The organism is Paenibacillus sp. D2_2 (assembly GCF_031199965.1).
Classification (GTDB): domain Bacteria; phylum Bacillota; class Bacilli; order Paenibacillales; family Paenibacillaceae; genus Fontibacillus.
Genome location: NZ_CP133605.1, coordinates 1423874 through 1885246 on the forward strand (window position 1 = coordinate 1423874; position 461373 = coordinate 1885246).

At 45.9% G+C, this 461373-nt stretch carries 382 protein-coding genes, 5 tRNA genes, 1 other RNA gene, 74 pseudogenes and 2 other annotated features (2 of these 464 only partly in view); of the genes and pseudogenes, 355 read left to right on the top strand and 107 right to left on the bottom strand.

Translation table 11 applies throughout. The annotated features are described in order from the left end of the window. The 8 genes and pseudogenes from uxaC to RE628_RS07110 form a co-directional block, all read right to left on the bottom strand. Positions 1–465, bottom strand: a pseudogene (gene uxaC / locus RE628_RS07075) (glucuronate isomerase); it reaches 922 nt to the left of the window's first position. Between the two features lie 34 nt (positions 466–499). Then, the gene (locus tag RE628_RS07080; protein ID WP_309158104.1) at positions 500–1987 is read right to left on the bottom strand and encodes a UxaA family hydrolase; all 1488 of its coding nucleotides are present in this window, start codon (positions 1985–1987) and stop codon (positions 500–502) included. A gap of 1 nt (position 1988) precedes the next feature. Then, complete coding sequence (locus RE628_RS07085) at positions 1989–3404, bottom strand: tagaturonate reductase (protein ID WP_309158105.1); 1416 nt, start codon at positions 3402–3404, stop codon at positions 1989–1991. A gap of 288 nt (positions 3405–3692) precedes the next feature. Beyond that, positions 3693–4712: a LacI family DNA-binding transcriptional regulator gene (locus RE628_RS07090; protein WP_309158106.1), complete on the bottom strand. Its 1020-nt coding sequence runs from the start codon at positions 4710–4712 to the stop codon at positions 3693–3695. A gap of 165 nt (positions 4713–4877) precedes the next feature. Further along, the gene (locus tag RE628_RS07095; RefSeq protein ID WP_309158107.1) at positions 4878–5222 is read right to left on the bottom strand and encodes a hypothetical protein; all 345 of its coding nucleotides are present in this window, start codon (positions 5220–5222) and stop codon (positions 4878–4880) included. Continuing rightward, the gene (locus RE628_RS07100) at positions 5219–5398 is read right to left on the bottom strand and encodes a hypothetical protein (protein ID WP_309158108.1); all 180 of its coding nucleotides are present in this window, start codon (positions 5396–5398) and stop codon (positions 5219–5221) included. The genes RE628_RS07095 and RE628_RS07100 overlap by 4 nt, the downstream gene beginning before the upstream one ends. A gap of 165 nt (positions 5399–5563) precedes the next feature. Next, a complete protein-coding gene (locus tag RE628_RS07105) occupies positions 5564–5824 on the bottom strand; it encodes an ImmA/IrrE family metallo-endopeptidase (protein WP_309158109.1) in 261 nt (86 codons plus the stop codon). Positions 5825–5950: 126 nt separating this feature from the next. Continuing rightward, entirely contained in the window at positions 5951–6322 is a 372-nt protein-coding gene (locus RE628_RS07110; RefSeq protein ID WP_309158110.1) for a helix-turn-helix domain-containing protein, read from the bottom strand. A gap of 298 nt (positions 6323–6620) precedes the next feature. On the opposite strand from RE628_RS07110, the gene RE628_RS07115 reads away from it, so the two are divergent. The 4 genes from RE628_RS07115 to RE628_RS07130 all read left to right on the top strand — a co-directional run bounded on the left by RE628_RS07115 (position 6621) and on the right by RE628_RS07130 (position 9251). Next, positions 6621–7124: an ArpU family phage packaging/lysis transcriptional regulator gene (locus RE628_RS07115; protein WP_309158111.1), complete on the top strand. Its 504-nt coding sequence runs from the start codon at positions 6621–6623 to the stop codon at positions 7122–7124. Between the two features lie 419 nt (positions 7125–7543). Then, entirely contained in the window at positions 7544–7969 is a 426-nt protein-coding gene (locus tag RE628_RS07120) for a DUF4127 family protein (protein ID WP_309158112.1), read from the top strand. Beyond that, complete coding sequence (locus tag RE628_RS07125; RefSeq protein ID WP_375143050.1) at positions 7945–8691, top strand: DUF4127 family protein; 747 nt, start codon at positions 7945–7947, stop codon at positions 8689–8691. Before RE628_RS07120 ends, RE628_RS07125 begins: the two co-directional genes overlap by 25 nt. Positions 8692–8702: 11 nt before the next feature. Beyond that, complete coding sequence (locus RE628_RS07130) at positions 8703–9251, top strand: DUF4127 family protein (RefSeq protein WP_309158116.1); 549 nt, start codon at positions 8703–8705, stop codon at positions 9249–9251. Between the two features lie 116 nt (positions 9252–9367). Here the strand turns inward: RE628_RS07130 and RE628_RS07135 are convergent, their stop codons facing one another. The 3 genes from RE628_RS07135 to RE628_RS07145 form a co-directional block, all read right to left on the bottom strand. Next, positions 9368–10180 (bottom strand): copper amine oxidase N-terminal domain-containing protein, encoded by an 813-nt coding sequence (locus tag RE628_RS07135; protein ID WP_309158118.1) that lies wholly within the window; start codon positions 10178–10180, stop codon positions 9368–9370. Positions 10181–10310: 130 nt separating this feature from the next. Continuing rightward, on the bottom strand, positions 10311–10799 hold the full coding sequence (locus tag RE628_RS07140; RefSeq protein ID WP_309158120.1) for a hypothetical protein: 489 nt from the start codon (positions 10797–10799) through the stop codon (positions 10311–10313). Then, positions 10780–11010, bottom strand: coding sequence for a hypothetical protein (locus tag RE628_RS07145; RefSeq protein ID WP_309158122.1), 231 nt, complete (start codon positions 11008–11010; stop codon positions 10780–10782). Before RE628_RS07145 ends, RE628_RS07140 begins: the two co-directional genes overlap by 20 nt. 392 nt (positions 11011–11402) lie before the next feature. On the opposite strand from RE628_RS07145, the gene RE628_RS07150 reads away from it, so the two are divergent. The 15 genes and pseudogenes from RE628_RS07150 (at position 11403) to RE628_RS07220 (ending at position 23397) form a co-directional block, all read left to right on the top strand. Continuing rightward, entirely contained in the window at positions 11403–11576 is a 174-nt protein-coding gene (locus tag RE628_RS07150; RefSeq protein WP_309158124.1) for a hemolysin XhlA family protein, read from the top strand. 34 nt (positions 11577–11610) lie between these two features. After that, a pseudogene (locus tag RE628_RS07155) lies at positions 11611–12518 on the top strand (glycoside hydrolase family 25 protein). Between the two features lies 1 nt (position 12519). Then, positions 12520–12741, top strand: coding sequence for a phage holin (locus RE628_RS07160; protein WP_309158126.1), 222 nt, complete (start codon positions 12520–12522; stop codon positions 12739–12741). Positions 12742–12991: 250 nt separating this feature from the next. After that, positions 12992–13075: a putative holin-like toxin gene (locus tag RE628_RS07165; RefSeq protein ID WP_220687457.1), complete on the top strand. Its 84-nt coding sequence runs from the start codon at positions 12992–12994 to the stop codon at positions 13073–13075. A gap of 366 nt (positions 13076–13441) precedes the next feature. After that, positions 13442–14631: pseudogene (locus RE628_RS07170) on the top strand (amidohydrolase/deacetylase family metallohydrolase). Further along, positions 14597–15698 (top strand): annotated as a pseudogene (locus tag RE628_RS07175) (DgaE family pyridoxal phosphate-dependent ammonia lyase). Before RE628_RS07170 ends, RE628_RS07175 begins: the two co-directional pseudogenes overlap by 35 nt. A 1-nt stretch (position 15699) precedes the next feature. After that, on the top strand, positions 15700–16455 hold the full coding sequence (locus RE628_RS07180; protein WP_309158128.1) for a 2-dehydro-3-deoxy-phosphogluconate aldolase: 756 nt from the start codon (positions 15700–15702) through the stop codon (positions 16453–16455). Then, entirely contained in the window at positions 16448–17464 is a 1017-nt protein-coding gene (locus RE628_RS07185) for a sugar kinase (protein WP_309158129.1), read from the top strand. The genes RE628_RS07180 and RE628_RS07185 overlap by 8 nt, the downstream gene beginning before the upstream one ends. Positions 17465–17475: 11 nt before the next feature. After that, positions 17476–18188 (top strand): annotated as a pseudogene (locus RE628_RS07190) (GntR family transcriptional regulator). 315 nt (positions 18189–18503) lie between these two features. After that, positions 18504–19145: a hypothetical protein gene (locus RE628_RS07195; protein WP_309158131.1), complete on the top strand. Its 642-nt coding sequence runs from the start codon at positions 18504–18506 to the stop codon at positions 19143–19145. A 324-nt stretch (positions 19146–19469) separates the two neighbouring features. Continuing rightward, a complete protein-coding gene (locus tag RE628_RS07200; RefSeq protein ID WP_309158133.1) occupies positions 19470–19916 on the top strand; it encodes a hypothetical protein in 447 nt (148 codons plus the stop codon). A 1-nt stretch (position 19917) separates the two neighbouring features. After that, positions 19918–20145, top strand: a complete 228-nt coding sequence (locus tag RE628_RS07205; RefSeq protein WP_309158134.1) for a helix-turn-helix transcriptional regulator — start codon at positions 19918–19920, stop codon at positions 20143–20145. Between the two features lie 5 nt (positions 20146–20150). Beyond that, positions 20151–20849, top strand: coding sequence for a DUF4386 domain-containing protein (locus RE628_RS07210; protein WP_375143051.1), 699 nt, complete (start codon positions 20151–20153; stop codon positions 20847–20849). Between the two features lie 33 nt (positions 20850–20882). Beyond that, positions 20883–21799: pseudogene (locus RE628_RS07215) on the top strand (NAD(P)-dependent alcohol dehydrogenase). A gap of 341 nt (positions 21800–22140) precedes the next feature. Next, positions 22141–23397: an acyltransferase family protein gene (locus RE628_RS07220; protein WP_309158136.1), complete on the top strand. Its 1257-nt coding sequence runs from the start codon at positions 22141–22143 to the stop codon at positions 23395–23397. Between the two features lie 155 nt (positions 23398–23552). Here the strand turns inward: RE628_RS07220 and RE628_RS07225 are convergent, their stop codons facing one another. From RE628_RS07225 to RE628_RS07240, 4 genes are all read right to left on the bottom strand, one after another. After that, entirely contained in the window at positions 23553–23771 is a 219-nt protein-coding gene (locus RE628_RS07225; RefSeq protein ID WP_309159398.1) for a helix-turn-helix domain-containing protein, read from the bottom strand. Continuing rightward, entirely contained in the window at positions 23723–24004 is a 282-nt protein-coding gene (locus tag RE628_RS07230) for a helix-turn-helix transcriptional regulator (protein ID WP_309158137.1), read from the bottom strand. Before RE628_RS07230 ends, RE628_RS07225 begins: the two co-directional genes overlap by 49 nt. Positions 24005–24060: 56 nt before the next feature. Beyond that, entirely contained in the window at positions 24061–24402 is a 342-nt protein-coding gene (locus tag RE628_RS07235) for an AraC family ligand binding domain-containing protein (protein ID WP_309158138.1), read from the bottom strand. A 114-nt stretch (positions 24403–24516) separates the two neighbouring features. Further along, entirely contained in the window at positions 24517–25299 is a 783-nt protein-coding gene (locus tag RE628_RS07240) for a VanW family protein (protein WP_309158139.1), read from the bottom strand. A 282-nt stretch (positions 25300–25581) separates the two neighbouring features. Between RE628_RS07240 and RE628_RS07245 the strand changes: the two genes are divergently transcribed. From RE628_RS07245 to RE628_RS07270, 6 genes are all read left to right on the top strand, one after another. Then, positions 25582–27372: an L-fucose isomerase gene (locus tag RE628_RS07245; RefSeq protein WP_309158140.1), complete on the top strand. Its 1791-nt coding sequence runs from the start codon at positions 25582–25584 to the stop codon at positions 27370–27372. Positions 27373–27427: 55 nt separating this feature from the next. After that, positions 27428–28087 (top strand): class II aldolase/adducin family protein, encoded by a 660-nt coding sequence (locus RE628_RS07250; RefSeq protein WP_309158141.1) that lies wholly within the window; start codon positions 27428–27430, stop codon positions 28085–28087. A gap of 17 nt (positions 28088–28104) precedes the next feature. Next, positions 28105–29610 (top strand): rhamnulokinase, encoded by a 1506-nt coding sequence (locus tag RE628_RS07255; protein ID WP_309158143.1) that lies wholly within the window; start codon positions 28105–28107, stop codon positions 29608–29610. After that, positions 29604–30038 (top strand): L-fucose mutarotase, encoded by a 435-nt coding sequence (fucU, locus tag RE628_RS07260; RefSeq protein WP_309158144.1) that lies wholly within the window; start codon positions 29604–29606, stop codon positions 30036–30038. Before RE628_RS07255 ends, fucU begins: the two co-directional genes overlap by 7 nt. A 56-nt stretch (positions 30039–30094) precedes the next feature. Then, positions 30095–30832, top strand: a complete 738-nt coding sequence (locus RE628_RS07265) for an SDR family NAD(P)-dependent oxidoreductase (protein ID WP_309158145.1) — start codon at positions 30095–30097, stop codon at positions 30830–30832. 272 nt (positions 30833–31104) lie between these two features. Continuing rightward, positions 31105–32082 carry an aldo/keto reductase gene (locus tag RE628_RS07270; RefSeq protein WP_309158146.1) on the top strand — a complete coding sequence of 326 codons (978 nt, stop codon included), beginning with the start codon at positions 31105–31107 and terminating at the stop codon, positions 32080–32082. A gap of 150 nt (positions 32083–32232) precedes the next feature. Here the strand turns inward: RE628_RS07270 and RE628_RS29515 are convergent, their stop codons facing one another. The 8 genes from RE628_RS29515 to RE628_RS07300 all read right to left on the bottom strand — a co-directional run bounded on the left by RE628_RS29515 (position 32233) and on the right by RE628_RS07300 (position 37928). Then, positions 32233–32823 carry an IS3 family transposase gene (locus RE628_RS29515; RefSeq protein WP_375143052.1) on the bottom strand — a complete coding sequence of 197 codons (591 nt, stop codon included), beginning with the start codon at positions 32821–32823 and terminating at the stop codon, positions 32233–32235. Then, complete coding sequence (locus tag RE628_RS29520) at positions 32820–33068, bottom strand: hypothetical protein (RefSeq protein WP_375143053.1); 249 nt, start codon at positions 33066–33068, stop codon at positions 32820–32822. The genes RE628_RS29515 and RE628_RS29520 overlap by 4 nt, the downstream gene beginning before the upstream one ends. 4 nt (positions 33069–33072) lie before the next feature. Then, complete coding sequence (locus tag RE628_RS29525; protein WP_375142944.1) at positions 33073–33408, bottom strand: transposase; 336 nt, start codon at positions 33406–33408, stop codon at positions 33073–33075. 279 nt (positions 33409–33687) lie between these two features. Beyond that, positions 33688–34455, bottom strand: a complete 768-nt coding sequence (locus RE628_RS07280; RefSeq protein WP_309159399.1) for a substrate-binding domain-containing protein — start codon at positions 34453–34455, stop codon at positions 33688–33690. Next, entirely contained in the window at positions 34407–34685 is a 279-nt protein-coding gene (locus tag RE628_RS07285) for a LacI family DNA-binding transcriptional regulator (RefSeq protein WP_309158147.1), read from the bottom strand. The genes RE628_RS07280 and RE628_RS07285 overlap by 49 nt, the downstream gene beginning before the upstream one ends. A gap of 39 nt (positions 34686–34724) precedes the next feature. Beyond that, positions 34725–36116, bottom strand: coding sequence for an ABC transporter substrate-binding protein (locus tag RE628_RS07290; protein ID WP_309158148.1), 1392 nt, complete (start codon positions 36114–36116; stop codon positions 34725–34727). A 73-nt stretch (positions 36117–36189) separates the two neighbouring features. Beyond that, complete coding sequence (locus tag RE628_RS07295) at positions 36190–37074, bottom strand: carbohydrate ABC transporter permease (RefSeq protein WP_309158149.1); 885 nt, start codon at positions 37072–37074, stop codon at positions 36190–36192. Then, positions 37071–37928: a carbohydrate ABC transporter permease gene (locus RE628_RS07300; protein WP_375143098.1), complete on the bottom strand. Its 858-nt coding sequence runs from the start codon at positions 37926–37928 to the stop codon at positions 37071–37073. Before RE628_RS07300 ends, RE628_RS07295 begins: the two co-directional genes overlap by 4 nt. A gap of 391 nt (positions 37929–38319) precedes the next feature. Here RE628_RS07300 and RE628_RS07305 point away from each other — a divergent pair. Both RE628_RS07305 and RE628_RS07310 read left to right on the top strand, forming a co-directional pair. After that, a pseudogene (locus RE628_RS07305) lies at positions 38320–39617 on the top strand (GntP family permease). Between the two features lie 204 nt (positions 39618–39821). Then, positions 39822–40963, top strand: a pseudogene (locus RE628_RS07310) (glycerate kinase). Between the two features lie 120 nt (positions 40964–41083). On the opposite strand, the gene RE628_RS07315 reads toward RE628_RS07310, so the two are convergent. Then, positions 41084–42112 carry a CdaR family transcriptional regulator gene (locus RE628_RS07315; RefSeq protein WP_309158151.1) on the bottom strand — a complete coding sequence of 343 codons (1029 nt, stop codon included), beginning with the start codon at positions 42110–42112 and terminating at the stop codon, positions 41084–41086. Between the two features lie 490 nt (positions 42113–42602). Between RE628_RS07315 and RE628_RS07320 the strand changes: the two genes are divergently transcribed. From RE628_RS07320 to RE628_RS07375, 12 genes and pseudogenes are all read left to right on the top strand, one after another. Beyond that, positions 42603–43274, top strand: a complete 672-nt coding sequence (locus tag RE628_RS07320) for a response regulator transcription factor (protein WP_309158152.1) — start codon at positions 42603–42605, stop codon at positions 43272–43274. 5 nt (positions 43275–43279) lie between these two features. Beyond that, positions 43280–44725 (top strand): sensor histidine kinase, encoded by a 1446-nt coding sequence (locus RE628_RS07325; protein ID WP_309158154.1) that lies wholly within the window; start codon positions 43280–43282, stop codon positions 44723–44725. Between the two features lie 32 nt (positions 44726–44757). Next, positions 44758–45546: a DUF3919 family protein gene (locus tag RE628_RS07330; RefSeq protein WP_309158155.1), complete on the top strand. Its 789-nt coding sequence runs from the start codon at positions 44758–44760 to the stop codon at positions 45544–45546. Positions 45547–45568: 22 nt separating this feature from the next. After that, positions 45569–46003, top strand: coding sequence for a type 2 periplasmic-binding domain-containing protein (locus RE628_RS07335; protein ID WP_309158156.1), 435 nt, complete (start codon positions 45569–45571; stop codon positions 46001–46003). Further along, complete coding sequence (locus RE628_RS07340; RefSeq protein WP_309159400.1) at positions 45999–46607, top strand: extracellular solute-binding protein; 609 nt, start codon at positions 45999–46001, stop codon at positions 46605–46607. The genes RE628_RS07335 and RE628_RS07340 overlap by 5 nt, the downstream gene beginning before the upstream one ends. A gap of 276 nt (positions 46608–46883) precedes the next feature. Continuing rightward, entirely contained in the window at positions 46884–48542 is a 1659-nt protein-coding gene (locus tag RE628_RS07345) for an ABC transporter permease (protein WP_309158157.1), read from the top strand. 50 nt (positions 48543–48592) lie between these two features. Next, entirely contained in the window at positions 48593–49675 is a 1083-nt protein-coding gene (locus tag RE628_RS07350) for an ABC transporter ATP-binding protein (protein WP_309158159.1), read from the top strand. A 244-nt stretch (positions 49676–49919) separates the two neighbouring features. Continuing rightward, positions 49920–50090, top strand: coding sequence for a hypothetical protein (locus RE628_RS07355; RefSeq protein WP_309158161.1), 171 nt, complete (start codon positions 49920–49922; stop codon positions 50088–50090). Positions 50091–50100: 10 nt separating this feature from the next. After that, positions 50101–50775: an ABC transporter substrate-binding protein gene (locus tag RE628_RS07360; RefSeq protein ID WP_309158162.1), complete on the top strand. Its 675-nt coding sequence runs from the start codon at positions 50101–50103 to the stop codon at positions 50773–50775. A 20-nt stretch (positions 50776–50795) separates the two neighbouring features. Beyond that, positions 50796–50930: a hypothetical protein gene (locus RE628_RS07365; RefSeq protein ID WP_309158163.1), complete on the top strand. Its 135-nt coding sequence runs from the start codon at positions 50796–50798 to the stop codon at positions 50928–50930. A 143-nt stretch (positions 50931–51073) separates the two neighbouring features. Continuing rightward, entirely contained in the window at positions 51074–52633 is a 1560-nt protein-coding gene (locus RE628_RS07370) for a response regulator transcription factor (protein WP_309158164.1), read from the top strand. A 221-nt stretch (positions 52634–52854) separates the two neighbouring features. After that, positions 52855–55715, top strand: a pseudogene (locus RE628_RS07375) (glycoside hydrolase family 3 C-terminal domain-containing protein). Positions 55716–55966: 251 nt separating this feature from the next. On the opposite strand, the gene RE628_RS07380 reads toward RE628_RS07375, so the two are convergent. Next, the gene (locus tag RE628_RS07380; protein WP_309158165.1) at positions 55967–56869 is read right to left on the bottom strand and encodes an AraC family transcriptional regulator; all 903 of its coding nucleotides are present in this window, start codon (positions 56867–56869) and stop codon (positions 55967–55969) included. A gap of 136 nt (positions 56870–57005) precedes the next feature. On the opposite strand from RE628_RS07380, the gene yicI reads away from it, so the two are divergent. The 8 genes and pseudogenes from yicI to RE628_RS07420 all read left to right on the top strand — a co-directional run bounded on the left by yicI (position 57006) and on the right by RE628_RS07420 (position 67984). Further along, positions 57006–59324: an alpha-xylosidase gene (gene yicI / locus RE628_RS07385; protein WP_309158166.1), complete on the top strand. Its 2319-nt coding sequence runs from the start codon at positions 57006–57008 to the stop codon at positions 59322–59324. A gap of 219 nt (positions 59325–59543) precedes the next feature. Next, entirely contained in the window at positions 59544–61328 is a 1785-nt protein-coding gene (locus RE628_RS07390; protein ID WP_309158167.1) for a sensor histidine kinase, read from the top strand. 158 nt (positions 61329–61486) lie between these two features. Further along, the gene (locus RE628_RS07395; RefSeq protein WP_309158168.1) at positions 61487–62227 is read left to right on the top strand and encodes an ABC transporter permease; all 741 of its coding nucleotides are present in this window, start codon (positions 61487–61489) and stop codon (positions 62225–62227) included. Positions 62228–62229: 2 nt separating this feature from the next. Then, complete coding sequence (locus RE628_RS07400; protein WP_309158169.1) at positions 62230–62424, top strand: hypothetical protein; 195 nt, start codon at positions 62230–62232, stop codon at positions 62422–62424. 50 nt (positions 62425–62474) lie between these two features. Continuing rightward, positions 62475–63377, top strand: a complete 903-nt coding sequence (locus tag RE628_RS07405) for a carbohydrate ABC transporter permease (protein WP_309158170.1) — start codon at positions 62475–62477, stop codon at positions 63375–63377. 173 nt (positions 63378–63550) lie between these two features. Then, positions 63551–65303: pseudogene (locus tag RE628_RS07410) on the top strand (ABC transporter substrate-binding protein). 288 nt (positions 65304–65591) lie between these two features. After that, complete coding sequence (locus RE628_RS07415; RefSeq protein ID WP_309158171.1) at positions 65592–65735, top strand: glycoside hydrolase N-terminal domain-containing protein; 144 nt, start codon at positions 65592–65594, stop codon at positions 65733–65735. Further along, complete coding sequence (locus RE628_RS07420; protein WP_309158172.1) at positions 65732–67984, top strand: glycoside hydrolase family 95 protein; 2253 nt, start codon at positions 65732–65734, stop codon at positions 67982–67984. The genes RE628_RS07415 and RE628_RS07420 overlap by 4 nt, the downstream gene beginning before the upstream one ends. Before the next feature lie 298 nt (positions 67985–68282). On the opposite strand, the gene RE628_RS07425 is transcribed toward RE628_RS07420, so the two are convergent. Next, positions 68283–69137, bottom strand: a complete 855-nt coding sequence (locus RE628_RS07425; RefSeq protein WP_309158173.1) for an AraC family transcriptional regulator — start codon at positions 69135–69137, stop codon at positions 68283–68285. A gap of 379 nt (positions 69138–69516) precedes the next feature. Between RE628_RS07425 and RE628_RS07430 the strand changes: the two genes are divergently transcribed. From RE628_RS07430 to RE628_RS07440, 3 genes are all read left to right on the top strand, one after another. Next, positions 69517–71544 (top strand): beta-galactosidase, encoded by a 2028-nt coding sequence (locus tag RE628_RS07430; protein ID WP_309158174.1) that lies wholly within the window; start codon positions 69517–69519, stop codon positions 71542–71544. Between the two features lie 134 nt (positions 71545–71678). Beyond that, the gene (locus tag RE628_RS07435; RefSeq protein ID WP_309158175.1) at positions 71679–72080 is read left to right on the top strand and encodes a phosphotransferase family protein; all 402 of its coding nucleotides are present in this window, start codon (positions 71679–71681) and stop codon (positions 72078–72080) included. Between the two features lie 105 nt (positions 72081–72185). Beyond that, entirely contained in the window at positions 72186–72644 is a 459-nt protein-coding gene (locus RE628_RS07440; RefSeq protein ID WP_309158176.1) for a phosphotransferase family protein, read from the top strand. Between the two features lie 122 nt (positions 72645–72766). Here the strand turns inward: RE628_RS07440 and RE628_RS07445 are convergent, their stop codons facing one another. Next, positions 72767–75013, bottom strand: coding sequence for a M13-type metalloendopeptidase (locus RE628_RS07445; protein ID WP_309158177.1), 2247 nt, complete (start codon positions 75011–75013; stop codon positions 72767–72769). 571 nt (positions 75014–75584) lie between these two features. Between RE628_RS07445 and RE628_RS07450 the strand changes: the two genes are divergently transcribed. The 22 genes and pseudogenes from RE628_RS07450 (at position 75585) to RE628_RS07560 (ending at position 95984) form a co-directional block, all read left to right on the top strand. Then, on the top strand, positions 75585–77870 hold the full coding sequence (locus RE628_RS07450) for a deaminase domain-containing protein (protein WP_309158178.1): 2286 nt from the start codon (positions 75585–75587) through the stop codon (positions 77868–77870). Positions 77871–77885: 15 nt separating this feature from the next. Further along, positions 77886–78236: an Imm3 family immunity protein gene (locus RE628_RS07455; protein WP_309158179.1), complete on the top strand. Its 351-nt coding sequence runs from the start codon at positions 77886–77888 to the stop codon at positions 78234–78236. 370 nt (positions 78237–78606) lie between these two features. Beyond that, positions 78607–79002, top strand: coding sequence for a hypothetical protein (locus RE628_RS07460; protein WP_309158180.1), 396 nt, complete (start codon positions 78607–78609; stop codon positions 79000–79002). A gap of 140 nt (positions 79003–79142) precedes the next feature. Then, positions 79143–79265: a hypothetical protein gene (locus tag RE628_RS07465; protein ID WP_309158181.1), complete on the top strand. Its 123-nt coding sequence runs from the start codon at positions 79143–79145 to the stop codon at positions 79263–79265. A 223-nt stretch (positions 79266–79488) separates the two neighbouring features. Continuing rightward, the gene (locus RE628_RS07470) at positions 79489–80928 is read left to right on the top strand and encodes a hypothetical protein (RefSeq protein WP_309158182.1); all 1440 of its coding nucleotides are present in this window, start codon (positions 79489–79491) and stop codon (positions 80926–80928) included. Then, the gene (locus tag RE628_RS07475) at positions 80895–84146 is read left to right on the top strand and encodes an S-layer homology domain-containing protein (RefSeq protein WP_309158183.1); all 3252 of its coding nucleotides are present in this window, start codon (positions 80895–80897) and stop codon (positions 84144–84146) included. Before RE628_RS07470 ends, RE628_RS07475 begins: the two co-directional genes overlap by 34 nt. Before the next feature lie 73 nt (positions 84147–84219). Continuing rightward, positions 84220–85428 (top strand): alpha amylase family protein, encoded by a 1209-nt coding sequence (locus tag RE628_RS07480; RefSeq protein WP_309158184.1) that lies wholly within the window; start codon positions 84220–84222, stop codon positions 85426–85428. A gap of 243 nt (positions 85429–85671) precedes the next feature. Further along, entirely contained in the window at positions 85672–85818 is a 147-nt protein-coding gene (locus RE628_RS07485; RefSeq protein ID WP_309158186.1) for a hypothetical protein, read from the top strand. Further along, positions 85805–85966, top strand: coding sequence for a hypothetical protein (locus RE628_RS07490; RefSeq protein ID WP_309158188.1), 162 nt, complete (start codon positions 85805–85807; stop codon positions 85964–85966). The genes RE628_RS07485 and RE628_RS07490 overlap by 14 nt, the downstream gene beginning before the upstream one ends. After that, positions 85948–86516: pseudogene (locus RE628_RS07495) on the top strand (hypothetical protein). The gene RE628_RS07490 and the pseudogene RE628_RS07495 overlap by 19 nt, the downstream one beginning before the upstream one ends. A 98-nt stretch (positions 86517–86614) precedes the next feature. Then, positions 86615–87804: pseudogene (locus RE628_RS07500) on the top strand (DUF4317 domain-containing protein). A gap of 19 nt (positions 87805–87823) precedes the next feature. After that, positions 87824–87955 (top strand): hypothetical protein, encoded by a 132-nt coding sequence (locus RE628_RS07505; RefSeq protein WP_309158190.1) that lies wholly within the window; start codon positions 87824–87826, stop codon positions 87953–87955. Between the two features lie 88 nt (positions 87956–88043). Beyond that, the gene (locus tag RE628_RS07510) at positions 88044–88292 is read left to right on the top strand and encodes a hypothetical protein (RefSeq protein WP_309158191.1); all 249 of its coding nucleotides are present in this window, start codon (positions 88044–88046) and stop codon (positions 88290–88292) included. A gap of 217 nt (positions 88293–88509) precedes the next feature. After that, on the top strand, positions 88510–89466 hold the full coding sequence (locus RE628_RS07515) for a Toprim sub domain-containing protein (protein ID WP_309158193.1): 957 nt from the start codon (positions 88510–88512) through the stop codon (positions 89464–89466). Then, the gene (locus RE628_RS07520) at positions 89439–89825 is read left to right on the top strand and encodes a hypothetical protein (RefSeq protein ID WP_309158195.1); all 387 of its coding nucleotides are present in this window, start codon (positions 89439–89441) and stop codon (positions 89823–89825) included. Before RE628_RS07515 ends, RE628_RS07520 begins: the two co-directional genes overlap by 28 nt. After that, a pseudogene (locus tag RE628_RS07530) lies at positions 89810–91268 on the top strand (hypothetical protein). Before RE628_RS07520 ends, RE628_RS07530 begins: the two are co-directional and overlap by 16 nt. Positions 91269–91364: 96 nt before the next feature. Beyond that, the gene (locus RE628_RS07540; protein WP_309158199.1) at positions 91365–92009 is read left to right on the top strand and encodes a hypothetical protein; all 645 of its coding nucleotides are present in this window, start codon (positions 91365–91367) and stop codon (positions 92007–92009) included. After that, on the top strand, positions 92006–92788 hold the full coding sequence (locus tag RE628_RS07545; RefSeq protein WP_309158200.1) for an ATP-binding protein: 783 nt from the start codon (positions 92006–92008) through the stop codon (positions 92786–92788). The genes RE628_RS07540 and RE628_RS07545 overlap by 4 nt, the downstream gene beginning before the upstream one ends. 8 nt (positions 92789–92796) lie before the next feature. Beyond that, the gene (locus RE628_RS07550; RefSeq protein ID WP_309158201.1) at positions 92797–93018 is read left to right on the top strand and encodes a hypothetical protein; all 222 of its coding nucleotides are present in this window, start codon (positions 92797–92799) and stop codon (positions 93016–93018) included. Between the two features lie 38 nt (positions 93019–93056). After that, complete coding sequence (locus RE628_RS07555; RefSeq protein ID WP_309158202.1) at positions 93057–95225, top strand: coiled-coil domain-containing protein; 2169 nt, start codon at positions 93057–93059, stop codon at positions 95223–95225. A 100-nt stretch (positions 95226–95325) separates the two neighbouring features. Then, the gene (locus tag RE628_RS29530; RefSeq protein WP_375143099.1) at positions 95326–95409 is read left to right on the top strand and encodes a hypothetical protein; all 84 of its coding nucleotides are present in this window, start codon (positions 95326–95328) and stop codon (positions 95407–95409) included. 329 nt (positions 95410–95738) lie between these two features. Then, positions 95739–95984 (top strand): VOC family protein, encoded by a 246-nt coding sequence (locus RE628_RS07560; RefSeq protein WP_309158203.1) that lies wholly within the window; start codon positions 95739–95741, stop codon positions 95982–95984. Positions 95985–96016: 32 nt separating this feature from the next. Here the strand turns inward: RE628_RS07560 and RE628_RS07565 are convergent, their stop codons facing one another. Then, positions 96017–96883 carry a lipoate--protein ligase family protein gene (locus tag RE628_RS07565; RefSeq protein ID WP_309158204.1) on the bottom strand — a complete coding sequence of 289 codons (867 nt, stop codon included), beginning with the start codon at positions 96881–96883 and terminating at the stop codon, positions 96017–96019. Positions 96884–97095: 212 nt separating this feature from the next. Here RE628_RS07565 and RE628_RS07570 point away from each other — a divergent pair, with 212 nt between their 5' ends. The 10 genes and pseudogenes from RE628_RS07570 (at position 97096) to RE628_RS07610 (ending at position 102942) form a co-directional block, all read left to right on the top strand. Further along, the gene (locus tag RE628_RS07570) at positions 97096–97719 is read left to right on the top strand and encodes a class I SAM-dependent methyltransferase (RefSeq protein WP_309158205.1); all 624 of its coding nucleotides are present in this window, start codon (positions 97096–97098) and stop codon (positions 97717–97719) included. A gap of 36 nt (positions 97720–97755) precedes the next feature. Continuing rightward, positions 97756–98084: pseudogene (locus RE628_RS07575) on the top strand (nucleoside triphosphate pyrophosphohydrolase). A gap of 13 nt (positions 98085–98097) precedes the next feature. Then, positions 98098–98658: a guanylate kinase gene (locus RE628_RS07580; RefSeq protein WP_309158206.1), complete on the top strand. Its 561-nt coding sequence runs from the start codon at positions 98098–98100 to the stop codon at positions 98656–98658. Continuing rightward, the gene (gene dgt / locus RE628_RS07585) at positions 98645–99667 is read left to right on the top strand and encodes a dGTP triphosphohydrolase (RefSeq protein WP_309158207.1); all 1023 of its coding nucleotides are present in this window, start codon (positions 98645–98647) and stop codon (positions 99665–99667) included. Before RE628_RS07580 ends, dgt begins: the two co-directional genes overlap by 14 nt. A 2-nt stretch (positions 99668–99669) precedes the next feature. Further along, a pseudogene (locus RE628_RS29535) lies at positions 99670–99828 on the top strand (hypothetical protein); the annotation flags it as partial. 267 nt (positions 99829–100095) lie between these two features. Continuing rightward, positions 100096–100794, top strand: a complete 699-nt coding sequence (locus RE628_RS07590) for a hypothetical protein (RefSeq protein ID WP_309158208.1) — start codon at positions 100096–100098, stop codon at positions 100792–100794. Then, positions 100791–101171, top strand: a complete 381-nt coding sequence (locus RE628_RS07595) for a hypothetical protein (RefSeq protein WP_309158209.1) — start codon at positions 100791–100793, stop codon at positions 101169–101171. Before RE628_RS07590 ends, RE628_RS07595 begins: the two co-directional genes overlap by 4 nt. 88 nt (positions 101172–101259) lie before the next feature. Continuing rightward, positions 101260–101781, top strand: coding sequence for a hypothetical protein (locus RE628_RS07600; protein WP_309158210.1), 522 nt, complete (start codon positions 101260–101262; stop codon positions 101779–101781). 215 nt (positions 101782–101996) lie between these two features. Beyond that, positions 101997–102197: an HTH domain-containing protein gene (locus tag RE628_RS07605; RefSeq protein WP_309158211.1), complete on the top strand. Its 201-nt coding sequence runs from the start codon at positions 101997–101999 to the stop codon at positions 102195–102197. Between the two features lie 19 nt (positions 102198–102216). Then, positions 102217–102942: a helix-turn-helix transcriptional regulator gene (locus RE628_RS07610; RefSeq protein WP_309158212.1), complete on the top strand. Its 726-nt coding sequence runs from the start codon at positions 102217–102219 to the stop codon at positions 102940–102942. 23 nt (positions 102943–102965) lie between these two features. On the opposite strand, the gene RE628_RS07615 is transcribed toward RE628_RS07610, so the two are convergent. Further along, positions 102966–103613, bottom strand: coding sequence for a 3'-5' exonuclease (locus RE628_RS07615; protein ID WP_309158213.1), 648 nt, complete (start codon positions 103611–103613; stop codon positions 102966–102968). Positions 103614–103791: 178 nt separating this feature from the next. Here RE628_RS07615 and RE628_RS07620 point away from each other — a divergent pair, with 178 nt between their 5' ends. From RE628_RS07620 to RE628_RS07635, 4 genes and pseudogenes are all read left to right on the top strand, one after another. Next, positions 103792–106689 carry a PD-(D/E)XK nuclease family protein gene (locus tag RE628_RS07620; RefSeq protein ID WP_309158214.1) on the top strand — a complete coding sequence of 966 codons (2898 nt, stop codon included), beginning with the start codon at positions 103792–103794 and terminating at the stop codon, positions 106687–106689. Then, a complete protein-coding gene (locus RE628_RS07625) occupies positions 106682–109978 on the top strand; it encodes a UvrD-helicase domain-containing protein (RefSeq protein ID WP_309158215.1) in 3297 nt (1098 codons plus the stop codon). Before RE628_RS07620 ends, RE628_RS07625 begins: the two co-directional genes overlap by 8 nt. Positions 109979–110069: 91 nt before the next feature. After that, the gene (locus tag RE628_RS07630; protein ID WP_309158216.1) at positions 110070–112028 is read left to right on the top strand and encodes a DUF8426 domain-containing protein; all 1959 of its coding nucleotides are present in this window, start codon (positions 110070–110072) and stop codon (positions 112026–112028) included. A 104-nt stretch (positions 112029–112132) separates the two neighbouring features. Continuing rightward, positions 112133–113274 (top strand): annotated as a pseudogene (locus tag RE628_RS07635) (McrC family protein). A 303-nt stretch (positions 113275–113577) separates the two neighbouring features. On the opposite strand, the gene RE628_RS07640 reads toward RE628_RS07635, so the two are convergent. Continuing rightward, on the bottom strand, positions 113578–113805 hold the full coding sequence (locus tag RE628_RS07640; RefSeq protein ID WP_309158217.1) for a hypothetical protein: 228 nt from the start codon (positions 113803–113805) through the stop codon (positions 113578–113580). Between the two features lie 849 nt (positions 113806–114654). Between RE628_RS07640 and RE628_RS07645 the strand changes: the two genes are divergently transcribed. The 8 genes from RE628_RS07645 (at position 114655) to RE628_RS07680 (ending at position 120948) form a co-directional block, all read left to right on the top strand. Continuing rightward, the gene (locus RE628_RS07645) at positions 114655–115713 is read left to right on the top strand and encodes a DNA adenine methylase (RefSeq protein WP_309158218.1); all 1059 of its coding nucleotides are present in this window, start codon (positions 114655–114657) and stop codon (positions 115711–115713) included. Beyond that, a complete protein-coding gene (locus tag RE628_RS07650) occupies positions 115710–115859 on the top strand; it encodes a hypothetical protein (RefSeq protein ID WP_309158219.1) in 150 nt (49 codons plus the stop codon). The genes RE628_RS07645 and RE628_RS07650 overlap by 4 nt, the downstream gene beginning before the upstream one ends. Positions 115860–115969: 110 nt before the next feature. Further along, on the top strand, positions 115970–116197 hold the full coding sequence (locus tag RE628_RS07655) for a hypothetical protein (protein ID WP_309158220.1): 228 nt from the start codon (positions 115970–115972) through the stop codon (positions 116195–116197). A 68-nt stretch (positions 116198–116265) separates the two neighbouring features. After that, complete coding sequence (locus RE628_RS07660) at positions 116266–117057, top strand: DNA methyltransferase family protein (protein ID WP_309158221.1); 792 nt, start codon at positions 116266–116268, stop codon at positions 117055–117057. Then, complete coding sequence (locus RE628_RS07665) at positions 117003–118490, top strand: hypothetical protein (protein ID WP_309158222.1); 1488 nt, start codon at positions 117003–117005, stop codon at positions 118488–118490. The genes RE628_RS07660 and RE628_RS07665 overlap by 55 nt, the downstream gene beginning before the upstream one ends. Then, positions 118480–119619 carry an AAA family ATPase gene (locus tag RE628_RS07670; RefSeq protein ID WP_309158223.1) on the top strand — a complete coding sequence of 380 codons (1140 nt, stop codon included), beginning with the start codon at positions 118480–118482 and terminating at the stop codon, positions 119617–119619. The genes RE628_RS07665 and RE628_RS07670 overlap by 11 nt, the downstream gene beginning before the upstream one ends. Positions 119620–119629: 10 nt before the next feature. Then, complete coding sequence (locus tag RE628_RS07675; RefSeq protein ID WP_309158224.1) at positions 119630–120010, top strand: hypothetical protein; 381 nt, start codon at positions 119630–119632, stop codon at positions 120008–120010. A gap of 11 nt (positions 120011–120021) precedes the next feature. Beyond that, a complete protein-coding gene (locus tag RE628_RS07680; protein WP_309158225.1) occupies positions 120022–120948 on the top strand; it encodes a 5-methylcytosine restriction system specificity protein McrC in 927 nt (308 codons plus the stop codon). Between the two features lie 369 nt (positions 120949–121317). Here the strand turns inward: RE628_RS07680 and RE628_RS29540 are convergent, their stop codons facing one another. Next, positions 121318–121404 (bottom strand): hypothetical protein, encoded by an 87-nt coding sequence (locus RE628_RS29540; protein WP_375143100.1) that lies wholly within the window; start codon positions 121402–121404, stop codon positions 121318–121320. 269 nt (positions 121405–121673) lie between these two features. Here RE628_RS29540 and RE628_RS07685 point away from each other — a divergent pair, with 269 nt between their 5' ends. From RE628_RS07685 to RE628_RS07760, 16 genes and pseudogenes are all read left to right on the top strand, one after another. Next, entirely contained in the window at positions 121674–122738 is a 1065-nt protein-coding gene (locus tag RE628_RS07685; RefSeq protein WP_309158226.1) for a BglG family transcription antiterminator, read from the top strand. Positions 122739–122761: 23 nt separating this feature from the next. Then, complete coding sequence (locus RE628_RS07690; protein WP_309158227.1) at positions 122762–123022, top strand: PRD domain-containing protein; 261 nt, start codon at positions 122762–122764, stop codon at positions 123020–123022. Further along, complete coding sequence (locus RE628_RS07695; protein WP_309158228.1) at positions 123004–123831, top strand: PTS sugar transporter subunit IIA; 828 nt, start codon at positions 123004–123006, stop codon at positions 123829–123831. Before RE628_RS07690 ends, RE628_RS07695 begins: the two co-directional genes overlap by 19 nt. A 114-nt stretch (positions 123832–123945) precedes the next feature. Next, positions 123946–124616: pseudogene (locus tag RE628_RS07700) on the top strand (SIS domain-containing protein). Between the two features lie 67 nt (positions 124617–124683). Continuing rightward, positions 124684–124953 carry a PTS sugar transporter subunit IIB gene (locus tag RE628_RS07705; RefSeq protein WP_309158229.1) on the top strand — a complete coding sequence of 90 codons (270 nt, stop codon included), beginning with the start codon at positions 124684–124686 and terminating at the stop codon, positions 124951–124953. A 24-nt stretch (positions 124954–124977) separates the two neighbouring features. Continuing rightward, positions 124978–126345: a PTS ascorbate transporter subunit IIC gene (locus RE628_RS07710; protein ID WP_309158230.1), complete on the top strand. Its 1368-nt coding sequence runs from the start codon at positions 124978–124980 to the stop codon at positions 126343–126345. 37 nt (positions 126346–126382) lie between these two features. Continuing rightward, entirely contained in the window at positions 126383–126649 is a 267-nt protein-coding gene (locus tag RE628_RS07715) for an HPr family phosphocarrier protein (protein WP_309158231.1), read from the top strand. Between the two features lie 103 nt (positions 126650–126752). After that, positions 126753–128363, top strand: a complete 1611-nt coding sequence (gene ptsP, locus RE628_RS07720; protein ID WP_309158232.1) for a phosphoenolpyruvate--protein phosphotransferase — start codon at positions 126753–126755, stop codon at positions 128361–128363. 161 nt (positions 128364–128524) lie between these two features. Continuing rightward, positions 128525–128850: pseudogene (locus RE628_RS07725) on the top strand (thioredoxin family protein). Between the two features lie 314 nt (positions 128851–129164). Further along, positions 129165–130877: a DUF262 domain-containing protein gene (locus tag RE628_RS07730; protein ID WP_309158233.1), complete on the top strand. Its 1713-nt coding sequence runs from the start codon at positions 129165–129167 to the stop codon at positions 130875–130877. A 220-nt stretch (positions 130878–131097) separates the two neighbouring features. Next, positions 131098–131609, top strand: a pseudogene (gene pnuC / locus RE628_RS07735) (nicotinamide riboside transporter PnuC). Further along, positions 131606–132616 (top strand): AAA family ATPase, encoded by a 1011-nt coding sequence (locus RE628_RS07740; RefSeq protein ID WP_309158234.1) that lies wholly within the window; start codon positions 131606–131608, stop codon positions 132614–132616. The pseudogene pnuC and the gene RE628_RS07740 overlap by 4 nt, the downstream one beginning before the upstream one ends. A gap of 290 nt (positions 132617–132906) precedes the next feature. Further along, the gene (locus RE628_RS07745) at positions 132907–135015 is read left to right on the top strand and encodes an AAA family ATPase (RefSeq protein ID WP_309158235.1); all 2109 of its coding nucleotides are present in this window, start codon (positions 132907–132909) and stop codon (positions 135013–135015) included. A 145-nt stretch (positions 135016–135160) separates the two neighbouring features. Next, positions 135161–135442, top strand: a complete 282-nt coding sequence (locus RE628_RS07750; protein WP_309158236.1) for a hypothetical protein — start codon at positions 135161–135163, stop codon at positions 135440–135442. Positions 135443–135751: 309 nt separating this feature from the next. Then, the gene (locus RE628_RS07755; RefSeq protein WP_309158237.1) at positions 135752–135877 is read left to right on the top strand and encodes a hypothetical protein; all 126 of its coding nucleotides are present in this window, start codon (positions 135752–135754) and stop codon (positions 135875–135877) included. A gap of 63 nt (positions 135878–135940) precedes the next feature. Further along, positions 135941–136144: a hypothetical protein gene (locus tag RE628_RS07760; RefSeq protein ID WP_309158238.1), complete on the top strand. Its 204-nt coding sequence runs from the start codon at positions 135941–135943 to the stop codon at positions 136142–136144. Between the two features lie 70 nt (positions 136145–136214). On the opposite strand, the gene RE628_RS07765 is transcribed toward RE628_RS07760, so the two are convergent. Beyond that, positions 136215–136688 carry an SRPBCC family protein gene (locus tag RE628_RS07765; protein WP_309158239.1) on the bottom strand — a complete coding sequence of 158 codons (474 nt, stop codon included), beginning with the start codon at positions 136686–136688 and terminating at the stop codon, positions 136215–136217. Positions 136689–136799: 111 nt separating this feature from the next. On the opposite strand from RE628_RS07765, the gene RE628_RS07770 reads away from it, so the two are divergent. From RE628_RS07770 to RE628_RS07780, 3 genes are all read left to right on the top strand, one after another. Further along, a complete protein-coding gene (locus RE628_RS07770; RefSeq protein ID WP_309158240.1) occupies positions 136800–137213 on the top strand; it encodes a winged helix-turn-helix transcriptional regulator in 414 nt (137 codons plus the stop codon). 301 nt (positions 137214–137514) lie between these two features. After that, positions 137515–138366 (top strand): MBL fold metallo-hydrolase, encoded by an 852-nt coding sequence (locus RE628_RS07775; protein WP_309158241.1) that lies wholly within the window; start codon positions 137515–137517, stop codon positions 138364–138366. A gap of 74 nt (positions 138367–138440) precedes the next feature. Beyond that, positions 138441–138569, top strand: coding sequence for a YjcZ family sporulation protein (locus tag RE628_RS07780; protein WP_309158242.1), 129 nt, complete (start codon positions 138441–138443; stop codon positions 138567–138569). 76 nt (positions 138570–138645) lie between these two features. Here RE628_RS07780 and RE628_RS07785 read toward each other — a convergent pair. The 3 genes and pseudogenes from RE628_RS07785 to RE628_RS07795 form a co-directional block, all read right to left on the bottom strand. Continuing rightward, a pseudogene (locus RE628_RS07785) lies at positions 138646–139875 on the bottom strand (chromate transporter). 116 nt (positions 139876–139991) lie between these two features. Continuing rightward, entirely contained in the window at positions 139992–140615 is a 624-nt protein-coding gene (gene yqeK / locus RE628_RS07790) for a bis(5'-nucleosyl)-tetraphosphatase (symmetrical) YqeK (RefSeq protein WP_309158243.1), read from the bottom strand. 144 nt (positions 140616–140759) lie between these two features. Then, positions 140760–141831, bottom strand: a pseudogene (locus tag RE628_RS07795) (M42 family metallopeptidase). A gap of 946 nt (positions 141832–142777) precedes the next feature. On the opposite strand from RE628_RS07795, the pseudogene spoVAC reads away from it, so the two are divergent. The 17 genes and pseudogenes from spoVAC to RE628_RS07880 form a co-directional block, all read left to right on the top strand. Beyond that, positions 142778–143268 (top strand): annotated as a pseudogene (gene spoVAC, locus RE628_RS07800) (stage V sporulation protein AC); the annotation flags it as partial. Between the two features lie 9 nt (positions 143269–143277). Beyond that, positions 143278–144298 (top strand): annotated as a pseudogene (gene spoVAD, locus RE628_RS07805) (stage V sporulation protein AD). Continuing rightward, a pseudogene (gene spoVAE, locus RE628_RS07810) lies at positions 144295–144644 on the top strand (stage V sporulation protein AE). The pseudogenes spoVAD and spoVAE overlap by 4 nt, the downstream one beginning before the upstream one ends. A 151-nt stretch (positions 144645–144795) precedes the next feature. Beyond that, positions 144796–145752: an AAA family ATPase gene (locus tag RE628_RS07815; RefSeq protein ID WP_309158244.1), complete on the top strand. Its 957-nt coding sequence runs from the start codon at positions 144796–144798 to the stop codon at positions 145750–145752. Positions 145753–145754: 2 nt separating this feature from the next. Next, positions 145755–147005: a DUF58 domain-containing protein gene (locus tag RE628_RS07820; protein WP_309158245.1), complete on the top strand. Its 1251-nt coding sequence runs from the start codon at positions 145755–145757 to the stop codon at positions 147003–147005. 2 nt (positions 147006–147007) lie between these two features. Beyond that, complete coding sequence (locus tag RE628_RS07825) at positions 147008–147526, top strand: hypothetical protein (protein ID WP_309158246.1); 519 nt, start codon at positions 147008–147010, stop codon at positions 147524–147526. Positions 147527–147676: 150 nt separating this feature from the next. Next, positions 147677–148339, top strand: a complete 663-nt coding sequence (locus RE628_RS07830; protein WP_309158247.1) for a hypothetical protein — start codon at positions 147677–147679, stop codon at positions 148337–148339. Positions 148340–148380: 41 nt separating this feature from the next. Then, entirely contained in the window at positions 148381–149235 is an 855-nt protein-coding gene (locus RE628_RS07835; protein WP_309158248.1) for a DUF4129 domain-containing transglutaminase family protein, read from the top strand. A 128-nt stretch (positions 149236–149363) separates the two neighbouring features. Next, complete coding sequence (locus RE628_RS07840) at positions 149364–149891, top strand: YqeG family HAD IIIA-type phosphatase (protein ID WP_309158249.1); 528 nt, start codon at positions 149364–149366, stop codon at positions 149889–149891. Beyond that, complete coding sequence (gene yqeH, locus RE628_RS07845) at positions 149888–151015, top strand: ribosome biogenesis GTPase YqeH (protein ID WP_309158250.1); 1128 nt, start codon at positions 149888–149890, stop codon at positions 151013–151015. Before RE628_RS07840 ends, yqeH begins: the two co-directional genes overlap by 4 nt. Positions 151016–151251: 236 nt before the next feature. Next, a pseudogene (aroE, locus tag RE628_RS07850) lies at positions 151252–152117 on the top strand (shikimate dehydrogenase). Between the two features lie 43 nt (positions 152118–152160). Beyond that, positions 152161–152451, top strand: coding sequence for a ribosome assembly RNA-binding protein YhbY (yhbY, locus tag RE628_RS07855; RefSeq protein WP_309158251.1), 291 nt, complete (start codon positions 152161–152163; stop codon positions 152449–152451). Positions 152452–152471: 20 nt separating this feature from the next. Then, positions 152472–153067 (top strand): annotated as a pseudogene (locus RE628_RS07860) (nicotinate-nucleotide adenylyltransferase). Further along, positions 153048–153629: a bis(5'-nucleosyl)-tetraphosphatase (symmetrical) YqeK gene (gene yqeK, locus RE628_RS07865; RefSeq protein ID WP_309158252.1), complete on the top strand. Its 582-nt coding sequence runs from the start codon at positions 153048–153050 to the stop codon at positions 153627–153629. The pseudogene RE628_RS07860 and the gene yqeK (RE628_RS07865) overlap by 20 nt, the downstream one beginning before the upstream one ends. A 35-nt stretch (positions 153630–153664) precedes the next feature. After that, positions 153665–154011: pseudogene (gene rsfS, locus RE628_RS07870) on the top strand (ribosome silencing factor). Beyond that, positions 154008–154910 carry a CvfB family protein gene (locus tag RE628_RS07875; RefSeq protein WP_309158253.1) on the top strand — a complete coding sequence of 301 codons (903 nt, stop codon included), beginning with the start codon at positions 154008–154010 and terminating at the stop codon, positions 154908–154910. Before rsfS ends, RE628_RS07875 begins: the two are co-directional and overlap by 4 nt. A gap of 70 nt (positions 154911–154980) precedes the next feature. Then, positions 154981–155753: pseudogene (locus tag RE628_RS07880) on the top strand (methyltransferase domain-containing protein). 83 nt (positions 155754–155836) lie between these two features. Here RE628_RS07880 and RE628_RS07885 read toward each other — a convergent pair. Further along, entirely contained in the window at positions 155837–158632 is a 2796-nt protein-coding gene (locus RE628_RS07885; RefSeq protein WP_309158254.1) for a glycoside hydrolase family 3 protein, read from the bottom strand. Between the two features lie 258 nt (positions 158633–158890). Between RE628_RS07885 and RE628_RS07890 the strand changes: the two are divergent. The 4 genes and pseudogenes from RE628_RS07890 to RE628_RS07905 all read left to right on the top strand — a co-directional run bounded on the left by RE628_RS07890 (position 158891) and on the right by RE628_RS07905 (position 163708). Beyond that, a pseudogene (locus RE628_RS07890) lies at positions 158891–159495 on the top strand (DUF2239 family protein). Positions 159496–159510: 15 nt separating this feature from the next. Continuing rightward, the gene (locus tag RE628_RS07895) at positions 159511–160401 is read left to right on the top strand and encodes an alpha/beta fold hydrolase (RefSeq protein ID WP_309158255.1); all 891 of its coding nucleotides are present in this window, start codon (positions 159511–159513) and stop codon (positions 160399–160401) included. Between the two features lie 334 nt (positions 160402–160735). After that, entirely contained in the window at positions 160736–162334 is a 1599-nt protein-coding gene (locus RE628_RS07900; protein WP_309158256.1) for a ribonuclease J, read from the top strand. A gap of 411 nt (positions 162335–162745) precedes the next feature. Next, on the top strand, positions 162746–163708 hold the full coding sequence (locus tag RE628_RS07905; protein WP_309158257.1) for a sugar kinase: 963 nt from the start codon (positions 162746–162748) through the stop codon (positions 163706–163708). Between the two features lie 333 nt (positions 163709–164041). On the opposite strand, the gene RE628_RS07910 is transcribed toward RE628_RS07905, so the two are convergent. From RE628_RS07910 to RE628_RS07940, 7 genes and pseudogenes are all read right to left on the bottom strand, one after another. After that, positions 164042–165763, bottom strand: coding sequence for an adenine deaminase C-terminal domain-containing protein (locus RE628_RS07910; RefSeq protein ID WP_309158258.1), 1722 nt, complete (start codon positions 165761–165763; stop codon positions 164042–164044). A 16-nt stretch (positions 165764–165779) separates the two neighbouring features. Further along, positions 165780–166834, bottom strand: a pseudogene (locus RE628_RS07915) (ABC transporter ATP-binding protein). A gap of 16 nt (positions 166835–166850) precedes the next feature. Next, entirely contained in the window at positions 166851–167639 is a 789-nt protein-coding gene (locus RE628_RS07920; protein WP_309158259.1) for an ABC transporter permease, read from the bottom strand. A 4-nt stretch (positions 167640–167643) separates the two neighbouring features. Then, positions 167644–168465, bottom strand: a complete 822-nt coding sequence (locus RE628_RS07925; protein WP_309158260.1) for an ABC transporter permease — start codon at positions 168463–168465, stop codon at positions 167644–167646. A 49-nt stretch (positions 168466–168514) separates the two neighbouring features. Further along, complete coding sequence (locus tag RE628_RS07930) at positions 168515–169453, bottom strand: nucleoside hydrolase (RefSeq protein WP_309158261.1); 939 nt, start codon at positions 169451–169453, stop codon at positions 168515–168517. Positions 169454–169591: 138 nt separating this feature from the next. Next, positions 169592–170668, bottom strand: a complete 1077-nt coding sequence (locus RE628_RS07935; RefSeq protein WP_309158262.1) for an ABC transporter substrate-binding protein — start codon at positions 170666–170668, stop codon at positions 169592–169594. A gap of 190 nt (positions 170669–170858) precedes the next feature. Next, positions 170859–171209, bottom strand: coding sequence for a DUF2294 domain-containing protein (locus RE628_RS07940; RefSeq protein ID WP_309158263.1), 351 nt, complete (start codon positions 171207–171209; stop codon positions 170859–170861). A gap of 299 nt (positions 171210–171508) precedes the next feature. Between RE628_RS07940 and RE628_RS07945 the strand changes: the two genes are divergently transcribed. The 14 genes from RE628_RS07945 (at position 171509) to RE628_RS08005 (ending at position 186634) form a co-directional block, all read left to right on the top strand. Further along, entirely contained in the window at positions 171509–172441 is a 933-nt protein-coding gene (locus RE628_RS07945) for an ABC transporter permease (RefSeq protein WP_309158264.1), read from the top strand. A gap of 11 nt (positions 172442–172452) precedes the next feature. Further along, entirely contained in the window at positions 172453–173361 is a 909-nt protein-coding gene (locus tag RE628_RS07950; protein ID WP_309158265.1) for a carbohydrate ABC transporter permease, read from the top strand. A 136-nt stretch (positions 173362–173497) separates the two neighbouring features. Next, positions 173498–174385, top strand: a complete 888-nt coding sequence (locus tag RE628_RS07955) for an extracellular solute-binding protein (protein ID WP_309158266.1) — start codon at positions 173498–173500, stop codon at positions 174383–174385. Beyond that, positions 174367–175137, top strand: coding sequence for a type 2 periplasmic-binding domain-containing protein (locus RE628_RS07960; protein ID WP_309158267.1), 771 nt, complete (start codon positions 174367–174369; stop codon positions 175135–175137). Before RE628_RS07955 ends, RE628_RS07960 begins: the two co-directional genes overlap by 19 nt. A gap of 102 nt (positions 175138–175239) precedes the next feature. Continuing rightward, complete coding sequence (locus tag RE628_RS07965) at positions 175240–177480, top strand: helix-turn-helix transcriptional regulator (protein WP_309158268.1); 2241 nt, start codon at positions 175240–175242, stop codon at positions 177478–177480. A gap of 151 nt (positions 177481–177631) precedes the next feature. After that, positions 177632–178417: an NUDIX hydrolase gene (locus tag RE628_RS07970; protein ID WP_309158269.1), complete on the top strand. Its 786-nt coding sequence runs from the start codon at positions 177632–177634 to the stop codon at positions 178415–178417. A gap of 19 nt (positions 178418–178436) precedes the next feature. Then, entirely contained in the window at positions 178437–178997 is a 561-nt protein-coding gene (locus RE628_RS07975) for a cysteine hydrolase family protein (protein ID WP_309158270.1), read from the top strand. A gap of 15 nt (positions 178998–179012) precedes the next feature. After that, complete coding sequence (locus RE628_RS07980; protein ID WP_309158271.1) at positions 179013–180506, top strand: nicotinate phosphoribosyltransferase; 1494 nt, start codon at positions 179013–179015, stop codon at positions 180504–180506. Between the two features lie 69 nt (positions 180507–180575). Further along, the gene (gene nadD / locus RE628_RS07985) at positions 180576–181190 is read left to right on the top strand and encodes a nicotinate-nucleotide adenylyltransferase (RefSeq protein ID WP_309158272.1); all 615 of its coding nucleotides are present in this window, start codon (positions 180576–180578) and stop codon (positions 181188–181190) included. An 83-nt stretch (positions 181191–181273) separates the two neighbouring features. Next, positions 181274–182092 (top strand): NAD(+) synthase, encoded by an 819-nt coding sequence (gene nadE / locus RE628_RS07990; RefSeq protein WP_309158273.1) that lies wholly within the window; start codon positions 181274–181276, stop codon positions 182090–182092. A 391-nt stretch (positions 182093–182483) separates the two neighbouring features. Continuing rightward, on the top strand, positions 182484–185033 hold the full coding sequence (locus RE628_RS07995) for a glycosyl hydrolase family 18 protein (protein WP_375143054.1): 2550 nt from the start codon (positions 182484–182486) through the stop codon (positions 185031–185033). Further along, entirely contained in the window at positions 185009–185323 is a 315-nt protein-coding gene (locus RE628_RS29545) for a hypothetical protein (RefSeq protein WP_375143055.1), read from the top strand. The genes RE628_RS07995 and RE628_RS29545 overlap by 25 nt, the downstream gene beginning before the upstream one ends. Then, a complete protein-coding gene (locus RE628_RS29550) occupies positions 185299–185664 on the top strand; it encodes a carbohydrate-binding protein (RefSeq protein ID WP_375143056.1) in 366 nt (121 codons plus the stop codon). The genes RE628_RS29545 and RE628_RS29550 overlap by 25 nt, the downstream gene beginning before the upstream one ends. Positions 185665–185812: 148 nt before the next feature. Then, positions 185813–186634 (top strand): alpha/beta hydrolase, encoded by an 822-nt coding sequence (locus RE628_RS08005; protein ID WP_309158274.1) that lies wholly within the window; start codon positions 185813–185815, stop codon positions 186632–186634. Between the two features lie 62 nt (positions 186635–186696). On the opposite strand, the gene kduD is transcribed toward RE628_RS08005, so the two are convergent. From kduD to kduI, 3 genes are read right to left on the bottom strand one after another with little or no spacing between them, the layout of a single operon-like run. Beyond that, entirely contained in the window at positions 186697–187449 is a 753-nt protein-coding gene (gene kduD, locus RE628_RS08010; RefSeq protein ID WP_309158275.1) for a 2-dehydro-3-deoxy-D-gluconate 5-dehydrogenase KduD, read from the bottom strand. Positions 187450–187465: 16 nt separating this feature from the next. Further along, positions 187466–188248 carry a DeoR/GlpR family DNA-binding transcription regulator gene (locus tag RE628_RS08015; RefSeq protein WP_309158276.1) on the bottom strand — a complete coding sequence of 261 codons (783 nt, stop codon included), beginning with the start codon at positions 188246–188248 and terminating at the stop codon, positions 187466–187468. A 34-nt stretch (positions 188249–188282) separates the two neighbouring features. Continuing rightward, the gene (kduI, locus tag RE628_RS08020) at positions 188283–189116 is read right to left on the bottom strand and encodes a 5-dehydro-4-deoxy-D-glucuronate isomerase (RefSeq protein ID WP_309158277.1); all 834 of its coding nucleotides are present in this window, start codon (positions 189114–189116) and stop codon (positions 188283–188285) included. A gap of 245 nt (positions 189117–189361) precedes the next feature. On the opposite strand from kduI, the gene RE628_RS08025 reads away from it, so the two are divergent. Together RE628_RS08025 and RE628_RS08030 are read left to right on the top strand one after the other, a co-directional pair. Beyond that, positions 189362–190858 (top strand): alpha-N-arabinofuranosidase, encoded by a 1497-nt coding sequence (locus RE628_RS08025; protein ID WP_309158278.1) that lies wholly within the window; start codon positions 189362–189364, stop codon positions 190856–190858. 15 nt (positions 190859–190873) lie between these two features. Beyond that, positions 190874–191137 carry a DUF6171 family protein gene (locus RE628_RS08030; protein ID WP_309158279.1) on the top strand — a complete coding sequence of 88 codons (264 nt, stop codon included), beginning with the start codon at positions 190874–190876 and terminating at the stop codon, positions 191135–191137. A 56-nt stretch (positions 191138–191193) separates the two neighbouring features. On the opposite strand, the gene RE628_RS08035 is transcribed toward RE628_RS08030, so the two are convergent. Beyond that, on the bottom strand, positions 191194–192096 hold the full coding sequence (locus RE628_RS08035) for an ArsR/SmtB family transcription factor (protein ID WP_309158280.1): 903 nt from the start codon (positions 192094–192096) through the stop codon (positions 191194–191196). A 336-nt stretch (positions 192097–192432) separates the two neighbouring features. On the opposite strand from RE628_RS08035, the gene RE628_RS08040 reads away from it, so the two are divergent. Next, a complete protein-coding gene (locus RE628_RS08040; protein WP_309158281.1) occupies positions 192433–193098 on the top strand; it encodes a bifunctional 2-keto-4-hydroxyglutarate aldolase/2-keto-3-deoxy-6-phosphogluconate aldolase in 666 nt (221 codons plus the stop codon). Positions 193099–193199: 101 nt separating this feature from the next. Here RE628_RS08040 and RE628_RS08045 read toward each other — a convergent pair whose 3' ends face one another. The 3 genes from RE628_RS08045 to RE628_RS08055 all read right to left on the bottom strand — a co-directional run bounded on the left by RE628_RS08045 (position 193200) and on the right by RE628_RS08055 (position 196279). Next, entirely contained in the window at positions 193200–194297 is a 1098-nt protein-coding gene (locus tag RE628_RS08045) for a Gfo/Idh/MocA family protein (protein ID WP_309158282.1), read from the bottom strand. 15 nt (positions 194298–194312) lie between these two features. Continuing rightward, on the bottom strand, positions 194313–195050 hold the full coding sequence (locus RE628_RS08050; RefSeq protein WP_309158283.1) for a ThuA domain-containing protein: 738 nt from the start codon (positions 195048–195050) through the stop codon (positions 194313–194315). A gap of 62 nt (positions 195051–195112) precedes the next feature. Beyond that, positions 195113–196279, bottom strand: a complete 1167-nt coding sequence (locus RE628_RS08055; RefSeq protein ID WP_309158284.1) for a Gfo/Idh/MocA family protein — start codon at positions 196277–196279, stop codon at positions 195113–195115. Between the two features lie 242 nt (positions 196280–196521). Between RE628_RS08055 and RE628_RS08060 the strand changes: the two are divergent. Further along, positions 196522–197662, top strand: a pseudogene (locus RE628_RS08060) (amidohydrolase). A 361-nt stretch (positions 197663–198023) separates the two neighbouring features. Here the strand turns inward: RE628_RS08060 and RE628_RS08065 are convergent. Further along, complete coding sequence (locus tag RE628_RS08065; protein ID WP_309158285.1) at positions 198024–198851, bottom strand: helix-turn-helix domain-containing protein; 828 nt, start codon at positions 198849–198851, stop codon at positions 198024–198026. 208 nt (positions 198852–199059) lie between these two features. On the opposite strand from RE628_RS08065, the gene RE628_RS08070 reads away from it, so the two are divergent. Together RE628_RS08070 and RE628_RS08075 are read left to right on the top strand one after the other, a co-directional pair. Next, positions 199060–199314: a hypothetical protein gene (locus RE628_RS08070; RefSeq protein WP_309158286.1), complete on the top strand. Its 255-nt coding sequence runs from the start codon at positions 199060–199062 to the stop codon at positions 199312–199314. Continuing rightward, positions 199315–200988, top strand: coding sequence for a hypothetical protein (locus RE628_RS08075; protein WP_309158287.1), 1674 nt, complete (start codon positions 199315–199317; stop codon positions 200986–200988). A 68-nt stretch (positions 200989–201056) separates the two neighbouring features. Here the strand turns inward: RE628_RS08075 and RE628_RS08080 are convergent. Continuing rightward, positions 201057–202213: pseudogene (locus RE628_RS08080) on the bottom strand (MFS transporter). Between the two features lie 263 nt (positions 202214–202476). Between RE628_RS08080 and RE628_RS08085 the strand changes: the two are divergent. Next, positions 202477–203061 carry a TetR/AcrR family transcriptional regulator gene (locus RE628_RS08085; protein WP_309158288.1) on the top strand — a complete coding sequence of 195 codons (585 nt, stop codon included), beginning with the start codon at positions 202477–202479 and terminating at the stop codon, positions 203059–203061. A gap of 239 nt (positions 203062–203300) precedes the next feature. On the opposite strand, the gene RE628_RS08090 is transcribed toward RE628_RS08085, so the two are convergent. After that, complete coding sequence (locus RE628_RS08090) at positions 203301–204263, bottom strand: transcriptional regulator (RefSeq protein WP_309158289.1); 963 nt, start codon at positions 204261–204263, stop codon at positions 203301–203303. A 709-nt stretch (positions 204264–204972) separates the two neighbouring features. Continuing rightward, positions 204973–205239 (top strand) — a binding site (T-box leader). A gap of 70 nt (positions 205240–205309) precedes the next feature. On the opposite strand from RE628_RS08090, the pseudogene leuS reads away from it, so the two are divergent. After that, a pseudogene (gene leuS, locus RE628_RS08095) lies at positions 205310–207747 on the top strand (leucine--tRNA ligase). 286 nt (positions 207748–208033) lie between these two features. Here the strand turns inward: leuS and comER are convergent. After that, positions 208034–208869: pseudogene (comER, locus tag RE628_RS08100) on the bottom strand (late competence protein ComER). A 113-nt stretch (positions 208870–208982) separates the two neighbouring features. Between comER and RE628_RS08105 the strand changes: the two are divergent. From RE628_RS08105 to holA, 7 genes and pseudogenes are all read left to right on the top strand, one after another. Further along, positions 208983–209555, top strand: coding sequence for a ComEA family DNA-binding protein (locus RE628_RS08105; RefSeq protein WP_309158290.1), 573 nt, complete (start codon positions 208983–208985; stop codon positions 209553–209555). Between the two features lie 14 nt (positions 209556–209569). Continuing rightward, complete coding sequence (locus RE628_RS08110; protein ID WP_309159402.1) at positions 209570–210088, top strand: deoxycytidylate deaminase; 519 nt, start codon at positions 209570–209572, stop codon at positions 210086–210088. 243 nt (positions 210089–210331) lie between these two features. Beyond that, positions 210332–211723: pseudogene (locus tag RE628_RS08115) on the top strand (ComEC/Rec2 family competence protein); the annotation flags it as partial. A 335-nt stretch (positions 211724–212058) separates the two neighbouring features. Continuing rightward, the gene (locus RE628_RS08120; protein WP_309158291.1) at positions 212059–212865 is read left to right on the top strand and encodes a ComEC/Rec2 family competence protein; all 807 of its coding nucleotides are present in this window, start codon (positions 212059–212061) and stop codon (positions 212863–212865) included. 269 nt (positions 212866–213134) lie between these two features. Beyond that, the gene (locus RE628_RS08125) at positions 213135–213683 is read left to right on the top strand and encodes an RNA polymerase sigma factor (protein ID WP_309158292.1); all 549 of its coding nucleotides are present in this window, start codon (positions 213135–213137) and stop codon (positions 213681–213683) included. After that, positions 213680–214930 (top strand): anti-sigma factor, encoded by a 1251-nt coding sequence (locus tag RE628_RS08130; RefSeq protein ID WP_309158293.1) that lies wholly within the window; start codon positions 213680–213682, stop codon positions 214928–214930. The genes RE628_RS08125 and RE628_RS08130 overlap by 4 nt, the downstream gene beginning before the upstream one ends. A gap of 365 nt (positions 214931–215295) precedes the next feature. Then, positions 215296–216315 carry a DNA polymerase III subunit delta gene (gene holA, locus RE628_RS08135; protein ID WP_309159403.1) on the top strand — a complete coding sequence of 340 codons (1020 nt, stop codon included), beginning with the start codon at positions 215296–215298 and terminating at the stop codon, positions 216313–216315. A gap of 103 nt (positions 216316–216418) precedes the next feature. Here the strand turns inward: holA and rpsT are convergent, their stop codons facing one another. Next, complete coding sequence (gene rpsT, locus RE628_RS08140) at positions 216419–216691, bottom strand: 30S ribosomal protein S20 (protein ID WP_309158294.1); 273 nt, start codon at positions 216689–216691, stop codon at positions 216419–216421. Positions 216692–216894: 203 nt separating this feature from the next. On the opposite strand from rpsT, the gene gpr reads away from it, so the two are divergent. From gpr to RE628_RS08175, 7 genes are all read left to right on the top strand, one after another. Continuing rightward, positions 216895–217911: a GPR endopeptidase gene (gene gpr, locus RE628_RS08145; RefSeq protein ID WP_309158295.1), complete on the top strand. Its 1017-nt coding sequence runs from the start codon at positions 216895–216897 to the stop codon at positions 217909–217911. Positions 217912–218161: 250 nt separating this feature from the next. Then, positions 218162–218767: a hypothetical protein gene (locus RE628_RS08150; protein WP_309158296.1), complete on the top strand. Its 606-nt coding sequence runs from the start codon at positions 218162–218164 to the stop codon at positions 218765–218767. Beyond that, positions 218767–219300, top strand: coding sequence for a stage II sporulation protein P (spoIIP, locus tag RE628_RS08155; protein ID WP_309159404.1), 534 nt, complete (start codon positions 218767–218769; stop codon positions 219298–219300). The genes RE628_RS08150 and spoIIP overlap by 1 nt, the downstream gene beginning before the upstream one ends. Then, positions 219216–219485, top strand: a complete 270-nt coding sequence (locus tag RE628_RS08160) for a stage II sporulation protein P (RefSeq protein ID WP_309158297.1) — start codon at positions 219216–219218, stop codon at positions 219483–219485. Before spoIIP ends, RE628_RS08160 begins: the two co-directional genes overlap by 85 nt. A 70-nt stretch (positions 219486–219555) precedes the next feature. After that, positions 219556–220059 (top strand): hypothetical protein, encoded by a 504-nt coding sequence (locus RE628_RS08165; protein WP_309158298.1) that lies wholly within the window; start codon positions 219556–219558, stop codon positions 220057–220059. Positions 220060–220143: 84 nt separating this feature from the next. Next, a complete protein-coding gene (locus RE628_RS08170; protein WP_309158299.1) occupies positions 220144–220470 on the top strand; it encodes a LacI family DNA-binding transcriptional regulator in 327 nt (108 codons plus the stop codon). Beyond that, positions 220410–221204, top strand: a complete 795-nt coding sequence (locus RE628_RS08175) for a substrate-binding domain-containing protein (RefSeq protein ID WP_309158300.1) — start codon at positions 220410–220412, stop codon at positions 221202–221204. Before RE628_RS08170 ends, RE628_RS08175 begins: the two co-directional genes overlap by 61 nt. Here RE628_RS08175 and RE628_RS08180 read toward each other — a convergent pair. Further along, positions 221201–222400, bottom strand: a complete 1200-nt coding sequence (locus RE628_RS08180) for an MFS transporter (protein ID WP_309158301.1) — start codon at positions 222398–222400, stop codon at positions 221201–221203. The two genes, RE628_RS08175 and RE628_RS08180, sit on opposite strands and share 4 nt — an antisense overlap. Positions 222401–222611: 211 nt before the next feature. On the opposite strand from RE628_RS08180, the gene RE628_RS08185 reads away from it, so the two are divergent. Further along, positions 222612–223346: an acyl-[acyl-carrier-protein] thioesterase gene (locus RE628_RS08185; protein WP_309158302.1), complete on the top strand. Its 735-nt coding sequence runs from the start codon at positions 222612–222614 to the stop codon at positions 223344–223346. Between the two features lie 72 nt (positions 223347–223418). On the opposite strand, the pseudogene RE628_RS08190 reads toward RE628_RS08185, so the two are convergent. Next, positions 223419–224602: pseudogene (locus tag RE628_RS08190) on the bottom strand (glycosidase). Positions 224603–224658: 56 nt separating this feature from the next. Beyond that, positions 224659–225882 carry an AGE family epimerase/isomerase gene (locus RE628_RS08195; RefSeq protein WP_309158303.1) on the bottom strand — a complete coding sequence of 408 codons (1224 nt, stop codon included), beginning with the start codon at positions 225880–225882 and terminating at the stop codon, positions 224659–224661. A 429-nt stretch (positions 225883–226311) separates the two neighbouring features. Here RE628_RS08195 and RE628_RS08200 point away from each other — a divergent pair, with 429 nt between their 5' ends. Next, entirely contained in the window at positions 226312–226452 is a 141-nt protein-coding gene (locus RE628_RS08200; protein ID WP_309153938.1) for a hypothetical protein, read from the top strand. A 186-nt stretch (positions 226453–226638) separates the two neighbouring features. On the opposite strand, the gene RE628_RS08205 is transcribed toward RE628_RS08200, so the two are convergent. Further along, entirely contained in the window at positions 226639–227763 is a 1125-nt protein-coding gene (locus tag RE628_RS08205) for an IS110 family RNA-guided transposase (RefSeq protein WP_309153937.1), read from the bottom strand. A 342-nt stretch (positions 227764–228105) separates the two neighbouring features. On the opposite strand from RE628_RS08205, the gene lepA reads away from it, so the two are divergent. The 7 genes from lepA (at position 228106) to dnaJ (ending at position 237008) form a co-directional block, all read left to right on the top strand. Next, positions 228106–229923: a translation elongation factor 4 gene (lepA, locus tag RE628_RS08210; protein WP_309158304.1), complete on the top strand. Its 1818-nt coding sequence runs from the start codon at positions 228106–228108 to the stop codon at positions 229921–229923. Positions 229924–230189: 266 nt separating this feature from the next. Continuing rightward, positions 230190–231398: a radical SAM family heme chaperone HemW gene (gene hemW, locus RE628_RS08215; RefSeq protein ID WP_309159405.1), complete on the top strand. Its 1209-nt coding sequence runs from the start codon at positions 230190–230192 to the stop codon at positions 231396–231398. A 186-nt stretch (positions 231399–231584) separates the two neighbouring features. After that, positions 231585–232052 carry an N-acetyltransferase gene (locus RE628_RS08220; RefSeq protein WP_309158305.1) on the top strand — a complete coding sequence of 156 codons (468 nt, stop codon included), beginning with the start codon at positions 231585–231587 and terminating at the stop codon, positions 232050–232052. Between the two features lie 105 nt (positions 232053–232157). Then, on the top strand, positions 232158–233195 hold the full coding sequence (gene hrcA, locus RE628_RS08225) for a heat-inducible transcriptional repressor HrcA (RefSeq protein ID WP_309158306.1): 1038 nt from the start codon (positions 232158–232160) through the stop codon (positions 233193–233195). A 34-nt stretch (positions 233196–233229) separates the two neighbouring features. Further along, complete coding sequence (gene grpE, locus RE628_RS08230; protein WP_375143057.1) at positions 233230–233829, top strand: nucleotide exchange factor GrpE; 600 nt, start codon at positions 233230–233232, stop codon at positions 233827–233829. 63 nt (positions 233830–233892) lie between these two features. After that, on the top strand, positions 233893–235728 hold the full coding sequence (gene dnaK, locus RE628_RS08235; RefSeq protein ID WP_309158307.1) for a molecular chaperone DnaK: 1836 nt from the start codon (positions 233893–233895) through the stop codon (positions 235726–235728). A 161-nt stretch (positions 235729–235889) separates the two neighbouring features. Continuing rightward, positions 235890–237008: a molecular chaperone DnaJ gene (gene dnaJ / locus RE628_RS08240; RefSeq protein WP_309158308.1), complete on the top strand. Its 1119-nt coding sequence runs from the start codon at positions 235890–235892 to the stop codon at positions 237006–237008. Positions 237009–237132: 124 nt separating this feature from the next. Here the strand turns inward: dnaJ and RE628_RS08245 are convergent. Then, positions 237133–237425: pseudogene (locus RE628_RS08245) on the bottom strand (YxcD family protein). Between the two features lie 4 nt (positions 237426–237429). Next, a complete protein-coding gene (locus RE628_RS08250; RefSeq protein WP_309158309.1) occupies positions 237430–237885 on the bottom strand; it encodes a hypothetical protein in 456 nt (151 codons plus the stop codon). A 199-nt stretch (positions 237886–238084) separates the two neighbouring features. Here RE628_RS08250 and RE628_RS08255 point away from each other — a divergent pair. The 7 genes and pseudogenes from RE628_RS08255 (at position 238085) to RE628_RS08285 (ending at position 243578) form a co-directional block, all read left to right on the top strand. Beyond that, positions 238085–238448, top strand: a pseudogene (locus RE628_RS08255) (hypothetical protein). Positions 238449–238517: 69 nt separating this feature from the next. Further along, entirely contained in the window at positions 238518–238706 is a 189-nt protein-coding gene (locus RE628_RS08260) for a YfhD family protein (protein WP_309158310.1), read from the top strand. A gap of 101 nt (positions 238707–238807) precedes the next feature. Then, the gene (gene prmA / locus RE628_RS08265; RefSeq protein WP_309158311.1) at positions 238808–239776 is read left to right on the top strand and encodes a 50S ribosomal protein L11 methyltransferase; all 969 of its coding nucleotides are present in this window, start codon (positions 238808–238810) and stop codon (positions 239774–239776) included. A gap of 4 nt (positions 239777–239780) precedes the next feature. Continuing rightward, positions 239781–240473 carry a site-2 protease family protein gene (locus RE628_RS08270; RefSeq protein WP_309158312.1) on the top strand — a complete coding sequence of 231 codons (693 nt, stop codon included), beginning with the start codon at positions 239781–239783 and terminating at the stop codon, positions 240471–240473. A 412-nt stretch (positions 240474–240885) separates the two neighbouring features. After that, positions 240886–241650 carry a 16S rRNA (uracil(1498)-N(3))-methyltransferase gene (locus RE628_RS08275; protein WP_309158313.1) on the top strand — a complete coding sequence of 255 codons (765 nt, stop codon included), beginning with the start codon at positions 240886–240888 and terminating at the stop codon, positions 241648–241650. Between the two features lie 2 nt (positions 241651–241652). Then, positions 241653–242993 (top strand): tRNA (N(6)-L-threonylcarbamoyladenosine(37)-C(2))-methylthiotransferase MtaB, encoded by a 1341-nt coding sequence (gene mtaB / locus RE628_RS08280; protein WP_309158314.1) that lies wholly within the window; start codon positions 241653–241655, stop codon positions 242991–242993. 150 nt (positions 242994–243143) lie between these two features. After that, complete coding sequence (locus RE628_RS08285; protein ID WP_309158315.1) at positions 243144–243578, top strand: NUDIX hydrolase; 435 nt, start codon at positions 243144–243146, stop codon at positions 243576–243578. Between the two features lie 15 nt (positions 243579–243593). Here RE628_RS08285 and RE628_RS08290 read toward each other — a convergent pair whose 3' ends face one another. Next, entirely contained in the window at positions 243594–244574 is a 981-nt protein-coding gene (locus RE628_RS08290) for a Na/Pi cotransporter family protein (RefSeq protein ID WP_309158316.1), read from the bottom strand. 138 nt (positions 244575–244712) lie between these two features. Here RE628_RS08290 and RE628_RS08295 point away from each other — a divergent pair. The 14 genes and pseudogenes from RE628_RS08295 (at position 244713) to RE628_RS08360 (ending at position 258691) form a co-directional block, all read left to right on the top strand. Next, positions 244713–246082, top strand: a pseudogene (locus tag RE628_RS08295) (class I SAM-dependent rRNA methyltransferase). Between the two features lie 148 nt (positions 246083–246230). Then, positions 246231–246575 (top strand): YojF family protein, encoded by a 345-nt coding sequence (locus RE628_RS08300; protein WP_309158317.1) that lies wholly within the window; start codon positions 246231–246233, stop codon positions 246573–246575. Positions 246576–246674: 99 nt separating this feature from the next. Then, positions 246675–247330 (top strand): annotated as a pseudogene (gene bshB2 / locus RE628_RS08305) (bacillithiol biosynthesis deacetylase BshB2). Positions 247331–247499: 169 nt separating this feature from the next. Beyond that, positions 247500–248258: a YveK family protein gene (locus tag RE628_RS08310; RefSeq protein WP_309158318.1), complete on the top strand. Its 759-nt coding sequence runs from the start codon at positions 247500–247502 to the stop codon at positions 248256–248258. Then, complete coding sequence (locus RE628_RS08315) at positions 248206–248913, top strand: CpsD/CapB family tyrosine-protein kinase (protein WP_309158319.1); 708 nt, start codon at positions 248206–248208, stop codon at positions 248911–248913. Before RE628_RS08310 ends, RE628_RS08315 begins: the two co-directional genes overlap by 53 nt. A 5-nt stretch (positions 248914–248918) precedes the next feature. Continuing rightward, complete coding sequence (locus tag RE628_RS08320) at positions 248919–250160, top strand: oligosaccharide flippase family protein (RefSeq protein ID WP_309158320.1); 1242 nt, start codon at positions 248919–248921, stop codon at positions 250158–250160. A 295-nt stretch (positions 250161–250455) separates the two neighbouring features. Then, positions 250456–251043, top strand: a complete 588-nt coding sequence (locus RE628_RS08325) for a hypothetical protein (protein WP_309158321.1) — start codon at positions 250456–250458, stop codon at positions 251041–251043. Continuing rightward, positions 251010–251624: an O-antigen ligase family protein gene (locus tag RE628_RS08330; protein WP_309158322.1), complete on the top strand. Its 615-nt coding sequence runs from the start codon at positions 251010–251012 to the stop codon at positions 251622–251624. Before RE628_RS08325 ends, RE628_RS08330 begins: the two co-directional genes overlap by 34 nt. 73 nt (positions 251625–251697) lie before the next feature. Next, positions 251698–252912 carry a glycosyltransferase family 4 protein gene (locus RE628_RS08335; protein WP_309159407.1) on the top strand — a complete coding sequence of 405 codons (1215 nt, stop codon included), beginning with the start codon at positions 251698–251700 and terminating at the stop codon, positions 252910–252912. 331 nt (positions 252913–253243) lie between these two features. Then, a pseudogene (locus RE628_RS08340) lies at positions 253244–254880 on the top strand (polysaccharide biosynthesis protein). Between the two features lie 21 nt (positions 254881–254901). After that, a complete protein-coding gene (locus RE628_RS08345; RefSeq protein ID WP_309158323.1) occupies positions 254902–255528 on the top strand; it encodes a sugar transferase in 627 nt (208 codons plus the stop codon). After that, positions 255525–256292 (top strand): GNAT family N-acetyltransferase, encoded by a 768-nt coding sequence (locus RE628_RS08350; protein WP_309158324.1) that lies wholly within the window; start codon positions 255525–255527, stop codon positions 256290–256292. The genes RE628_RS08345 and RE628_RS08350 overlap by 4 nt, the downstream gene beginning before the upstream one ends. A gap of 57 nt (positions 256293–256349) precedes the next feature. Further along, positions 256350–257438: a GNAT family N-acetyltransferase gene (locus RE628_RS08355; protein ID WP_309158325.1), complete on the top strand. Its 1089-nt coding sequence runs from the start codon at positions 256350–256352 to the stop codon at positions 257436–257438. A gap of 72 nt (positions 257439–257510) precedes the next feature. Then, positions 257511–258691: pseudogene (locus RE628_RS08360) on the top strand (DegT/DnrJ/EryC1/StrS family aminotransferase). Positions 258692–258730: 39 nt separating this feature from the next. Here RE628_RS08360 and RE628_RS08365 read toward each other — a convergent pair. Further along, positions 258731–260374 (bottom strand): glycosyl hydrolase family 28-related protein, encoded by a 1644-nt coding sequence (locus tag RE628_RS08365; protein ID WP_309158326.1) that lies wholly within the window; start codon positions 260372–260374, stop codon positions 258731–258733. Between the two features lie 141 nt (positions 260375–260515). Here RE628_RS08365 and RE628_RS08370 point away from each other — a divergent pair, with 141 nt between their 5' ends. Both RE628_RS08370 and RE628_RS08375 read left to right on the top strand, forming a co-directional pair. Further along, on the top strand, positions 260516–260977 hold the full coding sequence (locus tag RE628_RS08370) for an acyltransferase family protein (RefSeq protein ID WP_309158327.1): 462 nt from the start codon (positions 260516–260518) through the stop codon (positions 260975–260977). Continuing rightward, entirely contained in the window at positions 260905–261615 is a 711-nt protein-coding gene (locus RE628_RS08375) for an acyltransferase family protein (protein WP_309159408.1), read from the top strand. Before RE628_RS08370 ends, RE628_RS08375 begins: the two co-directional genes overlap by 73 nt. Positions 261616–261717: 102 nt before the next feature. Here RE628_RS08375 and RE628_RS08380 read toward each other — a convergent pair whose 3' ends face one another. After that, the gene (locus RE628_RS08380) at positions 261718–262746 is read right to left on the bottom strand and encodes a LacI family DNA-binding transcriptional regulator (RefSeq protein ID WP_375143058.1); all 1029 of its coding nucleotides are present in this window, start codon (positions 262744–262746) and stop codon (positions 261718–261720) included. A gap of 248 nt (positions 262747–262994) precedes the next feature. Between RE628_RS08380 and RE628_RS08385 the strand changes: the two are divergent. The 35 genes and pseudogenes from RE628_RS08385 (at position 262995) to rnpB (ending at position 303680) form a co-directional block, all read left to right on the top strand. After that, positions 262995–264042 (top strand): annotated as a pseudogene (locus RE628_RS08385) (2,3-butanediol dehydrogenase). A 392-nt stretch (positions 264043–264434) separates the two neighbouring features. After that, a pseudogene (addB, locus tag RE628_RS29555) lies at positions 264435–267962 on the top strand (helicase-exonuclease AddAB subunit AddB). After that, complete coding sequence (locus RE628_RS08410; protein WP_309158333.1) at positions 267959–269452, top strand: UvrD-helicase domain-containing protein; 1494 nt, start codon at positions 267959–267961, stop codon at positions 269450–269452. The pseudogene addB and the gene RE628_RS08410 overlap by 4 nt, the downstream one beginning before the upstream one ends. Beyond that, positions 269434–271701: a 3'-5' exonuclease gene (locus RE628_RS08415; protein ID WP_309158334.1), complete on the top strand. Its 2268-nt coding sequence runs from the start codon at positions 269434–269436 to the stop codon at positions 271699–271701. Before RE628_RS08410 ends, RE628_RS08415 begins: the two co-directional genes overlap by 19 nt. 38 nt (positions 271702–271739) lie before the next feature. After that, a complete protein-coding gene (locus RE628_RS08420; protein WP_309158335.1) occupies positions 271740–272021 on the top strand; it encodes a PD-(D/E)XK nuclease family protein in 282 nt (93 codons plus the stop codon). 230 nt (positions 272022–272251) lie between these two features. Beyond that, positions 272252–273435 (top strand): annotated as a pseudogene (locus tag RE628_RS08425) (exonuclease SbcCD subunit D). After that, positions 273432–276908, top strand: a complete 3477-nt coding sequence (locus RE628_RS08430) for an AAA family ATPase (protein WP_309158336.1) — start codon at positions 273432–273434, stop codon at positions 276906–276908. The pseudogene RE628_RS08425 and the gene RE628_RS08430 overlap by 4 nt, the downstream one beginning before the upstream one ends. A 56-nt stretch (positions 276909–276964) precedes the next feature. Continuing rightward, on the top strand, positions 276965–277609 hold the full coding sequence (locus RE628_RS08435; RefSeq protein ID WP_309158337.1) for a response regulator: 645 nt from the start codon (positions 276965–276967) through the stop codon (positions 277607–277609). A 4-nt stretch (positions 277610–277613) separates the two neighbouring features. Beyond that, positions 277614–278180, top strand: a complete 567-nt coding sequence (locus RE628_RS08440; protein ID WP_309158338.1) for a hypothetical protein — start codon at positions 277614–277616, stop codon at positions 278178–278180. A gap of 8 nt (positions 278181–278188) precedes the next feature. After that, entirely contained in the window at positions 278189–278725 is a 537-nt protein-coding gene (locus RE628_RS08445) for a sensor histidine kinase (protein WP_309158339.1), read from the top strand. A 557-nt stretch (positions 278726–279282) separates the two neighbouring features. After that, positions 279283–280217: pseudogene (locus tag RE628_RS08450) on the top strand (ABC transporter ATP-binding protein). A 43-nt stretch (positions 280218–280260) separates the two neighbouring features. Beyond that, positions 280261–281394, top strand: a complete 1134-nt coding sequence (locus RE628_RS08455) for an ABC transporter permease (protein ID WP_309158340.1) — start codon at positions 280261–280263, stop codon at positions 281392–281394. A 1-nt stretch (position 281395) separates the two neighbouring features. Next, positions 281396–282376 (top strand): ABC transporter permease, encoded by a 981-nt coding sequence (locus tag RE628_RS08460; protein ID WP_309158341.1) that lies wholly within the window; start codon positions 281396–281398, stop codon positions 282374–282376. A gap of 437 nt (positions 282377–282813) precedes the next feature. Then, complete coding sequence (locus RE628_RS08465) at positions 282814–283179, top strand: histidine triad nucleotide-binding protein (RefSeq protein ID WP_309158342.1); 366 nt, start codon at positions 282814–282816, stop codon at positions 283177–283179. Positions 283180–283400: 221 nt separating this feature from the next. Further along, positions 283401–283574 carry a 30S ribosomal protein S21 gene (rpsU, locus tag RE628_RS08470; RefSeq protein WP_005547957.1) on the top strand — a complete coding sequence of 58 codons (174 nt, stop codon included), beginning with the start codon at positions 283401–283403 and terminating at the stop codon, positions 283572–283574. A gap of 15 nt (positions 283575–283589) precedes the next feature. Continuing rightward, entirely contained in the window at positions 283590–284033 is a 444-nt protein-coding gene (locus tag RE628_RS08475) for a GatB/YqeY domain-containing protein (RefSeq protein WP_309158343.1), read from the top strand. Positions 284034–284143: 110 nt separating this feature from the next. After that, the gene (gene yqfC / locus RE628_RS08480) at positions 284144–284431 is read left to right on the top strand and encodes a sporulation protein YqfC (RefSeq protein WP_309158344.1); all 288 of its coding nucleotides are present in this window, start codon (positions 284144–284146) and stop codon (positions 284429–284431) included. Positions 284432–284434: 3 nt separating this feature from the next. After that, positions 284435–285603: pseudogene (gene yqfD, locus RE628_RS08485) on the top strand (sporulation protein YqfD). A 19-nt stretch (positions 285604–285622) separates the two neighbouring features. Next, a pseudogene (locus tag RE628_RS08490) lies at positions 285623–286593 on the top strand (PhoH family protein). Between the two features lie 18 nt (positions 286594–286611). Continuing rightward, a complete protein-coding gene (ybeY, locus tag RE628_RS08495) occupies positions 286612–289383 on the top strand; it encodes an rRNA maturation RNase YbeY (protein WP_375143059.1) in 2772 nt (923 codons plus the stop codon). Next, positions 289383–289757, top strand: a complete 375-nt coding sequence (locus tag RE628_RS08505) for a diacylglycerol kinase family protein (protein WP_309158345.1) — start codon at positions 289383–289385, stop codon at positions 289755–289757. The genes ybeY and RE628_RS08505 overlap by 1 nt, the downstream gene beginning before the upstream one ends. 161 nt (positions 289758–289918) lie before the next feature. Further along, a complete protein-coding gene (gene era, locus RE628_RS08510) occupies positions 289919–290827 on the top strand; it encodes a GTPase Era (protein ID WP_309158346.1) in 909 nt (302 codons plus the stop codon). 574 nt (positions 290828–291401) lie between these two features. Beyond that, positions 291402–291725 (top strand): transposase, encoded by a 324-nt coding sequence (locus RE628_RS08515; RefSeq protein WP_309157525.1) that lies wholly within the window; start codon positions 291402–291404, stop codon positions 291723–291725. Continuing rightward, positions 291716–292426: a DDE-type integrase/transposase/recombinase gene (locus tag RE628_RS08520; RefSeq protein WP_309158347.1), complete on the top strand. Its 711-nt coding sequence runs from the start codon at positions 291716–291718 to the stop codon at positions 292424–292426. Before RE628_RS08515 ends, RE628_RS08520 begins: the two co-directional genes overlap by 10 nt. A gap of 10 nt (positions 292427–292436) precedes the next feature. Continuing rightward, a complete protein-coding gene (locus tag RE628_RS29560; protein WP_375143101.1) occupies positions 292437–292643 on the top strand; it encodes an integrase core domain-containing protein in 207 nt (68 codons plus the stop codon). 320 nt (positions 292644–292963) lie between these two features. Further along, positions 292964–293110, top strand: a complete 147-nt coding sequence (locus RE628_RS08525) for a YqzL family protein (protein ID WP_309158348.1) — start codon at positions 292964–292966, stop codon at positions 293108–293110. Positions 293111–293148: 38 nt separating this feature from the next. Next, a pseudogene (recO, locus tag RE628_RS08530) lies at positions 293149–293897 on the top strand (DNA repair protein RecO). A 646-nt stretch (positions 293898–294543) separates the two neighbouring features. Then, the gene (gene glyQ, locus RE628_RS08535; protein WP_309158349.1) at positions 294544–295431 is read left to right on the top strand and encodes a glycine--tRNA ligase subunit alpha; all 888 of its coding nucleotides are present in this window, start codon (positions 294544–294546) and stop codon (positions 295429–295431) included. Next, positions 295424–297502 (top strand): glycine--tRNA ligase subunit beta, encoded by a 2079-nt coding sequence (gene glyS, locus RE628_RS08540; RefSeq protein WP_309158350.1) that lies wholly within the window; start codon positions 295424–295426, stop codon positions 297500–297502. The genes glyQ and glyS overlap by 8 nt, the downstream gene beginning before the upstream one ends. A 22-nt stretch (positions 297503–297524) precedes the next feature. Then, positions 297525–297975 (top strand): annotated as a pseudogene (locus RE628_RS08545) (DUF188 domain-containing protein). Positions 297976–298105: 130 nt separating this feature from the next. Further along, positions 298106–299924, top strand: a pseudogene (gene dnaG, locus RE628_RS08550) (DNA primase). A 44-nt stretch (positions 299925–299968) separates the two neighbouring features. Beyond that, positions 299969–301105 carry an RNA polymerase sigma factor RpoD gene (gene rpoD / locus RE628_RS08555; protein ID WP_309158351.1) on the top strand — a complete coding sequence of 379 codons (1137 nt, stop codon included), beginning with the start codon at positions 299969–299971 and terminating at the stop codon, positions 301103–301105. Positions 301106–301339: 234 nt separating this feature from the next. Continuing rightward, complete coding sequence (locus tag RE628_RS08560; protein WP_309158352.1) at positions 301340–302098, top strand: tRNA (adenine(22)-N(1))-methyltransferase; 759 nt, start codon at positions 301340–301342, stop codon at positions 302096–302098. Next, the gene (locus RE628_RS08565) at positions 302074–303189 is read left to right on the top strand and encodes a Nif3-like dinuclear metal center hexameric protein (protein ID WP_309158353.1); all 1116 of its coding nucleotides are present in this window, start codon (positions 302074–302076) and stop codon (positions 303187–303189) included. Before RE628_RS08560 ends, RE628_RS08565 begins: the two co-directional genes overlap by 25 nt. Before the next feature lie 87 nt (positions 303190–303276). Further along, positions 303277–303680: RNase P RNA component class A (rnpB, locus tag RE628_RS08570), an RNA gene on the top strand. A 115-nt stretch (positions 303681–303795) separates the two neighbouring features. On the opposite strand, the pseudogene RE628_RS08580 reads toward rnpB, so the two are convergent. Further along, a pseudogene (locus tag RE628_RS08580) lies at positions 303796–305663 on the bottom strand (S8 family peptidase). Positions 305664–305925: 262 nt separating this feature from the next. Here RE628_RS08580 and RE628_RS08585 point away from each other — a divergent pair. From RE628_RS08585 to thiI, 5 genes and pseudogenes are all read left to right on the top strand, one after another. After that, positions 305926–306117: a DUF1540 domain-containing protein gene (locus tag RE628_RS08585; RefSeq protein ID WP_309158355.1), complete on the top strand. Its 192-nt coding sequence runs from the start codon at positions 305926–305928 to the stop codon at positions 306115–306117. Between the two features lie 35 nt (positions 306118–306152). Next, positions 306153–306602, top strand: coding sequence for a hypothetical protein (locus tag RE628_RS08590; RefSeq protein WP_309158356.1), 450 nt, complete (start codon positions 306153–306155; stop codon positions 306600–306602). A gap of 170 nt (positions 306603–306772) precedes the next feature. After that, the gene (locus tag RE628_RS08595; protein WP_309158357.1) at positions 306773–307525 is read left to right on the top strand and encodes a lytic transglycosylase domain-containing protein; all 753 of its coding nucleotides are present in this window, start codon (positions 306773–306775) and stop codon (positions 307523–307525) included. 184 nt (positions 307526–307709) lie between these two features. Then, positions 307710–308857, top strand: a pseudogene (locus RE628_RS08600) (cysteine desulfurase family protein). Then, entirely contained in the window at positions 308857–310098 is a 1242-nt protein-coding gene (thiI, locus tag RE628_RS08605; protein ID WP_309158358.1) for a tRNA uracil 4-sulfurtransferase ThiI, read from the top strand. Before RE628_RS08600 ends, thiI begins: the two are co-directional and overlap by 1 nt. A 118-nt stretch (positions 310099–310216) precedes the next feature. On the opposite strand, the gene RE628_RS08610 is transcribed toward thiI, so the two are convergent. Next, entirely contained in the window at positions 310217–310915 is a 699-nt protein-coding gene (locus tag RE628_RS08610) for a TerC family protein (protein ID WP_309158359.1), read from the bottom strand. A gap of 128 nt (positions 310916–311043) precedes the next feature. Between RE628_RS08610 and RE628_RS08615 the strand changes: the two genes are divergently transcribed. The 7 genes from RE628_RS08615 to RE628_RS08645 all read left to right on the top strand — a co-directional run bounded on the left by RE628_RS08615 (position 311044) and on the right by RE628_RS08645 (position 316492). Next, positions 311044–311703: a TerC family protein gene (locus RE628_RS08615; protein WP_309158360.1), complete on the top strand. Its 660-nt coding sequence runs from the start codon at positions 311044–311046 to the stop codon at positions 311701–311703. A gap of 176 nt (positions 311704–311879) precedes the next feature. Beyond that, the gene (locus tag RE628_RS08620; RefSeq protein WP_309158361.1) at positions 311880–312374 is read left to right on the top strand and encodes a hypothetical protein; all 495 of its coding nucleotides are present in this window, start codon (positions 311880–311882) and stop codon (positions 312372–312374) included. 205 nt (positions 312375–312579) lie between these two features. Beyond that, on the top strand, positions 312580–314421 hold the full coding sequence (typA, locus tag RE628_RS08625; protein ID WP_309158362.1) for a translational GTPase TypA: 1842 nt from the start codon (positions 312580–312582) through the stop codon (positions 314419–314421). A 44-nt stretch (positions 314422–314465) separates the two neighbouring features. Then, on the top strand, positions 314466–314774 hold the full coding sequence (locus tag RE628_RS08630; protein WP_309158363.1) for a YlaH-like family protein: 309 nt from the start codon (positions 314466–314468) through the stop codon (positions 314772–314774). Between the two features lie 98 nt (positions 314775–314872). Continuing rightward, the gene (locus RE628_RS08635) at positions 314873–315946 is read left to right on the top strand and encodes an LCP family protein (RefSeq protein WP_309158364.1); all 1074 of its coding nucleotides are present in this window, start codon (positions 314873–314875) and stop codon (positions 315944–315946) included. Between the two features lie 94 nt (positions 315947–316040). Then, on the top strand, positions 316041–316175 hold the full coding sequence (locus RE628_RS08640; RefSeq protein ID WP_309158365.1) for a PNPOx family protein: 135 nt from the start codon (positions 316041–316043) through the stop codon (positions 316173–316175). Beyond that, positions 316163–316492 carry a PNPOx family protein gene (locus tag RE628_RS08645; RefSeq protein ID WP_309158366.1) on the top strand — a complete coding sequence of 110 codons (330 nt, stop codon included), beginning with the start codon at positions 316163–316165 and terminating at the stop codon, positions 316490–316492. The genes RE628_RS08640 and RE628_RS08645 overlap by 13 nt, the downstream gene beginning before the upstream one ends. Before the next feature lie 40 nt (positions 316493–316532). On the opposite strand, the gene RE628_RS08650 is transcribed toward RE628_RS08645, so the two are convergent. Next, entirely contained in the window at positions 316533–317201 is a 669-nt protein-coding gene (locus RE628_RS08650; RefSeq protein WP_309158367.1) for a YhcN/YlaJ family sporulation lipoprotein, read from the bottom strand. 372 nt (positions 317202–317573) lie between these two features. On the opposite strand from RE628_RS08650, the gene RE628_RS08655 reads away from it, so the two are divergent. Both RE628_RS08655 and RE628_RS08660 read left to right on the top strand, forming a co-directional pair. Continuing rightward, a complete protein-coding gene (locus RE628_RS08655) occupies positions 317574–318905 on the top strand; it encodes a PhoH family protein (RefSeq protein ID WP_309158368.1) in 1332 nt (443 codons plus the stop codon). A 315-nt stretch (positions 318906–319220) separates the two neighbouring features. Further along, positions 319221–320486 (top strand): extracellular solute-binding protein, encoded by a 1266-nt coding sequence (locus tag RE628_RS08660; protein ID WP_309158369.1) that lies wholly within the window; start codon positions 319221–319223, stop codon positions 320484–320486. 8 nt (positions 320487–320494) lie between these two features. On the opposite strand, the gene RE628_RS08665 is transcribed toward RE628_RS08660, so the two are convergent. The 3 genes from RE628_RS08665 to RE628_RS08675 form a co-directional block, all read right to left on the bottom strand. Next, positions 320495–320764 carry a hypothetical protein gene (locus RE628_RS08665; protein WP_309158370.1) on the bottom strand — a complete coding sequence of 90 codons (270 nt, stop codon included), beginning with the start codon at positions 320762–320764 and terminating at the stop codon, positions 320495–320497. 2 nt (positions 320765–320766) lie between these two features. Then, the gene (locus RE628_RS08670; protein WP_309158371.1) at positions 320767–321603 is read right to left on the bottom strand and encodes a hypothetical protein; all 837 of its coding nucleotides are present in this window, start codon (positions 321601–321603) and stop codon (positions 320767–320769) included. A 192-nt stretch (positions 321604–321795) separates the two neighbouring features. Beyond that, positions 321796–322032: a DUF2626 family protein gene (locus RE628_RS08675; RefSeq protein WP_309158372.1), complete on the bottom strand. Its 237-nt coding sequence runs from the start codon at positions 322030–322032 to the stop codon at positions 321796–321798. Between the two features lie 343 nt (positions 322033–322375). Here RE628_RS08675 and RE628_RS08680 point away from each other — a divergent pair, with 343 nt between their 5' ends. The 40 genes and pseudogenes from RE628_RS08680 to RE628_RS08875 all read left to right on the top strand — a co-directional run bounded on the left by RE628_RS08680 (position 322376) and on the right by RE628_RS08875 (position 366561). Further along, positions 322376–323032, top strand: coding sequence for an RsfA family transcriptional regulator (locus RE628_RS08680; protein WP_309158373.1), 657 nt, complete (start codon positions 322376–322378; stop codon positions 323030–323032). A 134-nt stretch (positions 323033–323166) separates the two neighbouring features. Continuing rightward, entirely contained in the window at positions 323167–324162 is a 996-nt protein-coding gene (locus RE628_RS08685; protein WP_309158374.1) for a ketopantoate reductase family protein, read from the top strand. Positions 324163–324218: 56 nt separating this feature from the next. Then, entirely contained in the window at positions 324219–324602 is a 384-nt protein-coding gene (locus tag RE628_RS08690) for a DUF3397 domain-containing protein (RefSeq protein ID WP_309158375.1), read from the top strand. Positions 324603–324839: 237 nt separating this feature from the next. Then, positions 324840–326537, top strand: coding sequence for a peptide ABC transporter substrate-binding protein (locus tag RE628_RS08695; RefSeq protein ID WP_309158376.1), 1698 nt, complete (start codon positions 324840–324842; stop codon positions 326535–326537). A 230-nt stretch (positions 326538–326767) separates the two neighbouring features. Then, the gene (locus tag RE628_RS08700; RefSeq protein ID WP_309158377.1) at positions 326768–327700 is read left to right on the top strand and encodes an ABC transporter permease; all 933 of its coding nucleotides are present in this window, start codon (positions 326768–326770) and stop codon (positions 327698–327700) included. A 30-nt stretch (positions 327701–327730) separates the two neighbouring features. Then, positions 327731–328656 (top strand): annotated as a pseudogene (locus RE628_RS08705) (ABC transporter permease). Between the two features lie 11 nt (positions 328657–328667). Beyond that, entirely contained in the window at positions 328668–329666 is a 999-nt protein-coding gene (locus RE628_RS08710) for an ABC transporter ATP-binding protein (protein WP_309159411.1), read from the top strand. Further along, a complete protein-coding gene (locus RE628_RS08715; protein WP_309158378.1) occupies positions 329659–330606 on the top strand; it encodes an ABC transporter ATP-binding protein in 948 nt (315 codons plus the stop codon). The genes RE628_RS08710 and RE628_RS08715 overlap by 8 nt, the downstream gene beginning before the upstream one ends. Positions 330607–330758: 152 nt before the next feature. Further along, the gene (bshC, locus tag RE628_RS08720) at positions 330759–332396 is read left to right on the top strand and encodes a bacillithiol biosynthesis cysteine-adding enzyme BshC (RefSeq protein WP_309158379.1); all 1638 of its coding nucleotides are present in this window, start codon (positions 330759–330761) and stop codon (positions 332394–332396) included. Positions 332397–332451: 55 nt separating this feature from the next. After that, positions 332452–333720, top strand: a complete 1269-nt coding sequence (locus tag RE628_RS08725; RefSeq protein WP_309158380.1) for an adenosylhomocysteinase — start codon at positions 332452–332454, stop codon at positions 333718–333720. Between the two features lie 450 nt (positions 333721–334170). Then, positions 334171–334608: a division/cell wall cluster transcriptional repressor MraZ gene (mraZ, locus tag RE628_RS08730; RefSeq protein ID WP_309158381.1), complete on the top strand. Its 438-nt coding sequence runs from the start codon at positions 334171–334173 to the stop codon at positions 334606–334608. 254 nt (positions 334609–334862) lie between these two features. Continuing rightward, the gene (gene rsmH, locus RE628_RS08735; RefSeq protein WP_309158382.1) at positions 334863–335846 is read left to right on the top strand and encodes a 16S rRNA (cytosine(1402)-N(4))-methyltransferase RsmH; all 984 of its coding nucleotides are present in this window, start codon (positions 334863–334865) and stop codon (positions 335844–335846) included. Position 335847: 1 nt separating this feature from the next. After that, on the top strand, positions 335848–336222 hold the full coding sequence (locus RE628_RS08740; protein WP_309158383.1) for a hypothetical protein: 375 nt from the start codon (positions 335848–335850) through the stop codon (positions 336220–336222). A 134-nt stretch (positions 336223–336356) separates the two neighbouring features. Continuing rightward, the gene (locus RE628_RS08745; protein ID WP_309159412.1) at positions 336357–338510 is read left to right on the top strand and encodes a penicillin-binding transpeptidase domain-containing protein; all 2154 of its coding nucleotides are present in this window, start codon (positions 336357–336359) and stop codon (positions 338508–338510) included. Positions 338511–338590: 80 nt separating this feature from the next. After that, a pseudogene (locus tag RE628_RS08750) lies at positions 338591–340536 on the top strand (stage V sporulation protein D). 143 nt (positions 340537–340679) lie between these two features. Next, a pseudogene (locus RE628_RS08755) lies at positions 340680–342169 on the top strand (UDP-N-acetylmuramoyl-L-alanyl-D-glutamate--2,6-diaminopimelate ligase). After that, positions 342166–343564 (top strand): annotated as a pseudogene (gene murF / locus RE628_RS08760) (UDP-N-acetylmuramoyl-tripeptide--D-alanyl-D-alanine ligase). The pseudogenes RE628_RS08755 and murF overlap by 4 nt, the downstream one beginning before the upstream one ends. Before the next feature lie 24 nt (positions 343565–343588). Then, a complete protein-coding gene (gene mraY, locus RE628_RS08765) occupies positions 343589–344554 on the top strand; it encodes a phospho-N-acetylmuramoyl-pentapeptide-transferase (protein ID WP_309158384.1) in 966 nt (321 codons plus the stop codon). Between the two features lie 2 nt (positions 344555–344556). Further along, positions 344557–345982 (top strand): annotated as a pseudogene (murD, locus tag RE628_RS08770) (UDP-N-acetylmuramoyl-L-alanine--D-glutamate ligase). 47 nt (positions 345983–346029) lie between these two features. Further along, complete coding sequence (gene spoVE, locus RE628_RS08775) at positions 346030–347127, top strand: stage V sporulation protein E (RefSeq protein WP_309158385.1); 1098 nt, start codon at positions 346030–346032, stop codon at positions 347125–347127. A 4-nt stretch (positions 347128–347131) separates the two neighbouring features. Further along, positions 347132–348244 carry an undecaprenyldiphospho-muramoylpentapeptide beta-N-acetylglucosaminyltransferase gene (gene murG / locus RE628_RS08780; RefSeq protein ID WP_309158386.1) on the top strand — a complete coding sequence of 371 codons (1113 nt, stop codon included), beginning with the start codon at positions 347132–347134 and terminating at the stop codon, positions 348242–348244. A gap of 370 nt (positions 348245–348614) precedes the next feature. After that, positions 348615–349520 carry a UDP-N-acetylmuramate dehydrogenase gene (gene murB / locus RE628_RS08785; protein WP_309159413.1) on the top strand — a complete coding sequence of 302 codons (906 nt, stop codon included), beginning with the start codon at positions 348615–348617 and terminating at the stop codon, positions 349518–349520. A 16-nt stretch (positions 349521–349536) separates the two neighbouring features. After that, positions 349537–350815: pseudogene (gene murA / locus RE628_RS08790) on the top strand (UDP-N-acetylglucosamine 1-carboxyvinyltransferase). Positions 350816–350949: 134 nt separating this feature from the next. Next, positions 350950–351267: a cell division protein FtsQ/DivIB gene (locus RE628_RS08795; protein ID WP_309158387.1), complete on the top strand. Its 318-nt coding sequence runs from the start codon at positions 350950–350952 to the stop codon at positions 351265–351267. Between the two features lie 38 nt (positions 351268–351305). Continuing rightward, positions 351306–351716: a cell division protein FtsQ/DivIB gene (locus tag RE628_RS08800; protein WP_309158388.1), complete on the top strand. Its 411-nt coding sequence runs from the start codon at positions 351306–351308 to the stop codon at positions 351714–351716. Between the two features lie 261 nt (positions 351717–351977). Then, positions 351978–353228, top strand: a complete 1251-nt coding sequence (ftsA, locus tag RE628_RS08805) for a cell division protein FtsA (RefSeq protein ID WP_309158389.1) — start codon at positions 351978–351980, stop codon at positions 353226–353228. Between the two features lie 57 nt (positions 353229–353285). Then, complete coding sequence (gene ftsZ / locus RE628_RS08810; RefSeq protein ID WP_309158390.1) at positions 353286–354398, top strand: cell division protein FtsZ; 1113 nt, start codon at positions 353286–353288, stop codon at positions 354396–354398. Between the two features lie 751 nt (positions 354399–355149). After that, positions 355150–355536: a sigma-E processing peptidase SpoIIGA gene (locus tag RE628_RS08815; RefSeq protein WP_309158391.1), complete on the top strand. Its 387-nt coding sequence runs from the start codon at positions 355150–355152 to the stop codon at positions 355534–355536. Between the two features lie 73 nt (positions 355537–355609). Next, positions 355610–355999: pseudogene (locus tag RE628_RS08820) on the top strand (sigma-E processing peptidase SpoIIGA); the annotation flags it as partial. Positions 356000–356179: 180 nt separating this feature from the next. After that, entirely contained in the window at positions 356180–356902 is a 723-nt protein-coding gene (gene sigE / locus RE628_RS08825; protein ID WP_068782039.1) for an RNA polymerase sporulation sigma factor SigE, read from the top strand. A gap of 106 nt (positions 356903–357008) precedes the next feature. Next, positions 357009–357790: pseudogene (sigG, locus tag RE628_RS08830) on the top strand (RNA polymerase sporulation sigma factor SigG). A 141-nt stretch (positions 357791–357931) separates the two neighbouring features. Beyond that, positions 357932–358267, top strand: coding sequence for a YlmC/YmxH family sporulation protein (locus tag RE628_RS08835; protein ID WP_309158392.1), 336 nt, complete (start codon positions 357932–357934; stop codon positions 358265–358267). 104 nt (positions 358268–358371) lie between these two features. Then, entirely contained in the window at positions 358372–359223 is an 852-nt protein-coding gene (pgeF, locus tag RE628_RS08840; RefSeq protein WP_309159414.1) for a peptidoglycan editing factor PgeF, read from the top strand. 7 nt (positions 359224–359230) lie between these two features. Beyond that, positions 359231–359923: a YggS family pyridoxal phosphate-dependent enzyme gene (locus RE628_RS08845; protein ID WP_309158393.1), complete on the top strand. Its 693-nt coding sequence runs from the start codon at positions 359231–359233 to the stop codon at positions 359921–359923. Further along, positions 359923–360375, top strand: a complete 453-nt coding sequence (locus tag RE628_RS08850) for a cell division protein SepF (RefSeq protein WP_309158394.1) — start codon at positions 359923–359925, stop codon at positions 360373–360375. The genes RE628_RS08845 and RE628_RS08850 overlap by 1 nt, the downstream gene beginning before the upstream one ends. A 64-nt stretch (positions 360376–360439) precedes the next feature. After that, positions 360440–360660, top strand: a pseudogene (locus RE628_RS08855) (YggT family protein). Between the two features lie 9 nt (positions 360661–360669). Beyond that, positions 360670–361452 (top strand): YlmH family RNA-binding protein, encoded by a 783-nt coding sequence (locus RE628_RS08860; RefSeq protein WP_309158395.1) that lies wholly within the window; start codon positions 360670–360672, stop codon positions 361450–361452. A gap of 144 nt (positions 361453–361596) precedes the next feature. Then, positions 361597–362115, top strand: coding sequence for a DivIVA domain-containing protein (locus RE628_RS08865; protein WP_309158396.1), 519 nt, complete (start codon positions 361597–361599; stop codon positions 362113–362115). Between the two features lie 287 nt (positions 362116–362402). Next, positions 362403–362689, top strand: a binding site (T-box leader). 50 nt (positions 362690–362739) lie between these two features. Then, positions 362740–365832, top strand: coding sequence for an isoleucine--tRNA ligase (ileS, locus tag RE628_RS08870; protein ID WP_309158397.1), 3093 nt, complete (start codon positions 362740–362742; stop codon positions 365830–365832). 420 nt (positions 365833–366252) lie between these two features. Then, entirely contained in the window at positions 366253–366561 is a 309-nt protein-coding gene (locus tag RE628_RS08875) for a DUF5665 domain-containing protein (protein WP_309159415.1), read from the top strand. Here the strand turns inward: RE628_RS08875 and RE628_RS08880 are convergent. After that, complete coding sequence (locus RE628_RS08880; protein WP_309158398.1) at positions 366548–367279, bottom strand: TraR/DksA C4-type zinc finger protein; 732 nt, start codon at positions 367277–367279, stop codon at positions 366548–366550. The two genes, RE628_RS08875 and RE628_RS08880, sit on opposite strands and share 14 nt — an antisense overlap. Before the next feature lie 203 nt (positions 367280–367482). On the opposite strand from RE628_RS08880, the gene lspA reads away from it, so the two are divergent. The 3 genes from lspA (at position 367483) to RE628_RS08895 (ending at position 370442) form a co-directional block, all read left to right on the top strand. Next, complete coding sequence (gene lspA, locus RE628_RS08885) at positions 367483–367980, top strand: signal peptidase II (protein WP_309158399.1); 498 nt, start codon at positions 367483–367485, stop codon at positions 367978–367980. A gap of 17 nt (positions 367981–367997) precedes the next feature. Further along, positions 367998–368918 (top strand): RluA family pseudouridine synthase, encoded by a 921-nt coding sequence (locus RE628_RS08890; RefSeq protein WP_375143102.1) that lies wholly within the window; start codon positions 367998–368000, stop codon positions 368916–368918. Positions 368919–369188: 270 nt separating this feature from the next. Then, on the top strand, positions 369189–370442 hold the full coding sequence (locus tag RE628_RS08895) for an LL-diaminopimelate aminotransferase (RefSeq protein WP_309158401.1): 1254 nt from the start codon (positions 369189–369191) through the stop codon (positions 370440–370442). A gap of 73 nt (positions 370443–370515) precedes the next feature. Here RE628_RS08895 and RE628_RS08900 read toward each other — a convergent pair whose 3' ends face one another. Both RE628_RS08900 and RE628_RS08905 read right to left on the bottom strand, forming a co-directional pair. Next, complete coding sequence (locus RE628_RS08900; RefSeq protein ID WP_309158402.1) at positions 370516–371682, bottom strand: YhgE/Pip domain-containing protein; 1167 nt, start codon at positions 371680–371682, stop codon at positions 370516–370518. A gap of 19 nt (positions 371683–371701) precedes the next feature. Next, positions 371702–372304 carry a TetR/AcrR family transcriptional regulator gene (locus RE628_RS08905; RefSeq protein WP_309158403.1) on the bottom strand — a complete coding sequence of 201 codons (603 nt, stop codon included), beginning with the start codon at positions 372302–372304 and terminating at the stop codon, positions 371702–371704. A 536-nt stretch (positions 372305–372840) separates the two neighbouring features. Here RE628_RS08905 and pyrR point away from each other — a divergent pair. From pyrR to RE628_RS08945, 8 genes and pseudogenes are all read left to right on the top strand, one after another. Then, positions 372841–373386: a bifunctional pyr operon transcriptional regulator/uracil phosphoribosyltransferase PyrR gene (gene pyrR / locus RE628_RS08910; RefSeq protein ID WP_309158404.1), complete on the top strand. Its 546-nt coding sequence runs from the start codon at positions 372841–372843 to the stop codon at positions 373384–373386. Between the two features lies 1 nt (position 373387). Then, positions 373388–374300 (top strand): annotated as a pseudogene (locus tag RE628_RS08915) (aspartate carbamoyltransferase catalytic subunit). An 84-nt stretch (positions 374301–374384) separates the two neighbouring features. After that, positions 374385–375677: a dihydroorotase gene (locus RE628_RS08920; protein ID WP_309158405.1), complete on the top strand. Its 1293-nt coding sequence runs from the start codon at positions 374385–374387 to the stop codon at positions 375675–375677. Positions 375678–375739: 62 nt separating this feature from the next. Next, a pseudogene (gene carA / locus RE628_RS08925) lies at positions 375740–376872 on the top strand (glutamine-hydrolyzing carbamoyl-phosphate synthase small subunit). A gap of 5 nt (positions 376873–376877) precedes the next feature. Next, positions 376878–380089: pseudogene (gene carB, locus RE628_RS08930) on the top strand (carbamoyl-phosphate synthase large subunit). Between the two features lie 88 nt (positions 380090–380177). Further along, a complete protein-coding gene (pyrF, locus tag RE628_RS08935) occupies positions 380178–380915 on the top strand; it encodes an orotidine-5'-phosphate decarboxylase (protein WP_309158406.1) in 738 nt (245 codons plus the stop codon). After that, the gene (gene pyrE / locus RE628_RS08940) at positions 380909–381565 is read left to right on the top strand and encodes an orotate phosphoribosyltransferase (protein ID WP_309158407.1); all 657 of its coding nucleotides are present in this window, start codon (positions 380909–380911) and stop codon (positions 381563–381565) included. Before pyrF ends, pyrE begins: the two co-directional genes overlap by 7 nt. 142 nt (positions 381566–381707) lie before the next feature. Next, entirely contained in the window at positions 381708–382253 is a 546-nt protein-coding gene (locus tag RE628_RS08945; RefSeq protein ID WP_309158408.1) for a hypothetical protein, read from the top strand. Between the two features lie 93 nt (positions 382254–382346). Here RE628_RS08945 and RE628_RS29565 read toward each other — a convergent pair whose 3' ends face one another. Both RE628_RS29565 and RE628_RS08950 read right to left on the bottom strand, forming a co-directional pair. Beyond that, positions 382347–382910 carry a glycosyl hydrolase family 18 protein gene (locus RE628_RS29565; RefSeq protein WP_375143103.1) on the bottom strand — a complete coding sequence of 188 codons (564 nt, stop codon included), beginning with the start codon at positions 382908–382910 and terminating at the stop codon, positions 382347–382349. Further along, positions 382796–383932 carry an S-layer homology domain-containing protein gene (locus tag RE628_RS08950; RefSeq protein ID WP_375143060.1) on the bottom strand — a complete coding sequence of 379 codons (1137 nt, stop codon included), beginning with the start codon at positions 383930–383932 and terminating at the stop codon, positions 382796–382798. The genes RE628_RS29565 and RE628_RS08950 overlap by 115 nt, the downstream gene beginning before the upstream one ends. 273 nt (positions 383933–384205) lie before the next feature. On the opposite strand from RE628_RS08950, the gene RE628_RS08955 reads away from it, so the two are divergent. From RE628_RS08955 to RE628_RS09000, 10 genes are all read left to right on the top strand, one after another. Beyond that, positions 384206–385120 carry an ABC transporter ATP-binding protein gene (locus RE628_RS08955; RefSeq protein WP_309158409.1) on the top strand — a complete coding sequence of 305 codons (915 nt, stop codon included), beginning with the start codon at positions 384206–384208 and terminating at the stop codon, positions 385118–385120. Next, complete coding sequence (locus RE628_RS08960) at positions 385083–386186, top strand: permuted SH3 domain-containing protein (RefSeq protein ID WP_309158410.1); 1104 nt, start codon at positions 385083–385085, stop codon at positions 386184–386186. Before RE628_RS08955 ends, RE628_RS08960 begins: the two co-directional genes overlap by 38 nt. Next, complete coding sequence (locus RE628_RS08965) at positions 386186–389104, top strand: ABC transporter permease (protein ID WP_309158411.1); 2919 nt, start codon at positions 386186–386188, stop codon at positions 389102–389104. Before RE628_RS08960 ends, RE628_RS08965 begins: the two co-directional genes overlap by 1 nt. Before the next feature lie 10 nt (positions 389105–389114). Beyond that, the gene (locus tag RE628_RS08970) at positions 389115–390011 is read left to right on the top strand and encodes an ABC transporter ATP-binding protein (protein WP_309159416.1); all 897 of its coding nucleotides are present in this window, start codon (positions 389115–389117) and stop codon (positions 390009–390011) included. Beyond that, a complete protein-coding gene (locus RE628_RS08975; protein ID WP_309158412.1) occupies positions 390008–390220 on the top strand; it encodes a hypothetical protein in 213 nt (70 codons plus the stop codon). The genes RE628_RS08970 and RE628_RS08975 overlap by 4 nt, the downstream gene beginning before the upstream one ends. Beyond that, positions 390217–391524 (top strand): ABC transporter substrate-binding protein, encoded by a 1308-nt coding sequence (locus tag RE628_RS08980; RefSeq protein ID WP_309158413.1) that lies wholly within the window; start codon positions 390217–390219, stop codon positions 391522–391524. The genes RE628_RS08975 and RE628_RS08980 overlap by 4 nt, the downstream gene beginning before the upstream one ends. A 160-nt stretch (positions 391525–391684) precedes the next feature. Continuing rightward, positions 391685–391852 carry a hypothetical protein gene (locus tag RE628_RS08985; RefSeq protein WP_309159614.1) on the top strand — a complete coding sequence of 56 codons (168 nt, stop codon included), beginning with the start codon at positions 391685–391687 and terminating at the stop codon, positions 391850–391852. An 82-nt stretch (positions 391853–391934) separates the two neighbouring features. Continuing rightward, positions 391935–392007 (top strand) — tRNA-Met (locus RE628_RS08990). A gap of 25 nt (positions 392008–392032) precedes the next feature. Further along, positions 392033–392106 (top strand) — tRNA-Ile (locus RE628_RS08995). 177 nt (positions 392107–392283) lie between these two features. Next, positions 392284–392382 carry a YjcZ family sporulation protein gene (locus RE628_RS09000; RefSeq protein WP_309158414.1) on the top strand — a complete coding sequence of 33 codons (99 nt, stop codon included), beginning with the start codon at positions 392284–392286 and terminating at the stop codon, positions 392380–392382. A gap of 242 nt (positions 392383–392624) precedes the next feature. On the opposite strand, the gene RE628_RS09005 is transcribed toward RE628_RS09000, so the two are convergent. Further along, entirely contained in the window at positions 392625–392843 is a 219-nt protein-coding gene (locus tag RE628_RS09005; RefSeq protein WP_309158415.1) for a hypothetical protein, read from the bottom strand. A 129-nt stretch (positions 392844–392972) separates the two neighbouring features. Here RE628_RS09005 and RE628_RS09010 point away from each other — a divergent pair, with 129 nt between their 5' ends. Further along, complete coding sequence (locus RE628_RS09010) at positions 392973–393437, top strand: ASCH domain-containing protein (RefSeq protein WP_309158416.1); 465 nt, start codon at positions 392973–392975, stop codon at positions 393435–393437. A gap of 40 nt (positions 393438–393477) precedes the next feature. Here the strand turns inward: RE628_RS09010 and RE628_RS09015 are convergent, their stop codons facing one another. Further along, complete coding sequence (locus RE628_RS09015) at positions 393478–393630, bottom strand: hypothetical protein (protein WP_309158417.1); 153 nt, start codon at positions 393628–393630, stop codon at positions 393478–393480. 198 nt (positions 393631–393828) lie between these two features. On the opposite strand from RE628_RS09015, the gene RE628_RS09020 reads away from it, so the two are divergent. The 8 genes and pseudogenes from RE628_RS09020 (at position 393829) to RE628_RS09055 (ending at position 399004) form a co-directional block, all read left to right on the top strand. Continuing rightward, positions 393829–393913, top strand: a tRNA-Leu gene (locus RE628_RS09020). Between the two features lie 164 nt (positions 393914–394077). Next, a tRNA-Lys gene (locus RE628_RS09025) sits at positions 394078–394150 on the top strand. Between the two features lie 174 nt (positions 394151–394324). Then, a pseudogene (locus tag RE628_RS09030) lies at positions 394325–394998 on the top strand (uracil-DNA glycosylase). Between the two features lie 148 nt (positions 394999–395146). After that, complete coding sequence (locus RE628_RS09035) at positions 395147–395671, top strand: Ig-like domain-containing protein (protein ID WP_309158418.1); 525 nt, start codon at positions 395147–395149, stop codon at positions 395669–395671. Then, positions 395662–397362, top strand: coding sequence for an Ig-like domain-containing protein (locus RE628_RS09040; protein WP_309158419.1), 1701 nt, complete (start codon positions 395662–395664; stop codon positions 397360–397362). The genes RE628_RS09035 and RE628_RS09040 overlap by 10 nt, the downstream gene beginning before the upstream one ends. 267 nt (positions 397363–397629) lie before the next feature. Then, positions 397630–398442 carry a ComEC/Rec2 family competence protein gene (locus RE628_RS09045; protein WP_309158420.1) on the top strand — a complete coding sequence of 271 codons (813 nt, stop codon included), beginning with the start codon at positions 397630–397632 and terminating at the stop codon, positions 398440–398442. After that, positions 398423–398662, top strand: coding sequence for a DUF3006 domain-containing protein (locus tag RE628_RS09050; RefSeq protein WP_309158421.1), 240 nt, complete (start codon positions 398423–398425; stop codon positions 398660–398662). The genes RE628_RS09045 and RE628_RS09050 overlap by 20 nt, the downstream gene beginning before the upstream one ends. Before the next feature lie 27 nt (positions 398663–398689). Further along, entirely contained in the window at positions 398690–399004 is a 315-nt protein-coding gene (locus tag RE628_RS09055; RefSeq protein WP_309158422.1) for a DinB family protein, read from the top strand. 112 nt (positions 399005–399116) lie between these two features. Here RE628_RS09055 and manA read toward each other — a convergent pair whose 3' ends face one another. From manA to RE628_RS29575, 3 genes are read right to left on the bottom strand one after another with little or no spacing between them, the layout of a single operon-like run. After that, the gene (gene manA / locus RE628_RS09060) at positions 399117–400061 is read right to left on the bottom strand and encodes a mannose-6-phosphate isomerase, class I (RefSeq protein ID WP_309158423.1); all 945 of its coding nucleotides are present in this window, start codon (positions 400059–400061) and stop codon (positions 399117–399119) included. Between the two features lie 56 nt (positions 400062–400117). Beyond that, the gene (locus RE628_RS29570; RefSeq protein ID WP_375143061.1) at positions 400118–400774 is read right to left on the bottom strand and encodes an ROK family protein; all 657 of its coding nucleotides are present in this window, start codon (positions 400772–400774) and stop codon (positions 400118–400120) included. A 35-nt stretch (positions 400775–400809) separates the two neighbouring features. Next, positions 400810–401034: an ROK family protein gene (locus tag RE628_RS29575; RefSeq protein WP_375143062.1), complete on the bottom strand. Its 225-nt coding sequence runs from the start codon at positions 401032–401034 to the stop codon at positions 400810–400812. A 108-nt stretch (positions 401035–401142) separates the two neighbouring features. Here RE628_RS29575 and RE628_RS09070 point away from each other — a divergent pair, with 108 nt between their 5' ends. Further along, on the top strand, positions 401143–402105 hold the full coding sequence (locus tag RE628_RS09070) for a LacI family DNA-binding transcriptional regulator (RefSeq protein ID WP_309158424.1): 963 nt from the start codon (positions 401143–401145) through the stop codon (positions 402103–402105). A gap of 135 nt (positions 402106–402240) precedes the next feature. Here the strand turns inward: RE628_RS09070 and RE628_RS09075 are convergent, their stop codons facing one another. Both RE628_RS09075 and RE628_RS09080 read right to left on the bottom strand, forming a co-directional pair. Then, the gene (locus tag RE628_RS09075; protein ID WP_309158425.1) at positions 402241–403731 is read right to left on the bottom strand and encodes a peptide MFS transporter; all 1491 of its coding nucleotides are present in this window, start codon (positions 403729–403731) and stop codon (positions 402241–402243) included. Between the two features lie 259 nt (positions 403732–403990). After that, positions 403991–404608, bottom strand: coding sequence for a superoxide dismutase (locus RE628_RS09080; protein ID WP_309158426.1), 618 nt, complete (start codon positions 404606–404608; stop codon positions 403991–403993). A gap of 237 nt (positions 404609–404845) precedes the next feature. On the opposite strand from RE628_RS09080, the gene RE628_RS09085 reads away from it, so the two are divergent. Next, positions 404846–405094 carry a YuzB family protein gene (locus tag RE628_RS09085; protein ID WP_309159417.1) on the top strand — a complete coding sequence of 83 codons (249 nt, stop codon included), beginning with the start codon at positions 404846–404848 and terminating at the stop codon, positions 405092–405094. Between the two features lie 93 nt (positions 405095–405187). Here the strand turns inward: RE628_RS09085 and RE628_RS09090 are convergent, their stop codons facing one another. Next, complete coding sequence (locus RE628_RS09090) at positions 405188–405820, bottom strand: helix-turn-helix transcriptional regulator (protein ID WP_309158427.1); 633 nt, start codon at positions 405818–405820, stop codon at positions 405188–405190. A 33-nt stretch (positions 405821–405853) separates the two neighbouring features. Then, positions 405854–406741, bottom strand: a complete 888-nt coding sequence (locus RE628_RS09095) for an oxygen-dependent tRNA uridine(34) hydroxylase TrhO (RefSeq protein WP_309158428.1) — start codon at positions 406739–406741, stop codon at positions 405854–405856. A 134-nt stretch (positions 406742–406875) separates the two neighbouring features. Between RE628_RS09095 and RE628_RS09100 the strand changes: the two genes are divergently transcribed. Next, positions 406876–407577 (top strand): PIG-L deacetylase family protein, encoded by a 702-nt coding sequence (locus tag RE628_RS09100; protein WP_309158429.1) that lies wholly within the window; start codon positions 406876–406878, stop codon positions 407575–407577. A 70-nt stretch (positions 407578–407647) separates the two neighbouring features. Here the strand turns inward: RE628_RS09100 and RE628_RS09105 are convergent, their stop codons facing one another. Beyond that, positions 407648–408190: a DoxX family protein gene (locus tag RE628_RS09105; RefSeq protein ID WP_309158430.1), complete on the bottom strand. Its 543-nt coding sequence runs from the start codon at positions 408188–408190 to the stop codon at positions 407648–407650. A 211-nt stretch (positions 408191–408401) separates the two neighbouring features. Then, entirely contained in the window at positions 408402–409160 is a 759-nt protein-coding gene (locus tag RE628_RS09110; RefSeq protein ID WP_309158431.1) for a polysaccharide deacetylase family protein, read from the bottom strand. Positions 409161–409332: 172 nt separating this feature from the next. Between RE628_RS09110 and RE628_RS09115 the strand changes: the two genes are divergently transcribed. Further along, the gene (locus RE628_RS09115; RefSeq protein ID WP_309158432.1) at positions 409333–409917 is read left to right on the top strand and encodes a cysteine hydrolase family protein; all 585 of its coding nucleotides are present in this window, start codon (positions 409333–409335) and stop codon (positions 409915–409917) included. A 132-nt stretch (positions 409918–410049) separates the two neighbouring features. On the opposite strand, the gene RE628_RS09120 is transcribed toward RE628_RS09115, so the two are convergent. The 6 genes from RE628_RS09120 to RE628_RS09145 form a co-directional block, all read right to left on the bottom strand. Beyond that, entirely contained in the window at positions 410050–410514 is a 465-nt protein-coding gene (locus RE628_RS09120; RefSeq protein ID WP_309159418.1) for a DNA-3-methyladenine glycosylase family protein, read from the bottom strand. Next, entirely contained in the window at positions 410468–410722 is a 255-nt protein-coding gene (locus RE628_RS09125) for a DNA glycosylase family protein (RefSeq protein WP_309158433.1), read from the bottom strand. Before RE628_RS09125 ends, RE628_RS09120 begins: the two co-directional genes overlap by 47 nt. A 36-nt stretch (positions 410723–410758) precedes the next feature. After that, entirely contained in the window at positions 410759–411037 is a 279-nt protein-coding gene (locus RE628_RS09130; protein WP_309159419.1) for an ABC transporter C-terminal domain-containing protein, read from the bottom strand. Next, positions 410920–411882: an ATP-binding cassette domain-containing protein gene (locus RE628_RS09135; protein ID WP_309158434.1), complete on the bottom strand. Its 963-nt coding sequence runs from the start codon at positions 411880–411882 to the stop codon at positions 410920–410922. The genes RE628_RS09130 and RE628_RS09135 overlap by 118 nt, the downstream gene beginning before the upstream one ends. After that, positions 411804–412733 carry an ABC-F family ATP-binding cassette domain-containing protein gene (locus RE628_RS09140; RefSeq protein WP_309158435.1) on the bottom strand — a complete coding sequence of 310 codons (930 nt, stop codon included), beginning with the start codon at positions 412731–412733 and terminating at the stop codon, positions 411804–411806. Before RE628_RS09140 ends, RE628_RS09135 begins: the two co-directional genes overlap by 79 nt. Before the next feature lie 124 nt (positions 412734–412857). Then, positions 412858–413007: an RAxF-45 family protein gene (locus RE628_RS09145; protein ID WP_309158436.1), complete on the bottom strand. Its 150-nt coding sequence runs from the start codon at positions 413005–413007 to the stop codon at positions 412858–412860. 205 nt (positions 413008–413212) lie between these two features. On the opposite strand from RE628_RS09145, the pseudogene RE628_RS09150 reads away from it, so the two are divergent. From RE628_RS09150 to RE628_RS09160, 3 genes and pseudogenes are all read left to right on the top strand, one after another. Continuing rightward, positions 413213–413424, top strand: a pseudogene (locus RE628_RS09150) (DDE transposase); the annotation flags it as partial. Positions 413425–414951: 1527 nt separating this feature from the next. Continuing rightward, positions 414952–415589: pseudogene (locus RE628_RS09155) on the top strand (transposase); the annotation flags it as partial. A 1090-nt stretch (positions 415590–416679) separates the two neighbouring features. Further along, on the top strand, positions 416680–421962 hold the full coding sequence (locus tag RE628_RS09160; protein ID WP_309158437.1) for an endo-beta-N-acetylglucosaminidase: 5283 nt from the start codon (positions 416680–416682) through the stop codon (positions 421960–421962). Positions 421963–422930: 968 nt separating this feature from the next. Here RE628_RS09160 and RE628_RS09165 read toward each other — a convergent pair. Next, positions 422931–423167, bottom strand: coding sequence for a hypothetical protein (locus RE628_RS09165; RefSeq protein WP_309158438.1), 237 nt, complete (start codon positions 423165–423167; stop codon positions 422931–422933). 360 nt (positions 423168–423527) lie between these two features. After that, positions 423528–423600, bottom strand: a tRNA-Val gene (locus RE628_RS09170). A 162-nt stretch (positions 423601–423762) separates the two neighbouring features. Between RE628_RS09170 and RE628_RS09175 the strand changes: the two genes are divergently transcribed. Together RE628_RS09175 and RE628_RS09180 are read left to right on the top strand one after the other, a co-directional pair. Next, on the top strand, positions 423763–424131 hold the full coding sequence (locus RE628_RS09175) for a hypothetical protein (protein WP_309158439.1): 369 nt from the start codon (positions 423763–423765) through the stop codon (positions 424129–424131). Between the two features lie 154 nt (positions 424132–424285). Then, positions 424286–424507, top strand: coding sequence for a hypothetical protein (locus RE628_RS09180; RefSeq protein WP_309158440.1), 222 nt, complete (start codon positions 424286–424288; stop codon positions 424505–424507). A 9-nt stretch (positions 424508–424516) separates the two neighbouring features. Here RE628_RS09180 and RE628_RS09185 read toward each other — a convergent pair whose 3' ends face one another. Then, positions 424517–424666, bottom strand: coding sequence for a hypothetical protein (locus RE628_RS09185; RefSeq protein WP_309158441.1), 150 nt, complete (start codon positions 424664–424666; stop codon positions 424517–424519). Positions 424667–424928: 262 nt separating this feature from the next. On the opposite strand from RE628_RS09185, the gene RE628_RS09190 reads away from it, so the two are divergent. Continuing rightward, positions 424929–425378, top strand: coding sequence for a GNAT family N-acetyltransferase (locus tag RE628_RS09190; RefSeq protein WP_309158442.1), 450 nt, complete (start codon positions 424929–424931; stop codon positions 425376–425378). Positions 425379–425472: 94 nt separating this feature from the next. Continuing rightward, entirely contained in the window at positions 425473–425712 is a 240-nt protein-coding gene (locus RE628_RS09195; RefSeq protein ID WP_309158443.1) for a DUF3892 domain-containing protein, read from the top strand. A 60-nt stretch (positions 425713–425772) separates the two neighbouring features. Here the strand turns inward: RE628_RS09195 and RE628_RS09200 are convergent, their stop codons facing one another. Next, the gene (locus tag RE628_RS09200; RefSeq protein WP_309158444.1) at positions 425773–426507 is read right to left on the bottom strand and encodes an MBL fold metallo-hydrolase; all 735 of its coding nucleotides are present in this window, start codon (positions 426505–426507) and stop codon (positions 425773–425775) included. Between the two features lie 171 nt (positions 426508–426678). Between RE628_RS09200 and RE628_RS09205 the strand changes: the two genes are divergently transcribed. Together RE628_RS09205 and RE628_RS09210 are read left to right on the top strand one after the other, a co-directional pair. Continuing rightward, a complete protein-coding gene (locus RE628_RS09205; protein ID WP_309158445.1) occupies positions 426679–427242 on the top strand; it encodes a stalk domain-containing protein in 564 nt (187 codons plus the stop codon). 90 nt (positions 427243–427332) lie between these two features. After that, positions 427333–427650: a DUF1292 domain-containing protein gene (locus RE628_RS09210; protein WP_309158446.1), complete on the top strand. Its 318-nt coding sequence runs from the start codon at positions 427333–427335 to the stop codon at positions 427648–427650. Between the two features lie 207 nt (positions 427651–427857). Here RE628_RS09210 and RE628_RS09215 read toward each other — a convergent pair. After that, positions 427858–429332 (bottom strand): annotated as a pseudogene (locus RE628_RS09215) (aminotransferase class I/II-fold pyridoxal phosphate-dependent enzyme). A 187-nt stretch (positions 429333–429519) separates the two neighbouring features. On the opposite strand from RE628_RS09215, the gene RE628_RS09220 reads away from it, so the two are divergent. Next, complete coding sequence (locus RE628_RS09220) at positions 429520–430770, top strand: MFS transporter (protein ID WP_309158447.1); 1251 nt, start codon at positions 429520–429522, stop codon at positions 430768–430770. 142 nt (positions 430771–430912) lie between these two features. Here RE628_RS09220 and RE628_RS09225 read toward each other — a convergent pair whose 3' ends face one another. Next, positions 430913–431539, bottom strand: a complete 627-nt coding sequence (locus RE628_RS09225; protein WP_309158448.1) for a YktB family protein — start codon at positions 431537–431539, stop codon at positions 430913–430915. 311 nt (positions 431540–431850) lie between these two features. On the opposite strand from RE628_RS09225, the gene RE628_RS09230 reads away from it, so the two are divergent. From RE628_RS09230 to ptsP (RE628_RS09255), 6 genes and pseudogenes are all read left to right on the top strand, one after another. Next, a complete protein-coding gene (locus RE628_RS09230) occupies positions 431851–432447 on the top strand; it encodes a YkzI domain-containing protein (RefSeq protein ID WP_309158449.1) in 597 nt (198 codons plus the stop codon). A gap of 180 nt (positions 432448–432627) precedes the next feature. Beyond that, positions 432628–434037: an NADP-dependent phosphogluconate dehydrogenase gene (gndA, locus tag RE628_RS09235; RefSeq protein ID WP_309158450.1), complete on the top strand. Its 1410-nt coding sequence runs from the start codon at positions 432628–432630 to the stop codon at positions 434035–434037. 274 nt (positions 434038–434311) lie between these two features. Beyond that, positions 434312–434827 carry a shikimate kinase gene (locus RE628_RS09240; protein ID WP_309159420.1) on the top strand — a complete coding sequence of 172 codons (516 nt, stop codon included), beginning with the start codon at positions 434312–434314 and terminating at the stop codon, positions 434825–434827. Between the two features lie 29 nt (positions 434828–434856). Next, a complete protein-coding gene (aroA, locus tag RE628_RS09245; RefSeq protein WP_309158451.1) occupies positions 434857–436155 on the top strand; it encodes a 3-phosphoshikimate 1-carboxyvinyltransferase in 1299 nt (432 codons plus the stop codon). Positions 436156–436386: 231 nt separating this feature from the next. Further along, the gene (locus RE628_RS09250; protein ID WP_309158452.1) at positions 436387–436815 is read left to right on the top strand and encodes a CoA-binding protein; all 429 of its coding nucleotides are present in this window, start codon (positions 436387–436389) and stop codon (positions 436813–436815) included. 463 nt (positions 436816–437278) lie between these two features. Continuing rightward, positions 437279–439007, top strand: a pseudogene (gene ptsP, locus RE628_RS09255) (phosphoenolpyruvate--protein phosphotransferase). 155 nt (positions 439008–439162) lie between these two features. Here the strand turns inward: ptsP (RE628_RS09255) and RE628_RS09260 are convergent. After that, on the bottom strand, positions 439163–439285 hold the full coding sequence (locus tag RE628_RS09260) for a type 1 glutamine amidotransferase family protein (protein WP_375143063.1): 123 nt from the start codon (positions 439283–439285) through the stop codon (positions 439163–439165). A gap of 163 nt (positions 439286–439448) precedes the next feature. Here RE628_RS09260 and RE628_RS09265 point away from each other — a divergent pair, with 163 nt between their 5' ends. The 4 genes from RE628_RS09265 (at position 439449) to RE628_RS09280 (ending at position 442270) form a co-directional block, all read left to right on the top strand. Further along, a complete protein-coding gene (locus RE628_RS09265) occupies positions 439449–439775 on the top strand; it encodes a hypothetical protein (RefSeq protein WP_309158453.1) in 327 nt (108 codons plus the stop codon). Between the two features lie 177 nt (positions 439776–439952). Then, positions 439953–440294, top strand: a complete 342-nt coding sequence (ytxJ, locus tag RE628_RS09270) for a bacillithiol system redox-active protein YtxJ (protein WP_309158454.1) — start codon at positions 439953–439955, stop codon at positions 440292–440294. Between the two features lie 112 nt (positions 440295–440406). After that, positions 440407–441411: a catabolite control protein A gene (ccpA, locus tag RE628_RS09275; protein WP_068781962.1), complete on the top strand. Its 1005-nt coding sequence runs from the start codon at positions 440407–440409 to the stop codon at positions 441409–441411. A 157-nt stretch (positions 441412–441568) separates the two neighbouring features. Then, positions 441569–442270: a 5'-methylthioadenosine/adenosylhomocysteine nucleosidase gene (locus RE628_RS09280; RefSeq protein WP_309158455.1), complete on the top strand. Its 702-nt coding sequence runs from the start codon at positions 441569–441571 to the stop codon at positions 442268–442270. 2 nt (positions 442271–442272) lie between these two features. Here the strand turns inward: RE628_RS09280 and RE628_RS09285 are convergent. Beyond that, positions 442273–443458: pseudogene (locus RE628_RS09285) on the bottom strand (acetoin utilization protein AcuC). 263 nt (positions 443459–443721) lie between these two features. Continuing rightward, positions 443722–444353 (bottom strand): annotated as a pseudogene (locus RE628_RS09290) (GNAT family N-acetyltransferase). 305 nt (positions 444354–444658) lie between these two features. Between RE628_RS09290 and acsA the strand changes: the two are divergent. Continuing rightward, positions 444659–446383, top strand: coding sequence for an acetate--CoA ligase (gene acsA / locus RE628_RS09295; protein WP_309158456.1), 1725 nt, complete (start codon positions 444659–444661; stop codon positions 446381–446383). A 93-nt stretch (positions 446384–446476) separates the two neighbouring features. On the opposite strand, the pseudogene RE628_RS29580 reads toward acsA, so the two are convergent. Together RE628_RS29580 and rpsD are read right to left on the bottom strand one after the other, a co-directional pair. Beyond that, a pseudogene (locus RE628_RS29580) lies at positions 446477–449595 on the bottom strand (transglycosylase domain-containing protein). A 487-nt stretch (positions 449596–450082) separates the two neighbouring features. Next, positions 450083–450682 carry a 30S ribosomal protein S4 gene (gene rpsD, locus RE628_RS09310; RefSeq protein ID WP_309158459.1) on the bottom strand — a complete coding sequence of 200 codons (600 nt, stop codon included), beginning with the start codon at positions 450680–450682 and terminating at the stop codon, positions 450083–450085. Between the two features lie 493 nt (positions 450683–451175). Between rpsD and RE628_RS09315 the strand changes: the two genes are divergently transcribed. From RE628_RS09315 to RE628_RS09345, 7 genes are all read left to right on the top strand, one after another. After that, a complete protein-coding gene (locus RE628_RS09315) occupies positions 451176–452009 on the top strand; it encodes a hypothetical protein (protein WP_309158460.1) in 834 nt (277 codons plus the stop codon). Further along, positions 451990–452193, top strand: a complete 204-nt coding sequence (locus RE628_RS09320; RefSeq protein ID WP_309158461.1) for a hypothetical protein — start codon at positions 451990–451992, stop codon at positions 452191–452193. The genes RE628_RS09315 and RE628_RS09320 overlap by 20 nt, the downstream gene beginning before the upstream one ends. Continuing rightward, entirely contained in the window at positions 452190–453164 is a 975-nt protein-coding gene (locus RE628_RS09325; RefSeq protein ID WP_309158462.1) for a GGDEF domain-containing protein, read from the top strand. The genes RE628_RS09320 and RE628_RS09325 overlap by 4 nt, the downstream gene beginning before the upstream one ends. A gap of 135 nt (positions 453165–453299) precedes the next feature. Continuing rightward, positions 453300–454136, top strand: coding sequence for a hypothetical protein (locus RE628_RS09330; RefSeq protein WP_309158463.1), 837 nt, complete (start codon positions 453300–453302; stop codon positions 454134–454136). Positions 454137–454352: 216 nt separating this feature from the next. After that, complete coding sequence (locus RE628_RS09335) at positions 454353–455468, top strand: aminopeptidase (protein ID WP_309158464.1); 1116 nt, start codon at positions 454353–454355, stop codon at positions 455466–455468. Positions 455469–455549: 81 nt separating this feature from the next. Then, entirely contained in the window at positions 455550–455798 is a 249-nt protein-coding gene (locus RE628_RS09340; RefSeq protein ID WP_309158465.1) for an HPr family phosphocarrier protein, read from the top strand. A 179-nt stretch (positions 455799–455977) separates the two neighbouring features. Next, positions 455978–456268: an Fpa/YlaN family protein gene (locus tag RE628_RS09345; RefSeq protein ID WP_309158466.1), complete on the top strand. Its 291-nt coding sequence runs from the start codon at positions 455978–455980 to the stop codon at positions 456266–456268. 94 nt (positions 456269–456362) lie between these two features. Here the strand turns inward: RE628_RS09345 and cax are convergent. Further along, positions 456363–457441: pseudogene (cax, locus tag RE628_RS09350) on the bottom strand (calcium/proton exchanger). A gap of 168 nt (positions 457442–457609) precedes the next feature. Between cax and RE628_RS09355 the strand changes: the two are divergent. Next, positions 457610–457972, top strand: coding sequence for an Asp23/Gls24 family envelope stress response protein (locus RE628_RS09355; protein ID WP_309158467.1), 363 nt, complete (start codon positions 457610–457612; stop codon positions 457970–457972). 148 nt (positions 457973–458120) lie between these two features. On the opposite strand, the gene ftsW is transcribed toward RE628_RS09355, so the two are convergent. Then, positions 458121–459371, bottom strand: coding sequence for a putative lipid II flippase FtsW (gene ftsW, locus RE628_RS09360; protein WP_309158468.1), 1251 nt, complete (start codon positions 459369–459371; stop codon positions 458121–458123). Between the two features lie 10 nt (positions 459372–459381). Further along, positions 459382–459723 (bottom strand): YugN family protein, encoded by a 342-nt coding sequence (locus RE628_RS09365; protein ID WP_126997432.1) that lies wholly within the window; start codon positions 459721–459723, stop codon positions 459382–459384. Between the two features lie 250 nt (positions 459724–459973). Here RE628_RS09365 and RE628_RS09370 point away from each other — a divergent pair, with 250 nt between their 5' ends. Continuing rightward, on the top strand, positions 459974–461104 hold the full coding sequence (locus RE628_RS09370) for an amidohydrolase (RefSeq protein ID WP_309159421.1): 1131 nt from the start codon (positions 459974–459976) through the stop codon (positions 461102–461104). Positions 461105–461143: 39 nt separating this feature from the next. On the opposite strand, the gene RE628_RS09375 is transcribed toward RE628_RS09370, so the two are convergent. Continuing rightward, positions 461144–461373: the end of a lysoplasmalogenase gene (locus tag RE628_RS09375; RefSeq protein ID WP_309158469.1), read on the bottom strand. Its footprint extends 421 nt past the window's final position; 230 of the gene's 651 nt are visible here — the last part of the coding sequence; the start codon falls outside the window, past its right edge — the gene reads right to left on this strand; its stop codon occupies positions 461144–461146.

The window sequence follows — 461373 nt, forward strand, 5'->3', positions numbered from 1 at the left end:
GTCGGTTGTACCTATGATTTTAACATTGGTATTCTTGATGATATTTCGGCGTTTAAATGGCTCTGTTGCCAACTTACGGTTCACTTCTTCCCAAATACGCGGTGCAGATTCCTCATTCAGGAGCTCGTCAATGCCGAAGAAGCGACGAAGCTCAAGGTGCGTCCAGCTGTACAACGGATTGCCAATCGTCTTCGGTAGCGTTCTGGACCAAGCCAGGAACTTGTCATAATCGGAAGCATTACCTGTAATATGAGATTCAGGTACTCCGTTAGCGCGCATTAATCTCCATTTATAGTGATCTCCAGATAACCAGGCTTCAGTCAGATTCACAAATGGCTTGTTCTCGTAAATTTCCTGCGGATCGAGATGGCAATGATAATCGATAATCGGCATTTTGCTGGCATGATTATGAAACAATGTCTTGGCCATAGGGGTGGTTAACATAAAATCGTCATTTAAGAACATAATGCTGGCTCCTTTAAATTAAGATAAGTTCGGTTTACAAAGTTACACCCGTTTTGAATATAGCCAGTTCTCGCACATCATTTTGTTCATTGCGCGTTTTTTGGCCGCTGGCTACGGCAATAATATATTGAATGAAGTCTTCAAGCACGTCTTCCATTGGTGTCTCCAACAGCGGACCGGCATTGAAATCCATCCAATGGCCCTTTTTTGCGTACAGTTCATTATTCGTTGCGATCTTTACAGTTGGCACGAAGCTACCGAACGGTGTGCCGCGTCCAGTCGTGAACAACACGAGTTGGCAATCTGCAGCAGCGAGGGCAGAGGAAGCGACAAGATCATTGCCAGGCGCTTGCAGCAAGCTTAGCCCCTTCTTACGAAGCTTCTCTCCATATTGCAGCACGTCGACCACTGGGGAGGTTCCGGCTTTTTGCGTGCAACCTAATGATTTATCTTCCAGTGTACTGATGCCTCCGGCCTTATTCCCTGGTGATGGATTCTCATATACCGGCTCACCGTAAGAGAGAAAATATTGCTTGAAATTATTGATGAGCGAGACAATCTGTTCGAATACCTCGCGGTTCTCTGCACGCGCCATTAACATCTTCTCAGCTCCGAACATTTCGGGTACCTCGGTCAGCACCGAAGTCCCACCTTGAGAGATCAGGAAGTCGGAGAAGGCGCCGAGCAGAGGATTTGCAGTAATACCTGAGAATCCATCTGATCCGCCACATTTGAGGCCAACATTCAGCTCGCTCATCGGAACAGGCTGGCGGTGATCATCCATGGCTGCTTCGTATATTTCTTCAAGCAGGGTGAGCCCTGCGGCAACTTCATCGCCAACCTCCTGGGCGACCAGGAATTTGACCCGTTCTTCATCATAGTCGCCTAAGAGACTACGGAATTCAGAGACGATATTATTCTCGCAGCCGAGGCCGAAGACGAGTACGCCGCCTGCATTTGGATGATTAACGGCATCCATCAGGATCCTGCGCGTCATGCGGTGATCATCTCCTAGTTGCGAGCAGCCGTAAGGATGCTTGAGAATCGTAATGTTGTCGAAGCTACCTAAGTCCGGATGAAGCTGCTTGAATTCGCTCAGCAATTGCTCGGCAATGCCATTAACACAGCCGACGGTTGGTACAATGTAGAGATCGTTGCGAATGCCGACCTTGCCGTTATTGCGGACATAACCATCGAAGGTCATGTTACGCTTTGGATAGGTAACCGGGTGAAGATCGGGTTGATATTCATATTCCTCTTCGCCAGAGAGGCCGGTTTTAAGGTTATGGGTATGCACCCAATCACCAGTAGATATTGCCTCATTAGCCTGGCCAATAGGGTAGCCGTATTTGGTGATCGTATCGCCTTGTTTGAAATTGATAAGCGCCATTTTATGTCCTTGCGGGATAACTTGCTGCACCTTGAATATCTGTCCCTCAAGATTTAATTCCTCTCCAGCTTGAATCGGTTGCAGAACTACGGCGACTGTATCACGCGGATTCATCTTCATGAGTCGCAGCACATTACTTCACCCCTATCCTATGTTCAAGGACTGCACGGCTTCCCGCCACTTCGAGCTGACATAAGTTTGCTTCGAGGCTCTCCTTAAGCCCTGGAAGCTGCGTCAGATCCTCGCCCCATAATTTGCTATTACTCAGAATAGTCGGAACCAAGGTGTCTCGATTACTCCATGCTTCATCAAAAATAGCTAACACCTCGGGGCTGTCCTGACGTTGCAGGCGATCCCCGCGATAACATAGCAATAACGCTGCGAAGGAGAGAGTTATAAGTTCTGGTAGTTGTCCCTTTTCCCGTAGGTAACGCTGTATTACCGGTAGCAGACGGGTCTTGAACTTAGAAATGCTATTCAGGAAAATAGATGTTAATTCATGATGGATGGACGGATTTCTGAATCTCTCCTGCACGGCGGTGGCATAAGAATGCAGTTCTTCGCTGGGAAGGTCGAGCATCGGGATCAGTTCGTTCTCAATTAATAAATTCATGAATCTGGAGAAGCTCGGATCGTTCATGACAGCTTCAACCGTCTCAAGTCCCGCTAGTAAACCAAGCGGAACCATAGCCGTATGAGGGCCATTTAATAGGCGAACCTTGCGTTCACGGTACGGCGTCATGTCTTTGGTTACGACGACATTGAGCCCGGCTTTGGCAAGTGGGAGCTTCTCCTTGAGCCATTCAGGGCCTTCGATGACCCAGAACATGAACGGTTCAGACATAACCATGAATTTATCCTCATAGCCAAGTTCTTGTTCAAGCTCGGCAGCCTTGTCGTGTGGGTAGCCGGATACGATCCGGTCTACCAAGCTGCAGCAGAAGGTGTTATCCTCATCCAGCCAATTCATGAACGCATCTCCGAGGTTCCATTCCTGGGCGTAACGGCATACGATCTCTTTCAATATCTCGCCATTACGGTCGACTAACTCGCAAGGGATAATGGTGAAGCCTTTCTTGCCAAGTTCAAAGCGTCTATATAGAAGAGCGGTCAGCTTGCCTGGAAAACTCTTCTGCGGACTATCAAGACAGTCATTTGGATCGTAGGCGATCCCAGCTTCCGTCGTATTGGAACTGATGAACTCGAGCTCATCATCTTCAGCTAATTTAAGAAAAGTCTCATATTCTCTATAAGGATTGATCAGTCGACTGACACTTGTGATGATCTCCCGATCGTTTACCGTTTGCTGCTGACTGATTCCATTTAAGAGTACCGTATAGAGGTAATCCTGCTGATCCAATCTCAAGCCTATGCCTGGGTTACGCGGTTGAATCAGTACGGCGCTGCCATTAAATAGCCCTTGCTTATTCATCTGCTGCAATTGCCAGTCGACAAACGCTCGCATGAAGTTCCCTTCACCAAACTGAATCATCCGCTCCGGATAGGAGGGGAGATCCGGGAAATTTGCTCTTGTCAGTGTTTTTACCATCAGACTTCAATCTCCTTTTACTTACAAATGCACACGTTAACAATTGGTGTTGTAAAAAAAGAAATTAAGTATGGATCAGTACTTTAGACGAATTGAAATATATGAAACTCATTAACAAGAAATTTAGAGAGAAGATTGTCACGGAAAAATCCCCCATATATTTGATTGTTCACGTGTTCATTTTATGTTTACTTCGTACTTAAGTCAATATTTATAAATTTAGATAGAGCAAGCACCTTGCTTTGGAAAAAAGCCTGCGATGAACGGAGTTGGCTGTCATCTCAGGCTTTACGAATACGATTTATTTTCACCTATGCTAGTGACTGTATGACGGATGATCAATCGGGTCTTGACGAATAATTGTTCAATCGCCGTATTATCAGGATCATTCATCAGTTCGATCAATTTCAGTGTTCCCAGCCTGCTTATATCGGCGATAGGTCTATGAATGGTTGTAAGGGCGGGATTGGTGTATTGGGCAAAGACGATATCATCAAAACCAATTAATGATATTTGATCTGGAATTGACACCCCTCTGGCATAGCAGGCATTCATTGCGCCGATTGCCATATTATCGTTGGAGCAGAGCACCATGGACGGCGGTTTAGGTAAAGATAACAGTACGTTCATCGCACTGAATCCGCTCTCCACCGTATAGTCACCTGATGCGAAATATTCGGGTCTAACAGGAATTTGCTTTGCCAGCATGCTCTCGATAAAGCCTTGCTTACGCTCGGACGCTGATTTGAAATCAGGTCTACCCTCAATCATGGCCAGCCTGCGATGACCTTGGGAAATCGCATATTCGATCGCTTCCTTGACGCCTGTACGGTCACCCGCGATTACATTCATAATGCTTGTATCTTCCAGTTGGCGATTGAGCACGACTAGAGGGATATTGGCCTTTTTGACATGATAAATAAAGGCATTGTCTGCATCGCTCTGGCTGATGACGAGAATACCGTCGAAGCGCTGGCGGGAGATACTGTCAAGGTGCTGGATGCTGTCAATGCCACTAACCGTCAGGTTATAGTTCTCATCAAGCACATGTTTGATGCCCTTGATCACGTCAACGAGGAAGCTCTCCGATGTACCTTGATCGATCGAGGAGAAGAACAGGCCGATGGTATAGGATTTTCTCGTAACCAGGCTCTTGGCGCTGAAGTTCGGTACATAGTTTAGTTCCGCAGCGATTTTTTCAATTTTGTCCCGAGTTTCCTTCTTAATCAGCGGATTACCGTTGAGAGCCCTAGATACGGTCGTATGGGAGACGCCGGCGACTCTAGCAATATCTTTAATCGTGATCATGTATACCTCTTAATTTTTATTAATGTGTGTTCAAAAAGTACGGTTTTCAGCATCGAAGCGTATTCTTCCGATGTGCGTTTTATCAAAACGCCTCAGTTGGATGAAGCTAGGGTTACCTTTAATAGATGATAACGTGTTCATTTTATGTCTAAGAGGGAGTGCAAGTCAATTAGATAAATTGACTTGCTCCCAGCGGTATCCTAGCACTTCTTCAACATCGGCAATCTGCAAGATGAAGAGAGCGATGTCAGCTTCGGGATGGCGTGCGGATATCTGGGAAAGTCGTATGCCGATTTTCTCCGGGTCTTTACGATTGACAATAAGATCTTCAAGCAGGACGGAGACTCCGGTTAGGTCACCGAACTGCTCAGCCTCGAATGGTTCAAATGGGCCGGATAAGGGCAAGTAGAGCACCTCACTCCAATCCAATTCGCCCGACTCGGGCTGAACAATGAGCTGAAGCGGGTGTATTCCTTCCGATATGAAGTCACAATATACAGCTAACCTCATAGCTCGGCTCCTCCTTTGCCTTCAGTCATCTGTCGCTCCAATTGGTTCAGAATTCGCATCGTCTCGGGAGACCAAGAATCGGCTAGCTGCTGCTTCCGGTCCGCTTCGCGGGCCGCGGCGATCAATGTTCCCTGGAGTACTCTGCGCTGGACTTGATCGAGTCTTCGTTCCGCCAATTCCAAAGTGACGTGGAAATGCTCCGCGATGAACGGAATCGCATCGTAATGTTGGTCGGGATATTTAATCTGTCCAGCATGTAGAACGGCATCGCAGCATAAAGGACGAACTGTTCGGCTTCTGTCTCCTGTGCATTCTTGAAGAGCAGTGGCATTCGACGCTGATCACCTGGCATGTCGCAGCACATGGCAAAGCTCATGGAAGAAGACCAACCTAGCGCTCAGTTCCTGCGTCTGTTTATTAATAAAAATAACTTTATCCTCATTATCAGAGAAGGATGGGCAAGCCTCATAGATCAGCTCAACGCCGAAGGCTTCAGCAATATGATCGATGTCGAGCTGGTCAGGAAGCATAATTCCGTGACTCATATATTCTGTACTGATCCATTGCTCCAAAGGAGTTTCCTGGTAATAGGAGAATAACATAAATCCACCTCAAATAAGAATGTATGTTCGCTATGTGTTGGAAAATAATGGCCCTTTGGTAAGGGCCCGTTTAAAATCAACTTGATATTAAATAGATTCGTCGTCATAGATGCTGAATCCTCTATTTTATGGATTGTTTTTATCTGTTTTTTCGCTGTCCTTATGAAGCAATTTCTTCTTCTGCTCACGATAGGCCTTTAGCGCGGCCTCCATCATGGCAATTTCGTCAGCGGTATAGGCTTCAGGCCCACCGTAAAAAGACAAGTTCGTCACCGCTTCCTTCATAGGAGACGGGTCCTGGGTTCTTCCTAGCAAATAATCCCCACTTGTGTCGAGCGCATCGACGATTCGACGCAGCGATTCTGGATCGGGCTTGCGATCATTCGTCTCATAACGCGACAATTGGACGATCGTGAGCTCCGCTTTGGTGGCTAAATCTTTCTGCGTAAATTGCTTCAATTCTCTAAGGTACTTGATACGATCACCAAGGGTTTGCATAATAATTCCTCTTTCATCGTTTGGATTATTATATCATATAGTTACCATATTGGTAAGATGATTTATATATTTATTTATGAATTACATAGATTGACATTACCGTAACGGTAACATATAATGCAATTAAGGTTACCGAATTGGTAAGAAACTCGGTGAAAAGGAGGGGAAACGACAAAAACGGATCGTATAATCCAGAAGAATTGTAAGGTTCATATACTTATAAGTTACCAAAATGGCATTAATAATTCAATTATCTTATGATCATATATTTTATTGGTGAATTTGGGGAGGGATTGTTATGGCAAGACGCAACACTAACATTTATTTGACCGTATTTGAGAATCTGCCGATCAATCAGACTGCAACAAGAGTGGCTGTGGAACAGCGCCTTGAAGAGATCCGTCATTACCGGAAAATTGGTTTTATCCGTCGCGAGGCTGGAATTACGGCCAGTTATCAGCCAAGATATCACGGTAATACGAATCTTGTCAGCAAACCGTCCGAACATCTGGCTATATCGAATGTGGATCGCGAGGCGGAATTAATCCGCAAATCAGAATTGTTGGACAAGGCGATGTGCTGTCTATCTGCGGTACAGCGCGAGGTTATTGAACGAAGCTATCTAAGCAGGGAGGAAGAGTACGATTTTATCAGCTGCGGTGAGATGGGCATCAGTGATAGAACCTATCGGCGAATCAAGGCTAGTGCGCTTCGCATCCTAGCGGTCGCTATGAAGTTGGAAGTATTTGAGGATGAGGAGCCTGGGAGAGTAAGGGAATATGCGAAATGCAGTAATACTTAGTATTTGGTATCAGTCGGCAGATTGCCGCTTTTCTTTTTAGAGGTAGTTCAAAAAGTTCGATTTTGATCACGAAGTAACACAGAGAGCTTATTCGACATCAAATCTTGAATTCAGCCGGGCCTTCCGGTGTTCACGTACCAACTACGTACGCTCCGCTCCTCAGGCCCTAGCTTTATCCAACCTTCTCGGTGCTGAAAATCGACCTTTTTGAACTCGCACTTAAATAACCGAACATATGTCCGTATTGTGTCCTGTGGATGTCCCACTACTTTCTTTTTGCCGTGTTAAATTTGTATTGTGGCAATGAGGCGAGAAGGACAAGAAGCCTTGTATCGTCGAAGAAACCGGAAAAGTCGCTGAACTTAATTTCAGCGGCTTTTCTTATTTATGCCACAAAAATTTATTAGAGGTGATTATTTATGAAAAAAGTATTGTACGTACCGCTCGATGATCGTCCCGTAAACCTGGATGATGTGATTACGTTAGGACGCTCCGCCGGATTGCAGCTGATTACGCCTGACCCTATGGACATTCGGAACCGTATCGATGCTGAGGCAGAAGCTTTGGGAGATCAGTTGATACGAACCTGCTCGCCAACGTTTGGCAATACAGCGAACATTCGTCAATTCATTATTGACCATGCGGCTAAAGTTGATGGCTTCATTATTTCGATTGATATGCTCGCTTACGGCGGGCTGATCGGCGCCAGACGACTCCGGGAGAACGGGGCGGAGTTTATCCGAACTATGATTCCGCCACAGCCCATTTGCTCGATGTTATCTGTCAGATTAAAAAGCGTTATCCCCATAAACCGGTCTATGTGCTGGATACGATTATGCGGCTAGCGACAACGTCCTTTACAGAAGGGCTTACCTACGATGCCTACGTAGAATCTCGTAATTTCATGGGCCAGCCTCGCCAAGCCTATACGGCTTTCAGCGATATTCTGAACGGATACAACACTTCTGATACGGATACTCAATACGGCGACACCACGGAGTTTAATAAAGAGCAGTATTATAACGCCCGTCAGCATAAGTTCAAGACGAACTATTATGTGCTGGACCAATTGGCTCGCCGTGGTTATATCGATTTTCTAGCGGTTGGAGTTGATGATGCGAAGACGGAAGGTGTGCAGATCAACGAGATCCGCTTTGTGGAGAACTTTATTAACCGTTCGCTTGGAGGTCGTGGTGGACAAAATCCGAACCTGGCGATTATTTTACCCGATGCCGACGGTCTTGGACACTCTTTAGTAGCACGTATGGCTAATCATTTAAATAGAGGGAAAAAAGGTAGAACAAAATTTGCGCTTCAATATTATGGGCCGCACGGTTCCACGATTATTAACCCGTATGAATATATGAGCGTACATGATAATATTCTTCGTCATATCGATATTGTCGGAGGGCAATTTGTCACCAACTCGCCGGATATCGAGATTATCGCCATTACGGACGTCACCCAGGTATCTAGTGCTATGGCGGGGATTGAGGCTAATGGTGCGGGTAACCGGGCAACCGTAGTAATTGATTTTGTCGCTCAGGGGCAGCCAATGCCGCAGTAACAGATGCATTATTGGGAAGCCAATATACCGGACGGCTGCTTGGCTACAGCGCATGGAATACAGCCGGTAATAAAATCGGACTCTCCTTAGGGATGAGTCAGGCTCGCTACAGCTTCCTGGTCTCGGAGAAGAAGGGGCCAGTGCTCGAAGCAGCTGTCAATGCGCACGGATCTTTGCTGTTCAAACGCTTCCTGAAGGACTACTACTACAAAGCAGTGGCCATTGGTGAAATCCGGACCTACTCAAGAAGCCATGGTAAGTATAGCAATTTTCCGCAAACGATGGCGGATCAGAATATGCTTGTCTTCAACCCGCCGGAAGATTATGAATATATGCTTACTTTGCTGCGGGATCGAATGCAAACTCTAGTAACGACCTTGGGAGATAAGCCGGCCTTCCTGATCGGCAACTCCGATAGTGCGCGTAATGTGAAACAAATCTGCGGATCTTCCTGGAGGCTTACAGGTTACAGTAGTGTTATTTTACCTTATGAAAATCCTGATTTCCTATGGGGCCGTGCCTTTGAGATTACGCTGGCTCCTGAAGTCAAGTTGAAGTAACCCGCCTTATTCCCTACTCTTTCTTTAGTTAGACAAGGTAATAGAAGACTTCAAGCAAAAGGACCTCATCAACCGCGATATGCGGAGGTGAGGTCCTTATTTAAATTAGGTGGTCACTATGCCCCTGTAATAGGAATTTCGTTCTTCTTGAAACTGATACTATCCACTTTCCAGATCCCTTCGCTATAGACGAATTGAGCTTGCCTGGTCATCGTAACCAAATTCCCAGATTCATTCTGTCCAAGATCAATAGACTGTGAGAACCTCCCCGTCGTAGCGCTTGTATAATAAGCCGGGGATGTAAGATCTTTAAATACGTATTTACTGTTAAGCCCCTTGTCCTGAATAATCGAATTAATGAACCGATCCGTGAAGTACGGTGCGAAGTAAGAACGAACCTGTTCGATAGCAGATATATCGTTCGCTTTGTTTAACATGTCGGATAATTGACGTAAACGATCCATGGTAACTTTCTGTCCGGCAGAGGGTTGTCCGGGATTCATATTCACTACGATTTGCAGATCATTCAATGTAATTGTAGCTTGTCTGACTCTTTGATCCCACGTCACGTCCGCACCTAATGTCTGACTTACAAAACGGAGGGGAACATAGGTAGTTCCTCCATTTATGATCTGTGCAGGAACGTCTAAAGTAACCTCGGATTGATTGACTTGAACCTTCTTCGAGCCCAGAACTAGCTGTATGGTATTGTCGTCTTTGACAATAGTAATAAGCTGACTACGCTTATCCCATTCAACTTGAGCACCTAAATGCTGAGATACATCCCGAAGAGGAATAAGTACACGATTGTTCTGCAGTTTCCCATTATCCAGTTCCACAGCGGCAGGACTCGCAAAGCTGGAGGTGGATAATATAGGAATAGCCAGCATGGCAGAGGCCAGTAAGGATAACGTCAATTTTTTAAACATGCGAACCTCCGTATCTCTAATAATGATATAAGCGTTAATATATTAAACGTAAAATAGATAGAAATAGTTGCAAAAAATTTGGGTTTAACAGGAAAATAGGGTGTTGGTCCTAGGACTAAAAAACGTGATCTCAAAGAGACCACGTAGCGTAACCAAGGACATCCATATTTTTTGTGTAAGAAAGCAGCTTGATTTTTATTTTAACGGGTAAATCTTCTTGAGGAAATGACATTCCCTCATAATATTCGTTAGTGTTTCTTATTGGAGAGTTTTGATAAATTTTATCCGGGTTTACAAAGTCTAGATAGTATATTCTTCCGCTCTGAAATTCAATTTGCGATTCTATATAAATGCCATCAGTGCTATTAGCTAATGATTCAACTTGATAGTCTATTCCATAATATACATAATTCTTAAAATCGGGTTTACTAAACAGCCCATTCACAGTCAGCTTAATATTACCAAATTCAACAGGATCACCTAATTTCAATTCTTCCTTATACACAATTGGTTCTGGGGATTTTGAGGGCTGTTCTGGAGGAGGGGGGACCTGTGTATTAGGATTAGTGATCAGTATCTCATCCTTTTTCTTATCATAACTAACGTCCAACCCTAACACTCTTCCAATCTCCCCAACCTGGCAGATAGTTTAGATTATTGTAATTAATCGGTTGAGCATTAAGATTAACTTTTTCACCATTGACGAGTACGCTAACCGTGGTATTAAGCTTGGCTGTTATGGATTTTACGGTTTGGGCAAGGGCAGGACTTGCAACGGAAATGGTTAATCCTAGAGCGAGGCCTGTAATTAAGCACCCTATTTTTTTCAATACATCCCCTTCTTTCTTTAGAGAGTGTCTATTTATATTACTATCAATTATAAGGATAGATTGAAATATTTACCATGCAATAAAAATACGAACATACGTCCGCTCATTGTCCTCCGGATGTCCGTCCATTTCCCTTTAGGCGTGTTAAATTTGTATTGTGAGAATCAGGCGAACGGGCCAGTGAGGCCCTCCATCGCCGGATAGAACAGGAAAGTCGCTGAAATTGATTCAGCGGCTTTTCTTTTGGGAGGGTAGCCAATGCCAACGTGCAACAACAACAAGAATCCGCCTGCAGCGCCAGTTACTGAAATCGAGTGGAAGCAGCCCGAGCTGTGTATCAGCTGTATATGGGGGCGGCTCGAAGGTACGAAACAATTTTGTAGCCTGCCACGGTGTGTGGTGGAGGCTCGGCGCGGTCGGCTCACCATCGGTTGGACAAGATTGAAGATGCTCAGAAGTGGCTCTGGCGCACCATTGCGGCGTCGATCATTACGATTGTCGTCGGGGCTATTTTAACGGTAATTAAATTACAAGGTGGGGCGTGCGTACAAGCCGACTGTCTGTAATCTAGCATATTTTACAGTAAAGGAAGTGATGGTTATGCAGACAAGGAAATCAGGCAATGCCCAAGGGATTGACGTTTCCCATTGGCAGGGCAAGATCGATTGGGCGAAGGTAGCAGCTAACGGGATTTCATTCGCTTTTATCAAAGCCACTCAGAACGGCGTAGATGAGAGGTTTATTGAAAATGCCCGGGCGCAAAGGCGGCGGGGTTGATGATCGGCGCCTATCATTATTTGGATAATTCCGTGATGACCGAAGCGGCGGCGAAATCGGCAGCGCAAGTATTCTACAATGCGATCCAGTCAGCGGGAGTAAAATTCGATCTTCCTCCTGTACTAGATTACGAATCGAAATCAGGTAGTTTAAGTGCGGCGGGAGTTACTGCGGTTGCAAAGGCTTTTCTAAATGAAATCGGGCAATTAACCGGTGCTACACCAATGCTCTATACCTATCCAGCGTTCATTGGCAACTTCAGTGGATTGAGCCAATATCCGCTCTGGATTGCAAGGTATAGTACTCAGACACCTGTTGACGCATCCGGTTGGACTCGCTGGACGTTCTGGCAATATAGCGACGGGCAAAGCGGAGGCACACTGCCTAATGGTTCGAGAATCGTCGGCGGGATTAATGGATCGGTGGATCTGAATGAATTCGACGGTACCGAGGTTGAGCTGAGAAATAAATATGGACCTAAGAAGGAGGAGCCAAAAGTGAGTGAGCGCGATGTGAATCAAGTCAGCGATTGGGCTGCAAAAGACTGGGCGGAGGCCAAGGCGAATGGTTACTTCGATGGGACAAGACCAGGGGCGACGATAACGAGAGAAGAGACAGCGATCGTGATTAATCGATTAAGATCGAACTTCCTCAAGCTGATCTCAGGTAACATAGCTAGAATTAGTGATCTGGAAGAAAGACTGAAACGGATTGAGCAAGGGGGTCAATGATATGAATAAGAAAAGATGGCGAAACTATGCGTTATGGGTTAGTATCGTATCTCAAGTCCTGCTCCTCGTTCAACTTCTCGGACATTTGACAGGACTGTTCGACTTAACCGATGTGTTGAAGCAGGATATTTTGGCTATTACGGATGTAATCCTAGGTCTACTTGCTACGCTAGGCATTATTTCTAACCCGACCAAGCCCAATAGCGGCGGATACAATCTATAATCCCTCTATTAGTTCTATAACAATCTGAGAGGACTGAAATAATTGAATACACGATTAAGAAATCGCCCGTTCGGTCTAGTGATCGGAGGGGCGTTTTTTTTGTTGCTTGTGAGTTATGAATAAGCTTCCGAAATTCTATATTTGTATTCAATATTTTGTCTTTATTGGATTCTATTATGATATAATTTTGAGAGTACAATATACGGCTATAAGGGTGGTCGGCTAATCTCCCGGAAGGGAGGTGATGCCCATGGAAGTCAAGGATGCACTTTCCTTAATGTTCATGTTCGGTATGTTCATTTTGGCGCTTCTTACTTACATGAAAAAGAAATAGACCGCCCTCGCCAAGGAAACGGTCTATCTCGACCTCAACTTTAGCGGCCGACTGCTCTTTATGCAGTTATTGTACGTGGAGTCGTGTTCGCGCACGGCTCCTTACTATTTTACCTTAGTATAGCTCATTTCATAACATATTTATAGAGGTTGTTCAGAAAGTCCGCTTTTGATTAACCGCCCTTTTTGAATACGCACTTATAGAGGGATGTTACTTTAAAAAGTTTCTTCTTAAACATTATAACGTTATATTTACTAATCACAAATTCCGTGCTATCGTAAACATTATAATGTTACGTTGAAGATTTAAAAAGGCTACTTTTAGTGGACTTTTTGAACTACCTTATATCGAAATGTGGTGAGAGGGATGGATGATAGATTTATTCTCCACAACGTGAAGCGCGTGGATGGAGAGGAAATCGACATCATTATTGAGGAAGGCAGGATTGTTGGGATCACTCCGGTCGGTCAGGGTATCTCCGCACAGAGTCAACCGGATAGCGGCTCTACCGCTTACGATAGACTGGAAACTCCCAGTCTGAGTCAATCCGTAGACGGAACTACCGTATGCGACGGGCAGGGGACTATGTCTCCAGCGGTTGGATTGACATGCATGTGCATGCTTTTCCGGAATTCGATCCTTACGGCGACGTAATCGATGAAATTGGCGTGAGGCAGGGTGTAACGACGATTGTCGATGCTGGAAGCTGCGGAGCAGACAGAATCAAAGACTTGGTCGAGAGCAGTCAGGAAGCGATGACTAACTTGTTCGCATTTCTGAACATTTCACGAATCGGCCTAAAAAGAATCGACGAGCTCTCCAATCTCGAATGGATTGACCGCGGCAAGGTACTGGCTTCAGTTGATACGTTCAGTGATGTAATTGTCGGCCTTAAGGCGCGGATTAGCAGCAGTGTGGTCGGTGAGAACGGGATTAAGCCGCTGCAGAAGGCTCGGAGTCTATCTAGTGAGACAGAGTTGCCGTTAATGGTACATATCGGCTCGGCCCCTCCAGACATTACGGAGGTAATTCCGTTGTTAGAGCGAAAAGATATTATTACGCACTATTTAAATGGTAAGAAGAACAATCTGTTTGATGAGCATGGTCAGCCTCTTAAGGTACTGCAGGATGCGATAGCCCGGGGCGTGCATCTGGATGTGGGTCATGGGACGGCGAGCTTCTCGTTCAAGGTTGCTGAAGCGGCCAAACAATATGGCATCACGCCAAATACGATCAGCACAGACATTTATCGTGGTAACCGGTTGAACGGTCCGGTGTACAGCATGGCCAATGTGCTGTCTAAATTCCTGCTGCTCGGCTATCCACTAGAACAAATCATCGCAGCGGTTACGACGAATGCTGCCGAATGGCTGGGCCGTCCGGATCTTGGACGTATCCACATAGGAGATGCAGCTAACTTAACTCTATTTAGTCTTGATCAGGAATCCGCAATACTGACCGATTCGGAAGGTGAGCAACGGACGACGAATCAGCTCATAAAAGCCAAAGGAGTGTATACGAATGGGACATTCATTAAATGCGAAGTACGGGCTTAAGCGCGTCATCAATGCTAGCGGCCGCATGAGTATTCTTGGCGTATCTGCGCCGAGCGATACTGTAATGGAGGCGATGAGGCAGGGCGGGCAGAGCTATGTGGAAATCGCCGACCTAGTGAACAAAGCAGGCGACCGCATCGCTGGGATTCTGGGCTCAGAAGCGGCGGTTGTCGTAAATTCAGCTTCCAGCGGCATCGCTCTCTCCGTTGCCGGATCGTCACGAGGGGGAACGCCGCCAGAGCGAGCGACTCCATCAAGACCCGATCTTCCAGAATGAGATCATTATTCTCAAAGGCCATAATGTACAGTACGGTGCTCCGGTAGAGACGATGGTCTATCTGGGCGGAGGCAAGCTGGTTGAGGTCGGTTATGCCAATGAAGGCCGAGCCGAGCATATTGAGGACGCCATCTCCGAGAAGACAGCAGCTATTTTATATGTAAAATCACACCACGCTGTTCAGAAGAACATGATCTCAGTGGAAGAGGCGTGGGTGGTGGCCCAGCGCAACGGAGTTCCGCTTATTGTTGATGCGGCTGCTGAAGAGGATTTGCAGAAATACGTGAAATGCTCTGATCTGGCCATTTACAGTGGATCCAAAGCGATCGAAGGCCCGACCTCAGGCATCGTTGCCGGTAGACGTACTTATATCGAATGGGTAAAGGTGCAATTGTCTGGGATTGGTCGCAGCATGAAGGTCGGGAAGGAGACGTCCTTTGGTTTACTGCAGGCGCTCGATGAATATATGGTGAAGGAAGATCGCAGTGAGCAGGAAAAAGAAACCTTGCAAGCTCTAATGCCACTTAACGAACTGGCCGGAGTAAAGGTATCGATTGTACAGGATGAGGCAGGACGGGCTATTTTCCGGGCAAGGGTTCAGATAGATTCGCAGCAAGCTGGCGTAACAGCCAAGGACGTAGTAACAGGTTTACAAAATGGAAACATTGCAGTATATACGCGGGATTACGGGGTAAGGCAAGGTTATTTTGATATCGATCCGCGCCCGTTGTTAGGGGACGACATCCACGTTATTGAATCTAGAATCCGTGAATTAGCAGGAGGTAAATAAGATGGCTCTAATTGATAAGCGTTTCTATAGAGGGCGTGTGGCCCTGAACGTGTTGGCGAAGGATATTGCGAATGCGAAGGAAATTTTCGAAGCTGCGGAAGGCTATGTGCTGGTCGGCGTTCTCTCCAAGAACTATTCTTCCGTAGAAGACGCCGTTCAGGCGATGACACAATACGGTAGCGAGATTGAGGAAGCCGTGTCGATCGGTCTGGGAGCCGGGGATAACCGTCAGGCTGCTGTTGTGGCGAAAATAGCGAAGCAATACCCGGGTAGCCACATCAATCAAGTGTTCCCGGCTGTAGGAGCTACGCGCGCGAACCTTGGCGATAAGGACAGCTGGATTAACAGTCTTGTCTCACCTTGTGGACGCCCAGGCTTCGTCAATATTTCTACAGGCCCAATTAGTGCGGCCGGAGACGATCAGGCGATTGTACCTGTCAAATCTGCGATTGCTCTTGTTAAGGACATGGGCGGTAATGCGTTGAAATACTTCCCGATGCAGGGCCTGAGCCGTGAGGATGAATATCGCGCAATCGCGGAAGCTTGTGCCAAAGAGGGTTTCGCACTGGAGCCGACGGGCGGGATTGATATGGATAATTTTGAAGCGATTCTGTCGATTGCGCTGGAAGCTGGAGTCAAGCAGGTCATTCCGCATGTATACTCTTCAATTATCGATAAAGAGACTGGCAACACCAATATTGAGCAAGTTCGCGAGCTGACCGCAATTATGAAGAGGCTGGCGGATCAATATGCCTAAGCGGATCGCAGCTTTTGGCGAAGTGATGATGCGGCTGCAGGTGCCAGGTTATGATCTGCTGTCACAGGGAAATACGCTCAAGTATTCTTTTTCCGGGACGGGAGTCAATGTGGTATCAGCGCTGGCCCGTTACGGGCATCAGGGGAACCTGATTACAAGATTGCCAGAGAACGCACTTGGAGATGCCGCCGAGGCCTATTTGCGCAAGCTGTGGATTGATACTTCCTTAGTTCAACGTTATGGAAAATACATGGGCCTGTACTTCCTCGAAAATGGATTCGGCGCAAGGTCAAGCAGGGTGACTTATACGAATCGGTTGGAGAGCAGCTTCAATACAGCTCCGGCGGATGCCTATGATTATGAGGTGATCGCTTCGGAGATCGATGCGCTGCATTTTTGCGGAATTGCATTGGCAATGAATGATGGTGTACGGCAGCATATGAAGGCTCTGGCTAAGGCTGTTAAGCAGCGCGGTGGGACCGTGATTTTTGATTGCAACTACAGGCCATCGTTGTGGGGAGAAGACGGCTATGCCAAAGCCAAGCCACATTATGAAAATATGCTCGAGCTGTCGGACATCGTGATGATGAATGAGCAGGATGCGCTGTATACACTGGGTATGAGCACGACCAAGGAGCGGCGTGAAGACCAGCTAGAGGAGCTGCTGCCGCAGGTAGCGGAGCAATATAAGATTTCCGTAATCGCCGGGACTCATCGATCCATTCATAGCAGTAATGAGCATTCTTTGCGCGGATTTCTTTTGCGCGGTGGATGCTTTGCTTATTCGGATATGCTGACCTTTTCCGTATATGATAGAATAGGGGCTGGAGATGCCTATGCCAGCGGAATTATCCATGGCGAGTTGGAGGGCTTCGCGGCGGAGAAGACGGTAAGTTTTTCCGCAGCCGCTGCCATGCTGGCTCATACGGTATCCGGGGATACGCCGATGGCTTCCGAGCCGGAGGTGCTTCGGGCGATGACGGCATCTGCAGGTGACGTAGAAAGGTAGTTGAACGACAAGTGAGCTTGTCCCGTAAAGATAAACCACTCTATTTACAAATTAAAAATATAATCAAGGAACGGATTCTGCACGGTGTGTATCCTTTGGGGAGAATATCCCTTCTGAGCCGCAGTTGGAGCAGGAGTTTGCCGTCAGCAAAATTACGGTTCGAAATGCCATCCAGGAGCTGGCCCAGGAGGGCTATGTCGAGAAGGGCAGCGGGCGGGGAACGAAGGTAATCCGTAATTCGAATGCGTCCAAGCTATCTAAGTGGAAGCATTTTACGGAGATTCTGGTGGAGCAGGGGCATCGGATCGAGAAAAAATGGCTACGTTCTGAGATCGTCCAAAATGCTACGGATAGTGAGTCCTTTCGCCTATTCGGAGAGCAGTGTCTATGCTTGGAGCGGATCTATTATCTGGACGGCAGCCCTTATATCCACTATACGCATTACTTGACTTTGGAGGCGGGGCCAATCAGTCTGGAGGATCTCAACGCTCAGTCTTTATATGAACTTTTGGAGGAACGGGAGCTGTCTTTAGACAAGCTTCACGATGAGTTCGGAGTTGCAATGCCGCCGGAGCCGGTGCTGCGTGCCTTGCAGCTAACGGCTGGGATACCCGCCTTGAAGCGGTTGCGCTACTCGTGCGATATGTCAAGGAGAATCGTCGAATATAGCGTTGGGTACTACAATACAGCGCTGCAGAATTATGTAGTGAATTATGAAATGTAACTATGTTGCACGAAAATAGCGAGTTAACAGGTTTTTTATTATACAGTATCAGATATGCTGTGACACAATTAACAGCCCCTCAGAACGATGATAAGTTCTAAGGGGCTGTTATCTTTCATCCATTAATCTAACGGGCAGATTAGTTTAAGATTACTTATTGAATTTTTATTGTAGAGTAGAGAGGGATTTACGTGCAGTTGATGGAATAATACCATTATGCTTCGGAAAGGAGGATTTAATATGTACTTTCACTGTTATAGAAAGCCGATAAGAATCCGCCAACTTCCTCAAAATTAAAATTTGAGGAGGGTAAATATGAAAGTTAATAATAATTATTTGAAAGAACAATTAAAGCATGTTTATTGGTTAAATGGTGGTTGTTGCGCAGGCAAGACCACAATGACGCGAAAATTTATTGAGGAGTTAGGATTTCAAACGCTTGAGGATAATGTCTTAAAATATAGACCATTCACTAGTCCTGCTGAATACCCTGCCCTTCAATATCCTCATCCTGATCTGGACTGGGATAAATGGTTTAATAAACCCAATGATGAACATGGTGAATGGCTTTTTCAAATTGTCAAAGAAATGATGGAGTTTTTTGTTATTGATTTGTTGAGATTGCCTACTGATAAACCCATTATAATAGATCTAGGAATAATGCCTGAACGGATACTACCCTTTATCCCTAAAGAAAGAATGATATGTCTCTATACGACTGATGAAGAAATAGAAAGACTATATTTTTTTAGGGAAGACCATAAGATGATTTTGGATGTTATTAATCTTACAGCTGATCCAGCGGCCACAATCAAGAACGGTAACAAAAACATGAAAAAGTTTTCTCATGACATTAGAGATGCATGTGTTAAAAATGGTATCAAAACCATTGAAAGAACACCTAGTTTGAGTGTTGAAGAGCAATTTAGATTAGTTCGTGAACATTTTGGATTGTGATATAGAAAAATTCATAGGTTGATAGATTTTAGAGAAAGGGCCATCCGTTAAGGATGGCCTTAAGGCCGACATGGCCAGAAAAGGAATTGAATTGAACGTGAGCCCTTACGAGGAACCTCGGATCGACGTCCCTATATTCAATATTGACACCGAGTACGCGGAGAATCGTACCACAATTAACGTCAAGCTTTGTTATCGCCATAGCCGGATCACGACCTATTTAGGTGGTGATTCGGCTTTTTTTGTATAACAAAGTTCACTTTATGTAAAGTTCATCATACATTATGTTAAGCAGGTTTGACTTTGATGAAGGTGGTGTCGTATATGACCTATCAAGAAAAGAAGAGCATCGTATCGCTAATCAGCACCATACTCATTTTTATAGTGTACTGCCTGTACAAGTATCCAGAGTATCCCAAAGAAGTTCTGGATTCAAAAGTAACCTTTCATTACTGGGGCTCCTTCGTTCTTGTATTGACCTTGGTTTCCATCGCAGCACATATCGTGATTAGTATTATTTTTAACATCGCCTTCCGAATGACGACGGGTGAAAAGGAACCTTCATTCGCGGATGAACTGGATAAGCGCATCGACTTGTTGGCCTTTCGAAATTCATTTGCTGTGTTTATCATTGGTTTCCTTCTGGCTATGGGTTCTTTGGTTATAGACCAGCCCTTGAAGGTGATGTTCATCGTCCTAATCGTCTCTGGATTTCTTTCAGACGTAATCGGCTCAATATCGAGACTATATCACTACAGGAGAGGAGTCTAAGATGGGTAAAGTTCTTGTTGGCAATCACATCAGAAAATTACGATTTAATCATAATGAAATGACCCAGCAGCAGCTGGCCGACAAGGTGGGTGTAACCAGACAAACGATCGTAGCTCTTGAAAAAGGAAACTACTCCCCGTCATTGGAGTTGGCATTTCGTATTGCTCACGCCTTTAATTTGTCGTTGGAAGAGGTATTCTTTTACGGAGAAAACTCAGAGGAGAGATGAGGAAATTGGATTTTTCAACGAAGACAGCATCAAGAATCACAGGTGTTCTCTTTATTATAGCTGCCATTACAGCCATATTAGGTGCTCTATTTTATAAACCGATTCTGAACGACTCAGATTATCTGGTTCAAGGTTCAGCACATGCTAATCAGGTTGTCCTGGGAGCGCTTATGGAGTTAATTCTTGTCGTTTCAGCGGTCGGTACTGCAACCGTGATGTTCCCATTCTTGAAAAAATATAATAGAACGATTGCCCTTTGGCATGTTTGCTTCCGGTTTATGGAGGCGGTTGTTATTACGGTTGGGGTTATCAGCGTATTGTCTCTGCTAACCTTAAGCCAGGACTATATAGCTTCGGGAACTCCGGACCTTGCTTCTTATCAAGTGTCGGGTACTTTGCTAAAAGCAGTGCATGACTGGACGTTTTTGCTTGGACCTAATTTCTTTCTAGGCATTAATACGATGATGTATAGCTATATTTTTTATAAGTCCAAACTTGTACCTAAGTTCATCCCCATATTGGGTTTGACAGGGTCATTATTGATCCTTCTTGCTGCCTTATTGGAAATGTTTGGGGTTATCGATCAAGTCTCTACATGGGGAGCGATCTTGGCGCTTCCGATATTCGCCAATGAAATGACTCTTGCGGTGTGGCTCATCTCGAAAGGGTTTAATGGATCGGCAGTTCATTCAAGCAAACATTAGATTGGAAAATAGTACAATCAAGGAGGAGCAAGGATGAGAGCGGTTGTGTATGACAAATACGGATCGCCCGATGTTCTTCATCTGAAGGAGCTAGAGAAACCCACACCTAAGGATAATGAAATACTGGTCAGAATATATGCGACAACGGTAACAGCGGGGGACTGGCGCATGCGAAAGGCCGACCCATTCCTCGCAAGACTGTACAATGGTCTATTAAGGCCCAAAAAGGTAACGATATTGGGGTTTGAGTTAGCTGGGGAAGTTGAATCTGTAGGCAAAGATGTAACACGATTTAAAATCGGTGATCAAGTATTTGCGTCTTGTGGTTTTGGCTTCGGCGCATATGCCGAGTACAAATGCTTGCCTGAAGATGGATTGGTGGCCATCAAACCGGTGAAAGTGAGCTATGAGGAGGCTGCCGCTGTTCCCATTGGGGAATAACCGCGTTGAACTTTCTTAGGGAGGGGAATATCGCGAGCGGAATGAAGGTTCTTATTTATGGAGCCTCTGGGAGTGTTGGTACTTTTGCGGTGCAGCTTGCCAAATATTACGGGGCAGATGTAACAGGAGTATGCAGTACCACCAATCTTGAGATGGTAAGATCTATAGGAGCTGATCGAGTCATAGATTATACGAAACAGGATTTCATGGCGCTTGGAGAAAGCTATGATTTAATCTTTGATGCCGTCGGGAAACCGATATCGAAAATCAAAAAATCGATATTCCAAAAAGCACTGCGTACGAACGGAAAATATGTGAGTGTGCATATGACACAAAAGCCTCGCACCCAAGACCTCATCTTCCTCCAAGAGCTACTCGGGGCTGGTAAAATTAAACCAGTCATCGATAGACGCTATTCGTTGGAACAAATTCCCGATGCCCATCGTTATGTAGAACAAAAACATAAGAAGGGGAATGTCGTCGTAACTGTGAGAGAAACTTGCCTTTAGTGAGTAACAGGAATAAGGATAAGATAGACAACGCGATTATCGGCGTTTTATATTAGCGGTTTTATCCACACCGACTCTCAAGATGCCCAGCATCTTGGCGAATTTCGGATCGTGGTATTTTTTTTGCTGAATAAACAAATCGTTGGAGGATTTTCCCATAGTTTATTGAAAGATAGGAGTACCTGAAATCGATGTACGGCGCCATTGGGAATGGGAGTAATGGGCAACCGGATGCGGTGTTCTAGGGTAAGATTATCCTGTTCAGCTCGACGGCCATTTCGTTGTTTACGCGGGCAATCATCCGTTCGGGAAGTCTATTCGGAAAAGAGGAAATTGAGCTGATGTCAAAGATTCGGTTAGGCAGTACCCAATTAACAGGAGCGAATGGCATTCGTGCGATCGCTTGCCTGTCCGTCATCCTACATCATTTGTCACAACGTCTAGCGATGCCCGCACAAAAGCATTGGCTTCAAGAAGTGCAGTCGGTTTTTCTGCTTGGGAACAGCGGGGTCAGCTTGTTTTTCGTGTTAAGCGGATTTTTGTTGTCGTTCCCTTTTTGGAGCGCTTATTTGGAAAATGAGGCGTATCCGAGTATCCGAACGTATGCAGTGCGTCGCGCTGCAAGAATTATGCCCGGCTTCTATGTTTCGTTCTTGGTTTGTCTGTTGCTTGTATGGAGGCTGGACATTCATACCGAGTTTTTGTGGCGGCGAATCATAACGGGTTTCACGTTTACGTCTGGCTTCCACTATACAACGTTTTTTCCGTCCGACTTGAATGGGCCATTCTGGTCGATCAGCTTCGAGGTGTTTTGCTACATGCTTATGCCTTTATTTATGGCTTTATTGTTTATGCTCAGCAAGCGGCGTTCGTTCGGAAAGGCGATTTTGTTCTGGGTCGTCGCATTTGGATTGGTGCTTGTCGCCAACTCGCTCATACATCGGTGGTTTACGCCAAGCGAAGATGGCCGAGGTTGGGAATTTGGTCAGCTCGGCGGTGCAAAATACTGGATGCCGAATTACAATCCAATCGGATTCTTCGGCCACTTCACCATCGGCATCCTGGCGGCGGGCGTAACAACCGCGATCATGCAGCGCGGCACCGCAATCGAGCGGTTTCGAAAACTTGGGCTGTTCGACGTAGTCGGGGGAGTCGCTTTGGTGCTTGCCGGCTTGCTGATCTGGCGCATGCGCCATCTAGGCGAATTTGACTTCAGCTTCCAGCACCAGCCGTACTACTTCCCGGCTTATGCCACTTTGTTCGGAGTCGTGCTGTTGTCGGCACCGTTCAGCCTGATGTTAGGGCGGTTGCTTGAAAACCGCTTTTTTCGATTTACCGCGAAAATTTCGTTCGGCTTGTATATTTGGCACTATCTGTTCATAACCTTAATCGAAATGTACGGCATAAAGGATTATCACTATTTCGGGATCGTGGACGTGTGGCGATGGTTAGGCATCAGTGTATCCGTCGTTGCAATCTCGTATGCGGTGGCGACGATCTCTTATTATGTCATAGAGCAGCCGTTCATCAATTGGTCGAAGGGTAAACCGTTCTTTCGGCGCAAGCGGACGGATACACACTCGGGTAAAGCCGCATAAGTTATGGTGGCGGAGGGGAATCGTTGGTCAACTAGCTCGGTCGCCTAGCTCTAACAGAAATAGAGGCCTTTATTCATAGGAATAAAGGCCTTTTGAAATTCTAACGGAAATGAGTGCCTCTACCGAGTCATAATGATCTGATTTCTCTAGTTTCCTTAGCGTTCCCGCTTCCCATCCCGAAATGCCGATGGTGTCTGGCCGGTGACCTTCTTGAATAGCATGGAGAAATACTTGTCGTTACTATAGCCGACACGGGCGGCGATTTCGTGAACCGGAATGTCGCTGTCCGCCAGCAGTCGCTTAGCTCCCTCAATTCTCCGATTAATCAGGTAATTAACGGGAGAGTCGCCAAGATCTTTTTGAAACGGTGGGATAGGTAGTGCTGGCTAACATAGAGCGTGTCGGCGATATCCTTGAGCGTGATGCTCTGAGTGTAGTTCTTATCGATAAATTCCTTCGTCCGCAGGGATATTTCGTTCTTGCCCTTTAGCTCCTGGAACTGATGCTTCACATCAACAATGCGATAAATAAGTGTAATCAGCGACATTAACAGGTTATTACTGAGCGTCTCATAGCCCAGAACCTGGGAGTCACATTCCTGCAGCATCTCGGACAGATAGCTCTCTACCCGATAAGCGTACTTCTCGCAAGAAATGACTGGGTCTACATATGGGGGAGCAGCATTCCGTAAGGGACACCCTCAATATGTAGATTATCTACGCCGCAATAGAATACCTTGAAAGGCACCTCGCTCGAAGAACGCTCCTCATGGGGAACTCCGGGGTTATAGATGGCTACATCCCCTTGCTGCAGAGTGTAGTTTTTTCCACCGATCGAGAACTCTCCGGTCCCTTCCACAATGTAGATGATCTCGCAAAAATCATGAATCTGCGGTGGCGCGTAGAAGAAGCTCTCATCCTCAACCTTGCCGGCGAAGAGTAGCTCTGGGACTCTTTTGAAGCGGAAGGTATCGCTTTTTTGATGGGTGATTTCGATTTTAGGCACAACGGTTCCCTCCCGATAACAATCTAACTTCATTATGCCATAACCTTGGGCCATCTGAAAAAGGGTTAATTTACTCTGACTGGATCATTTAAGAGAACAGATTCCCACCAAATGCTAAGCATTCTCCTGCTTCAAAAAAGGCGGATACATCATCAATGCATGATTTTCTGTCACATATTGATCGTCTACCAGCTCGCCCTCCACATTGCTCACCCGCCTGAAAATAAGATTATGTCTGACATACCCGCCCCATGATTGCTGTGTCATGCTATGTTCTTTTTCATAGATCTCGTATCTGAGTTTGCTTGCCGAGGTAGTATTCCAGCTTCCGACCAGATGGTCGTTGGTCAGATAGACATACAGCTGATAAGGCTGATCTGTCGGGTTGTAAATTTGCAAGTCAAGGTAGTTGTAAGCGCAGGTAGCTCCGCTGCCAAAAGGCTGATTTCGATTCGAATCAGGGAATACGTCGTAACTATGGCGGTGTCTCTCCGTAACTTCCAAGGGAGTATGCAGCGTAATCCAGTAGATCAAGTTGGATAGCTGACATAGTCCACCACCGACGCCCGCCCGGAAGCTACCGTAGAATAGGACCATTCCCTCAACATACCCCTTTCTGCGCGAAGGACGGCCGATTAATTTCCAATAAGAGAATGTCTCGCCAGGCTGGATTACAATACCGTTTACTCTTTGTAAGGCCAGCTTCAGGTTTATGATTTTATTCGTCTGCATCCACATGTCAACGTTTTTAAGTTGCCGGATTAGCGGCGTCTGATGCCTGATAATCTCCGCGGGGAGTAAGGAGGGGCTTGTCTTTGCGGCATATTTGGTTCGACCTAAATACCATTTCAAGTATCTTCTCCAGCGAAAATAAAAAGCACCCAAGATTAAGCGCATTTTTGATCTGGGAATCGGCTTCTTCAATGTATGCCCCTAAAATGAATTTTAATGATGTAACCATCTTATTAAAGAAGCTAAGTACTGAGAACGCCTGAGGTGACTAGTTTCGTTGTTTGTTTATTCAAAACACCTTCCTATAATTGGTATTATACATTAGCTTCCCTCCCCCAGGTACACTATATTGACCACCCCCTCCAGTTAAAAGACAGCATAGTGGGTTATCGCCCTTTCAGCCTCCAACTAGAATGAAGACATAACAAAGCTAGAGGAGGATGTTTCATGACTGCAAGCGATTACAGATGGAAAGACGGTTTTCCGAAGATTGGGATTCGTCCAACGATAGATGGTAGAAGAAGAGGGGTTCGGGAATCTCTCGAAGATCAAACGATGAATCTGGCGAAGGCGGTCGCTAAGCTGTTAACGTCAGAGCTTAGATACCCGAATGGCGATCCGGTAGAGTGTGTGATTGCGGATACCTGTATTGGTGGTGTGGCCGAAGCGGCTGCGGCAGCAAAGAAATTCAAGCAATCTGAGGTTGGCCTGACAATCACAGTAACGCCTTGTTGGTGTTATGGTACGGAGACGATGGACACGGACGCGAGCACGCCAAAGGCGATCTGGGGCTTTAATGGAACCGGACGTCCAGGCGCAGTGTATTTGGCAGCTGTGTTGTCTGCACATGCGCAAAAAGGAATTCCGGCGTTTGGTATTTACGGCGAAGATGTGCAGGACGAGGGCGATGACAAGATTCCTGGCGACGTGCAGGAGAAGCTGCTCCGTTTTGCCCGCAGCGGCCTCGCTGTAGCGTTGATGCGCGATAAAGCATATTTGTCGATGGGCTCTGTATCGATGGGGATCGCCGGTTCGATCGTGAATGATAGCTTCTTCCAAGAGTATCTTGGTATGCGTAACGAATATATCGATATGAGTGAATTTACGAGAAGGATCGATGAGGAAATCTATGATCCTGAGGAATATAAAATGGCGCTGGCTTGGGTGAAGGAGAACTGTGCAGAGGGTCCTGACAATAACCCAGAGCATTTGCAAACCTCCCGCGAGCGCAAGGATCAGGAATGGGAGACTGTTGTGAAAATGACGCTGATCGCCCGCGACCTGATGATCGGCAATCCGCGTCTGGCTGAGCTTGGCTTCGGTGAGGAAGCGAACGGCCACCATGCGATTGCTTCTGGTTTCCAAGGCCAACGGCAATGGACGGACCATTTCCCGAACGGCGACTTCATGGAGACGATGCTGAACTCTTCTTTTGACTGGAACGGGTTGAGAGCGCCATTTACCGTTGCTACAGAAAATGACAGTTTGAACGGAGTCGGCATGCTGTTTGGCAACCTGCTTACGAATACTGCGCAAATCTTTGCCGACGTTAGAACGTACTGGAGTCCAGCTTCTGTAGAGCGTGTTGCTGGTTACAAGCTGGAAGGCCGTGCTGCAGATGGTATCCTTCATCTGATCAATTCGGGTTCTGCGGCTTTGGATGGTACAGGTGAGCAGCAGATTGACGGCAAACCAGCGATGAAGCCGTTCTGGGAGATTACCGATAAAGAGGTTCAATCGACTTTAGAAGCTACACAGTGGCGCCCAGCTTCGGTAGAGTATTTCCGCGGCGGCGGATTCTCGACGGACTATCTGACTCGTGGTGAAATGCCAATGACGATGACTCGTCTGAATCTTGTGAAGGGTCTTGGCCCGGTATTGCAAATCGCCGAAGGCTATTCGGTTGATTTGCCACAGGACGTGCATGATACGCTCGATAAGCGTACTGATCCGACCTGGCCGACTACTTGGTTTGCGCCGAACTTAACAGGAAGTGGTGCTTTCACTAGCGTCTATGATGTTATGGACAATTGGGGAGCGAACCATGGCGTGATTAGCTATGGGCATATCGGTGCGGATCTCATCACACTCGCCTCCATGCTTCGGATTCCAGTTAGCATGCACAATGTACCGAAAGAGAAATTATTCCGTCCGCGGGCCTGGGGCCTGTTTGGTACGGAGCAAAGCGAAAGCGCGGATTTCCGGGCTTGCGAGAACTTTGGACCGTTGTATAAATAACTCGAAACACAGCGTGGATTATGGCTTTATACCTATGAGAGGGGAAATAACTACGATGCAAAACATAGATATCCGTAACGAATTGTGCAAATACGCACAAAAAATAGTTGCCCAGGGCCTTGTTGTAGGCCCTGGCGGTAACATCAGTGCCCGCGCCGGAGACAAAATGTACTTGTCGCCAAGCGGCTTCGCTCTGGAAGAGATCAAGGCTGAAGAGTGGGTCGAAGTCGATATTCCGAGTGGAGAAATAACCGACAGCGGCTATCGTCCATCCTCCGAGGTACTGATGCATCTATATGGCTATCGCAGCAATCCGGACATTTCAGCGATGGTGCATACGCACCCGTCGCATTGCATTGCGTTTACGTTAATCGCGGAGGAACTGCCGATCATGTTCCCGGATCAAGCGGCTCTGGTCGGACGTACCGCCTTTATTCCTTATGTGATTCCGACAACCGATCTGCTTGCTGATGCAGTGGCCGCTAAGGTGAACGAGGCTAGCTCGATTTTATTGGGCAACCATGGTCTGGTGACTACAGGCAGAAATCTACGCGAAGCTTTCTACCGTACGCAGGTCGTTGAGGAAAGCGCCAAAATCTATTTGGCCGCGAAGGCAGCCGGAACGCCGTCCGTGCTTACGGATGAAGAAGTGGATGCCATTGCTGCGCTTGAAAGTGAAGACTACCGGATTCAATTACTGCAGAAAATGAAATAAACAAGGCGGTGCCACGAATGACTCATACACCAACAGTTCTGGCGTTTGATCTGGGCGCCGGCAGCGGGAGAGCTCTTATTGGAGAAATGATGGAAGCTGCGCCGGGCGGCTCCAAGCGATTGCAGATAACTGAGATTCACCGATTCTCCAATACGCCCGTCCGCATCGGCGAGCATCTGCATTGGAACACGCTCGGATTGCTTCACGAGATCAAGACGGGCATCAGCAAAGCGTTCCAGCTCGGCTATAAGCCGGAGAGCTGTGCGATCGACACCTGGGGCGTAGATTTCGGCCTGCTTGATGCTAATGGAGAACTACTCGGCATTCCGTATCATTATCGTGATCATCAGACCGAGGGATTGGTCGAGGAGTTGTCTGCGAAGCTGGGTGCGGAGCGGTTGTTCGCTGAGAGCGGCCTGCAATTCATGCCTTTTAATACACTGTATCAGCTCTATGCGATGAAGAAAGCCAACTCTCCGAAGCTGGATGTGGCTGAGACGCTACTACTGACACCTGATCTGCTGAACTATTTTCTAACGGGGCGTAAAGCATGTGAATTTACGATGGCGACGACGACTCAGCTCTACGATCCGGCGAATCGAGCTTGGAATAAGCAACTGATGAGTGAGCTGGGACTATCCGATTTCCTGTTCTTGGAGCCAGTGCAGCCGGGAACGGAAATCGGTCAGCTAACAGAGGAGATCTGTGCAGAGCTGGGCGTACCACGGCTCAAGGTGATTGCTGCTGTATCGCATGATACGGAATCAGCAGCCGCTGCCGTGCCTGCGTCTTCGCAGAGCTTTGCCTATCTCGTCAGCGGGACATGGTCCTTGCTTGGAACGCAAATGCAAGAACCGCTCCTGCATCCTGATGTATTGAAGTTGGAATTTTCCAACGAAGGGGGAGCAGGTGGAACGTACCATTTGCTGAAAAATATTATGGGCCTATGGATTCTGCAGGAGTGCAAACGGATCTGGGAACAACGGGGCGAGTCGCTCACTTTTTCGCAACTTGTTGCCCTGGCTGAGATAGCGGAACCGTTCCGCAGTTTGATTGATCCTGATGATCTGCGATTTATGAATCCGGATTCTATGCCGGAGGAAATAGCTGACTTTTGTCGCGAGAGCGGGCAGCCTGAGCCGCGGACGATTGGCGAGACGGTGCGCTGTACTCTGGAGAGTCTGGCGCTCAAGTATCGTATGGTGCTGGAGCAGGCCGAGAAGCTGACCGAGGCGAAGTTTGATGGGTTGCATATGGTCGGCGGTGGTATTCAGAATGAATTGCTGTGCCGCTTCACGGCGGGAGCAATTGGACGTCCAGTCTGGACCTGCCCGGTTGAAGCTAGCGCAATCGGCAATATGCTTGTACAACTGCAGACCGGAGGCTATCTAACCGATATGCAGGAGGGCGTAGAACTGGTGAAGGCTTCTTTTCCAATAAGCACGTATGAATCTGAACAGCAGACCGAATGGGAAAATGCATATGCACGGTATCAGCAGCTGATGGAGGTAAAGCCATGTTAAAAGGAATTTCCAGCTTAATTTCGCCTGATCTGATTAAAATATTGATGGAAATGGGCCACTCCGATGAGATCGTATTCGCTGATGCGAACTTCCCGGCGGCGAGTCATGCCCAGCGGCTCGTTCGCTGCGACGGGCACAGCATACCGGAGTTGTTAGAGGCGATCCTGCCGCTTTTTCCGCTGGATATCTATGTGGATCATCCTGCAGCCCTTATGGCTGTAACTCCTGGAGATCCGGTAGAGACTCCAGTTTGGGATCGCTACAAGAGTATCGTTGCGAAGCATGATGCGAGACCGGAAACTTTTGAAGAGATAGAGAGATTTGCGTTTTATGAGCGTGCCAAACGGGCTTATGCGGTCGTATCGACTGGAGAACTAGCGCTTTATGCCAATATTATTCTTAAAAAGGGCATAGTGTCCGAGCCGTGATAACCCTATAATGGAAGGAGAACCAACAATCTTCTTTCCAAAGGAGCTTCTATCTCATGATGTTTACCGCTTTGGTGACAGGTGCCGATCGTGGCGTTGGGTTTGAAATGGTCCGTGGATTGCTGCACGAAGGATATCGTGTGATTGCTGGCAGATATAACAAGCAGGAGAAGTCGCTTTCCGAGCTGGGTACAGCTTACGGGGAGCGGCTTATTCTCGTTGATCTGGATGTAGGCAGCGACGAGAGCGTGAAGGCAGCGGTACGGACCGTAAAGGAGCAAGGCTGTGAGACGGTGGATCTGCTGATCAACAACGCGGCGATTCTCGGCGATATTCAGTCTGGTGTAGGCGATGAGCTCGATTTTGCGGACATGCTTCAGGTGTACAATGTCAATGCACTCGGGGCGCAACGAATGACGAATGCGCTGCATGAGATGATTGTGAACAGCGTACATAAGCTGATCGTTAATATCTCCTCTGAGGCGGGAAGCATCGAACAGTGCAGCCGGGACCGCTGGTTTGCCTATGGCATGTCAAAAGCAGCTCAGAATATGCAGTCCAAGCAAGTGTTCAACAGTATGAAATCGGATGGTGTACGCATGCTGGTTGTGCATCCTGGGTGGGTGCAGACCTATATGCGCGGAGCACTTGATGCAGAAGCAGCTTTGACGCCGGCTGAGTCGGCTAACGGAATTCTGAGGCTGATCCGCGAGCGGTTCACTGACCCAACAGTTGTAGTGGCCGAGCAGAGGCTGGACTTTGTCGATGTAGATGGGAATAGTTGGCCATGGTAGAGAATAGTGATGGTGAGTAGTAGAGGAAATTCAAAAAGCCCGCTTTTGATCACGAAGTAACACTGAGAGCTTATTCGACATCGAATCTTGAATTCAGCCGGGCCTTCCGGTGCTCACGTACCAACTACGTACGTTCCGCTCCTCAGTCCCTAGCTTTATCCAACCTTCTCGGTGCTGAAAACCGTACTTTTTGAATACGCACTAGAAGGTAGTAAATAGGGTGCCACTGTGTCAGGTCAGAGTTTACTATTTTGATAAGGAGATGTGTTTATATGAAATATACTGCTCTAGGACGCTCAGGATTGAAGGTAAGTAGATTGTGCCTAGGTACGATGAATTTCGGAGTATCGACAGATGAGAAAGAATCATTTCACATTATGGATGCAGCTCTAGATGCTGGCATTAATTTTTTTGATACCGCTAACATTTATGGTTGGGGCGAGAATGCTGGACGGACCGAAGAGATTATTGGAAAATGGTTCGCACAGGGCGGAAACCGCCGCGAGAAGGTCGTACTGGCGACAAAAGTGTATGGGAGTATGAGCGATCCGCTTGATGGCCCAAATGGAGAAGTTGGTTTGTCCGCCTACAAAATCCGCCGTCATCTGGAAGGCTCGCTACGCCGTTTGCAGACAGATCATATCGAGCTTTATCAAATGCATCACGTGGACCGTAACGTATCATGGGATGAGCTGTGGGAAGCGTTCCATATCCATCAGATGCAGGGCAAGATTGGCTATGTCGGCTCAAGTAACTTTGCTGGACGTGACTTAGTCAAAGCTCAATATGAAGCGAAAAATCACCATATGCTCGGTTTAGTATCAGAGCAGCATAAATATAATTTACTCTGCCGCTTGCCGGAGCTTGAGGTGCTTCCAGCAGCTGAAGAGCTTGGCATCGGCGTTGTTGCCTGGAGCCCGTTAGAGGGCGGACTGCTTGGCGGGAATGCCTCGAAGAAGGTTCCTGGTTCAAGAACGGAGAAAAACTCGCGTTACGAGCAACATGAGGAGCAGCTCGACGAGTTCGCGGCGTTATGCCGAGAGCTTGGAGAGAGCGAAGCCAATGTTGCATTGGCTTGGACGCTGGCCCATCCAGCTATGACAGCTCCGATTATCGGTCCGCGGACGCTGGAACAACTGGAAGGAGCGCTCCGCGTATGTGACATCGAACTTGATGAAGCTGTGCTGAAGCGTCTCGATGAGATCTTCCCGGGCCCTGGCGGCTCCGCGCCGCAGGCTTATGCTTGGTAAGGTAAATACGAGATTAAAAGTACCGTTCGCCCAGCCGACTGCAAACAGAAAAAACTGCAAATCTGCAGTTTTTCTAGTCCGATGAGGTGTTATATGACGAAAAACCTGCATTTTTGGTCATACCCCTGTCAAGTAGACATATAAAAAAAGCTAAGCTGCTAGCGCGCACCGGTACTCAATCGGTGCGCGTTGTTTCAATTTGGCTTGAAAACGGTGATAGTTGTAGAAATAAATATAATCTTCTACTGCTTGCTGAATTTCTGCTCCTGATCTACACTGTTTAATATACAGCTTCTCTGTTTTGAGATGCGAAAAGAAGGATTCGATGCATGCGTTATCCAGGCAGGTTGCTTTGCGAGAGTGGCTGCCTTTAACGCCGAGTGCTTCTAATTGCGTGTTGTATGCCTGAGACGTGTATTGGAAGCCCTGATCCGAATGGAGCACGGCTTCCGAAACGTCTCTTTTCTTTGCCCATTCTTTTACTGTATCTAGTACGAGTTCAACATCGTTACGTTCTGACAAATTCCAGGCGACAATCTCGTTGTTAAATAAATCTTGGATGACGGATAAATAATAAAATTTCTTTCCGTCGGAAATATAGGTAATGTCAGTGACCATTTTTTGCTGCGGTGCTGTAGCATGGAATTGGCGCTTTAAGCGATTGGGATAGACAACAGAAGGCGTATAATTGGACTGTTTTCGCTTTCTCCGTATCACCGATTGGATCGATAATTCACTCATGATCCTCGATACTTTTTATGATTCACCTTGTAACCGGCTTCCCATAAGGCGGTCATCATGCGCGGGTAGCCAAACTCTGGGTGTGCAAAATGGATAGCCATCATATGTTCTTTAATTCCATGATCCTTGTCTCGCCTTGCCTCACGCTCAGGGTTTGTGGCTCGCCATTTGTAATAACTGGCTCTTGGTATTCCTGCAATGGTTAGCAAACGTGTAATGCCGTGAGAGCCGCGTAGTTCTTCCACTATTTTATAGTTCTCTTGCTGGCTGGGGCTTCTCCTTTACTAGATTTGGATACCGCTTTTTTAAATAATCTACCTGTGCTTTCAGGTAATCTCGCTCTTCTTCGACACTTCCAAACGACGTACGTGGACGTCCCTTCAGTGGATTTACTTCACCTTTACTCTTACCAAGTGACTCACCGTTTTTCCACTTCTTCACCCAAACCTTTAGCTGCGAACAATTACGAATTCCCTCTCGTTCGGCCACTACCTTGTAACTTGCAGAGCCTTTCAAATAAGCTTGGACTGCCTTTAATTTGAATTCTTCAGTATATGTGTTGAATGTTTGTCCCTTTCTAGCCATAAAATATCCCCTCCAAGTGTCACTCCAACCTCCATCTTAACATGGAGGTTTTTTTGAGTGTCTACTTGAAGGGGATAATACCATTTTGCAGGTTTTCTTTTTTTGTGACCGACGATATAGGGGAGCGGAGTGCCATATGGCTGCTCGGAGGAACTAGTCTTGTCGTCTACTCTCCAACCTATTCTAACCTCTAACTACTTTCGCCTAAACCCCGTCCAACTTCTGAGAGCGCGTTTACTCGGGCCCCTAATTACCCTAACTAACCCTCGGTTCAAACGTCTAGCTCCCACCTACGGCGACGGTCGATTCCCGGACGATCAGCTCGGGGTCGATGTGCATGCCGGCGGCGCGCTTCATTTTGGCGGAAATGCGGCCCAGCAGCATGTCGGCGGCGGCCCGAGCGATCCGGTCTGCCGGCTGGCGGACGGTCGTGAGATGCGGGCGTAGCTTGGAGGCGATATAATGATCGTCATATCCGACGATCGAGACTCGCCCGGGAACAGAAACGCCGCTCTCCTGCAAGGCGTTGATCGCACCGAGAGCGATATGATCGTCACCAGCGAAGATCGCGGAGGGCAGCTTGTTTTCCACGAGCCAGCGCTTGCATGTTTCGTACCCAGAGGCGATCTCGAATTCTCCGTGCACAATTTCAAATGGGGTAAGCCCGTTATCTTGAAGTGCCCGGAGAAATCCGCTGCGCCGCTCTCGTGTGCTACGGAACATTTCCTGTCCGCAAATATGGGCAATCGAAGTATGTCCAAGCTCCAGCAAGTGGGTCGTTGCTGCGTAACCTCCCTTATAATTGTCGATCGTCACCGAGTATGCGTCGTTCTCCGGTTGCTGGTTATCGATCAACACGTAAGGGATGCCACGGCGCTTCAATTCCAGGATATACTTGCTCTCTTCCATCGGAGAGAGGAGAATCAGGCCGTCGACCCGATCCTCCTGGAACAGATAATGGCTCTCGTCCGACTCCATGCCAGTTGATACAGAGACGGCTAGGAAATACCCCTGCAGGGCCAGAATTTCATTAAGTTCCTTGACGATGGCGTCAAAAAAGAATCTTGAAGCGTCGTAACGATTAAGCCGATGATTCCCGTCTTTCCCCGGGCCAGACTGCGCGCTGCCGCACTAGGCTGATAATCGAGATCTTTGATCGCTTCCAGTACTTTTTGGCGATTTTTCTCCCGTACAGTTTCCGCTCCGTTTAATACACGCGATACAGTTACAACGGACAGACCGGATTTTTTGGCAACATCAAAAATGCTTACCTTCATCTGATATTCTCCTAATGTGTGTTATTCCATCAACTTTACTTATCTCTTAATAATTTCAGTCACTTTCTTCTGAATCACCGGCATAACCTCTTCTACGGTCTTATGTCCGGTCTCAATTGGCTGCATCTCGTTGATGAACATATCATTGATTTGTGAGTAGTTCGTAATCAGGTGGTTGAAAGATTCAAAGCCGTATTTCACAGCTCCCTCGTACACATTTTTAATATCCTGCGGATCGATTCCATCAAAATGCTTATAATAGGCCTCAGCAGCTTTTGTGTTCACTGGCGGATTGCCTCCGCTCAGGTCGATCGATTTCTCTTGAATGTCCTCGCGGATCAGATATTTGATCCATTCGAACGCTTCCTTTGGATGCTTGGAATCCTTCAAAATGAACAGTGGATCGACGTATAAGGTACTGCGGACCTTATCATTTCCACCCCAAGGTACTGCAGCTACACCAATATTGAATGGAAAATCATTCGCTCCGGCCAAGTTCCATGAACCGCCAACAGACATGCCGATTTTTCCGGCAACGAACGGATCTCCGTTCTGTCCGGCTACACTTTTGCTCCATTCTGAAGTTGGGGACACTTTGTCCTTGAAGATCAGATCGAACAATTTGTTATAGGCCGCCATTACTTTTGGCGTGTCAAAATAAGTTTCCGAAGGTACTCCACCATTTGTCCACGTATCTGCAGAATAAGGATCGGCCCCGAAATAGAGCGGGCGATTATCGCGTTCGGACCAGAAGAAGTCCAGCCCATACTGTGTCTTAGCAATATCATCGGAGATGACCGTCATCGGCCGTGCATAATCGACCATTTTATCGAAGGTCCAGTCCTTGTCCTCATAATCACTGGTAGGATAAGGCAGCTTGGCCGCGTCAAACATGTCCTTATTATATAGTAAGAGCGTAACATACATGTTCAACGGAATGCCGTATACATGATCATTGATCGTATAAATATTCATTAAATTATCAGGAATATTGTTTGCCTCGGCGCTAAACCCGTCTTCCTTGATCAGGTCCGTCAAATCGAGCAGCATCCCTTTATTATAATACTCCGCGAATCCGCCATATCCGTAGTGGCTTGTCACATCCGGAGATTTACCTGCGGCAATCAGCGTTTGTAGCTTGCTGTCGAACTGCTCATAGGGTGCTTTATCTACTTTTACTTTGATGTTCGGATGCTCTTTCTCAAAGTCAGGCACCAATTTCTCAACGAAGGTGCGGTCCTCCGAATCGATGGTGTAGTATGTGATCGTTACTTGCTGATCCTTGCTTCCGCCTGATTTAGTTGAATCACTGTCTTTGCCTGGGGCAACGTCAGCAGCAGATTTGCCGCCAGTGCAACCTGACAAAGCCGTAATGGTCACCAATATCAGGGTTAATAAGAAAATAGAACTAAGTCGCAGCTTATTCATCATTATAAACGAACCCTCCAATTAACGTAATATAAGTACCTTCCTTAAATAAGCAGACAAGCACGTGTGCTTGGCATTATTTAATGCCTGTAAGCACGATTCCCTCAACAAATTGCTTCTGGGCGACAGCGAACAGGGTGACGATCGGGACCATCGCTAGCACGGAAGCGACCATGAGCAAATGCCACGGTGGGATGCGGAATCTGGAAGAAGTCAAGGAAGCCATACCTACCGGCAATGTGAAGTGTTCCGTAGAACTGAGGTACAGCACCGGTGCCAGAAGATCATTCCAACTGTAGATGAAGGCGAAGATCGCCACGGTGGCGAGGGCAGGGCCAGACAACGGCAGGGCGATTTTGTACCACATTCGCAGCTCCCCACAGCCATCAATCCTCCCAGCGTCGAACAATTCCTCAGGCAGGGTCGAGAAGAATTGCCGCAGCAAAAAGATGTTATAGGCCGATCCGAAGAATGCTGGAACAATTAACGGTAGAAAAGTGTCGATCCAGTTCAGTTTGGAGAAGAAAATAAATTGTGGAATCATAATCGCCGGATATGGCAGCATCATCGTTGCTAACAGTAGCATGAACCATAGTTGATTCCCTTTACCCTTATAACGGGAGAACCCGTACGCGGCCAGAGCGGAGGAGATTAACGTTCCGATTACAGTGACGATACCAATAATTAGACTGTTCTTATACAATGTTCCGAATTGCAGTGTGTCGAAGATTTCGCTGTAATTGCTCCATTGCCAGCTCTCCGGCAGAAAGGTCGGAGGAAATTTGAGCATTTCCCGCTTCGATTTCAGCGAAGTGGAGACCATAAAGAACAAAGGAAGCAGCATGATAAAGGTTGTAATGATCAGAGCGATGAAACTAACGATTTGCGTTAGACTTGTTTTGCGTTTGGAGCCTGAGTTTGAAAATACAAGGCGGCGTTTGGGTATCGGTGCGGTGTTCATTTGCGACCTCCTCCCTCATAGTGAACGTAGCGATCGGATGCTTTCATGATGAGTGCGGTACAGATCATAACGACGATTAGAAGTACCCAGGCCAGAGCCGAGGAGTAGCCAGCGCGATATTCTTTGAAAGCGCTTGTATATAAGTTGTAGACATAGAACCAGGTAGAATAATTGGGCCCACCTTGCGTCATAACATAAGCTTGGGTAAATACTTGGAAGGAGTCAATGATACTCATGATGAGTTGAAAGAGCAGTACAGGTGAGAGCATAGGAAGTGTAACATGGAGGAAGGTTTTGAAACGGCCGGCTCCGTCAAGTTTTGCCGCTTCGATCAGACTGGCAGGAACACCTTGCAATCCGGCGAGGAACAGTATCATTCCAGTACCCGCGGTCCATAAAGTCATAATAATCAAAGCGTACAGCGCAGTATCAGGGTTCATTAGCCAGGCAGGTCCATGGATTCCGAACCAGGAGAGTATGTAGTTGAATAATCCGATCTGCGGGTTGAAGATCCAATACCATAGCAGCGACATCGCTACCCCAGAGACCATACTCGGAAAATACATAGCGGTTCGGAAAAAGCCACGGAAGGGAATCGCTTGATTCAGCAGCAGGGCAAATCCGAGCGCCAACAGTAATTGTACAGGCACGCCTATAAAGGTATATTTCAGCGTGACGACGACAGATTTCCAGAACAACTCGTTGTGGAACATCTCGGTGTAGTTAGCTAGGCCAATAAATTGGGGTGGATGGATGATGTCGTAATCTGTGAAGCTGTAATAAAGCGATGCCAAAATAGGATACAACGCAAATACTAAGAAGCCGATTAACCAGGGAGAGATAAAAAGATACATATAGAAGGTTTGTCGCCGGCTTTCTTTAAAGGTCACAGCAGCACCAGCCTTTCTTTTGTTTAAAGTATAAGCGCTTTAACTTTTGGTTAGAACAATATTGAAATAGTGCAGATATTTCGAGCTAGTTCTACAAATCAAAGTTAAAGCGCTATAACTTTACTGCTTTTTGATAACATCATCATAGTGGATTGATCCAGAATTGGCAATAGTAATGTGATAAGTGATTACATCAAAATTCCACCTTATTATTTGAGAACATAGATTGTAGATTTCATTGTTCATTTGCACAATGAATTTCGTCTTTTAATCAATATTAATTTAGCGAATTAAGACCTATAATGAAAGCGTATCCAAAAAAGAGATAGAAAATACAACTTAGGAGGAACAGCAGATGGACGGATTTACGATCAGTTGGATTGGAGCGCTGGTAGGCCTTGCAATTGCAATCATATTGATCTTGAGAAAGCTTAATCCTGTATACGCTTTATTTCTAGGGGCGATCGTTGGGGCTTTGATCGGCGGGGCCAATTTAGAGCAGACGATAAGCGTACTAGTTAGCGGAACACAGAGCGTTATGGGGACTGTCCTACGTGTATTGGCAGCAGGTGTACTTGCCGGCGTCATGATGGAATCCGGGGCGGCAGAGACAATCGCTCAGGCGATTGTAAAGAAATTTGGCGGGGGAAAGGCAATTCTGGCGCTTGCTCTTGCTACCATGATTATTACAGCTGTCGGCGTATTTATTCCAGTTGCGGTATTGATCGTGGCACCTATCGCACTATCTGTCGGCAATAAGATGGGTATCTCTAAGATAGCTCTTTTACTCGCTCTTTCTGGCGGTGGTAAAGCGGGTAACATCATTTCTCCGAACCCCAATACGATTGCGGCTGCTCGCGGCTTTGGATTAGACTTAAGTGATGTCATGATCGCGGGCTTTGTTCCAGCACTTTTTGGACTTGCTGTAACCGTTGTCATTGCTTCGCTCTTGAAGCGCAAAGGTGTCATGGTCAGCGATGAAGAGGCTGTGCAGGATACAGAGGTTGATACATCGAAGTATCCTCCATTAAAGAAAGCTATTGTAGCGCCGCTCGTTGCTGTAATACTGTTGATGATTAACCCGATCGGTTCAATCGCTGGGATTGATGCACTGGCTAACTTCAAGATTGACGCCATGTATATTCTTCCGATCGCTGGGGTCATCGGTATGCTGGCGATGGGACAAGGCAAACATATTTTGAAATATACGGCATCAGGGCTGAATAAGATGACAGCGACGGTATTGATTTTGATCGGTGCTGGCGGTATCGCTGGACTCATCTCTGCTTCTGACTTGTCTTCACAGGTTGTATCATTGATTCAGGCTTCTGGTATCTCGGCACATTCCTTGCTCCAATCTCTGGTATTCTGATGGCCGCAGCAACGGCTTCGACTTCCACTGGGGTTATCCTTGCTACCGGTTCATTCGGACAAGCGATTTTGGATATGGGCACTGCGCCGATGGCTGCAGCTGTTATGGTGCATACCGGGGCAACCGTGATCGATTCCTTGCCGCAAGGTAACTACTTCCATGTTACTGCAGGCAGTATGAATATGAGCATTAAGCAACGGATGGGATTGATCCCTTATGAAGCTATCGTCGGCGGTACGATGACGATTGTAGCTACATTGATGTATGGATTCTTGCTTTAAATAGGAGTTCAAAAGTCTGGTTTTCAGCACCGAGAAGGTTGGATGAAGCTAGGGACTGAGGAGCGGAGCGTACGTTTTGGGTACGTGAGCACCGGAAGGCCCGGCTGAATTCAAGATTCGATGCCGAACTGCTTCTTGCTTCTCTTCGTGATCAAAAGCAGACTTTTTGAACAACTTCTAAAAATGCTGGATGGGGTGGGAGAAATGGAGAAAACATTTGTATTGGCGCCGGATTCATTTAAAGAGAGCATGACGGCCAAAGAAGTGTGTATCGCGATGGAGAGAGGGCTGCGGAAGGTATATCCTCAGGCGAACTATATTCATGTTCCAATGGCCGATGGCGGTGAAGGAACGGTTCAGTCGTTAGTTGATGCCAGCGGTGGACAACTATATGAGAAGGAAGTTACCCGTCCGCTGGGTCAGCCGGTGAAGGCTCAATTCGGGATACTTGGTGATGGAGTAACCGCAGCTATTGAAATGGCATCGGCTAGCGGTATCCATCTAGTAACCAAAGAGACCAAAAATCCTCTAATTACAACGACTTATGGGACGGGGGAGCTTATCGCGGAATGTCTTGATCGCGGGGTTGAGCGGATCATTATCGGGATCGGTGGGAGCGCCACCAATGACGGTGGCGCAGGGATGGCCGAAGCGCTCGGGCGAAATTCCTTGATTCGGAGGGGAACCGTATTCCGCGCGGCGGCGGGGGTCTGGACAAGCTGGCCACGATCGACGTATCCGAGCTGGATCCTCGCCTGCAGGAAGTAAGCTTAATTGTGGCCAGCGACGTCACAAATCCACTATGCGGCGAGCATGGTGCATCTCGGGTGTTCGGCCCGCAGAAGGGAGCTACGCCGGAAATGGTGCTGCAGCTTGACAATAACCTTGCTCATTATGCCGAGGTGATTAAGCAGCAGCTTGGTAAGGACGTACGTGATTATCCCGGCGCAGGTGCAGCGGGAGGGCTTGGAGCGGGCCTGCTCACCTTCACCCGTGCTACGATGCGTAAAGGTATTGAAATCGTGATTGAGCATACCGATTTGAAGAAGAAGCTGGCTGAGGCGGACTATGTATTTACCGGCGAAGGCGGCATCGACTTCCAGACGAAGTTCGGCAAGACGCCTTACGGTGTAGCTCAGGCAACCAAAGAGCTTGGTAAGAAAGTCATTGCTGTGGCCGGATATATCGGCGAAGGTATCGATACCCTCTACGATGAAGGGATCGATGCGGTATTCGGCATCGTACCAGGTGCTGCGAATTTGGATAAGGTGCTAGCGGAAGGTGCGCAGAATGTGGAGCGGACCTGTGAGAATATCGGCAGATTGATTGCATTAAGCTTAAAATAACTCAATAACGCAATTACGTAACAAAATAAGAACCTTCATTTCCGCAAGGATTGGACTTGAAGGTTCTTTTGCATTCTGATGAAGGCATGTGCATTGTGTTGGACATTATTCAGTCATACTTTAATTGTACAAGGCAAGTAGGCTTTGGGTTAATTCGAACAGCTCGAGTATATTTCTTGGATCTTTCCCTGTAATAGCCTTGATTCGCTTGAGCCGGTATTGCAACGTGTTTCGGTGAATGTTCAGTTGCTCGGCAGTGCCCGAGATGCTTCCATCCTGGTTGATAAAGGCGCGCAGCGTCTCCAACAGGTCGACTGTATCTTCGAGCTTGCTAACGATATTCCCATTTTCATGTAGGTATGCATTACTTAGCTTGACGAGGAATTTTACTTCTTCGTAATGAACGACTTGCTTTGGGAGGTCAAGTGCTTGTCTTACATTCATCGCGCTCTTCGCCTGGGTGCAGCTAGTGGCAATACTCGCTTCATGATCGCCAACGGCAACCAGAATATTCGGCTGCCCGGCAAGTATCCGCTCAATGAAGCTGTCCACAGAGTTTTTGTCTTGAATCAGCAGTAGCCGGGTACTTTTATCGATCATAAAAGAGGGGATGAGTAGCAGTAATTTAGAGTATTCTTCGGTTAGTATACAATTTTTGACGAGTACTGCTGTCGTTTTCAGCAGGAGGTCGATCTTGTATTGCGCGGCTTCCTTTTGCAGCCTCTGAGAATAAGCCCCGGCATGGCTTAGCAGACTTTCCAAGAAAACCTTTTTACGGTTAGCCTCATCCTCCAGGCTCTTCAGGGCGATTCCTTGTTCGATGAGAAGGGAGACTGTCGTCTTCACGATCCGGCAGAAAGGGCTGACTTCCTCGGGATTACCACTGATTCCGATCACGCCAACGCGTTTATGATTGATGACGATCGGCTCGTTGGTTCCCTGTTTTTCATAGTGTCCGTCCTTCCAGATTTTCACCATTTTCCCGCTCGTTAACGCCTGAACCGCACCTTGGTGAACGGAACCGACCCTTGACGGATTTCCGCTTCCGATAATGATCCCTTCATGGTTCATAATATTGATATTGTATGGGATGTCCTTCATCATTTTATCGACAATTTCCTGAGCTTGCTCTCTAGAAAGCTGGAACATTACGAGCTCCTCCTCTATGATGTAAATTGATCAAAGTGAAATGTGAATATTAGGAATATACATTGTGCAATTGAACGAACTATTTTGGTCAAATCATAGCATAACTTGCTTACGATGGTCATGCTTATATTTCACAAGTATTAGGTGAAGCTGAAATAATTAAACGGCTTTGGTTTGTTAAACTAAGATATTTGACAATTTATGGATACTAATGTACTGAAGGTAAATATCCGTTATGATAAAGGTAGAAGAAACTAAAGTTAATATGTTATTAAATTAGGGTGTAGAGAGGTCATCGAATGAGAAGTCGGGGCTAACGGAACTGTATGCTCTTATTGGCATGGAAAAAAAGTGTTTTATGTTCTAACGGAACTGAAAGCGCTTAATTAGGTCCTACATTTCTGTTAGAGCTTGGGGGTTCGTGAGGGTGGATCGCCTAACCTGCAGTAGAACCAGAACCACAAATAGAGATAAAAAATGGGGGATACAGATGAACATCTTAATTATCGAGGATGATCCTAGTATTCAGATGCTGTTGAAATTGAGTCTGAAGGTTGAAGGGTTTCATCCTGTTGTTGCTGGCACGGTCGCGGCTGGTTTGAAGGAGCTTGAGGCCGGGGATACAGATTTGATCCTGCTTGATCTGATGCTGCCGGATTGCTCCGGCTTTGAATTGCTTCAGGTACTGCAGCAGAAATATAAGACAGTACCCGTAATCGTGCTTACCGCCAAGAATGAAATGAATGACAAAATACTTGGCTTCCAGCTCGGAGCGGATGATTATTTGACGAAGCCCTTTGAGACCCGGGAACTCATTGAACGAATCAAGGCTGTTATACGGCGAACCCGGAAAGCGGTTACAACCTCTTCTGAGGTGATTCAGATCGGGATCATAGAGATCGATAAGGATGAGCGTTCCTGTACAATAGCTGGACAACCACTCAAGATGACCTGCAAGGAGTTCGATTTCCTGTGGCTGCTGTGTAGCAATCCCAAGAAAGTGTTCACTCGCGAGGAATTGCTGGACCAGGTCTGGGGCTACGAGTATTACGGCCATACACGCTCCGTTGATATGATGGTAAAGCGGCTGCGTGAGAAGCTTAAGCCTCATGAGAACCTGGTAGCCACCGTGCATGGGACAGGCTATAAACTGGAGGTATAGCGGATATGGGGCTGCGCAATAAAATGTTCATTCAGCATGCAGTTACGATCGTTATGTTGCTTACAGCGATGTACTTCACCGTTACTTATACACTTAACAAGAGCATGATAGAGAGCGATACCCAGACATTAAGCCAATATTCCGCACTGCACCGGATCGAAGCACTGAAAATTGTGAATGACCAGAAGATCGATATCGAGCAGTTGTTCTCGGGCAAGTACGCTCCCTTCATCGCTTCTCACCTCGGGTCCAGCATTAACTTTCAAGTGCAGTTGTTCGCGCCCGATGAGACGATTGTAGGTAGCAGCAGCGACAAGGAGAATTTGCTGAAGCGGGACGATATCAAGTCCGCGCTATCAGGCGATACGGCAACGGTTATTGCCGAGGGAGAGGGGACGAGATATTTAATCTATTCCGTTCCCTTCTGGTATGAGGGGAGGATCGTAGGCGGATTCCGTTATCTGCTGGATCTTCATGAGAATATAGAGACGATGAATCAGATGCGTAACTGGTTTATCGGGGCAGCGCTGGGCTGTCTTGCGCTCTCACTTCTGGCAAGCTATTCTTTTTCCTCATTTCTGATGAGGCCTCTGCATGCGCTGCAGCAAGCACTCAAATTGGTATCTGCTCGCGATTTCAGCCGTAAGATCGTGGTGAACACCCACGATGAGGTTGGCGAATTGGCGCGAGATTTCAACCATATGTCGGATGCACTGCGGCATCATATCGATATGCTCCACTATGAACAGGGTAAGCAGAAAGCTTTTTACGATAACATTACCCATGAACTAAAGACACCTCTCACCTCCATTATCGGCTTCTCGGATCTGATGGCCAGGATAGACCGGATGGAGGATATTCAAGATTGTAATTTCTATATCCGCAAGGAGAGCACACGCTTATTGAACATGGTCGAGGATCTGCTGCAGACCTCGCTAAAAGGGGAAGAAGCTTGGCATATTGCGCTGGAGCAGGCTGAACTAGGCAATATTATTACGGATACCCTACGTGTTCTTCAGCCGACGCTTCAGAAATCGAATATACTCACCTCGGTGAAAGTCCTACCCTGCACGGTCTATCTCGATCCTAAGCGTACGCAGCAGGTGCTGTTCAACGTGATCGATAACGCCATTAAGCATAGCGACTGCACGTTGCTTCATATCGAGCTTCTTCATGATGAGTGCTCAGGTATCGTCAGGATTGTGGATAATGGCAAAGGCATATCCGAGCAGGAGAAAGAGATGCTGTTCCTGCCGGCGGAAGAGAAGCAAGGGCGCGTGATCTCTGAGAATTCTCATGGCCTTGGACTGCCGATCTGCAAGCAGTTCATGGAGCTTCAGGACGGGAGCATCTCTATGATTAGTGAAGAAGGGCAAGGAACGGAGGTCAGACTTCAATTTTCGATCCACCCACCAAATGTAAGCGCTGTTACAAAACTGATACAAATCTAAAATTCTTTTGATATAAGTGGAGGGTAAAGTTAATGGCAGAGGACAAGAAAGGGCTTTCATGGTTTCGCCTCATCCTGCTTCAGGTCATTATCGGATGCTTGCTCATTGGTATCTGTGCCTATTCCTTCCGGATTCCCGTCGACGTTGTACAAATCGTGCCGCCTCAGCAAGATCAGCTTGAACGTATATCCGGCGTACCGATGCGTGTTGATATTACCTATCCGGGCCTTGGCACAGTTTCTATTGAAGATCCGAAGGAATTACTGAAATTGAAATCCTCATTCTCCGGGCTTCTGTCGGCTGGTAAGCAGCAGGCACAAAAACAGACACCTAGACTGCTGCTTACAGGAAGAATGACATATCTGGATCAGGAGGATGTTCCATTTCAGGTGGAGACGGGCGCGTTCCAATTTGGTAACGAGCTGGTCAACTCGCTGGATGTAAGCGCGGGTATTCGCAAGCTACAGAGCACGCTAATCGATAAGATCCTGACCGCCGCGATGATTGGTTCTGCGGTAGAGAACGGGAAGAACGATGTGTTCACGCTTGATGTGGGCAAGCTTACGATTCTCTCACAAGATGAGAGGAAGGAGCTTGCTGAACAGATTACTGCGTCCACGCGCATTATCGATTTCAGTCATTTTACAGATCTGCAGCAACCGCCGGATGCGCATTTTGTAATCCAGCTTAGCGGCGGCGAGCAGACGAAGAAGCACTGGATTCATCTGGATCGATATAACAACGCTTACATCGTCGTATACGACCTGTTGGATGAGACGAATCAAAGAGCCTATTTCAAGTTAAACGATACCTCATATTGAACATGAAGGGTGGTTTACCGAAATGGCGAGAAATAAAAAAAATAGCGGCTCGGTCATTATTCTATCGGTCATTGTTATCGTATTAGTAGCGGGGTTCTTTATGTACAAATCCGGAGTGTTCGGCGGGAAAGAAAAACAGAAAATTACCGTCTATTCCATCTTCCAGGAGGAAGAAGCACGTAAAATTCTAGACAAATTTAAAGCGGAGACCGGAATTGATTATGATATTCTGCGTCTGCCTAGTGGTGAGGCTGTATCGCGGATCCAGAATGAAATGTCGAATCCGCAAGCCGACTTCCTGATGGGCGGCCCGGCCGATTCCCACCAGGTATTGAAGGAAGCTGGCTCGTTGGAAGCCTATGCATCACCGAATGCGTCCGATATTGCTGACAATATGAAAGATAAGGACGGCTACTGGACACGGTTTCTACCTGAACCCTGTAGCTATCGGAATTAACGAGAATCGCTGGAAAGAGAAATTTGGCGATGCTCCATATCCTCAATCATTCAAAGAACTGACAGATCCTAAATTCAAAGGCGAAATTGGCATGTCCGACCCGGCAACCTCGGGTACTGCATATACAGCTGTAGCTTCCCTTGCCCAAGTATGGGGCGATGATGAAATGCTGAATTATATGAAGGAGCTCCTGCCTAATTTGAAAGAAAGACCAAAGTCCGGTATTGAGCCGATCCAAAAAGCAGCCAAAGGCGAATACACCATCGGGATTACGTTCCTTGGCGACCAATTGAAAATTAAATATCAAGGTAATCCGATTACGAGTATTGTGCCTGAAGCTGCTGGTTATGAAGTAGGCGCGCTGTCGATCGTGAAGAATGGTCCGAATACGGAAGCAGCGAAGAAATTGATGGATTACATGCTTACGAATGAACCAGGAGAAATTTATACACAATCCGCCTATGCGGTGTCTGTTAAGGCTTCCGTGCCGATTCCAGAAGGCGGTATCGATATCAAATCGACGAATTATAACAGCTCCTATGATCTTCTGAAGGCTGCTGAGCAGCGCAAGGAATTACAGAGCGCGTTGAAAGATTTGAAATAAGAGAGCCACTTAGCATAGAAGGGGCGCCGGACCTTCGAAGTAACTGATGAGTTCGTGCCCCTAATAGAGGTAATTCAAAAAGTCCGCTTTTGATCACGAAGTAACACTGAAAGCTTATTCGACATCGAATCTTGAATTCAGCCGGGCCTTCCGGTGCTCACGTACAAACTACGTACGCTCCGCTCCTCAGGCCTAGCTTCATCCAACCTTCTCGGTGCTGAAAACCGACCTTTTTGAACACGCCTAATAGACAGTAGAAAGGTGGGAGTCGCCCCTATGATGAAAGAAAAAAAAGGCATTGGGGAGTCGATCAAAAGGCTCTTCAAGGATCCTTCATCGCTCGTGCTCGTCCTGACCAGCTTTATTTTCCTTGGACTGTTTGTCATTTACCCGTTAATTGTCGTCGTCTTCTCATCCGGATTCGACAGCTGGGGGACATTCTTTAGCAAGCCACGTTATTCCAAGGCATTAATGAATACGATTGTCAGTTCATCGCTTTCAGCGATTACAGCAACGACTGTTGGTTTTATATATGCCTATGCTATTAATTACAGCAACATTAAGGGGAAGAAGTTCTTCCGCTTCATCGCGTTCATTCCGTTACTAGCTCCTTCGGTCATGAGCGGTCTGGCATTCCTGCTTCTATTTGGCCGCGGCGGCATGATCTCGCAATGGCTGTATAGCAACTTTAATTTCGAACTCGATTTGTACGGATTACCGGGATTATGGATCGTTCAGACGATATCCTATTTTCCACTGGCCTATATGACCATAACCGGCGTACTTCGTGCCATCTCACCAAATCTGGAGATTGCAGCGCAAAATCTCGGAGCACGAGGTTTCAAATTGTTCCGCACGATTACGTTTAAGCTTGCACTTCCAGGTGTAATTAACGCCTTCCTGCTTGTAGCAATTAACTGTTTCGCCGATTTCGGAAATCCGAAGCTGATTGGCGGTAACTATTCACTGCTCGCTGTTGAAATTTACGGTGAGATCATTAATAATGAGCCAGGATTGGCTTCTGTAATGGGGATTATCCTTGTTATTCCTGCACTGCTCGTATTCTGGTTGCAGAACAAGGTGCTGTCAAAAGGCTCCTACCAAACGGTTTCGGGTAAACCAGTATCTGGTCTGAAACGGATCACTACATCCAAAAAAACAGATGCAATGCTCTTTACTTTTAACAGTTTAATTTCGTTGTTCATTATCATGATGTTCGGTATTACGATTCTGTTTGCCTTTACGAAGAACTTTGGCCGTGATAACGCGTTTACATTGGATCATATCAGAAAAGTAGTATTCAGTTCATCAAGTCCAGCAGTTATGAACAGTTTAGTATTGTCGCTGGTTAGTGCTGTGCTGGCGGTTGCGTTTGCTCTTGTTCTAGCTTATATCATTGTTCGCAAGCCTTTTCCGGGTAAAAAATTACTTGATTTCAGCGCGGTTCTACCAATCGCTCTTCCGGGAACCTTTGTCGGACTTGCCTTGATTGTTACTTTTAGCAAAGGGCCGATCATCTTGCAAGGTTCTGCGGTGCTAATTGTTATCGCAATGCTATTGAAACAGATGCCTGTCGGGTATCGCGGGTTAACCGCCGCTTTCAAGCAAGTGGATAAATCGATCGAGGAAGCTGCTACCAACCTTGGTGCGAACAGCCGTAAGACGTTGACAACAGTCGTATTCCCAATGCTGCAAAAGACCGTCGTAGCCAATTTTGTCTATGCGTTTATGAAAAATATGAATACGTTAAGTACGATTATCTTCTTAATCACCCCTAAATGGGTTGTTGCTGCGGTATCGATCTTCAACTATGCCGAGACGGGAACCTATTATTGGGCGGCTGCCGTAGCAGTCGGACTGATGGGCGCGACGCTGGGCACGCTTGGAATTATCAAGTTGATCTTCCGGTCGAAAGTAAAAATATTTGATTTCTAGAGGTTTGAACATCGTTAGAAGAAGAGGTAGTTAAATAGAAGGGAGTGGGCATGATGGAATCCAATATCCTGCTAGATTTAAAAAACGTAAATAAGGTGTTCGGCAATAACCATGTCCTGAAAGATATAAACCTACAAATAGAACGGGGCAAGTTCATTACCTTCCTCGGTCCGAGTGGTTGCGGTAAGACAACATTACTTCGGTCCATCGCAGGCTTCTACACCGTTGATAAGGGCGAGGTCTGGATTGACGACAAACTAGTCAACGACCTGCCTCCATATAAACGGGGCACCCCGATGGTATTCCAGGAATATGCACTATTTCCTCATATGACAGTTTTTGATAATATCGCTTATGGGCTTGATATTCAGAAGAGACCTGAAGGGGAAGTTCAGCAACGGGTCGAGGGGGCTATGGCCCAGGTCAAATTAACCGGACTTGAAGAGCGGTATCCGCATGAAATGTCAGGTGGTCAGCAGCAGCGCGTTGCAATGGCCCGCGCTTTGGTGATGAACTCACCGATTATCCTGCTGGATGAACCGCTCAGTAACCTTGATGCTAAATTGCGTGAAGAGGTACGTGTTGAGCTGAGGACCCTTCAACAGGAGTTGGGACTAACCGTTATATATGTAACGCATGATCAGCTTGAAGCGTTGTCGATGTCCGACTATATCGTGGTATTTAACAAAGGCGCTATTGATCAGTACGGTACGCCGCATGAAATTTATTATGAGCCTCGTACTCAATACGTAGCTGACTTTATCGGTACAACAAACTTCATTGATGCGGTTGTTGAGAAAAGCGAGGGAGAAATGGTCACGGTTCGATATGGCCAGGCTGGAGATACTGTAACTGTAACCAGCAAAGAAAGACTTATCGTCGGCGAGACAGTTCACTTGTGCGTTCGGCCGGAGTCCTTACGTATTAAACAGCCAGAAGCCGGTGAATTCAAAATGACGGGAATTATCAAATCATCGATGTTCCTTGGTGAGAAGGAACGATATTTCTTAGTCGATGAAGTCGGCAGTGAGTGGATCGTTGATGCCTATGACATTGGAAAGACACACTTTGAAGGTGTCGTCCAAATGAGTGCGGCTGCTGATAAAATTCATATTATTAAAAAGAGTAATTGATACAGAGGGGAATAATCCAGAAAAAGGAAGACAATTGTTTTCCTTTTTTTGGCGTTCATTAAAGTGTGTGTTCAAAAAGGCCAGTTTTCAGCACCGAGAAGGTTGGATGAAGCAAGGGACTGCGGAGCGTAGCGTACGTAGTGGGTACGTGAGCACCGGAAGGCCCGGCTGAATTCAAGATTCGATGCCGAATAAGCTGTTCAAAAGGTCAGACTTTCGGGCTTGTCTAACGGGGGGATTTCATTTGAAGAAGAAAGGCGTTATTTTTGGACTGCTTGTCGTTGCCGTAATTGTTGCAACGTTGGTTTATCCCGGACAGAAAAACAATCAGCCGCTTAAAGTATATGTTATTTTTCAGGAGGATGAGTCGCGTATTCTGCTAGAGAAGTTCAAAAAGAGACGGCATATCTTATGAGGTCATTCGGATGTCTGGCGGCGAGGCGAGCTACCATCTGTTATCGATGAATAAGACGGGTATTGATGTCGTCCTGGGCGGCCCGGCGGATTTGCATGAGCAATTGAAGAACGGCGGCAAGCTGATTCGTTATTCACCACGCTCTAGCGATCTGATCCCCGATAAGTATAAGGACAGGCAGGGCTATTGGACGGGCATGTATATGGGGCCACTGGCGATTGGAGTCAATGAGCAGGTATGGAAACAGGATCCTCAGCTGGCTGACTTGCCGTTACCGGAGCGCTATGAGGACCTGCTACGTCCCGAACTGAAGGGCAAAATCGAGATTCCTGACCCGGAGACGTCTGGAACAGGGTATACACTGCTTGCTTCGCTGGCCCAAGAGCGTGGTGAGGATCAGGCAACCGCTCTGGTACATGCGCTGAAACAGCAATGTGCATCGACCACTTTCTCAGGAATCAGCTCGGCACAGCGGCTGGCTCAAGGTGAGGTCGCTGCCGTCGTGAGCTTTATGGGCGATCAGCTACGATTTAGGAATTCAGGCTATGCCATTCAGTCTGTGGTTCCTCCTCAAGCCGGCTGGGAGATCGGAGCTGTGTCGATCCTTAAGGGGGAGATAATAAAGCAGCGGCAAAGAAGCTTGCAGATTTCGTCCTGTCACGTAGCGCGCAGACGGATTATATGAATTCGGCCTTTTCCTTTCCCGTGCTTCCCAATATTCAGGTTCACCCCTTGTTAACTACCGTCAATCTGGATCATCTCTTGCCAACGTACCGATTCGATACGGCTGCGGAGCATCGTGAGCAATTGCTTGCTAAGTGGCGGGAAGGGGATAGTTAAAGCTCGTAGAGTTTGGTCGGTAAAGATCAAAATAGTGCAACAAGTAGGCATAATTATGCAGGAGTAGCTCGTGTATAAAGTAATATAATCAAAGATGTAAACGCTTTTATACTGGATATCATATTCCGGTAGGGGGTTGTGGGATGTATAAGGTGCTGATTGTCGATGATGAGCCGAAGCAAAGAGAAGGGCTCAGGATGTTTATTGACTGGGAGCTCTACGGATTCTCCGTAGCTGATACGGCATCCAATGGAGAAGAAGCGCTGGAGAAGTATCGGATTCATTCGCCTGAACTGGTGATCGCGGACATCCGCATGCCAGGAATGGACGGTTTGCAATTGATCCAAAGGCTGCGTGAGGAAGATCCGCAGCTACATATTTTGATCTTGAGCGGTTATGCAGATTTTGAGTATGCCAAGATAGCGATTGCGAACCGAACAGACGGATACTTGCTCAAGCCAGTTGATGAGGACGAGCTAATTCAATATTTGCATAGCATCAAGAAGGTCATGGATGAGGCGAAGAAGGCATCGCTATGGCAGGATGTCTCAAAGGAGTGGACACGTGAAGCGTTCATTCAATCCATCTTGTCCGGAGCGATGGATCATGATGAATTTACGCTTCACGAGCAGGCAGATCGACTCGAGCTACTCTGGAAAAAGTATCAAGTCTTGCTCGTCGTCTCTGCGCAGAATGAGAAGAATGACAAAAATGAGCTTATTGTGCTGCGTCGGAAGCTGAATACCCGCTTTGAAGAGTGCGGCCGCGGCTATGTATTTAGCCATCATGGTTATGTTGGCGTATTGTTAAAGGAACCACTACTTGAAGTGGAATATGATGATGTGTATCAAGAGCTGCAGGGGAGTGGCGGAGCGGAGATCACAATCGTATTAGGAGATCGGGTTCAGGAACTAAGTGATATTCCCCATTCTTATACTTCTGCGCTTGAATTGATCAAGCTGCAATTTTTCTTCGATCGAGGCAGACTGTTGTCAGGAGAGCTGTTAAGCAAGATTCGGAGTCATGCGGCTGTGGCTGAATTAGGGGTTCAAGAGAAGAGCAGCGATAGTGTAGAAGAGCACCTATATTATGCCATGGAATCCGGGAATCTTGATGCTGTCAAGCAATGGATAGTCGAGTTTGGACATACGCTGATAAGACTGCGCTTAAACGAAGCAGAGATCAAGCAGAGATTTGTTGAGCTACTGACCTTGATATATGGAAGGGAATTGAAGCAGAGACCTGAGCTGCAGAACCAGTGCAAGGGATACTGCGATCAAGTCGCAGATATCTATCGTGTTCGTACAATTGGGGAAATGTTCAAACATGCCGAATCATTGCTGCAATCGATAGCCCCATCATCGGGTGAGGATACCGGTAAGCATCGCGAGGTCAGAATCATGCTTGATCTTATTCACCGCAATTTCCGCGACAATTTGAAACTGGAGACTTTATCAGGAGTTTTCAATTATAATAGTGCGTATTTGGGGAAATTGTTCAAGAATGAGACAGGCGAGTATTTCAATACTTATCTGGATAAAGTGAGAATTGAGAATGCTAAGGGTTATTTGGAGGATGGCCTGAAGGTTTATCAGGTGGCCGAGAAGGTAGGGTATACGAATGTCGACTATTTTCACGCCAAATTTCGAAAATATGTAGGCACATCCCCATCTGCTTACCGCAAGAAGGTAGGTAATGAATGATCCGTAATTATATAGGAGCTCGGTAGTCCGATAAGGGGTACTGTGCTCTTTTTTAGTGTGGGTCAGACTTGGGCAAGTTAAATTTCTATATGAAAATGCATCTAATTATCTGTGTATGAACCAGAATGGATGCAAGTTATGATAGACCTCAGTGAGGTATAATCCCCACTATTCTTAAAAACGCTTTCATTACTAATCTGTAGAGACGAGGTTGGAATCCTATGAATACGGAAGAATGTTATCCTTTTCAGAATCCTGATTTGCCGCTGGAAGAGCGCGTGAATGATTTAATATCGAGATTTACTTTAGAAGAGAAGGTTCAATTGATGTGCCAATACCAAGCGGAGATTCCGCATCTTGGCGTGCATAAATACAAACATGGTACGGAAGGAGCACATGGTGTTGCCTGGCTAGGCGAAGCGACGGTATTTCCGCAAAATATCGGCCTAGCCTGTACCTGGGATGCGGATTTGATGAACAAGATCGGTAGTGTAGTTGGCGACGAAGCTCGCGTTTACTATCAGCGCGATCCGGCGATAAATGGGTTGACGATATGGGCGCCCACTGTCGATATGGAACGTGATCCTCGTTGGGGGCGTAATGAGGAAGCCTATGGGGAGGATCCTCACTTGACCGGTGTTCTATCTACAGGGCTTGTGAAGGGTATGCAGGGAGATCATCCATTCTATTATAAGACGGTAGCAACGCTAAAGCACTTCTACGGCAACAATAACGAAGTGGATCGGGGCAGTGCTTCTGTGAGCATCGACCCACGAAATAAAAGAGAATATTATTTGAAGGCATTTGAGATGCCATTCCGAGAAGGCAAGGCAGGTTCGATGATGACCGCCTATAACGGAATTAATGGAAGGCCGTGCAATTTCAATAATGAAGTGAATGAGATCGTGAAGGGCGAATGGGGAATGAATGGCTTCGTCGTAGGCGATGCGGGGGATGTACTCGGCACGGTAATGGATCACCATTATGTGGATTCTTACGCCGAAGCGGTAGCCGGTTCGGTGATGGCTGGCATAGACAGTATGACGGATGAGCAGGATATTTCTTTTCAGGCGCTGCATGATGCTCTGGACCAGGGCTTGCTCACTGAAAAGGATCTTGATCGTGCGCTTCGTAACACATTCCGTGTCCGCGTCCGTCTAGGTGAATTCGATCCGGCTGAACGAAATCCGTACAGTCATGTACCGGAATCGAAGCTTTGCGCTCCTGAGCATTCGGCCTTGTCGTTAAGAGCGGCTCGGGAGTCAATCGTCTTATTGAAAAATGATGGCTTGCTTCCATTGAAGCCTGATATGGATTCCGTTGCGGTGATCGGCCCGTTGGCGGATGAGGCATTTACGGATTGGTACAGCGGAACTCCGAAGTACCGGGTGACTCCGCTGCAAGGAATCGAGGAAAAAATGACGGGCCGTTCCGTCCGGTTCCATAACGGGTTTGACCGCGTACGGATCCGCTCAGCTGTAACAGGCAAGTATGTTGTCCTATCCAAGGTGGATGACAACAGGCTGGAGGCTACCTGTACAGATGCAGAGCAGGCCGAAGTGTTCGAACGCAATGACTGGGGCTGGGGCAATGTAACGTTAAGAGCACAGAGCTGCGGTAAGTATGTTACGGAGACAGATACAGGTCTGGCTGCGTTTGCCGACGAAGCTAAGGGCTGGTTCGTGAAGGAGGCCTTCGATTTCGAACCAACTGCGGGCGGTGGCTTACTGATGAAATCATGGGAAGGCAAGCCGATTGTTCAGGATGAGCATGGCTATCTGGTCGTGGGTGATGTCGGAACAGGCGCGACAGCGGCAGGAACTATCGTAGTAGGTTCGACCTCAGCAAGCGCGGATGAATTTATTGTGGAAGTTTTATCCGATGGCATCCAGGAAGCGGTAAATGCCGCCAGTCAAGCGGATACGGCGATTGTTGTCGTCGGCAATAGTCCGTTTATCAACGGTAAGGAGACGATCGATCGCCCGGATATTGTATTACCTCCGGCACAGCAGGCATTGATTCGGCCGTTCATGCCGCAAATCCTAACATCGTCGTCGTTATTGTGGGCAGTTACCCGTTCGCCGTGAATTGGGAGAAGGAACACGTCCCTGCGATGCTCTTCACTTCTCATGCTGGACAGGAATTAGGACATGCGGTTGCAGATGTTTTGTACGGAAATTATAATCCGGCGGGACGACTTAATACGACCTGGTATAAATCAGTATCCCAGCTGCCAGAGCTGATGGATTATGACATCATCAAGGGAAGACGGACCTATCAATATTTTGATGGAGAGGTATTGTATCCATTTGGACATGGGCTGAGCTACACCCAATTTGCTTATGATGATCTCTCGCTGAGCAACTCGACAGTCGATGCGGACGGTTCCGTTACGGTATCCGTAAAGGTGAGCAACATTGGAAAAATGGGTGGAGATGAAGTGGTACAGCTCTATGTTAGAGCGAATTCTTCACGCGTAGTTCGTCCACTCAAGACGTTGAAAGGATTTCAGCGAATTCATCTTGAAGCGGGAGTGTCACAGATCGTCAGCTTTGAATTGAAGGCATCGGAGCTTGCTATTTGGGATGTCACCCGTGAACGTTATTGCGTAGAGAGCGGTGAGTATACGATCTGGGTAGGTCCATCTTCGGAAATTGTAAAGCTGTCTACGGTGCTTAAGGTTGAAGGTGAGATTGTTCCGCCTCGTTCGCTTCACGAATTGGTTAAGGCAGTGAATTACGATGATTACAGCGGCGTTTACATCGATGAGTGCCGTGAAGGCGGAGAGAGCATTGCACTTCGCCAAGAAGAGGGCTGGATTGCTTTTCATGACGTAGATTTGGGAGAAGATAACTCACTGCTAGAAGCTAGAGTCTCCGGAAATATCAAGGGTGGAGAGATTATTGTGACTTTGGATCGTCCTGACGGCCCAGCAGTAAGTAGCTGCAAAGTTCTCGCTACAGGCGGACACCAGGCTTGGACGACAGTAAGGGTTCCACTAGAACAATGCACTGGTAGGCACGATGTGTATCTAACGCTGAAGGGCGAAGTACAGGTAAGCCGCTTCCGGATAGTTAACTAGGAAAAGAGCTGGAATAGGCAAGAGGGTTCAATATTCTAAAGACGAAACCGTACAGAATATTGAACCGTGGTGAAATGTGGAGAAGCTGAGAGCTTTCTGAAAGAAAGCTGCTTCGGAAGCATATGCTGCGTTCGCCTTTGTGAGCGGATTTCTACCTTATTTGATTTTATTAAATCAAAGAAATCCGCGAACAACAGCGATCGGAAGAACATTTCACCCGGCTGCCTTGAACTATCATTAGTTAAGCGAGATCATCCCTCCATCGACTCCTGCAGCTTCTTACGAAATTCCGAAGGCGAGCAGTTCATCGACTTTCGGAAGACACGGATGAAATAACTGATATTATCATAGCCAACTTCGAGTGCAATATCGGATATTTTCCGATCCATTTGCCTGAGTAATTCGACGGCCTGGCGAATCCGGTAGGAATTAATATAATCCATCGGAGTTTGCCGGGTCATAGATTTGAAGAAACGGCAAAATTGTCCCTCGCTCATCGGGATCAACGCCGCTAATTCAGATAGCCGGATCGGACGTTCGTAATTGTGCTGGATGTATTGGATGACCGTCTTCAATCGCTCAATTTTCGAAGATTCGCTGCGATTGCTAGTTGTCCGATTGCATGCTCGATCCTGGCTTAACAATTCAGACAGCATTAGATAGAGATGCCCTTTGACAGCTCCTTCATAACCGGGCAGCCGGTCCTGGCAGCTGTTCTTAATAGCCGTAATATGACTCAGTAGCTTAAGCTCGTAGTCTTCCTGCTGTTTGATCAGCCTTGGCAGCGTTGCTCTTCTTTCCTGCAGAGGGATGATCAGATTTTCCTGGACTGCATCATAATTAGCACTGGCAAGCAGGTTCGTATTAAATACAAAGGAGAAGAAGCTACAGCCTTCGTCGCCATATGCGTGCGCGGCATGGATATCGCCGCCGTCGATATAGACGGCTTCCCCTGCCTCGACCAGAAAATAATCGGTATCGACCTGGAACAGGGTACTACCTTGTGCGCAATAGAAAATTTCAGCTTCATCATGCCAATGGCAGTCTATAACATGCTCGCCAGGCCCGTAACTATACCAGTAAGTGCCAAAGGGGATGAGCTCACTGCCATGCATTTTGATTTCTTTAAGGGAACGGCGCAGAGCTTGGTCCATACTTCACTCACCTCGTCAATATAGTGTTATATTATCGCCGAATTATGTTAGTTTCTTTCCTGTTATATCAGTATAATGCAAGTATAGTTATATTTGAAGTATCAAACTATGCTAAATACGAAAGGCGGTTTAAATTATGAAATTTACAGACGGTAACTGGCTAACTCGTGAAGGATATTCCCTTGATACAGCAGTACAAGCTCATGATTTCATGATTAAAGATAATACATTGACAGCATATGCCTCGACAACACCGATTCGGGGTAGAGGCGATATGATTAATACTACATTGCTGACAGTACATTTTCATTCCCCGCAACCGGGAGTGATTGGCGTTAAGCTGGTACATTTTGCCGGAACCGTGGATCATGGGCCAAATTTTGAACTGACCAAGAGTGGAGATCATGCCATCATTACGGAGACGGATGAATATGCCGAATTAAAGAGCGGGAACCTGAGCGTTCGGATTTCTAAAGGGGGAGCGTGGTCTGTTGATTTTTACCGTGGATCGAAGCGGGTTACGGGCAGCAACTTCAAGTCAATGGCTCATGTTACGGAAACTGGCGGACAGTCTTACATGCGCGATGAGCTTGATTTGTCGGTAGGCGAATTGGTCTACGGTCTTGGTGAACGCTTTACGGCTTTCGTGAAGAACGGGCAGATCGTGGACATTTGGAACAAAGACGGAGGCACAAGCTCGGAGCAGGCTTATAAGAACATTCCTTTCTATGTTACAAATAAGGGCTATGGCGTGTTTGTAAATGATCCAGGTGCCGTATCGTTTGAAGTAGCCTCGGAAAAAGTGAAAAAAGTGCAATTCAGCGTTCCTGGCCAATCGATCGAATATTTCGTCATCGATGGACCGGACCCTAAAGGCGTACTGAGCAAATATACAGATTTGACTGGCAAACCAGCACTTCCGCCAGCATGGACATTTGGGCTCTGGCTCACGACTTCTTTTACGACAAATTATGATGAAGCGACCGTAAATTCCTTTGTGGACGGAATGGCGGAAAGAGACTTGCCTCTGCATGTATTTCATTTTGACTGCTTCTGGATGCGCGGCTTCCACTGGACTGATTTCAAATGGGATGAAGAGGTATTCCCAGATCCGGAAGGTATGCTGAAGCGCCTTAAAGAGAAGGGCCTCAAAATTTGCGTGTGGATCAACTCTTATATCGCTCAACGTTCTCGTTTGTTCGAGGAGGGCAAGGAACGCGGTTATCTGGTTAAGAAAGCCAACGGCGATGTATGGCAATGGAATTTATGGCAGCCGGGAATGGCCTTGGTAGATTTTACGAACCCGGATGCTTGTGAATGGTATAAAGGGTATCTGCGTGAATTGATCGACATGGGTGTGGACAGCTTCAAGACTGATTTTGGTGAGCGGATTCCGACAGATGTCGTCTACTTTGATGGATCTGATCCGGTCAAAATGCATAACTACTACACTTATCTATACAACAAAGTTGTATTTGAGGTATTGGAGGAGAAGCTTGGTAAGAACGAGGCGGCTCTCTTCGCACGCTCGGCAACAGCTGGCGGACAGAAGTTCCCGGTTCACTGGGGTGGCGACTGTTATGCCGATTATGAGTCGATGGCTGAAAGCCTTCGCGGCGGTTTGTCCCTAGGCTTATCCGGTTTCGGCTTCTGGAGCCATGACATCGGCGGGTTCGAGAACACAGCTCCAGTACATGTATTTAAGCGTTGGCTTGCGTTCGGTCTTCTGTCCAGTCACAGTCGTCTGCACGGTAGCAGTTCTTACCGCGTGCCTTGGGCATACGATGAGGAAGCGGTCAATGTAACTAGACATTTCACGAAATTGAAATGCCGCTTGATGCCGTATCTGTTCGATACTGCCGTTCAAGCTACTGAACAAGGTATTCCATCGATGCGTGCCATGCTTCTGGAATTCCCGAATGATCCGGCCAGCGAAACATTGGACCGTCAGTATATGCTGGGTGATTCTCTGCTAGTCGCTCCTGTATTCAACGAAGAAGGCGAAGCGTCTTACTACTTGCCACAAGGTAAATGGACTCATTTCCTGAGTGGTGAAACCGTAGAGGGCGGCAAGTGGCGCAAGGAAACTTACGATTTCTTCAGTCTACCGTTGTTCGTTCGCCCGAATTCGATCCTGCCAACAGGTGCTAATGATGTTCGTCCGGATTATGACTTCGCAGATGGAGTAGAGCTCGGAATTTACCAGCTTGAGGATCAAATGTCCGTATCACGAACCGTACGGGGCATAGAAGGCACAACCGAACTGACAGTGACTGCTATCCGCCAAGGTAATGTGGTAACACTACGTGCTGAAGGAGTTGGCAAAGGCTTCAAGGTGTCCTTGCACGGAATGGGTGAAGTTAAGGAAGTTCAGGGCGGACAATGGAATGGGCAAGGTGTCATTGAGGTTCCTGCTTATTCCGAGAAAACCGAAGTATCTATTCTATTAAAATAATGAAATAGTTGCAGAAATGCACCTATTTAACAGACATACTATTGAACTTAGAAGATAGCTGCGTTTACGCAGCTATCTTTCTAATTTCAGCTTCGAAATGAAGGAATTCCTACTCAATAAGTGTATAAAAACAGTAATATATCATTTTGAGTTCATAGGGGCTACACTTAGTTGTATATAAGCACTTATTTATGAATTCGGCTTTTTGGAGGCGATCATTTGTTAAACAAAGCAGTTCGTATGACCAACAATTTAAAGCTGAAGCACAAGCTGATCATCTCATATATAGTCGTTGTTATGATTCCCGTGTTGCTGGTGGGCGGTGGGATGGTTGCTTATTTTAGGGCCCAGGCGATGGAACGAGCGATCTCCCAGACGACCAACAATGTCCAGAAGATCAAGACTCAGCTTAGCAATATCATGCGCATGCCTAATGATGTATCGAATACACTGCTTATGGACAAAGCGCTGGAGAAGGTCGCCTCCACGCATTACCCAAGCGTGCTGGAATTGACGAAGTCTTACCTCTCTTTTGACAGCTTCCATCGCTATATTAATATGTATCGTGAGATCGCTGAGATTCGCATCTATTACAACAACCCTACTTTAATCAACAATCTAGAGATCGTTCCCGTCGATGCACAGATTGAATCCTCTTATTGGTACAAGGAGGCGATGGAGAGCAGGAGAGCGATTTGGCAGTATATTAACGATGATGAGGAGTTTCCGATACGTAAGCTTAGCCTGGTACGGCAGGTGAACTTTCCTGAGACGCATACAAGTGGAGTACTGGTTGTCGCGTTGGATCAAGAGGAATTGAATAGGATGCTGCGTCAGGAGCCGTTCGAGACACTTATCGCCGATGAGCGAGGATATATTGTTGCCGCTAAAAACCCAGCTCTGGTAGGCTCGACCCTGAATGATCTGGATTATGGGGTGAATCTGAATGAACAGGGTAAGGGTGCCCATAAGCTCGACATTCATGGCGAGTCCTCATATATGATCGTGGATCAGCTTATGCCTGAAGCGGGTACGAGCATACTTAAAATTGTCTCGATCTTCGATACAGCATCGATTATGGAGGATGCCAACAAAGTCAGCTTCTTCGGCCTGCTGATCATTATTCTCGTTCTTATTATCGCCTTATTCTTTGTCTATATCGTATCCTTCTGGACGACGAATCGACTGCTGCAGCTTAGTCGTCAGTTCAATCGCGTTGCCTTAGGCAATATGAGTACTATGTCTAGAATCGACGGAAATGATGAAATCGGCCAATTGTCCCGTCAATTCAACTATATGGTAGACAGTATCAAACAGTTGATGGCGCAAATTGTAGAGAAGACCGAGCAGAACAATGCACTGGAGATTGCGCAGAGAGAGATCAAGCTGAAGATGATGGCCAGCCAGATTAATCCGCATTTTCTGTTCAATGCACTTGAATCGATCCGCATGAACGCCCATATGAAAGGGGACAAAGAAATCGCCAATGTTGTTCGCTTGTTAGGGAAGCTAATGCGTAAAAATATGGAGGTCGGCCGAGAAAAGACACAACTCAAGGAAGAGATCGAAATGGTCCGCTCTTATTTGGAAATACAAAAGTTCAGATATGAGGATCGATTGAACTTTGAATTGAACGTAGAGCCACTGGTTGAGAGTGTATTGATTCCTCCGCTGGTCATTCAACCACTTGTGGAGAACGCCGTGGTCCATGGAGTGGAGGGGAAAATTGAAGGAGTTAATGTGAAGCTGTCCGTTGAAATCATCGGGACCGAGCTTCAGGTTACCGTTCAGGATGATGGAGTAGGGATGACCGAAGAACGGTTGGCGGAAGTAATTCAAGCGACCGTAAACTCCGAGGAGCCTGCGCGGCAAAGGATCGGTTTAAGGAACGTGCACCAACGGCTCGTCTTGTCGTACGGTGAGGAGCATGGCCTCATTATTTCCAGCACATATGAAGAAGGGACAAAGATTACTTTTACGGTGCCACTTATAGAGGTTGTTTAAAAAGACTGACTATTTAAACACGAGCTTATGAGCAAGAAAATATGAGATTTTAATGTGAATGTCTAATTGTTATATGGTTTTCTCTAAAATCTATCGGGTATTCCCTTCTCTCGCAGTATATTAACATAAGGATATACAGAGGAGGGGGGGATGGATAGATGGAAACGCTATCAGAGAGAGTGGATACTGTAAATGCAAGCGTATCCCCTAAGCCGCCAAAGAAGCGGATGAAAGGTGTATGGCAAAGTGTACTGCAACAGAAATATTTATACTTGATGTCAATGCCATTTATAATCTGGGTATTTGTATTTAGCTACTTGCCTGTTTGGGGATGGACGATGGCCTTTCAGAACTATAAGCCTTCGAAGTCCTTTACGGAGCAAAAGTGGGTGGGCTTCAAAAATTTCGTCGATCTGTTCCATGACGAGAGGTTCTATCTTGTATTAAGGAATACGCTCGCAATGAGTCTTATGGGCTTGGTAGCCGGGTTTATTATTCCGATTACATTTGCGGTTTTGCTTAATGAACTGAAAGGAAAATATTTCAAAAGAACGGTACAGACCGTGTCTTATCTGCCTCACTTCGTATCCTGGGTCGTTGTGGCCGGGATTATTACGAAAATGTTGTCGATGGACGGAGCTATTAATGAGCTGTTAGTGCATCTTCATATCATAGACGCTCCTATTCAATTTATGGCACAAGGTAAATACTTTTGGAGTATTGTAACCGCTTCCGATGTGTGGAAGGAAACGGGCTGGAACGCGATTATTTACTTAGCAGCCATCACGGGGATCGATAGAGAGCTGTATGAGGCTGCTCGTGTGGATGGCGCAGGCCGGTTATACAGATCTGGAACATTACACTTCCGGGAATCCGTACAACAATTTCTGTGCTGCTGATCATGTCGATCGGCCATCTGATCGGTATCGGATTCGAGAAGCAGTTCCAGCTAAGTAACTCATTGCTAACTGATTATTCTGAAGTGCTTGATTTATATGCTTTGAAATATGGTATTCAAATTCAGCCGGTTCTCCTACGGTACAGCAATCAGTATGTTTACTTCGGTTGTGAGTATCATTCTATTGCTCACAGCTAACGGAATCATGAAGAAAACTACGAAAGAAAGCATCATGTAGGGGGAGCAAAATGGCTGCGACGAAATCATTTAATTCAACGAAAACAGATAAAATATTCAATGTCGTAAATGTGTTTATTTTAATCGTCATATTGGTTATTACGTTATATCCTTTCTTGAACGTGCTCGCGATATCATTAAATAATTCAACAGACACAGTTCGCGGTGGAATCTACTTGTGGCCACGAGAGTTCACGTTAGAGAATTATAAGACGATATTCAGTTACTCCAGTCTAAAACAGGGCTTCCTGATTACGATTCTTAGAACTTTATCCGGTACGCTGCTTGGTTTGGTCAGCGCTTCGATGTTGGCTTATACGCTAAGCAGACCTGATTTCAAGGCAAGAAGATTCGTCTCTGTATTCCTGGCATTGACGATGTATTTCTCCGGCGGCATGGTTCCAACGTATATGCTGATGCGTCACCTACATCTGATCGGAACTTTCTGGATTTATATTTTGCCAGGGATCGTTAGCGCATTTAACGTATTCATTATCCGTTCCTTTATAGATGGATTGCCGTATGCATTGCAAGAGTCCGCGAAGTTAGATGGTGCCAATGACTTTAAGATCTATTACAAAGTCATACTTCCGTTATGTAAGCCGGTACTCGCGACCATTTCACTATTCCTAGCCGTAGGTCAATGGAACTCATGGTTTGATACTTATCTGTACAACGGGAACAAGCCACAATTAACGACATTGCAATATGAATTGATGAAGATTTTGCAGAGTACTAACCAAGGGGCAAACATGGTTAATGCGAATGATCTCGCTAACCAGATGGCCCAGGTTTCGCCGGAGTCTATCAAGATGGCGATCACAATCGTAGTTACTGTTCCAATTCTGGTCGTATATCCGTTCCTGCAGCGTTATTTTGTGGATGGGATGACGCTCGGCGCTGTAAAGGCCTAAAAGAGGTAGTTTAAACATGCATTTATTAGCCCCTCTCCTGCTTGATGTAAGCGGTAGGGGAGGATGCTAAAACTTTAGTTATGATAGAAAATTTTAACTTATATGGGTGGTATTTTCAGGTCTAACCTGTTATACAATATAGCTTTTAATTTTTAATGAGGGGGAAAGCAGATATGAGATGGAAAAGTCCTAAAATGTTCGCAGCACTTCTGTTAGCGACTACGGTACTCGTTAGCGGATGCGGCAACTCCGGAAACAATGATAAAACGGCTAGCAATGCAGGAAACAGCGGCAGCAACAACTCGGGAACCAATGTGTCACAAAATGCTGATGAAAATGTAATGGATACAAGCCCGATTACATTCACTTTCTTCGGTGCCGATTCCAGCCCGAACTGGAACAACATGCAGGATGATGTTGGTAAGGTGATTACGGAAAAGACCGGTGTAACGATTAACGCTGAGTATGATGTAGGCAGCGGCGGCGGAGAGCAAAAAATCGGTATGATGGCGGCGAGCGGCGAAGTTCCTGATATCATTTTTGCAAAAGGCAGCTTGTCTAAATTAGTTGATGCAGGTCTCGTTATCGATTTGACCGAACTGATTGATAAATATGCTCCTAACATTAAGAAAGTGTACAGTGCAAATATGAACCGTCTGAAATACAGCAATGAGGATCAAGCGATCTATCAACTTCCTACAAACGTAGGTGTTGATCAGCAGTATTTTGAAGCTGGCGGCGGTTTCGAAGTTCAACAGCGTGTTCTGAAGGAGCTCGGTTATCCGAAGATTCGTACTGTTCAAGATTTCGAGAATGTGTTGAAGGAGTATGTAGCGAAGCATCCTACTACGGATGGCCAGCCAACAATTCCACTTACATTGAATGCTGACGACTGGAGAATTATGATCAGCGTTACGAACCCGGCATTCTTGTCTACTGGCGCACCGGACGATGGTGAATACTATGTTAACCCTCAAACTTATGAGGCTATGCTTCACTACAAACGTCCTGAAGAAAAGGAATATTTTCGTTGGTTGAACCATATGTACAATGAAGGATTGCTAGATAGAGATACCTTCGTACAAAAGGATGACCAATATAAAGCAAAAATTGCTAGCGGTCGCGTGCTTGGCTTGATTGACCAAAAATGGGGTTACCAAGATGCTGAGAACGCGGTCAAGACAGCAGGTCATGATGAATATACTTACGGGCATTTCCCAGTTACTCTAACTGATGAGTATGAAGATCATTCCTTCCAATCCGCTGGGGTTGACGGTTACGGTATTGCAATTACAACGGCTTGTAAAGATCCGGTTCGTGCGATCCAGTTCCTTGACTGGATGTCTTCCGATGAAGGCCAAGTGCTCAGAAATTGGGGTGTTGAGGGTAAACAATATAACGTTGAAAATGGAGTTCGCGTTATTCCTGCAGATGTTCAACAACGCAAAGTTACAGATAATACGAACTTCACTAAAGAATCGGGTATCGGTCTATATCTGATCTTCGGTGCTCGTTACGGCGATGGTGTTAAGGATCCATCCGGAAGCTACTATACAACTAGCTTCCCAGAGCAAATTGTTGCAGATTATACAAATGCTGAGAAGGAAACATTGGCTGCTTACGGTGCAACAACATGGAAGGACCTGTTCCCAAGTGAAAGTGCATTCCCACCTAAAGAATGGGGCGCATTGTACAACATGCCAGGTTCCAACTGATGGTGACTATCAAGTGATCTTCCAAAAAACACAAGATATTATCCGCAAGAAAATTCCTGAAGCTATTTTAGCTAAACCTGCCGATTTCGACGGTATCTATGATGGCTTCATCGAAGATCTGAACAAAGCGGGCGCTGAAAAAATGGAATCTGAATATACCGAGCTCGTTAAACAACGTGTGTCCCTATTCACAGGAAAAGAAGTTAAATAATGAGTTCGCTTTTGATCACGAAGTAACACTGAGAGCGTATTCGGCATCGAATCTTGAATTCAGCCGGGTCTTCCGGTGCTCACGTACAAAATACGTACGCTCCGCTCCTCAGACCCTAGCTTCATCCAACCTTCTCGGTGCTGAAAACCGAAATATAAAGATTGAGAAAGGACCTCGAATCCATATTTTTGTGGAGGATGAGGTCTTTTCTACAGGGGATTCATATGGGATGAAGAATTAAATACACATAAGCTGTTGAGGTGAAAAGGAAAGAAGGCGGTGACAAGAATGACGGTAAACGATGATAGAGAGGCTTCATGGAAATTATGGTATAAGCAGCCCGCTTCCTGTTGGGAAGAAGCCTTGCCAGTTGGAAACGGACGGATCGGCGGGATGGTTCACGGTGGGGGACAAGCGAGCTTATTTCATTGAATGAGGACACACTATGGTCTGGATTTCCGCGTGATCCGCAAAATTACGAAGCGCTGCGGCATTTGCAGTCGGTCAGGGATCTTATATTTTCCGGGAAATATAAAGAGGCTGAAGCAATAGTGGAGAGAAGTATGCTTGGTCCGCGGTCGGAAGCCTATTTACCACTCGGAAATTTGAGGATCGATCATCATAGTATTGGGGAAATGGCGGACTATGAACGTGAATTGAATCTGGATACGGGAATGGCCACAGTTCGCTTCCAAAGTGGGGGAACAACGATCACACGCGAAGTTTATGTCAGTGCTGTTGATCAGGTATTGGTTGTCCATATAGACTCCGAAGATCGCTCTCCACTCTCGATTACCATATCCTTGGACTCGCCGTTGAAGAGTTTAACTGAAGCAAGGGCACAGGACGGATGTCTAGTTATGCGCGGATCATGTCCGAGCCATATTGCGGACAATTATAGGGGAGACCATCCCCAGTCCGTTCTATATGAAGATGGCCGTGGATTAAGCTTCGCGACACAAGTAAGTGTCCGGCATGAAGCAGGAAGGATCATTGCTACAGACGATAATAAACTGCGAATAGAGGATGCGCGGAGCATTACGCTTCTATTGACGGCTGCTACTGATTTTAAAGGCTATAATGTGATGCCTGGGCAGGAGGATGAATCGTGCTCCATGCCGGAAGCGTCTTGCAGCTCAGTGTTGCAATCGGTTCTGAGTATCAGTGATGTTGAACTTCGCAGCAGACATATTGAGGACCACAGAGCTTTGTTCCGTCGGGTGGAACTGGAATTGGGCGAGGAAAAGACTGAGGTTAAGAGGACTGCGATATTAAAGTCAACGGATGAACGGCTGATTGCCTACCAAGCGGGAGGAAGTGACCCAGAACTTGAGGCATTATATTTTCATTATGGACGATATCTATTAATGGCCAGCTCTAGACCGGGGACGCAGGCGACTAATCTGCAGGGTATCTGGAATCCTCACTTGCAGCCACCTTGGAACAGCAATTATACGACGAATATTAATACGGAGATGAACTATTGGCTCGCTGAAGTATGCAATTTAAGCGAATGTCATGAACCGTTGATCAATATGGTGCAAGAGATTAGTGTAGCCGGAGCGCGAACCGCGAGAATACACTACGGTTGCAATGGCTGGACAGCTCATCATAATGTAGATCTTTGGCGGATATCTACACCTTCGGATGGAAGTGCAAGCTGGGCCTTCTGGCCAATGGGCGGGGTATGGCTGAGCCGCCATCTATGGGAGCATTATGCTTATACACTAGATAAAGTTTATCTTGAAGAGACGGCTTATCCTTTACTGAAAGGAGCTGCCGAGTTCTGTCTTGATTGGCTCGTTCCGGGACCGGATGGTGTATTGGTTACGGCCCCTTCGACATCTCCAGAGAATATTTTCCGGACAGAGAGTGGGGAGCCTTGTAGTGTCTCGTACGCGTCAACGATGGATTTGTTCTTAATCCGTGAGTTGTTAGGTCATTGTATCGAGGCTGCTCGAGTTCTTGAAAAGGACGAAGAGTGGACGGAGCTTCTTAGAAGTACGATGGAGAGAATGGCGATGCCGCAGATCGGGGCTGACGGGCGATTGCTGGAATGGGTCCATCCTTTTGCAGAGAATGAACCGGGGCATCGTCATGTATCTCATCTGTGTGGTCTATATCCTGGAGATGCCATAACGTTGGAAAAGACACCTGAGTTGGCGGAAGCCGCCAGACAGTCGCTCGATTATCGGATTGCGAATGGGGGAGGCCATACCGGCTGGAGCTGCGCCTGGTTGATTAACCTATACGCTAGGCTGAGGGATGGGGATAGCGCCTATCATTATGTCAGGACGTTGCTATCGCGCTCAACCTATCCTAATTTATTTGATGCCCACCCTCCATTTCAGATCGATGGCAATTTTGGAGGAACGGCTGGCATCGCCGAGATGCTGATGCAGAGTCATCAGGGGAGAATTGATCTGTTGCCGGCACTACCAGTAGCTTGGTCTTCAGGGCGTGTGACGGGACTGAAAGCGAGAGGGAACTTCACGGTGGATATCGCTTGGGAGAATGGACGTCTAAGCTCGGCATCCATCCTTGCGGCCGAATCGGGCTGGTGCAGTGTAAGTTATGCTGAGCCTTTGAGCATTTCAAGCCCGGCTGGAGATGTGAAGGCAGACGGAAATCGTGTTTGGCTTGAAGCGGGTACGCGCTATTCTGTGAAGTGTGGACATTAAGTGGAAATACTACAGCTAATCCGCTGGTCCATTTCGATCAGGGGGAAATAACTGTAAAACCTACAATTAAATCTGCTGATTTAATCCCTGCACTCAAAAACGGCAAAATTAACTGTTCAAAATGCAATTAATTACTGATATTGCTAGGTAAGTTGAAATTTAACTGTAGGAAATACAACTAACGTTACCAAAGCGTTCTCCTTCTAGTCGAAAACGGTTAGATCAAGTTTATATGAACACAAAATAGAGCAAAGGCAGGGTAGCTCATGCTCTATCCTGCCTTTTGCCTCGGTGGAAACTAATGCAGCTTGCGAAATTGCTGTGGCGTCATGCCGGTATGCTTACGGAATGTAGCGATGAAGTGACTTGTATCGCGAAATCCGGTTTCTTGGGCGATGACTGCAACGGTTTGTGTGGAATCTGCAGCTAGCTTCTCCTTAGCTTTATGAATTCTCATTTGCACCAAATAGGCGTAGGGTGAGAGATCGAATGTATTTTGGAACAGCTGACTTAGATGACGTCCTGACACATTGAGCACATCAGCCAGATTATCCAGCCCGATATCGGCGTTGTAATAATTACTCTCCATCCATCTGAGCAGAGGGGCGAGCTTCTCCATATTACGTGTCACTGACGAATTGCTAACCTGCCCAAATTTACTGAGTAGGCCGAGGAAGCGATATGCGTTCGCGGATGCTTCAAGTCCGAACAAATCTGGGCCTTTTCCTATACTCTCGATCATTTCACTCAGGAAGTAGGCAAGAGGAGAATCCTTTTCCCAACGAAAAAAGTTAGATTCACGAATGCCGAAGGCAGATAGAATCGCTCCGGCCGCTTCCCCGCCGAAAGTTAAATAGAAGGTAGACCATTTTGTATCGCTAATAGATTCATAGGCATGAGGCATCCCGGGCGGAAGCAGCACGCCGCTACCGCGAGTCAGCGTGAAGCTGCCTTGACCATAAGATAGTACGCCCTCGCCCTCATCTGTCTGCAGCCAGTGGTAGCAAGGGTACCCTTCCGGTCGATTGATTTTCTCTTGATTCGGATTGCATCCTACGCTCTCGACCTGAAGTGGAAGCTGCGGATTTCCAGATGGGGAGAAGACGAATCTCCGCCAGCCCGGGGCTTCTGTAGGCAACGCGGTTCTATCCATTTGACACCTCACTTATAGTTTGTGTTTAAAAAGACCAGTTTTCAGCACCGAAGCTTATGCTTTCGATGTGCGTTTCTTCGAAACGCTTCAGTTGAATGAAGCTAGGGTCTGAGGAGCGGAGCTACACGTTTTCGTAGAAAACGACTTCGAAAGCATATGCTTGTAGTTGGTACGTGAGCACCGGAAGACCCGGCTGAGTTCAAGATTCAATGTCGAATAGCTTCATGATTTACTTCGTGATCAAAAGTGGACTTTTTAAACTACCTATGATAGTTCCATATTATTATATTTAGTTTCAATTATATTATATATAATGCGGAAAGTAATGACGTTACAATTGAAATATAATTATATTTCTGGATAAAGGATGTGGCTTGCAGTGATCAATAATAAGCTTCCGAAGATATGGTATGGCGGAGATTATAATCCTGAACAGTGGGACCCGGAGACCTGGAAAGAGGACGAGCGTATGTTCAAGCTCGCGGGGATCGATGTGGCTACGATCAACGTGTTCTCCTGGGCGATGCTTCAACCGGACGAAGTGACCTATGATTTCTCAGTTCTGGATGCAACGATGGACCGCTTGTACAAGAGCGGAGGATATGCTTGTCTGGCAACGAGTACCGCAGCTCACCCGGCATGGATGGCCAAAAAATATTCGGATGTAACAAGAGTCGATGCACATGGGAGAAAGCGCAGATTCGGAGGACGCCATAACTCTTGTCCGAATTCGCCTACTTATCGTAAATATGCGGCACTCATGGCCGGAAAGTTGGCCGAGCGCTATAAAGATCATCCGGCGCTGTTAGTTTGGCATGTATCCAATGAATACGGCGGTTACTGCTATTGTGATAACTGTGCAAAAGCTTTCCGTGTCTGGCTTAAGGAGCGCTATAGTACAATTGATAATTTGAACCGTGCTTGGAACACGCGCTTCTGGGGACACACTTTCTATGATTGGGATGAAGTTGTGCCTCCGAATGAGCTGAGCGAGGAGTGGGATGGAAATCGGACGAACTTCCAAGGAATTTCACTGGATTACCGCCGTTTCCAATCGGATAGCCTGCTGGAAGCCTATAAGTTAGAGTATGAGGAAATCAAGAAATATACACCGGACGTTCCTGTAACTACGAACCTGATGGGATTGTATCCTGAACTCGATTATTTTAAATGGGCCGAGTACCTCAATGTCGTCTCTTGGGATAACTATCCTGCTCTTGATACTCCAGTTAGTTACACGGCGATGACGCATGACTTGATGCGTGGACTGAAGAGTGGCCAGCCTTTCATGCTGATGGAGCAGACACCGAGTCAGCAGAACTGGCAGGCGTACAACTCGTTGAAGCGACCGGGCGTAATGCGTCTATGGAGCTACCAGGCTGTTGCACATGGTGCTGATACCGTCATGTTCTTCCAGTTGCGCCGCTCGATTGGAGCCTGCGAGAAATACCATGGAGCAGTCATCGAGCATGTCGGTCATGAGCATACCCGCGTCTTCCGTGAGTGTGCTGAGCTTGGTCAGGAATTGCAGGTATTATCTGATAAGCTGCTTGATTCAAGGGCTCATGCCAAGGTAGCGATTCTGTTCGATTGGGAGAACCGCTGGGCTGTCGGGTTGTCTAGTGGGCCGACGGTCGCTCTAGATTACGTGAAGGAAGTCCATAAGTATTATGATGCTCTTTTCAAGATGAATATTGAAGTAGACATGGCTGGTGTTCATGAGGATCTGAGCAAGTATGATATCGTGATTGCCCCAGTGATGTATATGGTGAAGGATGGCTTTGCGAAGAAAATGGAGGATTACGTAGCTGCCGGAGGCACTTTCGTAACAACCTTCTTCAGTGGGATCGTTAACGAGAATGATCTGGTTACGCTTGGTGGTTATCCGGGAGAATTGCGTTCCGTGCTTGGCATTTGGGCAGAGGAGATCGATGCCTTGTTCCCAGATCAGCACAATCAGATCGTGATGAAGCAGGCTTGGGGTGAGCTGCAGGGAGAGTATGAATGCGGCTTGCTCTGCGATTTGATCCATTCGGAGGGGGCCGAGGTGCTAGCCGAATATGGTTCGGATTTCTACCAAGGTATGCCGGTTCTGACCGTAAACCGTTATGGCAAGGGCAAGGCTTATTATGTAGCCAGCAGTCCGGAAGCAGCTTTTCTTGATGGGTTCCTAGCTAATCTGTGCGCGGAGAAGGGAATTGAGCCACTTCTGAATGCACCGGCTGGAGTTGAGACTACCCGACGTGTGAAGGATGGTAACTCCTATCTATTCTTATTGAATCACAATGCATCTGATGTTGAGGTTGATCTTGGATCAATAGAAGCTGTTGATCTTCTTACGACAGAGCGTGTGAGTGGCAAGATTGTCGTTCCAGGCCGAGGGGTCAAGATCTTGGAGCACCGTTGATAACTTTATTACTTAATCCAATCGTTATGAACAAAACATATTGAAAAATCCATAAGAAAGCAGTATTATCCGTATACACCGATAAGCCACTCGACATCCTGCGAGTGGCTTAATCTATATGGGGAGGAATAGAGTTGCAGAATGCAATAAGAAGAACTCTGGCACAAACTGAACTTGAACAAGCCATAAATACAACATTCGCAGGCGCCAAAAGCATCGTCCATACAGAAGAATTGACAGATGGAATGTATAATACTGCCTATACTTTAACCTTGAGTGATGGAATGAAGGTTGTTCTTAAAGTTGCTCCCGATCCTTCGATCAAGTCGATGCGCTATGAAAAAGGAATGATGCGGAGTGAGGTAGAGGTGCTCCGTCTTTTAAGGGACCAAGGCGGTATTCCGGTTCCAGAAGTGTATTACTATACCGGAGATCAGACCAATCTGGAATATTTTGTTATGGAGTATATGTCCGGTGAGCCTTACGTTAAAGTGAAGAAATCACTGCCTCAGGAAGAGAGAGGCGATCGAAGCTGAACTGGGCCGTCTAAATCGTTTGATTAACGACATTGAGGGTGAACGATTCGGCTACTATGCTCTACAAGAGCAGCAAGGAATGAACTGGCAGGTTGTGATAGAGCCATGTTCGATGGAATTCTAGCGGACGCCCGTGATGCCGGAGTGGTCTTGCCCATGACAGAGGAAGAGATCTGGTCATTGCTTGATCAAGCGCAGGACAGTTTAGCAGAAGTTAAGACGCCTTGTCTGGTACATTGGGACTTGTGGGATGGTAATGTTTTTGTCCAGGACGGACGTATTACAGGCTTGATCGATTGTGAGCGTGCACTCTGGGGCGATTATTTGCTGGAATATAATTTTCGAGCAGTGTCGGGCCAATCTGCAGATTTCTTACGTGGCTATGGCATAGAGCAATTGACCCCATCCGAGAAGACTCGGAATCAAATTTATGAGTTGTATTTAGTCCTCATTCTACATATTGAATGTGCTTACCGGAAATACGATGATAAGAGGCATATCGAGTGGGTTGCAAATCTTTTGCAGAAGACATGGGATGGATTGGATAGGAGCGAAGACAAGTAGGCACACTCGAGCCGCCGCGATATATCATTATTTCCACGACAGTTCAAATACAAAAAAAAGCTGACGTCAGCAATTTCGTGACGCCAGCTTTTTGTATATTACATTTAGCCAATTTTATAGGATTACCAGATACTCACGCGATTCTTAGGAGCGACGTACATCGCATCTTTCTCGGTTACTTCATAGGCTTTGTAGAATTCTGGGAAGTTTGAGACCGTGCGGTTCACACGTACTTTGTTGGCAGAATGTGTGTCGACGGTAGACATATAAGCAGCGATTTCTTTGTTCATTGTAGTACGCCAGATTGTTGCATAGCCTTCGAAATAAGCTTTGTAATCCGGATTCTCCATTTTGGACAACACTTGAAGCGAAGCTGCCATACCGCCAAGGTCGGCGATATTTTCACTTACGGTCAGTTTGCCGTTATTATAAACGCCGGGAACGACTTCAACTCCATCGTAGTAGGCGATGACTTGCTCGCATTTTTCTTGGAATTTCTTATAATCTTCTGGCGTCCACCAATTGACTGCATTTCCGTTCTCATCATAGGCAGAGCCAAGATTATCAAAAGCATGGCTGATCTCATGCGCAATAACCATGCCGATCGCACCCAGATTTGTCTCATGCTTGGCCTTTAAGTCATAGAATGGAGCCTGCAAAATTCCTGCCGGGAACACAATTTCGTTGTTCAAAGGGTTGTAATAAGCATTTACGTCGTAGACGCTCATCATCCAGCTATTCTTGTCAACAGGCTTGCCGAGTGAAGCAACTGCACGTGCTTTATTAGCTTTGGAGATAGCAACTATATTTTCGAACAACGATCCGCCATCCTCATAGGATTTAATCGTTACGTTATTCAGCGAGTCGTCCCATTTATCCGGATAACCGATTTTGATTGTCATTTTATCTAGCTTCTTGATGGCTTTGGCTTTGGTTGTCTCGGACATCCAGTCCAGGGCCTGAATCCGTTCTTTATAAACCTCAATAAACTGCTTGACCATTTGCTCGACATCTTGTTTGGCTTCTTTGCTGAAGTAACGTTCTGCGAACTCCTGGCTGAGATAATCGCTCATGACCCCTTGGGTGATCATCAGGGCGATTTCGTCATTTGTTTTCTCACCTTCGACACCAAACATTTCAGACTGGAACTCTTGGCTGATTTTAATGAAGTCGTCTGATAACATGCTTCCTGCACTGATTAATAATAATGCTTTGGTATAGGTTTTGAGCGTGTCCAGATTCTTGTCGTTTAAAATTTCAGCTGTTTTATTAACCAATCCAATGTCGGTTACAATTACTTTATCCGTGTTGTCGAGGTGAAGCTCCTTCATCATTTTAGCCATATCAAATGACTTGAACAGTGCCACAAATTTGTCTTTGGAATAAGGATTGTAAAAGTTAGTTACGTTTCCTTGATCCTGAATGTCCATGGTCGCTGCAGCCAACTCTTTTTCGAAGGAGTACATTGCTTCAGCCTGCGTTTTTGCGGATTTCTCATCTACACCGGACAACTTGAACAATTTCGTTAAATACGTAGTATATACGTTCTTGGTTCGTTCATCTCCGGAGACATAGCTGTTCTTATCGAGAACGGTGCCTAGGCCCGAGAAATATAAAGTGTTGACATTGCTGTCCTTGGCATCTCCCATAACGGCAAAAGAAAGCAGGGAACCGTTCGACATAGCACTTTCCATTTCTAAAGTTGTATCGAGTAATTGTTGAATGGAAGAAGCTTTATCAATGGCAGCCAAATAAGGAGCGATCGGCTTGATTCCCTGTTGGTTACGATGCTCTACATCGAGAGTGGTTTTGTAGAAATCGGCGATTTTCTGCTCCATGGATCCAGGTTGCTGCGGTTTCTTCACGATTTCATCAATGATTGCTTTGACTCGCTCCTCGTTCACGCTTGCCAGTTCATTAAATACGCCGTTGGTCATTTCCCCAGACGGGATCGTGGATTTATTAAGCCAGGATTTATTCACGAATTCATAATAATCATCGCGTGGATTCGATCCTTTGAGGGCCATCAATCGTTTTGTTAAAGTGCTTAATTGCTCCATAGTGATGTGGTCGGAGGCTCCAAGCTTTCCGCCCGGATAACCATTAATGATGCCCGTTGCTGTTAGTTTGGCGATTTCATCCTCTGCCCATTTTGGGATGTCGGTGAACTCAGCAGAGTTGTTGGAAATACGCAGATCATTCCCTTTTGGCTCTGGCAGTTCTGAGAACGCACGACTTAGCATAATTAAGGCTTCGATTCTGGATACGTCCTGATTTTCCTTCGCATTTCCTTTGCCGTAGCCTTTCAGAATATCTTCCTTCTTGACACCAGGGTTGTAATCATCGGCGGCATTCAATAGATAATTCACAACTTCTCCCGTGTTACATTAGGCTCTGCCGCTTGGGCTAGTCCGGCTGGAAGTGTGCTTAATAAAATGGATGAAGATAGTAGTACTGCTGCAAGTTTTTTCACGTTTTCTCCTCCTGGAAGTAATGGAATTATGTAATTTGAGTACATACGCAGACAGGGCATGAGTACCTGTATGGTAGTATTCTCATTATTGTTAACGGAATAGAAGCTTGAAGGTTTATAAAAAATCGAAAATAATCATGGAATTTTGGAAATGTTCTGAAAATAGTGTGGATATAGCAGTAAAAGTTGGAAGGATGGAAACCCTCTTTGCTGCAAAAAAACTGCTCATGATAGTTTGTTTAGACCATGCAGAGTTTTTGTAATTGATATCCTATAAGGCAAATATTGTATAATTAAATACTTATTGATAGAATTAATGTAATATAAATCCTTTTAATCCTCGTATAACCATCACGTTTCAACCTACTTTCCTTTGCAGCATGTGAAACCAGAACATATGGAGTAATTAGTGAGTGTACGGGAGGTGTCTTTCTATTCAAAAGATAGATCTTGATCGACTCGACAATTTGGCTAGAGTAGTGGAGCATCTGCGACAGACCATAGAGCAGGAAATTAGCGGAATGACCAAAGATGTGAATCGTCTGCTCCAAAATACAGAAGCGAATTATTCCGAGTATTATGTGCGCACCGCCACTCAAGAAGCCGCAAGCCGGGTTCGCGAGATCGAAATCCTGGCTAGGCAACTTGATGAGCAGTTGAGAGAGAAGGTAAGCGGTCTGAAATATGCTGCGAACCAATACGCAGATACTGACAATCAAGTGGAAAAATTAGCTCAAACTCAGCCGTCCTCGTTCATGTTCGATCATAAATCCCCGCTTCTTTCCGAGCAGTGGGCTGATATTACAGGAAATCGTTTGTATGGTCCTGCGAAGTCCACTACTTCAGAGCCGCCTGCATTCCCCAATATATTCGAACAACTTCAAGCATTTCAGCGCCAAGGAATTATTGATCGTTTATCTCCCTTTCAAGAAGATCCACGAATTGCTGCTCTTCTGCAAACAATGCAGAACCAAGATGCCTTTGCCCAGAAACTGGCCCAATCAGAATTAACTAAAATCGCTGAGGCATTTACAGAAATCGCCCGCAGTCAGAAGGCTTACGTTGTTTATAAGGCATATGGTCAGGGTGAATATATGGAAGCGGCACATCAATACGCCGAAGCCCAGCGGAAAAAGCTCGAAGAAATGGGCGTCTCGGACGATTGGTATAGGGAAGGAATCGACCTGGCGGATTTTTATCAAGGTGGATTTCTGGAGGCTTGTAGGTACAATCCCTTAAAGAATGATCGATCACTATTACTAGATGATGGAGAGATAAGGGCCCTTCTGGAGGAAGGTATGTGGGGAGCGAAGAATCTGGCTGAGCTCCGTCAGAAATATGACGAACTGGAGGCAAAGGTACTTCGCCGCTTACAGCTTGAGCAGCAGATTAACGAATATAATCAATTAGTTGCTGAGGAAGACATCCGAAAGATGCAGCAACTTCTGAAGGATATGAATTTGTATCACGGAGAAATTACCGGGAAGTATGATCAAGAGTTGCTAGTTGCTGTAGCAGGATATCAGTATATCGCGAATAACTACAGTACGATGTTCGCCGTATGGCGCGAATTAAGCAGGTATCATGATGGTAAGGAATTTGAAGTAGATGGATTGATTACAAAAGAGTTGCTGGAACTGGCGAATTCGGAAAGAGGGTTGGGATACTGGAATGATCCTAATGTAAAATCCAGTGGATTAGGCGTGGCGATGACATCTGTCGGTGTCGGCGATGGTATCATCAGTCAGATTTGGGATGAGGGAAGCGAGCTTCTGAAGCAGGTCTGGTCCGTAAATCCGACCAATCCGAAGTTCTGGACAGAGACACTACCGGGATATTATGATTTAGCCAAGGCGATCACAAATGGGGATATTACCCTGGAAGATATTAAGGAAGTGCTGAAGGAAGGAGCCGCAGAAGAGTTCGTCGTTCCATTCCAGGATATCTGGGATTTACAGGGGAAAGTACTTAGTGGAAAAGCAAGTTATGAAGAGAGCCAGCGGTATGGACGTGCCTTGGTGAAAGCTTTTCTGGCGCTGACACTAGTAGAAGGCGCAGTTAAGTCAGGTGTTAAGATATCTGGAAAACTGAGCAAGCAACTCTCTGAGCTTCTGCCTAAGCTGAATGGTGGAGCGTTGGCGGTTACTGAGAATGGAGCTAGACTTCGGATTCCTGATCGGTACTACACCGATTCACCTGAGCTACCCAAGAATGACATTCAGCGGAATTTTATTGAGTTCCAGAAGGAGCAGGAGCTTAGGAAAATTGAGGGGACGGGTCAACTTAGAGACTTGTCTGGCATTCTAGACCGCGTTAAAGAGCTACGGTCTCAGTTGCCTAGTAAGTTGAAAAAATCAGGAAACTTTGGCTACGCAGAAGTTGATGTTCAAGGGATTAATAAGAAGGAGTTTTTCGCTCATAGTTCTGTAAATGAAGCTACGGATAAGGGTGGACTGCCGGATATTTCTTTGAAGCCTCAGGGGGAGCCAATATTTAATGCTAAAAAGGTTGACCCTGATAACGCAAGAATTGATACACCTGAAGCATATTTAAGAGACTATGACACTGAATACAAAATTCTAAATGATATTGCATCTCAACTTGCAGGCAACAAAAATGCAAAAGGTACAATTAATCTGTTTACTGAACGTCTTACTTGTCAAAGTTGCTCTGATGTAATAATGGCTTTTAGAAGAGAATTCCCAAACATTACAGTAAACGTACTTACAAACGATGGGAAGGTAGTAAAATAGGCAGGGGGGAACATTATGCAAGAATGGGAATATAACGAGCTAATTGAATATGTCGATGAGGTATTCAGTAATTCAATTAATGATGGATTGGATGCACTGCAAGCTGGAGGAAGATGCATGTATGAGTTTGCGAATGTAATAGAAGAGGGAGCGACCGAAAAGACTATATTTTATATTAGTTTAGCTCGTCTTCAAATAAACAACGGGGTACTATCCGTCCGAATATATGAAGAAGTGGGAAATATTATTAAAACTTTTGATGTTGATAACTTTGTTGATGAGCTAGGGTTAGATGATGCTAAGGATTTGGGTTTGCGTATCGATTCACTGAAAACAGAGATGCAGAATGCTAAGGTTATTGGTTGAATATCGTTCATAATAGGCATACTTTCATTCATTTCTATCAAGCTTAATTTGCCACCGTCACGCATCACGCACCGTCCAATATGCGGGAGGGAGATATCGAAGCCAAGCAAATTAAAACTATTATTGCCCCTGCATAGATAGTGTCCTAAATCGAGAATGGCATCCAAATAGTGCGTCGGAATGCGGGGATATAGTCAAATCCATTCGGGAGTTACCGTTAATATGTCTTGTTATTCATGGATATTCCGATGTGACAAATTCAAGATTCAAGAATTGCCCTATGCTTCTGTATGTCTGGTGTGGTTCCTGCCTGAAGAGTATCTAACCTATAAGGGAAGACAACACCATCCCCCGCGTCATCCTGAGTGTCTTGGAACAATTAAGAAAAGAATTTCCTGATTACACTTTTGAGGCATTGTTTGGGGGGAAAGTAATGTCAATTAGTGCTATGGTTTTAGAGGCAAAGGATGAATTTGAAAAGAAGTTTTTCATTCCTGTTTCTGCTGAGTCTTTCTTTCAAGAATGTTGGGAGCCAGCAATTGAAGAATTAGGGTTAAAATGGACTAAAGTATTTTCTGTCGGGATCGATTTAATTGAAGAAGATTTTCCATTTGTTTTAGAAGAATTATCAAAAATAAAAGAATGGGCGAAGGAGAACTTACCTGAGGAAAAGAGGATAAAAATTATTGAAAGAATCGAATTGATTGAGACAGAAGTGCCCATCGCTTTTACTCATCGAGATGGATTAGTAATTTTTATTGGGTAGTATTTCTGAGATGCTGCTTTACAACTCCAACAACAAGATCGTACAGTACAACCAACGAACCAAACATGAAACATTTCAAACACTCAATAAACTTTCAAAGCTCGTTCCACTCATTTTATGAGTAGGAACGAGCTCTTTTTTTGCAGCTAGAACTTAAAGATGCAAAGACAGCGGCGGTGAAAGTGATGCAGGATTTGGTTGGAAGTACAGCTGTTGCGCATCGCTTAACCTATTTGAAATTTGGGGAGTTCTCCTTATTCTAGGTCTAAAAAACCTTGTTAGATTATGGCATATAATTTATGATATTTCGTAAAGGAGGAATATTCCGCCTAAAATAGAATATAAAGAGGAATATTCCGCAATTATTATGGGAGGTGATGCTTGTAAGAAATATTCAGCAAAAATGAGAATTGTAGACGAGATAAGTTATATAAGAGGGAGTGCTTGGGAAGCTGTTTTTTCATGAACAATATGGGGAGGTACGAAATGAGATTAAAGAATACGCTATCTTTCATCTTATGTTTTGCTCTCATCTTTTCAGGAATGACGTTGGGTGGTGTGTCGGCCAATGAAGCCATCACAGCAAAAGCTGCAAATGGCAACACCATCAGCATTACAGCAGTGAATCGAGCCATCGGAGCTGCAGATGAAATGATTTTGTTTACAAGGGAAAACAGTAGTAAGTTCACAGATTCGAACGCTTACGCGGCTGCAGCAGTGGTGGACTATCATGAAGGTACTTACAGTGTTACGGACGTTACTTATCGTGAAGGTGCTGTACAAATACCGACGAATGGCTTTGTACTGTTTGGTCACGGATCGAGTGAACAGTGGATTAAAGACAATATGAGTCCGGGGGACCCGGTTGAGATTGTTGGCTACACGCTACCCGAACCGCTGGTCGGAGGTCCACAGCTCATCACAGAGCAGGGCATCATACCGATCGACGTTGTAGATGAGGATCAACCGATCAACACCATCGCGGTCTATACACGCCATTATGGTGAGATGACAAGGCCGTTCTCTGAAGATACCGTTCAATATATCATCACTAATGATGTAGTGGTTGTGAAAAGTACCTATGATAATCATGGCCAAAGTGGAACCTACATTCCTGGGAACGGTTATGTCATTTCGGCTTCTGGCAACGCTGCGTCATCCTTGAATTTGGTGGTGGGGCAGTCCGTACAAGCGATTAACGTAGATATTCCTATTCTACCTAGCAAGTATTTGAAAGTGAATGGTAACGCGGTAGGTATCGATAAAATAAATGGACCGCGTGGAACGGGAGAAGTGGTGTTGTACCAGCCTACTTATGGCGCAACCACTAATCAGAATGCTTGGGGAATGGAGCTTACAGTTGTTGGAAATAAGGTGACCAACATTGTGGCAATTGCAAACGACCCCAACACAGGGGGCTATCTTGATAACAATTCCTCCATTCCAGCGGATGGATATGTGCTGTCGATTCAAGCGTCAAGTCCATACTATGGTCAACTAGCGGGCAAAGTGAGTATCGGTACAGAGGTTGAGCTCGTGACGGATAGTTTAATTTACCAAGCGGCTAGAACCTCATTTGATGCATTTAATCCGAAAGTAAAAGAAGATAATCCCGGAGGCTGGGACAATGTCGGCAATGTGCCTTATCCAGGCTTTCGTGGATCGGATCAGTTGATCGTCTATGATCGTAATTATGGCGAGGAGACTGGCACAAACCCATGGGGCAATGAAGTCATTGTTAATGCGGACGGATATGTGACGAACAATGGCGGGAACAACAGTAAAATTCCTGAAGGTGGCTATGTATTATCCGGTCATGGGGTTAAAAACGCATGGTTAAAGAACAACGCACTGGTCGGAGCCAAATTGAGTCTGGATTTTGCTAAAAAGAAGTGTTGGTTATTTTTACGCCGGAATCTTACTTAGATAAAGCATCGATAAGTATCAATAGTGCAGAGAAGGGGCTCCAGTTATCCAAGAATCAATTTTTGGATGTGCCTTATGCCGATATTGAACAGAAGATTATAGAAGCGAAGGGCGTTTATGAGCTGGCTAAACAACGCTTAAATGAAAGCGGTACCAATGGGTTGATGGATTTACTGAATGATTTGGATCAGAAAGTGACGGAAGCAAGTTACATGAATTTTGAGTCTCCGAAAGTACAGACTCGAGGTCTCTGGATGAGGCCGAAGGAAAAGAACCTGGAGCAGGTTCGAGATCATTTGAAGAAAATCAAAGAGACCGGTATCAATGCCATCTATCTGGAAACGTGGTGGAATGGATATACGACTTGGCCAACGTCTTTGCCAGATACTGAATTAAATCCTTTGTATGAAGGCTTTGATGTACTTGGAGCATTCATTGATGAAGGCAAGAAACAGGGGATTGAAATTCATGCCTGGGTGGAGAACTTCTTTGCCGGAGGTCCGGTTGTGGCGAATCATCCCGATTGGCGTATGATCAGCAGAAAAGGTATTGATTATGAAGAGGGCAGTAACAATGCCAAGTGGTATTGGCTTAATCCAGCGCTCCCGCAAGCTAGAGATTTCGTTTCATCTGTATACAACGAACTCGTCACGAAGTATGACATTGCTTCACTGCATTTGGATTATGCGAGGTATCCAGGGTCTGGAGATTACACGAATGACTTTGGTTACGACACGTATACCCGCAATTTGTTCAGCGAGAAATATGGCGTTGACCCGCTTGACCTTCATCCAGGAGATAGCCACTGGGATGAATGGCTACAATTCCGTGCGGACATTATCAATTCCTGGGTCGTTCGGGTAGTTGACGAAGCGCATCAAATCAAACCAAAGCTACAAATCACAACTGCGGTATGGCCGAATTATGAGGAAGCACCGAAATCGCACGCGCAAGAAGCAAAATATTGGTTAGATCATAATTTAATAGATCACTTGTTCCATATGTCATATGCACCGGGTTCGGAATTAACGGTAGCTGACTTGAAAAACTCGATGGCATTAGCAGGGGACAATGCATTCGTCTCATCGGGTCTAGACACGTTCCAAGGCAATCCTACATCGACTGTTGTGGATCAAATTACCGAAGCAACAAAGAATGATGGAGCTGGAGCCGCATTATTTGAATTCGAAGGACTATTTAATTATAAGTATGACAAGGTGCTGAAGATCGGGGTGTATCGTAATCAAGCCATTTTGCCTGAATATGATACGACCAAGCCTCTAGCGACCGTGATGGAAGAAATGATCCGTAAAATTAATGAGATTTACGTTCCTTTCCAAGGGATGAGCAGACAAGAAGGTGATACTCTTATCCACAAAATTCAACCGGTAGTGCAAGCGTTGAATACGAATGCAGATATGAGAGCCGATACAGCAACAATCGCTAAGCAACAGATCGAAGCCCTAAGAAGCGAACTTAAGGCCAACAGCTCGATTAATCCCGAAGTGAAGAACCGAATGACACTTGACCTGGATTATGGGCTCAAAATGGTCAACATCTATTTCTCCAAAGCTGCATCGAAAGCGCAATTGAGCACACTGACGGTAAACAAGGGGAAGCTGAACCCTTCCTTCAACCCGTCGATCTATACCTATCAGGTTGATGTAGATAATACTGTTACTACATTGAACATTATGGCGAGTGCAAGCAACAAGACAGCAAAGATGTTTGTTGACGGTAAGAACTACGCGAATGACTCGGCGATTCCTGTGCAGCTCAAGGTTGGATTGAATTCGGTGATCCTTCAGGTGATGTCTGAAGACGGTTTGACGATAAATTATAATCTGTCGATATACCGTGCCTCTAAGGGAGAACCAGGGGGTAGCAGTGGAAATAGCAATGGAGGCGGTGACAGTGGCGGTGGTAATATCACAACACCTCCTCAAGAAAAAGAGGAACCTTCGACGAATGTGAAGCTCGACAGCAGTGCGTTAACGCTTAAGTCGGAAAAGAAACCAAACGGACAAACGATGCTGACTGCAGTAGTGAGCGCGGATGAATTGAATAAAGCTTTCCAAAGGTTAAAGGGAAGCAAAGAGTCGTCCGGTTCTGTCACGATTGAATTGCTGGGTGAAGATGATATCCAACAAGTTGCCATTCCAGCACAATCGCTCATCGATGCGTTGACGATCGTACCTAACGCAACCATAGTAATCCAGGGAAATCACGCCGTCTTTGAATTGCCGGTATCATTAACTAATTTGTCCGCGTACATCAAAGAGCTTGGGGCGGATGCCAAGGATGCGTTTCTTTATGTCACGATTGAACAAGTGAAAGGTAAAGAATTAGAACAAATACGAAGTCAAGCTGAACGGGAAAACGCCACACTTGTAGATGATCGGGTGATTGATTTCTCTGTTCGAGTCGAGGCGAATGGGAAAATGAGAACCTTCTCGAATTTTGGAAGTGAGTATTTGAAGCGCAATATCATTCTGGATCAATCTATACCGTCGGATACGGCAACAGCGATTTATATCGATCCGAGTACAGGTAGGTTCTCCTTCGTACCTTCCATATTTACGACACAAGGCGGTCAGACGGTCGTGATGATGAAACGGAATGGTAACAGTAAATACGCCGTGATTCAATCTTCTAGTACATTCAAGGATTTGAAGAATCATTGGGCAAAATCTGATATTGAGTTGCTTGCATCCAAGCGTATTATCGAAGGATTGAGCGTGGACCAATTTGCTCCAGATCAAAAGGTTACACGTGCTGAATTCGTAAGCCTACTGGTTCGTTCGTTAGGCTTGAATTCGGACACTAGCATCACGAAGTTTCATGATGTGTCTAACTCAGATTGGTTCGCTGGCGCCGTAGGTGCTGCGGTAAATGCGGGTATCGCAAAAGGCAATGAGGATGGTTCCTTCAGGCCTCATGATTCCATTACGAGAGAGCAGATGGCAGTCATGATTAGCAGAGCACTATCTTTTGCCGGCAAATCAGTGCAAGCCCCTACTCCGCTTGACGTGACCGTCTATCATGACGAGGGATCGATTAGCGTCTGGGCGCAATCAGCAGTTGCGGAGGCACTTGATGCAGGTATTTTGAAAGGGGTAACAAGTACGACGTTTGAACCGAATATTCATACATCACGTGCACAAGCAGCCGTGGCTGTGAAGCGTATGCTGCAATATTTAGGCTTTATCAATTCCTAATGAATTCACGGGTGCCAGATATCAATTTGGCACCCCGAATTTTTAAATTTATATAGTTTGAGGTGATTCCAATATGAGTCTATCTATCGAAAAAGGTGCAAATGTATTGTGGGTTGATTTTATCGCGAATGGGGTTCGATTAGCGGATCGTGCGGAGATGCAGCGCCTTGTGAACAGTGCGAAGCAAGCTGGGGTAACCTACCTGGTGGTGGATGCTAAAATCCCCTATGGACATACGACCTTCCCAAGTTCTTATGCCTATCATGTAAGCCGCTGGTCGGACGGACGATATCAGGTATGGGAAGGAAGAGACTTTCTTGCAGAAATGATAGAGGAAGCAAGTGTTGTAGGGCTTCAAGTCATTGCTAACGTAGATGTATTCGCAGAAGGGACGACTCGTTCAAGAGATGGTATTGCTTACGACAAAAAGGATTGGCAGGTCATGCTGTATCAGCCGAGTCTTTCTTCAGAACCGGTAGCCGCTGAAAATGCGGATGATGATACGATCTTTGTGAATCCGATTCATGAAGAAGTTCAACAGCATGAGCTTGGGATTCTGAAGGAGATTGCCTCGAACTATAAAATTAGTGGTATTGTGCTAGACCGCTGCCGCTATCCGAATGTCTATGGTGATTTTAGCGAATTAAGCAGGAGAGCATTCGAACAATATATTGGGCAGCCGGTAGTACAATGGCCACAGGACATATTTACCTTAGAAGAAGGTACGAAACAAATCGAGTATGGGCACTGGTTCGCGAAATGGACGGAATGGCGTGCGCTGAACATAAAACATTTCGTGCAATCTGCTAAGCAAGTTGTTCAATCCACAAATCCAAGTCTGTCCTTCAGCATTTATGTCGGATCGTGGTATCCGTTATATTACAACGAAGGTGTCAATTGGGCCAGTGAAACGTATCGTTCGAATTTACCTTGGGCATCTGAAGAATATCATATTTCCGCATATGCCGATGAATTGGATTTCATTATGACAGGTTGTTATTATCCTGAAGTGCGAATTGAAGAAGCCGTACATAATGGCAGGCCTGCGGAATGGTACAGCGTAGAAGGCGCGATCCAAATGAGCCTAGAGGCAATTAACGGGCAAATTCCAGTCATCGCGAGCTTATATTTGAAGGATTATGAAGGAAACATTGATCAATTTGAAAAAGCTGTTCGGATGTGCCAAGAACGTACGCACGGTGTCATGTTGTTCGATGTGAGCCATCTGGAAGACTATAGCTGGTGGGAGAAGCTGGATGAAGTGTTGTCTGTTAATTCTTGATGGGTGGGACAAAATGAACAGCAAGCAGGTCGATTATGGTCAGGTACTACCATGATTGACCTGTTTTTTTGAGAACATTCGTTTTCTGACGTAGGTCTGTCAGTATTTTTATTATTATAGAATAGATGTAATATAACTTCTTTTAATCCTCGTATAGCCATCACCTTTAACCTACTTTCTTTTACATCATGTGAATCCAGAAAATATGGAGTAATTGTGAGTGGGCGTTGGCGGTTACTGAGAATGGAGCTAGATTTGGGATTCCTGACCGGTACATTGATACACCAGAGCTTCCCAAGAAATGATATTCAGCGGCAGTTTATTGAGTATCAGAAGCAGCAGGATCTCAGGAGCGCGGGGGACGCCAAAGGCTGGAGTGGATTTTATTGAAGAAACTCGTTATAGTGGAAAACTATATAGTGAAAAGGATATTCAGCTTAATGGGATAAGGGATTTAAAAAGAAAGCCTGATAGCCGCAAATACGGATATGCAGGGTTTGAGAATATAGAGGAGGAACCATGTCCTGGAGTAAATTGAAGCAACAACTGGAGAGTTTTCTCTGTCCTGCGTTAGATGGAAGGGTTGAATACCGTGCAACGGGTTATCGTTATTTACCTGATAAAGCAGGGCTTTGTTATATTTCTGTAGATAAAAAAGACGTACTCCGAATGAGTGATAGAACGAGTTCGATCCGATGGTATCAGACAGAGATGGAAATTAAAAATAACCCAGATGTCCAAATTCCGATCAGCGATGAAGAAATGGAAGCGGTCAGAAAGGATACCAAGGGACCGTTCCAGAGGATCGTCTAAAAGTCATTGCAAGAAACAGAAAAATAACAGAATATGCAAAAGAGCTTTTATCGGCACAGGCTTCATTAAGTAAATCTAATTTTGTCGTTGTAGCTAATCAATTTTTATCTACTTCTATAGAAGAAAACATCGAGAGCAATGATATCTTGTTGAATATTTTGGCTTTGGTGGACAGACGAATTGGGAAAAAACGAATTTTAAACATGTCCGAGAAGATGAAGTTAAAGCATCCCATTGTGCAGTATTTTTATGAACTACGGCGTAGTACATGTTAGAATAAAAAAAGTAATGATGAGAACTCTTCTAGCGAAGGGTTCTTGTTTTGTTTATACTGGAAAAGCCAATTTACATTCTAGGAGTTGTCTAACGAACTATGAACAAGAAAGAAGTCGCGCACATACGCAAGCAGTTTAAGCTGGATAATCATTTAATGAATATTTACGATATTCTTAACGTGTACATTATGAAGGAAACGAACGAAATCTATCACTGGGAGCGGAATCCCTTTGGGTTAGTGGATCGGGAGAAGCAGGAGCTGTATATGGGCAATTTCAAAAAACTGCTGACCGGCGAATTGGATCATAAGCTGTTCGAGCTCAAGTTTCAGGAGGAAGCGGAAGATCAGAAAGACCCTTCGCGGGTGCTGCTTCACCAAGCTATCCAGACTGGGGATCCGGACGAGTGGCAGGATCTGATGCTGCTGCTCGTGGACAAAATGATGGCGGACACGATGTATGAACGGGATACGGTCATTACGTTCGTGCGCGGACAATACTACCGACCGACCAAGGCGAGGAATGATGAGGCCGAGGAGACAGGGAATGACGAAGTGTTCGGGCATCCGTTCATTCTATGCAGCGTGAACTCTACGGAGAAGCAGCGGAAGGCTCTCTTGTTCGACTATGTAGAGAGAGAGTTTAAGTACAATATCATTGTAGACCCGATTATCAAGCTCAGCACACCGGAGCAAGGATTCTTTTATCCTAGTGTGACGGACAATTATTCCGACGTAAACCGGCTTCTCTATTGTACGGGGAAATCCAATGATCCGAATGAGCGTTTCATCTCTGGGTCTTGAATGCGGAACGGTCTGTGACGGCACTTGAAGAGAGAGGGATCTTTGAAGACATTGTGAAGGAAGTGGCGGGTGAACAGCTGGACTCAGCCACGATCGCACACGTATACGAGGAGATTCATCATGTGATTGAATCCCATCAGGATGAGGAAGAACCTGCGAAGCTGGATTATACTGATGTGGAACGCGTGCTGACAGCAAGCGGCATAGATAATGTCACAAAGGAAGCCGTGGAACGGGCGTTTGAGACCATCGTTGACGATAAGAACTATGAACTGAAGGCGAACAGCGTGATCCCTAAATTCACGTCAAAATCGATCAAGATCGATACCAAGGTAGCCACGATTACCATCAGCCCACAGGATTTAAGGTATATTAAGCAGGTAAGCTTTCAAGGCAAACGCTGCATTATGATTGAGGTTGACGAAGATGCCACCATTGAGGGCTTTACGCTGAGCACAGAGACATTATTGGAAAAGGCGGATTGAAGCTGCTATTGAAAGACTTGTGAATGAAGCTTCTGAAAGATTCGAGCAATTGTTACAAAAGGAACAAGATAAGCTTAATGAAGATATTAAGGATATATTTGAGAGTGATTTAGGTGAAGCCTTTACTTATCAGATCAATCTGAGGAACTAAGAGCATCTAATGTTAAGATTGGGAATTTCGAACATAAGGGGAATTATATGTTTTTGATCCAAAATATCGACTTGACCACAACCTCCCCATGGCGCTTGGTGAGATGCATAAGTATCGCGACGGAATCGTAAGAGAAGTAGATGGCAGTAGAGCCGTCAAAGAAGTGTATATTGTTACACCGGCACCAGGTAAGGAAAATTCAGGCCTGTATGCTGATGAATATCATCAGAAATATCAAATGGGGGCTTACTGCTTGAGACCGGGGGAGAATGGACAAGAGTTGGTAGATAAATTAATTGGGTTGATGGTTGATAGGCTTGGCAATGAGAATATTTGAGTGATTAATAGACGTGAATCGATTTGATAATGTGAAAAGTCAAATTAATTCACGTTTTTTATAGAGAAAGTAATTATCCCGTTAGTGTAACAAACATATAAAATCGCCTTCTAGAATGTCCCACTGCGTGAGCATCGTATTTTTGCTAGAATGAACGTGAGTATGGTCGTACAAATATGCGATCAAGATTACTTCCTCAGTAGGGAGTTGAGAGAAAGTGGATGGACAAGAGCCATTATTGAGATATTTGCAACAACATATTTTACGAAGCGGAGAAGAGTTATCTCCAGAAAATCTTGAGAGACCTGTGAATTCAATCATAGATATCTCAATTGTTAAACGGACGGCTCGCACATATCGACAAGTAGGCGTATTAACGTTAGCAACGGATATACACCATGGGAACGATATATCTGTCCCGGATCCTGACTTGCTCAAGTGGACACCTGGACGCCGGGTTGCTCTAATAGATGAGACGAAAGCATTCGAGTGGCTCTCTTCGGGTTGGATTATGAAGGAGATGCGGTTGAAACGGGATGGAAGAACGATCGACAAGCTTTGCTATCGTATGGGGTATCGTTTGTTCGCTTTGCAGCAGCAGAGACAAGAGCAAGAGAGAGCAGAGCTAATGGAACAGCTCGAATGCTGTCGGTTGAGAGCGGAACGATTACAGAGACAAGGGGATCAGGAGATACAGAGTGATAAGAAGGATCTACTATCTCTTTTGCAAAGCCGTCTCATTTCGCATAGCAGACTAACCATTGATGATCTAGAGGTGGCAGAGCCTTTTCCAGCTAAATGGAGTAATTTGAAGAGAATTCAATATCTGCATTTTGTACTGGCGTTTATTCTGATATCGGCCAAGCAAGTTGTTTTTGATTGGAAAGAGATTGGCGCGCAGTATTATGGGGAAATCGGAGGCTCTAAAGTTTTTGATACACACAAAGATGAATTCATCAGAACGCTGGAACTATGGGCAGGACAACTGACAACCAGCCTCGGTTTGATCAGTCCCGGTCAGATTACCCCTATTTATTTTTCGGGCCATTTAGAGGGACAATGGTCTGTCCATCGTTCAGGTCCAGTTCATGCATTGACGGATCTAGCTGTTGCACAGGATGATTACCATACCACGGCATCAACCCTTTGGTTGGTAGAGAACCGCGGATTCTGACCCGAATCGCCGCAGACCAACATTTTGCTAAGAAATCAGATTGCTTGATTATGTGTGTGGATGGGCATATCCGTAGCTCACACAAAATACTGATTCACCAATTGGTTGCTAATAGCTCGATTAAACAGGTGTTGATGTGGAGTGACTATGATGAAGATGGTCTTGGCATTGCCAGGGAAATGATGGAGGCGGTCTCGGCCAGTAGGCTTATGTTAAAGTGGATTTGTCATGATCATCAGATCATAACGAATTGGATGGATTACCAAACCTATATGAAGAAGCTGCTGCAGGAGAGTTCCTTAGAGCAGGAGCAAGTGCTGGGAGGATACAAGGAGTGGAATCGATGGATCGACCACTGATATCTATATTTGAAACAGAAGAGACCTCTGCGGAAATACATCAGTCGATGCGGGATATTGCGTATCTCTCAGGCGTGTTAAGCGATCTGGGATCGCAAAATGCTTTTCAGACACCTGCGGAGATATTGCGATTCTTGCGCATTATTCAACTGATCAATGAAGAAGCATTAGGACTTGATGAGCCTATTGAGAATTCAGACACATTATTCTACAGGTACCGGAATCGCTATAAGGACCCGAACCCCCAAGCCGTAAACGTGTTGAGCAGATTATTAATGTGCTGGTTAAATATAATTGGATCTCCAAGCAATCCAGGCAATTGAAAATGCGCGATGTCGGCAAAAGAATGATGGACGCCTTGATCCGTCTCGCCAATGATTCGCTAGCCTACTACATGCATGATGATATTGGCAGATCCCTGTTCCAGGCTAGGCGTGATGCGGAACTGAGTGAAGCCTATGATGATCATGGCATCTCGGGAGGCAATCGGATCGCCAGTATGATTCGAAATCTGGAGAATGCGATCGAACTGATGAGAGAGCGGGAGCTAGAGATGCTGGCCGATCGTGGGGCTCTGCCACAGCTTGAGTTGATTCATCAGCTCATGCAGGAGTTAGATGTCAAGTTGAATGAGCGTTTTCGTCAATTTCAGACGTTGGAGGATAGTCTGGTCTTGAGCGATTTGATGCAGCAAGGAACGACTGCCCTGGCCGAAGGAACGAATCTGAGTCTCGGGATGATTCATAAGTACTTGAAATTCACAACGATGCAGCAGACGATGCTCTCCTCGACGATCCATCCCGAGAAGGTCCGAGAATTCATCATGAAGATGTATGACCCTCCGATAGAGTCCGATATTCCGAACAGCCATCAGCTGATGAGCTTTATGGAACAAGATCAGTACCCGGGAGAAGCGGAAGATGGAATGTGGGTTCCTGTAAAGTTTGCTTCACCTCTATCGGCGGCAGCGATTGACGAGGCGGTTCACTATCTGGAGACTTACGAGCCTATAGTTGACCCTGTCTCCGTACAGGATGAGGAAGAAGAGTATGTAGCAGAGGAAGTTACCGCTGACGAAGTCGGAGATTTGATCGGACAATCAGAATGGCTGCTGACGAAATCAATGATTCGCACCGAGGAGATCGAGGTATATATGGATCAGGTGCATGAAGCACCGATTGAACAAGTGGTGATAGAGTCGACTTCTCCGGCATGGGGGATGCGATTAATGCATTAACTGCCGTCGCCGCTCTAATAGGCAGTAAGCGCATTTCGGTGGAGCCTGCTACAGAAGATGAGCTTCAGAATAAGCAGTTCGATAATAAAATGTGGGACTGGATGCTGCAAGAGGATCGGAGACAAATGGCGAAGCAAAGAGGTACTGGTCGAGTGAGCTCAACAGAGAAAGATACGACAGAGGAAGGGGATGGAGCGCATGAATAGCGATGAGATAAGTACTTTTAATTCTGAAATAGAGGCAGGAGAGAGTGGCGAGTCTAAGGATATTGATTTTATAACGGATGAGTCCTCCCGTATTCCTTGAATGTGCTGCAATCTCTGAAAGGCATACTTGCGCAAGACGAGGAACTGGCATTCATGAATATTTTATTCTCATCATCAGCCACGCTGCGTGCAGGTAACTTTGGACTATCGAGAAAAGAAGTTGAGAAGCAGCTACGGATCACAGATCAGGATGAAGCCTTTTATTCCTTCATAACGCGGATCAATCAGGCTGTAGGTCGGTATTTCCAAGTAATCTACGATGAGAAAAGAGACCAGGTTATAGCGATGATGCGTGTCTCTGCTAGGGCTGCACGTAGTACACTGTCGAAGGAAAGTCTGGCGGTCCTGCTGTTCATGTTCTATCAACAAGAGGTGCTGCAGCATGAATTCACGCTGTTCGATCAATTGCTAAGCGCTTTTGGACATGAGACCACAAAGGCAAATCAGCGATTACTGCTTAATATAGATCCTTTGAAGAAGATTGGGGCGGTTGAGGAATATGACACGAATTCATTGGAGAAGGCATACCAATTAACGGCGATTGGTGTGAATATGTTCTCTGATTCTTTTCTTCGTAGAACGGTAGAATTCAGTCAATCCAACCAGTTGAGCAAGGAAGAAGTGCTGAAGTTCTTCAAGCGATACAACTTATATCGGGAAGGAGATGAGGAGACACAATGATACCTTGGAAAATGTGGTTCAGTGGGATCCGCGATTATTCGCCGACCGTGATGGATCTAGCGGGTCAGATGGAGCATGTTCTGATTACAGGCCCTAACGGGGCGGGAAAATCAACAATTACCTATTGTATGGGTGCGGTGCTGTATTCGTCCAAGGTAGATATTGAGGGGCTCAAATCTCGTAATCTGCAAGCGGACGAGCCGTGGAAGGCGCATATTCGCCTTTTGTTCAGAAATGAAGGTCTTGATCGGCTGGATGCCCCCGACTATATTGAATTTACGCTGCGTATCTATCAGGACCCGGGACAACCGGTTAAGAAAGAATTCTTCATTGCCTCCGGGGATGATCCTGATCAGTGGGAGAACACCGTTCGTTATACATCTGGAGATCGCCAATATAATTTTACGGCCTATAAGAAGGATTTGCAGTATAAATACAAAATTGATCCGGACATGTTCTACTTAATCTGGTACCAGCAGGAAGTGAACCAATTCGCCGTTATGGACCCGCAGGAGCGATTCCGGATTTTTGCTGAAATGCACGGCATTGATCGGGCGCAGCAGAGCTGGGAAGAGAGCATCGAGAAGCTGAAGGAGACGCAGGAAACGTTGCGTACTTCTGAGACAAATGTTCAGTACAAGAAGCAAATACTGAATATTCAGAGCACTGCGTTGCAGCGTTATGAGGAGAACCGCAGACGTCTCTTGGAAGGCGGACAATTATACTCGCGATCATTGCTTCAGCTGGAGGATTATTATCGGCGGAAGAAGAGCAACTGAGCGGTCAGATGGAGCAGTTGGAGCTGGATATCGATGTGCAGCGGGACGGTATGAATGAGTTGGGAACACGTGAGGCAGTGGTATTAGAGCAGCTGAATGCGCAGGGAGAGCAAATGGAGCTGGCTCAGCAAGAGCTGGATCGAACTGAGGAGACATTGCAGCACCTAAGGGATGAGATGAAGGAGACGGCGGCAGCTGTAAGGGGCTGGAAACTGAGCTGCAGCATGTAAGTAAGGAGAAGGAACGTATCCGTCGTACGGAGGATGAAGTGAAGGAACAACTGGCGGAGACGAAGCAACAATTAAGCGAAGCCATTCGTGAGAAAGAGTTGCGAGAGCAGGAACAGAGAAAATGTAATGGTTCGAAAGATCAACGCATCATGTTAATTTCCGAATTAAAGGTTGAGATAGATCGGGATAAGAAGATGGAGCTGGAGCATAAGGAGCGGCTTGCCCAATATAAGAGTAGCCACTTTGTTCAGGAACGGTTGAATCAGCTTGATAGCTCTATCCAGAGGGAAAAGGATCAATTGCATGGTCAACGGCAAGAGATGGGTCAATTAGAGGAAGAACTCGTTCGTCTGGAACAAGCACAAGACTGGTCGGTGCGGCAGATGGAGTCGCTGGATTTTTTTCGCGTAAAAGGGGTACAGGCATTCACTCTAAGCGAGTTGGTTGAATTGGATGCGTCAGCTCATTTGAAGTGGGAAGAACGATTTGATGCGATAAAGTATACGATTTTCTTCGATGGAATGATGACGGAACCGCCTAATGATCTGTACCATGTTCCGTTGCGCAAAGTGGTGCCAGACCGTTCTATTACAGAGTTGCCAGATCTACATGTGAAGGTCAAGGAGGGGCTGGAAGAAGAATGGGTTCCTTATGCGATGAAGGCATTGTGGTGGATTGAGCAATTTTTCATAGATGGAATGTTCCAGACTCGGCACGGGGTACTGATAGATCCGATGGGGATTCGTGGTTCGCAGGAGAAGGGGCGTTATATCCTAAGTGAACGGGCGCTAAGGCTTCGTAAAGAGAAGCTCACACAGCAGATTGATGATCTGAAGCGGCGGAGCGAAGAGCTTAGGGAACGGATTGGGCAGAGTACGCAAGAATATCAGACTCTAAGCAGTATGATCCAGCGGGTGCGTGAATCGGAAGCCTTCATGACGAAGGAGTATGAGCGGACGGAGCGGATCAGGAAGTTCGATGATGAGAATGTACGGGTTCTTGAGCTTAAGGACCGTATTCAGCAACTGGAACAAGAGCGTATCCGGTATAACGAAGAGGAAGTACGCTTGAGTCGTCTGGAGCAAGAGCTTCAAGTGGAGTCGGATTTCTACGTACAGCTTGGACAGTTGAAGGATAAATATGAAGCACTGAATGAAAGTAAACGACATTTGAACGATCTGAAGGCGCAGCTGGAGAAGCTGGAGATTCAATTGGAGCAAGCGGAGGAGCGGTTGAATCGGCTGGGACGTGAGAGGAAGAAGAAAGAACGGGAGCTGGGGGATGTTCGGGATCTGAAGGAGCAGCAAGAACGGAATCTGAATCAGATGAGTAAGCAATTGGAGAATACCATAGATAACCGGAACGTGGCTCAGCAAGAACGAATCAGCAGCATTCAAGAGATTGAAGAGGTGAAGCAGCTTATTCCGGACATATATAACGAGGTTGTGGCTACGCATACGTCTAATCTCGCGGAATCATCTCTTAGCAAGCGTACTATTTCTGAGTTGCGGCAAGGTAGGGAGAAGGGGAAGATTGAGTTCGATTATGCTAGACAAGAACAGGGGATTGATCCAGCTGCACCTGAGAATTATAGGGTCGTCCAGGAGGAATATGAGCGATTACAGAATGAGTACAACCGGACGAAGGTATTGTTCGAAGAGGACCAGATTCGTACGGATGAGCTAAAAAATGCGCTTGAGACGACCATTAACATGCGGGTGCTTGAGATTCGGCAGCGGTTCAGTTCTTATATGAGCCTATTTCAATTTGAAGGTGAGATTGATTGGGAGTCTTATGAGGATCGTAAGCAGCGCACTCATTTCAATCTATTCATCAAAGCCCGCAAGGAAGGGCATCGTGGAGCGCTTGAGGATGTCAGCGTCAAAGCCAGAGGCGGGAAAGTCGGCAAAGGCGTATCCGGCGGGGAAGAATCCTTAAGCTCATTATTGTTCGCGCTGGCTCTGTTGCAAAATTTGCAGACAGCCCCAGGCTTCATCGTACTAGACGAATTCGACAGTGCTCTTGACGAACAGCGTAAGCTCAAAGTATTCGATCTTTACGTACATGAGCTCGAACGCAAGCTCATTATTCTCACCCCGAAATCCCACGAACCCTCTTACCTGGAACGCTTCTACAAAGCGTATATCGTCCATCATGATCCGACCGTACCGCGGAGTAAGGTGACGGGGATTGTGAGGCGGGGGTGACTAAAAACGAGGATTATTTTGACAATGTGGAAAGTCGAAATAATCCTCGTTTTTTATATGGAACAAAAATTACGCCGGGTCAGCGCACGGGGAAGCTGAAATATTCACCTACTTCGACCACCGCACCACCAACGATTTTACGGAGTCTCTGAATAACCTTATCCGTGTCATTAACCGCTTATAGGCAGGAGCTATTCATTTGAAGCCCTGAGAGCCAAAATACTCTTTACAGAGGGGCTTGCAAAACAACGGAAGCCTAAGTATCAGCGACGGATCGATGATTACGTACTGGAAGAAAACTTCCCGACGTGCAAAATACTGCCTGTTCTTCGTGAACCAGAAGAAACAGCCCTGCTTGGTATCGATCTTTCCACCTCGATTGAGAAATTGGAGAAGGGCGAATTATAAGCCTTTTCCATCCTAAAATCAGAATATCCAAAATATAAATAAAGGCTGACGTATGATAAAAGACTACAATTAACTTAACGAAGCAGAGCCACGGCTGAACCGAATTTGAAGCAAGTTAAAATTGCAGATAAATTGGCTGATACGCACGAAAGGCTGGAGCGTTTAGAAACTCAATCTGTCAACCATTTGTTCCTGATGATTCATATGGATGATTACCGCCGTGATTACAAGGAAATGAAATCAAAAGGTGTTCATTTCCTTGGTGAACCGAGTGATGTTCCTTGGGGAGTTGAAGTTGTTTTTCAAGACTTGTATGGAAATCGGTTTGATCTTGTACAGTATAAGGGATAGGACAAATAGTCAGTATTCTCACCTATTCACTCTCACGTTTTGATTCCGTAACGTTCACGCAGCGTATGGATGACGGCATGCACTTGTTCTGGCTCTGGAAGCCATAATCCTAAGGCAGCTTGTTCGAGACTAAGTTTGGATTGGCGTTCCCGGATCACTTGTTTAATAGACTCTATGAATACCTGCGCCGCACCGCTGCCAACACTGCTGCTGAGCGAAGCTAGTTCTTCCAGACTGCCCGTCTTATCTTCGGTGACGATAGGATGATCCACATGCGCCACCCCTAATGCAGCACGCTCATAGAAGGCGCGGACGAGCCCTGCGCTCTCCTTACCCGAACCCTCGCATATGACGAATGCCTGTACGACAAAGGCATGAGCTTGACGACGCTGCGCAATGCCGCAAAATTTGATACCGCCTATGCTGAGGTCATAATCGCCAGGGCAGTATGCACCATCAATTTCACCTTTGTCGACCGTGTAGCCCGTATTCTGCAGGGCAAGCTTGATTAGCTGATACATACGCTCATAATCGGAGCGGAAGCATTTATCGCCAAGACCTTCCTTCGGAAGGATTAGGGAAATATTCACAACACCCAAATCGAGTGGCACGGCAGCCCCGCCTGTGCTCCGGACAGCCGTCGAGTAGCCAAGCGATTCCAGCCATTTCTGCGCCTCTGCTGCATGCGGCAGTCTGCTGTCACGCAGTCCCATTACGAAGCCTCTCGGATGGCGCCATAGATGACATACAGCGGGACCTCCCTTGCCTGTATGTCTGCACAACAGCTCATCCAATGCAAAAGGATACAGAATGTCAGACTCCTCTAGGTGTTGCGTGCGATCTAGCAGTAGGATATTGTCTAGTCCATCCGAATGAAATGAAGTCTTACATTCTGCCAATTCTACGACCCCCTTATAAAGCATAAAACAGAAATCCAATCTATTCGTATCTTAACACGGATGAGTTCGTTACGGAAAACGAGAGACTCGTCGTAAGTCCTCTAGCGATGACATAAATAAGGGTAGCCATTAAAAAATGTGCTAGGATAGATCTTAAAGTAAAGAAGATGATCCGGAATTCGCTGGCTTATATCTGGGGAGGTTCCATATTAATGAGTGAAGATAATTTAAGCATCAAATTGTCTCTTCGGGAGGCATATGACAATCATGCCGATCTCCGGGATTCAGCACAATTGGAAGATTGGAAGACTGAGGAAAGAGATAAAGTGTTAGGTGCATTCCGATCGAATGAGGTACAAAGTATTCTAGAAATTGGAGCGGGTCCCGGACGGGATAGCTTATTTTTTAAAGAGCAGGGATTTGATGTTACAGCTGTGGATTTGTCGGAAGAAATGGTCCATTTGTGCTTACAAAAGGGATTGGATGCTAGGGTAATGGATTTTTACCAGCTGGATTTTGCAGATCGATCCTATGATGCGGTCTATGCCATGAATTGCTTGTTGCATGTACCGAAAGCTCAGCTTCCTGGTGTCCTTGCGGAGATTAAGCGCATTTTGAAGCCAAACTCCTTATTCTACTTAGGGCTCTATGGGGGGATTTCCACCGATGGTATTTGGATGCAGGATCCTTATAAGCCTAAGAGGTACTTTGCTATGTACCCAGATTTGGAGATTCAACAGATCATCAAGCGTCATTTTCAAATCGAAGACTTTCATATAAGAGATATGGGGGAAGGAAATCCCCATTTTCAAGCGATGTTGCTTAGAAACTATTAGCTTACTTCTATGATTAGAGAGGGGAGTAACGACATCATGCCAGTTTATAATAAGCTTGTCCGGGATCTAATCCCGGAAATTATCGGAGCACAGGGAAGCAGTATACCATGAAGACGTTGGACATGGAGAAATATATTATAGAACTTCGAAAAAAACTGCAGGAAGAGCATCAGGAATACATAACAGCGGAAACGGATCAGGAGGCTTCCAAGGAACTAGCAGATATGCTTGAGGTTATTTATGCTTTGGCAACAGTTCATGGAGCTACAGAGCAAGAACTGAATCAGTTGTGTAGTGAAAAAGTGCAGAAGCGCGATAGATTACATTATAGTAATTTCAAGAATGTTGCATCACTGGAATTGTGAGGTGAAGGATATTATGTCAATATTGTTAGTCGTTCTTCAAGGGCCAAGTGCGTCAGGGAAAAGTACAATTCAGATTAAATTGGGACTTCCCCGCGTTGTGACTTGGACTTCACGTCTGCCGCGCGAAGGTGAGATTGACGGAGTTGATTATTTTATTAGAACAAAAGAAGAAATGCAGCGACTGTATGAACAAGGTCAGATGATAGAAATGACACAATATCATGGGAATTTTTACGGTACTCCAATACAGTTGCTTGAAGATATTTTCCACAAGTCGGAGCGAAGATCAGTTATTTTGGATGAGGCCGGAGCTAAAAAGATTAAACAGTTTTTCAATGACAAAATACTGATTATAGGAGTAAAGGCAGAACGACATGAATGTGCGCAGCGTCTTGAAGCTCGTGGCCATAGTACCTCGGATATAAATGCACGTCTCGAAACATTTGAATTAGAAATCGATGCGTTGTCGCACTGTGATCTCGTTTTAAACAATACATATTGGAATAAGGAAAAGATTGATCAAGTTGTTCAATATCTCAAAGAAGGGTTGGAGAAACAACATGGCACATTATGATGAATTAACTATTGATTTTGTTAAGCAGTGGAACGAGAAATTAGATGGAATGGATTTTCGGCTGAATGAGGTGGATGGAGACGATCGTGGACGCGATGCCTATGCAAGGGATTATGCTCGTATTTTGTACTCATCTTCTTTTCGTCGTCTTCAAGGTAAGATGCAACTACTTGGTATAGAACGATATAACTTTATACGAAACCGCTTGACTCATAGTATGGAGGTTGCGCAAATCGCTCGCGGCATTGCTTCTGATATGGAAGTAGATCATACCTTTGTTGTAGAGGCTTGCGCCCTAGCACACGATTTGGGTAATCCACCAATCGGTCATCATGGTGAAATGATATTGAACGAACTCGTACAGGATATCGGTATTGAGAAAAAGCACCACGCCTTCCGTGGATTGAATTTAACGTTTCGTACACAACTCGGAGTAATAAAATATTTTCGGAAGTATGAAAATGGTAAAAACAAAAAGTTTATTTACGACGAGGACTATCAAGAAATTTGTAGTGTACTTGAGGAGCACAAAATTGACTTGCCGGAAGTAGCTACCATTGACATGCAAATTATGGATTTAGCGGATGAAATCGCTTATGCCGCTCATGATTTGGAAGATTGCCTCAGTCAACACTTGTTCACTATAGACGATTTGCTGTATGAGTTTCAAATTAGTGAGAAATATAGAGAGGCATATGACGAACTTAATGCAATTGTGAATCAATGTAGGGATTTTGCGAAGAAGGGGGTTTATTTCCAATCTTCGGAGGAGTATTCGTTCCTCTTTCGGAAGGAACTAACATCAAAGATTGTCAATCGATTAATCCGTGATATATTTTACGACCAAGAGAAAGACAGATTATTCTACAGAGAACACAATAAATTGGCAGAAGGCTTGAAAATGCTCGTGTTCTCTCTTATTATGCGGCGTCCGTCCATTCAATTGTATGAGAAAAAGGGGAGAAAGTACTCCGTGGGCTCTACGAGGTATATAAGGATGAACACTTAAACGAAGACCTGAAGTTACTACCACCAGAGTACCGTATTTTTGAGGACGATACTGAGCGCAGACGTAATATTATTGACTTTATATCAGGTATGATGGATCAATTTGCAATGCATGAGTATGAAAAATATTATGGGACTGGGGAATTAGAAAGATTAATGTAAATCAGATATTTTTAGGGCGAGTTATGGTTTTGTTCCTATACGACGTGAATTGATTTGATAATGTATAAAGTCAAATTAGTTCACGTTTTTTGTTATGGAACAAAAATTCACGTTATATCACGTTGTATAGTGATATAACGTGAATTTTTTACTTAAAGGTCCCTTTAGATTTCTACGAAATGCCTGTGTATAGTAAATCTGAAGTAGGAAAAAGTTGCATAAAAGGTTTTTCGTCGAGGAATCAGAATAAAAGGGGAGTTGAAATGCATGAAGCTTAAGTGGCTTATTGGAACGTGGATTATTTCAATTATTTTAACAGGATGCGGGGCTGATAATAAATTCGAGAATACGATCTCGGATTCTGATCAAATTCAACAATCACAATTAAATGAGGACAACTTCAAGCCATTAGATTCTGAGCCAACAAATGTTGCCTCTACTGTTGTCACTGAAGAAAATGATCAGAAAAATTTTAAGTTGCCCAAAGATTTATTAATTGAAGGGTGGAAGGTGGGTGTACCATTCTCTGAGGTTGTTGGAAAACTACCGAAAGATTCAGAAATCGATGATAGTTATATGCGATATAGGTTCAAATCGAAGTCCCTTGATTTATATTTTACAGGGGGAGGTATTCTGGACTATATTGTCACCGATGAGCCGGGTATAGGGCTGAATGTAAACTTACATGTTGGAGATGAAGAGCAGAAGATTGAAAATGTTCTTGGAGAAACTGTAAAAAAGGAAAGTGTAAAGGATGGTTACTTAGGTTATACATATTCTTTTGATTTTTATGACATTATCATTTTCACAAAAGATAATATAGTTCAAGGTATTGCAATGCAACTTACAGGAAGTCCAACAATCTACGAGCCAGAGGAAATTAGCAACTATTATAGCAATTATATTGAAACTATAAATAACAATACACCACGAACCAACTCAAATGTGCCCAAAAAGAAACAATGAAATATACTACCCGTGATGAACTGATTGCGTTAAAAAATGATTTTTTTAACCGTTATAAAACCTTGCTTGAGGTCATAAGTCACGATTCTTCTAATAGCGAAAAAATAGATTCTATTTTTTCGGATATTGATTTTAACCAAGTTGAACTTGATTTAGAATTCGCATCTAATTATTGGTCTAGTAAAGACAAGATGCTCGCACAATTGATAACTGAATTTGTTGAAACGGTACTTGATGTTTACCAATGGCAAATTATCCAAAACAACTCTGACGATGATCAAATCAGGTCGGCTGCCGCATATCAAATAAGGGATTCAGCTGTAAAGGCACAAAATACAAATCAGAAGATTCTGATAATGATTAATTACAAAGAATAAATTTTGTTGCAGTAAAGGTTAGATTTACTTAAGAGATCGAAGGTCAAATTTAGAAGTTCAGATTAATTTAATGAAGGAGATGTGTTTAATGCAGACCGCTAAATTAACCGATAAAGTGCTGAAATCCCAAGGGTGGGCATACCAATTTGATTTGTCTATATTAGCTGACAGGCGTGAGGATTCGATCAATGAGCATATGCGGAATGTGTATCTATCAGCGATCGATACACTGTCCAAGCAGAGATCTCAAAAAATATTGAAAGGCCCCTTTTACCTTTGGATTAGTCAGAAAAAGCTCTTAAGCAATAACAATCAATGGGTTGACGGATTTTCATTAATTGTTACACCTCTGTTTCAAAAGGTTGTAGGTAGAGATGTAAACCCGATTGTGGAGTCGATGTGGCAGCATAAAGGATATCTCAGAACGGAATCTGCCGTTCCTCTACTAGAAGGAGCCGTTCCCTCTTGCATTTTTAAGGAGGGTGAGGCATTTCCGATTGAGTTGGATGATGAGTTATTAACTAGACTATCGGACACGTTCGAAGAATATCAATACATGTTGTCACTTGTGAATCCAGGAATGAGTCTTAGATCTAATCCTTACGAATAGGTTCATCTTTGGTCTAACGGATCTATCTTTGAAATTAGATTTTTATGAATACTGAGCTGTTGAGCGTTGGGGATGTTCCGTCAGCGCTCTTTTTTTATTTCATAATCTGAATATAAATCTATTATTGACTAATGATCCCCAGTTCTATGGAAGGACATATGTGGTAATCGTCGAAGTATGTATAATAATAAAACCCGAAGTAGGAGATTTGAACTATGTCAGACAAATTGTTTAGATGGTTTAAGATAATTTACGCTATTCAAGCAAGGCCTGGAATTAATGCCAAGGAACTAGCGGACAGATGTGAGACGGATGAGAGAACAATCTATCGGGATCTACGTTCACTCGATGTTCTAGCCCCAATTACGAATAACGGATATGGAAAGGGCGGGGGATTTCGCTTTATTTCCGTTTAACTGGACACAGCAGGAGGCGATGGTGTTTTCCATGCTGCCTTCCTTTGTTGATCAGAGTAATATGCCACCTGGATTCGATACAGCTTATGACAAGGTGATGGCAGCTCATTTTCGACAGAAGAGTAGAGACCGGGAAATTTTACAGCAAGTTATAGATATTATTCAGATGGGTTCTCCAGCATACCGGGAAGATGCACCCAATTACTTGTTTCAAGTGATCCAAGTGATTGTTGAAGAGAAGACCATTACGGCTATATACCATACGCAGAGCAGGAATGAGCGAACAGAACGCGAAATTGATCCATACTATCTTGTTCCAAGAGAACAGCGCTTCTATTTAATAGGGTATTGTCATCAGGCGGAGGATATTCGTACATTTCGATTAAGCAGATTTCGTTCGATGGAGATCACCAGCCGCAAATTTAATCGTGGAGATTTCAACATTAAGAGTTATCTGAAGAATACTTGGTCGATTGAACGTAGGGATCAGAATATCCAATTCAAAGTAAAATTCTCACCGAATGTAGCGCGTTACATTAAAGAAGAGGAAATGTTCGTACGACCAAGAATGACGGATTTGCCGGATGGTAGCCTTTTGTTCGAGGTGACCCTGAACCATGACCGCGAGTTTATCAATTGGGTCAGCCAGTACGGCCCAGATGCTGAGATATTGGCGCCAACGTCTTACAGGAAGTTTATGAAGGAACGGTTGAGTCAATGGAGTAAGTTATATGAGCGAGAATAAGGAATAGCGCTATCACGCCATTCCTAGCAGCTTAGCCAGTTGACTGAATGGAAGGTTCTCCTCCTGCCCGTTGAATACACCAGTTCCGAGACGTACAATTGATCTTCCGCAGCATTGTTCTCAACCATATTGATATTTGGAAAGATTGAAGTGAAGATGACGGCTGTATTAAAGGCATCATTCAATGCCCGTTGTGGTTCTCCGACAAATGGAAGTTGCAATAGATCCAGAGCTCTCTTCAGTCCGAACCTTTGTCGATGGTCTGGACTGTGGAGCCGAGTGAATGCGAGCTGTATGTCGTTATAATTTTGTAGACAATCCAAGGGAATATTGTGATAACGACAATGCTGGATGAGCTGGTATTTATCATCTGGCCCCCATGCACAGAGATAATAGCATTCATCCCCGATCCATTCCAGAAAGACTTCTAACATTTCGGGAAAAGAGGGGGCTTGATTCACTTGCTCCTGAGTAATTCCTGTAAACGGTGTGGTCTCCTGTGTTAACTTATATTGCCGGGATGGCTTTACATAAGATTGAAATCTATCGATTATAACGGGGGTGCCGTCTTGTTCTCTACATTTAATCGCACCGATTTCAATAATATCCGCGAGATGATAATGCTTGCGTACGACCGTAAATTCTAAATCGAAAATGATGTACGTTGACATATAGAATACTCCTCTCATGATTTATTAAGGACAGCTTAACAAAGAGGAGTGTAAGAGGGTTGTCAGAGAATGGGTGTTCGTCTTGAGCACAGCTCCTTCTAGAACGTACATTCGCTGACATGTTACTGCCAATAGGAAGCTGTAACATAAGACTATGTTAATCATAGGGGGAACAGATATGGATTTGATAGATCGGCTGTATCAGAAGATCAACGAAGACAGATGGTCCCAAGTGGTTTTGTTGGTAAGTTCGTATGCACAGGGGCATCAGTTACTTGAACGAGTCTGCGAACGACACGGAGCTATTTTTAATGTAAATGTTCAAACCCTTCAAGGCATTGTTGCTGACAAAATCAAACTGGAGTTATTCCGCAAAAAAATAAGTCTGCTCGAAGAAGGAGAGAAATTTTGGGTTATCCGTTGGTTGATGAAGCAATTGACTGTAGAAGAGCCAGCGGGTTACATCACGGAATCCATGTTGAAGCCCGGCATCGTGAATCATGTATATCGTGTAATTTCAGAACTGCGGATGGCGGGCATTCGTTCTGAGGATATGACCAAGGAGAGCTTCATGAATTCCGATAAAGGAGAATATTTGAAGCAATTGCTCGCACGATATGAAGCATATCTTCTTGAACATCACAGGACGGACTTTGCTGGGGTTATAGAATATTTGAACCCTGGCGTTGGGGATATAGTTTATTTGGCATCAAATCCAACAGGGTGGACATATATAGAATCTCAAATGGTTCAAAAGCTATCAGGTGGTCGTGTGGTTTTACTTGATTTAGACTCGCCTTTCAATTTGAGTGAACATTTTCGGGATAACCAGTTCAATATGTTCCGTGCTACCGGGAGTTTTGCAGAAGTTCGGGAGGGATTTCGTAGAATCCTGTCGGAACCTGAATCTCTGGACAGAACAGAGATTATTCTATCCGATTATGAGCGCTATGCCCCTGTTGTGTTTTCACTTACTGAGACACTTGGAATCGATTGTACGCTCTCAAACGGGCTGCCACTGACTTTCTCTGTTGCGGGAAAAGTAGTTATGGGCATGCTTGACTGGCTGGCAGAGGACTTCCCGGTGAGTAGGCTTTCTGAAATGTATCGACATGGTTATTTGGAGTTCCCAGTCGATCGCTGGTCACGGACAGAATGGGTCCAAATCTTGGATAAGTCTGGTATTGGTTGGGGCAAGGAGAGGTATTACGCCGCCCTTAGTCCAGAGAGGCTAAGCGAGGAAATGCGAGAGCAGGGTGCTATTTTATTTACATATATAAATGAATGGTTTAAGGAGTTGCCCGACAGCAATGAATGGAATCCATTATTCCTGTTGGGCTGGTTGTCGGATTTTCTTCAGAAGTATGTACCAATACGGTCACTAGATGATGCAAATGTCAAGACTACGCTGCAAGAGATGGCGAACCGATATGAGACTAGCCTGTCTGAACCAATGTCCCTTGAATTAGCTATTCGGTATGTGCAAGAGATGATCAATGAAGTACGGATAGGCGTCTCTGCAACACCGAGACCAGGTGCAGTTCATATTAGTTCAATGCAGAATGGGGGATGGAGCGGGAGAAATCGAACCTGGATTGCAGGTGTGGACGAGAGGGCTTGGAGCATACCTGTGGTGCAAGACCCGCTTCTACTGGATACGGAACGATATGCATTATCAGAGCATTTGGAGCCGGCCTTCGAACGTGCAAAGAGGGTAAGAAGTGAACGGGAATCCCGATTGTCGCAAATGAAGGGAGAATTGTGGCTTAGCTATTCTTCTTACGATATAGGGGAGCAGAAAAACCAAAGTCCAGCTTATGAGATGCTTCAAGTCCTGTGGTTACAGACAGAGGATTTGGGCCTGGATTTTGGAGATTTGGAGCATTCATTGGGTGAGCCCTTCAGCGTTATGGATGTCATGCATAAAGTCAAGCAACCTGTTCCGCTTGATGGGGTCGATACGTGGTCTCGGTTGCTGCAGGATACAAACGGTAAACGTAGAGATGGATGGCGAGCGATGCTTCAAACTTATCCTACCCTTGCTCAGGGCTACCAAGCTCAGAAGCTTCGTTTGGAAGATTGGCTCTCTGCTTACGATGGTTGGCTCGACGTCGATATCTCTTTACATTCTAATGATTCAAGTGTGGATATGAACAAGCATTTTATTAGTGCAAGTCAGTTAGAGAAATATGCGAGTTGTGGAATGCATTACTATTTCTATTATGTCTTGAAGCTTCAGCAGAAGGATATTGTAAGGTTCGATCCTACACGCTGGTTGCAAGCAAGTGAACGAGGTTCTTTGCTGCATGATATTTTCAAAAGGTATCTAGAGGAAGTTACTAATCAGGGTAAGAAGCTAGCAGAACATAACAGAGAGCGATTGCTTGAAATTACGGAGACAGTGATCAAAGAGAACGCGACATTTATTCCTGCCCCTAATGTACATGTCTTTGAAAAGGAATGTGAAGAGATCAGACGCGATGTGGAAATCTTCTATCACAATGAAAGCCTCAATATGGACCAGCCGTGCTATTTCGAATTAGAGCTGACTTTAGCTAATGGAGAACCAATGGATGTCGATTTACCTGGTGGTATGCGTATAAGATTGAAAGGATTCGTTGATAGAGTTGATCGGATTGGCCCCCATGAGTACCGAATTATTGATTACAAGACGGGGAGTACGAGAAAATACAAGGCCTTGGAGTATTTCAGTGGAGGAACACAACTTCAACATGCTCTGTATTCTGTTGCGGTAGAACAATGGCTTCGCGAGACAGGAATAGACTCTGAAGCTAGAGTAGTTGAGGCTGTGTATTATTTCCCAACGGAACGAGGTCGAGGGGAGTCTGTGAAGCGGGTTCAGGATCGCAGGGGAGAACTGGCCGGCATTGTTGTACAACTGCTTGAGTCCCGGGATCGTGGCATCTATATTCCGACCAAAGATTCGAAGCTCTGTCAGTGGTGTGATTATCAAGCGGTGTGCGGGTCTCACCCGGAATCGATGACTGGAAAACGGAAGTTACCGGATAATGCTCCTATTCTAAGTAAGTTGCTGGAGGTGGAGGGAATTGAGTGAATATGAAGTGTTGACGGTGCCTACAGATCAGGCGGAGCGCGATCGGATACTTTCGGATTTGGATACGACGTTACTCATTGAGGCAGGGGCAGGATCTGGAAAGACGACTAGCTTGGTAGGGAGGCTTCTTGCGCTGATTGAATCCGGTGCTAGGGTTGATCAGATTGCTGCTATAACATTCACGAATAAAGCAGCGGATGAGATGAAGGGACGTTTTCAACTAGCATTAGAAGAGGCTTGTCGGAAATCATCAGATTCGTTGATAAGCGATCGGCTCTCTTTGGCGCTGAGCAATCTTGATCTGATGTTCATTGGGACAATCCACTCGTTCTGCGGTTCAATTTTGCGCGAGCGTCCGATCGAGGCAGGGCTTGATCCTTCATTTGAAGAAATTGATGAAGAGACTGATGCAATGGTCCGGGCCAATTGCTGGGATCAGTATATGGCTGAGATGAGCGAAGAAACACGGCTGCAATTCGAACATCTAATGTCGTTTGGTGTAGATGTTAATACTCTTCGAGGTGTATATGATCGAGTGTCTTTGTTCACGGATGTCGATCTTCCTTGCGAAGAGCGCGGGTGGCCTAATTTTGACCGAATTCGTGAAACTCTGCTCCCTCTACTAGATATTGCTGCCCCGTATATACCGTCGACTGAACCGGAAAAAGGATGGGATACAGTACAACGGCTTGTCCGACAGACGCATCAGAAGATGCACTATATAGATCTGTCGGATGATATGCGAATTCTCGAGATAGCCAAGGATTTTAATCGCAAACTTGATGTTACGCTTAATAGATGGACATCCAAAGAACAGGCCAGTGAGATGAAGAAGCGTTTCCCTGAATGGCAGATTAACGTGCTTATCCCTTTCCTTCAAGAGTGGTATGAATACATGTACCCGAAGCTGATACGGTTCGTACAGCCTGCGCTTGCCTTTTATGAAGAGCGGCGGCATGCTGAGGGAATGCTGAGTTTCCAGGATCTGCTTATGCAGGCCACCAGACTAGTACGAGAAAATGCTGAAGTAAGAGGCTATTTTGCTGAACGGTATCAGAAGCTGCTTGTCGATGAATTCCAGGATACCGATCCGATTCAGGCTGAATTGATGTTCCTGCTCACAGGTGATTCAGAGGATGGGGGTTATCAGAGAGATTGGCGCCAGCTTACGCCTAGACCAGGCTCCTTGTTCGTGGTGGGTGACCCTAAGCAGTCGATTTATCGCTTCAGGCGAGCAGATATTTCAATCTATAACGAAGTGAAGACCCGGATTCAATCATGCGGCGCAGTGCTGCAATTAATAGCTAATTTCCGCTCAGTGCACTCTATCGGTGATTTCATCAATGATCAGTTTATCGGTAAACTGCCGCCAACAGAGACGGAGGTTCAGGCTGCATTCGTGATGATGGAGACACGTAGACATAATCCCACGGAATCCATTCATACGCCACATGGTATCTTCAAGCTTAATTATCCTAAAATGCCGGGAGGCAAGTCTGTAGTCGCACAAGCGGATGCCGAGCAGATTGCCAGATATATCTCTTGGGCGTGTCAACAGGGAAACTTGAAAATTGCAGAGCGTGACGGTGGGACTCGAGACGCGGTTCCGGGCGATTTTCTGATCTTGACGAAGACACGTGAATTCATTCATCTATATGCGGAGCAGTTGGACCTCTATGGTGTTCCTGCAGATACTTCAGGAAGCACGACTGTCTATGAAGAACAGCTGGCGTTATTGCAGTTAGCACGCTGCTTGGAAGACTCTGCGGATAAACCGGCTTTGCTTGCAGTTATGAGAGGAATGCTGTTTGGCTTGAGCGACCGCCAGTTGTGGGCCTATAAGCAAGAGGGATTCCGGTTCTCATTATTTGACTTGCCATCGTTGGACGACTGTAGTGATGAGGCTAAGTCAGTTGTCGTGGTACTGCAAAGGCTTAAGAAATATAAAATGTGGGTTCGCACACTAAGCGCGGCAGCTGCATTCGGTAGGATTGTGGAGGATCTCGGCATATTGCCGTATGTGTCAACACTGTCAGCTGGGTCTGTTCGTGCAGGGACGCTAGTGAGAATGTTGCAGCTATTACATTCAGATCCAATAGCAAGTTCAAATTGGTCGGAATTATGCCGATCTATTGAGCGAATGCTTGTGGATCGAGGTATGGAAACATCAAGTCTGTATGCTGGAGGTAATCAAGCTGTACGTATTATGAACCTGCACAAGGCTAAAGGATTGGAAGCGCCGATTGTATTCCTAGCTTGTCCTTGCGGGGAAGCTGATCATGATGCAACGCAGTATATTGATCGCTCCTCGGATCCGGCTGCAGGTTACTTTACGATCAGTAAGGCAACAGGAGAGTACAGCAGAGAGATGATTGCCCAACCTGTCGGTTGGAGTGTGATGAATGAGCGAGAGCGTGCTTTCTCCAACGCGGAGAAGGATCGGTTGCTATATGTCGCCGCGACCCGTCCGAAGCAAATGCTGGTGATCAGCCTGTATCCTGAGCAGCCAGCAAAGTGCCCATGGACATCGCTTGTAGAGGGAATGGAATCCGTACGCGAACTAGAAGTGCCTGAGATTCAGCCAGAGAAGAGGGACGAGTTGACCACGGGGCCGGATCTGTCAAGAGAGGCCGAAGCCCGGCAACAAATCCTGGATAAGATTAGTAAGCCAACCTATGCCGTATTGTCAGTTACGGGTCAGGCCAAAGCCATCGGCGTTAAGCCGGAGTGGTCCTCAGAAGGCAGAGGCATGGCCTTTGGAAGTGTCGTTCATAGAGCAATTGAAATGCTAGGAAAAGGCCTCCCGGAAGCGGAGCTTGAGGATGCAGTTTCCTTGTTATCCTCAGAAGAAGGCTTGGCAAATGAACATATACAAGCTGCAACTGAGCTTATACGGAATTTGTTGGCCAGCGATCTATGGCAGCGCAGCTTGCGTGCACGTCGTCGATTGTTCGAAGTGCCGTTGATGGTTCGTAAACGGGCTGATGAAGTTAGTATGTTTAGTGATATTGGAGATGCAGATCAAGAGGTTGCGGCTGCATCAGAAGGAACAGTTTCAATGGAGTATGTCTATGTTCGTGGAGTCATTGACTTCCTGTTCGAGGAAGAGGACGGTTGGGTTATCGTCGATTTCAAGACGGATAGTGTATCTGAAGAGAATTTGCAGAAATTTATTGACTTCTATCGACAGCAGGTTGAGGCTTATGCGGTGGAGTGGGAACGGTCCTTTGGCTTCAAGGTAAAAGAAGCTGGATTGTATTTTGTTCAGTTGGAGATTTGGAAAATATGATACAACGACTATTTCTGAAGAAAAATGATTATTTCTTCCATTGGAATAGAAATGTTCAGATTTATCTTAATTGTGGAGGAGAAGGTGAATAATGTTAAACACAGAGATTAATCAAAAAGTTCAGAAGAGTATTGCCAATCGTGAGTATCGAAAGGGAGATGAAACTCGTTTTTATATTTTAACTGTGAAATATGATGATAACCATTATGGGGTTAAGCTTCTAGATAATCATGAGGAGACTGATTTAATCGATATTAATGGCAGACTGGATGTCGCTAAGAAAGATGGTATGAAAATGCTTCGACGAAGGTATCCCTTCGCATCTATCTCTGATACTACAATGGTTCATTATAAAGATGATCGTCCCAACGGTGTCCCTTGGCAAAAAGATAGTAACGAAGTTTTGCTCGAACTCTTCGCTGAGATAAATTCTTCAACAACGGATAGCTATTTAGAAGCTAAAAAATTTGAAGGGGAATTAGTGAATATGCACAAACCCGTAGCAAAAAATATAATCCTTTATGGCCCTCCGGGTACAGGAAAAACCTATAATGTTATTAATCATGCGCTAAAAATTCTTAATCCAGATGTAGATCCTGATTTACTTACTAATCCAGCAAGACGTCATGAGGCTGTTAAATTGTATAACCGGTATATTGAGAGCAATCAAGTCGTGTTTTGTACATTCCATCAGTCGTACAGCTATGAGGACTTTGTTGAAGGGTTTCGATTTGTGAAGGAATCCGAAGGATATGAGGTCAGGGATGGTGTGTTCAAGCGTATCTGTAATGCAGCCAGAGCTGTAGTCACTAATAGAAGGCATACCTATGATTTTGATCTAAGTACTACGAATTTCTATAAATTATCGTTGGGCAATTCGAAAGATTCTAATGACGACATATATGATTATTGCATACAGAAGAATAAGATTGCTTTAGGATGGGGGAATCAAGTCGATTATAGTCAATGTAACAATAAGGAGACAATCCGTAGGAAATATTTAGATGAAGCTAAAGATGATAGAAAATTTGGAGTAGATGCGGTTGATCGATTCAAACACGGAATAAATATTGACGATATCATCATTGTTTCACACGGTAACTATAAAGCTAGAGCAATCGGCAAGGTTACTGGTAAATATGAATATGACGATGCAGGAGTAATTGAGTACCATCACTTTCGCAATGTAGAGTGGCTGTGGGTTAGTAAAGACGATGCAGATATCGTGCCAGTAGAGCGAATTTTGATTGATAAAGTATTTATGCAGCAGGCCATTTACATGCTGGACAAAGAAAACTTGAATATTGAGAGCCTTCGCGAGTTAACCGCTGGCAGAAATGAGAAGGGGACTGGTGAATCTCAATTTGTTATCGTCATTGATGAGATAAATCGCGGTAATATTTCCAAAATTTTTGGAGAGCTAATTACTTTGATAGAGCCTGATAAAAGATTAGGACAGAAAAATGAAATATCGCTTACCTTGCCATATTCAGGGAATAAATTTAATGTGCCTTGTAATGTCCATATTCTTGGTACCATGAATACAGCCGATCGTTCCATCGCATTGCTTGATACCGCACTTCGCAGACGGTTCGATTTTATTGAAATGATGCCTGATTATGGTGTGCTACCATCTGACGTTGAAGGTTTAGATGTACGACTTCTACTTCAAACAATAAACGCCCGTATCGAGTACTTATTTGATCGAGATCATATTGTTGGGCATGCTTACTTTATAACTGAGGAACCGACATTAGACTACTATATAGAAGTAATGCAATACAGAATCATTCCATTGCTACAGGAGTATTTTTATGATAACTGGGAATCTATAGAGCTTGTGTTGGGTGGGGCGGGAAAGAACGAAGAGGATAAGGATTTTCTGATTATAAAGAACACTGCCGCTGCTAACCAATTGTTTGCTGATACTTCTGGACTGCCTGAGTACGAGAAAACTCGTTATACCATACAAGCTAATGCAACAATTAAGGCATTGACTCGTATCTATAAACAACGTGGAAATGCTGATAGGCAGGATGTATTTATATGAAACGTTTTGTTGTGACGGAGTGCTATGGCTCAATTCCCATATCCGATGATGAGAGCGGTGCTTTATCTACATTACAGGTAGATGAACTATCAAACTATATATCTATGAATCGATTGGATCAAAATCTGATTAGAATATCAAGGAAGAGTGTTGTTTTCATTAATTATGTGGGCTTCATTCAATTATCATCTTGCACTATAGAAATACTTCCGAAAGTATCTAGCAATGAACCTTCTATTTCACGACGGGTACTCTTACGTATGTTAGAACGGACAGGTACCTAGATATTCACGAGAGTCAGTTTGGGCAAATTGATTATGAGAAAATGAACTTGTTCGAAATTCTTGCCTTTCTGTTTACAGAGAAGGTTCTTAGAGAGCTATCACGCGGGGTTCTCCGGACTTACATTACTCAGATAGATGAACTGAATACGGTGCGAGGTAGAATTGATACGACCTTACAGATGAGGCGAGATCATCTTAAGTCGACAACGGTGAGCTGTATTTACGATGAATTCCATTCCAACCATGCAATAAATAGGATCTTTAAAGCTACCTTAAGAAGAATAATGAACCATTCGAAACAAATGAACACTCGTAAACGGGCTAGTCATGCGATTATATATCTAGATGAAGCGGCAGATTCCATTGATCAGAGGATTTTGCGTAAGGCTATATATTTTGATCGTAGCAATCGCAGATACGAAGAATGCTATCGACTTGCCATGCTCCTCTTGTCACAATCTGCTCCAACACCACAAAAAGGCAATAAAACGTCAAGTTCCATTTTATTTAAGATGAATGACCTATTTGAAAGTTATATAGCTTATCTGGTCCAAAAGATTACATCTCATGTAGTTGTGAAAGATCGTTCGTATAAACTCCTAATCAAAGAGAGTAATGATCGCAGTGTATTTCAATTGGAGCCTGATTTATTGATTCAAGGTAGCAATGGTCAGTCTATGATTATAGATACAAAGTGGAAAATAATTGATAGCTCATATAGACGACATGGTGTGAAGCGGGAAGACTTTTATCAGATGTATGCATATCTGACTCGATATAAGAGTGTAGGAACTGTTATTTTACTATATCCTTATCATGATGAAATCGATCGGTCAGATGGAGTACCATTGGAATCCTGGTATGTAGAGGGTCAACCGGATAAAAGATTGCTAGTTCACTCTATTAATTATGAAGATGAGAGGCTCGCACTACAAGAGTTAAAATCAATATTGAAATCATAATCTTGAATTGGTTATTTCCCCTTGCAAAACGTATATTCAGTGACAGCTGATTGCTTCCTGTCGTAATATACTAGGTTGAAATGAAACTGCCTAAAGAAGACGGAGGGACCGCTGTAACCCTCAAATACGATACAATAGAAAATTCCTAGCAGGAAAGTTATGGGTGTAGGTCGAAATGACTAGTTTTGGTTGATTGATAGGCTGAAGACGAAGTGCAGGAGGATAGGATATTAAGTATGTTCGACGATACAGTTAGTGCAATTGGAGATGAAGTAAAAGATTTTTCCAGGCAACTCGATTTTATTAATGATCTGCTGCAATAGGATCAAATTTTGATGGATAAAAAAGACGGGCAGGAGCGGTCGTTTGACCGACAAAAGGCAGAGATTTGGAGAGCAACGCTAGTGGATGAACTGGCGAAAGTCCGTGATTTAGAAATGACACTTTTTTATCATCAATTACAACGGCATCAATTTGTTTATCATCCGAACCCTCTGTGATATCATCCTTAGTTTCATTTCTGTCGCGCAAATGAATGTTTCGCAAATACCAAGCTACAAAACGCTGCCCTTCATTAAGGTAGATTTGCTAAGAATAATCATGTTGAATTTTTTCCACTATCTTATCGTAAATTCCTATAGCTCCCTGTAGAGCACACCCTTGTTTTAAATATCTAAAAAATATTTCTAGATTGAAGATAGACAATCCTGCATAAGTATGTCGATACTTTGTATGCTCCCTATGATCGGGATGATTGGTGTCCGATCAAGCATCGCTCTAATAGTATCCTATTGATTCTGCTATTGAGTCAAATTAACTTCGAATATTCAGGCTAAGTATACCTACCAGCTAGGCGGGAGCTCTTCCTTTTGGTGGGCATAGAGAATTTCATATTTGATCTTTGAATCATACATAGTATAGAACAAGTTGACATCTGAACGGGTCGAGCTACTGTGCTGGATTGATCATTTATAATCGCCCCTTTAATATGCAATTTGTAAGCCCTTATTTCGATAAAATGGAATAGGGGCTTTAAAAATGATTTGTTACAGTGAGCCATTCCTCAGTTTCAGGGTCGAGGGTGCCCTTGACGACGTAGAGCATGATATAGCAGTCTTTGTCTGGCATAATGCCGATAATGATACTTATAACAGGTTATCAATCTCTACGAATTCTACATTTTCCAGCCACTGATCTTGGAGACTCCGCATAATCTTTTTAGGGAACTACAAATAGGAACGAATGTTTGGTATAATTAAGGTGCCTTCAATGATCTGATAGTAAGTGGCACTGAAACTAGCGAATTAATTAATCATGACATACAATAGTAATCATTCGTTAAAAATTTCGAGTAAATGTTCTTTATTTTAATGAGGTGATATGATGACTTTTCGATATATAGGATCAAAAGCAAGATTAGTGGAGGAATTAGCTAAACATATTGGTTCACCCAATCAAACAGGGGGGATGTTTGTAGATGCTTTTTGTGGGACAGGTGCTGTCGCTGAGACAGCAATGAAACTTGGCTGGCCAGTTTGGTTAAATGACCATATGGTGAGTGCGGGAATTATCTCTGCAGCCAGGTTGATAAGTAAAAATGAGGCAAACTTTAAGTGTTTTGGTGGGTATAGTGAGGCATTAAAGATCCTAAATGGATTAGAGCCACTACATGGATTCATCTGGCGTGAGTACAGTCCTGCTTCAGCCTTAACTGCTGGGGTAGAACGACGGTACTTTACGGAAGAGAATGCTGGCCGTATAGATGCTATCCGTTCGCAGATTTCTTTATGGAAGAAAGACGGGCAATTAAATAGACAAGAAGAACAATTATTAATAGCGGACCTTCTCAGCGCAACTAATCGTGTAGCCAATATAGCAGGTACTTATGGTTGCTTCTTATCTAAGTGGCAGAGTCAAGCTTTTAATAATCTTGAATTGTTACAAAGGGAATTGAATCCCCAACCAACAACTGTTCGAATAACCTGTGAAGACGTTTCTAACCTTCAGGTTAATCCGAATGACCTAGTTTATTTAGACCCTCCGTATACTAAACGTCAATATGCTGCGTACTATCATATACTTGAGACGATAGTAATTAATGACGAGCCCGAAGTGCAAGGTGTATCGGGACTGCGGCCTTGGCAAATGAAGGCATCAGATTTTTGCTACAAAAAGCGTGCTTTAGATGCTTTAACAAATCTAATCAAAAAATTAAACTCAAACAGAATACTACTTTCTTACAGTGAAGAGGGACATGTACCAATAAATCAACTTATGGATAATCTTTCGCAAATAGGTTCAGCAACACCATTTAAGTTAATGAAGGTCGGTCGGTATAGACCTAATAAAACAGCAAGTATGGCTAGGTCTACAGTCAGTGAATATCTTATTGTGATCGAAAAAGATAAATTATCGTCTGTAAGGGAGGAAGTGATATGAGCTCATCTACAGCTTTGGAAACCCAGTTGTTGCAACCAATTGAGAAATTACTTTCGAAACACTCGACAGAAATTTGTGGAAATCTTTTTGAAGTTCGTTTGCAATTATTGGAAGCCACTGCAAGTGTGCTTGGGGGTTTTCTTTAGACCAATATTTTGATGAATTTAATATAAACCCGGTTGCACCAAATTCAACCCTCATCTTAAAGGGGAATGATATTGCAACCCAACTTTATAAAATCCCTATACATCCAGCGATGGCTTTGAGTGCTTTAGCTCGTGAACCATTGACTTTGTCCCAGCAACGAACAATTGGTGCTTATTACACAGATTTTAGACTTGCAGCTCATTTGGCAGACTTAGGACTGACGGGTTTAAAAGAGGTAAACAAAGTGATTGACCCAGCTTGTGGAACAGGAATACTCTTGGTTGCCGTTTCCGTAAAAAAATGTGGTAAAGATAAAAAGAGACAAGTCATTGGCTAGCAAATAGCGTATTTGCTGCGGACCTTTCACCGGTAGCTTTGCGAGGCGCAAGACTATCATTATCTTCTTTGACAAGTGATATAAAAGCAATAAAGAGAATGTGGAGTAACTGGAGAGTCCAGGATAGTTTATTAGCCCCGTTTGACACATGGCAGCAGATGTCACCTGATTTGTTTGATTTAGTTATTGGCAATCCTCCTTGGGAAAAGGTCAGGTTAACTCGACACGAGTATTTAAACGCTAATGGTGATGAACGTCATTATGGGCAAGAGTACAATGAGTTTGATTTAGATGAAAATGACTATTTAGAACAAAAAAATCAAGTAGCTGACTATGTAATTAGACTAAGGGAACGATATAACTTATTAGGGAATGGTGAACCTGATCTTTACATGGCATTTAATCAACTCTCCTGTCAGTTGGTAAGGCAAGGAGGAAAAGTGTCGATATTATTACCAGCTGGATTAATACGTTCACAAGGAACGGAATCACTTCGTAGGTTTTTATTTGAAGCAGGCCGCGATATATCCATTACTATTATTGAGAATAGAGCGCGCTATTTCGCTATTGATACAAGATTTAAGTTTATTTCTCTTTCTTATAATAAAAATGATAGTGTTGCAGGAGGTGATGATACTTTACATCTTAATCATGCTGTTGGAACTACTTCGGGGGTAGAAATAACCGGATCGGCGAGTTTAAACTGTAAAGAGCTAGCAAAACTTAGGCCTGATCTTTCTATTCCTGAGGTTAGAAATAATAGGGAGTGGGAAATTTTTGCCCGAATGGTCGAAAACGGGGAGGATTGGTCGAAAAAGAATCGAAATGGTATCCTGATATTGTTAGGGAAGTCGATATGACGAGAGATCGAAAGAAATTTTCAAGAAATCCCGTAGACTCTTGCTTGCCAATTATTGAGGGCAGAATGGTTCAATCCCACCATTTTGGGGCAAAAATTTATATTTCGGGGACTGGAAGAACTGCTGTTTGGGTCCCGGTTGCAAAAGGTAGATTTATGATAGTGCCGCAATTCTGGATTAAAGAAACTAGTATTAACAAGAAAGTAGCAGAGAGAAGCAAAATGGCCAGGGCCGGCTTTTGTGATATAGCTGGACAAACAAATGAACGGTCAATGATGGCTGCGTTGATACCTCCAAGAACTGTATGCGGCAATAAGGTACCTACAATTACATTTCCCAATGATCCATCACTAAATAGGTTGCTCTTATGGATTGGCATAGTAAACAGCTTTCCTTTTGATTGGATGCTCAGAAGGGTTCTAACAACTACGGTTAATTATTTTTTACTTCTAAGTCTCCCTTTACCACACTTAGATTTAAACGAATTCAATAGTAGACACATCATTAAGGCTGTTGAGGTACTGAATAATATGATTTCAGGTAGACAGGAATTTAATGGATGGAAAAATGCAGAATTGCGTGTTAACATTGATATTGCAGTACTTACTGCCTATGGTCTTAGGTATGAGGATTTAGTAGTAATGCTTGATGACTTCCCATTATTAGATCGCGGCCAACCCTCTATCCGAAACGAGAAGGTTTCCACTATAACATGTGATTATTTGTTACTCGTGGCTGCTAAGCATTTCGGTAAAAACATTGATGAGGATCTACAAGCACGGGTAGATGAGGCTAAATCTGTTGGGGCAGTTCCTTATATCCCTTCTGAAATGGCGACCGTAGAAATGAACAATGCGGGGAAGAGAAATATGACTACAGGACAAACGAATGGGCCAAGAGGAATTAAACGTATTGTCTATAAAGAAATTGTCGAAGGTGATCGTCTAAAATTTGAGGCTATGTCCAATCATGATGCATCAGCAGGTGGAGGTGCACGCGATTTGCGTTTTAGGCCCTATGATCAATTCAGACTGGCCTTTGAAAGAATGCTGCCTCATAATAATCACGGAATTTTAGAAGGTCAGTTTAATTGGATAGAAGGTGATAGGCACATATCTAGAGAAGCCTATTACCACCCACCTACAAATTCTCGGCCCAACGAGGGAAGGATATCGAATATTGATAAATATTTACCGGGTAACATGTTGCCTGATGCAAGAGAGGGGATTGCTATACTATTGATTATCCAAAGAGATGACGACACTGTATGGATTTCGTTTACAACAGAAAATTCATTGAAAAATGATAGTCGATGGAATCCCCAAGTAAGTCAAACTATTCTCGGGTGCCTATGTGCAAGACGTCGACAAAATGTATCTGCGGCAGGATATGTCGACTTTGAGACAGGGGGATCTTTCTGCAATGGCCAATAGCTATTCCACAGAGTGTCTGGAGATATTGGATCTATTAAAGAGGCGCCGAAATGTATTGTTATCTGGTGCCCCTGGAACTGGAAAGTCGAGATTGTTAGGCGAGGTTGCGGAAGCCTTTGTGACAAACCCAATTGTCTTTGCTCCCACTTCCTTACCGATTCATGATCCTAGTTCGGTGATTGCTATCCCACGTGAGATAGAAGAAGAGGTTGATACTGCACTTCAGTCAGTTTGGCCTGGAACAAATAGAAATGACCGTAAAGTTTATAGAACAGCATTTCACCAAAATTCCAAAAACAGGGAATTTATTACTGGTTTAATGCCGCTTACTAATGGTCAGTCAGGGTTCAGGGTAGTTAAAGGATCACTATATAGAGCAAGCGAATATGCGAAGCTTCCCAATGGGGCATCTCTATTAATCATAGATGAAATTAACCGGGGCCCTGCTGTTCAAGTGTTTGGTGGGAGTATTGTTTCTATTGAACCAGAAAAACGCCTTGCAGAAGACAATAGTATCCGGACTCAAACACAAAGCTTTGAAATCATTGATCCTGTATCAGGCGATATTATCGAATACGCCCTTCCAGAACACCTTTACATACTAGCTGCAATGAATCAAGCGGATGCTTCGGTTGAACCACTTGATGTTGCTTTCCTTCGCCGGTGGGCTCCTTATAGGTTGGTACCGAATAGTACTGTTCTTAGGAAATATTACTCTGTATCTACTACTAACCCAATACCAACAACCCCACTCGATGAAAAGCAAGTCATGGATTTAGGAATTCGAGCTTGGGAGGAGATAAATAAGCAAATTAGACTTGGTAGAGGTCCAGAGTTTCAGCTTGGCCACGGCATATTTTTATCAAGTGGCTCTATTCCAAACACCATTGACGAGGCTTTGTTAGAGATGGTACATATCTGGGAAACGCTTAAAACGCATGTTGAAGAGGTATTCTTTGGAGATCTAAGGGGTATTGCCTCAGCGATAAATGTAATAGGAGGCCCAACATATCATCCTTATAAGCTAGTGGAGTCTACTTTTGCTGATGAGCCGCGGTTAGAACTTGTTGGCCCAGCAGTTGTTAACGTTGGAAACATTTACGATATTTTAAGAGCTGTAGTAGGGTAGGGCTATAATTATGACACGTATTTCATTGATTGAGTATGGTTCGCCTGTTCATTTATGTCAGGTTAACAATCCTTCCACTGGCCTGAGTGACGACGAACTGGGAAAGCTTATTTTAAAGTCGGGTCAACGCATTAGCAGATCATTGAAACTATCTTCAAATCCGTTTGAAATTAACGATCGATCAGTAAGAATTTCTGATATTGCTGGTCTTGTTAGTGTAAGTCCTAGATTCGAATTGGAGATTGCTCCCAAATTCCTTGGATTAGATTCATCTAATAAGAGGTGGCGTGAAGATTTTTTCTTTTTAGCCACCCTTTCAAAACATGGTCGTCTATTAAATAATGACCGTCTCAAAGCGGAGACAGGTGAAATGGGGATCTTCATACCCTAGTTGCTCGTACCATGACCGATATGTACTGGAGTAATCATAGACGTCCATTACGCATGTATACTAATAGATCATTTACAAGTTTTGAGATCGACGGAGAAGTAGATCCTGAATGCCTCTTACAGCCGAGTCCAGAAGGATTCGAACAATTTGGGATATTGTACAATAGAGATAACAAATATAACGCTGTAATACTTACAGCGGCTAAACAGCTATTATCACAGATCAGAGATCCTGGAACCATATCTCAATTAGAGCGGATGGTTTTTGCTCTTTCACCTCAGCGACAAACTAATGGTTTTATCAGAAACCGAACATTACCAAGTAGGTCAGTTCGTTGGCAACCGTTATTTGAACTATCAATGGATGTATTAAACGGATTTGGACTTACACTTAACTCAGGAAAACTCTGGGCACCAGGGTATGTACTTGACACATGGAGAGTTTGGCAGGATTTTCTGAAGATATCCATGCGGCTGTGTTTCGGTTCAGACCGGGTTCAGTCTCAAGTATCACGTGTACTTGGAACAAAGGAAAGGTTCTTAGGTGGAAATATAATTCAAACGAATCAGTCGAATGTGAGACCTGATTTGATAATTAATAATGTGCAATCTAACACACCTTATTTTTTGCTAGATGCAAAGTACAAAGGGAATATAAAAGATGGACATGTCGCAATTTCGGAACAGGACCTTTATGAATCATTAGCTTTTTCCGAAGGCACTGGCTGTAAAAACATTTTACTAGCGTACCCGGCATTGTCTTCTGCCCAATCTGAACTTGGGCAAACGGAGATTTTCGAGAGGCAAAAAATTGGTGATGTCACGGTAATTGGTGTGCAAATTGAAATTAAAGGTATTTCGCTAACAGGAGGATTAAGCCGCTTTTCCAGAAAGTGTGCGACTGATTTGCAGGCTATTTTAGTTAAGTGGGGAGCGTAATAATTTGGTAAAGAAAGAGGTGTCAGAATCATGACAGATAGACACCTCTTATTTTGATTGGATCAAGAATAGCCGTTACCCCCGTTACAGTGAATCGCATCACAAGTGACGAAAAGCTATGGTATCGCAGTTCGGATACGATTAGAGGATTTATTTTGAACAAGAGAAGTACCTATCTGGGCCGATTCATATGCTCATAGCGACTTGTAGTCCCAAATAATAAACATCGATTACATGCATTTCCCAATTCGAGGCTTCCGAGCTTGGTTCATCCAAGCGTAGGTGACAAGTGCTTTCTACAAAGTAAACCGCGTGTACGATAAACAGTATACTAGTCAAAGTTCATGCGACTTAGGAATATGCCGCGACTTATATCACCAAAAAACTCCATATCATTACAATATCGCTTGAAGGATAACCGACGTCCATAGTTTCAAAATCAATAACGCCGCACAGCCGCCCTTTTTACACAAGCTGTTTGCCTACGGCCACGTGAAGTTACAATACCGTCGCCCCCGAATTCTATAAACCGGGGAGCGGCGGTTTTTTAATGCAAAAACGAATTGATGTCATATTGCCGCATTTGCCGCGGAAGGGTTCACAAGATTGCTTCATTGAATCGGGATGGTGTGTGCCGCTACAATACAAGTATAGCGAGTTTATCTTGCTTGGTACTCATTAGATAATCGGCATTCCAAAAGACAGCTTGCAGGGAAAGGACAGAGATGGCGATGCTTACTATGCGCGAATATTTGGTACTTCAGAAGTTGCAGGAAAGTCAGCACCCGTTAACGGTTTCCTTTCTGGCCAGTTCGTTTGATGTGAATGAGCGAACGATCCGTAACGATCTTCAAGGGTTGGATGCGTGGTGCAGGAAGCAAGGGGTGCAGCTTTGCCGCAAACCAAATGTGGGCGTTTGGCTCGAAACGAAAGGACGCGACATCCATCCCGAACCGCCTCTTTCGTCTCAGGATTTCCATCGGCAAATTGTCTACAGTCCCGACGATCGTCAGAAATTGATGGCGTTTGAATTACTGTTTCGCAACGAAGCTGTTCTAGTCAAAGAATTCGAATTCATGCTAGGGATTAGCAAATCGACAGCGTTGCGGGATTTGGAGACATTGGAGCGAATGTGGAACAATACGCCGCTTCAACTGGTGAAACGGCCCAATTTCGGAGTTTTGGCAGTAGGGGAAGAGCGGGATATCCGCAATGCGTTGTTCCGATTGTTGACCGACGAGCCCTTGATGAAAATTCCGGTTGCACAGAAGTACAAAGATGCCGTCTATCGTTGCCTGAAAGCGGACGGCGAGCAATCCAGTACACCGGAATCGGTGAATCGAACGCTCAACGTATGGCTCGGTTTGCGCAAGGAACTAGAACGGCATGAAATGCGTCTCACTGATGAAGCTTTAGCCACTTATGCGCTGCATATTGCGATTGCCGCTTACCGGATTCGACTGGGAGAGAAGATCTCGCTCACTGACAAGCAGAAGGAACACATTCGCCGTCAAAATTTTCATCCATGGCTGGTTTCCTTACTAGAGCGAATGCTGCCGTCCCAAGCTCCGTCTTGGCCGGAGGAAGAAGTGCTGAATATGGCCGTGCATTTGGCGGCTTCGAGCATGAGCGAATGGTTGGAGAACTCACAGGCGCTTTCTGAAGGAGAGACTTCCTTGCTGGCGGCGGCGGTGCACAATATAGTCGAAATCGCGGAACGGTTCCTCGGTTTGTCCTTTCAAGGGGACGGGGAGTTGTATCGGGGCTCGCGAATCATTTGGCGCCGATGATACATCGCTTACGTTACGGAATCGTGGCGAAGCCAGCTGCCACTCCGGTGGAAATAGACGTCAAACACGCTTATCAGTGGATTTTCTACGCCGCACGTTCTGCAACAAAAGTGGTAGAAGAACTGTTTGACCTCTCTGTTCCCGATTCCGAAGTAGCTCATCTTTCTCTTTACATTGGGGCGGCTGTCGAACGGAAAAAGGAAGCGCTTCCTCCGGTGGGGTTCGGGCCGTCATCGTGTGCGGGAGCGGGGTCGGCACCTCACAAATGCTTGAAGTTCGTTTAATGCAAGAATTTCCGGAAATCCGCATTCGGGCCACATGTTCCGTATTTGCCGTAGAGAAGTGGCTCGACGGGAACACGGATTTGTTTCTTGCGACGGTACCATTTCATTTGGATGGGGCGACGGTCATCGAATGCAGCCCTTTCCTCGATTCTAAAGACGTATTCGCCATTCGCGCTTGGCTGGCCGGGGGGAGTGCCTCTTTCGCTAACTTGAGAGATAAACTGACTGAGGAAATCGTCGCCGCGGCGGCACAATTGGGTTTACGCCATCCTCGATTCTCTAAGGAGGTGAGCCGGACTATCGCGTCCTATTTCGCCAATAGCGAAAAAACGATGACACATAATTGGAAAAGGAGCGATCAAGGAAAAATGCTGGACGATTTACTAACAAAACAAACTGTTCTCTGCCATCCCGAGTGCTCAAACTGGGAAGATGCGGTGAATATGGCGGGACAGCTTATGGAAAAAACCGGAGCAGTGGATGCGCAATATACCGAGGCAATGATGAATGGGTTGCGCAAACATGGACCTTACATGGTGGTGGCTCCTGGAGTCGCACTGTTGCACGCCAGACCGCAAGACGGAGTCAAAGAAGTGGGAATGAGTTTACAGATCGTACCCGATGGTGTGGCTTTCGGGCATCCGAGCAGAGATCCGGTTCGACTGGTCTTCGCTTTTGGTACGACCGATTCCCAATCGCATTTACAGGCTTTGTCCCGGCTAATGTCGTTGTTCAACGATGAAGAGCGGCTATCCGCTTTAATGAAGGCATCGAGCGTGGATGATGCGCTCACTTTATTGCATGACTGAGTTCAACTTAACTTTACAGCTAATATTCATGCGAGAGGAGACAGGATCAACATGTTAGCAGAAACTTATGTCAAACGAATTATGGAACTGATGCAGACAGCGAAAGAAACTCAGATGGAAGCGGTTCGGCAAGGGGCTAAACTGGTGGCCGATGCTGTTCAACAAGACGGGGTATTGCATGTATTCGGGTGCGGTCACTCACAGATGTATGCAGAAGAAGTGTTTTACCGGGCTGGGGATTGGTACCTGTAAACGCTATTCTGGAGCCGGCATTGTCTTTGCGTCCGGAAGCACCAAAGAGCACCTGGTTCGAGCGAATCGAAGGGTATGCGGAAATCGTACTGGAGCATGAAAAGATATCCGAGGGAGATGTGATCTTTATCGCCTCTACTTCCGGACGGAATGCGGTACCAGTGGAGATGGCGATGGAGGCCAAAAAACGTGGCATGCACGTTATCGCTTTGACTTCGCTGCAATTCACCAACGATGTAACGTCGCGCCATCCTTCCGGGAAGAAATTAATCGATGTGACTGATGTGGTGTTGGACAACTGCGGGGTAAGCGGCGACGCGATTATGGAGCGGGACGATCTGCCAGCTAAATTCGGTCCTACATCATCTGTTCTCGGTTTCACTCTGTTGCAATCGCTGATCGTACAGACCGTTGAAGAACTATGCGAACGCGGCGTGCAACCACCGATCTGGGTCAGTTCCAATCTGGATAAGGGCGATGCAATCAACGCGGAGTACATTCGCCGCTACAAAGACCGCATTAAATGTTTGTGATCGAAACAAATAACTGAAGTCGGTAAGGCGATGAAATGCAAAATTCCGAATGGGAGCGTGGAACACAATGAAAATTGTAACCGTTTGCGGTATGGGGTTCGGCACAAGTCTAATGGTGAAGATGAGCATCGATGATATTTTGAAGGAACTCGGCAAGCAAGCCGATACACAAGCGATGGATATGGGATCGGTAAAGGGTCTTGATGCCGACTTGTTCGTCACTTCCAAAGAGATGGAAAGCACTTTTCCGGAAGTAGACGCGCCGGTGATTTATCTGGACAACATGACGAATAAAGCGGAGATCAAGGAGAAGGTCATTCCATTTTTAAACCGATAACCTTATGAGAGGGGTAAGTGAGCGATGCTTGATTTCCTGATTCAATTAATAACGACGCCTGCAGTCATGCTCGGATTAGTCGCTTTGGTAGGCCTTCTAATCCAGCGCAAAAACGCCGCAGACGTCACGAAAGGGACCCTGAAGACCATACTGGGCGTATTGATCTTATCAGCAGGGGCAGGTGTTATCGTTCAATACTTGTCACCGTTCGCCACGATTTTTACCGAAGGATTCCATTTGACTGGAGTCGTTCCGTTCGATGAAGCTGTCATCGGGGCGTTGTCAGAAAAGGTACCCGAAATTGCCCGCAACGGTTCATTGATATTGGCACTAGGCTTTGTTACCAATATTATACTAGCCCGCTTCTCGCCTTACAAATATATCTTTCTTACGGGTCATATGTTGTGGATCATGTCGGGAGCCTTGGCTTGGGCTTTTTACGACCTGGGTTACTCGACCGTTCAAGCTGTGCTATGGGGATCAATGATTCAAGGCATAGCCTGTGTGCTGTTTCCGGCGCTCGCTCAGCCGATCATGCGCAAAATAACGGGCTCTAGCGATATCGGATACGGCCATTTTACAACAGCCGGTGTAGTATTGTCCGCGGGTGTCGGCAAATTGGTCGGCAATCCGAAGAAGAGCACGGAAGATATGAAAATGCCGAAAAGCTTGGAATTTTTCAAGGATACCGCAGTTTCCATATCTTGCGTCATGGTGCTCATCTATCTTATTTCAGTATTGATGGCCGGCCCTGAATTTGTGAAGACGATCAGCGACGGCCAGAACTGGATCGTGTTTGCGATCGTTCAAGGCTTGGGCTTTGCTGCTGGCGTACTCATTTTGCTGCAGGGAGTTAGGATGTTCCTAGGGGAAATTGTCCCAGCGTTCCGCGGTATTGCGCAAAAGCTCGTTCCTGGTGCAACGCCTGCGCTAGATTGTCCAGTCGTATTCGCCTTTGCACCGAACGCATTGATTATCGGCTTCTTGAGCAGTATTGTCGGCATGGTGATCGGCATGCTCGTTTCACGTACATTCGGCGAGGTCGTTCCGTTACCTTCCATTATAGGCGGGTTTTTCACTGGCGGGATCGCGGGCATATTCGGCAATGCGTTAGGAGGAAGACGGGGGGCGATTGTTTCCGGGGTGATTTACGGCCTTGTGTTAACGATACCGGTGGCCTTGTTCTTCCCGATGTATGGCCTCGAAACGTATGGCGTTACGGGGATTGCTCTTCTCTTGTCCGATGCGTTGATCGTGCTTTCAGGAGTGAAGCTGCTTGATTCGCTCCATATCCTGCCGATTGTCGTTCCAGTGATAATTGTAGCCTTAATCGCTTTGGGTGTGATTCGTAAGAGCCAAAAGCAAGGCAAATCAAAGACAGAGTCAGTCTAATAAAACGAAGATATTGAGACATAAAGGTGGGAGACATATGGTAGAGAAACGAACAGCGATCCGAAACGCAAACGGCTTGCATATGCGGCCTGCAACGGAGTTTGTCGATTGCGCATCCACTTTTGCCAGCAAAATCTCACTGGCGAAAGACGGCCTCGAAGTCGATGGCAAAAGTATGATAGGCGTTATTTCACTGGCAGTCGCATGCGGTGAAGAAATCGTGATCGCGGCGGAGGGCCCGGATGAGGTAGAGGCGCTCGCCGCTCTGGAGCGGGTTCTTGAAGAAATGAGGGAAGAGGAATGAACGCGATTCGCGGCATTGCGGCGGCGGAAGGGATTGCGATCGGTACGGCCCTGGTACTCCCCGATTTAGTTGGGGAGACGATTCAGGGGCGCCTACCAAAGCGGTGGAAAACCCAGAACGGGAAGTATCGAAATTGCTTCAAACGTTCGAAGAGGTTCAGCAAGAGCTGGAAGCGTTGTATGCCCAGGCGCAGGTCAAACTTGGAGAAGAGAGCGCCAAAATCGTAAAAGGTCAGATTCTGATGGCGAAGGATCGCTCTTGGATTGAAGGGATGACGCGCTTAATCGACGAACAAGGAATGTCTGCAACAAGCGCGGTACAGACGAAAGTAGACGAACTGCTTCGCCTGTTTGAATCGACGGACAATGCCTATATGCGAGAGAGAGCGAGCGACGTACGGGACCTCGGCAGCAGGTTGTTGCTGCGGCTGCAAGGAGAAGTTCGCGAAGAAGTTGAAGGGATAAGCGGACCCGTCATTTGGGTGGCCAATGATTTGCCTCCTTCGCTTACCGTCGGAATCGATGCGACTAAAGTTATGGCATGGGTGACGGAAACGGGCGGACGTACGTCTCACTCGTCCATTCTTGCCCGAACATTGGGTGTTCCCGCGGTTGTGGGGGCCGGTGATCTGGGAGAGCAGATTCGAACGGGACAGACGCTGATCGTGGACGGCGGCGCCGGTCTTGTCTATACGGATCCCGATCCGGAACTGCTGGACGAATACGAAGAAAAGCGGCGCGTATTGGCGGCAAAAGATAGCCAATTAGCACGTTGGAAAGATGAGCCGACTGTAACGGCCGACGGGAAGAGAATCGTTCTTCAAGCTAATATCGGCCATGCAGAGGAGGCAGAGGCTGCGCTGCGGCAGGGAGCTGAGGGGATCGGACTGTTCCGTTCTGAGTTTCTATTCATGCATCGCAACGATTTGCCATCCGAAGAGGAGCAATTTGCCGCATATAAGCAAGCCATCGAGACGATGGGAGGGAAGCCTGTCACGATCCGTACTTTAGATATCGGCGGCGACAAGGAACTTCCGTATCTTCAAATGCCTCGAGAACTCAATCCGTTTCTCGGTTATCGGGCGATACGGCTTTGTCTGGACCGGCCTCATTTGTTCCTGCAGCAACTTAGGGCCATTATGCGCGCCAGCAATTACGGTCAAGTCCGTCTTATGCTACCGATGATATGCGCGGCCGAAGAAATCCGGCAGACGCATCGCCTGATAGAGCAGGCAAGGATGGAGCTGACGCAGGAGGGAATTCCGTACGATCCACATATGAAAGTTGGGATCATGGTGGAAACACCGGCCGCTGCTTTGCTGATGGATCGGCTGGGGGCTATGGTCGATTTTGTTAGCATCGGGACGAACGATCTGGTGCAATATACGATGGCTTGCGACCGAATGAATGAATCGGTGTCGCATCTCTATCAACCCTATCATCCAGCGGTTCTTCGCCAAATTCATTATATTATTGAGCAAGCGCACCGCAATGACATAACCGTTTCCCTTTGTGGAGAGCTGGGTAGTGAGGCTTCAGCGCTTCCGTTGCTGATTGGAATGGGTCTTGACTCCATCAGCATGTCGGCTTCTTCCATCCTCGCCATACGGGAAACAGCGGCGTCGCTGGATAGCAAGGAATGCGAACGACTGGCCGCTTCCGCTTTACAATGTGTCGATCAGGAGGAAGTTCTATCTTTGCTTAAGTTAAAATGAATATTAAGCTATTGAGCGTTGAGTGGATGTTTCGCCAGCGCTCTTTTTATATCTTTTTATAGATTTCTGGTGATTCGTTTTGCATACTATTGCGAAAATAGTTAAAATTACATATTAAGTGCATCTTGATTATGTAAAACGAGGTAGGGGGAAGTCTTATTATGGAACGCATTCAAACAGAGAAACAGTACGAGGAACTGATTAATCGTGATCAATTGACTGTCATTAAATACGATGCCACATGGTGTCCAGACTGTAAGACGCTGGATAAATTTATGCCAGATATTATGGCTAAACATCAGGACAAAGAATTTTATGCGCTCGACGTGGAACAGCTTGAAGAGATTACGAGCAAAAATGAAGTACGCGGAATCCCAAGCCTTCTGGTGTATAAAAACGGGAGAAGATTGCTCATCTTCATAGTAAATATGCCAAAATGCCAAGCCAGATTTCCGAGTATCTAGAGACATTGGAATCGAAAATATAGAAGGATTCTATAGATTATAAAAAGCAGTCCAGGGATTATCTCCTGGACTGCTTTTTTAATAGCTAATTTATTAAGTCGCTGTCGAAAATAGCAGATACATCCATAATTTAGTGGTAATATAGATCTAATTGGAAAAGGATGCAGGTTCTAGAGATGGGGGCCGTTGGGGGTGGGAGGGCTTTTGATATCTTCTGATGTGAGGTAACAATCAATTTTCAGTGTCATAAAAGGTCATAAGAAGTACATAAGTAGTAACCGAAGAATAACAAAGCAGATAAAATAATGCGTTATTTAATAATTAGGAGGGTTTAATTATGGACGCAGGAAAACGCACAATAAACGAGATTTTCAATGGAAGCCGCATACTTGAAATTCCGTTTTTCCAACGCGCTTATGTCTGGGGCGAGGCCCAATGGGGACGAATTCTTGAGGATGTCGAAAATGTAAGCCGGACGCGCACTCCGTATTTTATGGGGTCTGTCATCTTAAAACAGCAACTGACGGATACATCAAGTACCGTCGGCGATGTTCGAACTGTTATCGACGGTCAACAACGGCTCACTACGCTGAGTATCATGTTGAAAGTGTTGTGTCTGAAAAATAATAGCTTACGGAAATTTGATAAGCGATTTCGGCTCGATGACGACAGCACCGTCCTTAAGCATAACCATAACGACATTGAGGCTTACAACGAAGTAATGGAGTTGAATGATATCAAGCCGACGACCCGCAAGGACAATATTTCCCGTGCCTATCAGTATTTCGTGAATAATCTTGACTCTAGCAAGGTAGACTTTGATACGATATGCCACGCCATCCTATTCGTAGGCATTGACCTTAATATTGAGGAAGACGAACAACAGATTTTCGATACTATCAACTCACTTGGCATTCGCTTAACCACCGCCGAACTCTTGAAGAATTACTTCTTCGGTCGCAATGATATTGCCGACTATAACAAATATTGGCGCGATGTATTTGAGAAAGATGAGGAAACAAAGGAATATTGGGACAGGGAGATCACAACCGGTAGAATGAAGAGGACTTTCATTGACCTATTCTTCTTCTCGTACTTGCAGATAAAAATACAGGACCATGCACTCAATGTAAATACCGAAGATAAACTGGCTTTTTCCAAGGTCGAGAAGCTGTTTGAATCGTACAAAAAGTTCATCAAGGATTACTTGGGTGGTGACAAGCATTCTATTCTTAAGGAAATCCGTGATTATGCAGCAGTGTTCAAGAAAGCGATTGATTCCGCTATTATTGATGCCGAACTTCCAGCGGCGGCTGGAATTGAGCGTCTTAACGCTGTGATGTTTGCATTGGATACCACCACGCTGATTCCATATCTTCTCTTTGTCGAGCGCAATGTGCAGGATACATCGGAGCGGAATGATTTGTACGCTTATCTGGAGTCGTACATTATGCGTCGCCTCGTTACCCGTGCTACGACAAAGAACTACAATCAGTTATTTGCTGACCGCCTGATATTAAATCGGGTGCTGTCAAAGGATGGGTTAATTAATTACCTTGGAGGTCAGGGTGACAAAGTCAATCGTATGCCTTCTGACGATGATGTTAAAAAAGCATTCTACGATGCATACCTCACCAACAAGTACGCCGCAGGCGTTCTTTACCTGATTGAGTCCAAGATTCGCAATCGCAATCTTCATTCAACGCAGCTACTGGGTATCAGCAAATACAGCCTTGAGCATATAATGCCCAAAAAGTGGAGAAATCACTGGGCCATTACTGGTGACAAGGCCGCCGCTGACTTCCGCGACCATAAGCTGCAGACCCTTGGAAATTTAACGATTATTACTCAGTCGCTGAACGCTTCTATTCGTGACGCTGACTGGACGACAAAAAAAGCAGGACAGAACAACAAGGGCGGTTTGAAGAAATATGCTGAAGGCATAGAAACGTTCTCTGCTTTTCTAGATAGCAATGTTTGGGATGAAACTGCTATTCAAGGTAGAGCCGATTTTCTTGCGACGAAAGCACTTGATACTTGGGGCATATAGCTGAGTCTAGTAATAGATGGTGGAATTGGTACGTGGAGAAAGCGAAGGGGATACAAGTGAAGAAGTATGCAGGCAGTTGGAATTTGTTCGAAATCGTCTGGTTTGTTTTGTTTACTTTGATTGCTGTTGGGTTTACGGTCCTTTCCAAGGATTCTTTTTTGGTTTCACGGTCTTTATCACTGGGGTGCTATGCGTGGTGCTCGCGGCGAAGGGGAAGCTGATGAGTTATGTCTATGGCATGTATAATACCATCGGTTATGCCTATTTGGCTTATATCAACGGTTTATTTGGAGAGGTTATGCTGAATATGCTTTTCTTTGTCCCTATGAATGTCGTTGGCTTCTACATGTGGAGGAAGAATCTTCAGGGCGGCAAGCTGTCTATGCGCCAGATGGGGCTTAAAGGCATACTCCTCGTGGGGGTGATCTGTATAGCAGGTTCCCTACTGCTGGGGTTTAGCTTGTCGTTTATTCCGGGCAAAATTCGCCTTACATCGATGCTATAACGACGGTGTTATCCGTTGTGGCTACGATTCTGATGGTGAGAAGATTCAAGGAACAATGGCTCGTCTATATCGTGCTTAATATGTTCACGGTGTTGCTATGGGTGATCCGGATGCTGGATGGCAGTGGTGAGGGCCTGATGATGATCGTGATGTGGAGTGCATATCTGGTTAATGCGGGTTACGGCTACTATAACTGGAACAAAGGGGCAAAGGAGGCGTTGGCATGAAGAAGCTTGGATTAACACTTGGGAAGTTCGCCCCGCTGCATAAAGGGCATCAGTTCATGATCGAGACGGCGCTGCAAGAGGTCGACGAATTGATCGTCGTGATTTACGATACGACAGTTACCCCGATTCCGCTTCCCATTCGGGCAAACTGGATTCGCAAACTCTATCCTTCTGTTCGGGTCATCGAAGCTTGGGATGGGCCGGAAGGATACTCAAGCGACAGGGAGTATGAGATTCGGGAAGAGCAGTATATTCTGGGGCTATTGAAGGGCGAGCAAGTGACCCATTTTTATTCGAGCGAGTTTTATGGCAGGCATATGAGCATCGCTTTGGGCGCGGTGGACCTGCGGGTGGATGAAGCCCGCCAGCGTGTGCAGATTTCGGCCACAATGGTCCGTTCCGACCCTCACAAATATCGGGAATTTGTCAGTGATATCGTGTACAGGGATTTAATCACGAAAGTGGTTTTTGTAGGTGCGATGTCGACTGGCAAGTCAACGATCACCGAAGCGTTAGCCCGGCAGTACCGGACAACTTTTGCTAGCGAGTACGGACGAGATTATTGGACCGAGCACCAGGTGGATCGCCGCATCGGCTTGGATGCGTTTAATGAAATCGCAGTGGGCCATATTGAGCGGGAAGAGCAGGCATTGCTGGAAGCAAATCGGTATCTTTTCGTCGATACGAACGCGATTACGACTTATATGTTTGCCTTGGATTACCATGGACGTGCTCCGGAACTCCTTACTCGGACCGCGCTGGAAAACGCACAGCGGTATGATTTATTTTTTCTGTGTGATGATGATATTCCTTACGACGATACATGGGATCGCAGCGGGGATCAGAAACGGCATATTTTCCACAAGCAAATTATCGCGGATTTAAAAGAGCGGCGAATTCCATTCATCACGTTAAGAGGAACACTTGCGGAACGCATGCTTAAGGTAGACGAAGTGCTCAAGAAGTTTGAGCCCTACCGCAACTATTTCGGAGAGCTGCATAACTAGAAGAAAGAACCAGGAGACGAATCCGTTGGATTTGTTGTTCCGCTGGGGAAATGGGTGCAGCCGGGACGCCCTCAAAAATCGCCTACTTGTGATATGCTGAACCGTATCACAAATGACGCGAAATAGTAGATATACCATTTAATGAAACTAATCTATGGCTTTCTAATTGATCGTAACGAACCTCTAGTAAATAGAGGTTTTTTACATTAATTCAAAAAACAGGATTTTACAGATGGGTTGTCGAATAAAGGGGAATTATCATATCGCATGAATTGAGGAGGAAAAACAGTATGAACATTCAGATAACTAACTGTAACAATATTGATAATGGTTCAGTTAACTTAGTAGAAGGTCGCCTTAATATTAAATATGCCATAAATGGAACAGGCAAATCAACATTAGCAAAATCAATAGAACTACGTGAATCGCCGGAACAATTAAAAAATTTAGTTCCGTACAAGTATTTAATGGAAAATCCAGTTTTGGCAGATCATCAACCAGTCGTGGGAATCACTCCGAGTATTAATAAAGTATCTATTTTTAATGAGGAAACAATAAACCAATATACATTTTTACCAGACGATTTATTAGCAAATAGTTTTGAGATACTTATTAAGACAGAAGACTATGAAATTCGGATGAGGAAGATTCAAATATTAATTAAGGAAATCCAAGATGCTTTTAAAGACAATCCTGATCTGGATCAACTTATTGCTGAACTCAGCACTTTTATTTCTGGATTCGGGAATGCACAGAATGGGTATTCTAAAACCGGCTCTATTGGTAAGGGCTTAGCTAAAGGAAATAAAGTCGCCAATGTACCAGCGGAATTGGTACAGTATGCTCCTTATATCCAGAGTGAAATGAATGCTAGCTGGTTAGCATGGCAAAGCAAAGGATCTCCATATCTAGAGGTTGCAAATAAATGCCCCTATTGTGCTGAAAATTTAGAAGCTGAAAAAAAGCAAGTCGTTCAACAAGTGGCAGTGGAATACGATTCGAAATATATAGCAGAGCTTCAAAAAATGTTAGGTGTATTTAAAGCACTTGAAAAATACTTTACCGAAACCGTTAAAGAGAAAATTAACAAACTTTCAAATAGTAGCATATCTTTTAGTCCAGAAGAAATAAATTTTTTAAAAGAAATCAAGAGTCAGGTGGTTATTCTTTACAATAAACTGTTTGAAATAAAAAACCTTAACTTTGAAACTTTAAAAGATGTTGATGCTGTTGTTGTTTCTCTGAACGATAAAAGAATTGATTTGGCTATGTTAGGTCATATCAACTCAACTTACTCAAACGAACGCATTTCTGTTGTGAATAGTGCACTAGCTAATGTCATTACCCAGGCTGGGCAACTTCAAGGTGAGATCAACCAACAAAAGAATCTTATTCGAAAAACAATAGAGAAGTACCATAAAGAAATAAATGGTTTCTTAGAAAGTGCGGGATACAATTATCAAATATCAATAATCGAAAACCAAGATAAGAGTACCTATCGTATGGTTCTTTTAAGTAAAGAAAACACTACACAAGTCAATAATGTAAAACTACATTTGAGTTACGGAGAAAGAAATGCTTTTGCTTTAGTATTATTTATGTACAGGGCTATTAAGGAAAACCCCGACCTGGTTATTTTGGATGACCCAATATCTTCATTTGATAAGAACAAAAAGTATGCAATTATGGAAATGCTATTTCAAGGTGCTGGGACCCTTCAAGGTAAAACGGTATTGATGCTTACACATGACTTTGATCCAATTGTAGACTTAATTAATACTTCTAGCATCCGTTGTAGATTCAATCCCATTCCAGTTGCAGCGTTTCTCTATAATAAAGAGGGAACTTTACATGAAAAAGAGATTAGTCCATCAGATATTTTATCTTTCTTTGAGATAGCTAACATTAATATAGCTGGTGATATTGATGAAATTAATAAGCTTATATATTTGCGTAGGCGTTTAGAAGCATGTGGCGAAAAGGGACTAGCTTGGCAATTGCTTTCAAATGTATTTCATCCGGATAGAACAATTCCATTATTGCAAAGTACAGATGGAAATCGTCAAATGGCAGAAGTTGAGATTGCTGAAGCTACTGAAACTATAAAAAAAGAAATACCCGAATTTGAATATAACAGAGTTTACTGTAGGGCACATGATAAGGTGCAGATGATAACTTTGTATAATTCTGTTACTAGTGGCTATGAAAAAATACAGTTGTATCGGTTGATAAATCACGGACAGATATCAGATACTATTTTCAAGAAGTTTGTTGATGAAGCATACCACATTGAAAGCGATAGTTTATTTCAATTAAATCCCACGGAGTTTCCTACTATACCTGAATATATTATTAAACTTTGCGATAATGGTATTGCATTATTAGAAGAGCAGATATAGATATGAACCGATAGGTATAATTGTGCAGATAAATCAATATACTTTCTTGTATAGATTCTTATAAGGAAGTGGTTACATTGATAGTTAGCTATAACTTCGACTGCACCTGGGATATACATAAAAAGAGAGAATTTCCCACCTGCTATTGGAGCGCATTTCTTTACTCGCTGGAGCTGAACTGATTGATAAGATAGTTCGTATTAACCTTAGCGATAAAGAACGTTTTAGGGAGGAAATAACAGGAGGCGAGTTTCTGCTATTCGATGTAAACTATGCTGCTTTATACTTTGTCGAATCATCAAATATAAAAAAATACAGTTTGGTGTTAGATAAAAATATTTTACTTTCTATGTTAAAACCAGGAGCAGGGCAATCGTTTTTTGATAACTTGATTTTAGATATCAAAAATGCAATTCGAAATAACTAATTAGTAGTTTTAATGTGCTACTCTTTGTATACACATTGGAGAAACCACCTGGGTTATCCGACAAATTTTAAGAGTGTATTTTTCATTAAGAGGGTGTCAATTATTCTAGCTAATAATTCGCCGTTAGAGTGATACGCTGAACCGTATCACAAGTAACGGCAAGTTTTTTCGGAAAATCCCGTAGTTCGTTGAAAGAGGCTTTGTTGTGCATGGGTTGGGGAAGGACTGCTTACTCTGAAAAAACTTGTTTTAGAGTTCACTTCGAGCGAAATTACATAGCCTACACGAAGAAGGGGCCGACTAGCTGGTATGAAGAGGGAAACAGAGTTGTTCAACCAGGTAGAACGATTCTGTTGTTTCATCCCGGTGACGACAACGGCGAAGGAGGAGAGCTTGAGACATACTTTCCGGGACTATTCGGTCCGCCTTCAGTAGGTACCCCGATACTTGATAAGATTCAAGAGAGATTTGAAACGAGTGGTCTAACTAACATTGAAAATGTCTACCTTGAAAGAAATCGTTTGGATCCCAACTCCTGAAGATGTGGTTGAAATGGTTTGCTTTGGGCAAAGTGACGGATTTAGAAAATATGTTAGAGACGAATGTTACAATCGGATCGTTTCACAATTTGAAAAACACTCAAGTGAAAAGGGAATAAAGACGACAGGGTTCTACTATTTAATTCAAGCAAACGCAACCTAATTTTTGGGGGCTATCCGTCAGGGTAGCCCCTTTTCCAATAACTTGACGTTACAGACATTGCGGTGGGTTTCTAAGAGTTGCTTATGCCGTGTTTGTTTGTAATTTGCTCACTTTGGTTGGGCTGGCCCTTACCCTTGGTGATCAAGTCGCGAAGGCTGCCGCTTATGTAGATGCCCCAGGAGTCTGTGCAGACGTCGTAGTACTCATACTCGGGAACGAGGCCTACGTGGGTAAATCGAACTTCTGTTTTACCTTCCTTCTTGGCGATTTTAAAGACAATGTCGGTATCCTTCCACTCGTTCTTATCCTTTACGAAGTTAAAGTAGTTGTCTGTAATGTGCCAAACAACCTTTTTACCTGGAATAAGTTCGGTGATTTGGATGGTGCAGCGGTGAATATCTTGGTAGTGGTGCTTAAATTCGCCGAGTTCGTCGGTAGTGCCCTCAATATCCTCTGACCACCATCCGCGGACGTTATTGATGGCGGTGAAGACTTCTTCGGGGCTTTGGTCCACCGTAAAAAAAGTACTGTAACTTTGATTCATGCAAGTTATCTCCCCTCGTTAATTATTGACCACACACAGAGTATAAATCCTGTACTTGCAAAATACAAGTATAAACTTGCAAAATGCAAGCACGAATTGTATAATCATCTCATGAAAAAGCGACCTTCCACAGTTTGTCCAATCGTATATGCGCTCGACATATGGGGTGATCCCTGGAGCCTAGTCATACTTCGTGACGTCCTTATCTATAACAAGCGGTATTACCGCGAGTTTCTTGCTTCACGCGAGCACATCTCAACTAATATTTTGAGCGCACGGCTCGTATCACTCGTTGAAGCAGGTCTGCTCGTCAAGATAGAAGGAGATTCAAACCGCGCACAAACCATGTATCGACCAACGCAAAAGGCACTTGACCTGTTTCCGGTCGTGTTTGCCATTATGCATTGGGGCCTGAAATACAATCCAAATACCGATATGAGTATTCCGATCATGCAGGAACTAACAACAAACGAAAAAGGGCTGGAGCTTCGCCTTTTGCAGAATTTCGACGATATTACATTATAAACATCGCGTCGCAATTCCTACGTTCTTATGCCATGAAAATAGATGCATAGGGAGAAAGTATCAATATCGAGTCTAGAAGCGAACGGATTTTCCCTTAGGGGAAGATCCGTTTTATTTATTCTATCCATACCCAAATGCCTGCTAATTATGATATCTTAAATTGGAAAAATATGCAGATACATCGATCTAATGAGGTGAATCCAATGGTAAAAAAATAAAATGAGAATATCTATATGAAAACTAAAAATAGGCATGTAGATGTTCTCTTCAAAATGAAATTAAATTATAGAGGAGAATGGACATGCTAAATAAATTAAGCGAATCTATCTATTATTTATCTAACCAAAATGATAAAGAAAGACCGACATTAGGGTTAGTCTGCGGGGATAAATATAGTCTAGTAATCGACGGTGGGAATTCAGTTCAACATGCGAATGATTTTTTGCGTGAGATTGAGAGTTTAAATGTACCACCGATAAAATATTTGGTCGTAACACATGCACATTGGGATCACTTTTTGGGGATGAATGAATATAACGCTACGATCATTGTTAATAGTCTAACGTATGAAATTATGAATAAATGGCGGGGCTATTCTTATGATGATCATTCTCTCGAAGAGTATAAGAATTCCAAGATGATGGATTCGTTGTGTGTAGACATCATTAAGAATGAAATACCAAACAGAGACTCATTTCAATTAAACTATCCAGATATTATTTTTGAAGATTCTCTTAAGCTGGATTTGGGGAATAAGGTATGTATCCTAGAGAGAATAAGAAGCACTCATACGGATGACTCAACAGTTGTTTATATACCGGATGAGAAGACCATTTTTCTAGGAGATAGCGTCTATTGCACAACTACGAATTCTTTATTTCATTTTAAACAATCTAAGCTATTAACTATGATTGAGGATATTCAGAAATATGATGCGGTTCATTTCTTACTAGGTCATGAATCAATTTGTGACTTAGCTGAGATGAATTCATATTGGAATGACCTCATTTCAGCTAGCAAAGCCGCAGATTCTACATCATTAGAGAGGGCTTTAGAATCTTTTGAAGCAGATCATAAACGGAAACCAAATGAAGATGAACTGTTCTTCTTAAAAGCTTTTGTCAATGATCAAATATTAAGGTCGCAGTTATAGGGGAAGTGCCCAAACTGTTTTACTGAAAATGGAATAGGATGGTGTGTGTTTTAAAAACAAGGAGGGATACACACTTGGGTGAAGTATTTGGCGGTGTAGGCGGTGTAGGTTATAGCTGTGGCGGTGGATTAGGGACTTCAACTGCAGCGATTCTGGTTCTGTTCATCCTGCTCGTAATCATTTCAATGGCCTTTGTATTTTAATTACTCTGGCTATTAATGCATCGGTACGAAAAATCCCACTTACCTTAATCGGTAGGTGGGATTATTTTTGTTCCTATTACGATAATAGAAAAGTCAACGCACCCCCAGCCACCGAGAATAATACAACCATCCACGGAGGAATCTTCCACAGCATAAGAAGCGCGAAAGCAGCAAGTGCCAGACAGAAGTCGTAAGGGGTGTGAATGGCTTTAATCCACACTGGATTATACAGAGCGGCAAGCAGGATACCGACAACGGCAGCGTTAATGCCTTCGAAGACCGACTGGAAATTGGGGCGGCGGCGAATCGTGTCCCAGTATGGCAAAGTGCCGATAACTAATAGAAAAAAAGGGAGAAACATCGCAAATAAAGCAACTACAGCACCTGCCCATCCGTTCATTACGGTTCCTAAGTAAGCTGAGAAGGTGAATAGAGGACCCGGTACGGCTTGTGCTGCCCCGTATCCCGCTAGAAATTGGGCATCTGTCAACCAACCTGAGGGGACCATCTCTGCCTGGAGTATAGGAAGTACGACATGACCTCCGCCAAATACTAGCGAGCCTGCGCGATAAAAGGTATCAAACAACGCTAGCCAACGAGATTGAACGACTGTTCGCAATAACGGCAATCCGATCAATAGTCCAAAAAATAAGATCCAGGCGATAACGGCAGTTCGACGGCTAATCGCGGTATTTATGTGATGATGGGGAGTTTCTGTAATTTCCGACTTCGCCAGAAATAATCGCCGAACAGCCCGGCAACAGCGATAAGTATTAGCTGTGTATAAGCAGAAGGCATTAATAAGGTGATGATAGCAACTAGTATGGCAATGGTACCTCGAGTACGATCGGGGCGAGGTTCCGCGCCATTCCCCAAACTGCCTGTGCGACGATGGCAACAGCTGCGATCATTAATCCGTGCAACCAACCAGCGCTTCCAACATCGTAATTCATTATTGCGTAGGCAAAGAACGCTAGCGCCAGTGCTGAAGGCAAAGTAAATCCGATCCAGGAGGCTATCCCACCAAGCAACCCACCACGCATCATGCCGATAGAAATTCCTACTTGGCTGCTCGCAGGTCCCGGGAGGAACTGGCATAGGGCAACTAGATCGGCATAGCTTTTTCATCCAGCCATTTTCTCCGTTTCACATACTCTTCGCGAAAATACCCTAAATGGGCGATAGGCCCGCCAAAGGATGTTAGCCCGAGCTTCGTAGATGCACCGAGTATTTCGAGAATCGCACCTTTTCTCTGCTTTCCTATTGGAGGTTTAGATTGCGAAGTTCCCTTTGTTTGTATGGTCATCTCTAATTCTCGACCTCATCTCAAGATTATGGAATTTCATGTGTTGCTCCTGTGAATTATATATCAACATTATTCCGTAATTATTAAATGGAGTAATCTGTTATGTAAAAACATTGTTATCCCTCTTTGAATTGTTCCTTGAGTTCCTTATACGCAGACTCTAAAAAAGGATGTACAACTTTAAGATAATTTTTGTTGTCAAATAAGTATTTGATGTAGGCGTATGAAGCAGCGTCTATTGATTCCTGTAAGGAATGTTCAATTTGATTTATATATGGTGGACAACCATCTTGATCCCACTCGATTTTATCTGCTACAAATAGTACCTTGTCTATCATTGAAGCATTCGATTTTAGCGTTGTATGGCAAGCTATAGCGCTTATGATCTCTTTATCATGTACTTCAAAAATATCCGTAGCCATTACTCCGGATATTTTTTGGTGAATAATCATAGGGAAAATCTCTTCTTCTTTCAATACTTCTAATCCCAAGGTTTTTGCTACAATAACTCGTTCAGAGTTTGGAAAAATAGCGCTGACATCATGAAGATATCCAGCAACTTTTGCTTTGTAGGGATCGACGCCGTAAATTTTAGCCAGTTGCTCTGCTTTTCTCCCCACTTTCAAACAGTGCTCTGCAGTCTTTTGATGCCCATTTACTATTAGAAAATGATAGAAGTCAGTTTCAATATCTCCGGTCATGGAGACATTCAACATAAATGCATCGAATAATGGATTCATATCTTCACACCATCCTTTGTATCAAAATTAACATATAAAAATCCCCCATCCAGCACTAATAAGGAGCAATCAAGTCCTCTTGCTGAATGGGGAAAGAGTGGCTATTAAGCCTGTTGTATCTCGTTGAAAGAGAGATTTTGTATATTAACTATTCTCCAGAATCGTGTTCAGCGTCGTACGGTCAAGACCCTTGACGAGCTTAGTCAACAATTCTTTAGCCGCAGCGTAATCATCCGTGTGGATGATGGATGACGAGGTATGGATGTAACGGGAGCAAATACCGATGACTGTTGAAGGCACGCCGCTACCACTCAGATGAACTTGACCAGCATCCGTTCCGCCTGGGGAGACGAAATATTGATACTTGATCTTATTCGTATCTGCCGTGTCCTGAATATATTCAACCATGCCGCGATGGGTGAGCATCGTAGGATCGTAAATCCGTAGCAAGGCACCTCCGCCTAGCTGTCCGAATGCTTTCTTGTCTCCGGTCGTGTCGTTAGCCGCACTGGCGTCAAGACCGAAGAAGATGTCAGGTTGGATCATGTTGGCGGAAGTCCGTGCTCCGCGTAGACCCAACTCCTCTTGAACGGTAGTTCCGCAGTATAGTGTATTCGGCAACTTCTCTTTGTGGAGTGCTTCCATTAGCTCGATGGCCAAGCCTACACCGTAACGGTTATCCCACGCTTTAGCCATGATTTTCTTCGGATTAACCATTGGTGTAAATTCGCAGATTGGCACGATTTGCTGTCCTGGGCGAACGCCTGCCGCTTCCGCCTGCTCACGACTATCAGCACCGATATCCAGATACATCGTCTTCAGGTCTACCCGTTGCTGCGATCTGCTTCACTTAGCAGGTGAGTCGGCGTTGAGCCTACGACACCGATGATTCTGCCTTGCGGTGTAATAATTTGTAGGCGCTGTGCCAATACAGCCTGGCTCCACCAGCCGCCAAGCGGTTGGAAGGACACCATCCCATGATCGCTAATACCCGTGGTCATGAAGCCAACTTCGTCCAAATGACCGGCTACCATAACTTTAGGTCCGTTGTCGTCTCCACGCAAAACCCCGAAGATACTGCCTAGATTATCCTGTGGAAATTCTGAAGTATAGGCCGACATCTTTCTTTCACAAGGGCACGCAGTTCACGTTCAAAGCCAGGTGCCGCAGGAAATTCGGTGAGTTGCTTGAATAGCTCCAGCGTTTTATTATCCATTTTGTATCTCTCCTTGCGGTTAATTTAAGTACGAGTCCGCTTCCTGATTTACTTCTTAGGTCAGAAGCAGTCTTTTTTGAACAACCTCTTTAAGTATGTACCATCTTGCTTATATTGTCTATTTGTGACTGTTAGAGGTTGTTTAAAAAGCTTTGGTGCTGAATGATGACGCGATTTAGATTGTAACGGTTGCCATAACGGCTAATCATCACAAAATGATAGTTTTATACATCTAACGGTTGTCATACGCGCTAATCAAGAAGTATCAGTAGTATTTCTGGTAAAATCCCGAAATAACCTCTGTAGTAACCGTTAAAAGTATAAACATTACAAAAACAACGATTTAACCTCGTTAGCAACCGTTAGAGTGAGATGGAGATCGATTGTCTCTTGATGTGATGGGATAAGCCCAAGTCTAGGCAAATAACGAACATTGGTAGTACCCAGAGCATATACTGCGGGTAAGTTAAGGATAAATTGGGAGGCAAACGAAGATGGGGCGTTACTCCAAAGACTGGATCGTGATCTGCCTGCTGTTTATATTACTCATCATTTTACTGCAGTGTTTATAGAGGTTGTTTAAAAAGTTCCCCTTTGATCACGAAGTAAATCATGAAGCTATTCGACATCGAATCTTGAATTCAGCCGGGCCTTCCGGTGCTCACGTACCAACTACGTACGCTCCGCTCCTCAGGCCCTAGCTTCATCCAACCTTCTCGGTGCTGAAAGTTTAACTTTTTAAACACATATTTATTGAGGTTGTTGGATACACGGATTTATCGAGAATACCTTAGAAAGACAGTGTTCCTCAGGCAACTGGGGGCACTGTTTTTTTACTGTTCAGACGGATATGGATGATTTACCAAACATAACAAGCCGCGATGTGGCAAATAATGAATATGCAGCGTCAGGAGAGGAATTAATTTGTAAGCAAGGAGGGTCATTAGTGCCAACCAAGACAAAGTCAGGTGCCCGGTTCAGGTTGAACTCTATTACTTTGACAGAACAGGACTATAAGCAGATTGCTGATTCCCATAAGCCGAAGACGAATATCTTCAAGAACTGCCTGAAGGCCTTTTTGGTCGGGGCTTCATTTGCTTCATTGGACAGTGTATCCAGCAGCTATTCATGACCTTTGCCGGGATGTCCTCAAAGGAAGCGAGCAGTCCGACTGTTGCGGTATTAATCATTATAGCTGTTATTCTGACATCGCTTGGCGTATACGACAAGATCGCACAGTGGGCAGGCGCTGGATCAGCTGTTCCGGTTACCGGATTTGCCAACTCGATGTGTTCCTCGGCGATTGAATCACGGGCAGAGGGGCTGGTACTTGGCGTAGGTGCCAATATGTTTAAATTAGCCGGCTCTGTCATCGTATTCGGTGTGGTAGCAGCTTTCATCGTCGGGATCGTACATGTGATTCTCGGCCTAGGGGGACGCATTAAGATGCTGATTGGCTCACAAACCTGGGAGTTCCGCAGCAAACCGGTGATTATTGGAGCAGCGACCGTAGTTGGCCCAGAAGAGGGGACGGGCCACTCATGTCAAGCTTCGATTTTATTTACGATAATCTGGAGATCGATGAGAAGACCTGGGAGAAAGCAGAGCGCAAGTTGCTTCAACACGCTTCTTCGCTGGCACTTGTACACGCAGGCATTACTAAGGAGCAGCTCCAATTCTTTATCGGCGGAGATTTGATGAATCAGATTATTAGTGCGACCTTCGCTGCGCGTGATATTGCCGCTCCATATCTCGGAGTCTTCGGTGCCTGCTCAACTTCGATGGAGAGCCTTGCTATAGCGGCCATGATCGTAGATGCTGGGGGAGCCAAATATGCAATGGCTGGAACGACCAGTCATAACTGTTCGGTGGAGAAGCAGTTCCGCTATCCGACGGAATACGGATCACAGAAGCCTGCGACAGCCCAATATACAATTACCGGATCTGGCTGTGCCGTAGTCTCCTCATCAGGTGTTGGACCTCGCATTACTCATGCAACGATAGGACGGATTCAGGATATGGGGATCAAGGACCCTTTCAATATGGGAGCGGCAATGGCTCCGGCAGCGGCTGATACGATCACTGCACATTTTCGTGATACAGGGCGGGGCCAGAGGACTACGACTTAATCGTAACTGGAGATTTGGCATCAGTTGGACATGCTATCGTTAAGGATGTTCTTAGCAAAGACGGACTATCCATGGATAAGACGGAATTCAATGATTGCGGACTGATGGTCTTTGATCGGGACAGGCAGAAATTTGCGATGGCTGGAGGTAGCGGCTGCGGATGCTCTGCTGTGGTTACTTATGGGCATATTCTGAAGAAAATGAAACAAAAAGAGCTGGACCGCGTGTTGGTTGTCGCGACGGGTGCACTTCAATCCCCATTAACCTTTCAGCAAGGGGAGAGTATTCCGTGTATTGCCCATGCGGTAGCTCTAGAAAGGGAGGTAGGGTCAGCATGATTTTTCTGTGGGCTTTTATCGTTGGAGGGCTGTTCTGTGTAGTTGGGCAAATCATGTTCGATGTATTTAAATTAACTCCGCACATACGATGAGTACTCTTGTTGTGGTCGGGGCATTGATGGATGCATTCGGGCTATATGATCCGCTCATTAAATTTGCTGGGGCAGGAGCTTCGGTTCCGATCACAAGCTTCGGTAACGCACTAGTTCATGGTGCACTCACAGAACTGCAGCGGGATGGCTGGATTGGTGTTATTACCGGGATTTTCGAGGTTACCAGCGCCGGTATTTCGGCAGCGATTATTTTCTCCTTCCTTGCTGCACTTGTCGTTCGACCGAAGGGATAAGGCTGTCATATACCATTCAAACGATGCAAAGAGCGAACTCGAAGCCATTTCGGCGGAGTATCGCTCTTTTTTCTTATGTATACTTTGTCTAGTGAAATCATGTAAAATAGGTAGATATAGGATATCCAGTGATTGGGAGGGGAACAAGCTTATGCCTGTAAATGAACCATTTATGAGAGCGTTATCTGCCATCCGTGATAATCTACAGACTTGTATACTTGGCAAATCATTTGAGATCGAGCTTCTGTTAACGACATTGCTAGCCGGCGGGCATGTACTTATAGAGGATGTTCCCGGAACCGGAAAGACCCAACTAATTAAGGCTCTGAGCAAATCAATCAATGGAGATTATCGTAGGATACAGTGTAATCCCGATATTCTGCCAAGTGATATAACGGGCGTTTCCGTATTCCATCCACATGAGGAGCGCTTTGTGTTCCGACCAGGTCCGATCATGACCAACATACTGCTGGTGGACGAGATTAACCGGGCGACAACGAAGACCCAATCGGCATTGCTAGAAGTCATGGAAGAACGCAGCGTTACCGCAGACGGCGTAACCTATGATCTTCCCCATCCTTTTATGCTGTGTGCCACCCAGAATCCGATCGATTTTGAAGGAACATACCATCTTCCGGAAGCTCAGCTTGACCGCTTCATGATGAGGATTCAACTCGGTTATCCCGATGCTGTGACAGAGAAGAATATGCTGTATTCACATGAGCATGGTCAGCCTGTTGATCAATTGAGACCAGTGACCACGATGGAAGAGATCGGGCAAATGCAGCAGCATATTCGCGGCGTTCATGCGAGCGATATTGTGACGGATTATCTGCTTGAGATCGTACGGCGTACGAGAGAGCATGCGGATGTTCTGCTCGGCGCTTCGCCTCGGGCCTCGATTGCTTTCCTGACTGCGGTTAAGTCATTTGCTTACCTGCAGGGCCGCGATTTTGTCTTGCCAGACGACATCAAAATCTTAGCTCCTTATGTCCTAGGCCATCGGATCTTACTGCGTCCGGAGTCCAGATTTGGTAATATGAGCGGAAGCCAAGTACTTCTCCAGATCCTGCGGCAGACTCAGGTGCCTGTAGCAGTGGGGAGATAACGATGCGGGTGATGTTGAATGCAGTAAGATCGGGTCTATCGTCCCGCAACGTTTGGAAAGCGTCTTCAATTTGGTTCATTTGTCTGTTATATGTATTGTTTCAGGGTGGTAAGACGTCGTTCATGCTGTTCACAATGATTAACGTGCTTGCGCTCTATTGGATCATTTGCAGTATCGCTGGCGTGAAGCGGGTTAGAGGACAACGCAGTCTATCGCTGAACGGTGAATCAACAGGGAAGCAGGCTATTCAAGCCGGGAGCCAGGTTGAGGTAAAATTGAAACTTCAATTACCTATTTTCATCATGCTTCCTTATTTAATTGTAAGTGAGAAATTGTACCGGCATAACGGCGATTCCTGGAAGTATGAGGATAGTATAGTGCCACGTTTGGGTGGTCATTCGGAGCTAATCTATCAGACGCCGCAACTGGAACGAGGCAAATACAGCTTCCGAGCAACCGAATGCCGTTCCAAGGATATTTTCGGTCTGTTGGAGCATGAAGGATCTTTTCAAACAGAGGGGGAGTTCTACGTGCTTCCTCGTACGATCTTCATCCCTCGCTGGCAATTATTCAGCCACAACTCCCGCTATTCAGGCCCTGAGACCACGATTCTACAGTCACGCCGCGAGACAACGCAAATTAATGGGGTAAGGGATTATATATACGGGGACCGGATTTCAAGAATCCATTGGAATGCTACTGCGAAGACGGGTTCATGGAAATCAAAAGAATTTGAGCGTGAATCGATTCCGAAGTCCATGATCGTACTGGATGCCCATGCTGCCAATTATATAAATCAGGAGCAGTTCGAGCTTGCCGTATCAACTGTTGCCTCACTACTGGAGTATGGAGGCCGGGAGAGAATCAATATGGGACTGTGTATTCTTGGCAAAGAGGTATGGGGCAGTGCTCCGACAGAAAGCCAGTTCGAGCGTCAGCAAATGCTGCATCAATTAGTGGATATTAGTCCGGAAGGTGCCGGCAATTATAAGGCGAGGTTAGAACAGCGTAAGGGACTGTTCCCTGTTGGGGCGTTCTTTATTATAGTTACTCCACTTGCGGACGAGCCTCTGTTCGAAATGCTTCGCTGGGCCAAGGGTCATCAAATGACGCCTTACCATATTCATATCGGCAGGTCTATTAGGATCGCGGATTCACGAGCACATTCCGGAACCTTATATAATCCTCAGGGCGTTGCCGGCATCAAAATATCAGCTCTAACTGATCTTCCCGTATTGTTAGGGGGTGGCTAGGGTTGAAGCATTCGAATGGATCGGTTTATTGGTATCGCATCTTGATGATGATATGGGTTGTAATACTGGGGATGCAATGGGTTAGCTTTACAGATCCGATTTGGTTCCAAGAGACAACCGATATCGTAACCTGGACACTAATCATCGTGGCGGCGATCGATCTTCTACCATTAGCTTCCCTAATACGACATATCGGTAAGTTGATCTCTATTGTTATTATTTGCCGGGTTATGCTGATCAAGTATGGAATCTACATGCCGTACGGACGGCTCTTTCCGGATCAGATCATACAAATGCTCACTGAGTTTGTCCCATATATCTGGTTCGCCCTAATAACCTGGCTTGTTATGGAACTTATACTCAGAATGCTGCGTACGCGAAGACATGTGCTATTGTTTTTGGCAGCGGATTTGATCGCTTTTGCCATTCTGGACTCTTTTACTCCTTATCATTTATGGAAAAATGTAGCCTGGACAGTCTTTGCCAGGTCTCGGCTGGCTTGTCTGTCTTCATCTGCGTGATTATCAATTATCTTACCCGTACGGCTGGCGTAGGCTTCGAAAGGAGCCGTTTAAGATTTTCTCCAACATTCTTCTGATCTTCGCCGGTGTACTGCTGATCGGAACGAGCGTACCTCCAGTGTCTCCTATATTGACTGACCCCTACACGGCTTGGATGGGACGGGGCAGTGGGCAAACCGGGGGTGGCGAGGCGAAGTCTGCTATCTCGAGTGCGATAAAGAGAAGGATCAATCTGGCCAGGAGGTTCTTTCTGGCTACAGTCGGAATGATACCGAGCTTGGTGGAGGCTTCGAATTCAGCTACAGTCCGGTGATGTCGATAGACTCGCCGCTACGCACTTATTGGCGCGGGGAGACGAGACGGATCTATACAGGGAATGGTTGGGCCCTGTTCGATAAGGAAAAGCGGGATTATGAAGTATTTCATGGATTGAACACCGCTAAGAGCTTGGAACATGGACAAGCTGGAAGTATAGAAATGAGACAAGTAGAGCAAACGATCACGATGGAGTCAAGTGAAGCCTATCCAGTTCTGTTCGGCGGTTATTTCATCACCGCGGTATCTATACTTGACGAGGGACGCAAAGGCAATCCCAAGCTAAGTTGGGCCGCACAGGAGGGGGAACTTCGCTGGGGCGGGGGCTTCCGTGGCACTCAGCCGGACTATCCAGTTAAATATAAGGTGACATTGGAGATACCTGTCATCCCTTTAAGCGACCTGCGCAATGCTAGCTATGAGCAGCTTTATTCGGTGCCGATCGATGAGGAGTACTTGCAATTTCCGTTTTTTTACCGCAGCGGGTTAAGGATTTAGTTGAAGAGATTACTGCTGAAGCCGATACTCCGTTTAAGAAAATGGAGTTGATACAGAATTATTTACGCGTTAACTTCACGTATACGAACAAACCGGACATTTCCCTTCGCGAGAGCAAGGATTTCGTTGACAGCTTCTTATTTGAAGTGAAGGAAGGCTACTGCGACTATTTCTCGACAGCTATGGTAATGATGGCACGCTCGCAAGGAATTCCGGCACGCTGGGTGAAAGGGTATGGTCCGGGAAGACAGCCAGATCCCGAAGAGATGATGGGAAGGCCGGGTGGTGCGAATTTGGCGTACCAAGTAAACAATTCTGATGCGCATTCCTGGGCTGAATTGTACTTTGGTGAATACGGCTGGATTCCGTTCGAAGCAACGCCGGGATTTGTTGCTCCATTGCTGTATAAGGATGAGACTCCGGAGGAAGTTGCAGTGGATGAACCAGAGCTAGAGGAACCTGTTCAAGACAGCGCAGTGGAGGCGAAGACCACTTGGATATTAGCCAATTACAAAGCGATACGCTCTACATCCTTAAGTGTTATACTGGCTATGCTTGCCTGGCTTCTATATCAGTTCCGAGAGCGGATCTATTATGGATTCGTTCGCATGCGCCTCGGTAGGGCACTCACTTATGGAGATAAAATCGCTCATGAGACCTTGCGTACCGTAAAGAGGTTGCAACGACAAGGGTTTGAACGTCATGAGCATGAGACCGTCCGCGAGGTGTTCGAACGGATCAAAGTGGAGCAGTCGGATCTATCGGTGATTCTCGATCATTTGTTACAGAAGTATGAGATGGCGCTCTATAGTCCAAAGACGGCGTCAGAGGCTGATTGGCTTAGCGTTCAACGGCTGTGTCACAGGCTGTTGAGCTCTAATCATGACAAAAAATAAACATTCGTTATTCATTTGCATCAGACTTGTCCCGGAGGCTTGCGCCGGGGGCATTTTCTTTTTTAAAATATAAGGAAGTTGGGGAAAGATTATGGTATAGTGTGTCGTATGAAACTGAGGTGAACTAATTGTTTGAGAAGTTTTTGCCTGATTTGCGGGTAGACAGCGTGTTTGACATTGATTTGGATAAGCTATATGCCGACGGGTACCGCGGGATTATTACCGATCTGGATAATACGCTCGTGGGAGCGAAGGTACCTTCAGCTACTCCGGAGTTGACCGAGTGGTTTGAGAAGGTAAAGCAGGCCGGATTGAAGCTGGTGATTGTGTCGAACAACAATTTTGACAGGGTATCTGTATTCGCATCCCCTTTAAATATTGAATTCGTTCATAAGGCAAGAAAACCGTTCGGAACACCATTCCGAAGAGCGATGCAGATGATGGGTCTTGCTCCGAAGCAGACGATCGTGGTCGGCGACCAGCTGATGACGGATGTGTTCGGAGGGAACCGACAGGGTTTATATACCGTTCTGGTGCTGCCGATCTCTATAGCCGATGAAGGTCTTGGTACCCGGATTAACCGCAGGCTGGAACGCATCGTAAGAGGACGTCTGGGTAAGACGGGATTATGGCTAGAGGAGGAAAAGAAAAAATGACAGAAACCCAGGTAAGAGAAGGGGCTCTTCATTGTAGCGGTTGCGGAGTGCAACTGCAGGGTGAAGATGCGTCCAAACCGGGATATCTTCCGACACAAGCGCTGGAAAGAGAGCCGATCATATGCCAGCGCTGTTTTCGGATTAAGAACTATAATGAAGCATCATCCGTTACGGTAGAACAGAGCGAATTCCTGAGATTGCTCGGTCAAATCGCCGAGAAGAAGGCGCTCGTTGTTCATATTGTAGATCTATTTGATTTTCAGGGCAGTGTGATCTCCGGCTTGCAGCGGTTTATCGGCAATAACCCGGTGCTGCTAGCAGTGAACAAGACCGACCTGCTTCCAAAGGTGTCGAATTGGAACAAGATTCGTAACTGGGTGCAGAAGGAAGCCAAGGATATGGGGCTGAAAATAGAGGACGTTATCCTCTGCAGTGCTAAGCAGAACAGCGGCTTTGATCGTCTTCTGGATGCCGTGGTTCAGCACCGTGGCAATCGTGACGTATATGTCGTTGGGGCGACGAATGTTGGTAAATCAACGTTGATTAACCGCCTGATTCGTGACTACAGTGATCTGGATCAGGAACTGACAGTATCCCGTTATCCGGGAACAACGCTTGATATGGTGCAGATTCCGCTTGATGATGGTGGGGCGATCATCGATACACCGGGGATCGTATACTCTTCGAGATACAGCGAACTGGTCAGTCCGCAGGATCTCGGTGTCATTATGCCGGACAAGTCGCTTAAACCAGCTGTATATCAACTGAATGAAGGCCAGACGATCTTCTTCAGCGGGTTCGGCCGTTTTGACTTTGTTCAAGGGGAGCGCCAGTCCTTCACCTTCTTCAACAGTGCACGGATCAAGCTGCACCGGACGAAGCTGGAGCGGGCGGATGAACTGTTCGCGGATCATGCCGGCGAATTGCTTGCACCGCCAAGCCGCGATAATCTAGAGAAGCTGCCTGAATGGACGAGACATGAGTTCAAGATTGCCAGAGGCCAGAAGGTTAATGTCTTCATCTCCGGTCTAGGCTGGGTTAAGGTAAATAATGACATGGGTGCGGTCATCGCTGTGCATGTTCCGAAAGGAATCAAGGTCATGCTGCGACCATCGCTGATTTAAAATGACTAAAGGACTAGGCAAAAGGGTGAAATGATTCTGGAGAAGCGCTAGCGTTCGCCTTTGTGAACGGATTTCTACCTTGTTGGATACTATAAGATCAAGAAATCCGTGAACAACAGCGATCGGAAGAACATTTCACCCGGCTGCCTTCATCCGTGTAATCAGTATATAGCTGCATATAGCTGTACTCGGTTCTTTTTCGCACGTCTGGTTAAATTCATTGAGGAGGGGACATCATGGAGGAGACAAATCTGGCACGGGAAAATAACGGTTTACCGCTATTGCTAGGTGTGATGGGTGATCCTATACTCCATTCCAAATCCCCAGCGATGCATATGGCGGCTTTGCAGGCAACCGGTCTGCAAGGCTCCTATCTGCCGTTTCATGTGAAACGGGGGACCTGCGCCATGCTATCCAGGGAATCAGGGCGCTTGGCTTCCGCGGTGTCAATGTGACCGTCCCACACAAAGTAGAGGTTATGGATTATCTCGATGAGATTGATGAAGGAGCGCGTTATATTGGAGCGGTCAATACCATTGTTAATGATGGAGGACTGCTGAAAGGATATAATACGGATGGGATCGGTTATATCCGTTCGCTAAAGGAAGAAGCTGTCTCCGATCTGTCCGGTCGTAACGTGCTTGTCATTGGTGCGGGCGGAGCTGCTCGGGGAATTATTTATGCCCTGCTTCTGGAACGACCGGCTCAGGTGATCGTCGCCAACCGGACGGAAGAGACTGCGAAGCAGTTGGCAGCGGAATGGGCTCATCTTGGCAATATAACAGGCTGCGCGCTGGATCAGGTCGGCCAGTATATTTCTGGCATCGATACTCTGATTAATACGACCTCTGTAGGGATGTATCCGAAGATTAGCGATATTCCGATGGATCCTGAGATGATCCCGGGAGGGATCGTTGTAAGCGATCTGATCTATAATCCGCTGCAGACAGAACTGTTGCGGCAGGCACAGCAGAAGAACTGTACAATTCACAACGGACTTGGCATGTTTGTATATCAAGGCGCATATGCCTTTGAATATTGGACAGGCCGACCTGCTCCGATCGAAGCGATGAGGTCGGCAGTATTATTAGATTTTCAATAAATATAAGAGGTAGTTCACTCACGATAAGGGGTTTTGATTTTAGATGTTAAGTGGAAAACAAAAGCGTCATTTACGAGCATTGGCTCATAGCCTTCAGCCTATTTTTCAAGTCGGCAAAGGGGGAACTAATGATCAGCTGATCCGTCATATCTCAGAGGCACTAGAGCGCCGTGAGCTGATCAAGGTATCGATCCTGAATAACAATCTGGACGATCCGCGGGAGATCGCTGAGGAATTGGCGGCTGGCGCAGGGGCAGAGCTTGTACAACTAATTGGACGTACGATTATTCTGTATAAGGAATCGACCGAGTACAAGCAGATCGAGCTGCCGTAGAGCTACAGGAGGAAGACCTGATGAGAAAAGTTGGTATCATGGGAGGGGCATTTGACCCGATTCACCTTGGACATTTATTGGCGGCTGAGGCTGCCCGGGAGCAGTATGCTCTGGACGAGGTTTGGTTTATGCCTTCCCATATTCCCCGCATAAGAGCAAATCCGGTGTTAGCGGTGAGGAACGGCTTGAGATGGTGGCGGCGGCAATTCGCGGTCATGCTGATTTCAAGACGCTGGATATCGAGCTTAAGCGCGGCGGCGTATCCTACACGATAGACACGATCAGAGAGCTGAAGCAACTTCATCCTGAACTGGATTTCTATTTCATTATCGGTGCTGATATGGTGAATTATTTGCCGAAATGGGAGGGGATCGAGGAACTGGCTACGATGCTGCATTTTATCGGTTTACAAAGGCCGGGCAGCTTCTTAGAGCTGGACCTTATGCCTTCCTTCATACAGGATGCGGTGCTGCTTGCGGATATGCCTTTGGTGGATATATCGTCAAGTATGATCCGCAAACGGAGAGCCGCCGGACATTCGATCCGTTACATGGTAACGGAAGAGGTGTATGAATTTATCGTAAGGAGCGGTTTGTATGCGGTACACTCGAGATGAGCTGTTAGACATTGTATCCGCGCAAATGCCAGCAAGGCGCTGGACGCATGTGGAAGGCGTAATGGCAACCTCCGTGTGCCTAGCGGAGCGCTATGGGGCTGATCCGGTTAAGGCGGATTTAGCTGCGTTACTTCATGATCTGGCCAAGTTCTGGCCGATTGAGCGGCAGGAAGCCGTTATGCGTGAGCACGAACTGAATCCAGAATTGCTGGAATACGATAAGCAGCTATTGCACTCCGAAGTAGCGGCTTTTGTAGCGGAACATGAATATGGGATCGATGATCCGGAGGTGCTGGACGCAATTCGCTATCATACTTCGGGAAGAGTCGGTATGACGCTCTTAGATAAGATTGTCTGCCTTGCGGATTATATGGAGCCTGGACGCAATTTTCCCGGTGTTGAGCGTATTCGCGAGCTGGCCGAGCACAATCTGGAGCAGGCGCTGGTGGCCGGATTCGATTCAACGATCTCTTTCTTAATCGAGAAGCAGAAGATCATTTTTCCGTTAACGGTGCTGGCGCGCAATGATTTAGTTAGACAACTTGGTTATGATGATAAGTAGAAGTTGGGAATAAATATATGCAGGAGGTAGATTGAATGGCAGTAACACCTATGGAATTGATGAACGCAGCCTATGAGGCGGCGGATGATAAAAAAGCAATGAACATCGTCGTACTGGATCTGAATGAGATATCCTTGATCGCCGACTATTTCATTATTTGTCATGGTAACTCGGACACTCAGGTACAGGCAATTGCGACTGAGGTACGTAAACGTGCTCAGGAACTCGGAGCTAATATTCGGGGATAGAAGGAATGGATTCGGCACGCTGGGTTCTCATGGATCTTGGCGACGTCGTCGTACATGTCTTCCATCGCGATGAGCGGGAATATTACAATATCGAACGTCTTTGGTCCGATGCCAAGGTCGTGGAGAACCTATGAGTCTGATTGCAGGTACGATCTTAACGCATCCGATTGATCGGGAAGTGTCTCCTTTTGGCTATTTTCTAAAGGTCGGGGATCGGGATGTGCTGCTCCATTATTCGGAAATCACGCATCCGGTAAACCCGGGAGATATTGTTGATGTATTTCTGTTCTTTGATACGGAGGATCGGCTAGCAGCGACGATGAAACGTCCGATGCTGACGCTAGGCGAGCTGGCTCTTCTTGAAGTGGCCGATGTCCACCCGCGACTCGGTTGCTTCCTGGAGATGGGGCTTGGGCGTCAATTGTTGCTACCAATCCGTGAGCTACCGGAGATGCGTGAACTGCATCCGAAGGTGGGAGATCATGTCTACGTCATCATGGAACATGACAAGCAGGGCAGACTGAAGGCGAAGCTTGCTGGTGAGCAGGAGCTTGCTCCGCATGCATTCCATGCTCCTACAACCTGGAACAATCAATGGCAGGAGGCTATCGTCTATAAGCCGCTGCAAATGGGTACCTTCGTCATCGTGGACGGTGGAGTGCTCGGCTTCGGGGCGATCGGAATGATCCATTCCTCGGAAAGAGCCCGGCTGCTTCGTCTTGGGGAACGAGTTAAAGTTCGCGTAACGCATGTACGTGAGGACGGACGGGTCAATCTGTCCATGTCAGAACGCAAAGAGATTGGTCGTAATGAAGACTCGGAGAAAATTCTAGCCTACTTGGAAAGCCGGTCGACTGGAGGCATGCCTTATTCTGATTCGACTCCACCTGATTTGATCAAGGAGAGATTCGGTATCAGCAAGGCTGCATTCAAGCGCGCGCTTGGTAAGCTTATGAAGGAAGGCAAGGTAACCCAGAAAGAGAACTGGACTTATCTGAAGTCTGCGGAGCAAGAACAAGCCGATCAAGAATAGGAGGAATTGTTCAAAAAGGCCGATTAAAGCGGACTTTTTGAACAACCTCTAAGAGAGTCAGGTGGGAAGTATGGCTTCATATCGAAAATTTGCATACGTATACGATGAATTGATGGCAGATATGCCTTACTCTGATTGGCTCTCGTTCGCGCATACGGCTTGGGAGCATCTTGGCAAGCCTGAGACGGTCGTCGATCTGGGCTGCGGGACGGGGAGCATGACGATTCCGCTGGTGAATTCGGGTCTGACTGTGACAGGCATTGATCTGTCTTCGGACATGCTGTCAGTCGCTAGACAGCGCATGGACATAACCCCACAAGGTGCTCGCCTCTATCAAGATGGCAGAGTGAATTGGGTGCAGCAGAATATGACGGAATGGGAACTTCCGGAGCCGGTAGATTCTGTGATCTCCTTCTGTGATTGCATTAATTATTTGCTAGAGGAAGACGAGGTCGTTCAGACCTTCCGCAGAACCTATGAAGGGTTAAAGCCGGGCGGGACATTCCTGTTCGATGTTCATCATCCGAATACGCTGCGTCAGTATGACGAGGAGCAACCGTTCATATTAGAGGAGTCTTCCATCTCTTATATATGGACTTGTGAGTTCGATGATGAGAGATGCGAGATCGAGCATCACTTAACGATATTTGCGAGTGAAGCTGGGCCAGAGGGGATCTATACCGTCGCTTCGAGGAGTATCATACTCAGCGGGCCTATGATCCGACCTGGATGGAACGAGAGCTGCTGCAATGCGGCTTCCGTGAAGTACGGTGTTATGCCGATTTCAAGTGGGCCGAGGCGGATGAGAATGCGGCAAGACTCTTCTACGTAGCCGTGAAATAATCGCGATAGTAATCATAGAATGATAATAAAAAATAAGACGCTGTCCTACGTTGCTTGAAGCAACGTGGCAGCGTCTTTTGTTGTTAACTAATGAACTCTACCCAGCCGATTTCCATGCCTGGTTTGACAAAGTCAATTTTGAACTCGTAGAAGCCTTCTTCAAGCTCAAATCTGGACAGCTTCTGAGTGATCGAATTTCCGTCGGTACCGTTCGTCTGTACGGTCGTCAGAATCTCGCCATTTAACACGAGATTACAAGCGGACTGATACAGGTTATGTGCTTCATAGCGCATATTAGCGACTATGCCGTACATGCCAGCTTCGTTAACTTTGATATAAACTGCTTCATTTGTCGTCGTGACGATTCTCGTATTGGCTGCTTTTGACAACTCATGGACAGCTACGCCGGCCTCAGGAGTGTTGGCTTGTGCCTTGAACAGAATGATTTCATCAATTGGTTTAGGATCTCTTGCAATTACTGGCGCATTCAAAATGAACTTGCAAATGTTGATAGCGCATCTTTGCAGTTCTCCGACTGTCAAAGTTCCATTCTGTAGGGCTTCAATTGTATTATCTTCTCTAGAGTTGATCTCCGCGCCATTGTTATTCACGACCATGTACAGGTCATTTTGTGCCCGCACCATGAACGACGTATATTTCCAGCTTGGTTCACCGCCGTCTACTACATCATTCATGACCGCCCACCAGTCTGTCATGACAATGCCGTCATAACCCCATTCATTTCTGAGGATGGTCGTATTCAGATCATAGTTGGAGGCAGCCCAGTGCCCATTGACCGGATTGTATGAAGTCATGATGGAAGTTGCTTCTCCCATTTTGACAGTCATTTCGAAGCCTTTCAGGTAGATTTCTCTCAGCGCTCTCTCTGAAACTATGGAGTCTACCTTGGAACGAGCCTTCTCCTGATTGTTACCAGCAAAGTGTTTCACTGTAGCGCTGGAGCCGCCTTTTTTGATACCGCGCGTTACGGCAGAGGCGAAGCATCCTGTGATATAAGGGTCTTCAGAGAAATATTCAAAATTCCGCCCGTTCATCGGATTGCGGTGAATGTTAATGCCTGGGCCAAGTAAGGTATCGATTTCATTTTGCAGTAGTTCTTGACCTTCCATGACATACAACGATTCTACTAACTCCACATTCCAGCTAGATGCGAGCAGAGTTCCGATTGGCAGTTGGGTTGCCTTATGACCGCTGTCCATACGGATACCTGAAGGTCCGTCGGCTGCGCAGGCTACCGGAATGCCGTAATCAAGCAGACTATCGCCTACTCCACCGAAAGCGGCAGCTGTTCCTGGAGTAACCTTAGGGCTGCTCATTCCTTCGCCTCTAACGATCGTAGCCAGTTCCTCATTCGTCAACTGGGCTACGAATTGCTCAAGGCTGGCTTTGCCGGCCTGTACATCCTTCAGGACGATCCCTTGGTTACCAGTCTGCGGATAGGTATGTGGCAAGCGCGTTTCTATTCTGTCTTTCATCGAGATTGTGCGCTTTGGAACTTCACAGAAATCGATTTCATAAGTGCCATCATTTTTAACTTTTCCAGGCTTGATACGAGTGAAGCTCTCAATGGGAGCCATCGCTTCCTCTAATTGTTCGACTACGATGAGTTCTTCGGTAATGAATGCAGCTTGGTCATGGATAAGTACTTTCTCCACATTTCTTACGCTATTACCTACATATAGCTCATAAGCACCAGCTTCAAGCACATAACAGGATTTATGCCCGGTTGCCCCGCCATCATCATAAGAGGCCATGGAACGTACGGGAAGAGTGATTGTAAGCGTCTCTGTCTCACCAGGCTGTAGAGTGTTGGTCTTAGCAAAAGCGCCTAAGGCTTTGACTGGCTTGCCAAGCACGCCTTGAGGTGCTTCATAGTATAGTTGGACTACTTCTTTACCAGCATATGTATCGCCGATATTCTTCACAGCAACGTCCAATTGTAGTTCCGTATCCAAGCCTGATTCGATCTGTGTTGCTCCTGTCACATTCATGTCAAACTCGGTGTAGGAGAGACCATAACCAAATGCGTACTGAACTTTCTCAGGACAGAAGGTTTCGAAATATCGGTATCCGACATAGATATCTTCCTGGTACAGGTTCTTGATCTCGTTACCAAAGTTCTTGGTTGAAGGGTAATCATCGATGCTATAGGCAATCGTATCCGTTAATTTACCGCTTGGAGAGACGTCTCCGGAGAGCAGATCAGCGACGGCATGTCCTCCGATCATTCCGCCTTGCCATACGTAGATGACGGATTTAATGTGATCCTGGTATTCACTAGCCTCAATCCAGCTTATATCGACAATGTTGGGTACATTCAGTACGACGGCTACCTTGTCAAAATGTTTGCAGACCATCTTAAGCGCTTGCTGTTCTTCAGCCGTCAAGCGGTAGCTGCCTTCCGCATCTGCATTGTCTTGATCTTCTCCAGCGGTGCGCCCGATTATGAAGATCGCCTTGTCGGAAGCTTGCTTTGCTTCGGATACCAACTTATCGGATAACGGCATTTCCTTCTGACACCATGGTTCAGCAGCCCAGCCGCCTCCGCCGTTGTCGAACGGGTTCAGAGCGATCCAGTTCTGATATTCTTCTGCCAGATGTTCATTAATAGTTACCTTAGGATTGCTACGAAGCCCATCCAATATATTAATGACATATTCCACATTCACGGCTCCGCCTGATCCAGTGCCACTACGATAATAATCTATCTGGCATCTGCCAAACACGGACACGACTTCCTTCTCTTTGATCGGAAGCATTTTGTCCTCATTCTTGAGCAGTACTCCTCCTTCTGCGGCAGCAATTCTGCTGTACTCGGCAAATCCTTCTAGAGGAATACCAATCTTACTTGTGCTCATTCTTTCTGTTCCTCCCCAAATATATATTTATATTTCTATGATCATATAATATCCCATTTACACAATCTTTGATATCTGTTTCATGCTAGTTCAGATGTTATTTTGAAATCTGGGGTCAAATAACGCAGGATATTATTCAAATAAGTCAAATTTGTGACAAAACACGATAAAATGTATTTTACCCGGGTGATATTGAATTTCTATTTTTACCCGGGTATAATTAGTGGGGCATTCAGAGGAGGAGGTATAGCTTTAGAAATGACCGAAACGCACATTTACTGCACGGCATTTTTGGGTGTGGGAGTTATTGCCAGTGGTTCGTTACAGCACGTTGTTTCTACAGTGAAGGATGCTCTGGATGACAGAGACCTCACACAGTTGCTTATATTTGACGATACCACGGGAAACAAATAGATGTTGATCTTCGTGGCAAGACAGATAACGTGCTCCAACGATTAGGAGAACAGTTTAGTGACTTGTCCGGTACGGAAGTGAATCACCTGCCTACACGGGGTGTTGGTCGACCCAAGCTGGGGGTTGTATCCGGTGAGGTTACGTTATTGCCCCGGCATTGGGAGTGGCTCAAGAGTCAACCTGGAGGGGCGTCAGTAACTTTACGAAAACTCGTTGATGAGGCTCGCCGTGCTGGAGGAGAACAGAACAAGATACGAGAGTCACAAGAAGCAACACATCACTTTATGACAGCTATGGCCGGGAACTCCCATCAATACGAAGAAGCACTGCGGGCACTGTATGCTGGTGATTTGGATCGATTTGACCACTTCATCGATGACTGGGCACCTGATATCAGAAACCATATCAAAAGATTAGCAGCTAATGCATTCCCTGAAGGGAACTTATGAAAGGGGAACATGATCATGAACATTCTGAAAGTTAATGGCGTTGAATTGGCCTATGATAGTTTCGGTAACGAAAATGACGAGGCTATTATCCTAATCGCCGGGCTTGGAACCCAGATGATCCGATGGACGGTTCCGTTTTGTCGGATATTAGCAGATCGGGGCTTTCGCGTGATCCGCTTTGACAATCGCGACGCAGGTTGCTCGGCACACTTTAGCCAGTATCAGGCGCTGGATTTTGATGCACTGGCAACTGCGCTTATGTCGGGACAGCGACCAGACATCCCATACACTCTCGATGACATGTCCAAAGACGCTATCGGACTGCTCGATGCTCTTTCAATTGACCAAGCACATTTCGTTGGCAGGTCGATGGGCGGAATGATCGCCCAGATTGCAGCCAGTGATTACCCTGAACGGGTTTTATCACTCACCTCCATTATGTCCAGTTCCGGTAATCCCGCCCTTCCGCAAACTTCCCCGGATGTCATGGCGATGATGACTAAACCGGCACCGAACCCACTCGAGGATGAAGCAGGATTTTTGGCGGACAGTCTCTCCTTTGCCAAACGCATCGCCGGCATCGGCTATCCGTTTGAAGAGGACGCTTATCGTGCGCTCATTCTGGAGGAAGTCCAGCGAGCCTACGATCCAGGCAGTGTCGGACGACAAATCGCTGCGATCGCTGTCTCCGGTGACCGTCGTCCTCGGCTGGCAACCATAAAAGTACCAGCACTTGTCATTCATGGGGTGGACGATCCTATGTTTGTCCCGGCGTGTGGCGAGGACACGGCTTCTGCCATCCCGGGCGCCGAGCTAATGTTGGTTGACGGCATGGGACACGACTTACCGCACCAATTGTACAAAGTAACCGCTGATGGCATAGAGCGAACGGCTCGTCGCAATTGACATTACTTAATAATCTAAAAGAGAATTCCCGCTTGCCTTTGATTGGTGGGTGGGCTTTTTTAATGGAACAGGACATCCCTAAGTTCAGAAATGGTCTAATCTCTTATCCCATGCGGGTTTAACTCGGTTCCTCTACACTATTGTAGAAATGCCTTTTTATTACGGCTATATTTCAGTATAATTAAATTAGCCCCGTCTGCATTTTTCTAGAGAGGATTAATCACATAATGAATGAAGTTGTCCCAAAACCGGTGAAGAATTACCGGCGTTTAAGCCTTCCCAACCGCCTGTACGTATATATTCGCTTGGCGGGCTCGGGGAAATCGGAAAGAACATGTACGGTATAGAATTTAGAAATGAGATTATTATTATCGACGCTGGGCTGAAATTCCCCGATTCCAAGCTGTCGGGAATCGATTATATTATTCCAGATGTCAGTTATTTAATTAAAAATCAGCATAAAATCAAGGGTTTGTTCCTGACGCATGGACATGAAGATCATATTGGGGCTCTACCATTTGTGCTCCGCCAGTTAAAGGTTCCTGTGTATGGTGGACCATTAACGATCGGACTAGTGCGAGCGAAGCTTGAGGAATATCGCATGCTCGAACAGACAGAGCTACATGTTTTTCAGGAAAATGACAGATTTGCCTACAAGCATCTCGCAGTTCATTTCTTCCGCACTACACACAGTATTCCGGATGCGTTCGGGATTGTAGTTGATACGCCTTACGGAGCGGTCGTCCATACAGGCGACTTCAAATTCGATTTCACGCCGGAAGATCATCCAGCTAATATCGCCAAGATGGCTAGCGTTGGTAGTAAGGGAGTACTCGCTCTGCTTGCGGATAGCACGAATAGTGAGAAGGATGGCTTTACCCTTTCGGAGCATCGTGTTGGCAATGCGATTCTAGAGACCTTTCATGGCTGCCAAGGCCGAATTTTGTTCGCTATGTTTGCATCCAATGTGAACCGTCTACAGCAGGTTGTAGATGCAGCTATTATGAGCAACCGTAAAATCGCCGTCCTAGGGCGAAGCATGGAGCGCGTATTTGCGATCGGTCAGGATTTAGGATATATCCGTATTCCTGACGGAATGTTAATCGATATTAAGCAAATTGATAGATATGAAGACAATCGGATATTGATCATTTGTACGGGCAGTCAAGGTGAACCGAACGCGGCACTCAGCCGGATCGCTTCTGGGGCGCACCGTTCAGTTTCCATCTATCCGGGAGACTCGGTTGTGTTCTCATCGTCGCCGATTCCGGGCAATGGCCCGAATATCAATCGTTGTATCGATTTGCTGATGCGGGCTGGTGCTAATGTCATTTATGGTTCCGCATTTGGTATCCATGCTTCAGGACATGGATGCCGAGAAGATTTGAAGCTGATGCTAAGATTCATTCAGCCGAAATATTTTATTCCGATTCATGGGGAATACCGGATGCTGTTAGCACATAAAAAATTAGCAATGCAAACGGGGATGAACGAAGAGCAAGTGTTCCTGATGAATCTCGGAGATACGTTATCGGTGTACCGCAATCGCGCCAAACGCGGGCGCAACATTCCTGCGGGAGAGGTAATCGTTAGCAATGGGGAGATCAGAACATTTGAAGAAGAATTAGTAGAAGAAAGAGAAGAGCTTGCTCAAGAGGGAATTGTCATCGTCGTAATGACGGTGGATGTGGCAACAGGTCAAATTCTCGCTGGGCCAGATATTGTAACGAGGGGCTTTGTATACATGCAGGATGCCAGACCTTTACTCAGACGGGCGGAGATGGCACTGCGGCGAAGCTTGAAGAAGCTGGGAGAACAAGGTCCATATGATAGTAATGCTTGGGTGAAGACGACCAATCGGGTACTACGGAGATTCTTCATGAGAGAGGTAGGACGAGCTCCGCATATTATGCCTTCAATTTTAGAGGTATAAGTAAGTCTTAAACAAACAACCTTTTAAACTAATAAAGCGCCAAGGGAGTGTATTTCAGTTCCCTTTTGGCGCTTTAGGTGTATTTAGGTTCATTTTTCTCGAAAAAGTTAAATATTTGCATAGTCTAATCTGCTACGGAATGAGATAATGTAGGCAAGCAATTGTCTAATGTAAGCTGAACTAAAGAAAAGAGCAGAGATAGGCAAGAGTGTGAAATGATTCTGAAGAAGCGAAGCGTTCGCCTTTGTGACCGGATTTCTTCCTATTATGAATTTATTAAATCAAGAAATCTGGGAGCAACAGCGATCGTAAGAACATTTCACATGGCTGCCCTGATTGGTATAATCAATAGTTCAACTTATATAGCATTAGCAGCGTAATATGACAGATCGAAAGAGATGGTGAAGACGAATGCATAACCGCAATTCACATCCGGAAGTGATCACCTTTGGAGAGAGCATGGCTCTGTTGATCGCTGAAGGAGGCAAAGGTCTTGAATACACTTCTAATCTAACGCCTTCATTTGGTGGAGCCGAGACGAATGTAGCGATTGGCTTGTCCCGGCTCGGACATTCCGTAGGCTGGTGTGGACGGCTTGGCGATGATCCATTTGGACATCGTATCTATAAAATGGTACGTGGGGAAGGCGTTGACGTATCACGCGCCTCGTTCACAGAAGAAGCTCCGACTGGGCTGATGGTACGGGAGAATGTTGCCGGTAGAAGTTCCGTTTACTATTATCGTAAGTTATCGGCGGCCAGCAAGATGACTCCTGAGCATTTGGATGAGGAATATATCGCCGGGGCGAAGATTCTACATATTACCGGTATTACTCCTGCATTAAGCCCATCCTGTGCGGAGACCGCTGCAGCAGCGATGGATATTGCAAGACGCCACGGAGTTAAAGTAAGCTTCGATCCGAATTTGCGCTTGAAGCTATGGAGTGTGGAAGAGGCTAGAAAGGTCCTACTACCGCTGGCGATGAAAGCGGATTATTTCTTGCCTGGGTTGGATGAATTAAAGCTGCTCTATGAGACTGAATCGATGGATGAGATTATCTCCAAGCTCAGTGAACTGTCCGCAGTAAGCATTATTAAGGGCGGCGATGATGAGACCTATATTCTCGAGAACGGTAAGCTATCTGCAGTTCCATACTATAAGGTAGAGAATGTGATCGATACTGTAGGGGCGGGAGACGGCTTCTGCGCTGGATTTATGGCCGGCCTCTTGAAGGAATACAGTCTTGAGGAAGCGGTTCGTCTTGGAAATCTGATAGGTTCTCAGGTAATCCAGGCGATTGGAGATTGGGAGGGCCTGCCGAGTGCGGCGGAAATCGAGCGGCTGCTTGCCGGGAAAGCGCATGTCGAGCGTTAAAAGGGACGATCGGAACAGTAAACGTCCATTACATGTGGCATGAAATAAAAAGGAGCTATCCCAAGAGTAAATACTACTCTAGGGACAGCTCCTTTTGTTGACCAACCTTATGCGAAGTCTAGTAATCTTCTAACGAAACTCCATATCGTTATTTGCTCCAAAACCGCGGCAAATAAATTCTAACGAAACACCATATCGTTATTCGGGTGAAATTGGGACTTTGAGCTGCAATTCCACACAAATAGCGTTCCCCAGTTTCGTTACAATTTTTAGAGGTCCTTTTTAGCCTAAATAGCGATACCACGTTTCGTTAGAAGTTAGAGGTATCTGAACTTAAATCTTCTCCACAATCAATGGCACTACTTTGCCGCTGTTTACGTCTATCAGGCCATAATCGGTGATCTTCAAATAAGGGCTGACTGGTAGCGAGTGGGTTGATATGGACATGATCGGGTTGTAATGTTCATAGCCAATCGAATGCATCGCTTCACGCAGCTGTTTGACCGATTCAGCCGCTGTATCCAGCGGATCTTCTGTCAGAATGCCGCCAACTGGCAGATGCATGTTGGCTTTGATCTCTCCATCCAGAGCGACGCAGAAGCCGCCCTGCTGCTTGATGGCAGTATTCGCAGCCAATAGCATATCCTGTACGTTATGGCCGACCACAAGTAGATTGTGATTGTCATGCGAGTAGGTTGTAGCGACGGCTCCTCTTTTGATCGTATCGCCTGTAATGAGGCCAAAAGCTTTGCCGCCATGTTTCCCGTACCGCTCAAAGGTAGCGATCATTCCGCAGTCGCTATTTTCCCATTGGAGAAGACCTCCTTCAGCTGTTAGTGCAACCAAGCTCTCCTTAGTGAATGTTGAGCCGTCGGCAACAGTCATCACTCGGCAGCGATATGTTCCGTCCTCCACGTCAACGGCAGCCGCGAAGTCCGCCTCAGTAAGCTCAGGGAGCTTCACACTTTGGTAAAAGTGATCCGGGAAACGGTATGCTGGGGCTGCTTGCAAGGAGGTAACTGATTCCGAGGCGGAATAAGCTTCCGAACCTTTCTTGTACACGGACTCGAGCGCTAGCTCGCCCAGATCGGATACAAGCTGGAAGTCAGCGATTTTACCTGGTGCGATCGCTCCCCGGTCGTGCAGCTTCATCCGGCGGGAAGGGGAGAGGGTTGCCGCATAGATTGCTTTCTCCGGTGCCATGCCCATCTGGATTGCTTTGCGTACAATCTGATTCAAATGTCCGCGGTCCCGGAAGGAGTCGGCCATGACATCATCCGTAACGAAGCAGAAATGCTCGGATACGTCATGCTGAATCAGATAATCCATTACCTCAGGAGTCATGGATTTCTCTTGGATCTCTATGAACATGCCTGCGCTGATACGTGCCTGCAATCCTTCGACGGTTTGATGCGTATGGTCGGAATCAACTCCTGCATAGATGACCTGGGCCAGATCCAGATTAAGCAGCTTCGGCACATGGCCTTCGATGACCAGATCGGGATAACGCTCCCGCATATGCTTCAGAATTTGATTGGTCTTGCATGCCGGATCGCGGATAATGTCTACGTAGTTCATGATTTCGCCTAAACAGATCACATCGCCGGTGGCTAGCAGGGCATCCATATCTTCGATCTCAATCGAACCGCCAGTTGTCTCCAATGAAGTAGCTGGTACGGAGCTTGGAATGGCGTAGAACATATCTACGGTACAGCTCCGGCTCGCTTTGATCATCTCGAGAACCCCTTCAAGGCCAAACACATTGGCCATTTCATGAGGCTCCGGTACAATCGTGGTTACGCCATTTCGAAGCAAGCCTTGCGAGAAAGATTCGGGTGTAATCATGGTGCTCTCAATATGAAGATGGATATCTACAAAGCCGGGAAGCATGTACATTCCGCTGGCATCGACTACTTTTTCCGCTTGAAACGTATCTTCTCCGCGCGGGCCGACATATAGAAATCTTCCATCCTTAATAGCCACATTCTGCCGAGTCCATTGCTTAAAATAACTGTTATATACATTAGGTTGTAATAATAGCAAATCTGCTTGCATGTCTGTTCCCCCTTTGTTAGTCGACAAGTACGAGTTTCTCCGATGGAAATAACAGACGGATCTCCTGCCCGCTCAGATAAGGCTGCTGCATTTCCTTATTTACCGTAAATTCTCCCAGTGGGGTGACCACGACATATTGATAGCTGCGGCCAAGGTATGTGCTGACCTTAACGGTGCCGGTCAATACATTATCACCAGGCTGAATCTCCTGGAACGTTCCAGCGATGATGTCGTCCGGACGGATAGCACCTTTCATAGACTCGGGCATTCCTGGTGCTTTGGCAGCATGGAATTGGTAGTCGCCGCTGCGCAGGCTATAGAATGAACCACCGTCTTCACGCTGCTGGAAGTCGATGAAGTTGTTGAAGCCGATAAAGCGGGCTACGAACTCTGATTTTGGGTATTGGAAGATGACCGAAGGTTTATCGAGTTGTTCGATGATCCCCTTGTTCATGACAGCAACCCGATCTGAGATAGAAAAGCATTCTTCCTGGTCATGCGACACGTACACGGTGGTGATCCCAAGTTCTTGCTGAATACGACGGATTTCCACGCGCATGTTAACTCTCAAATTGGCGTCCAGATTGGACAGAGGCTCGTCGAACAAGAGCAGGTCCGGTTCGATCACCAGCGCGCGCGCAATTGCAACACGCTGTCTTGTCCACCCGATAGCGCTTGAGGGAAGCGTTTCTCAAATCCGCTGAGATTGACGACATCCAGCATGTTCATGACCCGTTTCTTGATCTCATCTTCCTTGACCTTACGCTGCCGCAGGCCAAAGGCAATATTGTCGAACACGGACATATGCGGGAATAAGGCGTAGCTCTGGAACACGAAGCCGAAGTTGCGTTTATTGATAGGAACGCGGGTATAATCTTGACCGCCAAATGAAAACTTGCCGTCTGTTGCCTCTAGAAAGCCTGCGATTAGCCGGAGTGTAGTTGTTTTCCCACAGCCGCTGGGACCCAGCAGGGAGATCAGGTGGCCTTTCTCGATGGAAAGGTTGAGGTCTTTCAAAATATATTGCTGATCATAGGCGACCGATATGTTTTCTAGTTGCAATAAATCCATCAGTGTATGCCTCCATTTATTGTTTGGTGAAGTAGGTGAGTCCGAGCAGTCTTTCGATTAAGAACATAAATCCTGCGGTAATGATCATCAGCAGTACTGAGATAGCCGCGATGGTCGGGTCAAAATAGTTCTCCACGTAAGTCAGCATTTGAATTGGTAGAGTACTAACGCCAGGACCCGTCATAAATAATGAGATATCCACGTTGTTAAACGACTCTAGGAAGGCCAGCAGTACTGAGGCGATAATGCCGGATTTGATGTTCGGCAACACGACCTTGAAGAAGGTAGACAGGCGGCTGGAGCCGAGGCTAAGTGCCGCTTCTTCGACCGCAAAATCAAAGCCGGCGAAGCTCGAACCAATCACGCGGATAATAAATGGCAGCATAATGACGGTATGTCCGATTAATAGCGCCGCATAGACCGGAATGTGGAAAGCAATAACTACATATTTCAATAAAGTAAAACCAAGTACGATCCCTGGAATCAGCAGGGGAGACAGGAACAGTGCGTTCAGTGTCTCCTTGCCCTTGAAGGATGCACGATTCAGTGCGTAAGCCGCAGGGATCCCTAGAAGAATAGCGATCAGATTGCCGAGCAGCGAGACAAGAATTGAAGTTGTGAAGGTGCTCATAAACATATCGACTTCAAAAATATTTTTATACCAGCGTAGCGAGAATCCGGTTGGTGGGAATTTCAGTACGGTTCCAGGCTCAAAGGAGGTCACTGCGATAATCAATAGCGGCCCGAGCAGAAACAAATATACGATAAAGGTAAACAGGGCAAGCCCAGGATTTTTGTTCTTCATGGTGCTACTCCTTCGGTTTGAATTTGGCCGCAGCTTTGTTCATCAGCCCGATGACGATAAAGGTAATGATCATCATGATAGTGGCGATGGCCGATGCTGCCTGCCAATCGTTCAGCGTGATGGCATTCTGGTACAGGAATGTAGCGACGACGCGCTTTTTGCCGCCGAGAAGGGCTGGTGTCGTGTAAGCAGTTAAGCTACCGACAAAGACAAGAATACTGCCGACGATCAGTCCCGGTATGCTAAGCGGGAAGATGATCTTGCGGAAAGCGGTCAGCTTGGAAGCTCCGAGGCTTTGCGCCGCCTGCACTAGATCATGATCGATTGACTCCATTACGCCAACCAGTGTAATCAGAATCAAAGGCAGGAACAGATGCACAAGTCCGATAATCATAGCTGTAGGCGTATATAAAATGCTGATTGGTTCCTTGATGAGTCCGAGGGACGTCAGCAGATTATTGATCAAGCCGTTCTTGCCGAGAATGATCATCCAACTGAAGGAGCGAACGACAGAGCTCGTTAATAGTGGGAATATCGCCAGTGCGAGCAAAATACCCTTCCTACGCGCTGGTTGCTTGGATAAATAATAGGCGACCGGAAAACCGATCAAAATGCACAGCAAGGTTGTCACGACGCTGACAAGCAGGGTTGTGCCCAGAATATCAAGGAAGTACGCGTCTTTGAAAAATTGCGTGTAAATCCCGATCGAGAAACCGCCGTCCTTGAATACAGTCGAGCCGACCGTGAGGATCAGCGGGATGATCATGAACAATGTCAGGAACAGAAAACCGGGTGCAAGAAGCAGGTACAAGTATCGCTTTTTCATGAATGGCAATCTCCTTAATAATTTGAAACTTCAAAAGGGTTGGTTCCACTTAATTGGTGCCACGCAGCACATAGATAAATCGGCTTATAAATTCCTCCGCGTCGACCTTCAGGCCGACCTCTACATTGGGTTTACGCTGAAGGCGGTTTTGAAAATCGCATACCGTCTGTCCGTCGCATAGCTCACTTCGGGTCTCCACGTCGACGTAGTACCGGGTGGTCTCTACAAGCTCAGGCCAGATGGCGGTGGCGACAGCGAGCGGATCATGCATGGCACAGGCCTGAACTCCGTTGCGTTCGAAATAGCGCTGCATGTAATCTGATGTGCTTTGGCGAACGTAATTGGCAATTTCCGATTCACCAAGAGTATCGATATGCTCGCTAGTCAGCAGAGCTCTGCGGGTCACGTCCAGGCCGATCAAGGTCAGTCGTGGGAATCCGGCCTGCAGAACGAGCTGTGCCGCCTCCGGATCGACATACATGTTGTATTCGGCCACTGGTGTGATATTGCCGTAGGTTTGTACAGCGCCGCCCATAATGACGATCTCTTTCAGTTCATGGACAAGTGAAGGACGTTTGGCTAGCGCCAACGCGACATTAGTTAATGGCCCCGTAGCAATCAGTGTCACTTCTCCCGGATACAGTCTGGCCTGCTCAATGATAAAGTCGGGGCCGAACCCACTTAAGTCTGCGCGGCCTGAGGGATGCATGTCAGCCAAGGCCCCGCCGAGTCCGTCCTGTCCATGAACCCGGTGTTCAAACACGGGATTACGCAGTAACGGGTGCGATGCTCCCGGGTATACGGAAATGGAAGGATCGGCATGGATCAAATCGAGTATTTTACATGTATTCTTTGTGGCTGTCTCAAGCGATACATTGCCGTTTACAGTCGTTATTCCGAGCACATCGAGCTCACCGCTGCGAATTGCCAGCATAATGCCCAGCGCATCGTCGATGCCTGTGTCTACATCCAAAATGGCTTTCCTCACGTTAAATCCCCTTTCAAGGTTATAGGACCACCCGTACCTAAGTTTCCTTCTAAAAGAATAAAGGCAGGGGCCAGACAGCCCCTGCATGAGTGAAGGCATACAAGGCTGCCTAATATGCCTCAAGTATTTTAATAACGCTTAGCGGGTAACTTCCCGGTTGAAGCGGTCTGTCCAAGCTTTCAGGTTGCTATTAACAAACGCCATGTCAAGCTTATGCAGGTTCTCGACGACATCCGCTCCGTAAGTGACACCAGCGGCTTCTTCATCCGTCAGTTTTACATCTTTGTTCGCAGGGGAGTCTACTTTGGCTTTTGCTGCTTTCTCTTGAACCTCTTGGCTAAGCTGCCAATCAATAAATTCCTCGGCTAGCTCTTTATTCTTGCTGCCTTTCACCACATTTAACGTATTGATGATGGCATAAGCGCCTTCTTTTGGCGTTACGAATTCAATACCAGGAACCGCCTTTTGTAGATCGCCCATATACATTTGCATGATCGGTCCGGCTGCTGCTTCGCCTTGAGTGAACATGTTCACGAATTCAGAAGTTTTACTGTAATATTTCACAACACTTGGATTCAGTGCGGCCAATTGCTCAAAAGCTTTGTCTTCGTTAAATTCTGTGCTTCCCGAGATTTTAGATGCGGCATCGACCATCATTGGGCCACTGGTCGAGGTGATGCTTGGCATCGTCAATTTGCCTTTCAGCTCTGGCTTCCACAGGTCACTCCAGGATTCAATAGTTGTTCCTGCAGCTTTTGGATCATAAGCAATACCCAATTGGCCGATGGTATAAGCAGGGCCGTAGTTCTCGCCGTTTGGAGCTTTAGCGATATCATAAAGTTGGTTCAGATTCTTAAAATTGCTGCGATCAATTTTCTCGAAAGCACCTGCTTCAATGCCTTGCTGTGCGTAATAATCCGACAAATAGATCACATCGACATCAGAACTTCCTTGCATGATTTTGCTTAGGCGGTCTGCGTTATTGCCTGTCTCAAGCACGATTTTGACATTATGCGCTTTTTCAAACGGCTCGTATACTTCTTTATTATAGAAGTCTTCTGCGAAGCCCCAGGTCGAGATAACTAGCTTCTGCTGTTTGCCACCTGAAGTATTTCCGCTGGCGCCGTTTCCGTCACCGTTATTGCTTCCGCAGCCGGCCAGTACAACCGTAGCAAGACTGCAAGCTAGAAGACCCTTAATCCATGTTTTTTTCACAATGATTCACTCCTATTAAAGTTTTTTTATCTATTTGTTATGAAAAAAAGAAAAGCACTCTAGGTAGAAGAAAATCTCTAACTAGAGCACTTATTCATTGTAAACAAAGAATAACCGCATCTGCTTGTGTATCGGGTGCGGACAGTCCTTAAGATGTAATCAAAAGAAAAGCGCCGCGAGGGTAATCTACTTATTGAACTTCGTCTTGCAAAATAATGTTCGTGACAGCCCACTGCGTGGCGGGATCATAATCCCGTAGCAGCACTTCGATTTGAAGTCCAAGCTCCTCTTCGAGCCGGGATTTCAGCTTCTTCTTGTAAATCATCGACATATAGAAGTCGACTTCATATTTCAAAGCCGGAATCTCGCCCTCCAGAGCCGTGGAGCGAGGGGAACGACGATGTCTGGCATATAATACGATTCCTTCGGGATGTACGCTTGTCTTCAATAATGAAGTACCGAAGCCAAACAACTCCTTGGACACCTCATTATATACCTGGCTCAACTTTTGCTTAAATTCATTGGAGTCGTAATGAACCATTGGTCACCTCAAACTTTGATGATTTTGGTGATGAGAAGTTCACGCACAATTATAATACATAAAAAATAAGGATAATGCAAGCTATTGTTCGGATTTTGATTAATTATTAACGTTTATTTTATTTTAACAGTCTTAAATGCAGTTAATTTACGAACTTTCCAGGCAATGGGAGCTTATCTGCGAAAATATTGCGAACTCGAGAAAATTATGTTGCTTGCCTTTCAAATCAGGGCGTGACTATATTGGAAATGCGGACCAGGCCCAAAAATGACCGCAATCGTAAGTGAAAGGGGAAGATCATGAAAGCTATCAGTCAACCGGGAAAGCGCCGATCGTTTCACCTTCGTGACAATGCTCAGCTTTACCTGATAATGCTTCCCGTTCTAGTTCATCTTTTTATTTTCAGCTATATTCCGATGTATGGAATTGTGATCGCATTTCAGGATTATTACCCGGGAAAATCTTTCTTATCATTTACAGATGCGAACTGGGTAGGACTCAAGCATTTTATCAATTTTTTTAATGGACCTTACTTTGGAAGATTGATGCGCAACACGTTTTTGCTTAGTTTCTATTATCTTGTATTTGGCTTCTGGGTACCAATTGTATTCTCTCTATTGCTAAATGAACTGAAGAATGGCGTCTTTAAGAAGTTCGTGCAGACGGCCAGTTATCTGCCGCATTTTATTTCCAACGTAGTTGTGGCGGGTATGGTATTGTCCTTCATCAATGTGGACGGGATTATTAATGTCATCATCCAGATGTTCGGCGGAACGCCAATTGCATTAAATACCGAACCAGCTTATTTCCCGGCGATTTATACCATCACGAGTATTTGGAAGTCATTTGGCTGGAGCAGTATTTTGTATTTGGCAGCTATGTCCTCTGTAGACCCGAGTTTGTACGAAGCAGCCAAAATGGACGGCGCCAACCGATTTAAACAAATGCTTCATATTTCGCTTCCATCCATTCGCCCGACCATCTTTATTTTGCTTATTTTCGCGATCGGCAGTCTGCTTTCGGCGAACAGCGAATTTATTTTGTTGATTTACAATCCGATGGTTTATGAAACGGCGGATGTCATTGGTACCTATCTGTATCGCGATGGCCTGCTTGGCGGAAATTTCAGCATGGGGACCGCGGTAGGATTGTTCATATCATTAATTAATTTCACGCTGTTGTTCATCGCTAACTCGCTAAGCCGTAAATATTCAGACTATGCCTTGTGGTAAGGAGGAGTAAGATGGCCTCGGTTCGTAGAAATCCTAACAAGATCAGAGAAGGCTCTGTCGTTGTCGACATCATCCTTTATGCGATCGCACTCATTCTCTGTTTAATTACACTGTATCCATTTTACTTTGTCATCATCATGTCTATTAGCTCGCCACAAGAAGTTGCGGCTATGAATGTCTTCTGGTATCCGAAAGGCTTCAACCTCGGCTCTTATGAGCTTATAGTAAAAGATGCAAAAATGTGGTGGGCATACTCCAACACACTGATTTATGTTAGTGTTGGTACCTTATTGAATTGCCTAATGGCCGTGCTGGGAGCTTACCCGTTAACGGTGAGAAATCTGAAGGGGAGAAAATGGGTGGTCGCGTATCTGCTGATCCCGATGTATTTCGGGGGCGGACTCATTCCCTCTTACTTGCTCGTGAATAAGCTCGGATTGTACAACACCATGTTTGCGGTCATTATCCCAGGTATGGTCAGCATCTGGAACATTATCCTGGTTCGGACCTTCTTTACGACCATTCCGGATGGGCTGAAGGAATCCGCCTTTATCGACGGCGCTTCTCATCTGCAGCTTCTGTTCAAAATTATCATTCCGATCTCCAAACCGATCCTGGCGGTTATCGCTATATATTCCATTGTCGGCATCTGGAACAGTTGGTTTGATGCGCTAGTGTATTTGCCGAATGAGAAGCTTCACCCGCTGCAGATGTATCTATATCGTGTTGTCGTTCAGCAATCGGTCGATTTGAAGCTGCTTTCACTGGACGATGCCAAGAATGCCGTGGCTACGATGCTGTCCAATATTCAATTGAAGTACGCGATAATTGTGTTTACTACTCTGCCAGTAATGTTTACCTACCCATTTTTCCAGAAGTATTTCATCAAAGGAGCGCTGCTTGGTTCCTTAAAGGAGTAGCCTTAATCAGCTTTTTGGAAAGGATCAGATATTGGTTTTATTCTCAGATTTGTAGAAATGACTAGAATCTTTAAACTATTATGTAAGCGATTTCTTAACACTTTCGTTATCAACATTTTCTAGGGGAATGTAGAACATGAAACGTTGGAAAAGATCATTAATGTCTTTGGTAGCGGCAGTTCTCGTGTTAGGGAGTATTACGGCTTGCGGTGGCGGCAGCGGTGAGGTGAAAAAGGGGGAGGGAGGCAGTTCTTCATCCGGGGAGAAGACCGTTAGTAAACTCAAATTGCTGGGTCCAACCGGCTCCAATAAGTATATTAAGTTCGAGGAGAGAGATAAATATCCGGTATGGACCGAAGTCGATAAATTGATTCAGGACGCTGGACTGGAGCTGGAATATGAGATGGTTCCGAACGAGCAATATAAAGTGGTCATTCAGACCAGAATGGCCTCAGGCTCTTCTCTTCCGGATATTGTGAACATTTCACAGTTAGATAACACAACGGTTCTGAATCTCGCCAAGCAAGGTGTTTTGCTTGATTTGAATCCGCTGATTGAGAAATACAGCAACGGCAATATTAAGAAGATGTATGATCAGGAATTCCCATATGCGAAAAAGACAACGACATCACCTGACGGTAAAATGTACTGGTTCAGCGATCTGCACAAAAAAACGTATCAGGAGAAGGACCCAGCTCCGGTAGCTTTGAGCATGCTGATCCGTAAAGACTGGCTGGATAAGCTGAATCTACCAGTTCCGACCAATGCTCAAGAATATTTGAACACATTAAAGACGATCAGAGACAAGGATGCCAACGGCAACGGTAAGCCAGATGAGGTTCTCGTCTACGATACAAGTAAATTTGAGGGTGCTATCGCTCAATGGTTCGGACTGGGTACCGATATTACGGCGGTGGATGTAGAGAATAAAAAGTCGTATCCCCATGGTATCAGGAAGGCATCAAGGACTATTTCCGCTATCTGCAGCAGCTTGTCAAGGAAGGAGTGCTCGATACAAGTTTAATCGGGGCTACAGGAGAGCAGAAACAGCAAAAAATGACAGAGAACAAGGTTGCATCCATCAGCGACTACAATCTGGAAACCTATCTGGAGCCGACAATCAATGGTGGTGGAGAGTTCCTGCCGTTGATGCCACTCCAAGCTGCTGACCATATTACCCCGGCGGCACAATTGGAGCCACCATTTCTGGTATGGCAAAAATATGCGATCACCAAAGACTGCAAAGACGTAGCAGCAGCTATCCGATTTTTCGATATGATTTATTCGGATAAATACGCGGACCTTCTGTACTGGGGCATCGAAGGGCAGACCTATAAGAGAGACGACAATGGGGCGAAAGTATATATTAACAATGGATCGGATGAAGAATTGGCGAAATCGGGTCAGGTCACCGGGCGTCCGCTATTTGGGGATACTATATTCCCTCGCGTTCAATTTGCCAATCTAGAATTCGAGCTATCCGGCGTGTCTAAGGACAAAGCCGACCATGAGTTGAATATACTGAAATACAAGCCGTATTTCGTCAACATGAACGTCAACTACCTGGCGATTCCAGATGATCAGCAGCTTGAGACCAAGACGAAAATCTTAACGAATCTGAGAACTTATTCGGAAGAGCTTGCCACCAAGCTGGCTCTGGGCCAGAAATCTCTCGATAATTGGGATGAATATATTTCTGAGCTGAAAAAGCTGGGTCTTGATCAATTGATTGAAATCGATCAGCAGCTGCTTGATAGATATAACAGTATCGAATAGCGAATATACAACTGGGAAAACGGGCGTTCTCTCCGCCATCAAGGGGAGTTCGCCGTTTTCCTCCTTCTGCTTCATGATTATAACCGGAGGAGGGGACGGACTTTGAGGCATGGTAGCTTTGGAAGCGTAACGTTTCGAAAGATCTTTTTGTCCTATACCGTGATCTTGATTATTCCCATCATTGTGTTCAGTACTTTGAATGTACAGCGGAACATCATGGAGGAGAGGCAGCGGCTGCATGAGAAGCACATCTCGGATGCCAATCGGATTGCGGTCGTCGTCGATGATAAACTGCAGGAGCTCAAAAACTTAGGCAAGCTGCTGAGCGAAGAGTCTTGGGTCCGGAAAATGATGCAGAATACAGATGTGTATGAGAACGAATTTGATTTTCTGAAGATGCTTGAAATTCGCCGAAATTTCGAGAATTCTACTAACTCTTTGAATATTGTCTCCTTTGGTATGATTGTTTTTCCAGAGAAACAGCAGATTTTTTCACCTTGGGGAACTTATACGGAGGATGACTTTTTTTCCGGTGTGGCTGTATTCGATGATAAGACGCGGCATCGGATCGAAAGTATCGTTCTTGAACAACAGTATTTCAAGGTGCTGCCGCCGGAGACGATGGAGCTATGGGGAAACAGCAAACGTGTCGTCCCTGTCTTTCAAAGCCTAGAGGTGGTGAATCAACCGCGTGGAGTGCTTGTATTATTTATTGATAGCGCTTACTTTGCGGATTATATGCACCGGTTCGGTAGTATTGAATCCAAGGATATTTTAATAACGACCCAAGGACAGCCGATTTACAAGCAGATCCAGGCAGGGCCCAATAGAGAGGAGCAGGGGAACGAACACAGCTATGAGCTTGTTGTACCCTCGCTAGAGAGTGATCTGAAATATAAAATTTCTTATCTCGATAGCAGTGTGATTGGTATTAACAATCTGTTCAGTTCGTTGCTGGCAATTTTAATTTCTACTGCTGTGGGCACCTTAACCGCCTTCTTGCTGGCCAAGATCAGTTACCATCCTTTGGGTGCCTTGCTGAGCAAGCTTTCTGCCGCATTTCGTTACGATGACGTCAAGAGCAGTATGGTCTCTGGTTCTGAATATAATTTTATTGAAAAATCCTTTGATCGGCTGCTGCATGAAAATGAAAAACTTCAGCGATCAATGCAGGACTACGAGAAAGCCGCCAAGTCGAATTTGTTCCAGCGGCTGCTCAAAGGATATTTTACCGATGATCAGCAGATGAATGGACTGAAAAAAATCGGTATCGGTTATACCGATGAGATGCATTACTGTACGGTACTGATCAGCTTCCATGCGATCCGTGACGTCTCTGACTTCGGCCAGATCCGCAAAATCGAAATGATGACAATCATGATTGTCGAGAAGGTGATGGAGCGTTATGGCTTGGATTATGAACTGTTCGAAGTGACCCATGCGGATAAAGCACTGATTTTGTCCTCGGAAGGCTTCTTTGGACAGGAGGGGATGATGGATCAAATCGCCCTCAGCATTACAGAAGAGATCGAACAGGCCTGTGGTTTTCATCCCTATGTCTTGCCCGGAACGGTAGAGAAGGGATTAGTTGGCATCAGTAAATCGTATTATACAGCCAACGAAAGCCTGCAGTATATTCTGTTCTCGCGCGACCATCTACCCGACATCCAGGAGGAAATGGCTCAAACCATCGTTGAATACTACTATCCGACAGATTGGGAAGTACAGTTGATCAATAATCTGAAGATCGGAAATCTGGATACATCCATGCAAATCCTGCATGAAATTAGTGCGGAAAATGGAAGGCGCTGCTTGTCCGAAGCAAGTATCATTAGGCTGGTCTCATTGCTGATGGAGACGATGCTGCGAGTGCTATATGAATTGAATCTTGATACAGGCATTTACATGAAGCAGTTCGCCAATAAAGCCGAAGGGGCGGATGTCGGGGAAATGTGGGGCTACGTATATGAAGTCGTCACAGTGATCTGTGAACGCAACCGCTACTCGAACTCGCTAACGACGATTGAAGTCGGCAACCAACTGCTGCAATATGTCAACGAAAATTACACCAGCGCCGACGTCTCATTGAAGCAGCTTGCTGAAATTTTCCAAATGTCCGTCTCCAAGGTATCGAAAATCTTCAAGGAGGTGACCGGAATCAATTTCTACGATTATTTATGTCGACTCCGCATGGAAATGGCCAAGGAGCTGCTACGGGAAAGAAAATGCGGCATCGATGATATCGCCCATCGTGTGGGCTATGAAAATGTCTATTCATTCAAACGCGCATTTGCCCGGTATGAAGGAATTAAGCCCGATGAATATGTGGATATAGCGATGTGAAAGGAATAAACCGTCGGGACAAACATCCCTGGCGGTTTCTTTTCTTTATGCCGTAAGAGTCTAAATTGCATAAATATGGTTGACATTGTCGTATAGGACCAATATAATCACAATTAACAATTTGTTAAATGTTAAAAGGTGGAGTGAAGACGTGGAATCTAATGAACAGGCATTGCAGCACTATGACGTCAAGAAATACCGGACACCGGATGGATATACGTCTGATATCGCGGTGTTTACGATTCTATCAGGCCAGCCAGAGCCCTTTAAACCTCCAGTCATGAAGCTGTATATTATGCTCATCCAGCGAAGCATGACAGATAGTGAAGGGCGTCCGAATATTGAGGCTGGCAAGTGGGCTCTGCCTGGTGGCTTCGTGAACCCAGATGAGACGGCATTCCAGTCGGCTGCAAGAGAATTGAAGGAGGAGACAGGGGTAGACAGTATCCATCTGGAGCATTATGGCGTGTACGACACTCCGGGGCGTGATCCACGGGGCTGGATTATCTCCAACGCACATTATGCCATCGTGCCAGAGCATCTTCTGAAGCATCGTCAGAGTGGAGATGACGCTAGTGAGGTTGAGCTATTCCCGGTTGAGGATGTTCTGAAGCTGGATCTGGCTTTTGATCACGAACAGATCATCCGTGATGCGATCGATGTGATCCGCCGCAAGTTGCTTGAGACGACTGCAGCGAAGGAGTTCCTGCTCGAGGAGTTCACATACTCTGAGCTGCAGGCGGTGTTGCTTACTGTTACCGATGATTCAGCGATTGCTCTGGACGCATCTTTTGCCCGTAAAATAAAATCTTTGTCGTTCATTCAAGAGCTTCCCGGCAAGAAGACAACACGAACCTCCAAGAAGCCGACGCAGCTATATCGTTTTGTAGAGACGCCTTCAAATGTGAATCATTCGCTTTACCATACTAGTAAGTAAATCCAGGGAGGGATTCAGGATGACAGAAGTGAAGAAGAGAGCATTAATCAATATTGATTACACGAATGACTTCGTGGCCGATGATGGGGCGCTGACTTGTGGAAAGCCAGGGCAGGAGATCGAGCAGGCAATGGTCGACATTACCAAAGAGTTTATTGGCAATAATGATTATGTTGTGTTCGCGATAGATCTGCATAGGCAGGGGGATCAGCTTCATCCCGAGACCAAATTGTTCCCGCCACATAATCTTGAGGGTACGAAGGGACGCGAGCTGTACGGCGCATTAGAGGAGGTCTATCAGCAGCATAAGGGATACGAAAATGTGTACTGGATGGATAAGACTAGATACAGCGCGTTTGCAGGTACGGATCTTGAATTACAGCTTCGCGCCAGAGGAATAACCGTGCTTCATTTAGTAGGGGTATGCACGGATATATGCGTGCTGCATACGGCTGTTGATGCTTATAATAGAGGCTTTCAGATTATCATTCATGAAGCAGCCGTAGCCAGCTTTGATCAAGAAGGCCATGTATGGGCGCTGCGCCATTTCAAAGGATCGCTGGGAGCCGAGATTCAATAAGAGGAGGAATGAGCCATGAAGAACGGTCTTGACCAAGAGAAGCAGCTAGTACATGACGCTTATGCGGATGATAGCTATGCTCTTCACACCGATAAATATCAAATCAATATGACCCAGGCCTACTGGCAGGATCAGATCCATGAGCGTAAAGCCGTATTTGAGGTATATTTCCGCAAAATTCCTTTTGAGAACGGTTATGCTGTCTTTGCAGGACTGGAGCGGGTCATCCGATATCTTGAGCAATTCCGCTTTACGAAGAGCGATCTGGATTATTTGCGGGAAGATGGTTATGGTGAGGAGTTCCTGGCCTATTTGGAACAGCTACGTTTCACGGGAACCGTTCGTTCGATACAGGAAGGAGAGCTCGTATTTGCTAATGAGCCAATGATACAGATTGAGGCACCACTAGCAGAGGCCCAACTGATCGAGACAGCCCTGCTGAACATGGTCAACTTCCAGACTTTAATTGCAACGAAGGCATCGCGGATCAAGCAGGTGATTGGTCATGAGATCAGCATGGAGTTCGGAACTCGCCGTGCTCAAGAACTGGACGCAGCAATCTGGGGAGCAAGGGCCGCTTATATCGGCGGCTTCGAAGCAACCTCGAACGTCAGAGCCGGCAAACTGTTCGGTATTCCGACAGTAGGCACACATGCTCATGCGATGGTTCAAGCTTACCGCGATGAGTACACGGCTTTTCATAAATATGCGGAAGCCCATAAGGATTGCGTGTTCTTGGTGGATACCTATGATACGCTAAGATCGGGGGTACCTACGGCAATTCGTGTAGCCAAGGAGCTTGGTCCGAAGATTAATTTCCTTGGTATCCGCCTTGATAGCGGGGACTTGGCATACCTGTCGAAGGAAGCACGCAAGATGCTCGATGCGGCTGGCTTCAAGGAAGCTAAAATCTACGCGACTAATGATCTGGATGAACATACGATTATGAACTTGAAGGCGCAGGGCGCAAAGATCAATGTATGGGGTGTCGGAACTAAGTTGATCACTGCATATGATCAGCCTGCCCTGGGCGCGGTATATAAATTGATCGCCATCGAGGATGAGAATGGTCAAATGCAGGATACGATCAAGATCAGTTCGAATCCGGAGAAAGTAACGACGCCCGGCCGTAAGAAAGTGTTCCGCATCATCAATAAGAGCAATCAGAAATCGGAAGGGGACTACATCGCGTTGGAGCATGAGAATCCACAGCAAGAGGATCCGCTGAAGATGTTCCATCCGGTGCATATCCATGTTGCCAAGTTCGTTACTAATTTCGAAGCCCGTGAGCTACATCATACGATTTTCGAGGCGGGCAAATTGATATATAGACTTCCAGAGCTGATGGAGATTCAGCAATTTGCGGCTCAGAACCTGGAGCTGCTATGGGATGAATACAAGCGGATGCTGAATCCGGCGGAGTATCCTGTGGATTTAAGTCAGGTATGCTGGGATAACAAAATGCGGCTGATTGCTGAGATCCAGCAGCAGGTAAGCCGAAGAGTGTAGGCTTAGGTTTTATTTAAATAGTCCGACTTGGGGACTTTTTAAATAACCGCTATGGGGGAGGAATCGGCGATGGCCAAGATAGGAATCTATGGATCGTCTTTTGATCCGATTACGAATGTACATTTGTGGACGGCGAGTACGGTGATGCATCGCTGTAAGCTGGATAAGGTTATTTTTCTCCCCTGCTCAAGCAAGCGTCCTGACAAGACGATGAATGTGAGCGACGAGCATCGTTGGAACATGATTGTGATGGCGATTCAGGAGAATGATAGATTTGTTGCCGATGCTTATGAAATGAAGCAGCCGGGCTGGGAGATCGCTACGTATTTAACGCTGAAGCACTTTAAGGCGAAATATCCAGAAGATGAGATTTATTTTATAATGGGAGCAGATTTGCTGCTTGATATCGGTGAGGGGAAATGGAAAAAGTCCGAGGAGCTTATCCGTGAGAACAAGTTCATCGTTATGGCTAGGGAGGGGATCAACATGCTCTCGGCGATCAGCAAGTCACCTATCCTACGCAATGCCGATGACGGACAGACGTTCCATCTTATCGATAAAGGGTTGGCGATGGAGATTAGCTCCACCTATATTCGCGATGAGTTCAGATTAGGTGGGGAGCCACGATATCTAATGCCAGAGAGCTGCTATTCCTATATTAAAAAGCACGAGCTTTATCAATAGAGGTAGTTGGCTTCATCCAACCTTCTCGATGCTGAAAATCGTCCTTTTTGAACACGCACAAATAGAGAGGAGTCACCAGTAAAATGAGCATACAACAACAAGTCATCAAAGCGCTGCATGTAAAGCCGGTTATTCAACCCAAGGAGGAAATCAGACAGCGGATTGATTTTCTGAAGGCTTACTGCCGTAAGACGAGAGCCAAGGGCTTTGTACTCGGGATCAGCGGGGGCCAGGATTCTACACTGGCTGGTCGGTTAGCCCAGCTTGCGGTCGAAGAGCTGCGGGCAGAAGGCTATGAAGCGACATTCTACGCGGTCCGTTTGCCCTACGGAATACAGCAGGATGAGGCGGATGCGGTCGAGGCGTTGGCTTTTATCAAGCCAGACCAATCTTTGGTTGTCAACATCCAGGAGTCGGTGGTCGCTTTTGCAGAGCAGATCAAGCAGTCTATCGGCCATCCAATGTCTGACTTCAACAAAGGAAATGCCAAGGCGCGCATGCGGATGATGGTGCAATATGCGATCGGCGGGGAGACAGGCTGCCTTGTGATCGGTACGGATCATGCAGCTGAGGCTGTAACCGGATTTTATACGAAGTTTGGCGATGGTGGGGCAGACCTTGTACCATTGGCTGGGCTTACGAAGGAGCAGGGGCGTGAGCTGCTCAAAGAATTGAACGCTTCTGAGCGTCTGTATTTGAAAGTCCCTACCGCTGACCTGCTAGACGACAAGCCGCAGCAATCGGATGAGACGGAGCTGGGTATTGCCTATACAGCGCTGGACACTTATTTAACCGGAGGGACAGTAGACTCAGAGACTGAGGCCAACATCGAAGAACGTTATTTGCGGAGCGAGCATAAGCGTCAGATGCCTGTAGCTCCTTATGATGAATGGTGGAAATAGATCTTGCAATAATAGGGGAATCAACTGATTCCTCTATTTTTTGTCTTTTAAGTAATAATTTATCCCCTATGCCATATAAATACTTCGTATCAAATCGAAGCTTAGCCATGGTCATTCGTAACTACCCGATTTTAATTCTGCGATATGAAAACGTTTAATACCCCCTGTTGTATCCGTTTGGAATTTCACTCTAATTACCCCCACACGTAAGTATCGACACCAACCCGAGATTTTTCTGTATTTCCCTAATGATATACTGCTTCCCACTTGAAAGGAGGTGAGGCCTTGATTTGTGATTTGTAGTATCACTGGACGAAAGCTTGTCTACTCAGCCTTCAGAACAACGAGCGCAGATATGTTTACTTGTTGTAACAAAAAAGGAGGAGAATTCATGGTTTACAGCAATGTATTAAAAAAAGCTGGATTAGCCTGGGTCTGCTTATTACTGATCATCGGGTCGTTTGTGTCCGGGATTGGTGTACAAACGGCAAGCGCAGCCACTCCTAATGGGAACTACAAAATCGTTGGATATTTCCCATCCTGGGGGATATACGGCCGTAGCTATAACGTTACGGATATCGACGTTTCCAAAATCACACACATCAACTATGCGTTCGCTGATATTTGTTGGGATGGTAAACATGGTAATGGTTCTACAGCGATTGATAACCCGAACAAACAAACGTGGCCTTGTACGGTATCCGGTATTCCACTTCAATCCGGTAGCGTTCCAAACGGTAGTATCGTCCTTGGTGATCCTGATGCCGACGCCTTGCGTCCGACTCCTGGCGGTCCAACAACCGGTTGCTGGGCCGATGCGGCTTGCGGAAACTTTGGAGCCTTACGAAGTTTGAAAGCCAAAAACCCTCAATTGAAAACCATTCTATCTGTTGGAGGATGGACGTGGTCCAATCGCTTCTCGGATACCGCCGCATCTGATCAAACTCGGAAGAACTTCGCTAAATCTGCCGTCGATGCACTTCGAGCCTACGGGTTTGATGGGGTTGACCTCGACTGGGAATATCCGAATGTTGAAGCCATCAAAGGCAATAGCTATCGACCCGAGGATAAACAAAACTATACCCTGTTGTTGCAAGAGATACGCAATCAATTGGATGCAGCAGGAGCTGAAGATGGCAAACACTACCTGCTTACCATTGCTTCCGGAGCTAGTCAAGAATTCGTTGATAACACAGAGCTGGGCAAAATTGCTCAAATCGTCGATTGGATCAATATTATGACTTATGACTTCCATGGCGGTTCTTTTGAAGCTACGACTAGCCATAACACCGGTCTTTATGGTGATCCTAGCGATCCATACTACAGCAACGGTTTCTTCGTGGACGGTGCAATCCAAGCTTATAAAAATGCTGGCGTACCTTTGAATAAACTCGTTGTTGGGTTAGAGTTCATGGCTCGCAGCTGGAAGAACTGTCCTCCAGGGCCGAATAACGACGGTCAATACCAGACTTGCGAGGCAGATAACGGTTCTGTGTTCAAATGGGCTCCAAACGGAACTTGGGATGATTCCAACTCCGGAAATACGGGGGTGTTTGATTACGGGGATCTCGCCGCTAATTATGTGAATAAAAACGGGTATACTCGTTATTTCAACAGCATTGCTAAAGTTCCTTACCTATACAATCCAGCGACAAAAATCTTTATCTCTTATGATGATACGGAGTCCATCGGTTATAAAACCGACTACATCAAGAACAATAGCCTCGGCGGCGCCATGTTCTGGGAATTCAGCTCCGATTGTCGCACAAGTCCAAAATTCAATTGTACAGGACCAAAGCTGCTCGATAAAGTTGCTACTGACTTGAGTCAAGCCACGCCACCGGTGGATACGCAGCCACCAACAGCTCCAACGAATTTAGTTGATGCAGGGCATGGCGATAAGAAAGTCACATTAAGCTGGGGCCCTTCTACAGATAATGTAGGAGTCATGGCTTATGATATTTATAAAAATGGTACGCTGGTTCTGTCCGTTGACGGAGCAACAACAACCGCACTCATCAAAGGATTAACAGGCAGCACAACGTATATCTTTACGGTCAAAGCCAGAGATGCAGCGGGCAACTCCTCTGCAGCCAGCAATGCCCTATCGGTCACCACTGCACCGCCAATCATCGATAATCAACCTCCGACCACTCCGACTAATCTCACTGCCTCAGCCAAAACAAAAACGACAGTAAAACTAAGCTGGGGGGCTTCAACCGACAACGATGATATCGCTGGCTACGATATCTATCAGAACGGCACACTCGTTAAATCTACCGAAAACACAACAGAAACCATCACTGGACTATCGCCAGGAACAACTTACAACTTCTATGTTATTGCCAGAGATCTGTCTGGTAATCCTTCCGCACCTAGTGACTCCATCTATGTCACAACCCCTACCGATCCTGTCTTCCCTGCTTGGCAGACCAATACCTCATATGCAGTTGGAGCTTATGTTACTTATAACGGCAACCTCTACAAATGTACGTATGCTCATACTTCCATTCAAGGCTGGGAGCCTCCAAGCGCTCCAACACTATGGCAGCTTCAATCCGCTCCACCTTCAGATACCCAACCACCAAGCGCACCTACAAATCTCACTATTTCTGCACAAACAGGAGCGTCCGCTACTCTGACATGGACAGCGTCTACCGATAACATCGGCGTAACAGGATATGACATTTATCAAGGATCGAATTTGATTGGCAGCTCCACAACAACAACTTATACCGTAACAGGTCTTGCAGGAGGGAGCGTATCCTTCTACGTGAAAGCGAAAGACGCCGCAGGGAATGTATCAGCTGCCAGCAACGTCGTGACGACGACACCAACTGTACCAGATACGATTCCTCCAACAGCACCTACAAATCTAGCTTTCACAGCAAAAACTCAAACGAGCGTATCGCTTGCATGGGGGCTTCCACAGATAACGTAGGTGTAACAAACTATGATATCTATAACGGTTCCACACTTGCTGCTTCCGTGAACGGGACGACGCTTACGGCCGTCATTAACAATCTAACAGCCAATACTGCCTATACCTTTACAGTCAAAGCCAAAGATGCCGCGGGTAACGTCTCTGCGGCCAGCAATGCAGTGACGGTCACGACCGATGCAACATCTCCAGTGGATACCGATCCTCCAACAGCACCTACAAATCTGACTTCCACGGCAAAAACTCAAACGAGCGTAACGCTTGTATGGGGGCTTCCACAGATAACGTAGGTGTAACAGGTTATGATGTCTATAATGGCTCCACACTTGCTGCTTCCGTGAACGGGACAACGCTTACAGCCGTCATTAACAATCTAACAGCCAATACTGCCTATACCTTTACAGTCAAAGCCAAAGATGCCGCGGGCAACGTGTCAGCACCCAGCAATGCAGTGACGGTCACAACCAATGCTGCTACGCCAACAGTTGACGCATGGGTAGCTAATAAGGCATATGCCAAAGACGATTTGGTTATCTATAACGGAAAAGTGTATAAATGTCTGCAACCACATACATCGCTCGCAGGTTGGGAACCTGCGAATGTGCCTGCTTTATGGAGTGTTCAGCCTTAATACCGATCATACGGAGGGGGCGGCGGTAACTCCCGTCCTCTCCCTATGTAAACAATTAAGTTCTCTGTCAAAATACTCTATCCTTTATGCTCCCAAGTGAGGATTTTGCAGTATAATGAAGGATATATGGTTAGAGGGAGAGGACAAGATGATCGAGAAAATCGTTGAAGTATGGGATCAGGATACATATGCTGGCCAACTAGAGGACGGTTTTACACCTAAGATGGAGACCTATATCTTGAAGGGCGAGCAAAAAAGAGGAGCGGTTCTAATCTGTCCCGGTGGCGGATACGAGTTCACCTCTGAGCGTGAAGCTGAACCGATCGCACTGGAGTTCAATGCAGCAGGGTTCCATGCCTTCGTATTATATTACAGCGTGGCTCCAAGGAAGCACCCGCAGCCATTGTTGGACGTGTCTAGGGCGATTCGTATGCTTCGGGAGAATGCGGAAGAATGGAATATTATTGCCGATAAGATCGCGGTCTGTGGATTTTCTGCTGGTGGCCATTTGGCAGCAAGCCTCGGAGTCCACTGGAATAACCCGCTGCTTCAGGATGAACAGGACAAAGGCGCAGACATTTACCGGCCGAATGCGTTAATTCTGAGCTATCCGGTTATTTCGGGCAGGGAGCATGCGCATCGGGGCTCTTTTAACAATCTGCTTGGTTTGGAGCCAGAGGAGGCACTGCTTACTGAGATGTCTCTGGAGGAGCAGGTGAGTGAGGAGACGCCGCCGGCGTTCATTTGGCATACTTTCGAGGATACGGCGGTTCCAGTGGAGAACAGTCTGTTGTTCGCTCAAGCGATGCGCAGACACGGTATTCCGTTTGAGCTGCATATCTATCCAGAAGGACCGCACGGATTATCGTTGGCCACTAAGCTTACGGCTACGGATGAAGGTCAGATTGATCCTCATGTGGCAACCTGGATGGATCTTTGCATTCAATGGTTAAACCGTCTCTTCATATAAAATAAAAAAGAGCTGCCGCAGTCATGATGACTTGCAGGCAGCTCTTTGATTTATCAGGAGGATTATCTTGCCATCCATCCGCCATCGACACACAGAACGTGACCGTTCAGGTAATTGGAGGCTGAGGAAGCCAGGAATACGGCAGGACCCTTCACGTCGTCAGGAGTTCCCCAACGTCCTGCAGGAATTCTCTCGGTGATCGAAGCCGTTCTCTCTTCGTTCGCGAGGATTGGCGCCGTATTGTTGGTAGCCATATAGCCAGGAGCGATGCCATTGATTTGCAAACCACTTGCTGCCCACTCATTGGCAAATGCTTTCGTCAAGCCAGCTACGCCGTGCTTGGAAGCTGTGTACCCAGGCACATTAATTCCACCTTGGTAGGAGAGCATGGAGCAAATGTTAATCATTTTGCCGCTGCCTCTCTCAATCATGTGTCTGCCGACGATTTGTGATAGAAGGAATACAGTGCTGAGGTTGATGTCGATAACGTCAAACCAGTCCTTTTCGCTGTGATCCTTGGCTGGAGTACGACGAATAATCCCGGCATTGTTCACGAGAATATCTATATGTCCGGTCAGTTCAAGAGCCTTGTCGAAAGTTTGTTGCAAAATTGAATGATCGCTCAAATCAACAGTAATATCGGAGGCTTTCCGGCCTAATGCTTGAACGGCCTTTACAGTCTCTTCGCTGGTGCTGTAGGAAGCACAGACAATGTCTGCTCCTGCTTCTGCGAGTCCTAGTGCAATGCCTTGGCCCAGTCCGCCGGCTGCGCCGGTTACGAGTGCAGTTTTGCCGGATAGATCGAATAAGTTCATTAGATGTAACGCTCCTTTATGAATTAGAATCGCCGTGCTCGTAGCCGCTGGTCAAAATTCGGATTCCCATATCTCTGTACGGTTTGGCATTCTCTGTTGTAAGTCCGCGGTCTGTAATGATCGCGCTGATCTCGTCGAGTGATGCGAAGGTCCGTAGAGCAGATTGTCCGAACTTATGATGATCGATGACGACATACGTCTCACGGGCAGTATCGATTAAAGCACGTTTGAAATCAATTAAATCACAGGTATATATGGATAGGCCATGTTCTGGATGAACGCCTGTCGTCGATATGAATGCTTTCTGAATATTGAGCTGCCGGACGTAAGAGTTTGCCTCCGACCCGGCGAGCATATTCCGAACCCGATATCCTCCGGGAACGACGAGAAGGATCTGATCTTTAGTCGCAAGTTCACTGATGATATAGACATCATTGGTAACTACCGTAAGCGGCTGATTATCTAGACGGCGGGCAATTTCAAGTGTCGTGCTGCCACCGTCAAGGGCGATAATATCATTTTTGGCGATATGGCGGATCGCTTCAAGGGCAATCTCAACCTTGGCTTCTGCATTTTTGGCAATCGGTTCTTTGGAAGGTAGAATACCAAATTGATCGTCCTGGGCAAGAATCGCTCCCCCATGGATGCGGCGAATCAGTCCCTGTTCCTCCAACTTAGACAGATCCTCACGAATCGTCTTCCCTGTTACCTGCAGTCGCTCGCTCAATTCTGCTACCGTAACCTCTTTATTCATCAACAAAACTTCCATAATCTTCTCATAGCGTCGGATCGGGTTCATAACTAGCCTCATTTCTTTTCGTACATTTGAACCTTTATTTTAACTCTTTCATATCTACTGGGTCCATATCGGAGTAGATTTTGTTGTCTCCAGCCATGCTCCAGATGAAGGCGTAGTTGCTTGTGCCAACACCGCTATGCACGGACCAGCTAGGGGAAATGACAGCTTCATCATTTCTCATCATGATATGTCTAGTCTCAGTAGGCTCACCCATCATGTGAACGACTACAGCATCCTCAGGAAGGTCGAAGTATACATAAGCTTCCATCCGGCGAGGGTGTACGTGAGCTGGCATCGTATTCCACATATTGCCCGGTTTTAGAATAGTCAAACCCATAACCAGCTGTGAGCTTTGAATTCCATTCTCATGAATGAAACGATAGATTCTACGTTCATTTGAATTCGTGATTGAACCCAGTTCAGCAGATTCTGCATCAGCAAGAGTAGCTTTAGCTGTAGGGTATTCTTTATGAGCCGGTGCAGAGTTCAAATAGAACTTAGCTGGCTTCGCAGCGTCTTTGCTGTTGAAAATAACTTCTTTGTTGCCCACGCCTACGAACAAACACTCTTTATTATCCAACTCGTATACGGTTCCGTCTACAGTAACACTTCCTGCTCCGCCGATATTGATGATGCCAAGCTCACGGCGCTCGAGGAAGAAGGATACACCAAGTTCTTTCAAATCAGTTTCCAATTTAACCGCTTGATTAACCGGATGTGCTCCGCCGATGATCATGCGGTCTTCATGAGTTAAAGTCAGTTCCAATTTGTCAGGAGTAAATAATGTTGGAATATGGAATTCCTTGCGCAGGCGATCCGTATCGAATTGCTTAACCTCATTTGGGTGAGAAGCATAACGTCTTTCCATGTGAATAGTCCCCTTTACGAAATAATAAGTTCTATAATGTTCAATTTACTCCATTTGCGTTCATTTATCAAGTTCATTTTGGTTTGTTTATAAGTTTATTTAATAATATATAAAAAATTGTTGAGATTCGATGTACATAAGAATGGACTACATTGACGGATTTGTAGGGGGTTCACTATAATATTAATGAATATATTTATTAATTAATATATTCATTAATTAAATGGAAAGGCGGTAGAAAGACAATGGCTTCTAGTGCTGTGTTAAATGCAGACTTGCGAAAAGGACTTATCCATAAAGAGGTTTACGGACATTTCTCCGAGCATTTAGGCAGAGGGATTTATGAAGGCATCTGGGTGGGCGAGGATTCACCAATTCCGAATACCAATGGGATTAGAAACGATGTTTTGAAAGCGCTACAGCGCATAAAGATACCCGTCTTGCGTTGGCCTGGTGGCTGCTTTGCCGATGATTATCATTGGGAGGACGGGATTGGTCCGAGAGACACACGCAAGAAAATGATTAATAAGTTATGGGGAGGAGCTGTCGAGAATAATCATTTCGGGACCCATGAATTTATGATGTTGTGTGAGTTGCTTGGCTGTGAAGCTTATATTAATGGAAATGTTGGCAGCGGGACAGTCCGAGAAATGTCCGAATGGGTAGAGTATCTAACGTTCGGCGGAGAGTCTCCGGTGTCTACTATGCGCGCTGTGAACGGACAGACAGAGCCATGGAAGGTGAAATATTGGGGTGTCGGTAACGAGAATTGGGGCTGCGGCGGTAATATGCGTCCGGAGTATTATGCGGATTTATATCGTCAGTATCAGACCTATGTCCGTAATTACGACGATAATAAGATCCATCGGATCGCCTGTGGACCTAATGGTAACGATTATGGCTGGATGGAAGTACTTATGCGCGAAGCATCTTTATTTATGGATTCGATCACATTGCATTACTATACGATCCTTGGCCCGAATTGGGAGAATAAAGGAGACGCTACCGGTTTTAATGCAGATGAATGGTTCACCACACTAGAACAGGCACTGTATATGGACGAACTGATTACCCGGCATAGTGCGATTATGGATCAGTATGATCCTAGTAAGCGTGTCGGACTGATCGTGGATGAATGGGGAACCTGGTACAATCCTGAGCCAGGATCGATGCCGGGTTACCTGTATCAACAGAACTCCATTCGCGATGCGCTCGTTGCCGGTGTCACTTTTAATATTTTTCATCAGCATAATGATCGGGTAAGAATGGCGAATATCGCGCAAATGGTCAATGTGTTGCAAGCGTTGATTCTAACGGAAGGAGAGCAAATGCTCCTAACGCCAACCTATCATGTGTTTGATATGTTCAAGGTGCATCAAGATGCTGAGAGAATCGAACTCACTTACGAGAGTGAAGCTTATCGTCATAATGGCCGGGAAATCCCCGCCGTATCGGCTTCAGCATCCGTGGATCAGGAAGGTGCTATCCATATAAGTCTGTGTAATCTGAACCATGCGGATGACAGTGTATTGACTATTGATCTGCGCGGCCTAGATGTGGGGAGCAAGGGACTCGCCGTATCTGGTACGATATTAGCTGCTACCGAGATCGATGCACACAATACGTTTGAGCAGCCGGATCATGTTGTTCCACAGCCTTTTTATGCTTTTGTACTAGAGGGCAGTAGGCTGACCGTTCAATTACCGCCTATGTCGGTGACGGTGCTGGAGATCAAGAGCTAGGAGTATAGGCACAGGATGAAGACGGGAAATAACGAATGCAAAGGCTGCCGGGAAGAGTATAAGGTGACAGAGGAGAGCATTCGGCATATGTTGGCCTCTCCGATGTTCACCTCCGATCAATGTGTAGACGATGAGGTATATAATGAGCGGCTACGAATTTGTAGTAGCTGCATTAAGCTGCAGGATGGGATAAACTGTACCGTCTGCGGTTGCATTATTCCAGTTGCCGCCAAGCTGAAGCAGAAGAGCTGTCCATTGCTGGGCGGCGCACTGTGGTAACTACTGTAATAACCCAAGAAACGTCATCACTTTATGCAGTGTAGGTGGCGCCGCGCTTACGTATAATAAAGTTCTGATATGAGATGCTCGTTATAATTACCGAAGCCTTTGCCAAATAGCGTAAGGCCGCCAATATGATGGGCATCTTCTTCTACAGAGAGCCTGAAGGTCCATTGCTTTCCGCGAATATTCACATCATTTAAGGTGATTTCTGAAATCTGTAGGCTATCGATAAAAGTACCTTTTCCTGTAACGCGAAGCTGCTTGAGCAGGCCATACTGGTTGATATGATTAGCCCACCAGTTCGGTGTATATTTTCCGCGCTTATCTCCGAAATCTCCGGGGCTTGTCCAAGAGCCAAGCTTGACCCCATTCAGGGTAAATGTAATATCCGAAGGCCAATCATTGTTCGTCTCAGGAGCCTCTGAAGCGAGTTCCATCGAGATGACCAGTTCTTCAGGGTTCTGGCTTGCCAACAGAAAATTAGGGATTTTATATTCAACATAACCTTTTCCGAACCATAGGATGCCAGCATTCATCCGTTCATGATCCCAGAAGAAACGGGGGTCATCGAAGCCGCCGATCATATGCTCGGTCGTAGCAAGGCCACAGGTCGGCTCGATTTGAAAGTCTGAATAATGACCCACCGGAATTTCCGCACGGTAGCTTTTGCGTTCGGACTGCTCTTTATTTGGGAAAATAATCTCGATCCCGTCTGCGGACAGGGTGCATATTTTCTGCAGACCGCTTCGTCCTGGGGCCATATGACTACTGATAAGTTTAGCATTCTCCAGCTTGCGGACATGCATCGTCATAATCGCGCTGCTTAAATTCAGTGCCTCTGCGAGTTCCTTGATATTCATCGGCTTCTCGGCCAGCAGAGTCAACATCTTCAGACGAACGGAGCTGGATAGAGCTTCATAAACAGGCAATGATCGTTCAGTAAGATCCAGTTTCATGTCAAGCCTCCAGATTTGATTAATATATATGTTAATTATAAATGATTATATTTGTTATGTTCGTATTTTTCAATGTGGTGAAGACCTGGCGAAGCCGGAATTTCTCCCAAATAACGACTCGTAGTTTCGTAAGCCAGAAATAACTATGGATATAAGGCCCGAAATGGAGTATTGTGGATTTATGAACGTAAATGAACCCCGTTTTGGGTTCGAAAGTAACTGCCGAGAAGGAGAAACTCATTATCGAAAAGTTTGTTTTTTGAGAGAGATATGTTTTTTCCTTTAGGCATCTATCAAAATTACACAACAGATACATGAGGGTGAGGAGAAACGATTATGAAGAAAATTCAGCTTATTCAGAAGATTGTTCAGGAAGGTGTCGTTGCCGTACTTCGTGGCGAGACAGCAGAAGAAGTAGTCGCTATGGCCGAGGAAGCCATCGCTGGCGGAATTAAAGTGATTGAGATTACGATGACGGTTCCTTTTGCATTGAAAGCGATTGAGGAATTGTCCCGCAAATATAGATCGAATTCAACGGATGAATCCACTTATGCGATTATCGGTGTAGGGACGGTATTGGATGCCGAGACAGCACGTGCGGCAATTCTTAGTGGCGCGGAATTCGTAGTATCACCGTTCCTGAGCCCTGAGACGGTTACATTGTGCAACAGATACCGTGTTCCGGTAATGCCAGGAACGATGACTGTTAAGGAGATTAACGAGGCGCTCGAGCTTGGAGCTGATATCGTGAAGTTGTTCCCGGGCAACCTGTACGAGCCATCTGTAATCAAAGCGATCAAAGGTCCGTTGCCGCAGGCCAATATTATGCCAACCGGTGGAGTATCGTTGGATAATCTGGGCGAGTGGATCAAAGCCGGTGCTGTAGCTGTAGGAATCGGCTCCGACCTGACGAACGAAGCCGTGAAGAACAACGACTTCTCATTGATCCGCAAGAAGGCTGCAGCTTATGTAGATGCTTACCGCAAGGCGAAGGGCCTTTAATTAAGAAGTTAGATTAATACGAAAGAGCGAGTCTCAAGGCCATTTTTGGCCGAGAGTCTCGCTCTTTTTTTTCGGACTAGCAACGTGTATATTACGATAATTTAAAGTGTAGGTTGAAGTTCCAGCGGTAACGGCGCCGGGCGTGAGCAACTGCTCTGCATTTGATAATACCGACCCGAGTCCGATGAATCATGGAAGCCCCACATCGCTTCAAGCACATGGTAAGCCATCTCTCCATTAGCACGGTGCGGTCGACCGGATTGCAAGGAGTAGGCCATGTCGGCAACGCCTATCCCGCGAGTATTCTCGCTATATCCTGGTAGTAGCGGTACATCAGTCCACTCGGCCTCCCCAAGCTTGCGATACTTGACCGGACCGCCGAATGTGTTCGGATCGGGAACGAGCATGGTCCCGGCCGTCCCGTGAATTTCTATTGGTGGTAGACTGCTGCCGCCGAAGATATCAAAGCTCATGATCATCGTTGCAATCGCTCCGCTATGGAATTCAAGGGTGCCAGCAACATGGGTTGGTATTTCTACGGGAATCTTCTTACCTTGCTTCTTCTCGCTTGAGATCGTCCGTTCCTGAAGAGCCATCCCGGTAATTCCAGCAATGCTAGAGATCGGGCCGAGCAATTGAACCAGAGCTGTTAAGTAATAGGGTCCCATATCAAACATTGGGCCTCCGCCATGAGCATAGTAGAATTCAGGGTCGGGATGCCAGTGCTCATGTCCTCGGCTCATCATGAAGGCTGTTGCCGATACTGGACGCCCAATCGTTCCGTCTTCGATCAGCTTCAGCGCCGTCTGAATACCTGCGCCAAGGAAAGTTTCCGGCGCACTGCCTACGAGTAGTCCCTTCTCCGCTGCGACCTGTAATATCCGCTGTCCTTCTTCACGTGTAACTGCCAGCGGCTTCTCTACATATACGTGCTTGCCTGCTTCAAGTGCTCGAAGGCATATTTCCGCATGAACCGCTGGAATGGTCAGATTTATAATAATTGAAATATCCGGGTCGCTTAGTAGTTCCTCGGTAGTACAGACATGGGGAATGAAATATTTTTCAGCTTGTGTCTTGGCTCTATCCAAATCGAGGTCAGCACAGGCGCTAAGCTCAAGTATGTCGAACTTGGCGCAATTCTCCATGTATATGTCGCTGATTTTACCGCATCCAATAATGCCAACTTTCACGCTGTTCATATGAATGTCCCCTTCTTATGCGTTGTTGTACTGATTGTCACCCATGCCCGTGTATGCATTGCCACTTAAGACTACTCCATCCCTCAGTAATTGCTGTTTGCCTTCAGCGGCCCAGAGCAATCCGCGGGTCATCAGTTCCTTGACCGGAGGGAGGTCGACGATGTCGGCATGGTGTCCAAGGGAGTTATAATATACCCTTCCCAGGCCCCAGCGCTTCGTCCATACGACAGGCATATCCACCGCTTTGTTCAGGCGATGTGGACCGTCGACTACAGGGAAACGAGTCGTAGCCAGTACTTCTACGGCGGGATCAACATGTAAATAATATTGCTCCGTACTTACCATAAAATCGGATATACCTTCGACGAGTGGGCTAGAGGAGGATTTAATCTCTACCTTGTATTCCACACCATCGTTGCCTGGATGGGCAACCCATTGCCCACCGGTCATAAATTGCCAATCCACATTATTGCGAAAGGAATCGCACATACCGCCATGGCATCCAGCCAGTCCGGTTCCGGCTTGAACCGCTGCCGATACATTGTTAACGAGCTCTTGGGAGATTTCATCCATCGTCCATATAGGTACGATTAGATCAAGTCCGAGCAATTTCTGAGCGTCAGCATAAGCATCGAGCGTATCTGCAACCTCGACCTCAAATTGATGATCTAACAGTATGTTCTTACAGATCGTTGCAACCTGTTCCGGTTTATGTCCATCCCAGCCGCCCCAAACGATTAATGCCTTTTTCATATCATCTATCTCCTTATAGAGGTTGTATAAAAAACCTTCTTGGTGCTGAAAGTCTGTTTTTCTTACATTTCAGCGATTTCTACCCAGCGCCGCTGCTCGATCGAGCGCTCAACAGCCTCGAGTACAGCCTGGCATTTTACACCGTCCTGGAAATTTGGAGCTGGTTGTCTGCCTTCGCGGATCGCATTCGTAAGCTCTAGCATTTCGTGAATGAACGTATGCTCGAAGCCAATCGTGTGGCCTGGTGGCCACCAAGCTTCTGAATAGGCATGGGCCGGATCGGTAGCGAGAACACGCCTTACGCCTTGTACATCCACATCGTCCGACGTGAAATAGACTTCCAGCTCATTCATGCGTTCAAAATCGAATTTGACGCTGCCCAGACTGCCGTTGATCTCAAAAGAATTGGTAGAACGATGGCCTGCGGCAAATCGCGTTGCCTCGAAGCTGCCCAGTGCACCGTTAGCAAATCTGGCCATGAAGAGGGTAGCATCGTCTACTGTCACTTGGCCTCTAGGTGCATTTGGATCGGCACTACCTGTAGCACTAAGCCCGGTCATTTCTTCGGCAAGCGGACGCTCCTTAATAAAGGTCTCGCTCATTCCGATGACTTCATTGATATCTCCGACAAGATAATGTGATAAATCGATTAAGTGAGCGCCCAGATCACCAAGCGAACCTGAGCCGGCAATGTCCTTCTGCAGTCTCCATACCAGCGGGAAATCAGGGTCCATGACCCAATCCTGCAGGAACCAGGCCCGGAAATGATAGATTTTACCCAATCTGCCGCTCTCCACTAGCTTCTTGGCGAGCTGAACAGCAGGAGAGAAGCGGTAATTGAAGCCGATCATGTGGGCGATACCAGCTTCTTCTGCCGCTCGGAGCATCTCTCTGGAGTCTACCAATGAAAGCGCTAACGGTTTCTCGCAGAAAATATGTTTTCCAGCCTTCGCAGCGGCAAGGGCAATCTCTTTATGAGCATTGCTTGGTGCATTAATATCAATTAAATCAATGTCATCCCGGGCGATGAGCTGCTTCCAATCGGTCGTAATCTCCGACCAACCTAATCGGGAAGCCGCTTCCGTGACCGCTTGTTCATTTCTACCGCAAAGCACGGCCATTTCCGGCTTGAGCGCCTCCGGAAAGAACATAGGCAGAGCACGGTAGGCATTACTATGGGCCTTGCCCATAAATTTGTAGCCGATCATTCCGACACGAAGCTGGTTCATATCATCCCTCCATGAGTCAATAATAGATGCTGCATAAGAACATTATAGAAAATAGGAGCTGCTTAGGACTCGCCAGTTTATGCAGTAATGTAGTCAAAAAATGCGCTTGCGCGAAATTTATGAAGAGATGCACCAATTAATGATGAAGTGTAAAATTAGAAGTGAAGTAAATAAACTATTAATTCAACTTAGGAGAAATTATATATCCATGATCAATTGTTAAGCATGCTCGGAGTGAAGAAATGGTTGAGATCCGGAGGCATTTGCATGCCCATCCCGAGCTATCTTTCCATGAAGAAGCAACTTCACAATATATCGCTGATTTCTATCAAGGTAAAGATGTGGAGATTCTGCGAGAAGTGGGGGGTGGCCACGGTCTGATCGTGACGATTCACGGTGGCAAGCCTGGCAAGACGATCGCACTCCGTGCCGATTTTGACGCATTGCCGATTACAGAGGAGACAGGTCTACCGTTTGCCTCCAAAAATCTGGGTGTGATGCATGCCTGTGGTCATGACGGACATACTGCCTACTTAATGGTGCTTGCGGATTGTCTGATTCAATTGAAGGAAGAAATCCCGGGTACTATTAAAATCGTTCACCAGCATGCGGAAGAGACTCCTCCTGGAGGTGCAAAGGGGATTGTTGAATCAGGCCTACTGGATGATGTAGATCAAATCTTCGGCATTCATCTCTTTCCGACCGCGCCGGCGGGCGTAGTTAACTATCGCAGCGGTTATTCAATGGCGGGAAGAAGCTATTTCAAACTGATTATTCAAGGTAGAGGTGGCCATGGATCATCCCCGCATGTGGCGAACGACGCTATTGTTGCTGCTAGCCATTTCGTAATTGCTGCCCAGACGATTGTGAGCCGCCGATTGAATCCGTTCGATACCGGGGTGGTGACGATTGGCTCTTTTGACGGAAAAGGGAGCTTTAATGTCATCAAGGATTCGGTTACGCTTGAAGGCGATGCTCGTTATATGACCAAGGAGTCGCAGCAACTGATTGGCCAAGAAATTCACCGGATCGTGAATGGGATCGAGAGCATGTTCGGTGTAACTGTTGAGCTTACATATACAGCGGATCTACCTCCTGTCTATAATGATCCTGAGATTACTGCGAATGTAGTCAAGTATCTGGATAAAGGAAAGGGTGATTATCTGTCTGTAGTTGCAGAGGCACCTATGATGTCCGGCTCGGAGGATTTCGCTTACTATTTGGAGAAAATCCGGGCTGCTTCTTCTATATTGGCTGCATGCCTAAAAATACAGATGAAATCTATTTCAACCACCACCCGAAATTCGATATCGATGAAGATCCTTACTTGTCGCTGCCAAGGCAGTGGGCGAAGTGGTGTGCGGATATTACGGGTTAGAGTAAGTTACTAGGGGAATTTTAGGGCTGTCCCAATTGTCACCGACAGATGACTGGGGCGGCCCTATTTGCATTATTTTTTTAGATCGTTGTAACTGTTACGCTCATTGACAAGCAGACTGGTGAGGATGAGAGATAATAGAATTACGAGACCTATAGCAATCAATTGGATGATGTCGTAAGGCCTAGGTATATTTATAAAATCAAAAATTTTAATTAGTAGATAAAACAAAATTTTGAACATTCCCCAGAATACAAGAACGGCAATAAGCCATTTTCTAATGGACTTGATACGGGACCGTTTTGTGTAGCTGAGCTTATCCATGACAGACATGAAGATTTACCTCCTTATCCAACATACACTCTTCTATTGAAAATCGCTGCGCGTGTCCGAAGGAGAGCATCCTTTCAGCTCTTTGTACACTCGATTGAAGGTACGGATGCTACCAAAGCCACATTCCAGAGCGATATCCGTGATGCTAGAATCCGTATTTACAAGCTGATGCTCTGCCATAAGCACCCGGATCGTATTGAGATAAGTCTTGAAATTCATACCGATCGCTTTTTTAAAGGAACGACAGAAGTGGGAAGGATTCATCTCAAACCGCTCTGACATCATCTCCACGGACAAGTCCATCGCATAATTCGCCTCGATAAAAGAAATAATCCGATGAATTTTGGCCCGCTTACTCTCAATCCTCTGGCTGGAGCCTCGGTCAAAGGGAACAGTAGGGAGATATCTGCACAAGGTTCCGAACAGTTCGAGCAGATAGCTCTTGATGTACATAGGGTAGCCAGTCCGGGCGATGTCTTTCTCCTGAAGAATTAGACGTAGTAAATCACCAATTCGTGAGAATTCTGGCTGAGTTGAATCGATATACGGAGACTCGAAGCTAAAGTCAACAGGCCAGGTTTTGGTCGCTCCAATCAGCTCCGGCTTGAAGATCAGCATGAATACCTCAGACTCCAGGTTCTTACTCTCATAGTAGTGAATATCATTGCTGCAGCAAATGACCATGTTCCCGGCCTGAAGAAGACGTTTCTCTTCATTTACCCCGACGATAATATTGCCTCTCTCCACATAGACGATTTCCAGCTCATTATGAAAGTGTGGATAAAAGGATAGATTGCTAATCCGATGGATTTCGAGCGGAAGCTCGGCATCCATGTTCCAATTTTGGTAGACCGATTTCATATATATCTCCGTTATCTTTCGTTTATTCTGTAGTATGTTGGCTTTAATTCATCATATCGAGTTGGGCAATTTTTGTCTAATGGATTGAGATTGAACTGCTCTATTTTGATTAGGAGAAGCAGGGTATAATTTTTACTTTACCCTTAATTAAAGATAAGGTTAGAATGGAAAATGATAGGATAATATAATTTCGAAGGTGGCGATTCATATGTTTAGTAAGAAAAATAAAATTGCTAATGTCCTTCTTTGGGTTGGAGTTTCAATTATAGTAATTGGTTTAATTTCAGGTTTAGTAATGGGAGAAGATAGTGAAACTTTTCTATTAACAATTATTTATTGGGTTTCGGGTTTTTTATCAGGAATGTTCTTTATTGCTCTTGCTGAAATTATAGAACAATTACATAAGATCAATTTGAATTTAAGCAAAGATCCGGATCAAGATGATCTGGAATTATTAAATTGAATGAGGGATAAAATGTTAGTTAATCTCTTTTGTCCAGTAGAAATGATTGATTATAAATTGTATGAAAGTAAGACTAATGGACAGATATACTGTGAATTAGCCTTTAATAATTTATCTCATAAAGTTGTTAAGGGGCTAAAATTAATGATTTACAGTTATGATCAATTTGGTGATCTTATTAGTGAAGAGAAGAATGGATTCGTGTGTAAAATAGAATTTAAGGATGGATTAAAGTTTTTAGAAAAACAAACTACTGATAAAAAGATAAGTTTAACGAATCTTAGTAATACTCGGAAGATCGAGGTCGATATTCTAAAAATTTTGTATGAAGATAATTCATTATGGTCCAAGGGAACTTCAGAATCTGAAAGAGTTGAACTAAGTCAGATTAAAAATAAACAACTTTTAGAGTTTATTCAAACTCGGGACGGGAAAGAAGCAAGAAATTTATCTAGGGAAATTGATGATAAATGGGTATGTGTTTGTGGAAGATTAAATCTATTAAATCATTTCGAATGTAAAAGATGCGGTAGATTCCAGGACTATGTACTAACCGAGTATAGTAATGAAGATACTATTATACATAACTTTAATAAGTTTTTAGAGCAAAAAGCAGAGGAAAAGAAACAAATTCAAGAAGGATTAAGACTACAACAAGATATCGAAAAACAAAAAAATAAAAAAAGATATAAAATTGTTTTTTATATTACTTTTTTGTTATTAGTAACTGGATGTTCACTTTGGGCATTAGCGGATAGGTTCAAGTTTTCAACAGTGGATAATCAACGACCAATTGAGATTAATGAAAACTCAGTCGCATTGGAGTCAGTAAAAGATGGAGTGATTGATACTTCCTTTGAGATATATGAAGGGAACAATAAGGATGGGGATTTTACAATTAGATACTATAGTAATGGCGCTCTAAAAGAAAAAGTAATCCGAGACATTTCAAGACCACGTTTAATAGACATAGATAATGATGGCACCGAAGAAATATTAGTTTCGAAAGAAATAATCACTTCAAAACTAGATAATGCCCAAATAGTTATCTGGGATGATATATATGAGTTTGATATTGAGACTGAGGATTTAGTATTCGTAAGTAGCAAGTATCCCGAATATTACGAAAAATACTACATTCCATCAATAAAAGGACTTAGTAATTTAAGCAACGATTATGATGAGAAGCAGGCTTTTTCTGTTGTTATTCAAGCAGCATCAGATTTGATTAACGGGAAATTCATCCCTGATAAAGATCAGAAAGAAATTCAAAAAAAATTCGAAACACTTGAAGTGGATAATCCGTTACAGATTACAAAACAAGGCGATACATATTATATTCACGGAATTACCTATGGTATGAAAATAAATGAAGCCATTGAAAAACTGGGTGAACCAGACGAGTCATTTGAAGTTAATTCAAAAGTTGTGAAGTGGTATCTGGACAAAAATTTAGTACTATCTGCTGAATATTATACAGATACAATTTCCTATATGGATTTGGGTGAGTTCAGCCAGGAGATTCTTGAGCAAAGTATGATTTTATTAGGAAATCCATCAAAGAAAAATAAAAGTCAATTTTATTATTTTACTTCTAGCCAATTATTAAAACTTCATGTTATGAAGCCAGGTAAATATAGAGTACAGCTTATGGATTCAGAAATTCCTGATTAATGGCACATTTACTATGTAGACGAGTGAAAGCAAGGCCTAACCAAAGGCCTTGCTTTTTCATGTTGTATTTATGACAAACGGCGGGTTAATGCCCAGAAGATAAGGGCTATTGTGCTAATAGCGGCGCCGAACAAGCAGACGGCATTCCAGCCTGCATAGGCGTAAAGTTTGGTTGAAGCAATCGATCCGGTGGCGCTTCCGATGGAATAGAAAATCATGTAGGCTGCGGTCAGCCGGCTTCTAGCCTCGGGGCGCACATTGAAGATCAAGCTCTGGTTCGTGACATGTACGGCCTGCACGGCTGCGTCAAGAAGGACAACACCAATAATCAAAAAGATCAGTGAATGTCTAAGATAGTGAATAGGCAGCCAGGATACCATTAGCAAGAATAAGGCGGTGCCCGTGGTCTTCTGCCCCATCCACGATCGGTGAACTGTCCCGCTCGGGCCGCAGCCAATGCTCCCGCTACGCCAGCGAGACCAAAGGCACCAATAGCTGTATGTGAAAGAGAATATGGGGGTGAACTAAGCGGCAGTACTAAAGAAGTCCACAATGTACTAAAAGCTGTAAAGATTAGCATAGCAAGAATGGCGCGATTCCGTAGGATACGTTCTTCCACGAATAGTTTTAGTACCGAATGAAGTAACTGCGGATAGGAGAGTATGTTTTTTTCCACTTTATAATGCTGTGGCATTACTCGATATATAGCGCCAACAATAATAAGCATCAATGCTGCAGAGGTAAGATAGACTGAACGCCACCCAGCAAGGTCAGTTAATGTTCCCGCAACGGTTCTTGCTAACAGGATTCCAATGACCACTCCGCTTGTTACAAAACCGACTATACTCCCTCGCTCGGACGGGGCTGCTAGAGTTGAAGCGAATGATACCAACACTTGGGTTACAACGGCAAGCAGCCCCATAATAGCTAAGCCAATGAAAAGCACTGGTAAGGCAGGGGCGGTTCCAATGACGATTAGAGCGGCAATCGATATAAGCATCATAACGATAATCAATCGCCGTTGATTCAACAAGTCGCCAAGTGGAACGAGCAGAAATAGCCCCAATGCATAACAAACTTGAGTCACAGTGATGACAATTCCAAGGGAAGAATGAGAGATACCAAATTCATATGCTAGAGAGTCCAGTAGCGGTTGAGCGTAATAAACATTTGATACGGCTAGCCCACAAGCGATGGCGAATAATATTGCTATACGTCGCGTCATTAAGGTTGGGGCAGTATTAGCAGTAGTAGTTACTTTTTGTGTTATGTCTATGCTGCTTTGGTCGCTATCGATAACAGAAGAATCTGAGCCAATGTTTTGCATGATTAACACCTCGCAGAAATAATTTAATACCAATCGGTATATAATTTATACGTAAATATATATTGTGGTATTAATTGTTGTCAAGATATATTTGACATTATAACTATTACAGAATAAAATTATTTATACCGATCGATATAAAAAGGGTTGGAGGTAATGAAATGGCCAGGCTTCGTGAGTTCGATGAGGTTCAAGCTTTGGATGCGGCGATGCAGATTTTTTGGGAGAAGGGATTTGAAGCCACTTCTTTAAGTGATCTAACATCTAGGATGGGAATACAACGTCCTAGTATATATGCGGCATTTGGGGATAAAAAGCAGCTGTTTGAAGCCGCGCTGCGTAAATATACACAGATTCATGCCTCTAATATTAGAAATCAGTTCCATAACAGTTCTTCTATTAGAGAAGCGTTTCGCGCCTTTTTTGAAGGAATGGTGGAGCAGGAATATATGGGGGAGTTCAACCGTGGTTGTTTTTGTCTAAATACGATGGTGGAGCTTGCGCCTCATGACGAGAAATTTGAAATTCTTACGAGGGAGCACCAGATGTACCTGACGGTTATTTTTCAGGATGCCATTGAACGGGGAATACAATCAGGTGAACTTAAACCCCGTCTGAACGCAAAGGCTCTGGCACAGACATTGATAGTCTCGTTGATCGGACTGACCGTAATGATGAAGTCCCGTCCGGAACGGTCTTTTGCGGATAATGTGGTGTCGGGGATACTTTTGCTGCTAGCCGATTAAGTTAGACTACTTTTAATGTAAGTCTGCAAAACTATAAAGAACAGCCGAATATGGATATTAGAGACAGAGGCGGTAGAACGGGAATACTGAAGCAAAGAAATCATTCATTAATAGACAAAGACCAGTTCATAGAACTGGTCTTTGTCTTATATTTGAAACTAGTTAATACTACCTACAACCATCCATGATAGTCAGATAACATAGTTATGATTGAAGAAGAAGTAACAATTACTGAGAAGCTAGCCAACAGGAGTGCTGCCAATTTTCTTTTCATTTGTATACACCTCTGATATGAATTTTTTATAGGCTAGTTTAGTTCCAGAATCAGATATCTCTCTGAAACTTTCAAATAAGCCTATACATTTTATTATACAATGTTTCTCATTAATGGATACTGATTTTTCCAAACTTTTTATAAGATGCCAGAATCCTACCCCGTTTTGACCCTTATTTAGATAATAATGGGCCAATTCATAATTAAAACGAGCTTGAAGTTCTTCTATCATCTGTTGAGAATATAATCTGTTGGAATACTTAGGGTTTGTTATCAATGAGGAAACCTCAAAACGCTGAAGAATATCATCGATGTTAAAATGGTAGCGATTAGCGAATTCAATGATGTTTATTAGAGACAACAGTACTTCTTCTTTATTTGATTCAATATAAGCTACATAATCTGCTAGTACGCTTGGATCACCTGCGGATAATTTAGTCACCAATACGTTCATTTTGGCCCATTTTTCAAAGTTTTCCTTCCATGTTAGTGTATCTTCATCCTTATCCTTTACCCAGTCTAAATCTGCATACATCTGAATATACTGTATGGCTTTTTCATAGTCCCCATTGTGTTTATGAACACTTCCTAGGAGTAAATAGGAGTAAGCGATATAAGTAAAAGGTGGACGAGAAAGTTTATGAACCATATCATTATTTAAGATTTTTTTATACTGAAATTCAGCTTTTTGCTTAAGTTTCTCGACAATTTCCTCTACTTTATTCCACCGGAGTAATGCTCGATATGTATTCGCCAGATCCTTCAATGCATCAAGTTGGTCATATTCATCTAAACGATCAACGAAAAGTTCAAACTGAATAGCCCTTTGATAATTTCTCTCTTGGTTATTATCAAGTTTGCACATAAATAAACGATATTGACAAAGAGCCAATCGTTCAGAATGTTGGTTTTTCTCACTGAGTGCCACATTTTCATATAAGATAATAGCTGCTTCTTTTTTCCATTATTATTGAAATCTTCGGCTACTTCAAACAGGTGTGGGGAATATATCAGGTTGTCTAGTAATTGATGAACTGCTTTAAGAAAGGTATCTAATTTGCCAACCTCAGCGCAACCGTATAAGAAGGGCTTGATTTTACGCCAGTTAGGGGAAGACCCAGCTATAACTTCATCATAGTATTGATCATATAAAGAGCCTTTTGGTAATCCCATAACTGATGTGATTTGGTCTAGCTGATCAAAACTCAAGGTTCTATTTCCATTGAGAATGTAACTAAGGGATCCTACATTCATATCAATTTTCTCTGCAAATCTTCGTAGATTTAATCCTTCTTGATTCATAAAATCGTTCAGTGCTGTACTTATCGTGGTTGTATGGTTCAAACTAGCCACCCCCACCGTCGGATCTCTAATATTTCTATAGTATCCATTTTTTGAATGTTGGTCAATAAAATACAGGAATAGGATAGAAGGATGAGGAACCCAAATAACGGAATGGAGGAAGTGATCACTAATGTACAGTAGTCTTATATATTATAGTAAAGAAAATCGAGATGGCAGGATATGAAGCTTACTCTAGTCCAAAAAACGTGTATAAGGATATCATCTCGAAATATAGACAGGTATGTTGCGTTAAAAAGAATCTTTCTATATAATATAGGGTGATTCATTGGATATTTGCGACTTTGATGAGGATTATTAATTTGGTTTCTGCGCCATACAGAGAGCCGACGGCTGGTGGAAGTCGGTTGGAGCAACAAATGAACTCACCTCTGAGTCATGATGCAAAGGGTTTGGATTCAGCTATATCGCCGATAACAACAAGGCGAAGCCCATTAACATCATCGTCTTACCCGCGTTATTGGGTACAAAGTGAGTGAAGGACAAAGCATGTCCGAAGCTAACTAGGGTGGTACCACGGGAAATTTCCTCTCGTCCCTAGCGATTAAACGCTATGGATGAAGAGGTTTTTTTTACATTTCAGGAGATATTTTTGAGGAGGATTCGAGAATCATGGCGGACAAGAACGTACCTCATGACGTTTACCAAGCCCAGTCGATTGAGCCGAAATGGCAAGCGTATTGGGAAGAAAATCACACTTTCAAGACTCGCGAAGACGCGGGAAAACCCAAGTTTTATGCACTAGATATGTTCCCTTATCCTTCGGGCGCGGGGCTTCATGTAGGCCATCCTGAAGGCTACACAGCGACGGATATCGTATCTCGCTACAAGCGGATGCGCGGCTATAACGTGCTCCATCCAATGGGCTGGGACGCCTTTGGTCTACCAGCTGAGCAGTACGCGATGGATACAGGGAAGCATCCTCGTGACTTTACGGTCAAGAATGTAAACAACTTCCGGCGTCAGATTAAATCGCTTGGTTTCTCCTATGATTGGGAACGTGAAATTAGCACGACCGATCCGGAATACTATAAATGGACACAATGGATCTTTATCCAGCTCTACAAGAGAGGACTTGCTTATGTAGCAGAGATTCCGGTGAACTGGTGTCCAGCACTCGGCACTGTACTTGCCAATGAAGAAGTCATTGACGGTAAGAGTGAGCGCGGCGGCCATCCGGTTATCCGTAAGCCGATGCGTCAATGGGTGCTGAAGATTACCGAGTATGCGGAACGCTTATTGGAAGATCTCGAGGAGCTTGACTGGTCCGAGAGTATTAAGGATATGCAGCGTAACTGGATCGGCAAATCCGAAGGTGCGGAAGTCGTGTTTGATATCGATGGACATGAGGATAAGCTGGTCGTATTTACGACTCGTCCGGATACATTGTTCGGCTCCACTTACGCTGTGCTTGCTCCTGAACATGAACTGGTAGCCAAGATCACGACTGACGCACAACGTGATGCGGTAGCGGGTTATCAAGAACAGGCTGCTCATAAGAGTGATCTGGAGCGTACAGATTTGGCAAAAGAGAAGACAGGTGTATTCACAGGTGCTTATGCGATCAACCCGGTTAACGGTGCGAAGCTGCCGATCTGGATTGCTGACTATGTACTTGCTGGTTATGGTACAGGGGCTATTATGGCTGTACCTGGTCATGACGAACGCGACTACGAATTTGCCAAGCAATTCGATCTTCCTATCATTGAAGTGCTGTCCGGTGGCGACGTGTCCAAGGAAGCCTATACAGGAGACGGTCCTCATGTCAATTCCGGATTCCTGGATGGTATGGACAAAGAAGCAGGAATTAAGAAGATGATCTCCTGGCTTGAAGAGAACGACAAAGGCCAAGGGAAAATCACTTACCGTCTGCGCGACTGGTTGTTCAGCCGTCAGCGTTATTGGGGCGAGCCGATTCCGATTCTTCATCTCGAAGATGGAACGATGAAGCCGGTTCCTGAGGACCAACTGCCGCTTGTTCTCCCGGAAGTCGAACATATCAAGCCGTCCGGTACAGGGGAATCTCCGCTGGCGAATGTTACGGAATGGGTAAATACGGTAGATCCTGAGACAGGACTTAAAGCTCGTCGCGAGACAAATACGATGCCGCAATGGGCGGGAAGCTCCTGGTACTACCTGCGCTATATCGATCCGCATAATAATAAGGAACTTTGCTCCCAAGAGAAGCAGAAGGAATGGCTTCCGGTTGACCTGTATATCGGTGGTGTAGAGCATGCGGTACTTCATTTGCTATATGCACGTTTCTGGCATAAGGTGCTGTATGATCTTGGCGTTGTGTCAACGAAAGAACCATTCCAAAAGTTGGTTAACCAAGGGATGATTCTGGGGACAAACAATGAGAAGATGAGTAAATCCCGTGGCAACGTCATTAATCCAGATGACATCGTGAACAATTATGGAGCGGATACACTCCGTATGTATGAAATGTTCATGGGACCACTCGAAATAACCAAACCATGGAGCGAGAATGGGGTTGAAGGAGCTCACCGGTTCTTGTGCAGGATCTGGCGTCTGTTCGTTACTGAGGATGGAAGCCTGAACGCCAAGATCGGCGGCGAAGGCAGCGACGAATTCAAGCGTACTTGGCATAAGACGGTGAAGAAGGTAACAGAGGATTTGGAGGGTATGCGCTTCAATACGGCGATCAGCCAGTTGATGATCTTTGTTAACGAAGCTTATAAAGCGGATAGCATACCTCAGGAAGCAGCAGAGAATTTTGTACAAATGCTGTCTCCGCTGGCACCGCATATTGCAGAGGAATTGTGGGAGCGTCTTGGCCATTCCGATGGCATCAGCTATGTATCATGGCCAACATATGATGAAGCTTGGACTGTAGATGCTGAAGTAGAGATCGTTATTCAAGTGAACGGAAAAATCGTGGAACGCACGAAGATTTCCAAAGACCTTGACCAAGCAGCTATGCAAGAACACAGCATGAACCTGCCTAATGTTAAGCAGGCTGTTGAAGGCAAAACGATCCGTAAAGTGATTGCCGTTCCGGCAAGCTTGTCAATATCGTAGTCGGATAATTCAATACTGCAGACAGATAAAGGACTGGGAAGGCCGGCCGAACCCGGCGGTCTTCCCTCTTTTTATACACTTTAGAGGTAGTTCAAAAAGTCCGCTTTTGATCACGAAGTGATTCAAGAAGTAAATTCGGCATCGAATCTTGAATTCAGCCGGGTCTTCTGGTGCTCACGTACCCAAAACGTACGCTTTGCTCCTCAGACCCTAGCTTCATTCAACCTTCTCGGTGCTGAAAACCGACCTTTTTGAACACTCATTATTAAAATTGTATGTAGTTATATAGTAGAGTCACTGTTCATTTTGGATTTCACTAAACAATTTATCTAATTTGTCTAGATCCTCATTATATTTCTGATGTGTAGCGTTGATGAGCTTGGAGAACACGTCCTGTAGTCCTGAATCGAGAATGGCAATGCCTTCGGCGGTGATTCCGCCCGGTACGGCGACTCGTCGCTGAAGCTCTTCCGGGGATAGTCCACCTTCCGTAAGAAGCTTACCGGTACCGAGCAGCATTTGCGACCCTAGATACAAGGCATCGGCTCTGTCGATTCCGGTCATCTCAACCGCAGTCTCGGCCCAACGCTGCAGGATGAACGCGATAAAGGCCGGTCCGCAGCTAGAAATGTCAGAGGCGATCCGGGTTTGTTCTTCCTTGATGATTAACGGAGTACTAATCGATGACAAGAGCTGCTCCAGTAAGAGACGGTCCTCCGGCTCTATGCGCGAACCATAAATGCAGAGCGAGGCTCCGCTTTGCACCGAATGTGTAATGCTTGGAATGATCTTAGCTATACGCGATGGAACGGCCCGCTCCAGCATTTCAATCTGAACGGGACTCGTAATGGATACGATAATTTGTCGTTCTGTTAGCACATCCTTAATCTCCGATAGGACGCTCGGGAAATCCAGCGGCTTCACACATAGGAATATAATTTGGCTCTCACGCGCGGCTTCGACATTGCTGTCTACGATGCTTATTCCGGGATGGCGTCCTGCAATCCGCTCCGCTTTATGCGGGAGCGATTACTGATGCAAATAAAGCTTTGATGCAGCGCACCGGAGCGTAGAAATGCGTCGATTAGCAGGCTGCCCATAGACCCTGTTCCGATGAAAGCCACTTTCATCCCGTTTCCTCCTTTCGTTGCAAATATGCAGTATTTTTATATATGTATGCATCTTGATTGGATCTTCATGACCTAAATGGTACAGATTCTTTTGAGATTGGAGTGTTGTATTGATGAATAAAGGCTATGTAATTACCTCCATTTGCTCTGCATTTGTTGGGGCTGTATTAATGCTTCTAGCTCTAGGTGGCGGACATGCCTCGGGCATTCAGGGGTGGACACCAGTGAATCGGGAGGTACAACTGACTCTGCAAGAGCAGGAGGGGAATAAGAATGGATCCTCCTCTGATCAACCGGCTGTGAATGTAATCGCACCGCAAACAACAGAGACATTGGTTCAGGGACAGACAGATCAGGCTTCACTTGGTGCAGATACGGTTGAGCAGACCGATAATATGGGGAAGGCTGAGGCGAACGCTAAGGGCACAGGTCCTTCTCATGCACAGCCCGAGAATGAGGGTACACCGCCTGCAGAAGCCCAAAGCCAGAGTGGCTTGATTAATATTAATACAGCTGGGGCGAAAGAACTTCAGGAGATCCCTGGAATTGGCGAGAAGAAGGCGCAGGCTATTATGAATTATCGGAATGAGAACGGTCCTTTTAAATCGGTGGAGGATCTGACCAAGGTAAAAGGGATTGGCGCAAAAATGCTTGAAAAAATGAAGCCATATATAGGACTGAGATAGGAGGTTAACGAATGATGAGCCATGAACAGCGGAAAGATTGGGATACGTATTTTATGGATATCGCCTATATGGTGTCAACGCGTTCCCGTTGCGATCGCCGCCATGTTGGAGCTGTACTCGTGCAAGGAAAGAAGCTGCTCGGAACAGCGTATAACGGAGCGCCATCTGGTGTTCCCGATTGTTCGGAAGCAGGCTGCATGATCTCTGAGGAATACGAGTTGGTTATTCAGGACGGTAATGAAACAATGGTGAAGAAGCAGCGTTGTGTTCGCACCATCCACGCGGAGCAGAATCTGCTCTTGTTCACCGATCGGATTGATCGCGAGGGTTCGAGCGTATACGTAACGGATGAGCCGTGCTGGACCTGTGCGAACATGCTCGCTAACAGCGGGATTACGGAGATCGTCTTCCATCGTCCTTACCCGAAGGATACCGACAAAGTTAGAATGATGTTAGAACAGGTGGGCATCAAGTTCCGTAGGCTCGACTCTTACCAGCCGCCACAAGAGACGGCTACCTCAGTAGAGAATTAGTAGATCGACAATTAGTTCAATATATTTAACAAGATGTAGGAAGACCTCATCTGCTTAGGCAGATGGGGTTCTTTGTCGTTAATAGCGTGTGTTCATAGTTGCAAGTGATACAGGTTTATGACGCCAATATGATGATGGGAGGGGACAAAATATGAATAGCAGACCATTGGCGATGGTAGTATTCTGCTGGGTTGCCGGGAGCGGGAGCGCCGTCTTATGGAGTGGAAGCTCATTCTGGTTGTTATGGGGCGGGCTGACCTTGCTTATACCGCTGCTCGGAATTGTATTAAAATATCGACCCGACAGACGATTCTATTATGGCTCGCTTTTTCACTCGGGGCTGCTTACTGGTCAATCAATGATGGGAGGAACATCAGCAAGATTAGCGCCGTGCTTGATGCTGATGATATTGCTGTGGGAGCCATTACGGTCAGAGCAAGTGGAACGATTGTCTCAACTGTGACGATCGATGGTGATCGTGCGGCGTTTACGGCAGCCCTACAGAGCATTGAATATTCGCGGGTGTCAGATGAGAGTGCAGTTTCAAGCACAGAGAGGTTTGATACAGCTGGTGAAAGGGTAGCCGTGCAGGTTAAGCTGGCCAAGCAGGAAGAGCAGGCTGTTGCAGGAGCATGGATCAGAGGTCAGAAAATTACGTTGCAAGGAAGCATTGAGCAGCCAGCAGCGGCGCGGAACTTCGGCGGATTTGACTATAGTAAATATTTGCGAACACAGCGTATTCACTGGATTTTTAAAGCGACTGGCGCAACCTCCATTGAGGTGAAATCTGGCGGTATCAGTGGATCGGTTCTTCTGGGCGAAGTGGATAAGCTGCGACAGCGCATTGGAAGCCAGGTTGAACAGTTATTCCCTGGATGGCAAGCCGGTTATATGAAGGGGTTACTAATCGGGCTTGCTGACGATATGGAACCCGATAAATACATACAGTTCACGCAACTTGGTTTAACGCATATCCTGGCGATTTCCGGCAGCCATGTCGCGATTAATGTCGGTCTGCTATTTGGCTTGCTTCGACTTTGCAGAGTCACACGCGAGACCTCGATCTTGATTGTGCTCTGCTTCGTACCTATCTACGTACTACTGACGGGATTCTCTCCTTCAGTAATCCGCGCCGGCATCATGACGATACTTGGTCTATATTTGCTCCGTCAGCGCAGGATGAAGGATGGACTGAATGTGTTGTCGGCTGCGGCTCTGCTCATGCTTTTATGGGAACCGAACTATTTGCTAAATGTCAGCTTTCAGCTGTCGTTTGCTGTTACAGCAGGCTTGATTATTTTCGTACCACTAATACTTCCTTTGCTTGGCTGGTTGCCGCCCAAAATACGTAGCACCGTAGCAATTACTGTAGCGGCAGAGATTGTTTCTTTTCCATTGACGATCTATTATTTCAACCAGCTCTCGTTGCTCTCTCTGGTTGCCAATTTGCTAATTGTTCCGGTAATCGGGCTTATCGCACTGCCACTCGGTATGGGTGCTTTATTATCCAGTTTGGTTTGGCTTAAGTTAGGCACTTGGATTGCATATCCGGTGATCCTCGTGAATAAAGTTACTTTTCTGGCTACGGAATGGCTTACCAGCCATAGTGGCTTCATGACTTATTGGCAATCACCGGGATTGTTATGGATCGCCGGCTACTACTTGGTCATTTACGGTTTGCTGCTTCTAAGTAAGAGGTCTTTGACACAACGCTCTATTCAATCAGCTACGGACGATACGGTTCCGCTGCCGGATCGTCCGGTTCGTCCTCCCAGTAAGAGTTACTATAGCTTTTGGGGAAATAACATCAAGCATTACGCAATGATGATCTCAATGTCAATTAGCTTAATTGCAATGCTTATCTATGGGTATCGTCCTCTTAATTCCCGCGGCGTTGGTCACGTTCAATATATTGATGTTGGACAGGGGGACTGCACGCTGATCACGACGCCGTCAGGGTTAATATCCTGGTGGATGGCGGAGGCACTGTATCTTTTCGCAAGCCGGGAGAAAGTTGGCGCGATCGGCGTGAGCCATTCGAGGTCGGAGCGAAGACGGTTGTTCCGCTGCTTAAGAAGCGAGGAATTCATCGTCTGGACATAGTAATTGCCACACACGGGGATCAGGATCATATCGGGGGATTACAGGCTGTCATAGAACAATTTCCGATAGGTGCTCTGCTGTTCAATGGTAGCTTCTCAGAATCGAAAACTCTAGATAAGCTGATGCAGACGGCAGTGAAGAAGAAGACGCCAATTTATGCGGTCTCTCGAGGCATGATCCTAAAGCCTGATTCCTCAACGAGCCTTGAATTCATAGCTCCACTAATACATGATCTTGAAGGAGGTATGTCTAATTCATCCATACCCTATATCAAGGAACAGAACCCTGAGTCAGTAGTATTCAGGCTGGAAATGGATGGAGCAAGCTTTCTGTTCACAGGTGACACGGATGAAGCGACCGAGCGTAAGATGCTGGCCTTGGAGCATCAAGAATCTCCTGAGGGAGGGGACATGCACCCAGTTGATATGCTGAAAGTATCGCATCACGGTAGCAAGACCTCCACATCTGCCTTATGGGTTAGGCGTTATAGGCCCACCGCGTCAGTAATTTCAGCGGGGGTTAACAATACCTATGGACATCCAAATGCCGGGGTAATGGAGCGGCTTGCTCAGTCAGGTAGCAATATTTTTCGGACGGACTTGCAGGGGGAAATTCAGGTCGTGGTGCGGAAGGGAGCGATCCAGGCAAGATACAAAAATAATCCAACGGAGTAGGCGGAGTCCATAGAAACTAATCCCTAATTCTTGCGTCTCATAGAACGACTGGTCTTTTTTTAGGCGACTATTGACTTTTTATTAGTTTACGTACTATGCCCGTTGGATGACGCGTTCTCTTTTTTTTGGTATTCTTAGGTGAGATTGAGAACTTATATGAAATCTTCTTAGCAAACCTAACATTATTTTCTTAAAAAAATAGAGTAACAACATTGCAACATATCGCTAGCCGATATCGTCTGTAATGTTGCAAGGAAGGGGGAGCCTTAGTGGTAGAGCAGGGACTCATCAGAGCCGCTCAGCAGGGCGATCGCGACGCTCTAATCACCCTATTGCGTGAGATAGAAACACATGTTTACCGGACGGCCTATTATATTTTGAATAACGAACAGGACGCGCTGGATGCAGCCCAGGAGGCGCTAATTAGGATCTATACGAAGATTGGGTCCTACGAGGAGAAAGCGCAATTCAAGACATGGGTTCAGCGTATAGTAACCAATATTTGTATAGATAAGTTCCGAAGGAATAAGCCTACGGTTTCTATTGAAGAGCATGAGCTTGTTTTTCAAGGGAAAGAGAGTGTCGAGAGGGAAGTGATGTCTGGCTACATAGCAGAAGACATTCGCGAAGCAATCGATCAGCTTCCGGAACATCACCGTTCTGTTGTTGTTCTGAGATATTTGCAGGACTTCTCGTACAACGAAATTGCTGACTGTATGAATTTACCGCTCAATACCGTGAAATCCTATTTATTTAGGGCGAGACAACAGCTTCAGCATTTACTCCAAGATTATCAGAAAGGTGGTGTGTCAGGATGAAATGTTCGGAGGCGGTGGAATGGATGCATCGTTATTTAGATCATGATTTGAACGATGAAGAAAGCGCCCAATTATTCGAGCATATTCGTAATTGCCGAGATTGCGCCGAAGAATTTGACATATTAAAAATGCTGAATTCTAAATTGGAACAGCTTCCAAAGGTGATGCCGAAGATCAATTTGGTTGATTCGATTCTTCCTCAGCTGGATGAGATCGACAGGGCACGCCGTGAGGAAGGCAGTGCTTCGGAGGTGCTGCCAGGGATGAAGCCGCTGGTTGCTAAGTCAGAGGAACCAGCAGCAAGCCGTAGTCGCAGACAGAGTCCGTGGCGAAACCGCGCTTTTCGCGCAGGTGCGCTCGGTGTAACGGCAGCGCTGGTCCTTGGCATATTCATATACAATTATGAGCCGCGTACCGCGTCTGACGCTGAGATATCAGTGCAATCATTGTCTAGCAGTGACATGGCTGACAATGCGACGCGTTCGGATACTACCAACAGTTCCAGCTCTGACGCGAGTAGGGATGCACAGAGCCAATTACCGCAGGAAGGCAACAATCCAGCCGGAGATTCCAATGATAGCGTATTGCAGCAGGCAGGGCAGCAGAACGATACTGCCGGGAAAGAAGACCCCGCTGCAGCTCGTGCTCTTACAGGAAATTCAGATGCTGGGGAGAACAGTGGAAGTCCAGCCACAACAAGCAAGCAGGGTTCTGCGGACACCAAAGACTTAAATAAGAGTGATATGTCTGCTAGTGATAAGGCTTCGAGTGGACAGAGCGATAAGCGGCAGTCCAAGACGAGTCCATCAGTTTCTGGAAATACTGCAGCCTCAGGAGCTACAACCAGTAAAGTCACTAAGAACGATCGCAGCAGCGACAATGATGGCCAAACTGTTGATGGGACAGAAGAACCCGAGAGCACTCGTTATTCTATTGGTGGGAACATCATGGGTATATTAGCTAAGGATCTATGGACTTCGCCGGACGGAGGCTTTACCGTCGAAATTAATGACGGACATCTCTATTTGTATCAGAACAATGCAGATAGTATTAATGGCCGCAAACTGATTGCAGATAAACCATTTGATGGTGTATGGGTGCAAGGTTCCTGGTCCGAGGATAGCAAATCGTATCAGTATGAGATAGATAAAGACAATGTGACCTCGACTTACACTTTGCAAACTGAGACTGATGTAACAGACCCATCTGTTAATAATGACCAATCTCAAAAAAATACAACCAAATGAGTCACCTTTTTGTGAGATATGGAATAGGTTATATAGATTAGTGAGAAATAGAGACCCTGATCGTCGTATGACCGTCGGCGGAAAAGTTTCTAGAGCTTTTCAGCCCGCGTTTATATAGATGTTCTGGGACAAAGGGACCTTATGCTCGAGTGGCGGGGTCCCTTTGTTGCGTTGTGATAGGAATTCTCGGTCCGTGTTAAAATTGTCGCTTGGACGAACAACACTTTTCGAGATATGATAATAAAGCGAGTGTTCAAACAGTTTTTGGACTGCATCATAAAATGAGTGTTCAAAATGATCGGTTTTCAGCGCCGAGAAGATTTGATGAAGCTACTACATCTTAAATGGATGAGGAGGGGAAAATGGTGGATGTGAAAACAGCTATCAAAGAGATAAAACAAGGGAAAGTTTCCCCTTTATATTTGTGTTACGGTACAGAGAAATATCAGATGCAGCAGTTCATCGCCTTATTGCAGGAACAAATTGTGGACCCGGATCAACGGGACTTTGCGCTAGCGCATTTTGATTTAACAGAGACCCCTGTGGAGGTTGTTATTGAAGAAGCGGAGACACCACCCTTTCTGGCTGAGCGCAAGCTGATTATTGCCAAGGATTCGTCTGTATTTACGGCTGGCAGGGATAGCAGCAAAATCGAGCATAAGCTTGAGACGCTCCTCGCCTATAGTGCCAATCCTGCTGAATATAGTGTCATTGTCTTTGTGGCTAATAGTGAGAAGCTCGATGAGAGGAAAAAGATCGTTAAGACAATGAAAAGTGAGGGAGTCGTCCTATCCTTCCTGCCGCTGAGCGGAGCCGAGCTTATTCAGTGGGTCGTTCGTGAGGTGGAGAATCGTGGCTGCCGAATTGGAACGGATGGTGCGGAGGCACTCATCGCTTCAGCAGGGGTACAGATGTCCGCCTTGTCGGTTGAGGTAGACAAGCTATGTCTCTATGCCGGACCAGGAGGTAAAATTGATCCGGCGACAGTGGAGCAGCTGGTGGCGAGAAGCACGGAGCAGAATGTATTCGTGATGGTGGAGAATATCGCCAATTTAAAATTGGATAAAGCGCTCGATATATTTTATGAGCTTCTTAAGCAGCGCGAAGAGCCTATAAAGATCGCAGCTCTGATTGCCCGTCAGTTCCGCATTATGCTGCAGGTTAAGGATTTGGGCAGGCAGAGTTATTCCCAGCAGCAGATCGCTTCCCAGTTAAGTCTGCATCCATACGCAGTGAAGATTGCTGGTGAGCAAGCCCGTAAATTCGAACCTGCTGCATTACGCGGCATATTGTCAGAGCTAGCTGAGCTGGATTACCGTATGAAGAGCGGACGTGTCGATAAGGTGCTTGGACTGGAAATGTTCCTGCTTAAGCTTGGGGCATAGAGGAGGGGCACTCCTCTTCTTCCCCTCATAAAAATGCATCCAAAAAGACCTGAACGAATTCGTTCAGGTCTCTTCAGGCTTCAGTTTATTAAAATGTCGCCTATTACGCTTGAGTCGTAAGGGCGTTCAATTTTTTAGCCAAGCGGGATTTCTTGCGGGATGCTGCATTTTTGTGGATCAAACCTTTAGTAACAGCTTTGTCCAATTTCTTAGTAGCAGCGGCGAAAGCGGCTTTAGCTGCTTCCACATCGTTAGCTGTCAATGCAGTATCAGCAGTTTTAACTACAGTACGCAGTGCAGACTTTTGCGAAGCGTTAAGTTGGCGACGCTTGTCGTTAGTTTTAACACGTTTGATTGCGGATTTAATGTTTGGCATTGCATTCACCTCCTGTAAAGCATATATCAAGCCAGATGATTCACAACTTAAAATATTTTATCACGCGTCCCGTCAAATTGCAATGAATTCATCAAAAGAGAATGAAACAAAAGTGAATTTGATGAACTTTACTTGCATAATCGGTTTTCCTTTCCTGCACAATAACAGGTATAGGCAAGAGAGGAAAAGGAGGTCCGAATCAGATGAATCTGGATTTGCGTGACTATGCAATAAGAACAGATTTAGCAGTTGAGTCGAAGGAAATGGCCGAGACGGTACATGGTAGTCCGTTATCCGGTGTGCAGGAACAGGTGGACGAGCACGACGGGATCAAGATTACCCGGCTTGATGTGACGGACGAGAACGCATCGCGTCAGCTTGGAAGAGTGATGGGCCATTATATTACTTTAGAGGTGCCTGGCCTGAGAAGTCAGGATACTGATTTGCAGGAGAAGGTGTCGGCGGCTTTTGCGGAGGAGTTTACGGCATTCCTCAATAAAATAGGCATCAATCCCGGTGCTAAAGTGCTGATCGTTGGGCTCGGCAACTGGAATGTGACACCGGATGCACTTGGACCTCTCGTTGTGGAGAATGTGCTCGTGACCCGCCATTTCTTTGAATTAGTCCGGGATCAGGTAGCTCCCGGCTACAGGGAGGTTAGCGCCATTGCTCCAGGTGTACTTGGAATCACTGGTATCGAGTCGAGCGAGGTGGTTCAGGGCATTGTGGACCGAACGAAGCCGGATTTGATCATTGCCATCGATGCGCTGGCATCCCGTTCACTGGAGAGAGTGAACACGACGATTCAAATCGCGGATATCGGGATTCACCCTGGGTCAGGAATCGGCAACAAACGCCGTGGGTTAACCAAAGAAATTCTCGGTATCCCTTGCATAGCTATCGGGGTTCCTACAGTATGCTACGCTTCTACGATCGTGAATAATGTGCTTGATCTCATGAAGACGCATTTCAATGACGAGAGCAGTAATGGCCAGGGGGCGGAGACGAAGCAGATTATGGGTCTACTCCATGATCTAAACGAAGGCGAACGTCTAGGACTCGTCAAAGAAGTACTCGAGCCGTTAGGGCATGATCTGATCGTTACGCCGAAGGAAATCGATGAATTTATTGAGGACATTGCGAATGTCATCGCTAGCGGTCTTAACCTGTCTTTGCATGAGGCTGTAACTCCTGATAATGTCGCAAGTTATACCCATTAACCAACGGAAAGGTCTCCGTAAATTCAATATAGCGTCTTCATGACTAATAGGGTCCAATATTCCAAGGTGGAACTTTCCATTTTGGGGTATTGGATCTTTGTTATTCTCCTCAAGCCTATAGTTCAACGAATCTAGTGGATTTCTTCTTTGTTGTTAGAATTCTAGGTTCTATTCATTTGAATAGATTCATAGATTTGGAGTACAAGGAATGATTCTGATAGAACAACTGGCTAGGGAGGACGGAGAAAATATGAAATTTAGAGCATGGAATATTGGCAAAATAAAACGAAGCATGATGTATATGTTGGCGATGGGACGTACCTTTTTGTTGTTGTCGGTGATGGCGGCCGTATTTTTTGTATTGTTAGGCACCCTTGGGATCGCCGAGAAGAGCTTGAACACTTCACCAGTGTCCTCGATGAAGGGCCTTGCCGCATCGCTGTCGAGCCGCTTTTTTATTAATATGGTTGGCATGGAGCTGCCGCATTCGGTTAGTGAGAAGCAGTCGCTCGTATTTGATAGCAAGAAAATGACGAATTTCGTATTTCAATTGCTGACCGATGTGAATCCAGCCGATCCAAAGAGCCTGCTCGCCCGGGAAGTGCCTGGGCTTGGAGCAGATAGCCCGATTCTGCTGCGCAGCGGCTCAGGTAATAATATCGCTTCGGCTCCGGAGGATTATAGGCCAGGTCCGGGTGCGGATGGCAGCGGGCCAAATCATGAGGAAGGGGACGAGAATCAAGCTGTTCCTGATCCGCCACAGGAGGAGGACGGCGGCCTGCCCCCGATAAGTCTGGAGGTCAAGACTCCAAGAATAATGAGCCGCCTATCAAGCCGGGTAATAAGAACGTCGTGATGATCTATCATTCACACCCTCAGGAATCATATAATCCGTTGCTTGGTTCCAATGTGAACAATCCGAGCTCTTCGGATGAGGATAAGAATGTTAGTCTTGTTGGCAAGATGCTGGCCAGTGCGCTGGAGAAGAAGGGAGTAGCCACACTGCATTCTTTTGTTAATTATCAGGCGACTGTGAGTGATTACAACTACTATAATTCATATAAATATTCAAGAGAGACGGTTAAACAGGCAATGACGGAGAATGGTAAGCTGCAATACTACTTCGATATTCATCGCGATTCCACGCGTCATGATAAGACGACAGCAACTATTGATGGCGTCAGTTACGCACAGGTTTACTTCATTATTGGCCATAAGAATGATAATTGGCAGCAGAATGAGGAGTTTGCTGGCTTGATCCATAATCGGATGGAGAAGAGCTACCCGGGCCTATCCCGTGGAGTATGGGGAAAACTACAGCCCAAGGCAACGGAGAATATAATCAATCCCTGTCACCCAACAGTATTCTTATCGAGATCGGTGGTATAGATAGTACAGAGGAAGAGCTTAATAACACAGCTAAGGTGTTGGCTGGTATTATCGCAGATGTATATTGGGAGAGTCAGGATACGGAAAAGGCTGGGACGCTCGCTAAGGCTGGGAAGAGCACAAATCAAACTGTAGCAAGCGCAAATAAAAATACGAATAAGACCAATACTGGAAATAAGAAATGAGTTTTCCGCTACACCCCTACTTTTTGAACTACCTATCAATATACCGAGACCAGAAAGGAGCGTTAGTCGAATGGCCAAGAAGATGAGGAGAGCAGTGTTCTATTTAATATTACTCGCAGCTGGGGTAACTCTGGGAATGCAAATGGGTGATGGAGGCTTATCGAGCACTAATAATCCGCAGTATGCCGAGGCTAACGTTCCATCTAATGGATTTTGGCAGAACGGTTATTATTACAGTGCGGCAGGAGCCCAACCCGTATGGGTGAATGGCAATGGGAATAATGGATATCAAGGGGGTGCTCCTAGCTACAACGGGAATGGCGGCTATGCTGGAAATACCGGCACAGGAGCCGTGCCTAACGGTTATTATGTTGTGACGCCAGGGCCCGGTCAGCCAGGATACCAGACAACTCCGGGAACAGAGGTATCGAAAACTCCGTCAGAGCTGTTGATGCCACCTGCAGATGCTCCTGGGGTGGACCAGATAGCTGACAAAACAGCTAACCTGTTGCAGCAAATCTCTAAAAAAGGAATTCACTGGGTCGCCTCTTGGTTCAATCCAGAAGTACAATAACGAAGGTTTATCCCTGCACACAGCTTTGTTATACTAATTTTTATAGGTAGTTCAAACTGTTATTTGTAGCGGGGGTTTATAAAATTGAAGAAGATTACGATGCAGCAGATTGCCGATCATTTGGGCGTGTCTAAATTTGTTGTCTCCAAGGCATTGTCCGGCAAATCCGGTGTAAACGAGGCTACGAAGAACCGGGTCATTGAAGCGGCGTCGCAGCTCGGTTATTTTGCCCAGAAGAATGCTTATATTAAAAATCAGGTAGGCTCTGAGTTTTTTTCTGAGGCAAGTGGTAAGCAATCTGTCATCGTGCTGATGCCTAACATTCGTTTTCAGACTAGGGAGTCCCTCTATTGGGGAGGATTCTGGAAGGAATCCATGCGGAGCTTGAACGACGCGGGCTGGGAGCGGTAATTATATCAGAGTCCCGTGTGGACAACATCATTCACGTTCTGAACCCGGGAGGAATTCTCGGGATGGTCGGCGTTGGACAAATTGATTCATCGCTTCTGCTCGAAGTACACCGTCTCGGCATTCCTACCGTATTGGTTGATCATGAAGACGCGCTGATTCCAACCGATACGGTATTTGCTAACAATGTGGACAGCCTCTCTAGGCTCTGCAACCATCTGATAGGTTTGGGCCATAAGAAGCTCTGCTTCCTTGGCGATCTATCCTTCTCGCGCAGCTTCCGTGACCGCTGGCTAGGCTTTCGGGACGCACTGGAACGAAGCGGTCTAGAGGTACAGCTAGCGAATGATCCAATGCTCTGGCTCCAAGGGGTAGAGACCGGCGAATATGCCGATGAATTGACTGCCATACTAGAGACCAGGCAGAAAGAGAACACTCTGCCGACGGCACTTGTCTGTGCCAATGATTCGATTGCGCTGAGAGTGATCTCCATTCTACAGGGAATTGGCGTATCCGTTCCCGAACAAGTCTCGGTTACCGGCTTTGATAATATTGATGATGCTGCCAAAAATCCGATTTCGATAACCACGGTAAATGTCCCAAAAGAGGCAATCGGTCGCCGTGCAGTGAAAAAGCTGATGGAACGGATCGAGCAACCGGAGATGACCATCGAGAAAATACTGATGTCGACGGAGCTAGTTCTCCGTGAATCAACCGGAGGTCCTGTCAGCAATTAATGGGGAGATGAAGGCTGCTCTTGCTTAGCGAACCGCTGTGACCAATAGCCGAGCCCCATTGTGCCGATTAGCAGGATTCCGGTGATCCAAAATACGGAATGGATGCTCCAGACACCACTGATTACACCACCGACGAGCGGCCCGAGCATCCCACCTATCTGGTTAGCCGTCTGATTCAAGCTGAAGGCGCGTCCACGGAAGTCCGGTTTTGTCGTACGGACGACCAGGCCGTTTAGCGCAGGAAATACAGCGCAGAAGAAGCAGCCATATAGGAATCGAATCGAAGAGAACCAGTAGATATTATGGAACGGAAGCTGCATAAGTGTGCCTATTCCACCAGCAAACAAGCCAATCAGCAATATTTTGTGAAAACCAACTTTATCGGCGTATTTACCCCAGCGTGGTGCGAAGAGAATGCTGGCAATACCGACTAGAGAAAATACGATTCCTGATACGAGTGAGGCATCCTTGGCGTTATGACCCAGATCTATGATATATAAGGACAGTACCGGCTCGATCGTCATGACTGAGAATTGCGTGAGCATTGTCAGAATGAGAATGATGATCAGAGGACGGTTATTTGCCGCTAGCTTAAAAGTATGTACAATTGATCCGGAGTCTTTGCTCGGAACGAACGAATCTTCTCTGACCATGAAAATAATCAGGATCGTAGCAAGGAAGCAGAGGACACCGGCACTGCCAAAGGCGATACGGTTATCGAAAATCTTGGATAGAATGCCGCCAAGCATCGGTCCCATAATATTGCCTGTTGCGGTCGCCGTAGACATCATGGAGAGGGCGTAGCCAACTTTTTTCTCAGGCGTATTCGTTCCTACCAAGGCAATCGACCCGGGGATAAATCCCGACAGAAGGCCTTGCAGGATTCGCAGGCCAAGCAATTGGTACTCATTCGTTACGAAGGCGGTAAGCAAATAGATCACGCACAGGACGAAGCCGGCACGGATAATCATCGGTTTGCGGCCATATTTGTCGCCTACGGCTCCCCAGAATGGGGATGAGATGGCTCCGGCCAGAAAAGCACTGCTGAACAGCATGCCTGACCACAGCTCAATATGTTTGCTAACTCCTAGATCGATCAGGAAGAGCGGCAAGAATGGAATGACCATGGAGAAGCTGGATGATACAATAAAAGAACCGACCCATAATACCCATAAATTTTTCTTCCAAGTTTCCACGGTTCATCACTCCTGTTGAAGATTGCTCAATAGAGTGACCAATGATGATATTGTTTCCATTGAGAATCTGTATGAATTTGTCAGTCTGATTCTATGATACTGCAATTGGAAGGATTAATCATTAGGATCGAACGATTTCTTTCCTGAACTTATACATAATAACTGTATGGCAGAAGGCGTGAAGGAGCGAAGGAGCGAAGGAGCGAGGGCATTGACACAACATAAAAGAGAGTCTCACGATATATTATCGGATCATTGCGACAGCATGAAGCGTTGTCAGATTTCAACTTTACTGAGCTGGTTACAGCGGATTGCCGATGAGGATGTAGCTCACTTTGGGCTGCCGATCGAGGAAATGATGCAGCAGGGAATGGCCTGGATGCTCACGACGATGGATGTCGAGTTTCTAAGAATGCCGTTATACGGCGAAAAAATTACACTAGAGTCCTGGCATAAGGGACACAAAGGGGTTCAATGGCTGCGTGATTTCCGAATTTACGGGGAGCAGGGCGAGGTGATCGGACAAGCCAGATCGACTTGGGTATTGGTTGACCTTGAGAAGCGTCGGATTTTACGGCCCTCCGCTTTGCCGCAGGAGATACCCGCTAACAGTGATGATTCAGTAGGGGATGTACCACAGAAGGTACAGATTCCGTCAGATATTGACTTGCGGCTTGTATATGACCACACGGTGCGTCAGAGCAGCATTGATATGAACGGACATGTCAATAATGCACAATTCGCGAGTATGGGCATGGATGCATTATCAGCGGAACAATTTGCTAGAGATATTGCTCATTTCCGTATTACTTACCATCAGGAAGCGATGCTTGGTGAGACAATCACGATATTGGCCGGAACGAATAACGACCAGTATGGCTGGATCAGCAGCAGGACGGCGGATGACCGGATATTATTTGAGGCGGAGCTAGAGTTTAAAGCTTAGAAGTTTCATGAAATTACAGAAGAAGTGCCTGGGGAATTCGAACCCAGGCACTTCTTCTTGTTCATTATGAGTTTATGAGTGTACTCTCATGTATTCCAGATTACGATCGACTAGTTGAGCTCTTTGCTGCACGCAAGCGTAAGAGCGGAGCGGATCTTCAGGGGTATTCATGCAGTAATCGAGCAATTGTTCTACTGAAGTTGTCGCTACATGAATCCGGGTATCAGAGGAAGCATAGTAAATAAATACATCTCCATTCTCTCTGGCGATGACACCGTTGCAGAATACAACATTGGAGACGTCTCCAACTCGTTCCTCGCCTTGTGGAGCGATAAAGTGCCCACCTGGGTGATGAGTAACTTTATAAGGTTCCTCTAGATCTGTGAGGAACGCATAGAGAACATATCTTAGCCCGGCTGCGGTGCCGCGGACGCCGTGTGCAATGTGTAGCCAACCTTTGTCTGTCTTGATCGGGGCTGGGCCTTGGCCGTTCTTGACCTCTTTGATCGTATGATAACAGCGTTCATCAATGATCAATTCCTCATCGATGTTGGCGTTCTCTATAGATTCAGATAATCCCCAACCGATGCCCCCGCCTGATCCAGCGCTGATGAAGCCGTCCTGCGGCCGGGTATAGAAGGCGTATTTGCCATCGATGAATTCCGGATGGAGCACGACATTTCTTTGTTGCGGAGATTTGGATCTAAGATCGGCCAGACGTTCCCAGTTGATCAGATCCTTGGTCCGGGCGATTCCGCATTGTGCGACAGCACTAGATAGATCTCCGGCAGGGGCGTCAGGATCCTTGCGCTCGGTACAGAACAGGCCATAAATCCAACCATCCTCATGTTGAACTAGACGCATATCATAGACGTTTGTATCAGGATCTTTGGTCTCTGGCATGACGACCGGGTGATCCCAGAAACGGAAGCTGTCGATCCCGTTTTCACTTTCGGCTACGGCGAAGAAGGATTTGCGGTCATAGCCTTCCACGCGTGCCACTAGATAGTATTTATCATTCAGATAGATGGCACCCGGGTTGAGAACCGCATTAATCCCTAGTCTTCCGCGAAGAAGGGGTTAGTGGTCGGGTTGAAATCATATTTCCAGATAAGCGGAGCGTGCTCTGCAGTTAATACCGGATATTTATAGCGATCATAGATTCCGTTTCCGTAAGGGAGCTTCTCATTGGTACGGGTGATTAGATCTTCATAGTGCTCAGTAATCGCTCGCTGTCTATCTTCGAACAGGTTCATATTTATTCCTCCAGGGTATGGGAATGGGTAATAAATAGTTTTTTGATCAGATGGAGCTAATGAGATGTTTGCGGAGAATCCACCAAAGTTAGATGTTTTAGGCGCTCCAGCATTTCAAGACATGCCCTGCTATTATGGTAGGGACATTTCCATGCGCTAACCTTCGGTCCATGGGGGAGAGGTGTTCCGTCTGAACTGACACCCCAATACCACTCACCATAGGTGCGATCTATAAGATATTTCTGAATGAATTCCCACGAGCGCCACGCCGCTTGTTTGAATTTCTGCTCGCCAGTCAATTGGTAAGCATTGAAGAATCCGACTACCGCTTCAGCCTGTGGCCACCAATCTTTGTTGGTGTCGGTAACACCGTTCGGATTAGCCTCGTTCCATATCCCTCCATCATTGTCCACCCCTGTCTCCAATACTGCAGCCGCCATGGCGACAGCTGTCTGCTTGACCTCAATTAGCAATTCATGATCTCCCAGCACTTCCGCTGCTTCGACAAGGAGCCAGCTTCCCTCGATATCATGGCCATAGGAGATGTGCTCGCCCTTTACATTCCAGGCTTCATCGAAGAATAGATTGAAACAGGCCTGATGTGAATCGATAATATGCTTCATAGTGACCTGTATCAGTTCAGTCAAGCTTGTGGTTAGTATAGGTGATGACCATACTCTGTACAGATTGGTGTAAGCTTCAAGGATGTGAAGATGGGTATTCATTGACTTCTTCTCATTCAGATCTTTGCGGCTGAGACTTAGATGATCCGTCTCTTTCCAGTCACGGGACAGAGCTTCTACATAACCCTTGTATACGCTGTCATAACTGTGCTTCTCTAAGAGATGATAGGTGGTAATAGATAAGTCCAGAGCGGCTTGGTGCTTCGTTGCCAGATAATATTCGGACAAAGCGTATATGGCGAAGGCTTGCCCGTAGATCTGCTTCTTATCGTTACTGGGACGGCCTTGATAATCAACCATCCAAAAGAAACCGCCGTAGGTCTGATCTAAGAAGTATTCAGTCAAATATTGATAGGCCCGGTCCGCAATTTCAAGGTACAAGGGGACCTGTAAAGCGCGGTATGCTGCAGCGAATGTCCACAGAATACGAGTGTTCAGGACAAGCCCTTTATGAGCGTGGGGAATCAGCTTCATCGGCTGTTCAATAGCACCATAGAAGCCCTCATTAACGTGATCGATACTATGCTCGCTCCAGAACTTCAGGATGTTGTCTTGTAGTTCCTGCTGTAATTCTAAGTCCCATTGTTCTATACTCATCGTATTTTGCACCTCCTTTGTTGGATTCACGATCTTTAGGGAGTTTCGGTAAATAAAGTAGAATCATTTTGTTGCATAAATTGCTCCTTAAATAGCGTTTGTTATCATTTGTTATATAATAATATAACAAAATAAATATCTCACAACTAATATAAAACGACTACCTACTTATTTCAATAGTTATTATCGCTTCCGGTTGCAGATATTTGTTAGTATTCCTGGAGATACGTAAAACCGTCGAAATTATGGTAGTCAAGCAGCTTGAAAAACATATGCGAAGCTATTCTAGTCTCTCTAACGAAACTACAGATCGCTATTTCCTCAAAAACAGCGGCCAAATAAATCTAACGAAACTCCAGATCGTTATATGGGGAAAACTCGGTTTTAGGCCCTTCATTCGTCCAAATAACGATACTCAGTTTCGTTGCTATGAACATTTTTGTCAACCATCGTATTTCCATCGAAGCACTAGGCGCGGGAGCAAATAAGCGAGCGACGGTCGGCACGCTGCTATCCGTGGGTTGGTTACCACATTCAATGCCTTCGTCAAGGAGAGCGATTGCCAGCTAGAAACGCACGTTCAGTTTGTCACCTAGTGCAAACGAAACTCGCAAATTCTCTCCTAAACCTTCGTTTGCCCGGGTCTAATGCTCCGGTGGTTAATCCTTCATAGGTTTAAAGCAGTTACTTATACCCGTTTTTCTTTTCTCATGAACGACTTCTGTGGAGAGAACCGGGTTATACCCTTTCCCCTTTTTACAAATAAGAATTTTGAGGTTGTTCTGCAATCCGAGCAACCGCCCAAATAAACCCGACTAATTCTCTGGCCACGGCACCAATAGCTACGTTTTTAGGTTTGCTTTTTCCAAAAACAAGATGTCGATATTTCGTATGCAATCTTTCTTGTGCCTTCCAAGACAAAAGTTGTACGTCTGGAGGCAATCCTTCTAGGCGGTTCGCTAGTTCACCTTTTACAGCAGGTCGATGACGGTAGCTCCATGCTGACTCCACTAACGTTCGACGCAAATGGCTGTTACCGGCCTTGGTCATAGAACCTCGTCGTGTACTTTGACCTGACGAATGCTCACGAGGAACTAGACCTAAGTAGGCCATGAGCTGAGCAGGCGAGCGAAACCGCGCGAACGTGCCAATCTCCGCAGCAATGGTAATCGCCGTAAGACGCGCAACACCGCGCAAGGATTGAAGGGTCTGAATCACAACCGCCTTTGCCCCCGTTGTGGCTTGCCTAAGAAGCGCATCTTCTAAACGGCCCATGCGTTGTTCAACTTCCTCGAGCGCATGAATCATTTCGGTAAACACGACCTGCATCGCTTCATGTTCGAATGACAATGAAGCCAGCCAAGCGCGATATTTCTTTGTCCAACGACGTTTGATGGTATCCGGTGGATGAACTTGATGGCGCAGGAGAAACTTAAGGATCCGTTGACGAGCGCGGTGCGCATCTTCCTTGGCTGCTTCACGGGAACGAACTAAATCCCGCAATGCTTCGTCATCTCGCGATGGTATATGAACCGCGGTCAACTCACCTGCTCGGAAAAGACGAGCGAGTTGCTCCGCATCCCGGCGGTCCGTTTTTACATGGTCGCCAGGCCGTTTGGGCATAAGGGAAGGGGCAATCACGGTACAACTTGCTCCCATAGATTCGATCCAGCGGTGTGTTTCGTATCCAGTCGGACCAGCTTCGTAACAGAATGCTAAGGAATTTGCAGGACCTAATTCCTTGATAAGTTTCCGAAGAGCGGCAGGTGTATGTGCTATAGTTCCGTAGTAACGTGGCAATTCTCGTCCCTCATCTGCAATGGCAACGGAAATTTTTTCTTTTGATACATCTAAACCGACGTATTTTGTGGTAAACTGCATTAATGACAGCCTCCTTTTGCTTTGTAGCTCTGAAATGGGTTTTCTACAGTATCCATTTTAACCTACGATTCGAAGCAAATACGGGGGCTGTTTTGTTCATCATAGCTAGAAACAATTAGCCAGCTTTTTGGCCTAAATAGCGATACACAGTTTCGTTAGGAATGTCTATATGCAAAACCATTGGTATCTCGAAAATCTGCCTGCGAAATTACGGCGGTTATTTAATGATCTTGGAGGTTTGTGGTAGCTAAGCAGCTTTTACAATTGCCTAATTGCTGTCTGACCTTGCAACTGATATAATGAATTGATTGTACTCAAAAGGATTTTGTGGTGGGGGTAAGGATGACAGATATTAAGCTTCGACAACAAAAAATTCGTAATTTCAGTATCATTGCACATATAGACCATGGGAAATCGACATTAGCTGACCGGATTCTCGAATTTACCGGTGCGCTCTCTTCTCGCGAAATGCAGGAGCAGGTGCTCGATAATATGGATCTGGAACGGGAGCGCGGCATTACGATTAAGCTGCAGGCCGTTCGTTTGGCTTATAAGGCCGATGATGGTGAGGAGTATATCCTTAACCTGATTGACACCCCGGGACATGTGGACTTTACGTATGAAGTTTCACGCAGTCTCGCGGCTTGTGAAGGCGCTCTGCTTGTCGTGGATGCGGCACAGGGGATTGAAGCGCAGACGCTGGCTAACGTGTATTTGGCCCTCGATAATGATCTGGAGATTTTGCCGGTCATCAATAAGATTGACTTGCCAAGTGCAGACCCGGATCGTGTGAAGGAAGAAATTGAAGAAGTGATCGGACTCGATGCTAGCGAGGCTGTTCATGCCTCTGCAAAAGCTGGCATCGGGATCAAGGAAATTCTGGAGCAGGTTGTGCAGAAGGTACCGGCGCCGACAGGTGACCCGGATCAGCCGCTTAAGGCGCTGATTTTTGACTCGCACTATGATCCATACAAAGGCGTTATCGTCTATGTGCGTGTCGTGGACGGTCATATTAAAGCAGGTTCCAAAATCAAAATGATGGCTACCGACAAAGTGTTTGAGGTTATTGAAGTAGGTGCCTTCAAACCGCGTATGACCATTGTTGATGAATTAAATGTAGGCGATGTTGGATTTATCGTTGCCGGGATCAAGAATGTCGGGGATACTCGGGTCGGGGATACCGTAACAGAGGCTAAGAATCCTACTTTGGAGCCGTTACCTGGTTATCGTAAGATCAATCCAATGGTGTTCTGTGGTCTCTATCCGATCGAATCTTCGGATTATAACGACCTTCGTGAGGCACTGGAGAAGCTGCAATTGAACGATGCATCACTTAGCTTCGAGCCGGAGACATTTAGTGCTCTAGGCTTTGGCTTCCGTTGTGGATTCCTCGGTCTCCTTCATATGGACGTTATCCAGGAACGGATTGAACGGGAGTTCAACATTCCGCTCATTACGACGGCACCAAGCGTTATTTATCATATCACGCTGACCAATGGCGAGATGATTACGATCGATAACCCGTCCAACTATCCAGAAGTCGGCAAGATTGAATATGTAGAAGAGCCTTATGTTAAAGCGGCGATCATCGTACCAAATGATTTCGTGGGTACCGTGATGGAGCTTTGCCAGACCAAGCGCGGCGAATTCGTCAATATGGAGTATCTCGATACAACCCGTGTGACGATTACGTATCAGATCCCGCTCTCGGAGATCGTCTATGATTTCTTCGATCAACTGAAATCGAGCACGAAAGGCTATGCCTCCTTCGATTACGAAATTTCCGGCTACCGCAAATCCAATCTGGTTAAGATGGATATCCTGCTTAATGGCGAACAGGTCGATGCACTCTCCTTCATCGTTCACCGCGACAAGGCTTATCATCGCGGCCGGATTATTTGTGAGAAGCTGCGTGAACTGATTCCGCGGCAAATGTTCGAGGTGCCGATTCAGGCTTCGATCGGTACGAAGATCATCTCGCGCGAGACAGTTAAAGCGATGCGTAAGAACGTACTTGCCAAATGTTACGGCGGTGACATCTCGCGGAAGCGGAAGCTGCTTGAGAAGCAGAAGGAAGGCAAGAAGCGGATGAAGCAGGTCGGCAGTGTTGAAGTACCGCAAGAAGCGTTTATGGCTGTACTCAAGATTGATGATAAATAGAAGAGATATCTTCAATAAGGGAAGCCTTCGGGCTTTCCTTTTGATTATTAGTGAGTATTAAGAGAGGGTTCAAAAAGTGCGGTTTTCAGCACCGAGAAGGTTGGATGAAGCTAGGGTCTGAGGAGCGGAGCGTACGTAGTTTGTACGTGAGCACCGGAGGACCCGGCTGAATTCAAGATTCGATGCCGAATTGCTTCTTGATTTGCTTCGTGATCAAAAGCGGATTTTTTGAACTACCTATTAAAGGAGGCATTGCCATGAACCATATGATAAATAATAAAGGACAGGGAATGCCTGAACGAGAGACGAGATCGTCCGCTCCGAAGGCGGTCTATATCCATATTCCCTTCTGTACGAATAAATGCTTCTACTGTGATTTCAATTCCTATGTGTTGAAGGACCAGCCAGTGATGGACTACTTACGGGCGTTGGACTATGAAATGGAGCTTACGGTTAGAGATACACCTCCGGGGGAAATTCGCAGCATCTTTGTTGGCGGAGGTACACCTACCGTATTGAACCCGCAGGAGATGGAGTTCTTCCTTGCTTCAGTACGCAAGCATTTTCCTAACTTTGCATCGGATATTGAGTTCTCGATGGAAGCTAACCCGGGGACGACCGATCTAGAGAAACTGAAGGTGATGCGAGAAGGCGGCGTGAATCGGGTCAGCTTCGGGGTGCAGGCGTTCCAGAATGAACTATTATCAGGAATTGGTCGAATTCATAATACCGATGATGTGTACCGCAGCCTGGAGAATGCTCATAAAGCGGGTTTGAATAATCTCTCGATCGATCTGATGTTCGGCCTGCCGAATCAGACCGTGGAAATGCTCGATTATAGTGTGCAACGGGCACTTGAACTGGGATTGCCGCATTATTCGATCTACAGCTTGAAGGTAGAAGAGAATACACTGTTCCATACGCTGTATAGGAAGAATCAGCTTCCGCTTCCGGACGAAGAGGATGAGCTGAAGATGTATTTATTGCTGATGGAACGGATGAAGGAAGCGGGATATAAGCAGTATGAGATCAGCAATTTTGCCAAGCCGGGCTTTGAGAGCCGCCACAATATCACGTATTGGCGCAATGAGGATTATTACGGCTTTGGTGCCGGAGCACATGGATATGTAGGGCATCAGCGCCATATCAATATCAAGGGAGTTAATCCATACGTAGAAGCGGCGACTACACGGCTTCCGCGTCTGGAGCAATTTACGGTACCACGCGAGGAAGCGATGGAGGATTTCATGATGGTCGGTCTTCGTGTGCTCGATGGGATACGTAATGCAGACTTTGAAGCCCAATTCGCTGTAAAGCTTGAGGATATGTTCGGTAGCCATTTACGCAAGATGGTGGATTCGGGATTGCTTGAGCAACATGAGGATAAGGGCGGTTATCGACTTAGTGAAAAAGGAATCCTGTTCGGTAATGAGGTATTCGCTGAATTTATCGACACGATCACTGAATCTAAATAAATATTAGCTCAGTTAAAGAACAAAGGTGTCGTCTAAAAAGCGATTTTCCTTTGTTCTTTCATTATATATAGGTCTAATACATCGATCCTGCTGAATAGAACGAATTTTCTCTCTTGAAGTTTTATACGTCCTGATGTATATTTATTCGTATTAAATATTGGAAATTGGGATTTAAGGGGAGAACCTATGCCAGCCGTAGCGGTAAGCAGAAGAGCAACACTTGAAGATGTAGAGCAGTTATACTTACTGATTGATGATTATGCACGCAAAGGAATTATGCTGCCGCGCTCCCGTAAAGTGCTGGAACGGCTGATTGATGATTTCGTCGTTACCGAGGTGGATGGACTAGTCGTTGGCTGCGGATCGCTCTGTAAATTGGGCGAGGAGCTGGTGGAGATTCGTTCGCTCGGTATTGCAGAAGGCTATAAGGGCCAGGGGCTTGGATCGATGCTTGTCAAACAATTGGTAGAAGAAGCGAGAGCACAGGGGATCCCGAAGGTTATGGCTTTGACTTATGAGGTTTCCTTCTTTTTGAAAAATGACTTCAATGTTGTAGAGAAAGAGATTTTTCCAGAGAAAGTATGGACTGATTGCGTTAACTGTTCCAAGCAGCATGCTTGCGATGAAATAGCAGTGCTCAAGATACTGGACTGACTTGACAATCGTCAGGTTGGTTTGGTATTTTTGTAGTAGGGTTTAGCACTCATCTCCATCGAGTGCTAACGACCTAATCAAATCTTGGATCTAGGAGGGATTTCCATGTTGACGGAACGCCAGAGAATGATTTTGAACGCTATAGTGGATGACTATGTTCGCTCGGCGGAGCCAGTGGGGTCCCGAAGCATCTCCAAACGTGGTGATGTCGGGTACAGTCCCGCTACGATCCGTAACGAGATGGCAGATCTTGAGGAGCTTGGTTTTCTTGAGCAACCGCATACCTCGGCCGGACGTATTCCGTCCCATAAAGGGTATCGGTATTATGTGGATCACTTATCTCCATTAAATTTGCTTGCTCCTGAAGAACTAGCTACAATGAAAATGTTCTTTGCGGAAAAACTAAGTGCACTTGAACAGGTTATCCAGCATGCCGGAACGATCCTATCCAATATGACGAATTATACTTCCATCCTGCTTGGGCCGGAAGTTTTTCATACTTCTTTGCGGCATTTCCAATTACTCCCGTTGACCGATAATACGGCGGTGGCGATCATTGTGACGAGCACCGGACAAGTGGAGAACAAGACGGTAACTATGCCGGCAGGCATCTCGATTTCCGAGATGGAGAAGGTCGTCAATTTGTTGAACTACAAGTTAGCGGGGGTTCCGATCTATAAGTTGAAATCCGCTCTGTACAATGAGCTTGGCCAAGAGATGCAGCGCTATGTTACGCATTTCGAAGAATTGATGAATGTGCTTGATGAAGCCTTCGACAATGGGCAAGATGGCCAACGCCTCTTTCTTAGCGGAGCAACGAACATGCTGACACAACCGGAATTCCGTGATGTCGATAAAATCAAAGGCATCCTTGATCTGTTCGAGGAGACACCGACATTAATGAAGATGTTGGCTTCCGCTTCAGCAGGTACGGGAATTCAAGTGCGTATCGGTTCCGAGATTAATCATGATGCCTTCGCGAATTGCAGCTTGATTACTGCAACCTACGCGATTGAAGGAGAATCCGTTGGAACAATTGGTATCTTGGGACCCACCCGGATGGATTACGCTCGGGTGATACCGATTTTGGATATATTGTCCAAGAATTTGACCCAGTTTTTTATTAAAAAGCATGAGAAGTAACTATTAGCTTATCGGAAGTCAAGGAGGTGACATCTTGAAGGAACAACAGCCTGTTCAAGATACGATTAATCAAGAGGAAGAATTGAATGGCGTGGATGTGAATCAAGATCAAAGTCATGAGGCAGAGGAGCACACAGCTCCAGAGGCCGAAGCGGCATCGAATGATGCTGTGAATGAGAAGGCTAACGAAGAGCTCGATAACCTTCGGGCTGAACTAGAGGAGCATCAACAGCGGCTCTTGCGTGTTCAAGCCGATTATGATAATTTCCGTCGCCGTACGGTGAAGGAAAAGGAAGATCTTGCGAAATATGCTTCATCCAAGCTGATCTCCGAGCTTATCCCTGTTATCGATAACTTCGAGAGAGCCTTGGGAACAGTAGGTGACAACGAGGAAGTTGCCGCATACTCCAAAGGCGTTGAGATGATTATTCGTCAATTCGAGAACGTACTGCAGGCCGAGGGCTTGAAGAAGATGGTGTCTGTCGGTGAAGCGTTCAATCCTGAGTACCATCAGGCTATCATGCAGGTGGAATCGGATGAATATGAAGAAGGCATCGTCGTTGAGGAATTGCAGAGCGGATATCTTCTTAAGGATAAAGTGCTGCGTCCAGCTATGGTTAAAGTTAGCGGCTAAACTGGGCTGCTAAATTATAAAAAATTGTAATTACGATACGAATTATTTAAGGAGGATATCCCCATGAGTAAAGTTATTGGTATTGACCTTGGTACAACAAACTCTTGCGTTGCAGTAATGGAAGGCGGCGAAGCTGTTGTCATTCCTAACCCTGAAGGTGCGCGCACTACCCCTTCGGTAGTCGGCTTCAAGAAAGACGGTGAACGGATCGTCGGCGAGACTGCAAAACGTCAAGCAATCACGAATCCGGATCGCACGATTATGTCGATCAAAAGACATATGGGTTCGAATCATAAAGAGACGATTGACGGCAAAGATTTCACCGCACAAGAAATTTCCGCGATCATCTTGCAAAAATTGAAATCCGATGCTGAAGCATATCTTGGACAAACGGTAACCCAAGCCGTTATCACGGTTCCGGCATATTTTAACGATAGCCAGCGTCAAGCAACTAAGGATGCCGGTAAAATTGCTGGTCTTGAAGTACTCCGTATCGTCAACGAGCCTACAGCAGCTGCACTTGCTTATGGTATGGAAAAATCGGAAGATCACACGATCCTCGTCTATGACCTTGGTGGCGGTACGTTCGACGTATCTATCCTTGAGCTAGGCGACGGTTTCTTCGAAGTTAAAGCGACAAGTGGTGACAACAACCTTGGTGGCGATGACTTTGACCAAGCAATCATCAACTATTTGGTTGCTGAATTCAAGAAAGATCAAGGCATCGATTTGAGTAAGGATAAGGCTGCAGTACAACGTTTGAAAGATGCTGCAGAGAAAGCGAAGAAGGAATTGTCCGGCGTGCTTACGACAACGATCTCCTTGCCGTTCATCACTGTTGTTGATGGCGTGCCTCAGCACTTAGAGTTGAATCTGACTCGTGCTAAGTTTGAAGAATTGACTGAAGATCTCGTTGAACGTACGATGGGCCCAACTCGTCGTGCACTTAGCGATGCAGGCTTAACTCCTGCCGACATGGATAAGATTGTTCTTGTCGGTGGATCGACTCGTATTCCTGCCGTACAAGAAGCAATCAAGAAAGTAACGGGCAAAGATCCTCATAAAGGCGTTAACCCGGACGAAGTAGTTGCCCTTGGTGCCGCGGTTCAAGCCGGCGTATTGACTGGTGACGTGAAGGACGTTGTATTGCTCGACGTTACTCCACTCTCACTTGGTATTGAGACAGCTGGCGGCGTATTTACGAAGATGATCGAGCGTAATACGACGATCCCAACTAGTAAATCGCAAGTATTCTCTACTTATGCAGATAACCAGCCAAGCGTTGAGATCCACGTTCTGCAAGGTGAGCGTGAGATGGCAGCCGGTAACAAGACATTGGGACGCTTCCAATTGGGCGACATTCCTCTCGCTCCACGCGGTGTACCACAAATCGAAGTTTCCTTCGATATCGATGCCAACGGTATCGTTAATGTATCGGCAACAGATAAAGGTACTGGCAAGAGCCAGAAGATTACGATCACTTCTTCCGGCGGTTTGAATGATGAAGAAATCGATCGTATGATGAAGGATGCCGAGCTGCATGCGGAAGAAGACAAGAAACGTAAAGAATTGGTAGAGGCGAAGAATGCGGCTGACCAATTGATCTACAGCGTTGACAAGACCATTAAAGAGCTTGGCGATAAGGTAGATGCCAGTGAGAAAGATAAAGCGGAAGCTGCTAAGGAAGAGCTGAAGAAAGCAGTAGAAAGTGACGATGTAGATACGATCAAAGCTGCTACTGAGAAATTGACAGAAATCGTTCAACAGCTCTCTGTGAAGCTGTATGAGCAAGCACAGGCGCAAGCGGGTGCTGATGCTGATGCAGGTCAAGCTAGCGGTGCGCAGAATGATAATGTCGTTGATGCAGAATATGAAGTAGTAGATGACGATAAGAAATAAGAGTAATGCCTGCTCATACGTCAATTTTGATTTGAAATAGGCTTCGGTGAAATGGGAAGGTCAAAGTGTCGGGCATTTGACGCGCTTTGACTTTCCTTTTGCCGGATTAAGGGAATGATTTACTTTCGGTACAGCAATCAAGCGATAACGGGGGTGGAAGGATGGCTGAGAAGCGAGATTATTATGAAGTGCTAGGTGTCTCTAAGAGCGCCAATGATGATGAGATCAAGAAAGCATATCGCAAGATGGCACGCCAATATCATCCGGACGTGAACAAGGCGAGCGATGCAGAGGATAAGTTTAAAGAGGTCAAAGAAGCTTACGATGTTCTGAGCGATAGCGGTAAACGTTCGCAATACGACCAATTTGGGCATATCGATCCGAACCAAGGAATGGGCGGAGGCTTCCAAGGAGGAGACTTCGGAGGCTTCGGCGATATTTTCGATATGTTCTTTGGTGGTGGCGGACGTCGTGATCCAAATGCGCCACAGCGTGGAAATGATTTGCAGTATAATTTAACGATTGAATTCGAGGAAGCCGTCTTCGGTAAAGAGATCGAGATCAAGATTCCTAGGACAGAGAGCTGCGATACCTGCTTCGGCTCTGGAGCCAAGCCGGGCACCAAGCCCGAGACATGTTCGGTATGTCATGGCAGTGGGCAGCAGGAGGTAGTGCAGAATACTCCGTTTGGGCGTATGGTTAATCGCCGTGCCTGCAGCAATTGCGGTGGTAAGGGTAAAATTATTAAGGACAAATGTTCTACCTGCAACGGCAGTGGCCAGGTGAAGAAGCAACGTACCATTAATGTCCATGTTCCAGCTGGCGCGTATGATGGTGCACAAATGCGGATGTCCGGCGAGGGAGAAGGTGGACTGCGCGGCGGCCCAGCAGGGGATTTGTATATTAACATTCGCGTTAAACCGCATGAATATTTTGAACGCGAGGGCGATGATATTTATCTAGAATTGCCGATTACTTTTACCCAGGCTGCGCTGGGTGACGATATTGAAATTCCAACCTTGCACGATAAGGTTAGATTGAAGATCCCTGCGGGAACGCAGACCGAGCATTTCTTCCGTCTGAAAGGCAAAGGTGTTCCTAAATTGCGTGGCGTTGGTCAAGGGGATATGCATGTAAAAGTGCGGATCGTCACTCCGAAGAATCTAAGCGAAGAACAGAAGGATCTACTACGTCAGTTCGCGTCGCTTAGCGGAGAGCATACGCAAGAGAATGAGCAGTCCTTTTTTGATCGTATGAAAAAGGCGTTCCGTGGAGACTGATATTTTCCTTTAAATTATAAGAGGACTTTCCATTAGGCCATATCCGAATGGTCTAGGGAGAGTCCTCTTTTTAGATATAAGCCATAAAAAAAGCACTAAGTCGACCTTAGTGCTTTATTCTGAGTTAGCCTGAGTACGTTGGTTCCTGGACAATAGCAGTTATCTCTTCATCGAGATCTAGCTTAATATCATCACGGAAAGCGCGAATTCCGTATTCTCTATTTACATATTGCATAATCGCTTCAATAATATTCAACTCAACGATATATCGGCTGCGGCCGTTCACCCATAATTCCCGGCATAGCCGTACTCCTCATCCCAGCTCAGTTCGACCTGAACATCCGTTGGACGGACTCCGGTTCTTTCTGCCGTATGGAGGCAAATAGCATTAATAATTTCATCCATGCTAAGGACCATCTGATTAATACCTTCCTCCGCGATCGTAATCATGAGGTCCATCTGGGTGCTGAGGTTTTTTCCTGAAGCGCTGGAATAGGGAGACTACGATCATAATAATGAAGTAGATAGCCAACAGGTTAACTGCCATTCCGAGCATGTTGCCGAGGAAGCCCATATTGCCGAAGACTCCGCCGAATAGCATTCCAGCCAATCCGCCAACCATCATGCCTTTCATGAAGCTGCCGCCGCTGAAAAATCCGCGTTTGCCATTTGTGCCTGTTGTAGTGCCGGACATTTTATTATTCGTCGTTGTGTCCGATTTCTTATAATTATTGGTAGTCGTCTTCTTCGGTGTTGGTGTGTAGGTTCTTGGTCCTGATTTGAATCCTCCACCGCGTCTAGCATCGACCGAGTCAGGACTGGTGAAGGCAATTAATAAAGTAAATGCCATCACAATCATCATCATTTTCTTCAGCATTGTTAGTAAATACCCTCCTGTGAATGTCGAATTGTTTTAGTTATCTAAGTAATACGCAGCACATGGACATGGGTTTCAAATTTTAATTAATATTTGTATAAAAAAGATTCACGAAATACATGATAAAACTTCAAGGAAACTGTATTTATGCAGGACTCCTGAGTAGCCGGATAAGCCGGAAGGAGAGGCAGGTTATGCTATGGGTGAGAAAAATATATTAGCCTATTTCAAAAGTCCAGAAGAGGCAGAGGGTGTTGTTCGTAAGTTGAATGCATTAAGAGTGCTTGATGTATCGATCGATCGGTTCACTCGCAACTCGGCACAGAACTCGGGCCTATTTCAATCGCTTGCGGGCCGTACGGGGGTACCGGAGATGATGCATGGCTCTGATCTGGTCCACTCTAGCGGGGTATTGTACGCTGCTGATCCCTCAAATAGCGGGATGAGTCACGGTGGGCAGGGCGGTCCTACCTGGTCATGATATTCTACTCACGGCCGTTGTGGATGAGAGTGTGCACCATCAAGCACTTCGTATTGTAGAGGAAGCTGGAGGATTGACCTGATAAGTCTTAAGACAATCCAGGAATAGCCTAGAAAATTACTGAAAAAATAACGAGAAGGAGAGATTGAATTTGAATCACTCGCAATCGGGTTATGATCATAGGAAGAAATCTGTTAACGCAGGAACTGATGGTCGCTATGAAGATGTTGAATTCTCGGATGAGCAGGCCGATCAGGAAGATTGGGAAGCGTTGGAGCGTAGTGAGCGGGCAGACGCCCGAATGCAGCATCGTACGAAGTTGAATCCAAAACGTCCATAGACCATTGTTCGAAAAAGCCGCGTATGCGGCTTTTTTGTCAACTCGCTATATTCTATAGTACAATAAATCTTATGCATGAATGCTAAGGAGGAAATCATACGATGATCTGGAAAGAACTTACTATACATACTACTGAGGAAGCTGTGGAAATGGTCTCTAACTTTCTGCACGAAGCTGGGGCTGGTGGCGTGACGATTGAAGAGCATGTTGACAACAGCAAGCCAAGAGATACATCTCTCGGGCAATGGTTCGAGATTCCGCCGAATGATATTCCTGAAGGTGAAGCCAAGGTTAGTGGATACTTCGCGCAGGGTTCCGATATGGATGAGGTTATCAAGCAAGTGAAGGAACGTACGGAAGAGCTTCGCGATTTCAACATTGATCCGGGCAAAGCTGAAATATCAGTCAGAGATGTGCATGAGGATGATTGGGCGAATAACTGGAAGCAGTATTTCAAGCCGCTACGTGTGTCGGAGAAGCTGACGATTAAACCGACCTGGGAAGTATACGAACCGCAATCAGCAGATGAGAAGATTATTGAGCTTGATCCAGGAATGGCCTTTGGAACAGGCGCACATCCAACCACTTCGCTTTGTTTGCGTACCTTGGAGGGGGTCATCCAAGAAGGAGACGAGGTTATTGATGTCGGAACAGGCTCTGGTATTCTAGCGATTGGTGCCTGCCAATTAGGGGCTTCCCGAGTGCTGGCATTAGACCTTGATCCCATTGCAGTAACAAGTGCGATGGAGAACACGAAGCTGAATCAGCTTGAGGACCGCATTCAAGTCGTCGAAAGTGATCTGCTCTCTGTTCTGAAGCAAGGGGAACAGTTCGAGTTGGACGTTACGCTGCCTGTCCGTGTCGTGGTTGCGAATATTTTAGCTGAGATTATACTGCTCTTTATCGAGGACGTATATGAAGCACTACAGCCAGGCGGATATTATATTGCATCGGGAATTTACAAGAATAAGGAACAAATTGTACAGGAGGCGCTAGTATCGGCTGGATTCGAAATTGCGAACACAGCGCGGGAAGAAGATTGGGTCGCATTTGTCGCCAGAAAGAGGTAGATTTATGGATTTTTTGAATCAAATTTTACGTGTCCCGCTAGACCAGCTTCCTTTTTTTCTGATTACTTTATTAATCGCGTTTACGGTACATGAATTTTCACATGCTTATTTTGCTAATAAGTTCGGTGATCCTACGGCAAAATTGCTGGGGAGGGTCACCTTGAACCCTGCAGTACATTTCGACTTGTTGGGTATTATTCTGCTTCTGATCGCCGGATTCGGCTGGGCTAGGCCGGTTCCTGTCAATCGGGACAATTTCAGCAAGCCGCGTACGATGGGAGTCGTCGTCTCGATCGCCGGGCCACTCAGCAATCTGCTGCTCGGGATTCTCGGTGCTTTTATTTACGTCGTACTGATTCGATTTGGAGTTATCCCTCATCTGTTTATGGACGGGAACAGTAAATATTCGATAGCCCTTCATACTTTCTTCGGAATGTTCATCTATATGAACTTCTTCCTGTTCTTGTTTAATCTGATTCCGTTGCCTCCGCTTGATGGCTATCGTATCCTGGAGGATATCGTACCACGTCGGATGCTTGGTAAGCTCCAGCAGTTTGAGAGCTGGTCTATTATTATCTTTTTAGTTATTCTTGTTGTGCCTTTTATGCAGCGATATACGATCGCGCCTCTCTATAATTTGGCGTATTCGTGGTCGGGCAATATTATATCTTTCTTCAATATGCTCTTCTATCGGTAATGTCCACTTTAGATAAGAATACCTAATCGAGGTAAGTCCAAGGATGAGCGACCGCGATTCAAAGGTAGGTTTTCTTGCGATATAGAATTTCATCAGCTCCGCTGATAACTTATAAATTCTATATCTAACACAAAGTTAAACAGGAAATGGATTCGGCATCGAATCTTGAATTCAGCCGGGCCTAAGCATATGCTTACGAAGTCGTTTTCTCCGAAAACGTTTAGCTCCGCTCCTCAGTCCCTGCTTTATCCAACCTTCTCGGTGCTGAAAACTGGCCTTTTTGAGCGTGTACTAATAGAGCACGGGCTGAGTTCTAATATGGACTGGAAACCTGGTATTAAAAGTTGTATGATGGACAATGGTTAATTTAGAGGTATTTGTACACGCATTTTAAGCTGAGGAATGATTAGAAATGCAGCGTTATTTCATTGAGTCTGAGCAATTCGGAGAACAGCAGGTCGTTATTACTGGCGACGATGCCCGTCATATCGGGAAGGTGATGCGCTCCAAGCCTGGGGATGAATTCATCGTTAGCGATGGTGTAACCCGGGAAGCGCTGGTTAAGATCGTCTCGATCGAACCTGGCGAAGTTGTAGCTGAGATCGTTAGTCAGCTTGAACAGGCTGGAGAGCCTTGGCTTCAAGTTACGATTGCACAGAGTTTGCCGAAGGGCGATAAGATGGAGACCGTGATTCAGAAATGCACCGAGATCGGAGCGGCAGCTTTCCTGCCGTTTATTTCGGAGCGCACGGTAGTCCAGTATGATATGAAAAAGGAAGAAAAGCGTACTCAGCGTTGGCGCAAAATCGCGAAGGAGGCCGCAGAACAGGCCCATCGCAGTAAAATCCCGACTGTTGAGTCACCTGTCTCCTGGCGGGAATTACTAGCTGCTGTCGCAGATTTTGACCTGGTATGCTTATGCTATGAGCAAGAGAATGGTCAAGGGCTACGCGATGCCTTGCGGCCTTTTGTCGCCGGGCTTGATACGGAGAGACCTTATAGAATAGCGGTTGTAGTCGGGCCGGAAGGCGGCTTCTCGGAGACTGAAGTGACGGCGGCTGTTGAAGCAGGTGCGGTATCTATCGGCCTGGGGAGACGCATACTGCGGACGGAGACGGCGGCGATGGCCGCCCTAACTTGCATCATGTATGAATCTGGAGAAATGGGAGGAGCTTGAGAATGCCATCCGTTGCATTTTATACTTTGGGTTGCAAAGTGAATTTTTATGATACAGAAGCGATCTGGCAAATGTTCAAAAATGAGGGTTACGAGCAAGTTGATTTCGAACAAACTGCGGACGTGTATCTCATTAATACCTGTACTGTAACGAATACGGGTGATAAGAAAAGTAGGCAGATTATTCGGCGTGCCGTACGGCGCAATCCGAACGCGATCATCGCGGTTACCGGATGTTATGCCCAAACTTCTCCTGCAGAGATTATGGATATTCCTGGCGTCGATCTCGTGATCGGTAATCAGGATCGGGAAAAGATTATTCCTTATGTGAACCAGATCAGAGGGCAGCGGGAACCGATTAATGCGGTTCGTAATATTATGAAGACCCGTGACTTTGAAGAGCTTGATGTTCCGAGCTTCGCAGATCATACCCGGGCTTTTCTGAAGATTCAGGAGGGCTGTAACAATTTCTGTACCTTCTGTATTATCCCTTGGGCGCGCGGACTATCGCGCAGTCGTGACCCGCAGAGCGTTATCAATCAAGCGCGTCAGCTAGTTGCTGCTGGATATAATGAGATTGTATTAACCGGGATCCATACCGGCGGATATGGCGATGATATAGAAGATTACAAGCTGCCTGATTTGCTGTGGGATCTGGATAAGATCGAAGGACTTGGCCGGATTCGCATCAGTTCGATCGAAGCGAGCCAGATTGATGACCGGATGCTGGAAGTGCTAGAGGGTTCCTCGAAGATGTGCCGCCATTTCCATATTCCGATCCAGGCCGGGAACGATGATGTATTGAAGCGGATGCGCCGTAAATATACAGTGGCGGAATTCGAACAGAAGATTAAGCGAATCCGTGAATTTATGCCGGATGTAGCGATTACGACAGATGTGATCGTCGGTTTTCCTGGAGAGACAGAGGAAATGTTCCGTGATGGCTACGAGACATTGAAACGGATCGGTTTCTCGGAAATGCACGTATTCCCGTATTCCACCCGGACAGGTACTCCGGCTGCACGGATGGAGGATCAAATCGATGAGGAGATCAAGCATGCCCGCGTACAGGAGCTGATCGAATTGTCGGAGACGATGCAGTTAGCCTATGCAGAGAAATTTGTCGGTCAAGTTCTTAATGTCATTCCTGAACGGAATATAGAAGCTTTGGCTGTGGATGGCCATCTGACTGGATTCGCCGATAATTATTTGCAAATCCGTTTCCCGGGTTCACAGGATATGATCGGTAAGATATGCCGGGTTAAGTTAACAAAAGCAGATGCCAACACCTGCGAAGGTACACTGGTACGTGTTCTGGATGATTCAGTTCAAGCTTTGGCTTAATCTGTATTTTTATTAGGCCCACTTATAGTAAATGAAGACAAGGATTTCTCTCTAATTTGGAAGGGGAGAAATCCTTGTTGTGAATTTAGAGCGGGTTCTTAATAATAGAACTTGTTCGTTGTCTTGTGGAACTGTGAAGGAGGTTCATAGATGCCATATAAACAGATATCCGCTGGAGGAGTCGTATACAGAAGAGAAGGCGGACATTTGCAGATTCAGCTTATCACTGACCGATACGGCAAGTTATCGTTCGCCAAAGGCAAACGTGAGAAGGGCGAGACTGTGGAACAGACCGCACTCCGTGAGATTCACGAGGAGACTGGTATTGTTGGTCAGATCGATCAATTAATCGATATTATCGCATATACTTATTCCCACCCCGCACATGGGCCCGTGGACAAAGAGGTTCATTATTATCTGGTCGAGAGCAAGGGTGGCGAGCTTCGTCCTCAGGTCGAGGAGATTCGTGATGTAGCATGGTATGAGCCGCTGGAAGCTTGGGAGAAGCAGCAAAAACAGGGCTACGACAACAATGATTTTATATTGGAAAAGGCATTAAAGTTACTTGGTATCACAGGGGTTTAGTTATGATGGTTTAAGCTATTTAGTACTATGGTCCAGCCTACTCCATAGCGGTAAATAACAGAATGGAAGGGCCAGTAGAGAACTGATTACATTAAACAGGGTCTGTGAATGGGCGATTTGAACGGCGGCATCATTAGTAATCCAGGAGACTACTGTTTGCAGTAGAGATACAAAGGGTAAGAATAATAAAGCTCCAACCAAGTTAAGGATAACGTGGGACAAGGCCACGAACTTGCCTGATTTGGTACCACCGATGGAAGCAATCAGGGCGGTTACACAGGTTCCCACATTCGAGCCGATCACCATGGCAATTCCGAGCGGAACAGGCAGGGCGCCGCTAGAGACCAGTCCCATCGTCATGGCGATCGCGGCTGCGCTGCTATGGATCAGGGCGGTTACCGCAGCTCCTGCGAGGGCTCCCCATAATAGGCTGTCTCCGGCATGGACCAGTAGACGGTCGATAATGCCGTAAGCTTCAAGCTGCGGGCCGATCGATTGCATCCAGCGGATAGCGATCATGATCAGGCTAAAGCCTGCTAGGGCCAGTGATCCATACTGTAGCGGACGCAGGTAATGTAGCCTGTGACTGAAGTATTTACCTGTACTATATTCCTCGCCTGTTACCGCAGTGGCCCATAGCAGCAAGGATATCGTCAAGAGCGGAAGCCCATAGCTGGAAATGTCCAGTGCGATCAGCTCGGTGGTAAGACAAGTACCAATATTGCCGCCAAGGATGATGCCGAGAGTTCGGGCATACGATAGCAGTCCGGCATTAACCAGCCCGATCGTCATAACAGTCATGGCTGTGCTGCTTTGGAGAACGGCGGTAATGAAGGTGCTTGAAATAAGTCCGGTCAACGGCGTCTTCGTTGATGTATGTAGTAGCTTGATCAGTCTTGGACCGGCCCAGGCATGAAGGGCAGTTTCCATGAGCTTCATTCCGAACAGGAAGAGGGCGAGTCCCAAAATCACTGGGAGTATGAGATCATGAAACATCTTTACGTCCCCCTTGGAAATGGTGTACAAGTTACTTATATGCCATTGTCTGGGTATCCATACCGGGGGATTTCTCAATCAGGAGTACAACTCGTATAGTTGATATAAATCATAATAATTAATTTAGGAGTGGATAGATTGGCATCCGTTATTTTAAACAAAACCCGAAAAAAACGCCTAGAGCAGGCACACCCATGGGTATACCATAATGAGATTGATAGTGTGGAAGGTGAAGTAGAGCCCGGGAACCTGGTACAAATTTTTGATCATCGCCGTAAGTTTCTCGCCACAGGCTATTACAATCCGGCTTCACAAATTACAGTTCGGGTAGTATCCTACCGTCAGCTTGAGATGATGGATGTAGAATTTTTCACGGAGCGGTTTAAAGAATGTTTAGATCATCGGGAAAGATTCGTGGGAGGAGATGCTTACCGTCTCGTATATGGTGAGGCAGATTTTCTCCCTGGACTGATCGTGGATCGCTTTGCGGATGTACTTGTAGTCCAACTTCTGACGCTAGGTATGGACAAGTGCCGTGAGGCGATCGTAGAGGCGCTTGTGAAAGTGCTTCAGCCATCTGCCATCTATGAGCGCAGCGATGTGCCCGTGCGAGAAATGGAAGGTCTTGAGCAGGTCAAAGGATCTTTATATGGTGAATCACCGCGATATGTCACGATCCTAGAGAACGGGTTGAAGATTAAGGTAGATATTGAACAAGGGCAAAAAACAGGTTATTTCTTCGATCAGCGTGAGAATCGCGCTTCTATTGAACCGTTGATGACAGGCTGGGTAGAAGAAGCGGGATTGAGCTGAAGGAAGTAGCTAGGCCTGGACAAACGGCCGAGTTAATGCCAGTGAACTCTAATGGCAAAGTAGTAACGTTCCCATACTGGGATGGTGCGACGGTGCTGGAATGTTTCTCTCATACCGGCAGCTTCACGCTTCATGCTTGTAAGTACGGTGCTAAAAAAGTGACCTGTCTCGATATTTCTGAGCATGCGATTGAAAGTGCAAGAACTAATGTGGAATTGAACGGATTTACGGATCGCGTTGAATTTGTAGTTGCGGATGCATTTGATTATCTGCGTGAACAGGTGAAGGGGATTGATGAAAGGAACCGCCGTGCGGCGAAAGAAGGCAAGGTGGATACGTCTGTTCCAATGACTGCGAATGGTGGTCGGACCTGGGACGTCGTCATTCTGGATCCGCCGGCGTTTGCCAAGACCAAATCTGCGGTGAAGGGAGCCTGCCGCGGGTATAAAGATATCAACCTGCACGGATTGAAGCTGGTGAATGAGGGAGGTTATCTTGTTACGGCCAGTTGCTCCTACCATATGCGTCCGGATTTGTTCCTTCAGACGATCCAAGAGGCTGCGGAAGATGCAGGGAAAATACTTCGTCTCGTAGAATGGCGTGCGGCCAGGCAAAGACCACCCGCAAATTCTCGGGTCGATGAAGGACACTATTTGAAATTTGCCATTTTCGAGGTACGAAGTAAGACGTTTTAAGAGTCTTATTTTAGGAAACCACCTATGCCTTCCAATTGAATTTCATTAATTCGCAGGATATAATTTATAAGAAATTACTTGTATTTCAATAATCCGCTCCTCATATGGGTGGATTTTTTCTTAATGTGTCAGACGGGGAGGAATGAAGATGAAGCTAATTAATGAAATAGAAATACAAACTAAACTCGATATGCTTAAAGACCAAGATCTATATGTTCATCTTGAGATGACAACGGGAGCATACGCGGCGCATTTTGATAGTTCTAAACATCCGGCCGCTACTTTCATAACAAATGCTATCATTCGATATTCTCATGGGTCGATTTCCGGAAGTGGTCCATATCGAGTCGGCTTGAAAATGGAGCAGGGATGGATATACTCCGAAGGGTTAACTCACTATGAAGAGAGTGAACCGGAAAGATTGATCTTGGCGGGCCATGACAGTCAGGGGAAACTAGTTGTATCTTTACAGCTAAGCCCGTCGCCTTTCTAGAGGTTGTTCAAAAAGCTCCTGCATTATCCAACCTTCTCGGTGCTGAACACCGCCCTTTTTGAACACACACTTCTAATGATAGAGGAGATGAGAGATTCGATGGAAAGACAAATTCTTGTTGTGTTACCGCACCCTGATGACGAGGCGTTCGGTTTATCAGGCACACTAGCTAAGGAAATACAGAATGGAGCGCGAGTAACCTATGCCTGTCTGACATTAGGAGAAATGGGCCGAAATATGGGTAACCCGCCTTTTGCAAATCGGGTAACGCTCCCTAAAATACGCAAGAAGGAATTAGAAGAGTCCTGCCGGGCCATTGGAATACAGGATTTAAGAATGTTAGGCTTTCACGATAAGACGATCGAATTTGAGGATCAAGATCGATTGGATGCAGAGATAGATGCTCTCCTAAAGAGCTCGACCCTTCACTGGTCGTTACCTTCTATCCTGGTTATAGCGTTCATCCCGATCATGATGCATGTGGGGCTGCTGTGATCCGAACAATTAGTAGATTACCCAAGGAGCAGAGACCTGTAGTTCACTGCATGGCTTTCGCCAAAAATCTTGAGCAATCTATTGGAAAACCAAATGTCGCAATTGATATAAAAGACTTTTTGCAGATTAAGTTGGCTTCTATTCAAGCGCATCGTTCTCAATTCCAAGCACCAGAACTACTTGGTGACAAAACGTTGGCGGATAAAGAACTCATTGAGCGATTTGGAACGGAGCATTTCTGGACGTATCGTTTCGACTAATTTTTTACTCATATTGAATGTATTAACAGAGGGCGGAAGCCCTCTGTTTTTTTTGTGCTTCTTAAAAAATATCAACATTATCCGGCATATTTTGAAAGAAAAAGAATATGAATAAAACGAGATTTTATTAGGTGGATGGCAATAGATCATAAATTAAGGAGATATGGTGATGGAATTCGAACTTGGCAGCATTATGAAACTAATGAAACGCAGATTGTTGTTCATCATTGTGTTGTGTATCACTGTGATGGGGCTGGCCAGTTTCATTAGCTACTATGTTATGAAGCCGAAATACGAGGCGACAGCCTCTATTCTTATTCAAGGGGATAAGCAGCAGAATGCCATCAATGACATTATGGCAGGGCAAAAGCTGGTTACAACCTATGGGGAGATTATCCGAAGCAATAGGATCGCGGAAGAGGTCGTGAGACGGTTAGATCTGAAGACGACACCAGAGAAGTTACTTGAACATGTCAAGACACGGACTAGCAGTGAGTCACTGTTAACAACAGTGATTGTGACGGATTCGAATGCTGTACGGGCCACTGATATCGCGAACACATTTGGGGAGGCATTTATCGAGAATATCCAATCGATCATGGGAGTGGAGAATGTTCTGTTTCTTGACCGGGCCAAAGAGCCTACCGAGCCGATCTCGCCTAAGCCAGTTCTAAACATAATCGTTGCCTTTGGACTATCCCTTATTATTGGTATCGCAATCTCTATTTTAGGGGAACTGAAAGACAAATCCGTCAACAGTGCTAAAGACATTCAGCTTGATTTGCAGCTTCCTCTTCTGGGAACGGTCGGTAAGTTGAAGATAAATAAACATCGAGCCAAGACGAAATCCAAATCCGTTGAAGGAGCTAGCAGATATGAAGAAGAGAGTGCCAAAATTGTATTGCCTGGAACAACCGAAATCAACTAACGCGAACTTGTTCCGCGCTATTCGAAGTAATATCCGTTATACCAGAGTAGGTGGAGAAATCACATCCTTACTGGTTACGAGTTCCCTTCCTGAGGAAGGAAAGTCGACAGTAGCCATGAACTTGGCCATCGTTATGGCGGAAACCGGTAGGTCCGTGCTACTACTGGATGGCGACTTGCGTACACCAAGCGTACATCATGCATTCAATCTGCCAAATTGGGTGGGATTAACGAGTATTCTAGTAGATCAAACAAGGCTGGATGATTGCATTTATTCCATAAATGAGGTGGAGGGTTTGTCTGTACTGCCGTCGGGGCCTGTCTCACCGAACCCAACCGAATTACTCGGTTCAGAAGGAATGAAGGATTTATTTGCCGAGTTGAGCAGGCGATGGGATACGATCATCATCGACTCTTCTTCCGTGTTAATGCCGTTTTCGGACGCATTGTCTTTGGCAAGGATGACAGAAGGTGTACTACTTGTAGTGGAGTCTGGAAAAGTACTACAGAAACATGCACTATCTGCTAAACAACTGCTTGAGCAGAATGGGGCACATTTACTTGGAGCAGTACTAAATCAACATAAGAAAATGAGACGGCACAAGATCCGAGGCGAAGATTTTGCCGAGTGGGCTTCATCCTCAGGGATAGGTTGAGTCTCATGTCATTTGCTTCTCTTCGTTATTTACTGGGGAACATCACTTACGCAGGTGCTCAGTTTGTGATTGTGGTGTTGCTCAATAAATTTGGTTCGCCGGAAATTGTCGGTCAATATGCACTTGGGTTAGCAGTGACTGCGCCCATCTTCATGCTGTCTTATCTACATCTTCGATCGGTCTTAATCGTAGACTCATCAGGGAAATACTCCTTTGGTGATTTTATAGGCCTCCGGATCGTGACGACTGCGGTTGCGTTCACGATCACAGCAGGTTTCATCACCCTAAGTGGTTTCAATTGGAATACCGTACTGGTTATTTTCTTCATTAGTTTGTATAGGATTGTTGAATCGCTCAGCGATATATTACTAGGAATCATTCAGAAGCAGGAAAAGCTAGATCAAATCTCGATCTCAAGAATGGCCAAGGGTTTGTTTTCCATACTCACCTTCATTCTTGTATTCATCCCTACACATAGTCTTCTTCTAGCCTTATTCATCATGAACGTAGGGTGGCTCGTGATTACGATCGGGTATGATGCTCGCAAAGCAAGAGCTTTGGCTTCCCTTAGACCCGTCTTTAACAGGAGTCAACTGAAGCAACTGCTAATCGTCAGTTCGCCGCTTGGCATCGTACTAGCGTTGATGTCACTGAATACGAATATACCGCAATACGCGATTGCTTTCTTCAGAGGGGAGTATGACGTGGGTGTATACGCTTCGCTCTCCTACATGATCGTTGCTTGTAATGTTGTCGTAACTGCCCTTGGAGAAGCGATCACTCCACGTCTTGCCCGTTGGCATACTGGTGGAAGACACCACGAATTTATACATTTGATAGGTCGAATGGTGCTTATAGGCATAGGAATAAGTGCGTTCGCGTGTGTGATCGGATGGATGTTTGGTCGTCAGCTTCTGACCTTGTTATATAGCCCTGAACTGGCCCGAGAAATTGTACTGTTTCGGTGGTTGCTAGTGTCTACCATACTCGTATTTGTATCATCTTTTCTTTGGTATGCCATTACGGCAACGGGAAAGTATACGGCGCAGATTCCATTGTTTGTATGTACAGCGATGACTAATGCGTTGGCTTGTTTTTTACTAGTTCCCCATTACGGGGTTCTCGGTGCCGCGATGGGAGTCATTTTGGCATTATTCGTTCAGATGATTGGTAGTGTGATCGTCTTAATTCGTGTAATAGGAAAAGCAAGGAAACAGGTACAACGGGAAGTAGTCACACAGAGCTGAAAACCGGATTTTGAACATGTATTTATAGTGCGAGTTTAAAAAGTCAGACTTTCAGCACCGAGAAGGTTGGATGAAGCTAGGGTCTGAGGAGCGGAGCGTACGTAATTGGTACGTGAGCACCGGAAGACCCGGCTGAATTCAAGATTCAATGTCGATTAGGCTATACCAGTAACACTTCGTGATCAAAGGGGGACTTTTTAAACAACCTCTATTAAGAAAGTAGGAGTTTGTATGTCGTTGTTGTCAGCAACAGGGGAACTACTCGGGAGGGGGGACATTTCGTACGCCCTACAACATGAGCAAGCTTTTTATGTTTGCGGTCCTAGGATATATCCTTTTTCTCCCTGTTCAATTTGACTTTGGTGGGGCATTCCGACTCGCACCGTCGGACCTCTTCTTAATGCTAGGTTTGTTCGCTGGAGGTATGCACCTTAAGCTCGGCCGACGGCAGTTCAGTTCGTGGCATTGGGGGATGCTGTTTATCTTTGTCTTTGCTTCATTCGTGTCTATCTGGCGCAATGGGTTCATTACTCAATACGCCTTGTTGCAAAAGGATATTGGATTTTTTCTCCTTCTGCTGACATACATCATTCTCATTCAGGCAGTAGACAGCTGGGATAGATTATATCTGATGCTAAGAGTTTTTTTGTTGAGTGTACTATGGCTGAATATTGTGGCCCTGTTCGCTTTCTTTAGTGGAGTGAATATCCCATTTATGGTGCAAGATGGGCGGTTGTCCGGCATGCTGATTGATCCGAACGCATACGGTGGGCTATTGGTAACCGCATTTGCCATTCATATCTTGACGAGCGGGGGACAGCTCCGGTACTTCGAGGATGGTCCAGCCTATTGGCCACACTCACCTTGTCCGGTGGTATCGTGATGACCTTCTCACGTTCGGCATGGATTGGTCTGATGCTGGTTCTGTTTACGCTCTTACTGACGAATCCTTCCAGATTATTCAAGATCGTCATGGGATTCATAACGGCTTTTGTAGCATTGTTGTTGTATAAAGGTACTGCTTATTTAGATGTTATCGAGTCAATGTCCAGTCGTCCTTCGCAGATTCAGTCACGCCTCGACATTATTGGTGATGCGCTCCATTATATCTCACAAAGTCCGTTGTTCGGGATTGGACTCGGTTCATACAGCTACGAGCTTCGTATTATCATCCACAATACGCCAATTTGGTTTATGACTGAATTCGGATTGCTGGGGTTGATAGTGTATGGCGGCTTCATGGTCTGGTTCTTTATTGTCGGAATCCGCTCTTACCGTGCGGCGGATGCGGTTCACCGACCAGTTATTTTGGCTTTACTGCTATCTCATACGGCGATGATTGGACTTTCGATGGGGATCGAAGCGCTATTTCAGCGCTACTGGTGGTTCATGATGGCAATGAACGCGGCTTGTATACGATTGACGGACAATAAAGCGATAGTTCAAAAAAACCGATCTACTTGAACAAACACTAAAAAGAAAGGAGAGATATAGTATCAAGACAAAGAGTAGCAGGATTATATCCCCTGAAGCGAACATCCCCGTAAAAGTTGCCTTCGTCGCCTCGATATATAGGCATTTTGTTGACTTCCATCTACCATACATGAATTTGTTGCAGAAGAAAGGATGTGAAGTGCATGCTTACGCGCAGCCTGGAGAAGAAAGAAAATGGTTGGAACAGAAGGGGGTCGTGTGCCACGATGTGCCTATTCAACGCAGCCCCTTACAGATTCAGAACTTCAAGGCTCTTCAGGCTTTGACAAGAAGCTTTCGTACGGAAGGGTTCAGGCTGGTCCATGTACATACGCCAGTTGCTTCGATCCTTGGTAGGATAGCAGCTCGTAGGGCAGGCGTTCCTAAAACATTATATACGGCCCATGGATTCCATTTCTTCACAGGAGCCCCACTCTTAAATTGGCTGCTTTATTATCCAATCGAGCGCTTGATGGCACGCTTTACGGATATATTGATCACCATAAATGATGAAGACTTTCAACGTGCCCTCAAATTCCCCGTACGGAGTAAAGTTACCTATGTACCAGGTGTTGGAATCGATTTGGAATTGTACGGAAGCAGGGAGAAGAATCCTGTAAATACGACGGAGAAGAATATTACTCGTAACCAGTTGTTCAATCTACCGGAGAGCAAGGGTGAAGAGTCTATATTCGTGGTATTGTGTGTTGCCGAGCTGAACGCGAACAAGAACCAGAAGCAGCTGATTGAAGCTCTTAGTCAGTTGGGGGATCGTGCAGGGAATATCCATCTGGCGTTAGCCGGTACAGGTCCATCTGTGCGAGCGCTTCTGGAACTGGCTGATCGGCTGGGGGTTCAAGATCGGGTGCATATGCTTGGGTATAGACGAGATATACCAGAATTACTGAATAAATGTGATGCTGTTGCACTCGTGTCTTATCGTGAGGGACTGCCCCGCGCGATTATGGAGGCAATGGCCGCAGGTAAACCGGTCATCGGTACGAATATTCGCGGAATACGTGATTTGATTGCGGATGGTACAACAGGTATTCTGATTCCGGTCGACGATGTTGCCGTCACATCGAAGGCATTATATCTATTGCGGGATGATCCGGCTTTGGTAGAAGCGATGGGGAAAGCCGGTAAGGAGCGAATCATAAGCTATAGTTTACCTGCGGTGTTACAAGAAATGGATACAATTTACACGGAAGCTTTGAAAGGGTCAGCGAGTCAGGTGCTTCCAACTACTGTGCATACAGCGGTGTCGGGAGAACGATAATTCATAAACAGATTTTTGTTGTGGATATAACATTCAGTTATAAGGGTGGAAAGTGATGATGAAGATGCGGGTCGTTCGTTTGTTAATGTTGGATGCGGGGATTATAGCCGCTTCGGTATGGCTTGTATTTCTGCTTCGATTTGATTTTGCAATCCCTCAGCAGTACATGCGGATGCTTCCGTATGCACTATTAATTCATATCGTTGTCCATGCTGCCTGCTTTTTCGGATTCAAAGTATATAACAGCTTGTGGAGATATACCGGCATGGGTGAAATATTGCTGCTTCTTAAAGCGAGTGCCCTTACGTTCGCCGGAGTAGTCGTTGTTAATATGACAACGCATTTATTTGTCCATTCCTACCGTCTTCCGATTTCCATATATTCTTCAGTGGGATACGTATTTCTAGGCATTGCCGGAATACGGATGATCAGTCGTCTCATGAATGATAGATTCGAGTCAACAGAGGTACCCGTTGAATCTGAAGGTAACCTTCTAATCGTGGGCGCAGGGAAGGCAGGGATCCTTGTTACCAAAGATATTAAGCACTCTCGATTCAAGTTTATGAACCCAGTCGCCTTCATCGATGATGATCCAGCCAAGCAAAAGCGGGAGGTTATGGGTCTTCCCATTGTGGGTGACCGTAGCTATATACCCGAAGCCGTCAAGCAGTTAGATATTGCTTTTATTATTATTGCACTCCCAACTGCTTCAAGCAGTGCCACACAGGAAATCATCGAGATCTGCAAATCTACCAAAGCACAGATTAAGATCATGCCAAGTATGACGGATATTTTGAATGGGAAAATGGCAGTCAATATGATCCGTGAGGTGTCCGTGAATGATTTACTTGGTAGAGCTCCTGTAGAGAACGATTCCGAGGAGATTCGTGAGAATTTAAGAAGTGAGACGGTTCTTATTACGGGGGCAGGGGGCTCAATTGGTTCGGAGTTGTGTCGACAGTTGGCTGTATATCGTCCAAAGGAGATGCTACTGCTAGGCCATGGTGAGAATAGTATCTATCTTATTGAACAAGAGCTACGGCGGCTATATCCCGAGCAGGTGATCCATCCGATCATTGCTGACATTCAGGATATATCTCGGATTGAAAGTGTCTTTCACAATTACCGTCCTACAATCGTCTATCACGCAGCCGCACACAAGCATGTTCCACTCATGGAAATGAATCCGGCGGAGGCGATTAAAAATAATGTGATTGGGACGAGAAACTTAGCGGAAGCGAGTGACAAATACGGAGTCAAGCGGTTCATTCTTATTTCCTCTGACAAAGCGGTTAACCCGACCAGTGTAATGGGGGCTACAAAGCGAGTGGCGGAAATGATCATTCATGATCAGAATACACTTAGCAAGACGGCATTCGCAGCTGTACGCTTTGGCAATGTATTGGGTAGTGGGGGAGTGTCATTCCATTATTTAAAAGACAAATTGAGAATGGAGGACCGGTTACAGTCACACATATGGATATGGTGCGTTATTTCATGACGATCCCGGAGGCTGTACAACTAGTTATTCAGGCGAGTGTGTTGGCACAAGGCGGTGAGGTATTCGTGTTGGATATGGGTAATCCGGTTCGAATATATGATTTGGCTAAGGACTTAATCCGTTTATCAGGCTTGGAACCCGAGAAGGACATTCCCATAGTGTTTACTGGTATCCGTCCGGGAGAGAAGCTCTATGAGGAGCTTCTAACGGAGGAAGAAGGGTTAATCGTCACAAAGAATTCTCGCATTATGATCTCTCGCCCCTCAAGTGTGTCTAGGTCAGATCTGAATCTGGTTCTTGGCGTTCTGGAGAACTTATGTAAGAGATCTGAATATGTACCCAACAGTCATCAGATCAAAAAGCTATTAAAGCAGCTTATTCCGAGTTACTCAGGATATCAGGAAGAACTAGAGGCGGGTAATCATGAGCCCGAACGAATTCAAGCCGAAGTTCATGCGGGAATATGACCGCTGAAGGGAGGAGGACTAATGTATCGCTATGTAAAAAGAGGGTTTGATATTGTAGGAGCGGCCATCATGTTATGTTTGCTTGCACCAGTCATGGGAGTGGTAGCGCTGCTAATTCGTATGAAGCTGGGAAGTCCTATCATGTTCAAGCAACAGCGTCCAGGACGAGGGGAGAAGTCCTTCTCCATCTACAAGTTCCGAACCATGGCCGAAATTTACGATGCGCAGGGCCAACTGTTGCCTGATGATCGACGTTATGTCCAATTCGGTAACTTAATCCGAAAATTGAGTCTGGATGAGCTGCCGCAATTGGTGAATGTGTTAAAGGGCGAGATGAGCTTGATTGGACCGCGCCCTCTGCTCGTGGATTATAGTCCATACTACTCGGAGCGTGAAAGGATAAGATTCACCGTAAGGCCTGGTATTACAGGGCTGGCCCAGGTGTCTGGACGCAATCTAATATCGTGGAATGAGAGACTTTCGTATGATATCACTTATGTTGAGAATCTAAGTTTTCGATTAGATACTTTAATATTATGCAAGACAGTATTGAAAGTGATTCGACAAGAGGACGTTATAGCTAATCCTGGTCAGCATAACCTTCCCTTGGATGCCTACAGGTTGAATAATAGGGAGGAATCTGCGTGAAATTCCAGCTTCGGCCACTACATGAGAACGATATTAAATATGCATGCCAGCTCTTACGAAGCTACATGCCGGAACAGGTGTTCAAACAAACTATATTTGCCTGCACTGGTTATCCAGCGTATTTACAAGCAGCATGCAAATGCGGGGCCCATTCATCAACACTTCTGATCGGAGCCTATTCTGGAGATCTTCTTATTGGATTTGCAGAATGGAGAAGATTGGAGGGAATGTTGGTTCTAAATAACCTGAATGTGGATATCGTCTACCGTAAAGATGGTATTGGCAGGCAACTTATGGCTTACGGCGAGGAGCTGGCACGAAAGGAAGGCATTGGGAAGCTAGCACTGGATGTGTTCTCGTGGAATGAACATGCTCATGCATGGTACCTGCGGCTGGGTTTTTCGGAGATGGGGCGGACTTATTGGTACGAAGGGGATTTGGTTCAATCACAAGCTGTCTCAGAAGATGTTACTGAAGCTTTATCTCATAACGACGACAAAGATGAGCTGGCTTATGTTATTGATGATTATCCCATGGCAGAAGCGCATCATATAAAATACGGTTTCTCTTCTTTCAGAATTAGAACAAAGCAACATGCATCGGTAGTAGGTCGACTCGGTCAACAATACTTTCGGATTCAATTACAAAGTGGGGAATGGGATGGAGGCAACCACCTGACTGATGTGTTAATCGATCTTGACCCGGAAAGGAAGCTGCTATTACTTTCTCCGGATGCTTTCTTGCGGGAAAGAGACCCAGGTTAACCTTGAGCGATGAAAGTATACGCATGATCAAAATACTAGAGAGTCAGGATGTGACGTATGAGTAGTTACATGGTGCTGGATAACTCGCACCCTGCGGAATGGAACGCCTATTTAAGTCAGATGTACGAAAAGGATATCTATTTCTCCTCTGAATATTTTCAGCTGTTTGAAGATGAGGAGAATCAACGGGCTGAGCTATTCCTATATAAGCAGGAAGATAAGCTCATTATGTATCCATACTTACTTCGCTCTATTCATCACCTTCCTACTATAGTCGGATTAGGGCTAGAAGGAGACTGGTTCGATATCAGCACCCCATACGGGTATGGGGGACCGATATCGAATGTACCTCCTGGAGCTGAACGGAGTGAACTATACCGACAATTTGGCGAAGTATTCACAGACTATTGTCGGGAGAAGCGGATCATGACCGAGTTTGTCCGATTCCACCCATTGATAGGCAACGCCTCAGAATACCAGGCAGGATTAACGACTGAGTTGATTCGGAATACAGCCTATATTGATTTGACGGTTGGTTCGGAGATAGAGTTGATCAAGCATTATTGTAGCAATCATAAAAGAAATATTCGTAATTTTAAGTCATCTCCTCTCAAGATTCGAAGGTCAAATTTGAGGGATAAGAGCGAGTCTTTCAGCAAGTTATATTATGGAACGCTTGAAGATTTACAGGCTGATGACTTCTACTATTTCCCAAAGAGTTTTATTGATGAGACATTTCGCTTACTGAAGGGACGACTAGAGTTATTTGAGGTCATGGACGGGGAAAAAACGGTGGCTGCATGTCTGGTGATGCATGAGCATCCATGGATGCATTATCACCTGTGCGGCTGGGATCGGGCATATCTGAAATGGGCTCCAACCAAGCTGCTCATTCACGCAGCAGCTATGTGGGGGATGGAAAACGGATTCCAACAGTTTCATCTAGGTGGGGGTTATACGGGGAACGATAATCTGTTTCAGTTCAAACAGGGGTTCGCAACCCAGCTCGAACCCCTAAATTATTACTTGGGTAAGCGGATTTTCTTTCCCGAAATGTATGATCGCATTTTGTCCATCTACGGAAACAGATTCGGGAGAATTACTTTCCGATATATAGGCAACCCGCCATTTTGGAGCGGAGTCTAATGGATCAAGCTGCAAAATAACTCGATATGTATTCCATCCGGAAAGAGTTATCCGGATGGAGAGGGGGCTCTCATGAGTGTTAGGCAAACGAGTATCCAGCAAACGAGCGTTCAGTCGCGAATTCTGTTATCTCCACCGCATCTAAGCGGACGGGAGCAGTCCTACGTTGAGGAAGCATTTCAATCCAATTGGATTGCACCACTTGGGCCTCAGGTCGACGCCTTCGAGAATGAGATTGCTGCTTATACCGGTTCCAAAGGCGCGCTTGCCTTAAGCTCTGGAACGGCGGCAATTCATCTTGCGCTGCGTCTTGCTGGCGTCTCACAAGGAGATTACGTAATCTGCTCGACGCTTACGTTCGTAGCAAGCGCTAATCCAATTCTATATCTAGGGGCTATACCTGTATTCGTAGATTCAGAGCCAAGGACATGGAATATGTGCCCATTGGCCTTCGAACGCGCCTGCCAATATATGGCTGACGAGGGGGCTTTGCCTAAAGCTGCCGTTGTTGTCAATTTATATGGACAGAGTGCAGATATGGAGCCTATTGCTGAGATCAGTACAAGATATGGGATCACCTTGATAGAGGATGCGGCCGAATCATTAGGTGCTTCCTATCATGGAAAGGCTAGCGGTACCTGGGGACGGTTTGGCGTCTATTCTTTTAACGGCAATAAGATCATTACGACCTCGGGCGGGGGATGCTCGTATCGGACGATACTGACGCCTTGGAACAGGCACGTTTCTGGGCTACACAAGCCCGTGACGCTGCACCACACTATCAACACTCTGAGATGGGTTACAACTATCGGCTCAGTAATCTATTGGCGGCTATTGGACGTGGACAGCTTGAGCTGCTCGAGGAGCGAGTCGAACGACGTCGGCAGATTTACCAGACGTACATGAACCACTTGGCATCCTATCCTGGCATTGATTTTATGCCGGAAGCGCCGAATTGCCGCAGCACTCACTGGTTGAGTGCGCTAACGATTGATGAAGAGCTTGCTGGAGTCTCAGCGAAACAAGTTCTAGCTTGCCTTGAATATAACAATATCGAAGCTAGATCGGTGTGGAAACCACTACATCTCCAACCTTTATTCGCTAGCTCCGCATATTATCCGCACTCAGAGGAATATAGCGTATCCGATAAATTGTTCACAACTGGTATATGCCTACCCTCGGGAAGTTCTATAACGGACGAGGAACTGGCAAGGGTGATCAATACAATTAAGACATGTATCGAGAACAGATAAAGTGCATCTTAAGGTGAGAGTAGTAACTACTTTCATTGATTATTTGGCCTTCCAACCGATCGTTCCTGTTCCACTCTCCTTCACATACAGAGTGGATTGTCCCGTACCATCTAATCGCATAGCCAGACTTCCGATCGGAGCGAATAAGATCCCCTCAGGAGAACCCTCTACGATGAATACCGCAGGGAGCAGTGTACCTCCAGTGAGTCGAAGAGCCCTTTTGAAATTGCCGTAGGTAGAGAACCATTCTGTAATTGAATACGGATTGTACAGGGTGCCAAGGGTTGTACCTTGCATAGCAACCAAGGTCTCGAATTCTAGTATACGTTTCACTTTGGTTGTTCGGGTATCGAATACTGCCACGTTGTTAAGGTGCACGAAGGGCTTATTCGCTCCATAGGAAGATAATAGTACAACCTGATTGGATCCACTGTTGCGGACGATCATGTTATCGATAGTAACCATCGTATCGTTCTCTGTTGTGAATAATTGTAAGGCATTGCCGTTTAAGTCTTGCGCATCGAGCGTTCCAATATAAAGATCCCCGCCGTCGATTCTCACGCCGCTTGCTAAAGGGGAACTAGAGCTATACACTTCAAGCGATCCGATATGCAGCCTCGGTTTACAACCGGAGCTGAACGCTGCATAGATCGCAGGACCTCCGATCCCGTGGATTCGGGCACTTCCGATGTCGATAAATTGCGAATAGATCGTCTGCAGTCCGTAGCTGGCTTTATGGTCCATAGACTTAATGGACAAGTGGTTGATCTTCAATGTTACCCCGTAAGACAAAAGTGCAGGGTTATCGGTCCCTCCTACGCGCATGTCGAGAGAACCGATATCAAGTGTCCATAACCTCGCCAACTCATCCGTGATTCCGGTCGATAGACTATTCCCACAACCCGTTGTGGTTACGGAGTCGAAGCGTTGATAAAAACTGCGAGTTCCCTTGAATTCGTCTGGCTCCAGATGAAGCGAGTCGGAACCAGTAAAGTTAGGTGCTCCGCCACGGCTGTTGTTTAGTACCGCTGAGTTAACATGGAGCTGATCGACATAATGGATAACGAAGTTTTTGCGTCCTGCGGTCTCGCAGCGTGCATAGCCAATCTGTATATTGACGGAGGGGACTTCTTCCGTCCCACCAACAAAAATATTGTCACCGTAGCAATCATGAGAATATACCGATTCAATCCATACATTCTGCGAAGAGGAAATGAATAAGCCATGAAGCTGGTCATTGACTGCTGACTTCACAGTAGAAGCGCTTCCGTCTATTTCGATACTTCCAGATATTATTATGTTAGAAGCGTTGAAGATGACAAGAACTCGAGTGTCCGATGGTGGGTTCGAGTCCAGTACTAGCTTGGCTCCAGGTTCAAAGTGTAGATTGGCTTCGGATGGAATTCGAATGCACCACCATTCCAAATTTGAAGAATTACGCATATGGCCGGAAGAGACTTTATACACGCCAGGTGGGAAGACGACAACCTTACCGCCGCTGTTTCCAGCATTGATCGCATTTTGAATAGCTATGGTGTCGTCCACGACACCGTTACCTTTGGCACCAAACGATCGTATGTTCACATACCCATTTGTTTCAGGATCCAATTTACTAGATGTGACTGCTTCATTAGCAATGGTGGACGTTGTCACCGAACCGTCTGGGATAGGGGAAGTTGCCATAAGTGTCCTCTCCTTCATTCTATGATTCTCTAGATTATGCCAGTCTAGTAGAGGGTGTAAGGTACAAAACTACACTCTATAAGCCTGATTTTGTGAAGGTAGTAGTTTGTAACTAATCGTAAGAATGGAAGGGGATTCATTATGGAACGTAAAATGAATGCTGAAATGTTTGTTCTGCGCAGTATAGCCTGCTTGAGCATAGCATTGCTGCATGCCTTGTACCGGGTCTACGATGCGGATACACCTTGGGTGGAGTTGGTTGGTCTGTTGCTCACTTTCGGGACGCCAGTATTCGTATTTATCTCTCAATTTGTATTGTCTTATGCTTACCCAGATCGGGTTCCTGAGGGATTCTGGAGGAAGCGGGTTAAGTATATTCTTTTGCCCTACATTTTTTTTGGTACTTTGTATGCAGGTTTAAAGGGGGTGGATATGGCGAGTAGTCAGGGATTCCACTTCTTCAATCCTTTTGGTATTATTTATGGCGGCATCTACTGCTTGGCGACTTTCATGGCTATTTTATCCTTGTTATCTTTCAGTTTTATGCATTGTACTCTTTGTTTCTTACTTACGCGAAGCGATTCACTCCCCGCAACGTACTGATTGCATCATTCGTAATAAACGTAGCATACTTAGGTTTCTTCAACCTTACCCAACCTGCAGATACGGCAGTCGCTCATTACATTTGGGATAAAATGTACTGGATATTCTCACCAGGATGGATTTTTTACTTTACAGTTGCGTACTACTTGGGGCGAAATGAGGCATGGTTCCGAGAAAAGTTGAAAAAGTTCCGCATAGTTGTGTATGTGCTACCAGTTCTTACTGGGGCGCTTGTATTATTCGTGAACGAACAAGGCTGGATTACGGCACATTCCTCTAAAAGAATCGATATGCTTCTATTCGCTTCGAGTATGATCCTGTTCCTCTTCACAATAGCTGCTTCGATGCGGAAAGTACCTCGTGTGCTGGAATGGTGCAGCAGATACTCCTTCGGCATATATTTGCTCCATCCTTTGCTACTAGCTATTTTTGTTAAGATACCTTCCTCATTTGGGTTGCAAAATTTAGGACTGTTAAGCGTTCTACTGCAATTTGTTGGGTGTGTAGTGGGTTCAGCTATTGTAATGGAAATAGCGAATCGTATTCCAGGCGGAGAATATATATTTGGGCGGGTTGGTAAAAGAATGAATCGAAGCAATACGCCGACAACCAAGGAGATTCCAACAACTCCGACTTAAGACACCCTATCTAATTTCCATGGAGTAATAGGAATGGGGCCAGACATACAAATGGCAGGTCATTAGAATGACCTGCCATCGTTATTTTGCCGATATCTATATTTAATCAATATACTCGGTTGTATGTGTGCGAGCCAGACTGGATTCTCGAACGAATAGTCTTGGTTCGAACTGTACACGCTCATATAGACCTATTTTCTGTTCTTGAATACGCTGCAGCAGCAGCTCGGTCGCTACCTTGGCTACTTCAGAGCCCATAATTGACACGGAGCTTAGCTTGGGCGTAGTTATCGTGCACAATATATTGTTGTCAATCCCGACAATAGCGATATCTTCAGGTACGCGGATGCCGAGTTCCTTGAATCGGTTCAGTAGTCCGATCGCGACCATATCGTTACCTGCGTAGATGGCGTCCGGCATATGGGTCAGGTTCACGAAATGATCGGCAGCTCTTGCTCCAGTCTGAAGCGAGAAATCCTCACCGAAATAGACGAGCGAAGGATCTACATGATCAAGCGCGTCCTCATACGTGAAAAATCTCTCCTCGATAATTTCCTTCTGCGCACCCGCGTAAGCAATTCTTGTCCTTCCAATGCTGATCAAATGTTCCATAACCAGCTTGCCTTCTTGGGTGGAGAGACTAACAATGTCTGCTTTAGTATCCGGATCTAATTTCTTGCCATAATTGATGATAGAGATAGGCAGCTTGGTTTGATTAATTAGATCCTTGAGCGTTTTAGGATAAGCCAGCGGCAAAATAATGAGTCCATCCACATGAAGCTTCTTAATATCGCGCAGCACTTCTAATTCCGATCGTACATTTCCCAGGGTATTGATTTGAACGACACGATAACCGTAATATTTCGCTACCTGTTCGACGGAATAAGCGATTTCTGGAATAAAAGCGTTGCGGATATCAGGTACAGCCAGAGCGATTTGTTTTGTTTGGCGAAGTTTCAGGTTCTGTGCATTGGAATTAGGGACAAAACCAAGCTCCTCAACCGCCTGCATCACCTTTGCTTTTGTCTTCGGGCTGATTCCACCCAGATTATTAATAGCTCTAGAGACAGTTGCAATCCCCACGCCAGCTTTGGCGGCTACATCCTCTATCGTAACTTTACTTTTATTCAAATAGGATCCCATCCTTATCACATCGAAATCATTTCCATAATTATAACACAAATTCACAAAAGTATTATATTATAAGCCGATTTATATATATGCTTTGTGATTTAAATCACTGCTAAATCTAACGAATCCGTTGACACCTCATAAGCAAAGTGATAGATTTGTTTTAGGAAACGTTTCCGAAAAAAATATAGATTTCCGAATATATGCTGAATTTATTTATTTTTAATACATCTAAGGGGATGGAATAGATGAAAGCACTAAGATGGCATGGCCAAAGAGACTTGCGCTTAGAAAATATTGAAGAACCGACTGCTAAACCGGGTAAAGTGAAAATTAAGGTCGAATGGTGCGGTATTTGCGGCAGCGACTTACATGAATATACGGCAGGACCAATCTTTATTCCTGAAGGTACACCACATCCAATCACCGGGAAAAAGCTCCAATCGTAATGGGACATGAATTTTCCGGACAAGTTGTTGAAGTAGGTGAGGGAGTAACTAAGTTTAAGGCTGGCGATCGTGTTACTGTCGAGCCAATTTACGCATGTGGTCATTGTGAGGCTTGTAAAGCTGGTTTTTATAACTTGTGCTCCACAATGGGATTCCTCGGCCTGGCAGGTGGCGGTGGAGGTTTTTCCGAATATGTAGCTGCTGATGAAGTTATGGTTCATAAAATTCCGGACAATGTTTCTTATGAGCAAGGTGCATTGGTGGAGCCTTCCGCTGTTGCACTTCATGCTGTCCGTCAAAGCAAGCTTAAAGTCGGTGACAAAGCGGTTGTATTCGGCGCTGGCCCAATCGGTTTGCTCGTTATCGAGGCTCTTAAAGCTTCCGGCGCATCAGAAATCTATGCAGTAGAGCTTTCTCCTGAACGTAAACAAAAAGCAACGGAGCTTGGTGCGATCGTCATCGATCCGAAAGAATATGATGTAGTCGAAGAACTTCATAAACGTACAAATGGTGGCGTAGACGTTGCTTTCGAAGTTACAGGTGTTCCTCCAGTGTTTACTCAAGCACTGAACTCGACAAGAATTGGTGGCGAATTGATGATCGTCAGCATCTTCGAGAAGAAGCGGCTCTCCATCCTAACAATGTCGTTATGAAGGAACGCAGTATCAAAGGTATCATCGGCTACCGCAATGTGTTCCCAGCCGTAATCAGCTTAATGGGTCAAGGATACTTCTCGGCTGATAAGCTGGTAACTAAGCGGATCAAACTCGATGATGTTATCGAGGAAGGCTTTGAAGCCCTTCTAAAAGAGAAGAATCAAGTGAAGATTCTCGTTAAAGCAGAATAAGAGATTTATAAATAATTTCATATAAAGCCTGTATTGACGATGGTTTCCCTGTTCTAAATCGGGGGCCATCGTTTTTTTTGGCGATATCTTCTATTGACTAGAAGGCAATTATTGAATTAGCTATTAATGAGAGTCAAAAAATCCGATTTTCAGCACCGAGAAGGTTGTATGAAGCTAGGGATTGAGGAGCGGAGCGTACGTAGTTTGTACGTGAGTACCGGAAAGCCCGGCTGAATTCAAGATTCAATGTCGAGATCGCTTCCTGAGTTACTACGTGATCAAAAGGGGACTTTTTGACCACTTCTAGGAACGTACATTCTTATTTTCTGTGATATACTGAATCATACAATAAATTAAAGGAACGGACTCCAAGTTGCGTTAGGAGGAATTTTATGTCACTTCAATTCATAATCGGCCGTTCGGGCAGCGGCAAGAGCAGTATGATACTGGATGCAATCACCGATGAGCTGAGATCAAATCCGATGGGGGCGCCGCTGATTTTACTTGCTCCTGAACAGGGACCTTCCAGATCGAACAAGCTATTCTAAATACTCCTGGATTGCAGGGGACGGTACGGGCTCAGGTTCTGGGTTTCCGTCGTCTTGCCCTGCGGGTGATGCAGGAGACGGGAGGTTCTGCGCTTGTACCGATCAGTGAGGAAGGCAAGAAAATGTTGCTCTACAAAATCGTCAGACGCCATCAAGATGAATTGAAGCTGTTCGGGAAGTCAGCCGATCAGCTCGGTCTGATTGAGCGCATGAATGATTTATATACTGAATTGAAGAAGCATAATGCCGATTTCTCACGCTTGGAGGAGCATATCGATCTATTGGATAGCACCTCAAGAACCTCATCATTGTTAAAAGATAAGATGAGCGATCTGAGTATTGTCTTCCATGAGTTCGATACGGAGCTGTCTAAATTTTATATTGATGCAGAGGACCATGTGTTCAAGCTTGCGGAAGGGGCGGGAGAATCGTCCTACTTACGCGGTGCGAATATTTGGATAGATGGTTTCCAAACCTTCACCCCGCAGGAATATTTAGCGCTTAAGGCGCTTATGAAGATAGCCTCCAGTGTTACGGTAGCCCTGACCTTGGATCGCGCTTATGATGACGGAATGTCGCCACATGAGCTTAATCTGTTCTATCCAACGGCGGTTACATATATGAAGCTTCGCGAGTTGGCGCTGGCAGCAGGTATAGAGGTTAAGGATACTGTGTTGCTGGATAACAGACCTTACCCTAGATTCAAGCATAGCGACACGCTCTCTTATCTTGAGTACGCCTATGAACGTCGTATTCCATGGCGGGAGGTACTGCGCCCGGAGATATGTCCAGATCGCTTCTCATGTATGGTTCCGTAAATAGATTGGCCGAGGTAGAGGGAGCGGCGCGTGAGATGGTGAGACTGGCTCGGGATGAGGGTGCTCGGTGGCGAGATATGGCTATTTTTGTGCGGAATTTGCAGGATTATGAGCATGTGATTCGTCCCGTGTTCGCCGATTATGAAATTCCGTTCTTTATGGATAAAAAAGCAAGCATTCTCCATCATCCATTCATGGAGTTCATTCGTGGCGCGCTTGATGTGGTACTTAGGTTCTGGCGTTATGAGGATGTGTTCCGCTGCGTGAAGAGCGAGTTCCTTCTTCCTCTGGATGGCAGCCTCACACGTGAGGATATGGACGTATTAGAGAACTATGTGCTCGCCAGTGGTATTCAGGGCTATCGCTGGTATGATGGACGGCCGTGGAAGAGTGCCCCGAGTCTGTCGCTGGAACTGACGCAGGATGCGAACGGCGAGGGGATGGCCGCTAACAGACAGCTCCGTCGCCTAGAACAGTGCAGGAGCTTGGTTAGTACACCTCTGTCTGCCTTTGAGAAACGGCTTAAACGCTCAGGGAATGTGCGTGAGATGTGTGCAGCTGTCTATCATTTGCTGGAGCAGATCGAGGCGCCGCAGCGGCTTGATACGATGGCTCATGCCGCGCTTGTACAAGGCCAACCGCAGCTTGCGCTGGAGCATCGGCAACTTTGGGACGCTGTGCTGGGATTACTTGATCAAATCGTAGAGATGATGGGCGATGAGACGCTAGAGCTTGAGATGTTCTCTGGCATATTGGAGACAGGGCTGAAGGATCTAAAGCTAGGCCTGGTTCCGCCTGCCTTGGATCAGGTGTTGGTAGGGAGTACGGACCGGACGCAGACTAGCCATGTCAGACATGCCTTCCTGCTCGGGATTAATGAAGGAATTATGCCTTCGAATCTTCAGGAGGAAGGGGTGCTTAGTGACCAGGAGCGTGTGCGTCTAAATGAAGTCGGACTTGAACTGGCGCCGGGAATGACGCGTAGGCTACTCGATGAGAGATTTCTGATCTACGGGGCTATTACCGCGGCCAGCCATTCATTATGGCTTAGTTACCCCATCGCGGATGAGGAGGGCAAGCTGCTGATTCCATCCGAGGTCATACGCCAGATTAAGAGGATTTTCCCGGATTTGCGGGAGGGTTATCTGAGCGGGGGACTAGCGGAAGCGAACCACTAGACAACCCGTTAGAGTATATACACCGACCTCTTCCTACTTTAACGAACTTAATTGCGCAGCTGCGGAATTGGAGGTCAGGCATAGAGGTATCTCCGGTATGGTGGCATGTACTTGAATGGTACAGATCTAAGGAAGAGTGGCAGGATACGACGAAGTTTCTGCTCGGCTCCTTGAACTATCGCAATCGTGCTAACGGACTTACCCCTGCAACTAGTCACAAGCTATACGGTAAAAGACTACGGACAAGCGTATCCAGAATGGAGAAATTTTCGGCTTGCCCGTTCTCACATTTTGCAGCTTACGGTTTGAAATTGAAGGAACGACAAATTTACCGACTGCAGGCACCGGACATTGGCCAACTATTTCATGCTGCACTGAGCATGATGGCGCTCAATTTTAAAGATCAGAACCGGAGCTGGGGTAGCTTAACAGCCGAGGAGTGCTTACAGGAGGCTGAGTCTACGGTAGACAAGCTGGCTCCTAAGCTGCAAGGGGAAATTCTGCTCAGCTCGCATCGCTATGGCTATATTACACGCAAACTGAAAAATATCGTCGGTCGCGCATCTATTATCCTAGGTGAGCAGTCACGCCGCGGTAGCTTCGAGCCGATTGGTCTAGAGTTGGACTTCGGTCCAGGACGTACATTGCCGCCGCTCACTTTTGAATTGCCTAATGGATGTGTTATGGAGATCGTAGGTAGAATCGACCGCGTAGATGTGGCAGAGGGCGATCAAGGCTTGCTGCTGCGCGTCATTGACTATAAATCGAGCCAGACAGATCTGAGGTTGCATGAAGTGTATTACGGCCTATCCTTGCAGATGCTTACGTACTTAGACGTACTATTATCCTCTGCCGAGGCCTGGCTTGGAGAACCTGCGCTGCCTGCAGGCACGCTCTATTTCCATGTGCATAATCCGCTGCTGCAGAGCAGTAATGGTATGAGCGCCGAACAGGCGCAATCGGAGATGCTGAAGAGGTTTAAACTGAAGGGTCTATTGCTAGCTGATCGGGAAGTGATCTCCAAAATGGACAATGAACTGGAAAAAGGGTACTCGGATATCCTACCGGTCGCGGTTAAGGCGGATGGTGGTTTCTACAGTAGTGCGGCCGTAGCTACGTTAGAGCAGTGGCAATCACTGCTTGGTTCTGTACGCACTATTATTGCGGATATCGGCACGAGTATTACCGATGGCAACGTAGATATCGCTCCTTATCGGCTAGGCAGCGAGACTGCGTGTACTTACTGTTCTTACCGGTCGGTGTGCCGATTTGAAGGCAGTCAGGAGGATAACGGCTATCAAGTGCTGAGTAAGCCGGGTAAGAATGAAATTTGGCAGCTGTTTGATGAGCTGGGCAGAAAGGATGAACGAGAATGAGTATACCGAAGCCGCAAGGAAGCTTCTGGAGCGATGATCAATGGCGTGCTATTACGCTGACGGGCGGGGATATTCTCGTCGCGGCGGCAGCTGGTTCAGGTAAGACGGCGGTGCTGGTTGAGAGAATCATCCGCAAGCTGTCTTCGCGGGAACATCCGCTTGATGTCGATCGTCTACTTGTCGCTACGTTCACCAAGGCGGCTGCATCGGAGATGAGGGGGCGGATTCGCGAAGCGCTGGAGAAAGAGCTGACGCAGGATCCTAACAATGAGCATCTAACACGACAGCTGGCCATGCTTGGCCGCGCTTCGATTACGACGCTGCACTCCTTCTGTATGGAAGTGATCCAGCGCTACTATACTCTGATCCCGCTTGATCCAGGCTTTCGGATTGCTTCAGAGAGCGAGACGGCACTGCTCAGGCAAGAGGTTCTAGAGCAGTTGTTTGAGGACAAATATGCTTCGGCTGAGGAGGGAAATCGTTTCTTAAGTCTGGTTGACTGGTTTGGCGGCGAGCGTAGTGACGATGCGGTATTCTCCCTCGTGTTGAAGCTGTATGATTTCGCACAGAGCCATTCTTGGCCAGAACAATGGCTGAATGAAGCGGCTGAAGCATTTGCTGCTCCGGATGCCGCTACGCTTGAGAACAGCCTGTGGGTTCAAAGCATTATCCGTGATACGGAGCTCGCGTTGATCGGGGCTGTAGATTTGCTAAGGCAGGCTCGTACGATTGCTGAGTCTCCGGGAGGTCCCCAGCCATACACGATTACATTTGAGGATGATTTACAAGTGATCGGGAATTTATTGGCTGCGGTCCAGGGGCGTCCATGGTCCGAACTTTATGATGTTTTTCAATCCGCAAGCTTTGGCAAGCTGAAGCCATGCAAGAAGGATCAGACTGACCCATTGCTACAGGAGAGAGCTAAGGCGTTGCGCGAGGAAGCGAAGAAGCTGGTCAGTGAACTGCAGACCCAGCTATTCGGACGCACGGCAGAGGCCTATTTAGGCGAGCTGCAGCAATCTGCGCCGTTGATGAAGGAGCTTGCCGAGCTGATTACTGAGTTTGGGGCTCGCTATCGTGCGGACAAGACAGCTAGAGGCTGGCTTGATTTTGCTGATTTGGAGCATTATTGCCTGCAAATTCTGAGGCATCCTGATTCGAGTCCGGGAGATTTGCAGCCATCTGCAGCTGCTGTCGAGTATCAAGCTCAATATGATGAAGTGCTTCTCGATGAATATCAGGATACGAATACCGTTCAGGAGGATATTATCTCCCTGATTGCTCGGACTGCTCCTGGAAATCGCTTCATGGTTGGCGATGTGAAGCAGAGTATTTATCGGTTCCGACTTGCGGAGCCGGGTTATTCCTGCAGAAGTACCGCAGTTACGGAGATGAGATCGGCGAGCAGGGCCTTAGAATCGACCTGGCCCGGAACTTTCGCAGCCGCCAAGAAGTTGTTAACGCGGTCAATATGCTGTTTAGACAGATGATGAACGAGAGCGTTATGGAGATCGATTACGACAAGCGAGCTGAACTCGTGTATGGCGAGGGCTTCCCTGACATCGAACGTAGCGGTGATGAATATCGCCCCGAGCTGCTCTTGATCGATCGCAGCAAGGACAGTTCGACTTCTGTGACTGAAGCAGATAACGCTGACGGAGCGGATGGCGGAGGCGAGATGGAGGAATCTATTGAGCTTGAGGCTGTACAGCTGGAGGCACGGGCGATAGCGGAGCGAATCCGTAAGCTACTGGGAGAAGGCGGACGTCCGCCGATGCAAATCTATGATAAGCAATTAAAAACCATGCGTCCGGTAGGCTATCGGGATATGACGATTTTGCTGAGATCTACATTGTCATGGGCACCCGTGATGATCGAAGAGCTGCGGCGAGAGGGGATACCGGCTGCGGCTGAGCTGAGCCAGGGATATTTTCAGGCCTCGGAAGTAGATACAATGCTGTCGCTGCTCCAAGTGATCGACAACCCACTTCAGGATATCCCGCTAGCTGCTGTTCTCCGTTCCCCACTATATGGTTTCTCGGAGGAAGAATTGGCGGAGATACGCCTCGCAGCTGAGCGCGGTCATTTCTATGAAGCTGTTATGAATGCTGCTCAGGGTGAAGACAGGAATGTAGGGGTAGTGGATCTGGCTGATACCGGTTCGCAGAGCAGTTGGTCAATTGCAGAGGATAGTGATTCGACGGAGCTGGTCGTTAAGCTGCGGCGTTTTCTTAATCAGCTTAGTAAGTGGCGTGGCCGTGCCCGCGAAGGTGAACTTAGCGATTTAATCTGGGGGATTTATCGCGATACTGGTTATTTGGAATGGGTCGGTGGTTTGCCGGGAGGTTCGCAGAGACAGTCCAACCTGCGTGCGCTATATGATCGAGCTACACAATATGAATCGGCGGCTTCATCCAGGGGCTTGTTCCGTTTCCTTCGCTATATCCAGCGTCTTAAGGACAATGGAGGGGACTTGGGCGCCGCTGCATCGGCCGAAGGTCAAGAGGATGCGGTTAGCATCATGACAATTCATAAAAGTAAAGGGCTAGAGTTCCCGGTTGTATTCGTTGCCGGACTCTCTAGAATGTTCAATCGGCAGGATTTGAACGCGCCTTTTCTGATCCATAAAGAGATGGGCTTTGGTCCGAAATTTATCGACAGCGAACTCAGAGTCAGTTATCCGACCCTGCCTAATCTGGCAATCCGTAGGCGGGCGCAAATGGAGCTGTTGGCCGAGGAAATGCGGGTGCTCTATGTAGCTTTAACACGGCCGAAGGAAAAGCTGATTCTTGTCTCGTCAGTCAAAGATCTGGCCAAGTCCGTACAAAATTGGGGTGGAGTACTCGAGGTTCAGGATGAGCGGCTGCCGGACTATGTGCTCGTACGAGGACGTTGTTACCTTGACTGGATTGGTCCGGCACTGATTCGTCATGCTGGGGCTGTTGATTTACGCAGACTCGGTGGATTGCCGGAGATAACAAGCTCAGCGCTTGCTGACAACCATGCGTCGTGGGCGATTGAGCTGGTAAACGCGCAAGAGGTCGCAGTACCGGCGGCGCAGATTGAAGCAGCGGCAGCAGGAATGGACGGAGCTGTTGAGGAACCCGGCTGGAATATACAGGGGGCTGGTGAAGATGAGGACGTACCGGCGGAATCCGGTCAGGATGAGCTTGACCGACTGATTGAGTCCCGATTGAGTTGGGTATATCCTCATACTGCGGCCACTCGGATATCTGCTAAGACATTGGTGACTGAGATGAAGACGATGCATCATGTAGAAGAAAGTGCAACCAATATGTTCACCACTGCTGAAATGAAGCAAGAAATGGCTCAAAATGCAGAGCAGGTGGATTTCAAATTGCATCTGCGCAGGCCTCGCTTCATGGAGCAGGCCAAATTGACGCCAACAGAACGCGGAACAGCTTATCATACGGTCATGCAGCATTTACCTTTTGATCAAGGCAGAGATGAAGCTGTAGTAGTAGAATTGCTACAGACACTAATCGAGAAGAAGATTATGACTGTAGAGCAAGCTTCGGAGATTGATACAGCTCGTATCGCTGAATTCTGGAATAGCCCGGTAGGAGAAATGATGGACCGCGCGGACTGGATCAGACGCGAGCTGCCTTTTAGCTACGGATTGTCAGCTACGGAGGCATATCCGACTCTAGCACCTCTAGCTGAGCAATTTGCTACGCCAGCGGCGATGACTGGAGTCTATGGCGACGTGGGGATATAGCTTCTGATAGTTTGGTTGTTGATAGAGTGGACGATAGGGTGAGCGAACCCGAAAGGCTATGTGTTCTTCCAGGACTGGATGGCGAGACGGTCCTGATTCAAGGGGTTGTTGACTGTTTATTTTTCGCGGATGGCAAGCAATATTTACTGGATTATAAGAGCGACAAGGTGCTGGAGCACCGCGGCGGGGTAGAAGCGCTGGCCGAATCCTATCGATTCCAGTTAGATTTGTACGCCAAGGCGATTGAAGATATTACAGGTGTGCCGGTTGATGAGAAGTGGCTGTATTTTATCGATAGTGGCGATGTGATTAAGCTGTAGCAACAGGAGGCCAATTTTAACGAAACCTAGTATCGTTATTTGAACCTAAATAGGATCCAAAACTTTCTAACGAAACAGGGTATCGCTATTGGGTGAAAAAAGTACTGAAGAACGATGATTTTGTCCAAATAGCGATATGGAGTTTCGTTAGACTGAGAATTACCTCTTTTTGCGTCAATAGCGTGTCCCAGTTTCGTTAGAGTAATAGAGTTGAAAGGGGAGATGGGTTAGTGCGTATTTTGCATACGGGTGATTGGCATTTGGGACGTACGCTTGAGGGGAGAAGCCGCTTGCCGGAGCAGGAGCAGTTCCTAGATGAACTGGTGGCGATCTCGGAGGCGGAGCAGGTCGATGTCATACTGATGGCAGGGATGTCTACGACAGTGTTAATCCACCTGCGGCGGCGGAGTCACTGTTCTATGATGCTGCCGCGCGGCTTGCGGAGAATGGAAGGCAACTCATTGTAATCGCAGGTAATCATGATCAACCGGAGCGGGTCGCCGCTGCCTCGCCCTTAGTATCTCGGCGAGGAATTCAGCTTGTGGGCTTGCCAGCCATTGATGCGGTCAAAGTTCAGGTGCCACGTACGGGAGAAATCGCTACGATCGCGGCCTTGCCGTATCCTTCAGAATCGCGTCTGTCCGAACTGCTGGCTGGAGAGAGCGATGAGACTGAGCTACGCCTCGCTTATAGTGCGAAGGTCGGGAGATTGATGAGGCAGTTAGCAGGAGCCTATCGTCCGGACACGGTCAATTTAGCTATGAGTCATATTTACGTTCTAGGCGGCTTGGAGAGTGATTCAGAAAGACCGATCCAGGTTGGCGGAGCTTATACCGTGGACCCTTCTGCGTTGGATATCGGAGCGCAGTACACGGCGCTTGGACACCTACATCGCCCTCAGGCGGTCAAGGCGGGTGGTATGATGCGCTATAGCGGTTCGCCGCTGGCGTACAGCTTCTCGGAAGCTGGACAAGCTAAATCGGTGATGCTACTAGATATTGCTCCAGGAGAGCAGCCGATAACAAGAGAGTTATATTTAACGAGCGGCAGACCGCTTGTTCGTTGGGGATGCCGGGGTGGCCTGGACGAGGTGCAGCGCTGGCTGGAAGAAGGCAGGGACGCCAATGCATTCATCGATCTTGAGATCAGCTTAACGGAAGCAATGTCACTAGGCGATATACAGGCGCTTCGCAAAGCGCGCGAAGGAATTGTTCATATCCGTCCGGTATATCCAGGACGAGATAGGGAAGAACAGGTCTTCTCACGTGCAGGAATGCCGGTGGATGAGTTGTTCCGTCGTTTCTATCAGCGGCAGAGCGGCGGAGCTGAGCCTGAAGCGGAGCTGGTCGATCTGTTCATGTCGCTCATCGTTGAAGATGAGCAGCAGGATAGCGAGGAGGTGGAGCAAGGATGAAGCCGATCACTTTAAAATTAGCTGGATTACAGAGCTACCGTGATATCCAAGAAATTGATTTTACCGAACTGTGCGATACGGGCTTGTTCGGTATATTTGGTCCGACTGGCAGCGGTAAGTCGACACTTCTTGATGCTATTACATTGGCGATGTACGGCAAAGTCGGCCGAGCTTCGGGTGGAACGCAAGGAATTATGAACCAGGCTGAGGACAACCTATTCGTCTCGTTCACCTTTGAACTGGCGTCTGCCGAAGGGGTAGAACGGTACAGGGTAGAACGACGCTTTAAGCGGCAAAATGAACTATCCATCAGTAATACGTTAAGCCGCTTTGTGGAAATCCGTGATGAGGGCGACAGGGTAATCGCTGATAAATTGGCCGATGTTACACGCGCTGTCGAAGAGAAGATCGGTCTGAAAATGGATGATTTCACGCGCGCTGTCGTACTTCCTCAAGGAAAGTTCGCCGAGTTCCTGTCACTAAAAGGTGCTGATCGGCGCCAGATGCTGCAGCGTTTGTTCCATCTTGAGCAGTACGGGGACCTGCTTGTACAGAAGCTCAGCCGCAAGGTCAAAGAGACCGACCAGACTTTAAAGGAGTTGGAGGCGGAGCAGCAAGGCTTAGGTAACGCCTCAGAGGAGGCTTTGAAGCAGGCAGAGAGCACCCTGAAGGAGGTAGCTGAGCTTGCCAAGCTACGAAGGGAGGAGCTTGGCAAGGCGGAACGACAAGCTGAGGAGCTCGCGAAGCTGCGCGAGCTTAGCGAGGAGCGCGGCCTACGGGCGGCGAAGCTGGCTGAGCTGCGCGCGCAGGAGGCGGACATCGCGAAGCTGGAAACCGATCTGACCAGGGCGACAGCGGCTGAGTCGCTCAGGCCAACACTGGCGGCTAGAAGGGAAGCACAGCAGACTGCAGCCGCTCGTGAGCAGAGCGCTATCAGCGCTAATCAGACGGCATCTGAGGCGTCAGTGGCGGCGAGCCAGGCAGCAGAAGCGGCGGAGGCGACGAGGCTGGAGCTTGCCGCCAAGGAGCCGGCGCTATTGCTACGACTAAGTGAGCTGGAGCAGGCTAAGCGTCTGCAAACGGAATGCGATACACTGCTTGACGAGTTGAGGCAGTTGCACGCGTCGCGCGAAGAAGCGGCACATAAGCGAGAGCAAATGGGATTGGAGCAGGCGAAGGAGGAACAGCTACTGGCTAAGGCGCAGCAGCTCCAGCGCGAGCTGGAGCTGCTGCGAACGGGCTATGAGATCACCCCGGCGGAGCGGGAGCGTACTCAGGCAGCATATCACAGCGGGCAGGAAATCGTGAGATTACAGCAACAACAAGCTGCCGCTGTCGAGGAAGAGGTGGCATACCGTTCCAAAGCGGAGCAAGCCACGCTTCGTCTGCAAGATTTGGTCCATGCGCAGCAGCAGATCGAGACTGGGTGTCATGATCTGGCGCGTGAGGCACTGGAGCGGCTACAACAATTGCGGGAGTTAATCGATGATGTGGTCTCCTGTCAGCAACTTCTGACTAAACTGGAGGCTAAGCTTAAGGCTTCGCTGAAAGAACGTGAATTGCATATTTGGTCTCTTCGCCTGGCGGAGCAGTTGCAGCAAGGATCGCCATGTCCTGTATGCGGCTCAGAGCATCATCCGGGGATGGTTCTAACGGGAGGACAATCCACAGACCAGGAGACGGAACTGACGCAGGTTAGCGAACTGTTAGGGCGAGTCAAAGAACTGCAATATGAACTGTCTCGTGACTTAGACGCGGGGAATCGTCTGCTTGAACTACTTGGAGCGGATAACAGTGCAATAATGAACATGGCCACCGGAGAACTAGGGCTATCAGAATTGCTTGGTACAGCTCGTCTGGAAACAGCCGTCTCTGTAATACAATCTGCACAGGATGGAGAAGAGCAGATAGATCATCCAGATATTCTGTTGCCGCTAAGCGAGATACAACTGTCCATCGCTGAAATGAGAGAGAAGCATGGACTACTCCGTACTCAACTGCAGCAGTTGCAGCGTGACGCCCGTAAGGCGAAGGCTGATCTATCCTCTCTTATGCCGCAGCACAGTACCGCGCAATCGGAGTCAGCGGCAGCCATCGGATTGTTGGATCAATCTAGTGCACGCAACGCGTCTCTTCTCGAGGAACTTACCGTGAAGCTGTCGTCATGGCAGCAAGCCTATCCTGAACTGTCCCTCGACTCTGTCGGACAACTGCAAGAGCAAATACAGGCGAAGGACCGCCAGCTAGAAGATATCAAGCAAAGGCTTGCCAAAAGTGTCCCATATATCGAGGAAAAGTCGGCCCATATTGCAGTCTTCATCCAAGACGGTGTGGAACTAGATAAACAGCTGCTGCAATGGGAGACGCAGGAGCAAGGGAAAAAGGCGCTGTTACAGGAGAAGCAGGAGCGTCTAAATGTATGGATCGGTTCAGAACAGGTTGATGCACTGCTGGTTGAGGCGGAGACTTCACTCAAGTCACTGCGTCAATCTGCTGAAAATACTCGTAAGCTGCAGGCGGAGACGTCTGTTCGTAGCAATGAAGCGAGTACGATTGCAGCTTCTGCTAGCCAGGCGGCTGTGTCCGCTCAGGAGCAGGAACAATACTGGGCAGCGCGCTGCTCAGAGCAATTGGCTGCGTCGCCATTTGCCACAGAAGAAGAGGCTGCGGAAGCGTTAATGAGCGCGGAGCAGTCGGAAGCTAGTATACAGCGGATCAAGGAACATAGGGACAAGCAGCATGAACATGAGATACGCCTGAAAGAACTGGATGCTAAACTGAATAGCCGATTGGTGGATCAGGCCGAATGGGAAGCTTGTCAGCTTGCGTTGTCGCTGGCTAAGCAGCAGGACGAAGCGGCTCTACAGGGTAAGGCACGTGCGGAGCGTGATCTGGAGGATTTGGCTACTAGGCATGTGCGCTGGAAAGAGCTTGAGTCGAGACGTCTTGAGCTTGAGCATCAGGCCGGATTAATGGCCAAGCTGCAAACAACGCTTCGCGGTAATACTTTCGTCGAATATGTGGCTGAAGAGCAGCTGATGAATGTTAGTCATGCAGCATCCCAGCGCCTTCGCTCTCTAACGAAGCAGCGCTATTCCTTGGAGACGGATTCCGGCGGAGGCTTCATCATTTGCGATGATGCAAATGGAGGTGTGAAGCGGCAGGTTGGGACGTTATCCGGTGGCGAGACGTTCCTGACCTCACTGGCACTTGCACTGGCATTGTCTGCTCAAATTCAGCTTCGCGGCAAATATCCGTTGCAATTCTTCTTCCTAGATGAAGGATTTGGTACACTCGACCCTGAATTACTGGATACGGTAATTACTTCTCTGGAGCATCTTCATCATGATCACCTCTCCGTCGGGATTATTACACATGTCGCCGAGCTACGGTCAAGACTGGTACGCAAACTGGTTGTTATTCCAGCGGAGAACGGCGGCGATGGATCTAAGGTCGTCATGGAGAGATTATAGACATAGATTATTACGGGGATAGCGAAGGAAGATGAAGGATTGGAAGGGGTCGGTGTATGAAAATCAGGGTGTTGATCGCAGACGATAATTCATTTATAAGAGAGGGCATGCGCATTATTCTTAATTCATTCGAAGAATTTGAAGTAGTAGCTACAGTGGAGGATGGTCGCGAAGCAGTGGAATTCTGCCAAGCCAACACGGTGGACGTAGCGCTGCTGGATGTGCGCATGCCAATTATGAACGGTGTCGAGGCTACACGGCTGCTCACGGAGACGACGGAGACGAGACCTCTCATTCTGACCACCTTTGACGACGATGAATATATTACGGATGCAATTCGATTCGGCGCTAAGGGTTATTTGCTGAAAAATAATGACCCTGAGCGGATTCGCGATGCTATCCGTAGCATCCATCATGGTCATAACGTATTGCAAAGTGTTGTGCTTGACAAGCTGAAGCTAAGTCTTGGCGATCATACGTCCAGTGCGGTTGAACCGCCGATAGATATCAGTCTATTCACAGAGCGTGAGCTGGAGGTCATGTCCAGCATCGCCAAAGGGCTATCCAACAAAGAGATTTCCAAGGAATTGTTCATTTCTGAAGGAACGGTCGCCAATTATATCACTTCAATATTGAACAAGACCGGGCTTGAACATCGTACTCAAATTGCTATCTATTATTTAACGGGAAGGATTCGTTAGAGAGATGGAACTATGGAATATGGGTAATAAGCTGATCGTCTTATTATTCGTTGTCTCTGGGGCGTACTTTATGAATGATCGGCCTTCGAGATGGCTGGTATTCTATTTTCTGGTTTATATTGCGATCAATCTGTCAGCTCAGATCATTCGAAATCGCTATGCCGCACTGGCTGTGATCTGGATCGGATTGGCTTATATACTAGCTTGTTCGGTCTATATTGATCCGTATTTCATGCTGCTGTACCCGTTTAGCATTTTTGAATTGGCTTCGTATGACGGTCATAGACAGAATGGGTACTATCTCTTGCTGCTCGTACCTCTATGGCTTATCAGCGGCCCTTTACTTATGCTGTATATTCTTGTTGCCGTTCTTAGCATGATGAACTTCCTACTAATCAGCAAATCTCGTGACAAGGCCCAGAAGCAGGAGGAACAGTTGGATAAGATCCGGCACTCCCAGGATCAGCTTCGTAGGAAGCTGCATGAGAATGAGGAGTTTATGCGTGTATCGGAGTATACATATAAGCTGGAGGAGCGTAACCGCTTGTCGCAGGAAATCCATGACGGGTAGGCCATTCGATGACAGGTGCGCTTATTCAGATGGAAGCAGCCAAGCGTATTTTGCAGACTGATCAGGTATCCGCTGAGAATCTGTTGCAAAATGCTATCGGTATCTCCAAAGAGGCAATCGAGCAGATTCGGCATACGTTGAAGAACATGAAGCCTGCGCTGCAGCAACTTGGGATCCAGCGGTTAAAGACGTTAGTAGAGGCGTTCGGGGGCCATTCTGGTCTAGTTACTACTGTGGTTCATGGGGGCGATCTTGAGCTGATTACACCCCTTCACTGGAAGATCATTCATGAGAATGTGACAGAAGCATTGACGAATACGGCCAAGTACGCCAATGCTACAACGGTTCATGTAGAGGTCAGGGTATTAGGTAAAATGATTAAAGTAGTAGTGAACGACAATGGGCGCGGTAAAGATAAAATAGTGAAAGGCTTAGGACTGGTCGGTATGGAAGAGCGGACCGCGTCGGTGGGTGGGACAATCATAGCCGACGGAACCAAAGGGTTTAGCGTCACTACGCTCATTCCGCTTACTGAGAACAGCTAGGGTGAAGTTTCTCATATCGGTAAGTTTCCGCAGCAACAATACGCAAACCAACCGTAATGTGGCGGATTGTTGATAAACCGACGGCTTATAAAGTCAAATACAGCTGCTCTCCAGGCTCTAACGAAACTGGATATCGCTATATAGGCCGGAAAGGGTTAATGGAAATTGTAACGAAACTGGGTATCGCTATTTGTGTGAATTCACGGCTAAAAGAACGAATTTCTCCCGAATAACGATATGGTGTTTCGTTAGATTTAATTTGCCGCTCTTTAAGGTGAAATAACGATCTGTAGTTTCGTTAGAGTTTGCACATGAGAATATTCACCCCACTCTGGTTATGTAATTCATATAAGTACAAGTTCAAAAAGTCAGACATTCAGCATCGGAGCTTATGCTTCTGATGTGTGTTTCATAACGCCTCAGATGGATGATTAAAAACATGAAATTTCTAATATGCAAAGGATGAACTTATGCACTGACATAAGTTCATCCTTTTTTTCTACAATAGGATTCATAAAGCGGATTTGAATCTTGATGTGAAACGGAGAGTGTCTGGGATGAATGTACTGGAAATTCGTGAATTAACCAAGAAGTTCGGTGAGTTCATAGCTGTTGATAATATGTCGCTGGCGGTTCGAGAAGGCGAGATATTCGGGTTCCTCGGAGCGAATGGAGCGGGAAAGAGCACCACGATCAATCTTGTGTCCTCCCTGCTGCGCCCGAGCAGCGGAGAGATTCGGATCTTGGATCGGGACATTACGAAGCATAGCCGCTTCGCAAAGATGAATCTAGGAATCGTGCCGCAGGATTTGGCAATTTACAAAGATATGACGGCTTATGAGAATGTCAGCTTCTTCGCTGGATTGTATGGATTACGGGGAGCGGAGCTTAAGGAGAGGACGATTGAAGCGCTTAAGTTCGTAGGTCTGGAAGACAAGATCAAGAGCCATCCGAAGAACTTCTCTGGCGGATGAAGCGGCGCCTCAATATTGCTTGTGCTATCGCCCATCGCCCGAAGCTGATCATCATGGATGAGCCAACGGTCGGGATTGATCCACATTCGCGAAATTATATTCTGAATTCGGTACGCAAGCTGAATGAGATGGGCTGTACGATCATCTACACCAGCCATTATATGGAGGAAGTAGAAGAGATCTGCACCCGGGTTGCCATTGTTGACCATGGAAAGATCATCGCTGAGGGGACGAAGGAGCAGTTGGTAGCGACCATTACCGATGTTAAGGAGATTCGGATTGAACTTAAGAAGGGTAATGGGAAACTGGCCGAAATTCTGCGCGGAATTCCAGGTGTGAGAAGTGTAGATATGCTAGAGCAGACTGTGCGGGTCTTCTGCGATCTGGAAGTGGATAATCTTGGCTTGATTCTTAAGAAGCTGATCGATCATGATGCGGATATTCGCTCAGTTGAGGAGCAGGAGCCAAATCTGGAGACCGTGTTTCTGACGCTGACCGGACGGACACTTCGGGACTAATTGGCGTGAAAGGCGATGCTAATGAACGGGGGAAGGGAAATCAATGAACATTTTACGCATTGCGAGAAAAGAAGTTTTGCAGGATATTCGCGACCGTTGGACGCTTATTTTTATGCTGGCATTTCCGATTGTGCTGATGATGGTTTTGGGATTTGCGCTGAGCAATGCCTTCGACAGTGGATCGGAGATCGATAAAATCCATGTGCTGGTTAAGGATACGGGCGAGAACGAAGCTCTGACACGCAGCTTCACAGCATTTTCCGCTGAGACTGCCAAATCAGGTATCCAGTTCGAGGATTTGAAGGCGGGCATGGATGGCAAGGAAGAGGTAAAGAAGGGGCATTATGCCGATTATGTGGAGCTTACGAAGAATGGGATTGAATTGTACAGCAGCAGCTTCATCACGGTGGAACATCAGATTTTGCAGGGAACACTGACCGCCTTCACAGAGAAATACAAAATGATAAGTACGGTCGTCAAGCTGGAGCCTGACAAAATAGGAATCGTAAGCGACGGCACTACCGCGCCCAATTATATCCAGGAGACCTCGCTCGTTCCTGACCGCAAGCCTGGAGCACTGGACTACTATGCCTTGGCGATGACTGCGATGGTTGCCTTGTGGGGAGCAATGTCAGCGAGTCAATTGATCAGTAAGGAAGTTAAGGAGGGGACTGCGTTCAGGCTTGTGGCTGCCCCGGTCAATAAAGTTGAAATTTTCGTTGGTAAGGTGCTCGGTAATCTCGTTGTAAATATGCTCTGTGTACTGGTCCTTATCTTCTTCAGTAAATATGCCTTTGGCGCATACTGGGGCGATCACTTACTCGTCGTAATTCTTCTGTTATTATCGTTGGTTATTATGGCGGTGAGTTTGGGGTTGGCGGTGAGTTATATGTTTAAGGAAGCGGCAAGTCGTTCCATACTCATGTTGGTTACACAACTCGCTGCTGTCTTTGGAGGAGCTTACTTTCCGTTCGATGAAGCTGGGCTTGAGATGACTAAGCTGATGTCATTCATAATCCGGTTATCCCCGATTCGCTGGACGAATTCTGCTCTGACAGGTGTCGTCTATAGGAACGAGATTGTTGAGATCTGGCCGGTATTTGCTCTTAATATCGGAATTGCCGCTGTGATGCTGACGATTGCTGCGCTTCTGATGCGGCGTAGGGAGGGGCTATAATATGCTAAAAGATATTTTCTGGCTTGTGGCAACATCATTACGTACAACATTTCGCAAACGCAGTAATCTGATTCTTTATCTTGGCTTGCCTTTGGCTGGCATTCTGTTCTCCTTGTTTATATACTCAGGGAATGGTCAAGGTGGTTTACGTGTCGGTGTAGTCAATGAAGATGGTTCGGAAATCGCTGCCAACACGGTATCTTTTTTACAGAGTCTGGATAAGGTTAAGGTTGAGGATGTCACAGAGGAACAGATGAAGAAACAGTTAGCTGCGGGTAAGCTCGATAGCGGTCTTGTATTGCAGAAGGGCTATTCAGATAGTGTGCTGGCCGGAGAACCTGGACATATCGTCATTCAGTCGTTGAAAGGCGCTCAGGTGACGGCATATATGAAGGCGATGCTGTATAACTATATTGATAATCTGGTAGCAGTAGGAAAAATATCTACCGGTGATTCCAGTAAGTTCAAGCAACTGTATGAGGACTATCAGGGTCAAGATTTCCATCTTACGACTGGTACAGTGACCGACACCTCAGTTATGGTGGCAATGTCCTCTCAATCGATCGGATTTCTGATTATGTTCATGATGATGTCGGCCGTCAACTTATCAGAGTTGATTCTGAAGGGACGGGAAGACCGCACCTATTTCCGGGTTATGTCTTCACCGATTACTCCTAGAACCTATGTAATTTCCAATATTATCGTCAATTTTATTGTCATGCTGGTACAGATCGGATTCACCGTCATTTGCATCAGGTATGTATTCAAATTTGATACGGGAATACCGCTGCTTCAGCTGGTCGGCTTACTTGCCTTATTCGCACTTATTTCGGTAGGTATCTCATTGTCCATCGTTGCCTTCTCCAAGAGTAGTGGGATGTCCTGGGGCTTTGCAAAATCTTATTGTAACCCCAACCTGTCTGCTTGCCGGCTGCTTCTTCCCGATCGATATTATGCCATCGTTCTTACGGCGTATCGCTGATTTTCTGCCCAGCATTGGATATTACAGACGATCAAGCAGCTGCAGGAGGGTGATAGCTTCACAGGCATATGGTTCAATCTACTGGTATTGTGTGGGTTTATCGTCGTGTTCTTCCTACTCGCCTCGTATAAGTTCAAACGGATGAATGACACTAGGAACTTCGTATAATTTATGAGAGGGAAATATAACGTGATATAAATCACAGATACAGTATCAAGTGGCTGTTATACTACAGTTAGCCGACATGTTATAGATGCACCCCGGCGGACGTATTGGTGGCAGAAATGCTCATTTTTGATTCCAATACGTCCGTAGATTCGCTTTCTTGCTAAGAGGAAGCAGGGTGCTTCTTTTTTTGTTTTTTTTCGGTATCATTAAGGGATAGAGCACGGCATGTTTGAATTCGCAACACTACCTTGTTAGGAGGATTATGTAAAATGGAAAATTGTTTGTTTTGCAGTATTGTAGAGGGGAAGATCCCTTCGAAAAAAGTGTATGAAGACGATAAATTCCTCGTATTCCATGACATCCAGCCTGCAGCTCCTGTTCATGTTCTAATCATTCCGAAGAAACATATCGCTACGATGAACGATGTTGGCTCAGAGGATTATGCTATGATTGGCGAATTGCATCGTGTTGCGCAGCAAGTGGCCAAAGAGCTAGGTGTTACTGAAACAGGCTACAGATTGATTAACAATTGCGGTCCTGACAGCGGACAAGCCGTATATCATATTCATTATCATTTGCTCGGAGGAGCGAAGTTAGGGGCGCTCGCACAAACTTCGGATTCTCATGCAAATTGACGAATTTTGTGAGCGGCTAAACGCCTGAAATAGTGGGAAAACTAAGGCGTATCAGCGTTTTTAGCGCATGCCGATCGGTGTTCGCTGGTAATAGAGGAATAAATATTAAGTAATAAAACAGGGTGTCAGGTTGACACCTTCTTTATTTTTCCCCTATAATGTAGCTTGATGAACCGTGTTGTTATGCTCTTGGACGGTCTGGTCGGAGGGAGGGAAAACTGGTGTCTGAAACTAAAGTTCGCAAAAACGAGACAATTGATGCTGCACTTCGTCGCTTTAAACGTTCCATTGCTAAAGATGGCGTATTGGCTGAGGTGAAGAAACGCAAGCATTATGAAAAGCCAAGCGTAAAGCGCAAGAAAAAGTCCGAGGCTGCTCGTAAGAGAAAGTTTTAGGAGGAAATAGCTACCATGAATCTTAGCGAGCGATTGAACGAAGATATGAAGCAAGCGATGAAGAGTCAAGACAAGTTCAAACTCTCCACCATAAGAATGGTACGTTCTACGATTAAAAATCTTGAGATAGATTTGAAAAGAACTTTGGACGATAATGAAGTGCTTGATATCCTAAGTCGTGAGATCAAACAGCGCAAAGATGCCCTCCAAGAATTTGAAAAAGCAGGTCGTGAAGACCTTGCCACGAGTGCCAGAGCTGAAGTTGAGATCATTGCCGTATACCTTCCTAAGCAGTTAACTGAAGAAGAAATTAAAGTCATTGTACAGCAGACCATCCAGGAAACCGGTGCTTCTTCAAAAGCTGATATGGGGAAATTGATGGGCGCACTCATGCCTAAGGTCAAAGGCCTGGCGGACGGTAAGCTCGTTAATCAGGTAGTGCAACAAGCTCTGCAATAGCTGATAGAGGTAAACACCTTCTACTTCGTAGAAGGTGTTTTTTCTTGTGTTTTCATATTTCACCACCTCCCCGCATATTTTGTACAGTAGGGGAAGGAGGATTGCCTCATATGAGCCGGTTTGTCCGCAAATTTCGCAAATGGACGGTCGATGCACTCGACTTGCCAGGAGATCTTGTATTTAATTTGCCAAGGCTCACCTTGATCGGAGGTAAGCAGTTGTACATAGAGAATCACCGCGGGGTAAAGTTCTTCTCTCCGGAACAACTTCAATTGGAGTTAAGCCACGGTTCTCTTGAGGTCGAGGGGAGCGGACTTGTTATAAAAGAAATATTGCCGCAGGAGATCGTCATCGAAGGGAAAATCGAAGGTATTAAATATCGCGGAACGGAGGAGTAAGCTGTGAAATCACCCGTCTTTGCTAAATTGCGCGGCGTAGTTACAATTGTCGTCCGCGGTAAATCGATTGAACTTCTAGTGAATGAGCTGACAAAGAAAGAGATGCAGATATGGGACCTTAGACCGCTCCCGGATGGGAAAATGGAGATGAATATCCAGCTAGCGGATTTCTTTAAGCTGCGTCCGCTTTTAAAGCGGACAGGCTGCCGTCTTAGTGTGAAGCGGCGCTCAGGTATCCCTTTTATGATGGTTAGATTATGGAAACGAAAATGGTTCTTCGTCGGATTTACTCTCTTTATCGGGGTTGTACTAGCTTTGTCTTCTCTGGTATGGGATATTGAAGTGGAGGGCAATGATAAAATTGCTAAGGAGGATGTCTTAATTGCTGCTCGTAGCGAGGGAGTGTATCCTTTCCAATGGATTTATCGGCTGCCTAGACAGGACGAGCTGTCTAAGGATCTGGCCCGCAAGCTGCCGGGCATCTCTTGGGTTGGCGTCTCGCGCACGGGGACGAAGATCACGATCCAGATCGTGGAGGCATCAAAACCGAAAGAGCAAGAGCTAATGACTCCTCGTAGTTTTGTTAGTACGTCAGATGCGGTCATTTCACGTATTTATGTGGAAAGGGGCCAACCAGAAGTGAAAAAGAATGACCGTGTCCGTAAGGGGCAACTACTAATCTCCGGTGAACAGGGCGGCGAGAGAATCGTTGCTAAGGGAGAGGTTAGAGGTGTGGTCTGGCATGAATATAATATCGAGATTCCGTTGGTGCGCAAGCAGAAGGTATATACCGGGAGAAAAAGGAACGCGGGTATTTATTTTTTGGTAATACGGCGATTCAGCTTACTGGATATGGGAAAGTCGATTTCGAGAAGTCCAACACCATGACGAAGCTGGACCCGCTAACATGGCGAAGCTTCAAGCTACCAATCGGCTGGATGAGCGAGAAAATTCTTGAGACGACCTTCATCGAATTGGCGATTTCTGAGGAAAAGGCAAAAAATGAAGGGATAGAAGCGGCAAAACGAGATATTATGAGCAAGTACGGGATAAATAGTGTAGTTTTAACGCAAAAAATTTTGCATGAGAAGACTGAGAATGGTAAAGTTTATATGAAAGTGCATTTTGAAGTAGATCAGGATATAGCAAAAGAACTACCAATCGTACAATAGCAAGGAGATTGAGGCTAATTTGTCAGAACAACTTGTCAGTGTCAAAATAACGCTTCAAAGTGCGTCTGAAGGATTATCATTATTCGGTCCCCAAGATGTATTCCTGAAGTTGATCGAGAAGAGATTCCAGGCAGGCATCGTCCTGAGAGAGTCAGAAATTTCTATCCGCGGACAGCAAGGTGATGTTGAACGACTTGAACAGCTATTCGAGGTGCTGCTTGAACTTGTCCGCAATGGATATATATTGACCGAAAGAGATGTGCTCTATGCGATTGATCTGGCGCAGGATTTCAGAGCAGATCAATTGCTTGATTTATATAAGGGAGAGATCGCCGTAACTTTCCGGGCAAGCCGATCCGGGTCAAGACGATCGGACAGAAGCATTACGTTACGATGATCAAGAAGAACGATATTGTATTCGGTATTGGCCCTGCAGGGACAGGCAAAACATATCTTGCTGTCGTGTTGGCTATCGCTGCGTTGAAGGAAGGTTCGGTTAAACGTATTATCCTGACCCGTCCCGCGGTCGAAGCTGGGGAGAATCTAGGCTTCTTACCAGGGGATTTGCAGGAGAAGGTAGACCCTTATTTGCGCCCGTTGTATGATGCCCTATACGACGTCATGGGACCAGATCAGACAGCCAAGGCATTGGAACGGGGGCTGATTGAGATTGCTCCGCTCGCCTATATGCGTGGCCGTACGCTGGATGATTCTTTTATCATATTGGACGAGGCTCAGAATACCACGCCGGAACAGATGAAGATGTTCCTAACCCGACTCGGTTTTGGTTCGAAGATGGTCATTACAGGTGATGTGACTCAGATTGACCTTCCAAGAGGTAAGAAATCCGGGCTTATCGAGGCTAGAACCATTTTGAAAAATATTGATGAAATCGGGTTTGTTGATTTTGACGAGTCGGATGTGGTACGCCACTCACTTGTTCAAAAGATCATTGTTGCCTATGATCGTGCCGCTGAAAATCAGGCCTAGTATAGGAGGGCTATCTCTATGACCTCAAATGAAATGCAAAAAAAGAGCAAGTTTCAATCGAAGGCTGCAGGATGGAGATATAGCGCGACGGTGCGCTATATTTTGTATGTACTCTTGATTGTAATCCTGTATGTGAGCATGGCGTCCAAGCTATTGCCTGAAACCTATGATATTGCGGTTGGCTTGCCTAGTGATAAAGAGATTCTAGCTCCGATGGATATTCCGGACACCAAAGCGACACTGAAGGCCCAGGAGGAAGCGGCCGAGAAGATAGGACAAGCCTATACGATCATTCCAATGCGTAATGAGATTCTTATTGGGCAAATCCTTGATCGGATCACCCGGTTGAATCAGGATGATCAAGTGTCCACCGAAGATAAGACGAAGATTTATCGTGAAGAATTGCCACAGCGAGTTAAGGATTACATACAGAACTTTATCAAGAATAATCGGAATTCGAACGACTATTCGCCTACGCTGTTTCAAGAAGCTTCGGATCGTATTAATGAACAACAGTATCATATTTCCGAAGAGACCTTTATTAAGATACCGCGCTTGACGCTTGAGGATATCAATGAGATGAAGCCGGTAGCTGCGGAGATCGTCTCACGGCTTATGACGGACCAGATCGTTGATGCACAGACAGCTAGGTCGAAGGTAGCTGAGATGGTAAGTACTAGTTCCTTAAGCAAGCGGGTATCCCGTGAGGTTGTGCAGGAGCTAGTTCGTCTGGTGATTACTCCGAACAAGTTCTATGATGAAGAAGCGACCAAGGCCGCAAAGGTAGATGCCCGGGAGAATACTCCTACCGTCTTTATTAAGCAAGGAGATGTACTTGTTGCCAAGGGGCAGAAAATCACTGAAGAGATGTACAGCTTGCTTGACAAGAATGGCTTGCTTAAGAATGAGGTCAACTATTGGCCGCAATTTGCCCTTGTCATGCTCTCCGCCCTGCTCGCTTTAGGACTGATAATGTATATCCGTCAATCGGAGGGCGTCAGCCGCTTCAAATATAATAATTCGCAGTTTGTTATGCTGTTAATGATCATTGTGATAACGATTATCTCGATGCATCTAGCCTCTATTCTGCAGAATGAACAGCGAATATATGTCGGCTTCCTTGCGCCGGTTGCTGTTGGGACTATGCTGATTACATTGCTGCTTGATTTGCAGCTTGCTTATATTTGTACCTTTTTGTTCAGTATCCTGGCGAGTGTAATCCTGAATGTGCACAAAGGACAGATTTTTGATTTCAACTTTGGTTTCTTTACGATCGTGATTTCCTTTGCCGCGATCTTCGCGATCCATCGGGCCAGCCAGCGCTCAACGTTGTTAAAGGCGGGTATTATGATTTGTCTGTTCGGGTCATTCTCGGCTTTTACACTGATCCTGCTTGACAATAACGGTTGGACAGAATCCAGCACGTTGTATACGATCGGCTTTGCTGTTGCCGGAGGCTTACTGACGACGATTCTTGTCATTGGTCTAATGCCGTTCTTCGAAGTTACCTTTGGAATTCTATCTGCGCTTAAGCTGGTAGAATTGTCGAACCCGAACCATCCTCTGCTGCGCAAGCTGCTGATCGAGACACCGGGGACCTACCATCATAGCGTAATGGTCGGCAATCTATCGGAAGCGGCAGCTGAGGCGATTGGTGCGAACGGACTATTATGCCGAGTGGGCTCGTACTATCATGATATTGGCAAGACGAAGCGGCCAAGCTATTTTATCGAGAATCAGAACAATATGGAGAATCCGCATGACTTCATCGATCCGAAGTTGAGCAAGTCGATCATTATTGCTCATACGACGGATGGTGTTGAAATGTTGAGGGAATACAAACTTCCCAAGCCAATTCGGGACATTGCCGAACAGCATCATGGGACGACATGCTTGCACTATTTCTACCATAAGGCGCTGACTTTGGCTGAGGAGCAGGGAGTCAAGCCTGAATTCACGGAGGAGGACTTCCGCTATCACGGTCCTAAGGCTCAATCCAAAGAGGCGGCCGTAGTTGGGATTGCCGACAGTGTGGAGGCGGCTGTACGCTCGCTGCGCAAGCCGACGGTGGAACAGGTTGAGACGATGATTGAGAAGATTATTAAGAGCCGTTTGGACGATCACCAATTCAACGAATGCGATTTGACGATGCGTGAGCTTGATGTCATCGCTAAGACGTTGAAGGAGACTGTGATGGGGATCTTCCATTCCCGGATTGAATATCCGGAGCAGATGAAGAAGACAAAAGCGGCGGAAGAAGAGAATGACAGGGGCAGGAAGGAAATGGCGCTTAAATTAGAGTGGAGCAATGAGCAGGACAAGCTAGAAATCAGCGATGATTTGATCGCGTTATTAGATACATTATTGCAAAAGGCAGGCGAAGCTGAAGGGGTTACGGAAGGTGAGGTAGCCCTAACCTTCGTCGATGACGAGAATATTCATGAACTGAATCGGACATATCGCGGAATTGATCGGCCAACAGATGTATTGTCCTTTGCGATGCAGGAGTCACTTGATGATGAACTGGAAATCGTATATGAGGTGGATGATGAAGAGGAAGCGGATCAACTGGATGCTATGACTGACGTTCTTGGCGATATTATTATCTCTGTCGAGCGTGCTCAATTACAGAGCGAAGACTACGGTCATTCTCTTAATCGGGAAATCGGCTTTCTATTCGTGCATGGCTTCTTGCATTTGCTCGGTTACGACCATCAGGATGAAGCTAGCGAAGCAGAAATGATGGGCAAGCAGGAAGCGGTTCTTGCACAGGTAGGACTGCTCCGCTAATGAAATCGAAGCGTAAATGGAGCGATGTGTTCAGCTGTGCAATTGAGGGGATCATCCATTCTTTACGAACAGAACGCAATCTGCGTATTCATGTACTGGCCGGCATCTTAGTGATGCTGGCTGCGTTGTTTTTTCAACTCTCATTAAGGGACATGGCTCTACTACTTGTTATGGTTGCACTAGTGATCTGCATGGAGTTGATGAATACGGCGATTGAGAAGGCGGTTGATCTGATCAGTCCGGATTGGCACAAGTTGGCTAAGATCGCCAAGGATGCGGCAGCCGCAGCGGTTTTTGTAGCAGCGATATTCTCAGTTCTCGTAGCTGTGCTATTATTCTATCAGCCTGTAATGAATTGGCTTGGTATGAATTAATGCCAGTAAATGCCTGACTAGAGGTGGAATTGATTAAAGTGCTCTATAATCCTCGTATACACTCAGTATCCTCTGCATTGTAGCTTGAGGAATGAGGCAACTTATGATTGAAGGTTATGGAGTAGTAATCACGATTAACGAATAATGAAAGGATTGCATATATGACTAAATCTAAATCTAAATTTAAATCGGGGTTTGTAGCTATCGTCGGCCGTCCAAACGTCGGTAAATCAACATTGATGAACCAAGTTATTGGTCAGAAAATCGCTATTATGTCCGACAAACCACAGACGACGCGGAATAAAATTCACGGAGTCTATACGACCAATGAAATGCAGATTGTATTTCTGGACACGCCAGGTATTCATAAGCGTCAATCAAAGCTTGGAGACTTTATGAACACGACCGCGTTGAACACGCTTGGAGAAGTTGAGGCTGTATTATTCCTCGTTGATGCTGCAGAAGGCTTTGGTGGAGGCGACCGTTTTATTATCGAGAAACTTAAGGGTTTGTCAACACCAGTTATACTTGTGCTGAACAAGATCGATCGTGTAGAGCCAGAGGCTCTGCTTCCGTTGATTGAGGAGTATAGCAAGCTACACGACTTCGCTGAAATCGTTCCAATTTCGGCGATGCTGGGCAATAATGTGAATACGTTGCTTGAGCAACTCGGTAAGTACTTGCCGGAGGGCCCTCAGTATTATCCTGAAGATCAAATTACGGACCACCCGGAGCAATTTGTATGTGCCGAACTGATTCGTGAGAAAATTCTTCATATGACACGTGAGGAAGTTCCACATTCCATCGCGGTGACGATAGAAGATATGCGTGTTCAAGATAATGGGGTTGTCTATGTGGGTGCTGTGATCTTCGTAGAGCGCGATTCACAGAAAGGGATCATTATCGGTAAACAAGGCGCAATGTTGAAGGAAGTTGGCAAACGGGCGAGAATGGATATCGAAAGGCTGCTTGGCTCGAAGATTTTCCTCGAACTCTGGGTCAAAGTGAAGAAGGACTGGCGTAACCAAGACAGAGTTCTGAAAGATCTGGGCTTTCATAGAGACGCTTAAGGTTCTTGGGGCATTGGTCGGTTGCCTTATACGTCTTTGCACTAGAAAAACCTGCACATTTGCAGGGATTTAGCTAGTATCTTGACCTGAGTTGGTAAATTCCTGCGAAAATGCAGTTATTTTCTCCGTATTCGCTTAAATACTGGAGACAGGGACGAAAGCCTGCACATTTGCAGGAATTTACTAAGACCAGGTGGTTTTGGGCGATAAAGCCTGCATTTATGCAGTTTTCAAGATTGGAAGTCGAATAATCTAAGAGTATTACTTCGTGATCAAAAGCTGACTTTTTAACTACCGTTTCAAATGAGTGTTAAAAAGGCAGGTTTTCAGCACCGAGAAGGTTGAATGAAGCTAGGGGTTGAGGAACGGAGCGTACGTAGTGGGTACGTGAGTACCGGAAGACCCGGCTGAATTCAAGATTCGAAGTCGAGTAGCTAACGGTGATACATCGTGATCGTGATCAAAAGCTGACTTTTTAACTACCGTTTCAATGAGTGTTAACTATTTAGCCCCCTAATCCGATTGGACACTCTAATCCACCTCAGATACACTAAAATAAGTGAGGAGTTAGTCCATGAAAAGACGATTTAGGTGCCCCAATGAGACGAAGAAGGAGCTTGTGGTAGAGGTGCTTTCCGGGTATCGAACGGAGATGGTAGCCCGGAAGTATGGAATGTCTCCTAGAACGTTAAGCCAATGGGTTCGCCAGTATCAGGATGAGGTGGGTGATCTTATGACAAAGAAGCAAAACGATGCAGAAAAAATGAAACAGGATGCAGCTAATTACAAGGAACTGCAGAAGAAATACGACGGTGCTATGAAACTACTAGGAGAAAAAGAGCTTGAGAACAGCATTCTGCGGGACTTGGTAAAAAAAAAGTATCCCGATTGGAAGTAGCTATCCACTGGATTCAGCAAGGGTATCCTGTTCAAAAGGTTCTCCTTCTATGTAGAGTTCCGCGTTCAAGTTATTACTATCGGTTAAAGCATCCTGAGCGCCAGCAGCCTATTAGCAGCGGTCGACCTATACCAGGCTTCTCCTATGACAAAGATGGAAAGAAAGTAGGAGATGCTCGCATTAAGGAGAGCCTCAGACGTTTGATTCAAGGCCCTAACGCCGCCTTCGGCTACCGGAAACTAACGACGTTGTTACGGCGAAAATACAGGCTAATTATTAACAAAAAGAAGACCTACCGCCTCTGTAAAGAAATGGGGATTCTCCATCCACAACGAGAGTTGAGGAATCCCGTACCCAGAAAACTTGCCAATAACCGTATTGTGAATGGACCAAACCAGCTGTGGCAAATGGACATTAAGTATGGTTACGTAGCCGGCAAGCGCCGACATTTTTACCTGGCCAGTATCATTGACGTGTTTGACCGGAGCATTGTCGCTCATCACCGCGGAAAGGTTTGTAGCACAGGAGACATTTTACGTACAGTCCAGAAAGCGCTGTTTAAGCGTAGAATCCATGAACAAGAGCACAAGCTAGTGATTCGAACGGATAATGGGCCGCAATTCATTAGCAAAGCGTTCCATGCCTTTTGTGAGCAAGTAGGCGTAGAGCACGAAAAGGATCCCCAACCAAACGCCAAATAAGAATGCTTTTATTGAGTCTTACCACAGTATTGTAGAGCAAGAATGTTACCAGCGGAATTGCTTTGAAACCTACGAAGAGGCTTTTGTAGAGGTCGACCGGTTTATTCGTTACTACAATACAGAACGCATCCACGGTAGTCTTTACGATTGGTCGCCCAAGGAATATTTGCGTTTAGTGACCACAGGCCTGATTAACCCAAAGAATATTGCATTATGATGTGTTTTCCTAAGCATGATGTGGAAAGTGTCCAAACTTAGGGGGTTGAACCGTTAAAAAGGCAGGTTTTCAGCACCGAGAAGGTTGAATGAAGCTAGGGGCTGAGGAACGGAGCGTACGTAGTTGGTACGTGAGTACCGTAAGACCCGGGTGAATTCAAGATTCGAAGTCGAATAGCCTAACAGTGATACTTCGTGATCAAAAGCTGACTTTTTAACTACCTTTAAAGCTGGGAGGAATTGCAACGCATAGATCATGTCATCTAGCACATCCTATCTTTGTAGATGCAGACGTCATTTCCGAAGAGAGGATGAATACGAATGCGAGATTTTTCGTGGAAGTATTTTGCAATGACGGGAGATGTCGATGCTTATTTATTATATAAAGAGACTGGCGGAAGTTTAGGTGAAGAAGCCAGTACGGTTGAGGAACTGAGCTTTGAGGAGGAAGAAGCGGCGGCTGAATAATCGCTTGATATGGCGTCAGCGAGGTTGGGGGAACAGGTATGTTATATAGAGTAGAAGGAATCGTCATCCGCAGTGTGGATTATGGCGAAGGCAATAAAATCGTCACGCTATGCACCGAGAATAATGGGAAAATTGGCGTTATGGCACGCGGTGCTAAGAAAGTGAAGAGCCGGTTGGCAGCCATGGTGCAGCCTTTTACTTATGGTGAATATGTGTTCTTCCGTCAGAACGGCGGTTTAGGAACGCTGAATCAAGGTGAGATCATTGAATCTCACTTTTCTTTGCGTGAGGATTTATTCCTAGCGGCCTATGCCTCCTATGCTTGCGAGTTGCTGGATCGTACTCTGCAGGATGAAGAAATCGGACGCTTCTGGTTCACGCAATTGAAGGCCTGTCTCGATGCGCTTTCATCCGGCAAAGATCCGCAGATCGTTCTGCATCTATATGAGATCAAAGTGCTTCAGGCAGCGGGGTATGGGCCTTCCTTTAGCGCTTGTGTAAACTGCGGAACTGAGGATGATTCCACATTCATGAGCCCTCGGCTGGGGGTAAATTATGCCGTAGATGCCGGCACCATGATCCCGCAGCGCGAGAAATTACAGCGGGAACTTATAAATTGTTGACGCTGTTTGAGAAGATGGATATGAGAAGGCTAGGTAATATCACTGTGAAGGATAGTACCAGACAAGAACTGAAGGAATTGATGCGTTCTTTTATGGATATTCAACTGGGGCTTAAGCTGAAATCGCTTCAGGTACTGGATCAACTGAACAAGTATAATATTTGACAAACTACTTATAATTATTTATAATTTATAAGAATTTCTCCGTTTAGTGTGTGTTCAACAAGGTCGGTTTTTTTGAGCATCCCTTATATGGAGATTCATGTGTTGAGCGGGACAAGTAATGGAGTTAACGTCCGTAAGTAGCGAGCCGGGGGAGGTGCAAGCCCGGTCGGATTGGCCCATGAAATGGCAGCCCGGGAGCATGAAGAATTGTTCGTGAAAAGCGGATTTGCTGAATTTTCTTTTAGATAAATGTTCAAAAAGGTCGGTTTTCAGCACCGAGAAGGTTGGATGAAGCTAGGGCATGAGGAGCGGAGCGTGCGTAGTTGGTACGTGAGCACCTGAGATGTTTCCGTAGGAAACATAACTTCGTAAGCATTTGCTTAGGCCCGGGTGAATTCAAGATTCGATGCCGAGATCACTATCCTGAAATACTTCGTGATCAAAAGCGGACTTTTTGAACTTCCTTGAGGATTAGCAAATCAAGTAGGGTGGAACCGCGGGAAAGCTACAGCTCTCGTCCCTACGTCTGTTTACAGGCGTGGAGGAAGGGAGCTTTTTTGCGTACTCTTCCGGACGCCGGAAGTTAAGCTGAATGATTTCTGTTCAGCCTATATTTTCGCATAAATAAACAAAGGAGTTGTGGTTCATGAATTTCCAACAAATGATTCTGACCCTGCAGCAATTCTGGTCGGAGCAAAATTGTATTATCGTGCAACCGTATGATGTGGAGAAGGGAGCAGGAACACTTAATCCGATGACTTTCCTCCGCTCGATTGGACCAGAGCCATGGAGAGTTGCTTATGTGGAGCCTTCCCGTCGTCCTGCAGACGGACGCTACGGCGAGAATCCTAACCGTTTGTATCAGCATCACCAGTTCCAAGTCATCATCAAGCCTTCCCCTGACAATATTCAGGAGATTTATTTGGAGAGTCTGAAGCGTCTTGGAATCAATCCATTGGAGCATGATATTCGCTTCGTAGAGGATAACTGGGAGCATCCGGGTCTTGGCGCTTGGGGTCTTGGTTGGGAAGTTTGGCTCGACGGCATGGAGATTACACAATTTACTTACTTCCAACAGGTTGGTGGCATCGAGGCAAATCCTGTTGCAGTAGAGATTACTTATGGTATGGAGCGTCTTGCTTCTTACATTCAGGATAAAGAGAATGTGTTCGATCTGGAATGGGTTGAGGGGACAAGCTATGGCGATGTGTTCCACCAAGCAGAATTTGAGCATTCGAAATATACGTTTGAGTTGTCGGACGTAAAAATGCTGTTCACCTTGTTCAACATGTATGAGCAGGAAGCGAACAAAGCGATGGACCAGCATCTTGTATTCCCAGCTTATGATTATGTGCTGAAATGCTCGCATGCATTCAACTTGCTCGATGCTAGAGGGGCGATCAGTGTTACGGAGCGTACCGGCTACATTACCCGGATTCGTAATCTGGCCCGTCAAGTAGCAGCGACATATTTGGAGGAACGCGAGAAACTTGGATTCCCGATGCTTGAGAAAGGGGGCGCTGCACATGTCTAAAGATTTATTGTTTGAGATCGGTTTGGAGGAGATGCCAGCCCGTTTTATTCGCGCGGCGATGGAGCAGTTGTCGGAACGGATGAGCAAATGGTTGGATGATTCAGTGATTACCCATGGTGTTGTTGAGAGTTACGCTTCACCACGTCGTCTGGCTGTACTTGTTAAGGATGTAGCTGAGAAGCAGGAAGATGTTCATGAAGAGGTCAAAGGACCTTCCCGGAAAATCGCTTTGGACGAGAATGGCGAGTGGAGTAAAGCCGCACTTGGATTTGCTCGTAGCCAAGGAGCGACACCAGATCAATTCACCTTCAAGGATCTGGGAGGAACCGAATATGTCTATGTCAGCAAGAGTAGCACAGGAGTGGAGACAGCTTCTATCGTAGCCGAAGGTCTGATGGGCATTATTCACGCAATGAATTTCCCAAAAAATATGCGCTGGGGCAACCACGATTTTAAATTCGTGCGTCCGATCCGCTGGATCGTTGCTCTGTATGGACAACAAGTAATCGATCTGGAAATCGCCGGTGTTAAATCCGGGAACATGACAAGAGGACATCGTTTCCTTGGTCAGGATACGGTCATCTCAGAACCAGCCAATTACGTAGAAGCATTGCGCGCTCAACATGTAATTGTTGATGTCAATGAACGTCAGAAGCTAATCGAGGAACAAATCGCTGCATTGGCTTCCGAGAAAGGTTGGAATATCGCAGTTAAAGATGATTTGCTGGAAGAAGTCTTGTTCCTTGTAGAGACACCTACCGCTCTATATGGTAAGTTCGAGGAGTCTTTCTTGAATATTCCGAAGGAAGTACTCATCACTTCCATGCGTGAGCATCAGCGCTACTTCCCGGTATTGAACAATGAAGGAGGCCTGCTTCCTTATTTTGTTACGGTACGTAACGGAAACGCCGAGAATCTCGACATCATCTCACGTGGTAATGAGAAGGTACTGCGCGCACGTCTGTCCGATGCTAAGTTCTTCTATGAAGAGGATCAAAAGCTGCAGATCAAGGACGCATTGTCCAAGCTGGAGAGCATCGTTTTCCATGAAGAACTCGGAACTGTAGGGGATAAAGTGCGTCGCATCCGTCGCAATGCTGAGAAGCTCTCACATTTGCTTAATGTTGAATCTGGTGCAGCTGAAATGATCAGCCGTACAGCAGAAATTTGCAAATTCGACCTGGTGACGCAAATGGTGGGTGAATTCCCAGAGCTGCAAGGCGTTATGGGTGAGGATTATGCCCGTAAAGCTGGAGAGCCTGAAGCTGTGGCTCGAGCTGTATTTGAACATTATCAGCCTCGTTTTTCCGGGGATCAAGTTCCGGCATCGGAGATTGGTTCAATTGTTAGCATTGCGGATAAAATAGATACTATTACCGGCTGTTTCTCGATCGGTATTATTCCGACAGGATCACAGGACCCATATGGATTACGCCGTCAAGCGGCAGGTATTGTACAGATTATTTTGGAACATAAATTGTCTGTTAGCCTGAACGATATTTTCAAAATTTCGCTGGAGACCCATGCGAGCTTCCGCGGCTTGAAGCGTACTGAGGAAGAAATCATGCGCGACTTGTTGGAATTCTTCGGTCTGCGTGTGAAAAAGACACTCTCCGATAGCTTACGATATGATGTTGTCGATGCGGTTATCGCAGCTGGATATGATGATGTCGTCTCTGTTGTACAGCGCGGCGCTGCTTTGATGGATGCGGTAACGAATCAGGCAGACTTCAAAGTGACGGTTGAATCGTTCGGTCGTGTAAGCAATTTGGCTGCCAAAGCATCAGCGATGAAGGTTCGCTTTGACTTGCTCAGCGATCCTGCCGAGCAACAACTCTATGATGCATGGCGGTCGATAACGGAAGATTATCGCAGTAAGTTGGCGGAAAGACACGAAGCGGAAGCTTTGAATCTGCTTGGTGGATTACAAGCGGCTATTACGAATTTCTTCGAAAAAGTCATGGTTATGGCGGATGACGAAGAGATCCGTACCAACCGTTTGGCGCTGCTGGCTGCTATCGACGAAGACCTTAAAGTGTTTGCTGATTTTGGCAAACTGGTCTGGGCATAAAAATGATGGAGGAACTCGGCAAATGGCTCGAATTGTCGTGGATGCGGATTCCTGTCCGGTAAAACGGGAAATTGTTGAGACAGCCCATGCTTTTGATGCGCATGTGCTGATGGTTTCTTCTTATGATCACGAGCTTCGGGCAGAACAGGGAGTGCAAATTATCCATGTCGACCGGAGCTCCCAGAGTGCAGATATGTATATTGCCAATCATATCGTCAAGGATGATATCGTGGTGACCCAGGATTATGGACTCGCTGCTCTGACGATAGCCAAACATTGTAGAACATTGTCTCCCGGGGCGAATTATTTCACCCGGGAATATTGATTATTTGCTTGAACGCAGGCATTATCATGCCAAAGCACGGCGCGGCGGGCGTTATGCCAAGGGCCCTAAACCTTTTACCGATGCAGACCGTGAGCACTTCCAATATATATTGTCAAAACTTTTGCAAGATTTGCAGGAGAATAACTAATTTTAGCGAATTTATTACGTGTTAGAAGTCATTTAGCGGCTTTAGTTCGGCTGTAAAATATTCTAACTTTAGGTGTGGGTTCAAAAAGTTCAATTTTTGAACGACCTATTGAAAGATGAAGGTGGTTTAGATGAGTACCGGAAGAGGAATTCCGGAGGAAGTCATCGAGGCAGTCTTGCGGCAACATGATATCGTCGACACGGTTGGCAAACACGTTCATCTGACGAAACAGGGTAAGTATATGAAAGGGCTATGTCCATTCCATTCAGAGAAGACACCCTCTTTTACGGTCACACCCGAACGGCAGATCTTCCATTGTTATGGCTGTGGTAAAGGCGGAAATGCCATCAAATTCAGGATGGAAATCGAAGGATTAACTTTCCCGAGGCCGTAAAAGTCATGGCGGAAGAGGCACATATTCCGTTTGAAGACGGAATGGGAGGCCAGGGCGGGTCACCGCGGGATCAGGAACTTGAGCAGTTGCTGCAAGCTCATGAATGGACCTCCAAGCTGTATCATTATTTATTGAAGAATACGGAGCATGGCAAACCGGCCTTGGAATATTTGAGGTCAAGAGGCTTCAATGACAAAGCGATCGATACTTTTCAAATTGGTTATGCACCTGCGAGATGGGATACACTCGTTCAGTTTTTGGACAAGCGCTCTTTCGATCTAAATATGATGGAGAAGGGCGGTTTGATCTCCTCCAAGCAGGATGGAACTGGTTTTGTGGATCGCTTCCGTGATCGAGTTATCTTTCCCCTCCATAATCGAACAGGGAAGGTTATTGCTTTTGCTGGCAGAATTCTTGGTGAAGGACAGCCGAAGTACTTGAATTCATCAGAGAGTAGATTATTTAGCAAGAGTCGGACGTTGTATAACCTGCATCAGGCTAAGACTGATATTCGTAAAACAAGGCAATTTGTCCTCTTCGAAGGATATGGCGATGTAATCAGTGCATGGGATGCAGGGGTTCATAATGGCGTTGCCACGATGGGTACAGCGTTAACCGAGAGTCATGCTAATATTATGAAAAGTCTGGCGGATGAGGTGATCGTCTGTTATGACGGCGATAACGCCGGACAGGCCGCTGCCCTGAAGAGTATACCGATTCTGGAAGGAGTCGGCTTCAATACGAAAATTGCCCTGCTTAGCGATGGGCTCGATCCAGATGAGTTTATTCAGAAATATGGACCCGAGCGTTTCAAATCGCAAGTGTTGGATGGAGCTGTTACATCCGTCAAATTTAAGCTTATATATCTGAAAAAAAACCATATACTGCTAGAGGAAGACGGAAAGATTGCTTATATCAAAGATGCTCTGGAAATTATAGCCCCCTTGCCTTCACCTACAGAACGCGAGATCTATTTGAAGGATTTATCTGCTGATCTGCAGGTATCATTTGACAGTCTGAAGCAGGAATGTAATGAATTGCGACAGGCTATGCAAAAAAAGGCCCCTGTAGGGGATAATAAGGCCAAAAGGTGGAATAATGGTAGGCATAAAACGGGGCAGGCGTCTATGCCGACGTTGCTGCCTGCTTATCAGGTCGCAGAGCGAAGATTGCTTTTCTATATGCTTCAAGATGAAGAGGTTGCCCAGTATGTGAGCAAGCATCTTGGAGATGATTTTAACATCGATGATCATGCGGCAATTGCTGCTTATCTATACGCCTACTATGCGCAGGGGAAAGAACCGGATGCAAGCCGGTTGTATCTTCGCTTGAGGATGATCGTCTTGAGAAGACCGTAGTAGCGATCGCTATGATGGACATTCCGAGAGATTGGAGCTTTCTGGAGTTGGATGATTGCATCCGGGAAATCAAGCGTTATCCTTTGATGGAACAAATTAAGCGCAAAAAAGAAGAAATGGTCTCGTCCGAACGAGCCGGTGACTTTTTACGCGCGGCACAAATTGCAAGTGAGATTATTGCCCTAGAGAGACAGTAAGAGGTTTGGATCTTTGGATGTTTCTAGGGAGGAGGGAGCCCGATATGGCGAATGATCAACATACTGAACTAGAAACGGATTTGACGTTAGATCAAGTGAAAGAGCGCTTGATTGAACAAGGAAAGAAGAAGTCTTCTCTGACCTACAAAGAAATTATGGAGAAGCTGTCTCCCTTCGATCAGGATCCTGAGCAGATGGATGAATTTTTCGAGCAGCTTGGAGATCTTGGAATTGATGTGAACGGTGATAGCGATGAAGAACTAACTAAACGAAGCGATGACGAAGATAATGAGAATAATGAGAACAATGATGAATTCAATTATGACGATGATCTATCGCTTCCACCGGGTATCAAGATTAATGACCCCGTAAGGATGTATTTGAAGGAGATTGGTCGCGTTCCTCTGTTGAAAGCTGAAGATGAGATGGAGCTTGCCAAGCGGATCGAGAATGGCGATGAGGAAGCGAAGCGCCGTCTAGCTGAGGCGAATCTGCGTCTCGTTGTCAGCATTGCCAAGCGTTATGTGGGACGCGGGATGCTGTTCCTTGATTTGATTCAAGAAGGTAATATGGGACTCATCAAAGCGGTTGAGAAGTTCGACCACACAAAAGGCTTCAAATTCAGTACTTATGCGACATGGTGGATTCGTCAGGCTATTACCCGTGCGATTGCCGACCAAGCAAGAACGATTCGGATCCCAGTTCATATGGTTGAGACGATTAATAAGCTGATCAGAGTATCTAGGCAGCTATTACAGGAGCTAGGCCGTGAACCAGCTCCGGAAGAAATTGCCGCAGAGATGGATCTGAGCGTGGAGAAGGTCCGTGAGATCATGAAGATCGCGCAGGAACCGGTATCTCTGGAAACGCCGATCGGTGAGGAAGATGATTCCCATCTGGGCGATTTCATTGAAGATCAGGAGGCCTTAGCACCTGCGGATGCCGCGGCTTACGAGCTTCTCAAAGAACAGCTTGAGGATGTCCTTGACACTCTTACCGAGAGGGAAGAGAATGTGCTTCGTCTACGTTTTGGTCTTGACGATGGCCGGACCAGAACCTTGGAAGAAGTCGGCAAGGTATTCGGCGTAACTAGGGAGAGAATTCGCCAGATTGAAGCGAAGGCGCTCCGCAAGCTTCGCCATCCAAGCCGCAGCAAACGGCTTAAGGATTTCCTGGAATAGCGTTGAATAGACCTTCTGCGGCCAGGCAGCAAGGTCTATTTTTTTCATCATGACCTGAGCCGCTTTGTTGTATCTTATTCATCAAGGAAGTAGACACCATTCCTCATTTATGGAAGTGCTTCCTTGTTTTTCAATGTTATTGGTCTTTATTTTAACTTTTTTTCCAAGTCAATGCAAATTGCTGTGACTTTCCAGGTTATGGCATTAAATAAAACGGGTGGTGTAATTTTCTTAATGAAACTATCAGCAAGATTGCAGGCTATTGCAGAAGAGCTTCCGCTCGGGTGCAGACTGGCCGATATTGGATCGGATCACGCGTTATTACCGGTCTATGCAGTAAAGAATGGCAAGTCCTCTTATGCTGTGGCCGGGGAAGTGAATGATGGCCCTTGTGAAGCTGCTCGGAGACAAGTTGCCGAGGCTGGGGAACAGAGTCGTATTTCTGTACGCAAAGGTGACGGTTTGGCTGTCATCAGCACTGGGGAAGTTGATACGATCACGATCGCCGGAATGGGCGGGGCATTGATTGTATCCATTCTTACAAGCGGGATTGATAAGCTAGTCGGAGTGAAGCAGCTCGTACTTCAACCCAATGTCGGGGAAGAATTCGTACGAACCTGGTTGATCGATAACGGATGGTATCTGGTGAAAGAGCAAATATTGGAGGAAGACGGGAAGATCTACGAGATCCTGACTGCTGTACTCGATCCACAAGCAGAAGCGCTGAACGAACAATTGTACCGTGATAAGACGATGAGTGGCAGTATCATCATTTCCAAACCGTTGCAACTAAGAATAGGACCTAGATTAATCATGAATCCTTCGCCTGTGCTGCTGAAGAAGTGGCAGGGAGAAATAGCGAAGCTGGAGAAAATTTGCCGCCAGGTAGCATTGTCCAGTCTGGAGACATCCCGTGAACGGGAGAACGAATTCAGGCAGGAGATAGATCAGCTTAAGGAGGTATTGACATGCTGGCAAAAGGACAGACCGTAATTCAGTATATGGAGCAGCTTGCTCCTAAGCATGTTGCTATGGAAGGAGATAAGATTGGTCTACAGCTTGGCAGCCTAAGCAAGGAGATCACAGGCATTCTCGTTGCACTTGATGTCAATGAGGAAGTTGTCGACGAAGCCATTTCTCTCGGAGCCAATTTGATCATAGCGCATCATGCGATAATCTTCAGACCGCTTCCATCTATACAGGTGGATACCCCGATGGGGAAAGTCTATGAGAAGCTAATCAAGCATGATATCGCTGTCTATATAGCTCACACGAATCTAGATATTACGGAAGGCGGTATGAATGATTGGATGGCTGAAGCGCTTGGATTCGAGCCTAGCGCCTCTCTGGAAGATATTCATACAGACAACCTGTACAAACTGGTTGTATTCGTTCCGAAGGATCATCATCAGCGTGTGCTTGACGCTATGCTTAACGCTGGAGCAGGGGCGATCGGCAATTACAGTCATTGCAGCTTCAATATTGAAGGCTATGGCACGTTCAAACCTGGGGAAGGCACGGATCCTTATATTGGTTCGCAGGGCAAGTTGGAGAAAGTTGAGGAAATTCGCATCGAGACGATCGTTCCGGCTAGCATTCGTAATCAGGTGATTCAGGTAATGCTGAGAAATCATCCGTATGAAGAGGTAGCCTATGATCTATATCCGATGGATCTGAAAGGACGCACTTTGGGATTAGGGCGGGTAGGCAAACTCGCAGAGCCGGTAACCTTAAAGGAATTTGTGGATCGTGTCAAAGTGAAGCTTGATGTTCCTGCTGTCAGGGTTGTTGGCGATATGAATCGGACCATTAAGAAGGCTGCTGTGCTAGGCGGTTCAGGGGGGCGTTATTGGAAGCATGCGCTGTTCCAGGGAGCAGATGTGCTCGTGACGGGAGACGTAGATTATCATACGGCACAGGATGCATTCATGGCCGGAATCACCATTATTGACCCAGGCCATAATGCGGAGAAGATTATGAAAGCGAAAGTATCTGAATGGTTAACTGAGAAACTGACTGAACATAAATATGAGACGAAGGTTGTTGCATCCAAAATCAATACCGAGCCATTTATGTTTATGTAAATTTATTATTAGTGTTTTTTGAATTACCTATAAATTGGACTTGAGATAACTTGATTTACCCTGTATACTAACTAGTGTTGCTTTTCGAAAGTTTGACAGACAATCGCTGGCGGCTTCGGCCGCGAGAGGAAAGTCCGGGCTCCATAGGGCAGGATGCTGGATAACGTCCAGTCGGCGCGAGCCGAAGGATAGTGCCACAGAAATGGACCGCCGATGGCCGCCGCAAGGCGTGCACAGGCAAGGATGGAACCGAGGTGTAAGAGACCCCGAGGAACGCTGGTGACTTCGTTCCTGGTAAACCCCATCTGGAGCAAGACCTAATGGGACGCAGCTTCTTCATTGAAGTAGCCTTAGCCCGAGGCGCGTCTGGGTTGGTCGCTGGAACCACATAGTAATATGCGGTCTAGATAGATGATTGTCACTTACAGCGGGAGGGTAGTTCCCGTTTTACCGCTACGAGTACAGAACCCGGCTTATGGCAAACTTTCATCACTCGCAACATTTTTATCTAACTGGTTGCCGCAAGTATCTCTACTGCGGTCATCCGCCTCAAATAATAAATTAACAGAGCAAAAAGACGGCTGTCTCAGCCGTCTTTTTTTGTACTTATTTCAATCTATCGATGACCCTATCCATCTTGCGTTCGATGGACTGTGGCCAGAATTGCAGTGATGCTTCGCCTCCACCTGCAGCCTCAAGCGCTGCATAGACATTGATTTGCCCGTAACCGTAATATTTGTCATGTCCTACTTCGCCAAGATCAATTACATTTTTGCGGATAAGGTCCATCACTTCTGTATTCTTCAGATCCGGATTGATCGAGCGGATCAATGCAGCTAGAGCGGTTACATGCGGGCATGCCATCGAGGTGCCCGACAAGGCTGCGTACTGGTTGTCTGGATAGGTGCTGGCAATGCTCTCACCCGGAGCCATCACATCCACATAATCGCCGTAATTCGAGAAGGAAGCCTTCTTCAAATTATAGTCGGTGGCTGAGACGGACAGGACTTCTGGATAGGCAGCCGGATAGCCCGGGCGCTCTGTATTGTCATTGCCTGTGGCTGCGATAAGCACAACATCATGATCGTAAGCGTACTTTACTGCCTCGTGGAGGAACTGTGCATCAGCGTAATTGCCTAGACTCATATTGATCACTTTTGCGCCGTTATCAGTGGCCCAGATTATTCCTTGTGCGACAGAATAGGTCGTACCTGCCCCGACTTGTCCAACGCTTTAACCGGAAGAATCTTGCCATTCCACATCATACCGGCAATGCCTTCGTTATTGTTGGTATTTGCCGCGATAATTCCGGCAACGTGGGTGCCGTGACCGACATCGTCAAGCGGTTCTTTATCAGGATCAACGACATTGTAGCCTTTCAGCAGCCGTCCTTTTAAATCTGGATGTTGCAGATCGACTCCCGTATCAACAATACCGACAATGACATCATTGGCTCCTTTACTTAACTTCCAGCCACGTGTCGTATCGATAATCGGCAGATTCCATTGATATTCTGAGAACAGCATGTCATTGGGTATAATGGGGGTGTCGTCCAGACTTGTCTCATTGGTCATATATAGGTAATGTGGCTCCACATAATCAGGCTGCCAATTTTTAAGGAAATAATCTTTCAATTCATTCATGGTCATCGTATCGGAACGGAAAATATAGGTGTTCACTATTTTTTGCGGCGGTCTGCAATGTAGATCGTTCATTATTTTTTTTCTGTCTTGTGTCGTTAGTCCGCGCTTAAAGGTGACCACGATTTCATTTTCATAGAAATGGCTCGCTTTTTCATTATCATGACCTGTTTTGACTGTGATATCGCGTAAGGTGTCGGTCTCAACGGATTCTACCTTGTATTTACCTTCCTTCGGATAGGGGATCAGCCGGAGATTTTTATGCTGATGATCCTTTACCTTACCGAGAATACCTAAGTCCATAACAGCGATTACCCCGTCTCCGCCCTGCTTCGCAGGTTCCGCTGTAATATAAAATTTTGGATTTTTTTGTGGAAAAGCCGGGGATTCATATGCCTTTCCTTTCTGTAGCGACTTCTTGGCGTAGACGATATAGCTTGCAATTTGTTTCTGTTCCTCACTACTCGGCTTGTATTGAGCAGCACGAACTTCCTTCGTTCTGCCGCTTGTGCCATCAAACCAAAGAATGGATTTGAACTGCTGGTGCCCCTTTTGCAATTCTGCAGCAGAGGAGGTCATCTTATCCGGATTAACCTTGTGTGTAGCTAATGCCCGAAGATGCCCTTTGGTATCCATTCTTATTAATCGTTCTGTTGCTGTCATATCACGATGCAGCATCATTTGCTTCAAGTGCTGCTCCTCCTTCGGACCAGGAGCCGGACTCGTACGTTCTGCTGCTTGGCGTGGAGCCTTCTCATTGAAGGGATACAAGCCAATCATGGCAGCGGCAGTGATTCCCACAACACCGACTAAGGCCCATCTGAACCATTTCATGTTATTGCCTCCTTAACTGTATAAGTTGAACGATTCCATTCAACTTATATGGCTGATTGAAGATATGAATTAGGTTGCTATGGAGCCTGTTTTTTTATTCCAAGACCGGAATCTGAAGAGCTAGCAATAGTCTGGTATCATCCCCATCTTTTGTCTTGCTTTGTCAACCATTTTGAAGGCATAACGAGCAATACAGAGGGAACACTGTTCTCGAGGTGATTAATCAATGACAAGCGGGAGTAAACCCATTGTAAAATGTAGCGTGGCCGATTGTGTTCATTGGGGAGAGAAAAATATTTGTCAGGCTGAAAGCATTATGATCGATATCGACCAGAACGCTACTCGCCAGTATCATGCGGAATTTGCCGGCGAATCATTCGATTCTGAGAATCAGACCAAAGCAACAACATCATCTGCTACTTGCTGTCATACCTTCAAGCCCAAGTCAAAGTGAATTTCCCAATTTTACAACCATAGGAGGTGCTGTAGATGAATGATAACAATGACAACCAACATGATTTTTATGGAGGAAGAAAACGTCTAGATTTTCCACGTAAAGATCATTCAGAACATCCAGTAAATACAAATAATAATTCAGACAAAGAAGAATACGCTTCGGAAATTTCTCCAACGGCCCCAGTGGGCGGGGCAAGTTGGGATACTACGGAGCGCCGTGAGATTCGTTCGGAGAGTAATGATGAAGTTGAACGATCAGATACGGGGGTTGCCGATAGTAGCATAGGACGTACTGTTGGTTATGTTGGAGTTGGAATCGGGATCGCCTCGTTGTTTCTCTGGAGCATTGTTCTTGGACCACTCGCCGCAGTATTAGGCTTCTATGCATACAGTCAAGGAGCTAAGACGTCTGGTGGCTGGGCGATTGGTCTGGGTATTGTAGCGACTCTAAGTTATTTCTTTCTGATTCCATTTACTCGTTAATTTTTGTAAAAGGCTGACATCCTTCTGATGTCAGCCTTTTATTTTGGTGCTACTTCATGTTCAACAGAGGTCTTTATGAACTACTTCTATAAAAAGAGGTGGTCATGATTGCCAATGCCGTGTAAAATATATACATATATCTTTTTGTACAAGTAGAGGAGCTGGCCGACATGCAAATTGATCCGCGGACGATGGAACAGCTAATTTCGCTCCAGGTGAAGAATAATGTTGATCTGCAAGGGAACAAAGCAGGAGATGCATCAAGTGGTATAGATGGTTCTTTGTTCGATATTTTGCTTCAGGAAATGATGATGGCTGATGGCAGCATTACGCCGGAGGATTATGAAGATCAGATTTCGAATATCTCCGCCCAGTTGAACGATTATTTGAACAGTATGAATGGGCTAGTCACTGACAGCTCGGACAGTTATAATATAGGTTCTGTTATTCCGAATACTCCGGTCTCTTCTGGACAACATGTCACTTCTTCCTCCAAGCACGAGATTGCTGGGGACATTCAGCAATTGATTACAGATGCTGCTCAGCGTTATGGGGTAGATCCGAGCTTGATTCAGGCTGTTATTGAGACGGAATCCTCCTTCAATCCGAAGGTTGTATCTTCTGCGGGAGCGAAGGGCCTAATGCAATTAATGGATGGAACAGCTCGTGGGTTAGGAGTTACGGATTCATTCGACCCTGCCCAAAATATAGATGGCGGAACACGCTATCTGGCTAATCTGATCCGACGTTTCGGAGGCAATGAGCGAACCGCGCTTGCTGCTTATAATGCTGGTCCGGGCCGCGTACAGAGAGTTGGTATAAGTAACGATCAGGAGCTGATGGACAAGCTTCATTTATTGCCGCGTGAGACGCAGAATTATGTATTTAAAGTAACGAGTGCTCGCAGCAAATATGAAGTGTAGCATCCAAAATGTGGCTGTAGAATGTTTTTCAATTAGACGCCTGATTGCAGGGCTGATATATTAAGATCAAAGGGAAAACGCACCGGCCACTCCCGGAAATCTGCGTTTTTTCTTTTGGTCTTTTTTCAGCTTGGATTATGATCGAGTATGTGTGAACTACCTCTAAAAGGAACTAGGTGAAATTATGAAATATATGGATTATGCAGCAACGACGCCGCCTCATCCCGAGGTTGCTCGTACGATTGCTGAAGTCATGAGCCTGCATTATGGTAACCCCTCATCATTGCATATTTTGGGGAACAGAGTGAACAATTGCTTAAAAAGGCTCGTGAGGTTTGCGCTGGAGCTCTCCAGGTAAAACCATCTGAGATTATCATTACATCAGGAGCTTCCGAGAGCAATAATGCGGCCATTAAAGGTGCCGCCCTGCAATTTATGAATCGGGGTAAGCACCTTATAACGACTGCAATAGAGCATCCTTCAGTCTATGAATGCTGCAAGCAGCTAGAAAGTTTTGGTTGGGATGTAACTTATCTGCCGGTTAACCATGAAGGAACTGTAACTCCGGAGCAGGTATGTGCTGCCATCAAGGACGATACGGTGCTTGTCTCGATTATGCATGTGAATAATGAGACGGGAAGCATTAATCCTGTTCAGGAGATCGGCAAGCAGCTTAAGGAACTATATCCACGTGTGCTATTTCATGTGGATGGCGTACAAGCATTCGGAAGACTTCCTTTGTCACTTCAAGCTTCGTATATTGATATGTACAGTTTGTCTGCTCATAAATTCAGAGGCCCCAAAGGAATTGGCCTGTTATACATCCGCGAGGGAATTAAGCTCCAGCCTCTACTTATTGGGGGCGGTCAGGAGGGTGGAAGAAGGGCTGGCACAGAGAATATTCCTTACATCGTAGGGATGGCCAAGGCTATTAGAATGGCAAAAGAGGAGCAAGTCCAAGCTGCTGAGCATTTACGACATCTCAGAAATGTCCTGATGGATGGTATTAAGTCTATACCGAAGCTCGTGCTTAATTCACCGTCAGATGGTGCACCGCATATCATTCATTTTTCTTGTCCAGGAATGAAGGCAGAGGCTATGCTCCATATGCTGGAGGAGGATGGATTCCTCGTATCGACTCGTTCGGCTTGTTCCTCTAAGAAGAGTGAGCCAAGCCGCATCCTTCTGGCTATGGGCAAAAGTGTTGAAGAAGCTTCCTCAGGCATCCGTGTAAGTCTTGGTGAGGAGCATTCGGAACAGGATATACAACAATTTCTGGTCGCTCTTCAAAGAGCGGTAGCGCGTCAGGAAGATTTGAAGGGGAGAGGCTAATGAATTTAGATTATGAAATGCTGTTGCTCCGGTTCGGAGAGATTACGGTCAAGGGGAAAAATCGCTCTAAGTTCGAACGGGCGGCTTTGTCCCATGTTAAAGCGTTACTTCGCGCTTTTCCGGGAACGGAAGCGATTTATGAATATGGAAGGATCTATGTGAGATTAAATGGTCAGGCTGCTGATCCAGTCGTCTCATCGTTAAAAAATATTTTTGGCCTAACCTCGATTAGCCCGGTGAAGGTATCGCCATCCAAGCTTGAAGATATTATTGCTATCGCTGTTGATTTTGTAAAATCGATACCGCAGGACAAGTATAAAACATTCAAAGTGCATGGACGCCGGGTCTTCAAAGGCTTTCCTCATGCTTCACTAGAGCTGAATCACCTGGTGGGAGGTCCTATACTTAGTGCATGCCCACATTTGAGTGTTGATGTTCATCATCCGGATTTTGAGCTACGAGTGGAAGTCCGTGAGCATGTAACCTACCTGTTCTGCGAAGTGATTCCAGCCGCAGGCGGATTCCCACTAGGAACGAACGGTAAAGCGATGATGCTCCTTTCCGGTGGAATCGATAGCCCGGTCGCTGGCTATTCTGCTATGCGTCGCGGTCTGGAGATCGAATGCGTGCATTTCCACAGTTATCCGTTCACGAGCAAGAAAGCGGAGGAGAAGGTGCTTGATCTCGCTCAGGTGCTATCTGGCTTTTCGGGTAGAATCAAAGTACATCTCGTTCCATTCACTGACATTCAGACTGCCTTGGCGAAGTCGGGTCAGGACAATTTAATCATCACACTGATGAGAAGATCCATGCTGCGCATCGCTACTAAGCTTGCTGAGAAGAACGGGGCACTGGCTCTAGTTACGGGTGACAGTCTCGGTCAGGTAGCAAGCCAGACACTGGCTAGTATGAATGTAATCGGCAAAGTGACGGATCTGCCACTGCTGCGTCCGCTTGTCATGATGGACAAAGAAGATATTATTTCAATGGCAAAGAAGATCGGGACCTATGATTTATCAATTCTTCCTTACGAGGATTGCTGTACACTATTCGTTCCTAAATCACCGGCAACGAACCCGAACCTACGGATTGTTGAACATGTCGAAAAAGAATTGACCGAGCTTGATCAGATGATTGAAACGGCTGTAGAGAATACGGAGTCGGTTATCGTTAAGCCTCATGTCATTATCCGCAAGAATCAAAAGGATGAGCCAGAAGTTGTTCAAGAGCAATGGTTCTAAGAGCGGAAGTTCAAAAAGTCCGAAACCGCCCATTTTGAACACTCATTAATAATCATTAAGAATAATAAAAACGGAATCCAGCCGCTAACCTGCGGATAAGGATTCCGTTTTCTTTTTGTTACATTTGTTCTCTCGGTTTTTGCCTTCTGCTCTTGTCTTCCGTAGATTTCTTGCGATAGCCCGCGTAAAGAATGACGATGATAGCGATGGCAATCAACAAATATCGTAAGAAAGGCTTGTCCTCGAAGAAGGGAAGAAAATGAGGCTCCTCCGTTATCATCTTGGCAGCGGTAAAAGCGAGCACGGCTGCTCCCAGGTATACGATCCAAGGGAAATGGTCTAATAGCTTGATGAAGAGCGTGCTTCCCCAGACAACAATCGGAACGCTGATCAATAGTCCAATAACGACAAGGATCATATGCTGCCCGGCTGCTCCGGCTACGGCAATGACATTATCGAGCCCCATGGCCGCATCGGCGATAATAATCGTCCGCACTGCCGCCCATAATGAATCTTTCGCTTCGATCGAATCATGTGAACCATTATCGCTTAGTACCTTATACGCGATAAAGAGTAGAAGGGCACCACCAATTGCTAATAACCAAGGTATTCTAAGCAGCCACACGACAAGCAGTGTGGCGATAATTCGAAGAATCAAGGCACCGCCGGTACCAAAGATGATGGCTTTCTTTTGTACGTTATGAGGCAGCTTCCTGGCTGCCATACCGATAACAATTGCATTATCACCGGCAAGAATTAAATCGATGAATACAATGTTAATGAGTGATAGAAAAAAAGATGTACTTAACCATTCCACAATTGTCACTTCCTCTAAAGATGTATATACGTAATAACTCATATAAAAGATTCAATTATTCAGTTGGATTTTTGAAACAGGCATAGCTTGACTCATTCTCTCATACAAGTTGTAAGGGAGGGGTGAGTGTGGAACAGATCATTTTGCTGTCAGAAATATTAATTATAAATCTTGTCCTCAGCGGTGACAATGCGGTTATTATTGCTTTGGCCAGCAAAGATTTACGGAAGAAGCAACGCAAGCAGGCGATTTGGTGGGGAGCTATCGGAGCGGTGGTGCTGCGTTGCATCATGACATGGGTGGCAGTAATATTATTGAAAATTCCTTTTATTCAAGCAGTTGGTGGGCTTTTACTTATTGGAATTGCCTTCAAACTATTAATGCCACATGAAGAATCTGACCGTTCAGAAAAGGCATCTACATTATGGAAGGCGGTTCAGACAATTCTGATCGCAGATGTTGTAATGAGTCTTGATAATGTACTTGCAATCGCTGCACTGGCTAACGGAGATTTAGCTATATTGGTGATTGGTATCGCTATCAGCATTCCCATTGTCGTCTGGGGCAGTAATATCATCTCTGTTTTGCTTCATAAATTGCCGTTTCTTATTTATTTAAGGGCCGGCATTTTAGGATATACAGCGGGCGGTATGCTCATCCATGATCCTAAGTTCGGTATCCTACTGGAGACTCTCATACCGAACCTCTCTGGAATATTGCCGATCATGCTGGCAGGACTTGTTATTATGTTTGGCTGGTTTTTCAAATCGAGAGCGCAACGCCAATAGAGGAAGTTCAAAAAGTTATCTTTTGACCACGAATCAATAATTAAAATGTAAATTTAACCACTCTTGAAATTGCGAAGAGTGGTTTTTTATGCCGAATTCATATAAAATTGAAATATAGAGGTGTCGTACTTTGTTGCGGTATGTTCCTCATTGTCATCTGGAAGGTGTGTGATCTAATGTCCGATAATAACAAGCTGACGACTGGTATTGTGATTCTGGCTGCTGGAATCATTATCCTGCTAGGAAAGCTCGGCGTATTCAGCTTTCTGGGCAAGGCGCTCTGGCCTTTACTTCTCTTGATACCGGGCATCCTACTGCATTTGTGGTATTTCTGGAGAAGAGGACCTGTAGAGCTGCTCGTTCCTGGTGGAATTCTGGTAGTTTACAGTATTATTTTCTTCATCGGCAATTTTGGAGGCTGGCAGACTTTGAAATATACTTGGCCGGCATTTCTGCTTGGTATCGCAGTTGGACTGTTCGAGTATGATTATTGTTCATCTCAGCGACAGCAAGGGGTATTACTTGCAGCACTGATTGTCGGTATCTTATCTTTGGTTCTGCTCGGCTGGACTCTGTTTACCTGGTCGGTCATATACATTCTGGCGATTATCCTTATCATTGCTGGCATCGTCATGATCTTTACGCGCGGGAAAACACGGCGCGGATGGTAAAGTCAGGGTGTTGATTTTCTGACTTTTTAGCGTATAATATAAGGGATGGTCAAGCGTCGGTCTTTAATTTGCCCGACGCTTGTTTTGTGGTTCTGTTTTCAGCTTAGTTCCAGGAATTGATTGCCTGCACAGTCGTTATAAATCACATAACGATCTGATGGACAATTTAATCAGATATAGAAACGAAAGGATATGGAGAAAAATTATGCATGAAAGAAATAACATCCGCAACATTGCGATTATTGCTCACGTAGACCATGGCAAGACGACGCTTGTAGATAAACTGCTGCAGCAGTCCGGTATTTTTAGAGAACATGAGGCAGTACAGGAACGCGCGATGGACTCCAATGATATTGAGCGGGAACGCGGGATTACGATTTTGGCTAAGAATACAGCCATTACGTATAAGGATTATTTAATCAATATCGTGGACACTCCAGGGCATGCCGACTTCGGCGGAGAAGTAGAACGGATCATGAAGATGGTTGATGGTGTTCTGCTTGTCGTTGATGCTTATGAAGGCTGCATGCCACAGACGAAATTCGTACTTCGCAAAGCGCTTGAGCATGATTTGACCCCCATTGTTGTTGTGAATAAAATCGACCGCCCGGCAGCCCGTCCGGCCGAAGTTATCGATGAAGTATTGGATTTGTTCATCGAACTCGAGGCTTCGGATGAGCAGTTGGAATTCCCCGTTGTTTATGCATCCGCTCTGAACGGTACATCCAGTTCGGATCCTGAGAAGCAGGATGATAATATGCTTGCCCTTTATGAGACGATCATCGATCATATCCCAGCCCCAACTGAAAAAGTTGACGAACCTCTTCAATTTCTTGTAACACTGATGGACTATAACGAATATCTCGGACGTATTGCGATCGGCCGTGTGAACCGCGGGGTTATCCGTCAAGGCCAATCTGTAGCCGTGATGATGCGCGATGGTAGCAAGAAAATGGCTCGCATCGAGAAGCTCTTCGGCTTCCAAGGCTTGCGCCGTGTAGAAATCGAAGAAGCTGGAGCGGGTGATATCGTAGCGATTGCCGGCATTAAAGACATCAATATCGGTGAGACGATTGCAGATCCGAACCAACCAGAGGCGCTTCCGGTACTCAAGATTGACGAGCCTACACTGCAAATGACTTTCCTTGTTAATAATAGTCCATTCGCTGGACGTGAAGGAAAATGGGTCACTTCCCGTAAGCTTCGCGAGCGTCTGTTAAAGGAATTGGAGACCGATGTATCACTTCGCGTGGACGAGACAGATAGCCCTGATGCCTTTATCGTCTCTGGACGTGGTGAGCTTCACCTCGGTATTTTGATTGAGAATATGCGTAGAGAAGGCTATGAATTGCAAGTATCGAAGCCGGAAGTTATCGTCAAGGTAATCGATGGCGTTAGAATGGAGCCGATCGAACGTCTCTTGATTGATATTCCTGAGGAGAGCATGGGTGCTGTTATGGAAAGCTTAGGTTCCCGTAAAGCGGAAATGGTGAACATGATCAATAGTGGCAACGGTCAAGTCCGCCTTGAATTCTTGATTCCAGCTCGCGGCCTGATTGGATATACTACCAATTTCATGACCTTGACCCGTGGTTATGGCGTGATGAACCATGCCTATGATAGCTATGGCCCAGTCGTTGGCGGCCAAGTTGGTGGACGCCATGAAGGAGTGCTTGTATCCAGTGAGAATGGTGTTTCGACCATGTACGGTATTCTAGGAATCGAGGACAGGGGTATCCTATTTGTAGAGCCTGGTGCGGAGATTTATGAAGGTATGATCGTCGGTGAACATAACCGCGATAACGATATTGTTGTAAATATTTGTAGAGAAAAACAATTGAACAACATCCGTTCAGCAACGAAAGATGACACCGTTAAAATGAAGACACCGCGTCTGTTCTCCTTGGAGCAAGCGTTGGAATATCTGAATGATGATGAATATTGCGAAGTTACGCCGAAATCGATTCGTCTACGTAAGAAGGTTCTGAATAAAGGCGAGCGTGAGAGAGCTGAAAAACATCGCAAAATGTCCGAAGCTAATCTATAATGGTAATATATTCATTTTGATGTGAAGCGAAGGAGGGGCTGGCCTTGCAGGCTTGGTTCGCGCAAAACCCGGTCATTTCGTATATTTTGATTTATGTGCTTATCATCTTTGTATACAACAAGGTGTTTCGTAGCCAGCAGAAGCTGCCGCTTCTAAAGGAGATCATTTTATATATTTTAATGGCAATCGGCTCGTTCCTCCTGCTCATTTTTCAGATCGACAAGTTGCCGATTATTCAATGTCTGCTCGTTGCCGTCGTCCTAATGCTAATGGTACGTATCCGTTATTTTGTGGAAGGTCGACGTAACAAAAAGCAAAAATCTATGCCTGCAGCTGGTGAGCAGAGCGAGTAGTATACGTTAGTGTGTGAGATTTACGTGGAAACTTTATTGCCTTCTCATTCGTATACTCTATGTGACGACATAATCCAGATGAAAAGGTGTTTGATTCTATGAGTTCTTACAACAAAGGTCTACCACCTCGTGATGACCGTTCTAATCGGTCTTCCGCCAAAGGATCAAAGAAGTCCAGAAAGCAGTCTGGTGGGAAAAGATTTTTCAAGGTATTATTGACGCTTCTTATTGTTGCAGTGCTTGGAGTGGGTGGGATCGCAGGGTATTTGATCTTTACCCTTAATGATACGATCAACAAGACAGGCACTTCAGGCAAAGTGGCTGCGGAGAATTCCGCTAAAGTTAAACCAATTGCCATGCTGCTATTGGGTACGGATTACCGTCCAGAGACCGGAACCCATCTCACCGACGTCATTATGGTGATCGCCATGAACCCGAAGACGAAGTCGGCTACGATTGTGTCTTTACCTCGGGATACGAGGTTTGAAATGAAGGGCTATAAAGCGAACAAGCTTAATTCGTTCTACCCTAAGTTCCTGGTCGCTGAGAAGAAATCAGGTATATCGGCCAAGGAAGAAATGAAGACGATGTTAAGCAAGTATATGGATCTTCCGCTTGATTATACGACCGTGCTCAATTTTCAGGGCTTCCGCGATGTTGTTGATGCTCTCGGCGGAGTTGATGTAACCGTTGATGCCAATATGTGCTATGTGGACAAGGCAGACGGTACCAATATCAATCTGAAGAAGGGCGACCAACATTTGAACGGCGAAAAGGCACTCGATTATGTTCGCTACCGGAAATCGAACTGCGATCCTAAGACGAAGCCTTCGAACGATTTTGAGCGCAACCAGAGGCAAAATGAAGTGCTTCATGCAATGATTGATCAGACTAAGTCTTTGAATGGTGTGATTGGTGCAGGTAAGGCGATTGCATCAATTGGTGATAATATGACGACAGACCTGGAAGCAGAACAAGTCAAAAATATAATTGCCGCTTACTGGAACATTTCCAAAGAGAATGTATCCTTTATTCCCGTCACGGGCGATTGGAAGAGCCCTTATGTCTATATCAATGACAGCGAGCTGAATAAGGCGAAGCAGGCGTTGAAGGACGAGCTTGCCGGAACAAAGCCTCAATCCGAAGGACAAGGAAATCAATCGGGCAAGTGATCGATTGAAGGCAAGTTTTGTGTCGTGGTATAATACAATTAGATAGTGGGATGAGGGTTCCTTACTTTAAGTATGATCAGGGGGGCTGGCGTTAATGTCCGAACTCGTTACACAATTATCTGAACCATTGTTCAATGCATTCCAGTCCGAAACGTTCGTTCTGCTCAGCACGGTGGATGTGGAGACGGGGGGCCGACCTCAAGTGCGATCTCCTGGGTGTATGCGCTGAATCCCTCGACTCTTCGCTTTGCTGTGGACCACAGATCGAGGCTTGTCAACAATATGAAGACTCATCCGCGAATTACAGTAACTGTGTTTGGCGCGGAGACCATCTATGCGATTAATGGTGTGGCCGAGGTAGTGCAGGACCCACTCGACGGGGTTCCATTCAAAATGTGCTGCTTCGACATGAAGATCGACGCCGTAAGGAATGCTTTATTCTACGGCGCTCATCTTGCATCCGCACCAACCTATACCAAGGTGTACGATCAGCGTGCTATGGAGAATTTGGACAATCAAGTTTTTAATGCAATGAAAAAAGCCTAGCGAATTCCATTCGCTGGGCTTTTTTTCATCTAGGACAGACCTAGTATTTACTTCCAGAGGTACCGGAAGTGTGGCTTTTCGACTTTACTTTGCTTTTTTCTTGCTTCGTAGGTTGATGTTTTCCATGCTTGGCCGGAACGCTCTTAGTGCGCGGATGCGTGTCGCTCGACATTTGTGGAACGATTCGTCCGATGATATCGGCCATTTCTGTCGCAAAGCCGGAGATCGGATGTCCTGCGGAAGTCTTCTTGCCGATTTCAGCGATACGATGGCTGAGGTCCATGTCGGCTGTGACGATAGCTCCGGTGCCTTGAGGATCCTTACGCAACGCTTCGGCAACGGTATACTTGATTCCTCCGACGCGTGCGCGCTCAAGGTTCCCATCAACATCAATACCGACAACAGCCGTCTTTCCCATAATGACGCAGTGGGCGCCTTTGACGCCAGGAACCTGCTTAGCAAGTGATTCCAGATGAGCTTGTCGATTCTTCTGCTGATTTTTGCCGGTTGCTTTGCCTGTATTACTCTTGTTATTCTGCGCTGCCTTACCCGTTGTATTGCTCAGACCCTTGGGACCATGCCTCTGTACACTTTGCGTCCGGGTAGTGTTTTCAGATTGATTCTTTGGAGAGGGTGATGCCTTTTTAGAAGCTGTTTGGCAGCTAGTTAGCAGTGAGGCCGTTAATAATAAACACAGCCAAATTCGCATGATTTGATCCGTCCTTTCGGAGATGAGTTCTTGCCAGATATGAATCCAGCTTGGTATCTATAACATTTCCCGGACAATAAAAAATATGTATTAGAGAGGTAGTTCAAAAAGTCTGCTTTTGATTACGAAGTAACACTGAGAAGTCTATTTGACATCGAATCTTGAATTCAGCCGGGCTTAAGCAATTGCTTACGAAGTCATGTTTCCTACGGAAACATCTTAGGTGCTCACGTAGGTTTTGCCTACGCTCCGCTCCTCAGTTCCTGGCCTCATCCAATCTTCTCGGTGCTGAAAATCGAACTTTTTGAACAAAGACCTTTTGAATTACAATGCGAATTTGAAGCTGTAATGACTGCGGTGGAGGGGATATCCGTGAAGAAGATCTTTGTATTGGATACGAATGTATTGCTGCACGATCCGAATGCCATTTTTGCTTTTGAGGAGCATGAAGTAGTGATTCCGGCGGTCGTGCTAGAGGAAATTGATTCGAAGAAGCGCAATGCAGATGAGATCGGACGTAATGCACGCGGAGTATCCAGGCTGCTCGATGGCCTACGGGAGCAAGGACATTTACATGATGGGGTCATACTCGAACATGGCGGCGTCATTAAAGTGGAAATGAATCACCGTAGCTTTGCCAAAGTACAGGAGATGTTCGGCGAGATCAGCAATGATAATCGCATTTTAGCGGTCGCTCTGAATTATCACCTTGAAGAATTAGAGAAGCCCGAGCCAAGTTCAGTTATCATCGTCAGTAAGGATGTACTAGTGAGAATCAAGGCTGACGTTCTCGGTTTGATTGCGGAAGATTATCTGACGGGCCGTACTGCAGATCCAAGCGAAATGTATCCGGGTTATTTGTCTATACAGGTTCATCCGTCCGTCATTGATGAATTTTATACATTCCGTTCATTGTCTGTGAAATCGCTTGGATTATCCTATCCGCTATATCCGCATGAATTTATTATTATGAAAGATGAGATGGGGAGAGGGAAGTCAGCACTTCTAAAAGTAAATGACGATGCCAGCCGACTTGAACCGTTGTATCTTAGCAATGATCCTGTATGGGGAATCAGTGCCCGCAATGCACAGCAGCGGATGGCTCTGGAATTGCTGCTTAATGATGAAATTCCACTGGTTACGATTACAGGCAAGGCCGGAACAGGGAAAACCTTGCTCGCTCTGGCGGCAGGGCTATTGAAGGTAGAAGATGAGCATAAGTACAAGAAACTGCTGATTGCCCGTCCGGTTGTTCCGATGGGAAAAGATATCGGTTACCTGCCTGGGGAGAAGGAAGAGAAGCTCCGTCCCTGGATGCAGCCGATTTATGATAATTTAGAATATTTATTCAATACAAAGAAATCTGGCGATATCGATAAAATTCTGATGGGGCTCGGAAGCATTCAGGTTGAGGCGCTTACGTATATCCGCGGACGCTCCATCCCTGGTCAGTTTATTATTATTGATGAAGCGCAGAATCTATCGCAGCATGAAGTGAAGACGATCGTCTCAAGAGTCGGCGAAGGGAGTAAAATCGTCCTCGTAGGCGATCCAGAACAGATCGATCACCCTTATCTGGATTCGGCCAGCAACGGACTTACTTACCTGGTTGAACACTTTAGAGAGCAAGGGTTAAGCGGACATATCATGCTTGAGAAAGGCGAGCGCTCCAAGCTGGCCCAATTGGCGGCAGATTTATTGTAGAAGTTACCTTTTCTTTGAGAGAAAGCTGGGAAGTCTCGCTCATTTGACACCGGATTACCCCCGGTGTTTTTTTACGCGTTTAAAAAATCTGACTTTCAGCACCGAGAAGGTCGATGTCGATTACTTCTTGATTCACTTCGCTCGCTCATCCTTGAATTTCTTCGATCGGTTTTCTTATCAAAGGGAGAATTTTCAAACTACCTCTATAAGAATTTAGGGACAAGGTACTAGGGAGTTTGATACAATAGAGATTAGTTGATATGAATTGGATTCCTGTGTTTTGATGGTTTGAAACGTTGGAGGGGAAGAACGGGTATGAAGCGAAGAAACCATTGGGTACTTTTTGCACTCTTACTGCTCGCCTTGATTAATTTGTCACCGACGGAGAAGTCAACGATGGTAGGTTCCAAAGATCAGGAGAGAACAACAGAGCCGGTAAAACCTCCAAGCCAGGAGAAGGTTCGGGACAATGGACGGATAAAAGTAGCCGTACGGCTACCTGAGTCGGAATTCAATGAACTGAAGGCGATGAACGATTCGTTTATGCAGGAGCATTCCACTGAAGTTGAACTGGTGAATCTACCTACCGGGGAAGATTACACTTCTTTGCAACAGCAGTTCGAGCTTGGTGCGTCTCCCGACGTCGTATTGCTCGACAATGTCTGGGTTCGTCGCTATGCAGCGGGCGGATTCTTGCTGCCGACGGAGAGTTACTATTCCGGTTCTTTGACCGGTGAAGTGTTAAGCGCTTCCTTGGCGCAGGATGAATGGAACGGCTATGTGTGGGGTGTGCCGCTTGATGCCGATCCCTATGTTTGGGTATATGATTCTGAGGTATTAAGAGAAATCGGTCATTCTTTCCCATCGACATTGGAGGAATGGCATGCGCTAATCGAAGCCTGGAATGAATTTAATTCTCCAGCGTATTTGCTGGGGCTTGATTATAATGATCCTTATGCTATGATGTCGTTATTATGGCAATTGGGTGCCAAAGGTCAAGGCAAGCAGGAAGGGGCCGAATCTATTTTTAATAAGAAAAGCTTAAATGAAGCAGTTCCGCTCTTGGAGCAGCTGCAGCCTTATATGATAGATACCAGCGACGATGAGAGTAGCGACCGTTGGATTGGTGGTAATCGGCAAGATGCAGTTATTACGCTTATTCCTTCTACAGAGGCGAGGAAGTATCCTTATCGTGGAAAGAAAATCTTCTTTCCAGAACCTTTGGAATCAGGCAATAAAATGTGGATTTCCGGCAGAAGCTTTGTTGTAACAGCGAGATCCAAGCATCGGGATACAGCTGGATTGTGGATTTCGGCAATGACTGCCCAAATCCAGCAACGTCAATGGCATGAGAAGACGGGCCATTTGCCTGCACTTAAAACTTTGTACTATCAAGCGATGAGATCTGGACTGCCAGATTGGGTAACGGCTTCGTTCGTAAAAGGACAGGGAATTACTCAGCCGGTAACAACCAATCTTCCCGAGTTGATGCAGCAATTACAAGAGACGTCCCGTTCTTTTCTTTATAATGATATAAATGCTAAACAGTATTTGAAGCAATTGGATGAGCTGAATCCATAAATTCATGGTTAGCTGTTTGATTTCAATGATAGTTTTAATTTTACAGTTAACTGACCCTCGTCAATTACTGCTTCTGTCGCTTCGATGAAGGGAACGATCTCTTTTGGATAAAATCCAAGATCAAATTCATCTTCCAACTCAGTTCTTGTGGTGTCCGGTAATTCTAAGCCATTAAAGACAAGCTTATCAATATGAAAAACTAGGGCGTTCTGCGGTTGATTTTCAATGGTATAATGCCCTTCTACAGATATTTCAAGACCCTCTTTGCTGCCTTGCACGATCATGCGTTGATTTGAGAATCGGAACGACATATCGCTAAGCAGTTTATTTTTGCTTCTAAGGAACTCGTTGAGCTCTTTTCCCGGATGGTCAGGATATAACCTCCTTTAAACGAAGTGAGGCTGTCCTTGTAATCTTTTAAGTAATCAGGAAAATTAGCCATGGCCTCAGACAACACCTTGAAATAACGCCTTACTTCATAGAGTCCTACGTTCTGCCAATAGCTAGTTAATTCCTGGATCATTTGTCGCAGCTTTTCTGGGTCGGCGCTAGAGCTTATGGAACTCTCCACACTCTGCTGAAGTGCAACCAATCGTTCCCGTTGCTGCAGCAATCGTTGCTTCATGCTCTCCAGTTCTTGACTGGTTTGATTCAGTTCTTCTCTTGTTGCTCTTAGAGTGGTGTATTCTTGCAAATATGTATTGAGGATATCTTGGTTTCGTTCTGAAATAAGCTGATAGTAGTCTAATACGGTAAAGAAGTCACTAAGGCTGTTAACTGACAATAGTGCAGTGAGTAGAGTTTCGCGTTCTCCCATATAGTAGGCGGCGATCACTTTTCCGGCTTGTTCGCGGCTGCTTTTGATTTGACTGCTCTTATCAGCTAGCTGCTTGGTCAATTTATCCACACTTCGTTCGGTATCTTGTTGCTGAAGTGTAATCTTGCTAATATCTCGATCAATTTCAACGATGGACAGACTCTGTTCCATAATCTTCAGGTCTTCCTCTGAGATTGGAGCAGCATATGCAGCCCCTTGCAGCAAAGGACCCACTGCAAGAGCGATGAACATACATAGCGAAGCAATGGTTTTACGTAAGCAGTTCTTCAGGTTCAACACATCCCTCCTCCTTTGCAGCATCATGTTATGGTGGCCGGACCTCTTTACCTAGGATGTATATGATACAAGCACGGCAAATATATGAGGTAGTTCAAAAAGTCCGCTTTCGAATTACACGAAATGAAAAACAAAGAAGACGATCCGATAAAATCGAATCGTCTTCTTTGTCGTAATGATGAAGCAAGCCGGAGATTATAGCGGCAGCCCCATCTGGAAAACCGTCCAATAGCTGAATCCTGTGAAGGCTACAATCATATATCCCCAGAACAGCATGATATAAGTCTTCTCAGTGAATTTCAAATAACCAAACAGCATGAAGAATGCAGTCTGCATAAAAAATAACAAAGCCATCTCAATGAGGTTCCCGGCAAAAGCCATAAGTCCGATGGAGAGTGTGAAAAAGCCGAGGACACGGAACATTCGTGCCAAGCGTGAATCCCCCTTTCCTATGTATACGCTTCATCCAAATTCTACAATTATTATACCCGCAACCTTAACAAGTGTAAACGAAAAGTCAATAAAAAGAATTGCTTCCCTGATAAATTGTGATTTTTATTATTGTCATTTGATTAGACGACGCCTTATCTGACTGGTATTTTGCAAAGACATGTATGGACGAGGTTAAAAATGGAAATACATTTTAATACCAAATAGATTCTATGAACTCTATGAGAGGCATAGAAATGGAGTAAGAAGTAATTTTACCCATTCGCCTGCCGGGATAAAGGCTGGAGACGGTATATTTAGGATGTCGTTAGGAGGTTTATATTGCATGACAGCAGTGAGACAAGATGCGTGGAGCGCGGAAGATGATCTGATTCTGGCTGAAGTGACTTTGCGTCATATTCGTGAGGGCAGCACGCAATTGACTGCCTTTGAAGAAGTAGGGGAGAAGATCGGTAGAACTGCAGCTGCTTGTGGTTTCCGATGGAACAGTTGTGTCCGTAAGAGATATGAGGCAGCGATAGGTATCGCAAAAGCACAACGGCAAAAAAGAAACTATATGAAGAAGCAGGGATCGCTGGTGGGAAGCCCAGCTGTAGCTTCACTGACTTCGGTTGTTGAATTGGAAGAGGGAATCTACAAAAATGACGGGGTAACTGAAGAGACAATCTCGATCGATGCGGTCATCCGTTTTCTGCGCGGGTGGAAGAATACGGTTCAAGAGAGCAACCGTCACGTGAAGATGCTGGAGAAAGAATTGCGCATGAAGGATGAAGAACTGCTGAATTTGCGCGAGGAGAATAAACGTTTGTTCTCGCAGGTGAATGAGGTTCAGAGCGATTATCGAGTCGTGAACGACGATTATAAAGCTTTGATTCAAATTATGGACCGGGCTAGACGACTTGCCTTTCTTAATGAAGAGGAAGACGAGAGTAAAACAAGATTCAAGATGGATGCTAACGGCAATTTAGAACGAATCGAATAGAAAAATCGATAGAATAAACAAAGTCCCATCGCAATCGCGGCGGGACTTTGTTTTTGTAGAGAATGTACTTATTATGTATTTCTAAGGACAGGTCTGGTATAAACATAGTAGATGGTTAGGAAGGAAGGATTCGGATGAAGGTAGACATTATTGGAGCGGGAGCTCTTGGATTGTTATTTGGCGGTAAGTTAGCTGCGGGGGGAGTACGGGTTCGTTTCTGGACAAGAACGACTGAACAAGCTCGATTGTTGAGGGAAGAAGGAGTTCATATTGAGGAACCGAATTCCGCTCTTCTACACATTGCTCCGTCTATGATTCTGGCTCATTCCGTAAATGATATAGTTGATGGTTCGATGAATAATTCTGAGGAGGAAGTTCCTGATTGGATATTTGTCACGACAAAACAGCGGAGCGTGGATCATGATCTGCTTGATATCATCGGACAGATCGCCTGTCCTAAGACGGGAATCATCTGTTTTCAGAATGGAATCGGTCATATCGAGATATTCCGCAGCGCTTTCAAGAACAGGAGTATCTATGTAGCTATAACGACAGAAGGTGCCAAACGTAGAGACTCACATTACGTCATCCGCGCTGGTGTTGGGAGTACCCAAATCGGTATCCCTCAAGCAAGTCAATCTCTTCTATATAATGATTCTATAGATAAGAAGAAGGATCAGTTCAATGGAGAAGATTTGCTCAAAATGCTTGAATCGGCAGGATTTGAAGCCTTTTTGTCGAAAGAAATCGATAGGGAAATTTATAGGAAATTGCTTATAAATGCAGTGATTAATCCGTTAACCGCAATTTGGCGTATACCGAACGGAGAATTGCTCGATACGAAGTTGCGCGTGGCGATGCTTAAGCAGCTATGTGAGGAAGGAATGCGAATCTATGAGGCGCATCAAATCTCTATTCCTTCTAATATGTATGAACAGATTATATCTGTCTGCCAGTCGACAGCCGGGAACATCTCATCCATGTTAAGCGATGTACTTAAAGGAGCGCCAACCGAGATTGATTCCATAAATGGACGACTGACAGAGATGGCTCAAGCTGCTGGCATATCTGCTCCTGGACATGAGATTTTGTTGAATTTGGTTAGAGGACTAGAGGCTGCGGGCGACTGAGGACATAAAATTTTGTTTTAGGTCTGAAAATTACGTTTTATGGGGAGGGTTCGTCTTTGAATGTACTATTGGGACCGGTTTTTATTTTTACGATAATGCCTATTATTCCATTTTTCTTGGTTTATTTTGTCTGCGTTTTCTTGAAGAAGGAGAGAAAAGCTTCGTTGCTCTTGGCTATGGACGTGACGACATTCTTCCTTATTTTGTCAGTTTCTGTTCTGTTCAATAACGTATTTAATTCCAAGTTTGGTTTCTATTTAATACTACTTATCCTGCTGATTGTCGTGGGTCTGATCGGCGGAGCCCAGAACAGGCTGAAGGGGAAGGTTGATGTCAACAGAATGTTGCGCGCTGTATGGCGTCTTGCCTTTGCCGGAGCGGGAATCGTATATATTGTTTTATTTCTCATTAGCTTCTTTACATATATTTCTGCTATTTAGTTCAGGCTAAGTGAGGAAAGAAAAGGTACTACATATTGAAAAGAATAATGAAAACCTGTAGAACAAAGAGCGGAAAATGTCAATAATGTAGATTTGACCATTTTGTTAATAATGCGTTTCATTTTTATTAACAGGTGTTCTATTTCAGAAAATTTATGTTGGATTTTTTTGACCGCTGGTTGTATAATCTAAAAACATATACCACAAAACATATTAATTAAGGGGGACTCAGCAAGGATGAAGAAGAGTAAAAGTCTATTGCTTCTTTTGACGCTCGTTCTTGCGGTCGGTACGCTATTATCTGCTTGCGGATCGAACAGCGAGAAGAACAGTGCTTCAAAAGGAAACAACAATGCAGCTAACAATGCTGCAAATGGTGATGTGAAGTTGGCTTCTGATCAAACGCTTAGAATCAATTTGAGTGCAGAACCTCCAACATTTGACCCAGCTCAAGCACAGGATAGCCAAGCGAATACAGTGCTCAAGATGATGTATGAAGGTCTTGTACGCATGGACGCTGATGGCAAGGAACTTCCAGGTGCTGCAGAGTCTTGGGACATTGACGGAACTAAATATACTTTCCATCTTCGCAAAGATGCTAAGTGGAGCAATGGCGACCCTGTAACAGCAAACGATTTCGTATTTGCTTGGGAACGCGTGCTTAGCCCTGATACACAACCAGCTGCACCTTATGCTTACCAATTGTACTACATCAAGAATGCTGAAGATTTCAACAACGGTAAAATTAAGGATTTCAACGAAGTTGGCATTAAAGCTACTGACGACTATACTTTGGAAGTGGAATTGAATGACCCAACTCCATATTTCCTTGGTCTGACTTCATTCTATACTTTCTACCCGGTTCATCAATCCGTTAAGGATGATGCTGCATGGGCTACAGATCCTAAGAAAATGATCGTTAACGGACCGTTTACGTTGACCACTTGGACAACCGGTGAAACTATCGAAGTAACGAAGAATGATCAATATTGGAATAAAGATGATATTAAGTTGAACAAAATCACAATGTCTTTGGTAGAGAGCGGTGCTACTGAGCTCGAATCCTACCGTAACGGCGAACTTGATCGTGCGGGTGCACCTAACGGTGAAATCCCATCCGACCAAATTCCAATCGTACAAAAAGAAATGCCGGATGAATATAAAGTAAAAGGTATCGCTGGTACCTACTACTATCAATTTAACTCTAAAGCAGAACCATTCCAGAACGCTAAGATTCGTAAAGCATTCTCTATGGCTATCGACCGTCAAGCGATTGTAGACAAAATAACACAGGGCGGACAAATCCCTGCATACGGTGCAGTACCAGAAGGTATCGCGGGTGCTGAAGGTGAATTCCGCGCTGAACACAGCGACAAAGAGTATTTCCAAGAGAACGTTGATGAAGCTAAGAAGTTGTTGGAAGAAGGGATGAAGGAAGAAGGCTACACCAAGCTGCCTGATATCACTTTAATCCACAACAACGGTGAAGGACACAAGAAAGTTGCTACTGCTATTGTTGATATGTGGAAGAAAAATCTTGGCGTAGACGTTAAGATTCAAAACCAAGAGTGGGGCGTATTCTTGAAGAATCGTCAAAATCTTGACTATCAAATCGCTCGTAGTGGCTGGTCTGCTGACTACAACGATCCGATGACATTTATGGATCTGTGGATGACAGGCGCGGGTAACAACGATTTGGGCTACTCCAACCCTGAGTATGACACTCTGCTTAAGCAAGCTAAGTCTGAGCCAGACTTGAAGAAGCGTGACGCTGACTTTGCAAAAGCGGAAGAAATCTTCATTAAACAAGATATGGCTTATATGCCTATCTACTACTACACGAACGTAGCACTTGAAAAGCCGAACCTTAAAGGCGTAGTTGTTGACTACAGCGGTGCAATCGACTACACTCGTGCATACCTGACAGCAGAATAATTGTCGGTAAAAATACACAAATGTCGATAATTGAATAGCAAGTTTGGGATATATATGTGGTATTCCATATATATCCCCTTTTTTTTGCGACTTTTTTCCAAGTTGTGTGCGCATATGCAAATATTATGTGGTCATATGCAAATTTATCGAATAGACAAATGAAAAGGTTTGCCCTAAAATCGATTTATATCGTTTTTTGTCGAAAATTATAAGAGGAGGTGTTAACGGGTATGGTGCGCTACATTGCTAACAAACTATTCTACACATTGGTTTCGCTGTTCATCTTAATCTCCGCCACCTTCTTTCTTATGAAAGCAATACCGGGTGATCCTTTCATGTCGGAAAAGAAAGTTCCTGAGGAGATCAGACAGCGTCTCATGGAACAATATGGTTTGGACAAACCCGTTTTCCAACAGTACATTAAGTATCTCGGAGATATCGCTCAAGGTGACTTGGGGATTTCAATGAAAAAGGTTAACCAAGAGGTATCGCATATCATTGGACAAACTTTCTCCGCTTCACTCAAGCTGGGACTTGTCGCGATTGTTGTATCCGTTATTATCGGGGTGGTGCTCGGACTCTTAGCAGCACTCTATCACAGAAGAGTCATAGATAATGTGACGATGGTGTTGGCGGTTCTCGGGATTGCGGTCCCAAGCTTCGTACTCGCATCATTGTTGCAATTTGTGTTTGCATCCAAGCTGCATTGGCTCCCTACGATGGGATTCAAAGGACCATTGTACTATGTCATGCCTGTAGCAGCACTTTCAGCGCAGCCTATAGCCTTTATAGCCCGTCTGACGAGGTCAAGTATGCTCGAAGTTCTGCATGCGGACTACATTAAGACAGCTAAGGCTAAAGGCTTAAGTTGGTTTGCTATTTTGATTCGCCATGTAGTTCGCAACGGGATTATGCCGGTTGTTACTTATATGGGGCCAATGACCGCGAATATCGTTACTGGTTCGGTTGTTATCGAACAGGTCTTCGGTATTGGAGGTATCGGTAAACAATTCGTTATGGCAATTACAAGTCGTGACTATCCGCTCATTATGGGTATCACAATTTTCTATGGTGCATTGTTGATGATTGCCCGGTTGATTACTGATGTTGCATACGGATTTATCGATCCGCGAATCAAGCTTAACGCTAGGAAGGAGGGCTAATCATTGGATGCTAATCAACAAATCAAAGTGATGCCAGCACCCGCAGATCTGACCGCGAATGATTTCGCAAGGATTGGTACGGATGAGAAACAAGCTGAAGTGATTCAGCGGGAGAGCGTGTCCGCGCTGAAGGATGCTTGGCAAAGATTGGTTGCTAATAAGTTGGCCATGACTGCTTTGGCCGTACTTATCATTATTATAGTTATGTCGATTATCGGTCCATTGATGTCGAAGTTTAACTACTTCTCAAATGACCTGCTTAATACAAATGCGAAGCCTAGTGGAGAGCATTGGTTCGGCACTGATGATTACGGTCGGGACATGTTCGTACGTACCTGGTACGGAGCACGTATCTCATTGATCGTCGGTTTAGTAGCGGCTCTGATTGACCTTTGTGTCGGTGTTGTATACGGGGGGGTTATGGGCTTCTACGGTGGACGTGTAGATACCATTATGAACAAGTTCTCCGAAATCTTGTACGCGATTCCTTACCTGCTCGTAACTATCCTGTTGCTGGTTGTGATGGAGCCAAGTCTAGGTACGATTATCGTAGCATTGACCATCACTGGCTGGATTAACATGTCCTGGATTGTACGGGCGAAATTATGCAGCTTAAAAATCGTGAATTCGTACTTGCATCTCGTTCAATGGGTGCAGGATCAGGACGTTTATTGTTCCGTCACTTATTACCGAATGCACTCGGTCCAATTATTGTTACAGTTACTCTATCTGTACCAAACGCGATCTTTGCGGAAGCCTTCCTGAGCTTCCTTGGTCTAGGTGTTCAGTCGCCGGTTGCTTCGCTTGGTTCGATGATCAACGACGCATTGACCGGTTGGTTGTACTATCCTTGGCGCATGCTGTTCCCGGCAATTCTGATCAGTTTGATCATGCTGGCGTTTAATATTCTTGGCGACGGCCTTCGTGACGCGCTGGATCCAAATCTGAAGAAATAGGAGGTGGAATGATGGAGCCGATTTTACAAGTTAAAGATTTGCATGTCTCCTTCTCAGTTAAGAGCGGCGAAGTAAAAGCTGTCCGCGGTATGAACTTTGAAGTGGGTAAAGGGGAAACGGTTGCGATTGTCGGTGAATCCGGAAGTGGTAAGAGCGTAACAGCCCAAACGATCATGCGCCTGATTCCGTCCCCTCCGTCAATCATTAAGCAAGGTGAGATCTTGTTCCAAGGACAAGATATCTTGAAGAAAAGTAATAAGCAAATGGAAGCTATTCGTGGTAAAGATATTGGCATGATATTCCAAGACCCGATGACCTCTTTAAATCCTACGATTCGGATAGGGAAGCAAATTACTGAAGTACTCATCAAACATCAGAAAATGTCAGCGGGTGAGGCTAAGCAGAGTGCTATAGAGATGCTTAAGCTGGTCGGTATTAAAAATGCTGAAGCCCGTTTTAACCAATATCCTCATGAATTTTCCGGCGGTATGCGCCAACGTGCGATGATTGCCATCGCCCTGGCTTGTCGTCCGTCCCTGTTGATTGCCGACGAACCGACAACAGCGCTTGACGTTACTATTCAGGCACAGATTATGGACGTTATGAAGGAAATGCAGCAGCACCTTGGAACCTCAATCATTCTGATTACGCATGATCTTGGTGTCGTTGCCGGGATGTGCGATCGTGTCATCGTTATGTATGCTGGCGAAGTAGTAGAGACCGGAACGAAATGGGAGATTTTCAAAAATCCTCAGCATCCTTACACCAAGGGCTTGCTCAGATCGATGCCGCGTCTTGACCAGAAGAAAGGCGAGCCGCTTATTCCAATTATCGGCACGCCGCCGGATTTGATTAAGCCTCCGATTGGTTGTCCTTTTGCAGCCCGCTGCGACAAAGCCATGAAGATCTGTGAGCGAATCGATCCGGAAGCGACTTTGTTTAGCGATACGCATCAAGCACGATGCTGGGATCTGCATCCAATGGCTAAGGAGGTGCATTCGAATGAGTAAGGGGAAAACCCTGATTGAAGTAGAAGGACTTAAGAAGTACTTCCATGTCGGCGGAGGAAATGTTCTCAAAGCCGTTAATGATATCAGCTTCTCTATTGCGGAGGGAGAGACGCTTGGGCTTGTTGGTGAATCAGGCTGTGGTAAATCCACAGCAGGACGTACGATACTGCGTCTGTATGAACCGACAGGGGGCAGTGTAAAATTCAACGGTGTTGATATCAACACACTCTCTCCAAGTAAAATGAAAGCGATGCGCCGCGATATGCAAATGATCTTCCAAGATCCGTATGCATCCTTGAATCCGCGCTTTACAGTCACCGATATTATCGGTGAAGCGCTGGATATTCATAATCTGGCTGGATCGCGTAAAGAACGGAAGAAGCGGGTAGAAGAACTGCTCGATATGGTTGGGCTTAACCCTGACCATGCTACTCGTTATCCGCATGAATTTTCCGGTGGTCAGCGCCAGCGGATCGGGATTGCCCGTGCGCTTGCTGTAAATCCGAAGTTTATTATTTGTGATGAGCCGATTTCGGCGCTTGACGTATCGATCCAGGCTCAGGTTGTTAACCTGCTGGAAGATCTTCAAGACCGTCTCGGACTCACATATCTGTTCATTGCCCATGACCTGTCTATGGTTAAGCATATTAGTGATCGTGTTGCCGTTATGTATCTCGGACGAATCGTAGAGTTGGCCGAAAGTGAAGAGCTGTATGCCAATCCGATGCATCCTTACACGAAGATGCTGTTATCGGCTATTCCGATTCCGGACCCTGAGGTTGAAGCGAATAAGAAGCGGATCATCCAAGAAGACGGCGATAACGGCCCGATTCATTCCGCCAAGGGCGGCTCTGCCGGGGGCGGAATGTATGATCTGGAGAACTCCGAGCTTGTGGAAGTTTCGAAGGGCCATTTCGTTTCCATGCCGAAAAAGGGCTAATTGAACATCAAACATGAATTGAATGAAACTCTCACCTGATATTTTCAAGGTGGGAGTTTTATTTTAGGTCGAAGAGTGCACTTTATCGATGGCTTATGATATATTTTTAAAGGATCAAGGATAGAGTAGCATAGAACGGGGGATATAACCTGATGAATATTGTGCAAGAGCCGATGACGTTGAATAAACCGCTTTCAGAGGATTATCTGAATCATTTTACGAGCGTACAACAATTATATCAATATGATGCGATGAATAAGGCAAGCTGGCAGGAAAGGCTGGAATGGCTGCATGAGTCGGAACATTTACGAATTCCGCGCATGCAAGTCGTTGAGAGGTTGCGTGAATATAATAGTATATACAATCCGCACGAAGCCGTATCTCTGTCTTTGGATAACTTGGAGAAACCGGATGCCGCGGTGATTGTTGGCGGGCAGCAGAGTGGCCTGTTTACAGGACCGCTGCTCGTGATCTATAAAGCAGCGACAATTATTAAAGCAGCTCAGCAAGCTTCCAAGCAACTAAATCATCCAGTTATCCCAGTCTTCTGGATCGCTGGCGAAGATCATGACTGGGATGAAGTGAACCATACCTATGTCTTGTCTCAGGACTTATCCGTTTCGCGGATCAGAGTTGCGCGGGAGACGGAGCAACGTCTACCCGTGAGCATGAATGCAGTTGCCAGAGAAGAATGGGAGCAGGCGATCTCTGAACTGGAGCAACTTCTGCCCGATACGGAATTCAGACCTGGACTGCTAGATTTGCTAAGCCAAGTGTCGGAAGGGTCATCTACGTTGAGCGATGCTTTTGCCAAGCTCCTGGGAGCCTGGTTCGGTAAATACGGTTTGGTACTGCTCGATTCGGCAGATCCGGCCCTCAGGCGGCTTGAAACGCCAGTATTTGAGAGAATGATCGACAACAATGATCAATTAGGGGCGGCGTATCGTGCTGCAGCGGATCTCTGTCAGTCTCTCGGCTATCAGGCACAGGCTGATGTGGCCGCAGATGGGGCGAATCTGTTCTATATTCATGAAGGAGAACGTCTCCTGCTGTTCAAGCATGATGGGAACTTTAGTGACCGTAAAGGAAAAGTTCATTTTACAGCAGATGAGCTTAAGGCAGAATTGAATCGTCACCCCGAGCGCTTCAGTAACAATGTGCTGACAAGACCTTTGATGCAGGACAGCTTACTGCCGGTGCTTGGCGCAGTATTAGGAATCGGCGAGATCGCTTATTGGGCTCTGACCGGATCGGCTTTTAAGGCATTTGGATTAAGGATGCCTCTGCTGCTAAACCGGGAATCTTATACTGTAATAGAAGGAACGCTTCATAAGCATATGGATAAATACAATCTGAGTTGGGCTGATGTAAGCGATCATCATGTATTTGCGCAGAAGAGAGAGAGCTGGTTGGCTGAGCAGGATTCATTGCATCTGGATGATCGCTTTGAACAAATCAAGGCTGCATTTACTGAGATGTATGATCCTCTGATCGAACAGCTCGGTGGAATTCAAGCAGGATTGCTCAAGCTGGGCGCCGCTAACCGTGAGAAGATTGTAGAGCAAATGGAATACTTGCGCGGTCGTGCCAAGGATGCGCTTGGTAAGGCCAACTCCGCAGGACTGCGGCATTTCGATCGGATCGAATTATCACTCTTCCCACAACACAAACCGCAGGAGCGGGTATATAATATTTTCTACTATTTGAACCGTTACGGGAATGATTGGATTGACCACCTGTTGGAGATTCCATATGATATCTCCGGAAAGCATCGAATCATTTACCTATAGTGTGAGTTCATTGAGAGATTTGTTTGAAGGACTATAAAGCCGAGGAGGAAATGGGATGGATAAAGCAGTCATTGAGAACAGCATAATTAAAGATTTGCAGCTTGCTCCTGAAGGTCATTTGAAGATCGATTGGGTAGAGGCGCATATGCCTGTTCTTTCACGGATTCGCAAGCAGTTTGAAGCAGAACTGCCATTCAAGGGACTGAAGGTGGCAATTTCTCTTCATCTTGAGGCGAAGACAGCTTATTTGGCTAAAGTCGTGCAGGCTGGTGGAGCAGAAGTAACGATTACCGGAAGTAACCCGCTTTCTACGCAGGACGATGTGTGTGCTGCTCTCGTAGAGGATGGTATTACGGTGTATGCTAAATACAATCCGGAACCAGAGGAATACAAACAATTGCTGATTCGAGCTCTAGAGACAAAACCGGACTTAATCATCGATGACGGTGGTGACCTGGTGACCATCCTCCATTCGGAACGTCCCGACCTGCTTGAGAACATACGTGGTGGTGCAGAGGAGACAACGACGGGTATTTTACGTCTGAAAGCGATGGATAAAGAAGGTCGTTTGAAATTTCCAATGATCGCTGTCAATGACGCTTATTGCAAATACTTGTTCGATAACCGCTACGGAACAGGCCAATCTGTATGGGATGGCATCAATCGGACTACCAATTTAGTCGTAGCTGGCAAGACAGTTGTCGTCGTTGGCTATGGCTGGTGCGGCAAAGGTGTAGCGATGCGTGCTAAAGGACTAGGAGCTAACGTTATCGTTACTGAAGTGAATGCGATCAGAGCGGTAGAAGCCCATATGGATGGATTCCGATTGATGCCGATGACAGAAGCGGCCAAGATTGGCGACTTCTTTGTAACTGTAACGGGCAACCGTGATGTGATTCGCGGCGAGCATTACGATGTAATGAAAGACGGAGCGATCCTGTCCAATGCTGGACATTTTGATGTGGAAGTGAACAAGCCGGAGCTTGCAGATCGTTCCAGTTCGATCAGAACCGTGCGTCGCAACATTGAGGAATATCAATTGAAGGATGGACGCAAAGTTTACGTGCTTGCAGAGGGACGGTTAGTCAACCTCGCGGCAGGAGATGGACATCCGGCGGAAATTATGGATATGACCTTTGCTCTACAAGCCCTATCGCTTAAGTATGTTAATGATCAATACGAGCAAATTGGTAAGACAGTCGTTAATGTTCCGTATGAGTTGGATGAACAGGTTGCCCGCTTTAAGCTGGAGAGCCTTGGTGTTAACATCGATTCCTTGACGGAAGAGCAGCGTACTTATCTGGATAGCTGGCAGGAACATTAAGTTATCTGAGCTATCTGGGGCGATCTACTTGTTATGAGATGTCGCTAAGAAATATGCCGAAAAATATCTAGTTTTCCCAATGAAAGCAGGCTTCGAGGTTGGATAACCTTGAGGCTTGCTCTTTTTTTGGTTATTTTCTTAAAAGTGGTTGTTCAAAAAGTCCGCTTTTGACCACGAAGTGAATCAAGAAGTAACTCGACATCGAATCTTGAATTCACCCGGGTCTTCTGGTGCTGACGTACTAACTACTTACGCTTCGCTCCTCAGCTCCTATCTTCATCCAACCTTCTCGGTGCTGAAAACTGTCTTTTTTGAACACACACTTAAATTGAATTTCCAAATATTTTTTTTGCTTTTAGCAGGAATTTTCCTTAATATGTTGAATATAACCATCATTGTGGTGTAAAGTGGTGTAATGTGGGGGAAAGAGGTTAGGGGTGAGCGAAGCCGATGTTTATGGGGGAATTCCAACATAGCATTGATGAGAAGGGCCGTATTATCATTCCGGCTAAGTTTCGTGATCTTTTGGGAACCTCTTTTGTCGTTACCCGCGGTCTTGATCAGTGTCTCTTTGTGTATCCCGTAACAGAATGGGAACTGCTGGAGCAGAAGCTCAAGACTTTGCCATTAATGAAATCCGATGCTCGCGCTTTTACTCGCTTCTTCTTCTCTGGAGCTACCGAATGTGAATGGGATAAACAGGGAAGGGTAAACATACCCGGCAATTTACGGCAGTATGCGAAGCTGGAAAAGGAATGCGTTGTGTTGGGCGTGTCGAATCGTGTTGAGATCTGGAGCCGTTCGACATGGGAGCAGTACTTTGAGCAATCAGAAGAATCTTTCAATGAGATCGCAGAGAAACTGGTCGACTTCGATATCGACCTGTAAAAGGAAATTCAAACAGTGTTTTAAGAAATTAAAGTATTTAATCTACTAATGAGTGTTCAAAAAGTCCAGTTTTCAGCACCGAGAAGGTTGGATGAAGCTAGGGATTGAGAAGCAGAGCGTACGTTTGGGTACGTGAGCATCGGAAAGCCCGGGTGAATTCAAGATTCGATGTCGAATAGACTTTCAGTGCTGATTCGTGATCAAAAGTGGATTTTTTGAATTACCTCAAAAAAACAGTCTGGAGGGCTGCAGTCTTGTTCCATCACATCACGGTATTAAAGGCAGAAGCGACAGAAGGGCTGAGCATTAAGCCAGGCGGTATATATGTAGATTGTACGCTGGGTGGCGGTGGCCACAGCTCAGTCATATTGTCGAAGCTAGGTGATAGCGGCAGGTTGATCGCATTCGATCAGGATGATTGGGCGCATGAGAACGCCAATGAGGTGCTTGCTCCCTATCGAGATCGTCTGACTTTGGTGAAAAGTAATTTCCGCCATATACAAGATAAATTGTTAGAGCTTGATTTCGTTCCAATACAAGATGGTCTGCCTCAGGTAGACGGTATATTGTTCGATTTAGGTGTGTCTTCCCCACAGTTTGATGAAGGGGAGCGGGGGTTTAGCTATAATGCTGATGCACCCCTGGATATGAGGATGGATCAATCAGCCGAACTTACGGCCAGAGATATCATCAACGAATGGCCTGAGCGTGAGATCGCCCGGATTTTGTTCCAATATGGTGAGGAGAAATTCTCGCGAAGAATTGCCAAGGTCATTGTAGATCAGCGAAAAACATCTCCGATCGAGACGACAGGTGAGCTGGTCGAACTAATTAAGGCAGGTATTCCTGCGGCAGCGAGAAGAACCGGAGGACATCCAGCCAAGCGAAGCTTTCAGGCGCTGCGTATTGCAGTAAATGATGAGCTGGGAGCATTTGAAGAAGGATTGCATGCGGCAGTTCGTTGCCTGGCTCCAGGAGGCAGGGTATCGGTTATTACATTCCACTCCCTGGAGGATCGGATTTGTAAGCAGATTTTTGCTAGTTATGTTGAGAAATGTACTTGTCCGCCGGATTTTCCAATGTGTGTTTGCGGGGGTAAAGGACAATTGAAATTAGTGAACCGGAAACCAATCGTTCCTTCAGAGGAAGAATTGGAACATAATTCCCGGGCGCGTTCGGCGAAGTTGCGCGTGGCGGAGAAATTGAAAACTATAGCGGAAACAGCGGAGGGAAAGTGAGATGGCGTATACACGCGGAAATTTAGCAGTTAAAGAGAAGGCGACGGCACGTGGGCAGAATCCGCGCTACCGTGAAACGACTAAGGTTGTCACACGCAGGTCATCGCTTCCCATTCGCGAGAAGCTACTGTATATGGTGACGATACTGTTCTGTGTCGGAATTATGGGTGGCTTGCTATGGCAAAATTCGCAATTGTATGGTATCAAACGGCAAGTCTTCAATCTTAACACGGATATTCAAAATATTGGCGTTCAAGTGAAGGAGCTGTCGATCCAGAAAGAGAAGCTGGAGGAACGGATTCCAGATGAAGCAGCTAAGCTGGGATATGTAGAACCGCAAGATGAAGGTGTTCACGTTCAGGTTCCGGCATCGTAAGCAACTGTAACTCAGACACTAAATGTCAATTTGGGTACGATAAAAAAGTATTAAGAGGTTCTTATTATGATCAAACGAATAAAGCTTCGTACACTGCTAATAGGGGGAATCATTACCCTCTTTTTGCTGTCTTGATGCTCAGAGTGTTCTGGGTTCAGGTTGTTGAGGAGAATTTCTGGCAGGGTTATGCCGAGACTCAATGGTCTAAGAAAAAAGTGCTTACTGCAACCCGGGGAACGATTACGGACCGGAAGGGTGATGTGCTGGCTGTTGATGCTCCAGCTTACACTGTCGCAGTAAATCCACAAATTATCAATAAATACGGATTGCAGGAGGAGATTGTACAAGGTTTACATCAACTGCTTAACAAGGATGAGGGTGAATTAAGAACACTTGTAAATGCGAAGCGAGACAATGGTAGCTTCTATCCACAACGTGAAGTAAGAAATGAGGGATGGAAGATTGATCAGGAGCTTAGGGACCGGGTAGAGAAGTTCTCAGATGAATTGAAAGAAAAGCATAAAATTCCGGATTCAGGTATTCTGCTGCTGAAGGAGAGCAAACGCTATTATCCTAAAAATACTTTAGCAGCACATGTACTTGGCTATACGGATCGTGAAGGAAATGCTATCTCCGGGATTGAAGCTTACTATGATAAAGAACTAACTGGTACTGATGGGGCGATTGAATATAAAAGCGATGGCCGCGGGATTGAGATTCCTAAAGCTAGCGAAGTGTATACCCCAGCAAAAGATGGTAATGAAATCCAGTTAACAATTGATGATACAATACAGTATTATATTCAGGATGCGATGAATGAGGCATTCAACCAACTGAAGCCAATCAGTATGACGGTGATAGCTGCAGATCCGAAGACGATGGAGATTTTAGGAATGGCCAACCTGCCTAGCTATAATCCTAATGAATACTGGGTGGATGTAGAACAGAAGAATTTCTATAATCATGCTATCAAGTCGATCTACGAACCAGGTTCAACCTTTAAGATTGTCACTTTGGCTGCTACGGTACAGGAGGGTCTGTTCAATCCGAACGCCTACTATATGTCAGGTAGCATTCGTGTCCCTGGACAGACGATCCATGACGTCAAACGCTCAGGTTGGGGCAGTATCTCATACTTGGAAGGGGTTAAGCGTTCTAGTAACGTAGCCTTCGTCAAACTTGGTTATGAAATGCTGGGACCTGATCGATTGAAACAGTATGTTGATAACTTTGGCTTCGGACAAGCTACAGGGATAGAGCTTCCGGGTGAGGCTAAGGGTGTGGTGTCTCCTGAACAGCAAGCGGACTTTGCAGCAATGACCTACGGGCACGGTAAATTGCTGGTAACTCCTTTGCAGCAGGTTGCTGCAGTAGCGGCTATTGCCAACGGAGGAAAGCTGATGACGCCGCATATCGTCAAGTCTATAACTGATCCCCTTACTGGTGAGAAGACAGTTACACAGCCTGAGGTCATAAGACAAGTTATTTCCCAGGAAAGTGCGAAGCAGACAGGCGAGTATCTAGAGCAGGTCGTCTCTGATTTGAAGATCGGGAGCGGACGTCACGCTTACATCGATGGGTATCGGGTTGCAGGTAAGACCGGTACTGCTATAAAGGTTATCAACGGAAAATATGATAAAAGGAAGCAGGTTGTATCCTTTATCGGATATGCCCCTGTTGATGACCCAAAAGTTGCTATGCTGGTGCTTATCGACGAGCCTCAGGATTCCGATCTGGGCGGAGGAACGGCGGCTGCGCCAATCTTTAAGAAGATTATGAATCAAACACTGCAATATCTTGGAGTGCCTAAGAAGTTTGATAACAAGACAACGACAGATATTGCTAATAACGGTGTTAAGGCTCCTGATTTGAAAGGACTGACAGTCCAGGAAGCTAAGAACAAGCTTGCAGGACTTGGCATTAACTATGCAACGCTTGGCAAGGGGACTAATGTCGTCTCTCAATTCCCTAAAGCGGGCGCCATATTGAAGACTGGACAGCATATGTATCTGCTGTCGGAAGAAGGGGATAAAGTTAATATCCCTAGCCTTAAGGGCCAGTCCCTGCGCGATGCGATGGAGCTACTCTCTGCAATAGGTGTAGAAGTGAAAATAGAAGGAGAAGGCTATGTTGTCTCTCAGACTCTGACCAAGGAGAATGGTAAGAGACGTATTGATCTTGTTCTAGAGCCTATGATCAAGGAAGGCGAGGAATCGGGTCAAGATGAGCAGAATGATGAGGCTGTTCCGGGGGATAATGCCAGTGAGGCCTCGGGTTCTTCCCCATAGCTTGTTCTAACCCCTGTTTGTCCTGAATATTGATGATATGAAACCAATTATGCTCAGGATGAAACAGGGGGGCCATTTCTATGAAGATCTCCAGGCTTACGATAAGAAGAAGATTGTTCTTGCTGCTGTTTATGCTATGTGTGCTGTTTATGGCTCTGGTTGCCCGGCTTGCTTATGTACAACTGGGTAAGGGAGCGGAGTTGTCGGCAAAGGCAGAGGATTCCTGGCGGCGTAACATTCCTTATTCCGCGAAGCGCGGCGAGATTAGTGACCGCAATGGGAATGTACTCGCTTATAATGTAACGACTCCAACGGTTATGGCGATTCCTGTACAGGTGAAATCGCCGCAGACCACGGCACATAGTCTGGCACCTTTACTCGGGATGAGCGAGGAAGCGGTGCTTAAAGTAATCACTAAGAAAGAATCCATAGTCAGGCTACAACCCGGGGGTCGCAAAATTACGATGGAAAAAGCACAGCAAATTCGTGATTTGGATCTACCGGGTATTGTTGTCGCTGAAGATAATAAAAGATATTATCCTTATGGAGAACTTGCCGCACATATACTGGGCTTCACCGGTGGATACAATCAGGGGTTGACTGGGCTTGAAAGCAAGTATGATAGTGAGCTGAGTGGGATGAACGGTAGCGTCTCCTATTTGTCGGATGCTGGAGGACGATTAATGCCGGGTTCTTCAGAAGTTTATGTAGAACCTAAGGATGGCCTGAACTTACAACTCACGATCGATAAGTCGATTCAGAGCATTATGGAGCGTGAACTAGATCAGGCTATGGCTAGACTTCAGGCTAATTCGGCTCTGGCGATCGCAATGGACCCGAAGACAGGTGAAATATTAGGGATGGTGTCTAGACCCGGATATGATCCATCTAACTATCAAGACGTTGACCCGCAGATATATAACCGAAATCTTCCGATCTGGATGACCTATGAACCGGGCTCGACGTTCAAGATAATTACACTGGCAGCTGCCCTGGAGGAGAAGAAGGTTGATCTGAAGCATGATCAATTTTTCGATCCGGGTTATGCGAAGGTAGGTGGAGCTACACTGCGCTGTTGGAAGAGAGGCGGACATGGCAGTCAGTCATTCTTGCAGGTTGTTGAGAACTCTTGCAATCCTGGCTTTGTGGCGTTAGGTCAGCGTCTTGGCAAAGAGTCATTGTTCAAGTATATTAAAGATTTCGGTTTCGGCACTAAGACGGGGATCGATTTAAATGGCGAGGAGAACGGGATCCTGTTCAAATTGTCTAAGGTCGGGCCAGTAGAACTGGCAACTACTTCATTTGGTCAAGGTGTCTCGGTGACGCCGATCCAACAAATTACCGCCGTATCGGCCGCCATTAACGGCGGCAAGTTATACAAGCCTCACGTGGCCAAATCATGGACGAATCCAGAGACGGGTCAAATCGTCGAATCTATTGAACCGGAGCTCGTCCGCCAGGTTATTTCCGAGGAAACGTCGAAACAGGTGAGGGAAGCACTTGAGAGTGTCGTAGCGAACGGTACGGGGGGAATGCATTCATTGACGGATATCGTGTCGGTGGTAAGACAGGAACAGCCCAGAAGGTTGTGAACGGACGCTATTCAGCGAATGAGCATATCGTTTCATTCATTGGATTTGCTCCAGCGGATGATCCACAAATCGTCGTATACACCGCGGTGGATAATCCACAGGGAATTCAATTTGGTGGCGTAGTTGCCGCGCCGATCGTTCGTAACATTTTAGCTGATGCGCTCGACTATATGAAAATCCCTCCACGTAAGGATCAAGTTGCAAAGAAGTATAAATACGGTGAGACACCAGTCGTTACCGTTCCTGACTTGATCGGTTACACGGCGCAGGATATTTATGAGGATATGAATATGAATTTTAATCTAGTGAAATCAGGAACGGGCTCAGTTGTTATTAATCAGGCTCCCAAGGCGGGGGCAAGAGTTGATAAAGGATCAACGATCCGCATTTATATGGGCAGTGAGGCTGAGGCGGAAGCGGGGCATGAGCACTAGCCAAAGCAACCTTAAGTAAGTGAGAGATTTGGTGTAGAGTAACAATGTACTATCTATTATCATTTTCAGTGAAATAATATCCTGAATTGAATTTGTTTTGGCGATAATATAATATCGGTAAGATTTTGACGGAGGGGTAATATATGCTGCTTAAAGATTTAGCAACCTACTTAATAGCTTCGGAAATATCGGGAGATGAAAACACAGATTGTAAAGGAATCTGCTTCGATTCCAGACAGTTGAAGCCTGGAGATTTGTTCCTTTGTCTGCCAGGGCATATCGTTGACGGTCATCAATATGCCAAGCAAGCCGCTGAGCAGGGGGCTAGTGCACTTGTCGTAGAGCGGTTCCTGGAAGAAGTTTCACTGCCGCAACTCAAAGTGAAGGATAGTCGGCTCGCTATGGCACTACTCGGCAATGTATTTTTCGATTATCCCAGCAATTATCTGAGAGCAATTGGGATTACTGGAACAAACGGGAAGACAACAACAACTTATTTAATTGAGCGCATCTTATTGGATCAAGGCAAGAAGCCGGGACTGATCGGTACGATCGAGCGCCGCTTTGACGGTAAAGCAGTTCCGATGCCACGCACGACTCCGGAAGCGCTGGATTTGCAGCGCTACTTGCACGAAATGGTACAAGGGGGCGCTTCTCATTGTGTGATGGAGGTATCCTCACATGCGCTTGAACAAGGTCGGGTAAAAGGCACTCATTTCCGCACAGCTGTGTTCACGAACCTGACCCAGGATCATCTGGATTACCATGAGACTATGGAAGCTTACAGAGCAGCGAAGGGATTGTTCTTCTCCAGGCTCGGTAATGAGTATCCGCAAGATCCGGCTGAACGGAGTTATGCGGTGCTGAATGCAGATGATGAGGCTTCCGAATATTTTGCGAAGTTAACATCAGCGGAGGCGATTACGTACGGGTGGACCGTCAAGCAGACGTTAGGGCCTCGAATATCTCTGTGACAGCACGGGGAACCACCTTCCATGTGGAGACTTTCCGCGGCAGCGCAGACATTACATTACGCATGGTCGGCAAGTTCAATGTATATAATGCCTTGGCTGCAATCGCAACAACTTTATTGGAAGGCATTTCGCTTGAGAGCATTAAGGAAAGTCTGGAATCGATCAAGGGAGTTGAAGGCCGGGTTGAAGCTGTAGATGAGGGCCAATCCTTTGCGGTTATTGTAGATTATGCTCATACACCTGATGGTTTGGAGAATGTACTACGAACGGTTAATGAATTCGCCAAGGGCAGAGTGATTTGCGTGTTCGGTTGTGGTGGAGACCGGGACCGCAAGAAGCGTCCGATTATGGGCAAGATTGCAGCAAAGTACGGAGATCATGTGATTATCACATCGGATAATCCGCGGACGGAGGACCCAGCATTGATATTGAAGGATATCGAGGCAGGACTTATCGAGGATAATATTCCACTTGAGCGTTATGAACTGATCGTGGACCGCCATGCAGCGATTCAAAAGGCTATTGAAATGGCAAGCCATGACGATGTAGTATTGATTGCGGGGAAAGGACATGAGACATATCAGATCATTGGTAAGGAAGTACATGATTTTGATGATCGTCTCGTGGCCAAAGAAGCGATAAGGGGTTTAGTAAAGTGATAAAAAGAAAATTAGCGGACATTGCCGCCATGTGCGGTGGACAGGTGGCTAATGCCGATGATAACAACTTAATGATTCATGGAGTGATTACCGACTCCAGGCATATCCAGCAGGGCTGCTTATTCGTACCTCTATCTGGTGAGAGGTTTGACGGACACGCCTTCGTCGCTGACAGTCTAACGAGCGGGGCTGGCGCATCACTATGGGAACGGGCTAAGGGCAACCCGCCAGGACCTGGCAGTTCTGGTCGACAACGCCCTTGAAGCGATGCAACGCCTCGCTAAGAGCTATCTCGCCGCTGTGGGTGCTAAGGTAGTCGGTATTACCGGAAGTAATGGAAAGACGACCACAAAGGATCTGTTGTACGCCTTGCTGGCTACGACTTATAAAGTGCATAAGACGAGTGGCAATTTTAACAATCATATTGGAATGCCGCTAACCATTCTGGCGATGCCAGAGGATACCGAGATTGCTGTGCTTGAAATGGGTATGAGTGCCCGTTATGAAATTGAGTTTCTTTCAAAGCTGGCAGAACCGGAGACGGCCATTGTCACGAATATCGGTGAATCGCATTTGGAGCAGCTCGGTTCCCGCTTAGAGATTGCTCGCGCCAAGCTTGAGATTCTGTCAGGAATGAAGACAGGTGGCTTGTTCGTATACAATGGGGACGAACCTTTGATAACCGAGGTACTGACCGATCCAAATACACCGAAGCCGGAGCAACTGCATACAATAACTTTTGGTGTTAATGGAAATCATGATATTTATCCGAGCGGAATCATGTTCCTGGAGCATGGCACGATGTTCACCCCGAATGGTGGAGAGGCGCCGCTTGAATTGCCACTACTCGGTGAGCATAATGTCGTAAATTGTCTTGCGGCACTTGCTGTTGCTAGGCATTATGGCGTGACCGAGGCCGATATGAGGGAAGGCCTTAAGCATGCGGAGCTAACTGGAATGCGGATCGAGATCGTTGAAGGGGCGAACGGGGTTACCATTCTGAATGACGCTTATAACGCGAGCCCTACTTCTGTTAGAGCTGCAGTTAATGTGCTGAAGAAGATGAAGGGACATTGGAACAAAATCGCCGTACTCGGGGATATGCTTGAGCTCGGAGAGGATGAAGTAAGGTTCCATCAAGAAGTTGGAGAGTATTTAACGGCGGAGAATACAGATTTGCTGTTTACGTACGGTCGCTTGGGCAAGGAAATCGCTACAGGGGCGAAGAAACATCTCGCTCCGAACAATATTTATGCATACGATGATAAAAGTGAGCTTATTCATAAGCTAATCAGCTTACTTCATCCGAAGGATGTTGTACTAGTGAAGGCCTCACGCGGAATGAAGCTTGAAGAAGTCGTTGAAGCGGTCAAACATAGCAAATTACATCAATAATACCGGCGAGAGGAGGGTGATCCCATGGATTACGGACTTATCTTATTAACGATTGGAGTATCTTTCATTTTGGCTGTCATTTCAGCCCCTCTATTAATACCTTTACTGCGTCGAATGAAATTCGGACAGCAAATTCGCGTAGAAGGGCCACAGAGCCATCAGAAGAAAGCGGGCACGCCTACTATGGGCGGAGTTGTCATTATATTAGCTTTCACGATTGCATATTTGAAATTCTCAGTAGTGAACACAGACTTCTACGTTCTGCTGGTTGCTACACTCGGCTTTGGGCTGGTAGGGTTTCTTGATGACTACATTAAAATTGTATTCAAACGATCCCTGGGACTGACACCTAAGCAAAAATTATTTGGTCAACTACTATTCGCCGGTATTATTACAGCATTGCTTATATCGGAAGGACATAGCACAGCGATTGGCATTCCGGGAACGGACTTCGCCTTTGATTTAGGACCATGGTTCTACTATCCTTTTATTATTATTATGATGCTGGCAATTAGCAACGCGGTCAACTTCACAGATGGCCTTGATGGACTTCTGTCCGGAGTCAGCGGCATTGCTTTCGGTGCGTATGCGATTATTGCCATGCAGGCTACTTCTATGGTAGCAGCAGTTTGTGCAGCGGCTATGATTGGGGCGGTGATTGGATTTCTAGTATTCAACGCGCACCCGGCCAAGGTATTTATGGGTGACACAGGTTCGCTCGGCATTGGCGGGGCGATCGCCGGAATCGCAATCGTGACGAAGAGTGAATTGCTATTTTTAGTGATAGGCGGCGTTTTCGTTATTGAAATGCTGTCGGTCGTACTTCAGGTAATCTCTTTCAAGACACGTGGCAAAAGAATTTTTAAAATGAGTCCGATTCATCACCACTTCGAACTGTCAGGCTGGTCGGAATGGCGCGTTGTTACAACATTTTGGGCGGTTGGCCTCGTGCTAGCTGTCGTTGGACTTTATTTGAACAAGGGGTTGTAGAGATGAATCATCCAGAACAGTATCGGGGACGACAAGTTGTCGTCCTCGGTTTAGCAAAAAGCGGTGTACAGGTTGCCAAGACCCTCCATCATTATGGAGCTATAGTTACAGTAAATGATAGAAAGACACGAGAAGAGAGTCCCGAAGCATCTGAACTAGAGGCTTTGGGAATTTCTATTGTTTGCGGAGGACATGCAGACGGACTTATTTCTCCGTCTGTGGAACTTGTGGTGAAGAACCCGGGTATTCCATACAGCGCTCCGCCTGTTGTTAAGGCGCTGGAGCTCGGTATTGATGTAGTAACTGAGGTAGAGGTGGCCTATCATCTTAGTCAAGCGCCGATCATCGGCATTACCCGGTTCGAATGGAAAGACGACGACGACGACCTGGGTCGGCAAGATGCTGGATGCTGCCGGACTTCATCCGATTGTAGCGGGGAATATCGGCACTCCGCTCTGCGAAGCAGCTGGGCAGGCTGTGGAAGAGAACTGGCTTGTAGTAGAGCTCAGTAGCTTCCAACTAAAAGGAACCGAGGACTTCCGGCCTAAAGTGGCCGTGCTGCTTAATGTCGCCGAGACGCATCTTGATTATCATGGCTCAATGGACGATTATATCGCCTCCAAGGCGAAGCTGTTCGCCAATCAGACAGAAGACGACATTGCTGTCGTAAACTGGGATGATCCAGTCTGCCGCGAGTTGGTCCCTCACTTGAAGGCGAGATTAATTCCCTTCTCGATGACAGAGGAATTAAGAACGGAGGGGGTATTCGTTACGCCTTCTTATATTACTGGAGTCGAGGATGAATTGGAGCGAACTGTTGTATATCGCGATAAGGACGGACATATCAAGCCGATCATTACAGTGGAAGAAATCGGCCTGATCGGCCGCTTCAATGTGGGGAACGCAATGGCTGCGATCGCCGCTTCCATAGCGGCAGGTGCGGAGTCCGATCGGCTTACTGAGCCTTTGCGTACATTCAAAGGGGTGGAGCATCGGCTCGAATTTGTGGAAGTGAAGCATGAGGTAGCCTATTACAACAACTCCAAAGCGACGAATGGCAAAGCAACGATCAATGCGCTTGGGGCGCTGAACAAACCAATCGTATTGATCGCAGGAGGGCTAGATCGTGGCTCTGATTACATGGAGCTGCTGCCGGCCTTCGAGAAGAAAGTGAAAGCTGTAGTTGCGCTCGGACAGACGAAGGAGAAAATCGCCAAGGTCGCACAGCTTGCAGGTCTATCAGACATCGTCATTGTCGATAATGTTGACAGTGCCGCCTCCACGCTAAGGAAGGCAATCTCGCAGGCTGCAGGGCTCGCTAGTCCTGGAGATATTGTCTTATTATCTCCGGCCTGCGCCAGCTGGGACATGTTTAGTTCCTATGAAGAGCGTGGACGCATTTTTAAAGAGGCGGTGCATACCCTTTAAGTAGGGGGGTGGATAAGCCCCTACTTTCTCAAAAGGTGGCTGCCACGATGAATAAGAGCCGAAAGGCGCCAGATTTCTGGCTATTGGCCAGTATTTTAGCTTTGCTGACGATCGGAATTGTTATGGTATATAGCGCGGGCTCTGTGCTCGGTTTTCATGATTACGGCGATTCCTTTTATTTTGTGAAACGTCAGGCTTTGTTTGCTGTTCTTGGCCTTGTGGCCATGTTCTTTACGATGAACCTTGATTATCGCTTGCTGAAGAAATATGCGAAGCTTGGACTTATTGTCTGCTTCGCCCTGCTGGTCATCGTATTGATTCCAGGAATCGGCGTGGTCAGAGGCGGAGCGAGAAGCTGGCTTGGCATCAGCTCATTTGGTATTCAGCCCTCTGAATTTATGAAGCTCGGCATGATTCTCTTTCTGTCCTACTGGTTAAGTAAAGAGGATTATAGAATTACTCATTTTACGAGAGGACTGCTTCCTCCACTCGGCATCATAGGTCTAGCCTTCGGTATGATCATGCTGCAGCCGGATCTAGGTACCGGCACGGTAATGCTCGGAGCCTCGATGCTGATCGTTTTTACGGCTGGGGCGAGAATCAAGCACCTGGCTGGACTTGCAGCAGTAGGTGCTATCGGCTTTGTTGGCCTTATTCTTGCTGCTCCTTACCGTTTGGCGAGAATTACGGCATTTCTTGACCCATGGTCCGATCCACTCGGCGCTGGCTATCAGATTATTCAATCCCTGTACGCAATAGGTCCAGGTGGTCTAGCTGGCTTAGGGCTGGGGATGAGCAGGCAGAAATACAGCTATGTGCCAGAACCGCAGACAGACTTTATATTTTCGATCTTGGCGGAAGAGCTTGGTTTTATCGGCGGACTGCTTGTTCTGACGCTATTCTTGATTCTGATCTGGCGCGGCATGAGAGTGGCGATGACGATCGATGATACATTTGGAAGTTTGCTAGCGGTCGGTATCGTTGGTATGGTAGGAGTGCAGGTTGTTATTAATATCGGTGTCGTCATCGGCCTTATGCCGGTTACAGGCATCACTTTGCCGCTGATAAGCTACGGAGGTTCATCGTTGACCTTGATGCTTACAGCTCTAGGCATTTTACTTAATTTATCCCGTTTTGCGAGGTGAAGGTATGCGTGTCGTATTAAGCGGCGGTGGTACGGGAGGACATATCTACCCGGCACTTGCCGTTGCCAGTCAATGTGCTCTAGAAGAGCCTAATTCTGAATTTCTATATATCGGTGGACAGAAAGGTCTGGAGAGCTCGATTGTACCTAAGGCGGATATCGCTTTTAAGTCGATTGAGATCACGGGCTTTCGCCGTAAATTATCTTTTGAAAATGTGAAGACGGTCATGCGTTTCTTAAAAGGGGTTCAACAATCCAAGCAGATGCTGCGCGAATTCAAGCCGGATGTCGTGATCGGTACTGGTGGATATGTATGTGGTCCGGTCGTATATGCGGCTGCGAAGTTGGGTATTCCTTCGATCATCCACGAACAGAATGCGGTTCCTGGATTAACGAATCGCTTCTTGAGTAAATACGTAGATACCGTCGCTGTAAGCTTCGAGGAATCTATGTCACTGTTCCCGGGAAGCAAGCATGTGATCTTTACAGGTAACCCGCGTGCGACCACGGTCGTGTCAGCGAATAGGAATAAGGGTTATGAATCACTGGGCGTGTCCAAGGACCGTCCAATTGTGCTGCTCGTAGGTGGAAGCCAGGGGGCGAGAGCGATTAATGAAGCGATGGTGAATATGGCTGCGGAGCTAGGGAAGTTGCCAGATATCACCTTTGTCTATGTAACAGGCAACAATTACTACGAACCGACACTTAAAGCGATTGAGAGCAAGCTGGGCCATCTGCCCGGCAACTTAATGATTCTTCCTTATGTTCATAATATGCCTGAAGTACTCGCGGCAACTTCTTTGATCGTTAACCGAGCAGGAGCCTCTTTCTTGGCTGAGATTACTTCGCTTGGCATACCGTCAATCCTGATCCCTTCACCTAATGTGACGAATAATCATCAGGAGAAGAATGCCAGGTCTCTAGAGAAAGCTGGAGCGGCTGAAGTGATCCTAGAGCCTGATCTTACTGGCCAGGGGCTGTTTGACGGTATCCTTCGAATTATGAAGAACGCCGATCTACATGCGGCCATGTCTTCCGCTTCGCGTGGTCTCGGCAAGCCGGATTCAGCACAGTTGATCGTGGAAGAGATGAAGAGGCTGTCCAGCAAGCGACCATAAGCCTAGAAGAGGAAGTTGAAAAAGTCCGCTTTTGAACACGCACTAGAACAAGATCCTGGCATGGAAAGAAGAGGTGCACCAAGACGATCTGCTGGCGACGGTCTGGGCGATTGTCACACTCTAGGGTAGGAAGGCATAAGATACCCTATAAATCGTGACAATCGTTAGAAGGAAGTTCAAAAAGTCCACTGCGTTATCAACCTTCTCGGTGCTGAAAACCGGACTTTTAGAACACTTACTTAATACGACCGTACAGGAGGGAGCGTTCTTGGCAAGTTCAGCCCGCCAGCAGGCAGAGTCTAGTTTCCATGCAATTCATATGTCTGGAACGAAGGGTTGCCCATGGGCAGGATCAAAGGGGGATTACATGATGCAGCAATGGCTCACGGAGTTATCGCAGCTTGAGGTCGGAGAGATCCTGCCAGACGAACCAATGTCCAGATACACGACATGGAAGATTGGGGGGCCTGCGGATGCTCTTATCGTTCCAGAAAATGCAGAACAATTGGCACGTCTCGTTTCGGTACTGCATCAGAAGCAGATTCCCTGGATGATGATCGGTAAGGGCTCCAATTTGCTTGTCTCTGACAAGGGCATCCGTGGCGTGGTGATCAAGCTCGGGAAGGAATTCGAGGAGATCCGGTTTAACGGCCATGAAGCCTGGTCAGGAGGCGGTGCTTCCTTCGTCAGATTAAGCATTATGGCGGGTAAGCAGGGATTGACCGGTCTGGAATTTGCTGGAGGTATCCCTGGTACGGTCGGGGGAGCTGTCTACATGAACGCTGGCGCTCACGGGTCTGATTTGTCACGCATATTCAAATCCGCTGAAATTGTTCTGGAGACAGGTGAATTGGTTACCTGCTATGCGGAGGATATGAGGTTCTCTTACCGCCATTCCATATTGCACGAGCAACCTGGTATTGTCACACGTGTCTGTCTTGAGCTGAAGGAGGGGGACCGCCTTGAAATAGCGGCCGCGATGGCTGCGTACAAGGACCGTCGCCGTAAGACCCAGCCGTTGCAGCAACCGTGTGCAGGGAGCGTGTTCCGCAATCCGCCGGGTGATTATTCCGCCAGGCTGATTGAAGAGGCAGGATTAAAAGGACTGCGTGTGGGCGGGGCCGAAGTATCCGGGCTGCATGCCAATTTCATCATCAATACCGGGCAAGCTACAGCAGAGGACGTTCTTTCGCTCATGGAGCAGATTAAAGACACCATCGCTTCGAAATATGGGGTTCATTTGGTGCCTGAGGTATTCTTCGTGGGCGAACGGTAAACTCGGAGGTGATACATTGGACAAATTGGTGATCGAAGGCGGGAGGCCCTTGTCGGGATCCATACGTATCCATGGAGCGAAAAATGCCGCACTGCCTATTATGGCTGCCAGCCTGATGTGTGAGGGCCAGGTGCAGCTTCGCAATGTCCCTCGTCTGCTCGATATTGACGTGATGCTCGGCATATTGAGCAGACTGGGAGGTGTAGCAGTCCAGCAAGATGATACCGTCATCCTTGACGCTAGTGGCGCCAATTCTAGCCATGTGCCGGAAGACTTGATGAAGCAAATGAGATCGTCTATTTTCCTTATGGGTCCTTTGCTGGCTCGGTTCGGAGAGGTTTGCATCTATCAGCCTGGCGGCTGTGCGATCGGGGAAAGAAAGATAGATTTGCATTTAAGAGGACTTGCGGCGCTTGGTGCAAAAATCGAAGAGAACGATCATCAAATTTGGTGCAGAGCCGTCAGGTTGGTAGGCAATGATATTCATCTGGATTTTCCTAGCGTCGGGGCGACGGAGAATATTATGATGGCAGCTGCACTAGCTGAAGGAACGACCGTCATTACAAATGCTGCGCGTGAACCTGAGATTCAGGATTTGCAGCATTTCTTGAATGCGATGGGGGCTAACATTATTGGCGCCGGAACAGACACGATAACGATTCAGGGGGTTGCTTCTCGAACCATGCGAGTATGAGATTATCCCCGACCGAATAGTTGCGGGAACTGCGTTGATCGCGGCGGCGGCAACACGGGGAAGCATAACGGTGACGCATAGCAATCCTGCTCATCTGACGTCTTTGATTCATGTGCTGCGCCGCTCTGGTGTTCAAATAGGTGCTTACAATGATATAATATCCGTGAGCAGCAATGGAAGGCCCAAAGCGGTTGAGAAGATCATCACTTCTCCCTACCCTTCTTTTCCTACTGATCTTCAGTCTCAGGTGATGGTGCTGCTGTCTCTTGCGGATGGGCTTAGCTTAATGAAAGAGACGGTCTTCGAAGGTAGGTTCAGGCATGTCGATGAATTAGTGCGGATGGGGGCCGATATTTCGGTTGATTTAAATACGGCATTCATACGCGGTGTACCCCGATTATATGGAGCGACAGTAGAAGCGACCGATTTGCGGGCAGGTGCCGCATTGGTCATTGCTGGTCTTGCCGCACAGGGGAAGACGGTGGTGGAACAGATTCATCATATCGATCGTGGTTACGAACACATTGAACATATGTTCGGACGGCTAGGCGGCGTTATGCGGCGGGAGAATTCCACGCTGAAACAATTGGACCTAGCTTAATAGATTTGGTGCCTGTCCCCTCCTGAGGAGGGGATATAAGGCTTTGATGCTGAAAATCAGCATTTTGGAACATATTTATGGTAGTATCGAAATCACGTTTATATTAAGAATAGTATTTTGCGGGGAAAGAAAATATGATATTAAAAGTAAATGTGCCTATTCTTAAGGAGCCAAGTCCGAAAAAGAAAAGCAGTCGTAAAATTATGGTGATCCTCATTTTGTTATTTATTGCCATACTATGCGTTCTTTTTTTTCGCTCCTCATTAAGTAAAATCTCGGACATTAAGTTTCAAGGAAACATATTTGCGAGCGAGAAAGAGATGCTGAGTATCAGCGGTCTTGAGATTGGAGCCCCCTTCTTCGGGACAAGCTCTGATAAGGTTGAAGCAAGGCTAGCTAAGCTTCCATCGGTCGAGACAGCAACGGTAAAGAAGTCTTTCCCGGATCGGTAACTATCACGATCAAAGAATACCCTCTAGCGGCCTATCAAATGACTTCCGATGGCTCACTCAAGGGGTTTTTAGCGAATGGCACGGTTATCGATCTGAAGAACGGGACTATGCCGATGGAGAAACCGATTTTGACTGGATGGAAGTCTGATGATCCTAATCTGGGTAAGCTGTGCACGGCATTAGCGCAAATCCCTGATTCACTGACTTCGGACATTTCCGAGATTACTCCTTCGCCTACGTTGTCTTATCCTGACCGAGTCAAGATCTATACCAGATCTCATTTTGAGGTGATATCTGCGATTTCACTGCTGCCTGCTAAGGTGGAGTATATGAACATGATTCTCGAAGTACAGGACCCAGGGACATTAACGATGCTAGAGGCCGATTCCTATGTGCCATACAGTCAGGATGAAAGCAAGGACGGTAGTGAAAATGATACTACTCATTAGTGACAATCAATGGTAAAATACATTTTATGGACAAGTTTCCTTTCTCCTTCTTTTTTCTCCTTGTTTTTTGCATAATTGGCGATTGCGTTTAGTCCCGTGTATAGTATTTGTATAGACGGAAATGCTTATCGTCCTGCATGTAAAAGTTGTAGATTAAAAAATTTGTAGAAAAAGAGGGAAAGGTTAACTGACGTTGAATTATTTTAGAGAGTATATTTTTAATGCTATTATTTTTATTTGGAAATAGGAGGTGCCAAGGGCTTGAGCAACAATGACATCATTGTTAGTTTGGACATCGGTACATCCAAAGTTCGTGCTATTATAGGGGAAATTAATAATGGATCCTTTAATATTATTGGGGTTGGATCTGCCGACTCGGAAGGTATTCGCAAAGGTGCGATTGTAGATATTGACCAAACCGTACAATCGATTCGCAGTGCAGTGGATCATGCGGAACGGATGGTAGGTATTCAAATATCAGAAGTATACGTCGGCATTTCGGGTAATCATATCGGACTCCAAACGAGCCATGGAGTGGTAGCCGTACAAAATGAAGACCGGGAAATCGGTGAGGAAGATATTGAACGTGTTCTTAAGGCTGCGGAAGTGATTGCTTTGCCGCCTGAACGGGAGATTATCGATGTAGTCGCCAAGCAATATGTAGTTGACGGTCTGGAAGGGATTAAAGATCCACGTGGAATGATTGGTGTCCGCCTCGAGGTAGAAGCTACGATCATCACTGGGAGCAAGACAGCGATACATAACCTGCTTCGCTGTGTCGAGAAGGCGGGACTGAAAGTTCACGATCTGGTACTATTATCCCTGGGAGCCGGTCAGCTTGCTTTATCCAAAGACGAGAAAACGATGGGCTCTGTGCTGGTAGATATCGGTGCCGGGTCCACAACGATCGCAGTGTTTGAAGGCGGCACGATCGTTGCGACATCCACGCTTCCGATTGGGGGAGAATTTATAACGAATGATATTGCTTACGGACTCCGCACTCTAACAGATCAAGCGGAGAAGGTTAAGCTGAAGTACGGTTGTGCCTCAATTGTAGATTCGGCACCGGACATCAACTTTAAAGTAACGAGGATCGGCAGCAATGTGGATAAGGAATTCACACAGGAGGATCTTGCCGCGATTGCAGAGCCTAGGGTACAAGAGATTTTTCAGTTAATCCGCGATGAAGTAAGGCGACTCGGATATAGCGATATGCCCGGAGGATACATTCTTACGGGTGGCACGTCATCGATGCCAGGCTTATTAAAGGTTGCTCAGGACGAATTGTCGACCTCTGTGCGAATTGCTGTACCCGATTATATCGGTGTGCGTGATCCAGGATTTACGGGTGGTGTCGGGATTCTCTATAAAGTTATCAAGAATGTTCGCATCCGTAGCAATGTAGGTCCTAAGAAAACTACAAACCGTACTAAGCCTGTATCCGCTCAGGAAACGACGCGGAAGACAGGGATTATGGAACGTTTGAAAAACTTATTTAGTGAATTTATATAATTGGTTCTTGAGGAATGGACGAGCCATCCATGCATAATGAGGGGGAGATGGAAGAGTATGTTAGAATTTGATTTTGATATGGAGAGCTTGGCTCAAATTAAAGTCATCGGTGTAGGCGGTGGCGGAAGTAACGCCGTGAACCGGATGATCGAGAATGGTGTGCAGGGCGTAGAATTTATTACAGTGAATACGGATGCCCAGGCTTTGCACTTGGCCAAATCCGAACATAAACTGCAAATTGGTGATAAGTTGACACGCGGTCTTGGTGCTGGCGCCAATCCGGAAGTGGGCAAGAAGGCTGCTGAAGAATCCCGTGATTTAATCGCTAATACTTTGAAGGGTGCCGATTTGGTGTTCGTTACGGCTGGTATGGGTGGCGGTACCGGTACTGGTGCTGCTCCTGTTATCGCTGAGATTGCCAAGGAGTGCGGCGCACTGACAGTTGGCGTTGTGACCCGTCCGTTCACTTTTGAAGGACGTAAGCGTCTTTCGCATGCTGAAGCGGGGATTGAAGCTTTGAAAGAGAAGGTAGATACGCTGATCGTGATTCCGAACGATCGCCTCCTCGAGATAGTTGATAAGAAGACTCCAATGCTGGAAGCATTCCGCGAGGCCGATAATGTACTTCGCCAAGCGGTGCAAGGCATCTCTGACTTGATCGCAGTACCAGGCTTGATCAACCTTGACTTCGCTGACGTGAAGACGATTATGACCGAGCGCGGATCAGCACTTATGGGTATCGGTCTGGCTACTGGCGAGAACCGTGCTTCTGAAGCTGCACGTAAGGCGATTATGAGCCCGCTGTTGGAAACTTCTATCGAAGGTGCCCGCGGCGTAATTATGAATATTACAGGCGGTTCAAACCTGTCTCTGTATGAAGTCAATGAAGCGGCCGAGATCGTGTACGCTGTTTCAGATCCCGAAGTGAATTTGATCTTTGGTGCTATCATCGATGAGAACTTGAAGGAAGAGATTAAAGTAACGGTTATCGCAACAGGTTTTGATAGCAAACCTGCTGTGCATCCTGGGCGTGTGAATCCGGCTGGCGGTGTCTCTGAGATACAGGATAGTCGTTCGAACGCTACGCTCCGTCCATTTGGACATCAGAACAGTTCATCGGATCAATTGGATATTCCTACTTTTCTCCGCAATCGCTCCCGCAAGGAGTAGCTCACCTAGACAATAAGTCTTCCCCAAAGACCTTATCCCTTTTTAAAGTGGATAAGGTCTTTTTTCTTTTCAATTCTATAGATGTTGAACTATAGAGTGTAGGAAATAGGCGAGAGGGTTCGATATTCAAAAGAAGAGAAGCTTTGAATATCGAACCTTGGTGAAATGATTCTGAAGAAGCTGAGAGCTTTCTGAAAGAAAGCTACTTCGCGGCTACCTTCTACATACTATTATTAGTTCAACTTCTATAGACAACCTCTTTTATTGCTGTGTCGTGGCAAAATCTAGCGGATTGATGGGCTCGACAAAATTAGTGCGAACTTTCATTCAATTTTAGACAGACTTCACAGATAGATGCCTATATACTGATAACCATCTACGTGTCGGAGGTGCTCCTAGCAGCTTCTAAAGTTGCGTATTTGCGCACTTCCTGACTGACCACATATTCATAAGTTGTGTTTTGATTAATCTCTTTCTAGTAGTGCGAGTTCAAAAAGGTCGGTTTTCAGCACCGATGCTTATGCTTCCGATGTGCGTTTTTTCAAACGCTTCAGTTGGATGAAGCTAGGGACGAAAGGAGCGTAGCGTAGGCAAAACCTACCTGAGCACCTGAGATGTTTCCGGAGGGAACATGACTTCATCGCTAGAAAACCTACATCTGGATCGCGGTCGCTCATCTTTGAATGACTTCGATCGGATCAAAATCGGACTTTTTGAATTACCTCTAATAGCAGAGGGAACGGGCAGGTGAATGGGACTGGTAGTATACATCGATTTAATATTTTTGCTCAATCTGCTGATCGATGCGAGCCTACTTCTCGTTACTGCCTGGATGAGAAAACAAAAATTCGTGTTCTGGCGGCTCTTGGCTTCGGCTGCATTTGGGGCTGCTTATGTCGTTATGATGTTCTTGCCGGAACTATCATTTCTCTATACCTTCCTGGTGAAATTTCTATTCTCGGTCGTTATGCTATGGATCGCTTTTGGTTTCAAAAGTTTGCAATCCTATTTGCGAAATTTGGGAGCTTTCTATGTGATCAACTTTGTAGCAGCCGGGGAATATTGGGAATTCACTATTTACTGCAAAGCTACAGCGAGGTGTTTAATGGGATCTGGTATTCCACCTCAGGGGGCTTAGCTTCTCGCTAAAGGTAGGAACGTTATTCATGATGATCGTCTTCATTGTGGTGTTACTGTGGTTCCGAGCGGTGATGTCTGCACGCCGAAGATTGGAACGGATCGATACCTGTCTGGCGGAAGTATCTGTACGAATTGAAGATGCTACGATTCACTGTACAGGATTAATCAACACCGGCAACCAGCTTAATGACCCCTTTAGTCGTCTGCCGGTCATGGTGATGGAAGCTTCGCTCTGGGAACAATATTTGCCGAATACACCCAGCAACAGATGGAGTATGGAGAATGCGGACAACCTCATTCTGACATGGAGTGATGATGAAGCGTTCCAATGGCGCGATCGGTTGCGTCTCATTCCTTATCGAGCAGTCGGTAAAGGAACGCAGTTCATGATTGCACTAAAGCCGGATGAAGTATGTGTGATGACAGATGGGAACGAGGTCATAACGACCCGGGTTCTTATTGGTCTTGACGGAGGAGTCCTGTCTTCAGAGGGTGTGTACCGGGCGATTATTCATCCGGCACTAACGGAAGGCAAGGAGAATGGAGATAATCCGGTGAAGACGAGAGGGCCGGATGAAATGGCGACAGGTTCCGCCTGGCTAAAGTCAATAATAGGAACGGTACATGGGAGGATCAGGAGCATGCGTGTAAAGTGGAAATTGATCTTGCAGCTGCAGTACTATCGGATGCTATTTATTTTAGGACTCAAGAGTGAAGAAATCTATTATATTGGCGGAAGCGAAGCTCTGCCGCCTCCATTGACGCGTGAGGAAGAGGAGTATTTATTGGAACGTCTCCCATCAGGAGACTCGGCGATTAGATCGATGCTGATCGAACGTAATTTAAGGCTCGTTGTCTATATTGCCAGGAAGTTCGAGAATACTGGTATTAACATTGAAGATCTCGTCTCGATCGGGGCGATTGGATTAATAAAAGCAGTAAATACGTTTGATCCGGAGAAAAAGATTAAGCTAGCTACCTATGCCTCACGTTGCATTGAGAATGAAATATTGATGTATTTACGCCGTAATAGCAAGATCCGTACTGAGGTGTCTTTTGATGAACCACTGAATATCGATTGGGACGGTAATGAATTGCTCCTGTCGGATGTGCTAGGTACAGAGAACGACACGATCTATCGGAATATTGAAGAACAGGTTGATCGCAAGTTACTGCATAAAGCACTTGATAAATTAAGTGATCGGGAGAGAATGATCATGGAGCTACGCTTCGGTCTTGTAGATGGAGATGAGAAGACACAGAAGGATGTAGCTGATCTTCTGGGCATCTCTCAGTCCTATATTTCAAGATTAGAGAAGCGCATTATTAAGCGGCTACGTAAGGAATTCAACAAAATGGTATAGGCCGTAAGAGACAAATCAAGCACAGCTTGTCCTCTCCCGGGAGGAATAAAAATACAGTCCAAGGAGATACTTATCATTAATGTTTCTCCTTGGGAGGTAAGACACGATGACCCGTAACAAAGTCGAGATTTGCGGTGTGGATACTGCAAAATTGCCCGTTCTAACCAACGCGGAAATGCGTGAATTGTTCCATTCTTTACAGCAGGATCACGTAAGATCAGCCAGAGAAAAGTTAGTGAATGGCAACCTCAGGCTCGTACTGAGTGTCATCCAGCGTTTCAACAATCGGGGGAGTATGTAGACGATCTGTTTCAAGTCGGCTGCATCGGACTTATGAAAGCCATCGATAATTTTGATTTATCGCAGAACGTTAAATTCTCAACCTATGCTGTGCCGATGATCATCGGAGAGATACGCCGCTATTTACGTGATAATAATCCGATTCGTGTGTCGCGTAGCCTGCGTGACATCGCCTACAAGGCGTTGCAGATGCGGGACAGCCTTACGAACCAGAACTCCCGTGAACCGACGATATTTGAAATATCCGAGGCGCTCGGATTACCTAAAGAAGATGTTGTATTCGCGCTCGATGCGATCCAGGACCCCGTCTCTTTGTTCGAGCCGATCTATCATGACGGAGGTGATCCGATCTATGTCATGGATCAGATTAGCGACGACCGGAACAAGGATGTGTCGTGGATCGAGGAGATTGCACTGCGCGAAGCGATGCAACGGCTTGGCAATCGCGAGAAGATGATATTATCGATGCGCTTCTTTGAAGGCAAGACGCAGATGGAGGTAGCTGATGAGATTGGGATCTCGCAGGCCCAGGTGTCGAGGCTTGAGAAATCTGCCATCTTACAAATGCAGAAGCATGTAAAGTCTTAGTTCAACATATCTAAGAGACCCCTGTGTAAACAAGGGGTCTTTTCTATTTTGGGCTTGTATATCGCTACGGGCGGTGATTTTCTGCACGTCCCGGTCATATGATATAGGAGCGAGAGGCTGTGGCGAGGGGGCGCAGGCAGTATGGAGAATGTAGTTAGGGCGAATATGAAAATATCGGACTTTCAGACGAAGGAAGTTATCAATGTGGTTGATGGGAAGAGACTCGGTCATATTAGCGACCTGGAGATTGATCTGCGTCAGGGAATCATAGAGGCGATTGTAATACCCGTTAACACGAAATTCATGGGCATATTCGGAGGAGGATCTGATCTCGTGATTCCATGGAAGAACATTGTGAAGATCGGCGCGGATGTCGTGCTGGTGAAGATGGATGAGCTGCGAGAACCCAGGATTCAGCAGCAGTATGAGACTACCGTCTATATTGAACGGGACGGGAGAGCCGAACGCCGCAGCTAACAGCTGCGGCTTTATTGTTATGCCAGTGTCGACTTATGGTACACTGTTAGAGGTAGAAACACAATCGTAATAGTCTAATATGTGTATGAGTGAGGGGATGAATGATGGAACCATATATTAGGAACGATAATGGACAGCAGCCAGAGCGATACGAGTTGAACACTTGGCAGCTTATGATGCCTGATTTAAGCGCGGGCTTTAGCGGTAGACACGGTGGGGTAAGTATAGCCCCTTATGATAGTCTTAATTTAGCTTATCACGTGAACGATGATCCAGAGGCAGTTCTACAGAACCGAAGATTACTAGCCGAATCGCTCGGATTCCAGCCAGACGCATGGACCTGTGGGCAGCAGGTGCATGGAAATCGAGTTGTAGTGGTGGTTGCTGAGGCTCGTGGAAAGGGATACCTGGACATGGCAGATGCGTTGCAGGATTGTGACGGACTCGTGACGAATGTTCCCGGAATTCTGTTAACATCATTCTATGCAGACTGTGTTCCGTTATATTTTCTCGATCCGATCAAGCGGATTGTGGCTCTAGCTCATGCTGGCTGGAAGGGAACCGTACTACGCATAGCTGAAGAAGTGATTGGGACGATGAAGAGTGAGTTCGGCTCTGATCCGGATCATATTCATACGGCTATCGGACCTAGCATAGGGGAATGCTGTTACGAGGTTGATGACGTGGTGATGACGCGAGTCCACCAGACGCTGAGAGAGATTGGGGCATCTGATTTAGCTGCGGATGTAGCCCAAACGTCCCAAAATGAAGGAAAGTTCATGCTGAACTTGAAAGAATTGAATCGAATTATTATGATAAAAGCAGGAATATTGCCGACTCATATCGAATGTACATCATGGTGTACGAGTTGTCACCATGATAAATTCTTTTCTTACCGCAAAGATAATGGGGTAACAGGAAGAATGGCGAGTTGGATTGGCATGAAAGAGAGGTGATCCTTTCTTGTCACTTCAAGATCGGATACAGCATGTGGAAGAACGCATTCAGGCGGCCTGCGACCGCAGTGGACGCAACCGGGATGATGTGAATATCGTCGCCGTAACAAAATACGTGTCGGTTGAAATGACGCGAACAGTGCTTGACCAGGGAGTTCTCAATATAGGAGAGAATCGTCCGCAGAGTGCGGTTCCCAAATGGGAGACACTACAAGGGCGGGGAACATGGCATTTTCTCGGCCATCTGCAAAGCAGAAAGGTTAAGGATGTCGTAGGTAAATTTAAATATATCCATTCCTTGGACCGAATCTCGCTGGCAGAGGAATTGGACAAGCGAGCGGCTACAAGCGGCATAGAAGTGCTCGCATTTGTACAGGTCAATGTATCAGGAGAGTCTACCAAGCAGGGGCTTGAGCCCGGAGAGGTCGAGGCGTTTCTAAAGGAAATGGACAGCTATAGTCATATTAAGGTCATCGGACTAATGACGATGGCTCCCATTGAGGAAGAACCGGAGCTGACACGGCCTGTATTCCGCAGGCTTCGTGAATTACGAGATGAGCTCAATGCAAAGGCGGTTACTAGTGTGCCGCTGACGGAGCTATCCATGGGAATGTCAGGTGATTTTGAAATTGCGATTGAAGAAGGAGCAACCTGGGTACGCCTCGGTACTATTTTAGTGGGGAAAGGGGAGGAAGATTAATGGGAGTAATGAACAAATTCATGAATTTCTTAGGCCTCCAGGAAGAGGAAGAAATTGTGGAACGCGAAGGAATTACTAATCTGGAAGAGCCTGAGTATGAAACTCCAAACTTTGAAACCCGTAAGAATCAGAGGGGAAATAATGTGGTTAGCATTCATTCGCAAAAAAATGTAAAAATGGTGCTATACGAACCAAAATCCTATGAAGAGGCTCAGGAGATTGCCGATCATTTGCGGTCACATCGCTCTGTTGTTGTTAATTTGCAACGCGTCCGTAACGATCAGGCTTTGCGGATCATCGACTTTCTCAGCGGAACGATCTACGCTCTAAGCGGTGGTATTTCGAAGATCGGGGGCAATATATTCTTATGCACGCCAGATACCGTTGAGATTCAGGGAGCGATTTCTGAGTTATTATCTGAGGAAATAGACTATAACAGAATAATGAGGTGATGACATCTTGGATTCAGCAACAATTAATTCTATCGTCTGGATAGCGTATAATATTTATTTCTATATGATTTTCGTGTACATTTTGATGTCGTGGCTTCCGAATGCTCGGGACAGTTTCATAGGTGAACTGCTTGGGAAATTAGTCGAGCCGTTCCTGGCGCCATTCCGGAAATTCATTCCCCGATTATGGGGATGATCGACATTTCGCCGATTGTCGCATTGTTCGTGCTCCGTCTGGCTGCTGTAGGGCTGACCAGCGTGCTCAACTATGTGCTCGCGGGGTAGAAGCGGCCAATGAAGATGGAGATTTATGAGCATTTCAAGCCAGAGGAGCGCCAGTTTGTTGACCGTGCCTCCGAGTGGGTCGTTAATGCCGGGGAATACCATGAAGTCAGGCTGACTGACTTTCTGGATCCGCGGCAATGTTTTATATTGGAGTCATTGGTCAATCGCCATCCTGATGTTGCTGTGCGAATAGATGGCGGGTATGAAGGGGCGGAGAGGTGTCGAGCATTCATCGCTCCTGATTACAGGGAGTTGGACCATGAGCCAATGAAGATGAAGGTGCTAAACATCACTTCGGGAGATCAGAAATTTATAACATTACAGCATGGCGATTATCTAGGGGCTATTCTCGGTCTGGGGCTCAAGCGGGACAAAATTGGCGATATTCATGTACATGAAGATGGGTGTCACGTGATTGTTACGGAAGATATCGCTGCCTATCTTGATCTACATTTGCGCCAGGTTCACCGTATCGGAGTCATGACCGAAATTGTGGAGTTATCAGCGCTTCGGCCGGTCCATACTGAACTGCAATCTTTGGAATTGACAGTAGCTTCCTTGCGGCTTGATGGAATCGTAAGTGATGTGTTCCGCTTAAGCCGTAGCAAAATTCTTGCACCGATCAAGGCAGGCCGCTGTAGGGTGAACTGGAAGACAGAGGAGGATCCTTCGGCTCCGTTAAAGGCCGGGGATATTGTCGCATTGCAAGGATTTGGTCGCTTCAAAGTACTGGAGACGGACGGTATGACAAAAAAAGGCAGACTTCGCGTGAAAATCGGTAAATTTGTCTGAGTGTATTGCAGGAGATCGTGGATTGCTGTCGAAATTATCTAACCAGTAAATAATTGTCTGATTGTAAATTGTAATGTTGTGATTATATAAAAACAAATATCCTTCCGACATAGGGAGAGATTGAATTTTATAGGAGGTGCGGTAATGCCATTAACACCGCTGGATATACATAACAAGGAGTTTTCCAGACGAATTCGCGGTTATGATGAGGATGAAGTTAATGAATTTCTGGATCAAGTCATTAAAGATTATGAAATTGTAATCAGAGAGAATAAAGAGCTTCACAACCAAATGCTCTCATTGCAGGAGAAACTTGATCATTTTGCTAACATTGAGGACACGCTTAGTAAGACGATTATTGTAGCTCAGGAAGCTGCCGATGAAGTGAAGAACAATGCCAAGAAGGAATCACAGCTCATCGTGAAGGAAGCGGAGAAGAATGCCGACCGGATCGTGAATGAAGCGCTGGTGAAGTCGCGCAAGATCGCGATGGAAGTGGAGGAGCTGAAGAAGCAGGCCTCCATCTATCGAGCTCGGTTCCGTACGTTAGTGGAAGCACAGCTCGATCTGCTAAGTGTGGACGGTTGGGATACGTTAGAGAATCGTGAGCCGGAACGTTCGTATGATAGTGAGCGCGAACGCGAAGCGAAGGAAATCTACTAGTGCGAGTTCAAAAGGCCGGTTTTCAGCACCGAGAAGATTGGATGAAGCTAGTGACTGAGGAGCAGAGCGTACGTTTTGGGTACGTGAGCGCGGAAGGGCCGGCTGAATTCAAAGATTCGATGTCGAATAAGTTTTCAGTGTTTCGTGATCAAAATTGGACTTTTTGAACAGCCTCTACTAGAGGTTTCAACAAGATCTATGCATCCTTGACTGTTGCGGGTTGACATCAGGATGACAATAAGTTATATATAATATCATATTGTGCAGGTGCTGCACACAACTGAATTAGATATTTGATGATGGGAACAAGTACGTTGCGTATTTGATCTGCAGAGAGTTGGCGAATGGTGAGAGCCAATGTTCAGGTCGCAAACGGAATATCCTCCCGGAGAAGCAGGGCTGAAGTTAAATTCTGAAGAAGAAGTAAGCCTTTGCCGGCGGTCGGCCGTTATACCGAACCCATATGTATGTATGGAGCTGAGTGTCATATGGCTTAAGCGCATGAATTCATTTCGTGCGTACGATAGCGATATGGAACAAGGGTGGTAACGCGAGTTAGAGTCTCGTCCCTTTTTAGGGATGGGGCTTTTTTTATTTTCCATGAAGAAGGGAAGAAGTATTAAGATGCAAAAAGTGGATGTTAAAGAAGGGGCGCGCAATCGTGATTTGCGTATCTTGAACAAGTGGTCGAAGGAGGACACGTTCAAGCGGAGTATCGAGAATCGTGCAGACCGTCCGAACTATGTATTGTTCGAAGGACCTCCAACTGCGAATGGTCTACCGCATATCGGCCATGTATTGGGTCGGGTAATCAAGGACTTTATCGGCAGATACCAGACGATGAAGGGATATCGCGTCGTTCGTAAAGCGGGTTGGGATACGCATGGATTACCGGTTGAACTCGGCGTTGAGAAGGAATTGGGTATTTCGGGCAAACAGGAAATCGAGAACTACGGTGTCGAGGAATTCGTTAAAAAATGTAAGGACAGCGTATTCGGCTATGAGAAGCAGTGGCGGGAATTTACCGAAGCTATCGCTTATTGGACCGATCTAGATCATCCATACATTACGCTGGAAAATAACTATATCGAGAGCGTGTGGAATATTCTAGCTACGATTCACGATAAAGGATTGCTCTACCGTGGTCATCGCGTTAGCCCTTACTGCCCGTGCTGTCAGACGACACTCAGCTCTCATGAAGTAGCTCAGGGTTATGAGGATGTGAAGGATCTGAGTGCCACAGCCAAATTCAAGCTGGATGACAGCGGTGAATATGTGCTTGCTTGGACTACAACGCCATGGACTCTGCCGGCGCACGTCGCTCTAGCGGTTAATCCTGAGATGGAATATGTACGGGTGAAGCAGGAGGATGGAGTATACATCGTCGCTAAAAACCTTGTCGAGAAGGTCATGAAGGGTGACTACAGCGTTGTATCCAGCCTTAAGGGAAGCGATCTGGTCGGAAAAACCTATACGCCACCATTTTCTTATATTCAGGCTGATAAGATTAATGTCATTGTTGGTGCCTCTTATGTTACCGACACAAGCGGTACAGGGATCGTTCACATGGCCCCTGCTCACGGGGAAGATGACTACCGGACCTGCCGTGAGAACGGCATTAGCTTCATTAGTGTAGTGAACGGCCAAGGCCGATACACAGATACAGTTAGCGACTTCGCTGGACGCTTCGTTAAGGATTGCGATCTGGACATTGTTAAGACTCTGTCCGAGAAAGGTCTGCTCTACAGCAAGGAGAAGTACGAGCATAGCTATCCGTTCTGCTGGCGTTGTAAGTCACCGCTGCTCTATTATGCCATGGAGAGCTGGTTCATTGAGACGACTGCGGTCAAAGACCAACTGATTGCTAATAACAACACGGTGCAATGGTATCCTGAGCATATTCGTGACGGACGCTTCGGTAAATTCCTTGAGGAATTGGTTGACTGGAATATTAGCCGTAACCGTTATTGGGGAACGCCGCTTAATGTCTGGGTCTGCTCGGACTGCGGTGGTCAATTTGCTCCACACAGTCTAGCTGATTTGCGTGCTCATGCAATTGGAGAGGTTAGCGAGAATTTAGAACTCCATAAACCATTTGTGGATGAAGTGAAGGTAAGCTGCCCACATTGTGAAGGCGGAGTTATGGAGCGGACATCGGAAGTGATCGACGTCTGGTTCGACAGTGGCTCCATGCCATTTGCCCAACATCATTATCCGTTTGAGAACGAAGAGACATTTGCAAGCCAATTCCCGGCAGACATGATCTGTGAAGGTATCGACCAGACAAGAGGCTGGTTCTATAGTTTGCTCGCTGTGTCGACCCTGTTTACTGGAAAGGCGCCATACAAATCGGTCATCGCAACAGGGCTTGTTCTGGATGAGAACGGCTTGAAGATGTCGAAATCCAAGGGTAATGTCATCAACCCATGGGAGATCATCAATGAGCTTGGTACAGATGCTTTCCGTTGGTCACTGCTGTCCGATAGCGCACCATGGAATAATAAGCGCTTCTCCAAGGGAATTGTAGCTGAAGCCAAATCTAAAGTGGTTGATACGCTTGTTAACACTCATGCGTTCCTGACTCTCTATGCTGGCATCGACGGCTACAAGCCGGAAGAGCATCCTTACCGTCCTTCCAGCAACAAGCTGGACCGCTGGATTCTATCCAGATTGAACAGCCTGATCCGTCTCGTAGACAAAGGCGTTGCTGTTAACGACTTCGTGAATACGTCCAAAGCAATTGAGAACTTCATCGATGAGTTGAGCAATTGGTACATCCGCCGTTCGCGTGACCGTTTCTGGGGCAGTGGACTTGGTGAAGACAAACTGTCGGCATATCAGACATTGACTAATGTACTACTGACCTTGTCTAAGCTGATGGCTCCGTTCACACCGATGCTAGCCGAGGACATCTTCACGAATCTAGGTGGTGGAGAGAGCGTACATCTTACCGATTATCCAGTTTGCGACGAAGCGATGATCGACGAGGCATTGGAACAGGATATGGAGACAGCGCGGCAGATCGTTGAGTTGGCACGTAATGTCCGCAATGAGACGAGTATCAAGACACGCCAGCCTCTCTCCAGCCTGATTGTCTCTATGGATCGTGACTTTGCGCTTGCAGAATACGAAGAGATCATCAAGGATGAGATCAATGTGAAGCAAATTGAAGTCGAACACAGCGATAGTGGATTTGTTGACTTTACGCTTAAGATGAATCTCCGCGTTGCTGGTAAGAAATATGGCAAGAACATTGGCTTCCTGCAGAATCATCTCAAGAACCTAGCAGCTGACCAGACGCGTCAGATTGTTACAGATGGATATATGAACATTACATCACCTGAAGGTGAAGAGCTTCAGATTACTTCAGAGGAATTGCTAGTTGAGAAGCAAGCAAAAACAGGTTTCGCCTCCGCTTCAGGCTATGGCTTGACTGTGGCACTCAATACAGATATTACTGCAGAACTCGAGCAAGAAGGATGGGTTCGTGAGGTGGTACGTGCGGTACAGGATACGCGGAAGAAGCTCGATCTGCCGATTGAGAAGAGAGTTCATCTGACGCTTGATGTGGATGATGAGCTGAAGGCAGCGATCGTCGCTTTTGAACATGTGCTTCGTGAGAATGTGCTCATTACCAATGTCTCATTCGGTAAACCTGCTGGTTCGGAGACGATTGAGCTTGGTTCGAAAACGATCGGAGTTCATATCGAAGCCTAAACATCAAAAGCGGAATTTTGAACTTCCAAGTTCCAATATAGGTTCAAACATTTCGGTTTTCAGCACCAAAGCTTATGCTTACGATGTGCGTTTTTTCAAAACGCCTCAGTTGAATGAAGCTAGGGGTTGAGGAGCGGAGCGTACGTAGTAGGTACGAGAGCACCGGAGACCCCGGTTGAATTCAAGATTCGAAGCCGAATCAACTTCTCGATTCACTTCGTGATCAAAAGCGGAATTTTGAACTTCCACTTAGGCTATAATAACAAATAACCCAAAGAACGAGCTTGGGGTGCTCAAAGCAGTCCCAAGCTCGTTTCTTTATGTGTAACGGAGGTGCCCGGAATGATTCGGCGTAAAGGAAAGCCAAATGTCAGCCCGGAGAAAACAACAGAAGCTGAAGATCCAACTCAGCATACAGCAATGCCGGAGACATGCGAAGAGCAAATCAGAGACATGTATAATCTAACCCTAAAGTGGACGCAGCAGCTTGAAAGATCACGGATTGCTCAATACACCGAGCTGCTGAACCGTCCATGGCGTCTCATTTGGCTCAATATATTATCAGGTACAGCACGCGGCGTTGGAATTGCCGTGGGTTTTACTTTTTTTGCGGCAACTATTATTTATGTTTTACAGGTGTTAGGGGCATTGAATTTGCCGATTATTGGTGATTATATCGCCGATATTGTACGGATCGTTCAACGCCAGCTTGAGCTTAATACGTATTAGGACCACCTTCCAGATCATCATCATCTACATAATCGCCGGCATCCATGGATTGCTTCCAGCTTTTGCTACGATAAAAGCAAACATTTTCACCATATATATCGGTAGCGATGAAGCTCTCCAATGGTTCAACAAATCCGTCCAGCTCAGCCGATGCTTCGATCTCCATATCGTTATAATCCGATATATCCCGACCTTCTGCCATAGCTGGTGTATTAGAGCTCCCAAAGCTCTCGACAATCTGCCAGGCGTCTTCACCGTCGAACCCGTTGTATTCGTGTTCATCCAGACTACTTCGTCCAAATGGGGGATACAGGAATTGTTCTTCGACAGGACGAGCTACAGAGTGAAAGGTTTGCGGACTATGCTCTTTACAATAAGTGGTCTCGGGAATAGCGCTTAGCCGTTCGAAGCTAATCGGCTTGCCACAGGTGGAACAGATTCCGTAGGTTCCATTGTCCATTTTCTGCAATGCGGCTTCAATACGGGTTAATTGCAGCTCATTATGCTCAATAAGTGCCAAATCCTTGCCGCGCTCATACACCTCGGAACCGAGATCCCCTGGATGATTATCTAGGGTAGATAGCTCATTTGTGGTGTCGCGGAGTGAATCCTGCAGCCCGTAATGATCATTATTAGTCAGCCGCTCCTTGATGTCGTGTAGGGAGTTGTTCAATTTGGTTCTTAGCTCAGCAAGCTGATGCTCGGATAAATGGGGCATATCGAGAACTCCTTTCTCAGGAAAGACCATTAGGGAATTTGTTATAGCGATATTTTGCGCAAAACCGTGACGTTTTACCTAAGGAAAATCCTTTCGCGCATGGACGTGTTTCCTCTTGCTATGCTACAATAGACAGGTCTTGCATGTGGTGAATCCTGCCGGTAAATTCAGCAGGGAAATGAAAGAATGAGGTGAATTCCCGCGTGATTTATTTTTTGATCGCATTGGTTGCGTTTCTAATTGACCAAGGTACGAAGTATTTAATCGCCACTCAATTAATGATTGGTGAGCAGATTCCGGTAATCGGCAACTTCTTCCTCATTACATCAAGCCGTAATCGCGGCGCAGCATTCGGTATTCTGCAGGAGCAGCGTTGGTTCTTTATTGTGATTACAGTGGTTGTGGTAGTAGGTATCATTTGGTATTTGCAGAGAATCAGACGCACAGGCAAGAGACTGTTGCCTATCGCGCTCTCGCTGGTGCTTGGCGGCGCAGTCGGGAATTTCCTGGACCGTGCTGTAAATGGCGAAGTTGTAGATTTCCTGCAGTTGAATTTCGGTTCGTATACGTTTCCGATCTTTAATGTCGCGGATTCTTGCATTGTGATCGGTGTTATTCTCATTGTGCTTGATTCCTTGCTTGATATCCGCAAAGAGAAGCAAACATCAAGTACAGGTCAGGAGCAAGAGGAGCAGCTATGAATTTGGAACAGCATGAAATGATCGAGTCTGAACTTCCGTCGTATGAATGGGAAGCAAATGAGAAGAACAGGATCGATAAGTTTGTCAAAGATCAGCTTGGGGACGAGTATTCACGCAGTACGATCCAGTTGTGGATTGAGGATGGGCATATCCTTGTGAATGGCGAATCTGTTAAAGCAAATTATAAAGTAAATCCAGGGGATCAGGTGACGCTGACCATTCCGGAAGCGGAAGCAGCAGAGATCATTTCCGAGGATATATTGCTCGATGTATATTATGAGGACGCGGATGTCATTGTCGTGAATAAACCGCGTGGCATGGTCGTGCATCCAGCACCAGGACATGCCTCAGGTACGCTAGTCAATGCCTTGATGTTCCATTGCAAGGACTTGTCAGGTATCAATGGTGAGCTTCGACCAGGGATTGTCCATCGAATCGACAAGGACACTTCTGGTCTGATAATGGCAGCTAAGAATGATAAAGCGCATGCCTCATTAGCAGCTCAATTAAAGGAACATTCAGTGACGCGCAAGTACTTTGCTTTGGTCCACGGTAATCTGAGCCATGATCAAGGTACGATCGATGCACCGATTGGACGTGATCCTCATGATCGCAAAATGTACACGGTGATCGAGAAGAACAGCAAGCAAGCAGTAACACATTTTCATGTGGTGGAACGTTTTGGCGACTACACGCTGGTTGAACTTAAGTTGGAGACTGGGCGGACCCATCAAATCCGGGTACATATGAAATTTATCGGCCATCCTTTAGTCGGTGACCCTATGTATGGACGTAGTAAAGGGGTTAAAATGGATGGGCAGGCGCTTCACGCCGCCGTACTTGGTTTCATTCATCCTTCCAGCGGAGAATATATTGAGTTCGCAGCACCGATCCCTGACGATATGGAAATGGTGCTACAATCGCTTCGCAGCCGCTAAGTTGAGCTAATGTTAAATGTATACTTAATAGCATCTTTGGTAATGGGATTGTTATAATCCTATGCTGGAGGTGCTGTTTTTTTATTTAAAGACATAAGGCGATCAGAAATTTATTGCAAAAAAGTACAAACGATGCGGCGATTAATCCATTCTCTAAAGATCATTTTTACAGCATAGTTATAGTATTAATGTAGGTTAGTCAGTGAAATGCTGTGCAACTGATTGTGAATATAGACTGCAAAAGGTTGTTCATAAGGAGATGGAGAAATCATGAGCGTAGAGATGTATCAAAAGACATATATTCAGATGCAGTTCGCAGAGCGCATTGGCGGGGCGAATTACGGTAAAGATACGGCTATTTATAAATTTGAGAAAATCAAACGAGCCAAGGCTGCTGCAAAGAAAGAACGCCCTGAGCTGGAGTTAATCGATATGGGTGTAGGCGAGCCGGATGAGATGGCGGATGAAGGAATTGTAGCCAAACTGGCGGAGGAGGCAGCAAAACCGGAAAACCGCGGCTATGCCGATAACGGGATCGCAGAATTTAAAATCGCAGCCGCTCGGTATTTGCAAGAGGTATTTCAGGTTGATGGAATTGATCCAGCGACGGAGATTGTCCATTCCATTGGTTCTCAGCCGGCATTAGCTATGCTGCCTACATGCTTCATCAATCCCGGAGATATTACGATTATGACGGTACCGGGGTATCCGATTCTCGGAACTCATACTCAGTATTTGGGCGGAAGTGTATATACCGTACCCCTTACAGTGGAAAATCATTTTCTACCGGATCTAGATTCTATCCCGGAGGATATTGCGTTAAAGGCAAAGCTACTATATTTGAATTATCCTAACAATCCAACAGGAGCATGTGCTACAGTGGAATTCTTCACTGAGGTTGTAGCCTGGGCTCGCAAATATAATGTGATTGTCATTCATGATGCGCCCTATGCAGCGTTAACTTATGATGGAGTCCGGCCACTCAGCTTCCTGTCTGTACCTGGAGCGAAGGATGTTGGGGTTGAGCTTCATTCTCTCTCAAAATCATATAATATGACTGGTTGGAGGATCGGCTTTGTTGCAGGTAATCCATTGATCGTTAAAGCGTTCAGCGACGTTAAGGATAACAACGACTCTGGCCAATTTATTGCAATCCAGAAGGCTGCCATTCACGGTTTGGCTCACCCAGAAATTACAGAAGCGATCGCGGCTAAATATTCAAGGCGCCATAATCTTTTGGTGACCACACTAAATGAACTTGGGTTTAGCGCAGTAAAGCCAAAAGGTTCCTTCTTCCTCTATGTTGCGATTCCCAAAGGAGTTGATGGCGGTCCAAGATTCGAATCAGCAGAGGATTTCTCACAGTATTTGATCCGGGAAATGTTAATCTCCACGGTCCCATGGGACGATGCCGGACATTATGTCCGGTTCTCAGTTACATTTGAAGCCAGCGGGACCCATGAGGAACAATCTGTCATTGCTGAAATTAAGCGACGTTTAAGTCAAGTCAACTTCCAGTTTTGAGGAATTATAGAGAAATATAATGAAAAGCGCCAGATCGCCCTAATTTTCCGGGGGTTGGCGCTTTTCTTGTTTCCTAAGAAGCCATTTGAATTGTCTCCTTAGGCTTGCGCTGCAGTAGTTGCGTTCCTCCAACAATCAGTGTCGTTATAACCAGGACGGACAGCAATATGAGCAAGAGAGAGAGGGTTGCGCTTGACGAAGCTGGCCCGCCATTTACTAAGTTCATAATGCCGACAACTGCAAAGGTAGCAGGGAAATAATCGCTAATGAATTGGTAAAAGGTCGGTAGCAATTCGCGTGGAACCATAGCTCCAGATGTAATGAGCTGCATGGACAATAGCGCAATATTGATCCATCCGCCCGCATCACTGAAGATATAGAATGAGAGTTGAGCGACAAATAAGAACGTAATGACATATACAAGCTGGAACATCCACATGATAGCGAATCCCTGCTTGGAATGAACGCCCATTAGAGTAACCATGACGGTGCTAACGGTTGTAATCAATAAAGATGTTGCGATGTTCAGTAGTGATCGGGCCGCAAACAATGTCCAACGGTTATATAATTGTCTGATCAGTTTAGCGGCTTTATTGACTTCCATAACAAACAACATGCATCCCGTGAAGGAAGCGAGTACAAGCATCATAGGTACCATGGTATGTGAAAAATTGGCGATGGGATGAATATAGTTCAAATCAGCATCGATCCGTGAAGACATGGATTGTGAAAGTTGGAGCGCCTGGGAATTAGGAATATGTGCTTGCTCCAGAACAGATGTGATCCCGGATTGTACCGCCTGTTCGTTGAGGGAAGCTGAAATTTGATGAACTACTGTTTGCATGACACTTTTGACCATTGTTGGATTGGACTCGTTCATGGAGTACGTAATAACAGCTTTTTGGGAGGGGTTTTTTATGGACTGTGTAAAATTGTTCGGAATATGAACGACCATTTGTAGTTTGCGTTCATCCAGTTCAGACATCGCATGGTCAAGATTATTTTCTTGCTTCATTACAAATGGCAGCTTCGTCATCATGGTCTGCACGGCTGTTGTTCCAATCTCCTGATCATCATTCACGATCGCAATCGCAAATCGGTTCACATTGTTCGTAATATGATCGTAACCCGTGAGCCAAATCAAACTGAATAAAATTTGAAAAATAAGCGCTGTAATTGTCCCTATGATAACCAATGGAGATTTCAGTAAAGCCCTAAAAGCAGATTTGATAGATTTCATCAAACAACACTCCTCTTTTTTATTTATCAATCAATAAATGAGATTTCAAAAAAATGCAACCTCCGGTAAGAGGCAGCAATGTACAACCATATAGATGAAAACTATTTGTTAGACCATGGGGAAAGTTCAGGAGCTTCGAGCACTTCGGACATCGTGATAATGAGTCCTGAGCCGATAAACATGCTCGCTGCAAATTTGGCGTTGGGTATTCCCGCTTTTCGAAACGCTGAGCAACTGTCTGGTGAATGGAGGTGAAATGATCGCGTACAATCGCACGGATACCGGGTTCGGAAGTCGTAAATGCTTGCATCGTAACGAGCATCTCATCTCGGTGGGTTTTGACCAAGTCGCCAAAAGCACGGCCCATCACTTCTACAAGTTGTTCAGGTGGAGCTTCTACACGGACAAACGTTTCTTCAATTTTACCTTTGGCACGTTCTAGGACGGCAATAAATAGTTCTTCTTTTGATTTGAAGAAATGAAAGACATATGGCTGTGTCACACCTGCTTCTTTCGCTATATTGGCCGTCGTTGTCTTGTAATAACCATATTCGGCAAAGGAGGTGACGGCAGCATCAATGATTTGATCCTTGCGTGATGGCGATACATCTTTGGATGACATGTTGAATCAGCACCTTTATTATTTATTGATCAATAAATAAAGTAATCTCATTTATGAAATTTGTCAATTAATTTTCTAGTTACATTATTTCTCGGATTTTCGAAGGGGCGATAAATTGCTAGGGAATGTGATTAGAGTTAACGTAAATGGAACTGTTACAAAAAATAAGATTGAATAATTATTAATAATAATGTATATTTATAACTAACGAAATTCCATCTCACTCTAGCAGGGATTGATCTGAGAAATTCCTGGCCTAATGTCTCGTATTTCCAGGCGGATTATCTTGACACAGAAGTTGCAATCTGTCATAATTCACATAAATGAAATAGCACCTTTAATTCAGTCCCGTGAGACTGGCAAGGTAACGTGAAGGGGATAACTGGGCACACTATGTTTAGTGATTATGTCCGGGATCCTTATGACAGTCATAGTTATTTACTGTGACCAAGAGACTCCTTGCCTGATCAGGCAAGGAGTTTTTTTATGCGCCTTTCACGGAACCGGAATAAATCAATCCCGAGGAGGCATTTGAGATGGAAGTAGAAAACCATGTCATTATGGATGAAACAGCAATCAGACGGGCGCTGACAAGAATCGCACATGAGATTATCGAACGAAATAAAGGAATTGAGAATTGTGTATTAGCTGGGATCAAGACTCGAGGGGTATTCCTAGCAAAGCGTCTGGCTGAGCGGCTGGAGAATATTGAAGGCGCCTCGATCCCTTGGGTTGAGCTGGATGTGACCTCTTACCGGGACGATCGTTCCAGCGAAGAGAGAGGAACAGAGAAAGCGAGTTTCCCAGTTTCCATTCATAGCAAGGTTGTCATCCTGGTTGATGATGTTCTGTACACGGGACGTACGATACGAGCAGCAATGGACGCGATTATGGATTGCGGAAGACCTGAAGCAATTCAATTAGCAGTTCTAGCTGACCGTGGGCATCGTGAGCTCCCAATTCGTCCGGATTATATCGGTAAGAACGTGCCGACCTCGAGAGCCGAAGAGATTGAAGTGCTCTTGCAGGAGAACGATGGAAGCGACGAAGTCAGAATTTTGCAGCAACGGGGAGGACGCTAAGATGATAACGACCGTATCGGCTCTTAAGGAACATAGCTTACTCGGATTAAAAGATTTAAGCGCAGCTGAAATTAATTCGATCCTGGAACGGGCAGCGTTCTGGGACAGTCAGACAGATAAAGTGGTTCCAGTGCTAAAGGATAAATTCGTGGCTAACATGTTCTTTGAGAGTAGTACACGTACTCGCTTCTCTTTTGAAATGGCACAGAAAAGGCTGGGCGCGGAGGTTCTTAACTTCTCAGCGACCTCTTCTAGTGTGGAGAAGGGAGAAACTATCTACGATACGGTTCGAACGCTAGAATCTATGGGAATCGATGCAGGAGTCATTCGCCTCGAGCCTTCAGGTGTGTTGGAGGAACTTGCGGAACGGCTTTCTATTCCGCTGATCAATGCGGGGGATGGTAGAAATGAGCATCCTACACAGGCGTTACTTGACTTATATACAATGAAGCAGCATTTTGGTGATTTGAGAGGCCTTAAGGTATCGATTATCGGCGATATTGAGCATAGCCGGGTAGCGCGCTCTAATCTGTGGGCATTGCAGAAGTTCGGAGCAGAAGTGAAGTTCTGCGCGCCAGGTAACTATGCGAGCTCCGGAGTTGGCTGAATACGCTCCTTATGTTTCGATGGAAGAGGCGCTCTGCGCCGATGTTGTAATGATGCTGCGTGTACAGCTGGAGCGGCATACGGAAGGAATATTCAAATCTAAGGAAGATTACCACCAGCAGTACGGTTTAACCTTGGAAAGAGCGAACAATCTTGCTCCGCACACGATCATCATGCATCCTGCACCGGTTAACCGAAATGTGGAGATTGATGACGCGGTGGTCGAGCATGCGCAGTCAAGGATTTTCAAACAAATGGCGAACGGCGTACCCATTCGGATGGCCGTCATGGAACGGGCGATGAAGTAGGTTGCAGATTGCGACCGAACAATATCAATTTTCTACTAAATTAACTTCAGACATATTAACGACTATAAGGACGGTGTATCTTCCATGCAACTCATTATTCGTAATGCAAAGGTATTGAACGAGAACGGACAGCTGGAACTAAAAACAATCTATGTGCAGAACGGTGTAATCGATAAAGTGGAGGATGGCGCAGAAGCGGATATAAATCTCGATAAGGATGTCAAAGTCATTGAGGCTAATGGCAAGCTTGTGACACCAGGGTTCATCGATATGCATGTTCATCTGCGCGAACCGGGCTTTGAACATAAAGAGACGATCGAGACAGGTTCTCGATCTGCGGCAAAAGGCGGATTTACGACAATCGCTTGTATGCCGAATACAAGACCGGTTACGGATAATCCAGATACGGTAAAGCTTGTTCAAGAGAAAGCGAAAGAGGCCGGACTAGTGAATGTGCTGCCTTATGCGGCGATCACGAAGAGTGAGCTAGGCCGGGAGTTGACCGACTTCGCAGCTCTTAAGGAAGCCGGTGCGATCGGATTTACAGATGACGGAGTAGGTGTACAGAACGCTCAAATGATGAAGGACGCGATGAGCAAAGCCGCTTCCATGGGAATGCCGGTAATCGCGCACTGTGAAGATGACTCCTTGGTGGAAGGAGCACCGGTTGCCGAAGGTGAATTTGCCAGAAAGCATGGGTTCAAGGGAATACCAAATGAATCGGAAGCAATTCATGTCGGCCGTGATATTCTGCTCGCTGAAGCAACAGGAGTGCACTATCATGTATGCCATGTCAGTACAGAGCAGTCGATCCGCCTAATTCGCCAGGCAAAGGAGATCGGCATCAACGTGACCACGGAAATCTGTCCACATCATTTAGTTCTGTCCGAAGAGGACATCCCTGGTCTGGACGCTAATTGGAAGATGAATCCGCCACTAAGATCCAAGCGGGATGTTGAAGCATGCATTGCAGCACTTGAGGATGGCACGATCGATATCATCGTTACAGATCATGCTCCGCATAGTGAAGAGGAGAAGGCCAAGGGCATGCTCCAAGCACCATTTGGGATCGTCGGATTCGAGACAGCCTTCCCACTGCTATATACGAAGTTCGTTGTAACAGGTCGCTGGAGCCTTGAAATGCTAGTCAAACGGATGACATCTGACCCAGCTCGGGTATTCGGACTGTCGGTCGGAAAGCTTGCGCCTGGTGCTACTGCCGATTTGACCATCATCGATCTCGAGCAAGAACGCAGTGTTGATCCACAGACGTTCGCCTCGAAGGGACGCAACACACCATTTACTGGCTGGAAGTTGAAGGGTTGGCCGACAGATACGATTGTTGCCGGGAAGCTGGTCTGGAGCGAGACTTTGTAAAAGGAAGTTAATGAAGGATGATCTAGAGAATATAGAAGTGTATAAAAAGGAGTGCAAAGAGGATGCAGGCAAGATTGTTATTGGAAGACGGCACGCTGTTCACGGGCAAATCGTTCGGAGCGGAAGTGGAAAAAGCGGCGAAGTCGTTTTTAATACCGGGATTACGGGGTATCAAGAGGTATTGTCTGATCCTTCCTACTGTGGTCAGATCGTAACCATGACACACCCGCTGATTGGCAACTACGGAATTTCTCGCGATGATTTCGAATCAATCGCGCCTTCGATTCATGGCTTCATTGTGCGCAGGTATGAGCCAAGACCAAGTAACTGGAGAGCGGAATGCAGTCTGGGAGATCTACTTAAGGAGTATGGCATTCCTGGGATTACAGATATTGATACACGGATGTTGACTCGGATTATTCGTCATCATGGCACGATGAAGGGGATTCTCACAACCTCTTCGAAATCGGTCGAAGAACTGCAAGAGATGGTAGCGGCAGCTAGCATTGAGGAGCTTCGTAACCAAGTAGCGCGGACCTCAACACAGCATATCTACAGCAGCCCGGGCACGAAGGAGCGCATCGTCCTTGTTGATTTCGGTGCCAAGAGTGGTATCTTACGAGAGCTTAACCAACGGGATTGTGATGTCGTCATCGTGCCGCATGATACGACAGCCGAAGAAATTCGTCGCCTCAATCCAGATGGGATTCAATTGTCCAACGGCCCTGGTGACCCCAAAGATGTACCATATGCCGCTAAAATGATCTCTGAGCTCCTCGGTGAATATCCGATCTTCGGAATTTGCTTGGGACATCAGCTATTATCGCTGGCTTGTGGCGCCGATACAGAGAAATTGAAGTTCGGGCATCGCGGCGGCAATCATCCGGTTAAAGAGCTGGCAACGGGACGTTGTCATATCACTTCGCAGAATCACGGCTATACCGTTAACGAAGCCTCGATCGAGGGCACGGACCTGGAAATTACCCACATCAACAATAATGATAAGACGGTTGAAGGAGTTAGACATAAGAAATATCCAGCCTTCTCTGTTCAGTATCATCCTGAGGCATCTCCAGGGCCGCTTGATAACAGCTATCTGTTTGACCGCTTCATAGAAATGATCCGTGAGCATAAGAAACAACATCCGAGAAAACCGCGTCAGATTGAACTGATGGCTGCTACGAAAGGGGAATAATAACTATGCCGATTAATAAAGAGATGAAGAAGATTCTTGTCATCGGTTCCGGCCCGATTGTCATCGGGCAAGCCGCTGAGTTTGATTATGCCGGAACCCAGGCTTGCCAAGCATTGAGAGAAGAAGGCGTAGAAGTTGTCCTCATTAATAGCAACCCGGCCACGATTATGACAGATACGAATATGGCTGATAAAGTATATATTGAGCCGATTACACTTGATTTTGTAACGCAGATTATTCGCCAGGAACGTCCTGATGGATTACTGCCGACGCTTGGCGGACAAACCGGCCTGAATATGGCGGTAGATTAGCCCGCGCGGGTGTGCTAGAACGCGAGAATGTGAAGCTGCTAGGAACGCAGTTAACTTCAATTGAAAAAGCGGAAGATCGCGATTTGTTCCGCGAATTGATGCGTGAGCTGGAGCAGCCGGTACCGGAGAGCATCATTATTACGACGGTAGGAGAAGCGCTAGGCTTCGCAGACGAAATAGGTTATCCGGTGATTGTTCGTCCGGCTTATACGCTGGGCGGTACTGGCGGCGGGATCTGTATGAACGTAGAAGAATTGAAAGAAATCGTTGCCTCGGGTATCCGCTATAGTCCTATCGGGCAATGTCTGATTGAGAAATCGATCGCTGGAATGAAGGAAATCGAATATGAAGTTATGCGCGATGCTAATGACAACTGTATCGTTGTCTGTAATATGGAGAACTTCGACCCGGTTGGCGTTCACACCGGTGACAGTATCGTAGTAGCACCAAGTCAGACGCTGTCCGACCGTGAGTATCAAATGCTTCGCTCGGCTTCACTGAAGATTATCCGCGCATTGGAGATTGAGGGTGGCTGTAACGTACAGTTCGCACTTGATCCACAAAGCTATCAATACTATGTCATTGAAGTGAATCCACGGGTCAGCCGTTCATCGGCACTTGCCTCGAAAGCAACCGGCTATCCAATTGCCAAGATGGCAGCCAAGATCGCTCTTGGTTATACGCTTGATGAAATTGTCAATCCCGTGACAGGTCAGACTTATGCCTGCTTCGAGCCAACACTGGATTATATCGTTAGTAAAATTCCGCGCTGGCCTTTCGATAAATTTGTGCATGCCAATCGTAAACTTGGAACGCAAATGAAAGCGACTGGAGAAGTAATGGCGATCGGCCGGACGTTTGAGGAGTCAATCCAAAAAGCAGTTCGTTCCCTGGAGATTGGTACTCATCGCTTGTATCTGAAAGGATCGGATGAGTTAGATAAAGATACGTTGAACAAGCGCCTTGCCAAGGCTGATGACGAGCGGCTGTTCCTGGTTGCTGAAGCGTTCCGCCGCGGCTATGAGCTGCAGGAGATTCAGGACCTGACAAGTATCGATTGGTGGTTCCTCGATAAGATTGAGAGATTGGTACAGTTCGAGAGCCGGATCTCCGGTGAGACAGAATTAAGTAAAGCAACTCTATATGAAGCAAAAAGATTGGGTTTCACCGACCGCGCGATTGCTGAACTACGCTCAGCCGGACACCCCGGGGCCTCGCTTGTGACGGAAGCTAGCGTAACGGCTTTCCGTAAGGAGCAGGGTATCCGTCCAGTCTACAAGATGGTCGATACTTGTGCGGCAGAGTTCGAAGCTTCAACTCCATACTACTACTCAACCTATGAGACAGAGAACGAAGTCATCCACACGGATAAAGAGAAGATCATCGTGCTTGGTTCGGGGCCGATCCGAATTGGCCAAGGGATAGAGTTCGACTACTCCACAGTACACGCTGTATGGGCGATTCAGAATGCCGGCTATGAGGCGGTTATTATCAATAATAATCCGGAGACGGTATCGACAGACTTCAATACATCTGACCGCTTGTACTTCGAGCCACTCTTCTTCGAGGATGTTATGCATGTCATCGAGCAGGAGAATCCGATAGGAGTAATTGTTCAATTCGGTGGACAAACGGCGATTAATCTAGCAGCCCCGTTAGAAGCGGCTGGCGTGCGGATTATCGGCACTTCGTTAGAAAGCATTGATGAGGCGGAGGATCGCAAGCGGTTCGAAGCTCTCTTATCCAAACTGAACATTGCTCAGCCTAAGGGAAACACTGTGACTTCCGTGGATGAAGCGGTTGGAACTGCACGCTCACTCGGTTATCCGGTTCTAGTGCGTCCATCCTATGTACTGGGCGGACGGGCGATGGAGATTGTCTACTCTGATGAGGACCTGCTACGCTACATGGAGGAAGCGGTGAAGATCAATCCGCAGCATCCAGTACTGATTGACCGCTACATGCTCGGCAAAGAGGTAGAGGTCGATGCGATCTGTGACGGTGAGACCGTATTGATTCCAGGCATTATGGAGCATATCGAACGGGCAGGTGTTCACTCCGGTGACTCGATCGCGGTATATCCACCGCAGCATCTGTCTGCGGAGCTGAAGGAGAAGATCGTCGACATCACGATCAGGATTGCCAAAGAACTGAAGACGATTGGTCTGGTTAACATCCAGTTCGTCATCTTCCAGAACGAGGTATACGTGATCGAGGTTAACCCTCGCTCCTCCCGTACTGTACCGTTCCTTAGCAAAGTAACGAACATTCCGATGGCGAATGTAGCGACAAAATGTATTCTTGGTGAGAAGCTGAAGGACCTCGGTTATGAAGAAGGTATGTGGCCGGAAAGCGATCAGGTATCTGTGAAGGTGCCCGTGTTCTCCTTCGCCAAGCTGCGCCGCGTTGAGCCGACCCTAGGTCCAGAAATGAAGTCCACGGGTGAAGTTATGGGCCGTGATCCACGGTATGCCAAGGCCCTGTACAAAGGCTTGGTGGGAGCAGGAATGAAAATACCGGTAAGCGGAGCGATCATTGCTACGGTATCTGACAAAGATAAGGAAGAAGCGGTAGAATTGCTGCGCGGCTTCTATAACCTTGGTTATAAAATTATCGCAACCTCGGGCACAGCTTCGGCGCTGGAAGAGGCGGACATCCGCGTAACTACAGTGAATAAGCTGAAGGATGGGGAACCGAATATTCTCGATCTGATTCGCAACGGCCAAGCTCACTTCGTTATCAATACGCTGACGAAAGGTAAAGAGCCTGAGCGTGACGGATTCCGGATTCGCCGTGAAGCGGTGGAGAACGGCGTGGTGTGCATGACTTCGCTGGATACAGTTCGCGCACTACTGGAAATGTTAGAGACACTCAACTTCTCTTCACAGGCTATGCCACGGACTTAATTAATAGATAATAAACAATTGATATTCAATGCGGCTCCGGAGGCTTAAGCTTCGGGGCCGTGAGTATGACAGGAGGAAGGCAAGAAACATGAATATATTCGAACAAGCCGCAGGAAGATTAATGGTTGCTCTGGATTGCCCAACAGTGGAGCAAGCTAGACAACTCATCGACACACTGGAGGGGATCCCTTGTTATATGAAGGTAGGGATGCAGCTCTATTACAGCGAGGGACCGGACTTTGTCCGTGAATTGAAGGATCGCGGATATTCTGTTTTCCTTGATTTGAAAATGCATGATATCCCTAACACAGTCAAGAATGGTGCAATTAGCATCACTTCGCTCGGTGTAGATATGTTCAATGTTCATGCCGCTGGAGGATTGAAGATGATGAAGGCTGCCAAGGAAGGTGTACTGGAAGCGATGGCAGCATCTCCATCACTGAAGCAGCCGATTCTGATCGGAGTAACACAGCTCACGAGCACGGATCAGACCATGCTCAATGAAGAGCTCGGGATTCCGGGTACGGTTGAACAATCGGTTGTCTCTTATGCTCAGCTTACGAAGGAAGCAGGATTAGATGGAGTTGTTGCTTCGCCGCTAGAAGTGCAGGCGATTAAGAGTACTTGCGGTACAGACTTCAAGACAGTTACACCAGGAATTCGCCCAGCAGGAAGTGCTGCAGGTGACCAGTCACGTACATTAACTCCGCTGGAAGCAATACAACAGGGAACGGACTACATCGTTGTAGGCCAGCCGATTATATCTGCCCCAAGCCCAAGAGAGGCAGCGCTACAAATTATTGAGGAGATGAAACAAGCATGGTAAATACAAATTCTATGGCTAATCAAATTGCAGGTCGTCTGCTTGATATTGAGGCAGTTGCGCTCCGCCCTCGTGATCCTTTCACTTGGACTTCAGGGATCAAATCTCCAATCTATTGTGACAATCGCTTAACAATGTCTTATCCGGAAATCCGCGATCTGATCGCTGAATCCTTTGCAGCTGTAATCCGTGAGTCTTATCCAGAGGCCGAGGTTATTGCCGGGACAGCAACGGCGGGAATTCCCCATGCCGCATTCGTATCGCAGAAGCTGGGCTTACCGATGGCTTACATTCGCGACAAGGCCAAGGGCCATGGCAAGGAGAATCAAATCGAAGGTTTGATTAAGCCGGGACAGAAGGTCATCGTCATCGAGGATCTAATCTCAACAGGTGGCAGCTCGATCAAAGCTGCAGAAGCAGTTCGTGCCGTTGGCGCAGAGCCGCTAGTTGTGCTGGCCATTTTCAGCTATCAATTGGACAAGGCAGTCAATGCCTTCGCAGATGCAGGAATACCGCTGCAGACCCTGTCCAATTATTCTGCACTGATCGAGGTCGCTGTAGAACGCGGTGTCATCAAAACAGAGGATCTGGACTTGCTGAAATCCTGGAGACAAGACCCATCTTCTTTGGCAAATAATCTACGAAGAACATAGTTATAGAGTCATATCCAGCTTTCCATCCGAAATGGTTGCTTTGCCAACACATGAGGATCGAGGTACGGGTTATGACTCTTTTTTACGACAAATTAAGTTACCTATGCTATGGTATATTTATCAGAGATAAGGGTGATTAATTTTGTCAAATCGGAGACGAGCGTTGTTCATTAGCTCAATCGTACTAAATGCGGTATTTGTCATTATGATTGCATTTCTGTCTTATCGACTTACTCAGCTTGATCAGGACCCTGAGCTTTATAGTTTTGATTTGGCAACAGATGATTTCTATATCAGAAATATTGAGATGGTCGTATATCCGGATTCGATTTATGTTGGGGAACAATATTTGGATCGGAATGGGGACGAGAAAACCTTCGATGGCATCAGTTATGGCTTGAAACTTGGAGGTCATATGGTAGCATCAGTGAGTCAGGCGGATGATCCTTTCACCTTACCAGATGCGGCAGGTGGACGAATTATGATGCCGACCAACAATTTGATCAAGCGTGTTAAGATCGGCAATGTAGATAGCTTGGAAGTAACTATAGAATATACGGTGGATGGTAAGGCTAAGAATGTAAGCGAACAATTTTCGCTAAATGAAGTGAAGGAAGTTTCCAGGAATGGACAACGGCCCGTGATCCAATTATCAGATCAAGGGACTGTAATGACCTATCATTATTAGACAACGGAGGCAGCACAGCCTTCATAAAAAAACAGTGTGATATAGCGGTCTACCCGCGGATCACACTGTTTTTACTTTACCAACTAAGGTCATCTATTGCGCCATATATTTAGCCATATTGCGTAGGCTCGGCCATATGCCTGGGAAATCTCCGCCTATATGCCAATAGGCGAATCCGGCAATGCCCCGCTCAGAAGCCATTTTGTATTTCTGAGAGAGTGAACGGGTCTCCTCTAGCCATAGCTGATGGGTAACTCCATTAGCCTGATAACTAGCCTTATACTGACCCAAATCTTCTTTCCAATTTAGTCCGGCCCCGAACTTTTGAATTCGTGCATTCTGCTCAGATAACGAGACATCCTCGGATGAGACTGCCCCGGTCTTGTTGTTAACAGTCCAATCCTGGTTGTACAACGGCAGTGCCAGGATGACCTTGGAAGCAGGAACCTTCTTCAGCAAGGTATCAAGTCCGTGCTCCAACCAAGGAATGGAGGACACGGAGCCAGGGTTGGGAGATCCCGACCAATGCTCGTCGTAGCCCATCAGAACGATGTAATCGGCGCTTCTACCAAGGCTAGCATAATCAAAAGCTTCCGTCCAATCCGTATTCCAATCCGGAGAGACGTTGACGGACAGCTGGCACCAACTGTATGCAATTGTGCCGCTAGCTCGGCCGTAAAAGCGGTCATTGCTTCGCGGTCCTTCGGGGCTACATTTTCGAAATCGAGATTAAGGCCCTGTAAGCCGTACTTCACGACTGCCGCTTTAAGCTGGGCAATGAAACTTGTCGCTTCTTGCTTCGAGCTCAGCATGGCATGCGTGTTTTCTTGCGAAGAACGGTTGCCGACCATCGCCCATATCTTTTTGTTATTCTGCTTGGCCCAGCTGATCAAAGAGGTGTCAACATAATTGGCCATCGAACCGTCTTGATTAAGGAAGAACCAGCGCGGTGATAGAACATTGATATTGGATTTGCTAATCGAGCGTTCATATTCTTCCGTAGTTTGTCCGTATTGCCAGCCGATTTGAATGGAATCTGGCACTTTCGGATTGATTTTTTGCTGCCATTTTTCATTCTGTAGCACTCTGTACAGTAGCATAGCTGCTTCCTGTCTGGTTAGGGCTTGATTAGGATGGAATGCGCCATCGCTTCCTTCCATGAGGCCTAGGCCAGCTGCAGCGGCGACATAGGGCCGTGCCCATTCGGCAATAGAGGCCCGATCATTGAAACCGCTAAGCCCATAAGTTCCAGTCTGTTCTTTCAAGGCGCGGATAAGCAGGGCTGCCGCTTCCTGTCTGGTGATAGATTGTGCTGGAGAGAACGTGCCATTTCCGTTCCCGGTAACGAGACCAAGCTCACTAGCAGCCTGAATGGTCTCATAATACCAAGCTTGCTTCTTCACATCGGTATACGTAGGGACAGCCGGCGTGACTGGCTCCATATGTAGCAGACGAACAAGTGTGGTGGCAAATTCTGCGCGGGTCATTGCTTGTCGCGGTGAGAAGAGTTGATTGCTTGTGCCATTCATTATATTTTTCTCGTGCAGATAGATAATTGCATCCTTAGCGTAGCTCTGTCCGATATCTTGGAATGGGAGCTCGCTGTTCTTCGCAAAGGTAAGAGGTTCTATCATGAACAGACAAGCAAGCAGGAGAAGAGTGATTCTAGTGATCTTCATGTTGTGGGTCCTCTTTTCCGGTATATAGTAGAGGTGCATTAATAGAAACCCCTGCTATACTATCAGAAAAGAAGTGATCTATCAGTATTAAAATTTTGGAAATAAAGGTAGCAATTATATAATCTCATTTTCGTAAAAATTGTTGTAACTTTTTGCCATGTATTTTCGTTTATAATGCATAGCGTATGGGATATGTGGGCCAAGCGGCGTAATGCTCTAGTTATCCACTAACGTTAATCACAAAAATAGATCAATATAGGAGACCGATACAAGATGATGCGATGGCTTCGCAAACCAGTAAAATCCTCTGAACCCAGCGATGAAGATGTCGTAGACGCTGTGGTATCGGATCATACGGAAGAGCAACCCTCTCACGAGTCTCAGGTAGTTGAACATGACATTCCTGCAGATGGTGATGAGTTGGAAGAAGATGTAAATGCGGTTGCTGAATCCGGGCAGGAGCAAGCTGCAGAAGAACCGCCTTCTCCTGAACAAGAACAGGTGGAAGAGCCAAAGGGGCCGATTCTGACTGTTAAGGACGTTCACCGCTCTTTTCCTGTAGGAGGGGGTGAGCTTCATGTGCTCAAAGGGATCAATATGGAGGTTCGCAGTGGTCAGCTCGTTATGCTTAAAGGACGATCTGGTTCAGGTAAAACAACGCTGCTCAATATGTTAGGTGGTCTGGATCAGCCTTCTACGGGCGAAATTTACTTCCAGGATCATCCTTTGCATTCGTTGGGCGACAATCAGCGCACGAAGCTGCGCCGAGACCAAATTGGCTTTATTTTTCAGGCCTATGCCTTGCTTCCGCTTCTATCAGCTTGGGAGAATGTCGAATTATCACTGCGGATGGCGAATGTACCTTCCAGCGAGTGGAAATCGCGCGTGACTCATTGTCTGGAGTTAGTAGGACTCGGTAAACGGATGTTCCATAGACCGTTTGAAATGTCTGGCGGGGAGCAACAACGTGTGGCGATCGCCAAGGCGATAGCACACCGTCCTAAGCTGTTACTGGCCGATGAACCGACAGCGAACCTGGATACACAGATGGGTGCTCAGGTCATGGCCGTGTTCAAAAATATAATACATACAGAAGAAGTGACAATATGCATGACAACACACGACCCAACAATTTTGGAGGTAGCAGACCATGTCTATGAAATGGTGGATGGAAGATTCATTAACTAGAAGAAAGGGGAGGGTAATGAGATCACTGGGGCTCTTGTCCATTTGCACGGCGCTTCTTCTATCAACAGGTTGCTCATTGCTTCCTAATGAAGATGAGGAAGAAGTGCTTCCGGTCATTACCCCGCCGACGATCTCGAAGAAACCGGAATATGCGGTTCGTTCGGAGACAATTGAGCAGTCTGTAAGCGCAGTAGGCAAAATCATGAGTCAACGTGAGGAGCCACTGTATTTTACAGAAGATGGACTTCATATTAAAAATGTTCTGGTTAAGGCCGGGGATAAAGTCAAAAAGGGTGATGCCCTGGTCGAGCTTGATGTTAAAGATCTGGAGAAGGATCTGCGTAAGAAGCGCCTTGATTTCCGTCAGCAGGAATTAACAATGAAGGAAACGCTGCGGACGAAGGATGAAATGGATGAGGTTGAGTTCGAAAAGGCCTCCATTGTATTTGAAGAACAACGTCAGGAACTGACTGACCTGGAGCAGAAAATTGCTGATGGGACATTAACAGCTCCTTTCTCAGGTACGATCGTCTCGATTAACGCTCAGAAGGGCGGAGTTATCAAAGCCTATGATTCTCTAGGTACTATTTCTGATACCTCTTCCCTTGTTGTTGCGGCTTCCTTCGGCAAAGAGGAGCTTCAGAAGCTAGCCGTTGGCATGAAAGCTGAAGTGGATATTAACGCGATAGGTGTTGTGACTGGAAAAATTAAGGCTATGCCGGCTCCTGTGGATTCGTCGAATAACGGGAACAACGGAAACAATGGCAATAACGGCACTCCTGAAAAGGATTCGATTGACAAGTATCTAATCGTCGAATTGGATAAATGGCCGAAGGATCTGGAAAGAGGGCGTCAGTTAAGCGTCAAAGTCGTGACTAACCGTAAGGAAAAAGCGATATTAATTCCGATATCTGCTCTGCGTACCATCGGATCGCGTACCTATGTTCAGGTCGTTGAAGCGGATGGATCTAAGCGTGAAGTCGATGTAGAAGTAGGCATGCAGACATCTACGGATATTGAAATCCTTAAAGGCCTCACACCTGGACAGAAAGTAGTGGGTCGTTAATGGGAGTGCCGATGTTACGTTTGCTATTCCGTAAAATGTGGAACACGAAATGGTTAACGCTGAGCACCTTAGTCGGTTTGATCGTGGCGGTCTCTTTTACGGTTAGTATACCGATGTATTCTGACGGAGCGCTTAAGCGCGTTGTTTCTAATACTCTGAAAGAGCAAAGCGAGGGGCTCCCAGCCGGCTCTCTGATTATGAGTTACCAGGCAGCTGGAGGGGCGAAGACAGACTTGGCCGGGCTTGAAGCCGTTAATAAGTATATCGCTGAGGATATCCCGGGAGAGATTAATTTTCCGTTCCAGGCTTATGTTAATGCCCGTTCGCTAAGAAGTGCGGAGGTTTATCCGCAGGACCCGACCAAGGTCGATGCGAGCCGTACGCGGACAATGTCGATCAATTCAATGAGTGGTCTTCAAGATCATATCTCGGTGACGGGGAACAATATTACCTCGGATAAATATGATGGAAATGTTCTAGAAGCGCTGATGATGGAAGAAGCGATGTATCGACAAGATCTTCATGTTGGTGATGTGATAGAATACCCTGTCGCTGGTGGATCGGGTGTCGTTCTGAAGGTTAAGATCGTCGGTTCATTCCAGCCGATAGATGAGACGGATCCTTATTGGTATCAAGGTTTCGAAGGCATGATGAACAGTTTCTTCGTAAATGAGAAGGTATTTAATGATGCTCTTCTTAAGCAATTATCGATTCCGATTCATGGGTCTAGCTGGTATTATGCGTTTGATCTACGTGAGATCAAGACGAGTCAATTAGCTCCTTTATCGAGCACGCTTGATCGATTGAATGTTGAACTGTATCAGAAGTTGAAGGATACAAAGGTGGATCTCTCTTTTGGAGAACTGTTGAATGATTTCCGCAAGCAGAGTCTGCAAATGCAGACATTGCTCTTCACGCTTGCAGCCCCGATGATTGCAATGGTGTTCTACTATATTGTCATGAATGCTAGACAATCATTGGATAAGCAGCAGAGTGACATTGCTGTGCTGCGCAGCCGGGGAGCTTCTACCAAACAGATTATTTTCATTTATTTGCTGGAAGGGATTATTTTAGGTGCAGCTGCCATGGTATTTGGACCTTTGCTCGGCTGGTTTATGTCGAAGAGCATCGGTTCCGCTGATGGCTTCCTGACCTTTGTCAATCGCAAATCGATCCCTGTTGGCTTCAATATGGATGCGCTTCTTCTCGGCGCTTTAGCCGTTGTCATTGCGATTCTGGCTACAGTGCTTCCGGCCGTCTCTTATGCACGTGCCTCCATCGTGAATGCGAAGCGTAAGCAGGCCCGGAACGATCGTATGCCAACCTGGCAACGTTGGTGCTTGGACATTGTACTGATGGGAGTTGCTGGATACGGCTATTATCTGTTCTATGAACGCCAGATGTTAACGTTCCAGACGGGGATGACAACGGATGAGCTACAGGTACAACCGTTCTTGTTCTTTGTTCCAGCATTGGCTATTTTCTCGATCGGGTTATTCTTCCTACGGATTTTCCCGTGGATTCTCAAGCTGATCGGTTGGATCGGCAAGAAGTGGCTACCGGTTCCTTATTATTTGAGTCTTACCCAGTTATCCCGTTCAGCTTCGTCCTATTACCCGCTGATGATTCTGTTGGTTCTAACATTGGGGTTAGGGGTATATAATGCTTCTGCCGCCCGTACGATTGATCTGAACTCAACCGAGCGTACGCTGTATAAATATGGGGCGGACGTTGTTATGCAGACCGTGTGGGAAGAGACTCCTGAAACGCCAACTAAGCCACCAACAGGCTCTGGTCAAGGCCAGGGAGGCTCCGGTGGTGGAGGCAACCCTGGTGGAGGTAATCCAGGAGGAGGCAATCCTGGAACTGGTGGTCCGGGTGGAGGAACTGGAAATGGTCAAGGTAATAAACCGACCAAGATGAACTATGTTGAACCACCATTTGAAGTATTTCGCAAGTTGGAAGGTGTGGAGCATGCGGCACGGGTGCTACAGACCAAGGGCAATCTTATCATCTCCGGACGTTCGGCAGGTCAGGGGAACATTATGGGGATTGATAACGTTGATTTCTATCAAGTTGCCTGGTTCCGTGATGACCTGTTCCCGACGGCTCCTCATCAATATTTGAATTTACTGGGGATGAATGAGAGTGCTGCGCTTGTACCGTCTAATCTGGCCGAGAAGTATCAGCTCAAGGCCGGCGACATTATTACGGTATCTTTAGGAGAGCAATCTGTAGATTTCATTGTGTACGGGATTCTACCATACTGGCCTAGCATGTATCCGGACGAAGCTCCGTTCATCATTGCCAATCTGGATTATATTTATGATCAGGCTAAGATTCTTCCTTATGAAGTGTGGCTAAAGATGAAGCCGGAAGCCAAGGTTGCACCGATTGTCACGAAGCTGGCCAGCGAGAATATCGATCTGTATTCAGTCAAGGATGTACGCAGTGAGCTGGCGACGCAGAAGAAGCATCCTACTCGCGGCGGAGTATTCGGGATCTTGAGTATGGGCTTCCTCGTCTCGGTGGTCGTATCATTGATCGGATACGTGATGTACTGGTTCTTCAATTTGTCGAGCCGCGTTGTGCAGTTTGGTATTTTGCGGGCGATGGGCTTATCGCGCAGGCAGCTGACGCTGATGCTGCTGGCGGAGCAGCTGCTGACTGCAGGGCTATCGATTGTGCTTGGTATTGTCATTGGTAAAGTAGCAGGCAAATTGTATCTGCCGTTCCTACAAACAGCGGACAATGTAACCTCACAGGTTCCTCCGTTTAGAATCATTTTCAACTCTTCGGATACGATGCAATTATACGTCGTCGTTCTAGTTATGCTACTGCTCGGTGCCGGACTTTTGCTATGGCAGATCCGTCGCTTACGTGTACATCAGGCTGTCAAGATGGGAGAGGAGCGGTAATATGAGCGAAATGATCTATTGCGAAGGACTCGTTAAAATTTTTAAATCAGAAGATATTGAAGTTGTAGCTCTACAGGGCTTGAACTTGACTGTCAATCAAGGCGAAATGATGGCGATCATCGGAAATAGCGGGAGCGGCAAATCTACTCTACTGAATATTTTGGGCGGTCTTGACCGCCCTTCTGCTGGACAGGTGAATGTGGGCGGCTGGGATTTGCTGAAGATTCGTGATGACCAGTTGGTAGAATACAAGCGGAATACCGTCGGCTTCGTATGGCAGAACAATGGACGCAACCTGCTTCCATACCTGTCCGCTTTGGAGAATGTTGAGATGCCGATGTTGTTAAGCGGCAAGCTGGATCGGGCCTATGCGAAGCAATTGCTTGAATGGGTTGGCCTGAAAGATCGCATGCATAGCAAGTTGCATCAGCTCTCTGGTGGGGAGCAGCAACGCGTGGCCATCGCCATCTCGCTATCGAATCGTCCCAAGCTGCTATTAGCGGATGAGCCGACAGGCTCGGTCGATACGGCAACCTCTGATCAGATCATGGGCATATTCCGCAATGTGAATCGTGAGCTTGGAATTACGATTGTTATCGTAACACATGATTTGACACTGGCTGGTAAAGTTGACCGCGTTGTCGCGATTCGAGATGGATTGACGAGTACGGAGTTCCTGAAGCGTAATCCGAATTTGGATCTGGCAACGATGGAGAATGGTGGTTTCCATCAGGGCGGACTCCAGGAAGTACACGAAGCCTTTGTCGTCGTCGACCGGGTTGGGAGATTGCAGGTACCTAAGGAATATCTAGAAGCTGTGGGTATCCAAGGGCGAGCGAGTATGGAGTTTGATGGTGATAAGATCGTGATTACGGCACCGAAATCATTAGAGGAGGAGAACGCATGAATTTAAAGAACGGAAAAATGCGTAAAATGATGACCGTGTCTCTTGCGGCCACAATGGCGCTTGGGCTGCTCGCTGGTTGTACAGGGGGAAAGCACAGGACAGTAAACAGGAAAAGGTGCTTCGCATCGGTGTTCTGTATGGAAGTACCGACGATTCTTATTTTCGTCAGCAATACACAGACATATATGAATATGACAGAAAAAATGTGAAAATTGAAATTGTTCCTGCCATCGATTATGGGGATTGGCGCTATAACGACGGAACGGAGCCATACCAGCAGCCAGATAACATGGAGAGTATAAAGAAGCTGATGACCGGAAGTAATCCGGTCGATGTAGTTGTAGCGGATTCGGGTACCTTGAAGCAATTGATTCAGGAAAATATGCTGAAGCAGCTTGATCCATTGGTTCAAGAAGATAAATTTGATACGAGCGATTTTGTCCCTGCGGTTATTGATGGTATTAAGGATTTAGGAGATGGAAGCTTATATGCCTTGACCCCTACATTCTCTTCATCAGCCTTGTTCTATAATAAGAAGCTGTTCACTGATGCGGGCGTTGAGCCTCCTAGCAATAAAATGAGCTGGGACGATATATTCAACCTTGCACGCAGGGTCGCAAAGGGCACAGGTAAGGATCGTACCTATGGATTTTCCTTTAACCGCTATAAGGGAAATGATCCGTTCTGGGATATGCAGTACACTTATATGGCGCCATTGCAGCTCCGAACGTATGATGAGAAAGCCGAGACGATGACTGTCAATTCGCCGCAATGGACAAAATCTTGGGAAACGATCAGCAAGCTCGTTAAGGAAGAAATTATGCCGAATAACAGTAATGTCGACTATAACGAACCATGGACTGCGCTCTCGAGCGATCTGTTCTTATCTGGCAAAGTAGCCATGATCATTGGTGAGAGTAATTATATTAACGACATTGCCGATGCAAATAAGAATGCGGCCAAAATCAAAAATTATACGCCAATCGATTGGGACGTTGTTACTGTTCCGGTTCATCCGGAGAAGCCGGATATCGGAAGTAGTATATATCTGAATAATACGTTTGCCATTAACAGTAATGCGGCTAACCCGGATTCTGCTTGGGATTATATTAAATTTATTGCCGGTGAAGATTGGGCTAAGCTGAAGTCGCGTAGCAATACGTATGAGATGGTAGCTCGTAAATCGTATATCCAGCCGAAGCAAGGTCTGTCTTATAATATCAGTGCTTTCTATGATCTAAAACCAGTTCCACCTACAAATCCGAAGGATGATAAAATGAAGCAAGAAAAGCCAGGATTATATTCGGTGGATAATATAGGGCGCAATTCCTTCCAGGAGGTATTGGATAATAAAAAGTCTGTAGCAGATGCTCTAAAGGAATGGTCGGATAAAGGAGATAAAATGCTGCAGGAGATCAAGCTTAATCCTAAAACGCAGTTCCAGGACGATGGAACGCCTTATGTACCTGAAGAGAGTGGAACGAGCGCTTCTTCCGTTGATGTAAAAGGATAGGTAGTTCAAAGTTTCTCGGTGCTGAAAACCGTTCTTTTTGAACAATTAAATAGCTCTATAAGTAAAAAAAAGTCACTGGAAATTTTTTCGGTGGCTTTTTTTTTGCAATTCTGGGCAATCTATATATCGACGAACCATTACTGGCAAGGAGGAGATCGCTATGATGAACTGGGTATACTTCAATAAATTGTATCGTACTAAATTTCAAGCAGGCTGCCTGGCGAAGAGATTAGAACAGGATGGTTGGATTTACGGCTTTGACCGTATGAATGAAATTGAAATCTTCCGCTCAAGACGCGGGAAATATGGGGTTAGATTCATTCCTTAAATGACGAGTTAAAAAGGTTTAAAGTAACACTTGACATACTAAGGCATCTTAATGTATAGTATTACTTGTCGCTATTTATTGTCGCGGGGTGGAGCAGTTCGGTAGCTCGTCGGGCTCATAACCCGAAGGTCGTAGGTTCAAATCCTGCCCCGCAATTCTATTTTTAGTAACTTGTCGCAAGGGCCCTTAGCTCAGTTGGTTAGAGCGGTCGGCTCATAACCGATTGGTCGGGGGTTCGAGTCCCTCAGGGCCCATACTTGCGAGAAACCCTTGCCATGCAAGGGTTTTTTGCTGTTTATATTTATTTGATAGATTTGATAATTGTAGACAAACTTCTCATAAATAGACTAATTAATAGGGAAGATGTCCAATCTTTTCGCAGAAAATAGAATAGGATGGTGTGTACTCTAAATGCAAGGAGGTATGCACACATGGGTGAAGTACTTGGTGGTGGATTATGGGGTTCAACTGGGGCCATTTTGGTTCTCTTCATATTGCTTGTAATCATTTCAATGGCTTTTATTTTTTAATGGATTTCTATAACGTAGATTATAGTTCAATTCCCTCAGTTCATATGTGTATCGGTTTTATCATGCGCTAATCGAGGAATGGGGAGAACGGAGATTCTCTTCCTGGTCTTAAATGAATGAAATCCAGGTTTCCATTCGGAGACCTGGATTACTTACATGATAGGAATAAAAGTAGCTATTTTATAGGGGAATTGCGTATTTAGGGTAGCTATGATATTAGAATTTGCGGAATGAAGGTGTGATTAACGGCCCTTTTTGCCTCTCAGTTCAGGTCCGCCGCAATATACGTCTTTGACAGAGTAAGTGTATTGATGGCATGGCATGGGTACACAATGATGTCGTCTGATGATTTCAACTGGGTGAATTACGTTAACAACTTGTGGATGATAATAATCTTGATATACTGCAGTTGGTGGATCAAATACGGTTTGTTCTGGACATTTGTTATGGCAATCTGACATTTTTCTTCAGCTCCTTTGTTATAGGTTCACCTCATTATACGCATGTAACTACTGAATGACTGTATGTTTGTCTATCTGTACCATTGAAGGAGTCCATAATAATCCGTAAGCCTAGAGGAGGAGTTTCTCATGAAGGTAATAACGATCAGGCAGCCTTGGGCGACCTTAGTAGCTCTGGGGGAGAAGCAATTCGAGACACGTAGCTGGAGAACGGATTACAGGGGTGAACTGGCGATTCATGCAGGAAAAGCGGTAGATAAGACTATCTGTTTACTGGAGCCGTATCGCTCCATTCTTCAGCAGCATGGATATGCCATCGATCAATTGCCAACAGGGGCGATCATCGCGGTAGGTAGGCTGGAACGATGCCTCAGTGTAGAAGTGAACTGGGGAACTTTTGCAATCCTTAGCGAAGACGATTATCGAGTGGAGGGAACGGAATATGTCTTTGGGGATTATACGGAGGGGCGCTATGTCTGGAAATTGGACAAGATGAGGTCCTTGGAGAGACCGCTGTCCGCAACGGGGAGACTTGGGTTGTGGAACCTTCCAGATGATCTGCTATTGGATACTAATGAGATACAGCATACCTAGTCGAGATAGTAGTTCAACCAGGTATGCCATAAGAACAAAGTTATATCTCCTCATTCTTCTCATAAGCGATTAGGGTAACTTCATGTCCAGTAATCTGGGTTAACCGATCTTCGGCCTCTTTAATAATTGTGATTGCTTTGGTGGTATCATCGAGTGAAGCTATTTTGTAATGATCATCCGAATTATTCATCATGGTATCCTCCAATGTCTATGTCTATAAGATAAGGTTGATTGGTTCAAAGTTTGCCCATGAATGAAATTGTTTATGATAAAACTTGATTATTTCGGAACTACCGTGCTATAATAACAAACGCAGGATTTTTCTTCTACATAGAAAAGCTGCTTATAGACGCATTGTATATAGGATTTGCCAATCCTGCGTCGATAGTAAGCCGGGATGGCGGAATCGGCAGACGCACAGGACTTAAAATCCTGGGTGGGTGACCACCGTGCGGGTTCAAGTCCCGCTCTCGGCATTCGTGCTTACAAGGTTCAAGGAAGATCGCATGGCTCTCATGACTGATAAGGGACTTACGATCTTCCCCAATCCTTGGAAAGTTGGACGAAGCTTCAAAAAAAACATTGCAATACTCGAATTAATATGTTACTATATAAGAGTTGGTGATGTTGTTAATAATTTGGATCGTTAGCTCAGTTGGTAGAGCACGTGACTCTTAATCATGTGGTCCAGGGTTCGAGTCCCTGACGATCCATCCTTCAGAAACGGCAGAGATGCCGTTTCTTTGTTGTTAATAAGAGGTGTACAGGTAATCAGGATTGATTACCTGTACACCTCTTATTTTTGTTCATTAAAATACATACATCTTGGCCCTAATCCTGAAATGATTATCTGTTATAATGTATTAGTCAAACATGGGGGTGTACATATGAACTGGTTTCATAATGACTGGGATGAAGTACTGAATGATGAAATACAGCAACCGAATTTTCAGAATCTTATCGATTGGTTGGCTCAGGAATACGATAACTATACGATATATCCGCCGAAGCAGATGTTATTCCAGGCGCTCAAGCTGACAAGCTTCGCTGACACGAAGGTAGTTATATTAGGACAGGACCCATATCATGGTGCGGGACAAGCGCATGGATTAAGCTTCTCGGTTCAACCGGGAGTTCAGATTCCGCCATCCCTGCGCAATATTTATAAGGAGATGACTAGCGACCTTGGTGTAGCCTCTCCACAGGGTGGTACTTTGACGCCTTGGGCCGAGCAGGGGGTGCTGCTGCTAAACAATGTGCTAACCGTTCGTGAGGGAGCGGCTGGCTCGCACCAACGCAAAGGTTGGGAAGCATTCACGGATGCGATTGTGGCGAAGTTAAACGAGCGTGAGCGTCCGGTCGTGTTTGTGTTGTGGGGAATCACGCGCAGAAAAAGGGAGCGATGATAGATCAAAGCAAGCACAAGGTAATCGCTTCTGTACATCCTAGTCCGCTTGCAGCAAGTAGAGGCTTTTTTGGGAGTAGACCCTTCTCCCAAATCAATCATCATTTGCAATCAATCGGCGATCAGCCGATCGAGTGGACAAAAGATATGATCTAATTTTGGCATTACCGGAGAATGTCTCGTTTATAGGACAAAGGTATTATTTTCTGGGCCGGGGTAATGAAATTATTCCTGCATGTCGATATAGTACCTATAGGCCTGGATATGGATTCCGGCAGACTTGACAACCAAAGGAGAGAAATGAATGACTGGAAACAGGAAACTGACAGGATGGCTCCTTACAGTGGCGCTGCTCCTGGCTGTCGTATTTCCTACTGGCGCCTTTGCGGCCACGGGAGATGTAACATCGGTTGAAATTGAAGGATCTGGTACAGTCCTTGAACTGACAGTAGGGAAAACGAAACAATTGAGATTGAATGCAAAAAAAGAAGGCATCTCTGGAACAACGGATGTGACAAAATTGTCAGGAGTAGAATGGTCCTCCGACAACGATGAGATCATTAAAGTAAGCGATGGTGGTGTTCTAACTGCGTTGAAAAGTGGTACTGCAACTATTACAGCAGAGTATAATGGTTCCCAGTCTACGATCGAAGTAAAGGCAGTAGACACATATACGAAGTTAACACTGAATGATCCACAAGACGGTAAATACAAACTGGGAGACAGTGAGAACTTGACGGTGAAAGCAAAGGCCGTCGTTGATGGAAGCGGGAGAAGAAGGACGTTACTGCTGATGCGGATTGGTCCACTTCGAACTCCATGGTGCTGACGATTGAGAAAGGGAAAATTACTCTGGTCGGCGCAGGGGACGCAACGATTACAGCCAAATACAAAGGGCTGACGGCTTCATTTAAAGCGACGGTAACTTCACCGTATTCCGAATTGAACATACTTCGTGGTGGAGCAAGCTTAACGGATCAAGATTTGGAGATGGTGGTCGGCGACGAAGATGTAGTACTGACGGCAGAATCAACGTTGACCAGCGATAAATCAACCTTAGACGTTACTGCGAAGGCAGAATGGACATCTTCAGACAGCAGTGTTGCAACGATTGAGGAGGGTAAGCTAAAGGTCAAGGCAGTTGGTAAAACGACAATTACTGCCGAATATCTAGGAGTCAAGGCTAAAGTTGATGTATATGTACGCGCTCCATTCGAAGTCATTATGCTGGATCCTTCTGAAGACCAATTGATGTTTATTGGCGAGAAGCTGGAACTGAAAGCAGAAATGAGAGATCGCGCTAATTCATCTGAACAAGTAACTGCGGATGCAGATTGGTCTTCATCGAATCCATTGTATGCTACAGTATCTAAGGGCTTGGTCAGCGGGATGACTGCTGGGTCATCAACAATCAAGGTAAGTCATCTTGGAGTCAACAAGAGTATTAATGTGACTGTAGCCCCGACAATTACGGATCTGTCTGTAGAGAAGACAGAGCTGGAGATGTATAAGAATGATAAGCTAAGTCTTCCTAAAGTAACGGCAACTAAGCTGGACGATGTTAAGATCGATTTCAGCAGCAATATGAAGTGGACTTCCGATAATGAAGATATCGCCAAGATTGAAGATGGCAAAATTGTATCCAAGGATGCGGGTAAAGTTACGCTCACAGCGAAGCTCCCTGATTCAGAAGTAAGTTCACCGCTGAGCATTCGTGGAAAGATCATAAGTGTTGAACTTACTGTGAAGGAAAAAGTACTTACCTTTATCATTCCTGACGACAGAATGAGCCTTGTGATTGGTGAGGAGAATCCGCTTCCTTCAGTTACGGCTGTATTTGAAGATGGCGGAGAAGCTGACGTATCCAATGATATTGAATGGACGGTTACTGGTGCGAATGCAGTAGTGAAAACGACAAGCTCTGGTAAAGTAATTAAAGGCTTGAACAAAGGATCAGCAACTTTAAAAGGCACTTATTCCAATAAAATGATTAGCATGCCTGTGACGATTGAGCCGAAAATTACGAAAATTGTCGTTGAACCGAAAAGCATTGAACTGAACATTAAGAAGACAAAGGCTATCAAGGTTACTGGTTACTATGTTGACGGTAAGACTGTCAATCTTTCCAGTAAGATGGGCTGGAAATCTTCCAATGATGAGGTGGCCACCATTCCTTCAAACTCGGTCAAAGCTGTAGGAGAAGGAACGGCGACGTTAACTGGTTCTTATCAAGGGCAATCCGCAAGTGTAATAGTTAAAGTTGTTCCAAAACTGACTAAGCTTACGGTTGATGAGAAGAGTCTGGCATTAAAACCAGGTGACGTAAAAACGGTAAAGCTTACCGCAGAATATGATACCGGTGCTACTGCTTCCGTTAACGATAGCGCAGTGTGGACGACTTCTAAAGCAACTGTAGCTAAAGTAACGAACGGAAAAATTGAAGTGGTTGGCAAAGGAACAGCAACCATTAAAGCGAAGCTTGATACAAAGACGGTGTCGATTCGCGTCACAGTAAAATAAGATAAGTAATAAATGAAGAGTCACTTCCGTTCATACGGAGGTGGCTCTTTGCATTGTACTATTTGGTTGATTCCACCAAAGCCTTGACTTATAATTAAAGAACAAATGTTCTGTACATATGGTCTAATGAATGAAAGGAAATTACTCAACAATGGCTAAACGCAAAACGAATAAAAGTTCTAAACGAAATACACCAAGAAACAGTATTATTGTTGTTTTATTAGCTGTCTTTATAGGTTTCTATTTACTTGAGGGCGGCTGGCAGGATTGGCTCGGACCGAAGGATTCGCCTTCCGTGACAACGCAGGCTGGGGGAATGAAGGGCGTCTGCGGGTCATATTCTTAGATGTTGGGCAAGGAGCTTCGCAACTGCTGATCAGTCCTTCTGGCAAGACCATGCTGATTGATGCAGGTAATAATGACCGCGAGCAGCAAGTGGTCGATGACTTGCATGCTTACGGGATTGATCATCTTGATATCGTGATTGGAACGCATCCTGATGCGGACCATATTGGCGGTCTAGATCGGGTGATCGACGACTTCCCGGTCGGAGCGGTCTATATGCCAAAGATTCAGTCTAATACGAAAACCTATGAATCGCTTCTTAGATCGATCAAGAATAAGGGTTTGAAGGTGAAGACAGCTCAGGCCGGGGTTCGCCTCGACTGGGACGAAGAAGTTAGTGCCGAGATGGTAGCTCCGGTAATGGTTAGTGATGATACGAACAACATGAGTGCCGTGGTTCGAATTGCATACGGAGACAGCTCATATCTGCTTACCGGAGATGCTGAGCGAGAGAGTGAACAGGCTATGTTGTCATCCGGAAGAGAACTGCAAGCTGATGTAATGCTGGTCGGCCATCATGGCTCCAAATCTTCTACTTCACCAGCATTTTTGAAACAAGTGAATCCGAAGTACGCTGTCATTCAAGTTGGAAAGGATAACAAATATGGTCATCCGAAGCAAGTGATATTGGATCGTCTCGCTAAGCAACAAGTGAAGGTGTATCGCAACGATTTACAAGGGAATATCGAGATTGCCTCCGATGGCAGTAAGTATTATGTTACGACGGAAAGGTGACGCGGTTATGGTTGGGATCGTTGAAGGCTTTGAAGGGGAACTATGTAGAATCGAAGTTAACGGCAGAATTATGGATGTTCCGCGAAGCCGAGTTGGCAATGGAGTTAGACCAGGAGATGTTGTGGAATTGAAGGACGGCATATGGTTGGTTAATCGGCAGAAGACTGAGGCTAGAGGCAAGGAAATCAAGAAGTTAATGGATGAAGTCTGGGAAGATTGAAGAATGAACCCAAGGGAGGATCAATGTATGTTGTCACGACCAAAAGTTGAGGAATTTTTACCGCATTTTCAGGAGTATGTGAATCTGGTACCGGAAGGTAATCTGTTGGAAATGTTGAAGGAACAGACCACGCAAATCGTAGATCGGCTTTCATCCGTAACTGAGGAGCAGGAAGCTTACCGCTACGCTGAAGGCAAATGGAGTCTGAAGGAAGTCATTGGGCATATGACAGATACAGAACGTATTATGAGCTACCGACTACTCCGTAGCTCGCTTGGTTATATTATTGCCTGTCATACGATCCACCATATGAACATCATCAATGAACGTTATCTTGCATAGAGATTTATATTTCAAATGCAAATAGAACAACGGCCAAGCATATCCGGGACTTACGGATAGCTTGGCCGTTTGTTGTTTGATTACTTGGATAGAAGATGAGGTATCAATCTAATTACTCATGAGAGATAATCAGTTCTAGCTTGCCATTCAATTGGAAGTCACCAGAGGAGACAGGAAGAATGAAATGATCTCCTTTGGCCAGTGGATAACTTTGCCCATTGATCGACAGCTCGCCATTGCCGTCAAGTACACTGCAGATCGTATAGTGCTTAGCTTCTGGGAAGCTGGCTTTGCCGTCAATATTCCATTTCTCAACCGTGAAGAATGAATTGGAGACGAAAGTCGTAATAACGGCATTATCCATTTCCTTCGTATCATAAGACACGGCTTGATAAGCTTGTGGGATGGTAGTTACGTCGATCGCCTTCTCTAGATGAAGTTCGCGTGTATTGCCGTCCTTATCCTTACGGTCATAGTCATAGACACGATAGGTCGTATCCGAGCTTTGTTGCGTCTCCAGTACGACGATACCTTTACCTAGTGCGTGAATCGTACCGCTAGGTACATAGAAGAAGTCACCGGCTTTTACTGGAACCTTGGTTAAGAGAGTATCCCAGTTCCCTGCTGCAATCATCGATTCCAATTCCTGTTTCGTCTGCGCTTCATGGCCATAAATAATGCAGGCACCTGGCTCGGCAGCGACGATATACCAGCATTCTGTCTTGCCTAGCTCTCCATTCTCGTGAACGCCTGCATAGGCATCGTCAGGGTGAACCTGAACGGACAAATCATCGGATGCATCCAACAGTTTCGTGAGCAGTGGGAAGACGGAGGAAGAGGAGTTGAACAGCTCTGGATGAGAGCTCCACAATTCTCCCAGCTTCATTCCTTGATATGGTCCGCTCTTAACGATACTTTGGCCATTAGGGTGGGCAGAGACTGCCCAGCATTCGCCTGTGCGTTCATAAGGGATCTCATAGCCGAACAATTGCTTCAGCTTTTGTCCTCCCCAAATGCGTTCCTGAAATACCGATTGTAGAAAAATAGGTTTATTCATCGTAGTATGTTCTCCTTTTTATCTGTAGTTGGGATTAGTTTTGCTAAGCGATCATTTTATTTATAATCGACATGAATCAGTGCTGCGGCTCCGATCAATCCGGCATCCTGCAACAAGGCGGCAGGGACGATTGGAGTACTACGTCCTGATGGGTTCAGCGCGTACTTGGACACATATTCTCTGACGGTTTCAAAGAGCGGCTCGCCGATTTGGGAGACACCTCCGCCGATAACGAGTTTCTCAGGATCAAGTGTATTGATCAGGGTGACACAGCCGACTCCGATATAACGGAATACTTTATCGACTAGCGCCTTCATCTCTTGATGCCCATCAGCAGCGAGAGCAAACACCTCTTTGGACGTTACTTCACGTTCCAGCAGTTCAGAGGCTTGTCTGGCAATAGCTGTACCGGAGGCGACATATTCCCAGCAGCCTTGTTGACCGCATACACATGTTCCTGCCGACGGATCGATGACGAAGTGGCCGACATCACCAGCGTTTCCAGTAGCCCCGGTGATCAGCTTACCGTGACTGAAGATCCCTGCACCGATCCCTGTGCTGATCGTGATGAAGACGAAATGTTCGGCATCCTTAGCCGCACCGAGCCATTTCTCCGCCAGAGCTGCAGCGGTCGCATCGTTCTCAAAAGCCATCTTGTAATCAAAATGACGCTGTAAAGATTCAACGATCGGAAAGTTCCACCAGCCCTTCAAATTAGGTGGAGCGGTAATTTCACCTTTTTGCGTATTTAAAGGGCCCGGGCGCCTATGCCAATTCCAAGAATATTCGACTCGTCCACTTGATGCTCCGCCAACATCTGCTTGATGGCCGCTGCCATTCTGTCAACCATGACATGAGGAGATACCGTGTGATCGGTAGGAAGAGAAGTCTTTGCTAGAACCTGGCCTGACGGATCTATGAGTCCAAGAGCCGTCTTAGTTCCACCGATGTCAATACCTATTGCGTAATTCAAAGCTATTCCTCCATTTGATGAATTGATAACTTGACAAACTTGACAAATTATAATTTTGTAAAGTATATTTAGGTTTAGTGTATCATGTTTCGAAAGGAATGAAAACAATTGGCCAGAAAAAAGAAAATATCTATGCAGGATATTGCGGACAAGCTTAATATATCCAAAAATGCGGTATCGCTGGCCTTGATGAATAAGAAGGGAATCAGCGAAGCGACGCGCTATAAAGTGCTACAAGCGGCTAAAGAACTTGGATACGGACAGTATGCAGCTGAAGAAACGGGCAACAACATCTTAGTGCTTGTTCCCGAACGGATTATGAGCTACCAGGATAACGATCATTTTCAGTTCTTTCATGATATGATCTGGGGATTGGAGAAGAGCATTCGCGGCAGAGGCTATAATGCGATTGTGGCACCGATCGACCGTGAGATGGAGTCCGGACTGAAGCTGCCACGGCTCGTATCGGAGATTTCGTATCGAGGCATAATTTTATTTGGAGTCGTGGATAAGGAATATGCACGTCTGGTATGGGAAATGCAGGTTCCATTAGTCATGCTCGATTCCTATTACCGGGATTTGCCTTGTCCGGCAGTGACGTCAGCTAATATTGAGGGCGCGTATGAGGCAACCTCTGTGCTGATTACCGCAGGCCATCGTGAGATCGGCTTCATTGGTCCGACGAATCTAACAACCAGTCATGAGGAACGGTGGTTCGGATATTGGAAAGCAATGCGAGATCATGGGCTATCAGTGGATAGCCGATATTGTCTGACAGAGTCGAAGGGGTATGATGAGACAAAGTGCGAAATCGCAGAATGGCTAGAAGGACTGGACAAGCTGCCTAGCAGCTTCTTCTGTGGTAATGACCGGATCGCATATATACTAGCGGGGCTTATGAAGGAACAGGGAATCTCTGTCCCTGAGCAGGTCTCTATCGTTGGATATGATGATCTGCAATACGGGGCTATGCCGGATCTGCAGGTGACGACAGTTCACGTGGAGAAGAGAAGATGTGCCAAGCGGCGGCTGAACTCCTCTTATCCATCTCTGGACAGAATCGGGAGATGATGCGAGTCTTCGTACCGTCGACACTTGTTATTCGGGAATCCATTAGAGATTTGAATTGAAATAGCAAAAACCGCCAGGACAGTACTCTTCCTGACGGTTTTTTTTTATGCATAGATCTAATTGTTGAGCGTCCTGCTATTTTATACCTTTCATATAGCTTTGAATCTTAGGGGTCAGCATGAACAATAAGAGACTCAGTACAAGCGCTGTACCGCCAATGATACCAAAATACAGCATTTCAGTCTCAGGTGTATAGAATTTGACGATCTGAGCGTTGATCGCTTGTGCAGCTGCATTGGAGAGGAACCATAAGCTCATCGTTTGAGCCGAGAAGGCTGCAGGTGCTAGCTTCGTTGTTGCGGACAGTCCAACTGGCGACAAGCACAATTCGCCGATGACGACGACGAAGTAGCTAAGCACGAGCCATAACGGGTTTACCAAAGAATCGACTCCACCAAAGTAAGCTGGCAGTAAGATGACCAAAAATGACAAACCGGCGAACAGCAATCCAAGAGAGAACTTTTGTGGAATCGTAGGTTGTCGATGGCCGAGTTTCACCCAGATCCAAGCGAATACCGGAGCCAATGTAATGATAAAGAGCGGATTCAGGGATTGGAACCAAGCAGGTGAGATATGGATGCCTGCAAAATCCAGCTGAGTACGCTTGTCCGCATAATTCGCGAGAATCGTCGACCCTTGTTCCTGAATCGCCCAGAACATAATCGAAGCAATAAACAATGGAATATAGGCAATGAGCCGCGAACGCTCAACGGATGTAGTCTTCGGACTGCGATACATAAATACAAAGTAAAGGGTGGGAATGAGAATACCTAAGATCCCGATCAGTTTGATAAAGGTATTAAATGTTAGAATGCCAAGAGGGATTGCTACGGCAATCAATATTCCAACAACCACGATGCCTATACCTATTCTGGTGAATACTTTCTTTTTTTCTTCAGGTAACATAGGGTTAACAATGCTCTTACCAACAAGACCCAGGTTCTTCTTGTGTGTTGTCACATAGACGATCAAACCGATGAACATACCGGCACCCGCAAGACCGAAGCCAAGATGGAAATTGTACATCCCAACTGTACCTATAATGAGTGGAGCCAGGAAGCTCCCGAGGTTGATCCCCATATAGAAAATACTAAAGCCTGCATCGCGGCGGTTATCCTTCTCGCTATAAATTTCCCCGACCTGACTTGATACATTAGGCTTTAATAAACCTGTGCCTAATACGATTAAGACCATGGAAATAAAGAATAGTGCTATATTTCCCGGTATAGCCAGAAAGATATGACCCAGCATGATGAGTACTCCGCCATAGAATACGGATTTGGAGGTGCCAAGAACCTTGTCGGCAAGCCAGCCTCCGATAATCCCGGACATATAGACAAGTGATCCGTAGATGGACACAATCGCAAGTGCAATGTCCTGGGGAAGCCCGAGTCCTCCCTTAGTGACTTCATAGTACATAAAATACACAAGGATGGCTTTCATACCATAATACGAGAAACGCTCCCAAAATTCAGTGAAGAAAAGGGTGAAGAGGCCTTTAGGATGTCCGAAAAATCCTTTTTGAGGGACACTCTGCACAATCTTCTCCTTATCCATATTCGACATAACAACTCTCCTCTATGATGTCAATTGCTTAAAAGCGATTGAAGTTGTACTGTATATTATAAACTTTTTTTGGGAGTAACTAATCGACAATAATATGAATTATGTTGTTTTCACCCGGTAATGTGTTCCAAGGATACCCGTGATCGTGGGAGAGTATACATCGAGATGGGGGAGAAGGAAGAAGAAAGGGTGCCCTTAGTCATTTTCATGACTTTTGGACACCCCATTGGTAACTATTGAGTTAAGAAAGAAAAATTAATTATTTGTTCAGCGCAGCTTCGTAGCGTTTCTCAACTTCTGCCCAGTTGACTACGTTGAAGAAAGCAGCGATGTAATCAGGACGTTTGTTCTGATATTTCAAATAGTAAGCATGCTCCCATACATCAAGTCCGAGAATTGGAGTTTTGCCTTCCATGATAGGTGAATCTTGGTTAGGCAAGCTGTATACGGACAATTTGCCGTTAGCATCTACTGCAAGGAAAGCCCAGCCGCTACCGAAACGAGTCGTAGCTGCTTTGGAGAAGTCTTCCTTGAATTTGTCAAAGCCACCCAATTCGTTGTTGATTGCGTCAGCGATCTTACCAGAAGGTTGGCCGCCGCCGTTCGGACCGATTACTTCCCAGAACAGGGAATGGTTAGCATGGCCGCCGCCGTTATTACGAACTGCAGTGCGGATGCTCTCAGGTACGCTGTCCAAATCAGAGATCAATTCTTCAACGGATTTGGATTGAAGCTCAGGAGCAGATTCCAGAGCAGCGTTCAGGTTAGTTACATACGTATTGTGGTGACGATCATGGTGAATCATCATTGTTTGTTCATCGATATGAGGTTCGAGTGCATTGTTCGCATAAGGAAGTGCAGGTAATTGATGTGCCATGGGTAAATCATCCTCTCTAGTTATTATGTAGCGTCATTTCCGACAGTTATTATTATATAGCTCCTCAGACACTTAGTCAACATATATGTATGGTAAGTATATTAATTCATGGTCTTCCATTGACAAAGAGTGATTCGTTCATCATAATGATTTGTCGAATGGGCATTTGGGGTCGCTCATCCATGTATTATGCTTCGAACGAGATTATCTTATAAGCAGGGGTGAAAAAAAGTGGGGATGGGCATCGTTGTCGTAGAGGTATGCACCAATAATCTGATTAGTATGCTTGATCTGGAGCAGTTGGAGGAAGAGTATCCGGAAATCGCCGTTATGCGGACGGATTGTCTGAATTTCTGCGGGATGTGCCGGGCGAGACCCTATGCAATGGTCAACGGGAACAAGATATTCGCCAAGACATTGGAGGAATGCCTCCTGCTAATCAAACAGGCGATAGAAGCGGAACTTAAAGAGTTCTATGAAATATAAGCTTATGTATGACGAGGATGAACTTTGCATATATGAAAAACAGACTTCGGAAGCATCTGCTTCCGAAGTCTGTTTTTGAATAACAACTTATCGTTATTGCTGTTTATGGATGACGTAGACACAGCGTTTGCCCTGTTGCACGAGGCATTCCGTTCTTTCAACCTTCGTATCGAGCAGAGTCTCGAACAGCTTCAGTTCGCATTCACAGGCATGATTGTACTGATCGGCGATTTGCGAGATTGGACAATTATGCTCTTTTAATTCGAAACTGCCGTCTTCGAGAACCGTGCACTCCGTCATATATCCGTTCTCATTTTGAATTTCGGCTAAACGTCGAACCTTATCGTTGAAATCCTTCCCTTGCATTTCGGACTCATATCTGCCGGTCAGCTTCTCCTTGCGGCGTTCAAATAGCTGATTTACCATCTCATCACCAGTCTCTTCAGCCAAGGCATTTAGTAGATCGAGTGTCAGAGTATGGTAGCTCTTGGGAAACATGCCTTCCGCCGTATCCGTTAAGCCATAGACCGCGGTAGGGCGGCCCATCGTCTGACGGATCATTTTCGATTCAATTAATCCGTCGCGTTCCATAGAGCTAAGATGTCTACGAACGGCCATTTCCGTAATTTGCAGCTCATTGGTAATTTCTTTGGCGCTGAGGGGACCTGCTGTTTTCATCATATGCAGAATCCGCTCTCGGGTGGATAAATGTTGTTCCTGACTCATAACAGGCCCTCCCTTGGGTGCGTAGTCGCCTTGTTATAGAACTTCCACGGCGTCTTTGCAGGCATCAGAACAGAAACCGTGATGTATCTCTTCACAATCCTCACAACAAATATGTTGTAAATTACATACCGGGCAATTGATATAACGATCTTGGGTGGTTCCGCAGTGGTAGCATTTGCCGATGACAATGTCCTCATCAGTCCGGTTGATCGGAACGGAGATCCGTTCGTCAAATACATAGCATTTGCCATCCCATAGCCGGCCTTGAACCTCGGGGTCCTTGCCATATGTGACGATGCCGCCTTCCAGTTGGGAGACGTCCTTGAAGCCTTCATTCAGCAGGAAGCCAGTTAACTTCTCGCAGCGTATTCCACCAGTACAATAGGTAAGAATGGTCTTGTCCTTATAGTCGCTTAGATTATCGCGAATCCACTCAGGGAACTCACGGAAGGAACCGACCTCGGGACGGATCGCGCCACGGAAGTGTCCGATGTCATATTCGTAATCGTTGCGTCCATCGATGACCAAGACATCATCGCTCTGCAGCTTCTCGTAGAATTCGGCAGGAGACAGGCGCTTGCCGCTAAGCTTGTTAGGATCAAGCTCATGCTCGTAACGGAAGGTAACCAGTTCATTTTTATGACGGACGAACATTTTCTTGAAGGCGTGATGATCGGATTCATCGATCTTGAAGACAGTGTCCTCAAATCCAGGGATCGCACGAAAATCATTCATATATTTCTCGGTCTGTTCGACGGTGCCAGATACAGTACCGTTGATACCCTCGCTCGCGATCAGAATGCGGCCTTTCAAGCCAAGCTCTTTGCAATATTGCAGATGCTCTGCTGTAAAAGTTTCAGGCGAAGCGATCGGTGTAAATTTATAATATAGTAAGATGCGATAGTTTGTTGTTTGACACATATAAAAGTACATCCCCTGTTTAAGTTATAATAATTTTAAGATTCTTCTGCATTGTAGAGAATTTTGCCGACTTAGTCAATATTAAAGTATAGTAAGTATGTTAAGAGAACGATCGATGTGGAGGAGAAATGAGGATGAAAAGAAACGTTGGTTTCGTATACGCACATCCGGATGATGAAACTTTTGGTTGTTCCTTTCTGATCCGACAAATTGCCGATGAGGGAGGGAATCCTGTACTGCTTACAGCTACTCCCGGTAATGCAGGCAAGACGGGACGTCTTGGAGCGATGACACAGGAGGAGCTAGCGGAGAAGCGTAGAATCGAGTTGCAGCAGGCCGCTGATATTCTTGGTATTACTGAGATTGTTCACCTAGATATGGGGGATGGAAAACTGAAGGAAGTGGATCAGGATGTTCTAGCTGCCTATGTAGCGGACTTTCTGCGTAGTCATCAAATCGAGGTGGTCATTACTTTCCCTGAGGATGGTATCTCCGGGCATGCGGATCATATCGCTATACATCAAGCGGTTAATAAAGTTGTATTCGGAGGCCAGGCTCCTTCTGTGCAGAAGTTGTATTATAATTGTCTGCGCTCGAAAATAGATGTGGACAGCGCAGCAAGTTTGTTGAGCATCAGCGCAGGTGAGAACTGGCAAGTCAAGCGGGATGCGCTCGCTGCGCATGAATCGCAAATCTGGTCGATTGAACGAGTATTCGGAGATCTGCAGCAAGTAGGTCCAGAGTCTTTTGACGAAGAATGTTTCCTGCTCGTCTGGGAACGCGGAGTATATAATCCGAACAAACAAGAAAAATCGATCTTTGATGATTTAGTATAAGTGGGATGAAGAAGGCCAGCCTCCGAATTCAGGAGGCTGGCCTTCGTGCTGTATGATGCAAGAGCTTCAATTAATGGGCTAAATGTTTCACTTTCATCTTATTGTTTGTTGTGTCATTGATCGTCTTGTCATGGTTCTTCTTGTGGAACAAGCCGCGGAGGTAAGGGAGCAGGTAGTAGTCGAGTCCGATTTTGCCTGCATTTGCGGCTGCAACGACGACCAGTACTTCAAGCAGGAGCATCTGTGCGTTAGTGCTCACGGTTCCCGAGAAGAGGAAGGCTGCGTTCATCACGAGCCCCATTAGGGCTGCGAAGGTAGTGAATGTACCGAGAATAAGTCCAAGTCCGACTAAGAATTCGCCTAAAGGAACGATAATGTTGAAGGCGTTAACTCCTGGAAGAGCCACATGCTGCAGGAAGGTCGCCCACCAAGCTTGAACGGCGGGGTGATCACCTGTACTGTTCGCGATCGCCCCATTCAGGAAGCCAGCTGCGTCGAAGCCGCCTGTGAGTTTATGCCAACCGGCCGTAATCCATTGGTAGCCGAGGTAAACACGGATCACGGTTAATAACCACATTGCCACTTTGTTCGTTCTTAGGAAATTGTTAAACATATTAATCACTCCTCAATTGGATTTGTTAATGTTTGGATGATCATCTTTGATGATTTTATTATAAGTGATATTTTTCACAATACTTGTGATTTAAATCACAAATAATTAAATTATGGTAATTAAAATTTGAAATAAAATGAAGGAGATTAAAAAGCCCGATGCTTGGAGGTTCATCATCCATCATCGGGCCTGCTATGGTTCAGTCAATAACTTAATGATTCACTTGAATATGCTGTTTGGGAGAAGCCTTGTGAGTGAGCAGCTCAGAGACAGTAACGAAGGAGAAGCCTCTCTTTTTCAACTCAGGTAAAATCACTTTTAGCGCTTCAGGGGTCTGTGAGCCGTGGTAAACAAAATCATGCATGAGCACAATATCCCCATTGCGGGCATTATCCAGCACTTTGCGTACAATTTTGTTCACGCCGGGAGAAGCCCAATCTTTCGTATCCTGATGCCAGGACCATAGAATTAATTGCATATTGTTCTGCTTAGCTAATTTAATGATATTCTCGTTATAGACGCCACCGGGAGGGCGGAACAACACAGCTTTATGTCCGGTAGTCTGATAAATAATTTCTTGGGTCTGGTCCATTTCACTTTTAATGGTATTATATGACAAAGTCTCAAAGGCTGGGTGTCGGAATGAGTGATTGCCGATTTCATGTCCAGCGGCCAGCTCTTTCTTGATCAGTTCTGGATAACGTTTGATGCGTTCGCCAACAACGAAGAAGGTCGCCTTCGCATCATATTTCTCTAACAACTCGAGAATTTTGGGTGTCAGCTTCGCGTCCGGGCCGTCGTCGAAAGTCAGAGCAATGAATTTGTCTTGGGTAGGGACCTCCCATACAATGTCACCTCGCGACTCATAATAAGCTCTGTCTTTGGGAACAGAGTGGGCTTCCGCTGATCCGGGAAGATGGACTAATGCCGCGGATAAGATGAGCAGCAAGAGCAGTTTGGGCTTAAGCATGATCGTAAAGTTCCTCCCTCTACATTTTTTCACAGGATCTTGTCATATAGGGCCAAGTGTGGCATTCAATTATTGTGGATGATTTCATGAAAAAATATCCCTGATCTGAGCGAAGTTCGCTAAAGGAGGATGAATGATGAGTTATACCTCTCCAAATTGGAGTCGATCAGTTTTGGTTACGATTGATACGCAAAATGATTTCTCTCTACCTCTAGCTGTAGCAGAGGTTCCAGGAACTTTCGAAGTATTGCCGAGGATGGAGCAGCTTCTTACCGTATACCGGGCGCAAGCAATGCCGATTATTCATGTCGTACGGCTGTATCCAGAGGACAGGTCCAATGTTGATCTATGCCGGAGGGAGGCGATCGAGAAGGGGCATCAAATCGTTGCTCCGGATACAGAGGGAGCAGAACTCGTACCTCTGATTCGCTCGCATAATTATAATGGCATGGATTCAAAGAGGCTGCTTAACGGAGAGTTTCAGTTGGTTGGTGACCAGGAATGGATCATGTACAAACCACGTTGGGGAGCTTTTTATAACACTTCGCTTGAGCAATTTCTCAGGGAACGGGGAATCGATACAATTCTTTTTATAGGCTGCAATTTCCCCAATTGCCCGAGAACCTCGATTTATGAAGCTAGTGAACGAGATTTCCGGACAGTCATGATTGCCGACGCCATGTCACAGGTTTATGAGCAGGGAATGGAGGAGATGAGAAATATCGGGTCCATGTATGCAGTGTGGCTGATGCGGTAGTTGAAGTGGAACGTGCAGTTTGGGAAGACACTAATATATAAGATAAATAAAAAGCACACCTTATCAAAAGCTCTTGTAGAAATGATAGGGTGTGCCTATATATCAAAATGTACTTGGGGCTTGAGGACACAACTACAGCTGAGATGCTTGGCTGACTCGTTCTTCCAGCGTCTGACCCGAATCTACATGCCCTGTATTGATCGCTTCCCACAAATAGATCGAGGCGATAGAGCCATAAGGCTCCCATATATGTGAGACCTGCTGCAAGTATTTGCGGTCTGACCGATCCTCCATGTTGTGCAGCCATCTAGCGGCACGTTGCAGTCCGGCATCTCCGGTGGAGATAATATTCTCACGGCCCAGGCCGAAGATTAGGAACATTTCTGCCGTCCATTTGCCTATCCCTTTGATCGAGACTAACTGGGTCACGGCATCTTCATCACTTAGATCCTGAAGTCGCTCCAGATTGACTTCTCCAGATAGAGTCTTATTACATAGATCTCGGATATATGCGACCTTGGCGGTAGATAGTCCGGCGGCGCGAAGATCCTCATCGCTCTGTGCTGAGAGGGCGGCCGGGATAGTTCCCGGCCAAATCGATCACCCGGCCTCGGATCGTTGTGGCTGCTTTGACGGAAATTTGCTGGCTAATGATCGATCGGGCTATTGAGGCAAAATGCGGTTCCTGGGTGTTTGTTTTTAACTCACCAATTAGGGTTATTAATGTTCCCATGCGGGAATCAGCTACTGATAGCGATTTGACTCGCGGGTCATCAGCATGTAGATGAAATGCGATAGAGTTCATTCTTAGAACACCCTCTCAATGTTTTATTGCTCCGATCTATTGGTCATTGTCTTCAAGCATCTGAATATATTTCTCAATCAAACTGTCAAGCTGTACCTGAACTTGATTCTGTTGAGTCTGCAACTCAGATAATCGACCTGCATCATAAGTTGCTTCCGGCTCCAACATCGCCGCATGGATCGATTTGAGTGTCTGCTCTAATTCAGCGATATCTCGCTCCAGCTTCTGGATGGTGGCCGGATTAGGTGTTGATGCAGCTTGCGATGGTTTGGTCGGACGCTTCGATTGCTGTGGTTTTGGTGCTGAACTCGGAATTGAGCTGATGACCTTCGCTTCATCATTTTCCATTTTAGGAGGAAAGTCAATGGCCACAGATTTTCTTTTTCCAGCTCGATTCGATAGTCCTCAAACTTACCATACGTCACCGTCATCTGTCCGTTATCAAGCGCCCATACTTGTCTAGCGATCTTATTAATAAAATATCGGTCATGAGATACGGCCAGAACAGTGCCAGGGAATTCGTCCAGAGCATCCTCTAATGCTTCCCTAGAATCGATATCCAGATAGTTTGTCGGTTCATCGAGCAGCAGTAGATTAGGCTTACGATACATCAAAATGGTCAATCGCAACCGTGTCCACTCGCCACCGGAGAGATTACAAACTTTCTTGAATACATCGGCTCCATAGAAGAGGAAGCGAGCCAGCTGATTCCTAGCTTCACCAGTCTCCATCCCGATTTCGGAGCGGAAATACTCAAGCACGGTCAGATTCAGATCTGACGGAGCGGACTCCTGAGCTAAATAACCTGTCTCCGTTCTTGAACCGAGGCGGATCTCTCCAGTATCAGCTGAAGCCATGCCGAGAATACACTTAAGCAAAGTACTCTTGCCTGAACCATTTCCGCCGATGAGTGCTGCTGTCTCTCCATAATGCAGCGTATGCGTTATTTCGTTGTACAACCGCCGATCACCGATGGATTTACCAACCCTGGTTAATACGAGTGCATCCTTGCCGGAACGATCGGATTGCTGCAGTTGCAGATCAATGCGCTTGCGTTCCAGTATTGGCTTTTTCAGCTTGATCATCCGGTCCAACGCCTTCTGCATCGAGGCAGCCCGACGATGGAAGCCAGGATTTGGCGGGTTGGACCGGTTCCCCACTCAATTAGCTGCTTAATCGATTCTTTCATCTTCTGGATTTTCTTCTGCTGCTCCTGATACTCGGCGAACTGCTGAAGTAGTCTTGCTTCTTTCTCTTCTTTATACTTGCTATAGTTGCAATGATAGGTGAAAGCTTCGCCATCTTCAATCTCGATGATTTTGGCGACCACCGCATCGAGAAAATAGCGGTCATGCGAAGTAATGATAGCTGTGCCGCTATATGCGCCAAGGTATATTTCTAGCCATTCGATTGCTTCCATATCCAGATGGTTGGTAGGCTCATCGAGCAGCAGAATATCCGGATTCTGTAGCAGGATTACGGCTAGGCCAACCTTTGTCTTCTCACCTCCTGATAAGGTAGAGAAGGGGCGGTGATATTGCTCCACCGGAATGCCAAGGCCACTGGCAACACGATCAATAGAAGCTTCAATCTCATAACCGCCGCTGCTTTCAAATTCTTCCTGCATATGACCATATTGCCTTAATAGCGCCTCCAGCGTTGAGGGATTCGCAGCTGTATCGGTGGAAGACATTTCGGCTTCTAGCTGCTGCATTTCTTCTTTTATATCTAACAGGTTTTGAAAAGCCGATTGAAGTACATGGTAGACCGTCTCGCCATTCCCGTAATCCGGGATTTGTGCCAAAGTACCAATTCGAGCATTTTTGCGAATGGATAGCGTTCCTTGATCCGGCATATCACTGCCGGAGATCATCTTCATCAGCGTCGTTTTACCGCTTCCGTTGCGGCCGATCAAGCCGACTTTCTCGCCTTCTTTGATCTCAAATGTTACATCGCTCAGTACCAATTCGGCACCATAATATTTTTGAATATGTTGGCTTTGAATCATCATGATTAAGTTCTCCTTCGACCTATGCCGCTGCTGCCCGTCGAAGACGTCTAACTAAAGACAAAAGAAGGCTGCAGGAAAAACCTGCAGCCTTCTTTAAAACACACACGTATTTCAGTCCGTGAGGTTAAGGGAGGAGCGGCATTTCGCAATTTGTAATGGATATCGAGTTTCTAAAAATGGACAGACGTATCCCGTTGCGAAATGTCTCATGAGTAATGCCAAAAACTGCCATTGGCAGCAGGCTCAATTGATTCCACGCAAATTTGCGATCCACTCTCCCACCTCCTTCATAAACATAATTATTGTAAGTATATGATGGGGGATGGAAAAATCAAGTATTCAGCATATTCAACATAAATAATGCACTAGTAAATCTAAGGTGTGTTATGGGATGTCGCGATCGGATGCTGAAAAAATTATCGGTGATGTACAAAGTGACACGATCTTTACAAATTATGAGCATGGGGTTTCTGTCATATATAACGAAGTTGCTTTTCAAAGACTTAGTGAAGCAATGTCTATAAGACGGTATTATCGACGGCAGTCACGTTGCGATCGACAGTGCAGCCATTTATGGTTACGAAAAGAAGCAACCGAAACGCAGAAGCCAGCAGACGGGGGATGCAAACTGGGAGAGAAATTTGACTCCTTCGGAAATAAGCTTACTTGGTTTGGGTACAAGCTTCATCTGTAGAATAGGCGCAACCCGACCCATCCATGAAAGGATAGTTTGACGGTCACGCCCTTCTCCGAACCGGACGTGCGCCTTTCGACGCATCTGGCTCTACATCTAAAGTGGCTTGATGCTGCGCGATTTACGTTTAGCCCTGTGCTTTACGAAGCTTTCTTTTGTAACAGGAAATGCATAGTGTGACCAAGTACTCGTTCCATTCTCCCTCGGGATGTTTCAGATGTGAATTTGTGTCTTGAAAGTAAACGTGCGTGTGTCCTTTCGTCAACTTGCGCTTGCACCCGGAACAGCGGTCCTTTTGTCGCTTTACCACGTCTGCTCGAAATGAAAACCAGTTGTCTCGTCCGAATAGGCGTTGGAGAAACCGTTTCTTATGAATATTCAGAAGGTTATTCAGTTTTCTGTCGTGGCCTAGCTGCTCTCGGTCTTCTTTTATATACGGGTGTTTTTGGGTTTTTGTAGTATTGCAACTGATCTAGAATGCGCGCACCCCCGTTCACTTCGTCTTTGAAGCAAAAATTACGACCAGAATATTTTCGGTATTGGTGGTGATTTCGATCCATGTTGTACGGAAACAAGTAGGTTCGGGCAACGCGGGCTCTGGATTGGCCTGTTCTTTGGCCTCTGCTCTTGCGGTTTTTGCGGCTTCGGAATGAAGATGCGCCGTACCGGCGATGACGTCAGGTGTCGAAACATTTCCTTAACCTGTTGTCGCAGACCCTGTTTTTGCTCGTCAGACGTGTAATCCTTTCTGGTTTTCCCATCGATCCCGGGGGTCTTGGAACCAGTGTTGCCGAGTACTTTCTCGATGGATAGGTCAATGAAGACATTCCATCGAAGAAGCTGGTGCAGTTTGGAAAAAGTACAGTTCTGAATGGCTCGTCGCGCCAAACGTGTTTGCGTTTCGAATCTCTTTCCTTTGTAGAAGGTCGGAGCGAAGGTGGAAATCGCAATCACCCCTTTGTCATGATGGACAGGGGCTCTACTTTTGCAAATACGCCTCACTTTAGACTGGGACCCTTCGCCATGTAATGGGCTTTCCCCATCTCGGACTACTACGGTTCCTCCGTCCCTGAATGTTCACGTCAACGAAGCGGTCCAGCCCGGAGGGCCGAACATTCAGGTTCCCACGTTCACTGCATCGAATCTCGCTGCCTTAGGCCGTTACTATACGCCGGGAATCTACATCCCTTTTACCTCTGTAAGGCGCAGCCACCGATTCCTTCGGGTCGGCAGACTACCAGCAAGAGTCTGCCGCTTCTGCCATTGAATCCGTTTCGTCCATCGATTTCGGATGTTTTGCTTTACCGCGCTTCTGCTGTGACTTCGTTTGCACTGGCCGTAGCAGATCATTGAGGCTGGCCTTGCTTCTTGGGAAGGTGGATTCCCCTCACAGGTACGTTGTCGGGTGGGCTTCACACCCCGGATCTGCTCGTATCCGGCGCATACCACCCTAGCCTGACGGGGAAAAGGTAGCCCGATCGCTTCTTTTTGCGGAAGAGTTTCTATGCAGCACTTCGTGGAGCTGCTGTAGATACAAAAAGCGAGTTGCCACTGGCATTAGAGGTTACACCTGCACAGGTTAATGATGGAGAGAAAGCCCCCGAATTGATCGAAGAAGTAGCTGAAAAAACCAGCACCATATTCTTCATGCTGGTTGCAGGGTATGACCAAATGAAGGTGTATGAAGCTGCTCGACACGTGAAAGCACAAGCGATTATTCCACTCAACCCAAGAGGAGAAAAAGAGCCTCCTGCTGGGATGACAACCCATGGCAAACCTTGCTGTTCGATGAGGTACACCATGACTTACTGGGGAACGGATCACGTAAATTCCGTTGTCCCCATGCAACGGGTAAAGTCGACTGCCCCTAAGGAATGCCCGCTTGTTCATCATCCAATTACGGAATGGTTGTAAAAGTAAATGTGAAGGAAGACCTTCGACGATACAGTCATCCACATCGAAACACAAGGCGATGGAAAGAACTCTATAACGACCGTACGAGCGTAGAACGATGCAATTCTAGGTTGAAGACCTACCTTACAGCGAACGAATTACATATTCGGGGCATACAGAAAGTTACAACACACCAGTATCTCAATGCGATTTTATTCCTTGTATCGGCTCTTTCACTCGCCACGAAGCAAAGTCGAAAAACAGCTTAAAAACTTAACTTACAAAAATTCTGTAGGTCTGTCCATTTTTTGAAAACAAACCGTTTAACAGACTAAAACAATGTCAATTTATATTGCCTTGGATATAAAATTGGAATTATGCAAAATGATCACTTAAAAGCATGAGTGAAATCGCTAACAAAAAACATTAGCTAATCTATAGTTTGTTGACTGCTTTCTATTATTTGTCTAGTAGATATCATATTAAAGCATCGACTAGAATAAAGCTGTAGACATTAGATTCTCACGAGGGATGTGATATCGGACAATATCAGCAAATACGTCACAGGGGTAATCACTAAAACGAGGAGGATAACAAATATCAACAGATGTAGGTAGTTGATGCATGTTTCTAGAATCAGAAAAAAACGAAGAACGTAGAAGAGTTTTGAAAGCGCTTATAGTTGCGAGGTTTAAATGCTCTGGTTTAATGTACTCAATGCCCAAACAGGAAGGTTCATGGTGCTGATGGGCAGGACCGATGGTGGCAGAATATCAATGTAAGTAATTTTTTTCACATTTGAGTCACCTATTTAGCAGCAAATGAAGATGCTATCAATGATATATTTCTTGCTGTAGTCACTCATCTAAACCTGGATGGCTGGATGTTAAAGTAGTTAGGATATATATATCATATAACCTCTATTCTAGAACATTGAATCACGAACAATGAGATTCAAGTGGAAAACCTACAAAGGGCTGGAACATGTTTTGAAAGACGAAAATTTAAAACAAATGCTTCAAGGAAGTACCAGGTAAGAGAATTTAATGGTGTCTCTCAACCCCTAATAGGGGTGAAAAGCAACACAAATTCTTCAAAAAATACACAAGGTTGTTCAAAATATGAACATGAAAGGGGAGAATTGGAATGAGGACAAAACATACGGGGAAAATCCAATCTATCATCCTGGCGTCAGTAATTACCGCAACGACACTATTCGGTGGCATGGGAAGTGTCGCAGCCGACACCTGGCCCTACACTGACGAGGGCAAAGTCGGTGATAACCAGCCGCTGATGCTGGGCCATCGTGCCTATGATATAGAAACATGGAGCCCTGAAACCGATCCCTATGCGGATTTAATGCGTGCGGAGGTTCCACTTCAAACGAGGATTGCTTCTTATCAACCTACACAGGCAAACCCGGAGCTTGACCCTCGGGTGCAGACTCTTTACATGGCTGGCGACTATGGTAACTCCTTTAATCGTGGTACTGCTTACAATAATAAGTTCAGTGAAAACAACCTGCAAAGCTGGCAGTATATCGACCAGTACTATTCATGGCATGGAGCTGCCGTAGCAGGAACTCCGCTGAACATCTGGACTGGCGTCAATGAAAAGGACGACCCCACAGGGAGCGGTTGGGCAACACAGCGCAACTTTGAATTCGGCTCTATCAATATGCCCAACCCTGCCTATACCAACGCCGCACATAAGAATGGTGTTCTCTCTATGGGTTGCATCTACTTCGACCCTAACAACCGACCAGGTCAGCCTGTGGAGTTGATGCTTGATAAGGATGAAAACGGACGCTACATCTTAGTTGATAAGCTGGTTGAGTTTGCAAAATGGTACGGTTTTGACGGTTATTTCTTCAACTATGAAGAGAATATGAATGCCAAATATGTGCCGATGCTCAAATCGCTAATGCAGCAGGTACGTGAAGCCGGTATGTATACCCAAATGTACGATTCCTTGAAGAACACAGGTAGCATTAACGCCTGGACGAGCACCCTTGACAACGATGCCTACAGTTTTTTGGAGGACCCTACACTGGGTAAGGTGCTCAACTCCGTCTTTATTAGTTACGACTGGTCTGCAAATGGCAAGCTGGCAGCAACTCTCCAGACCGCCGCGCAGCAGAAGATGAGCCAAGCGGATATGTACGAAAAGGTATTCTTCGGCGTTGAGGCCGACCAAGGAAAAATGTCCAAAGATGGTCATAATTCCACTTATAACTTCCCTGTTTTACGCCTCGCTGGGACGAAAAATCCAGTGGGCAGCATCGCTCTGTTTACCCCCGATAGTTTTATCCATGACAATATTGAAGATGCAATTAGCAACGGACAGGAAAATAATCGGGCAAAGAATGAATACCAGTGGATGGTATCGGAGCGAGAACACCTTTATTTCTCTGGTCCGATGGGTGATCCTACCAAGACCGGTGTGGCGCCCGGTGTATCAAGGAAGGATCTCGGTCTTTCTGATATCGGCGGTTGGGTTGGTGTAGCGGATTACATGTCCGAGCGCTCCGTTGCGGGTGGCAACATGTTCACGACCACTTTCAACACCGGTCATGGCCTGGAATACCGGATGAACGGCAAGTCTGTAAACGATGAAGAATGGTCCAACATGAACCTCCAATCCATTCTTCCCACTTGGGAGTGGTGGATGGATACAAGCGGGACCAAGCTTCAGGCTACCTATGACTATGGCACTAAGGAAGAGAAATACAGCGTAGATGGCAAACCTATGGTGATTCCTTACCAACAGATCGACCCTTATGAAGGCGGCAGCTCTCTTGCGATTTACGGCCAGTTAGACGCCGATAACGAGATGCGCTTATATAAGACTGATATCGCAGTCAAGGAGGAAACGTCCCTCTCGTTGACCTATAATAAGCCCAACGATAATCTGGCTCCCTTGAGCATCGGCCTAATTTTCAAGGATTCGCCCGACAGAACCCAGTATATTGATATCCCCAATTCGGACAAGGCAACAGATGGCTGGGTCACACAAGATATCTCAATTAGTCAGTTCGCAAACAAGAACATTGCAGCTATCACCCTGAAGGTTAACTATGCCGGCTCTCCCATTAATGAGTTCCAAGTTAACCTAGGGCGTCTGTCCGTTTCCGACAATGAGAACTATACTCCTGCTGCACCACAGAATGTGAAGATTGAAAAAGCATTCAACACAAAGGAAATGATTGTCTCCTGGGAAATCGCGAATTACAACTTGGTTAAGGAATACCATGTATACGCGAACTATGCCGATGGGCACAGTGAGTTCCTCGGCGGTATCTATGGCAGTAAATACTATGTGAAGTCGGTGGATAATGGCCTTACTAGTGTTGAAGTACGCGCCACCGGTGCGGATGGCTCCGAGAGCGAGGGAACCAAGGTCTTCTATTCCTACGATAACACAGTATCTAACGTTTCCGTCGAGGAAGCACAGACCTCCACTGGTTTCTTTACACAAAGCGCAGTAGCAGAGGAGGTTCGGGCCTCGTGGAACGCTCCAAAGCGGTTCGACGCCGACAGCTACAAGTTAGACGTCACATTGAACAATAGTTTGGATAAGACGGTGTATTCTGCCACAACCCAATCTCTGAGCGGAAGCGTCTTGGTACCAGTCAATGAAGGCAACCAGTATTCCTTGAAGATAACCCCTGTTAATGGTGGTATAGACGGAATACCTGTCTGGTATACTGGATATTTGAAGGATACCTATTGCGCTCCGTTTGATTCCAAGGTAGAAATCAGCGGCAGCACTCTCCTCATCCATCCGCCCAAGGCAACCGATTGGTGGAAGATGCGCTTAACCTGGAACGGGGAGGTGTTGAGCATCCCGAACAAGTATCCAAACAACAACAAAGTGAGCGACGGCATCCGCGGTGTGGCTCGCCTAAATGCGGTTAAAGTTCCAACAACAAGCGGCACACTGGGTGTAACTATTCAAGATTACTCTGGGAACATCTCCGAGACCGTATACATTCAGTTTGGAAAGGTTGAGTCTGTAACCATAACGCCTAACGATGTGGATGGTTTAATTGGAACTTCACTAACATTTGAAGCGGAGGTTAGAGGTACTGGACCTGATAAAGTTACTTGGGAAGTGTCCGGTAACACAAGTGCTAAGACTACCATTAGTAATGGGGTATTGAACATTGCAGATGACGAAGAAGTCGATGGTACACTGACAGTTACTGCAACTTCTACTTTTGACCCAACAAAGTCAGGAACAGCGAAAGTACTGGTGGTAAGTGAACTTGTTCCAAAAATAATTAGTGTTGAAATTCCTGACCAAGTTGACTCCGTTAATGCGGGTACTAATCAGCAATTTACTGCAAATGTTGTAGTGAAAAATAATGCGGACACGTCAGTTACTTGGGAAGTTGAAGGTGCTACAAACGTAGGTACTACTATCGTTAACAATGGTTTGTTGATGGTGAATGAAGATGAAACAGCGGATCAACTTACAATTAAAGCAACATCTGTAGTAGATCCTACAAAATACGCCACTAAAACGGTTAAAGTAGCGCAAGATTTAGACAAACAACGCGATATTACAATTGATGATATGCTTAACGGTACTGTAACAGCGGATATGGCAACTGCAAAAGCAGGTGAGACTGTTACGTTGACAGTAACACCTGATGTTGGATATCAGCTTAAACCGGGTTCTTTGAAAGTAAACGGTGAAGCAATCTTCGCGGACACGTTTACAATGCCAGCTAAACCTGTAACAATCACTGCTGAATTTGAGCAGGACACTACGAGAGAACTCGTAAGTATCGACGCACCATCGGCAGTGACGGGGTTGCCTAACGGAACCGCAAAGACAGCAGATGCGCTTAAACTACCAGCTAGTGTAACGTTGGTTACGTATACAGATAGTATACTTGCAAATGTCACTTGGGACGTTGATGCATCAAGTTACGAACCTGCCTCAAAGTCGGATCAAGTATTTACCGTAGAGGGAACTGTAACACTTCCTAACGGGGTACTAAACCCCAATAATATCCCATTGACCGTAAGTATTGAAGTGGCAGTAGACGCAGAAGTTGTAACACCCAAGGAACTCTTGAGTATCGTGGATCTTGCAGCAATCAGCGGGTTAACAAATGGAACTGCAAAAACAGTCGCTGATCTGAAACTGCCTGCTACCGTTGAAATCGTAACTGATAACGGGACTATGGACGCAATTGTAGATTGGGATGTAGATTCTGCAAATTATGATCCTTCATTAAAGAAGGAACAAACATTTACAGTAAGTGGTGTAGTAACATTGCCCGGTGACGTGGTAAATACCAATCATATTCCGTTGAACGTAAGCATCGAAGTTACCGTAGCAAAGGAACCAGTAGATGGTGGCAACCAAGGCGGAAACAATAACGGCGGTAGCAACAATGGCAATGGAAACATTGGTGGTAATGGTGGTAGCAACAACGGTGGTAGTGCAGGTACGACAACACCTCCGGTTACACCTCCAACAGGTGGCAGTGAAGCTACATCGGTCACTACTGTATCTGAACAGCAGTTTGATGAGGCTCTCGCAACAGCTGTAGCCAAAGCTGCTGAGCAAGGTACAAATTCAGATGTAGCCATCAAACTGGATGCTGACGCTCCATCGGATGCTAGAACAATCAAAGTTACGCTGTCAAATGATTCATTGATGAAATTTGTAGCTAGTATGGCGGATACTTTGACAGTATCTACGCCAATCGGAACAATGACATTTGATCGAAACATGGTATCGAGTATTTCCAAGCAAGCAACAGGAACTGTTACCATTACTGTTACAAAGCTTGGAACATCAACATTAGATGCAGATGACCGGCACAAAGTTGGAGACAGACCTGTTGTGAATTTCGATATTAACAGCGGAGACAAGACTATATCGAAGTTTATTGGAAGCGTAATAGTAACCATACCTTATACACTTAAGTCCGATGAGAAACCAAATGCAATTGTAGCATATGATATCAATACTGCAGGTCAGCTTGAAGTAGTAAGAAATGGTAAGTATGATGTGACAACCAAAACAATAACTTTCAGGGCACCTTTTTTATCGCAATATGCTGTAGGGTACAACAATATTGAATTTACCGATGTTGCAGCAAGTGCTTGGTACAGTGATGCCGTAAGCTTTTTAGCAGCAAGAGACATAACAAATGGATTAGGTAATGGACACTTTGGTCCTGAAACCAAAGTGTCCCGAGCACAAAGTCTAGTTATGATCATGAAAGCTTTTGGTATCGAGCCAGATGAAAGCTCTGAAAACAATTTCAGTGACGCAGGAAACGCATACTATACTGGTTATCTAGCAGCGGCAAAACGGTTGGGTATAACAGATGGTGTGGGGAATAACATGTTTACACCTGAAAAAGAAGTTACACGGCAGGAAATGTTTGTATTGACATACAATACGCTTAAGAGCATTAATGAATTGCCGGCCGGAACTGCTGTAAAGGAACTGAAAGACTTTAAAGATGCAGGTACAGTTTCTGCTTATGCAATGGATGCTATGACATTCTTTGTAAATGTCGGAGTTATATCTGGTTCTAACGGTAACATCTTACCAGTAGATCAAGCAACCAGAGCGGAATTTGCTCAGATACTTTACAATATTATGATTAAGTAAATTGTACTGACTTATAGATTAGACTAATATAAGCTTTGACAAGCACACCTATTCTTAACTGTGAAGGTGTGCTTGTTTTCGTTTGTCCGAACTTCTAGCCAACAATGGGACAAGCGATAGTAGGTATAAGTACTAGTTAATTTGGAATAGGGTTAGATAAAAAAGATTGGTTAGATTGTTGGTTTAGAAAGCACCGTTACCGCGAACGGTTCTACTTACTGGATGTATCGCTATGCAGGCGCATTGAATGAGATCGGTATAGTAATCATGTCACTGAACGTTGCTTGGCCTATTCATGTAAAACAACGTCTAATACTTGTTATCATTCCCGCGTGTAATGCTTCATGAGTTAGTTGAAACAGTACAATCTCTCCAATTGTATTCGTGTGGAGAAACGGTTCAACTAGGTTTTCTTCTAACCTACCTCGGGTTGCGTTTATGAGGTCATCTTGTTGTTTCAATAAGCTGTTTCGAAGTTCAATACCGAGGGAGGAGTATCAACCCAAAGTGACGGCATGCTGCCTGAAGGAAACATCAAATGATACTGAAGAGGTAATTGCCTGTCCTGCTGAGGATTGGTAAAAACAGCATGGTCTCATCTAATCAAGATAAGAAGTGGGGAATGAGCATTATGGTTTTATCGAATGAAGACTCATTCATATCAAGGGTTAAAGGCACTTTCTGAAAATCCGTTCAAGGAATCCGTAACGTGAAAATTGAAAATTCTTGACTAGAATCTTGACCAAATTTCTTACTATTGACCTCATCGCTGCCAGTGGAGAGATGACGTTTTGTACGATAGGGGAATAGCGGGAGAATTCCTGCGACAAGGCCTTTTTGAGTTTTGCTTTTCTACACTTGAGCAAACCGAAGCATTCAAAATTAATTAAGTGTGACCAAAAATGCGACCATTGATTGAGATCTCAAAGTCGCTTATTGTTAACAGAGGGTTTATTTGCTAACATTCTTTATTTTATCTCAGTGTTAATGGAAAGATTAACGTCCATTTGTTTAGGAGATTTATATACCTCTAACCTTGATTCATCAATAAAAAAATCTCCATGATTATTATCTATCCAAGCATTAATTTCAGTAAGTGTCTCAACAACAAATCCCATGTAAAATCTTAAAGATTCTGGGGCTAATGTAAATTCATTCGTCAAATTCTCCACATGATTTTTCCTCTTAATATCACCGAAATCCACGACAATCCCCTGATCCTCGTTAATTAGTTTTAATAAAATAATTCGATTAGGTAGTTCTCCACTTTGATTATAAGGAATCACCTTGAAGTTATTGTTAATTTGTTGAAGACAGTTCAGCCTAGAGATGTCACCACGTCTATTTAGTGTAGCCAAGCCAAATGCTGAGAAAATAGCTGAATATAGTTAACGGATTAACGAAAGAATAAGCATAAAAACTACAAAGATTTTTCTGGTTAATTAACTATCAGAATGTATTCTTGACCAAATCTTGACTATAAGGCCGAGATTGTAGCACGCTATATACAACCAAATCTCCTAGAACATGCAAAGAACCCTTACACTGTAAGGGTTCTTTCTCTATGATCTGTAGTGGGCTCGAACCACTGACCCCTACCCTGTCAAGATAGTGCTCTCCCAGCTGAGCTAACAGATCGAATAATAAGTGAAGACAAAATTTATCTTATCAAGAAGATCTGCAGATGTCAAACCTTTTTTATCCGGTTATAGTATCATGGTTCTACATTTTCCAACTAGAATAAGCTACTAGGATTTGATAAAATATGAGCTAATTATAAGTTAGAGGGGGCTAAGGCTTTTGGATCATGATTTGAAGGAATGGCTGCAGGCTTTTATGAATCAGTTTGAGAAGCGATTTGATTCTGTCGATCAAAGACTCGATGGTATCGATCAGCGACTAACGGGCATTGAAGAAGACCAGACCCTCATGAAACAAGACATACAGGATATAAAAGATGACCAGACCCTCTTGAAGTTAGACATAAACGGCATCAAACAGGATGTACATGAAATTAAAGAAGATCAGCATTTAATTAAACGTGCGGTACTGGACACGAATGAACGCGTTATGAAAATAGAGTCTGTCTTGGAAAATCAGCATAGTATCATTGAATTGCTCTCTGCGCGCTCGATCCAGCAGGAAGCTGAACTGAAAAGAATCAAGTGAATCCATCCGGTGCTAACGCGCCGGATTTTTTATTTAAGCAGGAGTGCTGTGCTTCATAGGATAGGGTCATGTAAGAGGTTTAATAATATTATAATACCCATTTATTGGATATGATAGAGATGTAACTATAATCCGAACGGAGGTATCAGTAAGGATGAAGTCCTATAAAACGTGGTTTAAGTTTCGTTGGAGCAAAGTACTTATGATGAGCATAATGATTGTAGCATTGCTGCTGTCCATGACGGGCTGCGGTCTAGCGCTTAGCCAGAAGACGATGGATAGACAAGCTAAGGTTCCATGGTGGTCCAGCCCTTCCATATCTAAAGGTGTCTACGCTCCAGCTGTCCAGAAAAAGGTGTATTCCACGGAACCCTGATTGTACGGATTACTCATCTTCCCATTTGCGGGAGTACCCCTTCTTCGTGACATAGAACATCGGGACAATCAAAAGAACGGAAATAATAATTGCGGCAACAATCGTAAGTCCAACCAACGGATTAACAGCTCCTTCCGAAGTATTATCCCAACTATACATTAAAATAAATTTTTTGTATAATGATGCAAGTTTTTAATTTGTAGTGCGAGTTCAAATATGCCAGTTTTCAGCACCGAGAAGGTTGGATGAAGCTAGGGCGTGAGGAGCGGAGCGTACGTAGTAGGTACGTGAGCACCGGAGGGCCCGGCTGAATTCAAGATTCGATGCCGAGTTCGCTTTCTGATTCACTTCGTGATCAAAAGGGGCCTATTTGAACAACCTTATTAAGTGTGCACTATAAAGAACTATGGGAGGGATAGGAATGGCTGCTGTAATTATACCCGTAAAGACAGAAGAACAATTGGAAGAATCGTGCAACATTCGAAAAGAGGTATTCGTGCAGGAGCAGAAGGTTCCGGAGGAACTCGAAATCGATGAGTATGATGTAATTGGACCGGACGCCCATCACATTCTTATCGAGATTGATGGAGTATATGCTGCCACAGGTCGGTTAATATACTACAAGGATAACGCGGCGAAAATGCAGCGGATTGCAGTTCGTAAAGACTTCCGTTCGCAAGGGATCGGCAGAGTATTGCTGATTGCGATGGAGGAGTTGGCACGTGAGCTTGGATTAACGAAGTCCGTACTGGATGCGCAGTGTCAGGCAGAAGCTTTTTATCAGAAGCTAGGCTATGTGACGACCTCTACGGAGACGTTCCTTGATGCCAATATTCCTCATGTCAGAATGGAGAAGCCACTGGAGCTCTAATCCTCATACATTCCGTTATTTGGGACAAACTATACACATCCCTCTCAGGGAGACCCTGTGAAGGGAAACAATGAAGAGGAGATGTGATGGTAAAATGGAAATGAACACACGCGAGTCATTCATTGCGGTTCAGAAGAACGGAGACGGTGATCTCACCGCATTTAAAACTTCCAGCGGCCGGGTCCTTGATTATGAGCAGGCGCTGCAGGAGGTAAAGGCCGGAGCTATTGCAGGAGTCAATGTGTTCAAAGGACGGGACGGGGAAATGCACATCCGCGGAGATGCAGATGGCGACCCGACTAATAATTTGGATGCATTGCCGAGGTTTGAATAAATGAATTTCAATGATGGAATGACAACAGCCGCAGGTATATAACCTGCGGCTGTTGCATTTTTATAGTGAATAAATTTCGTGTTGACGCAGAAATTGCATAGGGCCGGTTCTGCCAATGAAGCTCTCCATATCATCCGCATAATGCATCAGATAGATCATTTGCTGAATTTCTTCAGGCAGGCTAAGCAGTTCATCCAGCGTCGTATGCACCGCACCAGGTGAGATGAATTGAACCTCATGCAGCATTCTACGACAGTCTCGCTCGCGGACAAGCTTCATTAATAATTCAGGTTGGAAAGTCATATCCGCACTATAGAAAATCTCATGATTGATATATAATGAGTAGCTGTCTTTTCCAGGAATATGCGGAGTTTGAATCAATTCAACCGATAGTTTTGGCGACAAAGAATTTGAAATTCCTTCTTCTAGTGTATGGACCTCAAAGGCATCCTCTAGTGAAGAGATCCCTTCTTGCGTTAATCCACCTTTGAGTGTATTTTCCCATAGAGGCTGAACTAACTTCTTACTTATATATAGGACCGGCTTACGCCCGTACTGAAATTTCCCCCGAAAGGCGATTTCCTCAAGTCCACCGACATGATCCCCATGGATGTGGGTGATCAGAATCGCATCGATCTCGTCAGGTGACTTATCTATTTGATGTAGAGACAGTGGGGCGGTAATTCCGCAATCGATTAGCAGTGTGAAATCTTCTGTACTGAGAAGAGCATTATTGTTGAAATATTGCTTGGCGAAGGCACCGCCTGTACCTAGCATTTGAAGACTTAATGACATATTTATTCACCTCTCCATTTCGATGTTACATTACGTATAATATATCATTTCTTCACTAAGCCCCAAAATATCTTAAAAAAATAAAAAACCTTTCATGAAAAAAGCGCAACTTGATTCTTCATTTGGAGTATAAATTTACATCAACATGAATCTTATGGAGGTTATTTACTTATGAAATGGAGAAGAGTTGCAATACTCGCTACCATATTCTCCCTGATGGGAGGTTCGCTGCTGTTCGCTGATTCGGCTTCCCAGAAAGTCCGTCTACTTATGAATGGACGCGAGCTTGATGATGGAAGTTATATCATTGACGGTAAAACTTATATCCCTCTTCGTGAACTACCAGGCTTGATTCAGTATGACGAGTCTACGAAGACGGTATATTATTATAAACCGAATGTACATATCTCTTTGTTTCAGTCTTCCGATGGCTCAGTCTTCGGTGATATCAATAAGACAGGGAAGCTGAAGTTCAATGTATTCTCGCAGATCGACAATTTGAAGACTGATATATCGGCGGTTCGGGTATCCATTTCATCTCCAGATGGCAACACAACTGTAATTCAGACGAGTGATATTCCGAAAGATCAGAAGGAGAATTTCTGGTTCCGGACCGAAGATTTTACTTATGATTTCAAGAATGCTGGGAAATATAAAATTGGTTTCTACATGAAAGCGTCCAGCGGAGGAGATTTCACCTTAGTCTCTGAGAAAAGTATTAATGTGCTCAAATAACTAGCGCGAGTATTCTAAATTGACCTGTCCGCTGTAAAGTGTTACGATACCACAAGGTTGATAACTTTAAACTAGAAGTGAGGTATTTGAATGAGCGAGCATAATCACGAGCACGGCGAAGCATGCGGCTGCGGACATGATCATGACCATGAGCATGAAGAGTTCGTATTGACCCTAACCGATGAAAATGGAACTGACGTGGAAATGGTTCTCGTTGAGACATTTGACGTAGGTGAGAAGCTATATGCACTGCTGCTTGAGCGCAACAATCCGGGAGCCGATGGCATCATTCTACGTATGGAAGAAGAGAATGAAGAAATGGTGCTTTACAATATCGAGGATGAAGATGAGTGGGCTCAAGTAGAAGAAGCTTACAACCAGCTTGTATCCGAATTGGACGAAGCATAAATTTTAGATCAATAAGAGTTGTCTCAGGCATAAATTGTGCCTGGTGGCGGCTCTTTTTTAGTTCGCTCTGATCACGAAGTAACCAGAAAGCGGGTTTGCATGAATTTTAGAATCATCCGTATTTTAAAAACAGGACTTGCGGCTCTGTATTTCCCGCAAGTCCTGTCATCTTGATTCACTTCGTGATCAAAACTTTTTGAACTACCTCTAGAAGATTGGATCAGCTTCTACGATAACCTTTACATTCTTAATGTAACGGTCTTCAGGTCCTTTTACAGGCAATCCAACCGTGACATGATCCTGGATATAATCGATATTGTCCTGGGAGATAACCTCGCCAGGCAAAAGAATCGGTATGCCAGGAGGATAGACATATATGAATTCGGCGATGATCCGGCAGGCTGATTCGGCGAACGGAATCACTTCGGTATCTGCATAGAAGGCGTCACGAGGAATGAGCGATAATTGCGGAATCTCCGGTATTTTTACGATCAGTTCGTTAGCATTTCCTTCTTTATAATACAAATTGGACAGCTCGCGCAGTGCAGTCAGCAAGATATCTACAGTCTCTTGATTATCCCCTGGGGTAATCAGACACAGGATATTGTACATATCACTGAGCTCAACTTCGATATTGTAATGCTCTCTGAGCCAGTTCTCTGTCTCGTAACCCGTGATGCCCAAATGACGGACATGAATGGTTACCTTGGTAGGATCGAGATCGTAAGTGGCTTCGCTGCCGAGAATTTCCCGACCGAAGCTCTCCAGGCCTTCAATATCGTTCACACTACGGCGCACATAATCGGCTAATCGCATTGATTCCTCAGCGAGCTCATGACCATGAAGAGCCAGAGTTCTCCGCGAAGTGTCTAGTGACGCTAGCAGAATGTAAGAGGTTGATGTCGTTGTCAGCATGCTCATAATGGTTTGGACACGCTGCGGATTCACATAGCCATTTTTCGTGTTCAGATTAAGTACAGAGCTCTGGGTCATAGAACCGCCAAGCTTGTGCACACTGGTCGCAGCCATATCGGCTCCAGCCTCCATTGCAGACATCGGCAGATCTTCATGAAAATGAATATGAACACCATGAGCTTCATCTACAAGAACAGGAACGTGATAGCTATGAGCCAGTTCAACAATTTCCTCTAGATGGGCACATACCCCATAGTAGGTCGGGTTAATGACCAATACCGCCTTAGCATCCGGGTGCCGCTGTAGCGCTCTTCGTACCGAAGAGGTCGTAATTCCGTGATCGATCCCGAGATTGGCATCCTGCGCCGGGGATACGAAGACAGGCTTCGCACCGGAGAAAATAATCGCCGACATTACCGATTTGTGGATGTTCCTTGGTACGATAATCTTATCACCAGGTGAGCATACCGACAAAATCATTGTCATGATGGCTCCACTGGTCCCTTGCACCGAGAAAAAGGTATAGTCCGCCCCAAAGGCATCGGCTGCAAGTTTTTGGGCTTGTTCAATTACGCCCGACGGCTGATGGAGGTCATCAAGCGGGGCGATATTAATCAAGTCAATAGACAGAGCATTATCGCCAATAAAATCATGAAATTCTTTATCCATACCGTGGCCTTTTTATGCCCGGGAATATGGAATTGCACGGGGTTACCTGCCGCATGCTGCTTGAGTGCAGTAAATAACGGCGTAGTTTGATGATCCATGTAGTCGTCTTCCGCCTTTCGTGAAAAATTAACAAATTTGAGTATAGCAAAAAGTGACCGGAATGCAAGAAAAGATTCAGTTGCCCGACTAATTCTGTGTTTTAGCAGGTAAAAGGAGGCAATAAATTGGGCAAACTGATATCTATGAATAAGGGGAGAGGCATTCTTCCCAGGGAGGGGTGAGCAGATGAAACTGACATCGAAGCTTGTTAACAAGTCGTTGTTAACTCCGACCTTTGTTTGTCTATGGATCATTATGTTTTTGGTTGAGTTCGTAAAAGGATCTTTACTGGTATCCGTGCTGCCTGTCTATATGGGGGATGTGCTGAAGGTTAGTGCGTTCCTGATAGGACTATCCTTCTCACTCCAATATATTGGGGACAACCTATTCCGTAGCCCAGCGGGCTGGCTTGTAGAACGGCTTGGATTCCGCATGACGATGGCGGCCGGACTATTGATTACACTGGGAGCAGTATTGATTCTCAGCTTCATTAAGACCGTAGGCTTTATCGTGCTTGGCTGCGCCCTGCTTGGCATCGGGACGGCACCTTTATGGCCCTGCGTCATGATGGGAATATCTGCAGTAACCGAGGAGAAGAAAAATTTTGGAACAGCGATGGGAGTAATCCAGATTTCCAGTCTTGGCGGAACAGGACTTGGGCCGATTATCATCAACTTTCTCGTCAGTAAGTCTTATACCCTGGTATTTTGGTTCCTACTAGCCTGTATGGTCGTTGTCGTGATCATCTCACTGTTCCTGCCTGGTAAATCGGGTAACAAGCAGGTGTACGTCGCATCTAAAAGTGAAGGAAGGCAGGGAAGACTGCGTACGCTGCTACAGAACATCCGTCAAACACTGCACCACATCCGACATAATTTAAAGGTGAGCCCATTTCTGTATCCAGCGCTCTTTCTGCAGACCTTCGCGATCGGGTTATTAACACCGGTTATTACTCTATATGTGAGGACAGAGCTGGGACTGTCACCTGAAGCCTACAGCGCAATGTTGATTGTTGGCGGGGGAATTGCTGTTGCTGGTTTGATTCCGGTCGGCAAATTAGTAGATCGTTACGGGACGAGCCTGTTTCTGAACATTGGCTTCGCTTCTGCCGCTATATCGATCTTCCTATTTGCACTTACCCGCTCGATTCCAATTGTTTGGATTCTAGTTAGCTTGATTGGCCTCAGTTATTCCTGCATTCTGCCAACATGGGATACGATGCTGTCACATTTGATACCGGAGAGGGAGAAGGGAACGGTATGGGGATTCTTCCTGACGATCCAGGGTTTTGGTATGATTATCGGCCCGATCGTCTCCGGGAAATTATGGGACTTACTTGGCCCATCAGCTCCATTCCTGGCCAGTGCCTGCTCTATGGGCTTGCTGTTCTTCGTACACCTTATCCTCTCCCGGCCTCGGTATCAAAGCGCAAGTTAACGACGATCAGGTTACCAGGGACAGGGGGGCAAGAAACACAGTATGGCCGATCCTGCTAAAAAGGAGCTATCCGGCATTCCGGACAGCTCCATTACTTTATTTTCCATATAGATTGAAATATCAACTTCACTGTCGTAGCGGATTAAAAAGAAGCTTTATATAAAGGATGTAATGTAGAGAAGGTTTCCTCTATCTTGGCTAATAATTTGTCTCCACTCAGCAAAATAGGGTCATCCCGCTCAATTCGCAGTCCGCACATCATTTCTGCCTTTTTAACATTCTTGAGCCGCTCAGCCATTTTCTTAAATTCAGCGGGCTTCAATTCAGCATGCAGCGTTCCATTCGGGTTAAAGTGATCCATGGACCAGAAGAAGTTTTCTGGCATTGTCTTCTTTACATGGTTGGCGTGCTTGTCCAGGAAATCGGCGAATACAAGCTTATTTGGACTTTCGTAAATAACGGCAAAAATAATGAACAGATGTGTGGAGAATAGCCCCACCTCGAAATGAGGCAATGCCTTGTATCCACGTTTGCTACTTGCCATAGCAACCCAGGTGTCGATCGGCGGGTTGACGGTACGTCTGGCGTGCTTGGCAACATGGGGATACATCTCTTCCCCGCAAAGCGCGGACAGATAAGTGGCTAGCGTCTGGCCTAAATACTCCAGCTTCGGTCTAACCTGGCCAATTATGGCTTCCATCCTACCCTCAAGGCCTGGCACTGTGAAGACATCAAAATCCTGCGCGGTGAAGCCGTTGAAATTCGTCATAATGAATTAACCTCCATATTCAGTGCTATAAAATCAGCACATTATGTCACAATTCAGCTGTTTTTAGTATATCATAAACATCGTTATATCTAGCTTGTTCATCAGATTCCGCGATATTGCCGATTGGTGTCTCTCTGCCTTTTTGTAGCAGATCGGGCTTATAGAAGGGGAAAAATAATCAATAATCCAAGTTCCGTTACATACTATGGAGTATAAGATAAAGTAAGCCGCAATCGGGAGATGAAGGTGAGAGCTAAATGCAAGCATTATCGGCTGTTTAGCACTCTCACAAATAATGAGGAGGGAGTGCCGTGAATAAAAGTTATGAAGTGGAATATTGCAACCTGGAACTCCGATTCGACCGTCGGCACATTCAGCAATTGATCCGTGATTTGATCCAAGATGGGTACTCTTTATATTGGAGCGAGAATGAGACGATCTTCATTATCTCCGTCCGTACAGGCCGCAAGCTGACAAAGCTGCGTTTTCAGCGTATTGCGAATGGATACAAGCTGGTTGGCGATTATATCATTAAGGATGCCAAGCTGGCCGAGTGGCTGGAGAAATTGATCGGCGATCTACGCGGGCATGCTGTCGTTAAACGGTTCAGAGATCGGCAGATCGTGGTCGAGAACATCCTGTTTGGAGAAGTGATCAGACAGGTAGAAATTAATGGAGTAGAACACAAGGTTATATATCAAAAAGGGCCAGTGGTTGACGTGAAGAAAATGGCTGAATTATACATGGCTCAGCTCGCGGAGAAGCAGTTAGAACAGCTTCAGAAAGAGCTTGATGCAGAACTTGAGAAGCTGTATGCAGCGTTACGAGAGGGAGATCAGGAGGGCGCCGAGGTTTGTAAGGAGAAGCTGCGCAAGATCAGGCATGATTTAATCCTCCTCGAGTGGTAATGATAAGAACAGGTATTGAACTAAATAATTTTGCGATTTACGCAAAATATAATTGCAGGCCCCCGATGAACTTGGGGCTTGTTTTATGAGGATATGATGAAGGTATTCACTTCTCCTCACAAAAGAGTTAAAATGATAGTATTAAAAAAATAAATAAACAGTGAGTAAAGGATGGAGACCATGTCAAAACAACAAATTGGCGTAATTGGCCTTGCCGTGATGGGCAAAAACTTAGCCCTGAATATTGAAAGCAGAGGTTTTACTGTATCGGTATTTAACCGTTCTCCGCAAAAAACTCATGATTTGCTCGAAAACGAAGGGAAAGGCAAAAATCTTGTCGGTACCTTCTCCATTGAAGAGTTTGTTCAGTCTCTTGAGACTCCACGCAAAGTTTTAATTATGGTACAAGCTGGTGCAGCTACCGATGCTACAATTGAGAGCTTGCTTCCACACTTGGACCAAGGTGATATTATCATCGATGGCGGTAATGCATACTTCCCTGATACTCAGCGTCGCAGTACAGAGCTCGAGGCTAAAGGCTTCCGCTTCATCGGTACCGGTGTATCCGGCGGAGAAGAGGGCGCGCTTAAGGGTCCTGCTATCATGCCAGGTGGACCGGAAAGTGCTTATAAACTTGTAGAACCTATTCTGACTGCAATTTCTGCCAAAGTGAACGGCGATCCTTGCTGTACATATATTGGACCAGACGGTGCCGGACACTATGTAAAAATGGTGCATAACGGTATCGAGTACGGAGATATGCAGCTGATCGGCGAAGCTTATCATTTGCTGAAACATGTCCTCGGCACCGATGCCAAGGAATTGCATGAAATTTTCAGTGACTGGAATAAAGGCGAGCTTGACAGCTACCTGATCGAAATTACAGCTGACATCTTCTCCCAATATGATGAAGAGACAGGCAAACCAATGGTTGACGTCATTCTTGATGCGGCTGGTCAAAAGGGTACTGGTAAATGGACAAGCCAAAGCGCGCTCGATCTGGGAGTGCCATTGTCCATGATTACTGAATCCGTGTTTTCCCGCTTCTTGTCTGCGATGAAGGAAGAGCGTGTGGCAGCAAGCAAGATTTTGAACGGACCAGCGAAGAAAGAATTCAAAGGCGACAAGCAAGAATTCATTGAAAATGTACGTAAGGCGTTGTTTGCGAGCAAGATCGTATCTTATGCTCAAGGCTTTGCGCAAATGCGTGCGGCTTCCGATGAATATGGCTGGGATTTGAAATATGGAAATATCGCTATGATTTTCCGCGGCGGCTGCATTATCCGTTCGCAGTTCCTGCAAAATATCAAGGATGCTTATGATCGCGATGCTGCGCTGAAGAACTTGCTGCTTGATCCTTACTTCAAGAATATTGTCGAGAGCTATCAGGATGCTTGGCGTAAAGTAATTGCTGCAGCAGTTGAGAACGGTATTCCAGTACCAGGCTTCTCAAGTGCTCTGGCTTACTATGACAGCTATCGTACTGAGCGCTTGCCAGCGAACCTGCTTCAAGCACAGCGCGATTACTTCGGTGCTCACACCTACAAGCGTGTAGACAAAGAAGGCGTGTTCCATCATCAGTGGTTCTAAGCCTGAGATGGACAGACAAGCCCATCTCTAAGTGGGTACCAATCTCATAGAGTGAGAATAAGACGTCGCACCCAGCGGAATACCGCTTGTTGCGGCGTCTTTTGGAATCGTTGGCTCATTTCCTGAGGGGCCGGCGGATAGGCAGTGCCACAACTGCGCGCTCTGTGTTATGATATGAAAAAAAGTTTGCAAGCCTGAGTTAAAAATGAGTTTCAAAAAGGTCTGTTTTCTTATCAAAAGCGGACTTTTTGAACAACTTCTTAAAGTAGGTGAAATGTTGAGCAGTCACAAAGACAATATCATCCTTGTCGGCATGATGGGGACTGGTAAGTCAACAGTAGGAGCACATTTGGCAGATAAGCTCGGTTACCGACTGGTTGATCTTGATCAGCAGATCGTACAGCAGGCCGGCTGCTCAATCCCGCAAATCTTCGCCGAGAAGGGTGAGGCTTATTTCCGTGATCTAGAAGCGGATGTACTTGACCGAATCCTGCAAGAGGCCAGTATCGTGTTAGCAACCGGCGGAGGGGCTGTGTTGCGGGAGAGCAATTGCAAGTGCATGCTCGATCATGGACAAGTTGTGGCCCTTGCGGCTACGGTAGAGGAGATTTTAAGTCGTGTAGGCGAAGATAAGAATCGTCCTTTACTGGCTGGAGGCGCAAAGCAGCGGATAGAGGCTCTGCTAGAAGAACGTAAGAACGCTTATCTGTTCGCACATCATCATGTGAATACGACAGGTAAGAGTGTTGAACAAGTCTCGGATGAGATTTTAATGCGTTGCCGCGGTTAACCATCAATTCAAAAAGGAGAACTCATAATATGGATCTTATCGTTAGACCAACTCCTGAGTTAAAAGGAGAGATCGGGGCATTATCATCAAAAAACTATACAACACGTTATTTGCTGGTTGCTGCACTGGCCGAAGGAAAGAGCACGATCTATTATCCGGCTCATAGTGAGGACAGCGATGCGATGCGTCGTTGTATCTCCGATCTCGGTGCTGTGTTGGAGGAAGATGAGGAGAAGATTGTCATCACAGGCTTTGGGAGGCATCCGAAGGATATTAAGGAATTGAACGTAGGCAATGCTGGTGCCGTACTGCGCTTCCTATTAGCGATTGCAGCTCTGTGTCCGGATGTTACCTTTGTGAATACGTATCCAGACTCGCTAGGTAAGCGCCCGCATGATGACTTGATCGAATCTCTGCAGAATATGGGGGTAGAGATTGAGCATCGGGATGGCAAGCTGCCGATTACAGTCCATGGTGGTGCGGCGAAGGGTGGCAAGATTAAGGTATCTGGTGCGGTCAGCTCACAGTTCCTTAGCGCATTGCTGTTCCTAACACCACTGCTTGAGGAAGATAGTGAGATTGAGGTTGTCAATGATCTGAAATCGAAGGTTGTCATCGGACAAACGCTTGAGGTGTTGGAGCAGGCGGGAATCGTCATTCATGCCAGCGAGGATTTAATGAATTATACAGTGCCTGGCCGTCAATCCTACCAAGCGAGGGATTATACGGTGCAGGGAGACTATCCAGGCTCAGCGGCGATTCTGGCCGCAGCTGCGGTGACGAACTCGGATGTGAAAGTACATCGTCTTATGGAACATAGTAAGCAAGGAGAGCGGGCTATCGTTGACGTTCTGCGCATGATGGAGGTTCCTCTGACTCATGAGGATGGAATCGTCCATGTTCGCGGCAATGGTCGCCTGCAGCCGCTTGAATTTGATGGTGACGCAGCGACGGATGCTGTGCTCGCTATGGTAGCTGCTGCGGTATTTGCCGATGGTACATCTCGTTTTTATAATGTGGAGAATCTAAGGTACAAGGAGTGCGACCGCATTACCGATTACTTGAATGAGCTCAGAAAAGCCGGTGCTGACGTCGAAGAGCGTCAGGCAGAGATTATCGTCCATGGTCGTCCAGGTGAATTGCCAGGCGGCGTCACGATCAATGCGCATTACGATCATCGCGTTATTATGGCTCTAACGGTTGTTGGGCTTCGCTGTCAGCAGCCACTTGTCATCAAGGATGCGCATCATGTGGCCAAGTCGTATCCGGGATTCTTCGACCATATTACCGCACTTGGTGGTAACGTGGAGTGGGTCAAGGAAGCGTAAATAACATCTATAAAGGTTATTCAAAAGTCCGCTTTTGATCACGAAGTAGCACTGAGAGCTTATTCGACATCGAATCTTGAATTCAGCCGGGCCTTCCGGTGCTCACGTACCAACTACGTACGCTCCGCTCCTCAGTCCCTACTTCATTCAACCTTCTCGGTGCTGAAAACCGTACTTTTTGAACACGAACTTATAGAAGAAGTTTAAACTTTTTAGAGAGGAGCAAGTAAAATGGCTTTTGAAAATCCAAGCAGAGAAACAATCAAAGAAATTCTGATGAACGCAGGAAATATTGCTATCGTGGGCTTGTCCGATAAACCGGATCGCACTTCTCATATGATTGCTGAGGCAATGCAGAATAATGGATACCGGATTATCCCGGTCAATCCTGTAGTTTCGGGTAAAATTCTCGGTGAGACCGTGTATCCCACTCTCAAGGATATTCCCGAACCGGTAGATATTGTTGACGTCTTCCGCCGTAGCGAGTTTACACCTGAGATCGCCAGGGAGACGGTTGAGATCGGTGCAAAAGTACTTTGGCTACAACAAGGTGTCATCAACCAGGAGGCGGCTGACATTGCCGCTGAAGGCGGGCTCATGGTCATTATGGATCGCTGTATCAAGGTTGAAGACAGTCTCCTAATCGGTAAGCGCAACTAAAGGTCGCTTTTGATCACGAAGTGAATCAAGAAGTAACTGAGCATCGAATCTTGAATTCAGCCGGGTCTTCCGGTGCTCACGTACCAACTACGTACGCTCCGCTCCTCAGACCCTAGCTTCATCCAACCTTCTCGGTGCTGAAAACCGACCTTTTTGAATTCGTACTAAAAGTATCATTCAATCTTTGAATTTCGTCCGGTATACGGCATACCGGGCGATTTTCGCTTGCCCAAGAATAAGCTCATTTCCGGGATGCAAATCGATCCCATTAGAGAAACTAAGGGGAGGTTATGAAGTAAGTATTTTTTTGTTCTATTTCCTTTGACAAAAGAATGAGGCTGGGCTTACCATTAAGAAATAGAGAGAGACTATCCTATAAATGCGTGTTCAAAAGTCAGGCTTTAAACACCGACATTTTGAACTACCTCAGGTAAGGGTTTAAATAGGTTTAGGGGGTCGAAACATGATACAAGGTATTGGTGCAGCTGCTGGCGTTGCTATCGGCAAAGCTTTTGTGCTGCCCACCTGGGAATGGGATGTTCCAGATCGGCGAATGGAAAGTGTAGATTTAGCCAAGGAATTTGAAAGGCTGTATGAAGGTATCAAAACCTCCAAGACTGAAATCGAGTTCATGAAGAATGAGATTAAAGAGACGGTCGGGTTGCGGAATCTAATATTTTTGATGCACATATCGCCATCCTGGAAGATCCTGTTTTTATGAGTGAAATTCGCGGGATTATAGAGCGTCAATACAAAGCGGCCGAAGTGGCTGTTAAGGAAGCAATTGATCATTTTGTTACGATGTTTGATCTGTTGGATGATGAATACATGAAGGAGAGAGCACTTGACATCAAGGATGTCGGCAATCGGTTACTTAAGCATTTGCTTGGAACTCCGGACATTACACTGCCTTCTGACACACAGCCTTATATCTTGGTAGCTAGGGAGTTATCTCCCTCACAGCTTGTACATCTGAACCCACATTATGTGCTCGGAATGGTCACGATAGCCGGAGGCAAGACGTCTCATTCGGCGATTATGGCCCGGGCGCTTGGAATTCCACTCGTCTCAGGCCTTGAGGATTCCTTGACAGAGATGTTCAAGACAGGTGATCTGTTGGTCATTGATGGGGATGAAGGGACCATCTTCCTCAACCCGGATCATGTCATTATCGATCAATATACAACCATCGCTGAGAGGCAGCGGCAGAGGAAAGAACAGTTGCAGCTACTCGCTTCAGTGGATCCTGTAACAAAGGATAATGTACGGATGAAGCTCGCTGGCAATATCAGTTCGGTGAAGGATTTGGAGCTTACGTTCAAATATGGAGCTGAGGGAGTGGGACTCTTCCGGACAGAATTTCTATATATGGACCTGGCTGGGCTTCCCGAGCGAAGAAGAGCAGTTCGAGGTCTACCGTCAGATTGCCGAGAGGATGGGAGAGAATTCGGTCGTAATCCGTACACTGGACATTGGCGGGGATAAACAGTTAGAGTACTTCAACATTCCCGATGAAGAGAACCCTGTGCTGGGATTCCGTGCCATTCGAATAAGCCTAGATAATAAAGATATATTCAAGACGCAATTGCTAGCTATTCTGCGAGCCAGTGCTTACGGCAATGTTAAAATTCTCTATCCGATGATATCCTCGCTGGATGAAGTACGCAAAGCAAATGTGATTTTGCAGGAAGCCAAGCAAGAACTTACCGCTAGAGGAATCGCCTACAAGGACGATGTACCAGGTCGGAGCGATGATCGAGGTTCCAGCAGCGGTTGCCATTGCGGATCTTCTGGCCCAGGAAGTGGATTTCTTCAGTATTGGGACGAATGATCTCGTCCAGTATGTGCTTGCTGTAGACCGGATGAACGAGAAGATCGCACATATGTATCATCCTTTTCATCCTGCCGTGCTTCGCATGCTTCGGCAGACAGTTATGGCAGCGAAAGAAGCTGGAATTCCAATCAGCGTATGTGGCGAGTTGGCCAGCGATGAGAGGGCACTCCCGATCTGGCTATATCTCGGAGTGAGCGATCTGAGTATGTCGTCGCAATCCCTTCTTCGCGTTAAGCACAGGATATTGAATATTTACGCTAGTGAAAGCCGAGAATTGGGTGCTCATTGCTTCCGTTTATCGACAAGCAGCGAAGTGGAGGCGGAGCTGGTTCGTTACATGGGAACTGAGGTGCGCTGAAGCAAAGGCAAAAAGGTTCATTATTCAAAAAAAGCATGAAAGTAACAGCGCCGGAGGAAATTCTCTACGGCGCTGTTTGTTTCCTCTCAAGCTATCTGGCTGCGAATGCATTGGCCGTGAGGTGGCACATCGGCGGACGATGTATTTTTTGCCTTTCAAAGGGCGACCAGATGGACTTCAAGCACCTCTTCGCGAACGCGGTATGTCGGATACCATTGCTCCAAATCGTCGTACTCCTTATCTAAAAGAGTGATCAGCTTATTTCCAGTTAGTCTCAATATAGTATCCACCTGTCTGAAATGAGTCTTGACGAAAATCGATTTCGATATTTTAATTGTATCAAATATGGATTAATGACTACATACAGCATAGATACGATTATGAGGTGATACCGTGCTTTTATTCTGCAATTGCGGCCAGGCAATGACTCTTAGCTTTCGAATGCTTGTTTTTGAAAATATGTATCAAGTCGACTTAGTTCCTATTCTGGAATGCGAGGACTGTAATTCTTATGAATTAATCTCGTCATTGAAGCAGGATATAACTAGGCTGGTGGCTGAGATGAAGGACCAGCGTCGGGAAGGAAGAGTTATTTTCACAAATGTGAATGAGCTTGCTGCGGTTTTGTATGACATTTATAAGTCTGGGCAAGAACAATTAGAGGTGTCCTCATTCGAAGCATACTTGATGGAGAAATGTGAGGAACGCATTAATTTACTGCTGGATTTATACGGATATGCGAGGAAAGCCGGGACTCTACTTGGATGAAGGAAATTTCATTTCGTCTGTCCAGTTTATCGTCATTTGTGAAAGAATACCAATATCTAGAAATGAATTAAAAGAATTTGAAGATATTGACGAATAAAGTTGTTTTTGATGGGTGCATTTTGTTAATATAACATATGGCAAGGTACAGATACTTAATGGAGAAGGGATGGATATGTCATGTATAATTTGCTAAGAATAACATCCATAGAAGACCTTCATAGCGCTTTGCAGCAATCTAATAGTCAACCGCTACTGTTGTTCAAACACAGCACTCGTTGCCCAATCAGCGCCGGGGCGCATCGAGAGTTTACAGCATATTTGAATTCGGCTCCCAATGAGGGAGTTATATATGGTTTGATTTATGTGATTGAAGATCGAGAGGTATCGAATGCTGCTGCCGAACTACTTGGCGTGAAGCATGAATCCCCTCAAGCACTACTCGTCAAGAATGGGCAAGCAGTATGGAATACTTCCCATTCACGAATTACTTCAGAAGCTCTACAAGGAATTCTGGGATAAGTGAAGCGTTATCATTGCACAAAGTAATATTTTGTCGTATCATTAAACTAATTGGGGTACTGGACCTTACCTGTTGAACGAGTGAAAATCTATTGGCAATGGAGAGAAGAATGTGACGGTTACCATTTACGATGTGGCACGTGAAGCGGGCGTTTCGATGGCGACGGTTTCTCGGGTTGTAAACAACAATCCGAATGTCAAGCCGCAGACCAGGAAGAAAGTATACGAAGCGATTGAACGTTTGGGATATCGTCCAAATGCTGTGGCAAGAGGTCTTGCCAGCAAGAAGACGACCACGGTCGGAGTGGTCATCCCAGACATCTCGAATTCAATCTTTGCAGAGATTGCGAGAGGTATCGAAGACATTGCCAACATGTACCACTATAACATTATCTTATGTAATGCAGATAAGAAGAAGGAGAAGGAGATTCGCGTCGTGAATACCTTGCTTGAGAAGCAGGTTGACGGACTTCTTTTCATGGGCGGAGTTGTAACAGAAGAACATGTTCAGGCATTCCAGACATCATCTGTTCCGATCGTACTTTGTGCGACGAGCGATGAGAAGGGCATGTTCCCATCTGTGGATATTGACCACGAGGCTGCTGCATTTGATGCAGTTAGTACACTGATCCGTCATGGTCATCGCAATATCGCTATGATCAGTGGTACTTTGCAAGATCCGGCGAACGGTTATGCACGTTTTCAAGGCTATAAACGCGCTCTCGAGACGGCTGGAATTGAGTATCAAGAGGATTTAGTACGAATTGGCAACTATCGTTACGAATCCGGTGTCGAAGCTATGAAGTATTTCCTCGGTCTCAAGAAACGGCCGACGGCTATATTCTCAGCTACCGACGAGATGGCTATTGGAGCTATTCACAGCATTCAGGATGAAGGGCTTAAAGTCCCTGACGACTTTTCTATTATTAGCGTAGACAATATTCGCATGGCATCGATGGTGCGTCCGCAATTGACGACGGTTGCTCAGCCGATGTATGACCTTGGTGCGGTCGCTATGCGTCTGTTAACGAAGCTGATGAAGAAGGAAGCGGTCGATAATCCACATGTGATTTTGCCTCATGAGACGATTCTGCGTCTCTCTGTCAGTCATGTGTAATGCTTAACTGGGCCTTCGCTGTGCTGGGCCATTAGATAGAAGTAGACACAAATATATGAAAAAGGTTATCGGGAAAAAAGCTCCTTCTCTTGAAGGAGCTTTTTTAGGTTAATGAATATGTAACGCAAAATAATGAACTGGAGGAGTCGCAGATCTTATGAGTAGAATTGGTCTTATCGGAGCGATGGATGAAGAAATCGCCTTGCTTCTGCAAGGGATGTATGACAAGAAGGAAGTAAAGCGGTCTGGTATTTCTTTCGTTCAAGGTCTGCTCCATGGCAAGAACGTTGTCGTGTGCAAATCGGGAGTCGGTAAAGTCAATGCTGCTATGACAACACAGGTGCTGATCGATTATTTCCAAGTAGATATGATCTGGTTCACTGGTGTAGCTGGAGCAGTTAATCCGGAGCTTAATATTGGCGATATCGTTATTTCTTCGTCCTGCCAGCAGCACGATATGGATGTAACGCCACTCGGATATGAGCGTGGGATCATACCTTATCAGGAGGTTTCCGATTTTCCGGCGGATCAGGACCTGATCCAGCTAGCCCAGGAAGCTTGTTCGAAATTATGTACAGAGCACAGCTTCATCGTAGGCAGAGTGCTCTCAGGGGATCAGTTCGTCGCTGATTATGGACTCGTCAGCAAGCTTCATGAGACCATGAATGGGGCCTGCGTAGAAATGGAAGGCTCCGCTGTTGCCCAGGTTTGTTATATGAATAAGATTCCTTATGTAGTGCTTCGTTCGATGTCTGATAAGGCGGATGGAACAGCGGATGTGAATTATGCTGAGTTTACTGTTAAGGCAGCCAGTCGCTCGTTTGAGATCGTGTATGATATGCTACAGAGGATCATCTGAACTTAAATTTCAGGATAATCCTGCAAGGCAACCGCGAGAATCTCGCGGTTTTTTGCTGTAATCTCTTCTCGCCGCGGGATTCCTTCCCAATGTGACATATCATCAAGCCAGGTGGTAGGCAGCCGAACTTCGGCCTGATCCTGCCAGCGTTCAATCCAAGCTTGCGGGAGATGGAGGGAAGGATCAGCATCAAGCTGCCGCTTCAGCGGATGATCGCTCATCTCTAACCAGAGCATACTCCATGCCCGAGGAACGACACGCCATAGATCATAACCGCCACCCCCGACAGCAACCCAGCGTCCCTCGCAGTACATATGGGCTAACTGGTGCAGAATCGCAGGCATCTCATGATAGATCCTCATACTGCATTGCATATGAGATAACGGATCGAGGGCGTGAGCATCACAGCCATGCAGACTCAAGATCATATCTGGCTTGTAGTAAGCGATTAGTCTGCGGACCGATGCTTCGAAGCATTCCATCCAGGAATCATCCTCTGTATAAGGCTGTAGCGGGATATTCATGCATGCTCCATATCCGTGATGCTCTCCACGTTCGTGGACGAAGCCTGTACCAGGGAACAAATATTTACCAGGTCTCATGGATAGAATAGGTGCATACCTCGGGTTCTGAATAGAAGCTCCATTGTACTCCATCTCCGTGATGAACGTCTGTATCAATATAGAGCACACGGGCCCCATACTGGCGCCTTGCATATTCAATTGCGACCGCAGCATCATTGTATACGCAAAATCCGGCAGCTTTGCCCGAGAGTGCATGGTGCAATCCGCCTCCGAGGTGAAGGGCATGCGTCGTCTGTCCGGAGAGGACGGCTTCAACCGCTGTAATGGAACCGCCGACAACATAAGTTGCCGCATCATGCATTCCGCTAAAGAAAGGTGTATCCTCGTCCATCAATCCATACTGTTCCGCGCGTTCCATCCAGAGGGGATCTGGCGGATTTTTGCTTAATTGCTGAACAGCCTCCACATAGGCCGGCTGGTGGACCCATTCTAGCTCACCGATGACGGCGGGGCGTGATTGCAGCATGTGCTCGGGCGATAGGGCATGAATCTCCTTTAATAGATCCAGTGTCGATTGCAGACGGATCGGATGAAAGGGATGATTGTTATGAAAACAATAATTAAATAGCTCATCATGATGCACAAATAAAGCGCTACCAGACATAGCCCCACTTTCCTTCCTTTAGGCTCTTAGTTGCAGCTTGTGTCATTTATTAATAATGTTCGTTCAAAACGTCCGGTTTTCAACACCGAGAAGGTTGGATGAAGCTAGGGACGAAAGGAGCGGAGCGTAGGCAAAACCTACGTGAGCACCTGAGATGTTTCCGGAGGAAACATACTTCGTAAGCATACGCTTGGCCCGGCTGAATTCAAGACTCGATGCTGAGTTGCTTCTCTGATTCACTTCGTGATCAAAAGTGGACTCCACTAATACATGAAGCGTTGCTGGAAACGGATACGATCAAATTGCTCCTCCGATTCAATAGGCACCTCTTTGCCGATACGTACCATCAAGCAGTTGGCGGATGAGAGCAAATCTCCGGATCATCGGTCGCATACCAGACCATATCCACGGTTTGCATCAGCCGCTCCATCATTTTGCGGTAGTCCCAGACGCTGAGTCCACTGCTCTTTAAGTCCCAGTGCCAATAGTACTCAGTTGTGAACACAATATATTTCTCCATCTGACTGTCTTCAAATGCGGTATTGATCATTCTTGACCCCAGCTTCATCGATCGATAGGCGTTGGCAACTTCAATTGCACCAAGCTCGATCAAATCGGGCATTCGCCCCTGTGACCAGCGCTCCATTTCGTCCGCATAGTGGAAGGTCACATAGCCGATAATCATTTCGTTCTCTCTAGCCAGAATGATTCGCCCTTCCGGCAATCCGGCAATTTCGATCAGGGCTTCATGCTGCTCCTTTGGCCTGCGGAAGGCATCCAGCTCAGGATGCATCTGTAGCGTCTTCAGGTGGGAAGGCGAGACAGGACCTTCGATGACGATCTCATTATCCTGGTAGGGTATCGTATGGCGGATATACGTTTTACGGTGTTCCATGGACCGCCTCCTTAGCTCTTTCCTCTCACTTATAACAGAAAAATGAAAATTTGAAAAGTATAGCCGTGTCGTAATAACGTGTGCTATAATGATATCCGACACAAAAAGATCACAAATATACATTGACAATGTGATATTGTTTACAAACTTTTCTCCCCTTTTTGCTTCTTCATAGAACGGATACCATCCCACTCATTGACGAACCAATTTAGCCTTTCTATTCATCCCATTTTTGTATCCGTTTTCATATCTTCATCTTATATTTTCATTTATTTCAATCTTAGTGATTCAAGGAGGATGGAACAATGAGTCAACTGCAAGGAGAAATTATTTGGGCGCAAGCCACTTCATCCCATCTAGGCAGCTATGAAGAAGCATATGAGAATTTTAATTGGGAGGATGTTGAGAAGCAATTCTCATGGTATGAGACTGGCAAGGTGAATATGGCCTATGAGGCAATAGATCGCCATGTCGATGCAGGCAATGGGGATCGTATTGCTTTGCAATTTAGTGACGCTAATCGTAATGAATCCTATACCTTTAAGGAACTGAAGGAGCAGACAAACCGGTTTGCCAATCTGCTGCGCAGCCGTGGAGTAGTGAAGGGAGACCGTGTGTTTATTTTTATGCCACGCAGCCCTGAGCTCTATATTGCTCTCCTGGGTACGCTGAAGGTTGGTGCAGTCGTTGGTCCTTTGTTTGAAGCTTTTATGGAGACTGCAGTTAAAGACAGGCTGGAGGACAGTGGAGCAGCTGCGCTCGTTACAACCCCGGCTTTACTGTCACGCGTGAAGCGTGATGAACTACCTCTGCTGAAGACAATATTTGTCGTAGGCGAGGAAGTTGAGGCTGGTGAAGGCATCGTTGATTATCATTCGGAAATGAAGTTGGAATCACCTGAAGCGGAGATAGAGTGGGTGAACCGAGAGGATGGAATGATTCTCCATTATACCTCTGGTTCAACAGGAAGACCGAAGGGTGTATATCACGTTCACAATGCTATGCTTCAGCATTATCATACGGGCAGTGTTGTTCTTGATCTTCATGAAGGAGACGTATATTGGTGCACCGCCGATCCAGGCTGGGTAACGGGAACATCGTACGGGATATTTGCTCCATGGCTTCATGGGGTAACGAATGTAGTCCGTGGAGGAAGATTTAGTCCTGGAGATTGGTATTCTAATATAGAACGCAATAAGGTAACTGTATGGTACAGTGCTCCTACCGCCTTCCGTATGTTCATGGGAGCAGGAGATGATATCGTTAAACAGCACGATCTCTCCTCATTAAGGCATGTACTCTCTGTAGGAGAGCCGCTTAATCCGGAGGTCGTACGTTGGGGATATAAAGTATATGGTCAAAGGATTCACGATACATGGTGGATGACGGAGACAGGCGGGCAACTGATCTGTAACTATCCGTCAATGCCGATTAAGCCAGGTTCCATGGGCAAGCCGGTACCAGGTATCGAAGCTGCGATTATCGATGATAACGGGAAGGAGCTACCACCTAACCGGATGGGCAATTTGGCAATTCGTACACCATGGCCGTCGATGATGCGCCTCATCTGGAACAATGCGCCAAAGTATGAGGAATATTTCCGTATTCCGGGATGGTACATTTCCGGTGATACGGCTTATATGGATGAAGACGGCTATTTCTGGTTCCAGGGCCGGATCGATGACGTGATCAACTCCTCAGGCGAACGTATAGGGCCTTTCGAAGTTGAGAGCAAGCTGGTTGAACACCCTGCTGTAGCCGAGGCAGGAGTCATCGGCAAGCCCGATCCGGTTCGCGGTGAGATTATCAAGGCTTTTATCTCTCTGCGAGAAGGATATGTAGCAACAGATGAGCTTAAGGCTGAAATTTCCCGTTTCGTAAAAGAGGGATTGTCGGCACACGCAGCTCCTCGCGAGATTGAGTTCAAGGATAAGTTGCCTAAGACTCGCTCCGGCAAAATCATGCGCCGAGTTCTGAAGGCTTGGGAGTTGAATCTACCGACCGGGGATCTATCTACAATTGAGGACTAGAGGGAGTTCACTAGTAATCTGAATTATAAATACAGAGGGTTCCAGGAAGATATCTTCCTGGAACCCTCTGTTTGTGTTGTATTGGCTTAAACTTTAGTTTCCGAATTTAACTGGTGATGATGGGATTGATTCCCCTTTGCTGCTATATGCGGTAACCTTGATCCAGCCGCCTTCAGCTTCACTCTGGAAGCTGTACTGCGTTCTTGGCGTAGAGCCAATATTGGAGTAGGATCCGTCCGAGGAATCGGAAATATAGATGCTGTAGCTTGTTACATGATCATCGGTTGCATTTGCAGCCCAACTGACCGTGTACTGCCCATTCTCTCCGTGGATACTCACTTGACCGGGAGCCGCTGGCAACGCTTGACCATTCGAAGGATCTTCAGGATCAAGCGGCCATGGCAGTTCTTCATCCGGATTAGTCTGTTCCGGAATCCAGGCGTTGCTGACGATCGCGCTCGGCACGGATTCCTTGCCGGCGACATCAACCGCAGTTACATAATATGCGAGCGCTGATTCACCTGAATCGGTGATCTGAGTAGCTTCACCCGCAAGTGCTACCTTTCCGGTGTTCTGGTAAGTAACACCGTCTGTAGAACGATACAAGCGATAACCTACAACATCGCTCTCATTATTCTTATTGAAGGTAATACTGGCTGATCCGTTCTCACTCTTCAGTCTGACATTAATCGGTGCCGCAGGAGCTGCACCGTCATCGACCCGTGGATCGATTTTGTTCGGAGCGTCTTCTCCAGCATCATTTGGCATATAGTAGTCCAATGACTTATGGCCGCCTTTCATGACAGAGAAAGCGTGCTGCAGCTCTTCAATTAAATCTTTAATTGGCTTTGCTCGCTTTACGACTACTTTATCCCGAACCATATCAGAAGGAGTTGCTTCCTGTGGAATATAGTTGACGCCATCATAAGTGATATATTTCATTCTCACCAATACGTCATCAGGTTCAGTAGGCACATATTTAACATTGAAAATATCGGTAACGAGCTTACCAGCCTCTCTCGTCAAATCTGTTGGCAGCTTGCCGCTATAGCCAGAGACAGTTTTGGAGACGATGCCGTCAGGCTTCGTAAATTGTGGTGTAACGAACAATTCTTTCTCGTTCTCGGTCACTTCGTTCATGACCAAAGCCCAGATCGAGCGCGCTCGGGATTTGCCGGCATCGGATAGTGTGTTGGCAGGTTCTTTGTAACCGATCCATATTCCGAGCGTTACGTCTGGAGAATACCCCATGAACCAGACATTGGCATAATTTTGCGTCGTACCAGTCTTGCCGACAACTGGGATTTTGCCATAATTATTGAAAGCTGATTTGATCGATTTACCGGTTCGTCTGTAATAACGGTACGCAGCATGTCGGTCATTAGATAAGCAGTCTGCTCTGAGAATACCCGCTCCGGTTCGACCTTGTGCTTGTAGACGACCTTACCTTTGGAATCGGTGATCTTCTCAATCATATAGGCATCTGTGAAATTCCCACCGTTGGCGATGGAACTATAAGCATTTGTCAGTTCCTCAACGGACACCCCACGCGTAAGACCACCTAGCACGCCTGTCGTTGCTCCGTTATCCTTTTCATCCAATGTGGTAATTCCGAGCTTTCTAGCGAAGTCCCAGGCCTTCTCAATGCCGACGATATCGTTGAACACTCTCAGCGCCGGTATATTCCTGGACTCATTCAAGGCGGTACGAGCTGTAACCAGACCTTTATAGCCACCACTAGAGTTGACCGGTATATGGTACCCCTTCTGGTAGTCGCGCAGAATGATCGGCGAATCATCAATAATACTGGCCGGTTGGACTAGCCCGGCCTCCATAGCTGGTAAATAGGCGGCGATCGGTTTCATCGTTGAACCAGGCTGCCTAACCATCTGTGTTGCGTAGTTCATCTGCTCGGTGTAGAAATCCCGGCCTTCAATCATGCCAAGTATGGCTCCGGTATGATTATCCAACATCATTCCAGCAACTTGCTCAAGTCCTTTGGTCTCGCTGTAAGGAGAGAAGTTATCGGCGTTGTCGGATACCTTATGCATCGAGTTGTATACTTTCTTGTCAATCGTTGTGTATACTCGATAGCCTCCGGTTAACAATTCTTGACGTGCTTCCTCAATCATTTGCGGATTTTTGGAAACTTCCTCTTTGGTCATGTTCGGGTTGTTCAACATCGCAATGACGATGGCTGCTTGTCGTTCAGTCTCCAACATGAGATAAGGGAAAGTCTCATAGGCTTTCTTCGTCTGCGGCGCGAGTGCACCCTTGATATCGAAGGCAAGTGCCGTCTGATATTGCTCATTTGTTATTTTGTTCTCTTCTAGCATTCTCTGTAGCACGAGACGCTGTCTCTTCAGTGCGCGATTGAATGCATCTTCATTGAATTCGCCTTTGCCGTTATATGCGGAGTAAGCGGATGGAAGCTGCGGCAATCCAGCCAGATAGGCTGACTCCGCGATATTCAGATCATTTAGATTAGAAATATTGAAGATGCCTTTTGCCGCTGCTTTAATGCCATAAACCTGATAGCCATTAGAACCGTTACCGAACGGTACCTTATTTAGATAAGCGGTTAAAATTTCTGGTTTAGACAGAAAACGTTCCAGCCGCAATGCGAGCAGCATTTCTTTAATTTTGCGGTCGCTTGTACGATCCAGATTCAGGAAGACGCGGCGTGCCAGCTGTTGAGTCAGCGTACTGCCTCCGGTCTGCACATCTTCTTTAAGTAATTTCTCTTTGACGGCACGCATCGTACCTTTGAAATCGATACCCTTATGATCATAGAAATGATTGTCCTCGATAGCGAGTAACGCATCGATTACAGAAGTAGGGATCTCCTCGGTACTTATTGGCCGCCGATCTTCTTCAGTACGAAGCTGGCCGATTGGATCACCGTTGCGGAAGTACGCAAATCCAGTGATTTCGTTATATGCGATTTTCTGCTCAATATCTTCCCGTGAACGTACAGGGTCATCTTTAACGATAGAGGTTACATATCCGAAGACAGCCCCTCCTGCAAAGAGAACTCCAGCAATAATAAGCACTATGAGGACGCTGAACGTCGTCCATACCCAACGCCATTTGCTGCGTTTACGGGGAGGTTTCTTGCTTTTCGCGCTCTTATCGCTCTTCTCGCTTCTGTTGCTCCGGGAGATTCCTTGGCCTTGCGCCCGTCCGGAGCTTTTATCGTTCTCATGAGCCATGCAGTATCCTCCTTTATAACAAGCAACATTATAGCATAAAAATGAGGAATATGACTGTTTTTTCGCATTTATTGCCGATTTCGGATCATTACGCTTATTTACAAAATGTGTGTGTTCAAAAAGGCCGTTTTTCAGCACCGAAGCTTATGCTTCCGAGGTGCGTTTCTTCGAAACGCTTCAGTTGGATGAAGCTAGGGACGAAAGGAGCGGAGCGTAGGCAAAACCTACGTGAGCACCTAAAATGTTTCGTAGGAAACATGACTTCGTAAGCATTTGCTTGGCCCGGCTGAATTCAAGATTTGATGTCGAATAGCTTCCTGATCTACATCGTGATCAAAAGTGGACTTTTTGAACAACCTCTAAATAAAACGGGAGAATGAGATACAAAAGGGGAATAAAGGAAGGGCTTGGAAAAGGAAATTCTATTATGAAAAAAGCTGCTCCAGGGCCCTGAAGACCTTGGAGCAGCTTGATTAGCGAACAGATATTAACGGTTGTAGAATTCGACGATTTGTTTTTCGTCGATATCTTGGGACAATTCAGCGCGTTCTGGCAAACGAATGAATTTGCCTTCCATAGCGTTGTCGTTGTACTCAAGATATGCAGGAAGATGCGAACGGTTTTCCAAAGCTTCTTTAACAGAAGATTGGCCGCGGCTTCTTTCACGAAGGCTGATAACATCGCCCAAGCTTACGCGAGCAGAAGGGATGTTTACTTTTTTGCCGTTAACAGTGATGTGTCCATGGGATACCAATTGACGTGCGCCTGCACGGGAATTAGCAAAACCAAGACGATATACAAGGTTGTCCAGGCGGCTTTCAAGCAAGATCATGAAGTTCTCACCGGCAATACCTTGCATTTTTTGTGCTTTTTCAAACAATGTACGGAATTGTTTTTCACCCAAACCATACATATGACGCAGTTTTTGTTTCTCCATCAACTGCATACCATAGTTGCTGATTTTTCTCCGTTGGTTAGCACCATGTTGTCCCGGAGGGAAAGGGCGTTTCAAATCTTTGCCAGTACCGCTCAAAGAAATGCCAAGGCGGCGGCTGAGTTTAAATTTAGGACCAGTGTAACGTGCCATTGTATAATAGACTCCTTTTTTACGTTTATTTATTGTAGGGTTCTATTTTGCGCGGATTTTGTTTGGTTGTGCGGTGGATAGAAATAATACCGCTCTCTGACAAGAAAGTTCAGCCGCTGTCCTGTCAGCAACAAAATCCGAGAGGGTGCTCGCAATGGTTATGCCCTAAGAAAGACTCTATCCAGTCTTAATCAACAATAAATATTATATGAAATTGATGTACAATGTCAAGTATGTGTTTTTGTTTATAAAGCTCGAAAATTGTCGATAGGGCATTAGTCCTAAAAATATGGGACAAAATGAAGGATTTTTGATGCAAAATAGTAAAATTGATAGTAAAATGATCACTGATAGCAAACTTTAAAAAATTAATTTTTTGAAACAACTATTATAATTAAGGAAATATGTGATATTTTTATACTCCGGGCAGAGTCATTTTAGCTTCGCTGTATATTAAGTCGCTGCTGGATGGCAGTGAAAAGGAGCTTTTACTATGGCAGAACAATCACGAATAGGCGTGACGATGACGTTCAGAGCAAATTCAGATTTGCCTATGCCGCTGAGAATAAAAGAGGAAGATCATACGGAACAGAAGAATTGGCTGGAGCAACTAGATATTAATGTTTTTGATTTTCCGTATCTGGACACGCTTTTGATGGCGTCGTATTCGGATTGGCTCCCGCAGCAGCCCTCTTTTCCTGACTCACATCAAGCAGGGTGGTTTCTCGCCAATTACCTCGGAGAAATTCTTATCTCTCAGCCGCTGACACAGCTTGATATCTCAAATCAACTTATGATTTCTAACAACTTAAGAGAGGTACTTGAACAAAAAGGCACTCTGTCTGTCAAAGATCAGAAAGGCGCCTATGTTCTGTCACCGATCAAGACACGCCATAACCATGAGGTCTTTGCTGTATTAGGTTGCCATATTAATGATGTGAATGAGAGTCAGTTCCCATTTGCAGAAATGATTGTCAACACGGCTGCTCAGCATCTCATAGCCTGCTTCTATAAAAGGTTCGAGGCTTTGTTCGTAGAAGACCTACTGGATGCCCAGAATCAGGCGAAGCGTGAAGAGCAGCGTCGGGCCATGCTGTTTCAAGTGATCCAGCGCCTCTCTGATAAGATTGATGTTGATTCCGTTCTGAAGGAAGTGTTCGAACGGATTGCGGGTATGTATCCTAACGCAAGGGTAGAATTGTTAATGTCCAAGACCATCCAAGTCGTGATCCTCGAATTAGAACGCTGCAACTTCAAGGTGAGCATGACAGTATGTGCGTACGGGCATTTATGGATGGAGTCATGCTGTGGGGGACAAGCAGGATGACGACGGAAGCAGCTATACCGAGATTGCCGTTCCGTTAATCGGCAAGCAGGGCGCCTATGGGGTGCTGCATTTATTCCTCCACGATGAGATCGAAGAGGCAGATTTGCAGCTAATCGGTATACTGGGGATACGGCAGGCACTGCCTTTGAGAACGCCAAGCTGTATGAGCAGTCGAATCTGTTGATTAGCGAGCTCCGTCTGATTAACGAGTTGGTCAAACGGCTGAATCAGAGTTTACGCCTGAAGGAAGTTTTCAAATTTGCAACAGAAGAGCTGTTGTCAATCTTCAAAGCGGAATATTGCTGTATCTCACAATTGGATAAAGAGACAGATTGCTTCGAAATCATGTCATCCAATTTTCCTAGAATATACAAAGAGTTCTTTCCTAAAGATTATGGATTCAACGGACTGGTCTACTCCACGCGTGAACCGATCATTCTGTCCGATTACCAGGCTTATGGGAAAATATCTTCCAAATTCATGGAGGAGACCCTGTCACGTTCGCTAATTGCAGCGCCGATCATTGTGCGCGGTGAGGTAAGTGGGGCGATCATGATTGCTCACCGGGAGGAACGCTTCTTCTCCTACGATAATTACAAGCTGTTGCAGATTCTTTCGCAGCATATTGGACTTGCGATCGCTAACGCTTCACTGCATGCCGAAGTACGCAGAATGGCGAATCGCGATATGTTGACCGAGCTGTACGCGCGACATTATTTGGACGAGTCGGTGCAGAAGCATCAACGCAAAGATGAGGGTGGGTCGCTGATTGTTGTCGATATAGATCAATTCAAAGGGATCAACGACACTTACGGCCATCAGATCGGCGATAAAATATTGCGACAGGTTAGTTCTATTATCAGAAGCACGATTCGCAAGACGGATATCGCGGCTCGTTGGGGAGGCGAGGAACTAGCAATTTATTTGCCGGGTGCCGATGTCGAGAGCGGATATCAAATCGCTGAAACGATCCGCTACCGGGTCGCCGCTGAGACCGATCCGAAGGTTAGCGTATCTTGCGGCATAGCCGAATGGACAAGGGATAGCGAGAAGATCAGTGTTGAATCCTTGTTCTATTATGCTGATATGGCTCTGTACAAAGCGAAGAACAATGGTAGAAATCAGACGCATATCGGTCTAAATCCAGAATTATAGCAATTCATTAGGGACGTCCAGAGGGGCGTCCCTTTTCTAATTATGGCCTGATGAATAGTTTCCTAATGGGGGACAGCCTACTACTGCATGAGTTCTATAAAACGGATAAGTGTAGTAGAGGAGTCTGATCGCCATATGAGAATGCTGTTATCTGTTATTAAGTTAGCTATTGTATTTGGTCTTGTTCTCTCCGTGGCGGCTTGTCAAATTGGGGAGACGAGGACAGCGAAGGATTGGTTCGATCTCAGCTATGCGGGCCTTGCAGGTCATGAACAGCTGACTTTCCAAGGCAATGCAGTTCTCGCTCGTGGGAAGCAGGAGAAGATTGAGGATTCGTTCGCTTATGTCGGTGAGTTGAATGATCATCATGAATTAAGTATGCGTACGGTTCTCCCTAATGGACAGGGGAATAAACTGCAGACTGCAGAAGTCCAGACCAAGCAAGGCCTTGAAGCGAAGCTACGCTGGCAGGGAGGGACTTGGAAGATCGCATCTTCTAATGCCACCGCTTTAACCCGTGGTATAGCCAGGTTGAATCCATTAGACCAGTTAGAGGATATTCGTAGGGTTAGTAAGAAGAATGTCTCGTTGGAGAAGGGCGCTGCAAGGGGGACAAAGGTGCTACGGATTGAGCTCGATCCTCAGGAGGCCAAGCAGCAGCTGAAGGCTAAGCTGGACGGTGAGATGGAGGGGATTCGATCAGACTGGAGCGGTAAGCTGAATCAGGTCAGCTCGAAGCATTCGTCTGAGATCGAGACAGAGGTGAAAAATCTATGGGTGAATGGGAATAAGCAGCTGGAACAAATGCTGGAGCGAGCGGATGCCAAGGTTATCTATTATTTGACCGTGAATCGTAAGACGGGTCTTCCGACCAGGCTAATATCCGAGACTAGGTTATCTTATCCGAATCCGCTTGGATTTGACGAATATGAAGTGCTCTATACAGATAATCAGTTTTCGAAGATTAAGTAAGTGTTTAAAATCTGTATATGTATGTGTTCAATTTCCTTCGGGATCTAATACGGAATTTTTTGAAAAACCCATTAAGTCAGCCCTTGAGCGGGCTGACTTAATGGGTCTTAGTGGTACAATAATGAAGAATTAACCATTGTTCAACTAATGATCTGTTTGGTTATGGGCAACGATTTATTACTGCCCATTATGTGATGAGGAGGCGCAGGAAGAATTATGAGAGACCCTAGAATTCAAAAGTTAGCAGAAAATCTCGTGGGCTATTCCGTTGATGTTCAGCCTGGCGAGAATGTGCTTATTGAGATGATCGGCGATGAACGTGATCTAATTAAAGCGATTGTTGAAGAAGTAGGTAAGAAGGGCGGACATGCCTTCGTAGAATTAACGGACAAGGCGCTGCAAAGCGCACAATTGAAGTATGCGACTGAGGAAGGTATTAAGGCATGGGCCGAATATGACCTGCACAGAATGCAGATGATGGACTGCTATATTGGGATCCGGGCTGGATCGAACGTGAACGATATGTCCGATGTTCCGGAAGACAAGATGAAATTGTACAATGCCCATTATCAGCATCCGGTTCATAGTGAGCAGCGTGTCAAGCATACAAAATGGGTAGTGCTTCGCTATCCAAATGCAAGTATGGCTCAGCTTGCTAATGTAAGCACAGAGGCATTCGAGGATTTCTACTTTGATGTATGCAATCTCGATTATGCTAAGATGGACCTCGCTCAAGACGCACTTGCCGATCTGATGCAGCGTACCGACAAGGTTCGCATCGTAAGCCCAGGTACTGATCTGAGCTTCTCGATCAAAGGCATCGGCGCTGAGAAATGCTCTGGTCAGAAGAATATTCCTGATGGAGAGGTCTACAGCGCTCCAGTACGTGATTCTGTTAACGGTACAATCAGCTATAATGCTGCTACTCTGTACAACGGCATCACCTTTGAGAATATTAAATTCCGCTTTGAGAATGGTAAAATTGTCGAGGCAACCAGCAATGATACAGCTCGTCTGAATGAAATCCTCAACTCTGATGAGGGAGCTAGATATATCGGTGAATTTGCCATCGGCTTTAACCCGTACATTCTTCATCCAATGAAGGACATTTTGTTCGATGAGAAGATTGCTGGCAGCCTGCACTTTACTCCAGGGCAAGCTTATGATGTGACAGATAACGGCAATCGCTCCTCGATCCATTGGGATCTGGTACTTATACAGCGCCCTGAATACGGCGGCGGTGAAATCTATTTCGACGATGTATTGATCCGCAAGGACGGTATTTTCATCATTCCTGAACTTGTAGGCTTGAATCCAGAAAACCTCAAATAATGTGAAAATTCCTTGCCTGGAAAGCGGATTCAAGGTATCATGAAATTGTATAAATTACAGTAACGACGCGGAGGGATCCCTATGGCAAACAATAATAATCAAGCGATTGTTGAAATTGCACAAACAGCAGGCAAATTCACTTCTTCCATCGTGTTGCAAGCTGACAGCAAGTATATCGATGTTAAGAGTATTCTCGGCCTTTTTACTACACTCGTAAATACACAGGACTATCAACTGCACGTCCATGGTCCAGATGCGGACGAAGCCAAGAAGGCGGTATCGGAAGTGTTCGCAAAACACGGCTTGAATGTTCAAGTTGTGGCTGAATAAGTAATTAACATGAAAGCACTTCTGTCCTATGGACGGAGGTGTTTTTTTGTATATATATAAGTTTTTTACATATAATTTTTTAAGAGACTTATTATTTGGAGAGGTTCTTGTATTGGCCTTGAATTTCGTCTAATATTAAGAATAGAGTTGATGAGTGATAAGGACATAGGGGGAAAAACATGACTTCATCTGATATACAGGAGCAAATAAATCTCAAAGCACTTAATCTTCTGAAGGAAGATGCAGATAAAATAGAGAAACTGATCGAAGTACAGATGGAGAATCTCGCTACTCGTTATTGCCCTCTCTATGAGGAAGTTCTGGATACCCAGATGTACGGCTTCTCAAGACAGGTTGATTATGCAGTACGCGTTGGCCTCGTACAAGAGCAGGAGGGCAAACAGATCATAAGCAGACTTGAGCGGAATCTGGCATCCTTGTATGAAGCGATGAATAACAGAGAAGCTTAATGTCTTTGCATCCGTTGAGTGATATAATGTATAAAGCGCAGATTCGGAGTAACCGAAGTCTGCGCTTTATTTTTTGGATACGGTAAATTAGCATTTATACAAGGTAGAAAGAGACACCGAGGATTGCATAAACGGCAAGCAGCAGTAATCCTTCATACCAGTTCGTCTGACCGTCCTGAATAATTGATTTGGCGATAAAGACAGATACACCGATGGCGGCAAGCTCGATGATCGTGAAGACGATATCCATCGGTTTTCCGAAAAGATGGCTAACGAAGATTAAGACAGGGGCGACGAACAGGGCGATCTGTAGGCTGCTTCCGACAGCGATCTCTACGGCGGCGCCTATTTTGTTCTTCATGGCGAGCATGACCGCAGCGCTATGTTCTGCAGCATTTCCGATAATTGCGACGACGAACGCACCGACGAATATTTCGCTGAGCCCGAACTTATGCGTAAATGTATCCAGTGTATGTACTAGCCATTCACTAACGAAAGCGACCATAACTGTAGCGAGAACGAGGTAGAGAATGGATCTTTTTTGGACCAGGCAGGGCTATGTTCTTCCTCCGGTTCTTCGCCCTCTGGCCTATGCTCATCTGCAACATCGCTCAAGTATGTCTTGTGCGTGATCATTGAGAAAACGAGCCAGAGAATATAAGAAACAATAAGAATACCGCCTACGATAAGGCTTAAGATGGTGCGATCTTCATCATGAAGTACATGAGTTTGCAGGAAGATAGCGGGTATAAATAGAGCGATAACCGCAACGATCATCAGCGATCCGTTCATATTGGCGAGTGGAACATTGAAGCGCTGAACTTTGTATTTCAACCCGCCAGCGAATAGACTAAGGCCGAGCACAAGCAGCAGGTTGCCGATGATCGATCCCGTGATGCTCGCCTTGACGGTCTCGAACATCCCTTCACGAACGAGTAGGATACCGATAATTAGTTCTGCGGCATTTCCGAAGGTTGCGTTAAGGAATCCACCAAGCCGCTGTCCGGCGTAATGCGCTACGCTCTCGGTCGCTTTACCAAGAAATCCAGCAACGAAAATGACGGATATGGCCGAGATAATGAACTGAAGCGTATCCGACCAATGGGCATAGTGTCCGATTGCGCTAAGCAAGAAGCTTAGAATTAGCAACCCGGGCGATATAAATTTTTTCATGAAAGTACACCTCGGTTAACCAGAATGTAATAATGGCATAATCAATTCGTTTTCAAATTAATATACCAACAACTGATGATTATAATTCATACATTGTAATGCAGTCTATATTTGCTTTACTCGGTCTTACCATATAAAATATAGATAGTAGGTTGAAGGAGGGATACCATGACCGAGCAACTACAGTTAGATATGGGTATGATTAAAATTTCAGATGATGTTGTATCTAAAGTCGCGGGTATGGCTGCCTTGGAAACACCAGGCATTGCTGCAATGTCCGGAGGATTGTCTGAAGGTTGGGCTAAGCGACTAAGCGGTAAGAACGTACAAAAAGGGGTTACCGTAGAAGTAGGTCAATTGGAAGCGGCGATCGATTTGCGAATTATCGTTCTCTATGAGACTCCAATCCATGAAGTTTGCCGTATGTTACAACAGAATGTGCGGGAAGCTGTTGAGAGTATGACCGGGCTTAAGATTGTTGAAGTAAATGTGAAGGTTGAAGGTGTAGCTTTTAAAGACGATGAGGCATAACTGACAAATGGTCAGATTTATGGATTACATAGTTTTTGACGCTATCAAGCTTTCAGAATTGAATTAGAAAAAGACTGCGGATTTCGATCCAGCAGTCTTTTTTGAACGGAATAGATTACTTCAGGGCATACAATGATTCATTTATTTATTACATATGGCGATTTCTGCGATTGTTCCGTTCGAATACGCTCTCTTCCTTTACGACCACTGATTTCGTTCTCTCCTGCTTTGCCGGAAGCGAGGATTCTCTTGATATGCTGAGTACGATCCCCATTGCTACCAACATGACGATCAGTGAAGAGCCACCATAACTAATAAACGGTAAAGTGATACCGGTAATCGGAATCGTACGGGTCACCCCGCCGATGTTAATGAAGGACTGAATGGCAATGAGTCCCATAATACCGACACCCATTAATGTGCCAAATGCGCTGGAGCATCGTAAAGAGACGAGCAGGCCCCTCCAGATAAAGTATAGATAGAAGAGCAGGAATAATAATGTACCGATAAATCCGAATTCTTCACCAATAACGGAAAAGATAAAGTCATTGTATGCATTCGGCAAATAATGCAGCTTCTGAATACCTTGTCCGAATCCAGTCCCAGTTACTCCTCCATGACCCATCGCGGTCAAGGATTGAATGAGGTTGTAACTTGTATGCTGAGGATCCTCCCATGGATCAATATATGCTTTGATACGGGCGAGCTGATATTGACTACCAGATTCAGCGGTAACAGTAGGAGGGCTGATTTTATTCCATAGCGCTCCGATCCCCATGACGATGCTGGCACCGAATATCAGGAGTGCAATCGATCCAAGGATATGTTTCATGTTGGCGCCGCCAGCCAGTATAATTAATCCGGCCGTGGCTACAAGGATCATACAGGAACCTAAATCCGGCTGTAACATAATTAGCCCGGCAACGAAACCAACAATGACCATGACTGGAATATAACCAGTTCTGAGATCCCGGAATCGTTCTCCCTTTTTCGATATCAGAGCTGCCAAATACATAATCGTTGTAATCTTAGCCAACTCAGTCGGTTGGATACCGAATGAACCAATCTGGAGCCAACTACTGGCCCCGTTGATTTTATTCATAAATGGCACGATCATCAGCAGAATAATAGCTAGGATGAATACCTGTGCGAAGAGCTTGCGGAATTTTTCATAAGGAATATTCATCGTAATGAACATTCCGAAGATGCCGACCCCTGCAAAAATGATTTGCTTCTTCGTAAAATAAAATGGATTGTAGTTAAATTTCTCACTAAACTGAGTCACACTGGAGCTGGAGCTAAACACCATGACAATCCCGAATCCAACGAGCAATAAAGTTAGAATAAGCAGCTGGAAATCGGGTGTTCCGCGTCTAGGTCTTTCTTGGCTGTCTTTCATCTATGTTCGCTCAAGCCTCGAGCAATTCCTTTAGCTCGGTTAGTTTGCTATTTGCTGTCTTAATTACTTGTGCCGGAATTTCCGATTCGTATTCGAGGCCGTGCGGGAAAGTAGCCCGCCCCATATAAACGGCTTCGATAGCCAGAACCGCGTCAGGACGCTCCAGTTTGCCTTCAACGGCACGCGTATTAATTCGGAGGTAGTAGTCATCATTGTTGAATTCAATTTTGTAATCGTATGTAGCACGGTAGTATTCCCATTGCCAGCGGATGAAGCCGACTTTCTCTGCGGATTCGTCCAAGTAAGCCAAATCGCTTTTTAATCCGTCTAAACCCGTATTTTCAACAATCATCGTCCAATTTGCCCCCTTAAAAGTTCTTCTCTCATGATATTATGTTTCTACTACTTGCGCAAGGTTTGTTCATGGCTGTCCATCGGAACTGCCGCAGTTTTCCTACCTACCTAGTATCCGAATAAACGGGTTTTCTGCTACAATATAACTTAATCATTTTTTGCAAGGTTTTTAACGGATAACTTTTGATACCTTACAATAAGGAAGTGATCTGGTGGAGCTGGGAGATTTAGAGAAGCTGTTTGGGAAAATGGTAGAACGAAGAAGACACCTGCATCGCCATCCAGAGTTGTCGTTCAAAGAGAAGGAGACTTCCACTTATGTGGCAGGCATTTTGAAGGAACTTGGAGTAGAGGTTTCGGAAATAGGCGAAGGTTACGGACTTATAGGCCGGCTGCGCGGCGCTCTGCCAGGTAAGACGGTTGCCCTTCGTGCCGATATGGACGCTCTGCCAATCCAGGATGAGAAGCTGTGTGAGTATGCCTCGCAAGTTTCCGGGGTGATGCATGCCTGCGGACATGACGGGCACACCTCGGTGTTGCTAGCTGTAGCTGAATATTATAGTCAGCGGCGGCAGGAGCTTCGCGGGGAGATCCGCTTTCTCTTCCAACCAGCCGAGGAGACCTGCCCTGGTGGCGCGGTTGGTATGATCGAAGCTGGTGCGCTAGAAGGTGTCGACGTGATCTATGGCATGCATCTCTGGACTCCGCTGCCACTCGGTACGGCGGCAAGCTTAGCTGGTCCAATGATGGCTTCGGTGGACGATTTCTTCATCGATATCCAAGGGCGCGGAGGTCATGGAGGAATGCCGCATAAAGCGGTGGACAGCGTGGTCGCTGGCTCGGCGTTAGTCATGCAGCTACAAAGCGTTGTGAGCCGTTCAGTAGATCCGCTGCATCCTGCGGTCGTAACCATCGGTTCAATTCAGGGCGGTACGATACAGAACGTTATTGCGGATCGTTGTAGGCTATCCGGGACAGCCAGATGCTTCGATGAGTCAACAAGGCAAGTGATCCGTGAGCGAATCTATGCTCTGGTAGAGGGGGTTACCCAATCTTATGGTGCGGAGGCTCACATTCACTATATTAATGGCTATCCTAGCGTAGTCAATGATAAAGAGGAATTTGAACGCTTCAACCGGGCAGCCAGCAAGGTGCCTGGACTGAAGGGGGAGACTGCAGCGCAAATCATGCCGGCAGAGGATTTTGCCTATTACTTGCAGCAGATTCCAGGCTGCTTTGTGCTCGTCGGTGCAGGGAATGAAGAGAAGGGTATTATTTATCCGCATCATCATCCGCGGTTCGATATTGACGAAGAAGCTATGCTACATGCCGCAACTCTGATGGTCTCCTTGGCGGAGACTTATCAGGACGAACATTAATTTGTCGCAACAAATCATGTTGCGAATGCAGCCTCGCCCTTAATGGGCGAGGCTGTTTGTACTGGAAGCATCTGATCTCGGATTCTTGTGACCTACACTGTTCGCAATCAAGAATTGCGCAGCGTAATAAGTCAACATAATAAGCACTCCGGAGTAATAAACATCGGATATGAATTTGTTCCAAGCTAGAATTGAATCTGAAATAATGAAGAGGGTGCCGCCAATCATAGACCATACATTTCCGCTCATAATGGAGAACCAACCCATTG

Excerpts from the sequence above, each read along its gene's own strand:
- RE628_RS07085 (WP_309158105.1), bottom strand. The coding sequence starts at position 3,404 with ATGGTAAAAACACTGACAAGAGCAAATTTCCCGGATCTCCCCTCCTAT.
- RE628_RS07090 (WP_309158106.1), bottom strand. The coding sequence starts at position 4,712 with ATGATCACGATTAAAGATATTGCTAGAGTCGCCGGCGTCTCCCATACG.
- RE628_RS07095 (WP_309158107.1), bottom strand. The coding sequence starts at position 5,222 with ATGAGGTTAGCTGTATATTGTGACTTCATATCGGAAGGAATACACCCG.
- RE628_RS07105 (WP_309158109.1), bottom strand. The coding sequence starts at position 5,824 with ATGTTATTCTCCTATTACCAGGAAACTCCTTTGGAGCAATGGATCAGT.
- RE628_RS07110 (WP_309158110.1), bottom strand. The coding sequence starts at position 6,322 with ATGCAAACCCTTGGTGATCGTATCAAGTACCTTAGAGAATTGAAGCAA.
- RE628_RS07115 (WP_309158111.1), top strand. The coding sequence starts at position 6,621 with ATGGCAAGACGCAACACTAACATTTATTTGACCGTATTTGAGAATCTG.
- RE628_RS07120 (WP_309158112.1), top strand. The coding sequence starts at position 7,544 with ATGAAAAAAGTATTGTACGTACCGCTCGATGATCGTCCCGTAAACCTG.
- RE628_RS07135 (WP_309158118.1), bottom strand. The coding sequence starts at position 10,180 with ATGTTTAAAAAATTGACGTTATCCTTACTGGCCTCTGCCATGCTGGCT.
- RE628_RS07160 (WP_309158126.1), top strand. The coding sequence starts at position 12,520 with ATGAATAAGAAAAGATGGCGAAACTATGCGTTATGGGTTAGTATCGTA.
- RE628_RS07165 (WP_220687457.1), top strand. The coding sequence starts at position 12,992 with ATGGAAGTCAAGGATGCACTTTCCTTAATGTTCATGTTCGGTATGTTC.
- RE628_RS07180 (WP_309158128.1), top strand. The coding sequence starts at position 15,700 with ATGGCTCTAATTGATAAGCGTTTCTATAGAGGGCGTGTGGCCCTGAAC.
- RE628_RS07185 (WP_309158129.1), top strand. The coding sequence starts at position 16,448 with ATGCCTAAGCGGATCGCAGCTTTTGGCGAAGTGATGATGCGGCTGCAG.
- RE628_RS07195 (WP_309158131.1), top strand. The coding sequence starts at position 18,504 with ATGAAAGTTAATAATAATTATTTGAAAGAACAATTAAAGCATGTTTAT.
- RE628_RS07200 (WP_309158133.1), top strand. The coding sequence starts at position 19,470 with ATGACCTATCAAGAAAAGAAGAGCATCGTATCGCTAATCAGCACCATA.
- RE628_RS07205 (WP_309158134.1), top strand. The coding sequence starts at position 19,918 with ATGGGTAAAGTTCTTGTTGGCAATCACATCAGAAAATTACGATTTAAT.
- RE628_RS07220 (WP_309158136.1), top strand. The coding sequence starts at position 22,141 with ATGTCAAAGATTCGGTTAGGCAGTACCCAATTAACAGGAGCGAATGGC.
- RE628_RS07230 (WP_309158137.1), bottom strand. The coding sequence starts at position 24,004 with ATGCTGCAGGAATGTGACTCCCAGGTTCTGGGCTATGAGACGCTCAGT.
- RE628_RS07240 (WP_309158139.1), bottom strand. The coding sequence starts at position 25,299 with ATGCGCTTAATCTTGGGTGCTTTTTATTTTCGCTGGAGAAGATACTTG.
- RE628_RS07245 (WP_309158140.1), top strand. The coding sequence starts at position 25,582 with ATGACTGCAAGCGATTACAGATGGAAAGACGGTTTTCCGAAGATTGGG.
- RE628_RS07250 (WP_309158141.1), top strand. The coding sequence starts at position 27,428 with ATGCAAAACATAGATATCCGTAACGAATTGTGCAAATACGCACAAAAA.
- RE628_RS07255 (WP_309158143.1), top strand. The coding sequence starts at position 28,105 with ATGACTCATACACCAACAGTTCTGGCGTTTGATCTGGGCGCCGGCAGC.
- fucU (WP_309158144.1), top strand. The coding sequence starts at position 29,604 with ATGTTAAAAGGAATTTCCAGCTTAATTTCGCCTGATCTGATTAAAATA.
- RE628_RS07265 (WP_309158145.1), top strand. The coding sequence starts at position 30,095 with ATGATGTTTACCGCTTTGGTGACAGGTGCCGATCGTGGCGTTGGGTTT.
- RE628_RS07270 (WP_309158146.1), top strand. The coding sequence starts at position 31,105 with ATGAAATATACTGCTCTAGGACGCTCAGGATTGAAGGTAAGTAGATTG.
- RE628_RS29515 (WP_375143052.1), bottom strand. The coding sequence starts at position 32,823 with ATGAGTGAATTATCGATCCAATCGGTGATACGGAGAAAGCGAAAACAG.
- RE628_RS29525 (WP_375142944.1), bottom strand. The coding sequence starts at position 33,408 with ATGGCTAGAAAGGGACAAACATTCAACACATATACTGAAGAATTCAAA.
- RE628_RS07285 (WP_309158147.1), bottom strand. The coding sequence starts at position 34,685 with ATGAAGGTAAGCATTTTTGATGTTGCCAAAAAATCCGGTCTGTCCGTT.
- RE628_RS07290 (WP_309158148.1), bottom strand. The coding sequence starts at position 36,116 with ATGATGAATAAGCTGCGACTTAGTTCTATTTTCTTATTAACCCTGATA.
- RE628_RS07295 (WP_309158149.1), bottom strand. The coding sequence starts at position 37,074 with ATGAACACCGCACCGATACCCAAACGCCGCCTTGTATTTTCAAACTCA.
- RE628_RS07300 (WP_375143098.1), bottom strand. The coding sequence starts at position 37,928 with ATGTATCTTTTTATCTCTCCCTGGTTAATCGGCTTCTTAGTATTTGCG.
- RE628_RS07315 (WP_309158151.1), bottom strand. The coding sequence starts at position 42,112 with ATGTTCCAGCTTTCTAGAGAGCAAGCTCAGGAAATTGTCGATAAAATG.
- RE628_RS07320 (WP_309158152.1), top strand. The coding sequence starts at position 42,603 with ATGAACATCTTAATTATCGAGGATGATCCTAGTATTCAGATGCTGTTG.
- RE628_RS07325 (WP_309158154.1), top strand. The coding sequence starts at position 43,280 with ATGGGGCTGCGCAATAAAATGTTCATTCAGCATGCAGTTACGATCGTT.
- RE628_RS07330 (WP_309158155.1), top strand. The coding sequence starts at position 44,758 with ATGGCAGAGGACAAGAAAGGGCTTTCATGGTTTCGCCTCATCCTGCTT.
- RE628_RS07335 (WP_309158156.1), top strand. The coding sequence starts at position 45,569 with ATGGCGAGAAATAAAAAAAATAGCGGCTCGGTCATTATTCTATCGGTC.
- RE628_RS07345 (WP_309158157.1), top strand. The coding sequence starts at position 46,884 with ATGATGAAAGAAAAAAAAGGCATTGGGGAGTCGATCAAAAGGCTCTTC.
- RE628_RS07350 (WP_309158159.1), top strand. The coding sequence starts at position 48,593 with ATGATGGAATCCAATATCCTGCTAGATTTAAAAAACGTAAATAAGGTG.
- RE628_RS07360 (WP_309158162.1), top strand. The coding sequence starts at position 50,101 with ATGTCTGGCGGCGAGGCGAGCTACCATCTGTTATCGATGAATAAGACG.
- RE628_RS07370 (WP_309158164.1), top strand. The coding sequence starts at position 51,074 with ATGTATAAGGTGCTGATTGTCGATGATGAGCCGAAGCAAAGAGAAGGG.
- RE628_RS07380 (WP_309158165.1), bottom strand. The coding sequence starts at position 56,869 with ATGGACCAAGCTCTGCGCCGTTCCCTTAAAGAAATCAAAATGCATGGC.
- yicI (WP_309158166.1), top strand. The coding sequence starts at position 57,006 with ATGAAATTTACAGACGGTAACTGGCTAACTCGTGAAGGATATTCCCTT.
- RE628_RS07395 (WP_309158168.1), top strand. The coding sequence starts at position 61,487 with ATGGAAACGCTATCAGAGAGAGTGGATACTGTAAATGCAAGCGTATCC.
- RE628_RS07400 (WP_309158169.1), top strand. The coding sequence starts at position 62,230 with ATGTCGATCGGCCATCTGATCGGTATCGGATTCGAGAAGCAGTTCCAG.
- RE628_RS07405 (WP_309158170.1), top strand. The coding sequence starts at position 62,475 with ATGGCTGCGACGAAATCATTTAATTCAACGAAAACAGATAAAATATTC.
- RE628_RS07415 (WP_309158171.1), top strand. The coding sequence starts at position 65,592 with ATGACGGTAAACGATGATAGAGAGGCTTCATGGAAATTATGGTATAAG.
- RE628_RS07425 (WP_309158173.1), bottom strand. The coding sequence starts at position 69,137 with ATGGATAGAACCGCGTTGCCTACAGAAGCCCCGGGCTGGCGGAGATTC.
- RE628_RS07440 (WP_309158176.1), top strand. The coding sequence starts at position 72,186 with ATGTTCGATGGAATTCTAGCGGACGCCCGTGATGCCGGAGTGGTCTTG.
- RE628_RS07455 (WP_309158179.1), top strand. The coding sequence starts at position 77,886 with ATGCAAGAATGGGAATATAACGAGCTAATTGAATATGTCGATGAGGTA.
- RE628_RS07470 (WP_309158182.1), top strand. The coding sequence starts at position 79,489 with ATGAGATTAAAGAATACGCTATCTTTCATCTTATGTTTTGCTCTCATC.
- RE628_RS07480 (WP_309158184.1), top strand. The coding sequence starts at position 84,220 with ATGAGTCTATCTATCGAAAAAGGTGCAAATGTATTGTGGGTTGATTTT.
- RE628_RS07485 (WP_309158186.1), top strand. The coding sequence starts at position 85,672 with ATGGAGCTAGATTTGGGATTCCTGACCGGTACATTGATACACCAGAGC.
- RE628_RS07510 (WP_309158191.1), top strand. The coding sequence starts at position 88,044 with ATGGCGCTTGGTGAGATGCATAAGTATCGCGACGGAATCGTAAGAGAA.
- RE628_RS07545 (WP_309158200.1), top strand. The coding sequence starts at position 92,006 with ATGATACCTTGGAAAATGTGGTTCAGTGGGATCCGCGATTATTCGCCG.
- RE628_RS07550 (WP_309158201.1), top strand. The coding sequence starts at position 92,797 with ATGGAGCAGTTGGAGCTGGATATCGATGTGCAGCGGGACGGTATGAAT.
- RE628_RS07570 (WP_309158205.1), top strand. The coding sequence starts at position 97,096 with ATGAGTGAAGATAATTTAAGCATCAAATTGTCTCTTCGGGAGGCATAT.
- RE628_RS07580 (WP_309158206.1), top strand. The coding sequence starts at position 98,098 with ATGTCAATATTGTTAGTCGTTCTTCAAGGGCCAAGTGCGTCAGGGAAA.
- dgt (WP_309158207.1), top strand. The coding sequence starts at position 98,645 with ATGGCACATTATGATGAATTAACTATTGATTTTGTTAAGCAGTGGAAC.
- RE628_RS07590 (WP_309158208.1), top strand. The coding sequence starts at position 100,096 with ATGAAGCTTAAGTGGCTTATTGGAACGTGGATTATTTCAATTATTTTA.
- RE628_RS07595 (WP_309158209.1), top strand. The coding sequence starts at position 100,791 with ATGAAATATACTACCCGTGATGAACTGATTGCGTTAAAAAATGATTTT.
- RE628_RS07600 (WP_309158210.1), top strand. The coding sequence starts at position 101,260 with ATGCAGACCGCTAAATTAACCGATAAAGTGCTGAAATCCCAAGGGTGG.
- RE628_RS07605 (WP_309158211.1), top strand. The coding sequence starts at position 101,997 with ATGTCAGACAAATTGTTTAGATGGTTTAAGATAATTTACGCTATTCAA.
- RE628_RS07610 (WP_309158212.1), top strand. The coding sequence starts at position 102,217 with ATGGTGTTTTCCATGCTGCCTTCCTTTGTTGATCAGAGTAATATGCCA.
- RE628_RS07615 (WP_309158213.1), bottom strand. The coding sequence starts at position 103,613 with ATGTCAACGTACATCATTTTCGATTTAGAATTTACGGTCGTACGCAAG.
- RE628_RS07620 (WP_309158214.1), top strand. The coding sequence starts at position 103,792 with ATGGATTTGATAGATCGGCTGTATCAGAAGATCAACGAAGACAGATGG.
- RE628_RS07630 (WP_309158216.1), top strand. The coding sequence starts at position 110,070 with ATGTTAAACACAGAGATTAATCAAAAAGTTCAGAAGAGTATTGCCAAT.
- RE628_RS07645 (WP_309158218.1), top strand. The coding sequence starts at position 114,655 with ATGATGACTTTTCGATATATAGGATCAAAAGCAAGATTAGTGGAGGAA.
- RE628_RS07650 (WP_309158219.1), top strand. The coding sequence starts at position 115,710 with ATGAGCTCATCTACAGCTTTGGAAACCCAGTTGTTGCAACCAATTGAG.
- RE628_RS07655 (WP_309158220.1), top strand. The coding sequence starts at position 115,970 with ATGGCTTTGAGTGCTTTAGCTCGTGAACCATTGACTTTGTCCCAGCAA.
- RE628_RS07670 (WP_309158223.1), top strand. The coding sequence starts at position 118,480 with ATGGCCAATAGCTATTCCACAGAGTGTCTGGAGATATTGGATCTATTA.
- RE628_RS07675 (WP_309158224.1), top strand. The coding sequence starts at position 119,630 with ATGACACGTATTTCATTGATTGAGTATGGTTCGCCTGTTCATTTATGT.
- RE628_RS07680 (WP_309158225.1), top strand. The coding sequence starts at position 120,022 with ATGACCGATATGTACTGGAGTAATCATAGACGTCCATTACGCATGTAT.
- RE628_RS07685 (WP_309158226.1), top strand. The coding sequence starts at position 121,674 with ATGGCGATGCTTACTATGCGCGAATATTTGGTACTTCAGAAGTTGCAG.
- RE628_RS07695 (WP_309158228.1), top strand. The coding sequence starts at position 123,004 with ATGCTTGAAGTTCGTTTAATGCAAGAATTTCCGGAAATCCGCATTCGG.
- RE628_RS07705 (WP_309158229.1), top strand. The coding sequence starts at position 124,684 with ATGAAAATTGTAACCGTTTGCGGTATGGGGTTCGGCACAAGTCTAATG.
- RE628_RS07710 (WP_309158230.1), top strand. The coding sequence starts at position 124,978 with ATGCTTGATTTCCTGATTCAATTAATAACGACGCCTGCAGTCATGCTC.
- RE628_RS07715 (WP_309158231.1), top strand. The coding sequence starts at position 126,383 with ATGGTAGAGAAACGAACAGCGATCCGAAACGCAAACGGCTTGCATATG.
- RE628_RS07730 (WP_309158233.1), top strand. The coding sequence starts at position 129,165 with ATGGACGCAGGAAAACGCACAATAAACGAGATTTTCAATGGAAGCCGC.
- RE628_RS07740 (WP_309158234.1), top strand. The coding sequence starts at position 131,606 with ATGAAGAAGCTTGGATTAACACTTGGGAAGTTCGCCCCGCTGCATAAA.
- RE628_RS07745 (WP_309158235.1), top strand. The coding sequence starts at position 132,907 with ATGAACATTCAGATAACTAACTGTAACAATATTGATAATGGTTCAGTT.
- RE628_RS07755 (WP_309158237.1), top strand. The coding sequence starts at position 135,752 with ATGAAGAGGGAAACAGAGTTGTTCAACCAGGTAGAACGATTCTGTTGT.
- RE628_RS07760 (WP_309158238.1), top strand. The coding sequence starts at position 135,941 with ATGTCTACCTTGAAAGAAATCGTTTGGATCCCAACTCCTGAAGATGTG.
- RE628_RS07765 (WP_309158239.1), bottom strand. The coding sequence starts at position 136,688 with ATGAATCAAAGTTACAGTACTTTTTTTACGGTGGACCAAAGCCCCGAA.
- RE628_RS07770 (WP_309158240.1), top strand. The coding sequence starts at position 136,800 with ATGAAAAAGCGACCTTCCACAGTTTGTCCAATCGTATATGCGCTCGAC.
- RE628_RS07775 (WP_309158241.1), top strand. The coding sequence starts at position 137,515 with ATGCTAAATAAATTAAGCGAATCTATCTATTATTTATCTAACCAAAAT.
- yqeK (WP_309158243.1), bottom strand. The coding sequence starts at position 140,615 with ATGAATCCATTATTCGATGCATTTATGTTGAATGTCTCCATGACCGGA.
- RE628_RS07815 (WP_309158244.1), top strand. The coding sequence starts at position 144,796 with ATGCCTGTAAATGAACCATTTATGAGAGCGTTATCTGCCATCCGTGAT.
- RE628_RS07820 (WP_309158245.1), top strand. The coding sequence starts at position 145,755 with ATGCGGGTGATGTTGAATGCAGTAAGATCGGGTCTATCGTCCCGCAAC.
- RE628_RS07835 (WP_309158248.1), top strand. The coding sequence starts at position 148,381 with ATGGAGTTGATACAGAATTATTTACGCGTTAACTTCACGTATACGAAC.
- yqeH (WP_309158250.1), top strand. The coding sequence starts at position 149,888 with ATGACAGAAACCCAGGTAAGAGAAGGGGCTCTTCATTGTAGCGGTTGC.
- yhbY (WP_309158251.1), top strand. The coding sequence starts at position 152,161 with ATGTTAAGTGGAAAACAAAAGCGTCATTTACGAGCATTGGCTCATAGC.
- yqeK (WP_309158252.1), top strand. The coding sequence starts at position 153,048 with ATGCGGTACACTCGAGATGAGCTGTTAGACATTGTATCCGCGCAAATG.
- RE628_RS07875 (WP_309158253.1), top strand. The coding sequence starts at position 154,008 with ATGAGTCTGATTGCAGGTACGATCTTAACGCATCCGATTGATCGGGAA.
- RE628_RS07885 (WP_309158254.1), bottom strand. The coding sequence starts at position 158,632 with ATGAGCACAAGTAAGATTGGTATTCCTCTAGAAGGATTTGCCGAGTAC.
- RE628_RS07895 (WP_309158255.1), top strand. The coding sequence starts at position 159,511 with ATGAACATTCTGAAAGTTAATGGCGTTGAATTGGCCTATGATAGTTTC.
- RE628_RS07900 (WP_309158256.1), top strand. The coding sequence starts at position 160,736 with ATGTACGGTATAGAATTTAGAAATGAGATTATTATTATCGACGCTGGG.
- RE628_RS07905 (WP_309158257.1), top strand. The coding sequence starts at position 162,746 with ATGCATAACCGCAATTCACATCCGGAAGTGATCACCTTTGGAGAGAGC.
- RE628_RS07910 (WP_309158258.1), bottom strand. The coding sequence starts at position 165,763 with ATGCAAGCAGATTTGCTATTATTACAACCTAATGTATATAACAGTTAT.
- RE628_RS07920 (WP_309158259.1), bottom strand. The coding sequence starts at position 167,639 with ATGAAGAACAAAAATCCTGGGCTTGCCCTGTTTACCTTTATCGTATAT.
- RE628_RS07925 (WP_309158260.1), bottom strand. The coding sequence starts at position 168,465 with ATGAAAAAGCGATACTTGTACCTGCTTCTTGCACCCGGTTTTCTGTTC.
- RE628_RS07940 (WP_309158263.1), bottom strand. The coding sequence starts at position 171,209 with ATGGTTCATTACGACTCCAATGAATTTAAGCAAAAGTTGAGCCAGGTA.
- RE628_RS07945 (WP_309158264.1), top strand. The coding sequence starts at position 171,509 with ATGAAAGCTATCAGTCAACCGGGAAAGCGCCGATCGTTTCACCTTCGT.
- RE628_RS07950 (WP_309158265.1), top strand. The coding sequence starts at position 172,453 with ATGGCCTCGGTTCGTAGAAATCCTAACAAGATCAGAGAAGGCTCTGTC.
- RE628_RS07955 (WP_309158266.1), top strand. The coding sequence starts at position 173,498 with ATGAAACGTTGGAAAAGATCATTAATGTCTTTGGTAGCGGCAGTTCTC.
- RE628_RS07975 (WP_309158270.1), top strand. The coding sequence starts at position 178,437 with ATGACAGAAGTGAAGAAGAGAGCATTAATCAATATTGATTACACGAAT.
- RE628_RS07980 (WP_309158271.1), top strand. The coding sequence starts at position 179,013 with ATGAAGAACGGTCTTGACCAAGAGAAGCAGCTAGTACATGACGCTTAT.
- nadD (WP_309158272.1), top strand. The coding sequence starts at position 180,576 with ATGGCCAAGATAGGAATCTATGGATCGTCTTTTGATCCGATTACGAAT.
- nadE (WP_309158273.1), top strand. The coding sequence starts at position 181,274 with ATGAGCATACAACAACAAGTCATCAAAGCGCTGCATGTAAAGCCGGTT.
- RE628_RS07995 (WP_375143054.1), top strand. The coding sequence starts at position 182,484 with ATGGTTTACAGCAATGTATTAAAAAAAGCTGGATTAGCCTGGGTCTGC.
- RE628_RS29545 (WP_375143055.1), top strand. The coding sequence starts at position 185,009 with ATGGGGGCTTCCACAGATAACGTAGGTGTAACAAACTATGATATCTAT.
- RE628_RS29550 (WP_375143056.1), top strand. The coding sequence starts at position 185,299 with ATGGGGGCTTCCACAGATAACGTAGGTGTAACAGGTTATGATGTCTAT.
- RE628_RS08005 (WP_309158274.1), top strand. The coding sequence starts at position 185,813 with ATGATCGAGAAAATCGTTGAAGTATGGGATCAGGATACATATGCTGGC.
- kduD (WP_309158275.1), bottom strand. The coding sequence starts at position 187,449 with ATGAACTTATTCGATCTATCCGGCAAAACTGCACTCGTAACCGGCGCA.
- RE628_RS08015 (WP_309158276.1), bottom strand. The coding sequence starts at position 188,248 with ATGAACCCGATCCGACGCTATGAGAAGATTATGGAAGTTTTGTTGATG.
- kduI (WP_309158277.1), bottom strand. The coding sequence starts at position 189,116 with ATGGAAAGACGTTATGCTTCTCACCCAAATGAGGTTAAGCAATTCGAT.
- RE628_RS08025 (WP_309158278.1), top strand. The coding sequence starts at position 189,362 with ATGGCTTCTAGTGCTGTGTTAAATGCAGACTTGCGAAAAGGACTTATC.
- RE628_RS08030 (WP_309158279.1), top strand. The coding sequence starts at position 190,874 with ATGAAGACGGGAAATAACGAATGCAAAGGCTGCCGGGAAGAGTATAAG.
- RE628_RS08035 (WP_309158280.1), bottom strand. The coding sequence starts at position 192,096 with ATGAAACTGGATCTTACTGAACGATCATTGCCTGTTTATGAAGCTCTA.
- RE628_RS08040 (WP_309158281.1), top strand. The coding sequence starts at position 192,433 with ATGAAGAAAATTCAGCTTATTCAGAAGATTGTTCAGGAAGGTGTCGTT.
- RE628_RS08045 (WP_309158282.1), bottom strand. The coding sequence starts at position 194,297 with ATGAACAGCGTGAAAGTTGGCATTATTGGATGCGGTAAAATCAGCGAC.
- RE628_RS08050 (WP_309158283.1), bottom strand. The coding sequence starts at position 195,050 with ATGAAAAAGGCATTAATCGTTTGGGGCGGCTGGGATGGACATAAACCG.
- RE628_RS08055 (WP_309158284.1), bottom strand. The coding sequence starts at position 196,279 with ATGAACCAGCTTCGTGTCGGAATGATCGGCTACAAATTTATGGGCAAG.
- RE628_RS08065 (WP_309158285.1), bottom strand. The coding sequence starts at position 198,851 with ATGAAATCGGTCTACCAAAATTGGAACATGGATGCCGAGCTTCCGCTC.
- RE628_RS08070 (WP_309158286.1), top strand. The coding sequence starts at position 199,060 with ATGTTTAGTAAGAAAAATAAAATTGCTAATGTCCTTCTTTGGGTTGGA.
- RE628_RS08075 (WP_309158287.1), top strand. The coding sequence starts at position 199,315 with ATGAGGGATAAAATGTTAGTTAATCTCTTTTGTCCAGTAGAAATGATT.
- RE628_RS08085 (WP_309158288.1), top strand. The coding sequence starts at position 202,477 with ATGGCCAGGCTTCGTGAGTTCGATGAGGTTCAAGCTTTGGATGCGGCG.
- RE628_RS08105 (WP_309158290.1), top strand. The coding sequence starts at position 208,983 with ATGAATAAAGGCTATGTAATTACCTCCATTTGCTCTGCATTTGTTGGG.
- RE628_RS08110 (WP_309159402.1), top strand. The coding sequence starts at position 209,570 with ATGAGCCATGAACAGCGGAAAGATTGGGATACGTATTTTATGGATATC.
- RE628_RS08130 (WP_309158293.1), top strand. The coding sequence starts at position 213,680 with ATGAAATGTTCGGAGGCGGTGGAATGGATGCATCGTTATTTAGATCAT.
- rpsT (WP_309158294.1), bottom strand. The coding sequence starts at position 216,691 with ATGCCAAACATTAAATCCGCAATCAAACGTGTTAAAACTAACGACAAG.
- gpr (WP_309158295.1), top strand. The coding sequence starts at position 216,895 with ATGAATCTGGATTTGCGTGACTATGCAATAAGAACAGATTTAGCAGTT.
- RE628_RS08150 (WP_309158296.1), top strand. The coding sequence starts at position 218,162 with ATGAAATTTAGAGCATGGAATATTGGCAAAATAAAACGAAGCATGATG.
- spoIIP (WP_309159404.1), top strand. The coding sequence starts at position 218,767 with ATGATCTATCATTCACACCCTCAGGAATCATATAATCCGTTGCTTGGT.
- RE628_RS08160 (WP_309158297.1), top strand. The coding sequence starts at position 219,216 with ATGGGGAAAACTACAGCCCAAGGCAACGGAGAATATAATCAATCCCTG.
- RE628_RS08165 (WP_309158298.1), top strand. The coding sequence starts at position 219,556 with ATGGCCAAGAAGATGAGGAGAGCAGTGTTCTATTTAATATTACTCGCA.
- RE628_RS08195 (WP_309158303.1), bottom strand. The coding sequence starts at position 225,882 with ATGAGTATAGAACAATGGGACTTAGAATTACAGCAGGAACTACAAGAC.
- RE628_RS08200 (WP_309153938.1), top strand. The coding sequence starts at position 226,312 with ATGAACATTTTTGTCAACCATCGTATTTCCATCGAAGCACTAGGCGCG.
- RE628_RS08205 (WP_309153937.1), bottom strand. The coding sequence starts at position 227,763 with ATGCAGTTTACCACAAAATACGTCGGTTTAGATGTATCAAAAGAAAAA.
- lepA (WP_309158304.1), top strand. The coding sequence starts at position 228,106 with ATGACAGATATTAAGCTTCGACAACAAAAAATTCGTAATTTCAGTATC.
- hemW (WP_309159405.1), top strand. The coding sequence starts at position 230,190 with ATGATAAATAATAAAGGACAGGGAATGCCTGAACGAGAGACGAGATCG.
- RE628_RS08220 (WP_309158305.1), top strand. The coding sequence starts at position 231,585 with ATGCCAGCCGTAGCGGTAAGCAGAAGAGCAACACTTGAAGATGTAGAG.
- hrcA (WP_309158306.1), top strand. The coding sequence starts at position 232,158 with ATGTTGACGGAACGCCAGAGAATGATTTTGAACGCTATAGTGGATGAC.
- dnaK (WP_309158307.1), top strand. The coding sequence starts at position 233,893 with ATGAGTAAAGTTATTGGTATTGACCTTGGTACAACAAACTCTTGCGTT.
- dnaJ (WP_309158308.1), top strand. The coding sequence starts at position 235,890 with ATGGCTGAGAAGCGAGATTATTATGAAGTGCTAGGTGTCTCTAAGAGC.
- RE628_RS08250 (WP_309158309.1), bottom strand. The coding sequence starts at position 237,885 with ATGCTGAAGAAAATGATGATGATTGTGATGGCATTTACTTTATTAATT.
- prmA (WP_309158311.1), top strand. The coding sequence starts at position 238,808 with ATGATCTGGAAAGAACTTACTATACATACTACTGAGGAAGCTGTGGAA.
- RE628_RS08270 (WP_309158312.1), top strand. The coding sequence starts at position 239,781 with ATGGATTTTTTGAATCAAATTTTACGTGTCCCGCTAGACCAGCTTCCT.
- RE628_RS08275 (WP_309158313.1), top strand. The coding sequence starts at position 240,886 with ATGCAGCGTTATTTCATTGAGTCTGAGCAATTCGGAGAACAGCAGGTC.
- mtaB (WP_309158314.1), top strand. The coding sequence starts at position 241,653 with ATGCCATCCGTTGCATTTTATACTTTGGGTTGCAAAGTGAATTTTTAT.
- RE628_RS08285 (WP_309158315.1), top strand. The coding sequence starts at position 243,144 with ATGCCATATAAACAGATATCCGCTGGAGGAGTCGTATACAGAAGAGAA.
- RE628_RS08290 (WP_309158316.1), bottom strand. The coding sequence starts at position 244,574 with ATGTTTCATGATCTCATACTCCCAGTGATTTTGGGACTCGCCCTCTTC.
- RE628_RS08300 (WP_309158317.1), top strand. The coding sequence starts at position 246,231 with ATGAAGCTAATTAATGAAATAGAAATACAAACTAAACTCGATATGCTT.
- RE628_RS08310 (WP_309158318.1), top strand. The coding sequence starts at position 247,500 with ATGGAATTCGAACTTGGCAGCATTATGAAACTAATGAAACGCAGATTG.
- RE628_RS08315 (WP_309158319.1), top strand. The coding sequence starts at position 248,206 with ATGAAGAAGAGAGTGCCAAAATTGTATTGCCTGGAACAACCGAAATCA.
- RE628_RS08320 (WP_309158320.1), top strand. The coding sequence starts at position 248,919 with ATGTCATTTGCTTCTCTTCGTTATTTACTGGGGAACATCACTTACGCA.
- RE628_RS08325 (WP_309158321.1), top strand. The coding sequence starts at position 250,456 with ATGAGCAAGCTTTTTATGTTTGCGGTCCTAGGATATATCCTTTTTCTC.
- RE628_RS08345 (WP_309158323.1), top strand. The coding sequence starts at position 254,902 with ATGTATCGCTATGTAAAAAGAGGGTTTGATATTGTAGGAGCGGCCATC.
- RE628_RS08355 (WP_309158325.1), top strand. The coding sequence starts at position 256,350 with ATGAGTAGTTACATGGTGCTGGATAACTCGCACCCTGCGGAATGGAAC.
- RE628_RS08365 (WP_309158326.1), bottom strand. The coding sequence starts at position 260,374 with ATGGCAACTTCCCCTATCCCAGACGGTTCGGTGACAACGTCCACCATT.
- RE628_RS08370 (WP_309158327.1), top strand. The coding sequence starts at position 260,516 with ATGGAACGTAAAATGAATGCTGAAATGTTTGTTCTGCGCAGTATAGCC.
- RE628_RS08410 (WP_309158333.1), top strand. The coding sequence starts at position 267,959 with ATGAGTATACCGAAGCCGCAAGGAAGCTTCTGGAGCGATGATCAATGG.
- RE628_RS08415 (WP_309158334.1), top strand. The coding sequence starts at position 269,434 with ATGCTGTTTAGACAGATGATGAACGAGAGCGTTATGGAGATCGATTAC.
- RE628_RS08430 (WP_309158336.1), top strand. The coding sequence starts at position 273,432 with ATGAAGCCGATCACTTTAAAATTAGCTGGATTACAGAGCTACCGTGAT.
- RE628_RS08435 (WP_309158337.1), top strand. The coding sequence starts at position 276,965 with ATGAAAATCAGGGTGTTGATCGCAGACGATAATTCATTTATAAGAGAG.
- RE628_RS08440 (WP_309158338.1), top strand. The coding sequence starts at position 277,614 with ATGGAACTATGGAATATGGGTAATAAGCTGATCGTCTTATTATTCGTT.
- RE628_RS08445 (WP_309158339.1), top strand. The coding sequence starts at position 278,189 with ATGACAGGTGCGCTTATTCAGATGGAAGCAGCCAAGCGTATTTTGCAG.
- RE628_RS08455 (WP_309158340.1), top strand. The coding sequence starts at position 280,261 with ATGAACATTTTACGCATTGCGAGAAAAGAAGTTTTGCAGGATATTCGC.
- RE628_RS08460 (WP_309158341.1), top strand. The coding sequence starts at position 281,396 with ATGCTAAAAGATATTTTCTGGCTTGTGGCAACATCATTACGTACAACA.
- RE628_RS08465 (WP_309158342.1), top strand. The coding sequence starts at position 282,814 with ATGGAAAATTGTTTGTTTTGCAGTATTGTAGAGGGGAAGATCCCTTCG.
- RE628_RS08475 (WP_309158343.1), top strand. The coding sequence starts at position 283,590 with ATGAATCTTAGCGAGCGATTGAACGAAGATATGAAGCAAGCGATGAAG.
- yqfC (WP_309158344.1), top strand. The coding sequence starts at position 284,144 with ATGAGCCGGTTTGTCCGCAAATTTCGCAAATGGACGGTCGATGCACTC.
- ybeY (WP_375143059.1), top strand. The coding sequence starts at position 286,612 with ATGACCTCAAATGAAATGCAAAAAAAGAGCAAGTTTCAATCGAAGGCT.
- RE628_RS08505 (WP_309158345.1), top strand. The coding sequence starts at position 289,383 with ATGAAATCGAAGCGTAAATGGAGCGATGTGTTCAGCTGTGCAATTGAG.
- era (WP_309158346.1), top strand. The coding sequence starts at position 289,919 with ATGACTAAATCTAAATCTAAATTTAAATCGGGGTTTGTAGCTATCGTC.
- RE628_RS08515 (WP_309157525.1), top strand. The coding sequence starts at position 291,402 with ATGAAAAGACGATTTAGGTGCCCCAATGAGACGAAGAAGGAGCTTGTG.
- RE628_RS08525 (WP_309158348.1), top strand. The coding sequence starts at position 292,964 with ATGCGAGATTTTTCGTGGAAGTATTTTGCAATGACGGGAGATGTCGAT.
- glyQ (WP_309158349.1), top strand. The coding sequence starts at position 294,544 with ATGAATTTCCAACAAATGATTCTGACCCTGCAGCAATTCTGGTCGGAG.
- glyS (WP_309158350.1), top strand. The coding sequence starts at position 295,424 with ATGTCTAAAGATTTATTGTTTGAGATCGGTTTGGAGGAGATGCCAGCC.
- rpoD (WP_309158351.1), top strand. The coding sequence starts at position 299,969 with ATGGCGAATGATCAACATACTGAACTAGAAACGGATTTGACGTTAGAT.
- RE628_RS08560 (WP_309158352.1), top strand. The coding sequence starts at position 301,340 with ATGAAACTATCAGCAAGATTGCAGGCTATTGCAGAAGAGCTTCCGCTC.
- RE628_RS08565 (WP_309158353.1), top strand. The coding sequence starts at position 302,074 with ATGCTGGCAAAAGGACAGACCGTAATTCAGTATATGGAGCAGCTTGCT.
- RE628_RS08590 (WP_309158356.1), top strand. The coding sequence starts at position 306,153 with ATGAATGATAACAATGACAACCAACATGATTTTTATGGAGGAAGAAAA.
- RE628_RS08595 (WP_309158357.1), top strand. The coding sequence starts at position 306,773 with ATGCAAATTGATCCGCGGACGATGGAACAGCTAATTTCGCTCCAGGTG.
- thiI (WP_309158358.1), top strand. The coding sequence starts at position 308,857 with ATGAATTTAGATTATGAAATGCTGTTGCTCCGGTTCGGAGAGATTACG.
- RE628_RS08620 (WP_309158361.1), top strand. The coding sequence starts at position 311,880 with ATGTCCGATAATAACAAGCTGACGACTGGTATTGTGATTCTGGCTGCT.
- typA (WP_309158362.1), top strand. The coding sequence starts at position 312,580 with ATGCATGAAAGAAATAACATCCGCAACATTGCGATTATTGCTCACGTA.
- RE628_RS08635 (WP_309158364.1), top strand. The coding sequence starts at position 314,873 with ATGAGTTCTTACAACAAAGGTCTACCACCTCGTGATGACCGTTCTAAT.
- RE628_RS08640 (WP_309158365.1), top strand. The coding sequence starts at position 316,041 with ATGTCCGAACTCGTTACACAATTATCTGAACCATTGTTCAATGCATTC.
- RE628_RS08650 (WP_309158367.1), bottom strand. The coding sequence starts at position 317,201 with ATGCGAATTTGGCTGTGTTTATTATTAACGGCCTCACTGCTAACTAGC.
- RE628_RS08660 (WP_309158369.1), top strand. The coding sequence starts at position 319,221 with ATGAAGCGAAGAAACCATTGGGTACTTTTTGCACTCTTACTGCTCGCC.
- RE628_RS08680 (WP_309158373.1), top strand. The coding sequence starts at position 322,376 with ATGACAGCAGTGAGACAAGATGCGTGGAGCGCGGAAGATGATCTGATT.
- RE628_RS08685 (WP_309158374.1), top strand. The coding sequence starts at position 323,167 with ATGAAGGTAGACATTATTGGAGCGGGAGCTCTTGGATTGTTATTTGGC.
- RE628_RS08695 (WP_309158376.1), top strand. The coding sequence starts at position 324,840 with ATGAAGAAGAGTAAAAGTCTATTGCTTCTTTTGACGCTCGTTCTTGCG.
- RE628_RS08700 (WP_309158377.1), top strand. The coding sequence starts at position 326,768 with ATGGTGCGCTACATTGCTAACAAACTATTCTACACATTGGTTTCGCTG.
- RE628_RS08710 (WP_309159411.1), top strand. The coding sequence starts at position 328,668 with ATGGAGCCGATTTTACAAGTTAAAGATTTGCATGTCTCCTTCTCAGTT.
- RE628_RS08715 (WP_309158378.1), top strand. The coding sequence starts at position 329,659 with ATGAGTAAGGGGAAAACCCTGATTGAAGTAGAAGGACTTAAGAAGTAC.
- bshC (WP_309158379.1), top strand. The coding sequence starts at position 330,759 with ATGAATATTGTGCAAGAGCCGATGACGTTGAATAAACCGCTTTCAGAG.
- RE628_RS08725 (WP_309158380.1), top strand. The coding sequence starts at position 332,452 with ATGGATAAAGCAGTCATTGAGAACAGCATAATTAAAGATTTGCAGCTT.
- mraZ (WP_309158381.1), top strand. The coding sequence starts at position 334,171 with ATGTTTATGGGGGAATTCCAACATAGCATTGATGAGAAGGGCCGTATT.
- RE628_RS08740 (WP_309158383.1), top strand. The coding sequence starts at position 335,848 with ATGGCGTATACACGCGGAAATTTAGCAGTTAAAGAGAAGGCGACGGCA.
- RE628_RS08745 (WP_309159412.1), top strand. The coding sequence starts at position 336,357 with ATGCTCAGAGTGTTCTGGGTTCAGGTTGTTGAGGAGAATTTCTGGCAG.
- mraY (WP_309158384.1), top strand. The coding sequence starts at position 343,589 with ATGGATTACGGACTTATCTTATTAACGATTGGAGTATCTTTCATTTTG.
- spoVE (WP_309158385.1), top strand. The coding sequence starts at position 346,030 with ATGAATAAGAGCCGAAAGGCGCCAGATTTCTGGCTATTGGCCAGTATT.
- murG (WP_309158386.1), top strand. The coding sequence starts at position 347,132 with ATGCGTGTCGTATTAAGCGGCGGTGGTACGGGAGGACATATCTACCCG.
- murB (WP_309159413.1), top strand. The coding sequence starts at position 348,615 with ATGCAGCAATGGCTCACGGAGTTATCGCAGCTTGAGGTCGGAGAGATC.
- RE628_RS08795 (WP_309158387.1), top strand. The coding sequence starts at position 350,950 with ATGATATTAAAAGTAAATGTGCCTATTCTTAAGGAGCCAAGTCCGAAA.
- RE628_RS08800 (WP_309158388.1), top strand. The coding sequence starts at position 351,306 with ATGACTTCCGATGGCTCACTCAAGGGGTTTTTAGCGAATGGCACGGTT.
- ftsZ (WP_309158390.1), top strand. The coding sequence starts at position 353,286 with ATGTTAGAATTTGATTTTGATATGGAGAGCTTGGCTCAAATTAAAGTC.
- RE628_RS08815 (WP_309158391.1), top strand. The coding sequence starts at position 355,150 with ATGGGACTGGTAGTATACATCGATTTAATATTTTTGCTCAATCTGCTG.
- sigE (WP_068782039.1), top strand. The coding sequence starts at position 356,180 with ATGCGTGTAAAGTGGAAATTGATCTTGCAGCTGCAGTACTATCGGATG.
- RE628_RS08835 (WP_309158392.1), top strand. The coding sequence starts at position 357,932 with ATGGAGAATGTAGTTAGGGCGAATATGAAAATATCGGACTTTCAGACG.
- pgeF (WP_309159414.1), top strand. The coding sequence starts at position 358,372 with ATGGAACCATATATTAGGAACGATAATGGACAGCAGCCAGAGCGATAC.
- RE628_RS08850 (WP_309158394.1), top strand. The coding sequence starts at position 359,923 with ATGGGAGTAATGAACAAATTCATGAATTTCTTAGGCCTCCAGGAAGAG.
- RE628_RS08860 (WP_309158395.1), top strand. The coding sequence starts at position 360,670 with ATGAAGATGGAGATTTATGAGCATTTCAAGCCAGAGGAGCGCCAGTTT.
- RE628_RS08865 (WP_309158396.1), top strand. The coding sequence starts at position 361,597 with ATGCCATTAACACCGCTGGATATACATAACAAGGAGTTTTCCAGACGA.
- ileS (WP_309158397.1), top strand. The coding sequence starts at position 362,740 with ATGCAAAAAGTGGATGTTAAAGAAGGGGCGCGCAATCGTGATTTGCGT.
- RE628_RS08875 (WP_309159415.1), top strand. The coding sequence starts at position 366,253 with ATGCCGGAGACATGCGAAGAGCAAATCAGAGACATGTATAATCTAACC.
- RE628_RS08880 (WP_309158398.1), bottom strand. The coding sequence starts at position 367,279 with ATGCCCCATTTATCCGAGCATCAGCTTGCTGAGCTAAGAACCAAATTG.
- RE628_RS08890 (WP_375143102.1), top strand. The coding sequence starts at position 367,998 with ATGATCGAGTCTGAACTTCCGTCGTATGAATGGGAAGCAAATGAGAAG.
- RE628_RS08895 (WP_309158401.1), top strand. The coding sequence starts at position 369,189 with ATGAGCGTAGAGATGTATCAAAAGACATATATTCAGATGCAGTTCGCA.
- RE628_RS08900 (WP_309158402.1), bottom strand. The coding sequence starts at position 371,682 with ATGAAATCTATCAAATCTGCTTTTAGGGCTTTACTGAAATCTCCATTG.
- RE628_RS08905 (WP_309158403.1), bottom strand. The coding sequence starts at position 372,304 with ATGTCATCCAAAGATGTATCGCCATCACGCAAGGATCAAATCATTGAT.
- pyrR (WP_309158404.1), top strand. The coding sequence starts at position 372,841 with ATGGAAGTAGAAAACCATGTCATTATGGATGAAACAGCAATCAGACGG.
- RE628_RS08920 (WP_309158405.1), top strand. The coding sequence starts at position 374,385 with ATGCAACTCATTATTCGTAATGCAAAGGTATTGAACGAGAACGGACAG.
- pyrF (WP_309158406.1), top strand. The coding sequence starts at position 380,178 with ATGAATATATTCGAACAAGCCGCAGGAAGATTAATGGTTGCTCTGGAT.
- pyrE (WP_309158407.1), top strand. The coding sequence starts at position 380,909 with ATGGTAAATACAAATTCTATGGCTAATCAAATTGCAGGTCGTCTGCTT.
- RE628_RS08950 (WP_375143060.1), bottom strand. The coding sequence starts at position 383,932 with ATGAAGATCACTAGAATCACTCTTCTCCTGCTTGCTTGTCTGTTCATG.
- RE628_RS08955 (WP_309158409.1), top strand. The coding sequence starts at position 384,206 with ATGATGCGATGGCTTCGCAAACCAGTAAAATCCTCTGAACCCAGCGAT.
- RE628_RS08960 (WP_309158410.1), top strand. The coding sequence starts at position 385,083 with ATGTCTATGAAATGGTGGATGGAAGATTCATTAACTAGAAGAAAGGGG.
- RE628_RS08965 (WP_309158411.1), top strand. The coding sequence starts at position 386,186 with ATGGGAGTGCCGATGTTACGTTTGCTATTCCGTAAAATGTGGAACACG.
- RE628_RS08970 (WP_309159416.1), top strand. The coding sequence starts at position 389,115 with ATGATCTATTGCGAAGGACTCGTTAAAATTTTTAAATCAGAAGATATT.
- RE628_RS08975 (WP_309158412.1), top strand. The coding sequence starts at position 390,008 with ATGAATTTAAAGAACGGAAAAATGCGTAAAATGATGACCGTGTCTCTT.
- RE628_RS08985 (WP_309159614.1), top strand. The coding sequence starts at position 391,685 with ATGATGAACTGGGTATACTTCAATAAATTGTATCGTACTAAATTTCAA.
- RE628_RS09000 (WP_309158414.1), top strand. The coding sequence starts at position 392,284 with ATGGGTGAAGTACTTGGTGGTGGATTATGGGGTTCAACTGGGGCCATT.
- RE628_RS09005 (WP_309158415.1), bottom strand. The coding sequence starts at position 392,843 with ATGTCAGATTGCCATAACAAATGTCCAGAACAAACCGTATTTGATCCA.
- RE628_RS09010 (WP_309158416.1), top strand. The coding sequence starts at position 392,973 with ATGAAGGTAATAACGATCAGGCAGCCTTGGGCGACCTTAGTAGCTCTG.
- RE628_RS09015 (WP_309158417.1), bottom strand. The coding sequence starts at position 393,630 with ATGATGAATAATTCGGATGATCATTACAAAATAGCTTCACTCGATGAT.
- RE628_RS09035 (WP_309158418.1), top strand. The coding sequence starts at position 395,147 with ATGACTGGAAACAGGAAACTGACAGGATGGCTCCTTACAGTGGCGCTG.
- RE628_RS09040 (WP_309158419.1), top strand. The coding sequence starts at position 395,662 with ATGGTGCTGACGATTGAGAAAGGGAAAATTACTCTGGTCGGCGCAGGG.
- RE628_RS09050 (WP_309158421.1), top strand. The coding sequence starts at position 398,423 with ATGTTACGACGGAAAGGTGACGCGGTTATGGTTGGGATCGTTGAAGGC.
- RE628_RS09055 (WP_309158422.1), top strand. The coding sequence starts at position 398,690 with ATGTTGTCACGACCAAAAGTTGAGGAATTTTTACCGCATTTTCAGGAG.
- manA (WP_309158423.1), bottom strand. The coding sequence starts at position 400,061 with ATGAATAAACCTATTTTTCTACAATCGGTATTTCAGGAACGCATTTGG.
- RE628_RS09075 (WP_309158425.1), bottom strand. The coding sequence starts at position 403,731 with ATGTCGAATATGGATAAGGAGAAGATTGTGCAGAGTGTCCCTCAAAAA.
- RE628_RS09080 (WP_309158426.1), bottom strand. The coding sequence starts at position 404,608 with ATGGCACATCAATTACCTGCACTTCCTTATGCGAACAATGCACTCGAA.
- RE628_RS09085 (WP_309159417.1), top strand. The coding sequence starts at position 404,846 with ATGGGCATCGTTGTCGTAGAGGTATGCACCAATAATCTGATTAGTATG.
- RE628_RS09090 (WP_309158427.1), bottom strand. The coding sequence starts at position 405,820 with ATGAGTCAGGAACAACATTTATCCACCCGAGAGCGGATTCTGCATATG.
- RE628_RS09095 (WP_309158428.1), bottom strand. The coding sequence starts at position 406,741 with ATGTGTCAAACAACAAACTATCGCATCTTACTATATTATAAATTTACA.
- RE628_RS09100 (WP_309158429.1), top strand. The coding sequence starts at position 406,876 with ATGAAAAGAAACGTTGGTTTCGTATACGCACATCCGGATGATGAAACT.
- RE628_RS09105 (WP_309158430.1), bottom strand. The coding sequence starts at position 408,190 with ATGTTTAACAATTTCCTAAGAACGAACAAAGTGGCAATGTGGTTATTA.
- RE628_RS09110 (WP_309158431.1), bottom strand. The coding sequence starts at position 409,160 with ATGCTTAAGCCCAAACTGCTCTTGCTGCTCATCTTATCCGCGGCATTA.
- RE628_RS09125 (WP_309158433.1), bottom strand. The coding sequence starts at position 410,722 with ATGAACTCTATCGCATTTCATCTACATGCTGATGACCCGCGAGTCAAA.
- RE628_RS09140 (WP_309158435.1), bottom strand. The coding sequence starts at position 412,733 with ATGATGATTCAAAGCCAACATATTCAAAAATATTATGGTGCCGAATTG.
- RE628_RS09160 (WP_309158437.1), top strand. The coding sequence starts at position 416,680 with ATGCGTGCGGAGGTTCCACTTCAAACGAGGATTGCTTCTTATCAACCT.
- RE628_RS09180 (WP_309158440.1), top strand. The coding sequence starts at position 424,286 with ATGAAGTCCTATAAAACGTGGTTTAAGTTTCGTTGGAGCAAAGTACTT.
- RE628_RS09185 (WP_309158441.1), bottom strand. The coding sequence starts at position 424,666 with ATGTATAGTTGGGATAATACTTCGGAAGGAGCTGTTAATCCGTTGGTT.
- RE628_RS09190 (WP_309158442.1), top strand. The coding sequence starts at position 424,929 with ATGGCTGCTGTAATTATACCCGTAAAGACAGAAGAACAATTGGAAGAA.
- RE628_RS09195 (WP_309158443.1), top strand. The coding sequence starts at position 425,473 with ATGGAAATGAACACACGCGAGTCATTCATTGCGGTTCAGAAGAACGGA.
- RE628_RS09200 (WP_309158444.1), bottom strand. The coding sequence starts at position 426,507 with ATGTCATTAAGTCTTCAAATGCTAGGTACAGGCGGTGCCTTCGCCAAG.
- RE628_RS09205 (WP_309158445.1), top strand. The coding sequence starts at position 426,679 with ATGAAATGGAGAAGAGTTGCAATACTCGCTACCATATTCTCCCTGATG.
- RE628_RS09210 (WP_309158446.1), top strand. The coding sequence starts at position 427,333 with ATGAGCGAGCATAATCACGAGCACGGCGAAGCATGCGGCTGCGGACAT.
- RE628_RS09220 (WP_309158447.1), top strand. The coding sequence starts at position 429,520 with ATGAAACTGACATCGAAGCTTGTTAACAAGTCGTTGTTAACTCCGACC.
- RE628_RS09225 (WP_309158448.1), bottom strand. The coding sequence starts at position 431,539 with ATGACGAATTTCAACGGCTTCACCGCGCAGGATTTTGATGTCTTCACA.
- gndA (WP_309158450.1), top strand. The coding sequence starts at position 432,628 with ATGTCAAAACAACAAATTGGCGTAATTGGCCTTGCCGTGATGGGCAAA.
- RE628_RS09240 (WP_309159420.1), top strand. The coding sequence starts at position 434,312 with ATGTTGAGCAGTCACAAAGACAATATCATCCTTGTCGGCATGATGGGG.
- aroA (WP_309158451.1), top strand. The coding sequence starts at position 434,857 with ATGGATCTTATCGTTAGACCAACTCCTGAGTTAAAAGGAGAGATCGGG.
- RE628_RS09250 (WP_309158452.1), top strand. The coding sequence starts at position 436,387 with ATGGCTTTTGAAAATCCAAGCAGAGAAACAATCAAAGAAATTCTGATG.
- RE628_RS09265 (WP_309158453.1), top strand. The coding sequence starts at position 439,449 with ATGCTTGTTTTTGAAAATATGTATCAAGTCGACTTAGTTCCTATTCTG.
- ytxJ (WP_309158454.1), top strand. The coding sequence starts at position 439,953 with ATGTATAATTTGCTAAGAATAACATCCATAGAAGACCTTCATAGCGCT.
- RE628_RS09280 (WP_309158455.1), top strand. The coding sequence starts at position 441,569 with ATGAGTAGAATTGGTCTTATCGGAGCGATGGATGAAGAAATCGCCTTG.
- acsA (WP_309158456.1), top strand. The coding sequence starts at position 444,659 with ATGAGTCAACTGCAAGGAGAAATTATTTGGGCGCAAGCCACTTCATCC.
- rpsD (WP_309158459.1), bottom strand. The coding sequence starts at position 450,682 with ATGGCACGTTACACTGGTCCTAAATTTAAACTCAGCCGCCGCCTTGGC.
- RE628_RS09315 (WP_309158460.1), top strand. The coding sequence starts at position 451,176 with ATGGCAGAACAATCACGAATAGGCGTGACGATGACGTTCAGAGCAAAT.
- RE628_RS09330 (WP_309158463.1), top strand. The coding sequence starts at position 453,300 with ATGAGAATGCTGTTATCTGTTATTAAGTTAGCTATTGTATTTGGTCTT.
- RE628_RS09335 (WP_309158464.1), top strand. The coding sequence starts at position 454,353 with ATGAGAGACCCTAGAATTCAAAAGTTAGCAGAAAATCTCGTGGGCTAT.
- RE628_RS09340 (WP_309158465.1), top strand. The coding sequence starts at position 455,550 with ATGGCAAACAATAATAATCAAGCGATTGTTGAAATTGCACAAACAGCA.
- RE628_RS09345 (WP_309158466.1), top strand. The coding sequence starts at position 455,978 with ATGACTTCATCTGATATACAGGAGCAAATAAATCTCAAAGCACTTAAT.
- RE628_RS09355 (WP_309158467.1), top strand. The coding sequence starts at position 457,610 with ATGACCGAGCAACTACAGTTAGATATGGGTATGATTAAAATTTCAGAT.
- ftsW (WP_309158468.1), bottom strand. The coding sequence starts at position 459,371 with ATGAAAGACAGCCAAGAAAGACCTAGACGCGGAACACCCGATTTCCAG.
- RE628_RS09365 (WP_126997432.1), bottom strand. The coding sequence starts at position 459,723 with ATGATTGTTGAAAATACGGGTTTAGACGGATTAAAAAGCGATTTGGCT.
- RE628_RS09370 (WP_309159421.1), top strand. The coding sequence starts at position 459,974 with ATGGTAGAACGAAGAAGACACCTGCATCGCCATCCAGAGTTGTCGTTC.